Below are 458,924 nucleotides of genomic sequence, written 5' to 3' on the forward strand. Positions count from 1 at the left end.
CGGCAAACCTGACGAAGCGCCAACTCGGCGGCGTGCCGGCGCTGGTGAATGCCGCTGGTTCGCAGATCATTTCCGCCATTGTGCTGGCGCCGCTGGCTTACTGGTTCTGGCCGGCGCAGATGCCGGGCGGTTTGGCTTGGCTGGCCGTCTTGGCGCTCGGTGTCGGCTGTACCGCGCTCGCCTATTTGTTGTTCTTCCGGCTGGTCACGCACGTGGGCGCATCGCGGACGGTCACAGTAACCTTCCTGATCCCGCTCTTCGGCGTGCTGTGGGGCAGTGTGTTCCTTGGCGAAGCGCTCAAGGCCGGCATGCTCGTTGGTGGCGCCGTCGTCGTGTTGGGCACTGCACTGGCGACTGGGGTACTCAAGGCGCCGGGGCGCCGTTGAACGCCCGCATCAATCGGCGTCGTTGAGATGTCGTTCGATGCGGGTGTCCGGCACCAGCCACATCAGGGCGACGACCACATACAAGGTTTGCGCGAGCCACTCCTGAACGAAGGCGAGCGGCATCGCGATCGCGTAGATCACGACAGAGAGTGCGCCCTTGCGATCCTTGCCGATGGCGCGCGCCAGAAGTGACTCCGGCCCGTCTCCAGCGACCAGGCAGTGAGCGAGGATCCAGTACGCGGTGCCGGCCATCAGCAGCACGCCGCCGTACAGTGCAGTCGGCAGCGGCGCGAAGTGGTTCTCGCCCATCCAGCCGGTGACAAAGGGCAACAGCGAGAGCCAGAACAGCAGGTGCAGGTTCGCCCACAAGGCACCGCCGGAGACCCGCTTCACCGCGTGCAGCATGTGGTGATGGTTGTTCCAGTAGATGCCGATGTAGATGAAGCTCAGCACATAGCTGAGGAAGGCCGGCAGCAGCGGGAGCAGGGCGTCGAGCCGGTCGCCATGCGGCACCTTGAGTTCCAGCACCATGATCGTGAGGATGATGGCGAGTACGCCATCGCTGAAGGCTTCGAGTCGGTTCTTGCCCATCGTTGTGCCCGTTGCGAGGTTTGCGAACAGGCCGGCAGTGTTGCTGCCGGCTCTGCCGCTGTCCAGCGTGTCAGCGTTTGAGCTGCGCCCAGACCATGTTGGGCGAATGGCCCGCCACCCGCACCATGCGCACCCAAAGTAGCGTCATGTGCTCCAGATGCAGTGCTTGCTCCAGGCCACCGACGTCCAGCGGATCCCAGCCCAGCGCTGCGATCAGGTTGCCGACGATGCGCTTCGCGCCCGCGTCTGCCCCGCAGTACATCATCATCGGTTTGACGTTGTAGGCGGGATAGGCGTTGTTCTCGAAGTTCTCGAAGCCGTAGATCGTGAAGGCTTTGACGACATGGGCGCCCGGCACCTGTGCCTGGATCATCTCGCTGCCAGACCGCTCGCTGCCCAGGCCATGGCGCAACCCGGGGCCGACCGGGTTGGTGCAGTCGACCAGCACCTTGCCGACAAGCGCCGGCGCCACGGCCGCAAGCGCAGCTTCGTTTGCCTGGAACGGCGTGGCGAGGAACACCACCTCCGCCGCCGATACCGCGGCGACCGGCTCGGCGACCTTCAGCGCCGGGTTGCGTTCGAGCGCCTTGCGCACGTTGTCCGAAGCGGGGTCCTTGGCGGCCAGCGTGACTTCGTGGCCGAGGCGCTGCAGATGGTCGGCGAGCGGTGCGCCGACATTGCCGTATCCGATGAATGCGATTTTCATGCCGATTTCCTTCCTGTTTCTTAGCGGCCGAGCGCTTCGATGACGAGGCGCGCTGTTTCGGCGCCGGAGAAGTTCTGCTGGCCGGTGACGAGGTTGCCGTCGCGCACCGCAAAGCTGCGCCACAGGCCGGCCTGCACATAGTTCGCATCGAGGTCTCGCAACGCGTCCTCGATCCGCCAGGGCATCACATGGGTGCCGCGGGGCAGAAGACCGTACTGCCACACCGCGTTGTCCGCGAAGTCCTCTTCAACATTGGCAAAGCCGGTGACCGTCTTGCCGCGCACAAGTGGCGTGCCGTCGGGCAGTCGGGCGTATTTCAGGATCGCGGTGCCGTGGCACAGTGCCGCCGCGACTTTGCCTGCCGTGTAGAAGGCGACGAACTTCTCCCGCAGCGCGCTCGCGGATTCGAAGTTGAACATCGGCGCCTGGCCGCCGGCGACGACGATCGCATCGAACGCCGCCAAGCCGATTTCGCTGACCGGCCTGGTGTTCGCCACCAAGGCCACCAGTTCGGGTGTATGCAGGAAGCCCTGCGTGATCAGGTCGATCTTCGAATAGCCGCTGGCGTCGTTCGGGTCGCTCATGCCGTCGGCGACACAGGCGCCGCCCGCCGGGCTGAAGATCTCGACTTCATAGCCGGCCTCGGTAAAGGCGAGGTAGGGGTGGGTCAGTTCGCTCCACCAGAAGCCGACCGGCCAGCCGGTGGTGGTGGATACGGCAGGGTTCGCGATGACGATTGCGACGCGCTTGCGGGCTTCGGGGTTCAGCGGGTTGGTGTTCATCAGGCTCATGGCGGGGCTCCAGTGGTCTTGCATGGCGTGGAGTATTCGCTTGAAGCAGCCGGTGAAAAATGCGGCGTAATGAGAAATACTGTTGCCGTTTCCGGCAACAAAGGCGCTGCGATGGAACTCAACGAACTGGCTGCCTTCGTCAAAGTGGTGCAATCGGGCAGCTTCACCCGCGCAGCGGACTTGCTCGGGACACAGAAGGCGCATCTCTCGCGCGTGGTGACCGGCCTGGAACGCAAACTGGGTGTGCGTTTGATCGAACGCACCACGCGCTCCCTGTCGCTCACCGAAGTCGGGCGCGAAATCTTCGAGCGTGCGATTGGAATCCTCGCGGCGGTCGAGGACACCGAGCGTGTCGCGCAACAGATGCTCGGCGAGCCGCGTGGCGTCTTGCGGCTGACCTGCGGTGTCGAGTTCGGCATGTTGGCGGTCAGCCGTTGGGTGATTGGCTACCTGCAGCGCTTTCCCGATGTGCGGGTCGAGGCCGATTACACAGGGCGCCTTGTCGACCTGGTGCACGAGGGTTTTGACCTCGCGATTCGCGTCGGCGAACTGCCGGATTCACGGCTGGCGGCACGGCGACTGGGGGAACTGCGCTACGGCCTGTTCGCGAGCCCGGACTATCTCGCTCGTACCGCGATGCCGGAGACACCCCAGGAACTTGCCAGTCATGCGCTGCTTGCCTTCGCCGGGGGAAACCAGCGCCAAGGCTGGCGCCTCGAACGCGGCGGCGAGGTGGTTACCGTTGAAGCGGAACCACGGTTGCGGGTGGATAACAGCTTTTCGGTGGCGGATGCGGCGAAGGCGGGCTTGGGCATCGCGCAATTGCCGCTGATGGTGGCCCATGATGCGCTGGCAGCCGGTACGCTTCGCCGCGTGCTGCCGGGCTGGGCGCGCGCGCCGGTGCCCGTTAGCGCGCTATTTCCCAGCGCGCGCTACCTCACGCCCAAGGTCCGCGCCTTCATCGACCATGCTGCGGCGCAGTTCGATGCGCTGCGCACCACCGATTGATGCGATGGCAATGGCGACTCGAAGCGCGCATGCTTGACCGGACTTGCCGTTTGCAGCAATGGCTGTTCGTTCAGGTCAAGACGTTGTCACCCGATCTGCGGCAAACTTGATGGGTTTTCACCTGCATTCCCCGAGGATAAGAAGATGGCACACCCCCTGGCCGGTCAACCGGCGCCCAAAGACGTCCTGACTGACATCCCCGCGCTGCTGGCTGCCTATACGGCGATCACGCCGGATGTGAACAACCCGACGCAGCGCGTGGCCTTCGGTACCAGCGGCCATCGCGGCAATGCGTTTGCCGGCAGCTTCAACGAAGCGCATATCCTCGCGATCACGCAAGCCGTTTGCGAGTACCGCGCGCAGGCGGGCATCACTGGCCCGCTTTACCTGGGCAAGGATACGCATGCGCTGTCCGGCCCCGCGCAGATCAGCGCGCTCGAAGTGCTGGCCGCAAATGGTGTGGAAACCCGCATCCAGGCCGACGATGGCTTCACGCCGACGCCGGTGATCTCGCGCGCGATCCTCGTGTACAACCGCGACAACGCCGGCCCGCGTGCCGACGGCATCGTCATCACCCCGTCGCACAACCCGCCGGTCGATGGCGGCATCAAGTACAACCCGCCGCACGGCGGCCCGGCTGATACCGACATCACCGGTTGGGTCGAGGCGCGCGCGAATGCGCTGATGGCGGAGGGCAACAAGGGCGTGAAGCGCGTGCCTTACACCGAGGCACTGGCCGCTGCGACCACGAAGGCCGAAGACTTCGTCATGCCTTACGTGAAGGATCTGGGCGCGGTCATTGACTTCGACGCGATCCGCAAGGCAAACCTGAAGATCGGTGTGCACCCGCTCGGTGGCGCAGCCGTCGCGTACTGGAAGCCGATCGCCGACACCTACGGGCTGAACATCGAGATCGTGAACCCGGCTGTCGATCCGGCCTTCTCGTTCATGACCCTGGACCATGACGGCAAGATCCGCATGGACTGCTCCAGCCCCTACGCGATGGCGAGCCTCGTCGCGTTGAAGGACAAGTTCGACATCGCCTGGGGCAACGACGCCGACGTCGACCGCCACGGCATCGTCACGCCGTCAGTCGGCCTGATGAATCCGAACCACTACCTGGCGGTGGCGATCAACTACCTGCTGACGCACCGCCCGCAGTGGCCGGCCAGCGCAGCAGTCGGCAAGACGCTCGTCTCCAGCGCGCTGATCGACCGCGTCATGAACGGTCTTGGCCGCAAGTTCCTCGAAGTACCGGTCGGCTTCAAGTGGTTCTCGGGTGGCTTGCTCGACGGCAGCTTCTGCTTCGGTGGCGAGGAGAGCGCCGGCGCATCCTTCCTGCGCCGCGACGGTTCGGTGTGGACCACCGACAAGGACGGCATCATCCTCGGCTTGCTGGCTGCGGAAATCACCGCCGTCACCGGCAAGGACCCGGGCGTGCATTACCAGGAACTGGCCGCCAAGTACGGCGCGCCGTTCTACACCCGTATTGATGCTGCCGCGACGCCGGCCCAGAAGGCGGCCTTCAAGGGCCTCACCGGCGAGCGCGTGACTGCTGCGACGCTGGCGGGCGATGCAATCACCGCGAAGCTGACCAAGGCGCCGGGCAATGGTGCGTCGATCGGCGGCCTGAAGGTCACCACCGCCAACGGCTGGTTCGCCGCGCGCCCCTCGGGCACCGAAGACATCTACAAGGTCTATGCCGAGAGTTTCGTCAGCGCTGAGCACCTGCAGCTGATCGTGAAAGAAGCGCAGCAGATCGTCAGCGACGCGCTGGCAGCCTGACTTCGCGCAGGTCACTTAAAAACCCGGCCTCGTGCCGGGTTTTTTGTTTTTTTGCGTGATCTTGGAGTCACCCAGAGTTAAGCCGCATGACGCAGCATGCGACCGTGACGTGGCGTCGATCGTCGACATCACGCCGAACTCTCGGCTCGAACGGGGCAAATGAAGATGCGGATCAGCGAGTATGAACTGAACCATGTCGAGGGCTGGCAATGCCTGTCCGCGCTGGTGGAGTGGGAGTCCGTGAGTCGTGCGTCGCAGCGGATCGAGTTTCGAGTGCCGAGCACCGGATTGCCGATGCGTCTTCACGCTGCGCCCTTCGTGCTGGCGGCTGCGGTGCCCGCGATGGCCGCCGGTGAAACGCGCATCGCGAGCAAGTTGCCCCTAGACCCGGTTCTCGTTGAAGGCATTCCGTCGGCACTCGCGATCATCAAGCATTGGTGCCGGGACATGTCGGCTGCGTGGACCTTGCCGACGCTCGAATGTGCCGTCGAGGCACACGTTGCGCTCCCCGGGCGAGCGACCGCGAGCTTCTTTTCCGGTGGCGTGGATGCGACATTTACCGTGCTGCGTAACCACACGATCATCCCGGCCGGAACGCGCGGGCGGATTACACATGCGTTGACGGTGTTTGGGCTGGATCTGGGTTACCGCGCGGATCGCGATGACCGGCCCGCGTACCGGCAGTTTTTGGCGTCCGCCACGCCTTGGCTTGAATCTCGCGGCGTCGCGATCGTGCCGGTGGAAACCAACCTGCGTCAGCTCGATTCGCGTTCTGGATTTTGGGGGCGCGCGTTCAATGGTTTCGCATTGTCGGCTTTGGCCCAGTTGTTCCCTGATGCCCTGGAGCAAGTGCATATTGGGACGAGCGGTGAAAGTCTCAGCGAGTCAGTGCAATTTCCTTGGGGCTCGCACCCCGTGTTACATCCTTACCTGAGCTCTTCTGAAGTGCAGGGCCGTTCTCCATATGTCGAGTTTTCTCGCTTGCAGCGATTGGCGCTTATCGCGAACGACCGAGGCGCGCGGCGCCAGCTTCGCGTGTGCTTCGCGTCGCGCGACGGGGCGCTCAATTGCGGCGTATGCGAGAAGTGCGTGCGAACACGTCTGGGCCTGTTGTTGTGTGAGGCGGACACACAACTTGGCTTCACTGGACCGCCTGTAACACCTGAGGTGATAGCGCGCGTTTCAATTACCAGCGTTCTTGGTCAGGCTGAGCATGAGGAGTTGCGCGACGCCCTGCGCGCGAAGGGCATGCTTGAACTCGCCGCAGCAGAGGACGACTTGATTCGACGCTGGCTCCGCTACGAAAAGTGGCGCCAGAAGCGCGGCTTCAAAGGCTGGCTGCGGCGGAAGCGCGATGCCCTGCAACAGCGCTTTGCGGCGGATGCAGCGAAGCGCTGAGCAGGCGATCGCGCCGCGAGGGCGTTAGCGAGGCGCCAACACGGTGCGCTGGATCGTCGCCAGCCGTTGCACGCCCTCTGTGACATGGCGGCACGACAGGGTCGCGCCCGAGATGCTCTTGATTTGCTCGCCAAAGCGAAGTTCGTCGAGCGTCTTCTTGCCGACGAACTGCTTGCGCCATGCGGGTAGGCGGATCTCCTGTCCATGCGATTCGCGGTACGCCAGCACCTCTACTGCCTGAATTGCACCGTCAGCGCTGAACGCGACGGCATAGCTGATCAGCTCGTATTTGCCGATCACCTCATCAAGCAGGATCTGGCCGACCGGCTTCCCCGCGCCGTCGCGCGCGGTCCAGCCCTGCACGCGCCGCGGCTTGGTTGCAACGCCGAGCGCCTGGTCGAGCACTTGCTGCTGCGCGGGCGTGAGCTCAATTGCGATCTCGTCGAAGCGCGCTGCCTGCGGAAACAGCGCAGCACGTGCCTGCTCGGCGCTCATGTACACCACTGCATGCACCGGCAGCACGATCGCGGCCGGTGTCAGTGCGAGGGCGGCGAATAGCCAACGGTGCTGCATCAGTACGCAAAGCCAATGCCGAGGTTGAACATGTCGCGGCTGCTGTTCTCACGGAACCACTGGTAATCCGCCTTCAGCACCACCTGCGGATGCAGCTTGAAGCTTGCACCGGCGGTGACCACGGCTTCTGTTGGTTGCGCTGCGTAGCCGAACTGAGCGAGGGCGTCGTCGTACTTGCGGGCGGTATTGAATTGCTCGTAGCGGACGAACGGCAGCAGGGCATAGTCGCCCTGGGCCCAAGCCTTGTAGCCGGCCTGTGCATACCAGCCATCAAAGCGCTTGGGTACCGGATATGGGTTGCCGACCTGGGTCAGGTTGAATTGTTCAACGTTTGAGAAGCTGCCGATCGCATACAGCGCGCTGAGATCCCAGTTGCCCGGAGTCCATCGTGCGTGCGCCTCTGCCAAGGTCAGACGAGCGTCCGGGCTGGCGAAATCGGGTTGCTTTTGCGCGACGTCGCCGATGAATACACCGCCGCCAACGTTCAGCCCGGGCTGGCCGTTGTAGTTCAGCGCACCGTAAAGCGCGAGATTGCCTGCCTTGGCGAATTGCCCTTCCTGATGGACCGCGCCGAGTGGCGATTCGAGCGCTTCGGCATCGGTAGCGTCCCACTTCGTGAGGTCGAATCCCGTCGTGACGCCAGCGTCCCAGCGCAGGCCGAAGTCCGTGTTGCCGGTGAGGCCAATGCCGATCTCTCGCCAGGTGGTCGGGATGATCGCGGTCTCGACGAAATTGCGCTTGACGCCAAAGTAGTTGGGCGGCTCGTGCGATTCGTTCAGGTAGCCCAGCGGGATCAGATAAAGACCCGCCTTGACTGCCAGGCCATCATTGATCTGATGTTCGACGTAGGCTTGTTCGATCGCGACTTCGCCCTGATCGTCAGCTGAAACGACAGCGTTTTCAACTTCGAGCTCAGTAACGATCTTCGTGCGTTCGTTGAATTGGTGCCCGAGCCCGAGCACCACGCGTCCGACCGTGGCCTGCGCCTGGGCGGCGTCTTGCGGCCGGCTGAAGCTGATTTCGCCGTAGCCGAACAGGCGTGTTGCCGATTCCGCCGGCTCCGCGGCGGCAGCCACCGTGGCCCCGGCAGGTGACGTGGGTGAGGTCGATGCCACGGCGGTTTGTGCGAAAGCGGGAGCCGGGGCGATAGGCGTTGCTACCTGCGCGCTGCGGGCCGCGGGTGCGGCAGCCTTTACGGCATCAAGCTCGGCACGTAGCCGCTGCACTTCTTCGCGCAGCGCGCGCATTTCGGCGCGCAGGTCTTCCTGGGCAAACGCAGGCGCACTCGCGAATGCGGCCGCCAGCGCTGCGGCCAGCGCGGTTTTCTTCATCATCTTGGGTTCTCCGTGGGGCGGGGCTTACTTTTGTTGCCAGCCGTCGTTGAGCGTGTTCAGAAATGCGATGAGGTCGTCGATCTCCGCGTCATTGAGCGCGGGCGCGTCGCCCGGTTTGCGGTTGTACGGCGCCTCGGTTGTATTGACGTTGCCTTTCCAGGCCGCCGGCAGGTCGTCGAACTTGTCGATCGAGCCGTCGGGCAGGCGCGGGTACCACTCTTCCGGGTTGGTGTCGCGGCGCACGTAGAAACGCAGCGCCTCCTTCAACGTTTCAAATCGACCGTTGTGGAAGTACGGCCCGCCGAGCGCCACGTTGCGCAGCGTGGGCACCTTGAATGCACCGCACAGGTCGGTTCGCCCGGTCAGGTCGGCGCGGAACGGACCACAAAGCCCCAGATCGAATCGGTTCGCGTCAGCGTTTGCGCGGATCTTGGGATTGCGCGGCACGCCAAGGTTGTCGTAGCTGAAGTCGGTGAACAACGGCCCTGGCGCGTTCGCCGGGGTGCTGGCCGGGTGGCATGCGGCACAGTTGCCCTTGCGTGGATCGTTGAACAGCGCCAGCCCGCGCATTTCTGAGTCGCTCAGCTTGGTCTTGCCGGCCAGGAAGGCGTCGTACTTGCTGTCGAAACGGGCAAAGTCCGGGTCTTCTTTCTGATACTCCGCCAGCGCGTAAGCGATGCGGTCGAGCGCACGCGCCGGGTCGTCAAACACGGCCTCGCCGAACTGCGCGCGGAAAGCGGCTGCCCAGGGTGCTACGCGGGCCTTTGCTGCCAGCGCTGCGCTATCCGCCAGCGCCATCTCGTGGGGTTCGAAGAACGGTTTGCTTGCCTGTTCGGCAAGACTGCCAAACCGGCCGTCGCGCATGAAGCCACCGTTTGGCGTGCCTTCGGCGTCGAAGTTGAATGCTGGAGCGAAACGCAAATAGCGAAGCGACGGCGCTTTCCGGAAGCCCTGTACATCGAGTTGCGTGCCGCCGTCGGGCGTGCCGATATTGCCACTGCCAGACCCTGGTGCCGCGTGCCCGGCCGAAGGGTCATGGCAGGTCGCGCAGGACATCTTGCCGGAGGCCGACAATGAGGGGTCTAGGAAGATCTGACGCCCGAGTTCGCCGACCGTGCTGAGCGTTTCTGAGGGTAGCCCCGGTGCGCTGGTGCCAGACGCGGAATCTCCGTCGCCACCGCAGCCGAGCAGTGACACACACATCGCGCATGCGAGCAGGTATCGCGCGGCCAATGGGTGGGGGAGGGGCCACCTGTACATTCTTTGCATCAGTTGAAATCTGTGGTGCGAGTGAGAATGGTTCGCATTGTTACATGTGTGACCTGCTTTGGTATAGTCGCCGTCATGGTTGATGCGGCGAATGCAACAGCGCCCGGCGCAGTGGTGCGGCGGGCGCGGATGGCGATGGGAACGCTGGTTGAAATTGAGGCCAGCACCTCCAATCCGTCCTTGCTTGACGAAGCCTTCGCGGCGCTTTCAGGGATAGAGGCTGCGTTTTCGTTCTTCCGGCCGACAAGTCTGCTGGCTCGTATCAACCGGGCCCGCGTGGGCGACGAGATCGACCTATTGCCTTGGCAGGACGAGTTGTTGCGTGAGGTGGTTGCGGTGGAGCGGGCCTCCGGGGGCTGCTTCAACGCCAACCTTGGCGAACAACTCATCGAACTGGGTTTGCGTCCGCGCTTGTTTGAGACTGACGACGTGCCGCGTGGTACTGCGGGTGAAGCGTTGGAATGGTTTGATGCCGGCCACATTCGCATCCGGCGCCGCGTGTGCCTCGATCTTGGCGGCTTCGCCAAGGGTGCGGGCGTTGATGCCGCGCTGGCTCGCTTGGCGCAAGCGGGGGTACGACATGCGTGCGTGAACGCGGGCGGCGACTTAGCGGTGCTTGGCGAACGCAGTGTGGCGCTGCGGGCGGTTGGAGCTTGGCAGCGAGCCGGGGCGAGTCTGGCGCTTTGCGACGAGGCACTGGCCAGTTCTGTGCGCTACGCGATGCCGGGCCCGTTTAATGGGCAGGCGGGGCTTGCGGTGCTCGGTCGCGACGGCAGGCATCTCTCGCTCAAGGCAGGCGGCGTAGCGGTCCGAGCGCCGCGCTGCGCGATTGCGGATGCGCTGACCAAGGTGGTGTTGGTCAGCGGCGATCTGGGACATCCGCTGCTGGCAGCGAATTGTGCTGCCGCGATTGAATTGGAGTGATGAACCGAATGCAGCACAGACGAATGGGTGCGCCGGGTTTGCAGCACCACGCGTGGCGCCCGGCGATCATTGTTGTACTGGTGACGCTGTGTGCCTCGGGGCTGCCGCTGTTCGCGCCAGCCGCCAGCCTGTGCGCGGACGCTTGGCTGCTTGAATGGCGGCACGCGTCAGTGGTATGCCACGGCGTGCTGGCGGGTTGGTCGCTGGTGATGCTGGGCGCGATTTCCGCACGTCATGCGATGCCGATGTGGCGGGTCGGGCGCTTGCGCTGGGCGGGCATCACGTTGATCGCAGCGTGGGTTGCCTTGGGGCTGTCAGGCGAGTTTGCGCAGTATGGCGCCGACGGCGCGTTGCGCGACGCGCTGGTGAGTGCGCATGGCTGGATCGGCGTGGGTCTGCTGCTTCCCTTCGTTTGGCATGTCGTTCGACGGCACGGGTCGAAGCAGGCGGTCGCCAGCGTTCAGTAGGAGATCGCCCAGCCCGCCGTATCCACGCGAACATGTGGGCGCCCAACCGCCTTCAAGGCGTGCGCTGCAAAGCGCTGCGCCCACTCGTCGTGGTTCGCGAAGCGACTCTCCCCACCGTATTTCGCGACGTTCAGGATCTGATCCACGATCAGGAGCTTGCCCATCGGGTTGCTCGGCGTGCATTCGAGTTCAACGAACTCGCGGTCGAACCACTGGCGTGGTGCGCGGCCATCCAACGCGTCGAGCGCATTGTCGTCAACCTGGAATTTGTAATCGCGACCGTCGCCAAAACTCACGATCAGGGTGTTCATCGCTGAAGCCTTTCCGCATGCAATGCTGCCATTCTGCTACGGGCGGCTTGGCAGCGATGGCCTCCTTTGTCTGCGTTCGGACACTCATGCCTGACGGTCCGCTACAGCAGGGGGCTGGCAAGGTGTGCGGCGTTCTCGGCAAGCCGAGCGCGGGTGCTGCGGCGCGCCCAGCGTTCCGGATCGACGCCACGTGATCCGCTTTCATATTCAGCTTGCAGCGTGCGTAGCGCCTGGGTGAAGTGCGGGTCATAGACGACCAGCGTGACTTCGAAGTTGAGGCGGAAGCTCCGAATATCGAGATTGGTCGTGCCAAACAGCGAGAGACTGCCGTCGACCGTAACGCTCTTGGTATGCAGGAGCCCGCCATGGAACTGCAGGATGCGGACGCCGGCCGCCAGAAGCGGTTCAAAGAACCATCGACTGGCATGGCGTACCAGGATCGAATCGATCCGCGCCGGCACGATGACCGTGACCCGCACGCCACGCAGGGCAGCCGCCTCGAGGGCAAGGAAGAGCGGCTCGTCGGGCACGAAGTAGGGCGTGGTCAGCACGATTTCGTCCCGTGCGCCGTAGAGCGTGGCGAGGAAGAGTCGTTGGGCGCCTTCGCCTTCGAACCCAGGGCCTGACGGGAGTACCTGAACCTCGGCGCCATCGTCGAATCGCGTGCCGACTGCGTTGGCCAACCCCGGTGCCACGCTTGCGATTGCGTCGCCTGTTTCGATGCACCAGTCCCACAGAACGATGCCTGCGAGCATTTCAACCACCGGGCCTTCGATTCGCGCCATCGCGTCGACCCATTTGCCGACGCCCGCGTCTTGCTTGAAGCAGCCGGGATCGACAAGGTTCAGACTGCCAGTCCAGCCCATCGTGCCGTCGATCACAACGATCTTGCGGTGCAGGCGCAGATCGAATCGAACAAACGCAGCACGTAGCAAGCCAACGGACAAGGTCTCGACCACGGTGACGCCGGCGCCGCGGAGTCGGGCTGGCCAGGGGCTGCGAAAGAAGGCCGCGCTGCCGACCGCATCCAGTAGTACACGGCAGGTGACGCCTCGCGCAGCGGCATTGATCAGGGCTTCGGCAACAAGGTCGGCATCGCCGCCGGGGTGCCAGATGTAGAACTCCATCAGCACGGTATGGCGTGCAGCGTTGATATCGCCAGCGATGGCGCGGAGTATGGCGGACGAGTCGCTGCGCAGGTCCAGGCGATTGCCAATCGTCGAGGGTAGGCCTGCCGCGCCTTGGGCTGTGCGCCGGATGCTGAACCAACGGTCGCCATTGTCGTGTGGGCTCAGCATGCCCGGGGGTAGCTGGCGCACCCAGTCTTCGAGCACGGGCATCAGCGCACGGGCGTGGCTACCGCGTCGCCGGCCAAGTTGGCGCTCGCCGATCAGCAGGTACATCACGGCACCAAAGTAGGGGACACCGAGTATCAACAGCAACCAAGCCAGCGTCGTCGACGGTGGGTGTCGTTGCATCAGCGCACGCACCGCAAAGGCGGCGGTGATCGCAATGTGGGCCGCTGCGGCGAGGCTCCCGAGGTGGGCACTTAGGGTCATCGATGCGGGATGTCAGACTGCATGGCAGTGAGCAAGCATAGCCGAGCTGCTCTGCCACGACACGGTCGCGGCAAAACGGTGCCGCCCTGACACGCGCAATCGCGCACGGCGATGCTATCCTCCGGCGCCGTGTGATCCGCGATCACGTCTCATTTTCGGAGCCTGTCTGTCATGCAAATGCGCCCCCTTGTCGTGTGCGCCGCGTTGGCGCTGGCTGCGTCGCCTGTTGGTGCCGCACCGGCTTCCATGAACTTCACTGCCGCCTGGACCAACATTTTCGAGACCGATCTTGGGCAAGGCGGTACGGTCGGCCTATCCGGCCTGACCGTCACGGGCGGCGCGAACTGGGGGCTCTCTCAAACCTCATCGCTTGGTGTGCAGGTGCGCGTGGACGTCGACAACTGGCAGTTCGACAAGCCGGTTGGCTTCGGTGGTTTGACGCCGTGGCAGGCAACCAACCGCTTCTCGCTCAGCGTGCCTTACGCGATGCGCCTGGATGGCGGCTGGAACGTTGCGCTGACACCCAGCATCGAGAGCAATGGCGAGGAAGGGGCCTCGAGCTCGAAGACACTCGCCTACGGCATGACCGGGATGGTGATGAAGGGCTTTGCGCAAGACAAGGTCATTGGTTTGGGCGTTGCGGTGTTTCGTAACATCGAAGAGACACGCTTCTTCCCATTTTTCGTCGTCGACTGGAAGCTGGCGGAAAACTGGCGCCTCTCCAACCCGCTGCAAGTCAGCCCCTCGGGCCCGGCCGGCTTGATGCTGTCCTACCAGCTCTCGCCGCAGTGGGAACTGGGCGCCGGCGCGGCCTATCGCTCCTACCGTTTCAGGCTCGCGAACGACAATCCTGTCGCCAGCGAGGGGGTTGGTGAAGCGGACTACATGCCGGTCTTCGCGCAGGCTACATATCGAGGCCAGGGCGGTTGGCGTTTCGACCTCTACGGCGGTGCAATGACCGGCGGTCGCCTGAAGGTCATGGATCGAAGCGGCGACAACGACATCGCCAAAGACGATGTAAAGACGGCGCCCGCGATGGCTGCGTCGTTCTCGGCGCGTTTCTAACGCGGCAAGCAACAAGAAAAAATGGCGCCCGCAGGCGCCATTTTTGTTGCTGTGCAGAGAATCAAGCTGCTTGACGACGCCGGCGAGCGGCCAGCGCGGTGATTCCCAATCCGGCCAGCATCATCGCGTAGGCTTCCGGTTCCGGCACAGCCGGAGTGATGCCGGCGCCAAACGCACCGGCGACGTGAGCACGGGTGCCGTCGCTGAAGGCGTCAGCGTTGATAACGACGAGGTCGGCGTTTCTCACGTTGAAGGTGAACGCCGTAGGCGTATTCCAATTGACGTGGTACGTCTCAATACTGCTGAAATCGCTTCCAGCATCGGTTTTGCTATACGCGGTCACGTAAAACGTGCTCTTTCCGTACAAATCGTAATTGTCCTCGCCGGGCAAAGGGGCGCGCCCTTCCCATGGCCAATTGCTTGAAACAGTTGCGCCATCCAGATTGAAAACGCCCCCATCGGTGGCCCAGATGGCGTAGTCCGCGTGGTACACGCGGTGGCCATTTATCGTTCCGATATCGAAAAGCAAGTCGTTTGACGATGACGTGGCGGCGTGCCCGGTGGATGCGAGACAGCTGAAAATCAGCGCCGCGGCGAGGCGGGTGAAAGTGGTCATGGATTATCCAATTTGATGTGACAAGGCTGGATAATGCCGTATGGATAAGGTTGAACTTGGATTGAACCGACGTCGAGCGTGATCAATCTCTCACAATCGCGATGCGCTGGTGGGTCGCATAGGAGTGCCCTGTCCGCGCTTGCAGGCGCCGTATCAGCGGTGTTGCGGTGCCTGCAAGCTCTTGAGTGATGGGCTCTTTGTTTAGGCCATCTCTTCGTACAACGGCAGCGTCAAGAACTCGGTGAAGTCGACGCGGGTGCTCATGTCCTCGAAGATCTGCGCGGCGCGCTCATAGGTGGCGGTGTTTTCACCTTGCGCGCTGACCGTTTTGCAGACTTTGCCAAGTTCATCCGCCGTGAGGTTGCGCACCAACTCGGCTGTGACCTTGCGGCCGTCTTCGAGCACGCCCTTAGGCGAGCGGATCCATTGCCACACCTGTGAGCGTGAGATCTCGGCGGTAGCGGCATCTTCCATCAGGTTGTGGATGGGCACGCAGCCATTACCGGCAAGCCAACTGCCCAGGTAGTGGATGCCAACGTTGATGTTGTTGCGCAGGCCAGCTTCGGTGATGGGTGCTTCCGGCTGGAAGTTGAGCAGGTCACCGGCGGCGACACTGACGTCGTTGCGCTTCTTGTCGATCTGGTTGGGTTTGTCGCCCAGCACGGCCTTGAACTCCGCCATGGCTGTCTCGACCAGCCCTGGGTGCGCAACCCAGCCACCGTCGTAGCCGTCCGTCGCATCCCGCTTTTTGTCATTGATGATGCCCTGCATCGCGATGGCGTTCTTTTCCGGATCATTCTTGATCGGGATGAGCGCGGACATGCCGCCAATGGCTGGCGCGTTGCGTTGGTGGCAGGTTTTGAGCAGCAGCAGGGCGTAGGCGCGCATGAAGGGCGTCGTCATGGTGATCTTGCTGCGGTCTGCGAGGCAGAAGTTCTTGTCGACCTTGAACTTCTTGATGCAGGAGAAGATGTAGTCCCACCGCCCGGCGTTCAGGCCGGCGGAGTGCTCACGCAATTCGTAGAGGATCTCGTCCATCTCGAACGACGCGAGGATCGTTTCGATCAATACGGTGGCTTTGATGGTGCCGCGCGGGATGCCGAGCTCATTCTGAGCAAGACAGAAGATGTCATTCCACAGCCGGGCCTCCAGGTGCGACTCCATCTTCGGCAGATAGAAGTAGGGCCCTGCGCCGCGGGCAAGCTGCTCCTTCGCGTTGTGAAACAGGAACAGGCCAAAGTCGAAAATGCCGCCGGAGACGCGCTGACCGTCCACCAGCACATGCTTTTCGTCGAGATGCCAGCCGCGCGGCCGCACCACCAGCGTGGCCACTTTGTCCTTGAGCGCATAGCGCTTGCCGTTTGAGTCGAAGTCGATCTGGCGGCGGATCGCATCGTAGAGGTTGATCTGGCCCTGTATCTGGTTCTCCCAAACCGGCGAGTTCGAATCCTCGAAGTCCGTCATGTAACTGTCGGCTCCCGAGTTCAGCGCGTTGATGATCATCTTGCGCTCGACCGGGCCAGTGATCTCCACCCGGCGACACTCAAGCGCCTTCGGAATTGGAGCAATCGTCCAGTTGCCTTCGCGGATGTGCCGCGTCTCGGGCAGGAAGTCGGGGCGCACTCCTTCGTCCAGCTGTTTCGTGCGTTCGATGCGCGCGGCAAGCAGTTGTTGGCGGCGGCTATCAAACGAGCGGTGCAGTTTGGCGACAAACGCAAGCGCGTCGGGCGTGAGAATCGCCTCGAATGCCTGCGTCACAGGGGCGTTGATCTGCATGCCGGCGGGCAACTGAAGGGCCATGGTTGTCTCCTTGTCTTCTAGATCGGAATCTTCACTGCTTGCCGGCCTGCTTGCCGGCAACGTATTCAAGTAGGTCGCTGAGTGAGCGCCCTTCCGCGTTCGGTGCGATATCTAGGTGTTCGCGAGGTTGTCCTGTCCGGTTGCACCAGAACGTGTTGAACCCGAACCAGCCGGCACCGGCCGCGTCCCAGCCGTTCGAAGAAACGAACAGGATCTCTTTGGCCGGGCGTTTCAGGGCCGAAGTGCCAAGCGCGTAGGCGGTAGGCGATGTCTTGTAAGCGCCGACGGCGTCGACCGACAGGACGTGGTCGAGTAGCGGTGCGATGCCGGCGCTTTTTAGCGCGATATCGAGCATCTGCGGCGTACCGTTCGACAGGATGCCGAGTGTCAGCCCGTGTTCCCGCAGCCGCTTGAGCGTCGGCTTCACATCCGGGAAGGCTGCTAGGCATGCGTACTGATTCATCAGGCGATCGCGCTGCTGGGGTGTGAGCCCCAGGTCGAGACGCCCGACGGCAAAATCCAGCGCATCCCGAGTCACTTCCCAAAACGGCTTGTACCGTCCGGCCAGCGTTCTTAGCTGGGTGTACTCAATCTGCTTCTGGCGCCACAGCGTTGACAGCTCTGCCCCACGCCCAGCGGCGAGCTGTTCGGCCAGCGCAGCGACGGAATGAACGTCGAACAGCGTGCCGTAAGCATCGAACAGGACGGCCGAGTACCGCATCGCTTCCCCCGAAAAAGCAGCCGCCGCCTCCCGTCCCCCCGGCGAGAGGCGGCGCTGCGCAGGTCAATGCGCAAGCTGCAGACACAGTCTATTCGTGCCGAAACGTGTTTAGAATCGCCGCGTTGGTCAAATTATCTTTGCTGATTGGTCAAAAATGGATCGTTTCAAGGAGATCTCGGCCTTTGTTCTGGCTGCGCAAAAAGGAAGTCTCAGTGCCGCCGCGCAATCGGAAGCTGTTACGCCTGCCGTCATCAGCCGTCGGCTGGACTCGCTTGAGGCGCGTCTTGGTGTCAAGCTGTTGGTTCGTACCACGCGACGAATCTCACTTACCTTCGAAGGAGTTGCGTTCTTCGAGGATAGCCAACGGCTCCTTAACGACCTTGCAAACGCCGAGGCCACGGTAAGCCTTGGTGGCGTCAAGGCGAGCGGACATATTCGCCTAAGCGCCCCCGCTGGTTTTGGCCGGCGTCATGTCGCACCTTTGGTGCGCGACTTTGTTCAGGAACACGGAGACGTCTCGGTCAACCTGGACCTTACCGATCGAATCGTCGATATCGTCAACGAGGGGTATGACTGCGCGGTCCGTGTTGGCGCGCTGGCCGATTCGTCCCTGGTCTCTGTGCAGTTGGCGTGGATGCGTCGCGTAGTTGTGGCGAGCCCGCTTTACCTCCAGCGGCGGGGGCGCCCCAGTACGCCCGCGGACTTGCGGCACCACGATTGCCTTGGGCTTTCCCAGCAGCGCGGTTGGATGTTTCGGTCGGATTCGGGGGGGCGCGCCGGTGAGCTTGTAAAGATCGATGGCCGTCTGCAGTCGAATGACGGCGCGGTGCTACGCGAGTGGGCGCTTGACGGACTAGGTCTTGCATGGCGTTCAACATGGGAGGTCGGGGACGACCTGCAAAATGGCGCACTGGAATCGGTTCTCGACGATTTTGCGGCCCCGGCCGTCGGTGTTTACGCGATGTTCCCGCAGCGCCGAATGCTCCCGTTGCGCGTTCGGCTTCTCATCGACTTTGCGAAGCATCGATTCTCTTCAGCTCCCTGGAATGAGCCCTCGAGTGGCTAGGGCTGTGGCTTTAACTCAAGGCCGACCGCAGGCGAGAACTCGATCTCGACAACTGTTGGCACGGCAGATCGATGGATTTCACCCGGAAGGAAAACCCAGCGCTTCAAGGTGGTTGCTAACCCGTCCAAATCGGTCGCCTGGGTTCCCTTGGGAAGAATGATCTCATCGACCGTTCCGGCAGCGCTTACGTGCAGAATGAAAGTGATCGACCTGCTCGGCGCAGCTCCGTTTGGAAAGAGCTCGTCAAGCTCGATTGGTGTAAGCAACTCGGTTTTGCGGGTCAGGCGGTTTTGTGGGATATACCTGTCGATCGGCGGGGGGGCCGCCACCTCCGGCTTGTAGGAGGTTTCCGTTAGATCAGGGGGCGGTGTCTTGCGGCCCGCAGATTCCTGAAGGCGGACTTTGATCCTGACCGGATGGTGGGGGCGACTTGGGCTCTGAGCGCCATCCTTTTCAGCGCCTGCCACCAACCATGTGGCGACGCACAGGTGGACCAATACAGACAAAACTGTGGCATATATCGCACGGCGAGTCGGTGTCATGTGGCCTGCGGCGGGCGATCACTCAGCTGGGGTGGCAATGCTACAGCCGCCGCTGCGTGGGTGCTGGCCGTTCGTCGGATCTGATGCCCCATCTATCCAGCGTGGCTTACTGCGAAGCACACCATCGACCATCATGCATACACCTAAGGAGGACGCAGCGATGCGCAGGACTAGAGGCTTCACTCTGATTGAACTCATGATAACCGTAGCGATTGTCGCTTTACTCGCGTCGATTGCGCTACCAGCCTACACCAGCCACGTCGAGAAGGGGCGAATAGCTGGTGCGCTTGAGTTGCTATCCGAGTCTAAGGTTCGAATGGAGCAGATTTTTAACTCGAACAGAAGCTATTACACCAATTCCACTGACAAGACGTGTCTTGATTTGGCGCCTGCGTTTGCCGATACAGGTTTTTCGGTCGCGGTGACGTGCGACGATACGACATTCACGATTGCGCTGACGGGGGTCTCTACCGGTCCTATGTCTGGTTTCAAATACTCGATTACTCAGAGCGGCGAAAAGAAGTCCACCACTCCTTCTTCTGGTGGGGAGAAGGCTTGCTGGCTTCGTAGCAGGAGCAGCAAATGCTAACTCGTGAGCGCCGTCTTGTCGGAGGGTTTACTCTCATTGAGTTGCTGATCACAGTGTCGATAGCGAGCATTGTGTTGGCTCTCGGCGTTCCCGCGATGTCACAATGGCTTCGACGTGCCAGTGTGACAAACATGGCTGAATCAATTCAGAATGGTCTGCGATTGACTTTCGGCGAAGCGATTCGACGCAACGCCCCCGTCCAGTTCTTGCTCACCGACAGTTCAGTTACGTCTGCGGATGTGACGACGGCTGTCGCAAAGGCCAACGGCGCCAACTGGCTTTCACGAGTGCTCGATGCTTCTTCATTTCCGACCAGTGTCACCGTGGTAAGTGGTGGGTTTGTTGCTGCAGGCACCGCCTCTGAGCTCTCTGGCTCTTCCAAACTTACCGTCGAAGGGCCCGCCTCGGTGATCTTTAGCGGTGCGGGGCGTGTCGTAGCTACGGACGGCACGCTCTTGTCTGCGTATCAGATCTATAGGGTTTCTATGTCGGATACGGATCGCGCGCTGTGTGTCTTTGTAACTCCAGGGGGCGGCACAAAGAGTTGCGATCCTTCCTACGCGAGTGGCGATGCGCGCTCATGTCAGCCGATTCTTAAGGTGGATCAGTGCAAGAAGGCGGGTACTTGATGAATGCAAATCGACGGCAGCAGACAGGCTACGCCTTGCTTGAGGCGCTGATAGCGATTCTCGTCTTCTCGCTTGGCCTGCTCGGGATTATCGGCTTTCAAGCATCGGCGATGAAAATCGCAACCGAGAGCCAGATGCGTACGAACGCGTCGATGCTCGCCGATGAATTGATTGCCAATATGTCCGTCTCGAAGTATGCCGATTTGGCAACTGACTATGGGCCGAGCGGGTCGAAGTTTAAGGCCTGGTATGACAACCGCCTGGTTGGGGCTGCAAAGCTACCCAATCCAGCCGCAGCAGTCGTAATCAGCAATGGTTCAACGACGACTACGATGAGCGTTCTGGTGTGTATCGATTGGCAGGCACCGGGGGAAAAGGATCACGGCGGAGTGATGCCTTCGGCCTCGTGCGCACGAGAAGCTTCCCCAACGACGCCCTGGAAGTTTCAAACCCGAGCTTTCCTTTTCTAAAGGGTCACGAGTATGGCAATGCATCAGCCTTATTGCGTTGCGCGACGACATCGCGGCGTCAGCTTGATCGAGATTATGGTTGGCGTTGCGTTGGGGCTCGTCGCAGCGCTCGTTGTGACTAACGTCTTTTCCGCCAGCGAGAAGTTTCGTAGAAATGTGACGGGGAGCGGTGACGCCCTTCAGTCCGCGACTCTCGCGGCGATGCGTCTCAACCTATCGGTACAAGAGGCTGGCGCTGGGTTTGTGCGAGGCAGTCACTTATGGGGCTGTCAAGTCAAGGCGACGAATGGTGGTACTAAGATTCTGCCTCGCACTGATGCGTATACGGCGCCGTTTGACAGTTTGCCGACCACGATGAATATGCTCGCAGCTGGAATTGTCAGCGGTGGGGATTCCGGCTCCGATATCTTGATTTCGATGGCTGCGGATTCACCGGCAAGCAATCGCGATCTATTGTTTACGCCGGGCGAAAACAAGATGGTGACGTCAGCATCGCTTTCGATCTCGCCCTCAGATTTTTTCCTCGTCGTGCCTCAAATTGTCGCCGGCGATGTTGGCGATTGCCAGATTGTCCAGGTCGCATCGGGTTACGCCACTGGCACGGGGGCAAGCGATACATCGCTTGGCGCAAAGGTCGTGACTTCTTCGCCGGCGACAGTTGATCTGAATAAGGATTCTTACGGCGATATTGCGTCTGACATAAAGCTGCAGTCGCCATCGGCTTTTCATTTGGGCGCGGCACCGATTTTCTCCGCTTTTGCTGTGAACGCAAATGGAGAGCTGGTCGAACGCGATCTCTTGGCTCGCCGCGATGACCAGGTGCTCGCGGAGAGCGTGTTCCTGCTGAAGGCCCGTTATGGGGTGGATGACGGCGTCGGTGGAACCGCGAACGACAACATTGTCGATGAATGGGTTTCCCCCGCGGAAGACGGCTGGAAGATCGCAGATCTTATGAAGAAGGATTCAGCCGTTGGTCAAAAGATCAATCAGATCAAGGCTGTGCGGGTTGCGTTGGTTGTCCGTTCGAAAAGGATCGGGCCGACTGATGTGACCAGGTCAAAGATTGAGCTGTTTCCGGATCTCGCAACGGCGCGGCAGTTTTCGTATGACCTTTCGTCGGACGATAAGGGCTATGAGTATCAGGTCTATGACTGGGTTATCCCGCTTCGCAATCTAAAAGCAGTCCCGAAGAGCTGACGACTATGTCTATTAAGAAAGCTGGACGGTGTGATGCTTCGCCTCGTCGCCAGGTCGGCGTCTCGCTGGTAATTGTGCTTGTAGTGCTTGTGGCCATGATGGTTGGCGGCCTTTCGGTGCTGAGGAGTGTCGATACATCGGCATTACTTTCTGGGAACTTGGCATTCAAGCGCGACAGTATCAACCAGACAGGCACGGCGCTTAATGCCGTGCTCGCGACCATGAAAACTGCCGCATTCATCAATGGGGGTGATGACGGCACAGGCTGCCCGGCAAGCTGTAGTAAGGCTGCAACCTGGAAGACCCAGAACTATTGGCCTCGGCTTATGGAGACTGACGTCAACGGAATTCCCGTCTTGCTGAAGACTGCGGGAACGTTCGATTCCACTTTTACCGCTGCCAAGCCTACTGCTGGCACCGGGAATACCGTTCGATACGTCATCGAACGGATGTGTAACGACTACGGGATCGTCACCGAGACCAAGTGCACGCTTGCGGCCAATTTTGAACGGGGTGGTTCCCAGCCGCAGGACAAGCCAGGTGCGGCGGCCCTGCCTTTGTACCGAGTAACTGTTCGGGTTGATGGGCCTCGCAACACCCAAACCTACGCCCAGGCAATTGTTACGGTCAAGGATGATTGATCAGGAATGGAGAGCAACATGAAGAACCCGAATCGGATGTCGGACTCTGTGCGTCGCGGGATCGCACGCTTGCTCGCAGTCTGTGTGGCATGGTCGGCTGTTCCGGCTGCAGTTCATGCGGCAGCCACGCCGCTTGCGGATCAGCCTATTCAGACGACGCAGGCGGTTCCTGCAAACGTGATGCTCGACCTGTCTGTTGAGTTTCCAACGGCGGTCAGTTACGCGAATATTCAGTTCACTTTCGATCCGAATACGACGTACCTAGGCTATTTTGATTCGGCAAAATGCTACGACTACAAAACCGAAACAGTCGGCGGGGTGTCAGCGTATTTTGCTCCAGCCAGCACGGCGGCAGCCGGATCGAACTGCTCAGGTAAGTGGAGTGGTAATTGGTTGAATTGGGCAACCATGACCGGTATTGATGAGTTTCGCTGGGCGATGACCGGCGGTAACCGAGCAGTCGATTTGCCGGTTAGTTTTTCGGATTCGGTCTATAAGACAATCTTGCAGCGTTCGTTTTTGCCAGCCTCTCAAGGTTCGGCAAAAAACTTCCCCTCTCGGGTAATTTCAAATACTGACGCTGGAAAGTTTACGGCCATTTCGACCACCAACAGCCTTTGTGTTATCAATCTCGGTCAAGGCGTCAATATGCGGATCGGCGGGACGAGTTCAACGCCGGGGACGACGTCCGGATGTAGCATAGACAAGACGCCGACATCCGCTGACTTTGCGGTCAACGTGGAGGTATGTAAGACGGGGTTTTTGGAGGCAAACTGCAAGGGCTACGTGAGCGCCGACGGCACAAAGGTGGCCTACAAGCCAACCGGCCTGATGCAAGACAACTTGGGAAAGATGAATTTCGGCGCCTTTGGCTATGTGGTGCTCGATTCCGAGAGTTGGAACCTTAAGTTTGATGGCGGCGTGCTAAGAGCGAGGATGAATGATCTCTCAAAAGAGATTCTCGATACCGGCGCTTTTGCGACGGACCCCGAAGGGCTGCTTTCGTCGGATTCTGACCTTGTCGCCACCGGCGCAATTAACTATCTCAACCGTTTTGGCTACACATCGAAGTACTACAAGAGATACGACAACGTCAGTGAAATGTATGCGGAGTCGATCAAGTACTTCAAGAATCTAGGGCCGACAACGGGCTATGTGCCCGATTCGCCGACCAAGAACATGAAAGACGGTTTTCCAATGTGGAAGACCTGGAATGACCCGATCCAGTACTGGTGCCAACAGAATTTCATCGTCGGGATCGGCGACGTGAACACGCACGCCGACAAGAATCTGTCCGGTAATCCGGCGCCGTCGACCTCTGAGCCGTCCACTATGCCGAGCAACGTCGATAAGGATATGGGGAGCCTTAAGACTGCGTATGCATGGACGAATGAGGTTGGGCGTCTTGAGGGTCTGGGGACGCTTGGTGATTCTGTATTCAGCGGTAATGCGGGTTATTACATCGCCGGTCTTGCTTACTACGCCCATACGCAGGATCTGCGGTCGGATCGCGACAAGAAACAGACGATCAGCACCTACTGGGTCGATGTTTTTGAATACGGAAGCTACAAAGATAAAAACCAGTACTGGCTCGCGACGAAGTATGGCGGCTTTGCCGATGTGAATAACAACGGTGTATTTGATTCGAGCTCGGATATTTGGAACGCAAACAAAAGAAAGGCTGGGTCGGCAGGATCGACGCCCAGTTATGATATACCGGACAATTACTACGGTGCATATGATGCAGCCTCGATGGTGAGTGGGCTTAGAAGTGCATTCTCGAACATCAACAAGCTCCAAGGGGCTGGTGCAGGTGTCGGCCTCTCAAGCTCGTCGTTTTCGTCAACGACGACGGACGAAGCGGTTTTCCAGGTCAAGTACGACTCCAACTCGTGGACCGGTGATGTGAAGGCGTTTCGCATAAGCAGCGTCGACACAACGACAGGCGCCATTACCTTGGCGGCAAAGTGGAGCGCCGCCGCGAATTTGGCAACATTGGTGTCGGGAACAGGGTGGGATTCGCAGCGCAAGGTGGTCGCGGTTACGAAGAACACATCTGGCGTTCTGGTTGGGAAGCCGTTCAGGAAAGATTCGCTGAGTGCGGACGATCTCACGACGCTTGGATCGACCGCCACTGAGCAGCAGAACGTTATCAACTATCTGCGCGGGGATCGTACGAACGAGACGTCTGGCGTGTCACCGCCGGACGGTAAGGCTTATCGCCATCGTGACGCAATGCTCGGAGATATCGTCAGTTCCAAAGCAGTTTACGTTGGCCCGCCGTCGGCTCAGTACAGCGATGCATTTAATCAGGGGTATTCGGCATTCGTATCGAAGTACAAGGACCGGAAGCCGGTGGTCTTTGTGGGCGCAAATGACGGCATGCTGCATGCCTTTGATGCCGACACGTCGGGTACAGGGTCCGGGGGCACGGAGCTTTTCGCGTTGGTGCCGAATGCTGCGTTCAACGGGCCCGATAACGCGCCGGCGACGAGTGGCCTTGTGGCCCTTACGTCAAAGACCTATTCGCACCGCTATTATGTGGATGCAACGCCCGAGGTCCGCGATATTGATATGTCTCGCGCTGGCGGGGCTACGCCTTCCGACGCCACAACATCAGATTGGCGCTCGTTGATGGTGTTTGGATTAGGTAAAGGTGGGCGCTCCTTTGTTGCATTGGATGTAACCGATCCGTCGACGTGGACCAGCGAAACTGCCGTGGCCGGCAAGGTTCTGTGGGAGTTCAAGGACGCGGATATGGGCTTTAGTTATGGCCGCCCGCTGATTACGAAGATGAGGAAGTACGGCTGGGTTGTTGTCTTGACCGGTGGGTATAACAACACCCTCAACAAGGCAACGGATGGAAAGCCTGGTCAAGGCGTCATTTATATCTTGAATCCGCGCAACGGGAGCGTGTTGGAGCGTATTTACACCGGCTCCGGGTCGGCAGGCTCGCCTTCGGGTTTGGCGCAGGTAACCGGCTACACGCAGGACTATACGGATTACACGACCGAGCAGATCTATGGCGGCGATCTTGATGGAAATGTGTGGCGCTTTGATGTTTCGCAGACAAGCAGCGATGCTCTACCAAATCCTGTAAAAATCGCGACACTCAAGGATTCGGATGGCAAGGCTCAGCCCGTCACAACTGCGCCGCAGGTCGAGTACGGTGCGTCGGATTTGAAGCGATACGTCTTCATTGGTACCGGCAAGATGCTGCACAGCGACGATCTGACTAAAGACCCTTCGCGCTCCCAACGTCAGACTTTCTACGCATTGCGCGACGGAAATAAGCTCGCCCCGTATACCGATGGAAGCGGCGGTACGATTCCCACTGGCGCTTCGTTCCCCGTTGCGCGCGACAAGCTTGTCGAGGTAACGGACCTTGTTGCCGGTGCTACGCTTGATTCGAAGAAGCCGATGGGGTGGTACTACGATCTGCCTGGGGTTGAGACGGGAACGATGGCGGACGGATCGACGGTATCGATTCGTGAGCGCGTCGTAATCAATCCGCAGGCGAACGACGGTGTGATCGTCTGGGTCGGCACGCGGATGAACACGGATCCGTGTTCCCCGCTGGGTAAGAGCAGCATCTACGCCGTGAAGTACGGTTCCGGTAAATCCGTTTTGACGACGACGGTAGATGGAATTACGACTCCTCAGGCCTTCGCTACGTCGTCGGATGGCCTCGTGGGTATGCAGCAGGTTCGCTATGGCGGGGGAGTGCGGTTGCTTGGCACTTCGAGTTCTGGTGATCCGGCGTTTTACGGAAGTCAGATCGCAGGGTTTGGTGAACCCCGAATCGTAAATTGGCGAATTGTTGGTCAGTAAGCCGACAAGATGAAGAGCCCGACGAAAGTCGGGCTTTTTCTGTTAATAGACAGTCTGAGAGAGATGTGATCGGGGCCCTAACTTGAGTCGTAGTTCCGTGTTGACCACTCTGAACCTTGGCCCTCGCTGGGTGCTGCGATCACCTTTGGCGGGCGCACCGGAAGTTGCAACCGCGCTTGAGTCCCCATCGAAGTCTGCACCGATCGAGGTGATCAGTCGGCACTCGTTGCAAGAGGCGGCTATTTGCCCTGAGCGAGTCCAAGACAGCGGCGAAGTTGAATCCACTCCGCTTGACTGGGGTGAGCTTAAGTCTATTGTCGAAGGGTGCCGCAGTTGTCGGCTATGCGAGCAGCGAACTCAAGCGGTGCTCGGGGTTGGTGACCGAGATGCCGACTGGTTGTTTGTTGGAGAAGGCCCCGGTGCCGAGGAAGACCAACGCGGCGAACCGTTTGTGGGCCAAGCCGGAAAATTGCTCGATGCGATGCTTGTCGGTCTTGGGATTGCGCGGGGGCACGGCGTTTATATTGCCAACGCGGTGAAATGCCGGCCGCCCAATAATCGCACGCCCGAGCCGGATGAGATCGAGGCGTGTTTCCCCTATCTGCAGCGGCAGATCGAGTTGATTCGGCCGCGTGTCATCGTCGCGCTAGGCCGGCCGGCTGCACAGGCTTTGTTGAAACAAGAAATTCGGATCGGCGCAGCGCGCGGGCAAGTGTTCCGATTTGGTGAGATCCCGGTGGTGGTGACCTACCATCCGGCCTATCTGTTACGGAATCCAGCCGATAAGGGCAAGGCCTGGGCGGACTTGTGTTTTGCGCGAAAGACCTTGGCGTCGTCGCCGCCCAAGGTGAAAGAGACCGCCTAAGCGCTTCGAGTTGCGCCAGGTGCGGCAGCCCGTGGAACTGAGAGCCGGCTTAGTGCCGGCAATCGTCCAGCTGGCTGACGGAGTCCCGTTCGCGCTGATTGGCCTCATGCCGGAGTTTGACGAGGAAGATGGTGCCGGCGACGAAGGCGCCGAACATGACGATCACCGCATGGACCGACAGGCCCCCCCAAATTAACAGGGCGTAGAGGCCGGTCATGGCCAGGATGCTCAGGTTCTCGTTGAAGTTCTGAACGGCGATTGAGTGGCCTGCACCCATCAGGATGTGGCCGCGGTGCTGCAGCAGCGCGTTCATCGGAACGACAAAGAAACCTGCCAGCGCGCCGATGATGACCATCAGGAACATCGCGAGCCGAATGTCGTGGACGAAGATCATGACATTCACGATCAGACCCATCGCGATACCGACAGGCAGCACGCTGATTGATCGCCGCATCGAGATGATTCGGGCCGCCAATATCGAACCGAGTGCAACCCCAAGCGCGAAAACGCCCTGAATCATCGACGCCTTGGAGAGACTCAGGTGCAGGTTCTCCTCTCCCCATTTGATGACGATGAACTGCAGGGTCGCGCCGGCGCCCCAGAACAAGGTGGTTACAGCAAGCGTGATCTGGCCCAGGCGATCGCGCCACAGCAGCCGGCTGCAATGCACGAACTCATGCATCAGGTAGATCGGACCGCTACGTAGTGGTTTGTGGTCGACGCCGGTGTCCGGGATGCGCAAATTGATGATCGCGGCGACTGCGTAGAGCACGGCGATGATGGAAATAGCGAGTTCGCCACGTGTATCGATGCCGGTATCGATGCCGGGGAAGTCGAACGCAAGCATCTTTCCGACAAAGCTTGGCTCGATCAGCAGGCCACCCACCAAGGTGCCGATGACGATCGCCCCGACGGTCAGGCCTTCGATCCAACCGTTGGCGACGACCAGCAATCGCGCTGGCAAGAGTTCGGTGAGGATGCCGTACTTCGCAGGCGAGTAGGCTGCCGCGCCGAGGCCGACAACTGCGTAGGCGAGCAAGGGGTGGACACCGAAGAACATCATGCCGCAGCCGAGTACCTTGATGCCGTTACTGATCAGCATCACGCGCCATTTGGGCATCGAGTCGGCGAACGCGCCCACGAAGGCCGCCAAGACGACGTAGGACACCGTGAAGAAGAGCTTCAGCAGCGGTTCGTATGCCGCCGGTGCCTGCATATCCCGCAGGATCGCAATCGCTGCGATGAGCAAAGCACTGTCGCCAAGCGCAGAAAAGAACTGCGCGGCCATGATGATGTAGAAGCCTGGGGTCATCCTGATACTGTTCGCGTGGCCCCGGAGGGACGCGGCTTTATATCACGAACGCGTGACTCGGCCGAATCGGCGAAGGCGCTCGGGCTGCGTCGCTGGCGGCCCCGCTTGATTTGTGATGCAATCGTGCGCTGCAAAAACCCTTGTTTGACGGGCTTTTCGGTGGCGTCCCCGGCAATGCAGAACCCTGCCTGCATATCGGAGCCCTTTTCCCGTCAGGAGCATCCACCATGGCAACCATGGCCGACCGCCGGTTACAGGTATTCCTGGCCGTCGCGAAACACCGTTCATTCACGCGCGCGGCTGAAGCGCTTTACATGACTCAGCCGGCCGTCACCTTCCAGATCAAGCAGCTGGAGGAGCATTTCAACACCCGCCTGCTCGACCGCGGCTACGGCAAGGTCACGCTTACGCCCGCTGGCGAGATCGTGCTGGACTACGCCGAACGCATCCTAGGCATGAGTGCCGAGATGGAAGATCAGGTTGCGGGCCTGACGCAGGAGCCCAACGGCGTCGTGTCGGTGGGCCTTTCGCCAACCATCGCGTCGTACTGGCTGCCTTCGCTGTTGGACGGTTTCAAGCGTCAGTACCCTAAAGTGGTGCCGCGAGTCTTCGTGGGCAACTCTGAGTGGGTTGAACGCCGCGTGGCCGACAAGGAGCTGGACGTCGGCCTCGTCGAGCTGGAGTCCTCCGACGCAGGCATTGAATGCCGCGAAGTGGGGCGCGACGAGTTGTTCGCGATCGTGCCGCCGGGCCATGTACTGGCCCGCCATGTTCGCGTGCGGGCTGACGATCTGGTCGGACTGCCCTTCATCGATCGTGACCCCGGTGCGGCGATTCGCGAGGCAGCGGAGCGTTTCTTCCGCGAAGCCGGATTCCCGCCCGAAAACCTCGATGTAACCGCGGAGCTCTCCAGCCTCTCTACGATCAAGCACCTTGTGCAGCAGGGCGTTGGTTTCGCGATTGCCGCGCGCGCATCGATTGAAAAGGATGTCCAGAGCGGCCGTCTGGTTGCATTGCCGCTCGAGCCGCATCTCTATGAGACCTTGTCGGTGCTGCTGCCGAAGGACAAGTTCCGCTCGCGTGTCGTAACGATCTTCGCCGACTTCGCGACCGAGCACCTCAAGTCGCGGGGGATCAATCGCGATGCCTAGACCGATTCGGGCAACGATCGACCTGCCTGCTTTCCGTCACAACTACCTGCGAGCGAAAGCGCTCGCCCCAAGCGCCAAAGCCTGGGCCGTGGTCAAGGCGAACGCCTATGGCCATGGCTTGGTGCGGTGCGCGCAAGCGATCGCCGATGTCGCTGATGGTTACGCGATGTTGGATTTCGCCGAGGCCTTCGCCTTGCGCGAGGCTGGTTTCAAGCAACCGCTGCTGATGCTGGAAGGTGCGTTCGACAGTGCGGATACGCGCATGGCCGGCGCGCTGGGCTTGAGCCTCGCGGTACACGAAGTCGAGCAAATCCGGATGCTGGAGACCGAGCCGCTGGAGCGGCCGGTAGACGTGTTTCTCAAGCTCAATACCGGCATGAACCGGCTCGGTTTCGCGCCCGAGCAGGCGGGTGCGTTGAGTGCGCGCCTGAAGGCGGCGCGCAACGTCGCCAGCGTGACCTTGATGACGCACTTCGCGCGTGCCGACGATGAAACCGGTATCGCAGGCCAGCTCGCACGCTTTGACGCCGCCGCGGCAAGCCTTGGCCTGCCGCACAGCATCGCCAACTCGGCGGCCTTGCTGCGTTTCCCGGAGGCTGCACGCGATGGCGTGCGTCCGGGCATCATGCTCTACGGCGGCTCGCCGATGCCGGATCTGAAGTCGGCTGCGTCGCTCGACCTGCGTCCGGCGATGCATCTGGAGTCACGCCTGATTGCCGTGCAGCAGATCGAAGCTGGAGAAGCCGTCGGTTATGGCGCCCGCTTCGTCGCGGAGAAGCCGACTCGCGTGGGCATCGTTGCTTGCGGCTACGCCGATGGTTACCCGCGCCATGCATTGACCGGCACGCCTATCCTCGTGGATGGGCAGCGTACTCGCACCCTTGGTCGGGTATCGATGGACATGCTGGCCTGCGACCTGACCGACTTGCCGAATGCCGCAGTTGGCAGTGAAGTGGTGCTGTGGGGCCGCGGCTTGCCGGCCGACGAGGTTGCCAGTGCGGCGGGCACGATCAGCTACGAGTTGTTCTGCGCACTCGCCAATCGCGTGCCAGTCAGCGTCATCGGCGCGGCTTGATGGCGAAGGTCAAGACGGTTTACCAGTGCACCGAATGCGGTGCGCAGGCGCCGCGCTGGCAGGGGCAGTGCCCCGGCTGCGCGCAATGGAACACCCTGGTTGAGTCGATTGCAGCACCAGCAGGTGGGGCTGCCAGCCGTTTCACCGCCCTCGCGGGCGAAGTCAGCCAGATCAAGAAGCTGGCGGATTTCACGCCGCAGGAACACTCGCGCTTTGCGACCGGCATTGAGGAGTTTGACCGTGTGCTGGGCGGCGGTCTCGTCGCCGGCGGTGTTGTGCTGATTGGTGGCGATCCCGGCATCGGCAAGTCCACCCTGTTGCTCCAGGCGCTGGCCACTCTGTCGCTGCACTGCAAGGCGGTGTACGTGAGCGGGGAGGAGTCGGGCGAGCAGGTGGCGCTGCGCGCGCAGCGCCTGCAGCTGGATGCCGCAGCGCTGGAAATGCTGCCGGAGATCAACCTCGAGCGCATTCTCGACACCCTCAAGACGCAGAAGCCGCGGCTCGCGGTGATCGACTCGATCCAGACGCTGTACTCCGAGGTGCTGCAGTCGGCACCCGGCTCGGTGGCTCAAGTGCGTGAATGCGCCGCTCAGCTCACCCGGTTTGCCAAGCAGAGCGGGTGTGCGCTGGTGCTGGTGGGTCATGTCACCAAGGATGGTTCGCTGGCCGGCCCGCGTGTGCTGGAGCACATCGTCGATGCGGTGCTGTACTTCGAGGGCGACACGCAATCGAGCTTTCGTCTGGTGCGCGCGTTCAAGAACCGTTTCGGCGCGGTGAACGAACTGGGCGTCTTTGCCATGACCGACAAGGGCCTGCGCGGCGTCAGCAACCCCTCCGCGATCTTCCTGTCGCAGCACGAACAGGATGTTTCGGGCGCGTGTGTGCTGGTGACGCAAGAAGGCACGCGGCCCTTGCTGGTCGAAGTACAGGCGTTGGTGGACCCCGCCCATGCGCCAAGCCCACGGCGGCTCAGTGTTGGTCTTGAGCAGAACCGTCTGGCGATGCTGCTTGCGGTGCTGCATCGCCATGCCAGCATCATGTGCGCGGACCAGGATGTGTTCGTCAATGCGGTGGGCGGTGTGCGGATCGGCGAGCCTGCGGCGGACCTGGCAGTGTGCCTTGCGATCGTTTCGTCGCTGCGAAACAAGCCGCTGCGTCGCGATTTGGCGATGTTCGGCGAGGTTGGTCTGGCCGGCGAGATCCGCCCCGCACCGCGCGGGCAAGAGCGCTTGCGCGAGGCGGCCAAGCTGGGGTTTCGCGTTGCCCTCGTGCCGAAGGCCAATCTGCCGAAGCAGGCGATTCCCGGCATCGAAGTCATCGGTGTCGACCGGATCGAGGATGCGCTGAGCAAGGCGCGCGAACTCGAGGCTTGAGGGCCGTACCTGCCGCCGATTTGATCTGGCCGGTGTCCCGAACACTGGCGTCAATCTAGAATTCAATATTTCCCCCTTCGGCTTCGCGCCGGCAAAAACCGAAAACAAGGAGTTCCCATGCGCAAGACCTACGTCATCGGCAACTGGAAAATGAACGGCAACAAGGCCGCCAACAAGGCGCTGCTGGATGGCCTCAAGGCAGGCGTACCCGCTGCCAAGGCTGGTGTGGCCATCGCCGTGTGCCCGCCGTTCGCTTACCTCGAGTCGGTGATCGCCGAAACCGCCGGTTCCGTGATCGGGGTGGGTGCGCAGGATGTGTCGGAATACGACAAGGGCGCCTATACCGGCGAAGTGTCGGTGTCGATGCTCAAGGATGTTGGCGTGACCTACGCCGTGATCGGCCACTCCGAGCGCCGTGCCCTGTTCGGTGAGACCGACGAGTGGGTTGGCAAGAAGACCGCTGCAGCGCTGGCCGGCGGCCTGGTGCCGGTGGTGTGTGTCGGCGAAACTGAAGCCGAGCGCGTTGGCAACCAGACCGAAGCCGTGCTGGCGAAGCAACTCGACGCGATGCTGGCTGCAGTGCCGAACGCTGCTCCGGGCTCGATCGTGATTGCCTACGAACCGGTCTGGGCGATCGGCACCGGCAAGACCGCTACGCCGGAAATGGCGCAGGAAACGCACGCCTTCATCCGCAACTACATCAAGAAGGCTGGCGATGCCTTTGCCGCTGAAACGGCGATCCTTTACGGCGGCAGCGTCAAGGCCAGCAATGCGCTGGGCCTGTTCGCGATGCCGGACATCGATGGCGGTCTCGTCGGCGGCGCATCGCTGATCGTTGAGGAGTTCGTTGGCGTCTACAACGGCGCTGCCGAAGCCTTCGCCAAGCGCTAAGCACAGCGCACTGACAGAAAAAGGGGCGCCCGTCAGTTCGACGGGCGCCCCTTTTTATTTGCGGCGGTTTTGGCTCAGGTGCCGGCGGACAGGCGTTCTGCGTTGGCCAGCATGCGGCCCATCAGGTCGCGGAGTTGCGTCACTTCATCGGCGCTGAACCCTTCGAAGTGCGCGTTGAGTACGCGGGCGGCGTATTCCGGGAGTTTCTGGTTTACATCGGCCCCGGTTTCGGTCAAGTGCAGGTAGGCGGCGCGGCGGTCGTGGTCGCTGCGCGCGCGGCGGATCAGGCCCTTTTCTTCCAGGCGATCGAGCATGCGGGTCATCGATCCGGTGTCATAGTGGACGCGCCGGCACAGCGCTGCGGCAGTGACCCCCGGCGTTTCGGCAACCTGCACGAGCACCGCCCATTGCGCGCTGGTGATGCCCAGCGGCGCGAGTTCGCGGTCCATCACCGCCATCATGCGCGCCCGCAACGCGTTGATCATGAAGCCGAAGCTATCCTGCACCTTGTATGTCTCCGCGGTGAAAATCGGGGCATCATTCGCCATCGTTTCAGCCTTTCTGTTTCTGTGTGTGGGGATTCTGAGCCCGCTCGTAGAGCGGCATGACTTCCGGGAGGTGGCGCTCGATCTCCCGGATTCTGTCCTTACCGGCCGGATGCGTCGAGAGCCATGCAAATCCGCCTCCGCCACCGGCCTTCGCCATCTTTTGCCAGAGCGATATGCCGGCACGCGGGTCATAGCCCGCCCGGGCGGCGAGGTCGAGTCCGACCACATCGGCATCGCTCTCGTCTTCACGCGAGAACTTCAGCGTGAGCAGATTGCCGCCAATGTTGAAGGCGTCCGCGTAGCGGCCCTGGCCGACGAAGTGGCCGAGCAGGCCGACGCCCAGTTGGGTGAGCTGCGTCTTCGCAATGCGCTCACGTGCGTGTTCGCGCAACGCGTGGGCGATCTCGTGGCCCATCACGATTGCGATTTCGTCGTCGCTGAGCTTCAGGCCGTCGATCAGGCCAGTGTAGAAAGCGATCTTGCCGCCGGGCATGCAAAACGCGTTGGCTTCGCGTGAGGCGATCAGGTTCACTTCCCAGCGCCACGCGTTGGCACGCGGGTTGAAGCGCGCCGAGAACGGGATGATCCGCTCGGCGATACCGCGCAGTCGTTTCAGCGCCGGGTGGTTGGCAGGCGCGAGCGCGCGCTTGTCAGCCGCTGCGCGCAGCATTTGATGGTATTGCTGCCCTGCGGACTGCTCCAGTTGCTCGGCGGGCACCAGCGCACGCAGGCGCGAGGCTTCATCGACCTTAACGCCGTCGGCATGCGCGCAAGGCATGGCGAGCGGGAGCAGGGCGAAGCTGGCGAGGATCAGGCGGCGGAGCATTCTGCAGTAACAGTCAGGGCAGTCAGCGTGTGTCGCGGATCATACCTGCGAGCTTCGTGCTGCACTACCCTGTGGTGATATGCGCCCAGATGGCCCGGACAGCGCGCGGAGCGCGCGCTACTTGCGATGCTTGTTGTGGTGGGCGCCCGCTTTTGCGCCGCCCGATTTCGAGGCGTGGCTCGCCTTGCTGCTGTGGCGCGCCGTGCTGCCTCCACGCGGCTGTTTGCCGAGTCGAGGCGCCGGGGCGGGAGCCTGGGATGCAAAGCTGAGCTTTGGTGCGAGCACCGGGGCGCTCTCGGCCATTGCCACGGCGTCGCCGGATGGCACCAGCAAGGTGTAGCCTGGGCCTGGGCGCATGCGCGGCGCGAGGCCATTGACTTCGCGGAGCTTGGTTGGGCTGATGCCGAAGCGGGCCGCGATCTGCTCGACACGTTCGCCACGTTCGACGGTGTAAGTCTTCCAGCTCAGCAGCGGACGGTCGTGATTTTCGAGGTTGGTGACGAAGGTTCCCGCCTTGTCCTTTGGCACGATCACGTGGTGGTCGGATTCCCCCGGAATCACCGGACGATTGAAGGACGGATTCAGCTCAAGGAAGTCCTTCATCGGCATTTCTGCCAACTGCGCGGCAGTGTGCAAATCCATGCCGCCGCGGGTGCCGATCGAGACGAAGTAGGGTTCGTTGGGGATCGGCGGCAGCGTGATACCGAAGAGCTGCGGGTTGGCGATGATGTTCTTCAACGCCTGCAGCTTCGGCACGTAGTAGCGCGTTTCCTGCGGCATCGACAGGTAGGCAAATTCGGTTGGCAGGCCGGCAGCCTTGTTCTTCGCCACGGCGCGTGCGACCGCGTTCTCGCCCCAGTTATAGGATGCCAGCGCCAGATGCCAGTCGCCGTGCATCTCGTAGAGCGCCTGCAGGTAGGTGAGCGCGGCGTTGGTCGATGCGACGATGTCGCGCCGCTCATCCACCCACCAGTTCTGGTCGAGCGAGAAGTCCTTGCCGGTCGACGGGATGAACTGCCACAGGCCCGATGCGCGGGCCGGCGAGTAGGCCATCGGGTTGTACGCGCTCTCCACCATTGGCAGCAATGCCAGTTCGGTCGGCATGCCGCGCTTTTCGAGTTCTTCAACGATGAAGTAGAGGTACTTGCGGCCACGCTCAAGGGTGTTGCGCAGCGCGCCGGGGCGGGCGAGGTACCAGATCTGGCGATCGGTCACCAAATCCATCGACAGGTCGCGCATCGCGAAGCCTTGGCGCATGCGGGTCCAGAGGTCGGACGATTCGGTGGTGAGGTCCACCGTCGCCACCGAAGGCGTGCCAAGCTTCGACAGATCGATGCTGGATACTGCGGTCAGGCCGGTACCCGCTGTCGCCGCGATCGGTGCGGTGCCGCCCGTTTGTGCGGGCGGTGGAGGCGGGTCGCTGTCATCGGCGGCCGCATTCCCGGCGGGTGTAATGGCCAGTGCGACTGCGCAACAAAGCAGCGCAGCGAACCGGCGCGCGATAGACTGCATGGGAAAGGTCCGGCGACGTGCAAAGGCGTGATTGTATCGGGCTAGCGGCGATGGGGTCAAAATGCTTTTGTTTCATAGGGTTGCGTTACTGAATCGGCCTTGCGGCCGAGTGTTTGGCGGGGCGGCACGATGACGGGGCTGATGGACGGGTCGCCGGTTTTCCGTCGCGAAGGGGGCATGAAAGCGCTGCTGATCGAGGATTCGCTCACCAGCGCGACATTGATCGCGCATCAGTTGCGGGCGATCGGCATCGAGCCGCTGGTCGCGCGCGAGGGTGAGGAGGGGATCGAGCTGTTCAAGGCCCATCGTCCCGATCTCGTGCTGCTCGATGTGATCCTGCCCGGCATTGATGGTTTTGAGGTCGCCAAGCGCATTCGCCAGTTGGAACAGCACGGCGAGTGGACCCCGATCATCTTCCTTTCCGCGCGAACTGGCGACGACGATTTGCAGCGCGGCATCGAGGTGGGCGGCGACGACTATCTGTTCAAACCGATCAGTTCGATCGTGCTGGCCGCCAAGGTGCGCGCCATGCAGCGGTTGTCGCAGATGCGCTACTCGCTGGTGGTCCTCACGCGTCGCCTCGACGACGCCAACCGCGAACTGCAGCGCCTTTCGTCAATTGATGGCCTGACGGGCATTGCCAACCGCCGCCAGTACGACAGCACGCTGGTGCGCGAATGGCGCCGTGCTCAGCGCCGCAGTTCATCGATCGCATTGGTGGTGTGCGACGTCGATCACTTCAAGCGCTACAACGACCACTTCGGGCACCAGGGCGGGGATGAATGCTTGCGCCAGGTTGCCGCGTGCCTGGCAGAGCAGGCCAAGCGCCCCGCCGACCTTGTGGCACGCTACGGCGGCGAGGAATTCGCAGCGATCCTGCCAGATACCGATGCCGAGGGCGCGTTGCAGGTCGCCGAAGCCATGCGCCGCGCGGTGTATGAACTTGCGCTGCCGCACGCGCCGACCGCTGACCTGCCGAACGTGACGATCAGCCTTGGCGTTGCCGCCGCGGTGCCGCCGCGCGAGGCCCCGACCCCGGGCGCCCTGATGGCGTCGGCCGATGCGGCGCTCTACGAAGCCAAGCGCCTGGGCCGCAATCGCGCGCTCATCGCGCAATCGCTGCTGGCCTGAAGCCCTTAGCGGAACTCGTTCTTCCAGCGGCGCAGCGCGGCGAAGACCGCCCCCGCGTCTGCCAGCGTTTCACCACTCACGGCTTCGGCCATGCGCCGCACGTCTGCCTGATCGCAGCGCAGGAACGGGTTGATCCGCCGCTCGACCCCGATCGTGGTCGGGATCGTCGGGCGCGCCTGCGCCCGCAGCGCATCACATTGCCCGCTGTAGGCAACGATATCCGGGTTGCCCGGCTCCACCGCCAGCGCAAAACGCAGGTTTGACTGCGTGTACTCGTGCGCGCAGTACACCCTTGTGTCGGCGGGGAGGGCCGCAAACCGCCCGAGCGAGGCGTGCATCTGCGCCGGCGTGCCCTCGAACAGCCGCCCGCAACCTGCCGAGAACAAGGTGTCGCCGCAGAACAGCGCGCCAGGGCTGAGGTAGGCGATGTGGCCAGCGGTGTGGCCCGGTACCGCCATGACGGATAGGCTCAAGGCGCCGTTCAGCAGGCTCAGCGTTGCGCCATCCGTCAGCGCGTCGGTGAGGCCCGCGATGGCCTCGGTCGCCGGCCCGAAGACTTTGGGGTGATGGTGCGCGGAAAGCGCCGCAATGCCGCCGGTGTGATCGCCGTGGTGGTGCGTGACGAGGATCGCGTCAAGCGTGAGATGGCGCTCGGCGAGAAATCGCTCGACCGGCGCGGCGTCACCCGGATCGACCACTACACAGTGGCCATCGGCGACGATGGTCCAGATGTAGTTGTCCGAGAAGGCGGAAAGCGGAACAATCTGCATCCCGGCAATTTTCGGCGCACTGCTCACGATGTCAATTCCCGGATGTGCCGCGTGGCTTGAAACGCCACTGGGCCGCTACCTGATCGACTGGGAGTTGGCGCAGGTCGATGCCCGTGTGGCCGACGTGTTCGGCTTTCACGCGATCCAGATCGGCCTGCCCGAGCGCGACTACCTGCGCAACAACCGTATCGGGTTCAAGTTCCGCTGTGCCCGCTCGGGTGATGTGGCGCTGATCAGCGATACCCATGAGTTGCCGATTGCGTCGCAGAGCGTTGATCTCGTCGTGCTGCCCCATGTGCTGGAGTTTTCCGAGCATCCGCACCAGGTGTTGCGCGAGGTGGAGCGGGTGCTGGTGCCGGAAGGGCAGTTGCTGATTTCGGCCTTCAACCCGGTCAGCCTGTGGGGCGTGCGCCGTCTGCTTGCGGCCAGTACCGGTGAGTTCCCGTGGCAGGGGCAGTTCCTCAGCGTACGCCGCATGAAGGACTGGCTCGCGCTGCTGAGTTTCGAGAGCCAGCCCGCGGTGTTCGGCGCCTATATTCCGCCGGTGACGCCGCCGCGCTGGATTGAACAGTGGCATTTCATGGACAATGCCGGCCCCCGCTGGTGGCCGTTTGCAGGCGGCACCTATGTGATTCAGGCAACCAAACGCGTGCGCGGCATGCGCCTGGTTGCCCCTGCGTGGCGCGATCGCCGCGCCCGCGCGAAAGCCTTTGCACCGGTTGCCCAGCGTGACCCGGTGTCGATAGAAAGAAACATCCCTGAATGACCGATTCAATTGTAGATATCTATACCGACGGGGCCTGCTCCGGTAACCCGGGACCCGGCGGCTGGGGCGCGATCCTGCGCGCGGGTGGACACGAGAAGGAGTTGTTCGGTGGCGAGCCGTCGACCACCAACAACCGTATGGAGATGACCGCGGTGATTCGCGCGCTGCAGGCGCTGACGCGGCCGGTGCAGGTGCGTGTGCACACCGATTCGCAGTACGTGCAGAAAGGCATCTCGGAGTGGATCCACGGCTGGAAGCGCCGCGGCTGGAAGACCGCCGACAATAAGCCGGTGAAGAACGACGATCTGTGGCGCGAGCTCGATCAGCTGGCTGCGCTGCACCAGATCCAGTGGCTGTGGGTCAAGGGCCACGCCGGGCACCCGGAGAACGAGCGGGCGGATGAACTTGCGCGGCGTGGCGTCGAGCAGGTGAGGAGCAAATGATGCGGCAGATCATCCTCGATACGGAAACCACCGGCCTTGATTGGCGCACCGGCGATCGCGTGATCGAAATCGGTTGTGTGGAGATGGTGGCGCGCAAGCTCACCGGGCGGCATTTCCATGTCTACATCAACCCCGAGCGCCCAGTGGACCCGGGGGCGATGGCGGTGCACGGCATCACCGATGAATTTCTCGCCGACAAGCCGAAGTTCAAGGATGTGGTGGAGGACTTCGAGGCCTTCGTCGCCGACGGCGAGCTGATCATCCATAACGCGCAGTTCGACGTGGGCTTCCTGAACATGGAGCTCGACCGCCTCGGCCGGCCCAAGCTCGACGTGTTGTGCGCCGGCGTGATCGACACGCTGAAGATGGCGAAGGAGCAGAACCCGGGCAAGAAGGCGTCGCTCGACGCGCTGTGCCAGCGCTACGAGATCGACAACGGCCACCGTGAGCTGCACGGCGCGCTGCTCGACTCAGAGCTGCTGGCCGAGGTCTACCTCGCGATGACGCGCGGGCAGGACAGCCTGATCATGGACCTGGACAGCGAGCCCGCGCCGGCCGCCGGTAGCGACGATTCAGGCGCGCCGCTGGAGCGCCATCCGCTGCGCGTCGTACGCGCCTCGCCGGAGGAACTGGCGGCGCACGACGAGGTGCTTGCTGCGATCGCCAAGGCCAACAAGGGCAAGTGCCTGTGGCTGCCGCCGGAGCCGCAAGCCCAGGCCTAGCGATACGGGCCACGGGGCGCTACTGCAGCGCCCCGAGCAGCACTTCGACCGCGCGCAAGCCGCCCGCACTGGCCAGCGGCAGGAGCGTGGCGCGCACCATGTTCCAGTGGCTGGCGCGGAATATTCCTGAATCGACCTCCCCGATGTAACGCTGCACATGACGCAGCAGCTGCGTGAGGCACTGTTCGTCGTTGCGCAGGCTGGCGGCGAGGCCGTCAAGGCCTCGTAGCGCGGTACGCCGCGCTTTCTTGGCCGCCGATTGGCCGATCCACACCGTCAGCAGGGCACACACGCCAAAAACACCGAACAGCACCAGTGCCATCGGGTCGACCGTCCAGGCCTCGAAGTAATCCCAGCGGCTTGCCAGCACCAAGGACAGCACGATGCCCGGGAAGTAGAGCAGCCACTCGTTGTGGCGTGAGATCTGTTCGATCAGCAGGATGTCGATGTAGTGGTCGAACAGCCGGTCGAGGCGGGTCGGATCCGCCGCTTTCACGATGCGCCGCTTGCCAGGTTGGCCTGGCCGCTCCGCGATCGTGTTGCCCGCATCCTGCGCGGCACCGGAGATGACCGCCGGATCGACGTACTGCTCCTGCAGGGCGTCCATCGCTGCATCCACCGCCTCTTGCGGCCAGTCGGAACGATTCGCGCTGAGTTGGCGCGCCAGCACCATCAAGCGCAAAGCCACGCTCAGAGACAGGAAGATCAGTACCAGCAGCAGGAAGGTGCCGGCCGCGGCCACCGCGATGAAGAGGGCAATCGCGATCTTGCCGCGCACCGGCGGCAGCACCGGATAGTTCAAACCGATCAGCGCGAAGACGCCCATCATCAGGCAGGCCCACAGCGTTCCGATCAGCAGTTGCGGCCCAGGCGACATTGCGTGGCGGAACATCAGCCAGGCGTGATGGGCGTCCACAAGCCCGTGCGTTGGGTGTGGGCCGATGCAGGCAGAACGCAGGCGGCGCTGCAGCGTCAGGCTGGTGTCGCGCAGCAAGCGGCGCCAGCGCCAGGCCCGGCGGCTGGAGGGCGGCCGTACGCCCGAAAGGCCGAAGCGCTGCGCCACGCCATCCAGCGTGCGCCCGATGCGTTTGCGCGCCAGCCATAGCAGCCAACCCGACAGCACGAGCGCGCACCAGCGCAGCCACAGGCTGGGCCAGATGCTGATCCCGTCCAGCCAAGCAAACGGCTCTTCCGCCCAGGCTTCCGCGGTGTCGCGCAACCAGCCGTAGCAGACCACCGGCACCACCACCAGCACGATGATCGCCATGCACAGGCCGAGCAAGGTGCCGTCGCGGTTGGGTGACCAGACCGTGGCGCCGAGCAGGTAGAGCGTAACGATGAAGAGGCCCAGCGCCACGGTGATCGTGATCAGGGTGCCGCCGCTCAGATGGTCGCGCGGCGGGTGGATGTCCTGGCAACGCAACAGGTTCTCGGGTGCTTCGGTGACGTCCAGTTGCGGGCAGGATTCGCGCCGCGCGTATTCGTTGAGCGGGTGGGCGCGGGTCAGGCCGATTTCGTGCAGCCGCGGCGTCAGCGCGTTCCAGCGCCCGACCCAGCCGGCCACCGCGTCGCGATCTGCGCTGTTGCCGAGTAGCGCGACAGAGGTGGTGAGGAACAGCGCCGTCTGCTCGCCATCGCGGAAAGGGATCACGAAACGTTGCACCGGTGGGGCGAGCTTCAGATCGAAGCGCGACACGACCAGCACATTCCGCATCGCGCTGATGCTCTCGTGGTCGAGCATGCGCGAGTCGAGCCCGGTGGTGAAGAATTGCACCTGCGGGAAGCGTGCGCGCAGCGCTTGCAGCAGCATCCGCTTGTCGTAGAAGTCCGAGGCCAGGATGCCGATCGCGCGAATCCCCACCGAACCGCGCCCGCACACCGCCTTCAGGTTGGTGTCGCGCTCAGCGATCTGCTCGACCAGGCGACGCACATAGTCGCGCTGGCTTTGCAGCGTTGACCGTTCATAGGCAGCGTCTGGCGGCTTGTTGCCGCTTGTCGCCGTGCCGCCCGGCGCCGTCGCGTTGCCGTCGCCAGAACGGCTCTGCAGGCCCTTGCCGTCCAGCCCCCGCGTGAAGGCGAATCCATGCACGTTGGCGGCATCGGAGCGTCGCAGCTCGGCACGCCACTGTGATGCGACCTGACCCAGGTGGCCGCCGAAGGCGCGCCGGAAGTCGCGCGCATGATGGGTATCCCATTCGCTGACCAGCGCCACGTGATGATCGAACAGGCAGGCGTAGCGATGCGCCTCGGAGCTGCGTCGCGCGTCGATCACGTCGGTGTGGTCGCTTGGCCGCATCAGGTTGAGGCCGCGCCGCTCAAGTTCCGCCACCAGCGTGTTGGCGAGCATGTCGTCGGTGGGGCCGATTTCGAGCACATGGCGGCTCGGGTCGCCGGGCGAGGTGTCGGCGTCGATCGTGACCTGGCTGCGGAAGTGGCGCAGCGCCAGCGCGGCACTGGCGTCGGCAGGGCAGGCGGGCAGGTTCTTGTCCTCGTCGCTGCCGTTGCTGTTCTTGGCGCCGGGCGGGCGGCAGCGCATGCCGGACTCCACCCGGTCGGTGACATCGCGATCGAGCGGACCCAGCGTCACATAGCGGGCGCCGCCACCCTCTTCGTCACCGGCCACCATGCTGTCGAACGCGGTGCCCAGTAGACGATAGCGGCGTGCCGCTTCCTGCACCGTGTCGGCCAGGCGCAAGGGTGCGTCCGCAATCCAGAACACGCTGACCTGGTCGGCGCGCCCGGCATAGGTGGGGCCGAGGTCACCGCGGCCTCGCCCGCGTTGCGCCAGTTCCTTGTCCTTGCGCAGCTGGAAGCGTTCGATCGTTGCCCGCACCGGCGTTTCGAAGCCGGTCTGGTTATCCAGCGCTGCGAAGCGGCAGGGGCCGATCAGATGCTCCGAATCGCCAGGCTCGTAGCCCCAGCGGTTCAGGGCGGAGAGCACCGCCGCGCGGGCGCGGATGCGGCGCTCGGAGTCTTCGCTGGCACCGCCGGCGTTGGCGATGATGAAGAGGCGCATGTGCCGCTCGCCCTTCGCGACACTGCGGTGAAACTGGCTATCGATCTGGCCGCAGTCGTTTGCGGTGCTTGATTCCGATGCGCTTGCACTGCTTTTGAGCGGGCTTGCGAGCGGGTCTTCCCACATGCGCGCCTCGATACTGCCCGCCTGCTCGGAGGGCGGCAGCGCGGGCGGGCGGCCGCTGTCCGGCACCGGTGTCGGCGTCAGGCTGATGGCGGCGACCAGAGCTGCGATGAGCGCAGCCAGCAGGGCGGGGGTCTGGAACGGTGAGCGTTCCGCTTTGGCGTCTGACGAATCCATCGGGTTGTCCTCCCTGCGAGGACAGTCGCACCTGCCGGTGCGCTCCGGTGCTGCTGGGCGCAGCGGCACTACGCTCAGCTAGCGCGACTGGTGAATCCAGCATAGATCAGCAGCGTGCCGATGGCCCGCACGGTTTCTTGCTGCGATGTTTGGCTCAGCCGCCGACGAGACTTGATACCCGCGCCGCAATCGCCAGTGAGGCGGTCAGCCCCGGCGATTCGATGCCGAACAGTTGCACGACACCTGCGACGCCGTGCTCCGCCGGCCCATCGATACGGAAGTCGTGTGCCGGGGCGTCCGGCCCGCCGAGCTTTGGCCGGACACCGGCGTAGGCGGGCTGCAGCCGCTCGACCGCCACGTCCGGCCAGTAGCGGCGGATAGAGTCGGCAAAGGCCTGGGCGCGATTGGTGGGCACGCTGTAGTCGGGGGCACCGACCCATTCGACGTCCGGCCCGAAGCGGGCGTTGCCGGCCAGGTCCAGCGTCAGGTGCGTGCCGAGGCCGCCCGGTTCCGGCACCGGGTAGATCAGATGCTTGAATGGGTTGCGGCCCGACAGCGCGAAGTAGTGCCCCTTGGCGAAGTAGAGCGGCGGCACCGCCTCGGCGGGGAAACCCTGCAGGGCACCGGCAAGTATTTGGGCTCCGAAGCCGGCGGCGTTGACGAGCCAGCGTGCCTCGACCCGATACGGTACCGCGCCGCCGATCTGCAGCACCTGGCCCGCGGCCGCGCATTCGCCGCCGATGACGGGGGCGCCGTACATCAGCATGGCGCCGGCCTGTTCGGCGTCGTCCGCCAGTGCCTGCATCAGCGCATGGCTGTCGACGATGCCGGTATCCGGCGACCACAGCGCCGCACAGCAACGCAGTTCCGGTGCCATGTTGCGAGCGGCGTCGCCGGTAATGAGTCGCGCCTGCTCAACGCCGTTCGCGCGTGCCTGGCTGGCGATACGTTCGAGCGCGGGCAGGTCGGCGGACTCCGTGGCGACGACCAGTTTGCCGACGCGTTGATGTGGCACCTGCCGCTTCGCGCAGTAGTCGTACAGCGCGCGCGATCCGGCGACACAGAGTTCGGCCTTGAGCGACCCTGTGGGGTAGTAGAGCCCGGCGTGGATCACCTCACTCGAGCGGCTCGAAATGCCTTGGCCGAAATGCGCCTCGCGTTCGAACACGGCGACCTGCAGGCCGCGCATCGCAAGGGCGCGTGCGCAAGCAAGCCCGACGACACCGGCGCCGACCACCACCACATTGACTGTGACCGATTCAGAAGCGGAGGACGTCATCCGGCGTGGCCAGCTCTGTCGCAAGGCGTTTGAAGGTGTCGCGCAGATCGAGCCCTGTTTCGAGTTTGAGTGCTGCTGCGCGGGCCTGGATCTCAGCGAAGGGCAACGCAAACGGCTCCCCTGCGTTGGCGAGGGCGACCACATTGCCGGTTTCGCATTGGGGCAGCGCGAGCGTGCGGCCGTCGAACGCCTCGCCGATGCGGGCAAGGCTGTCGCGGAAGGTTTTCCGCTTGCCGAACAGGTTGCTTGCAAGCAGGCCGTTTGTGGCCAGTGCAGCGCGTGCTGCGGTGTAGAACGGCGCGGTATCCAGCACGCCGGCACGGGCGTTGTGGTCATAGCCGTCGACCAGGATCATGTCCCAGTAGCCGGTGTTGCGCATCACCACTTCGGCGCCGTCGGCGACGATGATGCGCAGGCGTGCGTCTTCGTCGGGCAGCTTGAAGTGCGCGCGTGCCACGGCCACCACGCGTGCATCGATCTCCGCCACCGTGATGCGGGCCTGCGGCACGTTGCGGTAGAAGAATTTGGTGAGCGATGCGGCGCCGAGGCCGATCAGCAATACCTTGCGCGGCCAGGGGGCCGGCCGCAGCAGGAGCCCGGCGGCCATGTGCCGGGTGTATTCGAGTTCCAGCGCGTAGGGGCGGCGCACCTTCATCGCGCCCTGTACCCAATCCGAGCCGAAATGCAGGTAGCGGACGCCCGCTTCTTCGGAAACGTCAATCGAATGGGCCATACGCTCAATCCTCGTCGCGCAGCGGCCGTGGGCGAATCCGCACCAGGCGTTCGGCTTCGGTATCCACGGTGATCTCAAGCCAGCCGGGGATCGGCGAGCCGAACACTTCGGCACGGCGGAAGCGTTCGATCGTCTCCCCGTTCGTGTCGCGCAGCGGGCGGTCCACGCGCATCACATGCGTATCGCCATGGATCAGCAGCACATCGCCGCTATAACCCAGCACCGCAGAGCGCAGCGCATACAGCAGCTCGGCATAGGGGCGGGGCGGGTTTCCGGCCGCGAAGGCTTCGAAATCGGGGTTGGCGTGCATGAAGATGACGACGGCCGGAAGCGATTTGCGTTGCGCTTCCGCAAATCCCGCGTCGAGCCAGTCGCGCACCGCGCTCATGCGTTGGCGGTATTCGGCGCCGGGCTCGCGCTGACTGCCGTAGTGGTTGTCGCTCCCTGGCACGTTCAGCGTCAGGAAGAGCACTGGCCCGCGCTGCCAGCGCAGGTGCTCCTGATAGGCGCCGTGGGTGAAATCGGCGTCGCTCTGGCGGATCACGCTGAAGGGCGTCGCGCCGAGCGATTCGGGTTTGGCGAAGTACAGGCTACGCAGTTTGTCGAGACGCTCGAGCGGATCGAAGGCGCCCGCGCTGCGGCGCTCACAGTCCACCCACTCGTTGTTGCCGGGCACGAACACGCTTGGGAACGGGGCTGCCGCCAGCAAGTCGCGGAAGTCTTGCAGCGTCACGTCGTCACAGGGGGTGCTGCCGTGCTTCATGTCCCCGACGTGTACCGCGAAGGCGACTTCCGAATCGCGCATCGCGGTGATCAGCTGCGGCAGTTCGGCGCGCTCGATATCGGTGTAGGGCAGGTCGCCAAAGGCGGCAAAACTGAAACGCTCGGCATGCGCAGACGGCACTGCGAGCAGCGCCGTGGCGGACGCGACGAGTAGCGTGAAGCAGCGCTTGAGCCACGGGGTCATCGTGTCAGCGCCTTCAGCGCGTAGAGATGCTCGAGTGCCTCGCGGGGCGACAGCGCATCCGGGTCCACCCCGGCAAGCTTTTCCAGAACCGGATGCGGCGGCGCTTCTTCGACGTCTGGCGGCAGCGCCGAGAATAGATCCGCCTGGGGGCCACCTGAGGCCTCGCGGTTTTCCAGTGCGCGCAGGCGCCGGCGCGCTTCGCGCACCACAGGCGCCGGAATGCCTGCCAGCGCGGCGACCTCGATACCATAGCTCTGGCTCGCGGGGCCTTCTTCCACCGCGTGCAGGAAGACGATGCGATGGCCATGCTCGACCGCACCGAGATGCACATTCGCACATTCCGGGTGCTCGACCGACAAGCGTGTCAGCTCGAAGTAGTGCGTCGAGAACAGCGCCAGCGAGCGGTTCTTTTCCAGCAGGTGGCGCGCGATCGCAAAGGCGAGCGCCATGCCGTCGAAGGTCGACGTCCCCCGACCAATTTCGTCCATCAGTACCAGCGACCGCTCCGTCGCGCTGTTCAGGATCGCAGCGGCTTCGGTCATCTCGACCATGAAGGTCGAGCGGCCCGAGGCCAGATCGTCGGATGCACCGATGCGCGTGAAGATGCCGTCGATCGGCCCCAGCTCTGCGCGCTTTGCAGGCACGAAGGCGCCGCAGTGCGCGAGCAGCACGATCAGCGCAATCTGCCGCATGTAGGTCGATTTACCACCCATGTTCGGGCCGGTCACCAGCAGCATGCGGCGCGTGGCGGAGAAGTCGCAATCATTGGCAATGAAGCTGTCGACCTGACGCTCCACAACCGGGTGACGACCCGCCTCGATGGCGAGCCCGGCTTCGCTGCGGAACACCGGCTTGCAGTAGTCGTAGCGCAGTGCCGCGCGTGCGAAGCTGGTGAGGCCATCGAGCAGCGCCACCGCGCGGGCGATGCGCTGGAAGGCAAGGATGTCCTGCGCCAGGGTGTCGAGCAACGCTTCCCACAAGCCCTTTTCGCGGGCCAGCGCGCGCTCTTGCGCGGACAGCGCCTTGTCCTCGAAGGCCTTGAGCTCCGGCGTGATGTAGCGCTCGGCGTTCTTTAGCGTCTGGCGCCGGCGGTAGTCGTCCGGCACCTTGGTGGTGTTGGCGTGGCTGACTTCGATGTAGAAGCCATGCACCTTGTTGAACTCCACCTTCAGGCTGGCGATGCCGGTGCGTTCGCGCTCGCGCGCTTCAAGCTCCATCAGGAACGCGCCGCAGTTGGATTGGATGCCACGCAGCTCGTCGAGCTCCGCATCGAAACCCTCTGCGATCACCCCGCCGTCGCGAATGTTGGTCGCCGGTTCCGGTGCGATCGCGCGGGCCAGCAAGCTTGTGGGTGCAAGGGGCGCGGCGAGGTCGCCGTGCAACTGGGCGAGCAGCGGCGCGGCGCCGGTCGGCACGCTGGCTTGCAACTCCGGCATGCGGGCGAGCGTGTCGCGCAGTGCGGAAAGGTCGCGCGGGCGCGCGCTGCGTAGCGCGATGCGTGAGGTGATGCGTTCGACGTCGGCGATACCGCGTAGCACCCGCGCAAGCCCCTCGGCGGAAAGACCCTGGTCTTCGATGAGGGCTTCCACCGCGGCGTGTCGTTGCGCACACGCCTGGCGATCGGAGAGCGGGTGATGCAAGGCATGCCGCAGCCAGCGCGAACCCATCGAGGTCTCGCACAGATCGACCAGCGAGAACAGCGTGGGCGCCGGCTCGCCGCGCAGGGTCTCGGTCAGTTCGAGGTTGCGGCGGGTCGCTGCGTCCATGCGCAGGAATTCGGCTTCGCGCTCGACGTGCAGTCCGGAGACGTGCGTGAGGCTTTGTCGCTGCGTTGCCCGCGCATAGTCGAACAGCGCCGCTGCGGCCGCGAGGGCGACTTCGAATTCATCGGCACCGAATCCGGAAAGGTCGCGCGTGCCGAAGTGTTCCGGCAGCACGCGGCGCGCGGTTTCAGCGTCGAACTGCCAGTCGGCGAGGCGGCGCACAGCGGGTACGCGTTGTTCCAGCCCTTCGAGCGTGAGGCCGTCCGGCACCAGCGCCTCGGCCGGGCGCAGCCGTTCCAACTGGGAAGCCAGTTGCGTAGGCTCGCATTCGAGGATGCGGAAGTCGCCATTGGCGAGGTTGAGCCAGGCGAGCCCGAGGCGGCCGCGGTGCTGCGTGGCCGCCAGCAGTGGCGCGTCGGTCTTGTCATCGAGCAGTGCAGCGTCGGTCAGCGTGCCGGGGGTGACGATGCGGCTTACCGCACGCTCGACCGGGCCCTTGCTGGTGGCCGGATCGCCGACCTGTTCGGCAATCACGGCTGATTCGCCCATCTTTACCAGCTTGGCGAGATAGGGTTCGAGCGCATGGAAGGGCACGCCGGCCATCGCGATCGGTTTGCCGGCCGATTTGCCCCGCGCGGTCAGCGTGATGTCGAGCAATCGGGCGGCTTTCTCCGCGTCGTCGAAGAAGAGCTCGTAGAAATCGCCCATGCGATAGAACAGCAGCGTGCCCGGATGCTGCGCCTTCAGCGCGAGGTACTGCTGCATCATCGGGGTGTGGTCTGCAATCGACTGATTTGCAGAAGAAAAGCTCGAACTCAAGGCAGGGCGTCCTGATGCGGGATACGGAAAAGAGTGCGGAGCTTAGAGCAAAACCAGGGTGATTTGCCCGCTCCGTAACGTGCCGGGCGGCATTGTCGCAGGCCCGCTGCCTTGGCGGGGCTCACGGCCAGGCTGTAAGCCTGCGAATTGGGCCCGATCGCGCGGTGCTAGAGCAAACCCGAGGCGATATTGATCGTCAGCGCGAGCACCGTCGTGTTGAAGACGTAGGCGAGCACGCAGTGCAGCAGCCCGGTTCGGCGCATCGGCCGCGAAGTGAAGCTGACGTCGGCGGTTTGCCCGGAGGTGCCGATCACGCAGGCGAAGTAGAGGAAGTCGCCGTAATCGGGTGTCTCGCACTCCGGGAAGGTCAGGCCTCCGGTGCCGCCTTGGGCGCGCGCAAGGTAGAAATCATGCGCGTAGTGGAATGCAAACATCACCTGCGTGAAGCCCCACGAGGACACGATGGTCAGCGCGGCCAGCGCGATATGGGCGTACTTGATCGTGCCATGCAGATCCTTGACCACGCCAAGCTCCGCGATGATCGACGTGAGGCTCACGACGGCGGCGATCACCACCAGGGTGAGAATCACCAGACGACCTTCGTCCTGGGTCCGGGCGCGCTGGTTCATCTTCACGTGGTCGGACGAAAAGATCAGTTTGAGCGCAAGCACGAGATAGAGGCAGGCGCCCGCGTTCCACGCAATGATCAGGCGCGTCACCGTGTGGTGCGCAAGGGAGTCGGGCAACGTCAATCCGACCAGCAGGCCCGTCAATGCCGAGAGAAACAGGCGCGGTCGGGCAAGGATCTGGCGATAGAGGGCGAATCGGCGAAGCTGCATGGCGAGCCTGGATCTCGTTGCGCCGCACGCGAGTTTCCATGTGCGCGGCAACGCTGGAAGGTTGCGTTGGATCGCCATGGTAGAGCGCCAGCGCCATTCGTGCTGCGTGGCCGTCGCGGCGCGGACCTTTGCTGGGGCGGAACGCGCCTTGCACGCGCCCCGCCCGAAGCTCAGCTTGCTTCGGTGGCGAGCTGGCCGCGGTGGAAACGCCGCTTGATCCAGGCGCCAAAGTCGTCGAGGTAGGTGTAGACGACCGGCACGACGACGAGCGTCAGCATTGTCGAAGCGATCACACCGCCAATCACGGCGTGCGCCATGGGTGCGCGCTGCTCACCGCCGTCACCAAGGCCCAATGCGACGGGGATCATGCCGAAGATCATTGCGAAGGTGGTCATCAGGATCGGGCGCAAGCGGATACGACCGGCGTCGATGATCGCCTGCCGCCTAGGCTCACCGCGCTTCTGCGCATGCTCGACAAAGTCCACCAGCAGGATCGCGTTCTTCGTCACCAGCCCCATCAGCATGATGATGCCGATCACCGAGAAGATCGACAGCGTGCTGCGCGCCGCCAGCAGCCCGAGGAACACGCCGATCAGCGACAGCGGCAGCGAAGTCATGATCGCGAGCGGATGCAGGAAGCTGCCGAACTGCGAGGCGAGGATCATGTAGATGAAGATGATCGCGAGCGCCAATGCCGACACTGCGTAGCCGAAGGATTCGGCCATTTGCTGGTTCTCGCCTTCCTCGACGATGCGGTAGCCGGGCGGCAGCGTCTTCTTGAAGTCCGCCAGCACCTTCTGCACGTCGGCGCCCACATCGCCTGCCGAGCGCCCGGAGACCCCGGCGAAGACCCAGATATCGCGCGCAAGGCTCTTGCGGTTGATACGCGTCGGCGAACTCGATGCGACCACCTTGGCGACTTGCGACAGCGCGATCATGTAGGGCAGGCCGGTCGTGGTGTCGGTGGTGCTGCTGGCCATCCACAGCAGGTCGAGGTCCGAGCCCGTGCGACGCAGCTCCGCCGGCAGGCGGATCTTCACGTCGTAGGCTTCGCCATCGGGTGCTTGCCAGGTTGTTGCGGCCTGACCTTCGATGAAGGGCCGAAGTGTGGTGCCGACGCGCTCGACAGAGATGCCGAGGTCGGCAGCCATTGCGCGGTCCACGACGATTTCGAGCATCGGCCGGGTGTCTTCTGCGGTGGTCTGGATGTCCACGGCGTTCGGGATCGCCCGGATGCGGCTTGCCAGGTCTTGCGACAGTCGCGTCAGCACTGCAAGGTCATCGCCCTGCAGATTGACCGCAATCGGGTTGTCACCACCGCCTTCACCAATGCCGAGCGACTTGAGTTCCACGCCGCCGAGTTCGCGCAGGCGGCTGCGCAGGCGGGCAACCATTTCCTCCTGCGTGGCTTTGCGCTTGGTCTTGTGCACCAGCTTGATATCGAGCTGGATCTGTTCCGGGCCCTGCGTTTGCCAGCCGGCATTCACGGTGATGTAGGTGCGCTGTACCTCCGGGAACTCGCGCAGCGCGGCGTCGACCTGTTTGGCTTTGGCGAGCGTGTAGGCGAGGCTGGATCCGGTTGGCGTCACCATGCGGCCGCCCAACTGGCCGAAGTCGCCCTTCGGCACGAACTCCGAGCCGATGTACGGCACGAGAAGAAAGCTGCCGACCAGCAGAGCGGTAGCGGCGCCCAGCACCGTCTTGCGATGCCCCAATGCCCAGTCGATCAGGCGCCCGTAGCGCTCGGAGAGCCGTGTCTGGAATGCTTCGAACGCGTTCAACCAACGGCCCAGCAGGCCCGTGCGGGTAGGGCCATGCGCATCGGGGTCGTGCCACACGGACGAGAGCATCGGGTCCAGCGTGAAGCTGACGAACATCGACAACATCACCGCGGACGCGACCGTCAGGCCGAACTGGTAGAAGTAGCGGCCGATGATGCCGCCCATGAAGCCGACTGGCAGGAACACGGCGACGATGGTCAGTGTGGTGGCGAGCACCGCGAGGCCGATCTCATGGGTGCCGTCCAGCGCGGCCTGGTAGGGCGACTTGCCCATCAGCGCGTGGCGAACGATGTTCTCGCGCACCACGATCGCATCGTCGATCAGCAGGCCGATGCAGAGCGACAGCGCGAGCAGCGTCATCATGTTCAGCGTGAAGCCGAGCGCCTGGATCATGAAGATCGAGCCGAGCAGGGCCAGCGGCAAGGTGAGGCCGGTGATGACGGTGCTGCGCCAGGAGCCAAGGAAGATGAAGACGATCAGGATCGTCAGCAGCGCGCCTTCGATCAGCGTGTGCTGCACATCGTTGAGCGAGTTGCGAATGTCGTCCGAGCCGTCGTAGATGAGGTCCAGCACCATGCCTTCAGGCAAGGACTTGTTCAGCTCATCCATCGTCTTGCGCACGCCGTTCGCCACCTCCACGGTGTTCGATTTGGAAACCTTGTAGATGTCGATCGACAGCGCGGGTTTGCCGTTGATCAGCGCGTGTGAGGTGGGTTCCGCTTCGCCATCCGACACGCTCGCCACGTCGCGCAGCCGGATCTGCGCATCGCCGCGTTGCGCGATCACGATGTCGGCAAACGCCATGGGGTCGCGCAGGCGGCCTTGCACCTGAACCTGCATCTCTTGCCGTGCGTTCTTCAGGGCGCCGGCCGGCAGCATCTGGTTCTCGCGGCGCAGCGCCTCGCTGATCTGCTCGACGCCGATATGCAGTGCCCGCATACGGAATGGATCGAGCTGGATCTGGATTTCGCGCGCAATGCGTCCGGCGAGATCGGCTCGGCCGACGCCCTTGACCGTTTGCAGACGCTTGAGCACCAGCTTGTCGGCCCGCTCCGTCAGCTCGCGCGGCGTGTGGCGATCAGACGTGAAGCTGAGCGACATGATCGGCCGATCTTCCTCGCCCCAGGTGCCGATCGTCGATTGCTTGACCTCATCCTTGAGCGAGGGGCGAACCTGGCTGAGCTTGTCCCGCACATCGGCGACCGCCTTGTCGGCGTTCACATCAAGCTCGAACTCGACAAACACCAGCGAGTAGTCCTGATATGAGCGGGATGTCACGCGCTTGACGCCCGCCAGCGTGTTCATCGCCTCTTCGATCTTGCGCGAGACCTCCGTCTCGACCACCTCGGGCGTGGCGCCGGGGTAGGGTGTGGTGATCGCGACGGACGGGAACGTGACGTCCGGCATTGCCTCGACCGTGAGGCGTTTGTACGAAAAGAGGCCTAGCACTGCGAGGCAGAGCATCAGCATTGCCGCAAAGACGGGGTTCTTGACCGAGATCCGTGTCAGCCACATGGCGTGCGCTCCTGCTCGATCAGGCCGCGGGCTTGAGCCGGACAGCGAGGTTTTCGGCGGCGCCTTTCAGCGGCATTGCGACGACCTGCTCGCCGCCGCTCAGGCCTTTGGTGATGCGCACCAGATCAACACGAAGCTGTTGGTATTCAACCGGCTGCCACTTGAGTTTGTTGTCCGCAACGATCCACACGCCGCGCCCGGTCTTGGACGCCTGAATGGCCGTGGCGGGCAACCGGATCTGCGGGTCCGCTTTACCTGTTTCGATTTCGCCGGTGACGTACAACCCCGCGCGCAGGCGCTCCCCCGGGTTGTCCACGGCGACATAGGCCAGCACGCTGCGCGTGCCAGGCTGAGTGGTCGGGTTGATCCGCGTCAGCTTGCCCTCGAATACCTCATCACCAAACCCCTCTGCGCGCAGGCGAACCTTTTGGCCCGGCATCAGGCTCGCAATGTGCTGACTCGGGATTGCAGCCTCGACTTCGAGTTTGCGCAGGTCGACCAACGAGAAGAGCTTTCGGTTTGGCTCCACCCATTGGCCCGGCTCAACTTGCCGGTAAGAAACCGTTCCGGCAAATGGGGCTACCACCTTGGCGTCTTTCAACGCCCGCTGAACGATCGCGAGCTGCGCCTTTTGCGCATCGAGCGCCGCTTGGCGTTCCGCATAGCCGCCGAGGGTGTTGTCGAACGCGTTCTTCGAAATGAAGTTCTGGTCGAGCAGGGCGCGGCCGGATACACGGTTGCGTTCGGCGACGCGCATCTGCTCCTCTGCGCTGGCTACTGCGGCTGCACGTTCCGCATGGCGGGCACGCAGGTCGGTCTCATCGAAACGCGCAAGTACCTGGCCGGCGACAACCTTGTCGCCCGGGCGCGCGCTGACCTCGGCCACGCGGCCGTCAAATGGGGCGTGCAGATGAATCTGGGTGAGCGGGTTCAGTGTGCCGGCGAGCAAGACGATTGGCTGTACCGCGACTTGCTGGGCGAGCAGAACGTCCGTCGGAGCAAGCTCCATCAGCGTCGGCTTGGCTTGGGCTTCGACGGGCTTGGCCTGGACATCTTTGCGCGCGCTGATCGCGTAAACCGCGCCGACCGAGGCCAAGGCGAGCGCAATGCCACCGAGCGCCCAACGGCGAGAAGGGCGCCGAATCATTTGAAACATGATTGTCTGACTCCAGGGCGGCCAGTTTGGCGCGAGCGGTTGGGGATGATTGATTCTAGGCGCCACCCCGAACTTCAGTTTGTCGGGTTTGTGTCACGCGCCGAAGGGGCGATACAAAGCGGCTAGAGGCGTGAACGACAAAGGGGCCCGCGAACGGGCCCCTTTGGCATTGTCTGGTGCTGCTGACCGGAATCGAACTGGTGACCTACTGATTACGAATCAGTTGCTCTACCGACTGAGCTACAGCAGCGAAGCCCTGCATTCTAATCGAGGTTTTTCAGAACCTGCAAGTCTGTGTCGAGTTCGATTTTCGAATCGGCGACATGTTTTGCCGGGAAAGCGTCACAGATCCGACATCAAAGTCGTGTTAGGGGCCCGATGTAACGCTTGGCGGGGCCGGGTGTTCGTTGTGGTGCGCCGCACCAATCTGGTGCGGAAATATCTCGTAAACACTCGCAATACCTTGTGTTTCGTCCGAATTTGCATGGCACAAGTCTTGCTGAGACTGCTCCGGCAGTGAGTTACATCGTCGCTGTCAGGGCCGCCGGAAGGGGCAAAAACACTCGTTTGTAGCTGTTGCAGTGGGGCTTGGTGGTTGATTGACACCCCAATTTCCGCGCCGCGACAATGCGACGCCCTCGAGAGAGGGTGGCATAACAATAGTTACAAAAAGTGCCTTGTGAGGGACAGGCGGTCCGTTCAGGTGTTGCGGGATAAGCTCGCTCACCACTGAGCTTCCTCGTTGGAGACCCCGACGGGATTGATTGAGAAAATACAAGGAGAGGCACCTATGGCACTTGCACTGAGACCCGGCTACCGGGCTCTGCTCCAGGCGTTCGGCACGACCGTCGCGTTCGGCATGCTCTTGCAGCCGGCGATTGCGGAAGAGCAAGTTCAGAAGATCCAGGTCACTGGCTCGGCGATCAAGCGGATTGCGTCGGAAGGCGCGCTGCCGGTTCAGTCGATTTCAGCTTCCGAGATCAAGAAGACTGGCGCCACGAACGTTGCAGAACTGCTGCAGAACCTGCCGGCGATGCAGGGGTTCACGAACGCGGCGGCGAACGTTGGCTCCGGTAACGTCGGATACTCGAGCGCGTCGCTGCATAACCTGGGCGACAGCCGCACGCTGGTACTGCTCAACGGCAAGCGCCTAGCAACCTTTGCCGGGCAAACGTTCATTGGCGGTAGCTCGGGGGTTAACCTGAACTCGATTCCGATCGCTGCCGTTGAGCGCGTCGAAGTGCTGACCGACGGCGCGTCCGCTATTTACGGTACCGACGCGGTTGCCGGCGTGGTGAACTTCATCCTGAAGTCCAACTACCAAGGTCTCGATGCTTCGATTTCGTACAACGCGCCGGAAGCCGGTGGCGCCGAAGAGAAGCGCATCAGCGTCAGTGGTGGTTTCGGCGACATCGAGCAAGATCGCTTCAACGTGCTGCTGACCTATTCGCACACCGAGAACGATCCGTTGGCTGCGGCCGACCGTAAGAAATTCGCGGTGCCGCCGAGCCAAGGTTATTACAACTTCACGGGTACCGACGGCCAGATCTATCGCCTGCGCCCGAGCTCGGGACGCGGCAATCCAGCGAATGCTACGATCACTTGGTACAACGCAAGTGCCGCTCCGGACGATCAGTACATCGTTCAGAGTTTCAATCCCTCGGTGATGGCTGGTAATCCTTGTCCAGCTAAGCATGTTCGCAGCGGCAATACCTGTCGTTATATCTACCCGTACGATCTTGAGATCTACCCGGAACAGAAGCAGGACGCTTTCACCGGCTCCGTGCAGTTCAAACTCAGCGAAAACCATACGCTGTTCGCGGACATGCTCTATTCGAAGCACACCATGACTTCGAACATTGCGCCGCCGCCGGGAGAGGTGCCGTTGACGGTCGGCGACTCGCTGTGGACCACCTATATTCAGCCGTATCTGCGGACGGTGCCGGCCGGCTACGACATCGTTGATGCGGTGGCGCCGTGGCGGATTTCCGACGCGGGGCCGCGCCGTACAAAGGGTACGACTGAGGCGATTCATTTCTCGGGTGGTTCAAAGGGTGTAATCGCAGGCTGGGATTATTCTGCGGCCTTCACTCACTCCGAGAATAAGTGGCAGGAAGAGCTGCTGTCTGGGTACCTGTACAACGATGATCTAAATGCGCTCATTTCTTCCGGCGCGCTGAATCCGTTCGGTCCGGCGGGCTCCAACACCGCAGCACTTCAGTCGGCATTGGCCAGCGGCGTATGGAAGAAGGGCACCGCTGTATTGGATGCGGTTGAACTGCGTGGTTCAAAGGAAATCGCGCAATTGCCGGCTGGCGGTTTGATGTTCGGTGCTGGCCTCGATTGGAAGCGCGAGGCCGACAAATACGAGCCGAACGGGCTTGCGCAGGGTACATTGCGTGGCGGTCAGTTCCCCGACTTCGCGACGGATGTTCCGTTTGATGTGTCGCGCGATTCTTATGGCCTCTTCGGCGAGTTGATCGCGCCGGTGGTTAAGAATCTCGAAGTGAGCGGTGCCCTGCGTTACGACAACTATTCCGACGTGGGTGGCACGACTAACTACAAGGTTGGGGCTCGCTGGCAGGCACTGAACAACCTGCTGTTCCGTACCAGCTTTAACACAGGTTTCCGCGCGCCGCGTCCTGCACAGACACAGAACATCACCCAACTGTACGGCGTAACGGCGAACCCATACGACTGCCCTTACACCGATGCGCGCGCCGTGTATTGCAAGCCGCCCGGCACGCAGTACCCGCTCTACACTGGCGGTTCTAGTGAGCTGAAGCCGGAAGAGTCGAAGCAGTTCTCCTTCGGTGTTCGCTTCGAGCCGACGAGCTGGTCCAGCGTTGGGGCTGACTACTGGAATGTGTCGATCAAGAACACGTTTGGCACCATCTCCGAGGAGGAAGTTGCCGCTGACTTCGAAGGTGCGTGGGGTACTTCCGTGCGTTCGGATCTGTACACGGATCCGCAGACCGGCAAGCCGATTCTTGCATGGTACACACCGCTGAAGAACCTCGGCGAACGTAAGGCTCAGGGCGTTGATTACGACGTCACGCTTGGTTCGCGCTACTCGTTTGGTCGCATCCTCTCCAGCTTCAAGGGCACGTGGATGCTGTCGGACAAGCAGCAGACCGAAATCGGCGGTGAGTACTATCAGATCGTTGGGATTTACAGCAACATCTTGCGGCAAGTGGCCCTGCGTCATCAGTTCCAGTGGGCGAATACCCTCTCAATGGCTGACTGGGACCATCGCCTGACCATGAACTACAAGCATGGTTACTATGAGTCGCGTGATGGTGCGGTTACCGGCGATGTGATTCTGCCGACGGGCTGTGATACTCCGGATTCGCCGTTCTGCAAGGCTACGTACAAGGTTAAGGAGTACGTAACCTTTGATTGGCAGACGACCTATCGTACGCCGGTCAAGGGCCTGGACGTTACGGGCGGCATCCTGAACATCTTTGATGCTAACCCGCCGTTCTCCCTGAATGCCGGTACGGGCCAGGCTGTGGGCTACAACCCGCAGGTTGCCGATCCGCGCGGCCGTACCTACTACCTGCAAGCCGGTTACAAGTTCAAGTAATCGCGCCAGTGGGTCAGAAGAGAGCCCGAAAGGGCTCTCTTCTTTTTGTCGAGACGGTTTGTCGGCTATCAGCCCCAAGTGGCACCCGCCGTTTTTTCGTACGCGCCCGTCGCGCAGAAGTAAGTCTTCGGTCGGCGTGGGCGCAAAACTAGAGCCTCGCGTGACGTAATCATCGACCGACACGCTGATTCTGGTTCCGGGTGTCTCTGCTGTTTGGTGCTGCCCAGTCTTTCAACCCGTCATCAGATCCATGTTCAAGCGACACTTCGGTGGGTGCTGCGAACGATTGCCCCACAAGGGCGGTAGTGAGCCGGCATACGCCATTCAGGATCCAACACGATAAATGCAAGTCGCCAAGCTTGAATTCGCTTTAGCCGTCACCTCTGCCGAGCGCGTGCGCGGCGGTTGCCGGCTGGCCGTCAGGGATTCAACCGCTAGTCGATCTTTGCTTTCTTCCGAGGTTTGTTCATGAGTTACGCCCAACCCGCTGCTGCAGGCCGCAGGACGGTTGGTCTCGTCGTCGTGGTCTTGTTTCACGCGATTCTCTTTTACGCACTCGTATCAGGCCTTGCTCGCAAGGTCGTCGAGGTCGTGAAGGCGCCGCTCGAAACGAAGATCATCGAGGAGGTCAAGCCGCCCGAGGATAAGCCGCCGCCCCCTCCACCGCCCAAGCTCGCTCCGCCACCGCCGGCCTTTATCCCGCCGCCTGAGGTGCGTGTGACGACCGCTACGGCACCGTCCGACTCGACGATTTCGACTGTGACCCAGACGAAGCCGACCGAGCCGGTTCCGGTTGCTGCGCCGGCGCCGGTGGTCAAGCAGTCGAACGTTCGCCATACCGCTTCGTTTGTGAGTTGCGAGACGCCCGTGTATCCGCGTGGCGCCGCTGATGCCGGTGAGCACGGCACGACCCGTCTGGCCTTCTTGCTGGACGTCACCGGCAAGCCGCTGGAAGGTCGCGTCGAGAATTCGAGCGGCTATCGCCGGCTCGACCAAGCTGCACTCAACGCTTTCAAGAAGTGTGTGTACAAACCGGCCATCGAAAACGGCCAAGCCGTACAGGCGTGGGTAGTCATCGATTTTGAATGGACCCTTGAGTAGCGCAGGCGCTCGGTCCCTCTTGAACAGATCATCAACGATTGGAACTAATACAAATGAGCATTCACAAGATCACTCGCCGCGCGTCCGCTGCCCTTGGTGCCGCGCTGTTTTCCCTGATGTTCTTCGCGACCGAAGCACTCGCCCAAGGCGAGAAGATCTCGGTTGAGAACCCCTATGGCCTTGGCGCTCTGTGGGCACAGGGTGACCTCGTCGCCCGCGGCACCCTGGTGATCCTCGTCATCATGTCGATGGGCACGTGGTACATCGCTGTCGTCAAGCTGATCGAGCAAGGCAAGATCTTCAAGCAGGCCAAGGAAGCCCAGGAAAAGTTCTGGGGCGCTCCGTCGGTTGAGGCGGGCATCAAGGAGCTGAACGAAGACAGCGCCTTCCGTTACATCGCCGAAGAGGGCAACAAGGCTGCTCACCATCACGGCAATTCGCTGACCGCCTCGGTTGATCTGAACTCCTGGATCGCCATGTCGCTGCAGCGCGCGAACGACACGATTCACGGCCGTCTGCAAGGTGGTCTGGCCTTCCTCGCAACCGTGGGTTCGACTGCACCGTTCGTTGGTCTGTTCGGTACTGTGTGGGGCATCCTGCACGCGCTGACCGCGATCGGTGTTGCCGGTCAGGCTTCGATCGACAAGGTTGCCGGCCCGGTCGGTGAGGCGCTGATCATGACGGCGATCGGTCTGGCTGTGGCCGTTCCGGCGGTGCTTGGTTACAACTGGCTGGTTCGCCGCAACAAGGCAGCTTCCGACTACGTCCGTCAGTTCAGCGGCGAGCTGCACATGGTGCTGCTCGGCGGCAAGAAGGGCTAAAAAATGGGCATGTCCGTCCCTTCGTCGGGCGGCGACGAAGACGAGGTCGTATCGGCGATCAACACGACTCCGCTCGTGGACGTGATGCTGGTTTTGCTGATCATCTTCCTGATCACGATTCCGGTTGTCACGCAGTCGATCCAGCTCGAACTGCCGCAAGAAAAGAACCTGCCGACGCAGACCAAGCCGGAAAACATCGTCATCTCGGTCAATAAGGATGGCGAGACGTTCTGGAACATGCAGTCGGTGCCTGACAACAACGCGCTGGTCGAGAAGCTCAAGACCGTTGCGGTGATGGACCCTCAGCCGGAAGTGCATATCCGCGGCGATGCTGGCGCGCGCTATGAGTTCGTCGGTAAGGTGGTCGTTGCCTGTCAGCGCGCGGGTATCGTCAAGGTTGGCTTCATCACCGAGCCGCCGGCTGGCGATGTCGTTCGCTGAACGGATAGGAGAACGACATGGGAATGAATGTTGGTACTGGCGGCGGTTCGGGTGATCCGGATGTGATCGTCGACGTCAACACCACGCCGCTGATCGACGTGATGTTGGTGTTGCTGATCATGTTGATCATCACGATCCCGATCCAGACGCATGCGACCAAGCTGAACATGCCGGTCAACGCACCGCCGCCCACCGCGGCGGAGCCGCCGGTGATCTACCGGATCGACGTCGATTTCGACGGCACCATCTTGCTCAATGGCGAAGTAGTCCCTGACCGCGCAGCCCTTGAGCAGAAGCTGGAGCAGATCGCAGCGATGCCGGTGCAGCCGGAAGTGCATCTTCGCCCCCACAAGCTCGTGAAATACGACAAGGTGGCGATGGTGATGGCATCGGCACAGCGTATCGGGGTCAAGAAGATCGGCCTCGTGGGTGCTGAGCAGTTCATGTAAGTACCGTGTGGCGCGGTGGGAGCAGTCCCATCGCGCCCTTACTTTTTGCGTAATACGGCAGGGACACGAATGATCAAGGGATATCTGGCTGCTGCAATGCTTGTCGGGCTTGTTGGTGCCGCGATGCCAACCGTCTCGATGGCGGAGGAGGGTGCTAAGGCGACCGCCGTGCGCTCGGAAGTCGGCAAGCCGATCCAGGCTGCACTTGACCTGATCAAGGCAAAGAAAACGAAAGAGGCGCTCGCCAAGGTGCGAGATGCCGAAGCGGTAAAGGACCGTACCCCGTACGAGATCTATCTCACCGAACGTGTCAAAGCACAGGCATACGCCAGCGCGGGTGACGCGATGGCGGCTGCGCGCGCGTTCGAGGCGGCTGCTTCGCTTCCGGGTGCTCCGGCTGCCGAGCGCACGACGCTTCTGAGCGCCGCAGCAGGGCAGTACTACAGTGGGCGCGACTATGCGAAAGCCGCCGCGATCTCTGGCCGCTACCTGAAGGACGGCGGCACCGACGCGACGATGCGCACGATTTACGTGCAGTCGCTCTATCTCTCCGGTGACTTCGCTGGCACGGCCAAGGCGCTGAGCGCCGAGTTGCAGGGCCAGAAGAAGCCAAGCGAAGAGCAGTTGCAGATGCTCGCTCAAGCCTACCTGAAGCTGAACGACCAGACGTCGTACAGCAAGACGGTTGAGCGGCTGCTCTCCAACTACCCGAAGAAGGAGTATTGGCAGTCAGTCATTTACGCCGTCAAGCAGCAGCCCGGCATGAGCGATCGCCTGGCGCTGGATCTGTCGCGCTTGCTGCGCGCGACCGGCACGCTGCGTACCTCCGCTGAGTACGAGGATGCCGTTGCGCTGGCGCTTCAGCAGGGCTACCCGATCGAAGCCAAGAAGGCCTACGACGAGGGCATGGCGGCGAAGATCATGGGGCAGGGGAGCGATGCCGATCGTCATCGCCGCCTCGGCGACATGACCAACAAGCAACTCGCCGAGGACAAGCAGGCGCTTGGCACTCAGGACGCGCAGGCCGTTGCCGCCAAGGATGGCAATGCTCAGGTGAACCTGGGCTACAACTATGTTCTTCATGGTCAGGCTGACAAGGGGCTGGAAATGATGGAGGCGGGCATCAAGAAGGGCGGCCTGAAGCGCCCCGAGGATGCCAAGCTGCGGCTCGGCTATGCCTACTATGTTGCCGGCAAGCGCGCAAAGGCGATCCAGGTCATGAAGACGGTGACTGGCACGGATGGCGCTGCGACCTTGGCCGGGCTGTGGAGTATCTACCTCTCGCAATCGAACTAAGCACTTTGCGTCTGTCGTGACGCAGCTGTTTCGGTTTGGCAACGAGGATTGCGGGCGACTGCAATCCTCGTTTGCTTTTGCGCGGCAGCCCGTGCCGCTCACGGTATAGTTCGCCCTATGGCACAAGACCCCCTCAAGATCGCAGTCGCGCAACTCAACTGTGTTGTCGGCGATATCGACGGAAACCTCGAAAAGATCCGCCAGGCCGCCCGCCGTGCGCGAAAGGCCGGTGCGCATGTACTTGTTACCCCGGAGCTGAGCCTGTGTGGCTACCCGCCGGAGGATCTGCTGCTTCGTCCCGACTTCTATCGCAGCTGCGACCGTGCAATGGCTTCGCTGGCCATGGAGAGCGATGATCTCGCGATCGTCGTCGGTCATCCCCTGCAGGAAGGAGATCGCCGCTTCAACGCCGCATCTGTGCTATCCGGAGGTCGCGTGCTCGCGACCTACCGCAAGCTGCGCCTTCCGAACTACGAAGTCTTCGATGAAGAGCGGTATTTCGATGCTGGCACCGACGCTTGTGTGTTTGAGCATCGGGGCGTGCGTATCGGCCTGAACATCTGCGCCGATGTATGGGAAGCCGGTGCTGCGGAAGCGTCGCGGGCTGCGGGCGCCGAGTTGCTGGTTGCAATCAACGCGTCGCCCTATCACATGGACAAGCTCCAGGTCCGCCATGAGGTGTTGCGTGATCGTGTGGGCGATACCGGTATCCCGGTCGTCTACTGCAACCTTGTGGGTGGCCAGGACGAGCTTGTGTTCGATGGCGCCTCGTTTGCGCTCGCACGCAACGGCGGTTTGCGCTATCAGGGGCCCTCGTTCGAAGAGAGCCTCGATTTCGTCTCGTATTGCGACAGTGACCTCGTCAGCGACCGCGTCACCGCGCCGCGCACGATCGAGGAGGACGTCTGGTCGGCACTGGTCATGGGCGTGCGGGACTACATCGGCAAGAACGGCTTTCCGGGGGTTCTGTTGGGGCTTTCGGGTGGCATCGATTCAGCGCTGACCTTGTGCGTTGCAGTTGACGCGCTGGGGGCCGACCGGGTGCGGGCGGTGATGATGCCGTCGCCCTATACCGCACAGATGAGCCTCGACGACTCCCGCCTGCTGGTGCAGCGCTTGGGTGTGCGTTACGACGAGATCGCGATTGCGCCCGCGATGGCGACCTTCGATCAGATCCTGTCGCCCATGTTTGCCGGGCTCAAGGCCGACACCACCGAAGAGAACCTTCAGGCGCGCATCCGCGGCATGTTGCTGATGGCGCTGTCGAACAAAACCGGCTCTCTGGTGCTGACGACCGGCAACAAATCTGAGATGGCGGTGGGTTACGCTACGTTGTACGGCGATATGGCCGGTGGTTTTGCGGTCATCAAGGATATCTTCAAGACTTTTGTTTATCGTCTGGCGCGCTGGCGTAACCGAGACGGCGAGTTGATCCCCGACAACATCATCACCCGCCCGCCGTCGGCCGAACTCAAGCCTGACCAGACCGACCAGGACACACTGCCCGAATACGAGGTGCTCGACGCGATCATCGAGGCCTACATGGAGCGCGACGAGAGCCCGCGTGAGATCATCGACGCTGGCTACGCTGAGACGGATGTTCGCCGTGTGGTGGGGATGCTCAAGCGAAACGAGTACAAACGGCGCCAGTCGCCAGTCGGGATACGCGTCACCCGGCGCGGTTTCGGCAAGGATTGGCGTTACCCAATCACGGCGCGGTACCAGGACGAGTTTTGAACACAATCCCGGAGGAGTAAGCAGATGAAAAAAATCGAAGCGATCATCAAACCGTTCAAGCTCGATGAAGTGCGGGAAGCGCTGTCCGAAGTTGGGATTACCGGCCTGACCGTGACTGAAGTGAAGGGTTTTGGCCGTCAGAAGGGCCATACCGAGCTGTATCGCGGCGCTGAGTACGTGGTCGACTTCCTGCCGAAGATCAAGATCGAGGTCGTGGTGGCCGACAGCACGGTCGACCAGGCGATCGAAGGCATCATCAAGGCCGCGCGCACCGGCAAGATCGGCGACGGCAAGATCTTCGTGACGCCCGTAGAACAGATTGTGCGGATTCGTACCGGCGAGACCGACGAAGCCGCTATCTAAGCTGATCGCTGGTCAGCGTCGGAAAGGCCGCCCTTGGGCGGCCTTTTTGTTGCAGCCCTTCTGCGTTGCTCTGGATGTCAGGTTGGAGGGCGCGGGGCGCGCAATAGAACCAGCAGAGCCCCATCGCCGCCGTCATGCGGCTTCGCTTGGCAGAAGGCGAGTATCTCTTCGCGCTGTGCAAGCCAGTTGCGCGAGAGCTGCTTGAGCACGCCAATGCGCCCTGGCGAGCCCAGCCCCTTGCCGTGAATCACCCGCACGCATCGCTCGCCCCGCGTCAGTCGCAGGGCAAGAAACTGGGCTAGCGACAGCCTCGCCTCGTCGCGATCCATGCCGTGAAGATCCAGCTCGGCCTGAACCACCCAACGGCCGCGGCGTAAGTCTGTGAGTACCCTGCGCGGGATGCCGGGGCGCAGGAAGGCTGCTTCGTCGCCGATATCCAGGCGATCCTCAAAGCTCATCGGCGCCACGATGCTGTCTGTCAGCACCTGTTGTTCGTCCGCCTCGCGCTGCCGAGGTTGCGGTGCGGGCGCGGGTGGCGTCAGGTGAAGCCGGCCGGATTCGCGCAGCGGCGCTGCTGGGCCCACTGCGTGGCGGAACAGCGCGGCCGGGTCGTGCGGGTTTTCGGCGCGATCGAGCCACGCGCCCATCGTGTCGGCACTGGCTTCGTGCGCTGGATGCGGGTTTGGCGCGCGCCGCCCCATCTTGTCCGGATCAACGCGGCCGTCCTTTCGCAGCACGACGACGTCGTGCATCGCGTCATGGAACGAGGCGAACTCGTCGCGCGGCGTGTTGGGCGTCGGTTCTGCCGAAGTTTCGACTTCCGCCACCTTCGGGCGTGGTACAGGGGCCGGCTTTGGGCGCGACAATTCGGCCATGTTTGCCGCGGGCAAGGGTTGGGTGCCCCGAATTGCCGCAGCGAAGTCGATCTCTTCCGTGTCGCGCGCGGCCTCGCGCAACGCGCGCGGGGATTTCGTCGGGCGCGGTGTCGCGGCTGGCAACTTGTTGCGCAGCGCCCGCAGCGCATCAAAGTGCTGCGGCGCGGGCGGTGCGTTGCGCTTGCTCATGGGCGATGCCTGTCGCGGCCGGGCTGAACGTGAGGTCGATCAGGCCTTGCCGAGGCTGTCGAGGTAGCGTTCGGCGTCCAATGCCGCCATGCAGCCGGTGCCAGCGCTGGTGACCGCCTGGCGATAGACATGATCCTGCACATCGCCGGCCGCAAATACGCCCTTCACGGACGTTTGCGTGGCGTTGCCGTTGCGGCCGCCTTCGGTGATCAGGTAGCCGGTGTCATCCATCTCCAGCTGGCCTTTGAAGATGTCGGTGTTGGGCTTGTGGCCGATCGCGATGAACACGCCCTTGAGAGCGATGTCCTTCGTTTCGCCCGTCTTCACGTTCTTCACGCGCATGCCGGTGACGCCGGTCTTGTCGCCGAGGACTTCATCCAGCGTCGCGTCGGTCTCCAGCACGATCTTGCCTGCAGCGACCTTCTCGTACAGCTTGTCGATCATGATTGCCTCGGCGCGGAACTTGTCGCGCCGGTGAACCAAGGTCACCTTGCTGGCGATGTTGGCGAGGTAAAGCGCTTCCTCAACCGCGGTGTTGCCGCCACCAACGACGGCGACTTCCTGGTTGCGATAGAAGAAACCGTCGCAGGTCGCGCAGGCGGAAACGCCGCGGCCGGCGAAGGCCTCTTCAGACGGCAGGCCCAGATACTTGGCGGTCGCGCCGGTGGCGATGATCAGCGCATCGCAGGTGTAGGTGCCGGAATCGCCGATCAGCGTGAACGGCCGTGCATCAAGCTTCGCCGTGTGGATGTGATCGAAGATCATTTCGGTGTTGAAGCGCGCAGCGTGCTTCTCGAAGCGCGCCATCAGGTCGGGGCCCATCACGCCATCGGCATCCGCCGGCCAGTTGTCGACGTCGGTCGTGGTCATCAGCTGCCCGCCTTGGGCGAGGCCGGTGATCAGCACCGGCTTGAGGTTGGCGCGCGCGGCATAAACGGCGGCGGTATAGCCAGCCGGGCCCGAGCCCAGGATGATCAGGCTGGTGTGGCGAGTGGTCGTGCTCATTGCGTTATCTCCCTGTCCGATAGCGAAAAATTATAGCCGAGCGGGTGACTCTCGGCCCTGTGGTCCGGTTGGCATATTCCTTGTGCCATAATCCGCGGGCTAAACGCTGCTGCCGTGTGCCCCGCGCGGCAGAGACGCTACACGCGCAAGCTTCGCGATCCGGAGAACGTCATGAGCACAAGCACTCCCGTTTCTGTCACCGCCCTGAAGACGTTTCCGATCTTTCAGGGTTTGTCCGACGAAAAGCTGCAGCCGATTGCCCGCTGCGCGATCATGCGCCGCGCGCCGCGCGGCTCCAGCGTGGTGAGCGCGGGCGACCGAACCGATTACGTGTACTTTGTACTCACCGGCAGCCTGAAAGTTCTCGTCAGCGACGAGGATGGCCGCGAAGTGATCCTCACCATGATCGGCCAGGGCGAGTTGTTCGGCGAGATGGGCGTCGTGGACGAAGAGCCGCGTTCGGCGACTGTTGTTGCGGTCACGCCGGCCGATCTCGTCACGATTTCCAAGACCGATTTCCGCCGCATCCTGCAAGAGAACTTCGAAGTTGCGCTGCATCTGATGCGTAACCTGGCGCGCCGTCTGCGCGTGGCTGATCGCAAGATCGAGAGCCTTGCGCTGATGGATGTCTACGGTCGCGTTGCGCGTTTGCTGCTCGACATGGCGGCCGAGGATGGCAGCGGCCGCGTGGTGAAGCGCAAGATCTCGAAGCAGGACATCGCAAAGATGATCGGCGCCTCGCGCGAGATGGTCAGCCGCGTGATGAAGGACCTGCAGGTGCAAGGGCTGATCAAGGAAACCGACGACGGCATCGTGCTCTGCGACAGCATTGACGACCTCTAAGGTCTCTCGGCGCCGTGGCTGGCGCTGCGCACAATCCTAAAACTCCCTAGCGGTTTCAGATGCTGTTTTCCGGTTCGATGCGCGCCCCGTCCCAACCCCTGCCTGAGCGTATGGCGGGCTTGGTGCGCGAGGCGCGCTGGCTCTTGTTCGGCGTGCTGGGCTTCTACCTGGCGCTGATCCTGTACGGCTATCAGAAGTCCGACCCGGGCTGGTCCCATGCCGTCAGGGTCGACAAGGTGCTGAATCCCGGCGGTCGATTCGGTGCGTGGTTCTCCGACCTGCTGCTCTCGGTGTTTGGCGTCTCCGCCTGGTGGTGGGTTGCGTTGCTCGTATGGGGCATCGTCGCAGGTTTGCGCCGTTGGCGGCAGGAGCTTGCGGGCAGCAAACGCTCGACCTTCCTTGTCGTTGCCGGCTTCATCGTCGTACTGCTGGCAAGCGCAGCCATCGAGGCTGTCCGCTTCTACGCCCACACCTGGGCGCTGCCGGGCGAGCCGGGTGGCGTGCTGGGCATCGAACTCGGCCGGATCGTCACGAACTACCTGGGTTTCACTGGCGGCACGCTGGTGCTTCTGGCGCTCTGGGCTGCAGGCACAAGCTTGTTCTTCGGGTTCTCATGGATGAATGCGCTTGAGCGCATTGGTTACTGGGTCGAAAACGGTGGCGCTGAATTGCGCGCGCGAATTCAGGCGTGGCAGGACCGCAAGGTCGGCCAGCAGGTCGCCGAGAAGCGCGAAGAGAAGGTCAAGCGCGAGCGTAAGAAGCGTGAAGAGGCCCCGCCACCGCAGATCCGCATCGAACCGGCCGTGGTTGAGGTGGTGCGCTCCGAGCGGGTGGAGAAGGAGCGCCAGCAGGTGCTCTTCGCCGACGCAGCCAGCGGGGGGTTGCCGGCGCTCTCGCTGCTCGATCCAGCATCGAATGATGTGGAGCCGCCGTCTGTCGAGGCGCTGGAATACACATCACGGCTCATTGAGCGGAAGCTGGCGGATTTCGGGGTCGAGGTAAAGATCCTGGCTGCTTACCCAGGCCCGGTGATCACCCGATACGAGATCGAGCCCGCGGTGGGCGTGAAGGGTAGCCAGATTGTCAATCTGGTGAAGGACTTGGCGCGTGCGCTGTCGGTAATGAGCATTCGCGTCGTCGAAACGATTCCCGGCAAGAGTTGCATGGGTCTGGAGTTGCCGAACCCGAAGCGGCAGACCGTTCGCTTGTCCGAGATCCTTGGTTCGGCGGCGTATCACAACATGCATTCGGCGCTGACTGTGGGCTTGGGCAAGGACATCGGCGGCAACCCGGTGGTGGCCGATCTCGGAAAGATGCCGCACTTGCTGGTGGCGGGTACGACCGGCTCCGGCAAGTCCGTCGGCGTGAATGCGATGATCCTGTCGCTGCTCTACAAGTCCGAGCCCGACAAGGTCCGCCTGATCATGGTCGACCCGAAAATGCTGGAACTCTCGATCTACGAGGGTATCCCGCATCTGCTCGCGCCAGTCGTGACCGATATGCGCCACGCCGCGCATGCGCTGAACTGGTGCGTGGGCGAGATGGAGCGACGCTACAAGCTGATGGCCGCACTGGGCGTGCGCAACCTTGCCGGGTTCAACAAGCAGATTACCGACGCGCAAAAGGCGGGCAAGCCGCTGACCAACCCGTTCTCGATCACGCCGGAAAGCCCGGAGCCGCTGTCGACGATGCCGGCCATCGTGGTGGTGATCGACGAGCTTGCCGACCTGATGATGGTGGTCGGCAAGAAGATCGAAGAATTGATCGCCCGTCTGGCACAGAAGGCCCGTGCGGCGGGGATTCACCTTATTCTGGCAACGCAGCGCCCGTCGGTGGATGTGATCACTGGCCTGATCAAGGCTAACATTCCGACGCGGATTGCGTTCCAGGTGTCGAGCAAGATCGACTCACGCACGATTCTCGACCAGATGGGCGCCGAGGCGCTGCTGGGCATGGGCGACATGCTCTACCTCGCGCCGGGTACCGGATTCCCGACCCGGGTGCACGGCGCCTACGTGGCGGATGACGAGGTGCACAAGGTTGTCGAGTACCTGAAGCAAACCGGTGAGCCCGACTACATCGAAGGCATCCTGACCGGGGCCGATGAGAGCGGCGGTGACCTGATGGGCGAGGGCGGTGGCGGTGGTGAGGCGGACGCCGAAGCCGACCCGATGTATGACCAAGCTGTGGACGTGGTGCTCAAGACGCGGCGCCCGTCGATCTCGCTGGTGCAGCGTCATCTGCGTATCGGCTATAACCGCGCGGCACGCCTCATCGAGCAAATGGAGAAGGCTGGCCTGGTGTCGCCGATGGGGCCCAGTGGCGGCCGCGAGGTGATTGCCCCCAACCAGCAGCGCGAAGAGTAGGCGGCCGGAGCCGCGCAGCGTGCTGCGCCTGCCGTTCGCGGTGAATGAGAGGATTACTGGATGCGGTATTTCAAAGTCGCCGCGCTGGTCGCGGCGTTTGCCTTTTCCGGGTCGTCGAACGCTGGCGGCCTTGATGACCTCAAGCAGTTCCTGACACAGACAAAGGCGGCGAAGTCGCGCTTCTCGCAGACGGTGGTCGGCCGCAATGGCAAGACCACCCAGAAAGCGTCTGGCACCTTCGTGTTCCAGCGGCCGGGCAAGTTTCGCTTCGTCTACGAGCAGCCCTACGCCCAGATCATCGTCGGTGACGGCCAGAAGCTCTGGACCTGGGACAAGGATCTGAATCAGGTCACGGTCAAGCCCGTGACGCAGGCGCTCGGTGCAACCCCCGCAGCCTTGCTGACGGGCGACGGTCAGCTTGAGCGCAACTTCGTGCTGAAGGACGCGGGTCAGTCGGACGGTATGGCCTGGGTGGAAGCCACGCCAAAACAACAGGATGCGGGTTTTGATCGTGTGCGCATCGGTTTCGTGGGCGGGCAGCTGCGTGGCATGGAAGTGCGCGACAACTTCGGCCAGACCACGCTGATCCAGTTTTCGAGTTTTGAGACCAACCCCTCGCTTGATGCCGCTGAATTCCGCTTCACGCCCCCCAAGGGGGCGGATGTGGTCGGTGAGTGAGCCGATGACCGGCACCGCGCTGTGCCGCTGCGACCGGAGCGCGCAGGTACGTCGCCGCGCCTCGATGACGGGTGCGACGCGCCTGTCCGCTGCGCTTAAGAATGGGGCAAGGCATGACGGCTGACCTTTTCTCGACGCCCAGCGAGAACAATGCGCCGCTCGCCGAGCGCCTTCGCCCGAAGACGCTGGACGACGTGGTCGGGCAGCGTCACCTGCTGGGGCCGGGCAAGCCGCTGCGGCTTGCAGTTGAGGCGGGGCGCCCGCATTCGATGATCCTCTGGGGGCCTCCCGGCGTTGGCAAGACCACGCTGGCCCGCCTGATGGCGACGCATTTCGACGCCGAATTCATCGCGCTGTCGGCCGTGTTCTCCGGCGTGAAGGAGATCCGTGAAGCGGTTCAGCGCGCCGAGATCCATCGGGCACAGGGCCGCCGCACGATTCTGTTCGTCGATGAAGTGCATCGCTTCAACAAGGCGCAGCAGGACGCGTTCCTGCCCTTTGTCGAATCAGGGCTCTTCACCTTCATTGGCGCGACGACCGAGAATCCGTCGTTCGAGGTGAATTCCGCGCTGCTCTCGCGGGCTGCGGTGTATGTGCTTGAGAGCATCAAGCCAGAAGACATGCAGGCGCTCTTCGTGCGCGCGCAGCGTGATGCGTTTGCGGATCTGTCGTTCGACGCCGAGGCGCTTGAGCGTCTCGTCGGCTGGGCTGATGGCGATGCGCGTCGCTTTCTGAACGTGCTGGAAACGCTGCGCACCGCGGCCGAGGCGAGCGGCCTGACTGACGTTACGGCCGAATTCGTGCAGAACACGCTCGCGCAGAACCTGCGGCGTTTCGACAAGGGCGGCGATGCGTTCTACGACCAGATCTCGGCCCTGCACAAATCGGTGCGTGGTTCGAATCCGGATGCAGCGCTCTACTGGCTGGTGCGCATGCTCGATGGTGGCGCCGACCCGCTCTACTTGGGGCGCCGCGTCGTACGCATGGCCGTTGAGGACATCGGCCTCGCTGATCCGCGCGCGCTGACGATGAGCCTTGAGGCGTGTCAGACCTTCGAACGGCTGGGTTCCCCCGAGGGTGAGCTAGCCCTGGCTCAGGCCGTGATCTACCTTGCCTGTGCAGCGAAATCCAATGCGGTTTACATGGCCTACAAGGCGGCGCGCAAGTTCGTCAGTGAAGACATTAGCCGACCAGTGCCGGTGCACCTGCGCAACGCGCCGACCAAGCTGATGAAGGAGTTGGGCTACGGCAAGGCTTATCGCTATGCTCATGATGAGCCAGAAGCCTACGCCGCGGGCGAGGACTACTTGCCCGAAGGGATGGCCGCGGTCAGTTGGTACGACCCAACTGACCGCGGGTTGGAGGCGAAGATCGCCCAGAAGCTCGCATACCTGAAGGGGTTAGACCGCAACGCACGAGAGGCGGAGGGTCAATGAGCGAGCGGGTGCGCGGCTTTAAACCGCGCATACACGTGTGAAACGTGTTCGGCTTTAGCAACCTGGCCGCCGGTTCGTGCCTGCTCGATCATGTCTTCCATCACGTGATCAATCAGCAGCACACCGGAAGACGTCTGTACCAGTCCGCAGGCAATGTGCGCAGCCACATCGTGCGGCAGGTGCTCATGTTCCGCGAGCAGATCAACGTCGTCTTCGGTCAGGTCGCAGTAATCCAGGCAGTCGCGCAGTGACAGCATGCCTGCTCCTCCGTTGGGTTGGGCGGATCGTCTTCGTGCGATCGGCGCCATGATTAAGGCTAGGTGAGGCGGCCCCTAAAGCAATGCATCTATTTCTATCGGTTGTTTGTAAGTCATTGAAAATACAAATAAAATAGTGCGCCGCATCAATTGCAGCGAGATTCTGAAATTCCTAGTCGGATCACTCGCTTGCGGCGCATCCCTGCGAAACCACCCCAGCTTCGGGGCATAATTCGCTGATAGCAAAAGAAAATCAGGATTCGGACATGCTCGATATTCAGCTACTGCGCACCCAACTCGATACCGTTGCGCAGCGCCTCGCCGCCCGTGGCGTTACCTTTGACAGCGCCAGCTTCCAGGCCATGGAGGATGAGCGCAAGCAACTGCAGACCCGCACGCAGGAACTGCAGGCCAAGCGCAACAGCTTGTCGAAGCAGATCGGCGCACTCAAAGGGAAGGGCGAGGATGCCTCCGCGGTGATGGCGGAAGTTGCCGGCCTGGGCGATGAACTCAAAGCGAACGAGGCGGCGCTCGCCGCACTTCAAGCGCGTCTCAACGATTTCCTGATGCGCATCCCGAATCTGCCGCACGACTCTGTTCCGCCAGGCAAGGACGAGACGGAGAACGTCGAGGTTCGTCGCTGGGGCACGCCGGCGCAATTCGATTTCGAGATTCGCGATCACGTTGATCTCGGGGAGCGCCTCGGCCTTGATTTCGACACGGCAGCGAAACTGTCCGGCGCACGCTTCGCGCTGCTCAAGGGCTCGATCGCCCGTCTGCACCGCGCACTTGCGCAGTTCATGCTGGATACACATACCAGCGAGCACGGTTACACCGAGTGCTACACACCCTACATCGTCAATCCCGATGCGCTCTACGGCACAGGCCAGTTGCCGAAGTTCGCCGAAGACATGTTCCGTGTTGAAAAGGGCGGTGCTGAGAACGTCGTTACGCAGTACCTGATTTCAACATCGGAAATCTCGCTCACGAACACGGTGCGTGAATCGGTGTTGCAAGCCGAAGAGCTGCCGATCAAGTTGACCGCGCATTCGCCGTGCTTCCGCTCCGAGGCGGGTTCCTACGGCCGCGATACCCGCGGCCTGATCCGCCAACACCAGTTCGACAAGGTTGAGATGGTGCAGATTGCGCATCCAGACAAATCCTATGACGCGCTCGAAGAGATGGTCGGCCATGCAGAGAAGATCCTGCAACGCCTCGGCTTGCCCTACCGCGTCGTCGCGCTTTGCGCTGGCGACATGGGTTTCTCGGCCGCCAAGACCTATGACCTCGAAGTCTGGCTGCCTGCCCAGAACACGTATCGCGAAATCTCGAGTTGTTCAAACTGCGAGGGCTTCCAGGCCCGCCGCATGCAGGCGCGGTTCAAGAACGAGCAGGGCAAGAACGAACTGGCTCACACGCTCAACGGTTCGGGCCTCGCGGTCGGACGAACCCTGGTGGCGGTGCTGGAAAACTACCAGCAAGCAGACGGCTCGGTAAGCGTGCCGGAAGCACTTCGTCCCTACATGGGCGGCGTCGAAGTTCTACGCCCCGCAAATTAATCGGCCGGAACGCTAGCCAAAACGAAAAATCGCTGTATAATCGTGGGCTCGATTTCGAGACCGCGGAGAGGTGGCAGAGTGGTCGATTGTACCTGACTCGAAATCAGGCGTACGTGCAAGCGTACCGTGGGTTCGAATCCCACCCTCTCCGCCACAGATTCAACGAAGACCCGCATAGCCAAGGCTTTGCGGGTTTTTTGTTTCTGGCGGCCCGCCAACGTAGTCCCGTGCGGCTTCAGGTATTCGGCCCGCGCGTTGGTCAATGAGGGGCGGTATCAGAAGTGCTGGCCTGCCGTTGCTTGCGTAGACGGCAGGCCAAGTGCACCGTACTGGTCGGCCTTAACGATCAGTCAGCAATTTCAGAGCCAGTGGATTTGCGGCCCCGGTCGCGGTCGAGCCGATCGCGATTGCGGTGTAAACCTTGCCTGCCTCAAGTGCCAGGCTGGGCGAGGTGAGGGCGGTGGTCGCTGTTCCGGCTACGTTCAGTTTGAAAACGTAGTTGCCGGGTGGCACCTCGAGGTAGGCGCTGGCGGCCTTGAAGGGCACGTTGCTGAGCACCTTGGCGTCATTGGCGAGCACGTCGACGTTCGGCGCGTCGGGCGACGCATGGATCACCCGGATTCTTGCCTTGTCGGCAACCGTGGTCCGGTCGTCCTCCAGCACCAACGGTTCAATGCTGGCCAGCGGGCCAACCGCGAAGATCGAGTAGGACTTCGCGCGTGCCAGCGCGGCGTCTGCGTTGATCACGGTGGTCGTCGTGTTGGCAGCATTCACCTTGAAGTTGTAGTTGCCGGCCAGCAGGCTCAGGTAGCCCGAGTCAGCGGGAAACGCGACGCTGCTGAGCACCTTGGCGTCATTCACCAAAACATCGACTGCCGGTGCGTCAGGTGAGGCGTGCATCACGCGCACCTGGGTTGTCGCATCGGGTAGTTCGAGCTTGGGCGCGGCGCTGTCGCGCGTCAGCACGAGCAGGCTCACTGGCGAGTGCCCGCTGGTATCCGGCACGGCTAGCGCAACCAGATCCATACCAGCGGCAAGGCTGACCGTGCCCGAGTCATAGGCCACCGTCTTCGTGCCGGCGAGCGTGATCCGGATACGGTAGTCGCCGGCTTGCACCTGCAGCGCATCGCTGACCGCCTTGTAGGCCGCGTTGGCCACAACCGGCGTCGCGCTGGCGAGATCCGCGCTTGGCGGTGTCACGTAGATGTCGACAGCCGGTACCGCGGGCGAGGCATGGCCGGCACGCAGTTTCAGCTTGCCGCTATCGGGCGCGGTGCCGCTCTCGCTGATCACCAAGGGCTCAACGGTGCCACCCGACAGGCTGCCAACGGCGACGACGGTGGTGTAGCTGTCGGCAGTCAGGTTCAACGTGGCCTTGATGACCTGCGGCGTCATCGCGCCTGCGGGCGTGACGATGACTTCCGGGCTGCCGGCGTCGACCTTGAGGAAGCTGGTGGCGTCCTTGTAGGCAACGCCGCTCAGGGCTTTTGCGCCAGCGAGATACACGTCGACCTTGGGGGCGTCTGCGCTGGCATGCACAACACGCAGGCGGGCTTCTGGTTTTGCTGGCGCCGGTGCGGGGTCGTCGCTGCCGCACGCGGCGAGCAGGGCGACGGAAGACCCGGCGACCAGCCAGGAACGGATCGAAATCATGGGCACTCTCCGTTGATGTTTCGGTGTGGGTGGTGGGGTGCGAACCCCGTTTGTGCACTGCGCAGTGCACGGAAGTACCGGTACGTTGCGATTTATACTCATCAGTCACAAAATATACAAGTAGAGTTTTATGTGACTCTTTAGGTGGATTTCGGACCGCGCCGCGCTAGAATTGCGCCATGACTGCCGCTGCTCCCACCCGACCCAGCTTCAAACAACGCCAGTTCGAGGCGCGTGAAGACGCGATCCTCGATGCCGCGCATGAGCTGTTGGCGACCAAGGGTTACGACCAGACCACCGTCGACGAAGTGGCTGCCGCGGTCGGTATCGCCAAGGCGAGCCTCTACAAGCACTTCCCGTCGAAGGAGGTGCTTGCGACGGCGGCGATGAAGCGCATGATCCAGCGCGCGCTCGCGTTCATCGATGGCCTGTCGCCATCGCTCTCGGCCGACGAGTCCCTGCGTGCCGTGCTGGAATGGGCCTTGCGCCTGCGCCTGGCCGGTGGGCTTCCGACGCTGCCATCAAGCAACTCAGCCTTGGTGGCCGCACTCACGCAGGACGAAGCCTATGTCGCACTGGTGACCGAGCTCACCGGGCGGCTCGGGCTATGGGTGCAGTTCGGAAAGGCCCTGGGGAAACTGCGCGCGGATCTTCCGGATGAGGTGATCCTGCTCTCGTTCTATGCGCGCACCTGTGACCCCGCCATCGACTTCCTGAAGCGAGGCGGCACGATGGATGACGAGACGATCGTCCAGGCGATGCTCAAGCTCTTCTTCGATGGAGTGCGCCGAAGCGCTTAGCGGCGCCAGTACGAACCGTTCGCACTGCCTTGCCGGCAGGGGGCCGGTTCTCGCCTCCAGCAGCGCCAAGGCTGAGCGCTGCTCAGTGCGATCACGATCCAGCCAGCGATCAGATCGTATCCAGCCCCCTCTTCAAGCTACTTGCACGCGCCTGCAGGGCGTCGAGCTGCGGCTCTGCCATCTTGCGCAGTTGGCGATAAACCATACCAAGCCGTGGGTTGTGGCCAAGCGTGGCTTCATGCCGCGCAAAGAAGTCCCAGTACAGCGCGTTGAACGGACAGGCGCGTTCCCCGATTTTCGCCTTCCTGTCGTAGTGGCAACCCTTGCAGTAGTCACTCATGCGGTCGATGTAGGCGGCGCTGCTGACATAGGGTTTGGTGGCGAGCCGGCCGCCGTCGGCGAACTGGCTCATGCCCACGGTGTTGGGCAGTTCCACCCACTCGAAGGCGTCGATGTAGATGCCGAGGTACCAGCGGTGCAGGGCGGCCGGGTCCAGCCCGGCGAGCAGCGCGAAGTTGCCGATCACCATCAGCCGCTGGATGTGGTGCGCCCAGGCATCGTCGAGCGACTGGCCGATTGCGCGTTGCAGGCAGCGCATGCGGGTGCGGCCGGTCCAGAACCATTCGGGTAGCGGCGTTTGGTGGCCCAGGGCGTTCTGCGCTTCGTAGCCGGGCATGTGGGCCCAGTAGAAGCCGCGGACGTACTCGCGCCAGCCGAGTATCTGCCGTACGAAACCCTCCACCGCCGCGAGCGGCGCATGGCCGGTGCGGTAGGCAGCTTCGGCCGCGTCGATCACCTCGCGCGGATGCAGCATCTTCACGTTCAGCGCGAAGGAGAGCTGCGAGTGAAAGAGGCGCGGGCTGTGGCTGCTCATCGCATCCTCGAATTCGCCGAAGTGGGGCAGCGCTTCCGCGATGAAGTGTTCGAGCCCGGCGAGCGCCTCGTCGCGGTTCAGCGGCCAGCGGAAACAGTCGGCCTGGGGCGCGCCGAAGCTGCCTACGCCGGCGGTCTCGATCATCTGCCACAGCGCGCGGTGGTCGTGGCTGGGGCGCGTGTCGGGCGGTGGCGCCGGCGTACCGGGCCAAGGCTTACGGTTTTCGGCGTCGAAGTTCCATTGCCCGCCCTCCGGCTCGCCGGTGGACGTGAGCAACACCCGGTGCCGTTGGCGCATCGCCCGGTAGAAATGCTCCATCAGCCATTGCTTGCGACCACGGAAGTGCTGTGCCACGGCGTCCCGCGGGGCGAGGAAATGCTCGCTGTCGACCGCGCAGGTCTCGAAGGGCTGCGCGGCTGCCCAGTCGCGCAGCTGGGTATCGAGCCGCCATTCGTCGGGGGCCTGCCATTCGAGGCCGCTCGCGCCGTAGTGCCGCATCAGGGCGGCGAGGTTGTCGGGGATCGACTGGCGGTTGCTCGGGTCGTCCAGCGCGATGTAGCGCACCCGGTGGCCGGCTTCGCGCAACTGGCGCGCGAAGTCGCGCATCGCGGCGAAGATCGCGAGGATCTTCTGCGCGTGGTGCTGCACATAGTCGGTTTCCTGCCGCACCTCCATCAGCACATGCACCACGCCAGGGTCGCGCTGTGCAAACCAGCTGTGGCGAGGGTTGAGCTGGTCGCCCAGGATCAGCCGCAGGGTCTGGGCCGGTGCGCTCATGCCCTGGCACTTTCGTTGTGGCGTGCGCGGCGACAGCGGTCCGAACAGAACTTCACCGTTTCCCAGTCGCGAGCCCATTTCCTGCGCCAGCTGAAGGGCAGGCCGCAGTGCTGGCAGGTCTTCTGCGGCAGATCGTGCTTCTTGCGCATCGGTCAGAAATCCAGTTCCTGCTGGCGTGCTGGGTTGCGGGCCGCGGGCTTGCGCGGTGCAGCTCGGCGTAGGCGCGAGCCGTGTTTCTCGACGATCGCCGCCTTCGCTTCGCGAACCTCTGCACGCGCTCGCAGCGCGTGCACACGGGCCTTGGCGGCTCGGGTGGCGGATTCCAGATCGACCACCGGGGCAGGGATGTTCTCGCCCACCCGCACGCCGCAGCGGGCCTGCACATCGGCCGGCATACGCCAGGGTTCGAACAGCCACGCATCGGGCACGCGGCGCATGGCCGGGAGCCAATGGCGCACGAAGCGGCCTTGCGGATCGTGATCGCGTGCCTGCTTGACCGGGTTGTACACCCGCGTGGTGTTGATGCCGGTGGTGCCCGCCTGCATCTGCATCTGGCTCCAGTGGATGCCCGGCTCGTAGTCGATGAACTGGCGCGCCAGCCACAGGCCCACCGGCCGCCAGTGCAGCCACAGCGGGTAGGCGGCCACCGACACCAGCATCGCGCGCATGCGGAAGTTGAGCCAGCCGGTCTCGCGCAGCATCGCCACGCAGGCATCGACCATCGGCCAGCCAGTGCGGCCGGTGGTGAGCGCGGCGAAATGGGCCTCGTTCCATTCCGCTTCGCGCAGCCCGTCGTAGCCACGGTGCAGGTTGCGGAATTCGAGTTCGGGTTCGGATTCGAGTTTCTGGATGAAGTGGCAGTGCCAGTGCAGGCGGCTCAGAAACGCCGCGAGTCCCTGGCGCTGCCGGCCGTCCTCCGGCCCCTGCAAGGCCCCGATGCGGGCGCGGGTGGCCTGCACCACCTCGCGCATGCTCAAGCAGCCGAGCGCGAGGTAGGGCGAGAGCCGCGAGCAGGCAGTGGGTGCGCCCAGGGGCGAGGAGATGCCGCCGCGGTACTGCCGGCTGCGCTCGTCGAGAAACGCCTGCAGCACTGAGAGCCCCTCGTTGCGACCGCCGTGCTGGCGCAGTGGCGGGGCGTCGTCGGCGAGGCCAAACGCGCCACCTGCGGGCCAGCGCCCGGTCGGCCAGGGCGGAAGCCGGCCTTCGATGTGTGTGGGCTCGGGCAACAAGGGCGCCTCCATGTGTGCCTGCCAGTGCGCATGCCATACGTTGCGGGTCCCCAGCCGCCTCACCACGCCGTGTTGTGGCCACTCGCGCCAGACGACGCCGCTGGCGACGCTCCAGCGCGCGATGGCCTTGTCGCGTTCGAAGGTGTGGCCGTTACCGGTCTCCTCATGCGAGACCAGGGTGTGGAACGGGGCGGCGGCGTGTAGCCGGGCGAGTACCTCGGGCACTTCGCCGATCGCCAGTTGCAGTTCGGCGCCGCGGTGGCGCAACGCGCGGGCGAGGTCGCGCAGGCTCTCCTGCAGGAACAGGTAGTGCTGCAGGGCGTAGTCGGGTTGCGCCCACAGGCTGGGCTCCAGCACATACAGGCACAGCACCGGCCCTTGCCGGGCGGCGTGGGCCAGCGGCGCATGGTCGGCGAGCCGCAAGTCACGCTTGAACCAGACGACGGTGTAGCTCATGTGGGTGTGCAGGGGCGAGTCACGTTGGAGTGCGTGTGACACCGCCATCTACCGGCAGGTTCGGTCGTCGATCAGGCTCAGGCGCTTGCTGCGCCCGTTGAGCCGCGAGTTGTGGCGGTCCGGTGCGTGCGGGTGGGCGGACCTCAGGGGTTACAGAAGGCGCAGTGCTGCGGCTCGGCGAACTGGCGATCGGTTCGCGGTCGTGTTTCGCTTTGCGTGCAGCGAAGGCATTGCCAGGTTTCGCTGCGGTAGCTGCTGGTCGGCAGCCCACATGCCGCGCACGGCAGCCCGGCCTGTTGTGCGGTGACCCAGTAGCCCGGCGTTGCACAGGCTGGGCACAGCGACTGCAGGCGGCGCAACAAGTCCTCGGCGGCCTTGCCGATCTGTTGCATCCGGCTCGGGTTCGCGAACGCGCGCAGATCGGTCTCTGCAAACACTTGCCCGTTGCTCGCCTTGGCCTTGCACGCGTCAAAGTGGCGCTTGAGGGTCGGCCAGTCGGCGATGCCTTTGTGATGCCGCGGGTCGTCTTGATGCTGCGGGCGTAGCACGAGCTGGTGGGCGGGGAAGTCTTGCTTCGTCGCGAAGGCTTCAAGTGCCGACCATTCGGCGGTGCGTAGCGTGCCGCATCGTGCCGGCCCCTGGGCGATGCCGACGACTTCCACCTCTAGCCGGTCGTCGATCAGCACCAGCATCTCTGTGTTCCAGGTGAAGAGGCCGGTGAAGGGATCAGGCCCGAAGCTACCTTCGCTGGCGAGCCCGATCTGCGAGCCGGAGAGCGACATGCCGATTCGTGCCTTCTTGCGCGCCGCCTCGAGCTGGCTACCTTCGCGTGGGGTGTCACGCGTGAAGGTGCCGAGCTGGTCGGTATCGAAACCGCTGATGCGCTCGACCTTGCAGCCGAGCGCCGGTTCCAGCACCGGCGCGATGACCGCTTCCTTGCCGTGCTGGGTGAGGAGGGCGAGGCGCTGCCCTGCGTAGTGCGACATCAGGCCCCCTCCAGCCCGAGCGGGAGCCATTGCCCATGCGTGTAGCGTTTCAGCGCGTCGTTGCCGAAGTGCCACAGATGCAGCCAGCCGTTATCGAGCAGCTGGCGCACGACGGCGTGCTTGGCGATGACCTGCTCGATGGCCGCCTGCGGCGCATCGATCAGCACGGTCAGGCGAAGCGGCTCATGCACCCAGCGCTCACCGTCGTGCAGCGATTGGCGGGAGAGCCCGATTCTCAGATCGCCACCGTTGCCCTCGAATACGCCGATCGATCCGCCGACCACGTTGTGCAGCACTTTGTTGCCGCTACCCAGGTGCTGCGGATCGCAGGTGGAGGCGTGGTACTGCCAGTTGATCCAATGCGTTACCAGCATCGGTGCGGTCATCAGCAGTTCCAGCACGCTGCCGTCGGCATCCTGCTTGGCGTCGTAGTCGTGCAGGAAGCTGCGGCCGTCCAGCACGATGCCACGGGTACGGTGCCGCGGCGCGATGACGAACGCGGCGTTGCCCGCGAGGCCCCATTCCGGCCGTGTCTGGGCGCCGTCGTTGGCGCGCCGGCGCAGTTGGGTCAGCAGTTCATCCTGCGGTGTTGTCGGATCGAGCCCGAGCCTCGGCGCACGCTCGCGGCGTACCAGGTCAGACGCTTGCGAGAAGACCACTTGCAGTTGATCCCAGCGTGCGCGGGCGTCGGCGGGCAGAAGATCGAGGTCGAAGCCCTCGATCTCGTCGGTGGTGGTGTTGTGCAGCGCGGCGACGAAGCGCGTCTCCGCGGGAATCGCAATGCCGCGCGCCAGCAAGCCGGCCCGCACCGATTTCTCGTTGAGCAGCAGCACCAGGCTGCGCGCGTTGACCTCGCCGGTCTGCCCGCAGCAGGCACCGCAATCGAGCGCGGCAGCATGCGCGTTGTTGGTCGACTGACTGCCGTGCCCGACCAGCAGCACCAGGGGCGCAAGACCGTGTTCGAGCCCCATCGCGTGCAGTACGCGGGCCGCGAGCGCTACCTTCGTGTCGACATCCAGCGCGTTGAGCTGGGGTCTGCAGACGGCGCGATAGCGGTGCGGCAGGCCGGCCAGATCATCGCGCTGCCGGGCCTGTGCCGAGGGCCGCAGCCATTGCCCGAGCTTGCCGAGGTAACCGGCACCGGCCGCTTCGACAAACGAGAAGGCTGCGCCCGGCCACCGACTGGCCGCTTGCCACTGCGCGGCGAGGCCAAGGCGCGCGCGCCGGCCACTCGCGGCGGCGGCCTCGGCGGCCTCATCGGGCTGGCCCGTCTCGCCGGGGGTGGCGTAGATCCGATCGGTGACTTCCATCGCCGGAGCGAGCAGGCCGGGGAGTTGGGGCCGGCGGGCGGCGCTGGCCAGCGGGGTGTATGCGACCGGTAGCCCGAAAAAGCCGGCGAAGCCGATCGTCTGCACGGCAGGCCAGACTGCTTCGAGGGCGCGGCGCATCGGTTCGCTGCGCACATCGATACAGAAGGCGGCCTGTACTTCGATCTTCTGCTTGGCAGGCGTCTTGCTCGTCGTGGCGGTGAGTTTGTGGGCCAGTTGGCGCTGGTAGCCGGCTTCGAGCGCGAGTTGCCAGACTTCGTCGGCCAGCAAGCCCGCTTCGCTTTCGTCGAGCAACGCCGCGGCGCGGTGCCACGACGCCTGCAGCGCAGCGAAGGCGAGCCGCGTGCTGGCGTCGTCCTTGCAGTCGAGCAGCACGGCGCCCCAAGCGAGCCGGATCGCGAGCAGATCGCGCAGGTTCGGGTCGTCACGCCCCTTCAGGCCGGCTTGCCAGCCCTGGTAGGCGCACCAGGAGGCCCAGCCGTTTACCGTCAGCAGCACCGCTTCCAGATAGTCGGCCCAGACGGATTCCGGCAGGCCGAGCTGGCGCAGCGCCCAGCGTTCGGCGTCCAGCCGCGTGGCGGGCAGCACGTCGAGCCGGCGGCCCAGGTCGGGCAGCCCCATCAGCAGGCCGATGCCGTGGTCGTGCTGCAGGGTGTCGCGCCAGAAGGCGTACAGCCCCTGATCGCGACTCGGCTGCCAGTCGGCCTGGTGGGCGTCGAAGTAGGCGGCGCAGGTCTGGCTGACCTGGTGCGTGATGGCCTGACGCCAAGAGAGCCGCGTGTGCCGTGCCGGATCGTTGTCGAGGGTGTCGATCAGGAGCGGCAGCCGGGCGGGCGTCCAGTCGCTTTGCAGCGCCTCGATGCACTGTTGCGCGCTGAGCATGCCGGCCGCTTCAGGCAGATTCGACAGCGCGTAGTCGAGATCCGCGCGGGTAATGCGGCCTTCCTCCCAGGCTTGCCGCTGCGATTCGCGCGACGGAAACACCCGGATATCGCCGAGCACCGCCATGCGGGCGGCCACGCGGCGCAGCGGCATACCGATGCGCGACCAATGCGGATTCACCGCGATCGCCCGATCCAGCGGCCAGGCGGGCGCAATCGCACGACAGGCTTGCGCGCAGGCGGATTCGATCTGCTCGTTGATGAGTAGATCGTTCTGCGCTGATCCGGTTTCAGCCCGCGCGCCCGCAAGGTTGTTCGCGAGACCGTTCGGCCGTGCCTGTTCAGTAAGTTGCAGCGTATCCATGTTGATCTCCTGCGAGGGGTGTGGGGTCAGGCCTTGGCGCCAACGGCGCCGTTGCTGCGGCTGCTGTGGCGCTCATGTGACGCGGGTGCCCAGCGCGTTGGCCAGAGCCACAGGGCGAGTCGGGAGTAGGACTCGTCGAGGTAGAGGCCGGCGTAGCTCCAGCGCCGGCTGCGCGCGAGTGCCGCCGGCCGGAGTTGAAGTGCCACCAGCCAGCCATGCAGGCAGACCATGCCGAGCAAGGCAATAACACCCGTCGCGGTATCGGGGCGATCGATTGTCCCCAGCGGGATCGCGTGGGCCAGCATCGCCAGCGCGGTAAGGCCAACCACCATCACAACGCCGGCTGCGTAGTGGCGCAGGGTCTGACGAAGGGTTTGGTCGCTTGCTTGAGGCAGCCACAGCAAGGGTGCCCAGGCAAGGGCCAGAAGGAGGCTCCACCACCACGGCCAGGCGGCATCGCGGAACAGTGCGAGTACCGCGAACACGCCCGTGGCAGCCAGTACTGGCGCGAGCAGCAGGCTCAACGGCGTGGGCGTGCGTGCATCGTGCAGCGCCTGGATCCGTGTGTGTTGCACTGCCGTCGAGGCCGACAGGAAGGTGTGCGCCTTGTACAGCGAGTGGCCGATCAGATGCAGCGCCGCGAGCGTGTAGAGACCGAGCCCGCATTCGAGCACCATGAAGCCCATCTGCGCCACGGTGGACCAGGCGAGTCGAACCTTGATGCTGATCCGGGTGAGCATGACCAGGCCGGCGAGGATCGCCGTACCGAGGCCAAAGGCCACCAGCAACCAGCGTGCGGCGGGGGCGTGCTCCAACAGCGGCGAGAAGCGGATCAGCACATAGCCGCCGAGGTTTACAACGCCGGCGTGGAGCAGGGCGGATACCGGTGTCGGCGCCTCCATCACCTGGATCAGCCAGCCATGAACCGGCAGCAGCGCGGCACGGAGCACCACGGCGAGCACCAGGCACACCGCGCTGAACTGCAGTGCAGCCGAGGCACCATCCTGCGCGAGATGTGTCCAGAGCGCCGAGAGCGAGCCGCTGCCCACGGCCCACCACGCCAGTGCCGCGGCGGCGATCAGCAGCGCATCGGCGAGGCGATCGGCGAGCCGTTTCTTGAAGGCTGCGAGTTGGGCGAACGGGCGATCGGGGTAGAAGCACAGCAGGTGCTGCAGCGCCACGCCGACCAGCGCCCACGCCGCGATCAGCACGAGCCAGTGGTCCGCGAGCAGCAGCAGATGCACCGCGGCCAGCACGCCGGCGAGCGCCGCAAGGTAGCGCTGTTGGCCCGCCTCACCCTGCAGGTAGCGCGACGAAAAGGCGCCGATCAGGGTGCCGAGCAATTGCACCAACACCGCCAGCCAGCCGCCCAACACGGGGGCCGCCAACCAGGGCGAGATGAATGTGGCCGCGCCGGCGGCCGAATTGCCGCGCAGCACGAGTCCGATCGCCGCGGCGAGCAAGGCACCCAGCGATAGCGCGAGGAAGCCTTGCCACTGTCGAGCCTGCTGAACCTTGGGCAGGAACGGCAGCAGCACGCCGATCACCATCAGGGCGACTGGCAGCAGAAGGCTGAAGGTCAAAACACTCGGGAGCAGTTCCATGGCAGCTTTTCTTGATTCGAAAACTGTCCGGATCTTGCGTTGCGGTAGTTGTTCTGTAAATTACAATGATTCGAACGAAACAATCGCAAAAACAGAACAATGAAGCTGGAACTGCTGAACTTCCACCACCTGTTTTACTTCTGGCGGGTCGCAAGGCTTGGGCATCTCACGCGCGCTGCGGCCGAGCTTCACACGTCGCAATCGGCGCTGTCGGCACAGATCCGCCAATTTGAGGATCGACTCGGCGAGCCCCTGTTTACGCGCCAAGGGCGGCGGCTGCAGCTCACCGACACCGGGCAGCTGGTGCTTTCATACGCCGAAGACATCTTCGGCCTCGGGCAGGAAATGCTGGGGCGCCTCGACGGGCGCAGCGAGGGCTTGACGCGGCTACGGGTGGGCAGCGTCGCCACCCTGTCGCGCAACTATCAGGAGAACTGGATTCGCCCGGCGCTGGCCGATCCTGGCATGGTGCTGACGCTTGAATCGGGCGTGCTGGAAGGCCTGCTGACCCGCTTGCTCCAGCATCAACTCGATGTGGTACTGGCGAACGAGACGGTGCCCTCGGATGCCGACCGGCCGCTGCATTGCCGCTTTCTTGGCAGCCAGTCGATCTCGCTCGTGGGGCCCGCCAGCATCTGGAAAGGTCGCACGTTGCGGATACCGGAAGACCTCGACGGTCTCGATATCGCGCTGCCGGGGCCAAGGCATGCGTTGCGCGCCCAGTTCGATGCGCTCTGTGCGTCGGCCGATGTGCGGCCACGCTTGCGCGCGGAGGTGGACGACATGGCCATGCTGCGCCTGATCGCGCGCGATAGCGGATGGCTCACGGTTCTGCCCGAGGTTGTGGTGCAGGACGAACTGCGGGCCGGGGCGCTGGTGACGGTCGGCCAATCGACGCAGTTGCAGGAGCGCTTCTACGCCATCACCACGCCACGTCGGCATCGCATCGAAGCGTTGGAGCGATTGCTGTCGCAATGAGCGACCGGCGCGGCAGCGCCTTGGGTACTGCCGGTTGGTTGGGGGCAGGCAAGCGGTGACAGGCCGGAAAAATGTCGCCGCAGTGGCCCGCGCGATGCGTTTGCCGCAGCCGCCAGCGCTGGCCGCAGGGCGGGGCGCTCATCGCACGCCGCCCTGCCACGAAGTCTTTGCTGCTGGCGTCGGCTAGCAGCAGCTTATTTTGCAAACCTCAGGATCACCGGCCCTTTGTGGATCGCGTGCCGCACTTGAGAATTGTCGAAGGCCGCAAAGCCGAAGTAGTAAGCGGCGTCGAGGTCTTTGAACTGAACGTCGTAGGGTGAGGCGGTGGTCAGCTTGCGCGCGACGACATAGGTCCATTTCCCGTCCGCCCATGCGCCCGCACCGGCCAGGTTGCCGCGATCGCCGGTGAACTTGCTCACCAACACGGAAGCGACCTCGTCACCTGCAACGAACTTCGAATCGTCGAACGGCACGCGGTCTTCCAGCTTGATCCAGTAGGTACCGCCTTTATTGGCCGCCTTGCCGTCCTTGTTCATGAACTCCGGCTTGCCGTTCACCAGCTTGACTTCGTTGTAGCCGCCGCCGGTGCTGGCGTCGGACTTGCGACCCGAGTCCGGCGCTTTGTCCTTGTCGTAGCGGGTGCTGTCGACATACTGGTTGTCCGGCTGGCCGAGCGATACGCCGCCGCGGACGCTGCGCATCTGCCAGATGTCGCCAATTTCGCCCGAGTTCTTGGTGTACTTGTTGCCGTATGGCTTGGTTGTGACCTCGTCGTGGCAGGCGGCGTAGCAGCCGCGTTTCTTGAAGCCGCGGATCGAGGAGTCATCGATATTCCAGAAGATCGCCCACTTGTCTTCATAGAAACGGTTGTTGTCACCACCCTTGTCGTTGGGGTCGGTCAGCCGCTTCCACGAGCCATCGCTCTGCTTCTGGTAAGGGCTGTAGCGATAGGACTGAGTTGGATCGTCGTAGCTGAACATCAGGTAGAGCGTATCGGCCGTATAGACGGCCTTGATGTTTGCGGTGGTCTTGCCGTCCGCGAAGCCCGATCCGCTATGCATATGAATCGTGACCGGCTTTGCCGCCGACCATGCCGGGTCTGCAGCCAGTTTTTCGAGAACCGGCCCTTGTTCGACCTTTTGGGCAACCAGGAATCGTTCGGCGCTGGCGTCAAGAGATATCAATAAAGATGCCGCAACCAGGGAATGCTTGAGGAGCGTTTTCATTTGGAAATGTCCGGTCGGCTGAGAAATCTGATCAATCAAGGCTATGCCCTTGCTGAACCGGAACGTTGAGCGGTATCAATTGTCACGGGCGCGACAATGTGCTTGTGTGAGCGGCTTGCCCAGCACTGCACGGTCCGCTGTGCTTTGAGTTCGGAAACGCGTGTTGCTGGGGCGTGCGCGATCAGCAACGAACCGCTGGCGGGGGGCTCGGCGCCGGTATGGCGCGCCGCGGAGAGGCTAGGTCCGGCGCAGCGCGATGTGCGTGCGGATCATGTCGCGGGCGGCGGTGCGGAACTCGTTGTCCTCGCGATCGACGATCCAGAGGCGAACCAGGCCGAACAGGAAGGCATAGGTGTCGCGCGCCATGGCGTGCGGGTCCAGACTGGCGCGCAGGCCGCCCTTTTCGGCTGCTTTCTGATATGCGACGCGGAGCCGTTCGCTCAGGTCGTGCGAGCGGCGCATCACGCATTTCAGCGCATCCCCAAGCTCGCCGGTGTACTCGCACTTGTTGATCAGCACTTCGAAGGTCTGACGCGTCGTCAGATCCGATTCAAGGCGCTCCACATAGGCCATCAGGAAGCATTCGATCGCACCGAGCGGATCGGAGCCGGAATCAACCTGCAGCGCAGCCTCGAGCACATCCATCAGCGGCATCGCGACGTCGTCACGCAGCGCAACGAAGAGTTGGGCCTTGTTCTCGAAATGCCAGTAGACCGCGCCGCGGGTGACCCCAGCGGCTGATGCGATCTGCTCCAGCGATGTGCGACTGACACCGCGTTCGGAAAACACATTGCGTGCGGCGTCGATGATGTCGCGCCGCGTCTGTTGCATGTCTTCCTTGGTCCTGCGTGCCATGTATATCCCACCAGAGCGATTGCTTGTAATTATACATCCGTGAATGTATAAATTCGGCTTTCCTAGATTGGCCCATGCGTTACGCCGCAAAAGGGCCGGCAGCGCCGCACCAGAGCCGCTAGGCTGAGTCTACCGCTCGGCCCATGTGGCGCGGCCTGAAGCACAAAACCCCTCGAGGAGCTCCGGATGTCCGTCCGTCGCATGATCCCGCCGCACATCCGCGGCACTTTTGTACCCGCAATTTCCGCGATTTCTCTGGTGCTGGCATTGGCCGCCTGCACCGCCAAGGATCAGGCCGGGGGCCCGCCATCCGGACCGATGCCGGTTGGTGCCATCGCGGTGGAAGCGACCAGTGCGCCGGTGTGGGTCGAGGCGGTTGGCCAGACCGAAGGCGCGCGCGAAGTCGAGGTGCGGGCCCGCGTTGGTGGTGTGCTGGTCAAGCGTGGCTATGAGGAAGGCAACGCGGTGCGGGCCGGACAGTCACTGTTCGAAATCGATCGCGCGCCGCTTGAGGCGGCGCTCTCGAGCGCGCGCGCCCAGGCCAGCGACGCAGCGAACAAGTTGGAGCAGGCCACACGTGAGTTGGCCCGCACGCGCGGCCTGTCCACGCAGGATGCGGTGGCGCGGAAGGAACTGGATGACGCCGTAACCGCGGAAGCCACCGCCCGGGCGCAGCAGCAAGCGGCCCAGGCGAGCCTGCGCACGGCGGAGCTCAGCCTTGGCTATGCCGCAGTGCCGGCGCCGGTGGCGGGTATCAGCGGGCGGGCGTTGAAGTCGGAAGGTAATCTGGTGGCGGTGGGCGACAGCCTGACGACGGTGGTTCAGCTCGATCCGATCAAGGTTCGCTTTGCGCTTTCCGATGCTGATCAGGCGAACTTCCCCGGCGGCCACTTCGATCCGCGCAAGGTGCAGGCGGTGCAGATCGTGTTGCCGGATGGCTCCACCTATGGAGCCAAAGGCGCGCTCGACTTCGCCGCGACACAGATCGATCCGAAGCTCGGCACCCGCTCGCTGCGTGCCGCATTCCCCAACCCCGATGCTGCGGTGCTGCCGGGCCAGTTCGTTCGCGTGAAGTTGCAGGTCGGCACCCGCGAGGGCGTGTTCCGCGTGCCGCAGTCGGCAGTGGTGCAAACCGACCAGGGTTTTATCGTGATGACGGTGGGTGAGGGCGACAAGGTGGCGCCGCGGCCAGTGCAAGTCGGCAACTGGGACGGCAAGGACTGGATCATCACCGGCGGCCTGAAAGCGGGCGACCAGGTGATCGTGGATAACCTGATCAAGCTGCGACCCGGCATGCCGGTAAAGCCGATGCCGCCGGGCGCCATGCCACCCGGCGCGCCCGGTGCTGCTGCCGGCAAGAAGCAAGCTTGAGGGGCTGATCGATGTTTGCTCAGTTCTTCATTCGAAGGCCCATCTTCGCGACGGTGATTTCGTTGATCATCGTCATCGCGGGCATCGTGGCGGCGCGCGCGCTGCCGATTTCGCAGTATCCGGCGATCACACCGCCAACCGTGCAGATCATCGCCTCCTACCCGGGCGCATCGGCCGAAACGCTCGCGCGCACCGTGGCGGCGCCGATCGAGGAGCAGCTCAACGGGGTCGAGGGGCTCGTCTACTACACGTCGAGTGCAAGTTCGAGCGGTTCGCTAACGATCACCGCGACCTTCGAGGTCGGCGCCAACCCGGATTACGCCACGATCAACACCAACAACAAGGTCAACGCGGTGCTGCCGCGTCTGCCCGACGACGTACGCCGCAACGGCGTGATCGTGCAGAAGAGCTCCACCGAGATCCTGTTGGTCGCTTCGCTGGTGTCGCCCGACAAGTCACGCGACGCGCTGTTCCTGTCGAACTATGCGTCGCTGAACATTGTTGATGAGCTCAAGCGCACGCCAGGTGTCGGCAGCGTCACGATCTTCGGCGCGCAGGACTATTCGATGCGCGTGTGGCTCAAGCCGGATCGCATGGCGCAACTGGGTGTCACCACTGCCGATATCGCCGCCGCACTTGCTGCGCAGAACGCGCAGTACTCGGCGGGCAAGATCGGCGCTGCACCCGCGGTGCCCGGTCAGCAACTGGCCTACACGGTCACTGCGCGCGGCCGTCTGCTTGAGCCCGCGCAGTTCGGCAACATCATCTTGCGCGCCGGTGGGCCTGACGGCTACCTGCGCCTGAAGGACGTCGCGCGGGTGGAACTTGCCGCGCAGAACTACGACGCCTTTACGACGCTCGACGGCAATCCGTCGATCGGTATGGCGATCTTCCTGCAGACCGGCGCCAACGCGCTGGATGTGGGCAATGCCGTGAAGGCCAGGATGTCGGAGTTCGAGAAGACGCTGCCCAAGGGCGTCGCGTACATGATTCCGTACGACACCACGGTGTTCGTGCAGGCATCGATTCACGAAGTCGTGATGACCTTGCTTGAAGCGAGCTTGCTGGTGATCGTGGTGGTCTTCGTGTTTCTGCAGAGCTGGCGCGCGACGCTGATTCCGATGCTGGCGGTGCCGGTATCGCTGATCGGTGCCTTTGCCGGCTTGTGGATCTTCAACTTCTCGATCAACACGCTGACCTTGTTCGCGATGGTGCTGGCGATCGGCATCGTCGTGGACGATGCGATCGTGGTGCTGGAGAACGTTGAGCGTTTGATGATCGAGAAGGGGCTCTCGCCCCGCGAGGCGGCGGCGGAAGCGATGCGCGAGGTGGCCAGCGCGGTCGTCGCGATTGTGCTGGTGCTGTGTTCGGTGTTCGTGCCGGTGGCCTTCCTCGGCGGCATCGCGGGCCAGCTCTACAAGCAGTTTGCGGTCACCGTTGCGGTGTCGGTCGTTATTTCGGGCCTGGTCGCGCTGACCCTCACGCCTGCGCTGTGCGCACTGCTGCTCAAGCCCATGCATGAGGAAACGCGTGGTTTCTTCGCCGGCTTCAACCACTTCTTCGCACGCTTCACGCGCAGCTACACCGACACCGTGTCGTTCACGCTGCGGCATCGTGTGGCATCGGTGGCTGGTTATCTCGCGGTGATCGTGATCGCCGGGCTGCTGCTCGCCCGTATCCCCGGCAGTTTCGTGCCGCCGGAGGATCAGGGCTATGTGTTCGGTTCGGTGATCCTGCCCGATGGCGCGTCGCTTGAACGCACCGCAAAGACCGGCGAGGCTCTGCGCCAGACGCTGCAAAAGCACCCGGCGGTTGAGCATGTGTTTGTCGTGAACGGTTTCGACCTGATCGGCGGCGGCAACAAGAGCAATACCGCGACCGTGTTCGTGCGCCTGAAGCCTTGGGACGACCGTACTGCAACGACCGACGACATCGTCAAGACCGTGTTCGGCGCCGGCATGATGCAGAAGGACGGCATGGCCATCGCCTTCAACCCACCGGCGATCCGTGGCCTCGGCGCGGCGGGGGGCTTCGAGGCCTACGTGCAGAGCCGCGGGTCCGATGACCCGAAGCGGCTGCAGGAGGTGATGGGGGCTTTCGTCGAGGCGCTCAAGCAGAACAAGCAGCTTACCGGCATCAACACCTTCTTCCGCCCGACTTCGCCGCAACTGCATGTGGAAGTGGATGAAGACAAAGCGCTCGCACTGGGCGTGCCGGTGGGGGATGTGTTTGTCGCGCTGCAGAGCACGATCGGCACCTACTACGTGAACGACTTCAACAAGTTCGGTCGTACCTACCGGGTACAGATGCAGGCCGATGCGCCTTACCGCATGAAGCCGGAAGACGTGGGCCGCGCCTGGGTGCGTGCGAGCAACGGCAACATGATTCCGCTCTCAGCCCTGACGCGCACCACGCGGATGACTGGCGCTGAGACGCTCGATCGCTTCAACGGCTACCTCGCCGCCAAGGTGCTCGGCAACGGCGCACCGGGCGTGAGTTCGGGCGAAGCGATTCGCATCGTCGAGGCCACTGCGGCCAAGGTGTTGCCAGAGGGCTACCAGCTTGCCTGGACCGGGCAGGCCTATCAGGAGAAGCGTACCGGCTCGACGTCGATCGCGGCCTTCGCCTTCGGCCTGATCATGGTCTTCCTGATTCTCGCTGCGCAGTTCGAGCGCTGGTCGTTGCCGCTCGGCGTGGTGATGGCGATTCCGTTCGCGATGCTTGGTGCGCTGGTCGCAATTCTGGTGCGCGGCTTCCCGAACGACATCTACTTCCAGATTGGTCTCGTCGTACTGGTGGGCCTCGCGGCGAAGAACGCGATTCTGATCGTCGAGTTTGCCTCGCAGCAGATGGAAGCCGGCATGAACGCCATCGATGCCGCACTCGAAGCGGCCCGGCTGCGTTTCCGGCCGATCGTGATGACCTCGCTCGCCTTCGTGCTCGGCATGGTGCCGCTTGTCTTCGCCACCGGTGCGGGCGCGGCGGCACGCCGTTCGATGGGTACTGGCGTGTTCGGCGGCATGATCGCAGCCACCTTCATCGCCACGCTGTTCGTACCGCTTTTCTTCATCTGGCTGACTGCCCGCCACAAGGTGGTCGCCCGCAATGCCGGAGACAACGCATGAGCGCCCGGATGACCCTGATTGCAGCGGCGCTGTTGAGCCTGACTGGCTGCGCCGTCGGCCCTGACTACCAACGTCCGCAGGCTGTGCTGCCGGAGCAGTTCGCAAGCGCGCCAGCGGGTGCCGCCAACGACGCAGCCACGCTGGCCGATGGCTGGTGGCAGGCGTTTGGTGACGCGGAGCTCAATGGATTGGTTGAGCGCGCGTTGAAGGATTCCGCCGATATCCGGATTGCGCTCGCGCGCATCGAGCAGACCGACGCCGTGATGCAGCAGGCGGGTGCCGCATTCTTTCCGGAGATCGACCTCAACGGAAATGCTTCGCGTATCTCGCCCAGCCGCGCCACCTGGACTGCCAACAAACTGACTCCGCGGCCGTATAACGACTTCAAGCTCAACGGCCTGATGGTGGCGTATGAGCTCGACTTCTGGGGCAAGTTTCGCCGTGCTCGTGAGGCGGCGATTGCCCAAGCCAGCGGCAGCCGGCTCTATCGCGACACGGTGCGGCTCACGCTTGCCGGCAGCGTCACCAGTGGCTACGTCAGCCTGCGCAGCCTTGATACCCAACTTGCCAGTAGCCGCGCCAGCCTGAAGACCCGCGAAGCGGCCGTCGCCATTGCGCAGCATCGCTACGAGGCCGGCAAGGTCTCGGCGCTGGACGTGCAACAGGCAGAAAGCGCACGCGCTGCGCTGGAAGCTCAGGTGTCGGTGCTGACGCAGCAGCGTGAGTTGCAGTTGCACCAGTTGGCGCTGCTCGTCGGCGCGCCAGAGCTCGAAATCGCGCCGCGCGACGACCTGCGCACCTTGCCGATGCCGCCCGTGCCACCGTCCGGCCTTCCGGCCGATCTCCTCGACCGGCGGCCAGACGTGCGTCAGGCAGAGCAGTCCTTGATCTCGTACAACGCGCAGATCGGCGTCGCCAAGGCGGCGCTCTTTCCGAGCATTTCGCTGACAGGCTTCTTCGGCGGCGAGAGCGCGGACCTCTCCAACCTGTTCAAGTCGAGCGCGAGCCTGTGGACCGCTACGGCAATCGTCAACCTGCCGGTGTTCGATGCTGGCTACCGCCTGGGTAAGCTGGATCAGGCGACCGCAGTGCAGAAAGAGGCCCTGGAGCAGTACCGCAAAACCGCCCAGACGGCCTACCGCGAAGTGCTCGACGCGCTCGTGAGCCTGCGTCAGACGGCGGTCACTGAACAGGCGCGTGAAGCCCAGATGAAGGCCGCCGCGAACGCTGAACGAATCTCCCGCGCACGTTACGAGGCCGGGTCCGCCGCGTTCCTGGAATTGCTGGATGCCCAGCGTTCGAGCAACGATGCGCAGATCGCCTTCATCCAGGCTCGCGAAGCGCGGTTGAACGCTTCGGTTGCCTTCTTCAAGGCGCTTGGCGGCGGGTGGGGGACCGGTACCGGCCCAGTGGCACAACGCTAAGTTGTTGGGCTGGCCGCCGCGAGCGGGAAGGGTCCGACCGCGGCGCGAGCGCCCGATACGGCGATCGCGGGGCGCCACGCCAGGGCTCAAGGGCGCTGGCGTTCTTTCCGTTAACCCATGCATGCGAGGGGCTGCCGCTTGCGGCCCCTGATGAGTCTGGGGTTTTCATGCAGCGACCCGCCACACCGCCCGACGAGGCGCAGCGACTTCAAGCGCTGCGCGATTTGTTGGTACTTGATACCGAGCCAGAGGAACGTTTCGATTCGATCACGGCTTTCTGCGCTACGGCCTTTCGTGTGCCGATTGCACTGGTCAGCCTGATTGACGCGGACCGCCAGTGGTTCAAGTCCAGGCAGGGCTTGGATGCGTGTGAAACCGGGCGCGACATTTCATTCTGCGGCCACGCGATCCTCCAGGATGATCCGCTCGTCGTGCCCGATGCGCTGGAAGACCCTCGGTTTGCCGACAATCCCCTGGTAACCGGGGAGCCCAAGATCCGCTTCTACGCCGGGATGCCGTTACGTTTGAGCTCAGGCTTTCGCGTCGGAACGCTGTGTCTGATCGACCGTAAGCCGCGCCGCCTCGAGCCCGAGGATCTTGTCCTCTTTCGCGATCTCGCGCGTTTGGTTGTTCGCGAGCTTGAAGCTCAGCCGGGCGAGCGCGCCTGACGCGCTGCGGTCGCAGTCCGCATTGGCCCGCGCGGGGGGCCGTAAAGCAACTCATTGTGGCGAGCAGCCCGTATCGGGCTTACTCGGTGCTGCGGTCTTTTGCGCGGGCGAGATAGCCCTTGCCAACGGCTTCGTCGATGACACCGCGAGCGTAGTCCCAGAGGCGTGACGATCCGTCTGCGATGACGTGGTTACGCGCGAGCACCTTGTCGGCCGTCACACCATTCGCCTGCCACGCGCGACCCTGGGTGTGCAGGTTGTGCAGCATCGGCATCAGGCGATCCAGCGCATTGGCGAAACGAGCGTCGATCGTTTCTGCGGCCTCGAACTCGTCCCACAGCGCGCGCAATTGGGCGCCCGTGTCTTGCGGTAGCAAGCCAAACAGCCGATCGGCAGCAGCGCGTTCTCGGGCTTCCTTGTCCGCGTGCGCTGCGGTGTCGTAGGCGAACGTATCGCCCGCATCGATCTCCACGATGTCGTGCAGCATCAGCATCATTGCCGCGCGGGTGGCATCGACCGGCGCGTTGGCGTGTTCGGCCAGTACAAGCGCCATCATCGCGACATGCCAGCTGTGCTCCGCCGAGTTCTCCCGGCGTTCTTCGTTCAGCAGCCAGCTTTGCCGTAACACACTCTTGAGCCGATCAATTTCGAGGATGAAGCGGATCTGGGCGTCCAGGCGTGTCTGGATATGAAGACCTCTATCGCGTTGGGGCATTCGGGTTCTCGTCGTCGGCGAACCAAAATTCAGCTCGTGGGGGTAAGTGGTGCCTTTGTGTCATGGTCCCAATCCGTCGGGCGAACCTTCGATTCAAACGCTCTGATTGGCGTGCGGCGTGGTCTTCAGCACAGCACGAGAATGGGCTTGGCGAGCACACTAGCTGCGTTTCGCTACTCGAATATCTGGATCCTGAATGAGCTTCTCCCAATGACCGTAGCTTGGTGGCCGCAATCACGATATCTCCTGAAAGCCGGTGTTCGTATGCGCTGCCTGACTCCTTTGAATCGCCTGATACGCGATGGTGTCAAGGTGGAACTTTACGATGCTGCGCGCGAGAGTACCTACGTGAGCGTCATCGTTCAGGCTTGGTCGGTTTTCGATACCGCGCAGAACAGCCTGACTCCGGAGGACTTTCTTGCGCAGATCGGCCGCTTGAAGCAGCGCGGAATTCGTATCGTGGTCGACAACTGCGATAACCAGTTCTTCAATCCGAACAACGATCCGGCTTGGTCACGACAGATTGAACGTCTAAGACGTCTACTGTCTATGGCGGATCACTTGGTGTGTGCGACCGATGCGCTCGCGGAGGTCACGCGGGCGCAGGGCTTCACGCAAGATATCTCAGTGGTTGGCGATGCTGTCGAATGCGCCCGTGATCTTATGCCGGGCGAGTCGTGGGCAAGGCGACACCTCAATCCGATGCGTATTCCGGCCAAGATGCGCCTGATTGAGCATGCCGCTTGGATCAGTTGCTGGCGTCTGCGCGGCCATCTGCCGCTGGTTTGGTTTGGTAATCATGGAGTCAGCTTTGCCGAAGGAGGCATGACGGATCTGTCCGCGCTCCGAGGCCGACTTGAGCGGACTCATTCGAGGCGCCCAATTTCATTAACCGTTATTAGCAACCATCCACGGAAGTTCTCGGCAGAGTTCAGCGGTTGGCGATTCCCGACCCGTTACGTTGCTTGGGACCGCACGACGTTCTTGCCAGTCTTGCGCCTGCACGATGTAGCCCTTATACCTGTGCGCGATAACCCGTTCACGCGATGCAAGAGCAGCAACCGGGTCGCGACGGCATTGAACGAAGGCTTGGCTGTCGCTGCGGATCCGATTCCGAGCTATCAACCATTTTCCGGCATGGGCTGGTTCAACGGTTTCGACGAAGGGTTTGCCGAGTACCTCGCAAATCGCGCCATGCGCGCAAACCATATAGCGGCGGGCCGAAAGCATGTTTCTCAGCATTGCAGCATCGCTGCGATTTCGGACGCGTGGCGAAAGGTCATTGAGTCCGAATTGCACGCTGGAGCAACGCGAAGCTTCACTGCGGCCAGCGCTTAGTTTGCGACCATTTCAGCAGCGAATGACACAGCCGATAGACAAAGTCGTCGGATAGTTGACCGCATGATCAAATGAAAAAGGGCGCCCGGAGGCGCCCTCAATACTACAAAGGAAACTTTGAATCAGCGCAGCGCAGCGGCCAGCGCGTCCGCTTCGAGGCCGACGATCAGGTGCATGGCGCCACCTTCGACCGGCATCGTGGCCTGCACGCCGGCGTTCTTCAGCGCAGCAGCATCCACCTTGCCTGCGTCGGCGAGCTCGACCCGCAGGCGCGTCGCAGCTAGCGCTTCGAGCGCCTTCACGTTTGCTGCGCCGCCAAGGGCTGCGCGGATTTTCTCGGCACGAGCCTTCTGCTGGGCGTTGGCACCAGCCGGCGCTGCGGCGGCGGTGGCGACGGTTGCAACCGGAGCCGCAAGATCAGCCTCGGCGCCGGTGGACTTCAGGTAGTCCTCCATGTCGCCCTTCATGTTTTCAGACAGCGGGCCAAAGATGGCCTGGATGCCGTTGCCGACAACCACGACGCCCGATGCCCCGAGCGCCTTCAGGCGGGCCTGATCGACACGCGACGGGTCGGCCACGGCGATACGCAGACGGGTGATGCAAGCGTCCAGGCTCTTGATGTTGGCGCGGCCGCCGAAAGCGATCACGAGGTCACGCGCCTTGCCGCCCTTGCCTTCGCCCATGGCTTGCGTGGCGCCTTCTTCGGCGGCGTCTTCACGACCCGGCGTCTTCAGGTTGAACTTGACGATGACGAAGCGGAACACCGAGTAGTAGATCGCGGCGTAGATCGGGCCGAGGATGAAGACGTACCACGCACCCTGCGACTTGTTGCCGATCAGGTTGAACATCAGGAAGTCGATGCCGCCCTGCGAGAAGGTGAAGCCCATGTGCATGCTGAGCGTGTTCGCCACGAACTGGCACGAAGCGGCGAGCAGCGCGTGGATGAAGTACAGCACCGGTGCAACGAACAGGAAGGCGAATTCGATCGGCTCGGTGATACCGGTCAGGAACGAGGTCAGTGCGGCCGAAACCATCATGCCGCCCACGGCCAGCTTGTTCTCCGGCTTGGCGGTATGCCAGATCGCGATTGCGGCAGCCGGCAGACCGAACATCTTGAAGAAGAAGGCACCAGCCAGCACGCCTGCGGTCGGGTCACCCGCGAAGAAGCGGTTGATGTCGCCGCTCACCATCTTGCCGGTGCTCGGGTCGAGGAAGCTGCCCATTTCGAAGAAGAACGGCACGTTCCAGATGTGGTGCAGGCCGAACGGGATCAGCAGACGCTCAACGAAACCATAGACCGTTGCGGCAGTACGCGGATCGCTGACGGCGGCCCAGTGCGAGAAGGTCTTGATGGCGCCACCGATCGGGGGCCATACGAAGGAGAGCAAGGCGCCCAAGGCAATCGCGGCAATCGCGGTGACGATTGGCACGAAGCGCTTGCCGGCGAAGAAGCCGAGGTAAGCCGGCAGTGCGATGCGGAAGTAGCGGTTGAACATATAAGCCGCCAGGCCGCCGGCGAGGATGCCGCCGAACACGCCGGTCTGGATCGAGGGCAGGCCCATGATCGTATCCGGCTTGATGCCCATCAGGCCCGCCATGACGCCCAGCGTGACGGTCATGACGAGGTAGCCGATGGTGGCGGCAATCGCTGCAACGCCGTCGTTCTCGGTAAAGCCCAATGCGACGCCGATGGCGAAGATCAACGGCAGGTTGCCGAAGATGACGTCGCCCGCATTCTTCATCAGCGACAGAATCGCGAGGAAGACGGTGTTGGTGGTGTGGAAATCGGTCGCACCGAGACCGAGCAGCAGGCCCGCCACAGGCAGGACGGCCACAGGCAGCATCAGCGCTTTGCCGATTTTCTGCAGGCCAGCGAAGGCATTTGCAAACATGGTTTTATGACTCCTCAAGGGGACTTGGTTTAATCAGCGAACTTGGCAAGCCGGGCACGCACTTCTGCGGCCGTACCCAGCGACAACACTTCCTGCGCGAGCGCCTGGCATTCGGCCATCGTCACGCGCGCCACGGTGGCCTTGACCGCTGCGATGGCGGGGACCGACGCGGAGAGTTCTTCAACACCGAGGCCGATCAGCACCGGGACGGCCATCGGATCCGATGCCATGCCGCCGCACACGCCGACCCACTTGCCGTGCTTCTTCGCGCCTTCGCAGGTCAGCGCGATCATGCGCAGCACTGAGGGGTGCAGGCCGTCGGCCTTCTTCGCGAGCTTCGGATGGCCGCGGTCCATCGCCAGCGTGTACTGGGTCAGGTCGTTGGTGCCGATCGAGAAGAAGTCGGCTTCGCGGGCGAACTGCTCAGCCATCACGGCGGCCGACGGCACTTCGATCATCACGCCGACCTTCACGTTGGTATGGCCGGTGGCCGCTTGCTCCTCGGCGAGGATGGCTTTGGCTTCGCGCAGTTCTTCGAGCGTCGCGATCATCGGGAACATGATGTGCAGCTGTGCGAGCGGTGCCGTACGCAGGATCGCGCGAAGCTGGGTGCGGAACATGTCCGGGCGCTCAAGGCTCACACGCACACCGCGCAGGCCGAGGAAGGGGTTCTCCTCCTTCGGCAGCGGCAGGTAGGGCAGGGGCTTGTCGCCGCCGACGTCGAGCGTACGCACCACCAGCGGTCGCTCGGTGCCGAGTGCTTCCGCGACCGCCATGTAGGCGGCGGCTTGTTCTTCTTCGTCCGGTGCGGTGTCGCGGTCGTCGAAGAGGAACTCCGAGCGCAACAGACCCACGCCTTCCGCGCCGTTCGCCACACCTTCCTGCGCGTCCTTCGCGTTGCGCACGTTGGCGACGACTTCGATGCGTACGCCGTCGGCGGTATGGGCCGCCTTGTGCGCAGCGGCTTGCTCGGCTTCGCGCTTGGCGGCCTGGCGGGCCATGCGATCCTGCGCATCGGCGAGCTGAGCTTCCGTCGGGTTCTTGCGCAGCGTGCCACGCGAACCGTCCAGCACGACCTGCGTGCCATCAGCCAGCGCCAGCACTGCTTCGTCGATGCCGCAGACAGCCGGGATGCCCAGCGAACGGGCAAGGATCGCGACGTGGCTCGTAGCGCCGCCCGTGGTAGTGCAGAACCCCAGTACCTTAGAGCGGTCGAGTTGTGCGGTGTCGGAGGGCGTCAGTTCCTCGGCAATCAGAATCGAGCCGGCAGGCACATCGATCTTCGCTTGCGTAACGCCAGCCAGCGTGGCCAGCACGCGGCGCCCAACGTCGCGGATATCGTTGGCGCGCTCGCGCAGCAGCGCGTTGTCGAGCTTCTCGAGTTGCGCGGCGTAGCGGGTGAAGGCCTCGCGCCAGGCAAAGCCGGCGCTCTTGCCTGCGGACACGCCTTCGATGGCCAGGTCGACCAGCTCCGGGTCTTCCAGCAATTCAATGTGCGCGTCCATGATCTGCGCCTTGGACGGATCGCTGAGGTTCGCCTTGAGCGCTTCGATGGCCGTGCGGCCTTCGTGCAGCGCGGCGTCCAGACGGGCGCGCTCGCGTTGCGGCGATTCGCCCTTTTCGGCCACGTCGATGACCTGCTGGCGGTATTGCACGATGCGGCCAACGGCAAGGCCGGGCGAGGCGGATACGCCGCCGAGTTCGTCTGCATCGGTCGGCGTCGCGCGCGTCGGCGCGGCAACTTTTGGCGCGGCGGCTGCCGGCGCGTCGCCAGCCTTCTCGCCACAACCTTCCGATATCAGTTTGGCCACCGCAGCCGCGGCGTCGCGTGCATCCGGGCCGGTGGCCCTGACGACGATCTGGTCGCCCTGCTGGGTCGATAGCCCCATGATCGCGACGACCGATTTGGCGTTCGCTTCATCGCTGCCGCGAGCGATGCGGACGTCGGACTTGAACTTCTTCGCCTCCGCAGCGAGCACCGCTGCGGGGCGCGCATGCAGGCCGGACGGATTCGGCAGGCTGACCGGGCCAGCGGTCTCTGTGCTGCCGCCGACGGCTGCAGCGCTGCTTGCCGCGCCGATCAATTCAACACTCAGTACCACATCGCGACCGGCTTCCACTGCACCGCTCTTGGCGTGCATTGCGGCGACCTTGTCGCCATTGGCGATGATGATCTGTGTCAGCAGGCTGGCGGCCTTGCGCGCCACCAGATCCGGGTTGAAGCGGATCAGGGGTTGGCCGACGGTCACGGTGTCACCCTGCTTGACCTTGGGTGTAAAGCCTTCGCCCTTGAGCATGACTGTGTCGATGCCAATGTGCACCAGCACTTCCAGACCTTCCGGCGTGGTGATCGTCAGCGCATGGTGGGCGCTATGCAGATTGGTCACGGTGCCGGCGACCGGGGACAGCAACTCCGGACTGGTCGGGTCGAGCGAGATGCCGTCGCCCACCATCTTCTGCGCGAAGACCGGGTCCGGCACCTTGTCGAGCGGGAACAGGATGCCGGAGAGCGGGGCGACGATATCGATCGCACCGGCGCCGACAGAAGGCGTTGCACCCGCGAGGTCGAGCGTCAGCACTTCGGTCTTGCCTGCTTCGGCCTTGCCGGTAGCGGGCTTCATACGCGCCACGAGATCGCCATTGGCAATCACCATCTGCGTCAGCAGGCTGCGCGCCTTGCGGCCGACGAGATCGGCGTCGAAACGGATCAGCAACTGGCCCGCGGCGACCTGATCGCCTTCGCGAACCTGCGGCGAAAAGCCTTCGCCTTTCAGCATCACGGTGTCGAGACCGATGTGCAGCAGCACCTCGATGCCTTCAACCGAGCGGATCGTCAGCGCATGGCCGGCGGCGTGCAACTGCGTGATCGTGCCGGCCACCGGCGCGAGCAATTCGTTGGAAGTGGGGTCGATCGAAATCCCGTCGCCCACCATCTTCTGGGCAAAAACGGGGTCCGGCACGCTTTCGATCGGAACAATCAAGCCCGACAACGGGGCGACTAGCTGCAACCTGGGTGCGTTTGCACGCATTGATGTCTCCTGGCGGAATTATCTGGACTGGTCCGGCGCGACTCCCCATCGCATCGAACTAGGGGTAAACCCCAACATAGGGTTTACCCTAGTGCGCAATTACGATCAAGGACTTGAGTTACATCATAGGAAGCGCTTATGGGGTTCTGCCCACAAAGCTTGTCGGCGGTTGACGAAATCGGTATGGACCGCGCGAAGTCGCGCTCGCCGCTTGCTTCTTGTGGCGATTGAGGGGGGCGATGGATTTTTGTGCTGCGCGTGCGAGATGGCTGCCGCTGTAAGCGAGCGACTTGTACTCAGCGCTTCTTGGTTGCGAGGCGGCGGGGTGCGACTGTGCGGTGGATCGCGGCGGGGGCGGCGGGCCGGCCGCGGCGAATGCGTGAGATGCGGAGGCAGAAAAAGAAAAACCCGCCGATTGGCGGGTTTTTCATCGAGGCAAACCAGGTCAGCTCAAATTACTTGAGCTTGGTTTCCTTGTAGAGCACGTGCTTCCGGGCCTTCGGGTCATATTTCATGAACTCGAGCTTACCGGGAGTGGTGCGCTTGTTTTTGTTCGTGGTGTAGAAATGGCCGGTGCCCGCAGTGGACTCCAGCTTGATCTTTTCGCGACCGCCTTTGGCCATGATGTTCTCCTAGTGAGGGCGGGATCAGACTTCGCCGCGAGCGCGAAGCTCGGCGAGGACGACCTCGATGCCCTTCTTGTCGATCGTGCGCAGACCCGCGTTGGACACACGCAGACGGACGAAGCGGTTCTCGCTCTCAACCCAGAAACGGCGCGACTGCAGGTTGGGCAGGAAGCGACGCTTGGTCTTGTTGTTTGCGTGCGAGACGTTGTTGCCCACCATGGGGCCTTTACCGGTAACTTGACAGACGCGGGACATGAAACGCTCCGATGAACCTGTTTGCTCGAAACCCACGATTCTATCCAGAAATACGGTGACGAATCAAGCTCTTTCGGTGGATAGATCGGGTGGCGCGGTGTGGAAAGATCCAAAGAGCATGTGTTGGCTCAGAGAAGGCCACGCTCGGCGAAGGAGAGGGGGCGCGCGTTGCCGGCCACGATGAAGTGATCCAGCACGCGTACGTCGACCAGCGCCAATGCCTGCTTCAGGCTGCTCGTCAATAGTTCATCGGCGCGACTCGGTTCGCTGCAGCCGGACGGGTGATTGTGCGCAAAGATCGCAGCCGCGGCGTTGCGTGCGAGCGCGAGCTTCACCACTTCGCGCGGGTACACGCTGGTCTGGTCGAGCGTGCCGCGAAACAGCTCTTCGGCATGGATCAGGCGATTCTGCGCGTCGAGCAGGATCACCATGAAGACCTCGTAGGGCAGGGCGGCAAGCTTAAGGCGCAGCCAATCGCGCACAGCGCCGGGCGAACTGAGCAGATCGCGTTCGCGCATTTCTTCACCTAGCGCGCGACGCGCCATCTCGATCACTGCCTGCAACTGCGCGAACTTCGCGCTGCCCATGCCGGGCACGGCGGCGAAGTCGTCGACCGGCGCCGCGAACAGGCGCGTCAGGCTACCAAAGCGGGCGATCAGGTCGCGAGCGAGGTCAACGGCGCTCTTTCCCTTGATGCCGACACGCAGGAAGATCGCCAGCAGTTCAGCGTCGGACAGCACCGCAGCACCATGCGCCAGCAGGCGCTCGCGTGGGCGTTCGTCTTCGGGCCAGTCGGTGATAGCCATGTCGTGTCCTTGCAGCGGGGCGGTAGAATCGGGCCTCCATCGTGCCGCGTAATCTGGAATTCATGTCATGAGCATTTTCACGGGCAAGCGCATCGTGCTGGGGGTTGCGGGCGGCATAGCGGCCTACAAGGCGGCCGATCTCGCGCGGCAACTGGGCAAGGCCGGTGCGGATGTGCACTGTGTGCTGACCGAGGGCGGCGCCCACTTCGTGACGCCGGTCACTTTTCAGGCGCTGACCGGCAACCCGGCGTGGACCGATGCATGGGATTCCCGCCAGAGCCGCAACATGGCGCATATCGATCTCACTCGCGGGGCTGATCTGCTCCTGGTGGCGCCCGCCACCGCCGATGTGATGGCGAAGTTCGCGCACGGCCTGGCGGACGACCTGCTGACCACCCTGGTGTTGGCACGCGAGTGCCCGCTTGCGGTTTGCCCCGCCATGAACCGGCAGATGTGGGAGAACCCGGCGACTCAGCGCAACCTCGCCCAACTGCGCGCGGATGGTGTGGCGGTCTTCGGCCCGGCTTCCGGCGAGCAGGCCTGCGGCGAAGTGGGCATGGGCCGAATGCTGGAGCCACTTGAGATCGTCGCCGAGGTGGCGGCCTTCTTCACGCCCAAGCGGCTGGCTGGCAAGCGTGTGCTGATCACCGCAGGGCCGACCTTCGAACCGATCGACCCGGTGCGCGGCATTACCAACATCAGCTCCGGCAAGATGGGCTTTGCGCTGGCTCGCGCGTGCGCGGATGCTGGCGCCGAAGTGACGCTGGTGGCCGGCCCGGTTGCACAGGCGACGCCGCGTGGCGTGACCCGGATCGATGTGCAGACCGCCTTGCAGATGCGCGATGCCGTGATGCGCAACGTGCTGGCCGCCAATGTTTTCATCGGCGTTGCAGCGGTGGCTGACTACAGGCCAGCGACAGCGGCCGATCACAAAATGAAAAAGGCCGGTGGCGACGGCTTGACGATCGAACTGGTGCAGAACCCGGACATCCTCGCCGAAGTGGCGTCGCTACCCAATCCGCCGTTCTGCGTGGGCTTTGCGGCCGAGAGCCAGAATCTCGACGAGTATGCGGCGACCAAACGCGCCAAGAAGCGTGTGCCACTCCTGGTCGGCAATCTGGTGCAAGACGGCATGGGCGGCGACGATAACCGTGTGGTGTTGTTCGACGATTCGGGCCGCCATGAGGTCCCGCACGGCCCCAAGGACGCCGTTGCCGAAGCCATTGTTGAGCACCTGGCCGGCATGCTGGCTTGACCCGAACCATTACGACCACGAATCTGGAGCCCGACCCATGCACCACATCGACGTGAAACTGCTCGACCCGCGCCTCAAGGAGAGCCCGCCGCACTACGCCACCCACGGCTCGGCTGGGCTTGACCTGCGTGCCTGCCTGGATGCGCCGGTCACGCTGGAGCCGGGGGCGACCTTCCTGGTCCCGACCGGCATGGCGATCCATCTGGCCGATCCGGGCCTCGCTGCGATGATCCTGCCGCGTTCGGGGCTCGGGCATAAGCACGGCATCGTGCTGGGCAACCTGGTCGGGCTGATCGATTCGGACTATCAAGGCCAGATCTTTGTGTCGGTCTGGAATCGCGGCAACAAGACCTTTGTCATCGAGCCGATGGAGCGCATCGCGCAGCTGGTGGTCGTGCCGGTGCTGCAAGTGGGCTTCAACGTGGTTGAAGAGTTTGATGTGTCGCATCGCGGCGAAGGCGGTTTCGGCAGCACTGGCCGGGCCTGACGGGGCGCGGGTGGTGCGGATTCGGCTGCGCGTTGTCTGCGCGCTGCTCGTCGCGGGCCTGTTGCCGGATGCGGCGGTTGCGGCTGACGAGTCGGTCAGCGTCGTGTTTCGTAACAAGCCGCCGTACAGCTACGTTGAAAACGGCGTTCAGAAGGGCTTTCTTCTAGCGCGTGCGCAGCAGTTGTTTGCTGCCGCCGGCTTGCGCGCACGTTTTGAAGAGATGCCGCCCGCGCGCATGTGGGCGGAGTTGCGTGCAAATGCCGCGCCGCTGTGTTCCTTCGGCTGGTACCGGCTGCCTGAGCGTGAGGCCTTCGCGCGCTTCTCGCTGCCGATTCATACCGACCGACCTCAGGTCGTCTTGACGCGGGCCGACATGGCGCCGCGCTTGCGCCGCCACACGAGCTTTGCGGCCTTGCTGCAGGCGGGGGATCAGCGCTTTGGCGTGGTCGACGCGGTGTCCTACGGCCCAGAACTGGATCGTTTGATTGCCGGCGCACGTGTGCCGGTATCCAGGGTGCTGGACGCGCCGGTGCGCGCGATCTGGATGCTTGCTGCGGGGCGTTTCGACTTCATGATCGTCGATCAGGACGATCTTGATTTCTACCTTGCGAACACGCCGGACCTGAAGAACCAGAAGCTTGAGCGGGTGGATTTCCCGGACATGCCACCCGGCATGACGCGGCATATCCTGTGCAGCCGCCAGGTGCCGGAGGCCTGGATGCAACGCCTTGACGATGCGATTCGCAAACAGGTTGAGACGCCCCGCAAGCGCTAGCGGCGCACTGGAGTGCGCGCGTCTACTTACGCCCGGCGCGTGGCGCCGAGTAAGGCGGCGTAGTCCGCTTCCGGCACGACGCTGACCTCGATGCTGGGGGTGTGCTCGCCGCCGCCGACGATCACGCCGCGCAGCGGTGTCACGTCGCCGAAATCCCGCCCCCAGCCTAGCGTGATATGGCCGATACCCGCCTGCACGCCATTCGTTGGGTCAAATTCCACCCAACCGGCGTTGGGGCACCACACTGCGATCCAAGCGTGACTCGCGTCCGCACCGACCAGGCGCGGGGAGCCGGGCGGGGGGGTGGTCAGCAGGTAGCCGCTCATGTAGCGCGCGGCAAGACCGAGGGACCGCAGCGCGGAGAGCATCAGATGCGCGAAGTCCTGACACACCCCGCGGCGCTGGCGCAGGACTTCCATGACGGGCGTCGCGACGTGGGTGGCTTCCGGATCGAACGCGAATTCCGCATGGATGCGGTCATTGAGTGCCCGCACGCCGTCAAGGAGCGGCTTGCCCGGGGCAAACGAACGGGCGGCCCATTCGGCCAGGTCGCGTTTGACGCGCACATGGCGCGACTCAAAGAGGAAGCGTGCTGCGTCGCGCTCGCCCGCATCCGGGCGGTGGCCCGCGCGGAAGACCATGCGGTCGCGCACCGACTCCCATTTCGGCGATTCGCCAGCCTCTGGCCGTTCGCTGAGCTCGACCCAGCTCCGCGCATGCACATCCAGGCCGTGATGCTGGAGCGCGATGGCCAGCGTTTCGATCGGGTTGCCAAATGCGTCGAGCCCCGTCAGCCGTTCTGACGGCGCCGGGTCTGCGTCGAGTTCATGCGAGATCACGCGTTGCCATGGCAGCTCGCGCGGCGTCAGATGCAACACATGGCGCCCGAGCGCGACCGGCCGGCCGTAGTCGTAGCGTGTGAGGTGCGAGACGAAGTAGCGAGCCACTACATCAGCACCGCTTTCTGCGACAGCGCTCACGCCGCCTCCGCACTGCGCAGCGCCTGCTCGGCGTGGCTGAAGAAGCGCAGCGAGAGCTCGTCGGACAAGCCCCAGGCCGCACGCTGTGCGCGCGCCGCAAAGGCGGCGAGCGCGTCGAGTTGCGGGCTACCCGGTGCGGCTTCGCCGAGCAGCGCGAGGTTGTGATAGCGCGTGGGGTCGAAACGCCGCAGGGTTTCCAGGAGCGGTGCGGGATCGTTCTCGAAGCGCACGCCGAAATCACGCCCGAGGCGGCTGAGGTAGCGCGCGAGCACGTCGAGCTGGAAGCCCAGCGCATGGGGGTTGTCGCGGTCGAAGACGATCAGGTCCAGCACCGGTAGCATTTCTGGTTGGCGCTGGTAGCGACTGCGGTAGGTGACGATGCTGTTGGTGGCCTCCAGCAGCCACTCGAGCCCGTCGGCATGCTGTCGGGTGTCGCCTTGCAGGTAATGACTGATCAATCCGCCGAGGCTGGCGAGGCGTTCGATACGGCGCCCCAGCAGCAGGAAACGCCAGCCGGCGTCGCGCACCATGTCGTCCATTGCAAAGCCCGCGAAGGATACGCACAGCAACATTGCGTGATCGAGCGCTTCCGCCGCGCCCGCGATGCCCGGCGCGGCGTGTTCCAGCACTTGCGGCAGGCGGTTGAGCGCGTGCCAGTTGTCCGCCGATAGCCGTTCGCGAATCTGGCTGCCGGCGCGCTGCAGGCGCCGCGCATTGGCGTGCAGGCTGCCCACCGCTTGGGTGTCGAGGATGGCATCGAGCCATGCATCGTCGGGTGGCAGATCGGGTGCAGTACCCTCGTCGTCGGGCTCGCTAAGCAGGCCTTGCGCACGCGCAACGGCGGCGAGCGACGGCAGGCCGCTCAGCGCGTCGGCGTCGCCATCCGACAGGCGGTTGATGGCCGCGCGCAGCAGGCGTACCTGCGCCTCACAACGTTCCGCGTAGCGACCAAGCCAGAACAGGTTTTCCGCGATGCGGGAGGGAATCACCGCTTCGGCGCGCAGCAGCTCGGGCGGTGTGATCGGGGCGCTTGCCAGGGGTTCGCGCGCGACCGGCGCATTGCTGAGTACCCAGATGTCCTTGCTGGCGCCACCACGCTGCATCGTGACGACGTCGTCGCCCGCTTCGGGCGCGACACGTGCGAGGCCACCAGGCATGACGCGGTAGCCATCCGGGGTTGCCAGCGCGAAGACCCGCAGGCCGACCGAGCGCGGCGCCACCCGGCCGTCGGCCTGCAAGGACGGTGCTTGAGACAGCCTTACCCATTCCTGCGCGAGGAAGGCGTGAGGCGTTGCGCGCAGGCGTTCGGCGAGCGCGGCGCGGCCGGCCGAATCAAGCCGGTGGCCGAATACCGGCTCGGGGCTCATGCCGGGGAATGCCGGTTTGATGACGAGTTCGTCCAGATGCTCCAGCACATGGGCGAGCGCGGGCGCCTCCCCGCACCACCAGGTGGCGACGGAGGGCAGGCGCATGGTTTCGCCGAGCAGGCGTTCGCAAATGCCGGGCAGAAAGCCGTGGATGCCGGTTGTTTCCAGCACGCCACTGCCAAGCCCGTTGGCGACCAGCACGTTGCCAGCACGCACCGCGGCGAGAAGGCCGGGTACGCCGAGCGCGGAATCCGCCCGCAGTTCCGCCGGGTCGCAGTAGTCGTCGTCGAGCCGGCGAAGGATTGCGTGTACCGGTTGCAGGCCCTGCAGCGTCTTCATGTAGACGCGGTCTTGCCGCACTGTCAGGTCCTGCCCCTCGACCAGCGCGAAGCCAAGGTGGCGGGCGAGCAGCGAATGCTCGAAGTAGGTTTCGTTCCAGGGGCCGGGTGTCAGCAGCACGATGCGCGGCGTTTCGCCCGCTGCGACCGGTGCGATCTGGCTGATCGCGTCGCGCAAGCTGCGCAGAAAGTCCGCCAGGTGGGCGACATGGGCGCTGCGGAAGAGATCGAGCTGGCCGCGTGCCACAAGGCGACGGTTCTGCATCGCGTAACCCACACCGGATGGGCCTTGCGTGCGGTCATGCACCACCCACCAGCGGCCATCTTCCGAGCGCGCCAGATCGGCTGCGTACAGGTGCAACCAACGCCCGCCGACCGGCGTGATGCCCTGACAGGGCCACAGATAACCGGGGTGGCCGAAGGCAAGCGCCGGCGGCAGCAGGCCTTCGCTGATCAATTCCTGCGGGCCATAGAGGTCGGCGAGGATGCGGTCGAACAGTTGAGCGCGCTGCGCGATGCCGAGCGAGATCGTCTGCCAGTCGTCGGCGCTGATCACCAGCGGAATCGGGTCAAGCGACCAGGGGCGGTCCGCGCCTTGCGGATCGGCATAAACGTTGTAGGTTACGCCGTCGAGTTCGACCATGCGTCGAAGCGCGTCGGCCTGTCGCGACAGCGCCTTGCCGCCGCCTGCGTTCAGCGCGGCGACCAGCGCCTGCCATGCCGCGCGCGGGCGACCGTCCGCCTCGAATGCTTCGTCGAAATGGCGGGGCGGGCAGCGGTAATGGGCGAAGGGTGCTGCAGGCATCAGTCAGCTAATGGGCACGGCGAGCCGGCGCTAGGCCGACGGGTGAGGGCAGGTTACCCGAACCGCAATCCGGGTGGTGGTTTCGCCGTGCCCCAGGCAAATTCAGCGCCGCCGCAGATCCAGGGTGAACGGGAACTCCCCCTGTGCCGGGGCCGGTGCCAGCCGCATTTCGCCCGGTGTATAGCCGATGCGGAAGAAGCGCGCGAGGCGCCGGCTTTCGGCTTCGTAGGCGTTGACCGGGAAGGTCTCGTAGTTGCGCCCGCCGGGGTGGGCAACATGGTACTGACAGCCGCCAAGGCTGCGCTGCATCCAGGTGTCGACCAGGTCGAAGGTCAGCGGGCCATGCACGCCAATCGTCGGGTGCAGGCATGAAGCCGGCTGCCAGGCGCGGTAGCGCACGCCCGCGACGAATTCGCCGACCTTGCCCGTGGGGTGCAGCGGGACCGGAGTGCCGTTGACGGTGAGGCAGAAACGGTCGGGCGCCATACCGGCGACTTTGACCTGCAGCCGTTCAACCGAGGAGTCGACATAGCGCACGGTGCCGCCGACGGCGCCTTCCTCACCCATTACATGCCAGGGCTCCAGTGCGGTGCGCAGCTCAAGCTCCATGCCTTTCACCGCCAGATCACCGATCTTCGGGAAGCGGAACTCCATGTGCGGTGCGAACCATTCAGGCTGGATCGGATAGCCGGCGAGTTGCATGTCTTCAACCACGTCGCGTATGTCCTGCTCGACGAAGTGCGGTAGCAGGAAGCGGTCGTGCAGTTCGGTACCCCAGCGCACCAGGCGCGGCGGGGCGTAGGGCTGTTGCCAGAAGCGCGCGATCATCGAGCGCAGCAGCAGTTGCTGCGTGAGGCTCATGCGCGAATGTGGTGGCATTTCAAAGGCTCGCAGCTCGAGCAAACCGAGCCGCCCAGTCGGGCCGTCTGGCGAGTAGAGCTTGTCGATACAGAACTCGGCGCGGTGGGTGTTGCCGGTGACGTCGATCAACAGATTGCGCAGGATGCGGTCGGCAAGCCAGGGCGGGCAGTTGCCGCCACGCGCGAGGCGTTCGATCTCGCCGAACGCGATTTCCATCTCGTAGACCGAGTCGTTGCGCGCCTCGTCGATACGCGGTGCCTGCGAGGTGGGGCCGATGAACAGCCCGGAGAACAGATACGAGAGGGCAGGGTGGTTGTGCCAGTAGCTGACCAGGCTGCGCAGCAGATCGGGCCGACGCAGGAAGGGTGAGTCCAGCGCGGTTTCGCCGCCCAGCACGAAGTGGTTGCCGCCGCCGGTGCCGGTGTGGCGGCCATCGATCATGAATTTCTCGGTGGTCAGCCGGCATTCACGCGCCGTGTCGTAGAGATGCGTCGTGCGGTCAACAAGCTCATCCCACGAAGTGGCCGGGTGGATGTTGACCTCGATGACGCCCGGGTCGGGCGTCACACGGAAGTGTGCGAGTTGCGGGTCGCGCGGGGGCTCATAGCCTTCGAGCAGCACGGGCGTGTGCAGGGCTTCGGCCGTGGCTTCGACGACCGCGACGAGTTCGAGGTAGTCCGCGAGCTCGCTGGTGGGTGGCATGAAGATGTAGAGCACGCCGTTGCGGGCTTCTGCACACATGGCCGTGCGTGTGATCCAGCCCGCGCTTTCCTTGGGTTGAGGGCGTCGTGCGTTGCTCGCCGGTGTGTCATTCGCGGCGGCGAGGCCGAGCAGGGCGTCCGCCACCGGTTGTAGCGGCACCGGGGGGCGCGTCTGCTGCCGAAGTGCTGCGTGCGGGGGAAGCGGGGCGGGCCGTTGCGCCGGGTCCGCCGCGTGAATCCAGGGATAGTCGGTTGCGCTGGCCCAGGGCTGTGAGTCGAGCGGCAGGCGATAGCCGAGCGGCGAATCGCCGGGGATCAGGTAGCAGCGTTCCGAGCGCAGGAACCATGGCCCGCTTTGCCAACGGTTGCCCCCCGTTGCGCGGGCGACGGGCAAGGCGTAGCCCGCGACCTTCTTGAGGCCCTGGGTAAACACGCGCATCAGGCGATCGCGCTCAAGCGGATCGTCCAGCCGAGAATCGAGGGGATCGACGTTGCCCGGCAGGCGGCGCTCGCGCCACATGTAGTAGAAGCTGTCCTCAAACGCGGGGAAGACAAACTCCGGATCCAGCGCAAGGCGCTCTGCGATGCCGCGAAGGAAGCGGCCGGCGAGGATGTCATCGGCGTTGCCCGGTTTGGACTCGTCCGCGATCAACGCAGGGTCGCGCCAGATCGGCTCACCGTCCTTGCGCCAGAAACAGTTGAGTGACCAGCGCGGCAATTGTTCGCCGGGGTACCACTTGCCCTGGCCGAAATGCACCAGCCCCTTTGCCGCATAGCGCTCGCGCATACGGTGGTAAAGGTTGGCTGCGAGGCGTTTCTTGTCCGGCCCCATCGCGGCGGTGTTCCATTCGGCACCATCCGGATCGTCGATCGATACGAAGGTCGGCTCGCCGCCCATCGTAAGGCGGACGTCCATCGCCTTGAGCTTGGCGTCGACATCGTGTCCCAGCGCTTCGATGGCCGCCCACTGGTCATCCGTGTAGGGCTTGGTCACCCGGGGAGCTTCCCAGATGCGCGTGACTTTCATTTCGTGCCCGAACGTCACTTCGCACTTGTCGAGTGCGCCGGTGATCGGTGCGGCAGAAGACGGCTCCGGCGTGCAGGCGAGCGGGATGTGGCCTTCGCCCGCGAAGAGCCCTGAGGTCGGGTCGAGCCCGATCCAGCCGGCGCCGGGCAGGTACACCTCGCACCATGCATGCAGGTCGGTGAAGTCCACATCGGTGCCGGAAGGGCCGTCGAGCGACTTCTGGTCTGCCGTCAGTTGGATCAGGTATCCGGATACAAAACGTGCCGCGAGCCCGAGGTGGCGCAGCAACTGAACCAGCAGCCAAGCTGAATCCCGACACGAGCCGCTCGCCTTGGTGAGTGTTTCCTCCGGCGTCTGCACGCCCGGTTCGAGCCGGATCAGATAGCTGATGTCCTGTTGCAGCCGCTGGTTCACCGCGACAAGGAAGTCGACGCTGGCGGTTGGCTCGCGCGAGATCGTCGCGAGGTATTGCTCGAAGCGCGGACCGCAGTCCCGCTTGGCCTGGTACGGCGCCAGTTCGATCTGCTGCGCGGTGTCGTATTCAAACGGGATCTTCTCGGCACGGGGCTCCAGGAAGAAGTCGAAGGGGTTGATCACCGACATTTCGGCGACCAGGTCAACCTCCACCCGCAGCTGCTTGGTTTTCTCAGGAAAGACCAAGCGTGCAAGGTAGTTGGACTGGGGGTCCTGCTGCCAGTTGATGAAGTGCTGCTCGGGCTGCACCTTCAACGAATACGACAGGATCCGCGTGCGGCTATGCGGCGCAGGGCGCAACCGGATGACCTGGGGGCCAAGATTGATCGGGCGGTCGTAGTCGTATGTTGTGACGTGGTGCAGCGCTACGTGGATCGACATCGCTCGGCTCTCGTCGCTGGCGGGGATTCGCATTCGCTGACTAGCAAGGAGCGAACCAGCGCGCATACACCCCTTGTGGCGGCACTGGAACGGGGCGCGCGCGGTTGCTGGGTGTGCCAATGCACCGTCCTAAGGCATGTCTGCACCGGCAGGTGGCGCTCGTCGTGCGGCGATCTAGACTGAAATGGTGGCATTGGGGCCGCGCGGTCGTGCGGCCAACGGATCGAACGAATCAGGGAGGCAAGATCATGGGCACGCAGGTCACCCAAGCGGCATTCGGGCGCAGCGCAGGCCGACAACTTCCGTTCTCAGAGGGGCTCGATCGTATCGAGGACGTGCCCGAGGTCTTCCGCGCGCCGCTCGTGGCCCGCTTTGGCGCAACGCCGCCACGCGCGATCATCCATACGCCACTGTTTGATACCTACGGTTTGTGCATTGACGAGAACCTGTTGGCGGTTGGCGACGGCTTCTGGTTTGCCGCGTTTGTCGCCAATGGCGAAGTCAGGTTGTACGAGGCGCGCTTTGCCGAAACGAGACTGGTGACGTTCTCGCAATTATTGCTTCACGGCGAGTTGCGGCTCGATTCGGGTGATCCCAGCAGCAGTTGCGTGATCGCGTTCAACATGGTGGTCTCTGATCTCTTCCGCGCTGTGGTTCGTATGGTGCTGGATGGATTTCCCGATCCATTTGTGCCGGCCGCCCGCGTGGATGTCGCGGCGGAGTCCGTCGACGCGCTGTCGTTCAAGCTGCGCAGTGCGCTGCAGGAATCCGCACCCAGCAGCGGGCCTTTGCTCGGGCTGGCGAGTTGGCAGGCCGCCGCGTCTGGCCGGCGGTCGCGCGACCCGGCACCGGCGGGGTTGCTGGCAGCCACCGCACGCTGTCTGTTTGCGATTCTTGACGCCCTGCCTCCGCGGGAGGGGCAGCCTCACGGGAGTCTCGATCGTTGGGGCAAGGTCGTAACCTATGTGAACCGCGGCTTCCCGGTTGCGTGGACGCTGAGCAGCGTCGAATATGGGTCAGAGCTTTGCCTGCTGATCGGCCATGGCCGCGCGGCCAGCGTACGCGTCGGGCTGCCATCCGCCGCAGTGCTGGCTGTGGAGCGCCTGCTTGAGCGTTTGCACGAACCGCCCGCTCCGACGTCGATGCGCTGACCACAGGCTCGATCGTTAAGGGCGCAGCAAGCCGATCTCGCGCGCAGTCTGTTCGCCGATCAGGCATTGCGCGAGGCTTCGCGGCTGTTCGGGCGGTGCGCTGAACCCCGGCAGCCGCCCGGCCATCAGCTCACAAAAGCGCTGCGGCAGCCGAGGCGTCGCAAGGGGTTCGGCGTAGCCGGACGGATAGATTGGCTCCAGCGTGGCAGGGTCGTATTTATCCGTCGCCCCCAGCGTGTGCAATAGCTCGTGGGCAATGACCACCGCGTTGCTCCGTTGCATCGCCTTGTCCGCAAACACATGCGCAATCGCGATCTGCCCGCGCTGTAGCCCGTGTGAGGTCGGTACCCTGCCGGCGCTCCCGTCGTGATACACGACAAACAGACGGACATTGGGGCGCAGGGTGGGGGTTGGCAGGCGCCATACCCACCAACGCATCTTCAGGCTCCAAAACACTGAATCGAGCACGCCCGGTCGTTCGGGCTGTAATGGCGGTAGTGTGTTCAGTGCTTGCTGCAGGTTGAGCCGCACCGGCTGCAGGGTTGGCACCTCGTATCGCTTCACCTCTTCGGCGATGAACTGTTCGATGTCGACGAAGCTGTCGGCCTCCAGCGCCTGAATGCGCTGCGCTGCGGCGGAACTACCGTCGCCGTTAATCGGGTACACCGCGACTTGCAGCGTGTCGCGCCAGCTTGTTGCGGCGCGCTGTGCGCGCCACGTCTCCAGCGCGACGGTAGCCAGAATGAGTAGCAGGACCGTGATTCGGATGCGTTTCCACATGCGGCCGATGATGCCACGAGGCGCAGCAAACCCCCGCCGGCGCGTGTTCTTGATCTGCAACAGTCTCACTGCCGGCGCAGTTTTGCCTGTTACCGGCCCTGTGAGATAATCCGCGCCGCACTGCAGCACGCTGGTCGGAGCCTGGTCGGGGTGATGCAACAATTCGGCAGGTATCCGCTAGAGATACTAACCGTTCAACTTCTCTCCCCGAGGCCGACTGTTTCGTGACTTCGTCACGGAACGGGTACGCCATTGAGGGATCAGGTGGCCCGCAATGAAAGTACTCGTAACCGGTGCAGCCGGCTTTATCGGCATGCACACCAGCCTGCGCTTGCTCGAGCGCGGCGATGTTGTCGTTGGTCTTGATAACCTCAACGACTACTACGACCCCCAGCTCAAGCGCGACCGCCTAGCGCGACTGACCCCGCATCCGAATTTCCGCTTCGTCCTGATGGACGTTGCCGATCGTCCGTCGATCGAGAAACTGTTCGCCGAAGAGAAGTTCGACCGCGTTGTGCACCTGGCGGCGCAAGCCGGCGTGCGCTACTCGTTGATCAACCCGCACGCCTATATCGAATCCAATATCGTTGGCTTCACCAACATTCTCGAAGGCTGCCGCCATACGAAGGTGCAGCACCTCGTCTACGCCAGCAGTTCAAGCGTTTACGGCGGCAACGAGAAGATGCCGTTCTCCGAGTCTGACAGCGTCGACCACCCGGTCAGCCTCTACGCTGCGACGAAGAAGGCCAACGAGTTGATGGCCCACACTTACAGCCATCTATACGGCCTGCCGACCACCGGTCTGCGCTTCTTTACCGTATACGGCCCCTGGGGCCGGCCGGACATGGCCTTGTTCCTCTTCACCAAAGCTATCCTTGAGGGCCGTCCGATCGACGTCTTCAACTACGGCAAGATGCAACGCGATTTCACCTACGTCGACGACATTGTCGAGGGCGTAATCCGTACGCTTGAACGTCCTGCTGAGCCCAATGCGAATTTCGATCCGCAGAATCCTGACCCAGCCACTGCTCGTGCGCCCTACCGCGTGTTCAACATTGGCAATCAAGGCCCAGTCGAATTAATGGCCTTTGTCGAGGCAATCGAGACAGCTTTGGGGCTGAAGGCCGAAAAGAACCTCCTTCCGATTCAGCCGGGTGACGTGCCGGCGACGTACGCCGATGTTTCCGCGCTAACCGCATGGACGAGCCATCGGCCTGCAACAGCGATCGAGGCGGGTGTGGCGAGATTCGTCGACTGGTACCGCGGTTACTACGCTTCGTAGGCATCAAATTCTCAGCTACTGTCTTTTGACAATAGCTGCCCTCTCTTTCTCATTTGCTCAACCTAGATCATGGCAATTCAGGCAGTTATTCTTTCGGGCGGCTCCGGTACCCGCATGTGGCCCGCGTCTCGCGAGTCATATCCCAAGCAACTCCTCGCGCTGGCTTCGTCGAACACGATGCTTCAAGAGACGGCAATGCGACTCGATGGGTTGGCCAATGCACTCGATAAGACGATTGTTGTTACCAACGACGACTATCGATTCGTAATTGCCGAGCAGTTGCGTCAAATTGGCAAACAAGGCTGCATCGTTCTTGAGCCTGTTGGCCGTAACACTGCCCCAGCCTTAACGCTTGCCGCACTGGCTTCGCGTCGTAATGGTGAGGACCCGGTGTTACTGGTCATGCCCGCGGACCACGTAATTCAAGATTTGGAAGCGTTTCAGGCTGCCATACAGGATGGCGCACGCCAAGCTGAAGCCGGGGCTTTTGTGACGTTTGGGATTGTTCCGGATCGACCCGAAACCGGATATGGGTACATTCGCACGGGGGCGAGCGTTACAGAAAATTCCGCCGCGCTTGAACTCGCGGCTTTTGTCGAGAAACCGAACGCCGAGACGGCCCAGCGCTACGTTAGCAGTGGCGACTATCTCTGGAATAGCGGTATTTTTGTTCTCAAGGCGAGTCGCTGGCTCGACGCCATCGAGCACTTCAATCCTGAAATGGCTGCGGCTTGCCGGGCGGCGATCGCAGTTGCGAAAGACGACGGTGAGTTCATTCGGGTCGATAAGGACGCCTTTCTTCGTAGTCCGTCAGACTCGATCGATTATGCCGTTATGGAGCCTTTGTCAGGGGCTGCACACCTCGGGCGGGGGGTCGTTATCCCTCTTTCGGCAGGGTGGTCGGATGTCGGCGCTTGGGACGCACTCTGGCAGGTGAGCGATAAGGACGAGTCCGGTAACGCAATCCGTGGCAACGCGATGCTTGAGAACTGCGAAGACAGTTTCGTATTTGCCGAATCGCGCTTGGTTGCGGGTATTGGCCTCAAAGATGTGGTCGTTGTTGAAACGCCTGATGCCGTAATGGTCGCCCATAAGAACAATACCCAAGACGTCAAGAAGATCGTCGCTCGGCTCAAGGCCGACGGAAAAACACTTGCCCAGAACCACCGCAAGGTCTATCGGCCGTGGGGCTGGTACGACAGCATTGACCTTGGCGACCGCTTTCAGGTTAAGCGCATCGGCGTTAACCCGGGTGCCAAGCTGAGTCTTCAAATGCACCACCATCGAGCTGAGCATTGGATCGTTGTGAGTGGCACCGCAGAAGTGACCAATGGCGACAAAGTAATGCTATTAGCGGAGAATCAGTCAACTTACATTCCGTTGGGTACTACTCATCGCCTATCAAATCCGGGAAAGGTTCCACTTGAAATCATTGAGGTTCAGTCTGGATCCTATCTCGGCGAAGACGATATTGTGCGATTTGAAGATACTTACGGGCGTTGCGAATGATTCAATTGTTTCGAGCTCTGTGGGCCTATCGAGGCTTCATTCTCGGTAGTGTAAGGCGGGAGTTTCAGCTCAAATACAGCAACTCCATCCTTGGTGCGGCTTGGAATGTCCTCAATCCGCTGGCCATGATCGCGGTCTATACCGTCATTTTCTCGGAAGTGATGCGGGCAAGATTGCCCGGGGTTGATAGCTCTTACGCCTATAGTGTCTATCTATGTGCTGGACTGCTGACTTGGGGGTTGTTTGCTGAAATTGTGGGTAGAGGGCAGACGGTATTTCTCGATAACGCCAATCTTCTTAAGAAGTTGAGCTTTCCGCGCATGTGCCTGCCTGTTGTGATTGTTTGTAGTGCAGGACTCAATTTCGCGATTGTCTTTGCCTTGTTCTCCCTTTTTTTGGTCGTTTCAGGAAACTTTCCCGGCGTAGTGTATTTGGCGGTCATTCCGCTCACGTTGATTCTCGTCGCCTTTTCGGTTGGGCTAGGCGTGACACTGGGCGTGCTCAATGTTTTTTTTCGTGACATCGCCCAGTTCTTTGGAATTTTTCTTACCTTTTGGTTCTGGTTGACGCCCATTGTGTATCCGATGTCAACGGTTCCAGATAGCGTGCGTCCATTTCTATCCTGGAATCCCATGGCAGGACTGATCGGGGCATATCAGGGCGTTTTCGTATTTGGGCAATGGCCGCAATGGCAGGCTCTATGCCCTGCCGCTATTGCTGCAATAGCGTTCTGTGTGGTTGGGCTGGCCCTATTTCGCCAGCATGCCGGTGAAATTGTGGATGAGCTTTAATGGGTACCATTTCAGTAATTAACTTAGGCAAGGCTTACAAGCAATACCCGGACCGTTGGTCGCGACTGCTTGAGTGGATCTCTCCGGGAGGGAGATCACGCCATGCTTTGAGGTGGGTGCTAAATGGCGTCTCATTTGAAGTAAGTCCGGGTGAGGCCGTTGGTATTGTAGGACTAAACGGCGCTGGCAAGAGCACTCTACTAAAGGTCATTACGGGCACTACAAAGCCCACAACAGGAAGTGTCCGTGTTGAGGGGCGCGTATCTGCCCTGCTGGAGTTGGGGATGGGCTTTCATCCAGACTTCACCGGGCGGCAAAATGCTGTCATGGCAGGGCAGATACTCGGTTTTAGCCCTGAGCAAATGGCGAAATTGCTGCCGGAAATTGAGGCGTTCGCGGAGATCGGTGAATATATTGACCAGCCGGTTCGAGTCTATTCGAGCGGTATGCAAGTTCGGCTTGCGTTTAGTGTCGCAACGGCAATTCGTCCAGATGTATTGATTGTTGATGAGGCTTTGTCGGTTGGGGATAAGTATTTTTCGCAGAAGTCATTTAATAGAATACAGACATTCCTTGACCAAGGTACAACGTTGTTATTCGTCTCTCACGATGCTACCGCCGTAAAAGCGCTGTGTGATCGTGCGGTTTTGTTGGAGCAAGGGCGGGTTTCTATCATCGCAGATCCGGAAACGGTAATTGATTACTATAATGGGCTCCTCCTTGAGGGGGCAAACAAGCTTGCTGCGAATAGGCCTGAGCCGGTTGTGGTGAGAGCTGCTGGTGAAACGGATACTGTTGAGACTTTTAAAGCGCGGCACGTCGAAGGCTTTAGAGAAATGCACCCACAAATCGATACTGGAGAGGTTGGGTTGCTTGACTTCCGTGTCGTCGATGAGGTAGGGAGGGCTGTCTGCGCGGTAACCACGGGAAGATGGATTTCTGTTGAGTACCTCGTTCAGGCTAATGCCGATCTCGATCAGCTATATTTTGGAGTTTCTCTCAGGGACTCCCTTGCGATTTCGGTATTTAATACGAACTCTTACGCATTAGGTAAGCCTCCGGTTTGTTTGAAGAAAGGCGGGGTTTGCAGGGTTACGTTTTCAATGCGTGTACCTCTGCAGGTCGGGAACTATGGTTTGTGCATGGGTGTGGCGTCAGTCGGCTTGGCGTCTGGTGGGTTTGAGCGCTACTTGCTCAACATGGTAAATGCTGAGGTTTTGGAAATCCTCGGAACGGGTGAGGCACCACGGTTTGGCGGAGTCGTAGATTTGTCTCCTAGGTTTGCTTGTTCGATCGATTAAGGCCCAGCGATGCGTTTTATAACCATAACGACAGAATGCTACGCGTTGCATGCGGCTCGGCTCGTTAAAAGCATTAGGCGGATTCATTCCGATGCCGAGATTTGTGTGTATACCGATTGTGCTGATATTGGCTCCTATTTTCAGTCTATTGGTGCTGAGTTCTTTGTTTTGCCTGAGATTGAATTGCTTGGGGTGAAGAGGGCAAAGTTTTCGGCGTACGCACACGCAGCCAAAAGTGGTGGTTTTGTATATCTTGATGCGGATGTGATTGTTCTTCAGACGCTAGATGCGTTTGACGGAGTATCAAACTTTACCGCCTGTCGAGATGACCTGAGTGAGTGTGACTTTGTTCGTGACCGGATGCGGCCTTGGGAGAATCATCCTGATTGCTCAGGGGCAAGGTATTTTAATAGTGGGGTTTTTGCGGTTCCTGCCGGATTGGGCTGGTTCTTTGAAAAGATCAGGTTGGAGTCATTGGATGACCGGGATTGGGAGGGTGCGATTGTTCCTGGCAAGCTATATGACAACCACTATCTGTGTCTTAAGATTGTTCAAAACGATGTTGATGTGGATTTTGTTTCAGAGGTCAAGTACAACTGGCAGGGATTCCGCCGCTTTGGAGAGCTCAATTGTTATGTGAGCGAGGAGGGGGTTCTCTGCAATAGAGGCGATGGTGGCTTGTTGCATCTAGTGCACTTCGCCGGCGTTCGCGATATCGATCGTTATATTTCGACGCTCCCCGCAGAAATTGCGGACATACTGGCCCGTTCTCTTGGTTCCAACCATGTTGGTGTGTTGGAGCTGATGAACTCTGCAGCATGTATTAATGTTGGGGTGGACTTGCGATCAAAACTCAATTTGATCAGCGCCATGACGACGCCGTCGGGCGTAGAAGCCCTATTTCCGGGCGCGGATGTTCCCGTCCTGGGGAATCATGGCGCCGCAGCTTCAATAGTATTTTCAACTAATGAAACCGGGTTTGTTTGGAACGGATTGAAGTGTGGTTCGGCCTATCTGTCGGCCGAAGAGTATGTGTCTTTGCGGGAGTTCATCAAGCGCCAGAATATTGAGTCGGTTCTCGAGTTCGGTGCCGGCTACACGACCGTGCTGTTTGCGAGCCTAGTCAAGACGCAACTGGCGATTGAGGGGTGGGAAGGGCCGTGGCTTGAGTTTGCGCGTTCAAGGGGTTGCAACGCCAAGTTGGTTGAGTTTGTTTCAGATAAGGGATTTTCTGAGTACGAACTTGCGGAGGCGGTGGCCTGTGCGCTGTCGGGAACTGGAAAACGCTTGGTTTTCATCGATTCCCCACCTGGAAAAGCAAATCGGGCTGTTGTCACCGAGCAGATAATTCGTTACGCGTCGGATGCTGACTTCTATGTGGTTCACGATTCTGTGCGTGATTCGGAGAACGTATTTCGCCTCGCCGCGGCTCTCGATCTGAGGGTTGTCGGGCATTTTGCTTCTTTGCGAGGGATGACTTTCTTGGCGCGTAGATCATTAGCCGATATTGCAATGGAGCCGGAAACGGTTGGTGCGCTGGACGGGGTTTCGCACATTCGATTTGAGGTTCGGGTCGAGGAGTTAGAGATAGGCGCAGACGGCTCACGTCGAATTTTCGTAACGCTTTGCAATCACGGCGATGTGACTATCCCTTCGGCGGGGCAGGATGGTTTGCGGTTTTCGTTACACCTTTATGGCTCGGATGGCAAGCTCGTAGAGTGGGATACACCGCGGTATTCGCTTCCGGTTTGTTTGGCTCCAGAAGACGCAGTGTCGTTTTGGATGGACATACGTGCGGACTATTCGAATGTGGCCTTCGCGGGCTGTGATTTCGTAAAAGAGGGCGAGTTTTGGTGGTCGCGCATAGCCGGTGTGCCTGCCCCCGTGATTGAGTTGAGAGTTTGAAGATGTCGGATAGCTGCGAGTTGGGCGACGCGGGCTTCTATCGTGCATTTGAGGATCGCTATCGGGGATCTCGTGAACTTATTACCGATCGATTGTCAGCTTACCTGCCGTTTGTGAAGCCGTTATTGGAGATTTATCCTGCGGCGCGCGCCGTCGATTTGGGTTGTGGGCGGGGAGAGTGGCTTGAGGTGCTGTCAGCTGCTGGATTCAAGCCTGTGGGCGTCGACCTAGATCCAGGCATGCTGCGTGACTGTCACCAACTGGGTTTAGATGTGGTGCAGGGGGAGGGTATCGCCTATCTCTCCGCCCTGCCAGGTGAGAGTCAAGCCGTTGTGTCGGCATTTCATGTTGTTGAACACATTAGTTTTGACTGTTTGCGGTCATTGGTTGCAGAAGCTATGCGGGTTCTTGTGCCTGGCGGTCTTCTGATTATGGAAACGCCGAATCCCGAGAACCTGATCGTTGCTACCCGGAATTTCTATCTTGACCCCACACACCAGCGCCCAATTCCACCTGATCTGCTGGCTTTTGTGCCGGAATACTATGGTTACGGCCGGGTAAAAGTCCTTCGGCTACAGGAGCCCCCGGGCATTCTTGCTAGCGAAGGCTTGACCCTCAACGACGTGTTCTCCGGAGCCAGTCCTGACTACGCAGTCGTTGCACAGAAACAGGGCGATGAGCACCTATTCAAAGCGCTTGATGCGTGTTTCGATCAAGAGTTCGGCGTGAGCCTAGAGGCTCTCTCGTCTCACTACGATTCGCGTATTGCTACGATGCTTCAACGCTCCGAATCTCTTGCGCAAACAGCAGAAGCTCGCGTCCAACAAGGGCTCACCTGGCTGGCGGAAGCCCGGCGTGACTATGCCAGTGCGGTGGAACGTAATGCAGTGCAACTCGCTGAACTGCACCGGCAATACTCCGTGCGGGTGCAGGCAGCTGAGGATGTGGCTGTCGCTCGAACGAAGGCCGAAATGCTTGCGGCGCAGATTGCGGTTGAGCAAAACCGTACAGCTCAAATCGAAGCGGAGATTCAACAGATCCGCGCCGCGGAAGTCCGAACGCGAGAGCAACTTCAGCTCGCTCGTGAGCAGGCAGCAATCGCTGGCGCGCGAGCTCAGGCCGAGGCGGAACTTCTATCTGTGCAAGTGGGCAGAGCGCAAGACCGAATCGTCGAGCTGGAAGGCCAATGCCAGCGTTGGCAGGAGCGTTTTGCCGAACGTGCGGCGGAGTCGCACGCGTCCCTGCTTGCTTCCGAGGTGCGGTTGGCGCAAAGCGAAGCGCGCGTGAGTAGTCTGACGGCGCAGACATTGAGTTTGAGTGAGGCCCTGGAGGAACAGCGAATACTTCGCGAGGCGGCAGAGTCGGGTTATCAGGTTCTGAGTCGTCGGATAGACGAAGAGAGAGTCTCAGCACATGCCAGGGAATTAGAGCTCTTGGCTGGTAGAGACGATGCAGAACAACGTTGTGCTCAACTCGCCAGGCAGGTAGCGCAACGTGATAGTAAATGTGACGAGTTGCAGCAGCAGCTTTCGGCGGCATCGGACGCCAATCATCGCCACTGGATGCTTTGTCGAGAGCAGGAAAATGCGCTGGAACTGGCCAATGAACACTGCCGCAAGCTGGAGGCAGAGCTTAAGTCGGTTCATGGCGCCAACCACCACCATTGGCAACTGAGCGAAGCGCTAGAGAGGCAGCTACTCGCCATGCACCAAAGCACGTCTTGGCGAGTGACTGCTCCGATGCGCGTGGTTGGAACGCTGCTGAGGAAGCCGCCGAAATGGCGAGAGATCGCGAGGGACCCCATTGGCCACTCAATGCGCTATGTCTTGGCACGTCCCAGACTGAAGCGTTTCGCAGAACAAGTGCTGAGCCCTTTTCCCTCGGTGGATGCCAGGATCAAAGCGCGTCGCGCTGCGCAGATTCAGGATGACCGCCGCGTCGCGGCATATCGCAATTCAAATTCGCCTCCTAGTGTTTCTTCGAGTTCACCTATTTCGGTGGACGTCATTCCGAATGGTGAGCCGGCCCTTGATCCTATGACAATTTCGATAACCGATGCGCAGCGCCGTCTAGCGCAGACGTTGAGTCCACGCGGGCGCGAGATTTTCTTTGATTTGATTGTTGCGAGAGGTCGTGCACGAAAGGCGGGGCGCTGATGCGTATAGTGATCGACATGCAGGGGGCGCAGACCGAGAGCCGTTTCCGCGGGATTGGTCGCTACTCACTGGCGTTTGCGCAAGGAATCGCTCGTAACCGTGGTCCTCATGAGGTAATACTCGTGCTGAACGGACTGTTCCCCTCGACCATAGATCCAATCTCCGACGCTTTCAGGGGTCTGCTTCCACGCGGGAACATCAGGGTCTGGAGTGCGCCAGGGCCAACTCGCGAAGCTGATCGAGCTGCCGAGACCCAACGGCAAACTGCGGAGGTGGTGCGCGAGGCATTCATCCGTTCCTTGTGTCCGGATGTAGTCCATTTGACGAGTTTGTTCGAGGGGTTTGTCGACGACGCCGTGACATCCGTTCATGGATTTGACTCGGAAACCATTGTCAGCACCTCGCTCTACGATCTAATTCCACTTCTTAATTCTGATCAGTACCTCGCGCCCAATCCGGACTACAAGCGTTATTACGAAAGGAAGATTGGATATCTGCGCCAGGCGGACTTGCTCCTTGCCATATCCGAGTATTCCGCCGAGGAGGCGCGTCGCCACCTCGGTTCGGTTGCTGGCGATATTGTCAATGTGTCAGCCGCCATCGAGCAGTGCTTTGTTCCCACCGAGGTTCCGGAGGTGGCGAGGCAGAACCTACTCGATCGTTTTGGTGTAGACCGACCGTTCTTGCTCTATACGGGGGGGTCAGATGAAAGAAAGAACCTCCCCCGTCTGCTTCAGGCATTCGCCGTTTTGCCAGAACCCGTGCGCCAAGGACACCAACTACTACTGGCGGGAAAATTCTCTGATGGATGTCTAAAACGATTCGCCAGTGACATAAAGGTGCTCGGCCTCAGCGAGTCTTCCGTACGCTTTAGTGGCTATGTATCCGATGAAGAGTTGGTTGCTCTATATAGCCTATGCAAGCTCTTCGTGTTTCCGTCTTGGCACGAGGGTTTTGGTTTGCCGGCGCTTGAGGCAATGGCCTGCGGCGCAGCGGTTATTGCTTCTAACGCTACGAGCATTCCCGAGGTTGTCAGTATTCCCGATGCTCTTTTCGATCCGATGAATGTAAATGAAATCGCCTCGAAAATGCTAATGGCATTAACCGATGAGGGGTTCAGGCAGTGTCTACGCGAACAAGCTGCAACTCTGTCCGGTCGATTCTCATGGGATATTTCCGCGAAGCGTGCAATAGCGGCATTTGAAGGCGTGATGGCCCAGCGATCAACAATGGATCGAATAGTGCCTCGAAGGGCTCGTATGGCGCTCGTCACGCCTTTGCCGCCTGATAGGACGGGGATAGCGGACTATTGTGCAGAGCTGCTTCCGGCTCTTGCCGAATACTATGAGATTGACGTAATTGTTGCCCGGCCGCACGCAATGGGTTTCTGGGGATTGGGTAAGTTCCCGATAAGGAGCGAGGAGTGGTTCCGCAGCAATTTTCATCTTTTCGACCGCGTTCTCTACCAAGTTGGGAACTCTCCATTTCATGATCACATGTTGCAGCTGATGAAGGACGTGCCCGGAGTAGTCATGCTCCACGATTTCTTTCTCAGTGGACTGATGATGTGGCGAGAATTGGCGAATGGCGACCATCATGCTTGGTCTCGTGCGCTGTACGATTCGCACGGCATGGAACCGCTGGCAAAGAGGTTCTCTGGCTGCGATCTCGAGGAAATGAAAGCGAATTACCCGGCGAACTTTGGTGTCGTCAGTGCAGCATTGGGAGTCTTGTTGACGTCGAACTATAGTCGCGATTTGGTGACTAGGTGGTATGACGGTGTTGACGTGTCACGGCTAAAGGTCGTTCCAATGCTAAAGCCGGTTGTCGGTGTGAAGCATAGGTGCGAGGCAAAGAAAGAGCTATTTGGTCAGGCTTCCAAGTTTCTAGTCTGTTCTTTCGGCTTTCTTGATCAAACAAAGTTAAATCATCGCATCATAAAGTCATGGATTGATAGTCCGCTATCTCGCTCAAATGACTGCATGCTCGTGTTTGTTGGAGAGAACCACGGTGGGGACTACGGTGAAAACCTTCGGAAGGCAATCGCGGAATCTGGCTGTGGAGATCGAATTAGAATAACAGGCTATGCGGATACTGAACTGTTTAAAACGTATCTTGCTGCTGCTGACGTCGCTGTACAACTGCGCACAGGCACTCGGGGTGAGACGTCGGCCGCTATATACGATTGTATGGCCCATGGAGTGCCTTTGATCATCAATTCTCATGGTCCAATGGCCGAGATTGATCGTGATGCAGTATGGATGTTGGAAGATTGTTTCACGGACCAGTCACTCTGTGAGGCGCTTGATGTGCTTTGGAAGGATCGCGACAGAAGAGAGCTTCTTGGAAAGCGAGGGCTGGATCTTGTTGCCTCTTCCCACACCCCAGATATCATTGCTGGGCGATACCACACTGAAATAGAGTTCATCTATGGTCGGGCACGATTTGATTTGAGCGTCCTTGTCAAGAGGCTCGGGCAGTTAGAAATGAAGCAGGCAGATGACACAGCGCTGAGTGCGTTGGCGGAAAGTCTAGCGTTGGATTTTCCTAATAAAAAGCCGCGAAACCGTATTTTGCTCGACGTAACGGCGACATCAAGTAACGATCTTAGAACAGGCATCGAACGCGTTGCTCGCGCTGTTTCGTTGGAGCTGCTGAAGAAAGCGCCCGTAAATATGCGGGTTGAGCTTGTGCGGTTGTGTCACGAAAACGGTACGTGGGTTCATAGATATGCGAACAAATTCGCATTAAGCCTTCTGTCGTGCGATCCCGATATTCTGGAAGACGAAGTGGTTGAGGCTAGTATTGGGGACATACTGATCAATCTTGATTTGTCCGACAAATTTCCGCCAGCGGAGCGCTCGGGTTTCTATGAAGACTATCGGAGGCGGGGCGTTGAATGTCATGCCGTCGTCTTTGATGTGCTGCCAGTAACGATGCCTGATGTATTTCCGCCCGGAGCTCATGTCGGGCACTCGGAGTGGATTGATTCTGTTTCGAGGCTGGATGGAGCAATCTGCATATCGCGTGCCGTGCAGAATGAGTTGCAATCCTGGCTTCGATCTAAGGGAGGAGGGCAGAGAGTCGAGGGGAACGTCAGTTGGTTCCACTTAGGCGCAGACTTAAGTGCTTCATTTCCGACCTTAGGTATGCCGGATAACGCGTATGCACTACTCGATCGCCTGCGGCGTTCGCCGACATTCCTCATGGTCGGCACCATTGAGCCGCGCAAAGGGCATCTTCAAGTATTGGCCGCATTCTCGCAACTCTGGGCCGCGGGGGTTTCCGTGAACCTCGTTATTGTCGGGAAAGAGGGTTGGCCGGCTTTGCCGGACGACATGAGAAGAACTATTCCGGGAATTGTCTCGTCCATAAGGGGGCACGAACGGTTAGGTATGAACTTGCATTGGATTGAAATGGCGAGTGACGAATTTGTGGACGCGTTGTACTCGGCGTCCGCATGTCTCATCGCGGCTTCCGAAGGCGAAGGGTTTGGTTTGCCGCTGATTGAAGCCGCGCAGCATAAGCTGCCGATTATCGCTCGTGACATTCCTGTTTTTCGTGAAGTTGCAGGCGAGCACGCTTCCTATTTTTCTGGGCACGAGGCGGCTGCATTGTCGTCCGCGATTCAAGTATGGCTGGCTCGATACGAAGCCGGAACGCATACAAAGTCAGATGAACTGCCGTGGCTTACTTGGGGGGATAGCGCCCGCCAGTTGCTGCAGTCAGTCGCGTTGATCCCAGGGTTGGGTTCCCAGAGAAGGAACTCAGATGGCGAATCTGGAGGGAAGCATGAAGCAATTACTGAACTTTGAGCGACGCCTGCAAGGCAGGAAGATCCTGGTAACCGGCAACACGGGCTTCACCGGGAGCTGGGTGTGTCACTGGCTGGCCTTGATAGGGGCAGACTGTTGCGGTTTTTCGCTTCCAGCGGATACGCAGCCCGCGATGTTTGAGGTGACTGGGCTGTCGGGTTGTGTGAATACGGTGTACGGCGACGTTCGCGATTTCGATGCCGTACTGGATGCCATGCAGGAGATTAAGCCGGAGGTTGTGTTGCATCTGGCGGCTCAACCATTGGTGCGACGCTCTTATCGGGAGCCACTTGAAACTTTTGCTGTTAACGCTCAGGGAACAGCGCATGTTCTCGAAGCCGCGCGACGGACAGGTGTCAAAGCTGTTGTGTGCGTAACAACCGACAAGGTGTACCGGAACAACGAGTGGGATTGGCCTTATCGCGAGAATGACCCATTAGGCGGTAAGGATCCGTACAGCGCCTCTAAGGCGGCAGCGGAAATGATGATTCAGAGCTATATGGCATCTTATCCTTGGGCGGACGATAAGGGGCCGGCGGTTGCGATTGCGCGGGGAGGGAACATTATCGGCGGCGGCGATTGGTCAGAAGACCGGTTGATTCCGGACTTTGTGCGCGCGGTGGTGCAGGGGGGGGCACTTACGCTCCGCTATCCGGACGCAACTAGGCCGTGGCAACACGTCTTGGCGCTGGTTCAAGGCTATCTGATGCTATTGGCAGGTTTGCTCGATACGCCTCAGCGATATGCTCGGGCCTGGAATCTAGGGCCGCAGGATCCGAAGCAGTATTCGGTGCGCGATTTGCTTGAGCTAATGGCGGGGCACTGGGAGCGACCCGAGCTTAAATATATGGATAGCCCGCTTCCAGAAGCGCGCTCTCTAGCATTGGACAGCACTATCGCACGGAACCTTATGGGTTGGGAGCCCGCCTGGAATTCGGCGGAGGTGGCGCTGCGTTGCGCCGAGTGGTATCGCGACTACTATGCGGCGCCCGAATCCGGTCGGGCGATAACGTTGCAGCAAATCAATGCCTGGCGAACCGCCCTCCTTGACAGGAAGATTGCGTGACATGCGGGTGCTGGTAAGTGGTGCAGCTGGTTTTCTTGGGCGTCGCTTGGTTCCGTTTCTCGAGAGCAATGGTTATGAGGTCTATGCGCTTTCGCGTTCTGAGAAAATTGGTCGCCATCCGCTCGTTATGGCGGATGTCAATGCGGATTCGCTGCGCGCCGCGCTTGAAGGAATCGACCTCGATGCGGTAGTCAATCTGGCGGCGGCTGGCGTAAGGCCCGGCGAGCGTGGTATCGAACTCTTGACGCGAGTCAATTCAGTCCTTCCGTGTGAGCTTCTTGCCGCAGCGAGTCGCAGGGGCGCGCGAATGTTCCTCCAAACCGGAACGTGCGCCGAGTACGCTGCGTCGCAGTTGGGCGTCTTGCTGTCGGAAGAGTCGCCAATCGCGTACGACAAGGCGTATGGCGCCACCAAGGCCGCCGCATCCATGTTGCTTCCCTTGTGGGGCCGTGAGTACGCAGTTCGTGTCGTCACGTTGCGACTATTCAATGTATTCGGTCCGGGCGAGGCTGCGCATCGCTTGCTCCCGTCTTTGATCCGGAGCCTACGTGTTGGAGAAACGGTCCCTTTGTCGATCGGAACTCAGCTGCGCGACTTTTTGCATGTTGATGACGTGTGTCGCGCGATGTTCGCGATGCTCCGCGCCATGGATGCAGATCAGCGAATTAACGGGGTGTTCAACTTGGCGTCGGGAACGCCCATGAGTGTTGCGGAATTTGCGAGGCGCGTGGCCGCAGCGGTTGGTGTTTCCGAGGCGCTCTTATTGTTTGGCTCCCTGTCATTGCGCCCTGACGATTTGCCCTGTGTCGTAGGCGATTCTTCTAAGCTTCAGGCGGCTTGTGGATGGAGCCCCCCAGCAGACATTGGTAAGGCAATCGATGACGCCGTGAAAGAAATGCTATGCGCGCATTGAAGATGCCTCCAATAACCCATGCTGGGCGAACTTACGGAATCTGAAATGACAGACAAGGATATTCCGCTGGTTTCGATCTCGATTCCAGTGCTGAATGAAGCCGAGAATCTTGATCGTTTGTACGCACGCCTTGCTGCCCTGGCTCAGCGCATGCGAGGTAAGTGCGATTTGGAGTTCATATTTTCCGACAATCACTCCAGCGACGAAACGTGGCGGAAGTTGTCGGTCTTGGCCGCCCGTGATGAACGGGTTCGCGCAGTTAGATTCGCCCGAAACGTCGGTTTTCAGCGCTCGATTCTGGCCAACTTCATGCACACTCGTGGTGATGCGGTCATGCAGATTGATGCCGACTTGCAGGACCCTCCCGAACTGCTAGAGGAGTTCTTTCGGTTGTGGCGTGCCGGGCATCACGTTGTGTATGGCGTGCGGAGGAAGCGTAAGGAAGGGGTGTTTATCAATGCGTTCCGCCGCGCTGGATATTGGTTGATCGACAAGGTTAGCGAGCATCCAATCCCGCGCGACGTGGGGGACTTTCGGCTCGTCGACCGTAAGGTCATCAATGCGTTGTGTGCGATGCGGTCGTCTCATCCTTATTTGCGAGGGATGATCGCTGGCCTCGGCTTCAATCAAACCGGAGTCGAATACGATCGTGAGGCTCGGGTTGCCGGTGAGAGCAAATTTGGCGTTGGACGGCTCGTAAGTCTTGGGTTGACGGCCGTATTCAACCATTCGGTTGTTCCGCTGCGATTGGCTACGTTCGTCGGCTTACTTACATTGGGGTTGAGTGCGTTGGGGGCTATATACTATGTCGCTTTGCGGTGGGCCTTCCCCGAACTGCCGGTTGGGTTGGCTAGCATTCACATATTGGTATTGTTTGGAATTGGTTTGAATTCGCTTTTGCTTGGAATTATTGGTGAGTACATTCTTAGGATCTATATCCTGTTGAGATCTGAGCCCGTTGCCATTGTCGAGAGTAGTTTGAATTTCGTGGCGCGTGAGCTGAAGCTCTGAAAGGGGGGGCAATGAAAGCTGTTATTCTGGCTGGGGGTCTTGGTACCCGTATTTCTGAAGAGTCAGATACCAAGCCAAAGCCGATGGTGGAGGTGGGCGGCCGGCCACTGCTTTGGCATATCATGAAGTCATATAGCCATCATGGTATCAACGATTTCGTGATCTGCCTTGGTTATAAAGGCTACGTAATCAAAGAGTTCTTCTTTAATTACTATCGCCACACCTCTGATCTCGAGATTAATTTGGGCTCGGGTGAACATCGGGTATTTAACTCACAGGCTGAGGATTGGCGCGTTACGCTTATCGATACCGGGCCGGACACGATGACGGGTGGTCGATTGAAGCGAGTTGCGCCTTATCTCGGCGAAGAAACGTTCTGTCTTACCTATGGAGATGGATTGGCTGACATCGATTTGTCAAGAGAGATCGCATTCCATAGGTCGCATGGCAAGCTTGCTACGGTCGCCGCTGTGCAGCCCCCGGGGCGCTTCGGTGTCTTGAATATAGATAGTCGCCAATCAGTCAGCAGTTTCGAGGAGAAGCCTAGCGATGAGATCGGATGGATCAATGGAGGATTCTTCGTGCTCGAACCAAAAGTGATTGATTACATTGATGGTGATGGCACATCGTGGGAACGCGCGCCATTGGCAAGTCTTGCGCGCGACGGTGAACTTGCAGCCTTCTATCACACCGGTTTTTGGCAACCGTGCGACACGCTCCGTGACAAGCGCGAGCTTGAGGCCCTTTGGGATTCGAGCAACGCGCCGTGGTGCATTTGGAAATGAGCGGTTCCGCGTCTGTTAGCGCCGCGGAAGACGTGTCTCGTCGGCGTCGACTCGTGCGCGGAGGGGGGCAGTTGCTCGGTATGGCGATTACTCTTTCTTGCCTCGTTTATGTCTTCGGTAAGATCAACGTAGTCGATCTTCGTGTCGCATTGGTGCGGTTCTACTGGCCGCATTTGCTGGTGGGAGTGCTCTCGCTGACGTTTGGATATGCGATGCGGATTGTCAGGTGGAGCAACATGCTTAGGGCTGCGGGCGCCCGAGTCTCGGCGCGACAGTGTGCGGCTCCATTTCTCGCTTCAATAGCGATGAATAACGTGTTGCCTTTTCGTGTTGGCGACGTAGTTCGCGCGTTTGTTTTTCCGCAAGCTTTGTGCGTAAGTCGCGCATCAGCAACTGGTTCCTTGGTCATGGAACGTTTGGTGGACCTTCTCGCATTGCTAATTGCGCTGGGCTTGGGGGTTGTTGGTTTCGGGCGGAATGGCTTGCCAGCCTGGTTGCGTGACGGTGCGCTCGCGCTCGCGGTAATGTCAACGCTGTCGTTGGTAATTCTTTTTTTGCTTAGCGCTCCCTTAAGTCGCTGGCTTTTTCGGTACATTGAAACTCGTGCCGTCCCTGCAATGTACTCAGTTGTCGTACGAGGTGCAGGAGAGTTGCTTAGCAGTTTTGCCGGAATGTCGAAACCGAAGGCTTTGTTGGCACTCTTCGGGCTCTCTGCTCTAGTATGGATCGGCGAGCTAGGACTTTTCTTTGCCGTCCTAACCGGATTCAACCCTGCGGCGACGATGTCAATTGCAGGTGTGGTGATGGCAGTAGCAACGCTTTCGACTTTGGTGCCATCTTCCCCGGGCTACGTAGGTCCATTTCATGTGGCAGCCTACTTCGCTATTGGTGTTTTGGGTGGCGACACTGTGCAGGCAGTAAGTTGCGCAGTGGTAATGCATCTTGCCCTTTGGTTGCCAACTACCCTGGCGGGTGGTGTGGCAATCCTTCTTTCACCAAACCTATTCAGGGCGGCGCGTCGCAGCCGGGATGAGGTTTGAACCGTATCTGGGTCCAAAAATAGCTATGAAGAAAGTCGATGTTGTGATTGTGGGGGGCGGCTTTACCGGTTTGACGGCGGCCTATTGCCTAGCCAAACAGGGGGTCAGCGTCAAAGTTCTCGAGTGCGACTCTTCGGCCGGCGGTCTTGCCGGCACGTTTGAGTTTAACGACGGCGTTCGCCTCGAGAAGTTTTATCACCACTGGTTCAATAATGATGTTTACGTTCCAGAGTTGGTGAAAGAATTGGGTATGGAAGGGGACGTAATTACGCTTCCGTCACGTACTGGTATGTACTACAACGGGCGTATGTGGAAGCTTTCAACTCCATTGGATCTATTGCGATTCACTGCGCTTTCGTTTATTGACCGAATTCGGTTGGGGCTTTTGGTCTTTCAGGTCCGGCGTGTAAAGGATTGGCGATCAATAGAGCATCTCAGTATCCGGGAGTGGCTTGAGCCACTATGCGGTAAGAGTGTCTATCGGGTGGTATGGCAGCCATTGATAGAGTCCAAGTTTTCGTGCTTCTCCGAGGCGGTGAACGCCGTGTGGTTTTGGAAGAAACTGGTTTTACGTGGGAGTACCCGAGATAGTAAGGGCGGAGAGCAATTGGCCTATTTTAAGGGCGGATTCGGTCGCCTGGCTGATGCGCTCGTCGGCAAAATACGTGAATTCGGTGGAGAGGTAGTGCTTGGGGCTAAGGTTCTGGGGGTGCGGACCGACGGAGCTGCGATTTCGGCCGTTTGCACTACAGCCGGCGACGTTGAGGGTCGCCAGTTCTTGCTGACTCCGGCATTTCCGATTATCGCGGACATACTACAGGCTGCGGCGCCAACCGACTGGTTGGAGACGCTCCGTCGTGTCAAATACCTCGGAAATATGTGCCTAGTGCTTCGACTGAAGCAGAGCCTATCTGAAACGTATTGGTTAAATGTGAACGATCCTGGCTTCCCATTTGTTGGTGTTATCGAGCACACCAATTTCGATACTCCAGAAAACTATAGCGGCTCCAGTATTGCCTTTCTCTCGCGGTACCTTCCCGTCGACGACTCGGTGTGGAAGTTCTCGGACGAGGAGTACCTTAAGTTCGCTTTAGGGCACCTGCAGCGCATGTTCCCAGAAATGAGGCGCGACTGGATAGTCGAGTATAAGGTATGGCGTTCGGAGTACGCGCAGCCGGTCACGGAGCGGAATTACTCGCACTATGTGCCGGAGGCGGAGACCCCGTTTGCGAATGTCCGCATCGCGACGATGGCGCAGATCTATCCCGAGGATCGCGGTACAAACTACGCGATTCGCGATGGGCGAGCAGCCGCAGTAGCGGTGCAATTGGCGCTAAAGTCTGGATCTTCGCCAGTCTTGGCGGGCCGGGAGAAATAGGATGCGCGTTGTGCCGGTGCCGTTTCTAGCAAGAGTCTCATTGTATGTTCTAATCGTAACGTGCAGTGTTCTGTTTGTCTTTCTGCTTGGCTCCTTTTGGTCGTTGAGTGCGGATTTTGCGCATCACTACGCATTGGTTAGTCGTCTTGCTGACTTCGGCTTTGGGGCTGTCGGAAGCGACCGTTCGTTGGGGGAAATGAATTTTTACCCCAATTACGCGCACGCACTCAGCGCAGTGTTGGGGCGCGCCTTTGATTCGCCGTTTCTAGGAATGCACGTGATTGCCTTGGCGGCGTTCTTCGCGACTTGGGGGGCAATTGCAATACTCCTAAGAGATGTTTCTTTAGGCGTCCCCCCTGCTGCAAAGATGGCGGTTCTGGCGGTATTGTTGCTTGTCTTCTGGCTGGCAAAGCTCGAATGGCATGGCCGTGAGATAGTCGGAAACTATTTCTTTTCGCAGCTGGTTGGGCAGGCGCTGGTAGTTGGTTTTCTTGTCGTATGGGCGCGATGCCGCTCGCAGAATGTCGGTCTTGTCGTTGGGTACGTCCTCGCTGCGCTAGTTAGCGTTTTGGCAGTTGGTTTTCACTTGTTGCCGGCGATGATTCTCGCAGGTACGTTGGTGTTGGTTGTCACGATTGACGTGATTTCCGACTCGCTGCGCGGCAGATTTGCGGTCATTGGCGCGACGTGTTTGATCCTCGCTCTCGCGCTCGCGATATTCCTGCATCCGGCATTTCAGAGCATGCGGCGCATCGCTGAAAATGACGGCGTATTGGAGTTGAACTACCTAACTAGTGCAGGAGCGGTAGCGGTTCTTGCTCTGTTTCTCCTTTGTTTTTGCGGATTCGTTGTGCGCCAAGCGTTAGTGGTGCGACGAGATGAGCGAGGGCCGTTCGATCTAGATGTTGTTGTTCTCTATGTTGCCTCAGCGGCTATTCTGACCTTGCTGCAGTATGTCGCCCTGAAGTTTGGCGCAGGGTCTGCATATGCCGTCAAAAAATACGCCTTCAGTCTTTACACTGGCCTACTTGTTGTTGTGTACATTCATGTGGTAAGCAGTTTGGAGCGTACGAGTGGCTTTAAGGCGTTGTCGATATGGAGTGGGGTTGATCGGATCGCGTACGCGATTTTTCCGGGCTTGGTTGTCAGTGTCGTCTGCTTGACTACGTTTCCGATTGCCGGTGGGATGTCAGCGCCTGTGTTCGTTGAATTGGACCGATCGATTCGGCATTTTCGCTCGTCTTCGAGTGCTTTGCCGGCCGGGCAGTACGATGTGGCGATGGGCGTCTCGACCTACGGATCGGTGGTTGACTACGCGTTGTCGGTCGGGGCGTTGCGTATGCCGCGAGGGCGCGATTCGCTGGATGTGTTGCGTGGCGTAAGACCAGCGGAGCCAGGGATGGTTCGGAGCCTAGTAACCTTAGGCACTGGTCTCGCTCGGCCCGCGGCGTCATGCAACGTTCAGCGGTTGCCTGGCGGTTTGGTGGCGGCGGAGGCTAGTTGTGTTTTTGCGCGCGAAACACTATGTACGACGACCAACGATTTTTCGGATTCTGGCGCCATTTCTGCCGCCTCGCTGACGGGGTTTGGGGCGGGCGAGCAATACGGTCGCTGGTCCCTCGGGGCGGGGGCGTCCTTTGTGTGTGCCATCCCCGCCGAGATGAAGGGAAAGATTAGGGATGTTCAGGTGTCCATCATTACTGGATTTTCGGCGAACGGCGAGGGGCAGCGCGGCTATCTGTCCTTGAATGGATCGCCAGAAAAGGAGGTGGTGGTCGCTGCGCGGGAGGTTGTAGTGTCTCTCGGGCCTGTGCCTGACGGGGACGTGGTGTCATTACATTTTAGGCAGCCGGGAGCCGTATCGCCAAAAAGCGTCGGCGTAAGTGAGGATGATCGAGTGCTCGGCTTCATGGTGCGAAAGGTCGAGCTAGTGTTGAAGTAGCAGATGCGGCGCAGCAGTGTCTTGGCGGGCGGTATTGCATCCAAAGCGATTGCAAGTGCGCCCGTCAATGCAGTGAGAGTTTCTCCAGTTGGTGCCCGTTGAGATGCTTTGGCACAGAAATGAGCGGCCTGGCGCGGACTTAGTGAGTTGGGTGTGGAGTTTGGCTCAAATGGCCGCGGTGGTTGCTTGGAGGCGGTTTAGTTGGCCTGGCCGGATGTGTGTTGGCTATAGAGGTGCATTGCTGCGGCTTGGGTGGTCTTGTTACTTGCACTTACTCAAACTGAGGTGTTGTTCTGCTGGCGGCGTAGGCGGGTATTGATGCGGCGTCGAGTAATGCGGTAGCGTCAGGTCGGCGCTTTCTTATGGCTTGGTCGGTTCTTTTGGTGTCATTCTTTTAGGTTTGGATTTATATGAAGACGGCGGTTGTTACGGGTATTTCTGGTCAGGATGGGGCCTACCTTTCGGAGTTGTTGCTGGAGAGGGGCTACATCGTTTATGGTACTTTTCGGCGCACGAGTTCGGTGAATTTTTGGCGAATTGAAGAGCTCGGGATTCAGGCGCATCCGAATCTGCATCTTGTGGAATACGATTTGACTGATCTGTCCTCGAGTATTCGTCTTCTGCAGATAAGCGGTGCGTCGGAGGTCTATAATCTTGCGGCGCAGAGCTTTGTTGGTGTGTCCTTTGAGCAGCCGCTTACGACCGCCGAGATTACTGGGCTTGGCGCGGCGAATTTGTTAGAAGCGATACGGATCGTTAATCCGAAGATCCGCTTCTATCAAGCGTCCACTTCGGAGATGTTCGGTAAAGTGCAGGCTATCCCTCAAGTGGAGTCGACACCATTCTATCCGCGTAGCCCCTATGGTGTCGCGAAGTTGTATGCGCACTGGATGACGGTTAACTACCGCGAGTCGTACGGAATTTTCGGTAGTTCCGGCATTCTGTTTAATCACGAATCACCATTGCGTGGACGTGAATTCGTAACGCGCAAGATCACTGACTCCGTGGCCAAGATTGCACTCGGAAAGCTTGATGTGCTAGAGCTCGGGAATATGGATGCGAAGCGGGATTGGGGTTTCGCAAAGGAGTATGTGGAAGGTATGTGGCGAATGCTTCAAGCCGATGAGCCCGACACTTACGTGCTAGCGACCAATCGCACGGAGACCGTGCGCGACTTCGTCACGATGGCCTTCAAAGCTTGCGATATTCAGTTGGAGTGGCGTGGTAGTGCGGAGGATGAGCAAGGTGTGTGCACCCGTTCGGGTAAGGTCCTCGTTCGGGTGAATCCGAAGTTCTATCGACCCGCCGAAGTCGATCTGTTGATTGGAAATCCTCAAAAGGCCAAAGACAAGCTGGGTTGGCAGCCGCAGACCACTTTGGAGCAGCTTTGTCAGATGATGGTTGACGCGGATCTGCGTCGCAACGAAGTGGGTTTCTCGTTCTGATATGGCTCGGGATCGGCGAGTTCTCGTAACCGGGCTAAGCGGGTTTACTGGGCGGCATTTGGCGCGAGAGCTCGCCACGGCTGGCTTTGAAGTGTTTGGGATTGGCGCCCATTCAGATGGCGATACTAACTACTACCAAGTCGATTTGTCGGACCGCGCGCGGCTGCGTGAGGTGCTTCGAGAAATCGCACCGGATTACGTTGTACATCTTGCCGCGATAGCCTTTGTCGCACATGGGAACGCTAACGCGTTCTACGACGTAAACGTGGTTGGAACGAGGAACCTACTTGAGGCGATCTCTGACGCCGGTGTGCCGTTGCGGGCCGTGCTTTTGGCTAGCAGTGCGAATGTCTACGGGAACGCGGTCGGAGGAATGCTTTCAGAAGATACCCCTCCAAATCCTGCGAACGACTATGCGGTGAGTAAGCTCGCGATGGAGTATATGGCGAGATTGTGGCTGCCGAGGATTCCTATCGTTATCGCTAGACCATTCAATTACACGGGCGTCGGTCAGTCAGCGGACTTTCTACTGCCGAAGATTGTCACGCATTTCAGATCAAGGGCCCAGCGCATCGAACTCGGAAATCTTGATGTCTGGCGGGACTTTTCTGATGTTCGCTCAGTGGCTCGCGCGTATCGGCGTCTCCTTGAGTGCGAACCCGTCGGTGCTGTCGTGAACGTCTGTTCGGGCTCGCTCTATTCCTTGCGTGATGTTATAGGGCTGGCGGAGACGCTCTCGGGCCACAAGATAGAGGTTGTGGTTAATCCAGCGTTTGTAAGGGCAAACGAGGTGCAGAGGCTGTGCGGTAACGCAGCTAGACTCCGGCAGATTATTGGTGATTGGTCCTCGTTGCCGCTGACAGAGACGTTGCAGTGGATGCTCGAGAGTAACCAGTGAGAGTCGTACTGGGTGTGGAGGCCGTCAGACCTCCGATGACCGGTATTGGCTATTACGCTTTGGAGCTGGCTAAGCAGATCCCCAATGTTCCGGGCGTTTCCGAGGTAAGGTACTTCGCCGGACGTAAGATGGTTGCGGACCCATTGGCCGCATTTGGGGTACCGGTCGCCCCTCCGGCGGTGCGTCAAAGACTATTGCGCGTCAGTTCCCTAGTTGACTTAGCTCGTGTCTTATCGCCGGCCTACAAGAGGTTTGTGCTGAGACGATCACGCGGCTTTGTTTTCCACAGCCCGAACTACTACCTTCCGCCTCATGACGGACCGTGTGTGGCGACGTTTCATGATCTGTCTATATTTAAATGGCCCGAGTATCACCCCGTAGAGCGGGTGCGTTACATGCAAAAAGAGCTTCCAGTAGCGCTGGCTCGGGCTCAGATGCTGATTGTGGATTCCGCTTACACGCGTGCAGAGTTGATTGACTATTTTGGGGTTGAGCCAAGCCGGGTTGTTGATATCCCATTGGCGGCGCAGAGTATTTTCGGTCCAATGGACTGTGATGCAACACGCCCAACATTGGACGCCCTAGGGTTGGTTCATGGCGGTTACGTGCTATTCGTTGGCACTGTGGAGCCACGCAAAAACATCGAGGTTCTCCTTAATGCTTATTCGATGCTCGCTCCGGCACAGCGAAGTCGTTTTCCGCTCGTTCTAGCTGGCTACCGTGGTTGGCGCAGTGAAGAACTCTTGCGCCGAATTTCTGCGGCCGAGCAGGAGGGATGGGCTCGCTACTATGACTATGTGGATGCGCGGCATATGCCGGCGTTGTTTGCGGGTGCTCGAGTTTTCGCCTTTCCCTCGCGCTATGAAGGTTTTGGCTTGCCGGTGCTTGAAGCGTTAGCGAGCGCGGTGCCAGTAGTTTGCTCAAATGCTGCATCGTTACCCGAGGTCGCAGGCGGAGCTGCAGCGCTGTGCGACGTTGACGATGTGGCGGGATTCGCAAATGCAATTGATCGGGCTTTGCAGGATGAAGAGTGGCGAGCTGATGCGATCCGCCAGGGACTGGCCCAGTCGGCCCGATTTTCTTGGGCCGAAACAGCGCGACGTACGGTCGATGTCTATCGGGCAGCAGCGAAATGAAGGCTGCTCGGAGTCCGGGGCCGATTCGCATTGCTCACGTCTATCGGACTTATTTTCCGGAAACGCAAGGAGGTTTGCAGGAGGCGATTCGTCAGATAAGTCTCGGTACCGCCCAGCATGGCGTCGTTAATACGGTGTTTGCCTTAGCCAAGGATCCGTATCCAAGGTTTTTGAAAGTTCCTGAGGGTGATTTGCTGCGGGAACGTAGCTTCTTTGAAGTGGCTTCCTGTGATTTTGGAGGCATGGCGTCGTTCAGAACTTTTCGAAAGCTTGCGGATCGCGTCGACTTGTTTCACTTCCACTATCCGTGGCCGTTTGGTGATTTGTTGGGGATATTGGGCAGAAAGTCAAAGCCCTTCGTTGTTACGTACCAATCCGATGTTGTTCGACAGCGCTCCTTGGACTATTGCTATGCTCCTTTGCGCCGTGCTTTCTTTAATAGAGCGGCCGCGGTAGTGACTACCTCTCCTGGATATCGGAACGGTAGTGCTTTCTTGGGTCAGCTGCGTTGCCCTGTGCATACGATCCCGCTGTGTATTGACAGGCGGTTCGTTCCTCCTATCGACACCGGGCGCAGCGAGGGCTGGCGAGCGCAATTAGGTGCAGGGTATTTTCTCTTTGTTGGGGTTTTGCGTTATTACAAGGGCTTAGATTTCCTGATCGCGGCCGCTTCGATGACGCGGCTTCCGGTCGTAATTGCTGGCGACGGGCCAGAGGGCGAGCGGCTGCGCGCGCTGGCGTCGGGTCTGGCTAATGTCACTTTTGTTGGGCAGGTGACTGATGAGGATAAGTATGCATTGATTGATGGATGCCGGGCGGTAGTGTTCCCATCCCACTTGAGGTCCGAGGCGTTCGGTATGACGTTACTAGAAGCGGCGATTCGTCGCCGACCGATGATATCTGCCGAGATAGGTACGGGGACATCTTTTGTCAACGCCCACAATGTCACTGGGTTTGTCGTACCCCCGGCGGACGCAACGTGCTTGGCGTCAGCCATGCAACGCCTTGCTGCCGAGCCAGAGTTGGCTGCCCGAATGGGTGCCGCTGCCTATGATCGCTATCTTGAGTTGTTTTCCGCAGACCGAGTCGGGGCGCAGTATGCGGAGTTATACAAGCACGTGCTGAGTGGGACTCTTCGGGCTTGACCAAAGGGCTGGCGCCCGAGCGTCTTTATGGCGCCGAGCGGCGCTATGGTAGTTAGGCTGCAGGTTGGTCTTAGGTTCGGGTGCTGCCGGCGCGTTTGAATTATTGCATTGCCGAGGATGCGGCGCATAGGCCCCTATTGTTTGGGTGATACACTGTAGTCGTTTTGTGCTGCATTCGGTGACGACCGAATTGGTACTTGCTGCGCCTATGCTAACTCTCGATCTCGCTCGAATGAAATTAGTTATCTTAGCTCACTGGCGACAACTGGCCGTCTTCTTGGGCGACCTCGTTGCGGTGGTGCTCGCGTGGGCTGGTTCGTATCTTTTTCGGTTCAACGGCCAGATTCCTCGTGATTTCCTTGAAACGGGGGCATTGGCATGCCTTGTCGCGCTGCCCATTCACGCGGCCGTTTTTCGGTCGCTGGGGCTATATCGAGGCATATGGATTTTTGCGAGCCTTCCGGATCTGGTCCGGATTGTTCGCGCGGTGGGGGCGGCTGCGCTCACTACGTTAGTTGCTTGCGTTTTCGTCGGGTTTCAACCACCGGTTCCGAGGACGGTCTTTCTTCTGTACCCATTGTTTTTGATCTTGTGGATGGGAGGTACGCGGTCGGCGTATCGAATATGGAAAGAGCATCGGCGATATGGAGATCTGATTGCTCGAGGACAGCCAGTCGTGATTATTGGTGCCGGGCGAGCTGGGGCAAATCTTGTTTCGGAGATGGCGCGCTCGTCGGAGTGGCGAGTGGCCGGATTGCTAGATGACGATTTAAATAAGGTCGGGCGCGAGATTGCTGGTGTTAAGGTGTTTGGCACCCTCGATGAGTTGCCAGTGTGGGCGGAGCGCCTTAAGTTGAAACACGCAATTATTGCGATGCCGTCGATGTCAAGAGAAGCGCGCCAGCGAGCGGCTTCGATATGCCTTCGGGCGGGCATACACACGATGACTTTGCCATCAATCGAGGACGTGATGCGCGGGAGCGCCACGGCTGGACGGGTACGTGATATAGATCTCCACGACCTGATTGGGCGCGCGCCTGTCGAGGTGGATAACAGTGAAGTGGCCGCCATGACGGCTGGTCGTTCGGTAATGGTAACTGGGGCGGGCGGATCAATTGGCGCTGAGTTGTGTCGGCAGTTGGCGCGGTTTGTTCCAGCGCAGATGATATTGCTCGAAATGAGTGAATTCGCGCTGTACAAAATACATGATGAGCTGTCCGAGCGGTTCCCGAAAATCGAAATAGTTCCAATCGCCGGTGATGTGCGCGACGGGATGTGGCTGGAGGCCGTTTTTCGGCAGTACTCTCCGTCTATTGTGTTTCATGCCGCGGCATACAAACATGTTCCCCTTATGGAAGACCGGAATGCCTGGCAGGCGATTCGGAATAACGTCTACGGTACGTATAAGCTTGCAGCGGTTTGCGTAGCGAATCGCGTCGATCGCTTTGTGCTGATCTCTACGGACAAGGCGGTAAATCCCACTAATGTAATGGGTGCTAGTAAGCGCATGGCGGAGATGGTTTGTCAGGTCATGCAGGCAAACGCGTCGACACGCTTTGAGATAGTGCGGTTTGGCAATGTTTTGGGGAGCGCGGGTAGCGTTATTCCGAAATTCCAAGAGCAAATCGCCCGTGGTGGCCCTGTTACCGTTACACACCCTGAGATCACCCGATATTTCATGTCGATACCGGAGGCGGCGCAGTTGGTATTGCAGTCTGCTGCAATGGGGAAGGGCAATAATATTTTTGTTATGGACATGGGCGAGCCGGTTCGGATCGCGGATTTGGCGAGGGACCTGGTGCGGTTGTCGGGTTACTCAGAGGACCAGATCGGAATCGTGTATACGGGTTTACGCCCTGGTGAGAAGCTTTACGAAGAGCTGCTGGCTGCACAGGAGGAGACTCTGCCGACGCACCACCCAAAGCTCAGGGTTGCGCGCGCGCGCGAAGTGGAGTCGGAATGGTTGGATGACGTTCTCTCGTGGTTGACGCAGCGGACTATTCCTTCAGATGATCAGATTCGACGGGACCTTCGCCGTTGGGTGCCCGAATACCAGCCAGCGGTTCGGCCGTCCTTAACGCTCGTGTCGCGAACGGCGCGCGAGCCTAAAACGGTTGCGTGAGGTCGTTGGGGCGCCCTTGAAACGGCTGTTCGATATCATTTGCGCTGGGTTTGGGCTTCTCTTTTTTCTGCCGGCGCTGTTGGTGATCGCGGTGGCCATTTTGGCTGACTCGCGAGGCCCTATTCTGTATATGTCGAGACGCGTGGGAAGACACTCATCGCTGTTTCTAATGCCTAAGTTTCGTTCTATGCGCGCAGAAACGCCTGTTGTCGCGACGCACTTGTTGGGTGATCCGGATCGTTATCTGACTCGGGTCGGGCGGTTTTTGCGCCGGACCAGCCTAGACGAACTTCCCCAGCTATTTAGTGTGCTCAAGGGCGACATGAGCCTAGTCGGCCCTCGGCCAGCGTTGTTCAATCAGCATGATTTGAATGCAATGCGTGCGGCCAAAGGGGTGGACAGGCTGCGGCCCGGTATTACGGGTTGGGCGCAGGTTAACGGCAGGGACGAGTTGCCGATTCCGGAGAAAGTCGCTTACGACATTGAGTATCTGCAGCGCCAGTCTTTCTGGTTCGATCTGAAGATCCTTTTTCTGACTGTGCATCGTGTTATCACTGCACATGGCGTGAGTCACTGATCCGACTATCGTTTTGACTCACTGGCGGGGGCGGGCGCTTTTGTCGTTGCGTCCGGCTACAATTGCCGACCCACCGCTTATTGGATCTTTTCATGTGGTTCAAGAATCTCCAGCTTTACCGCCTGCCCAAGCCTTGGGCGATTGATCTTTCCTCGCTCGAAGACAAGCTCGCTGCGAAGCCTTTTGTGCGTTGCGGGTCGCAGGATATGGCCAGCCGTGGGTGGGTGTCGCCGACCGGGTCGGATGTGATGGTGCTTGCGGTGGGTGGGCAGTGGTTGCTGGCGCTCCGCAGTGAGCAGCGTTTGCTGCCGTCGTCGGTGGTGAATCAGGTTGCGCAGGACAGGGCGGAGGAGCTGGAGGCGCAGCAGGGTTTCAAACCCGGGCGCAAGCAGATGAAGGAGCTTAAGGAGGCGGTGACGCAGGAGTTGTTGCCGCGCGCCTTCACACGACGCCGCACGACCTACGTTTGGATTGACCCGACCAATGGTTGGCTGGTCGTCGATGCATCGAGCGCGGCGAAGGCGGACGAGGTGATCGAGCAACTGCATGACACGCTTGATGACTTGCCGCTCAAACTGCTGGATACCGAGCGTTCGCCGCAGTCAGCAATGTCCGACTGGCTCGCTTCAGGCGAAGCCCCTGCGAATTTCACCGTCGACCGTGATTGCGAGCTGCGCGCGATTTCCGACGAGAAGGCTGCGGTGCGCTATGTGCGGCACCCGCTGGAAGGGGATGAGATCCCCAACCATCTTGCGGCGGGCAAGGTGCCGACACGGCTCGCGCTGACTTTCGACGACCGGATTTCGTTCGTGCTGACCGAGCGCATGGAGATCAAGCGCCTGGCGTTCCTCGACATCATTCAGGAGCAAGCGGAGAAGGCCGCAGCGGAGGGCGACCCGCAGTTCGAGGCAGACTTTGCGCTGATGTCCGCGGAGCTCGCACGCTTCATCCCCCACGTGATCGAAGCCCTGGGCGGCGAGCGGCAGATCGTTTGACCCTATGGCGCTGAAATCAACGATCTTCAAGGCTGACCTTCAGATTTCGGACATGGATCGCGGGTACTACGCCAACCATTCGCTTACGCTGGCGCGGCATCCGTCCGAGACCGACGAGCGGATGATGATCCGCCTTCTCGCGTTTGCGATGTTTGCGGACGAGGGCTTGTCGTTCTGCAAGGGTTTGTCGTCGGACGACGAGCCAGATCTTTGGCAGAGGGATCTGACTGGCGCGATCGAGAACTGGATCGAGCTTGGTTTGCCGGATGAGCGTCGCTTGCGGCAGGCGAGTGGCCGAGCCTCGCGCGTGACGCTGCTGACATACGGTGGCCGGGCGGTGGATGTGTGGTGGCAGAAGAATCGCGCCGCATGCCTGAAGTTGCCCTCGCTGACAGTGCTGCGGATTCCGGATGACGCGGCCGAGGCGCTGACTGCGATGGCTGTTCGCACGATGCAGATCCAGTGCAGTGTGCAGGATGGCGAATACTGGCTTTCGGACGGCGAGCGCAGCGCGCATATCCGCCCGCAGCGGCTGGATTGAGTCGGGCCGCGTCAGCCCGGTGGGGCGCCGGTAATCAGCCCGAGCTTCACGCGCCCATCGCGCCACGCAGTTTCGAAGCTGCGTTCGATCTCGTCGAGCTCCAACTCGTTTGATGCCATGACCTCGCGAATGCCGCAGGCGCGGTTCCGGCCCTGCGCCTTGGCGATGTAGAGCGCCATGTCGACCTGGTTGATGCCGCGCTCCCACTCGAGCGACAAGTGACCGGGGGCAAGCGGAAAGCTCGCATAGCCGATCGAGATCGTCACTGATAGGTATTGCTCGCCGTAGGGGACCGGGTCACGGCTGATCGCGTGCAGCAAACGCTCAGCGAGGCGGTCGAATTGCTCGGCCGGCATCGGCCCCACAGCGATGAGGAACTCTTCGCCGCCCCAGCGCACCACCAAATCGGTTTCGCGCATGGTGTCTTGCAGGCGTTGCGCCACGGTCGTGATGACGACGTCACCAGCCGCGTGGCCATAGGTGTCGTTGACGCGCTTGAAGTGGTCGATGTCCAGCAGCATCAGTCCGCCGATGAAGCCACCGCTGGCGGAGCGCGTGCGCATCGCCTCCTGGAAGTAGCGCCGGTTGAAAAGCCCGGTCAGTGCATCGCGTTCGCTGCGTACCTTGAGCATGCGGTTGCTCTCGGATAGCTGCTGGTTGGCGTCCCGAACCCGCCGGTAGAGCAGGGCTACCGCGAGCAGGCCCGTCGTCAGCAGGCCGGCAGCGAGCAGCCAAACGCGCTGTTGCAGCGTTCGGTTATGCAGTTGGGCACTCTTGAGCGCGTTGTCGCGGTTGAGCAGTTCAATCTCGCGCTGCTTCTTTTCTGATTGATAGCGCGCGTCCAGTTCGAGCAGCGCGTTCTTGCGGCTGCTCTCGGCGAGTGCTTTCGAGGCGCGTCGCTCCCGGTGGTATGCGTTGATGGCGTTCTTGTAGTCGCCGGCAGCTTCAAGTGCCTCGCCATACTCGGCGAGCAGGCTTGCGTACTGCGCGCGGGATTCGAGTTTGAGTGCCGTGGATAGCGCCTCTTCAACGTTTGTCCTGCCCTCGTCGAGCCGACCCAGGCGGATCTGCGCCTGGCCCGCGTTCGCGAGCGCGACGATCAACCCATGCGGATCGCTGATCTGGCGGGCGATCCTGATCGCCTCATTGGTGACTTCAAGCGCGTCTGCATAGCGGCCCAGCTTCAGATACGTATCGCCCAGATTGATCAGCATGGTTTCGATACGTTCCTGCTCGCCCGCTTTGCGCGCGTAGCCAAGCGCTGCCTTGGCGGCTTTCAGCTCCGCATCGCGATCCTGCTGGAGCGAGGCAACCCGGGCACTCGTATCCCACGACTGGGCGAGAAGTGGTGCTTCCGCGAGTTCCTGCGCATAGCGCGTTGCCTTGCGATTGGCCTCGATGGCCTTGTCAAGTTCGCCGGCATCAACGAACAGGGTTGCCATGCTGTCCAGGGCTCGGAATACCCGGACCTTGCTGTTGAGGCGTTCGGCGAGGGAGAGCGCGTTCTGGTAGGCGGCCAGCGCGTCGGCCTGGCGACCCAGTTCCAGGAGTAGCGCACCGCGCATCATTTCCAGCCGAAAGCCCTGGCGCGAGTCCCCATTCGCAGCAAGCGTCGTGCGTGCCTGCTCCGCCAGTTCAAGGGCGCGGCTCAGATCGCCCTTCATGCGCACCACGTGTGCTCGTACGATCAGGGCTGACGCCTTGGCGTCCTGGCTGGCGAGCGCATCGAGTGTTGCGGCTGTCGCGAGTGCCGCGTCGGGCTGATTGGCGTTTGTCTGGTAGGTGCCCCGCATGGTCAGCAGGGCGATGCGCGCCGCGCTGCCCGTTTCGGATTTGAGCAGGGCGTCGACGCTTAGGATGGCGCCAGAGGGATCGCTGCGCCCCTGCGCATCGACAGCGTCGATTCGCGCTGCAACGGCTGGATCCAGTTCCACGGCGCTTGCAGCAATCGCTGGCAATAGAAGCCCTGCCAGTGCCGCGAGCAGGCTGCACAGCACTTCACGCCATCGGTGGCGGATCTGGGTTCTTGGCATTTGCATCGGCCGCCAACGCGGCTTGAGCGCAGGTAAGGCTATTAGCGGCCCGCAGTGCCGGAACTTGATTGACGTGCGACAGATCGGGCGCACATCGCCGATCGGCCGCCTTGCGCCGGGTTAGTCGACCGGAACCGGCGGCGGCCCCTCGGTGATGGCCAGTTCGACCAAGCCGTTTGTCCACGCCTGCTCCAGATCGTGTTCGATACGCTCGATGCCACCGTCACCCTCGGTCAGCAGGCGTGCAACGCCATACGCGCGGCTGCGGCCATGCGCCTTGGCCAGATAAAGCGCCATGTCGATCAGGTTGATCTCGCGCTCCCACGGCAGTCGGATGCCGCCAGGCGGGAGCGGGAAGGGCGCGTATCCGATCGACGCGGTGACCGGGATCAGGTCGCCGTTGTAGGCAACGGCTTGGCCCGAAATTGCATGGATGATGCGCTGGGCGAGTTCGGCCATCTGGTCTGCGCGAATGCGTGGCACAAAGATCAGGAATTCTTCACCGCCCCAACGCACAATCATGTCGGCTTCGCGCAGCGCTTCGCGTAGACGCTCGGCCACCGCGATCAGCACCGCGTCGCCAGCCGGGTGGCCGCGTCGGTCGTTGATCCGTTTGAAGTGGTCGATGTCGATCAGGTAGGTGGCGCGTACCGTGTTGGTCGCCAGGTCGGCTGGGCTCGCATCCAGCTGTGCCATGCGCTGCTGGAAATATCGGCGGTTGTAGAGGCCGGTCAGCGGGTCTCGGCTACTCTGGATTGCGAGTTCCTCGTTGCGTTCTTCGAGCTGTCGATTGGTCGAGCGCACGCGCCGATAAAGCAGGCCAACGACGAGTGCGGCAAGCGCGCAGACGACCATCAGCAGCCACCATACCCGGCGTGCGAGCCGGTGGTTTTCGATCTGCGCATCCTTGAGCGCATTCTCCCGGTTCAGCAGCGTGATCTCGCGATCTCGCTTGTCGGCCTCGTAGCGTGCCTGCAACTCAAGCACCACTCGCTGCTTTTCCGACTGCAGCAGCTCTTCCGACAATGTTCGTTCCCGCAGTAGCGTTTCGAGCGCCGCGGCACTCTGGCCGGTCTTGCGCAATGCGTCGCCGTATTCACGCAATACAGCCACTTCATCGTTGCGCGCGCCGTGGCTCGCGTAGGTCTCGAGTGCAGTCTCGATCAGTGGCTTGCCGCTGGCGGTATCGCCGCTCAGGATGCGAGCGAGCCCGATATTGGTCTGTATCGTGGCTTCCCCGGACCAGTCCTGAAACTCGCGTGTGATCGGCATCGCCTGTTCTGCATGCCCGATTGCTGCGGCGTAATCGCCCGAGCTGAGGTAGTAGTCGGAGAGGTTGATCAGTGCCGCCGACTCTGCGGCTCTTGCGCCGACGCTGCGCGCCAGACGAAGGGATTCATTGAGCGCCATATGCTGTGCCGGGCGCGTGTCGGTGGCGCTGTGGATATTGGCTTCCGTCAGCTTGTAGTTCGCGAGGGCCGCGGTGTCGTTGCCGCGACGGGCGATATCACAAGCCTCGGCGGCCGCCTGCAAGGCGCGGTCGTACTGCCGCAGGTTCAGGTAGAGCGTGGCGAGGCTATTCAGCACCATGCCTCTGCGGCGCGCCCAACCATTGTCTTCCGCGATGCGTGCGGCCTCCTGCAAATGCGTGAGCGCCTGATCGTAGCGTGCCTGCTCGAACAGGATCGATCCGAGGACATGGCGCGCCCAGTAACGCAAGCGGGCGGGCGAATGCGCATCGAAGCTCTCGAGCGCGTTACGGGCGGAGGCGGCAGCGGCGTCCAGGGTGCCACGCACGAAGAGCGCGTTGGCGCGCACCAGCATTGCTTCGGCGGCAATCTCCCGATTGCCCGACGCGAGCGCCTCAAGCTCGCTGCTGGTCCGCTGAGCCGCGTCGGCGTCACCCGCGAGCGCCTGCGAGTAGCCGAGCACACTCAGGAAGGCGGCACGCGTCGCCAGTGGTGCTTTGCGTGCGTCCGCCTCAAGGGCGCGCAACTGTTGCAGCGCGCGATCAGGGTGGTCGCTGGCCAGGATTTCGATGTGTGTCAGCGCGTCCTGCGTGGGGGCCGCGGCTTGGGCGTATGCGGTGAGCGCGACAAGAAATAGACCCAGCCGCCATGGGCGCAGCGCGCGGCGCGCTGTGTGAAGGACCACGCTGGCTGCGCCCATGCCCGTCATTCGTTGAGTGGGGCGCCGACCACGATCGGTTCGGGTTCCAGCGCAACGCCGAACTGCGCTTGCACATCACGCTGGATTGCCTGGGCGAGCGCCCTGATATCGGCGCCTCGCGCGCCGCCCGGGTTCGTTAGCACCAGTGCTTGCGCTGGATGCACACGGGCGGGGCCAAGCGCTTTGCCTTTCCAGCCAGCCTGATCAATCAGCCAACCTGCGGCAAGCTTGAAGCGGCCATCGGTTTGCGGGTAGCTCACAAGTTTCGGATGGCCCGCTCGCAACTGAGCGTGCGTGGCGGCGTCCACAACCGGGTTCTTGAAGAAGCTCCCCACGTTGCCGACCACCGCGGGGTCGGGCAGCTTGCGTTGCCTCACCGCGATGACGGCATCGAAGATGTCGCGCGGCGCCGGTGTGTCGATGTGGCGCGCCGCCAGTTCTTCGGTGATATCGCGGTATCCCGTCATCGGCAGCCACACTTTAGGCAGCGCAAAGCAGACCGACAGGACGATCAGATCCCGGCCATCCGGGTGTTTGAACACACTGTCGCGGTAGCCGAAACGGCACGCGGCTTGGTCCAGCGTTACGCGCTCGCCGGTGCGCCGGTTGAGTGCTTCGAGGCTGTGGAAGCGATCAGTCAGCTCCAGCCCGTACGCGCCAATGTTCTGGATCGGCGCCGCGCCGACGTTGCCCGGGATCAGTGCGAGGTTTTCAAGGCCCGGCCAACCTTGCGCCAGCGTCCACTCGACCGCGTCATGCCAGCGTTCGCCGGCACCGACTCGCACGAGGTAGTGCGAGTCCGATTCGCCGACAAGCGCTCGTCCGCGCAGCAGCGGCTGCAATACCAGCCCCGCGTAGTCATCGACGAACACCATGTTGCTGCCGCCGCCGAGCACCAACACAGGCAGGTCGCGCGAGTGCGCCCAGTCCAGCGCCGCCCGGATTTCGTCTTCCGACCCAGCGGCGCAGTAATGGGCCGCGCGTGCAGGCACGCCAAGCGTGGTGAGCGGGGCAAGATCGACGTCCGTCTGGATCGCGGGTGACATTGTGGGCAGCGGCGGAAAAACGCCGATTATAGGGCTGCGCCGTATAATCTCCGGCTTTCCGCAGTGTTTTGGAGCGACAGGAATATGCCGTCCTTCGACGTCATGAACGAGGTCAACTGGGTTGAAGTGCGCAACGCGATCGACCAGGCCAACAAGGAAATTACCAACCGCTTTGATTTCAAGGGTTCGGACGCGCGTGTCGAACTCAACGACAAGGCGATGACACTGTTCGCCGACAACGATTTCCAGCTCTCGCAGGTGTGGGACATCGTGGTTGGCAAGTTCGCCAAACGCGGCGTGGATGTGCGCTGCATGGAAGAGGGCGAGATCGAGAAGATCAGCGGCAACAAGGTCAAACGCGCCGTTACCGTCAAGGCGGGCATTGACTCGGATCTTGCCAAGCGCATCGTCCGCCTGATCAAGGACAGCAAGCTCAAGGTTCAGGGCAGCATCCAGGGCGACACGGTGCGCGTGAGCGGTGCCAAGCGCGACGTGCTGCAAGAAACGATTGCCATGCTGAAGAAGTCGGTCACCGATTTCCCTCTGCAGTTTGGCAACTTCCGCGAGTGATCGGGTTCCCGCACGCAGGTTCAAGCTTCGGTCACTGCTGCCGTTAAAGCATGCGTGGGCTTTCATGCCCCGGCAGGAGGCAGGAAATGGATACAGCAGCGATTGCAGCAACGGTGTCGGATCAGGCGATGGGCACCGTCAAGGGGGCCGCGCAGATCGCGGTTTTGAAGAAGAGCATGGAAATGCAGGGGCAGTCAGCGCTGCAACTGGTGCAGGCACTGCCGCAACCGCCGGCGGCGGCGCCCGGGCAGCCCGGAGCGCTCGTCAATACCTACGCCTGAACGACACCCGGCTTGCGTATGGGGCGAGGTGTTGGCGACCAAGCTGGCCGGGGTTTGCGTGGTGATATCGATCTGATCCGGTCGCGGCTGGCTGCAGCGCGGCCGATGGTTGCGCCCGCTGCCGTCGACGCACAGTTGATGGCCGCGGCCGTGCTGGTGCCGCTGGTGCAGCGGGAATACGGCCTGCAGGTGCTTCTGACCCGTCGGACGGCACATCTACATCATCATCCGGGTCAGATCAGCTTCCCCGGCGGACGGATTGAGGCCAGCGATGCTTCGCCAAGCGAGGCCGCTTTGCGCGAAACCGCCGAAGAGACGGGCTTGCAGCCGGATGTAATCGAGCTGATCGGCGAACTCCCGGAGTTTGATACCAGCACAGGCTTCCGTATCACGCCCTTGGTTGGCGCCATCAAGCCGCCGCTCACGCTTGCACCTGATCCGTTCGAAGTGGCTGAGGTTTTCGAGGTGCCGCTCGGCTTCTTTCTCGACCGCAGTAATCACCAACGCCATGAGATCTTCTGGCGCGGCCGCATGCGGCAGTACTGGGCGATGCCCTGGGGCGATTACTACATCTGGGGCGCGACAGCGGGCATCATCCGAAACCTTGTCGAGGTGCTTGAAGGTTGATCGGGCTCTGCCATGGCAGATTGTTGCCGAGCCGCGTCAGGCAAGGCTTTGACGTCAATCGGGTCGGGTGGATGTGGTATCTTGCGGTGCACTAAGAAGTCCGCACGAATGCGGGCTCAACCGCGCTCGAATACCCCACATGACGCTGCTTTCGCTCCTTGTTGCCATCCTGCTCGAACAGCTCCGCCCCTTGCCTTGGCGTCGTTTCGTCGAGGAGCCGGTCGAGGCGCTCGCACATCTGCTTGAAGACCGTCTCAACGACGGTCAGGCGCGCCACGGCACGATTGCGTGGTGCATTGCCGTGCTGGTGCCGAGCGTTGCCACGGCGCTGATCTACGCTGCGCTGTTCTTTGTCCAGCCGATCGCAGCGATCGTGTTCAACGTGGTCGTGCTGTATTTCGGCATGGGGTATCGCCAGCACAGCCACTTCTACGGGCGAATCCACGCCTCCCTGCGTGCGCAGGACACCGAACGCGCCCGCAGCCTGCTGGCTGATTGGCGCGGCGGTCGCCACGACCGCACGCCGCCGTCCGAGGTTGCCCGGCTGGCGATCGAAAAAGGTTTGATCGTGGGCCACCGTCAGGTGTTCGCCCTGTTCCCGATGTTCCTGCTGTTCCCGGGGCCGAGTGGGGTGGTGCTGTATCGGTTGTCCGAGCGCTTCGCGTACTTGTGGGCCGAGGGACGCGAGCCGGGCTTTACTGAGTTTGGTCGCTTTGCTCGCCGCGCCTTTGAACTGATCGACTGGCTGCCCGCGCGGATTACCGCCGTGGCGTTTTCGATCATGGGGGATTTCGAAGACGCGATCTATTGCTGGCGCACGCAGGCCGCGCTCTGGCACGACAAGGTCGAAGGTGTGCTGCTGGCTGCCGGTGCCGGTGCAATTGGTGTTCGGCTTGGCAACCCGATCCACAACGCGGGGGAAGTCGTCGAACGGCCGGAGCTGGGCACCGGCGACGATGCGGATGTGGATTTCATGTACAGCGCTGTTGGCCTGATCCGGCGCACACTGGTTCTGTTCCTGGTCGTAATCCTGCTGGTCGGGATTGCCGGCTGGGCTGGGGGTTGAAGCGTTCATTTCCGGGGGGAAATCGAAATGGGGAAGCGGGAAGTTGTATTCGTCAGTGGCGTACGCACGCCAATCGGAACCTACGGCGGCACGCTGAAGGATTTCGCGCCGACTGAGCTCGCGGCGCGAGTGCTGCGCGAGGCAATTGTCCGTGCCAAGGTTGACCCGGCGCAGGTGGGGCATGTGGTGTTCGGCAACGTCGTGCACACCGAGCCGAAGGACATGTACCTGTCGCGTGTTGCCACGATCAACGGCGGCGTGCCGAAGGAAAGCGTGTCGCTCACGCTCAACCGCCTTTGCGGTTCCGGCTTCCAGGCGGTGGTCAGCGCGGCAAACGCCATCCAGCTTGGCGACTGCGACGTCGCGATCGCCGGTGGTGCTGAGGTGATGAGCCGCGGAGGCTACCTGATGCCGGCTGCCCGCTGGGGCGCTCGGATGGGCGACGCCAAGGTGCTCGACATGATGGTCGGGGCGCTGACGGACCCCTTCGAGGCAACCCACATGGGCATTACCGCGGAGAACGTTGCCGAGAAATTCGGCATCTCGCGCGAGGATCAAGACGCATTTGCCGTCGAGTCGCATCGTCGCGCCGCCGCCGCGACCGACGCGGGTCACTTCCGCGACCAGATCCTGCCGATTGAACTGGTCTCCAAGAAAGGCTCAACATTCTTCGACACGGACGAGCATTTCCGCCGTGACGTCACGCTTGAAGGCTTGGCCAAGCTGAAGGCGGTGTTCAAGAAAGACGGCTCGGTGACCGCCGGCAACGCTTCTGGCATCAACGACGGCGCCGCGGCGCTGGTGATGATGGAGGCCGAGGCGGCTGCGCGTGCCGGCCTGAAGCCGCTCGCGCGACTCGTGTCGTATGGTCACGCCGGTGTCGATCCGGCGTTGATGGGCACCGGCCCGATTCCGGCGGTTGAGCTCGCGCTCAAGCGCGCCGGCTTGTCCGCGGCTGATCTGGATGTAGTCGAGTCCAACGAGGCCTTTGCCGCGCAGGCGCTATGTGTGACGCGTGGGCTCGGGCTCGACCCGGCCAAGGTCAACGTGAACGGTGGCGCGGTAGCCTTGGGGCACCCGATCGGGGCGACCGGGGCAATCCTGACCGTCAAGGCAGTCTACGAACTGATTCGGACTGGCAAGCGATACGGTTTGATCACGATGTGTATCGGCGGTGGTCAGGGCATTGCTGGTGTGATCGAGCGGCTTTGATACTTCGCTTCATCAAAACACCCCGCTGCGGCGGGGTGTTTGCGTTTACCGCCTCGCGTTTGTTGTGGCCTCGAAGATCTGGTCCGATAGCGCTTGCTCGCGCTCGATGATGCTGTCGAGAAACTGGCCGGCACCCTCCATGTGGGCAAAGGCCTCAAAACCGCGCACGAGGAAGGTATGCAGGGCGCCAAGACCCACTGCGCGAGCCGGCGCGCCCATCAAGCGCAGCATGCCGCGGATCATGGGGTGATGCGTCAGCTCGTCGAGCGCCTCACCAACGTGCCGAATCAAGGCGATCTGCCGGTCGCGATCGGCGCGGCGCCCTACTTGCCGGTAGGCGGCCGCGTAGCGGGCATCGTCGATCGGGGTGTCCGCGGCACCGTTGCGCAAGGCATCAACCATCGCCGCATCGAGCGTTTCCGATAGGGCGTCGAGTTCAACCGCGCTGCAGATCGTTTCGAGTGCGGAGCGGGGCAGGAAGCGCGACAGCATCGGCTGCACCCGCGCAAGCGCGGCATCACGTTCCGCGAAGTCCTTCGGCCCATACAGTTCGTTCAGGAAGAACTCGGCCGCAGGGCGGTAGCGCTCACTCGCCAGCAAGTCCGCATGGGTGTGCGCAAGCCGGTCAGCCTGCCATGCGCGCAGCGCGTGCCGGTCGCGCCGCCACGCGTCGTCGTCGCGTTCGCGCGCGCGCAGCGCGCTGGCGGCGGTCATGTGCAGGATGAGGCGTTCGGAAATGTCGTGTTTGTCGCCGTCCATGGCTTGAATGATAGCAATGGCGCCCGACCGCAGTAGGGCGGCGGCCCTAATCGACTAGCGCTCGGGGGAGGTACCATGCAGGTGTTCTCGTGCCTCTTGGGGTTTTGCCCGAATGATCGCGTTGCAGCTTCGTTTTGCGCTGATGATCGAAGTCCTGATCTGGCTTGGCATTGCGGTCTATGGCATGTCGTTCTGGGGATGGGGCTACTCGAGCGTTCCGGCGCTCCTGCTCGGCGGCATGCTGGCCGTGCGCGCACTGATCATTGGCGTCACGTTCATCTGTTCGATCGTATGGGGGGCGGCACCTCCCGAGGGCCTACGACTGGGGCCGCTGGCAAGCGTGAAACTGGTGTTCAAGGAGTTTGCCGCCTTCGTGCTGATGTCCGTCGTTTTCATGCCGTTCGAGCGCAGGTGGATTCCGCGCGATCGCATCGAAGGCCGCAGGCTGGGGCGTACGCCGATTGTTCTGATCCACGGCTACCGCTGCAACCGTGGCACCTGGGTCCGGTTGCATGCGGCCTTGCGGCGGGCGGGCTGGCCGGTGGTGACCGTGAATCTGGAACCCTCCGGGGCGAGCATCAGCAGTTTTGCAAAGCAGCTCGCGCGCCGTATCGATGAGGTATTGCTGGAGTCGGGTGCCGAGCGTGTCATCCTGATCGGCCATTCGATGGGTGGCCTTGTTGCGCGGCACTACGTTGCGCGCTTTGGCGATGGCGCGGTGCGGGCGGTGATCACGCTGGGCACGCCGCATCACGGTACGGAGATCGCACGGCTTGGATTTGGTGAGTGCGCGAGGGAGATGCAGCCGGGCAGCGATTTTCTGCGTGAGTTACCCAAATCGATTCCGGTGCCCTTGGTATCGATCTACAGCGCGCATGACAACTTCATCATGCCGCAAGGTCCTTGCGGTGTGACAGGCTCGCGCAACGTCGCGATGGCCGGCGTGGGCCATATCCACATGACCTATTCGCGCCGGGTAATCAATCATGTGCTGCGGGAGCTGGCGGGGGTTTGATCCGCGCCGGTCCTAAAAAGCAAAACGGCCACCTATCGGTGGCCGTTTTAGCTTGGGGCGAGGCAATCAGAAGTGGATACCGCGCATCAACTGGCTGAACGCGACCTGATCTGCCGTCGGGCTTGAGAGCGACTTCTTCTCGCCGCTACCGGTACCACCCTGCGCGGCGGTGGAGTCAGGGAACATGCGGAAGGTGGTGTTCATGATCGCCTGCGCGGCCTTGGGCAGCAGCGCGTGGATCACCTGACCGAAGATTCCTAGTCGTGTCGCGATGCGGACCGGCTTGTGGATGATCGCCTCGACCACGAGATCCGCGGCGTCTTCGGGTGCCAGCGTCGGTACGTCCTTGTACATCTCGGTCGGCGCGATCATCGGCGTGCGTACCAGCGGCATGTTGATCGTGGTGAACTCGATGCCGCGGTCGGCGAATTCCGATGCTGCGCAGCGGGTCCACGAATCGAGTGCCGACTTCGACGCCACGTAGGCCGAGAAGCGCGGCGCATTCGTCAGCACGCCGATCGAAGAGATGTTGATCACATGGCCACGGCGTTTTTCGATCATCTTCGGCAGCACGCCCATCGTGATCCGCAGCGCACCGAAGTAGTTGGTCTGCATCGTGCGTTCGAAGTCATGGAAGCGATCGAAGCTGTTCTCGATCGCGCGGCGGATCGAACGGCCCGCGTTGTTGACGAGGATGTCGACGCCGCCGAATTGCTCGTTCAGCGCGGCGACGAGATCGGCACAGGACTGCTCGTCGGACACGTCCGCCTGGTACGTGTGCACCGTGAGCCCGGCTGCCTGGAATTCCTTGCGGGTTTCTTCCAGTTTCTCGACATCACGGCCGCAGATCGCGGTGGTCGCGCCGGCTTCTGCGAGCTTGTAGGCGGTGGCTTTGCCGATGCCCGACGAGCCGCCGGTGACCAGCACGACCTTGTTCTTCACATTGCCGCGCAGCGTGCGGTCGACGAACAGATCCGGGTCGAGGTGGCGCTCCCAGTAATCCCACAGACGCCATGCGTAATCTTCGAGGCGCGGCACTTCGATGCCGCTGCCGCGCAGTACGCGCTGCGTTTCACGCGCGTCGAAGCGGGTCGGGTAATTGACGAAGGTGAATACTTCGTCGGGCAGACCGAGATCCTTCATCACGGCGTTGATCACGCGCTTGACCGGCGTGAGCGACAGGATCGCCTTGCGGATGCCCTTCGGGATGAAATAGAACAGCGCCGCGTTGATGCGGATCGACATCTGCGGCGCATGACCCGCACGCGCGAAGATGTTGAGGATGTCGCCAACGCGGTAGGGCGTCGGGTCGACAAGGTGGAAGCACTTGCCGTCCTCACCCTTGGCGTGGGAAATGTGATCCACCGCGTCGACGATGAAGTTCACCGGCACGATGTTGATACGGCCACCTTCGAGCCCGACCGCTGGCATCCAGGGCGGCAGCAGGTTGCGCAGGCGCTGGATCAGCTTGAAGAAGTAGTACGGGCCGTCGATCTTGTCCATTTCGCCGGTGCGCGAATCGCCCACCACGATGCCCGGGCGGTAGATGCGGAACGGCACCTTGCATTCCTCGCGCACGATGCGCTCGGACTCGTGCTTGGTCGAGAAGTAGGGGTGATCGAGCCCCTCGGCCTCTTCGAACATGTCTTCGCGGAAGAGCCCCTCGAACATCCCGGCGGAGGCGATCGAGCTGAACAGGTGGAAGTGCTTGGCGCCGAGTGCCTCGGCGAATTGCACGACGCGGCGGGTGCCTTCGACGTTCACCTTCTGCTGGATCTCGGCGCTTGCCTTCAGGTCGTAGATCGCGGCGAGGTGGAAGAAATGCGTGATCTTGTTCTTGAGCTTGCGCAGGTCGGTTTTCGTGACACCGAGGCCGTCTTCGCGCAGGTCACCGAAGACCGCCACGACACGGTCGCCGCCGGCAGACCAGTATTCGCTACGCAAGGTTTCGATCAGCTCCGCTTCTTCCTTGCGTGCGAGGAAGAAAATCGTGCCTTCCGGGCGCTCGAGCAGCTTGCGGACCAGTCGGCGTCCGATGAAGCCGGTCGCGCCGGTGATGAAGTAATTCATGTTTCCCTCCGCTGTTTTCAGAATTCTTCTGCCGGCCATCCCCCGAGGGCCGGAATTTCGTGATGCTAACCGAGGCGCGTGAAGGTGCAAGCGCAAGACTTCACTGTCTGGACATGGTTGTCGGATCTGGATCAACTGATCCGCGCTTTCGGGGGGCGACACCCTGTTTATGCGGATCGGCTGCTCGGTTTTTAGACTGCCCACCCTAGGGGATTAGTGTGTGCCCTCTAGAGCGACTCCCTACACTGGAAGCCGTAACAAGAACTGGCCGCTCAACACAAGCCTTCGGACTCAAGGGGCGGCATGACAGGCAAACCGATCCAGAAGGAGTTCACCATGGTCAAGAAACTCAAGTCGCTCTCCGGTGCTGATAGCCAACTCGCGCAAACCATCAAGGATTCCGCCAGCCAGATCTGGTTGGCCGGCCTTGGCGCCTTCGCAAAAGCGCAGGAAGAGGGCAACAAGGTATTTGAAGCACTCGTGAAGGAAGGCGAAGTCATCCAGGCTCGCACCAAGAAGGAAGCCGACGCGAAGATCGCCGACGCAGCGGGCAAGATGGCCGGCGCTTGGGACAAGCTCGAGAACGTGTTCGAAGAGCGCGTCTCGCGCGCACTGTCGAGCCTCGGCGTGCCGACCAAGAAGGACATCGACAAGCTGACCAAGCGGGTTGCCGAACTGACCGCGCTGGTTCAGAAGCTCACCGAAGAAGCCGAGGCTGTTGAAGTCGCTGGCGAAGAAAAACCGGCACGTCGCCGCGCCGCCGCCAAGGCTGCCGAGTAATCCGGGTCAGTTTCGGAGCCGCAGCTGGCGCGGCTCCTGCCGGAAGTCCGGTGACGGCAGTGTCGTCGCCGGATCCGGCCGAGGCCGTGGCTGCCTGGATGGAGCCACGGCCTCGTCACGCTTGCAGCCGTGTTTGCGCAGCAAGCCTGCGCACATCGGCTGCGGCAACAAGGCGGAGGGGACAACATGAACGCCGATAACAACGCGACGACCAGCAAGATTGGCATCGCCCTGGCCGGAGGCGGGCCGCTGGGCGGCATCTACGAGGTGGGCGCGATTGCCGCGCTGGCCGAGTCGATGGAAGGCCTGGATTTCAACGCGGCGGATATCTACGTGGGGGTCAGCTCTGGCAGCTTCATCGCTGCGGCGCTGGCCAACGGCATCTCGCCTGCACGCTTGACGCACATGCTGATCGATAACGGCAAGAGCGAGGAGATCTTCGATCCGGAGCTGCTGCTCAAGCCCGCCTTCCGCGAGTACTGGAATCGCGCGAGCAGCGTACCGCCGCTGCTTTGGAAGTCGCTCAAGCAGTTTCTCGCCGACCCGTTCGATCGCGGTCTCTACGAATCCTTCGCGCGACTCGGCCGCGCATTGCCCACGGGCGTTTTCAACAACGCCGGCATCGGGCGCTTTCTCGCGCAACTGTTCCGCGCGCCCGGTCGCACGAATGACTTTCGCAAGCTGCGGAACCAGCTTTTCCTTGTCGCGACCGATCTCGATTCGGGCGAATCGGTGCCCTTCGGTGCCGAGGGTTGGGAAGACGTGCCAATCTCCCGTGCGGTGCAGGCAAGCTCGGCACTGCCAGGCCTGTTCCCGCCGGTGCGGGTGCGTGGCCGCTATTTCGTGGATGGTGCGCTGATCAAGACGCTGCATGCCTCGGTCGCCCTCAAGCATGGCGCGAAGCTTGTGTTGTGCATCAACCCGCTGGTGCCGTTCGATGCGCAGCTGGCTGAAAAGCGCGGTGGCAAGGAGCGCCATAAACTGGTCGAAGGTGGCCTTCCGGTGGTGTTGTCGCAGACCTTCCGCGCCATCATCCATTCGCGAATGCGTACCGGCATGGACCGCTACCAGCACCAGTATCCGGATGCCGATGTGCTGCTGTTCGAGCCGCATGCGGATGACGCCGCGATGTTCTTCACCAACGTCTTCAGCTATCGCGATCGCCACACACTGTGCGAACACGCGTATCAGATGACGCGGCGCGACCTTTGGCGGCGGCGCCACATGCTGCGGCCGATTCTCGCCCGGCATGGCATCCGGCTGCGCACCGAGGTATTGCGCGACCCGCATCGCAGCTTGCTCGACGACAAGCTACCTTCGCTCGAGCCGGTGCGGGGGCTGGCGCGTGTCACGGTGACGCTGCGGCACACGCTCGACGAACTGGATGCCTGGCTCAAGGCGAAGAAGGTTTGAGCACCATTCGCACATCGCAAGGCCGCGGCTTGACCGCGGCCTTTTGTTGTCACGCAAACGCAGCGCCGATGGCGCGGTGATACGCTTGGGTTCCTGACTTGGGGGAGGAGGGGTATGGAGCGCAAGCCGAAACGGCGCACTCGCGAGCGGATTCTTGAGGCCAGCCTGCGGCTCTTCAACGACTTCGGCGAGCACAACGTCAGCACCACCACGATCGCTGACGAGCTCGATATCTCGCCGGGCAACCTCTACTACCACTTCCATAGCAAGGATGAGCTGCTCGAGGAGCTCTTCGGCCAGTTCGAGCGCGAGATCACTGCAACGCTTGCCGCACCGGCGGGCGGCCGCAGCACGGTGGAGGACATCTGGCTCTTCCTGCACCTGCTTTTCGAGCTGATCTGGAAGTACCGCTTTCTCTATCGCGACCTGGCCGATCTGCTGTCGCGCAACCGACTGCTCGAAACCCACTTGCGCGCGATCCTCGCCCACAAGGGCCGTACCGCCGCAGCCTTGTGCGAGGGCCTCGTCAGCAATGGCGAGATGGAGGCCACCAAGGCCGAGATCCAGACGCTTGCCGTGAACATGGTCGTGCTTTCGACCTTCTGGCTGAGTTTTGAGTACGCGCGTGATCCGCGCGGCAAGATCGAAGGGGCAGGATTTACACGCGGCGCCTACCAGGTGATGGCTCTGGTGGCGCCGTATCTAAGGGGGCTGTCGCGCGAGCATTTCGAGGCCCTGTCGCGCGAGTACCTGAAAAACTGAGGAGGAGACCACCATGAGTACGCAAGGCTGGCGCAAGTTTCCGCATCCCGAAAAACAGTACAGCTACGCAGGCGATGCCCTGAAGAAGAACTGGGCCCGCCTGCATCAGGGCGACCGCGAGCCCTGGCCGGAATCCGCCGAGGTACAGGAAGCCTGGCGGGCCTACCACGCCGGTGATTTCGCGCAAGCTGTGGAGCTGGGTTTGAAGGCTGGCGGCGCCGGCATCTCTGCCGCCAACAAGGCTGCGATGATCTACGCCACCTATCTTGTTGATGACGATGACGAGAAGAGTGAGCTGTTCCAGCAGATCATCGATCGCGCCGAGCTTCAGCAAAAAGCCATGCCTGAGGCCGCTAACGCTTGGTACTTCCATGCTTACGCGCTGGGTCGCTACAGCCAGCTGATCTCGGTCGGCGAAGCGCTGGCCAAGGGCCTTGGCGGGAAGATCCGCGCCAGCCTCGAGAAGACGCTTGAGCTTGAGCCGGATCATGCGGAGGCGCATATCGCGCTCGGTGCCTTCCAGGCCGAAGTCATCGACAAGGTAGGTTCGCTGGTCGGCAACCTGACCTATGGCGCCAAGAAGGACAACGCCGTCGAGCATTTCGAGACCGCGCTTGAGCTGATTCCGTTCTCGGCGATTGCCCGCATGGAGATGGCCAATGGCCTCGTCATGCTCTTTGGCAAGAGCAAGATGAAGCGGGCGGAGGATCTTTACGCCGAGGCGGCTGCGTGCGAAGCGGTCGAGGCGATGGAGCGGCTCGACGTCGAGGCTGCCAAGGCCGAACTCGAAGATTGATCAGGCGGCAGCGAAGCCAGCCAGCCGCTGCGCATCCTCCCGCGCGGCGGCGAGCCTGCGTTGCAGCAGGATATGTACATCCAGCTCCCGCATGTCGTCCGGGCTCGAATCAACCGCCACCGGATCGTGCGGCGGCGCGTCGTGCGCGGCGGGCTGGGCAAGAATACGCGCCAGCTCGCGGCGGCCTTCCAGCAGCAGCGCATCACGCCGCGGCGGGTCGAAATCCGCAGTGCGCTGATCGAGCATGAAGCGCACCGAAGCCAGTTGGGCGCCGAGCAGATAGGCGGACGACACGGTGCCGTGCAGCGGCGGCAGCGCTGTCTGGTGGCTGGCCGGTTCGTCGAGCATGCGCGCGGTGGCCTGGCTGAGCGCGGCGAGCGCGTCCTGGGCCTGCTTTCGTGCGAGGCGGTAGGCCAAGGGCCCGAGCTGCGGATCGAGCGCCGCGTCGGCATAGTTCGCCGCCGTTTCGCGCACGCGCTTCATCAGCTGCGGCAGGCTGCGGCGCTCCCAGGCCGGCAGCACGAAGGCAAAACCGAGCGCGATCAGCGCGCCGATGACCGTGTCGATCACGCGTTCGGTCAGCACAAACGGTGAATTCGGCACCAGCAGCTGAAGCTGCAGCAGACCCATCACGCAAGCGGCAATCGAGGTGACGCGGTACTGCACGGTGACGAAGGCGTGCGCGATCGCGATCGACAGGAACAGCAGCGGCAGGATGCCAAGCGGGCTGTGGATGACATGCAAGAGCAGGCCCGCGATCACGCAACCGATGAGGTTGCCGATGACGCGGTCGTTGTGGCGCTGGCGTGTCTGGCTGAAGCTTGGCCGCAACACCACCGCGGTGGTGAGCAGGATCCAGTGTCCATGCGCTGCATAAGGCAGATTGCGCGCCAGTACGAAGCCAGTGAGCATGGCCATCGCCAGACGCAGTGCGTAGCGCAGGACCGGTGAATCGGTGTTGAGGTGTCGGCGCAGCACCGCGATTCGGATCTTTCGCACCGATACGAAAGCGCGCAGTTCGCGCTCGCTCGGTAGCGGCGAACCCTCGCTGCGCTGGCGCGCGGCCTCGATCAGCGTGCGTGCGCTGTGCAGCGAGTGAAACAGCTTTGCGGCGAGGCCGCGCAAGAGCGCGGCGGCGCGGGCGTGCTCCGGCACCGCGAGATCAGGCTCGGCGAGCGCGTAGGCGGCTGCCTGCGTTGCGGCGCAGGCTTGGCTGCGATCGGGCAATACCGGCACCGGCCGCGCACGCACGATCGCCCCTGCTACGGCTTCGATGTCGTCCGCCGCTTCCACGACACGCTGGCCCATTTCGCGCATGACTGCGCTGTCGCCATAGCGTGCGCGCATCAGCTCGCGGTCGGTCTGCGAAGCCAGGGCGTGTTCGTAGGCGTCGAGCAAGGCGTAGAGCACCCGTGCGAGTTCGGCACGGCGACCTGGGCGGATACGGTAGAAGCAGAAGTCCCGCGCGGCCTGCAGCTTCTCGGCGAGCGCGGCGTGTTCGCGGATCAGATCGAGGTACACCGCATCAAGGGAGCTGGCGGGGTCGTAGTAGCGCGCCTTGTGCCGCAGGTAGCGCGAGAAGGCGTCGAGCGCGTCGGCCAGCACCTGCTGGCGAGTCCGCACCGCCAGCGCGATCGACAGGCTCCAGCCCCAGACCAGATAGGCGAGCCCGCCGAGCATGAACAGACCCGCGTGACCCCACGGTGAAGTGCCGGGCGGCAGCGGGAATGCCATGGCGAACACGGTTGCCAGTACGAGGCTGAAGCCCATCGGCAGCAGGAGGCGACCCCATGCGCTGAGCAGACCGGCGACGAAGCCGACGACGGTGATTTCCAAGCCGAGCAAAATCGGCTGCGCGTGGCTCGCACTGACGAGGAGCGTGACCAGTGCCGTGCCCAGCCATGCGGGCAGGAGCTGCCGCAGCTTGTGGCCCTCAGGCGCCGGCACGTCGGCGATGCTGACCGCCATTGCACCGCTGGAGAGTACCGCCGCGAGCGCGAAGCCGCCGACCATGTAGCCACAGAGGGCAAGTAACAGCACGCCAGCGGCGCAACCGATCCCGTTGTAGATCGTATGGGTGAAGAGCAGACGGGGGAGCTGCGGCATCGTGGTCAGCACCTGCTAAAGACGGTCAGAAAATGCGCAAGCCACGCGCGCGGCGGCGTCATGGCGGATGGGTGTTCTCGGTGATCCGTTTGGCGTGGCGCGCTTGCCTGTGGGGTTGGCCTGCTGCTGCATCGGTCGCAATCAGCGCTTCTGGCCCTGAGCGCCGCGTTGGCCAGACAGGGCGGTGGCGAAGTGTTCGACCATTTCGGTGTCAAACGCGACAAGCGTGATCTGAAGCTTATCGCGGCACGCCAGCGCAGTCAGCGATTCCTCGACCGCGATCGGTGCCGCGAGTTCGGGCGGGTAGCCGTAGATGCCGCAACTGATTGCCGGAAACGCAATGGTGTTGAGCTGATGCTGGTTGGCCAGCGCCAAGCAGGCTCGGAAACAGGCGGCCAGCAGACCGGGCTCGCCGTGCGACCCGCCGCGCCACACGGGGCCAACGGTGTGCAGTACGTGGCGCGCCGGCAAGCGAAACCCTGGCGTGATGCGCGCTTCGCCAGTGGGGCATCCGCCCAGGTCCGCGCAATACTGGCGCAGCTGCGGGCCGGCCGCGCGGTGGATCGCGCCGTCCACGCCACCGCCGCCCAGCAGGCTGCTGTTGGCGGCATTGACGATGGCGTCGAACGCCAGGGTGGTGATGTCCCCCTGCCAGATGTGCAGGCGGGAATCCGGTGCGTCGGCCTGCGCCACGCTCAATCGAGCAACTGTTCCAGCCAGTCGCGCACCGCGTCCTCGTCGGGCAGGCGATAGCGCGCATGCGAATTGCCGGGGCCGACCTTGATCGAGATGCCGTCCAGCGCATTGACGGCGAGGAAGCCATCTTCGTCGGTGATGTCGTCGCCGATGAAGACCGGTTTGCGCCCGGCGAAGGGGAAGGCCTGCATGAAGCGGTTGATCGCCGCGCCCTTGCTCGCTTCGACCGGCTTGACTTCGACCATGCCGCGGGCGTGCATGACGCGCACGCCGCTGCCGGGCAGGCAGCCGGATTCAGCCGCCTTGGCTGCGGCCTCGCGCAGCTCAGGATGACGATGGAAGTGCAGCACCATCGACAAGGCCTTGCGCTCGAAACGCACGCCGAGCGTGAGGTTGGCGAATTGCTCGCAAGCGGCGTGCGCCGTGACGAGGCCCGGCGGCGGCACCAGTTGCTCGCGCGTGGCGTGGGGCGTGAAGCGCCATTCGGCACCATGCTCGCCCGCAGCGGCCAGGCGCAGCGGTTCAAAGAGACTGTCGATGACTTCGATGCTGCGGCCGCTGACCATCGCCAGCGCACCGTCAGCACGGTTGCGCAGTTCGGTCAGCAACGAGCGCAGACCATCGTCGACCAAGGGCACGGTTTCGTCGGGTTTGTCGAACGGAACCAGGGTGCCGTCGAAGTCGAGGAAAAAGGCGAGGGCTTCTGCCGCGAGGCGCGGGGGGGATTTTGTTTGCATGGGGGTAGTCCTTGCTGGGCGTGCGCGCTCTTCTGGGTATAGACGCTTGCCGCGGAAACTGGGTGTGCATTATCCCTGACTGTGCGTCCGGCCGCTTGTTCCGGCTCAAGGAAACAAAGCCGTGTGGCCGCGAAACTGGCTGCACCCCAACGAACCCCAAGAGGTGATCCATGTCGTGTTCCGACACCCTTGCGCAAGAAAACGGCGTTTTCGGCTTTGATGCGCGTGCCATTTCCAAGCGTTTCCGCCACGCCGCAATCTTTGGCGCGCTTGAGTCGCTCAACGATGGCGACGTGATGCGTTTCCAGAACGACCACGATCCGCTGCCCCTGCTGGATCAGATCCGCCACCGCTATGGCGACCAGATCAAGATTGATTATGTGGCGCGCGAGCCGGGCAACATCGTCATCGACTTCCGTGTGCAGTTGGGCGCTTACGCCGAGGCAGCTGCCCAGCAGAGCGCTGGTGGCGGCTGCGGTGGCAACGGTGCGGGAGGCTGCGGCTGCGGTAACTGAACGCGGCGGCTTTAGCGCGACGGGCGTCCCGACTCAGGTCTGGGCGCCCGTTTTCTTTCCAGCGCACGCATTCGCGAGCCAGTCACTCAGGTGGCCGACAAAGCCGCGCACTGCCGCCGAGAGATGGCGGCGCGTTGGATACACCGCGTAGATCGTCAGCGGCTGTGCGCGCCAGGCGCCGAGCACTTCGACCAGCCGGCCGCTGTCGATCAGCGGTTGCAGGATGAAGTCCGGCGCCGAGGTCAGGCCGAGCCCCTGTGCGGCCAGTTCGGCCAGCAGCGGGCCGCTATTGGCGTGCGCCGGTCCGCGCACCGGCACCTTGATGCGCTCGCCCTCGGGGCCGCGGAACACCCAGTTCAAACCCTCCGAAGCGTAGGCGTAAGTCAGGCAAGCGTGCCGTGCCAGATCGGCCGGATGGCGGGGCTCGCCATGGGCCGCGAGGTAGGCGGGGGCCGCGGCAATCATCAGGCGTGCCTGGCCGATCGGCCGCGCGACGAGTGTCTGGCTACCGACCTCGCCCACGCGGATCGCGAGATCCAGGCCTTCCTCGATCAGATCGACCTGCCGGTCTGACAAGGCCACGTCGACGCGAACCGCCGGGAAGCGCGCCACGTAGGCCGCGATGGCGGGCGCCAGGTGGCTCACACCGAAACTGATCGGGGCGGTGAGGCGCAGGGTGCCGCGTGGCTTGGGGTCGCGCGCGCCGGCGAGTTCTTCGGCCTCGGCGATGTCGGCCAGCAGTTGCACGCAACGTTCGTAGTAGGCGCGGCCGTTCTCGGTCAGCGAGAGGCGGCGGGTGGTCCGATGCAGCAGGCGGGCGTCGAGCAAGGTTTCGAGTTGCGCTACCTGGCGTGAGACGGCGGAGGTGGAGCGTTTCAGATGTTCCGCTGCAGCGGCGAAACTGCCTAGCTCCACCACCTTAGTGAAGATCGTCATTGCTTCGATGCGATCCATTTAATTGTCCCGAGTAATGCAATAAATAATTGTCGTACGGCTACTTTATCCCTTTTTGTCTTGATTGCAGACTGCGCTCCATCGCACTTCGCGAACCCCACACAGGAGAGCAATCATGGAAAACGCACAAACCGCCCGGATCGGCACCTTCGTCTTGCGCATCAGCCTTGGCTTGATGTTCGTTGCCCACGCACTTTTGAAGTTGCTTGTCTTCACCTTGCCGGGTACGGCCGCATTCTTTGCATCGCTCGGTTTGCCCGGCATGCTGGCCTACCCGGTGTTTGCGGCCGAGTTGCTGGGGGGTATCGCGCTACTGCTCGGCTGGCGCACCCGCCTGGTTGCCGCGCTGCTCACGCCGGTGCTGCTTGGCGCAAGCTGGGCGCATCTCGGGAACGGATGGGTCTTTTCTGCGCCTAACGGCGGCTGGGAATATCCGGTGTTCCTGACCGTGGCAACCATCGTGCAGGGCTTGCTCGGCGCTGGCGCGTTCGCGGTGGATGGTCGCAAGCCCGTCGCGGTGCCTGCCTTTGCCTGATTCACAACCCCGGGCAGCGATGGGTTGCCCGGTGCTACAGCTCAACCCTCAACCCAACGGAGAAACCAAAATGAAACTGTTCTTCTCGCCCGGCGCCTGCTCGCTTTCGCCACATATCGCGCTGCTCGAAGCCGGCCTGCCGGTTGAACTCGTGAAGGTGGATCTGAAGACCAAGCAGATGGCCGACGGCGGCGACTTCACCGCAATCAATCCGAAGGGCTATGTGCCGACCGTGCAACTCGACAGCGGCGAAGTCCTCACCGAAGGCCCGGCGATCGTGCAGTACATCGCCGACCAGAAGTCGGAAAGCGGCCTTGCGCCGGCCAATGGCACGATGGCGCGCTATCGCCTGCAGGAGTGGCTGACCTTCATCAACTCCGAACTGCACAAGACTTTTGGCGCGCTGTTCAACCCGACGGCACCGGCCGAGACCAAGGATGCCGCCAAGGCCTTGCTCGCCAAGCGCTTCGAATATGTGGTGAGCTAGCTTCAGGGCAAGGATTACCTCACCGGCAGCCAGTTCACCGTGGCCGACGGCTACCTCTTCACCGTCATCAACTGGAGCCAGTGGGTCGGTATCGACCTCGCCCAGTGGCCGGTGCTGGCCGCTTTCCACGCCCGCGTTGCGGCGCGCCCGGCAGTTCAGGCGGCGCTGCGTGCCGAAGGTCTGCTGAAGTAACCCTTGCCATCGTGACGCGGGTCGTGCCGACCCGCGTCACCTCATTCGGGAATCGATCATGAACACCGCTGTCGCCCAGTCCGTCCTGTTTCTCTCGCATGGTTCTCCGCTGCACGCAATGCTCGACAGCGACGCGGCCAGGGCCTGGGCGAAGCTCGGTGCATCCTTGCCGCGGCCGCGCGCGATCATCGCGGTGTCGGCGCACTGGAACACCGGTATCCCGATGCTGACCGGCGCCGAGGCGCCTGCAACGATCCACGACTTCGGCGGTTTCCCGGATGCGCTGTATCGCTTGCGCTACCCGGCCCCGGGCGCGCCGGCTTTGGCCGAGCAGGCGCGTGGGCTGCTGCGCGACGCTGGCCTTACTGCCGGCATTGATGGCGCGCGTGGTCTGGATCACGGTGCCTGGGTGCCGCTGCTGCACATGTTTCCGAAGGCCGATGTGCCGGTGATTCAGTTGTCGGTGCAGCCGGAGTTGTGCGCCCGCCACCACTATGCGGTGGGCAAGGCGCTGGCGCCGCTGGTAGCGGACGATGTGCTGATCGTTGCCTCCGGCCACACCACGCACAATCTGCGCGACGCCTTCCGGCGGCCGGATCTGCTGGGCCAGTCGGTTGAGCCGATGCCTTACGTAAAAGCGTTTGACGATTGGGTCGCGGCTGCGATCGAAGCGCGGCGCATCGACGATCTGCTCGACTGGACGCAGCGTGCGCCGGATGCGCTACGTGCCCACCCGAGCCCGGAGCACTTCCTGCCCCTGTTCGTCGCGCTCGGTGCAGCGGGCGAGGGTGCTGGCGTGGAGCGTTTTCTCTCGGTGTTTGATGGCCCCGCGCTGGCGATGGACAGCTGGCGCTGGACGCCCGCTGCGGCCTGAACGGCGTTGCCTTCAGCCGTCGCTGCGGCTGTGCGTCACCCAGACGAGCTTGTCGGTCGGCAAGCCGAGTACTTGGGCATCGCGGATCAGTTGGTCGCGGACTTCCGGCGCGAGCTGTTTGTCGCGCGCCAGGATCCACAGGTAGTCGCGGCTCGGGCCGACCACCATCGCCCAACGGTAACCCGGATCAAGCCGTACGACGTGGTAGCCACCGTAGAAGGGGCCGAAGAATGAAACCTTCAGCGAGGCCCGGTTGGTGTCGCCGATGAACAGTGCGCGGCCGACCACTTCGCGCCAGTCGTTTTTCTGCGCATCGAAACCCCGGTTGATGACCTCGATGCTGCCGTCGGCCTGCTGGCGGTAGCGTGCGCTGACGTCGCTCAGGCCGCGTTCGAAGCTGTGGTCCAGTCTTGCGATCTCGTACCACTTGCCGGTGTAGCGGGCAGCATCAAAGGGCGTGACCGACGTGATGCCTTCGGGCGGCGCGGTGGCGCAGCCAGCGAGTACCAGGGCGGCAAGGGGCAGGAAGATGCTACGGAGCGCAATGCGACGCAGGCTGAACATGGTGGACTCGCAGTTTGGGCGTCGGTGAAGGATGCGCCGATTCGATCAGCTTCGCCGGAGAACGTTCCGCGCTCTGCGTGGCGCTCCGCCTGCCGCGCAGGCCGATCGGAGCCCCCCCGCGGCAAGCCTGCCTTGCTGTGAATGCCATATTTGACTATATTGAGTGCCATATGGCGAAAGGTGGTGCAGCATGAGTTCAGCCGCGTTGCAGCGAGAAGATCTGTCGATACAAGGCCTGCTTGGCGGGCATCGTGTGTTGCAGAGCGTGCCGCGCACGCCGCTCGAATGGGTGAGCCTGATTCGCCACGGGATACCTGCGCAGGCGGTGGAGTCGCTTGCCCGCATGATCCAGCTAACCCAGGCGGAGCTCGCTGGCTCGCTGGGCATTCCCGAGCGCACGCTGGCGCGGCGCAAGCGTGAAGGCCTGCTCAACAGCGAAGAGTCGGCCAAGGTGGTGCGGCTGGCGCGGGTGGTGGAGCGCGCGGAAGAGGTGTTTGAAGACCTCGATGTTGCACTCGATTGGCTCAAGTCGCCCAACGCCGCGCTGTGCGGCGCTACGCCGATGTCGCTGCTGGATACCGATATCGGCGCCGAGAGCGTGCTGGATACGCTGGGGCGGATCGAACACGGCGTGTTTGCCTGATCGATGACCCTCACGGTCTGGCGGCTCGTCACCGCCCGATTTGCCGACAGCGCGTTCAGCGGTGAAGGCGCCCGCCTGTACGGCGGGCGCTGGAATCGCAAACATGTGCCGATGGTCTACACCGCGGCCACGCAGTCGCTCGCGATGCTCGAACTGCTGGTGCAGGACGACCCGCTGCGTGCGCGCTACGTGATGATCCCGGCGTTCATTCCCGCTGACCTGTCGATCGAACACCTGGCGGCCAACAGCTTGCCCGAAGGCTGGCGCGAGATGAGCGAGCGCGAGCACTTGCAGCAGATCGGCACCGAGTGGGCCCGTAGCTGTCGCAGCCCGGTGCTCGCAGTGCCGAGTGCAGTGATCCCTTCCGAGACCAACTACCTGCTCAATCCGCAGCATCCGGCGTTCAACCAGATCCAGGTTGGGGCGCCGCTCGAATTCATCACCGATCTGCGACTCATCCGGCGGCAGCGCGGCACCCGCTGACAACCGATCGGGCCCAAGTGGGCCTTCAGGGGCCTTTAGCTTTGCCCACGCGCTGCCGTTAGTACCTCCGTACCCCTGTAACCCGGACAACGGACGATGGCGGTGGACCGCGACGACCACTCGAAGGATCACTTCATCACCCCGCAGCAACTGTGCATCGGGCTGCACATCCACCTCGACCTGTCGTGGATGGATCACCCGTTCACGTTCTCGAGCTTCAAGATCAAGAGCCTCGACCAGATCGCGACCCTGCAGTCGCTCGGGCTCGAGCGCATCCGTTACTCGCCCTCAAAGAGCGAATCGGAACCGCTTGCGCAGCCAACCGGCGAGATTTCGCCCCCGCCGCCGCCCGCGCTGTCGAAGGAGGACGACCCGGCCTACAAGGCCAAGCGTGAGCGCATACAACGGCTGACTGAGCAGCGCACGCGGGTGAACGCTTGCGAGCGTGAGTTCCAGAGTGCGACCAAGGCGATCAAGGCGATCACGCAGAACCTGTTCGCGCGCCCGAAGGAATCGTACGAGGCCGCACGCGGCCTGGCCGAAACGATGGTCGACTCGATGCTGACCGATGCCGATGTCGCGATCACGCTGATGAACGACAAGGCCGGCAACGAGGATGTGTACTTCCATTCGCTCAACGTGGCGGTACTTGCCATGATGCTGGCGAAGGAACTCAAGGCGCCGGCCGAAGCGATCAAGTCGCTGGGCGTTGGTGCCCTGTTCCACGATATTGGCAAGGTCGAGATCCCGGACAAGGTGGTGCGCAAGACCGATCCACTGACGCACGCCGAGCAACAGCTGATGCAGCAGCATGTGATCTACGGGCTGGAGATCGGCAAGAAGCTCGAACTCAGCGGTGAGGTCATGGCGATCGTTGCCCAGCACCATGAGCACGCAGACGGAAGCGGCTATCCGCGCGGGGTGCAGGGGAATCAGATCTCGCTGCTGGCGCGCATCGTCACGATCGTCAACGCCTACGACAACCTCTGCAACCCGCCGAATCCCGCCAAGGCGATGACGCCGCATGAGGCGCTCTCGGTGATGTACGCGCAGCAGCGTGCGCACTTCGATGCCAATGCCTTGTCGGTGTTCATCCGTTGCATGGGCGTGTATCCGCCGGGTTCGATCGTTGTACTGTCGAACGAGACAATTGGCATCGTCGTGTCGGTGAATAGCACCCGGCCGCTCAAGCCCACCTTGCTGGTGTATGACCCCGCCGTGCCGAAGGAAGAGGCAATCCTTGTCGACCTGGAGCAGGAGGCCGACGTCACCGTGGCGCGCACGCTCAAGCCGCAGCAGTTGCCGCGCCCGATCTTCGAATACCTCTCGCCGCGCCGTCGCGTCACCTACTACTTCGACGCCGAACCTGGCGGGGCGCCCAGCGCATGAACGACACAAGCCAGCTCCCGGCGGACTCGTTGATCCTGCAATGCCTGGCCCAGGGCGGCAGCACTGCGATGCTGCTGGTGTCGGCCGCTTCGCGCTGCGTCGTGTTCGCCAATAGCGCCGCCGGGCGTTTGTTGGGCGTCGACGCCGAAGCCCTGCGCGGCCGCTCGATCAGCGACTTTGAAGCAAGCCTTGAGGACATGTTCTTCTGGGAGGAGGTGGCCTCTGGTCAGGCGCGCGACGCAGACCGCGTGCCGGGCGCCTACCGCCATGCCAACGGCAGCACGGTCCACGTCGAGAAACAGATCCGTGTGCTCGGCGACCCGACCGCACCCCTGATCGCGCTGAACCTCACCGATGTCACGGCCGATGTGGCACGGGCGGACGAGACGGCCGAGCTGGCATCGTTGCTGGCCGCGACGCTGGAATCGATTGCCGATGGTGTGTTGGTGACCGATCTCTCCGGCACCTTGCGCAATTTCAACCGCCGTTTCGCGCACATGTTCGGTATCGCCGGGCGCGAGCTGGACGGCCCCGCCGTGATGGCTGCGGTGCGGGACTTGTTGGCCGACCCGGTGCCCTGGCGTGCGCTGCTCGCGGCGGTTGCGGACGATCCGCAGGCCGACAGCGTGATCACCCTGGTGCTCGCCGACGGGCGCTACATCGAATGTGCGGCGCGCCCGCAATGGTTGCGCAAGCGTCCGGTCGGGCGCCTCTTCACGTTTTCGGATGTAACCGATAGCAAGCGCTACGAAGCCGCGCTGGTCGCGGCACGTGAAGCGGCTGATCGCGCCAACCAGGCCAAGTCGGCTTTCATCGCGTCGATGAACCATGAGCTGAAGACGCCGCTTAACGCGATCCTCGGCTTCGCCGATCTACTGCGGGCCGACTTGCCACCGGCCGAGGCCGAGTTCGCAGAGCACATCTACACCGCCGGTCAGCATCTGCTGGAGCTGATTGGCGACGTGCTGGATCTGGCGCAGGTGGAGGCGGGGCGCGTCGATCTGCATCCGGAGAATCTGGCGATGGAGGCCTTGCTCGACGAGTGCTTCACGATGACCGCGCCGGTCGCGTCGCGCTACGGCGTGACGCTGTCGCACGCCGTAGCGGCCGACGCCATCGCTTGCGCCGACCGACGTCGCACGCGCCAGATCGTGATCAACCTGATTTCGAACGGCTGCAAATACAACCGGCCGGGCGGGGCGCTGAAGGTCAGTGCCGAGCTTGACGGGCAGCAGCTCAAACTCAATTTCGCCGACACCGGCATTGGCATCGAAGCCGGCGATCTGGTTCGCATCTTTGAACCCTTCACTCGCGTGGGGGCGAGTCGCAGCGAGGTGGAGGGTACCGGCCTTGGCCTTGCGCACTCGCGCAAGCTCGCAAACTTGATGGGCGGCGACATCAGCGTCAGTAGCGTTCCCGGCGAGGGCAGCGTCTTTTCCCTGACCCTGCCGATCACCATGGAGCGCTACGAAACCCTCGACGATTAGGCATCGGCACCCTAAACGGAGCGCGTTGGCGCCGGCCCGGCTAAAATGCAGGCTTCGCGGCTGCGGTAGACGCCGCTTTGGAGTTGTCACCACTCGATGGAATTCTTCCTGCTGATTGGCCTGATCGTCATCAACGGCCTGTTCGCGATGTCCGAAATCGCGCTGGTCACCGCCCGCAAGGCGCGCCTTGCCAAGCTGGCTTCCGACGGCGACGCGAATGCAGAAGCGGCGGTGAGATTGGGCGAGGAGCCGACGCGCTTCCTCTCCACGATCCAGATCGGTATCACCTCGATCGGTATCCTCAACGGTATCGTCGGTGAGTCGGTGTTTGCCGCGCCACTCGCCAAGTGGCTGGAAACCTTCGGCTTGCAGGACCGCATCGCGGAAATCGGCTCGACCGCGCTGGTTGTGCTGGTCGTGACCTACATCTCCATCGTGGTGGGCGAGCTGGTGCCCAAGCGCATCGGCCAGAGCAACCCGGAACTTATCGCCCGAATCGTCGCCCGCCCGATGGAAGGCTTGGCGCTGATCACGCGCCCCTTTGTCCGCTTGCTGACATTTTCGACCGACGCCCTGCTGCGGCTGTTCGGCATCGACCGTAACGGCGGGCCGGCGCTGACCGAAGAAGAGATCCACCTGATGCTCGAGGAAGGCTCCGAGTCGGGTGTCATTGAATCGCGCGAGCACGAAATGGTGCGCAACGTGTTCCGGCTCGACGAGCGCGAGATCGGCTCGCTGATGGTGCCGCGCGCCGACATCGTGTACATCGACCTGGAGCAACCGCTGGAACAGAACCTGCACCATGTGGCGGGTTCCGAATACACGCGGTTCCCGGTCTGCCGTGGTGGCCTCGATCATCTGGTTGGCGTGGTACATGCAAAGCAGATCCTCGGGCAGACGCTGCGCGGCGAGAAGCCCGATTTCGAGAAACATCTGCAGCCCTGCGTCTTCGTGCCGGAGACGCTCACCGGTATGGAGCTGCTGGAGCACTTCAAGGCCTCGGCCACGCAGATGGTCTTCCTGATCGACGAATACGGCGAAGTGCAGGGCATCGTCACGCTGCAGGATTTGCTTGAAGCAGTGACCGGTGAATTCAAGCCGCGCGATGTGGATGACGCCTGGGCGGTGCAGCGTGATGACGGCAGCTGGCTGCTCGACGGCCTGATCCCGGTGCCTGAACTGAAGGATCGCCTCGAACTCAAGGAAGTGCCGGAGGAAGACAAGGGGCGCTACCACACCCTGTCTGGCATGGTGATGCTGCTGCTGGGTCGCTTGCCGCACACTGCGGATGCGATCGAATGGGGTGGCTGGCGCTTCGAGGTTGTCGATATGGATGGCAAACGCATCGACAAGATCCTCGCCAGCCGGCTCGGACTCGGCGAAGAAGCCGACGGCTGAGTGGTGCAGCGCGATGACTGAAGCTGCGGGCAGGCGCCCGCGCGTCGCCATCATCGGCGGCGGCCCGGCTGGCCTGATGGCGGCGGAGGTGCTGTCACAAGCCGATGTGGCGGTCGATCTCTTCGAAGCCATGCCCTCGGTCGGGCGCAAATTCCTGATGGCCGGCAAGGGCGGCATGAACATCACGCATTCCGAGCCGCGGGAGCCCTTCCTCGGCCGCTACGGGGCGCGCCGTGACGTGATGACACCGATCATCGACGCGTTCGCGCCCGAGGCATTGCGTGCGTGGATCCACGAGCTCGGTGTCGATACTTTCGTCGGCAGCTCCGGCCGCGTTTTTCCGACCGACATGAAAGCCGCGCCGCTGCTGCGCGCCTGGCTTCACCGCCTGCGCGAGCAGGGCGCGCGTATCCATGTGCGGCACCGCTGGACCGGCTGGGGGGCCGACGGTGCCCTGCGTCTTTCGACACCCGAGGGCGAGACCAGCCTGCGAGCGGACGCCGTGGTGCTTGCGCTTGGCGGCGGCAGTTGGGCCCGGCTCGGTTCCGATGGCGCCTGGGTGTCGTGGCTGCGGGCGCGGGGCGTGGATGTAGCGTCGCTGGTGCCAGCCAATTGCGGTTTCGAGGCGGGCTGGAGCGAGCATTTTCGTGAGCGTTTTGCCGGGGAACCGGTGAAGGCGGTGGTGGCGCATTTTCGCGATGTGTCAGGGCGCGAATGGCAGCGCCAGGGTGAGTTCGTCGTCAGTGCCGCCGGGCTTGAAGGCAGCTTGATCTACGCACTCTCGGCGCCCTTGCGGGACGCGATCGCCCAGCTTGGCAGTGCCACGTTGCACCTCGATCTTGCACCGGGCAAGACACTGGAGCGGGTGAGGGCAGAGGTGGCCCATCCGCGCGGTTCGCGCTCGATGGCAAGCCACCTGCAAAGCCGCGTCGGCATCGCTGGCGTGAAGGCGGGCTTGCTGCGTGAATGCACGTCGCGTGATACCTACGACGACGCTGATGCGCTTGCCGCGGCGATCAAGGCGCTACCGGTTCGGTTGCTGGCACCGCGCCCGATTGACGAAGCGATCAGCAGTGCCGGCGGCGTGCGTTTCGAGGCGATGAACCGCGGGCTGATGCTTGAGTCGCTGCCTGGTGTGTTCTGCGCGGGAGAAATGCTCGACTGGGAGGCGCCGACCGGCGGTTATCTGCTGACCGGTTGTTTTGCAACCGGGCGGGCAGCGGCGCGTGGTGTGCTGGCTTGGCTCGGGCTGCAAGCGGTCGCTGATACAGCGAGTTGAGTTTGAGTCGATCGCGTGCCAAGGCAAGAACCTTCAGCGCCGCCGGCCGCGGTCTCTTCAGTAAAGGTTGCCATGAAAGCCCTTCCTAACACGGTGTGCCCGCTCTGCGGCAGTGCCAATTCGTGTGCACCCGCGCAGGCCGGGCGGCTCGACGTCGAATGCTGGTGCACCAAGACCATCATCAGCCCCGACGCCCTGGCGCGGGTTCCCGCCGAGCTTCGCAACAAGGCCTGCCTGTGTCCGCGTTGCGCCAGCGTCCTGAGTGCCGAGGACTAAGCTGGGCTGATCGGCGGACGAGGCCTGGACGCGCGCGCATGGGCGCTGCGCCGGCTGATCCGGATGACTGAAATACCGCTGCCAACGGCCGCCGCATCGCGCGCGTCTCGCGGCCGCTCGCCGGTACCGGTTTGCACTCATTTCGCCACACAACCCGGCAGGTTGTGATGACTGGGTTATCCTATCCCCCAGGATAGGAGTGCCGCCTATGAGTACCCACGCTTCACACCCCGACATCATCAAGCGTCTTCGCCGCGCCGAGGGCCATCTGAGAAGCATCGTCACGATGCTTGAGCAGGGGCGTGGCTGCCTCGAGATTGCCCAGCAGTTGCAGGCCGTCGAAAGCGCGGTGGCGAGCGCGAAGAAGACCCTGGTGCACGACCACATCGACCATTGCCTTGAACATGCGGTCCGCGATAGCCAGCAGAGCGCGGACGAGACGATCCGCGAGTTCAAGGCCATCACGAAGTACCTCTGAGACGTCCCCATGACTGATTTTTCGACCCTGCTGCAACAGGGCGCGGCCAACGCTTGGCTGTTCATCCCCAGCGCGATCCTCCTGGGGGCCTTGCACGGTCTGGAACCGGGCCATTCGAAGACGATGATGGCGGCGTTCATCATCGCTGTGCGTGGCACGCTCACGCAGGCGGTGTTGCTGGGCCTTGCTGCCACGCTGTCGCACACCGCCGTGGTTTGGGCAATTGCCCTGGGCGGCCTGTATTTCGGCCAGCAGTGGAGCGCCGAGACGAGCGAGCCGTATCTGCAGGTGGCTTCGGCGGCGCTGATCATTGCCGTGGCGGTGTGGATGCTGTGGCGAACATGGCGTCACCGCCCCGGTTCGGATCACGGCCATGAGCACGATCATCATCACGACGCCGAGAAGCGCATCGATACCGGGCACGGTGTCGTGCGCCTCGAGGTGTTCGAGGAGGGCGTGCCGCCCGTCTTCCGGATGTATGCCGAACGCGGCCGCAGTTGGGCGGCTGACGAGGTGGTCGTCGAGACCGAGCGTGCCGACGGAAGCCGCCAGCGCTTTGCGTTCGTTCAGCGTGAGGGCTTCGTCGAGTCCGATCAGGCGATTCCGGCACCGCATGAGTTCGTCGCGCGCCTGAGTCTGGGTCATGCTGGGCGCCAGCATGTCTTCGACGTCGAGTTCGTCGAGCATGACCATCATCACCATGCCGTGGCCGATTACGAGGGGCTCGATCTGGCCGCGCCCGGTTACCAGGACCCGCACGAACTCGCCCACGCCAACGACATCCGCCGACGCTTTGCAAACCGTGAAGTGACGACCGCCCAGATCATCGTGTTTGGCCTGACCGGCGGGCTGATTCCCTGTCCGGCCTCGATTACGGTGCTGCTGCTATGTCTGCAGCTCAAGGAAATCGCGCTGGGAGCCACGCTGGTGCTGTGTTTCAGCGTCGGGCTTGCGCTCACCATGGTGACCTCAGGCGTGCTGGCGGCGCTGAGCGTCAAGCATGTCGCGACACGCTGGAGCGGCTTCGGCGAGTTCGCGCGCAAGGCGCCGTACATTTCAGGCGCGCTGATCCTGCTGGTTGGCCTCTACCTGGGGGTGCATGGTGTGACGGGTCTGATGCACTAGGCGTTGTGCTGCCGCCAACACGTTGAGCGACCGACCGGCGGGCCAGGCGAAATTCTGACCGGTCTTTGATTTGATGGACTTCTGCCCGCGGTGTTTCCGGTCAGAGTATGGCTTTCGCGCGCAGCGTCACACGGGCCTGGTGTCTGGCTGCTTGGCTCTGTAGGTTCCATGCGCCGAGCAGCGAACTCGCCCGATGCATGACCCCTACAACGCCCGACGACACCCGCGACACCTGCGCCGAGAGGCGCTGAAGACCTTCCCGGATACGTAGCAATGTCCCTCGCACATATCACCACCTTGCTCAACAAACACAAGCTCGTCGAGGGGTTGGTGCATAGTCAGCCGATGGCGCGGCAAGCGCTCGTTGAGGCGATCGTCCACCGCAAGCATCTCAATGAAGTGCTGCAACTCCTTGAGAGCACTCCCGCCGCCGACATTGGTGTGGTGCTCGACTCGGTGCGATTCGATGATGCGGCATTCCTGTGGCAACAGTTGCCCGATGAGCGCCGCGGCGAAGTGCTGTGGGAGATTTCGGAAGAACTGAAAGACCGCCTCAGCCTCGTTCGCGCAGTCGAGGTTGCCGAGAGTCAGATCAACGCTTTCGAGCTGATCGACGGCCGCCTGCGCCAGCGGGCGATTACATGCCGCGCGGATCTGGAAGGTATTCGCCCGATCTGGATTGATCTTTTTCATGCCAGCGATGCCGAGCGTGCTTATGTAGGCGCCCACTTCGGCTTGGTACTGCCTGATTCCGGCGACACCACCGACCTGGAAGTCAGTTCGCGCTTCCATGTTGAAGAGGCGGGTGAAATCCACCTGCACTCGAACTTCCTGCTTGATCGCGAAGGCAATTCGCGCAGCGTGCCGGTGGCTTTTGTGCTGCACGGCGACATCCTGTTCTCCGTGCGCAACGAAGAGCTACCGGTGTTCCGCCTGCAGCGGCGCAGGGCGCGGATGCAGCAAGGTTATGTGTCGGACTGCAAGGATGTGCTGCTCGATCTGTACGGTGCCGACGTCGAGTACTCGGCCGATGCGCTGGAAGGCGTTTACAACACGCTCGGCAAGGTGGGCCGCCAGGTGTTGAGCGAGACGATCAGCGATGAGGAAGCCGCCGGCATCCTGGCCGATATTGCCGAGGAGGAAGACCTCAACGGGCGCATCCGCAGCAACATTCTCGATACCCAGCGCGCGCTCTCGTTCATGATGCGTTGCAAGATGCTGTCACCTGCGGAAATCGAAGACGCGAAACAGATCCTGCGCGACATTGAATCACTCAACAGTCACACCGCATTCCTGTTCGACAAGATCAACTTCCTGATGGACGCCACGATCGGTTTCATCAACATCAACCAGAACCGTCGTGTATCCCAGCTGACTGTATTCGGCGTGGTCTTCATGCCGATCAACATCCTGGCCGGTATCGGCGGGATGTCGGAATTCTCGATGATGACGGCGGGCATCCCCTGGCCGATCTCGTTTGGTGCCTTCGTCGTCGGCATGGGCCTGATCGGCTGGGGCACCTACGTTGCGCTGCGGTATACAGAGGTCCGCAGGGCACGACAAGCGTTGAAGTCGAAGGCCGCGGCAATCTCCTAGGCACCCGGGGCCGCGAGTCCGCTCCGGGGGGCTTGAGTCGGTCAAGCGCCGCGACGCCTGAACGCAATCTCTCGTCACTTTACGGACTGCCACCGCTCCGCCAAGCGCACAGACTGCGCGCACCTTGCGCCACTACTGCGCCACTGACGGAGCGTTCATGACCCAAGCCCACCCCACCGGCGCCCGCGCGCTGGTCGATGCCCTGCTGACTCACGGTGCTGACACCGCCTATTGCGTGCCAGGCGAAAGCTACCTCGCGGTGCTTGACGCGCTGTACGACGTGCGCGACCGCCTGAAACTCGTCGTGTGTCGGCAGGAGGGGGGCGCCGCTTACATGGCGGACGCCTACGGCAAGCTCACCGGCAAACCCGGTATCTGCTTCGTGACCCGCGGGCCAGGTGCGACCAACGCGGCAGTGGGGGTGCATACCGCGTTTCAGGATTCGGCACCGATGATCCTGTTCATCGGTCAGGTTGGGCGAGGCATGCTGGAACGCGAGGCCTTCCAAGAGATCGACTACCGCCGCATGTACGGCCAGATGGCGAAGTGGGTGGCGCAGATCGACGACGCTTCGCGCATCCCCGAATTCGTCTCGCGCGCCTTCCATATCGCCACCTCGGGCCGCCCCGGCCCGGTCGTGCTGGCGCTGCCGGAAGACATGCAGCACGAGCCCTGCACGGTAGCGCAGCCGCAGCCCTTCCGCCGCGTGATGCCGTCGCCCGCGCAGGCCGACATGGCCGAGTTGCGCAGCCGGCTTGCGGCCGCCCAGCGGCCGCTGATGATCCTCGGCGGGCGCGGTTGGAATGATGCGGCCTGCGCCGATATACGCCGCTTTGCCGAGGCTTGGCAGCTGCCGGTGGCCTGCGCCTTCCGCTACCAGGATTTGTTCGACAACACGCATCCGCTTTACGCCGGCGATGTTGGGCTGGGCATCAATCCCAAGCTCGCCGCACGCGTGCGCGAGGCGGATCTGGTGCTCGCGGTGGGCCCGCGCCTGGGCGAATCCACCACCAGCGGCTACGCCTTGTTCGACATCCCGCGCCCGAAGCAGACCTTGGTGCACGTGCATGCGGGCATCGACGAGTTGGGCCGGGTGTATGCGGCCGATCTGCCGATCAACGCCGGCTACCCCGAATTCGCCGCGGCGGCGAGCGAACTGGTACCGCCTGCAAGCCTGAACTGGGTCGGCAGTGCCGAGACGGCGCGCGGCGACTACCTCGCCTGGACCGAGCCACCCGCCACGCCGGGCGAACTGCAGATAGGCGAGGTGATGCGCTGGCTTCGCGAGCGTCTGCCGGCCGATGCGATCCTCACCAACGGCGCCGGCAACTACGCGATCTGGCTGCATCGCTTCTATCGCTATCGCCGGTTCGGCACGCAGCTGGCACCGACCAATGGCTCGATGGGTTATGGCGTGCCATCTGCGGTGGCGGCCAAGATCGTGCAGCCGGCGCGCATCGTCGTGTCCTTCTCCGGCGATGGCTGCTTCATGATGAACGGGCAGGAGTTCGCCACCGCAGTGAAGTACGGCGCGGCGGTGGTGTTCGTCGTGGTGAACAACAGCATGTACGGCACGATCCGGATGCATCAGGAGCGAGAGTTTCCGGATCGCATCTCCGGCACCGAATTGGCCAACCCCGACTTTGCTGCGCTGGCGCGCGCCTATGGCGCCCTTGGCGCAGTCGTGACGCGCACTGATGAGTTCGCGCCGGCGTTCGAGCGGGCGCTGTCCGCTGGCGGCCCGGCGCTGATCGAGCTACGCACCAACCCTGAGGTGATCACCCCCTCGGCAACCATCACGCAGATCAAGGGGCAGTCGAAGCGGCGCTAGGGTGCCGGGGTTGGGACGCAGGCGCTAACGGTGTCGCCGGCGGCTCGATCGTCGGGAACCCTCGACCTTGTTTTCAGCTCTCACCGCCAGATACCTCCAAGGCCCACAACCATGCCGACCAGATTGAAGATTGATTTTGTTTCCGACGTTTCCTGCCCCTGGTGCGCGATCGGACTCTATTCGCTGAAGAAGGCGCTGTCGGAACTGGGCGGCGAGGTTGCAGCGTCGCTGCATTTCCAGCCCTTTGAGCTCAACCCCGACATGGCGCCCGAGGGTGAGGAGATCCGCGCGCATCTGCGCAGGAAGTACGGATCAACCGAGGAACAGCTCGCGCGTATCCAAGAGACAATTCGCGAACGCGGCGCGCAGTTGGGTTTTGATTTTGCGGTCGGAAAGCGTGCTGGCATCTACAACACCTTCGACGCACACCGCCTGCTGCATTGGGCTGAACAGGAAGATCGTCAGCTGGCGCTGAAGGAGGCGCTGTTCCGGCGCTATTTCACTGAAGGACAGAACCCGTCCTCCCACGAGGTCCTGCTGGCGGCTGTGCGCGAGGTGGGGCTGGACGAGGCACGGGCCAGTGCGATTCTGGCCTCGGACGAGTTCGCGGCCGATGTACGCACCGCGGAGGCGCGCTACCTCAATGCCGGAATCAACTCGGTGCCTGCCGTGATCATCAACGACAGGCATCTGATCCAGGGTGGACAACCGCCCGAAGTGTTCGCCCAAGCGCTGCGGCAGATCGTCGGGCAGGCTTGAACTGGCAGGGGCGGTCGCAGTGGCGACGGCCCGCTGCGACCCGAGTCCGCCTAGCTGCGTAGCCGCGTCGCGACGCAGCCGGCCAGACTGACCAGTGCCAGAACCACGCCGCCGGCGATGACGCCCGCCAAGGCGTTGAGCACCGTTGGAGTGAGTGCGGCGAGCAGGCCGCCGATCAACGGTGTCGATGCGACGGCGTTTGCGGCGGCTTCGAGCCAGTGATGGGCTTGTGGCAAACCGTGCAGCAGGATGCCGCCGCCGACGAGGAACATGGCAGCCGTGCCAATCACCGCCAAGGCCTTCATCAGGTAGGGCGCTGCGTTCACGAGAACGCGGCCGATGCCGCGCTGCAAGGCTGCCCAGCCGTTGGAGGCGGTTTTGCGCAGCAGGTAGAAGCCGGCGTCATCGAGCTTCACGATGCCGGCCACCAGGCCATACACGCCGGCGGTCATGATCAGCGCGATCCCCGACACGACCGCCACCTGCGAGCCGAATGCGGCGTCCTGCACCGTGCCGAGCGCGATCACGATGATCTCCGCTGACAGGATGAAATCAGTGCGCACGGCGCCCGCGATCTTGTCTTTCTCGAAGGCAACGATGTCGACCTCGGTGTCGCTCAGCGCGGCGGCTTCCGCCGCGTGTGCCGCCGCGTCGTCGCCGGATCCGTGCATGAACTTGTGCGCGAGCTTTTCGAAGCCCTCGAAGCACAGGTAGGCACCGCCGATCATCAGCAGCGGCGTGATCGCAATCGGAAGCAGGGCTGACAAGGCGAGCGCGGCCGGCACGAGGATCAGTTTGTTGCGCAGCGAACCCTTGGCAACCGCCCAGACGACCGGCAATTCGCGCTCAGCCCGCACGCCGGAGACCTGTTCGGCGTTCAGCGCCAGATCATCGCCCAGCACGCCGGCCGTCTTGCGCGCGGCAACCTTGGTCATCAGGGCTACGTCGTCGAGTACCGACGCGATGTCGTCAAGAAGGGTGAGGAGGCTGGCGCCGGCCATCGGTTGATCCTGCTGTTGGTGTGGGCAGCAATGAAACCAGAAAACGCCGCGTGCTGCAGTGCTTTGCGCACCGGGTCTTGTCTGAGCGGACCCGGTGCGGGCGACGCAGGCGCCGACCCGCCGCAGAAATGTGACGTTTCATATTGCTGTCACATTCGTGTCGCATCCTGCACGGCGTTGAGTCCGGAAACCCGCAAAACGGTCCCCGGATACTGATGTAACCCCTCTGGAGAACTCCATGCGTTCGATGAACAAGACTGTCCTTGCCGCTGCCAGCTTTGCCCTGTTCGCCTCCGCTGCCCATGCCGAAGCGATCGTGAAGATCGACGGTTCGAGCACCGTGTATCCGATCACCGAAGCCGTCGCGGAAGACTTCCAGAAGTCCACGAAGGGTGCAGTCAAGGTCACCGTCGGCATTTCCGGCACCGGCGGCGGCTTCAAGAAGTTCTGCCGCGGCGAGACCGACATCTCCGACGCGTCGCGCCCGATCCTGAAGAAGGAAATGGAAGATTGCGCGAAGGCCGGCATCAAGTATTTCGAGCTGCCGATCGCGTTTGATGCACTGACCGTGGTGGTCAACCCGAAGAGCAAGATTACCCAGCTGACGGTTGCCCAACTCAAGGCGATGTGGGAACCGGCTGCCCAGGGCAAGGTCACGAAGTGGAACCAGATCGACGCGTCGTTCGGCGATGCAAACCTGAAGCTGTTCGGGCCGGGTTCGGATTCGGGCACCTTCGACTACTTCACCGAGGCGGTGAACGGCAAGTCCAAGGCCTCGCGTGGCGACTACACCGCGTCGGAAGACGACAACGTGCTGGTGCAGGGTGTTTCGCGTGACGCTGGTGCGATCGGCTACTTCGGCTACGCCTACTACTTCGAAAACAAGAACAAGCTCAAGGCGGTCGCGATCGTCAATCCGAAGGGCAAGGCGGTGCTGCCGTCCGAGCAGACCGTGATCGATGGTTCGTACAGCCCGCTGTCGCGCCCGATCTTCATCTACGTGAATGAGAAGTCGCTCGAGAAGGCGGAAGTGCGCCAGTTTGTCGAGTTCTACATGAAGAACGCCGCCGCGCTGACCTCGGAAGTGAAGTACGTGCCGCTGCCGGCCAAGGCTTACACTGCGAACCTCGAGCACATCGCGAAGAAGAAGCTGGGCACCGTGTTTGGTGGCGAGGCTGATGTGGGTGCGACGATCGAAGAACTGATGTCGCGCGAAGCCAAGCTCTGATCCTGCCCGGATCAATCTGCCCGGGCAGTTCCTCTGCCCGGGCTGTTTTCATTTCGCGGAGGCCGCTGGTGAGCGCATCCCACACCTTGTCGCAGGGCATTGAATCAATGGAAGTGACCACAGTCAGTGACCGACTTTCCCGGAAAGTGGTCCGTAACATCAAGGAACGCGCGATCGAGGCGGTCATGTTTGCCGCCGCATCGATTTCCGTGCTGACGACGCTGGGCATCATCTGGGTGCTGGTGTCGGAGTCCTACCACTTCTTCGAACATGTGCCGATCTGGACCTTCCTGACCGACACCATGTGGACCCCGCTGTTCTCCGAGCCCCGCTACGGCATTCTGCCGCTGCTGATGGGCACGCTGACCACCTCGCTGGTGGCGCTCAGCGTTGCGATTCCGCTCGGCACGATCATCGCGATCTACCTTTCCGAATTTGCCTCGCCGCGTGTGCGCGAGGTGGTCAAGCCCTTCCTCGAATTGCTCGGCGGCGTGCCGACGATCGTCTATGGCTACTTTGCGCTGACGGTCGTGTCGCCGGTGCTGCAGTACTTCTTCCCGTCGCTGCCGGGCTTTTCGATGCTCGCGGCTGGTCTGGTGATGGGCGTGGCGATCGTGCCCTACATCAGCTCGCTCTCCGAAGACGCGATGCGCGCGGTGCCGATGAGCCTGCGCGAAGGCGCCTATGCAATGGGCAGCACCCGCTTCCAGACCGCCGTGCGCGTGGTGCTGCCGGCAGCGATCTCCGGCGTGCTGTCGGCCTACATCCTGGGTATTTCGCGCGCGGTCGGCGAGACGATGATCGTCGCGGTTGCAGCGGGTATGCAGCCGAACTTCACGATGAACCCGGCCGAGCCCGCGCAGACGATCTCGGCCTACATCGTGCAGGTTGCAATGGGTGATCTGCCGCACGGCTCCGTTGGCTATCAGTCGATCTTCGCTGCCGGCCTGAGCCTGATGCTGATGACCTTGTTCTTCAACATTCTCGGCCACGTCATCCGCCGCCGCTACCGCGAAGCCTATTGATCCGGATCCGACCATGAATCAAAAAGAACTCGCCGCGATCCGCGGCACCATTCGATCAAACCGCCGCCTGGACATCATCTTTGCGGTGGCTGGATTTGTCGCACTGCTGATCGGTGTGATGGCCTTCGTCACGCTGTTTGCGCAGATGGCCTACAACGGCTGGGAGCGCCTGAATCCGGACTTCTTCATGAACTTCCCGTCGCGCCGCGCCGCCAACGCGGGCATCCTTTCCGCCTGGGTGGGTTCGCTGCTGGTGATGCTGGTGACGGCGGTGTCGGCCGTGCCGCTGGGTGTGGCCGCCGGGGTGTACCTTGAAGAGTACGCGCCGAAGAACCTGATCACCGACATCATCGAGATCAACGTTTCGAACCTCGCCGGTGTGCCGTCGATCGTGTATGGCCTGCTGGCGCTGGGCGTGTTCGTGTATGCCTTCGGCTTCGGCCAGTCGATCCTCTCGGCGGGCCTGACGCTGGGTCTGTTGATCCTGCCGGTCGTGATCGTGGCGACGCGTGAAGCGCTGCGCTCGATCCCGATCCATATCCGCGAAGGCGCCTACGGCGTGGGTGCCACGCGCTGGCAGGTGGTGCGTGATCACCTGGTGCCGTACTCGACGCCGGGCATCATGACGGGCGTCATCATCGGCATGTCCCGCGCGATCGGCGAAACCGCGCCGATCATCACGATTGGTGCGCTGACCTTCATCGCCTTCCTGCCGCCGATGCCGATCTCAACGACTGCGCCTTTCGTCAGCTTTGACTGGCTGTGGTCCGGCTTCACGGTGATGCCGATCCAGATGTTCAACTGGACTTCGCGTCCGGAAGAGGCGTTCCAGCAGAACGCTGCGGCCGCCGGCCTGATCCTCGTATTCATGACGCTGATGATGAATGGCGTTGCGATCTGGCTGCGCTACCGCCTGCGCAAGTCGATCTCCTGGTAAGCCGCAAACCGATATCGCGAACGAACAAAGATACTTTCATGACGACGACCAACCAGACGCTGCCGACCAAGGCTGAAACCCGCGACTTCAACTTCTACTACGGTGCGTTCCACGCGCTGAAGTCGATCAACCTGCCGGTGGTGGAAAAGCGCGTCACCGCGCTGATCGGGCCTTCCGGCTGTGGCAAATCGACGCTGCTGCGGTCTTTCAACCGCATGCATGATCTCTACCCGGGTAACCGCTATCAGGGGTCGATCGTGCTGCACCCGGACAACACCAACATCCTCGACCCGAAGGTCGACCCGATCGAAGTGCGGATGCGCATCGGCATGGTGTTCCAGAAGCCGAACCCGTTCCCGAAGTCGATCTACGAGAACGTCGCCTACGGCCTGAAGGTGCGCGGCGAGAGCAGCCGCAGCGTGCTCGACGACAAGGTCGAGAACGCGCTTCGCGGCGCCTCGTTGTGGAACGAGGTCAAGGATCGCCTGCATGCGCCGGCGACCGCACTGTCCGGCGGCCAGCAGCAGCGCCTCTGCATTGCGCGCTGTCTTGCGACCGACCCAGAACTGCTGTTGTTTGATGAGCCGACCTCGGCGCTCGATCCGATCGCTACCGCGAACATCGAAGAACTGGTGACCGAGCTGCGCGAGCGCGTGACGATCCTGATCGTCACGCACAACATGCAGCAGGCCGCCCGTGTGTCGGACTACACCGCCTACATGTACCTCGGTGAGTTGATCGAGTACGGCGTGACCGACGATGTCTTCATGCGCCCGAAGAAGAAGGCCACCGAGGACTACATCACCGGGCGTTTCGGCTGAGCAGAGTGGCTCGCCGCATCGAAAAGCGCGACCGTTTGGTCGCGCTTTTTTTATGGGGCTGCTGCTACCAGCCGTTCTCCAGCGCGATATGCGCGGGCGCACGCAGGCGGCTGAGTCGGTAGCCCATCCGCATTAGTTGTCGGTGCGTGTCTTCGACCATCGCCGGGCCGCCGCAGACCATGAAACGTGAGCGCTCTGGCGTAAGCGCCAGGCCCGCGGCCGATTCGAGCGCACCCGATGCGAGCAGCGCCGGAATGCGTTCGCGCAGGCCCGTGAAACCGGCCTCTTGGGTGACGACGGGCACGTAGGTGAAGCGGGCGCGGCGATCCTCAAACAGCGGGTGATCGGCCGCGGGCTCCAACGCATCACGGTAGGCCAGTTCGGACGATTCGCGCACGCAGTGCACCGCGACGATGTGATCGAAGCGTTGCCATGTCGTGGGGTCGCGAAGGATCGAGACGAAGGGGGCGAGGCCTGTGCCGGTTGAGAGCAACCACAGGTCGCTGCCGTCCGCGAAGCGGTCGATCGTCAGAAAACCCTGCGGGGTCGCGTCGAGCAACAAGCTGCCGCCCGGTGTGAGCGGCCAGAGTTCGTTCGAGAACGGGCCGTTCGCGATGTGGACGACGAGGAACTCAAGCTCGTCGTCCCACGCCGCTGAGCACATCGATAGCGCGCGCCACACAAAGCCGCCATCGGCGCGCTGGATGCCGACGCGTGCAAATTGCCCCGGCGTGAAGCGGTAGCCGCGTGGGCGCGTGATGCGCAAGCTGCGTTGGCGGGCACTCCAATCGCGTAGATGGGTAATCGTCTCGCGGGTGAAACGGCTGTTGTCAGAAGCCATGGCTTGAACCTCCCGAATAGTTGATTAAATTACTCGGAAAAGGTTCCAGCCGCGCTTCAGCCTCCAGCCGGGCTCTCGAACCATTGAGCTACCGTTGCCGGGGCCGGCACGCCGCCAGCGTGTACGACCTTGCCGTCGATCACCACGGCGGGCGTCCGCATGACCCCGTAAGCCATGATCTTCTGCATGTCTTCGACCTTCTCCAGCGCGATTTCCACACCGCGCTGCTGTGCGACTGATTCGACGATCTGCACCGTGTTGCGGCAGTTGGCGCAGCCGCTACCAAGCACCTTGACCTGTTTCATGAGTTCCCTCCGGATTCAGAGTACGAGGTTGAAAACGTAGCCGACCAGCAGGATGCCGGCAGCGACAACGCCTACGAAGGTGGCAATCAGCCGAGGCTTGAGTACCTTGCGCAGGATGATCATCTCGGGGGCGGATAGCGCAATCACGCTCATCATGAAAGCCAGCACGGTGCCCAGCGCCGCGCCCTTGCCGATCAGGGCTTCCACGATCGGGATGATGCCGGCCGCGTTGGTGTACATCGGCACGCCCAGCGCGACTGCGACCGGTACCGACCACCACGCGTCGCGGCCCATGATGCCGGCCATGAAGTCTTCCGGCACGTAGCCGTGGATGCCCGCGCCGAGCGCAATGCCGGCGACTACATAGGGCCAGACCTTGCCGACGATTTCCCGAACGTGGTTTCGCCCCGCGTCGAGGCGCTCGGCCCAGGCGGGGTTTGCGTCCGGTGTATTGATGGCGCCGCCTTCAATGATCGGGCGCACCCAATCCTCAAGATGGGCCTCCATGCGCAGGCGCCCGATCACCAGGCCCGCGCCAATGGCGACGGCGAGCCCCAGCACGAGGTAGAGCGCGGCCACCTTCCAGCCGAACATCCCGAACAGCAGCACCAGCGCGACTTCGTTGACCATCGGCGCCGAGACGAGGAACGAGAAGGTGACGCCGAGCGGGATGCCGGCCGACAGGAAGCCGATGAAGAGCGGCACTGCGGAGCAGGAGCAAAACGGTGTGACGATGCCGAGTGTCGCGGCCAGCACGTTGCCGACCCCTTCGCGGCGCCCGGACAACAGGGCGCGCGTGCGTTCCGGAGCGAAGAAGGTTTGCACCACGCCCATCACGAACACGATGCCTGTTAGCAGCAGCAAGACCTTGGGCGTGTCGTACAGGAAGAAGTGCAATGCCTCGCCGAGCGCGTTGCTCCGGCTCTGGCCGATCAGCGAAAGGGCGGCATCCGCGAAGTCCGTGAGCCGCCCGTAGGCCAGCCACCAGAGTGGTGCGAGCACGGCGAGCGCGACGAGCCAGCGCAGCAGCCGACGATCGTGGCGCAGAGGAGAGGGGGCAGACACCGACATGTGCGACTCCGGAAACCGCGCGGAATGGTCCGCTTACCCGGAAGACGCATCAACGCGGAAAAGGATGCAGCCTGGCGACCTCAGTCGCGCGGCACGAAGCAGCAGACCCGCCCGGCCTCGTCGAAACGCACCTGGCAGGCGGTGGCGAGCCGCGCTCGCAGGCGCTTGCGGGCACGCTGCACGCGCGACTTGGCGGCGGCGAGCGAAATGCCCAGCTCGTCTGCATACGCCTGTTGCGACACGCCGGCCAGATCGCAACGCTCGATGGCGTCTCGGTCGTCTGCGCTGAGCTCCGCCAGTACGCGCGGCAGGCAGCGTGCGAGGCTATCCACCGGCGCAGGTGCGTCGTCCGGCGCCGGCAGATCCTCAGGCAGCGGAAGCGCGGCGTGAGCGCGGCGGAAGTGGTCCGTCAGCCGGTTGCGCGTGACTTCGAACAGCCATGCGCGCCCGTTGCGCAGCGTTTCGATCTCTCCGCGATGTCGCATCGCTCGCAGGAACACGTCCTGCAGCAGGTCGTCGGCGAGCGCCGGGTCGCCGCTGTGGTGCAGCAACCAGCCGCGCAGTTCGCGCTCGTGTGCATGCCAGAGTTCGGTGAGCGTTTGCATGGGGTGTCGGTTCGAACGCGGCGCGCGGCCGCGTTCGATGAGTATGCGCCAGACTCAGATGAACAAGGTCGTACCGGACTCTGCTGCTTCACCGAGGAAGGCCGCGACGCCGCCCAGCTCGACGCCGTCGATCAGCTCTTCCTGGCGGATGCCCATGACGTCCATCGACATATTGCAGGCGATCAGCTGGGCCCCGCCGTCGACCAAGCCTTTGAGCAGTGCGGTAGGCGTTTCCACGCCCTTCCGGCGCATCACGGTGCGGATCAGCTTCGCGCCCATGCCGGCGAAGTTCATCTTCGAGATCGAGTTCAGGCGGTCGGTGCCGGCCGGCATCATCGCGCCGAACATCCTGTCCATGAAGCCCTTCTGCGTCGCCGGCGGGTCGGCGCGACGCAGCACGTTGAGCCCCCAGAAGGTGAAGAACACCGAGACCGGCTTGCCCATCGCCAGCGCGCCGTTGGCGATGATGAGGCTGGCCATGACCTTGTCGAGATCGCCGCTGAAGACGACCAGCGTGGTCTTGTCGCGCGCCGGTAGCAGTTGGGCGGCGCTGGTGGCGGGCAGGGCGGGGGTTGATTTGCCCTTGCGGATCAGCACCGTCACGAGGCCCTTTTCCGTCTCAACCGAGAGTACGTCGTTGCCAGTTTTCTTCGCCCAGGCGCGGATGTCGCGGCCAAAGGCAGGGTCGGAGGCCGTGACCTCGAGCAGCTCGCCCTCGTTCACCGCGTCGACCGCGCGGTAGGTCTTCATGATCGGGCCGGGGCACTGCATGCCGACCGCGTTGAGCGTGTGGCGGTTGCCGGCGTTGGCGACGATTGCGCAGCGGCCACCGCGCTCGGCTTCAATCTCGTCCGGGTCGCGGCGCTTGATGTCTTCGTAGTCGAAGATGTCCGGGTTCGATTGCTTGTCGATCGCCCAGGCGTAGGTCTTGTAGCCGCCGGAGAGGTTGCGCACGTCGGCGAAGCCTGCCTGCTTGAGGATGCGGTAGGCGAGGTAGCCGCGCAGGCCGATCTGGCAGAACACGATGGTCGGTTTGGCTGGATCGAGATCCGCCAGATGCTCGCGCAGGGTGTTCACGTCGATGTGGCGCGCGGCGCGGATCGTGCCGAGCTCGAACTCCTCGGCGGTGCGCACGTCGATCAGCTGCACGGTGGTCGGGTCTATGCCCTGCAGCGTGCGCCAGTCGAGCAGCTCATGCGAGCCGTTGAGTACGTTGGCAGCGACGTAGCCGGCGATGTTCACCGGATCCTTGGCCGAGCCGAAGGGCGGCGCGTAGGCGAGTTCCAGCTCGGTCAGGTCTTCCACCGTCATGCCGGCATGGATGGCGGTGGCGATCACGTCGATGCGCTTGTCGGCGCCATCCGCGCCCACCGCTTGCGCGCCGAGGATCTTGCCGTCCGGTGCATAGAGTAGCTTCAGGCTGATCTGCTTGGCGCCGGGGTAGTAGCTGGCGTGAGAACCGCCGTGGGTGATGCTGGTGCGGTAGTCGGCGCCGGCGGCGATCAGCTGCTTCTCGTTGAGGCCAGTGGAGGCGGCTGCGAGGTCGAACGCCTTGAGGATCGCCGTGCCCAGCGTGCCGCGGTAGGCGCGTTGGTTGCCATGCACCATGTTGTCCGCCGCCATGCGGCCCTGGCGGTTGGCCGGGCCGGCGAGCGGGATCAGCGCTGTACGCCCGTTGAGCGTCTGCGTCACTTCGATCGCATCGCCCACGGCGTAGATGGCCTCGTCCGAGGTCTGCAGGTATTCGTTGACCTTGATGCCGCCGGTAGCGCCGATCGCGAGCCCCGCAGCGCGTGCCAGCGTGGTCTCCGGCCGCACGCCGATCGCCAGCACCACCACATCAGCCTGCAGGCGCTTGCCGCTTTGCAGGTAGACGACGGTGTGGTCCGCCTTGTCCTCGAAGCGTTCGATCTTGTCGGCGAGGTAGAGCTCGACATTCTTGTCGCGCATGTGGGCATGCACGATCGCGGCCATTTCGTAATCGAGCGGCGCGAGGATCTGGTCCGCGCCCTCGACGAGCGTGGTGAAGAGTCCGCGTTCATGGAAGTTCTCCGCGACCTCGATGCCGATGAAGCCGCCGCCGATCACCACCGCGCGGCGCGGCTGCTCGGTCTTGATGTGTTCCATGATGCGATCGAGATCCGGGATGTTTCGCAGGCCGAACACCCGCTTCGACTCGATGCCCGGCAGCTTCGGCCGCACCGGCTCGGCGCCGGGCGAGAGCAACAGGCGGTCGTAGGGCTCGTCGTACTCCTCGCCGGTGGCGAGATTGCGCAGGCGCACGGTCTTCGCCGCACGGTCGATCGCGATTGCCTCGGTGCGACTGCGGACGTCGACGCGATAGCGCGCCTCGAACGCCTCTTCACTGGTGACCAGCAGCTGTTCGCGCTCGGCAATCGCGCCGGAGAGGTGATACGGCAGGCCACAGTTGGCGAAGCTGATGTAGGGGCCACGCTCGACCATGACGATCTGGGCGGATTCATCGTTGCGGCGAATGCGGGCGGCGGCGGTGGCGCCACCGGCGACGCCTCCGATAATGACGAACTTCATGGGGGGATCTCCAAAAATCAACAAGTGCTATATAGCCAAAAAGCGATTAAAAGAATTCTAGATCGAACGCTGTGAGCCGCACACCACGCGGGCCATAGAATTTCCAGAAAGCTTTATAGCTATTGGGCTATGTCAACATCGGCAGCTGTCGTGACCGCAAAAATCGTCAAGTCAGTCGATTCCAGCGTGTGCCCATGTCCGAAGCCAAGCCCGTCGCCATCCCCGTCAAACCGGTCAAAGCCACCGATGAAGTCGCCTTGTACGAGGTGCGCCGCAAGGTCTATCCGCGTGCAGTGAGCGGCATCTTCGCGCGCTGGCGCTGGGCGATGGTGTGGTTCACGCAGCTCTTGTTCTATGGCCTGGCGTGGGTGCAATGGAACGATCGTCAGGCGCTGCTGTTTCACCTGACGGAACGGAAGTTCTATCTGTTTGGCTGGGTCTTCTGGCCGCAGGACGTGTTCTATCTGACCGTGCTGCTGATCATCTGCGCCTACTCGCTGTTCTTGTTCACCGCAGTGGCGGGGCGCCTATGGTGTGGCTATGCCTGCCCGCAGACGGTCTACACCGAGATCTTCCTTTGGATCGAGCGGAAGATCGAAGGTGACCGCGCCAAACGGATGAAGCTGGACAACGCGGCGCCCAGCTTCGCGAAGTTCGCCACCAAGGCAGCCAAGTACGGGGCCTGGGGCGCATTGGCCTTGTGGACCGGCATTACCTTCGTTGGCTACTTCTCGCCGATCCGCGAGCTACTCCCGACCATCGCCCGCTTTGAGCTGGGCGGCTGGGAGCTTTTCTGGATCTGCTTCTACGGCGGCTTCACCTACCTGATGGCCGGTGTGATGCGCGAGCAGGTGTGCAAGTACATGTGCCCCTATGCGCGTTTCCAGGGCGTGATGTTCGACCCGGACACCCTGGTCATCACCTACGACCCGGAGCGTGGCGAACCACGCGGGGCGAGGCGAAAAAACAGCGGCAAGCAAACCGAACAGAAACTGGGCGATTGCGTCGACTGCGGTATCTGCGTGCAGGTGTGTCCCACCGGCATCGATATCCGTGACGGTCTGCAGTACGAATGCATTGGCTGCGCTGCCTGTATCGATGCCTGCGATCAGGTGATGGACAAGGTCGGCTCGCCGCATGGGCTGATCCGCTACACCACAGAGAATGCGATGAAGCAGCACTGGGGCATGCGTGATGTGCTGCGCCATGTGATCCGGCCGCGGGTGCTGGTGTACCTGTCGGTGCTGCTCGCCATCATCGTTGCAGGCGGCTGGTCGCTTGCCCACCGCGACACCCTGCGTGTGGACGTGATCCGCGACCGCACGACGCTGTCACGCGAGGTCGAAGGCGGCCTGATCGAGAACATCTACACCTTGCAGATGATGAACATGGCCGAGACCGCGCGGCATATCCACGTGGGCGTCTCCGGGCTGGATGGCGTGACGCTGGTCGAAGCGCCGGACTTCGAGCTGCCGCCTGCCGGGAACAAGGGCTTCACGATTCATGTACGGGTGCCGGCGGATTCGGCTCCCAAGGGTTCGCACAAGATCGTTTTCGACATCCGCAGCGATGGGGCCGAGGCCGCGCGATTGAGCGAAAAGGCCAGCTTCATGATGCCCTGAGGCTGCATCTTCTGACGGGGGACTCACCATGGCACTCGAAATCCTGTTTGGCAGCGACATCGGCTTGCTCAGCCTCTTCACCATCGTCTTCGTACTGGGCATGGGCGGCTATATCTGGCACTTCGCCCGCAAGCACATGAAGGACGAGGAAGAGCACCTGCACTCTCATTGACCAAATAAAAACGGAGGCCTCGGCCTCCGTTTCTTTCTGAGCGTGCGTGAAGGTCAGCCGCCCATGCGCGACTGGAAGACCAGCCCCGCGTGCTCGCGCAGCGCGTGGAACTTGACCTCGGGGTAGCGTTCGCCGGCCACCTGCAGCTCGGCGCTGTGGCTGGCGAGGAAGGTCGGCGCATCGACCACGTCGTAGGCGATGCGGTGCGCGTTGGCGTCGATGAAGCGCTTGAGGATGTTCGGGTCTTCGCAGGTGACCCAGCGCGCGAGGCGGTAGTTGGTGCTGCCAAGACGCGCCTCGACGCCGTACTCGGTCTTCAGGCGGTGCTGCACCACTTCAAACTGCAGCGTGCCGACCGCGCCGAGCAGGATCATCGTGCCCGCTTGCGGGCGGAAGACCTGGATCGCGCCTTCTTCGCCGAGCTGTGCAAGGCCTGTGCGCAGTTGTTTGGTGCGCAGCGGGTCTTTCACTTCGACGGTCTGGAAGAGCTCCGGTGCGAAGAAAGGCAGGCCGGTGAATTGCAGCACTTCGCCTTCGGTCAGCGTGTCGCCCAGTTGCAGCAGGCCGTGGTTCGGGATGCCGATGATGTCGCCGGGGAAGGCCTCGTCCACGATCTCGCGGCTTTGCGACAGGAAGCTCACCACGTTGTTGGTGCGCAGTTCCTTGCCGTTGCGCGAGATCTTCAGCTTCATGCCGCGGTCGAAACGGCCGGAGCAGATGCGCACGAAGGCGACGCGGTCGCGGTGTGCCGGGTCCATGTTGGCCTGGATCTTGAACACCACGCCGGAGAATTTCGGCTCGTCGACATGCACGTAGCGCTGGATCGCAGTACGGTCGCCCGGGGGTGGTGCCATGTCGACCAGCGCGTCGAGCACTTCCTGCACGCCGAAGTTGTTGATCGCCGAGCCGAAGAACACCGGCGTCTGCTTGCCGGCGAGGAAGGCTTCGCGGTCGAAGGCGGGCGCGGCCATTTCGACCAGTTCGATGTCGTGCTGGGCATGCTCCCAGCGGGTGTCGAAGCGGGCAGCGATTTCCGGGTTGTCGCGGCCGTCGATGGATTCTTCCTCGCCCGACACACGCTCTTCGCCAGCGCGGAACACCCGCATGCGGTTCTTCGGCATGTCGAACACGCCGGCGAATCCCTTGCCCATGCCGACCGGCCAGGTGAAGGGCACGGCCGGCATGCCCAGCGTGCGCTCGATCTCGTCGATCAGCGACAGCGGTTCCTGCACTTCGCGGTCGAACTTGTTGATGAAAGTGATGATCGGCGTGTTGCGCGCGCGGCAGACCTCGAGCAGGCGCAGCGTCTGCGACTCCACGCCGTTGGCGCCGTCGATCACCATCAGCGCCGCATCCACGGCGGTCAGCACGCGGTAGGTGTCTTCCGAGAAGTCCTGGTGGCCCGGGGTGTCGAGCAGGTTGATGACGCAGTCGCGGTACTCCATCTGCATCACCGACGAGGCGACCGAGATGCCGCGCTGCTTTTCGATCTCCATCCAGTCCGAGGTGGCGTGGCGGCTGGCTTTGCGTGCCTTGACGGAGCCGGCGATGTGGATCGCGCCCGCGAACAGCAGCAGCTTTTCCGTCAGCGTGGTCTTACCCGCGTCAGGGTGGGAGATGATGGCAAAGGTGCGGCGTCGGGCGACTTCGCGCTCGATCGGGGAAACGTCGGACATTTTTGAACCCGCAGGCGGGCGCGTGGCGCCCGTGAGATGACGTAAAGCGTTGAATTATCGCACGTAAGCCGACCGCGGCGCTCGGCTTCAGGCAGCGTGTTGCGTGCCGCCCGCGACGATGCCCGCGTGCAACAGTGTGGAAACCTCGGCCACCGGCATAGGGCGGGCGAAGTAGAAGCCCTGCGCGGAGTGGCAGCCTTCCATCGTCAGGAAGTCCAGTTGCGAGGGTGTCTCGACCCCTTCGGCGATCACGTCGAGCTTCAGGCTGCGTCCGAGCTGCACGATTGCACGGACGATTGCCGCATCGTCCGGATCGTCCGCCACGTCATTGACGAAGCTGCGGTCGATCTTCAGCCGGTCAACCGGGAAACGCTTCAGGTAGGAGAGGCTCGAATAGCCGGTGCCGAAGTCGTCGATCGAGAGCTTCACGCCGAGCGCCTTCAGATCGTTCATCGTGCGCAAAACCTCCTCGGCGTTGTGCATCAAGAGCGATTCGGTCAATTCAAGTTCGAGCATGCCTGGCGGGATGCCATGACGGTCCAGCGCGGCTCGCACCTTGCCAACAATGTCGGTGCGGCGGAATTGCAGCGCCGAGATATTCACCGCTACGGTGAGTGTGTCGATACCTTCGTCGCGCCAGCGCCGCGCCTGCGCGCAGGCTTCGCCGAGCACCCACTCGCCGATCGGCACGATCAGGCCGCTTTCTTCCGCCACCGGGATGAAACGTGCCGGCGAGACGTTACCCAGGACCGGGTTGCTCCAGCGGAGCAGGGCTTCCACACCCAGCAAGCGCGTTGTCGTCAGCTCGACCTGTGGTTGGTAGTGCAGTGAGAGTTCGCCGAACTCGAGCGCCTGGCGCAGCGCGTTTTCCATGCGCAGGCGATCGATGGCCGAAAGGTTCATGGCTTCTGTGAAGAAGCGGAATGCGTTACGGCCCGAATCCTTGGCGTGGTACATCGCCGAGTCGGCGTTCTTCAGCAGGGAGTCGACGTCGACGCCGTCTTCCGGGTAAAGCGCGATGCCGATGCTGGCGCCGGTGGACAAGGTTTGCGCCTGCACGTCGAGCGGCAGTGAAAGCTTGTCGACGATCTTGCGCGCAACGATGCCGACATCCTGCTCGTTCTCCACGCACTCAAGGACGATGAGGAACTCGTCGCCGCCGAGCCGCGCCACGGTGTCGGTGTCGCGCACGCAAGTGCGCAAACGCGCCGCGACCGCGCGCAGCACCTGGTCGCCGAAGGCGTGACCAAGCGAATCGTTGATGTTCTTGAAGCGATCCAGGTCGAGGAACATCAGCGCCGCCCGCTTGCCGGCACGCAGTGCACGCGCCATCGCTTGTTGCAGTCGGTCGCGCAGCAGCGTGCGGTTGGGTAGGTCGGTCAGCGGGTCGTGGTGTGCAAGCCATTCAAAGCGGGCCTTGCTGGCGCGCTGTTCGGTGACATCCTCGATCGCGCAGATCAATTGTTCCGGCGCGCCGCTCGTGTTGCGCATCATCGACACGGTGGCGCTGACCCACAGCTCGTGGCCGTACTTGTGCTGCAGCCGTGCCTCGAGGCTGAAAGACTGTTGTGCGCCGCTCAGGCACGCTTCCACTTCGGTGCGATAGGCGTCTCGCGCGCCGTTCTCGGTCAGTGCGGCGAAGCTGGTGGCCAACAAGTCGACCGCGCCGTAGCCGGTGATGGCGCAGAAACGCGGATTGACCTGGAGGATCCGGCCATCGAGCGCGAGTATCGCGATGCCGACTGGCGCATTTTCAACGGTCAGGCGGAACCGCGCCTCGCTGTCACGTAAGGCTGCTTCGGCCCGCTTGATGTCGGTCAGGTCGACATCGATGCAGTACATCTCCGGCTCGCCATAGCGGTTGTGCGTCATGACGTGGCTTGAGAACACCGATACCAGCGAGCCGTCCTTGCGCTGCAGATCGAGCTCGCCGGCCGGAATTGGTTCTCCGGTGCGCAACCAGTGCGTGTGCAGTCGCACCACCTCGTCACGCATCGGTTCGGGGATGATCAGCTCTTCCAGCAAGCGCCCACGCACTTCGCTCGCGCTGTAGCCGTACAGGCGTTCGCTCGCGCTGTTCCAGAACACCACGCGTCGTTGCGGGTCGTAGCCCTGGACGGAGATGTTCGGCACCTGTTCCATGACCGCGCGGAAGCGATGCTCGCTGTCGGTCAGGGCATGGTTCAGCGCGCGATCGCTGGTGACGTCGATCATCACGCCGGAAAGGCCGATCGCGTTGCCATCCTCGTCGAAGCGCACAACGACCAGGTCGCGGACGAACACCGCATGGCCGCCGGCGTGCACCATGCGGTATTCGATCTCGTAACGGTCGCTCTCGGCCGCGTGTGCCGCATCGAATGCCAGCGCGAAGCCGCGATCGTCCTGATGCAGATGGGCCTGCCAGAATCCAGGCGTGTACCACTCATCCTTCGCGTAACCCAGCAGGGTTTCCGCGTAGGGCGAGACGAAGCGGAACCGCCTTCCCGGCAGGTCCGCTTCCCACATCACCAGGTCCAGCCCCGCTGCGAGCGCAGCGAAGCGATCGTCATTCATGCTTGGGCGCTCCAGCCTCTGTTCGGCGGCCGGGCAAGCTTCCCGGCCCCGCGTCGTATCCGTGTGCCTTGCAGGCTATCGTTGACTTTGGCTACCAAAAGCCAAGCTGATTCGAGCGTTATCGGCGCGCCGCGGAAAACCTTGAGGGCCGGGTGTCACCTTTCAGGTGCCGCGCAAACCGCGCGCCCAGCGCCGGTAGATCGCGTCGGCCACACGCTGGCTCTGTGGCAGCAGGCTAGGTGTCCGTGAGCGGATGTCGGCGACGGACTGGACGCCTGGCGATTGACTTGCCGCGATTTCGGCACGGCCCTCGGTGCTGGTGGTCCAGTCTGTGATCTTGTCGGCGGTGATTTCGCAATGAAATTGCATCGCCAGATGCAGCGAGCCGACGCTGAAAGCCTGATGGCGGCAGTGTTCGCTGCTCGCAAGCAGTTGCGCGCCGGCTGGCAGATCGAAGCTGTCGCCGTGCCACTGGAAGATCGGGAAGCGCTCGGCGCCAAACCAGGTGTTCGCGTTGGTCGCGGGATGCGTCGCGATATCGACCCAGCCGATTTCGGCGTGCGGGGCGCGCCGGATCGTTGCTCCGCACGCGCTGGCGAGCAGCTGCCCGCCGAGGCAGTGGCCGAGAACCGGCACGTCAGCGACCATCGCGGCGCGGATCAGGTGCTCGGTCGCGCGCAGGTGGGGGAGCGGATCGTTCACGCTCATCGGGCCGCCGAGCACGCAGAGGCCGGCAAAGCCCGCTACCTGTTCCGGAACTGCATCGCCAGCCCAGATCCGGATGATCTGCAGCGTGTGGTTGTGGCGATCGGCCCAATCCGCGAAGTGGCCGGGGCCATCGTTGGGCACGTTCTGAATGACTGCGATGGGCAAGCGGGCCATGGGTATTTGAAACCTTGCGAGGACGATTGTGCGCGGCTAGACGGGCTACCGGCCTGGATTTTCAAATGGTACTATCGCAACACTAAAACGACGACGTCAAGAGTGCCAATTTGGTGCGTCGGCATCATTGTGGTGCCGAGTCGTCGGTTTGACTTCGCGCCCTGGAGGTTTGATGAGCGATCACGCCTTTCCGTACCTTTCCGCCAGCACCTTCTTGCTGGCGCCTACCCGACAACAGGCCCCGGATCGGCCGTTCTGCGTGGCCGGTGTCGCGTGGGATGGTTCGGTGACGAATCGGCCAGGTGCGCGTTTTGGCCCCTCAGCGATCCGGCGCGCGAGCCAGATGCTGTGCGATGCGGAGCATCCGGTGTTCAACCGCACGCCGCACGGGCAGGTCTGTGACGCGGGCGATCTGATGCTGCCCAACACCAGTCTTGAGACCATGCGCGCGGCGCTGCAGCCGCAAGCGGAGGCCTTGATTGTCGCGCATCGCATGGCGTGGATCGGAGGTGACCATTCGATCACGCTGCCGCTGCTGCGAGCCTACCGAAAGGTCCTTGGGCGCCCGCTGGCACTGGTGCATTTCGATGCGCACTGCGACACCTGGACCGACCACTTTGGCGAGCCCTCCGGTCACGGCACCTGGACCTACGAGGCCTTGCAGGAAGGGCTCGTGATTCCGGAGGCGACGGTGCAGATCGGTATCCGCTCTTCCGGCCAGCGTGAGGCGCGCGAGTATGTGAATACCGTTGGCGGCAGGGTCTTCACGGCGCGTGAGTTACGTGGCGCCGAGAGTCCGTCGCAATTGGCCTTCGTGATCGACGAGATCCGACGGCGCGTGGCGGCGGCCGGCAATCCGCCGCTTTACCTGTCGCTCGACATTGATTGCCTTGATCCGGCGTTTGCGCCGGGCACCGGCACCCCGGAGCCTGGTGGCATGACCTCGGCGCAGGTGCTGACGATTCTGGAGGAGACCGCCGACCTGCCTTGGGTGGGCATGGACTGCGTGGAAGTCGCGCCGCCCTACGATGTTTCCGAGCTCACCACCAACGCGGCATCCACCTTCCTATGGACCTGGCTCGCGGGACAAGCCCGATGAATACGCTGAACCAAAAATTGTCTGACGATCCGCGCGAACGCTCGCTGACCTCCAATTCCTACTACCTGGCGAGCGCGCCCTCGGTGGGGGCGTGGCCGGCGCTGGCCGGGTCGGCCGACTGCGATGTATGCGTGGTTGGCGGTGGCTTTGCCGGTTTGTCTGCGGCGATCGAACTGGCGCGGCGCGGTTTCAGCGTCACCGTGCTTGAAGCGGAGCAGGTGGGCTGGGGGGCATCCGGGCGTAACGGAGGCCAGGCGATCGTCGGTCACGCATCGGACGCACCGATCGAGAACCAGCTTGGCGACGATGCGGCGCGGCAGGCCTGGGCGGTGACGGTGGAAGGCTTGAACCTGATCCGCGAGCGGATTGCGGAGTTCAACATCGATTGCGACTTCGTGCCCGGCTACAAGTACCTCGCTGTGAATGAACGCAAGGCGCGGGCTCTGCACGAGTGGTTCGAGCATGTGACGCACTTCTACAAGCACCCTTACTGGCGCTGGGTCGGGCGCAACGAAATAGGCGAGCACATCGCCAGTCCGCGCTTTCATTCGGGCCTGCATGACACGCTGTCGGGCCATCTGCATCCGCTCAAATACTGCCGGGGCCTGGCCCGCGCTGCCGCGAGCCTGGGCGTGCAGATCCATGAGAACAGCCGGGCGGTTGCGATCGAACGGGGCGAGCGCCCACTGCTCAAGACGGCTGCCGGCCAGGTGCGCGCGCGTTTCGTGGTGCTGGCGGGTAATTCATACCTTGGCGGTTTGGTGCCGGAACTGCAGCCGCGAATCATGCCGGTGGGCACCTATGTAGTGGCGTCTGAGCCGCTCAAACCTGAACTGGCGGATTCGCTGATCCGCGAGCGGGCTGCGGTGTGCGATTCCAATTTCGTGCTCGACTACTTCCGCGTGTCGCCCGATCACCGAGTGATCTTCGGTGGGCGCGTCAGCTATAGCGGCATGACGCCGCCGAACCTGGCTGTCGGCATGAAGCAGCGCATGCTCAAAACCTTCCCGCAACTGGGCGAGGTGGTGAAGGTGGATTACGCCTGGGGTGGCTTTGTCGATATCTCGATGAACCGCGCACCCGATTTCGGCCGGCTCACGCCTAACATCTACTACCTGCAGGGCTTTTCGGGTCACGGCCTGTCGCTCACCGGCATGGCGGGGCGCCTGGTGGCGGAAGCCATTGCGGGGCAGGCCGGGCGTTTCGACATTTACGCGCGTCTGCGCCATTTGCCGTTTCCCGGGGGGGCGCTGCTGCGCACGCCGGCCCTGGTGCTGGGGATGGCCTGGTATCGCCTGCGCGACCTTCTCTGACAGGGAGCGATGATGACAGTCAGCCTGATCGCGTTCCGCGAGAGTAGCGCCGAACCGGAGGCGTTTGCGCCCGCCCCGGATCGCGTGTTGAACGGTAATCCGCAGCAAGCCGCAATCAACCATTACGCCAGCGCGGGCGACCGGCTACTCGCAGGTGAGTGGCGCTGCGACCCCGGTAGTTGGCGCGTGTGCTACGACCCGGATGAGTACGAGTTCTGCCAGATACTCGAAGGCCATGTTCGCCTGACCGACGAAACCGGGCTGGCGCGGGAATTCCGTGCTGGCGACGCCTTCGTGATCGAGGCGGGGTTCCGTGGGGTGTGGGAGACTTTGAGCTACTGCCGCAAGCACTACGTCATCTGCCGCCTGCCGGTCGGTTGAACGCGCTCAGGAGGTGGCGTGGGCGCCGGAGGTGAGTTGCTCCTGCGCTTCCATGAACTTGCGGCGGAACTGCATCGGATCTGCGATGTGGGGGATCGGCGCCTGGGCTTCACCGGCACCTGAGATCAGCAGCGAGCCGAAGTTGAGCAAACGCCCGGCGACGCTTTGGTCGACCTGAATGCTCTCGACCCGCGCGAGGTTGATTTCAACCGTGCGGCGTCGAATGAAGCCGAACTTCGCGATCACGCGCTTGTTGGTGATGGCGAGTTCCGTTGAGCGGCTGCGAACCCACGCGACGCCCCAGAAGATCAGGCCAATGCCAAATGCAGGAAGGAGCAGCAGCCCGAGCAGGATCGTGCCGGTTTGCGACCACAGGCTGATGCGGCCGATGTGAACGATGTGTTCGCCCTGCGTGAGGGCATCGTTGATGTAGCGGGTCATGGGTTTTGTGTTGCAGACGGGGGTAGGCCCGGCGCCTGGAGCGCGGGGCTGGTCAAGCCGACGTGCCGCCAGGGGCGGCGGTCGTTACCTGCAGCAAGGTGCAGCGGGTGCACCTTGCCGCGGGAATTTCAGCCGCCGCGCATCTTGCGGCGGGTTTCGTAGCGCTCTTGCGCTTCGACACTGAAGGTGGCGGTCGGGCGCGCGATCAGGCGTGCCACGCCGATCGGCTCGCCGGTTTCTTCGCACCAGCCATACTCACCGTTGTCGATGCGCTGAATCGCTTCGTCGATCTTGTGCAGCAACTTGCGTTCGCGATCGCGTACGCGCAGTTCCAGCGTGTGATCTTCTTCGACCGAAGCGCGGTCCGACGGATCGGGCGTGGCTTCGTTGTCGCGCAGATGCAGCGTGGTGTCCTTGGCCGATGCAAGCAGTGCATCACGTTCCTGGATGAGGCGCGCGCGGAAGAAGGCCAGTTGCCGCGGCGACATGTAGTCGGCCTCCGGTGCGGCGAGCATCTCTTCCTGGGTCGGTAGCGTGCGCGGGGCGTCGAGGGTTTCGTTCATGGTTTTCCTCCTGTTGGCGCATTGTCCCGGAAACAGGCCCTCGTGTTTCGGGCAGGAATCCGGCTGATTCGGTGGCGCTTGGCTATTGCGTCAATGTTTGTCTCGCCGCGTCTTTGCACCATACACCACAAGCGCGTCCCGGCGTGCGCTGTGTGTTGCATGATTACCTTATCCGTCCCCCTGTGTGATGTATCTGTGGCGCGTCAAATGCCGGCGATGCCTTATGTCACTTAACGTCGGCCGGCCGAGGCAGCTTTGACGACGTTGCCGAGCAGGCGGCCGTAGTACGCGATTTTGTCTGTCGGCACATAGGCATAGCCGACCACCAGGCCACGTTCCTTCTCGGCACCAAGGTAGTAGGTTGATAGCGCGCGCACCTGCAGGCCCTGTTCGGCTGCCTCCTGGGCCAGGCGTTCATCGTCGGTACCGGGCGGCAGCTGGATTACCAGGTGCAGGCCCGATTCCTCTTTTGAGAGCGTGGCTGCGTTGCCGAGGATGGGCTTGAGCGTGCGCTGCAGCAATTCACGGCGTTGGCCGTAGAGCTGACGGATGCGGCGCACATGGGTTGCGAAATGGCCTTGTTCCAGAAAGTCGGCCAAGGCGGCTTGCTGCATCATCTGGCCGGGTCGTTGCAGGTCATAGAGCGCGCTGCGAAATGGTGCCACCAGTGCAGGCGGCACCACCATGTAGCCCACCTTGATGCCGGGGTAGAGGATCTTCGAGAAGGTGCCCATGTACACGACGCGGTCGTGCGTATCGAGCCCTTGCAGCGACGACAGTGGCCGTCCGGTATAGCGGAACTCGCTGTCGTAATCGTCTTCAAGAATCCATGCCCCGGTGCGCGCTGCGATATCGAGCAGCAGGCGGCGGCGTGCGAGGCTCATCACCACGCTCTTGGGGTACTGGTGCGACGGTGTCAGGTAGATCAGGCGCGGCGGTTTGTGCTGGTCCTCGGCAGTGGGGTTCATGCCTTCGTCGTCAACCCGCACCGGATGCAAATCGAGGTCGCGTGATTCGAACACGCGTTGCGCACCCCAGTAGCAAGGGTCTTCAACCCATGCGGTGTCGCCGGCGTCCGCCAGCAGCTGTGCGCACAGGTCCAGGGAATGCTGCGTGCCGCCGGTGATCAGCACCTGATCCACCGTAACGCGCACCGAGCGCGATACCCGCAGGTAGTCGGCGATGGCGCGGCGCAATGGCAGGTAGCCGCCGTTCTGGCCGTAGTCCAGCAGCTCCGGTCGCGCCTCTCGCCAGTACTTGTTTTGCAGGCGTTGCCAGAGCTTGATCGGGAAGACCGAGAAATCGTCGTCTCCGGGCACGAAGGGCTGGATCTCGTAGCGATGGCCGGCCGCATGGTCTGCAACACGGCGCCCACGAACCGACAGCGTGGCACCCACGGCAGCAGTGGTGCCTTCTTGTGGTGCATGCTGCGGTGCAATGGCACCATTGTGATGCGAATTTCTTGATTGTCGCTCTGGTGCCAATTCTTCGGTCGCTGGTTCGGGCAATGTGTCCGCCACGAAGGTGCCGCTGCCGGTACGGGAGCTGACATAACCTTCGGCGAGCAATTGCTCGAACGCCGTCACGACGGTGTTCCTTGAAAGTCCTAAATCCCTTGCAAGATCTCGTGTTGAAGGCAGTTTGCTGCCAACAGGAAGGCGGCGGGAGAGGATTGCGCTGCGAATCGCCTCGTACAAACGACGATGACGCGGCACGTTTCCTGCGCGGGCGCTCTGGTCCATTTCGGCCAGAATCAGATCGGCAATCGGCAGAGAGCTCACGGTGGCACCATCGAAAACGACAAAGTGGTGCTTTCAATAATACCAAAACGCGTTACATTGTCACTACCAATTGGATGGTTCAGCGACCACACTACACAGGTGGTGTGCGACGGGCGAGCGAGGGGGGAGACCATGCTTGTAGGCGTAACCAAGGAAATCAAGAACCACGAGTACCGCGTCGGCCTGACGCCGGCGGGGGCCGCGGAGTTGGTGCGAAATGGCCATCAGGTGCTGGTGCAGACTCAGGCGGGGGCTGGGGTCGGGTTCAGCGATGCGCAGTACGAAGCCGTCGGGGCGCGTATCGCGCCAGATGCTGCCAGCGTGTTTGCGCAGGCGGAGATGGTGGTCAAGGTCAAGGAGCCGCAGCCGGACGAGTGTCGCGCGCTGCGGCCCGGTCAGGTGCTCTTCACGTATTTGCACCTCGCGCCGGATCCGGAGCAAACACGCCTGCTTGTGGAATCGGACGCGGTTGCGATCGCCTACGAAACGGTGACCGATGACCGCGGTGGCTTGCCCTTGCTGGCGCCGATGAGCGAAGTTGCGGGCCGCATGGCGATTCAGGCCGGCGCCAAGGCGCTGGAGAAGTCGCAAGGTGGTTCTGGCGTGTTGCTGCCCGGCGTGCCCGGCGTGCCCGCCGCCAAGGTGCTGGTCGTGGGCGGCGGTGTGGTCGGTGTGAATGCGGCGCGTGTCGCGATGGGAATCGGCGCGCAAGTCACGATTCTCGATGTGTCGCTCAACCGGCTCAAGGAACTCGACGCCCTTTACGGCCCGCGGCTGCAGACGCTCTACTCAAACCGCGCGAACCTCGAAGACGCGCTGCGCGAAGCGGATCTGGTGATCGGTGCGGTGTTGATTCCCGGCGCGGCAGCGCCAAAGCTGATCACGCGCGAGATGCTCGCGCTGATGAAGCCCGGTTCGGTGATTGTCGACGTCGCGGTGGATCAGGGTGGTTGTGCCGAAACCACGCATGCGACAACCCATCAGGAGCCGACCTACATCGTCGACGGCGTGGTGCATTACTGCGTCGCCAACATGCCCGGCGGCGTTGCACGGACCTCAACGCTCGCGCTGACCAACGCCACCTTGCCCTTTGTCCTCCAGCTCGCGAACAAGGGCTATCGCCGCGCCTTGCAGGATAACCATCACTTGCGCAACGGCCTGAATATCCATCGCGGCAAGGTGACCTGCGAGGCCGTGGCGCGTGAGCTGGGTTACACCTACCACGCCGAATTCTGACTACTACCTCTGCCGATGAAGAAGCCAATCGTCCTCGTTCCCGCCTGCAGCAAGATGCTCGGCGCGCATCCATTCAATGCAGTCGGCAAGAAGTACCTCGATGCAGTGGCCGTGGTCGCCGATTGCCAGCCGCTGCTGATTCCGGTGCTGGGCGATACGCCTGATCTCGATGCGCTGCTGAATATCGCAGATGGCGTGATGCTGACCGGCTCTGTCTCCAACGTGCATCCGGCGCATTTCGATCAGGCGGTGCGAAATCCGGCGCTGCCGCTCGACCCGGCGCGCGATGCGGTGACGCTGCCGCTGACCCGCCGTGCGATCGCGCGTGGCGTGCCGCTGTTCGCAATCTGCCGCGGCTTTCAGGAAATGAACGTTGCGTTTGGTGGCTCGCTTCATCAGGCGGTGCATGAGACGCCCGGCTACATGGACCACCGCGAGGACAAGACGGCTTCGCTCGATGTGCAGTACGGCGAAGCCCATCCGGTCACCTTGTCGGGCCGGCTCGCGGAGATCGTCGGCGCCACGCGCGTCGGCGTGAATTCGGTGCACGGCCAGGGTATCGATCGGCTTGCGGATGGCCTGGTGGCCGAGGCGCTGGCGGACGACGGTCTGGTCGAGGCCTTCCGGGTGGCAGCGGCCGAGGCGTTCGCCCTCGGTGTGCAATGGCACCCGGAATGGAAGGCCCCCGAGAACCCTGTGTCGACCCGGATCTTTGCTGCGTTTGGCGACGCCTGTCGCAAACGGATGCTGGCGCGGAGTGCGTGATGAACCGTGAATCCCGATTCGTCGTCTGGTTGGCCTACCTGCCCTAGGGGCGAACGCCAGCCAGCGGGCTGGCGGCGAGCCCGAACCCCAGCGAGGGGCCGATCGCCGCATGCGACGAAACCAAAGAGACCGACTATGACTTTGCGTGAAAACTTTTCCCATCAGGACATGGAGCGCTGGCTCGACGAGAAGCGCGTGACCGAACTTGAATGTCTGGTGCCCGACCTGACCGGTGTGGCGCGCGGCAAGATCCTGCCCCGCGAGAAGTTCACCCAGGACCGCGGCATGCGCCTGCCCGAAGCCGTTGTGGCGGGCACTGTGACCGGCGAGTACCCGGACAAGGATGAAGGCTACAACGGTGTGATTTCGGGCAACGATCGCGACATGGTCTTGCTGCCCGACCCCGCTACGGTTCGCCTGGTGCCTTGGGCTGCAGACCCGACTGCGCAGGTCATCCACGACTGCTACTTCTCGAATGGCACCCTCGTGGATTTCGCGCCGCGCAGCGTATTGCGCCATGTGCGCGACCTCTATACCGAGATGGGCTGGAAGCCGGTGATCGCGCCGGAGCTGGAGTTCTACCTGATCGCCCGCGCGCCGGACCCGGATATTCCGCTGCGTCCGCCGGTCGGCCGCAGTGGCCGCTCCGAGACCAGCCGTCAGGCCTACTCGATCGATGCGGTGAACGAGTTCGACCCGCTGTTCGAGGACATCTACGACTACTGCGACGCGATGGAGCTGGACGTCGATACGCTGATCCACGAAATCGGTGCCGGCCAGATGGAGATCAACTTTCTCCACAACGAGCCGCTCGGTCTTGCCGACAAGGTGTTCTTCTTCAAACGCACGCTGCGTGAAACCGCGCTGCGCCACGACATGTACGCCACCTTCATGGCCAAGCCGATGGCGGGTGAGCCGGGGTCGGCGATGCATGTGCACCAGAGCGTGGTGGATGCAAAGACCGGCGAGAACATCTTCAGCAACCCGGATGGCACTGCGTCGAAGGCCTTCTATCACTACATCGGCGGGCTGCAGAAGTACCTGCCGGCTTGCATGGCGCTGATGGCGCCGTACGTCAATTCCTATCGTCGCCTGGTGCGGCACACCGCTGCGCCGATCAACGTGCAGTGGGGTGCAGACAACCGCACCGTCGGCCTTCGCGTACCGCATTCCGACCCGAAGAACCGTCGCGTGGAGAACCGCGTGATCGGCGCTGATGCGAATCCCTACCTCGCCTTTGCTGCCACGCTGGCCTGCGGCTACCTCGGCATCAAGGAACAGATCGAACCGACACCGGAAGCCAGCGGCAGCGCGTATGACTCCGACTACCAACTGCCGCGCAGCCTGGCTGAAGCGCTTGACCTGTTGCGTGGCTGCGAGCCGCTGCGCAAGGTGATCGGCGACCGTTTCGTAACCGTGTATTCGGCAGTGAAGGATCACGAATACGAAGAGTTCATGCGCGTGATCAGCCCTTGGGAACGCGAACACCTGTTGCTGCATGTGTGATTGACGCTGCAAAGGCGCGCCCGCGTGGCGCGCAAAGGGCGCCGTTTTGTCTGCGAGAGCATTCGAAGGAACACGAAACCATGAACATGAATGAAAACACCAGGGTGGATACCAAGGCGATCCAGGCGATCGACGGTGCGCACTACCTGCATCCCTTCACTGACAACCAGGCGCTTGGCCAAAAAGGGGCGCGCGTGATGGTGAAGGGGGAGGGGATCTATGTGTGGGATTCTGAGGGGCACAAGATCCTTGATGGCATGTCCGGGCTCTGGTGTGTGAACGTCGGCTACGGGCGCAAGGAACTCGCCGACGCGGCCTACAAGCAGCTGCTTGAGATGCCGTACTACAACAGCTTCTTCCAGACCACCAACGTACCCGCCGCGCAGCTTGCCAAGCTGCTGACCGAGGTGACGCCACCGCAGTTCAACCACGTCTTCTTCTCCGGCTCCGGCTCGGAGGGTAACGACACGGTGGTACGTATGGTGCGCCGCTACTGGGATCTCCTGGAGCAACCGCAGCGCAAGGTAATCATCAGTCGTCATAACGCTTATCACGGTTCGACGATGTGTGGCGCATCGCTTGGTGGCATGAGCGGCATGCACGCACAAGGGGATCTGCCGATCCCCAATATCGTGCATATCGAGCAGCCCTATTGGTACGAGAACGGTCGCGACATGGACCCGGACGCTTTCGGCTTGAAGGCAGCGGGCTGGCTCGAAGAGAAGATCCTTGAAATTGGTGCCGACAAGGTGGCCGCTTTTATCGGCGAACCGGTGCAGGGCGCCGGTGGCGTGATCATTCCGCCCAAGACCTATTGGCCCGAGATTCAGCGCATCTGCGACAAGTACGGAATTTTGCTGGTTTCGGACGAGGTCATCTGCGGCTTTGGCCGGCTGGGTGAATGGTGGGGCTGCGAGAAGTTCGGCTACAAGCCGGATCTGATGACCTTCGCCAAGGGCGTGACCTCGGGCTATGTGCCACTTGGGGGCGTCATGGTTGGCGATCGCATCGCAAAGGTGCTGCTGGAAAAAGGTGGCGAGTTCAACCACGGCTACACCTATTCCGGGCACCCGGTTGCCTGCGCCGTGGCGCTGGAAAACATCGAGATCATTCGCCGCGAACACCTGGTCGAGAAAGTGCGCGATGAGACTGGTCCCTACCTCAAGGAAAAATTCGAGGCCCTGGCCGACCACCCGCTGGTGGGCATCGCAGAAACCTGCGGCCTGGTTGCCGGTCTGGTGCTTGTGAAGAACAAAACGACGCAGGAAGCCTTCGATCCTGCACTGGAAGTGGGCATGGTCTGCCGCGGCCACATGTTTGGCAACGGCATGATCATGCGGGCGGTCGGCGATCGGATGATCATTGCGCCGCCGCTGGTGATTACCAAGGCGCAGATCGATGAAATGGTCGGTCTGATCCGCAGCTGTCTCGACAAAACCTACGCAGACCTCAAGCAACGCAACTGGATCTGAGTGCGGCTGCATTTTGTGCAGGTGCACGGGTCCGATTTTTGCTAAGTTCGTGACATGCGTCAGAGCGGGGCGTTGCCGTGAAACAGCAGCCCCCTCAGCTCGCAAAGATGAAGCGTCATTCAGTCACTCGTTTTCCAGCCACCAGGAGGCTTCCAATGAAAGTGTTCTCGAACCGCGTCCTCAAGCGATGTGCGGTGGGCGTGTGTGCTGCGCTGGCTTTTGCGGCGCATGCGGAAGAAGAAAAGGTCCTGAACGTCTACAACTGGTCGGATTACATCGCGGAAGACACGCTCAAGAACTTCGAGAAGGAAACCGGCATCAAGGTCCGTTACGACAATTTCGACAACAACGAAATCGTTCACGCCAAGCTGGTGGCTGGCAAGACGGGCTATGACGTGGTGGTGCCGTCGTCCTACTGGGCGAAGATCCAGGCTGATGGCGGCCTGCTGATGAAGCTCGACAAGAGCAAGCTGCCCAACCTGAAGAACCTTGATCCCGACTTCCAGGCTGCACTCGCGAAGCTCGATCCAGGCAACCAGTACATGGTGAACTGGCTGTGGGGCTACACCACGGTTGGCATCAACGTTGACAAGGTGAAGGCGGCACTGGGCAACATGCCGATGCCGGAAAATGCCTGGGATCTGGTTTTCAAACCGGAATACATCTCCAAGCTCAAGAGCTGCGGCGTCTCCTTCCTCGACTCGGCGACCGAAGTGGTGCCGGCCGCACTGCACTACCTGGGCAAGCCGGCCTACAGCAAGAATGTTTCCGACTACGGCCAGGTGCCGGCGCTGCTCAAGAGCGTGCGCCCGTACGTGACGCTGTTCAGCTCGTCGGGTTACATCAATGACATGGCGAATGGCTCGATCTGTTTGTCGCTCGGTTGGTCTGGCGACATCAACATCGCGCGCCAACGTGCCATCGACGGCAAGACCGGTCAAAACATCCAGGCCCTGATTCCGAAGACCGGCGGCATTGTGTTCATGGACACGATGGTTATCCCGGCCGATGCGCCGCACCCGGACAACGCGCACAAGTTCATCAACTACATCATGCGCCCCGAAGTGCATGGCAGCCTGACGAACAAAGTCTTCTACGCGAATCCGAACAAGGAATCGAAGAAGTTCGTGAAGCCCGAAGTCGCCAGCAATCCGACCGTTTTCCTCTCCGATGCGGACATGAAGAAGATGGCGATGCCGGACGCGATCAACAACGACATTCGCCGCCAGATGACGCGGATTTACACGTCGTTCAAGACTGGTCTGTAAGCGGACCCGAACGAGACGGAACGGAGGGAGGGGAATGGTGGTTTCGCAAGCACCGGCGTTTCTTCAGATCAAGGACGTCGTAAAGGACTTTGGCGGCGTGAAGGCGGTTAATCACGTCAGCATCGACATCGCCAAGGGAGAAATTTTCGCGCTGCTCGGATCGAGCGGCTGCGGCAAGACGACGCTCTTGCGGATGCTTGCGGGATTCGAAACCCCGACCTCCGGGCGCATCATCCTTAATGGTCACGATCTGGCGGGTTTGCCGCCTTATCTGCGGCCGATCAACATGATGTTCCAGTCTTACGCGCTGTTCCCGCATCTTTCGGTGGAGGAGAACGTCGCCTTCGGCCTCAAGCGCGATGGCATGCCGAAAGACGACATCGCTGCACGCGTCGAGAAGATGCTCAAGCTGGTGCAGCTCTCGAAGTACGCAAAACGCAAACCGCACCAGCTCTCCGGCGGTCAGCAGCAGCGCGTGGCGTTGGCGCGCAGCCTCGCGAAGCGACCCGATCTGTTGCTGCTCGACGAACCACTCGGCGCGCTGGACAAGAAGCTGCGCGAGGAAACCCAGATCGAGCTGGTGAACATCATCGAGCAGGTGGGTGTCACGGTCGTGATGGTGACGCACGATCAGGAAGAGGCGATGACCATGGCCTCGCGCATCGCGATCATGAGCGAAGGCAACATCCTGCAGATCGGAGCACCGAGCGAGGTGTACGAAACGCCAGCGAACCGTTTCGTCGCGGACTTCATCGGCAACGTGAATCTGATGGATGGCACGCTGATCGACGACAACCCCGACCACGTGATCATCGAGTGCGCCGACTGCAAGCACTACGTTGGCCACGGCATCACCGGTAACGAGGGGATGCCTGTTTCGGTGGCGGTTCGTCCGGAGAAGATCCACGTCACCCGGGAACGCCCGGAAGGCGAATACAACCATGTGCGCGGCACGATCAAGGACATGGTGTATTTCGGCAGCCACACCGTTTATCACATCCAGCTTGGCAGCGGCCTGGTGCTCAAGGTCAGCGAGAGCAACATCGCGCGTCATCGCGATGATCCGCTGACGTGGGGCGACGAGGTATGGGCGAGCTGGACGCCGCTGTCGCAGGTTGTGCTCACGCAGTGAAGGGCGCGCGATGAGACCTCAAACCTTCCTCGCGCGCTTGCGCAAGTCGAAGCTGCTGAGCGGACGCACAGCGGTTATCGGCGTGCCATACGCCTGGCTGCTGGTGTTCTTCCTGCTGCCCTTCCTGATCGTCATGAAGATCAGCGTCTCTGAAATGGAGACGGTGCACTTCAAGGACTTGCTGACCTACAAGGACGGGCTGCTTCAACTCACGCTGAAGCTCAGCAACTACGAGTTCATTGCTGAAGATCCGCTGTACTTCAAGACCTACCTCGCGAGTTTGAAGTACGCCGCGATCACCACGCTGCTCTCGCTGCTGATCGGCTATCCGTTCTCCTACTTCATGGCGCGTGCCAAGCCTTCGCTGCAGCCTGCGCTGCTGATGATGGTGATGCTGCCGTTCTGGACTTCCTTCCTGTTGCGCGTCTATGCGTGGAAGGGCTTGCTGGGTGAAAACGGCTGGGTCGCCAACCTGCTCGAATTGCTGCGCATCGACCACCTGCTTGTAGCGGCAGGCTTGATACCGGCGCTGGGCAAGTTCATGAACACGCCGTTCTCGCTGGTGCTGGGCATGGTTTACACCTATCTGCCCTTCATGATCCTGCCGCTCTACGCCAATCTCGCGAAGATGGATCTGCGCCTGCTGGAAGCTGCGGCGGACCTCGGCGCCACGCCCTGGACCACGTTCTGGAAGATCACCGTGCCCTTGTCCAAGGCCGGCATCATCGCTGGCTCCATGCTGGTCTTCATCCCCTGCGTGGGCGAGTTCGTGATTCCGGAACTGCTCGGCGGGCCAGAGACGCTGATGATCGGCCGCGTGCTGTGGGACGAGTTCTTCTCGAACAACGACTGGCCGATGGCCTCTGGTGTTGCCGTGGTGATGATCCTGCTGATCATCGTGCCGCTGGCGATCTTCAACAAGTACCAGGCTGAAGCACAGGAGGCCCGCTGATGAATGGCAAGAAGCCGCCGATCTTCGGCGAAACCTTCAACCGGCGCTTCGGCAAGGCCTGGCTGGCGGGGGGCTATGCCTTCCTTTACCTGCCGATCGTCGCGCTGGTGATCTACTCGTTCAACAACTCGCCGTTGCCGACCACATGGGGGGGCTTCACCTTCAAGTGGTACGGCAAGCTGATGAACGATACCGAGATGCTCACCGGCTTCTGGCTGTCGCTGAAGGTAGCGTTCTTCACCGCCTGCGCCTCGGTGGTGATTGGCATGTTCGCAGCCTTCACGCTGGTCAAGTACAAGCGCTTCTTCGGCCGCACGATGTTCACCGGCATGGTCAACGCGCCGCTGGTGATGCCGGAAGTGATCATCGGCCTCTCGCTGCTGCTCATGCTCGTATCGGTGCAGCACTGGCTGGGCTTTCCGGAGCGTGGCGCGATGACGATCTGGATGGGCCACCTGCTGCTTGGCCTTGCCTATGCCACGGTGGTCATCCAGGCGCGCCTGCAGGATCTGAACCCGCAGATCGAAGAGGCCGCCATGGATCTGGGTGCCAAGCCGCACCAGGTGTTCTTCCTCGTGACGATGCCGATGATCGCGCAGGCCCTGGCTTCTGCCTGGCTGCTGACTTTCACGCTGTCTCTGGATGATGTCGTGCTGTCGGCCTTCTTGTCCGGCCCCGGCTCCACGACGATGCCGCTGGTGATCTTCTCGCGCGCACGCCTTGGCCTGAACCCCAGTGTCAATGCCGTCGCCACCGTGATCATCGCAGTCGTATCGATTGCAGTGATCACCGCCAGTTACCTGATTGCCCGTGCGGAGCGCCGTCGCGCCCGCGAAATGGCCGCCGCTCAGCGTGCGTCCTGATCCATTTACCAGACCAAACAGATTTCACCCAAGAGGAGAGCCCGATGAAAGCCTTGAAGGTCACCACCCTGGCACTGGCATTGGCCGCGGCGTTTCCTGCGGCCGCGCAGGCGCAGTCGAACAAGGAACTGCTCAACGAACTGCGCGCGCTCAAGCAGCGGGTGACCGAGCTTGAGCAAAAGCTCAAGTCGGAAGAAAGCAAGAAGGCCGCTGCACCGGCGACGGCCGCGGTCGCCGTGCCGCCTGCAGAACCCGTACAGCCGGGCATGACGCCTGATCAGCAAGCCGAGTTCAACCGCATTGCGGTCAAGGCTGAGGCGCTGGAGGACGCGCGTGATGCCTCTGGCTTGCGGGGCTTGAAGATCAGCGGCTATATCGATCCGACCTTCATCTACAACCAGCGCCAGGATCGCGCCGGCTTCCAGTTCCTCAACCAGGTCGGGGACGATGGCTACAACTACGACAACGGCTACTTCGGCATGGGCCAGCTCGACATTCAGAAAGAAATGGATGGCGGCACGAAATGGCGCCTGACCTTGCAGCCAAACCGTGGCGTGGGTGAAGTGTTCAGCCCGGGCAACATCATCGCCGAGGCCTCGGTCTCGGTGCCTTTGACCGATCTCCAGACGCGCTTCATCGCTGGTCAGATCCCTGATTGGTCTGGCTACGAATACCTGCCGGGCACGCAGAACAAGCTGATCACCCACAACCTGCTGTTCGACTTCACGCTGCCGACCGCTTACACCGGTGCCGGTATGGAAATCACCAGCGGCAAGTGGATCGTCAAAGGCCTGCTCGCGAACATGAACGCGAGCAAGAAGAACAGTGGCAACAAGGCTCCGGTGCTTGCCTACCGCGTTGACTACGCGAAGGGTGAGTTCAATGGCTTTGGCTTCGCCGGGGTGCATGGCAAGGCCGCGAACCTTCGTGCGGATGAAACCGACGACACCGGCAGCCTTGTGTACCCGGATCAGTCGGGCAAGGACACCGCGCTCAACTTGTTTGAACTCGACGGGTACTTCATCCGCGGTGACTGGACGGTGCAAGGCCAGGTCTCGTTTGGCCAGCAGAAGAAGGCGGCGGTCTACGCGAATCCCGATACAGGCGAACTGCAGGACGCACGCTGGTGGGGGCTCTCTGGCCTTGCTGCGTACAAGTTCACGCCGCAGCTCGAAGGCATCATGCGCGCCGACTACATCAACAACAGCAAAAACGGTGGCGGCTTGCTCGGATACAACTTCTCCGATGGTCGCAACGGTATCGGTCCCGGCTTTGTCTATGACGACGCAGCCGGCACCTGGGGTGAGGATCCGGACAGCAAGGGGTCCAACCGTTATGCACTCACCTTCGGTCTCGGCTACGCGTTCAACCTGAATACCGTGTTCAAGATGGAATACCGCTACGACGGTTCCAACAAGCATGTGTTCGAGAACGTGAAGGACGGTTCGTACAAGAAGGACAACCAGTTGTTCGGGGTCGCAACGGTGGTTTCGTTCTGATCCCCTGCTGGCCAGCTTCGCTGGGGGGCGGAGCGGCCAGTACTTTCGCGCCGGGCGGGCGTCCGGCGCGGTTCAAAGCGCTGACGGAAAAATCTCATGGAACTGCAACGCAAGGACCTGCTGCGCCAGCAGGCCTATATTGATGGTCGTTGGTGTGACGCCGACAGTGGAAAGACTGCCGAGGTCATCAATCCTGCGACGGGGGAGAAGCTCGGCACCGTGCCGATGGCGGGTGTCGCGGAAACGCGCCGCGCGATCGAAGCAGGGCGAGTTGCGCAGAAGGCCTGGGCAGCCAAGACTGCCAAGGAACGCGCCGCAGTGCTGCGCCGCTGGTTCGACCTGATGATGAAGCATCAGGACGACCTCGCGCGCATTCTGACTGCAGAGCAGGGCAAGCCCTTTGCCGAAGCGAAGGGGGAGATCGCCTACGGCGCATCCTTCATCGAATGGTTTGCCGAAGAGGGTAAGCGCATCTACGGCGACACCATCCCGCAGCACCAGGCGGACAAGCGGCTGATCGTCATCAAACAGCCGATCGGCGTGTGCGCCGCGATCACGCCGTGGAACTTCCCCAACGCGATGATCACGCGCAAGGCCGGCCCGGCGCTGGCAGCAGGTTGTGCGATGGTGCTCAAGCCCGCGACGCAAACGCCTTTCTCCGCGCTCGCGCTCGCCGTGCTGGCGGAAGAAGCGGGCCTGCCGGCGGGTCTCTTCAGCGTCATCACCGGCTCGTCGACCGAGATCGGTGGCGAGATGACCGGCAATCCGACGGTCGCGAAGCTGAGCTTCACCGGCTCTACCGAGGTGGGCCGGATCCTGATGCGCCAGTCCGCCGACACGATCAAGAAGCTCTCGCTGGAACTCGGTGGCAACGCGCCCTTCATCGTGTTCGACGATGCCGATCTCGATCAGGCCGTCGAGGGTGCGTTGATATCTAAGTTCCGCAACACCGGCCAGACCTGCGTGTGCGCCAACCGCTTGTTCGTGCAGGAGGGCGTTTATGAGGCCTTCGCTGCCAAGCTCGCCGCCAAGGTCGGCGCGATGAAGGTTGGCAACGGGATGGAAGAGGGCGTGCAGCAAGGCCCGCTGATCGACAGCAAGGCGCTCGCCAAGGTCGAGGAACACGTCAGCGACGTGCTCGCCGCGGGCGGTGCGGTGGCGACGGGCGGCAAGCGCCATGCGCTGGGCCGCACTTTCTACGAGCCCACCGTGCTGACTGGTGTCACCCGCGACATGAAGATCTTCCGTGAGGAGACCTTCGGCCCGGTCGCCCCGCTGATCAAGTTCAAGGACGAGGCAGACGTCATCGCCATGTCCAACGACACCGAGTTCGGTCTCGCCAGCTACTTCTACAGCCGTGACATCGGCCGCATCTTCCGCGTCGCCGAGGCGCTGGAGTACGGCATGGTGGGCGTCAACACCGGCCTGATCTCGAACGAGCTCGCGCCCTTCGGTGGCGTGAAGCAGTCCGGGCTGGGGCGCGAAGGTTCGAAGTACGGTATCGAGGACTATCTCGAGATCAAGTACATCTGTCTCGGCGGCATCGACCGCTGAACGCTCACGCATGAACCTACTGCGCGGCCCGATCCTGAAGCTGTGATGCTCGCCGTACATCTCGTACGGCTGTGCTTCTCGCTTCAGCCTCGAACCGCTCGCGACGGTTCCTGCACGAGCGTGCCGTGTCAGGAATCCGGAAAGCACAGGAATTGAAGTCATGACGACACAACAGAACTCCTGGACCGAAATGGCGGCCCGCCTGAAATTCGACGGCCGCGCCCTGATCAACGGTGAGCGCGTCGCTGCCGTGAGCGGGCAGACCTTTGAATGCAATTCGCCGGTCGATGGGCGTTATCTCGCCGCCGTTGCGCGGGGTGATGCGGCGGATATTGATGCCGCGGTGGTGGCGGCGCGCGCGGCGTTCGAGGACCGTCGCTGGGCCGGACTGTCGCCGCGTTCGCGCAAGCAGATCATGGTTCGCTTTGCGGACCTGATCCTCGCGCACAAGGACGAACTCGCGCTGACCGAAACGCTCGACATGGGCAAGCCGATCCGCAACGCCCGCGCGACCGACGTCAACGCCTGCGCAAACACGATCCGTTGGTACGGCGAGGCGATCGACAAGATCTACGACGAGATCGCGCCGACCAGCGATAGCGCGCTGGCCCTGATCACGCGCGAGCCCGTCGGTGTGGTGGGCGCCATCGTGCCGTGGAACTACCCGATGCTGATGGCCTCGTGGAAGATCGCGCCGGCGCTGGCGGTGGGCAACAGCGTGGTGCTGAAGCCTTCCGAAAAGTCGCCGCTCACCGCACTGCGCCTCGCGGAGCTCGCACTGGAGGCGGGGATCCCGCCCGGCGTGTTCAACGTCGTGCCAGGCTTCGGTCACGAGGCCGGCAATGCGTTGTCGCTGCACATGGATGTCGACTGCATCGCCTTCACCGGCTCCACCCGCGTCGGCAAGCTCATCATGGTCAATGCCGGCCAGAGCAACCTCAAGCGCGCCTGGACAGAACTGGGCGGCAAGTCGCCGAACATCGTGTGCGCTGACTGCCCGGATCTGGACCGCGCGGTGGCGTCTTCGATCGGCTCGATCTTCTACAACCAGGGCGAGAGCTGCAACGCGCCGTCGCGCCTCTTCGTCGAGCGTTCGATCAAGGATGCCTTCATCGAACGCGCGCTGGCGCTGATTCCCAAATACGCGCCGGCCGACCCGCTGGCTGACGACACCGTGATGGGCGCCCTGGTCGACCGCACCCAGCTCGATACCGTGCTGCGCTACATCGACTCTGGCCGCAAGGAAGGTGCCAAGGTGCTTGCTGGCGGTGAGCAGGCGCGTGCCGAAACCGGTGGCTACTACGTTGCACCGACGCTGTTTGATGGCGTGCGCAACGACATGACGATCGCGCGTGAGGAGATCTTCGGCCCGGTGCTCTCGGTGCTTGCCTTCGACACGGTCGAAGAGGCGATCCAGCAGGCGAACCAGACCATCTATGGGCTGCAGGCTGGCGTGTGGACCCGCGACATCAACAAGGCGCATCGCATTGCCCGCGCGCTGCGTGCCGGCACCGTGCATGTGAACCAGTACGACGAAGACGACATCACCGTGCCCTTCGGCGGCTACAAGCAGTCCGGCAACGGGCGCGACAAATCGCTGCACGCGATGGACAAGTACACCGAACTCAAGACGACCTGGATTGGTCTCGAATGAACAGCAGGAACCTGAACATGGCCAGCAACAAGGAACTCCACGAACGCCGTCTCGCCGCCACGCCGCGCGGTATCGCCGTCGGCAATTCGTTCTTCATCGATCGCGCCGAGAACGCCGAGCTGTGGGATGTTGAAGGGCGCCGCTACATCGATTTTGGTGGCGGCATCGCGGTGCTCAATACAGGGCATCGTCACCCGAAGGTAATGGCCGCCGTCGCCGAACAGCTTGAGCGCTTCACGCACAGCTGCTACCAGGTCGTTCCCTACGAGAGCTACGTTACCCTCGCGGAGAAGATCAACCAGCTGACGCCAGGCACGCATGCGAAGAAGACGGCGTTCTTCTCGACCGGTGCTGAGGCGGTCGAGAACGTCGTGAAAATCGCGCGCGCGGCGACCAAGCGCTCCGGCATCATCGCCTTCTCGGGCGCCTTCCACGGCCGCTCGATGATGGCTGCGGCGCTCACCGGCAAGGTGGTGCCCTACAAGGTCGGCTTCGGGCCATTCCCCGGTGAGATCTTCCACGCCCCATTCCCGGTGCCGCTGCATGGCGTGAGCGTTCAGGATTCGCTCGACTACATCCAGCACCTGTTTAAGTCCGATATCGAACCCGCGCGCGTCGCGGCGATCATCCTCGAACCGGTACAGGGCGAGGGCGGTTTCTACCAGGCGCCGGTCGACTTCATGGTGGCGCTGCGCAAGCTGTGCGATGAGCACGGCATCCTGCTGGTTGCCGACGAAGTGCAGACCGGCTTCGGCCGCACCGGCAAGTGGTTTGCGATGGAGCACTACCCGGTGCTGCCGGACATCATGACCATGGCCAAGAGCATGGCCGGCGGCACCACGCTGTCGGCTGTCTGCGGCCGCGCCGAGATCATGGATGCGCCGCTGCCCGGCGGTCTCGGTGGTACCTATGCCGGTAGCCCGATGGCGATTGCTGCCTCGCATGCCGTGATTGATGTGATCAAGGAGGAGGGGCTGATCGAGCGCTCCAACGCCTTGGGCGAGAAGCTGCGTGGCTTTCTCAACGCCCAGCGCGCGAAGGTGCCGCAGATTGTGGATGTGCGCGGGCCAGGCTCGATGGTTGCGGTTGAATTCAACGACCCGGCCACCGGCAAGCCAGACGCGGACTTCACCAAGCGGGTACAGGCCAAGGCACTGGAGAAGGGCCTGATCCTGCTGACCTGTGGCGTCTACGGCAACGTGCTGCGTTTGTTGTATCCGCTCACCACGCCCGACGCGATTTTTGACGAGGCGCTAGGGATTCTGGCCGACGCGCTGGCGGCGGCGTGATCGGCGCGGCGGGCCGTGCCCGGCTAAGGGCGGCTGCCGCGATCGCTCTGCTATGCGGTGCGCCGGCGAGCCAGGCGCAGACTGCCCGGCCTGCGATGGCCGTGGGCGTGAGCTTGCCGCTCTCTGGCGCGTCGGCCGAGATTGGCGTCAGCTTTCTCGATGGATTGCGCACCTGCTTGGCGTCTGATCCGGTTGGGCGAGGCGTGACATTGAAAGTCACGGACGACGCCGAGGCTGAATTGGCGGCGGAAGATCTACGGGCGTGGGAGCTACCGGGCAAGGACAGCGTGATTGCGCTGACCGGCTTCTTTGGTCGACACGATGCCGCGGAAGCTGCCAAACGCGCGGCCGCAGCGCGCCTGCCCCTAGTGGCGCCAATGTCGGGTGCGCAGACGATCATGCAGGATGCCAGTGGCTGGGTCTTCCCGGTCCGAAGCCCGGACAGAACGATTGCGACGAGCCTGGTTTCGCAGGCCGCGCGCCTCGGGGTGAAGCGACTAGGCGCGTTTGCAACGCGCGATGCGGCGGGTGCCGAATTGTTGGCTGTCGTGCGCGCCGCAGCGGCCGCGAACGGGGTTCAACTGGTTGCAGTGGCCGAGGCGGAGACCGGCTCGATGGAGCTCGATCCACAGGCCAGAGCGCTGCTCTCCGCTCGCCCCGACGCTGTGCTTTCGCTGGCCGGCTATACCTCGACCGCAGACGTGTTCATGCGCTTGCGCAGGGCTGGTTTCGTTGGGCAACTGCTCGCCCATGGGGACGTTGGCTCGCGCCCGCTGACGCGCTTGATGGGCCCCAGCGCACGCGGTGTCGGGATCGGCCTTGCCGTGCCGTCGCCCGCCAATGCCTCGCTACCCTTGGCCCGCGACCTTGAGGCGGCAGCACGCAAAGCCGGAAAGGCGCCGGATGAGTTCACGCTGGAGGGTTGCATGGCCGCACGCGTGATCTCGGACGGGCTGCGCCGTGCCGGCAGCCAACCGACGCGCGATTCCCTGCGCCGCGCCCTTGAAACGAACCGAAGCGTCGACGCCGGCGGCATCACCGTCATGCTTGCGCGCGAAGATCGTGAGCGGAACGTTGGCGAACTCGTGGTACTCGGCGCCGATGGCCGCATCCTGCGCTGAGCGTTACACGTAATCACAATGAAGAACCCCGAACGGAGAGATCGCCATGACCGCATCGAATGGCGTTGAGCAGCATCAGATTGACGCTTTGCGCCGCCGTTTGGGCGACGCTGGCGTGCGCTACGTGTTCGCGCAGTTCACCGACATCCAGGGTGTAGCCAAGGGTAAGACGGTACCGTTGAGCCACCTGGAAGATATCTTCACTGCGGGCGCTGGCTTTTCGGGCCCGTCGATCTGGGGCACGGGGCTGCCGCGCCATGGGCTGCGGTCCGAGTACTACGGTCGTGGCGATATCTCGACCGCGCAGGTACTGCCGTGGTTGCCGGGGCATGCGCGCGTGGTCTGTGATGGCTACGTGGGTGGCGAGCCGTTCGCGCTGTGCCCGCGCCAGATTCTGCGCCGCCAGGTGGCGCGGCTTGCGGAACGTGGCTGGACGCTGAACGCCGGCCTGGAGCCCGAGTTCTTTCTGCTGCAGCGCAACTCGGATGGCAGCGTCAGCCCCGCTGACGGACACGACCGCCTCGAAAAGCCTTCGTACGACTACAAGTCCCTCACGCGTCAGCAAGCGTTTCTGGGTGCGCTGACCGATGCATTGCAGGCGTGTGGCCTGGACGTGTTCCAGATCGACCACGAGGATGCCAGCGGCCAGTACGAGGTGAACTACCACTACAGCGATGCGCTGTCAGCAGCGGATCGCTTCATGCTGTTCAAGATGGCGGCACATTCGATTGCCGAATCGCTGGGCATGGTGTTCTCGATGATGCCCAAGCCCTTCGCGAACATGCCCGGCAGTGGCTTGCATTTTCACCTGTCGATCGCGGACGCAGGCGGGCGCGCGGTATTCACCGATCGCAGCGATGCGCAGGGGCTTGGGTTGTCGCAAACCGCTTACCACTTCCTCGCCGGCCTGCTGCATCACGCACCGGCGCTGGCTGCGCTTTGCGCGCCCACAGTAAATTCCTACAAGCGCTTGGTGGTCGGCGAGTCATTGTCTGGCACGACCTGGGCGCCGGCGCATATCGGCTATGGCGACAACAACCGCACCACGCTGGTTCGGGTCGCACATTCGCGGTTGGAGTGGCGTTTGCCCGATGCCTCGGCAAACCCCTATCTTGCGCTTGCGGGCGTGATCGCCGCCGGGCTTGATGGTGTCGAGCGCAGCCTGTCTCCGGGTGCGCCGGTTGCCGATGATCTGTATGAGCTGATGCTGGCGGAGCTGCGCGTGCGTGGCATTGCCCAACTGCCGCAGAACCTGGGTGAGGCGGTGGCGGCGCTGGAGTCTGACACCTCGCTCGGCGAAGCGTTGGGTTCGGCGTTTACCGCAGAGTTCTGCCGCTTCAAGCGAATGGAGTGGATCGAGTATTCACGTGCGGTGCATGCCTGGGAAACCGAACGCTACGCTGACCGCTTCTGAGGACTTTTCCACTTCACGGCAGGGAGCGCATGGGGCATGCTAGCCCGATGCGCCCATCGAACGTTTCCCGCCTCGTCGTATTTGCCGCCTGCGCGGTGACCTGCAGTGCCTGGGCGGATACCCTGCGTGTCGGCCCAGCCGAGCGTATCCACACCATCGCCGAGGCAGCCCGCGTTGCGCGTGACGGCGATGTCGTCGAGATTGCCTCGGGCGATTACAAGGCGGATGTCGCGGTCTGGACCCAGCAGGACCTGACGATTCGTGGTCTTGGCGCGATGCCGAAGTTGATCGCGATGGGGGCCGCGGCCGAGAACAAGGCGATCTTCGTCGTGCGTGGCGACCGCATCCGGATCGAGAACCTCGAGTTCCGCGGCGCCAAGGTGCGCGATCGCAACGGTGCAGGGATTCGCCACGAAGCAGGCAAACTGACCGTGGTCGGTTGCCGCTTTCTTGAAAACGAGAACGGCATCCTCACTGCCAACGACGAGCGCCTGTCGCTGGAGATCGAGCGCAGCGAGTTTGGCTACAACGGCTCGGGCGAAGGTCAGAGCCACAACCTGTACGTTGGTACCATTGCCAGCCTGCAAGTCACCGGCAGCTACTTCCATCACGCCAAGGTCGGTCATCTGCTCAAGTCGCGCGCGCGCGAGAACCGCATTCTCTACAACCGTCTGACCGACGAAATCGGTGGCCGCGCGAGTTATGAGCTGGAGTTCCCATCCGGCGGTACGGCGCTGGTGGTGGGCAACCAGATCGAGCAATCCAGCACCACCGAGAACAGCAAGATCATCAGTTTCGGTGCCGAGGGGCTCAAGTGGCCCAAGAACGCGCTCTACCTGTCGCACAACACGATCGTGAACGATCGGCCACAAGGCGCCAGAATGCTCGATGTGCGCGCCGGTGTGGCGGTCGTGGCGGTGAACAACCTTCTGGTGGGGCAGGGCGCCTCGCTGGATCTTCCGGCGGGCGCCGGGCAGGGCAACGTCGTGGGCGATTGGCCGGACTTCGTGCGCCCGCAGCGTGACGACTACCACCTGCGCAGCGATTCGAAGCTGTTTGGCGCTACCGCCAAGGCGGGTCTGGCGTCTGGCGGCGTCGACCTCACGCCGGTTGCCGAGTACGTCCACCCACTACAGACTCGGCCCGTCGCGCCGCAGCGCTGGTCGCCCGGCGCCTTTCAGTCTCCCGGCGGCTAGGTCACGCGGCGCGAGGCTGGCGCCGCTCGAAGCGCATCTCGCGCAGGGTTTCGACGCGGCCGTCTTCGTGCTGGGTCTCAAGCCGTACGTTGAATCCCCATAGCCGCGCGACGTGTCGCAGCACTTCGTCCATCCCGTCACCAATTGGTCGGCGATGGTAGGCGTGGTGGCGCAGTGTCAGCGACCGATCGCCACGCAGATCGACGTTCCAGACCTGGATGCTGGGTTCGCGGCTGCCGATGTTGTACTGATCCGATAACTTCTCGCGGATCGCGCGATAGCCGGCTTCGTCGTGGATCGCCGTGACATGCAGCTTCTGGTTGCGATCGTCGTCCAGTACGGCGAACAGCTTGAAATCGCGAATCAATTTCGGTGACAGGAACTGCGCGATGAAGCTCTCGTCCTTGAAGCTGCGCATCGCGAAGTCGAATACCTCATGCCAGTTGCCGCCGGCGATGTCCGGGAACCAGCGGTAGTCTTCCTCTGTGGGGTGCTCGCAGATCCGGCGGATGTCGCTCCACATCGCGAATCCCAAGGCGTAAGGGTTGATGCCCGAATACCATTTCGAGTTGTACGGCGGCTGCATCACCACGTTGGTATGCGAGTGCAGGAACTCCATCATGAACGAGTCGGTCAGCAGCCCTTCGTCGTAAAGCGTGTTGAGCAGGGTGTAGTGCCAGAAGGTCGCCCACCCCTCGTTCATGACTTGTGTTTGCCGTTGCGGGAAGAAGTATTGCGCGATCTTGCGCACGATCCGGACCACTTCGCGTTGCCAGGGTTCGAGCAGCGGAGCGTGCTTTTCGAAGAAATACAGCACGTTCTCTTCCGGCTCCGGCGGAAAGCGCACGGCTTGCACTTCGCTGGGCTTCACGTCGTGTGCGGGCAAGGTGCGCCACAGATCGTTGACCTGGCTCTGCAGGTACTCCTCGCGTTCATGCTGACGCAGTTGCTCTTTTTCCAGTGAGAGCTTCGGCGGCCGCTTGTAGCGGTCTACGCCCACGTTCATCAGGGCGTGACAAGAGTCCAGCAGCAGCTCGACCTCTTCCTCCCCGTAGCGCTCCTCGCACTGCGTGATGTAGCTGCGTGCGAACACCAGGTAGTCGATGATCGCGTCGGCATTCGTCCAGGTGCGGAACAGGTAGTTGCCCTTGAAGAAGGAGTTGTGGCCGTAGGCGGCGTGAGCGATCACCAACGCCTGCATCGTCATGGTGTTTTCTTCCATGAGGTAGGCGATGCAGGGGTTCGAATTGATCACGATCTCGTAGGCGAGCCCCATCTGCCCGCGCCGGTAGCCTTTCTCGGTGGACAGGAAATGCTTGCCGAAACTCCAGTGGTGATAGTTCACCGGCATGCCGACCGAGGCGTAGGCGTCCATCATCTGTTCGGATGTGATCACCTCGATCTGGTTGGGATAGGTGTCCAGACCGTGCATTTCGGCAACGCGAGCGATCTCGCGGTGGTACGCGTCGATCAGCTCGAAACTCCATTCCGCCGGGGCGGGTAGCGGTTTGTTGCGGCGTTTTTTCATACGCTGCTCTTCTTGAAGAGTTCGCGAAAGACAGGGTATATGTTGGCCAGTGCCTCGATGCGCTGCATCGCAAAGTTGCCGTGGCCGCCTTGCAGCTTTTCGTACTCCCGCCAAAGGTTCTGCGGCTCGCCCGGTGTGATCTCGATGTAAGCGAAGTGCTGCACGAAGGGAAGGATGTTGTCCGCAAGCAACTCGCGGCAGCGCGGCGAGTCGTTTTCCCAGTTGTCGCCGTCCGATGCCTGGGCGCCGTAGATATTCCACAGGTTGGTGGCGTAGCGTTCCTGGATGATGTCCTTCATCAACTCCAATGCGCTCGACACCACGGTGCCGCCAGACTCGCGCGAGTGGAAGAAATCCTCTTCGTCGACTTCCTTTGCCACCGTGTGGTGGCGAATGAACACCACTTCGATCTTTTCGTAATTCCGCGTCAGGAACAGGTAAAGGAGCATGAAGAAGCGCTTGGCCGTCGCTTTCTTCTCCTCGTCCATCGAGCCGGAAACATCCATGACGCAGAACATCACCGCGCGCGTGGAAGGCTTGGGCACGCGGATGCGGTTGTTGTAGCGAAGGTCGACCTTGTCGATGAAGGGAATGCCCTCGATCTTCGCTCGCAGCGTGGCGATTTCTTCCAGTAAAGCCTCGACCTCCGGGTCGGTGTCTGGACGCGTCTTGCGAAGGGTGTCGAGTTTGTCGAGCGCTTCGCGGAGTTGCGTGGAGTAGGGCGAACCGAGCGCCAACCTGCGCCCCAGCGCACCGCGCAAGGAACGCACGATGTTGATATTGGCCGGCGTACCGCTGGACGTGAAACCCGCCCGCTGGAGCTTGTATTCAGGAATCGCCGCCAGCTGCGTCTTCACCAGATTCGGCAGCGCGAGATCGTCGAAGAAGACATCGAGGAACTCTTCGCGTGAGAGCTGGAAGACGAAGTCGTCCTCGCCTTCTCCTTCGTTGCTCGCCTTGCCTTTGCCGGAGCCGCCGGCTCCACCGATGGGGCGATCCACCTCGTCACCAGCGGCGAACTGGTCGTTGCCCGAGAAGACCGTCTCCCATTCGCCCCCACGCCCCAAGCCGAACTGCGGCTCGGAGATGTCCTTGGTCGGAATCGACACGCTTTCGCCGTTGTCGACGTCGCGGATCGAGCGGCCATCGATCGCGTCGGCTACCGCCTTGCGTATCTGCTGCTTGAAGCGCCGAAAGAAGCGCTGGCGATTGACCGCGCTTTTGTTCTTGCTGTCGAACCGCCTGTCGATGATACGGACCATCGTGGGCATCCCCGCGCCGGCTGATGGCCGGCGCAACCGTTCAGAAAGACGTGGCGATCAGGAAGACTTGCGAACGCGCAAGTACCAGTCGCACAGCAGCCGTACCTGGTTCTCGGTGTAACCCTTGGTGATCATGCGATTGACGAAGTCCTGGTGCTTCTTCTGTTCCTCCTGGCTGCCCTTGGGCGTGAAGGAAATCACCGGCAGCAAATCCTCGGTGTTCGAGAACATCTTCTTCTCGATCACGGCACGCAGCTTCTCGTACGACGTCCAGCTCGGGTTCTTGCCATTGTTCTTGGCGCGCGCCCGCAGCACGAAGTTCACCACCTCGTTGCGGAAGTCCTTCGGATTGCTGATGCCAGCCGGCTTCTCGATCTTCTCCAACTCATCGTTGAGCGCAGACCGATCGAAGATCTCCCCTGTGTTCGGATCGCGGTACTCCTGATCCTGGATCCAGAAGTCCGCATAGATCACATAGCGATCAAAGATGTTCTGCCCATACTCCGAGTAACTCTCGAGGTAGGCGGTCTGGATTTCCTTGCCGATGAACTCGGCGTAGCGGGGCGCGAGGAACTCCTTGATGAAGGCGTTGTAGCGCTGCTCGACCTCAGGCGGGAACTGCTCCTGCTCGATTTGTTGTTCCAGCACGTACATCAGGTGCACCGGATTGGCCGCAACTTCGCGGTGGTCGAAGTTGAACACCCGCGACAGCACTTTGAACGCGAAGCGGGTCGAGAGCCCGGCCATCCCCTCATCCACGCCAGCATAGTCGCGGTACTCCTGATACGACTTGGCTTTCGGGTCGGTGTCCTTCAGGTTTTCGCCGTCATACACACGCATCTTCGAATAGATGCTGGAGTTCTCCGGCTCTTTCAGGCGCGACAGCGCAACGAACTGGGCGAGCATCTTCAGCGTGTCCGGTGCGCAGGGCGCGGCCGACAGCGAGCTGTTCTGCAACAGCTTCTCGTAGATCCGGATCTCTTCCGACACCCGCAGGCAGTAGGGCACCTTCACCGTGTAGATGCGGTCGAGGAAGGCTTCGTTGTTGCGGTTGTTGCGGAACTGGATCCATTCGGATTCGTTCGAGTGCGCGAGGATGATGCCGTCGAAGGGAATCGCGCCGAATCCTTCCGTTCCCTTGTAGTTGCCTTCTTGCGTGGCGGTCAGCAGCGGGTGCAGCACCTTGATCGGCGCCTTGAACATTTCGACGAATTCAAGCAGGCCACGGTTCGCGAGGCACAGGCCGCCCGAATACGAGTAGGCATCCGGGTCGCTCTGCGAATAGCGGTCGAGCATGCGGATGTCGACCTTGCCAACCAGCGAAGAAATGTCCTGGTTGTTCTCGTCGCCCGGCTCCGTCTTGGCCACCGCAGTCTGGTGCAGCGCGGACGGGCGCAGCTTCACGACGCGGAACTTCGTGATGTCGCCGTTGAATTCATGCAGGCGCTTGACCGCCCATGGCGACATGATCGTGTTGAGGTAGCGGGCAGGGATGCCGTAGTCGTCCTGCAGGATCCGCCCATCCTCCTTGAGATCGAAGAGCCCCAACGGCGATTCGTGCACCGGCGAACCCTTGATGGCATAGAAGGGCATCTTCTCGATCAGGGTCTTCAGCCGTTCGGCCAGCGATGACTTTCCACCACCCACCGGCCCGAGCAGGTAGAGAATCTGCTTCTTCTCTTCGAGGCCCTGCGCCGCGTGCCGGAAGTAGGAGACGATGTTCTCGATCGCCTCTTCCATGCCGTAGAACTCGCGGAAGGCCGGGTAGATCTTGATGACCTTGTTGGAGAAGATCCGCGACATCCGCGGGTCGAGCCGCGTATCGAGCATCTCTGGCTCGCCAATCGCCATCAGCATGCGTTCGGCCGCGGTGGCGTAAGCGAGTGGATCGGACCGGCAAAGTTCGAGGTACTCCTGGATCGAGAGTTCCTCTTCCTTCGTGGCGTCGAATCGGGCCTGGTAGCTTGCGAAGATGCTCATGACCGAACCTCCTCCTCATGCCGTCCGATGGGATCGGACTGGCGCCGCACATGAGTTGCAATAACGGTTTTGCTGCCGGAAAAGTTGAGGTGATCGCAAAACGCCCCTGTGCGAGGACAGGCGTTCATTGAGTCTGGTTCCCTTAACAATAATCTGCCAGCCGGTTTTTGCGACGGTGTGTGGCGATGTTGCCAGTGCGTTGTCCGGACGCGTTTCGGTGGCGGTCCTGCGGGGCCCGCAGTTCTCCATTGAAAACAATGGCTTGGCCATGCGCGTTGGCCCTGTAGGGATGGTGCGGGTCGAGCCGGCGTGCTGTGGTAGCATTAAAGGTTTCGAGAACCACCGAAAATTACTGGCGGGCTCTCTGTCCTCCTGTGTCTCGCCGTACCGGCGACGCCACGGATAGGTGGCGGGGCGCCCTTCTGTCGTCATCCAAGGAATCAACTGAATGCAGACCAACGAAGTGACGCTTGGCGCACTCGAGCGCCGCATCGACATGTCCGTGACTGTCGCCGACGTCGAACGCGAAGTCGAAGCGCGCCTGAAGAAGCTCTCCCGCACTGTCAAGATGCCCGGTTTCCGTCCGGGCAAGGTGCCGTTCAAGATCGTCTCGCAGACGTATGGTCCGCAGGCGCGCTCCGAGGCGATCGGCGCCGCGGTTGAAAAGGCGTTCGGCGAGAAGGTGCGCGAGCAGAACCTGCGCGTTGCAGGCTATCCGCGCATCGAAGCGAAGCCGGGCAATGCGGCCGAAGTGCTTGAGTTCTCGGCGACCTTCGAGGTGTATCCGGAAATCGCACTGGCCGACATCAGCGGCAAGTCGATCGAGCGCCCGGTCCTGACCGTCGGCGAGGCTGAAGTCGATCGCACGATCGAGATCCTGCGCAAACAGCGCACGACCTTCGAGGCAGCCGATCGCGCCGCCGAAGAGGGTGATCGCGTGACCGTCGACTTCGTCGGCAAGAAGGACGGCGAGCCGTTCCAGGGCGGCACCGCCGAAGATTTCCCGTTCGTGATCGGCGCCGGGAACATGCTCGCCGATTTCGAGTCGCAGGTTAAGGGGCTCAAGGCTGGCGACAGCAAGACCTTCGATCTGACCTTCCCGGCCGAATATCAGGCGCAGGATCTTGCCGGCAAGACCGTGCAGTTCGACGTTACCGTGAAGAAGGTTGAAGCGCCGAAATTGCCGGAAGTTGACGGCGAATTCGCCAAGACCCTCGGTGTGGCCGACGGCGACGTCGCAAAGATGCGTGAAGAAGTGAAGGCCAACCTCGAGCGCGAAGTTCGTCGTCGTATCCAGGCGCGCGTCAAGGAGCAGGCGATGAACCTGCTGCTCGAAGCAAACCCGGTCGATGTGCCGAAGGCTCTGGTCGAGACCGAGAGCGCGCAACTGGCTGACAACGCGCGTCAGGATTTTGCTCAGCGCGGCATGGATGTGTCGAAAATGCCGATTGAACCGGCCTGGTTTGCCGATCAAGCGGTGCGTCGCGTGAAGCTGGGCCTTGTGCTCGCTGAAGTCGTGAAGAAGAATGAACTCCACGCTAAGCCGGAACAGATCCGCGCGATGGTCGACGACTACGCGTCGAGCTTCGAGGATCCGGCCGAAGTCGTGAAGTGGTACTACTCGCAACCGCAGCGCCTGGCGCAAGCGGAAGCTATCGTGATTGAAGACAACGTGGTCGAGTGGGTGCTCAAGACGGCGCAAGCGACGGACACTCCGGTTGCTTTCGACGAACTGATGGGCAACAACACCGGCCGCTAAGCGGAAGGGCTATATGAACCGTAACCGAACCAGCGCTTCGTGGCAGTCGGACTGGGAACCCCAGGGTCTTGGTCTGGTGCCGATGGTCGTCGAGCAGAGCGGTCGTGGCGAGCGTGCCTACGACATCTACTCGCGCCTGCTGAAGGAGCGCATCGTCTTCCTCGTCGGCCCGGTCAATGACGCGACCGCCAATCTGGTGGTCGCCCAGTTGCTGTTCCTTGAGGCAGACAATCCGGACAAGGATATCTACTTCTACATCAACTCCCCCGGGGGGTCGGTTACGGCCGGCATGGCGATTTTCGACACCATGCAGTTCATCAAGCCCGACGTCAGTACGCTGTGCGTCGGGCAGGCGGCAAGCATGGGCGCGTTCCTGCTGGCTGCCGGCGCGAAGGGCAAGCGGATCTCGCTGCCCAACTCGCGCATCATGATTCATCAGCCGCTGGGTGGTTTCCAGGGGCAGGCGTCCGATATCGAAATCCACGCGCGCGAGATTCTCTCGCTGCGTGCCAAGCTCAATGACATTCTGGCTCGTAACACCGGGCAGACGGTCGAGCAGATCGAGCGTGACACCGATCGCGACAATTTCATGTCGGCCGAGGACGCCGTGACCTACGGCTTGGTCGACAAGGTGTTGTCGAGCCGGGTTCAGGTCGGCGAGTAAAGAAGACGTAATTTAGCGAGACGCGAGCATGGCTGAAAAAAAGACCGGCGGTGAAAAGCTGCTGTATTGCTCGTTCTGCGGCAAGAGCCAGCACGAGGTCCGCAAGCTGATTGCGGGCCCGTCGGTGTTCATCTGCGACGAGTGCATCGAGCTGTGCAACGACATCATTCGTGATGAAGTCGGCGGTGATGCCACGGCCAAGGCCGATCGTGCAGACTTGCCGACCCCGAAAGAGATCGGTGCGATTCTCGACCAGTATGTGATCGGGCAGGATCCAGCAAAGCGGATTCTTTCTGTTGCCGTTTACAACCACTACAAGCGCCTGCGCCACCAGTCGCGCAGCGATGATGTCGAAATCTCGAAGAGCAATATCCTGCTGATCGGCCCGACCGGCTCCGGCAAGACTCTGCTCGCCCAAACCCTGGCACGTCTGCTGAACGTGCCGTTCGTAATGGCCGACGCGACCACGCTGACCGAGGCGGGTTACGTTGGCGAAGACGTCGAGAACATCATCCAGAAGCTGCTGCAGAAGTGCGACTACGACGTCGAGAAGGCGCAGCAGGGCATCGTCTACATCGACGAAATCGACAAGATTTCGCGTAAGGCGGACAACCCGTCGATCACGCGCGATGTGTCGGGCGAGGGCGTGCAGCAGGCGCTGTTGAAGCTAATTGAAGGTACGGTTGCTGCCGTGCCGCCGCAGGGCGGGCGCAAGCATCCGAACCAGGATTTCGTACAGGTCGATACGACGAACATCCTGTTCATCTGTGGCGGTGCGTTCGACGGGTTGGAAAAAGTCATCCGCAATCGCTCCGAAACGGTGGGTATTGGCTTTGGCGCTTCCGTGAAGAGCCGGGACTCCCGCAACGTCGGTGAAGCATTGCGTGCAGTCGAGCCGGAGGATCTGATCAAGTACGGTCTTATCCCCGAATTCATCGGTCGTCTGCCAGTCGTCGCGACCTTGCAGGAACTCGATGAAGCCGCCCTGATCCAGATTCTGGTCGAGCCGAAGAACGCACTCGTCAAGCAATATCAGAAGCTGTTCTCGATGGAAGGCGTCGAACTGGAAGTGCGGCCGACCGCGCTGCAAGCGATTGCACGCAAGGCGCTCAAGCGCAAGACGGGCGCGCGTGGGCTTCGCTCGATCATCGAAGCGACGTTGCTCGACATCATGTACGAGCTGCCCGGTATGGAAAACGTGTCCAAGGTCGTCGTCGACGACAGCACGATCGAAGGTACCGGACAGCCGATTCTCATCTACGCTGACCAGCCGAAGGTTTCCGGCTCCAACTGATCCGGCCCTCAACAGGTCGGCTTGAAACGCGCACCGGGGATCCCCATATCCCCGGTACTCGCCAAGAAGGAAACGGACATGTCAAGCTTGCCTGACCTCCCCCAGGAACAGATCGAACTCCCGCTGCTGCCGCTGCGGGATGTGGTCGTGTTCCCCCACATGGTTATTCCGTTGTTCGTCGGGCGCCCGAAGTCGATCAAGGCGCTTGAAAATGCAATGGAGGCCGGCAAGAGCATTTTGCTTGTTGCCCAGAAGTCTGCCGCGAAGGATGAGCCGAGCGCCGAGGATCTCTACGAGATCGGCTGTATCGCCAACATCCTTCAGATGCTCAAGCTGCCCGATGGCACGGTCAAAGTGCTGGTTGAAGGGACGCAGCGAGCCCAGCTGAATGCGGTCGAAGACCAGCGCACGGTATTTGTTGCACAGGTTGTGCCGCTCAAGGGCGACGAAGTTCAGAACCATGAAGTCGAGGCCATGCGCCGCGCGATCCTCGCGCAATTCGACCAGTACGTGAAGCTGAACAAGAAGATTCCGCCGGAGATCCTGACTTCGCTGTCAGGTATCGACGAACCGGGCCGCCTTGCTGACACCATCGCCGCGCACTTGCCGCTCAAGCTTGAGCAGAAGCAGAGCATTCTCGAGCTCGTCAGTGTCATCGAACGGATGGAGCGTCTGCTTTCTCAGCTTGAGACCGAGCTGGACATCCTGCAGGTCGAAAAGCGCATCCGTGGTCGCGTCAAGCGCCAGATGGAGAAGAGTCAGCGCGAGTACTACCTAAACGAGCAGGTTAAGGCGATTCAGAAGGAGCTCGGCGAGGGCGAAGAGGGCGCGGACCTCGAGGATCTTGAGAAAAAGATCAAGGCGTCTGGGATGAGCAAGGAGGCGACCGCAAAGGCGCAGTCCGAGCTCAAGAAGCTCAAGATGATGTCGCCGATGTCGGCGGAAGCAACGGTCGTTCGTAACTTCATCGAGACGCTCGTCGGCCTGCCGTGGAAAAAGAAGTCACGCATCAGCAAGGATCTCGCCGAGGCGCAGAAGATCCTCGACAAGGATCATCATGGCCTCGAGAAGGTCAAGGAGCGGATTCTTGAGTACCTTGCTGTCCAGCAGCGTGTCGACAAACTGAAGGCGCCGATTCTGTGCCTTGTCGGCCCTCCGGGTGTCGGCAAGACTTCGCTCGGTCAATCGATCGCGAAAGCGACAAACCGCAAGTTCGTTCGCATGAGTCTGGGTGGTGTGCGCGATGAGGCCGAAATTCGTGGCCATCGCCGGACCTACATTGGCTCCATGCCGGGCAAAATTCTGCAGAACATGACCAAGGTTGCGGTTCGTAACCCGTTGTTCCTGCTGGATGAAGTGGACAAGATGGGTGCCGATTTCCGTGGCGACCCAAGCTCGGCCCTGCTTGAGGTGCTTGATCCGGAGCAGAACAGCACCTTCGTCGATCACTACGTCGAGGTGGAGTACGACCTCTCGGACGTCATGTTCGTTGCGACGGCAAACAGCCTGAACATCCCGGCGCCGTTGCTGGATCGCATGGAAATCATCCGGCTGTCTGGCTACACCGAAGATGAGAAGGTGAGCATTGCGCAGCGCTATCTGCTTCCGAAGCAGATGAAGAACAACGGGCTCAAGCGCGAAGAGTTGTCGGTAACCGAGGATGCAATCCGCGACATCGTTCGCTTCTACACCCGAGAGGCCGGCGTGCGGAGCCTTGAGCGCGAGATCTCGAAGATCTGCCGCAAGGTCGTCAAGTCGATCGTGCTTCGTGCCCGTAGCAGCAAGATCGTGGTGAACGCCAAGAACCTCGACAAGTACCTCGGTGTGCGCCGCTACATGTTTGGCGTTGCCGAGAAAGACAATCAGGTCGGCCAGGTCACCGGTCTTGCCTGGACCGAAGTGGGTGGCGAGCTGCTGACGATTGAGTCGGTCGTCCTGCCGGGCAAGGGCAAGGTCCTGACGACCGGCAAGCTGGGTGAAGTGATGCAGGAGTCGATTCAGGCTGCGCTGTCTGTGGTGCGAAAGCGCGCCAAACAGCTTGGCATCGCTGACGACTTCTATCAGAAGAGCGATATTCACATTCACCTGCCCGAGGGCGCGACGCCGAAAGATGGCCCGTCGGCGGGCATTGCGATTGCCACCGCCTTGGTGTCGGTGCTGACCGGCATCCCGGTCCGGGCTGACGTCGCGATGACGGGCGAGATCACCCTGCGTGGTGAGGTGTTGGCAATCGGCGGCCTGAAGGAGAAGCTGTTCGCGGCGGTTCGTGGTGGTATCCGGACCGCGCTGATTCCTGAGGAAAACGTCAAGGATCTTCAGGATCTGCCTCCTGAGATTCGCGACCGCCTGGAAATCGTGCCGGTGAAGTGGATCGATAAGGTGCTGGAGCTTGCGCTGGAGCGCAAACCGGAGCCGATCGACGAGGTTGTCACGGAGGATGCCGCGACGCCGCCACAGGCTGAGGGTGAGCTGTCGGCGGCGCTCTTGAAACACTGATCCGGCCGCTGGCACTAGAAGAGGACCGGACACTTTTTGAAGTGTCCGGTCCTTTGTTTTTCTGGCGCCTGACCCTGCTCAGCCTTGCCGCAAAGCGGCTTGACACCGTGCTTTCGGCTCGTTTATAAAGCCCTGACAGGCTTGTGGATGCGTGGGGTGCCGAAACCCGCGCCAGCATTGGCTTGCAGGATCCCATTTCCCACTACCGAAGAATTGAGGGGGCTTTTGTGAACAAATCCGAGTTGATCGAGGTCATCGCAAAGCAGGCCGAAATTTCCAAGGCAGCAGCAGGGCGCGCGCTGGACGCGACGATCGCTGCAGTCAAGCAGTCGCTCAAAAAGGGCAACGACGTGACGTTGGTTGGTTTTGGTACGTTCTCCGTCGGCAAGCGCGCAGCGCGTACCGGGCGTAATCCGAGAACTGGCGCGACCATCAAGATCAAGGCGGCTAAGGTTCCGAAGTTCCGCCCTGGCAAAGCGCTCAAGGATGCGGTAAACTAATTCGCTTTACTGATTGCCGCAGATTTACGGCGGCGCTCAGCAGAGCGGGTGCTTAGCTCAGTTGGTAGAGCGTCGCCCTTACAAGGCGAATGTCGGCGGTTCGAGCCCGTCAGCACCCACCAGCCCTTGGCTGGACAACTAGGCGCGGAGTGGTAGTTCAGTCGGTTAGAATACCGGCCTGTCACGCCGGGGGTCGCGGGTTCGAGTCCCGTCCACTCCGCCAAATCGAGGCGAACGTGAGTTCGCCTTTTTTGTATCCATAACTTTTCTTGGTCCCCCGATCGCAGCATGTTCGACGCAGTCCGCAACAATAAGCGCATTGTCCAGGTGCTCCTGGCGCTCATCGCGATTACTTTCGCGTTTTTCGGCATCGAGTCCTATCTGCAGAATATCGGGCGCGATGATTTTGTGGCCAAGGTTGGCCGTAGCAAGGTCACCCAGCAGGAGCTCGATCAGGCGCTGCGCGAAGAGCAGGACCGTCTGCGTAGCCAGATGGGTGAGGCTTTCGATCCGGCGATGCTGCAGCGCCCTGAGCTGAAGCGCTCGGTGGTTGAGGGGCTCGTCAATCAGCGCCTGCTCCACTTGCAGCTGGATGCAAATGCGATGCGCGCTGCACCCGACGCTTTGCGTCAGGCGATCGCAGGCATTCCCGCGTTCCAAGAGAACGGCAAGTTTTCGCCGAAGCGTTACGAGCAGATGCTCGCCGCGCGCGGTTACTCGGTCGATCGATTCGAGTCTGGCCTTGCGCAGGATCTGGCCCAGCAGCAACTGATTGGCGGCCTTGCCCGGTCGGCGATTGTACCGGCGGCGACGATCGATCGTTGGCTTGAGCTTCAGGATGAAAGCCGCGAAGTCTCGATGTGGTCTCTCTCGGCAGCCACTTACGTTCCGCAGGTCAAACTCGCGGATGGCGCTGCCAAGAAGGAATACGAGGCCAATCGCTCGCGTTTCGAGACGCCGGAGCAGATCAAGGTCGAGTACGTGCTCCTCTCGCAAGACGAGTTGGCCGCGCAGGCCACCGTGAGCGATGACGAAATCCGCAAGCAGTACGATGCCAACAAGGATCGTTACTCGGCGCCGGAAGAGCGCCGCGCGCGCCACATTCTGATCGAAGCGGCGAAGGATGCCGGCGCATCCAAGCGTGCTGCGGCCAAGGAAAAGGCGGAGGCGCTCCTCAAGCAATTGCAGCAGAAGCCGGATAGCTTCGCCGCGCTTGCAAAAGCCAACTCGCAGGATCCGGGTTCGGCCGCGAATGGTGGCGATCTCGGGTTCTTCGGCCGAGGCGCGATGGTCAAGCCGTTTGAAGATGCTGCGTACTCACTCAAGCCGGGGCAGTTGAGCGGCGTTGTTGAAACCGACTACGGCTATCACATCATCCGTCTGGAAGAAGTGCGTGGTGGCGGTACCAAGTCCTTCGATCAGGCCAAGGCCGAGATTGCGCAGGAACTGAAGCGTGCGGCTGCAGCGAAACGCTACGCGGAAATCGCCGACAGTTTTGGCAATACCGTGTACGAACAGCCGGACAGCCTCAAGCCGGCGGCCGACAAGTACAAGCTCGCGCTGCACCAGAGTGACTGGATCATCAAGGGTAGCAAGGGACCTGCGCCGTTCGACAATGAGAAAGTCATGGCTGCGTTGTTCGCAGCGGATGCCTTGAAGAATCGACGCAATACGGAAGCCATTGACTTGGGTAACAACACGCTCGTGTCGCTCCGCGTGGTTGAGCACAAGCCGGCGGCAGTGCGTCCGTTCGAAGAGGTGCGTGCAGCCATTGAACAGAAGCTGACCACAGAGGAAGCAATCAAGCTGGCAGCCAAAGATGGCGAAGCGCAGATCGCAAAGCTCAGCAAGGGCGAGGCGGTTGACGCCAAGTGGGGGCCGAGTGGTGCGGTTTCGCGTGGTAAGCCGGGCCCGCTTCCGCTTGAGGCGCTGAAGGCGGTCTTCCGGACGCCGGTCGACAAATTGCCGGCCTATGTGGGCGTGGCGGTACCGAACCAAGGCTTCGCCGTGTTCCGTATCAGCCAGGTGACGAAGCCGCAACTCGCGGCGAATGACCCGCGCCGCACTGCGCTTGCCGGTCAGTACGGCCGCCTGCTTGCAGAAGAGGATCTGCGTGCCTACGTTCAGGCGCTCAAGGATCGCTATTCGGTGAAGTTCAGCGCCAAGGCCTTCGAGGCGAAGGACTGATAGCGTTTCTGCCGTTGAATAGAGAAACGGGCCCAATCGGGCCCGTTTCTTTTTGCCTGTGAGGTGCCGTCAGCGCGACGGCACCTGTTTGGCGACTATTCTGCTGCGGCCAATGCGGTGGTATTGAAACCGCCATCGACATACATGATCTCGCCTGTGATGCCGGAGGCCAGGTCCGAGCACAGGAAGGCGGCGGCGTTGCCGACTTCTTCAATCGTGACATTGCGACGCAGCGGCGCATTCCGTTCGTTGAATGCCAACAGTTTGCCGAAATTGCCGATGCCCGATGCAGCAAGGGTCTTGATCGGCCCGGCGGAAATGGCGTTTACGCGGGTACCCTCTGGGCCGACGCAGGTTGCCATGTAGCGCACCGACGCCTCAAGGCTTGCCTTGGCGAGGCCCATAACGTTGTAGTTCGGCAGGGAGCGAACCGCGCCCAGATAGGACATCGTCAGCAAGCAGCCGTTGCGCCCTTTCATGAGTGGGCGTGCGGCCTTGGCGAGCGCAGGGAAGCTGTATGCGGAGACTTCCTGGGCGGTTCGGAATGCGTCGCGCGAGAAGCCGTCGAGGAAGTCGCCCTCAAGCGCGTCGCTGGGCGCGAACGCGATCGAATGCACAAGGCTATCCAGGCCGTCCCAGCGCTTGGCAATCGCGTCGAACAGGTCCCTGATCTGCGCGTCGTCGGCGACGTCGCAGGGGAAGATCATGTCCGAATCGAACTCTGCCGCGAACTTGCTGATCCGCTCATGGAAACGGTCGTTCTGGTAGGTGAAGGCAAGGTGTGCGCCCTCACGATGCATGGCCTTGGCAATACCGTAAGCAATCGAGCGATTGCTGAGCAGGCCGCAGATGAGGATGCGTTTGCCGGCGAGAAAACCCATATACAGTCTCCTTGTTGCGGACCCGGGATTATATCGGAGGTCCGCGCTGAACCCTTAACCCTGTCACGGCCGCAATGAAGGGCCATTGATACAAGTATATGAATTGCTGGAAGGTATGACGGAGGCCCTCACGAATCAGGCGATCACAGCGAGGCGGATCCAACTGGAATCCGTGCTGCTTGCGGCGGCCCCGCTCTGGCGCGAGATGCCGTTTCGCATCGAACGGCCGCAGTGGGTGGATGCGTTCCCGGAACTTGATGCCGAGCTTCAGTGTATGCCCATGGACGCGCTGGCGCAGCTACTTGGCAACAACAGTGCTTTGGTTCAATGGCTCTCGGATCGTGTGGCGATTCCCGGCTATCGCTCGGGTCTGATTCATGTGGCAGCGCTTGCCCGAGTTGGCGGCAATGTTGAGGCTCGTTCCGCATGGGGTGTGCCCGGGCGAAAGCTGGCGCAGATCGAGGCGTTCGCGAGTGCGGTTGGTAAGCCGCCGGCGGCCGTACTCGAATGGTGTGCGGGCAAGGGGCACCTCGGGCGTCTTGTCGCGATGACCCGTGGTGTGGACGTAACGTCGCTTGAGATCGATCCGGCGCTGTGTCACGCGGGAGAACGATTGGCCGAGCGCGCCAGGGCTGCAGGGCAGACCTTTGTGGTGGGTGACGCGCTAAGGCCAGAAGCCGCGGCGATGGTGGCTGGGCGTTACGTGATGGCGCTGCATGCCTGTGGCGACCTGCATCGCGACCTGGTCAGTGCGGCGGCGGGGGGCGGCGCAGCGGGGGTGGCGATAGCTCCGTGTTGCTACTACCGCTTACGAGAGACCGAATACCGCCCGTTTTCTTCCGACTCCCGGTTGCGGGTGTCTCGCGATGAACTCCACCTCGCGGTGACCGAGACCGTTACAGCGCCGGACCGCAACGTCCGAGAGCGGGATCGCGCTGCGCAATGGAAGCTCGCCTTTGTGGCATGGCGCGAGGCCTCGGGCGGCGGCTATCGAACGTTCAAACCGGTGCCGTCGGCCTGGATGCTTCAGCCTTTTTCCGAATTCATGGCGCGCATCTGCGATCGGGAGGGGCTAGCGAGTCCGCCGTCGTCGGCATTGTCTGGACTGCTCAAAGAAGGCCAGCGTCGATTCGACGTGATGATGCGGCGATCGGCCGTCCGCCTCGCGTTTCGACGGGTGATGGAGTTGTGGCTGGTCTGCGACCTTGCGACGCCCCTGATCGACGCCGGGTTCCGTGTGTCGATTGACGCTTTCTGTGACCGCATGCTGACGCCGCGCAATTTGCTGCTGAACGCCACGGCGCCGGGCTGACCACACCTATCTCGGAGCGCCTTCGGGCTTAATTTGTTGGTTGAGTGCCTGTGCTGCGGCCGGCTCTATAGTGACGCGCGTCCGATATGCAAGCCAACGTGAGCGCCAGAAGTAGGCAGCCAGACCCGCTAGGGCAGCGGCAGCCAGCAACCAGAAGGTGACGTTCTCCCAGAAGGCGAGGGGGTCGCTGCTGATGCTGAAATGATGTTCGATCGGCTGGCGGATCGTAATCCCGCCGGTGAGGAGGGCCCGCAAGGCTTTTGAGGCGGGCCAGCTGGCCGGGAGCAGGCTGGTCATGACGGCGCCGATCGTACAGACCAAGTCGGCCGCGTTGGCGCGGCTTTGCCGTCCGGGGCGGATATTGCTCTCGGTGCGCAGGAAAAGCGCCGCAACGAGGCTGGCGATAGTGCCGAGCGGTAGCGCGATGAGGCCGAGCCCGAATGCGGTGGCTGCCGCAAGGAACGCAGCGCCTTCAAGCGCTGCGATGTGGGACCAGGTTGGCAAGAGCTGCCAACCGAGCAGTGCGGTCGGGATCGCCAAGACCAGAGTCAGCAAGAAAAAACGGCGGCTGCGGGCAAGCAAACGCTCGCCATCGCTCAGGGGCAAAGGGCTGGGCACGGTGCTGATCAATGGAAGCCGTTGCGAATCAGGCCAACGACAATGCCTTCCAACTGAAACTCGTCAGGGTGGGGTTCGATTGGCGCGAAGTCCGGGTTCTCGGCCAGCAGGCGGATACTGCTGCCGCGACGCTCGAGCCGTTTCACGGTGACGTCGTCGCCGAGCCGTGCAACCACGATCTGGCCATTGCGGGCCTCAGGCGTGCGATGAACCGCGATCAGATCGCCATCAAGAATGCCTGCATCGCGCATCGATAGCCCCTTGACCCGCAGCAGATAGTCGGCCGCAGGTGCAAACATCGCGGGATCCACATCAAGGCGCTGCTCGAGGTTTTCGCTGGCAAGAATCGGGCTGCCCGCGGCGACACGGCCCACCACCGGCAGGCCCGTTTCTTCAAGCAGGCGGATACCCCGTGCTCGCCCTTCTTCCATCGCGATCGCGCCTTTTCTGACCAGCGCTTTCAGGTGTTCTTCCGCAGCATTGGGCGAGCGGAAGCCGAAAGCCTCACAGATCTCGATCCGTGTCGGAGGGCGGCCCTCTGTTCTAACGGTGCGCCGAATCAGGTCGAGGATTTCGGCCTGGCGAGGGGTAAGGTCGGATGCGTGCGTCATGACTGTATTTTTGTACAGAAACAGCTGTTGCGCAAGCGAGCTCAGGGGATCAGGACGGCTGCGCCCTGCAGCTTGCCGTTGCGTAGCTGTGCGAGGGCGTGGTTTGCGCGTGCAAGCGGAAAGCGTGTGACCTCGGTATGTACCGGATGCTGGCGCATGAGTTCAAGGAATGCGGTGCCATCCTGACGGGTGAGGTTGGCGACGGAGCGGATCTGACGTTCGCCCCAAAGCGCTGCGTAGGGAAAGCCCGGAATGTCGCTCATGTGGATGCCGGCACAGACCACCACACCGCCTTTGCGAAGCGCTGCGAGTGCCTTGGGCACCAGCGTGCCGACCGGAGCGAAGATCAGCGCCGCGTCGAGTTGCTCGGGCGCGGCAACGTCCGAATTGCCCGCCCACACCGCACCGAGCGAACGCGCGAATTGTTGGCTTTCGTGATCGTCCGGCCGGGTGAATGCATACACCTCACGGCCTTGCTGGCGTGCCACCTGGGCGACGATGTGGGCCGCCGCACCGAATCCGTAGAGCCCGATTCGTGTGCCGCTGCCGGCCATGCTGAGCGCGCGGTAGCCGATCAGGCCTGCACATAGCTGCGGCGCCAAGGAGGCGGCGTCGTCGCCATCCGGCAGCGCGAAACAGTATCGCGCGTCGGCGACGCAGTGTTCCGCATAACCGCCGTCGATCTGGCATCCGGTGAAGCGCGCCTGATCGCACAGGTTCTCGCGGCCGCTCACGCAATACGCGCATCGGCCACATGTCCAGCCAAGCCAGGGCACGCCAACGCGCTGGCCGCGACTGAAGCCGCCAACGCCTGCCCCGACAGCCTCCACTCGCGCGACGATCTCGTGTCCCGGTACGATGGGCGTGTGCGCTTGCGGCAGTTCGCCGTCGACCAAGTGGAGATCTGTGCGACAAACGCCACAGGCTTCGACGCGAAGGAGCAGTTGGCCGTATGCTGGCTGCGGCACAGCGCGTTCGATTTCGACGAGCGCTTGATTCGGGTGTTGCAGTTGCATTGCGCGGGACGTGCGAACCATGAGACCTCCTGATGTCGGATGCTTGTGGTGCAGCGTGGCTTGATCTAATCCTAGTGGACTTGCGGGCGCATGGCGCAGGAGGTGCGGCATGGAGTGCGGCGTCGGGGCAGATCGACTTCCGGTAGAATCCGGCCCACACCCGGGAGGCACAGCATTGGCTCCGGGCTGCGTCGCGCCGCACTTTGTGCTGCCCGATGCGGACATGGAGACTTTCGACCTGCGTGATGCGACGCAGCGTGGCGTGGTCGTGCTGTGCTTCTACCCTCGTGATGGAACACCTGCCTGTACGCGGCAGGCGATTGAATTCAGCGACCACGAAGACGACTTCATCCGTGAAGGGGCGGCCGTCATCGGGATCAGCCCGGACGATTGCCTGACGCACGCCGCGTTTCGCGATGAGCATGGGATTTCGATCCGCCTGCTGTCCGATCCCGACCTGGAAGTGTGCCGACTCTATGGGGTGCTGCACCGACGTGAGGGCTGTGAGCGCGATACCGTGCGCCGCACAACCATCCTGATCGATCGCGCCGGTGTTGTGCGTCACCTCATTGATGACGTTCAGCTACGTGGGCACGCAGCCGAAGTACTCAAGCTCGTTAAAGAAATAGCAAGGAACAACTAATGGAAATCGTAAAGAACGCCGTCGTGACCCTGAACTACACCGTTCATGACCCGGACGGCAACATGATCGACGACGGCAAGAACCCGCTGGTCTATCTGCATGGTGGCTACGACGCCATCTTCCCGCACCTGGAAGAGGCGCTGCACGGCAAGTCGGTTGGCGAGAAGATCGTCGTCAAGCTTCAGCCGGAAGATGCGTTTGGCGATTACGACGAAAGCCTGGTCATGATCGAGCCGGCCGACCTGTTCCCGGACAACATCGAGATCGGCATGGCGTTCGAGCGCGTCGGTGAAGACGGTGAAGAGGACATGCTTTTCCGCGTGACCGATATCGCCGAGGGCAAGGTCGTGGTGGATGGCAATCACCCGCTCGCTGGCACCGCGTTGGTGTTCGACGTGACGGTGGCGGAAGTGCGTATGGCGACGGCGGAAGAGATTTCGCATGGTCATGTGCACGGCGCAGGTGGTCATCAGCACTGATTGCTGAAGCGCCCGGCTTGCCGGGCGCTCTGCATGCAAGAAAACGGCATTCGGGCCTTGGCCTGGATGCCGTTTTCTTTTGTGCCGCCAGCAGGAAAGTTTCGGGCGCCTGGCAACAAGCGCTCAAGTCGGCAGCCCGGTAACGTCCGCCGCGTCATTGCAGTGTGGCGGGCCGCGTCGTTGGCACCGTGGTGGTGCCAAGTTGCTTGCCTGGAGGGGTCAGGCTTGGGATGTGGCGCGCGGCATTGCTTGCGACCGAGACGGCGTTTGTCGATTGACATGCGGTGAATGTTGCGCGGAATGCGACTGGAAGTTCGATGTATTGCGTGAGTCGTGAAGAGCAGGGTGTGTCCAGGTCGTCGGATGGCTGCTTTGGCATGAATGCTGCTAAACCCGAAACTTTTACTGGATTCGTGTCTGATGTTTGAACCGATGTTGGATGCTGTAGCGCGGGATCGCGCGATTCGGATGAGTCTTGATGCCGGGTCGGCGCCGCGATGGATCGCGTCGTCATGATCACGACGAAGCTGAGCTTTCTGGCGGCGTTGCTGATGGGCGCGGCGCTCGTCCTGACCGGTTGTGATGAGGTGTGGAACAGCCCATATCCTGCGGCTGAGCGAGAAAAGCGCTTCCTGCACGAAGAGTTCAACTCGCGTCCGAAACACTTTGATCCGGTGCAGTCCTACGTCGAAGACGAAGCGTGGTTCACCTACTCGATCTACGAGACGCTCTACGAATTTCATTACCTCAAGCGCCCTTTCGAGTTGCAACCGGGGCTTGCTGCCGCGATGCCGAAGGTCAGTTACCTCGACAAACAGGGCCAACCGTTGCCAACGGACGCCCCTGCGGCCGACATCGCACAAAGCGTCTACGAGATACCGTTGAAGTCGGGGGTGCGCTTCCAGCCCCATCCGGCCTTGGCGCGTGATGGCGCCGGCAAGCTGCGGTATGAGGGGCTCGACGATGCGAAGCTGGGCGGGCGTTCGCAAATCACCGATTTCGAGTTCACCGGCACGCGCGAGCTGGTGTCGGAGGACTTCGCCTACGGTATCAAGCGGATTGCGCGCCCGAAGCTGGAATCCCCCTCGCTCGAGCTATTCAAGCAGATCCTTGGTTTTGATGAGCTGATTGCGCAGCTGGAAGCCGACGTGAAGGCCGGCAAGGCGGACCCGGATGGCTGGATCGATCTGCGCAAGTACCCTTTGGCCGGCGTTGAGACGCCTGATCCGCACACGCTTCGGATTCGCCTGAAGGGCAAGTATCCGCAGTTCATCTACTGGCTTGCGATGCCGTTCTCGGCGCCGATGCCTTGGGAGGCGGAGAAGTTCTACGCTCAGCCGGGCATGGCCAAGCGCGAACTCACGCTCGACATGTGGCCGATCGGAACCGGCCCGTTCATGCTCACGCGAAACCGCCCGTTGCGCGAGATCCTGATGGAGCGGAATCCGAACTTCCGCGAGCAGACATACCCGTGCGAAGGCGCGCCCGGCGACAAGGAGCGCGGCTTGCTCGACGATTGCGGCAAGCGTCTGCCGATGATCGACGGCGTGAAGTTCGTCTACGAGAAAGAGGCGACGCCGTTCTGGAACAAGTTCCTGCAGGGCTATTACGACTTCTATGCCTCGACCCGCTTCAAGACGATGGCGAGTTTCGATACCGCGCTGCAGATGCAGGGCGGTGGGCTCTCGCTATCCGATGCGATGAAGAAGCAGGGCATCACGCTGAAGACCGAGATCGAGCCGGCCACCGAGTACTTCTTCGTGAACATGCTCGACCCGCTGATCGGCGATGGCGGGCCGACGCCGCGGGCGCGTGAGCGCGCCCGCAAGGTACGTCAGGCGATGGCGATTGCGTTCGACATGGAGGAGTACCTGTCGATCATGAAGAACGGCCTCGGCATTCCCATGCAGGGACCGATTCCGCCGGGGATTGCCGGCTACAAGACAGGCGAGGCGGGCATCAACCCCTATGCCTTCACATGGAAGAACGGTCGCCCCAAGTTGCGCTCGATCGACGAGGCCAAGCGCTTGCTGGCCGAGGCGGGCTATCCGAACGGACGCGACGAAAAAACGGGTGAACCGTTGGTCATCAACCTCGACGTCTACGACGTATTCAAGCGCGAGCAGTTAGAGATCGTCATCAAGCAGATGAAGCGCATCGACATCCAGCTGGTGCCGCGACTGACCGAGTGGAACCGCTGGCAGGAAATGCACCGCAAGGGCGCGGCTCAGCTCTCGTTCTGGGGCTGGAACGCGGACTACCCCGATCCGGAAAACTTCCTCTTCCTCTTCTACAGCAAGAACAGCAAGGCGAAATACCAGGGTGAGAACGTCACGAACTACAACAATCCGGAGTTCGACAAGCTGTTTGAGCAATTCCGTGGCATGGACGTGACTGCAGACCGGCAGCCAATCATCGACAAGATGGCCGACCTGGTGAGGCGCGATGCACCGGTGCTGGCCGGCTGGCACAACGAGGCCTTCGAGCTCTCACACAGTTGGCTGCGTAACTCGATGCCGGTGCGCATGCTGCACACCAATCGCAAGTACCTCTCGCTCGACGTTGCGAAACGCAATGCGCTGTCGGCACAGTGGAATCGCCCACAGCTGTGGCCGTTGGCGCTGCTGTTCGCGGCAATCGCTGCGCTCGCTGTGCTCGGCGTGCGCCACTACCGCCGCCATGAAGCCCAAACGGCCCGCTCGGAGGCTGCCCAATGATTGCTTACCTCATCCGGCGTCTGCTATGGGCCTTGCCCACTTTGCTGGGCGTCAATCTGCTCGTCTTTGCTTTGTTCTTCATCGTCAGTAGCCCTGACGACATGGCGCGTGCACAACTGGGCGCCAAACGCGTGACGCAGGAGGCAATCGAACGCTGGAAGGCGGATCACGGCTACAACAAGCCGCTGTTCTACAACCACGACGCGGAGGGCTCGGCGCGGTTTACCGACACCATCTTCGTGCAGAAATCCGCCCGCATGTTCCTGCTCGATTTCGGCAAGAGTGACCTCGGGCGCGACATCAACCATGAGCTGTCTGCACGCATGTGGCCGTCGCTCGCGCTGGCACTTCCGGTCTTCTTGATTGGCCTCTTTGTTGCAGTCGTCGCGGCAATGGTATTGGCGTTCTTCCGTGCGACCTGGCTCGACTACTCTGGCGTGATTGCCTGCGTTCTGCTGATGTCGATCTCCAGCCTGTTCTACATCATCGCCGGCCAATTCATTGTCGCCAGGGCATGGAGCCTTGTGCCGATTTCCGGTTACCAGAGCGGCATGGATGCGATGCGTTTTCTGGCGCTGCCCGTGCTGGTCGGCGTGGTGGCGGGCTTGGGCTCGAACGTGCGTTGGTACCGCGCGATCTTCCTTGAAGAAATCGGCAAGGATTACGTGCGTACCGCGCGGGCCAAGGGCTTGTCCGAGGGCGCAGTGCTGTTCCGCCACGTGTTGAAGAACGCAATGATCCCGATCCTTACAGGCACCGTTGTGGTGATTCCGTCGCTGTTCCTCGGCAGCCTGATCAGTGAGGACTTCTTCGGCATCCCGGGGCTGGGCAGCTTCACGATCGAGGCGATCATGATGCAGGACTTCGCCATCGTCCGCGCCATGGTGTTCATCGGCGCCTTGCTCTACATCCTGGGCCTGATCCTGACCGACCTTTCCTACACCCTGGTTGACCCGAGGGTGCGACTGCAATGAGCGATTTCCAGATTGTTGTCCTGTGGTCGGACGTGCTGTTCGCGGTTCTGCTTGCTGCGCTCGCGGCGGGCATCACCTATGCGTTTCGCCATGAGCACCTGCGCCGCGCATGGCACACCGTGTTCGCGAACCGCAGCGCGATGGCCGCGTTGGTGATCCTGCTGGCTTACCTGCTGGTAACCGTGCTCGATTCCTTCCATTACCGCCCCGCGCTTGACCAGCCGGCCGGTGCGCCGCAGACCAAGGTGCAGTACTCGGTCGAGGTGCTGTCGGTGTTGGACGTCGCGCTTTCAACGCTGCGCGATACCCGCGAGAAGACCTACTCCGCGCCATTCGCGACGCACTTCTTCGAAAAGCAGATGCTCGAAGCGCCGGACGGCAAGCAATACCGCGACTACCCACGGCTCAAGTTCGGCGGCGCGCACCTCAAGGATCCTGCGGAGCGCGCCGGCGACATTGCTGTGCGTGCCGCATGCGGCGCCGCGATCGGCGGCCTTCTGTGGCTGCTGGCTATGCTCCCGATCGTGCGGGGCGTTGCGCGTAGGCATGGTTGGACGCTGGCGCGGGCCGCACGCGAAGTGCTGCGCGGCGGCACTCAGATCGCGTGGGATGGCTTTGCCTGGGCGCTGCTGTTCGTGCTGGTTCTCGCGGGCGTGCTCGGCACTTTATCGGGCCACTACCATGTATTCGGCACCGACGCGACCGGCAACGACGTGCTCTACCAGACACTCAAGGCGATGCGCGTCGCGCTGATGATCGGCACCCTGGCCACGCTTGTGGTGCTGCCGCTTGGCATCGGCCTCGGGCTCGCAGCGGGTTACTACCGTGGTTGGGTGGACGACACGATCCAGTACATCTACACGGTGATCAGTTCGATCCCCTATGTGCTGTTGATTGCCGCCGCATCGCTGATGATGACGATGCTGATCGAACGCAATGGGGCGCTGTTTACGACCGCTGCATCGCGCGCCGACGCCAAGCTGGTGGCCCTGTGCGCCATCATCGGCGCGATTTCCTGGACCACGCTGTGCCGGCTGATCCGCGCCGAGACCCTGAAGCTGCGCGAGCTCGACTATGTGCAGGCCGCGCGCTGCTTCGGTGTGTCGAGCCTGCGCATCATGCTGCGCCACATCCTGCCGAATGCCTTCCACATCGTGCTGATCACCGTGGTGCTGGATTTTTCCGGCCTGGTGCTCGCAGAAGCGGTGCTGTCGTTCGTCGGTGTGGGCGTCGATCCGACATCGATCAGCTTCGGCATGATGATCAACAAGGCGCGTGGCGAGCTCGCGCGCGATCCGCTGATCTGGTGGTCGATCAGCGCAGCCTTTGTCTTCATGGTGAGTCTGGTGCTCGCCGCCAACCTGTTTGCCGATGCTGTGCGCGAGGCGTTTGACCCGCGTGCTTTGCCGTCGCGCCGCCGCCTTCGCCTGGGAGCCGCAAAATGAGTCAGGCCCCCGTTGAAACCGTACTCGCGCTGCGCGAGCTTTCGATGCACATCGACAGCGAGCGGGGCGTCGTGCGCGCGCTCGATCGCGTGTCGTTCGAAATCCGCGCCGGTGAGACCTTCGCGCTGCTCGGCGAATCCGGCTGCGGCAAGTCGATGACCGCACTCTCGCTGATGCGGCTGTTGCCGCCCGCGGGGCGTGTTGCCGGTGGTGAGGTGCGCATGGGCGGGCGCGATCTCTGCAGCCTGACCGAGGCGCAGATGCGCCGGGTGCGTGGCGGCGATCTCGCGATGATCTTCCAGGAGCCGGGCACCAGCCTCAATGCGGTGCTGACGGTCGGCCAGCAATTGGGCGAGGTGCTCGCGATCCACCGCGGCCTGAAAGGCGCCGCGGCGCGCGCCGAGGCTGTGGCGTTGATGAAGCAGGTCGGTATCCCCGATCCGGAACGCAGACTGACTGAATATCCGTTCCAGTTCTCGGGCGGCATGAAGCAGCGCGTGATGATCGCGATGGCGCTTGCCGGCAAGCCGAAGCTCCTGATCGCTGATGAACCGACGACCGCGCTCGATGTGACAATCCAGGCGCAGGTGCTCGATCTGATGGCGACGCTGCAACGCGAGCAGCGCATGGCGATGATGCTGATCACGCACGACCTGGGTGTGGTCGCCAAGATGGCGCATCGCATCGGCGTGATGTACGCCGGCCACTTGATCGAGGAAGCGCCGCGTGAGCGTTTCTTTGCCAAGCCGGCGCACCCCTATTCGGTGAAGCTATTTGAGGCGCTGCCGGAGGGGCATCGCCAAGCCGGCAAACTTGCGACGATTCCGGGCTCGGTGCCGCCGCTCACCACCGATTTCATTGGCTGCCGTTTCGCTGAACGCTGCCCCCACGCGTGGGACCGTTGCCGGGGCGAAGCGCCTGCGTGGCACGACTTGGGCGAGGGGCAGCGGGTGCGTTGCCACCTTTACGATGCGGTCGAGGCAGGGCGCTTGGCCGCGCGCTCGGGCGCGGCAGAGCAAGTCGCAAAGCCGGTTACGCGCAGTGGTGATACGTTGCTGGAAGTCGAGCAATTGCAGGTGCACTTCCCGATCAAGCGTGGGGTCTTCCAGCGCACCGTGGGCCACGTCAAAGCTGTGGACGGCGTGAGCCTGACGCTGCGCGCCGGTCGAACATTGGCGCTGGTTGGCGAATCGGGTTGCGGCAAGACCACCGCCGGCAAGGCGATTCTTCGCTTGATCGAACCCACCGGCGGTCGTGCCCGGCTAGGCGGGGCCGATCTCGGCGGGCTCGATGGCAAGGCGCTGCGTGCGCTGCGCTCGAAGATGCAGATGGTGTTCCAGGACCCGTTCGGCTCGCTGAACCCGCGTTTGCGTGTGGCCGAGATCATCGACGAGGGGATGGATGCGCTGGGCATCGGTGGCGATGCCGACGCACGCCGGCAACGCATCCTCGAAATCATGCGGCTGGTTGGTCTGCGGCCCGAGATGGCGGATCGTTACCCGCACGAGTTTTCCGGCGGCCAGCGTCAGCGTATCGCCGTGGCACGGGCGCTGGCGGTGTCGCCTCAGCTGATCGTGTGCGACGAGCCGACTTCGGCGCTGGATGTGTCGGTGCAGGCGCAGATCCTGAATCTGCTGCAGGAACTGCAGGCGGAGCTGGGCCTCGCTTACCTGTTCATCACCCACAACATCGGCGTCGTCGAATACCTCGCGCATGAAGTGGCGGTGATGTATCTGGGCCGCATTGTCGAGCAGGGTAGCGCCGAAGAGGTGCTCAAATCGCCGCGCCACCCCTACACGCAGGCGCTGCTGGCGGCGGTGCCGCGGGCGGAATTGAGTGAAGCGCAAGCGAGCGCACTGCCGCCGCTGAAGGGTGATTTGCCATCGCCGTCGAACCCGCCACAGGGCTGTCATTTCCACCCGCGCTGCCCGAAAGCCGGCGACGCATGCCGGCACGACTATCCGCCCTCCGTCGCAATGTCCTCGACGCATACGGTGGCTTGCCACTTCGCGCGTTGAGCGCGATCGGTCCAGCAACAAGGCACCGTCGGGTGCCTTGTTGCTTTAACGGCGCGTATCGAAGAATCTGCTGCAGTCGGCGAATTTGACAAATCGCTTCTCGCGCTGGCTGCGTGCATAGAAAAGCAACGGGGATTCAGTTGCTTGGCGGCTGGGTACGTCTGATGCTTGTTTCAGGACAAACGCCTTTGGTTGTCAAAGGAGGGTGTCATGAGACGTCTGAACCAAGCAATTGCGGCGCTCGCCGCTGCGGGTTTCGGCCTCGCCGCAGCGCCGGCTCAGTCCGCCGCGATCTCGGAATGGGGCTTCACGATCGACTCGGGCTTCATCGCCTACACGGATACCTACGGCGGCACGGCGGGCATCACTGGCAGCGCGGCCAACGCACGCCTGAGCGCAGAGAACGGCATCATTGGTCTGCAGGGCGGCGGCGGGTTTGATTTTTCAACCGTTGGCGATGTGTATTCGAAGCTCGCCTGGGGTATTCCTGCCAGCGCGGGCGGGCAGTCCTCGCTGTCGGTCGGTGCGGCGACGAATGGCCGTGAAACCGGGTCGCTGATGACCAACGGCGGTGAAGTGGCGACCGTCAAGGTGGTGCACAACAACTTCCCGGTCTATGCGCCATCGCTGCGCAGCGCGACCTTGTTCGACATGGTCAATCTGGATCCGCTGGTGCCGGATCTGCCGGGTTTCGATGCGCCGGCTTTGCTTTTTGCGATCCACTTCCTCGAAACGGATAACGACGGTTCCTGCGAAGTGGCGAGCCCGATCCCGTGTAATGACATCTTTGTGATTGACGTGGCGGGCGCCGGTTTCAACCCGGTCGACAAGACCTTCAATCAGACCTTTGCGTACGGTGCTGATCTCTACAACGCCAAGGTCAGGGTGGATGGTGTTGATGTGCTGACGAATGCCGCATGTGGCGCCGTGGGTGTGGCAAATGGCTGCCTTGGCTTCACGACCGTGGAAGGCCTGAGCAACGAGTTCCAGGTGTACTTCGAGATCACCGATAAGCCGTACGAAACGCCAGAGCCGGCCGCGCTCGGCTTGCTCGGCGCGGCGCTGGCCTTGCTTGCATGGCGGCAACACCGCAACGGCAGATGACCGACGGGTTTCGATCGAACAACGGCGGGGCAACCCGCCGTTTCTTCATTCCGGCAAGACCTTCCCCGGGTTGAGCAGATTCAAGGGGTCGAGTGCTTGCTTGATCGCTCGCATCACTGATACGGCCGTTTCTCCGTGCTCAAGCGCGAGGAACTGCGCTTTGCCGAAGCCGATGCCGTGCTCACCGGTGCAGGTGCCTTCATGGGCCAAGGCGCGCCGCACCAGGCGATCGTGAAACGCCTCGGCACGCGCGTTGTCATCGGGGCTGGCCGGATCGGTGAGCACCAGCACATGAAAGTTGCCGTCGCCGACATGGCCGAGGATCGGGGCGATCAATCCGTTAGCCTCGATATCGTCTCGCGTCGCGGCGATGCAGTCCGCCAGTTGTGAGATCGGCACGCACACATCAGTCGTCAGTGAGCGCCAGCCAGGTTTGAGGTTGATGCATGCAAAGTAGGCGTCGTGACGCGCCTGCCATAGCCGGCTGCGGTCTTCTGGCCGGTTCGCCCACGAAAAATCGGTGCCGCCAAACTCCTTCGATAAGGCTTGCACCGTACTTGCCTGTTCGTCGACGCCGGCAGCGCTGCCGTGGAATTCGAAGAACAGCGTTGGGGCCTCTTGCAGCGCGGTCTTGCTGTAGGCGTTGATCGCCTGAACCGACAGCGTGTCCAGCAGCTCGATGCGCGCGATCGGTACGCCGAGCTGGATCGTCTGGATCACGCAGCGCACCGCGTAATGCACGCTCGGAAAACAGCACACGGCGGCGGCGATGGCTTCGGGCACCGGGTAGAGCTTCAACGTGAGCTCGGTGATGATGCCCAGCGTACCTTCGGAGCCGACCATGAGGCGCGCAAGGTCGTAACCGGCCGCGCTCTTGCGCGCGCGCCCTCCGGTGCGAAGGACGCGGCCATCGGCCAGCACGGCGGTGGCGCCGAGCAGGTTCTCGCGCATCGTGCCGTAGCGCACCGCATTCGTGCCGGATGCGCGGGTCGCGGCCATGCCGCCCAGCGTCGCATCGGCCCCCGGATCGATCGGGAAGAACAGTCCGCTATCGCGGATCTCGGCGTTCAGCTGCTTGCGGGTGACGCCTGGTTGCACGGTGACATCGAAGTCCTCTGCGTGCAGGGCGACGATACGGTTCATCTGTGTGAGATCGATGCACACCCCGCCTCGCACCGCGAGCACATGACCTTCCAGCGAGGAGCCGGCGCCAAACGGAATCATCGGCACGCCGGCCGCATGGCAGGCGCGTGCGATCGCCGCGACTTCGTCAGTCGTATGCGGGAACACTACAGCGTCGGGCAGGGCAGGCGGGAAGTGCGACTCATCGCGGCCGTGATGCTCGCGCACCGCCTGCGTGATGCTGACGCGACCCGGCAACATGTGCTCGAGCGTTTCGATCAACGCTGCGGGAAGACGGTTCATCGTCATGGTGTCCGCAGGCGCCCTTGGGGCTCAGCCTAGCGTTTCGAAATCGCTGTCGGTGAGTTCGCGCCAGAGGCCGTCGACGCGCCCTTCAAGCGGGCGGAAGCGCGACTTGTAGTTCATCTTTCGACTGTCACGAATCCAGTAGCCCAGGTAGAGGTAGGGCAGGCCGGCACGTCGGCAGGCGTCGATCTGCCACAGGATCGCGAACGTGCCGAGGCTCGCCGATTCGAGGTCCGGGTCGTAAAAGGTGTAGACGCTCGACAGCCCGTCGGTGAGGCAGTCAACGATGCTGACCATACGCAGCACACCGGCCTCGCGAAACTCGATCAGTCGCGTGTCGATGTGGCTTTGCAGCAGAAAGTGCGAGTACTGCTCGCGGCTATCCTGGTCCATGCCGCCACCGGCGTGGCGGCTTGCCTGGTAGCGCTGGTAGAGGTCGTAGTGCTCCTCGTTGAACACGAGTGCGTGCTCGGCAGCGACCAAGCCGGCATTCCGTTGGGCGGCCCGGCGCTGGCTACGTGCTGGCAGGAAGCGATCAACCGGGACTCGCACCGGTACGCAGGCGCGGCAGGTATCGCAATGCGGCCGGTAGGTGAAGACGCCGCTGCGGCGAAAGCCATTGCGCAGCAAGTCGCTGTAGAGCGGCGTGTCGATCATGTGGCCCGGCGTAGCAACCTGCGAACGTGCGATGCGGTCTGGCAGGTAGGAGCAGGCGTAGGGCGCCGTGGCGTAGAACTGCAGAAACGCGTAGGGCAGGTCTTTCAGCAAAGTCATGTTTGCATGTCCCCCCAGTCAATGTCCTGCATTTGCGTGCGCAGCCAGCGGGCAGGCTGCGCGTCGGCCGCGTGCGCGTCCAGCAATGCGACGAACTCGCCACGCGGAACCTCTCTGCCGCCAAGCGAGGCCAGATGCGCGGTGTTCATCTGGCAATCTATCACCTTGAAATCGCGGCGTTCAAGGTCGCGCACCAGATGGGCGAGGGCTGCCTTGGAGGCATCGGTTCGGCGGGCGAACATGGATTCACCGAAGAACACCTTGCCAATGGCCATGCCGTAAAGCCCACCGACCAGCTCGTCGCCCTGCCAGCTTTCGACGCTGTGCGCCCAGCCGAGTTCATGCATTTCGCAGTAGGCGGCGCGCATCTCGTCGGTGATCCAGGTGCCGCCGCCCGGTTCACGCGGGGCGGCGCAGGCGGCAATGACCTGTGCAAATGCGGTGTCGCAGCGGATTTCGAAGACACCGCGGCGCAAGGTCTTGCGCAGCGAGCGGGAGTACTTGAATTCACGCGGGAGCAGCACCATGCGCGGATCGGGGCTCCACCAGAGGATCGGGTCGCCCGGCGAGAACCACGGAAAAATGCCGCGGCGGTATGCCGCGAGCAGCCAGTCCGGTGCGAGTTGCCCGCCAGCCGCGAGCAGGCCGTTCGGCTCGCGTAGTGCGCGGTGAAGCGGCGGAAAGGCAGGGCGACGCGGGTCAAGCCAGTCGATCATTGGGCGGGCGCATGGCAGCAGTATCGGCGCGAGTATAGGCCGGGCGCGACGCGGGCGACGCTGGCGTGCCCGCGCGTCGCCTATTCGCATGCGGCTGCCGCGCTCGCGAACGCTGGTGCTGCGCCGCAACGGCATGATCGGTCACTTTGACACGTCACGGCAGCTGCAACTGTTGGCTGCGTTGAACCGGGAGCATGCAATGCGGAAGAGTCTTGCCTGTGTGGGTCTGTTGTTGGGTACGAGTGCGGCACTGCCGGCCTATGCGGCAGAGGCGCAGGCCATGCAGGGTGCGATCAGCATCCCCGGCGCGGAGCAGATTCCGCAGCGCTGTGACGAGGTGCTGGCCTCGCTGCGCGCGCAAGTGAAAGCGCTTGAGGCGATCCCGCCCGGCAAGCTTTCCGCCGCGAGCGTGTTGAATGGCTGGAATCGACTGGCGCTCGATGAATATGCGCTGGTTGGGCCCTTGTCGCTTGCCGCGGAGACGCATCCCGAGGCGGCGGTGCGTACCGCCTCCGAGGCCTGCACGCTGAAGCTGGCTGCGTTCGACAACGAATACCTGCAGAGCGAAGCCCTGTTTCGCGTGATCAAGGCTGCGCAGGGTCAGGACGCAATCGAGCGCAATGCCCTCAGCCGCATCCTCGAGGACTTCGAAGACCGCGGCATCGGGCTCGACCCCGCGCGCCGCGAGCGGCTGCGCACGATCTTCGAACGGATCGAATTGCTCGCACAGGAGTTCAATCGCAACGTGCGCGACGTAACGACTCGCGTCAGCTTCACTGCCGCCGAGCTGGACGGTGTGCCTGCGGCCTACCTGGAATCCGCCAAGAAGAACGAGCAGGGCGAGTATCAGATCGGGCTGGATTATCCGGATCGCGATGCGATCCTGCAGAACGCGAAGAACGAGGACACCCGGAAGCGTTTCTACATCGAGTTCTTCCGGCGCGGTGGCGAGCGCAACCTTGCGATCCTCAACGAAGTGGATGGTCTGCGTACCGAGATCGCGGGCCTCTTCGGCCTGCCCAGTTACGCCGCGTGGCAGTTGCGTACCCGCATGGCAGGTACGCCGGAAACGGTTGATCGTTTCCTCGCCGAGATGCAGGCCGCTGTTGCGCCGGTGGAGCGTTCAGACATCGCGGTGCTGCGTGATGCAAAGCGCAAGCTGACCGGCCAGCCGGATGCCGAACTGAAGCGTTGGGACGTCGATTTCTACGACAACCTCGTCAAGCGCGAGCGCTTCAGCGTCGATCCGCAGCGGGTTCGCGCGCAGTTCCCGACCGAGCCGACGGTGGCCTGGCTGCTCGATGTCAGCAGCCGGCTGTACGGCCTGCGTTTCAAGGCCAACAGCACCTTGCCGGTGTGGCACAAGGATGTGCGCCCCTACGATGTAATCGATGCGAAGAGCGGGCGTTACCTGTCGAGCTTCTACCTCGATCTGTTCCCGCGTGAAGGCAAGTACAAGCACGCTGCCGCGTTCCCGGTGCGTCAGGTCAGCACGGCCGCAGGGTCGACGCCGATTTCTGTGATGGTGAGCAACTTCTCGCGCGAGGGATTCAGCCAGGACGAAGTGGAAACCCTGTTCCACGAGTTCGGCCACATCCTGCACGGCGTGTTGTCGCAAACCCGCTACGCGATGGATGCCGGCACCTCAGTTCGGCGCGACTTCGTCGAAGCGCCGTCGATGATGTTCCAGGAATGGCCGTGGCGGCCGGAAGTCACACGCCGCTTCAGCGCGGTGTGCCCGACTTGCAAGCCGCTGGATGCCAAGTTGATCGCCCGACTCGAAGCCGCGAGCCGCTTTGGCAAGGGCATCTGGTTTGCACGGCAGAATTTCTATTCACGCTACGACATGGCGCTGGCCAGCGCCAAGCCGGGTGAAGCCCAATCCGTGTGGCGTGCGATGGAGGCAGAGACCCCGCTCGGCACCGTCGAGGGCACGCTGCAGCCGGCCAACTTCGGCCACCTGCTCGGTGGTTATGCGGCGGGCTACTACGGCTACATGTGGGCGATGGCGTTGGGCCTGGACATGCTGACGGCTTTCGGCAAGGACGCAATGGACGTCAAGGTTGGCGCCCGTTATCGCAGCACCATCCTGGAACGCGGTGGTGAGGTCCCGCCGACCGAGCTGGTCACGCAGTTCCTCGGCCGCAAGCCCGACAACCGGGCCTTCTTCAATCGCATCAACGGCAAGCCCTGAGGACGTTGCGCATGAGCGTGCATCACGATATCCGCTACACGATTACGCCGGTTGATCCGGCTGCGCACCTCTTCAAGGTGACACTGGAAGCGGACGCCCCGGAATCCGGCATGCAGTTCGTACTGCCGGCCTGGATTCCCGGGAGCTACATGGTGCGCGAGTTCGCACGCAACATCGTGTGGTTGAAAGCCGAGGTCGATGGCGAACCGGCAGCAATCGAGAAGTGCGACAAACACACCTGGGTGCTCGGCCGAGTGCCGGGCGGCGCGAAGTCGGTGCGGCTACGTTACGCCGTCTACGCATGGGATCTGTCGGTGCGTTGCGCGCATCTGGATCAGAGCCATGGGTTCTTCAATGGCACGCAGGTCTTCCTGCGCGTCCTGGGTCGTGAAGCGCTACCGCACCGCGTGCGGATCGACCCGCCGGCGGGTGTGCGCGATTGGACCGTAGCCACGACGCTGCCTGAAGCCAGCGGGCGCGGTGCGGCGAAGCGTCGCGGTTTTGGCTGGTACGTGGCCGCCGACTACGACGCGCTGATCGACCACCCGGTCGAGATGGGGCGTCTGACCTGGGCGAGTTTCGATGTGCGCGGCGTAGCCCACGACTTCGCGATCAACGGCCGGCATGACTGCGATCTCGAACGGCTGATGGCAGATCTCGCCAAGGCCTGTGAGGCCCAGTGCGCGTTGTTCGGCGACGCACCGCCGCCGTTCGGCCGCTACCTCTTCATGCTGACCGTGGTCGGCGACGGCTACGGTGGTCTTGAGCATCGGGATTCGACGGCCTTGCTGGCGTCGCGGAGCGATCTGCCCTTCGTCGGCATGAAGGCGACGACCGAGGCGTATCGGGGCTTCCTCGGCCTGTGCAGTCACGAGTACTTCCACGCCTGGAACGTCAAGCGCATCAAGCCGGCCACCTTCGCACCCTACGACCTCCAGCAGGAGAACTACACGCGGTTGCTCTGGTTGTTCGAGGGCTTCACCTCGTACTACGACGACCTCGCGCTGGTGCGGGCGGGGCTGATCACGCGTGACGAGTATCTCGGCATGCTGGCGAAGACGATCTCTGCGGTTCAGCGCGGCGCCGGGCGCACGCTGCAATCGGTGGCGGACTCGTCTTTCGACGCCTGGATCAAGTACTACCGCCAGGACGAGAACGCGCCGAATGCGATCGTCAGCTACTACGCCAAGGGCTCGCTGGTGGCGCTGGCGCTTGATCTGGCTTTGCGTGCGAAGAGTGGCGGCGAGAAGTCGCTCGATGATGTGATGCGCCTGCTGTGGGCACGGTTCGGCGACGGCTCTGGCGTGCCTGAGGCTGCGCTGCCTGCGCTGATTCGGGACGCGACCGGCGTCGATGTATCTCGACTGCTGCGTCAGGCGACAGAGGGCTGCGAGGATCTTCCCTTGAGCAAGCTGCTGCGGGCGCTCGGTGTAAGCCTGACTTGGGAGGCGGACGGCGAGTTGCCGTCGATCGGCGCGAAAGTGGCGAGCGAGGGCGAGTCGATCAAGCTCGCGCAGGTCTTCACGGATGGCCCCGCGCATGCAGCCGGGCTGTCGGCTGGGGATTTGCTGGTGGCGCTCGATGGGCTGCGGGTCAAGGCCGGTGGGCTTGATGCGCGCCTTGCCCGCATGCAAGCCGGCACCACCGTGTCAGTGCACGCCTTCCGCCGCGATGAACTGTTTGAAACTCGCCTGCAGTTGGCGCCGCCGCCTACGGTGAAGGCCAAGTTGGCAGAAGACAAGCGCGCCGGCAAACCGGTGGCTGCGCTGCGCGAGGCGTGGATCGGACGTCGTTGAACGCCGTCAGGCGATCGGCTCGGGGTTGGTTGTGAAGCCGAAGCGGGCGGCCACGTCGGCCGCCTGAATCGGATTGACGGATACGGTTCGTTCGCCGAGCGCGAGCTCGCCATGTTGAAGGTCGGCACCGAGCCGGAGTTGATCGGCGAGTGCGACAAGATCCTGGCTGGCGATGAGCCCGACACCAATGTCGGTGTCGACGAGCAGTGCGCCATGTTCGTCGACAAACGCTGCGCACGCGCTTGCAGTGTGGCCGGTATGGCTGATCAGTCGCTGCGGTGTCGCGGCATTCCAGCCAAACACCCACGGCGTGTAATCAAGGGTGACGTATACGCGCTGCGGGCCGTTCTGGAAGAACCAGCGCCCCTCATCATCGTGTTGATAGTTGCGGCCGATGAATTCCGACAGGCCGCGATGGCGCACGACCTCGCCCTGCAAACGCCAGCGGCCGCCGCGATCCAGCGATAACCAGCCGTAGCAGGCCGGCACATCCGGCCAGCGAACGAGGGATCGGAGGACCGCCTCATCCATCAGTTCAGGCGCTTACCAGATCTTCCACCACGGCCGTGCATCGGGATTCACGTCCTTGTTGTAGCGGCTTTGCGGATAGTTGAGTGCCAGCACGCGGCGGGTGTCCGCCGCCAAGTCCTTCATGCCCAGCTTGTCGTAGCTGAAGATCATGATCGCCAGCGCCTCTTCGACTGAGGGCGAATTCGGGAAATTCTTGATCGTCGTCTGCGCTCGGTTGGCAGCAGCGAGGAATGCGTTGCGGTTTTGGTAGTAACGCGCGACGCTGATCTCGTGTTTTGCCAGCGCGTTGACCAGATAGGCCATGCGAACCTTTGCGTCCTCCGCATAGCGGCTATCCGGGAAGCGCGTCGCAAGCTCCTTGAACGCCTGGAACGAATCGAGCGCAGCTTTCGGGTCTCGCTCGGTCAGATCCTGCTGGCCAATCAGGCCGACGAAGCCCTGGTCCTCATTGAAGGTGATCAGGCCTTTCAGGTAGTAGGCGTAATCGACGTTCGGGTGATTCGGATGCAGCTTGATGAAGCGGTCGATGGCCGCCGAGGCTTGTGCCGGATCCTGGGCACGGTAGTAGGCGTACGCGATTTCGAGCTGTGCCTGCTGGGCATAGCGGCCGTAGGGGTACTTGGCTTCCAGTTGCTCGAAGAGCTTCACCGCGCGGTCGTAGGAACCCGATTCCAGGTTGTCCTTCGCGTCGGCGTAAATCTCTTCGGCGGGGCGCTGGTCGATCTTGCCGCCCTTGTCCGATTCAAACCAGGAGCTCACTGTGGAGCAACCGGCGATCGAAACCGAAAGCAGCAGGCTTGCGGCTACACTACGCGCTCGCAAAAACGGCATCAAAGCACCCGTGAGTGAACAAAGCGACGATTATAACGGATGCGACGAGCTCGACCCCGACGCGTCATCGGTTCGACAGCTGTGCGTGCCGGATGCCGAGGCGGGTAGCCGGCTCGACCAGGCGCTCGCGCGTCTCGTCCCCGAACATTCCCGCAATCGGCTCCAGACCTGGATCCGCGACGGGCGCCTGACTGTTGACGGGCTCCTTGTCGACGACCCGAAACGCAAGCTTCGCGGTTCGGAACGGCTCGAATTGACCGAGCCGCCGCCCCTCGATGTGGTGGCCGCGAGCCCTGAAAATATTGCGTTATCAATTGTGTTCGAGGATGCCGATATCCTCGTCATCAACAAGTCCGCCGGGCTGGTTGTGCATCCTGGCAGCGGAAACTGGAGCGGCACGCTGCTCAATGCGCTGCTGCATCACGTGCCTGAGGCGAGCCAATTGCCGCGCGCCGGCATCGTGCATCGTCTGGACAAGGATACGAGCGGCCTGATGGTCGTCGCGCGTACCCTGCTCGCGCAGACTGATCTGGTTCGGCAACTGCAGGCGCGGACGGTGAAGCGGCAGTACGTTGCCCTGGCGCGTGGTGTGGTGCCCCGTAACACGCTGGTCGATGCACCGATTGGCCGCCACCCAACGCAACGCACGCGCATGGCCGTCGTGCCGGGTGCGCGGGAAGCACGTACCCAGGTCACGGTGCGCGAGCGCTTTGCGCGATGCACGCTGGTGGAATGCAGCCTGGAGACTGGGCGTACGCATCAGATTCGCGTGCATATGGCTCACCTCGGGCATCCGCTGGTCGGCGACACGCTCTATGGTGGCGGACGTGGCGCGCCCGAGTTTCATCGGCAAGCATTGCATGCCTGGAAGCTCGGATTGATCCATCCTCGCACGGGTGAAGCGATGAGCTGGGAAGCGCCGCTGCCCGATGATTTCGCCGCTCTGATGGAAACACTGCGTGCGGAGTCCAGCCATGAATGACTGGATCATCCCGGACTGGCCTGCGCCGCCCTCGGTACGTGCGATCTTCACGACCCGCAAGGGAGGCGTCAGCCTCGCGCCCTACGCTGATCTCAACTTGGGGACGCATGTCGGGGATGACCCAGTCGCCGTCAGCACCAACCGGGCACGGGTGAGAGCCTTGCTGCCCGCAGAACCCTGTTGGCTGGAGCAGGTGCATGGCGTGACCGTGGTGGATGCGGCCTTGCCGGCCGTGCGCAGGGCCGATGCGGCTTTTGTTGCAGCGCCGGATGTGCCATGTGTGGTGATGGTCGCCGACTGCTTGCCGGTAATCTTCTGTAACCGGGCTGGAACAGTGGTGGCCGCGGCCCATGCGGGCTGGCGTGGGCTGCTGGACGGCGTGCTGGAGGCGACACTGGCGAAGATGGGTGTGCCTGTATCCGACGTCATCGCCTGGCTTGGGCCGGCGATCGGGCCCGACTCATTCGAGGTGGGGCCTGAGGTTCGCGATGCGTTTGTGTCAAGGGCAGGGGACGACGCAGGGTGCTTCAGATCAGGGACAGGAGATCGCTGGTTTGCGGATATCTTCGGGCTTGCCCGTGCGCGACTCCGCCGGGCCGGCTTGGGGGCTGACGCGGTGTTTGGCGGGGGCGTGTGCACCGTGAGTGATCCGGCACGATTCTTTTCCTACCGGCGTGATGGGGCGTGCGGCCGGATGGGGGCGTTCATCTGGATTGCGGGGGATCGTTCGGCGGGGTGAGTGCTTCTGCCTGAGCCTCCCGTTCCGCCTGTCTGCGGCGGCGGGCGCCAGTGCCCGCGAGCCAGAGAAACAGGGCCAGCGGGAGCGTGAAACCAAGAAAGGTCATCACACCGCCGATAACGGATTGAGCGCCGATGGCGGCCATCAGCGCGACGTAAATCCAGGCGATTGCGGCGATATACATGATCGTGTTGGGCGTTCGTGTGGTGCATCCCGACGCAGTGTAGTGCTTGACCGGAAGTTTTGTGCGGTGCAAAAATCAGTCGAAACCCGCGCCAAATCTGGCTGCTTGGGCTGTGACAAGGCCCTGGCGTGCGGTGAGCGGCGAGCATTTTGACGTGGAGAACACAATGTCGGTTTCCAGTGAGCAGCCAGCTTTCGATGCCTCTGTCTGGCTCAAGGCCGGGCAGGGCATGATGCAGGGCTTGTTCGATTTTGCCTCGCGCCAGCAAGAAATGCTGAAACAGGCCGGGATCAATATCGCGCCGCTTGAAGCGGCAACAGCCGATTCTCAGCCCCTCGCGAAGCTTCAGCAGGAGATTGCCGAGCAGCATGCGCGTTTGTGGGCCGGCCTGGTTCAGCGCAAGCCTGACGAGCCTTATACGCCGGTGGTGCCACACGATGCCGACCGTCGTTTTGCGGCCCCCGCATGGGCTGGCAGCCCCATGTTCGACTACATGCGTCAGGCCTATCTGCTAAATGCCGAATTCCTGACGCGGGCGGCCGACGTATTGCCGGTGGCAGACAAGCAGGCGAAGAGTCGTTTGCAGTTTCTCGTCCGTCAGTACGTCGATGCGATGAGCCCGGCGAACTTTGCGGCGACCAATCCTGAGTTTGTCGAAAAGGCGATCGCCAGCAAGGGTGAGAGCATCACGCGCGGCATCCTGAACATGATCGCGGACCTCGAAAAGGGCCGCATCGCGATGACCGACGAGAGTGCTTTCGAGGTTGGACGCAACCTTGCGGTCACGCCCGGCGCGGTGATCTTTGAAAACGAAGTTATGCAGTTGATCCAGTACGCGCCGCAGACCGCTGAGGTCTGTGAGCGGCCGCTGCTGATCGTGCCGCCATGCATCAACAAGTACTACATCCTCGATCTGCAGCCGGAGAACTCCTTCGTGCAGTACGCGGTGTCCCAGGGCATCACCACCTTCCTGGTGTCATGGCGCAATCCGCAGCAGGCTCAGGGGCGCCTCGGCTGGGACGACTACATCGAAGACGGCGTGCTGCGAGCCCTCGAAGTTGTGCAGGCCGTCGGCAAGTGCGAGAAACCGAACATCCTCGGTTTCTGCGTCGGCGGCACGCTGACCAGTAGCGCACTGGCGGTGGCCGCTGCGCGTGGCGAATTGCCGGTCGAGAGTCTGACGCTGCTGACAACGCTGCTGGATTTCGAGGAGTCCGGAGATCTTGCTTGCTTTGTGGACGAGGCGAGCGTGGCCACGCGCGAGAGCACGATCGGCCAGGGCGGTCTGTTGGCCGGGCGCGAGCTTTCCAGTGTGTTTTCCGCGTTGCGGCCGAATGACCTGATCTGGAATTACGTCGTCGACAAGTACCTGAAGGGCAATGCGCCGCCCGCCTTCGATCTGCTTTACTGGAATTCCGATAGCACCAACTTGCCTGGTCCGTTCGCGGCCTGGTACCTGCGCAACATGTATCTCGAGAACAATCTGCGCGTACCGGGACGCCTGTCGATGTGCGGCGTGCCGGTGGACCTGGGACGCGTTACCTGCCCTGCCTATATTTTCGCGACGCGCGAGGATCACATCGTGCCGTGGCGCTCGTCTTACCTCGGGCGCCGCTTGCTGGGCGGGGATACCACCTTCGTACTGGGTGCGAGCGGGCATATCGCCGGGGTTATCAACCCGGCGGCCAAGAACCGCCGCAGCTATTGGGTTGGCGCCAACACGACCGCCATCGCTGAAGATTGGCTCGCGGCGGCATCCGAGCAGCGCGGCAGTTGGTGGCCGCACTGGATCGAGTGGCTCAAGTCTCGCAGCGGTGCACTGGTTGCGGCGCCCAAGCGAGCCGGGGATCGGAAGTACAAGGAAATCGAGCCGGCGCCTGGCCGGTACGTTAAAGAGCCCGCCTGAAAAGGGCCTTGGTAGCACGGGCCGGATGCGCATAGCGGGGCGCATCGGTCCGGCAGGGATCTGCCCGCATCAGGCTGTCACGGATCACCGTGCCCGGCCGCACCATCCGGTACCGAGGCGATCGCGTCACCTCGGTTTTGATGTGGGTGCGGTGCGGGGCGCGCGACGACGTGTCACCCCAATAACGAGAGGAGAGGAAGCACATGGTACGAGTTGCACTGATCACTGGCGGCATGGGCGGGTTGGGCGAAGCGATCTGCATCAAGATGGCGGCGTTGGGCTATCACGTTGTCACCACCTATTCGCCGAACAACACCAAGGCGCACGACTGGCTGCAAACCATGAATAACATGGGTTATGGCTTCAAGGCCTATCCCTGCGACGTGACGGATTTCGATTCTGCGAAGGCCTGCATTGCCGCGGTCACCAAGGACATCGGCCCGGTCGATGTGCTGGTGAACAACGCCGGCATTACCCGCGACATGACCTTCAAGAAGATGACCAAGGCGGACTGGGACGCCGTGATCCACACCAACCTCGACAGCGTCTTCAACATGACCAAGCAGGTCATGGACGGCATGGTCGAGCGCAAGTGGGGTCGTGTCATCAACGTGTCTTCGGTGAACGGGCAGAAAGGCGCTTTCGGCCAGACCAACTATTCGGCGGCCAAGGCCGGCATGCATGGGTTCACCAAAGCCCTCGCGCTTGAAGTGGCGAAGAACGGCGTTACGGTCAATACGATCAGCCCGGGCTATATCGGCACGAAGATGGTGACCGCGATCCCGCAAGAGATTCTGGATTCGAAGATCCTGCCGCAGATTCCGGTCAGCCGGCTCGGCAAGCCCGAGGAAATCGCCGGCCTGGTTGCGTATCTGGCCTCCGACGAAGCGGCGTTCCTGACCGGTGCGAATATTTCGATCAACGGCGGCCAGCATATGTTCTGACCGCGCTGCAGCGGTGCAGCCTCCTGCACGGCGTCGGGCCTCGGCGCTGTGCGGGTGACAATCGTTTTTATAACCGAGGCAAAGGAAGCAATCATGTCGAGGAAAGTCGCCCTGGTGACCGGGGGTATGGGCGGGCTGGGCACCGCCATCTGCAAGTCGCTCCACAAAGCCGGCTACAAGGTTGTCGCGAACTGCTTGCCGGGCTTGCCGGGCAAGGATGAATGGCTCGCCAGCATGCGCGCCGAGGGCTTCGATGTGGAGCCCGCGGACGCAGACGTGACCGACTACGAGCAGTGCGCGGCGATGGTCCGCAAGATCGAGTCGGAAATCGGCCCGGTCGATGTACTGGTCAATAACGCGGGGATTACCCGCGATGCGATGTTCCGGAAGATGGACAAGGGGCAGTGGGATGCCGTGATGTCCACCAACCTCGACAGCATTTTCAATGTCACCCACCAAGTGCTGGCGGGCATGGCAGAGCGCGGCTGGGGACGCGTGATCAACATTTCGTCGGTCAATGGCGTCAAGGGTCAGTTCGGCCAGGCCAACTACTCAGCGGCCAAGGCGGGCATTCTTGGTTTCACCAAGGCGATCGCGCAGGAAGTCGCGAAGAAGGGCGTTACTGTGAACGCGGTGGCGCCGGGCTATGTGGGCACCGACATGGTCATGGCGATCAAGCAGGAAGTGCGTGACCAGATCGTTGCGACGATCCCCGCAGGGCGCCTCGGCAAACCGGAAGAGATCGGCGACCTGTGCGCATTCCTTGCGTCGGATAGCGCAGGCTATATCACCGGTTCGACCATCAACATCAACGGTGGCCTGCACATGGGCTGATGCGCTGCACAGCGCTGCAATGGGGCTCCGCGAAAGGCGGAGCCCTTTTTATTTGTGCAGTGCTATACACTACGCCGCACAACAAAAACACCCATTCGAATTCGAGGGAGGAGACCGTCAATGGCACAGCTCAGACTGATCAAGAAGTACCCGAATCGACGGCTGTACGACACGCGCACCAGTTCCTACATCACGCTATCCGACGTGAAGGAACTGGTCGTCAATCAGGAAGAATTCCAGGTCGTCGACGCGAAGACCGGCGAAGACCTGACGCGCGCCATCCTGTTGCAGATCATCCTGGAAGAGGAGTCCGGCGGTGCGCCGATGTTCACCGTTGATCTGCTGTCGCAAATGATCCGTTTCTACGGCAATGCGATGCAGGGGATGATGGGCAAGTACCTTGAGAACAACATCCACGCTTTCACCGACCTGCAGTCCAAGCTTCAGGAGCACGCGAAGTCGATCTACGGCGAAAACAACCCGATGAGCCGTGATCTGTGGGCGCAGTTCCTGAACTTCCAGGGGCCGGCGCTGCACAGCATGATGGGTGCCTACATCGACCAGAGCAAAAAGATGTTCTCGCAGATGCAGGAGCAGGTAGAAAGCCAGACCCGTAATCTGTTCTCCGGCTTTCAGTTCCCCAACATGACGCCGCCAGGTGCTGCCACAGACGACAAGGACAAGACGCCGCCGAAACGGTAAACTGCCCGCCTTTCGCGAGTCGCCAGACGGCCTCTCGGTGTGTGAACGCAAGTTCTCGCACGGGAGGCCGTAGTCATTCCGGCGGCGCCCAGCGCGCAGATTTCAGCAAGGCTAGATCATGAACAGCACAACCCGTACCCCGACCGTCGGCTTCGTCTCACTCGGCTGTCCGAAAGCGACCTCCGATTCCGAGAACATCCTCACTCGCCTGCGGGCCGAGGGCTACGACATCTCCGGCACCTACGACGGTGCGGATCTGGTGATCGTCAATACGTGCGGCTTCATCGATGCAGCGGTCGAAGAATCGCTCGACGCGATCGGCGAGGCGCTCAACGAAAACGGTCGCGTGATCGTGACGGGTTGCCTGGGCGCCAAGAAGGACGCTGCGGGGCAGGGCATCGTCGAGCAGGTTCATCCGAAAGTGCTTGCCGTCACCGGACCGCACGCGACCGAAGAAGTGATGGGCGTGGTGCATCAGCATCTGCCCAAGCCGCACGACCCGTTCATCGATCTCGTGCCTCCGCAGGGCATCCGCCTGACGCCGCCGCACTACGCCTACCTGAAGATTTCGGAAGGCTGCAACCACCGCTGTAGTTTCTGCATCATCCCGTCGATGCGCGGTGACCTCGTTTCGCGCCCGATCGGCGACGTGATGAAGGAGGCGGAAGCCCTGGTGGATGCCGGCGTGAAGGAAATCCTGGTGGTGTCGCAGGACACCAGCGCCTATGGCGTCGACGTGAAGTACCGCACCGGGTTCTGGGGTGGTCGCCCGGTCAAGACCAAGATGTACGACCTCTGCAAGGCGCTTGGCGAGTTGGGCGTCTGGATTCGCCTGCACTACGTGTATCCGTACCCGCATGTCGACGACATCATCCCGCTGATGGCCGAAGGCAAGATCCTGCCGTACCTCGACATTCCGTTCCAGCACGCCAGCACCCGCGTGCTCAAAGCGATGAAGCGTCCAGCGGCCGCTGAGAATACGCTCGAGCGCATCCGTCGTTGGCGCGAGATCTGCCCGGACCTGACGATCCGCAGCACCTTCATCGCCGGCTTTCCGGGCGAAACCGAAGATGATTTCAACGAGCTGCTTGACTGGTTGTCGGAGGCGCAGCTGGACCGCGTTGGCTGTTTCTCGTACTCCCCGGTCGAGGGGGCGACGGCAAACGAGCTGGCGGGCCAGTTGCCGGACGAAGTGCGCGAAGAGCGCCGTGATCGCCTGATGGCTCACCAGGAAGACATCTCGACGCAGCGTCTTGAGCGCATGCTCGATCGCGAGATCACCGTTCTGGTCGATGAGGTCGACGAAGACGGCGCGGTGGCGCGCTCGATGGGCGACGCCCCGGAAATTGACGGCCTTGTGATCATCCCGGACGGCACCGAACTTGAAGTGGGCGAGTTTGCCCGAGTGAAGGTGTCCGACGTCGATGTGCATGACCTGTATGCACAGCTGATCGAAAACTGAAGACTGATCACGACGCCCCGAAAGGGGCGTCGTGCTATGGACATGACGAAACTGCTCACCGAACTCGCTGCCATCGTCGGCGACACCCACCTCATTACCGATCCTGTAGACCAGGCGCCCTACCTTCGCGATTGGCGAGGCCGTTACGAGGGCCGGTCGCAAGCGATCGTGCGCCCAGCCAATACCGAAGAGGTCGCGGCGGTAGTGCGGCTTTGCGTTGCGCACGGTGTACCGCTCGTGCCGCAGGGCGGCAATACCAGCCTGTGCGGTGCGGCCACGCCAGACGAGAGTGGCAGTGCAGTCGTCATCTCATTACAGCGCCTCAACCGGATCCGTTACGTCGATGTCGATAACGATACGTTGACCGTCGAGGCTGGATGCACGCTCGCCGAGGTGCAGGCCGCAGCCGCTGCTGCCGCTCGCCTGTTTCCACTGTCGCTGGCCTCCGAGGGCACTTGCCGTATCGGCGGCAACCTTTCCACCAATGCGGGTGGCGTCCATGTGCTGCGCTACGGCAATGCGCGTGATCTGGTGCTGGGGCTTGAAGTGGTGCTGCCGGACGGCCAGATCTGGCATGGCTTGCGCGCTTTGCGCAAGGACAACACCGGCTATGACCTCAAGCAGCTCTTCCTGGGTGCCGAGGGCACGTTGGGGATCATCACCGCGGCCGTGCTCAAGCTGTCGCCGCGTCCGCGCAGCGTATGCACGGCCTGGCTTGCCGTGCCAAATCCGGAGGCTGCGGTTGCCCTGCTGCGGCAGTTCCGGTCCGAATGTGGTGAGCGCCTCAGCGCTTTCGAGTTGATGAGTCAACCGACCCTGGCACTGGTGCTGCGCCACATTCCTGGCGCACAGTGTCCGTTGTCCGAGGTGCCGCCATGGTCGGTGCTGGTCGAGCTAGGGGATACGCGGGCGGATGCTGGGCTCGACGAGATTGCTGAAGCGATTCTCGCGCCCGCGATTGAGTCCGGCCTTGTGCTCGATGCTGCAATCGCGCGCAGCGAAGCTCAGCGGGTCGCGCTGTGGGCGTTGCGCGAAAACGCCTCTGAGGCGCAGCGCCATGAGGGTGTCAGCGTCAAACATGACGTGTCGGTTCCGGTTAGCCGTATTCCTGAATTTCTGCATCGCGCAGACGCGGCCCTGCTTGCTGCCTTCCCCGGCTTGCGCATCGTTGCATTCGGCCACGTTGGCGACGGAAACCTGCACTACAACTGCTCAAAGCCCGATGCTGACGCAAACGCGGCCCTGATCGGTGAACGTGGCGACGTCAATCGCATCGTGCACGATCTGGTCCACGAACTGGGCGGCTCCATCTCCGCCGAACATGGCTTGGGACAACTCAAGCGCGACGAGATCCGCCGCTACAAGTCCGAACTGGAAATGGACCTGATGCAACGGATCAAGTCCGCCTTTGACCCGAAATGCTTGATGAACCCAGGCAAGGTTTTGTGAGTGTCGAGCGGACGTGGGCAGGCAGGGGGCGATAATTTGCGGGGGATCTGCACAGATTCTCAAAAACAGGGTTGACGTACCCCGATCTGTAGTCTAAGATCTCATCTCTTTCGCGGCGGGGGTATAGCTCAGCTGGGAGAGCGCTTGCATGGCATGCAAGAGGTCAGCGGTTCGATCCCGCTTACCTCCACCAAACAAGCTGCGAAAGAAAAAGTTGTACCGGGTCCCCATCGTCTAGAGGCCTAGGACACCGCCCTTTCACGGCGATAACCGGGGTTCGAATCCCCGTGGGGACGCCAAGTTTTGGCGAAGGCAGCGAAAGCTGCCTTTGATTTCGGAGCAGGCTGAACACTGCACCGGAAGAGCAGTTCAAGCGCGGAGTGGTAGTTCAGTCGGTTAGAATACCGGCCTGTCACGCCGGGGGTCGCGGGTTCGAGTCCCGTCCACTCCGCCACCCAATACAAGGGGCTGTTCAGACGACAGCCTTTTTTGTTGGAAGTAGTTTGTAGTACCTCTTTCGTGCTGGGGGTATAGCTCAGCTGGGAGAGCGCTTGCATGGCATGCAAGAGGTCAGCGGTTCGATCCCGCTTACCTCCACCAAGCAGCGAAAGAGAAGTTGTTCCGGGTCCCCATCGTCTAGAGGCCTAGGACACCGCCCTTTCACGGCGATAACCGGGGTTCGAATCCCCGTGGGGACGCCACCTTTTCGAAGGTGTGCAACACAGTGTGCGCACTGGCAGTTCAAGCGCGGAGTGGTAGTTCAGTCGGTTAGAATACCGGCCTGTCACGCCGGGGGTCGCGGGTTCGAGTCCCGTCCACTCCGCCACCTACTGAGAAGGGCTGACCAAACGGTCAGCCCTTTTCTTTTTGTTTTCTCCGCTGAATCACTGCTCCTTCGCGCCGCCCCGGCCCTCGATGATCTGCCGCACCAAGGCGATATGCTCGCGCAGGATATAGAGTTCGTTGGCGTACGAAAGCGGCACCTTCTTGCGAAGCGCGCGCTGCTCGATAAGGTCCAGTTGCGACTTCCAGCGGCCGACGTCACTTGCTTTGCCGTGGCGCGCTTCCTCCTCGAGAAATTTGAGCTCGCCGTACCAACGATAGATGCGTGAGCGCACATGCCAACGCAGCAGCGCGGGGGCCAGCTTCATGGTTGGCACCAGCAAGGCCATCAGCGGAATCAGTGTCCATAGCAAACGGTCCACCATCACCGCTGCCCAGAACGGCAGCACGCGCTGCAGCAGAGGCGGGCCGGAACGGTAGAAACGCGTGGCTTCCGGGCTCTGCGGCAGTTCATGGTCGCGTGCGGCGGGAAACTCGTTGCCTTTTTCGAACCAGCCTGGCGTGCGGTGGATTTCGCTTGCCGCCTGCATCAGCAGTGCGACCAGGGCCGGGTGCAGATCGTGACGCACGACGAGGTTCGCGGTGGGCGCGACGAGGTGCAGGTCCTCTGGTGGTTGATCGGCGACCAGATCGATCGTGCCGCGCGGCAGTGTGAGATCGGTCAGTTGCGGCATCAGGCGGGTATAGGCTGCCGATTGGTCGAAGCCGAGCAGACGTACTCCCTTGAGGCGCAGCAGCGTTTGTACAGTCGGTGCTTGTGCGCCGTTGACGGTTACGAGTGCGTCGATCTCATGTTGCTGAAGCGCCTTGATTGCAGCGTCGCCGCCGATCGGAAGCAAGCTCGGATCGTCGGTCGCGATGCCGTTGCGGTTGGCGATTTCAAGCGCGAGCAGTTGCGCACCGCCGCCTGATACGCCGATGGCGACGCGGCGGCCCCGCAGATCCGCGATGCGCTTGACGTCGATATCGTCGCGAACGAAGACCCAGACGGGCTCGTAGTACATCGCGCCGAGTGTGACGAGATCCTCCGACTCAGGCTCGTGCAGCACGCCGCCCTGCAGAAAGCCGACATCGGCGGTGCCGTCGACGCCTTTGAGGCGACGCAGGTTTTCAATTGTGCCGCTGGATGGCTTGAGGATCAGCTTGACCCCCTGACGCGCGAGGATCTCGCGATAACGCTCTGCGTAGAGCGCATAGGCACCACCCGCGGCGCCGGTGGTCATGGTCAGCGTTCGCGGTGGGAGTGGTGCGAGGTAATGGAGCAGGACGAGGATTGCGGCGAGGCAGGCGAGCGTGCCGCCAATCAACCACAGCGCGAGTTGGCGGTGCGGATGGGTGTCGTCGTGTTTTTCCATGTGCGTGAGCCTAAGCGCCGCGCTTGCAACATGTCCAGTCTGTGCGGGGCGGCTCCGGTAGAATGCGCGACCCCCAAGCAACGCCCTTTGTTTTCAGGAATTCATGATTCGCCTGCTCTTGGCCCCGATGGAGGGGATGGTCGACGATGTGATGCGCGATGTTTTGACGCGTCCGGGCGGCTACGACCACTGCGTGACCGAGTTCGTGCGGATCTCCGGATCGCTGCTGCCGGCGCGCTGCTATACGCGAATCAGCCCCGAACTTGAAAACGGCGGGCGTACCTACGCCGGAACCCCGGTGCGGGTTCAATTGCTCGGTTCCGACCCCGCTTGCATGGCTGACAACGCAGCGCGCCTCGCCAGCCTGGCTCCGCCCGGGATTGATCTGAACTTTGGTTGCCCTGCGCCGACGGTAAATCGCCATCGCGGCGGGGCCGCGCTGCTGGATGAGCCGGAGCTGCTCTTCCAGATTGCCACGGCGGTCCGAGTGGCGGTACCGAGGAGCATTCCCTTCACCGCAAAGATGCGCCTCGGCATTCAGGATGCCTCGCGCGCCGAGGAGTGTGCCCGCGCGCTCGCCGACGGGGGGGTCGATGAACTGGTGATCCACGCCCGCACGAAAGAAGATCGCTACAAGCCGCCAGCGTACTGGAGTGAGATTGCACGGATCGCCGAGCGGGTTGCGGTGCCGATCGTTGCCAATGGTGAAGTCTGGACCGTAGAGGATTGGGCGCGCTGTCGGGCAGAGAGCGGCTGCGTGGATGTGATGCTGGGCCGCGGCGCGGTGGCGGACCCGTTCCTTGCGCGGCGTATTCGCGGTGAGGCGCCGCCCAGCCTTGATGCGTGCTGGGCGGAGCTGCTTGCGTTGCTGGCGTTGTATTGGCGGCGCGTGCTGATCAAGCTGGATGCCCGTCATGCACCGGGACGCATCAAGCAATGGTTGCATCTGCTGGAACGCAATTACCCCCAAGCCAAGCGTTTGCTGGCGGAAGTGCGCCCGCTGCGCGACGCTGATCTGGTGGCGGACGTGATGCGCAATCACGGCGTGCCGATTGCGGTGGGAGTGGCAAGCTGATGTATGCAAATTCTCGCGACATCCGGTCCGCGCAGGACGATGTCCATTCCGGCCTGGCGCGTTTGCTCGACCGGCACCTGGCTGCGCCGTTCACCCGCCCCGTATCACCCGCGACACAAGAGGCCTACGCGGCGGTGATGGCGGGTTGGGATCGCCAGCGGCCGTTGCTGCTGGATGCCGGTTGCGGTGTGGGTTGGAGCACGCTGGCGCTGGCGCGGGCGTATCCCGAACATTTCGTGATGGGCGTCGATCAATCTTCCGATCGCATCGAGCGCGGAAAGCCGGGTGAAGTACCGCCCAATGCGGTGTTTGTTCGTGCCGATCTGGTCGATTTCTGGCGCTTGTTGCTGGCCGACGGCATCCGGCTCGATCGGCATTTTCTTCTATACCCGAATCCGTGGCCGAAGATCGGCCACCTGGCCCGTCGCTGGCACGGCCACGCCGTTTTTCCGGACATGCTGGCGCTTGGTGGCACGCTTGAACTACGCACCAACTGGCGCATTTATGCGGACGAGTTTGCGTGGGCGGTGGCGCGGGTCAGTGGCCGGAACGCGCCGGTTTCCATGTTCGAGACTGAAACGCCGCTGACGCCCTTCGAGCGCAAGTATCGTGATTCGGGGCAAACCCTCTGGCGCTACGTCGTCGACCTGAACTCGCAATCAGCAGGAGCCTGAATGGACCTTTGTCAGAGCTGTGGCGCCTGCTGCGCCGCGTTCCGCGTCAGCTTCCATGTGTCCGAACGTGACGATGAGCCGGGCGGCACGGTGCCCGAGGCTTTGGCCGATGAAGAAACCGCGACGACCTGCCGCATGCGTGGCACCGACCGATCGCCGCCTCGTTGCGTGGCCCTGGTTGGCAAGGTCGGCGAGGCGGTGCGTTGCGGCATCTATGAGCTGCGCCCTGGGCCATGTCGCGAGTTTGCGCCGCACGGTGTCTTCGGCATGCTGAATGCTGCCTGCAACCAGGCGCGCGCACGCCACGGGCTGGCGCCCCTGCCGGACCCGGTGTTCCGGTCCTGAATGATCAGTCGAGCTTGAAGAGGGTGGGCTGCGCCACACCCACCGAGCGGAAGATCGTCCGGGCTGCCTGGAGGCCGGAGCGAACCGCGCCCTCGAGCGTGGCGGGATAGTCGGACGCCACGTAGTCACCGGCCAGGTAGAGCTGCTTGACCGGCGTCATCGTGATCGGCCGGAAGACGCCGGGCTCGCACGCAAAGGTGGCGCGCTTCTCGGTGATGACCTGAGCCCACTTGGGCGCTGGCAGACGGGCGGAATCGGTGGCGAAGAGGCGCTCGATATCCTGATGGGCGCGAAGTGCGATTTCCTCGCGGCTCAACTCAGTTCCTGCGGCGCTCACGACGCCCGCGAGCAGGCCATCCGGGCCACCAAGTTGCCCGCGGTCGAACACCCACTGCAGTAGCCCGTCATCGAGGCCAATCATCGGCCGTGCCAGCCGGATCGCCGGATCGTAAGCAAGGTAGGCCGTCGTGATGGCTTCGTGGCGCATGGCGTCGAGCTGATTGCGCAGGCGCTCCATCTCGCTGAATTCTGTGGTGAGTCCGGACACCTGCCACGGGGCTGTCGCGAGCACGACATGGCTGTAGCGCCCGTCAAAGGGGTCGCCTTCCAGGCTGAAGCCGTGTTCGGTTCGCGCGATGCCGCGGATCTTCGTCATCGTGTGCACGTTCTGCCCTTTGCGGGACAGGTAGAGCACAGCCGGCACAGGGAGCAGCTCGGTCAGGTCGATGCGCGGAATCAATACCTCCGACGCGCTTGCAGAAGCCGCAACGCTGTCGCGCAACACATTGGCGAATACCTGAGCGGAGGCGCGTTCGGCGGGTGTGTTCAGCGCCGCGACGCAGAGCGGCTCCCACACCAGTCGGCGGAGTGTGGGTGTTTGCGCCGTGCGATCGAGAAGCGTGCTGACGGTGACGTCTTCGGTGAGCACGAAGCGGATGCGCTTGAGGTGTGACAGCAATCGCGCTGCTGCGCGACGATCCGTCCAGCTCAGGCCCTTTGCTCTCAGCAGGCCGACCGCGAGATGGAGCGGGGCTGGCAAATCCGCGGCCTGCAGATCAAGAACGCCCGGAATGTGAATGAAGAACGGGCTCGAATACAGGCGCTTCGGGCTTACGCCAAGCAGTCGCAGCATCCGGAGCGTTTCGGTGTAGGCGCCGATCAGGATGTGCTGGCCGTTGTCGATGCGCCAACCATCCTTTTCCACCACGCGGGCTCGCCCGCCCAGCGTTGCGCTGCCTTCGAAAACCGATACGCGGATGTCGGCGCGCGCGAGCTCAACCGCGCAGGACAGGCCGGCCCAGCCGCCGCCGATGATTGCAACGTGCGGCGTCATGCGGGCGTCGTAGGGGCAGGGATGTCGGCGACGTGAAAGCGGTACTGCCCCTTGCGGCGATCCTCGAAGTACAGGCGCAGCGTCATCGCGACAGAGCGGAAGGCGAGTTCGTCCCAAGGGATTTCATGCTCGGCGAAGAGGCGGGTCTCGAGCGACTCCTCGCCGGGCCGGAAGTCCAGATCCAGCAAGCGTGCGCGGTACAGGATGTGGACCTGGCTGATGTGCGCGACGTTGATCAGCGAATACATGTCGCCGACATCGATTCGCGCGCAGGCTTCTTCGGCAGTTTCTCTGGCCGCCGCTTGCGCAGTGGTTTCGTCGTTTTCCATGAAGCCAGCCGGCAGCGTCCACTTGCCATAGCGGGGCTCGATGGCGCGGCGGCACAGCAGGATGCGGTCTTCCCACTCGGGAATGGCGCCGACGACCATCTTCGGGTTGCTGTAATGGATCGTGCCGCAGGCATCGCAGACGTGGCGGGGCAGCGTGTCGCCGGGAGGGATCCGGTGCGCGACCGGGGCGCCGCATTGGGAGCAGAAGTTCATGGCCTGGTTTTCAGGAGGGGCGCGAGCAGCGGCGATTGTAAACCAGGGCTGGTGCGGGGCGGCGCAGCGTTTGCGAGAGCAGCCCTAAAGTTCTGCGAGTGCCGGTCGTTAATCGAGCGAATGCAGCAAAAAGACGCTTACATGACTGGTAACGCTTCCCTGAACGGTCTCTCAAAGCTTGAGCGTCTGCGTGCGACTGGCAATCTGCCGTCGCCTAAAGGTGTTGCGCTCGCGATCATGCGGGCCACGCAAGGCGACGATATTTCGATCGCCGAGCTGGGGCGCATCATCAAGACCGACCCCGCTTTCGTCGGGCGCCTGATCAAGGCCGCGAACGGCCATCTTGGCTACGGCCGCCATCCGATCGCCTCGGTGCAGGATGCGCTGATGGTGCTCGGCTTGCCTGCGGTGCGGGCGCTGGCGTTAGGCTTCTCTCTGCTGTCGAGCCATCGCAGTGGGGCATGCCAGAGCTTTGACTACGAGGGTTTCTGGGCTTCTTCCCTCATGCGCGCCACGGCGATGCAGGCGATCACGCTGCGTACGCGTGCGGCACCTGCGGACGAGGCCTATTGCGTCGGTTTGCTGTCGCGTATCGGCGAGCTGGCGATGGCTACCTTGTATCCAGAGCAGTACGGCGACCTGCTGCGCCTGAGTGCAGCCGGTTCCGATGAGCTGGTGGCGCGCGAGCAGGCCGCGTTCGCGCTCGATCACCGTGAGCTGTCCGGTCTGATGCTTGCGGACTGGGGCATGCCGCGTACCTTCGCGCAGGTGGTGGCAGTGCATGGGCAGCCGGAACATGCCTGGCCGGCGGATGGTTCGCGTGAGGCGACGCTGTGTCGGTCGCTGGCCTTGGCTGCTGAGCTTGGGCGCCTCTGCGAGACCGAGCGGAGCGAACATGCCCGGCGGGTGCCGTCTATCGTCGCGCTGGCTTCAAGTCTGCAGATTGATGGCGCCGAATTGAATGAAACCTGCGACGCCGCGATTCGCGATTGCTCGGAGTGGTCGTCGCTGCTGCAACTTGCCCCCGTCCAGATTGACGCTTTTTCGAGCCTCGTCGAGCGCAGTGCAGTGGCCGCGCCGGAGCCTGTGACGCAGGCGGCTCCCGCTGTGGCGGCCCCAACGGATGTTGCCGTGCCGCCACCGGCAAAACGCCATATGCGGGTACTGGTGGTTGAGTCTGACGCTGCGGTGAGGGCCTCGATTCGTACGCTGCTCCACGACGCCGGCCATGAAGTCCATGAGGTCGACACGATCGCGCAGGCGGCCGAGGCGGCGATCCTGACGCAGCCACATTTGATGATCGTCGAGTGGTCCTTGTCCGACGGCAGCGGCCTGAAGCTTGTAGAGCGACTGCGGCAGACGCGCGTCGGGCGCAGCATCTACGTGCTGGTGCTGACCAGCCACGAGAACGAACAGCGTTTGGTCGAAGCCTTCGAATGTGGCGTGGATGACTTCATCACCAAGCCGATCAACGGCCGCGTGCTGCTGGCGCGTATGCGCGCCGGGTTGCGTGTGGTGAAGCTGCATGAAGAGATCGAGCGCGATCGCGAGGAGATCCGCCATTTTGCGTCGGAATTGGCAGTCTCGAATCGCCGCTTGCAGGATGTCGCGCTGACCGATGTGCTGACGGCACTGCCGAACCGGCGCTACTTCATCGATCGCGTCGAGCAGGAGTGGTCGGCCGCTTCGCGCAGCCAGCGCCCGATGGTTTGCATGGCGATCGAAGTGGATGGCTTGGCCCAGATCCGCTCGACCTACGGTCAGATGATTGGCGACGCGGTGGTCAAGCATGTTGGCAGTGTCCTGAAGCAGGCCCTTCGCACCCACGATGTGCTGGCGCGAACAGACGACGGCGTGTTTTCGGTTTTGTGTCCCGACACCGATGTGCAGGGTGCGGGCCTTGTTGCCGAGCGTCTGCGTCAGCAAGTGGAGGCAACGCCGTTCCGGGTTGATCGGCTCCAGCTTCGAATTGCTGTCCAGATCGGGTTGGCGCAGCGGAATTCGTCGATGAGTGCGCCTGAAACCCTCATCAGCGAGGCCTCAAGTGAACTTTCTGCCTCAAAGGGCGCTGTTGCCGGCACAGGCCGGGCGGCCGGTTTTGCTCTTTTTGCGGAGCGAGAGGGTGTTGTAACGCATTGATTGTTTGAGGTTTGTTCCCGATTTTCGCGCCGTGTAGGTGAAATTCCTACATGGCGCTGGTCGTTTTCGCCTACGCGATTATCCGAAATCGCCCGACTCAAGTTTCCTGAGTGCCGTTGGTACTGTTGCTTCCACACGATAAGTCGCCAAAAAGGCGACGGACTGAGGAGGTCACCATGCGCACGGCAAACTTGGCGGAAGAGATCCGCGAACTGAATCTGTCCTACCTGATGCTGGCCCAGCGACTGCTGCTGGAAGACCGGCAGGCGGGCATGTTCCGCCTGGGTGTGGGTGAAGACGCGGCCGATGTGATCGAGTCGCTCTCTCCGGCGCAGATTCTGCGTATGTCGAGCTCGGGCATGATGCTGTGCCAGGTCCGCTTCGATGAGCGCCTGCTGCTCGAACTGCTCGCCAACCACGAGCGCGAGCCCGCAGTTGCAAGCATTCACGCCGCAATCCTGGCGGCCAGCCGCCCGGTCGAAAACCTCGCCTGAGGATCGCGCCATGGCAACCCGAAGCGTGGTGCAGGATGCGATCGATACCCAGAGTGCGATCGAGATGATTCGCATGGGGGCCCGCATGCAGATGCTGGAGGCGGAGACCTCCTTGTCGCGCGAGCGGTTGCTGCGCCTCTACAAGGAAGTGCGCGGCGAATCGCCGCCGAAGGGCATGCTGCCATTCTCGACCGACTGGTTCATGACCTGGCAACAGAACATCCATGCCTCGCTGTTCATGGGCTTCCATCGGTTTCTGCAAGAGCATGGCGGGCAACGCGGGCTTGAGTCGGTGCTCTCGGCCTATCGCTTGTACATCGCCCACTGCGAAGAGCACGATCTAGAGCGCGTCTTGAGCCTGACGCGCGCCTGGACGCTGATCCGTTTTTTTGACGCGCACATGTTGCAACTCGCCGGCTGCACTCGCTGTGGTGGCCGCTACGTTGCGCACGCCTACGACCCGACGCACGACTACGTCTGTGGGCTGTGCAACGTACCCTCGCGTGCGGGCAAGACCCGCCGCGCCGCCGCCCAAAGCGACGCCAGTCTGACCGGCTGACCTCCTCCTTGCTCAGCAAGGAGCTGCGCCGTCGGCACGCAAGTGCCGACGGCCTTTTTTTGCGCCGTGGGGCCCGCGAAATCGGCTGTTGCAGCGCAGCGCGGGTGCTCAAGTTTCTCTTGGCGCCGCCGTTACAGGCTCAGTCGGGTGCTGAAACACGGATGTTTCTGTAGGAAGGGCAGAAGGCAATGTTCCTGATCATTGGCTACGTGATCATCCTCGCCGCGTCAGTCGGCACATATGCGATCCACGGCAGCCTTGCGGCGCTTTGGGTGCCAGCCGAATACGCGGCAATCTTTGGCTTGATGATTGGCGGCATGGTCGCCGGCAACAGCCTCAAGACCATCAAATCAATCGCCGCGGCTGTGCCCGGTGTTTTCAAGGGCTCGCCTTACAACAAGGCGATGTACGTGGATTTGCTGGCGATGCTCTACGAGATCCTCGCCAAGGTGCGCAAGGAAGGGCTGATGTCGATCGAGAACGACATCGAAAACCCCGAGAGCAGCGCGATCTTTGGCAAGTACCCCACCGTTACCGTTGATCACCACGCGATGGAATTCCTGACCGACTATCTGCGCATGATGGTCGGTGGCAACCTCAATGCCTTCGAGATCGAAAACCTGATGGACATGGAGATCGAGACCCACCATCAGGAGGCACACACACCGGTGCACGCGGTGACCAAAATGGCCGACGGTGTTCCGGCCTTCGGTATCGTCGTCGCGGTGATGGGCGTGGTGAACGTGATGGGCTCGGTCGGTCAGCCGCCAGCGGTGCTGGGCAAGATGATCGGCGGCGCGCTTGTCGGCACCTTCCTCGGCATCCTGCTCTCCTACGGTTTCGTTGGTCCGCTGGCTGGCCAGATGGAACAGAAGATGGAAGAGGGCGGAAAGATCTTCCAGTGCATCAAGGTGGTACTGCTTGCAAGCATGAACGGCTATGCGCCGCAGGTCGCCATCGAATTTGGCCGCAAGGTGTTGTTCTCGACGGACCGCCCCGGCTTCAAGGAACTCGAAGACGAGATCAAGAGCCGCAAGAAGTAAGCACGGGCATTGACCAGCCGGACCAAGTGACAACTCGCCTATCTGACTAAATGGCCGAAGCTACCCAACAACCAATTGTCATCAAGCGCATCAAGAAGGGCGGCGGTGGTGCGCATGGCGGTGCATGGAAGATCGCGTACGCGGACTTCGTCACTGCGATGATGGCGTTCTTCCTGCTGATGTGGCTGCTGGGTTCAACCACCGAGGGCGACCTGAAAGGCATCTCGGATTACTTTCAGGCACCGGTCAAGATGTCCGCACAGGGCGGGCGGGGGACGGGCGATGCGACATCGGTGATCCCCGGCGGCGGCAACGACCTCACCAAATCGGTCGGCCAGGTCGCCAACGCCGACTACGACCAGCCGAAGAAGCGTCTGCGCCAACCTAAGCTCATGCCGGCCGATAACGAGGCAATCGAGCGCGCGCGTTTCGAGGAAGTGAAACAGAAGCTCGAAGCGATGATCGAGGCGTCACCAGTGCTGCGCCCGTTCGCCAAACAGTTGTTGCTCGACATCACGTCGGAAGGTCTGCGGATCCAGATCGTCGACGAGAAGAATCGGCCAATGTTCGATAGCGGTGGGGCGACGCTCAAGCCCTACACCCGCGAGATCCTGCACGCGGTTGCACAGACGCTTAACGAGGTCGGCAACCGCATCAGCGTATCCGGCCATACCGATGCCACCCAGTACGCCGGGGGCGACCGCGGCTTTGGCAACTGGGAACTCTCCGCCGATCGCGCCAATGCCTGCCGGCGCGAACTGGTTTTTGGCGGGCTGACTGATGACCGGGTGGCGCGCGTGGTGGGCCTCGCCGCGACGATTCCACTCAAAGCCGAAGATCCGTACGACCCGATCAACCGCCGGATCAGCATCGTGGTGCTGAACAAGCGCGCTGAGGAGCAACTCGCAACGGCAGGTCGCACGCTGGAGGTCAGCGGCGCGGCACCGACTGCCAGTGATGTCGGGCGCGAAATGGACGGCAACGCAGTAAGGCCGGCGCAGTAAGCGGAGACAGAGGCCAACATGAAGTTCAGCAAACGATCTGCAATGACCGTTGGTGTGTGCCTGAGCGCTGTGGCGATCGTGCTCGCATGGTTCTTTGCTTGGCCGGGCTATGCCGCTGGTGTCGTGGTTGCCCTTACGTGGGCGATTTGTACTGCGCTGACTCGCGCAGGCGTTGAGCGCGATGCCGCGAGGCAAGTAGAACCGGTGGCAGACCCTTTGCCTTCCAGCCTGGGCGACGCTGGCCGCGGCGCTGCCGCGCAACTTGAGGCCATACGTGGCGAAGTCGAGCGCATCCGCAGCCTGCTGCATGACGCAATCCAGAAGTTGGGCGACAGCTTCAATGGCATGCATGCGCATACCCGCGCGCAACAGGAAATAGCCCTTCAAATCACCGCTCAGGGCGTTGATGGGGCTGCGAATCAGGATGGCTTTGACCGTTTTGTCAGCAACACCTCAACGGTGATGCAACGCATCGTTGATAGTGTGATCGAGAACAGCCGGATCGCGATGGAGTTGGTCGAACTCACCGAGACGATTTCGAAGCGCGCGACCGATGTAGAGCAGATCCTTGGCGAGATCGGCGCGATCGCAAAGCAGACGAACCTGCTCGCGCTCAACGCTGCGATTGAGGCCGCGCGAGCCGGGGAGGCGGGCCGTGGCTTCGCCGTGGTAGCCGACGAAGTGCGCGACCTGTCTGCCCGCACCAGTTCGTTCTCGCAACAGATTGGCGGCCTGATGCAATCGATGCGGGATGGTGTGCGCAGCACGGAAGCGGCGATCTCGCAGATGGCGTCGCAGGACATGACCTTTGCGCTGAACTCGAAGAGCGAGGTTGAAGAGGTGCTGGCGGCGGTTGAGCGCCTCAACGCGCAGCGCCGCCAGGGCGTAGAGCAGCTCAGCCAGCATTCGAGCGCGATGGACGAAGAAGTGAACCGCGCGGTCATGGCCATGCAGTTTCAGGACATGGTGTCGCAGTTGGTCGGCCATGTGCTGCAGCGCGTGGATGCGCTGGAAGCCCTCGCGACGTCGATCGGCGAATTGGCGGCTGCGCAAACGCTGCCGGGGGCGCGTGAGCGCGCTGGGCAGGCCATTACGGCGCGCGTCGATGCGCTGCCCGCGATCAAGGATGTGCATACGGTGAATCAGGCTCGGATCGCGGTTGGCGATATCGAGCTGTTCTGAACAACAGGCAAGGAAAGCTGAACATCATGGCAAAGACGGTTCTCACGGTAGATGACTCGGCTTCGATCCGGCAGATGGTCTCTTTCACGCTCAAGAGCGCTGGCTACGACGTGCTGGAGGCTGTTGACGGCATGGATGGGCTGGAGAAGGCGAAGGGCCGCCCGGTATCGCTGGTGCTGACTGACCAGAACATGCCGCGCATGGATGGCCTCAGCCTGATCAAGCAATTGCGCGCGCTGCCGCAATACCGCAGCGTGCCGATCCTGATGCTGACCACCGAGTCGTCCGACACCATGAAGCAGCAAGGGCGTGCCGCGGGGGCCACGGGGTGGCTGGTCAAGCCTTTTGATCCGCAGAAGCTCATCGAGGTCGTCAAGAAGGTCATCGGCTGAATCTGTCGCGGCAACACGTACCGGGCCAGGGGAGAGCGGCATGTCATTCGACATGAGCCAGTTCCATGCGGTGTTCTTCGAGGAATCCCGCGAGCACCTCGAGAACATGGAGTCCTTGCTGCTGGCCGTCGACGTTGCGGCGCCCGAGAGCGGCGATTTGCCCGCCATCTTCCGGGCGGCGCACTCGATCAAGGGCTCGGCGGCGACCTTCGGATTCACCGATGTTGCCGAGCTGACGCATGTGATGGAGACGCTGCTCGATCTCGTGCGCAACGGGGCCATCACGCTGACCGAAGAAATGGTCGACGCTTGCCTCGCAGCGGGCGACGTACTGCGTAATTTGCTTGACGCCCACCAGGGCCATGGCGAGGCCGACCATGCCGCGGCGGAGGCAATGCGTGCGCGCCTTGCCGTGCTCGCCGAAGAGGCGCAGCGTGCGGTCGGCGCGATACCGGCAGCACCGGGTACCCACAAACGGGCGCGCACCTACCAGCTGGGCTTTGCGATGCTGCCGGGCGATCCGCAGGCGGACGAATCGGTTGCCAATCTGATCGCCGAGCTCAAGGAGCTGGGGGAAGTCATCGATGCTCGCCCGCCTGCCGAAGGCGCGCGCACCTGGTCGGTGAAACTGGCGAGCGATGTTGATCCTGAAACCTTGCGAACGGTCTTGGAGTTCGTTGTCGACAGCGCGTCCGTGTCGATCGACGTCGTCGATGCCGCACCGGTGGCGCCGAAGGCCGACGAGGCCTTTGGTCTCTTCGATGATGCGCCGGGCGCCCCGGCCGACGAAGAGACGGCGTACGGTTTTTTCGAACCCCTGAGCGAACCGGCCCAGACAAGCTCAAGCGACGATCCGGGATACGGCTTCTTCGAACCGCTGCCCGATGCAGCGTCCGCTGCGACGAGCGATGCCGCCGATGGCTCCTACGGTTTCTTCGAGCCGTTGCCGCAGCCCGCGATGGCGGCAGAGCATCTGGCGCCAGCGGTTGCCGCCAAGACGGAAGTTGCCCCGCGCGGCACCACAACGCCCGCCGTTCAGCCCGCGAAGGATGCTGCCGCGCGGCCCGTCAGCAAGTCGGACGCCAGCTCGATCCGCGTGAACATCGAGCGCGTCGATCAGATGATCAACCTCGTCGGCGAGCTGGTGATCACCCAGGCCATGATCAGCCAGGCCGCCGGTGCGCTGGACCCGGTGCTGTACGAGCGCCTGCATAACGGCATTGCGCTGCTCGAACGCAACACCCGCGATCTGCAGGAATCGGTGATGTCGATCCGCATGCTGCCGATCTCGACAGTGTTCAATCGTTTCCCGCGCGTGGTGCGTGATCTCTCCGGCAAGCTCGGAAAGCGCGTCGAACTGGTCACCGGGGGTGAGAACACCGAGCTGGACAAGGGGCTGGTGGAGTTGATTGCTGACCCGCTGACGCACCTGATCCGCAACAGCCTCGATCACGGCATCGAGTCGCCGGAGCGGCGGCGCGAGGCGGGCAAGAGCGAAACCGGCCGCATCAACCTGCGGGCTTACCACCAGAGCGGAAATATCGTCATCGAGGTGGCGGACGACGGCGCGGGTCTCAACCGCAACCGCATTCTCGCCAAGGCACGCGAGCGCGGCCTGCCGGTGTCGGACAGCATGACCGATCAGGAAGTGTTCCAGCTGATTTTCGAGCCGGGCTTCTCCACCGCCGAGCAGGTCACGGACGTCTCCGGCCGCGGCGTTGGCATGGATGTGGTGAAGCGCAACATCGGGTCGCTGGGTGGCCGCATCGAGCTCGACTCGATGCTGGGTGTCGGCACCCGCGTAACGGTGCGTCTGCCGCTGACACTGGCGATTCTGGATGGCATGTCGGTCGGCCTCGCCGGCGAGACCTACATCATTCCGCTCGACTACGTTGTCGAGTCGCTGCAGCCAACGGCGGCGATGCTCAAGGCGGTGTCAGGCGTGGAGCGCTTGCTCGATGTGCGCGGTGAATACCTGCCCATCGTCGACCTGCACGAAGCCTTCGATACGCCGGGCGAGCGCAGTGCGTACGAGGCCGGAATCATGGTGATCCTTGAGTCGGACGGCAACAAGGTTGCCGCGTTCGTCGACGCACTGATCGGCCAGCACCAGGTCGTGATCAAGAGTCTGGAAGCCAATTACCGACGGGTGCCCGGCATTTCCGGCGCCACCATCATGGGTGACGGCCACGTCGCGCTGATCGTCGACCCACCCCAGCTTGTGAGCATGGCGCGCCGCGCCGGCCAGGGCGCAGCATGAATACCAGTGGAGGCAAGCATGGTTGACGCCAACATGCAGATGACGGTCGCGCAGGAAGGGCGTGTGGTGGCAGGCGAATTCCTGACCTTCACGCTGGGCGGCGAGGAATACGCGATCGATATCCTGAAGGTTCAGGAAATCCGCGGCTACGACGCGGTGACGCGCATCGCTGGCGCGCCGGAATTCATCAAGGGTGTCATCAATCTGCGCGGCATCATCGTGCCGATCGTGGATTTGCGGATCAAGTTCAAAGCGGGTACCGCCGAATTTACGCCCTTCACCGTGGTGATCATCCTCAATGTTGGGGCGCGGGTAGTCGGCGTGGTGGTTGATGGCGTGTCGGACGTGCTGACCCTGGCACCCGAACAGATACGCCCTGCGCCGGAGTTCAGTTCCGCGATCCGCACCGAGTACATCGTCGGCCTCGCTTCGGTGGCAGAGCGCATGCTGATCCTGCTCGACATCGAACGCCTGATGAGCGCCAGCGAAATGGCGCTTGTTGACGAAGCCATTCTCTGACGCACCGACACACGATCCGACCGGAGCGCTGACATGCAAGCCCTGCTCAAACCCTCTCTCGCGTTGATGAACCGGCTGAATGTGCCGCGCAAGTTCGCGCTGATCGGCGTGATCGTGCTGTGCGCGCTCGGATTCCTCGTCTGGCAGGTGGATCATCGCATCGAGGCGGATCTGCACTTCGCGCGCACCGAGTCGCTCACGGCGCACTACTTCCTGCCGGCTCGCCAGATGATGGAGGGCGTGCAGGTGCACCGCGGTCAGGCGCGCCAGCTGATCGGTGGCAATGAAAGCGCCCGGCCCAAGCTCAAGGACGCCGCCGACAAGGTTGAAGCGGCGATCAAGGCAGCGGATGCGGTGATAGCACACGAAGGCCCGCAGTACGGGCTCGACGATGCCTGGGGCAAGCTCAAGGCGCATTGGGCGGATGTGCGCGCCAAGGCGATCACGGTCTCTGCGGCGGACAGCGTGAAGCTGCATACCGAGCTGATCGGTGAGATCAAGGCGTTCATGACACTGATCGCCGACAACACGAACGCCACGCTGGATCCGGAGGCCTCGACCTACTACCTGATGACAATCTTTACCGACCGCGCGCCGGACATCGTGGAAGCGCTCGGTCGGGCGAGAGCGCGCTCCGTCTCGGCTGTGCTGGCCAAGCAGGTGACGGTGAGCGACCGTGTCGAACTGGAAACGATGCTGGCGCTATCCGATCAGAGTCTCTCGGTGATGCAGGCCTCAATCGAGAAGGCGGCGAAGTTCGATGACACGGGTACGGTCTCACGCGATGTGGAGCCAAGCGTCAAGGCCTTCAAAACCAAGGCCGACGTATTCCGGCAGGAGGTGCGGCGTCTGCTCTCGGCCGATAAGGTCGATGAGAGCCCGGACGCGCTTTGGGCCTTGTCGACCGAGGCCCTGCAGGCCGGTTACGCAGTGATGGACGCGGCGGCCAAGGCGTTTGACGACGCGATCGATATTCGCGTCGCCCGCCTTGAGCGCGAGCGCAACACCACCTTCGTGCTGGCCGCTTTGGCGGTGCTGCTGGCGCTGTACCTGTTCCTTGGCTTCCGGTCCGGCATGTTGCGTGCGATCGACATGATCCAGAACGGCGCGCGGCGTATTGCACAGGCTGATCTATCGAACAACGTCGACGTTTCGTCGCGTGACGAGTTTGGCGAGATCGCCGCAACGCTCAACACCATGCGAGCGCAGTTGCGCCAGAAGATCGAGAGCGATCAGGCGCTTGCGGCCGAGAACTTGCGTATCCGCAACGCGCTGGACAAGACCTCCACCAACGTGATGCTCGCAGACAACGACGGCAAGATTCTCTACTGCAACGAGTCCGTCGTGACGATGCTGGGCGGCGTCGAGAACGAGCTGCGCAAGGTGTTGCCGCAGTTCCGGGCGCAGGAGATCGTTGGCCGCAACTTCGACGAGTTTCACCGCAACCCCTCGCACCAGCGCAACGTGCTCGGTGCGCTGCGCGGCAAGCATGTCGCCAACATCAAGGTCGGCCCGCTCAGCTTCCGGCTGACTGCCAACCCGATCATGGACAGCACCGGTCGCCGGCTTGGCACGGTGATCGAATGGCTCGACCGTACGGCCGAGGTCAGGGCCGAGGAGGAACTCGCTGCGCTGTTGCGTGCCGCAGTCGCCGGCGACTTCGCACAGCGCCTGACGGTGGCAGACAAGGAGGGTTTCTTCCGGCAACTCGCGGAGGCGATGAACCAGCTGCTCGGCGTCGTTTCCGGCGGTCTTGAAGATGTGGCGGGTGTGCTCAACGCGATCTCGCAAGGCGACCTTACGGTGCGCATCCAGAACGACTACCAGGGCATGTTCGGCCGCCTCAAGGAGGATACGAATCAGACGGTCGATCGCCTGAACGCGGTACTGAGCCAGATCCGCGAGGCGAGTGACGCCGTGAATACCGCCGCGCAGGAAATCGCCGCCGGCAATTCGGATCTCTCCGGTCGCACCGAGGAACAGGCTTCCAGCCTTGAAGAGACCGCCTCCAGCATGGAAGAACTGAACGCCACGGTGCGTCAGAACGCGGAGAGCGCAGCGCAGGCGAACCGCCTCGCGTCGCAGTCGAACGCGGTGGCGCAGGAAGGCGGCGCCAAGGTGCGCCAGATCGTCACGACGATGGATGCGATCCAGTCCAGCGCAACCAAGATCGCCGACATCATCGGCGTGATCGATTCGATCGCGTTCCAGACCAATATCCTTGCGCTCAACGCCGCGGTAGAAGCCGCGCGGGCGGGTGAGCAGGGGCGCGGTTTCGCGGTGGTCGCCTCGGAAGTGCGCAACCTTGCGCAGCGCAGCGCGCAAGCCGCGAAGGAGATCAAGGGCCTGATCGCCGACAGTGTGGACAAGGTTGGCGAAGGCGCGCGCGAGGTACGCGATGCCGGCGCCACGATCAACGAGATGGTGAGCAACTTTGCCGAACTCGCCCGGTTGGTGACGGACATCTCGCAAGCAAGCCGGGAACAATCCACAGGTATCGATCAGGTTGCCGCTGCAGTGGGCCAGATGGATGAAGTGACGCAGCAGAACGCGGCGCTGGTGGAGCAGGCGGCGGCCGCAGCCGAGAGCCTGGAGGAACAGGCGAGGATGCTGGCGAGTTCAGTGGCCGCCTTCCGGCTTGACGCTGGCGCCGGCTATCAGGCGCCAATCACCATTGCGCAGGCTCCGGCTCATGCTGCACCGGTGCGCACCCCGGCAATCGCTCGTACGCCGGTGGCGCCAAAGGGCGCCCCGAAGCCGCGCAAGCAACCGGCAAGCGCTGAGTCCGACTGGCAGGAATTCTGAGCCGCGTAAGCGGCCAACGAGATACGGCAAAAAGGGGAGACAGCCTTCATGCGCATCAACACGCCGGTGACCGACCGCGAGGTCGAGCTCAGTGTCGACACGATGATCGTGTCGAAGACCGATACGAAGGGCCGCATCACCTACATCAACCGCGACTTCATCGACATCAGCGGCTTCACCGAGGCAGAGTTGATGGGGCAGCCGCACAACATCGTGCGTCATCCGGATATGCCGCCGGAAGCCTTCGACGATTTGTGGAAGTGCCTCAAGGCCGGGCGTCCCTGGATCGGCATGGTGAAGAACCGCTGCAAGAACGGCGATTACTACTGGGTGGAAGCCCACGCGACGCCGCTGCGCGAGGGCGATCAGATCACCGGCTACATGTCGGTTCGCCGCAAGGCGAGCCGCGAGCAGATTCAGGCAGCTGAGACCTTCTACGCACAGCTGCGCGCACAGCGGGCCAGCGCCGTCGTGCGCAACGGCGAGGTGGTCGGCAACGGTATTCCCGCGCTGTTGGCGAAGTGGGCCGACGTGCCGCTCGTCAGCAAAGTCTGGCTGGGCTGTGCGCTCTCGGCGCTGCTGGCGCTTGCCGCCGTATGGCGCGCGGGCGGCGGACACTGGGCGCCGGATGTTCTGCTGCCCCTTGGGGCAATGCTCGTGGTGCTCGCGGGGCTCGGCAGGAGTGTGGCGCACAACCTGCAGCGCCGACTGGCTGCGGCGGTCACCACGGTTGAGCGTGTGGCGCAGGGCAACCTGAAAGATCGGCTGGCCGTGGCGCGCAACGATGAGATCGGGCGGCTTGTGCAGGGTGTCGAATCGATGCTGATCCGCCACGGCTTCGACATCGCGGAGATCAACCGCGTGGTCGAAGAAAGCCTGCGCATCAAGACCGGCCTCGACAACGTTGCCACCAACGTGATGATCGCCGACCGCGACAATCGGATCATCTACCTCAACAAGTCGCTGGAGCGCACCTTCAGCGACGCTACGGAGGACATGCGGAAGGCCTTTGGCAGCTTCGATGTCTCGAAGCTCATCGGCACGTCGATCGACCAGTTCCACAAGAACCCGGCGCACCAGCAGCAGTTGCTTGCAAGGCTGCAGGGCACGCACAAGGCCGTGGTTTCGATCGGCAGCCGGACTTTCACGCTGACAGTGAACCCGGTGGTCGACCCCCGTGGCGTGCGTCTGGGCACCGCGGTGGAATGGCTGGACCGCACTGCGGAGCTCGCGATCGAAGCCGAGGTGGCGACCCTGGTCGAGGGCACCGCAAATGGCGACTTCAGCCACCGGCTGGCGCTTGAGGGCAAGACAGGCTTCGCCCTGCAGCTCTCCGAAAACCTCAACCGCATGGTCGAAACGACCTCGGCCGGCCTGGGCGCAATTGCATCGATTCTGCAGTCGATCGCGCAGGGCGACCTGACACGCAGCGTCGAAGGCGACTATCGCGGCGTGTTCGGCCAGCTGCGCGACGATGCCAACACCACCGTTGCGCGTTTGCGTGACCTGATGGGCACGATCCAGCAGGCTACGGAAGCGGTGAACACGGCGGCGAAGGAGATTGCTGCTGGCAATGCGGATCTGTCGTCACGCACTGAAGAACAGGCATCGAGCCTGGAGGAAACCGCGGCGAGCATGGAGCAACTGAACTCCACCGTTCGCAACAATGCCCAGACAGCGGCCGATGCGAGTGCGCTGGCGCGTCAGTCCGACGGCGTCACGCAGCGTGGCGGCGAGATGGTGCGCCAGGTCGTCGGCACGATGGACGCAATCCAGAAGAGTGCCTCGAAGATTGCAGAGATCATCAGCGTGATCGACTCGATTGCGTTCCAGACCAACATCCTCGCCCTCAACGCCGCTGTGGAAGCGGCGCGGGCCGGCGAGCAGGGCAGGGGCTTCGCGGTGGTGGCGTCCGAGGTGCGCAACCTTGCCCACCGCAGTGCGCAGGCAGCCAAGGAGATCAAGGGCCTGATCGAAGAGAGCGAGGTCAAGGTGCGCGGCGGCGTGCAGCAGGTGCGCGAGGCGGGCGAGACGATCGAAGAGATGGTCGCCAACTTCCGCCAGCTGACGCAGTTGGTGAACGAGATCGCGAACTCGAGCCGCGAACAGGCAGAAGGGATTGATCAGGTCGCGTCGGCGGTGACGCAGATGGACGAAGTGACGCAGCAGAACGCGGCCCTGGTCGAGCAAGCGGCCGCAGCGGCGGAAAGCCTGGAGGACCAGGCGCATACCCTTACCGCGGCCGTGGCGACCTTCCGCCTTTCCACCGCGACACACCACCCCGCTGCACGCGGCCGGCGCGGGTTCTAGGCAGCAGATGGCGGGAAGGCAGCAGACATGAGTGACAAGCCTGATTCGAAGATTCCTCCGCGTGCGCCGCTGGTGCCGCCACGGGCAACGGCCGCGCCGGCGCGGCCGTCCCTCGGCACCACGACGCGCAAACCCCTGGCCCCGCTGTCACCTGCGCGGCCAGCGCCGGCGCCGCTGCGTGCCACAACGGCCCCCGCGCTACCTGCGGGTGCGGCTGCACGCCAGAAGATCGTGGATTCGCTTGGCAAGATCGATGTGTCGGGGCGCGAATTCGCCTTCACGCCGGCGGATTTCGAACGGGTCCGGGCGCTCATCTACAAGCACGCCGGCATCGCACTGTCGCCGATCAAGCAGGACATGGTCTACAGCCGCCTTGCTCGCCGCTTGCGTGCGCGCGGCGAACACCGATTCTCCGATTATCTGGATAACCTGGAGCGCAGCAACGATCCGAAAGAATGGGAAGAATTCGTCAATGCGCTGACGACCAACCTCACCTCGTTCTTCCGCGAAGCGCACCACTTCGACACGCTGGCGAACCTGCTGCGCAGTTTCGACCCCAAGCGTACGGTCAAGATCTGGTGCTGTGCGGCATCGACCGGCGAAGAGCCATACTCGCTCGCGATCACCGCCTGCGAGGCCTACAACACGCTTTCGCCTCCGGTACAGATCGTCGCGACCGATCTGGACACCAACGTGCTCCGGCATGGCGAACTGGGCATGTACGGCATGGACCGTGTCGATCGCCTGCAGCGTGACCGGCTGCAGAAGTTCTTCCTCAAAGGTACCGGCGAGCAGGCGGGCAAGGTGCGTGTGCGGCCCGAGTTGCAGCGCCTGCTCAGCTTCCGCCGCCTCAACCTGCTTGAGCCCTCGTGGCCGGTGCAGGGGCCGTTTGATGCGATCTTCTGCCGCAATGTGATGATCTACTTCGACAAGCCGACGCAATACACGATCCTAAAGCGCTTCGTGCCTTTGCTGCGGCCCGAGGGGCTGATGTTCGCGGGCCACTCCGAGAACTTCATGCACGCGGCCGATCTGTTCCGCTCGCTCGGGAGAACGGTGTATGCCCGCACCGACCAGCGGGGCTGACTACGACCCTCTCGATCCACACCTGGCGGACAACGCCTACTACGATCGCAACTTCGCATGCGATGCGGTAAAGGTGTTGCCCGGCGAGTACTACGCCACGACGCGCGACATGGCGATCGTGACGGTGCTGGGCTCCTGCGTTGCGGCCTGCATACGGGACCGTGACAAGCGCATCGGCGGGCTCAACCACTTCATGCTGCCCGATAGCGGTGAGCGGGGTGTGCTATCCGAGTCCGCCCGCTACGGCGCATTCGCGATGGAAGTGTTGATCAACCGGCTGCTAGGCATGGGCGCGCGGCGATCCAGCCTCGAAGCGAAGGTTTTCGGCGGTGGCCGCGTGATGGCGGCGCTGACCGGATCAAGTGTGGGCGACCGCAATTCGGCTTTTGTGCTCGACTATTTGAAACTTGAGCGGATACCGGTGATCGCGCAAGACCTGCTCGATGTGTATGCGCGCAAGGTGTATTTCTTTCCGGTGAGCGGGCGCGTGATGGTGAAGAAGCTGGTCGATCTGCGGAACGAAACCGTGATCGACCGCGAACGCGATTACCGCGAACGGCTCACCCATGCACCGCGACATAGCGGTGATGTGGAACTGTTCGATTAAGGCGAGAAGCAGACATGGCAATCCGCGTACTCATCGTGGACGACTCGGCAGTGATGCGTTCGGTGCTTTCCGAATTGATCAACCAGGCACCGGATATCGAAGTCGTCGGCACGGCCACTGACCCGATCGTTGCGCGCGAGATGATCAAGCAGCGCAACCCCGATGTGGTGACGCTGGACATCGAAATGCCGCGCATGGATGGTTTGGAGTTTCTCGACAAGCTGATGCGGCTGCGGCCGACCCCCGTAGTGATGATCTCGACGCTGACCGAGCGGGGCTCGGACGTGACCTTCCGCGCGCTGGAGCTCGGCGCCGTCGACTTCATCACCAAGCCGAAGCTCAATTCGGCGCAGGGTATCCGCCCTTACGCGGACGAGATCTGCGACAAGATTCGCGCTGCGCATCAGGCGCGCCTGCGCTCACCGGCGAAGTACTCGCAGCCGGCGGCAGCGGCTTCAACGGCTGCCACCGCCGCGAGCGCCACGGGGGGCGCAACGCCCACGGCGCTGGATGGCAATACCTTGCGTGACCGCCTGGTACTGATCGGGGCGTCGACCGGCGGTACCGAAGCGATCAAGGAGGTGCTGACCCGTTTCCCCGAGCAGATGCCCGGCATCCTGATCGTCCAGCACATGCCGGAGATGTTCACCGGCTCGTTCGCCAAGCGGCTGGACGGCCTCTGCAAGGTGCGCGTCAAGGAAGCCGAGGACGGCGAGAAGATCCTGCCCGGCCATGCTTACCTTGCCCCCGGGCATTCGCATCTGCTCGTCAAACGCAGTGGCGGGCTGTATTGCTGCGAGCTATCGAAGGCCGAGCCGGTGAATCGTCATCGCCCCTCGGTGGACGTGCTGTTTCACTCGGCCGCCAAGCATGTCGGCGCGAACGGGGTCGGTGTGATACTGACCGGCATGGGCAAGGACGGTGCACAGGGCATGCTTGCAATGAAGAAAGCTGGCTGCTGGAACATCGGCCAGGATCAGGAAAGCTGCGTGGTGTACGGCATGCCGCGTGAGGCCGCGCAGATCGGTGCGGTGGACGAGGTATCGCCACTCAACGAAGTAGCCCAGCGGGTGGTGGCGCGGCTCAGGCAGTCGGTGCGCCGCGCCAGTTGATTTCGAGGTTTGAGCCAGGGAGCAGAAGATGGAAACCAATGTCACGACCCGCGACGGCGTCGCGTTGCTAAAACTCAGCGGGCGCTTCGATTTCAATGCACACCGCGAGTTTCGCGAAGCACTGGAGCGCATGGTGGCGCTCCCGGCGACCACCTCCTTTACGGTCGACCTCGCCGATGTCAGCTATCTGGACAGCTCCGCGCTGGGCATGCTGCTGCTGCTACGCGACAAGGCGAAGCAGGCCAACAAGCTCGTCACACTTGCCGGTGTCAAAGGCAGCGTGCGCCAGGTGCTGGATATCGCGAACTTCTCGAAGATGTTCACGATTACCTGAACGCCTTGGGGGCGGTCAGCCCCCCGTGGCGTCTTCCCAGTGCTCGATCAGCAACTGCAACGACGCCACGCCGCGGTATTCGTTGGCCGAGAGCCGGAACGCTGCATGCAGGCGATCCGGCGCCGGGTCGGCATGGCGGAAGCGGATCGCTTCGTAGCGTTCGTTGCCGCGCCGCAGCGTGAGCTTCACATGCTGATCCTTCAGCAGCCGTTGCGATTCCACTTCGAAGGCATCTGAGAAGAGCGGCGCCGGGAAGCCCTGGCCCCAGATCTCGCGTTCGATCAACCGCGCGGCTTCGAGCGACATCTCGTGGGGGGAGAGTTCCCCATCCGTTTCAAGGCGCGGGTTGAGCGCCTCGTCATCGGCCAGCGCCTGCACTACGGCATCGAAGCCCGCCGCAAAGCGGGGGAAGTCCGTTTCACGGATCAACACGCCCGCGGCCATGGCGTGGCCGCCAAACGTCAAGATCAGATCCGGCTGGCGTTTGCTGAGCAAGTCCAGCGCATCGCGCAGGTGCACGCCGGCGACGGAACGCCCCGAACCCTTGATCAGGCCATCGTCGCTGCGCGCAAAGGCAATCACCGGGCGATGCAGCCGCTCCTTGACGCGGCCGGCGACGATGCCGACCACGCCCTGATGCCAGTCGGCATCGAACAGCGCTACGCCGTGCGCCGCGGAGTCGCCCAGCGCGTCCAGCATCAGCTCGGCGCTTGCCTGCATGTCTTCTTCGATGCTGCGTCGTTCCTGGTTCATTCGGTCCAGCTCGCGCGCGAGGTTCGTGGCACGGAGCGGGTCATCGGTGATAAGGCATTCGATGCCGAGCGACATGTCGGCGAGCCGGCCAGCCGCGTTGAGCCGGGGGCCGAGGCCAAATCCCAGATCGAAGGTGCTGGCCCGCATTGCGTCGCGCGAGGCCGCAGCGAACAGCGCCCGGATGCCCGGCTGCATCTTGCCGGCACGCATGCGGGACAAGCCTTGGTGCACCAGAATCCGGTTGTTCTGATCCAGCTTCACCACGTCGGCGACGGTGCCGAGCGCGACCAGATCCAGCAGATCGGCGAGTTTTGGTTCTTCGCGCGTGGCAAACCAGTTACGGCGCCGCAGTTCGGCGCGCAGCGCAAGCATCGTGTAGAACATGACGCCGACACCTGCGATGTGCTTGCTCGCAAAGCTGCAGCCCGGCTGGTTCGGGTTCACGATCACATCGGCGTCGGGCAACGTGTCGCCCGGCAGGTGGTGATCGGTGATCAGCGTTGTGATGCCCGCAGCGCGGGCGGCAGCGACGCCTTCCACACTGGCGATGCCGTTGTCCACCGTGATCAGCAGGGCGGGCTTGCGTTCGGCGGCAAGCGCCACGATCGCCGGTGTCAGGCCATAGCCGAACTTGAAGCGGTTCGGCACCAGGTAATCGACGGTGCCGCCGAAGGCACGCAGTGCGCGGATGCCAACGGCGCAGGCCGTGGCGCCGTCGCAGTCGTAGTCGGCAACGATCAGCATCGGCGCTTGCGCCGCGAGGGTATCGGCCAGCAGTTCCGCGGCTTCTTTAACACCGCGCAAGCCATCGGGCGGCAGCAGTGCGGTCAGGGCGTAGTCGAGTTCGTCCTTGCGCGCTACGCCGCGTGCGGCGTAAAGGCGGGCGAGCAGGGGCGGCAGCCCGGCGTCGGCGAGGCGGCGAGCCGGGGCTTCCGGGCAGGGGCGGCGGGAAATTTGCATCAGCGTCCTGCAACGGCCGGCATGGGCGTGGTGAGCAGCTGTTCCGGGGGAATTGGTTTGCGCCAGAAAGCCCAGCGCCGAGGGGTGACGTCAAGCGCGATGCCGCCACGTTCGCCGGGCGCGACAATCTCGGCACGCGTGACTTCACTGCGTTGCATGCGCGCTGCGAGCGGGGCGAATACGTTGGCTTCCAGCGCCTTGAGTGCATCGAGCCAGCGGCTGGTGTCGCGAAAGCGGGCGGGCGCATCCAGGGCGTCGATCAGCAACAAGGCTTCACGGCATGCAGGTGCGTCGGCGAAGGTCGCAAGCGCCTGCGGCGTGCTGCCGGCCAGGCGTGCGAGGCCGGCTGCCACGGGGTTGTCGCAGTAGATTGCATCGGCGCTGTGCTGGGGCGTTGCGGTCATGCGGCTTTCGCCCCAGAACCACAGGCTGTTCGCAGCGCGACGGCCGGCTGCCTCACGAGCGCGGTTTACCGGGTGGTCGTGCAGTGCGATCTGTACCGTATTGATGATTCGCCCCCAGCGCAGACCGCCACGGCCCTCCGGCAGAAACAGTGCGACCGGGCGACCGGCAACGTCGATGAGATCACTGAAGATTGCATCGCTGGGTGCGTTCAGCCGCAGGTAGCTGCGTTCGGGGCTGGCCAGCACGAATTCGCCGACTTCCTGCAGCGCGTCGCGCAGGGGCTCCGCCAGTGACTGGGCTTCGTTCGCGTCCAGGGCGAGCCCCTCAGGCGCGGTCAGCACCATCTGGTCGCGCGCAAAATGCAGGCCGACCAGATCTGCACATAGCCAAATGTCTCCGGGCTGCGGCAAGGGCAGATGCTGCTCACCGGCGCGCCGCAGGGTGGCCGTGGCGCAGTCTGCAACACCAAAACGGCTGGCGAAGGCCGATGTACTGCTGGCGGGTGCAATTTGAGCGAGCGTGGCGCGACCGAGCAGCCAGGCGAGGCCGGGCAGGGCGGTGCTGCGCAGGGCCGACGCGGCGTCTGCGGCATCGTTATGGAGCCCGGGTAGGACGATGGAGACTTGCATAATCTCAGGCAGATCAATGACTTCCCGCGCGACGGGCGGCGGAGTGTAACATGCACCGACGCGAGGCCTCCGCCCAGAAGGGCTGAGGCCTCGTGCGTAAAGATAACCCCTTCGAACTCCCTGCCGACGCGTGTGCGAACCGATATTTGCGCCGCGCCGGCCGACCGGTGCCGATGAACTACGAGCTCCTGATCGGACTCCGCTACGTGCGCGCCCGACGCCGCGCGGCGGGCCGCAACCGTTTCATTTCCTTCATCTCGATGGTGTCGATGCTCGGCATTGCGCTCGGCGTTGCGGCGCTGATCGTGGTGCTGTCGGTGATGAACGGATTCCAGCGGGAACTGCGCACCCGCATCCTTGGCGTAGCCGCCCACGCACAGATCGTTGCCTACGAGGGCGACCTGACCGACTGGCAGGGCGCGGCGAAGATTGCGGCGGCGTATCCGGGCGTCAAGGCGGTTGCGCCCTTCGTGCAGCAGCAGGGCATGTTGTCGATGGGCGAATCGGTCCGTGGCACCCTGATCCGTGGCGTCATGCCGGAAGCCGAGGACCGCGTCGCAAATTTCGCCAAGAACATGAAGGCGGGCAAGCTAACCGATCTGAAGCCGGGCGAGTTCGGCATCATCCTCGGGTCGGAACTCGCCAAGGCGATGGGCGTAATGCCCGGCGAGAAGGTCACGCTGATTGCGCCAACCGGCCTTGTCACGCCCGCGGCGATCCTGCCCCGCCTGAAGCAATTCACCGTCGTCGGCGTGTTCGAAATCGGCATGTTCGAATACGACGTCGGGCTCGCGCTGATTCACATGAAAGACGCGCAGGCGCTATATCGCATGGGCGATTCAGTGTCCGGCGTGCGGCTCGCGCTGGACGATCTCTACGCCGCGCCGAAAGTGGCGCGTGGCTTGTTGAGCAAGCTCGACCCGAGCATCGGCGTATCGGACTGGACGCGCAGCCACGCCAACTTCTTCCGCGCGGTGCAGATCGAAAAGAACGTGATGTTCATCATCCTGTCGCTGATCGTTGCAGTGGCGGCATTCAACATCGTGTCGACCCTGGTGATGGCGGTGCAGGACAAGCAGGCGGACATCGCGATCCTGCGTACGCTGGGGGCTTCGCCCAAATCGATCATGACGATCTTCGTGATCCAGGGGGCGATCATGGGCCTGATCGGGCTCGGCATCGGCGTGACCGGCGGCGTGCTGCTGGCGCTCAACGTCGATGTGATCGTGCCAGCCATCGAGCGGACCTTCGGCATGCAGTTCCTCGCCAAGGACGTGTACTTCATTTCGGAACTGCCCTCGCAACTGCTGTGGAGCGACGTCATCACGATCACCGTGCTGTCCTTCGCAGTGACGCTGCTCGCGACGCTGTACCCGAGCTGGCGTGCTGCACGCATCAATCCGGCGGAGGCGCTGCGCTATGAGTGAGAACGAAGTCTTGTCCTGCGTCGGCCTGGGCCGGCGCTATGGCGATGGGCCGGGTGCGGTCGTCGTGCTGGATGGCGTGGCGATGTCGGTGGCGCGTGGCGAAAGCGTCGCGATCGTCGGCGCGTCGGGCTCCGGCAAGAGTACCTTGCTGCACCTGCTGGGCGGTCTGGATAAGCCAACGGCCGGGACGGTGCGCCTGCTTGGTCGCGATTTCTCGACGCTGTCCGAGGCCGAGCGTGGCCACCTGCGCAACGCATCACTCGGCTTCGTCTACCAGTTCCACCACCTGCTGCCGGAATTCTCGGCGCAGGAAAACGTTGCAATGCCGCTGTTGATCCGCCGCATGCCGCGCGAGCAGGCAATGGCCAAAGCGGCCGAGATGCTGACCTCGGTTGGGCTGGGGCACCGCCTAGAGCACGCGCCGGGCGAGCTCTCGGGTGGCGAACGCCAGCGCGCGGCGATTGCACGGGCGCTGGTCACCGAGCCCGCCTGTCTGCTGGCCGATGAACCGACCGGCAACCTCGACCGCCATACCGCGGAGACGGTTTTCGACGTGATGCTGGCGCTGCGCCAGCGTATCGGCACCTCGGTGGTGATCGTCACGCACGATCCTGCGCTTGCGGCGCGGGCGGACCGCAGGCTGACCCTGACTGACGGCGTGCTCGCCGAGGCCTGACACCGTGTTACGCCGCCGGCGCTCAGGCGCGCGGCGGCTCAAGTACGAGCATTTCTTCCAGTTCGCGGCGTCCGGCGGGCGAGCACATCGCAATCAGTGTGTCGTCCGGCATCACCACGGCGTCGTCCTGCGGATTGAAGATCCAGTCCTGCGTGCCCTTGATCGCAAGCAGCACGAAGTGCGCGCTGCGTGTGCGCAGCGACGATAGCGGGCGCGGTTCGAAGTCTGCGGGTACTCGGACTTCCTCGACACGCAGCCGGTGTTCGGAACGCAGCATTTCGTCCAGGAAGGACACCACGTGCGGGCGGATCATCGCGGCGACGATGCGCACGCCGCCGGTGAAGTCGGGCGACACTACCTCGTCGGCGCCGGCCTTGCGCAGTTTGCCGATGTTGCGCGGCTCGTGGCTGCGCGCAACGATACGGATGCGTGGGTTGATCTGCCGCGCGGTCATCGTGATCATGAGGTTGAGGCTGTCGTCGCCGGTCACGGCAAAGATGCCGCGTGCGCGCTCAAGCCCGGCGGCAACCAGCAACTCGTCATCGGATGCGTCGCCGTGCAGATAGAGCAGGGCTTCGTCGCGTTCCTTGCGCTCTTCGAGCATCGGCAGATCGTGGTCGATGGCGGCAAATGCGCGGCCGGTCATTTCCAGTTCCGCCGCAACGTTCTGCCCGACCCGCCCGAAGCCGCAGACGATGTAGTGGCCGTGCATCTTCCGGATCAGGTTTTGCATGCGTTTCCTCCGCAGCGTGGCGTTCAGGTCGACTTCCAGCAGGAAGACGGTCAGCGTTGAAAACAGGAACCAGACGGTGGCGAGCCCCGCGGTGCCGATCAGCATCGTGAAGATGCGGCCGCCGGGGCTGTGGTCGAGCTCGATCACTTCGGCGTAGCCGATCGTCGCGACGGTAATGAAGGTCATGTAGATCGCGTCCAGCCAGCTGTGCCGGTCGCCGCCGATGATGTGGTAACCGATGCTGCCGATCACCATGACCGCGCCTAATGCCCCGATCCCCCATGCCGCCTTGGCGGAGAGCCGAAGCGAGGTGCGCGACATGGCGCGGTGCACCGCCAGCGTGTAGTGATGCTGGGTGCGCTTGCGGCGTCGTATGAGGGCTCGAACCGGGTTGGGCAGTCGCATGATCTGTTCTTCCTCCGGGTGCCATGATTCGAGCATGTGCTTGCAGGCAATGACCCCGACGCAGATCAAAAGCGTGACGGCTGACGCAACGTGTTCAACGCGGCGCGTATCCCGGGTGTTGCTGCGGTGGCAATCGCCCGAATTCGGGTCCATGCTGTTGGATTAAGGCAAAACCGGTCTGCCTACGACGCGGGGGTTGCGGACAGGCGTTGTCGCCGGGACCGGTAGGCGGGGAGACAACATGAGTTCATTTGCCGGAGCGGCGATGCGTGGGGCGGGCGTGTTTTCTGCACCGCCCGCGTTGGGGCCGGATCTTCAGGTGCGGCGCTTGCGCCGTTGGCGGGTTTTTGGCGCCGTGTTCATTGCCTGCAGCGTGCTGGGCTTGATCTACGATTTTTCGCGTCCGGCGGAGTATCGCGCCGAGGCACGTGTCCAGATCACGCCTGCCGCCAGCCTGCCCCCAGTATCCTCATCGCAGCAGCCGAGCAATGCGGCCCCGCCGCCGGCGCCTGGCCTGGCGGACGAGGTGCAGCGCCTGACTGGCCGCCCGCTGATCGAGCGCGTGCGTGACCAGTTGCATCGGGCGGGCGTCGAGATGGACGGCCTGGAGTCTGCCGATGCAATCCAGCGCATTTTGTCGGCCGAGGCCGTTGCCGACAGCCGTATCGTCGAGCTGTCTGCGGTGGGCCGTCACCCGGACGCGCTCGCACGCCTTGTGAATGGATTGATCGGTGTGTACCGCGACGAGATCGCCGAGCAGTTCCAGAAGACTGCGGCGCAGACACTTACGCAGTCGCGCGAGGAACTCGATCGCCTGAGCGCACGCATCGCGGAGAAGCGTGCCGCAGTGGAAGCCTTCCAGGCCCAGCACAACATCGTTTCGGCGAACCATCAGGAAAACGCGCTGCTCAGTGGCGTGAAGGACATGAGCACTTCGCTCAACGTGGCCAACGACCGCGTGGTGGCGGCCGAAGCGCGCCTGCGTTCGCTGCGTGAGTCAGCCGCCGCCGGCAAGTCGATCGAGCGTGCCCGCGACAATCCGACGCTCGCTTCGATCGAGCAACGCGCATCGCAAACGCGTGAGGCCTTGCGCGACATGGAGCGCAACTACACCGCCGATTACATGGCCATCGACCCGAATGCACGGGCGCTGCGGGCGCGCCTGGCCGAACTTGAAGCGCAGCTCAAGGCCCAACGTAGCGCCAGCCGCGACGCCTCGATCGCCGAAGCACAGGAGGAGCTCGCCACCGCCCAGGAGGCGGCCAACCGGCTCCGTCAGCAAATGGCCGGGGCACGGGGCGTGGTGCAGTCCTTCGCGATTCGCGTGAGCGAGTACAAGGCGATGCAGGACGAACTGGATCAGCTTGAGGCGCTACATCGTAGTTCGCTCGAACGCCTGGTCAAGCTTGAGGCGAGTGAGCGGGCGCGCATGCCGTCGCTGTCCGTAATCGAATGGGCGAGTACGCCACACGATACCTGGCGCCCCCGCTATGCGCGCGACGCAGCGATTGTCTTGGCGGCCGCGCTGCTGGCGGCGCTGTTCGCAGTGTGGCTTGTCGACTACCTGCAATCGCGTGGACCACAGCCAGCGGTTGTTGTTAGTCCAGTCTGGCTGGGTGGTGGCGCGAGCGCACTGCAGATCGGCCCGAACGCGCAGCCACCGCAGTTGCATGCGGCTCGGCCGGATCTTTTACCGGCACCGCTTGCGCTGCCTCGGGAACTGTCGGACCCGGAGTCCAGTGCCCTGCTGGCCGCTGCATCGGGCGCGTCACGGGTTGCTCTTCGCTGCCTGTTCGCTGGTGTCGACCCCTCGGAATTGCTCATTTTGCGGGCGGGCGATGTGGATCTCGAGCAGGCGGCCCTACGCGTTGGCGGAGCGTCGCCCAGGCGGATCGGTTTGACCGCCGATGCATTGGCCGATTTGCGTAGCGAGGCTCCGGACCAGCCATTGCTGCGTAATGCCGCCGGCGCACCGCTCGACCGGGCTGCGCTGGATAGCCTGTTGCTCTGCCTGGCCCATGATGCCGGGGTGCTGGCGCCGGCGGAGGTTACGGCGGACGCTTTGCGCCACAGCTACCTCAGTCATCTGGCGCGACAGGGCGTGCGGTTCAGCGATCTGGCGCTTCGCGTTGGTGCTGTGCCTGCTGAGCGCCTGGCGGCCTACAGTGCGATGGCGCCGACTGGCCAACGCTTGGCGGCCGAACAGGTTGATTGGTCCTACCCGCCGGTCCACTGATTTGCTGCGTCACGCTGATGTGAAACGTCGCACGCGCATCTGAGGCCGATGCGGCGAGAATCCGCCGCATGATGCAAACGGCATGGCGCTGAGCAATTGGCGCTGATCCTTCCCCTTGCGGCTGGCCTGCTCGCGGGCACGTTGCTGCTGCAGAGCCAGCAGACGCTGCCGCCAACATACATCGCGTACTGGCTTGTCGGCCTTGGCGCGATGTTGCCGCTGTTCAGCCTGTCCGGCCGGCTTGACCGCCGTTTGGCCTGGGTGCTGGTCTGCGTCGCTGCCCTGACGTTCGGCTACGGTACGGGCGCGCTGCGCGCCACCGTCCGCCTGCAAGACCGCCTTGCGGCCTCACTTGAGGGGCAGGATATTGCGGTGCGGGGCCGAATCGTCGAGATGCCGCGCCGGGTGGATCACGGCATCGGATTTGTGTTTGAAACCCTCGATCCGCCCGTTGGGGTGCCGTCGCGTCTGCAACTGAGTTGGTACCGCAATGCGCACGAGGTGCTGCCCGACCTGCGGGCCGGCGAAGCGTGGGCGCTGACCGTCCGCCTCAAGCGTCCGCACGGCAGCCTGAACCCGCACGGCAGTGATCGCGAGGCGCAAATGCTGTCGCAGCGCCTGGGTGCGAGTGGCTACGTGCGCGAGTCCCGCGATGCTGAGCGACTGCCGGATACGACACGCTCCCCGATGATCATCGTGGAGCAATGGCGGCAGGCGATCCGCGATCGCTTCGAGCGTGCCTTGCCGGACTCGCCCTGGCGTGCGGTACTGGTGGCGCTGGCGATCGGTGACCAGGATGGTGTGAGCAGCGAGCAATGGACCTTGTTTTCGCGCAGCGGCATCACCCACCTGATCAGCATTTCCGGTCTGCATGTCACGATCTGGGCGCTGGTTGCAGGGGCGGCGCTCGCCGCGCTGTGGCGGCGCGTGTCGTGGCTGGCCCTGCGGCTACCCGCCCAATCCGCCGGGGCCCTGTTCGGCTTGTTGGCGGCCACCGCTTATGTGGCGCTCGCCGGGGCCGCCGTGCCAGCGCAGCGATCGCTGGTGATGCTTGCTGTTATTGCGTTCGCGAACTTTGGTGGCCGTGCGGTGCGGCCGGTCCTTGCGCTCGCCGCGGCGCTGGTTGCTGTGCTGCTGTGGGACCCCTGGTGTGTGCTGAGCAAGGGAACGTGGTTGTCCTTCATCGCGGTCGCGCTGCTTTTGTGGGCGGCGAGCCCGCATGAGCAGTCGAGTCCGGCGTGGCGCCGCTGGCTTGCTGCGCAGTGGGCGATCGGGCTTGGCATGTTGCCGGCCTTGCTGGCGCTCACGGGGCAGATGTCGTGGGTGGCGCCGGTCGCCAACCTGATGGCCGTACCCTTGGTGACCTTCGTGCTGCTGCCGTTGGAGTTCTTGTTTGTGGTGCTCGACTGGGCGCCGCTGCTCCACCTTGCGGCGTGGTTGTTCGGGCAGCTTGCCGAGGTGCTGGCGTGGCTTTCGGGGCCTCAATGGGCTGTCTGGCAGCAGGCGGCGGCACCGTTGCCGCTGATCCTCGCAGCGTCGGTGGCCGCCGTGTGGCTGCTAGCGCCACGTGGGGCACCCGGGCGTGGCGCGGCAGCGGTGATCCTGCTGTCTTTGCTGTGTTGGCACCCGGTACGGCCACCGACGGGCAGTTTCGAGATGACGATGCTGGATGTGGGCCAAGGCCTGGCGGTCCACGTGCGCACCGCGGCGCACGACCTCGTGTTTGATACCGGGCCGCGTTTCGGCACGAGCAGCGATGCGGGCCAGCGGATTGTTGTGCCTTACCTGCGTGGTGAGGGTGTCAATCGTCTCTCGGGCGTGGTGGTGAGCCATGACGACAGTGATCACGCCGGCGGCGCTGCAGCGGTGCTTGGCTCGATGCCGGCGGATTGGCTGATGGGATCGCTTCCGACCTCACATCTCTTGCGTGGCGCCGGTTTCAGGCCCTGTGCCCGCGGCGATGAATGGGCGTGGGACGGAGTTGTTTTCGAAGTGCTGCACCCCGCACCGGGGCGGGCCTTGGGCGGTAACCGCAACAGCTGCGTGATTCGTGTGCGCAGTGGTGTGCACACGGCCTTGCTCGCAGCTGATATTGAACTTGCCTCGGAACGTGAGTTGATCGAAGCCGGGCTGCTTGGCCCCGTCGATGTGGTCATCGCACCGCATCACGGCAGCCGCAGTTCGTCGGGCGAGGATTTCGTGCACACCCTGTCGCCACGTTGGGTGTTGTACGCCGTCGGCTACCGCAGTCGCTTCGGTCATCCGCATGCGGAAGTCGCTGAGCGTTACGGTGAAGCCGGCGCCGAGGATCTTCGATCGGATCGCGACGGCGCGATACAGATGCGATTCGCGCCTGACGGTGTCAGCGTGACGAGGTGGCGCGATGTGGCGCGCCGATACTGGCACGCGGAGTCGTCAGTCTCCCGGTGATAGACTCAAACACAGGTCGCGACGCAGCAGGAGGTTACCGAATGCTCACAGGCATCAAGGCTTGGTTTGGCGGGGGCTCATCCACTGCAATGCGTGAGGCCACCGTGCGGTGTGCGAATCCGCAGGGTTTGCACCGGATCGCGTACACCGAGTGGGGTGATCGGCATAACCCCGACGTCCTTGTCTGCGTTCATGGCCTGACACGCAACGGCCGCGACTTCGACGACCTCGCCGAAGCGCTGTCGTCGGACTATCGCGTGATCTGCCCCGATGTCGTGGGGCGAGGCCGCAGCGAGTGGCTGCCGGCAAAGTCGGCCTACGGCCTGCCGCAGTATGTGTCGGACATGATGGTGCTGCTCGCTCGCAGCCGTGTGGAGTCGGTCCATTGGGTGGGTACTTCGATGGGCGGATTGATCGGTATGCTGATCGCCTCCCAACCCGACTCACCGATCACGCGCCTCGTGCTGAACGACGTTGGCCCGGTCATCACGGCCGCATCATTGCGTCGCATAGGCGATTACGTTGGCCGTGCGCCAGTCTTCCCGGACTTCGCAGCGGCAGAGAGCTACATTCGCGCCGTCAGCGCGCCGTTCGGCCCGCTAACCGATGAACAGTGGCGTCGCATGACGGAAACCTCGGTGCGCGCGCGCGCGGGCGGCGGCTTTGAGATGCGCTACGACCCGGGCATCGGCGATGTGTTCCGAAGCGCGCCCGTGCTCAACGACGTTGACCTGTGGCCGATCTATGACGCGATTCGATGCCCGACGCTTGCGTTGCGTGGCGAAAGCTCCGACCTGCTGACACCCGAAACGCACCGCGAAATGGGTCGGCGGGGGCCGCAGGCAAAGCTCATGGAAGTACCTGGGGTCGGCCACGCGCCAATGCTGATGGACAGCGCGCAGATCGCGCTGGTGCGGGACTTCCTGCTCAGCGCTTGAGCGGGCAGGGGGCACCGCGAGCAGAGACGCGAGGAGGTCTTACTTCTCGGCATCCTTTTCGAGCTTCAGCGAAGCCGAGTTGATGCAGTAGCGCAGCCCGGTAGGCTGGGGGCCGTCCTCGAACACATGACCCAAGTGTGCGCCGCAGTTGCGGCACAGCACTTCGGTGCGCACCATGCCATAGCTACGGTCGGTCGATGTCTCGATATTCTCGGCTGCGGCGGCGGTCGAGAAGCTCGGCCAGCCGCAGCCGGCATCGAACTTGTCTTCCGAACGGAACAGCTCGCCGCCACAGCACACACAACGGTAATCGCCCGCGTCCCAGACGTTCCAGTACGCGCCGGTGAAGGCGCGCTCGGTGCCTTTTTCACGGGTGACGTGGTACTGCTGCGGGTCCAGCACCTCGCGCCATTCGGCGTCCGGGCGTTCGACTTTACGGCTCATGTGCGCTGTCCTCCTGCGGGCAATCGTGCATGAAACGATCGACCGCAAAGCTGGGCGTCAGTTCAGTGCAGGTGGCGCGGCACCGCTTCGGCGCTGTCTTCCGGCAACTCGGCGTGAACCGCCTCGCCATCGGGCGACGGGTACATCGGTGCACCGCAGTCGTCGCAGTACTCCAGCGGGAAGGTGGTGTCGAGTTGCATGACGTCGGTCAGGCCGCAGGTACGCAAGGCCGTCTCGATCTGTTGAGGGATCTCGCTGTTCTCGTCTTCCGCACCGAGCAGCGGCCACACGACGCCGTGGATCACGTCGTCCGAACCCTTGCGTGTGAAGCCGACGCGGTACTCCTCCAACTGGCGATCCTGGAACGGGGCGATCACCGCGCGCAGCGTATCCGGCGGCGTCTCGAGCGTCGTCGTGAGGAAGGCAACCGATGCGCGCAGCGAGTAGGGGCGCGAGTCGCGGTCCGCCTGCCGGCTTGCCGCAAAGTAGGCGTCCGGTAGCACGACTTCGAGCGCGCAGCCCGGCATCAGTGTGGTAACCACCGCGCCGCCCTGCGTGCGCCACTGCGCCAGCGCCTGCTCGCGATTGCCGTCGCGCTCCTGCCAGCGGAACAGCGCGGCACCACGCGGTACGACGGCAGCGGCCAGGATGTAGCGCACGTCGGAGAGAAACTTTGCCGTTTCGGGCAAGGACTCGGTAGCGATATGCAGGTTCTGCCCAACTGCAGCGGCCTCGCCCAGTGCGGCCGCGAAACGGCGCGTTTCGCAGTAGCCCTGCGGCAACTGGTCGGGGGAGAAGAGGAAATCGGCCATGCCGAGCTTTACGCCGTCAGCCAGCACATGCGCCTGCAGGTGCACCCGCAGGTTTGCGAGCTGTGCTGGCGGGATCGTTGCGGCGGCGATCGCGAAGCGCGACCAGGCCATGACCGGCGCGGCGATCAGCAGTACATCGTGATCGCCTGCAATGCCGGACTCGGCGCGCGACTCGATGAGGTCTGCCAGTTCGTCGTAGGCATTGGCCTGCGTGGCGTAGAGATGGTCCAGCGCGCTGTTGAGCGTGTCTTCATCGCCTTCGTCGAGCAGTTTTTCGACTTGTTCGGCGAGGCGGGTTTCCCAAAAGCTGTCTTCAGCGCGACTGCCCGACTCGGCAAGTCCAACGGCGAGCCAGGTCAGGTTCTCGGCGTCGCGGGAGAGGCCGCTACGGCGGCCGAAGCGGGAGCGTTTCATGACAGGTGTTCCTGCGCGGAATGGCTGCGGATTATACCGTGCCGGGCAGGCTTACCTGCGATGCCGCGCTTTGCGGGCCTGCCTCGCTGAAAGGTACGACACCCAGCAACGGTGCCGGCAGGCGCGCGGCGAGCGCTTCCAGGTTCTCATCGAAGCGATTCATGCGCGGCGCCAGCGTGTTCGCGATCCAGCCTGCGAGACGCAGCCCGCGCGCAGTAATGGCCTCGGCGGTCAGCAGTGCGTGGTTGATGCAGCCCAGCCGCATGCCCACCACCAGGATCACCGGCAAACGCATCGCGAGTGCGAGGTCGGCGGTGTCGAGGCGATCGTCCAGCGGCACGCGGAAGCCGCCGACGCCCTCAACCAGCACGCAGTCAGCCCGCTTCGCGAGGCGTTCGAATCCCGCTACCAGCGGCGGTACGTCGAGCGCGACGTTCTCCGACGCGGCTGCAATGTGCGGCGCCACCGGTTCGCGCAGGCACAACGGGTTGACCTCGTCGAGCACAAAGCCGGGGGACGAAGCGTTTTGCAGGCGCCGCGCGTCTTCGTTCGACCAGATGCCGTCGATCTCCTCGGCGCCAGCTGCGATCGGCTTGTAGCCGACGGCGCTGAGCCCGGCTGCACGTGCCGAGTGCAGTAGGGCGCAGGTGACGAAGGTTTTTCCAATCTCGGTATCCGTGCCGGTGATGAAGTAGTAGTGCATGAGAGTAGATCCGGATTCGTGGCTGATCTCTTCGCGACTGGGATTCGGTCGGTGCTCGCGGGCGCCAGAGCCGTCCCGATGTGTCGCGCGCTTTGTCGTGCCTGTTGGGCAGCGTCGGTCTTGCCGAGTCCTTCAGAAATTCTTAGCGGATGGCTTCGAACATCAGAACATCGTAACGCGCGGGCAGACCGGCGGCTTCGCGGTGAACCTCGTACGCGTCGCAGAGGCGTTGCCACGCTTGCCGGCCGAGCATGCCGCGACGGCGGCTGTCGCCCAGCGTGTGCGCGCCGACTCCACGGATGTCGCGGAGCAGGCTCGCCAAATCGGGCGCGAAACCGGTTTGCGTGCATTGCTTGAAGCGTATCGACCGGAAGCCGGCGTGTCGGAGCGCGGCGAGCACCGCATCGGGTGGCTCGAAGCTGCGCACATGTTCGGCGCCGTCGATCGCTGCAAATACATCGCGCAACTCGCGCAGCGTATCGGGCCCGAGTGTCGCGACCTGAAGCACGCCGCCGGAGGCCAGCACGCGCGCGGCCTCGGCAGCCGCTGCGCCGCTGGCGCACCATTGCCAGGCGAGGCTGGACCAGTAGCGCCCAACACATCCGTCGCGCAACGGCAGGCATTCCAGATCTCCGGCGATGCCGTGCTCGCCACGCCGGAGCGCTTGGCGCGCCATCGTGTCGGCAAGATCAAGCCCGATCACCGGTGCATCGTCGGTGCGCAGGGCTGCACTTGCGTAACCGGTGCCGCAACCGGCGTCGAGCGTTGGCAAACGGGCCGGGGCAGACTGTTCAATCCATTCGAGAAGGTCCGCGACGATCGCGCGTTGGACTTCGGCGTGGTGGTCGTAGTGGGCGGCGGCGGCTGCGAAGGCCTCACGAATGCGCCGCCTCAGATCAGCTGGCGGCACCGGTAGGGAGTCAGGCATCCGGCAAGGCCCCGAGAAAACGCTGCAATGCTTCAGCCATACCGCGCGCGTGCGTCACATGCGGTGCGTGGCCGCACTGTGGAAATCGCTGCAGTTGAGCATGCGGCAGCTGCGCCGAAAGCCAGTTGGCCGCAGCCATCGGCATCAGGGCGTCGTTCGCGCCGTGCAGAAGCAACGCGGGTACTCCGATATGGCGGACCTGCGTCCGCAGGTCTGCCCCGATCAGCGCCGACAGTGCGGGCGACAGCTTGGCCGGATCGGTTTCAAGGGCGTGTTCGAGCGCCGCCTGTCCAGCGCTCCGCTGGCTGTCGCCAAGCGTTTGCAGTGCGAGGAAACGCTTCATCGTACGATCCAGCTGTGCCGCGATGCCGGTCTGGAATGCAGTTACGGTGCTGGCATCCAGACCGTGCGGCCACGCTGCCGAGGCGACGAAACGCGGGCTGGCGCCAATCAACACCAGAGCCCTCGGCCGCGCGCCGGCTGCTACGGCGGCCATCGCCAGCATGGCGCCAAGCGACCAGCCGAGCAGCACTTCGTTGGCGCTCACTTGTCCGGCCAGTTCCGCAACCCAGGCGTTGAAGTCGCCGGAAGCAGGCGCGGTGAGAGCCGGCGTCACAAGCTGGCAGCCATCACCCAGGGCGGCACGCAGCGGGTCGAATGCGGCCGGGCCGAAGCCCCAGCCGTGCCAGGCTTGCACACTGATCGTCATACGGCGAGATGGCGGTTGATCGCCGCGGCCAGCGCATCTACTTGCGCGGTGGTGTGGGCGGCCGACAAGGATATCCGTAGTCGCGCGGTGCCCGCCGGTACCGTGGGCGGGCGAATCGCCGGCACCCAGAGGCCTTCCTCAAGCAAACGTGCGGCGAGCGTTAGCACCGCCTCGTTGCCACCCACCAACACAGGCTGGATTGGAGTGGTGGATGCCATGAGGCGTTCCGGGTGGCGGAGCTGGCTCCGCAGTCGCGCGATGAGCTGCGCCACCTGGGCTCGTCGCTCGTCGCCTGCCTCGATCAGATCCACCGCAGCGCAGATCGTCTCGGCCAATAGCGGTGGGGCACCTGTCGTAAAGATGTAGGTGCGCGCTTTCTGCATCAGCCACGCCACAACCGGTGTGTTGCCCGCAACGAAAGCGCCATAAACGCCGGCCGCTTTGCCAAGCGTGCCGATATACAGCACGCGCGGCGAGCGGATGCCGTAATGCTGCAGGGCGCCGCGGCCCTGGGGGCCGAGCACACCAAAGCCATGCGCGTCATCGACCACCAGCCAGGCATCAAAGCGCTCGGCGAGTTCGAAGAGCGCCGGCAAGGGGGCGATATCGCCATCCATGCTGAATACGCTGTCGGTCAGGATCAGCTTCCGCGGCGCGGTGCTTTCGGCAAGCATCTGTTCGAGCGCGGCGACGTCGCCGTGTGGATAGCGCCGAAGCTCGGCGCGACTGAGCAGGGCGCCGTCAACCAGCGAGGCGTGATTGAGGCGGTCAGCGAACACCGCGTCGCCACGGCCGACCAAGGCGGCGGCGATGCCGCTATTGACCATGTAGCCGGTGGAGAACAGCAGCGCTGCGTCGCAGCCAACGAAATTGGCCAGTCTTCTTTCTGCAGCGTCGTGTGCGGAAAAGTGCCCGCTCACCAGATGCGATGCGCCGGCGCCCATGCCCCAGCGTTGCGCGCCGGCAATCGCGGCGTCAACAAGGGCCGGGTGGTCAGCAAGGCCCAGGTAGTCATTGGCGCAGAAGTCGACGGCTCGGCGTCCGTCGACGACGACCTCCGCGCCATGTCGTTCGCTGATCGTTCGACGTCGCCGGCGCAGCCCGGCCGCATCGAGTGCTGCGAATTCTGCGTCAAGTGTTTCCCAGATCGCCATGGATCAGGCCACCAGCGCGGCGTCGATCGCTTCGCCTGTGCGTTGCACCAGAAAAGCCGCGTCGGCGTCATCGAAAATGTAGGGCGGCATCCAGTAGACCGTTCGGCCGATCGGACGAAGCAGCAGTTCGCGTGACAGGCCGGCCGCAAAGATCTTGCGCGATAGCTGCGGATCGTCGCTGTCGACGTCGAACGCCCAGATCATGCCGGTGCGGCGGAAGTTGCGGATTCGGGCATGCTGTTGAAGTGGTGCTGCCGCACGGGTGAGTGCGGCGGCGCGCTCGAGGTTTGTCGCGAGCACCTTGTCGCTCTCGAAGATATCGAGCGTTGCGAGCGCAGCGGTGCAGGCCAGCGGGTTCCCGGTGTAGGAGTGCGAGTGCAGGAAGCCCCGCACGGTGGCGTCATCGTAGAAGGCACGATACGTCTCGTCGGTGCTCAGCACGATCGAGAGCGGCAAGTAGCCGCCTGAAATGCCTTTCGACAAGCACAGGAAGTCCGACTGGATGCCGGCCTGCTCGCAAGCGAAGAAGGTGCCGGTGCGACCGCAGCCCACTGCGATTTCGTCGGCGATCAGATGAACCCGGTGGCGATCACAGGCGGCGCGGGCGCGACGCAGGTATTCAGCGTCGTACATGGCCATCCCGGTGGCGCACTGCACCAGGGGTTCGACAATCAACGCCGCGGTGCTATCCGCGTGTTCGGCGAGCCAGGCATCCAGCGCATCGGCTGCGCTGTGCGCAGCTTGTGCGCGGGTCGAAGCGTCGGCGCTGGCGGGGCTTGGCACGGTTGCCGATTGCCGTACGAGCGGCGCGTAGGCGTCGCGGAACAGATCAATGTCCGTCACCGACAGCGCGCCGGCGGTTTCGCCGTGGTAGCTGCCGGCAAGACTCAGGAAGCGGTTCTTGCCCGGCATCCCGCTGTTGCGCCAGTAGTGCGCGCTCATCTTCAGCGCAATCTCGGTCGCTGAGGCGCCATCGGAGGCATAGAACGCGTGCCCCAGCGCGTTGCCGGTCAGCGCTCGCAGGCGTTCCGAGAGCTCTACGACCGGCCGGTGGGTGAAGCCGGCCAACATGGCATGTTCGAGCGTCCCCAATTGGCGTTGCAGCGCGGTGTTGATCCGCGGGTTGCAATGGCCAAAGAGGTTCACCCACCAGGAGCTGACTGCATCGAAGTACCGACGCCCCTCGGTATCAAAAAGCCACAGCCCCTCGCCGCGTTCGAGCGGAATCAGCGGGAAGCGCTCGTGGTGCTTCATCTGCGTGCACGGGTGCCAGACGGCGTCGAGTGAACGTTGCAGGAGATCGTTGCTATGCATCGGCGGGAGGGCAGCGAACTGCCACGGAACAGCGGGGAAGGATCTGCATGTTTCCCCACGCCTCGCGGTGTGTCAAATTGCCATGGACCGGGGCGGGCGCGACTCGCGGGGGCGCTATCATGCTGTTCCGGCAAGTTTCCTCAATGCTTCGATGCTGATCCTTCTGTCTCCCGCCAAGTCCCTCGATTTTGAAACTGCTCCGCATACCGCACGTTCAACCCAACCGGATTTCCTCGACCGCGCGGAGCCGCTGATCGAGCTGCTGCGCGAGCGATCACCAGCGCAGATTGCGACGCTGATGAGTCTGTCGGACAAGCTCGCGGCGCTGAATGCGGCACGCTACATGGAGTGGGCACCCGCGCATCAGCCGCCGATCGCCAAGCAGGCGGTGCTGGCGTTCGATGGCGATGTGTACGACGGCCTCGACGCCAAGTCCTTGCCTGCCGAACGGCTTGAGGGCTACCTGCAGTCACATGTGGGCATTCTCTCTGGCCTCTATGGCCTGCTGCGTCCACTGGATCTGATTCGGCCCTATCGCCTGGAAATGGGCACGCGGCTCACAAACCCGCGCGGCCGGGATCTCTACGCATACTGGGATGGCGTGATCGCCACCGCGATTGAGCGTCGCCTGGATGCGCTGGTCGATGCAGGCGAAGCGCGCGTGGTCGTCAACCTTGCATCCACCGAATACTCGAAGGCTGCGCAGCTTGGCAGCTTGCGCGCCCGCGTCGTGTCGCCAGTGTTCCAGGAGCTGCGCAACGGGCAATACAAGATCGTCAGCTTCAGTGCAAAGCGGGCGCGTGGTGCGATGACCCGTTTTGCGATCGATCACAACATTACCGATGTCGAGGCGCTCAAAGCCTTCGATCTCGATGGCTATGCGTTCGATGCCACGGCGTCGGACGCCGACACCTGGTACTTCCGCCGCCATGCGGCATAAGGATCAACCGATGACTGTGTGTATCAGCAGCAACTTCGACAGCGGATCCATCGACGTCGTGGATGCGTCGGATCCGGGCAATGTGCGTTTGCGTATCCGTGATGACCATGGTTCGAACGAGTTCCGGCAGTGGTTTCACTTTCGCATCTCTGGCGCCGCCGGCCAGGCCCTGACGCTGCGTTTCGAGAACGCCGGCCAATGCTCCTACCCCGACGGGTGGCGCGGCTATCGGGCGGTCGCGTCCTACAACCGGACCGACTGGTTCCGTCTTGATGACTGTGACTACGACGGTGACGTGCTCACGGTGTCGCTTACGCCAAAACACGATGCGATCTGGCTCGCGTACTTCGAGCCTTACTCGCAGGAGCGCCATCTGTCGGTGCTTGGCCGTGCCACGATGGCGGACGGCACGCGTGTCGCTCGCCTTGGCGCCAGCCTGCAGGGGCGCGATATCGACGTCATCGAACTCGGCGGCGGGCCCCGCCAGGTCTGGGTGGTGGCACGTCAACACCCGGGCGAGAGCATGGCCGAGTGGTTCGCCGAAGGGATGCTGGATCGCCTGCTCGATGAAGCGGACCCGGTCGCGCGTGAGATCCGGCGGCGTGCAACGGTGCACCTCGTACCCAATATCAATCCGGACGGCGCTTGGCTCGGCAACTTGCGATCGAACGCAGCGGGCGTCAATCTCAATCGGGAGTGGCATGCGCCGACAGTTTCGCGCAGCCCGGAGATACTCGCGGTGCAGGGCGGCATGGCGCAAAGCGGGGTCGATCTCTTTCTGGATATTCACGGCGACGAGACCTTGCCTTACGTCTTCATCGACGGTTCGCACATGGTGCCTGGCTACGGTGGCACGAACACCGCCTTGCAAGCGCAGTTCCTCAGCGATCTCGCGGCGGCGTCACCGGACTTCCAGCAGCGACACGGCTATACCGACGACCGCTTTCAGGACGAACTGCTGACGCTGGGGTCGAAGTGGGTGGCGCATCGATTCGGTTGCGTCTCGCTGACGCTCGAGATGCCGTTCAAGGACAACGACAACGCGCCTGACGCACGCGTTGGCTGGAACGGCGCGCGAAGCAAGCGACTGGGCAGCGCGATGCTGTTGCCGGTATTGGCACACCTTCGCCGGCTTGATCCGATGTAAGTGTTGGGCGGGCGGCGATGCGCCGCCCGATTGATGCGCAATCATCAAAATCCTTGGATTTTGAGAGAGCGGGGCGGAAAATGAAAAACGCCCGCATCGCTGCGGGCGTTTCTTGAAACTTTGGCTCCTCGACCTGGGCTCGAACCAGGGACCTACGGATTAACAGTCCGGCGCTCTACCGACTGAGCTATCGAGGAACAGAAGCCGCCATAATAGACATGGCCGAGAAGCTTGTCAACATGATTTTTCGCCTTTTCGCTTCGAAGGGTGATTTGGGTTGCTGTAATATTCCAATGTGATTAACCGTTACGGGCCGAAAGGCCCGGCAGGAGTCAAGCTTGGACCGGTTCTCGGTGTTTTGTCGCACGGAAGCGGGCGACCGCATGATGGCGGAGCCAAAAGGCTCCGGGGATCGTTTGACGCGAAGCGTGCTCGAAGCGGTCGATGGCTTTTCGACTGTTGGCGAACTGGTGACACGACTGAAGGACGGCAAGTCCGTTCAGCGTGCCCTGACTGAACTTGAGCGAGCCGGTCTCATCGAGACGCTTGATGCCCGCATGGCGCGGGTGGCGGAGCAAGAAGCCCGCTGGTTGCGTGGCGATGAAACGCCGGCGCGCGTCGAGCCCCGTGAAATCGCGCAATCTTCACCCGCCGCCGCCGACCCGGCGCCAACCGCAGCGGACAAGCGCAAGCAGACGGCAGACGCCCGCCGCCTGGAGCGCGCGCTGGGGTCTGGCTCGCAGGCCTCGATTTTTGACAAGATTCGCGTTTTCTTCGGCACCTTGGGTCATCGAGCGGTCAGTGGCGGCGGCAAGGGGGGCGACAAGATTCGCCGCGGGCTGATGATTGTTTTGGCGCTCCTGATTGTTGGAGGCCTTGGGGCGGCCGTTGCCGCGCTGGCCTGGCAAGCCTCCACCCTGCGTCAGCGCGTTGAGCAGGATGCGGCGAACTGGTTGGGTGAGCCGGTAAAGGTTGGACGCGTTGGCGTCGCCTTCCATCCGTGGCCCGTCTTTGAGTTGGGCGATATCCAGATTGGCGAGGGAGGGACGTCGCACATCGATCGTGCCTTTGGCGGCCCGGATTGGTTCCGCTGGGTGACATCACAACCGCAGCGACTGCGTGTCGCGCTGAATGGCGGTAGTTTGCAACCGTCGCTGCTGGCGCGCCTTTCGGGGCTCGAGTCGCCCGGGCGTGTTTGGCGTTTGAAGGAGGTTCAGGTCGACGCGTTGTCGGTGCCGGTCGGCAAGGCCGTGATTGCCGACCTGTCCGGCGCATTTCTGTTCTCCGGCGATGGGAAATGGGAGTCAGCGCGTCTGAAGCCGAAAGAAGTCGCCGTGACCTATGAACTGCAGGTGCAGGACGGCAACATCCTTGCCAGCGTTATTGCACCCGAGTTCAAGTATGGCGAAACGAAGCTCGATAACGTTTTGATTTCGGGGCGCATGGGTTTGAACGGCATGGACGATGCCCAGTTCTCGGCGAACTGGCTGGGCGGGGCGATCAAGGGTGTCGTAAGTCTGGACTTCCTGAGTCGTGTCGCCGTCAAGGGGCAGTTCAAGGTTGATGCGCTGAGCTTTGATCAGTTGGCCGCCCTCATGGATACGCAGTCGCTCGTCAGCGGGCGTGTGTCCGGGCCGATGACGCTCAGCGGCGAAGCGGATAGCCTGGCCGATCTCGCGAGTGCGTCGAAATGGACGGGGAATTACGCGATCGCCGACGGTTCGATCAATCGGATTGATCTCGTTGAGGCCATGCGACGTTCCGGTAACGCACCGATTTCCGGTGGCGTAACGCGTTTCAACGTTATGGAAGGGACCGTTGTTCGTGAGCCGGGCAAGGGCGTTCGATTGGAAATCCGTCGCCTCGATGCCGGCGCGTTGAGCGCGTCGGGCCGTGTTCAGGTCGATACCGAAGGTGTGGTACGCGGGGCGCTCCGCAGTGAGGTCAAGACGCCGGTCGAACGCATCGTCCGTCTGTTCTCGGTTGAGGGTACCTTGAAGACGATGCAATTGCGGCCACAGGGCGAGTGACGTAACGATCTGACGAGCAAACAAAAACGCCGGTCATTGACCGGCGTTTTTCTTGGCGGGCAGTCTGATCAGCCGCGCCGCATGGCATCGAAGAAATCGTTGTTGGTCTTCGTTGCCTTGATCTTGTCGAGCAGGAACTCCATTGCCTCGATTTCGTCCATGCCGTACAGGAGCTTGCGCAGGATCCATACCTTCTGCAGGATGGCCGGCTCAATCAGCAGTTCCTCGCGACGAGTGCCCGAGCGATTGACGTTGATTGCCGGATAGACGCGCTTCTCGGCCATGCGACGATCCAGGTGGATCTCCATGTTGCCGGTGCCCTTGAATTCCTCGTAGATCACATCATCCATGCGCGAACCGGTGTCGATCAGGGCGCTGGCGATGATGGTGAGCGAGCCACCCTCTTCGATATTCCGTGCGGCACCGAAGAAGCGCTTGGGCTTTTGCAGGGCATTGGCGTCGACACCGCCGGTGAGCACCTTGCCCGAGGCAGGGACGACCGTGTTGTAGGCACGCGCGAGGCGGGTAAGCGAGTCCAGCAGAATCACGACATCGCGCTTGTGCTCGACGAGGCGCTTTGCCTTCTCGATCACCATTTCGGCGACCTGAACGTGGCGCGTTGCAGGTTCGTCAAAGGTCGAAGCGACCACTTCGCCCTTCACCGAGCGCTGCATTTCGGTCACTTCTTCCGGGCGTTCGTCGATCAGCAGCACGATCACTACGACGTCAGGATGGTTGGTCGTGATCGCGTGTGCAATGTGCTGCAGCATCACGGTTTTGCCGGACTTCGGTGGGGCAACCAGCAGGCCGCGCTGTCCCTTGCCGATCGGCGCGATCATGTCGATGACCCGGCTCGTGACGTTCTCTTCCGCCCGGATCTCACGCTCAAGTTTGAGGCACTGGTTCGGATGCAGCGGCGTCAGGTTTTCAAACAGGATCTTGTGCTTCGACGCCTCTGGCGATTCAAAGTTGACCTTGTCGACCTTGACCAGCGCGAAGTAGCGCTCGCCATCCTTCGGTGTCCGGATCTCGCCTTCGATCGTGTCGCCGGTATGGAGATTGAAGCGGCGGATCTGCGAGGGGGAGACATAAATGTCGTCGGTGCCGGCCAGGTAAGACGTGTCGGGTGATCTCAAGAACCCGAAGCCGTCCGGCAATACTTCCAGCACGCCGTCGCCAAATATCGGCTCACCTTTCTTTGCCCGGTTGCGTAACAGGGCGAAGACCAATTCTTGTTTGCGGAGGCGGTTGGCGCCGTCGATCTCGTTGGCGTGCGCCATTTCGAGCAACTGGCTGACGTGGAGTGACTTGAGCTCCGAGAGGTGCATGGAAATACCTGACCGGCGAGACTGAGCGCCGTTTGAAGTCGTGAATACGACGGGATGGGAAGGGAGTGTTGATTGAAAACGGCGCGCCGGGCGGCGCGCCGAAGCAGTTATGACGGCAATCTAGCCGTATTACAGGTTGCTGTCAATGAATGCGGTCAATTGCGATTTGGAGAGCGCGCCAACCTTGGTCGCCTCAACGCTGCCGCCCTTGAACAGCATGAGCGTCGGTATCCCACGGATGCCGTACTTGGCCGGCGTCTCAGCGTTTTCGTCGATGTTGAGCTTGGTTACGACGAGCTTGCCAGCGTAGTCCTTGGCGATTTCGTCAAGAATCGGAGCGATGCTCTTGCAGGGGCCGCACCACTCTGCCCAGTAATCGACCAGAACAGGCGTCTGCGCTTGCAGAACGTCCTGCTCGAAAGATGCGTCGGTGACGTGAAGGATGTGTTCGCTCATGATTCCTCGCTGTTTGGAACGGCCTCGATTGCCGATGTCCGCCGTGGGGGATTGCCACGCGGTCAGATCTCGGGGCAGGAGCCGGGTTTGAGTCCGGGCAAGCGGTGAATGCTACTAAAAAAAGATGAGTTGTGGCGCGCGCTTTGCCGGATCGTGAAACGGGTGGTGTTGGAGCGCAAGGAAGCTCCGGTATCATTGAGCCTCGCGGTGAAACACGCCCCAACCGCCGATGGAGAGACAAGAAATGACTTATGTGGTGACTGAAGCCTGTATCAAGTGCAAATACACCGACTGCGTGGATGTTTGCCCGGTCGACTGCTTTCGCGAAGGCCCGAATTTCCTGGCGATCGACCCGGACGAGTGCATTGATTGCACCCTCTGTGTGGCCGAATGCCCGGTTGAGGCGATCTATGCTGAAGACGACGTGCCGGCAGATCAGCAGTCGTTCATCGCGCTGAATGCAGAGTTGGCCAAGTTGTGGAAGCCAATCGTCGAGCGCAAGGATCCCCTGCCTGATGCGGACGAGTGGGCGAAGGTCAAAGGCAAGCTTGGCGATCTGCAGCGCTGAGCTGACTACGACGCGCAATGATGCACGGGCGACCTTCGGGTCGCCCTTTGTGTTTCTGGTAGGGCTGATGGGTATTCACATTCGGCCTGACCATACGGTAGAGTATGGTTTGCTCTGGTTGCCATTCAACCGCCATGTCGCAAACCGTTTCGAAGCGGTCTCATAACGAGGAGTGAGTGATGCTGGTAAGCGAAATTTTGGCGATCAAGGGCAAGGTGCTTTACACCGTGGCGCCGGGGACTGTACTGGCGGAGGCAGTATCGGTCATGAGCGAACAGGATGTCGGTTCGCTCGTTGTGTTTGATCATGGTCGCATGGTCGGCATGCTGACCTTCCGCGAAGTGCTCAAAGCGCTGACTTCCGCTGGTGCGGGCTGGGGGGCTCTGACCGTGTCGGATGTGATGCTGCGCGAGCCGCGCTCGGCTGGGCCGGATATGGAGATGGACGAGCTACGCCGCGTGATGGTCGATGACCACCAGCGTTACCTGCCAGTGATGGACGGCACAACACTGATGGGCGTTGTCTCATTTCACGATGTAGCCAAGGCGGTCCTCGAGGAGCAGAGCTTCGAGAACAAGATGCTCAAGAACTACATCCGCAATTGGCCCGCCGAGGCGGACGACGAGTGAGCTTTCAGGCGATACCGGGCGACGCTTTTTGGGCAGATGATCGAACAGTCGGCACTCAAAGCGCGTTCAGGAAAACATAAGACAACACCGGGGGTATGGAGATGGAGAAGGTCTGGCTCAAGAGCTATCCCGCTGGCGTGCCGGCAGACATCGACCTGACGCAGTACGGGGCGATTGGTGACCTGTTTGCCGAGGGCGTGCGCAAGTTCGGCCCGCGGGCGGCCTATGTCAATATGGACAAAGCGATCAGTTACGACGAGCTCGATCGCTTGAGTGCTGCGTTCGCCGGCTTCCTGCAGCAGGATTTGAAGCTCCCGAAGGGGGCGCGTATCGCGCTGATGATGCCGAATCTTCTGCAGTATCCGGTGTGTCTGTGGGGCGCTTTGCGCGCCGGCTATGTGGTCGTGAACTGCAACCCGCTATATACGCCGCGTGAGCTTGAACACCAGCTCAAGGATTCGGGCGCGGACGTAATCGTGATCCTCGAGAACTTCGCCTCGACGCTGCAGGAGGTGCTTGGCCACACTCCGGTCAAGCATGTTGTCGTCACCCGCATCGGCGACATGCTGGGTGGCCTCAAAGGGGCGCTCGTCAGCTTTGTGGTCAAACGCGTCAAGAAGATGGTTCCGGCCTGGAACATTCCTGGGCATATCCCCTTCAAGCAGGCGATGGCGCGCGGACAGGGCCGCAAGCTGGAGGCTGTGAAGGTCACGCAGGACGACATTGCATTCCTTCAATACACCGGCGGTACCACGGGTGTTTCAAAGGGTGCCGTCCTCACGCACCGCAACATCATTGCCAATCTCCAGCAGGCGCATGCGTGGATCAAGCCCTTCCTGAAGGAAGGCGAAGAGGTAATCGTTACCGCGTTGCCGCTTTATCACATCTTCTCGCTCACCGCGAATTGCCTCACTTTCTTCAAGGTCGGCGCGACGAACGTCCTGATTACGAATCCGCGCGACATTCCCGGTTTCGTGAAAGAGTTGCAAAAGCACCCCTTCACCGCGATCACCGGCGTTAACACGCTCTTCAACGCGTTGTTGAACCACCCCGATTTCGTCAAGCTCGACTTCTCGCAGCTGCGCTGCGCCTTGGGGGGCGGCATGGCTGTGCAGCGCGCTGTCGCCGACAAATGGCGTGCGCTGACGGGGCGTCCGTTGGTAGAGGCCTATGGTCTGACCGAGACGTCGCCGGCGGTGACGATCAATCCGCTCGATCTGCCTGCCTTCAACGGCGCAATCGGCCTGCCAGTGCCGTCGACCGAGATTTCGATTCGCGATGAAGATGGTCGCGAGTTGGGTGTTGGCGAGTCCGGTGAGCTCTGTGTGCGTGGGCCGCAGGTGATGGCGGGCTACTACAACCGCCCGGACGAAACGGCCAAAGTCATGACGCCTGATGGCTTCCTGAAAACCGGTGACGTGGCGGTGGTCGATGAGAAGGGGTTCGTCCGAATCGTCGACCGCAAGAAGGACATGATTCTTGTATCCGGCTTCAACGTCTATCCGAACGAGGTGGAAGATGTCGTTGCGTCGCACCCGGGGGTAATGGAGGTGGCGGCGATTGGTGTACAGGACGAAAAGTCCGGTGAGGCCGTCAAGGTGTTCGTCGTCAAGAAGGATCCGAACCTTACCGCCGAGGCCGTGATCGCCCATTGCCGCGAGAAGCTGACTGGCTACAAGGTGCCAAAGTTGGTTGAGTTCCGGACTGAGTTGCCGAAGACCAACGTTGGCAAGATCTTGCGGCGCGCCCTTCGCGACGAAGCCAAGAAGGCCGCGTGAGGCAGATTTAACACAGTGAAAACATACCGCTTTGTCAGAGCTTGTCTGGCAATGTCGATGTCATTGAAACTGCATGGGAAATCACGCCATTTCGACATCTTCGTGCGCCTCGTGATCTCGCGGATTGCGCGTAGTGGTTTGATTTTTTGTAGGAATTTGTCTGACTTTGATGCCGATCGCAGCACGATTTTTCGTAAAGAGGCCCTTGAGCTTTCAGGGATTGTGTGCTGCAATTGAATCGTCGTTCCGTTTCCGTTGGCTTAACCGATCCATGCTCGCTTCTACGTACTTCTTCGACGTCCTGTCGGCTTCCGCTGTAGCGGTAGTAGTACGCGTAGTAAGCGTAGGTGCTTGCGCGCCGTAGCAGGGGTCCTAGGGTCAACAGGATTTCAACCCCGCCGGCGTGCAGCTGGCGGGGTTTTTTCTTTGCGGAACCGCAAATCCCAGTCAGCAGGCAGCCGGGTCATCTCACAGGAGAGACCTCATGGAAATGACTGGCGCACAATTGCTGGTCCGTCTGCTCGAAGCTCAGGGCGTCGATACGATCGCCGGTATTCCCGGCGGGGCGGCGCTGCCGCTCTACGATGCGCTGGCTTCCGCCGGCACCATCCGTCATGTGCTGGCAAGGCATGAGCAGGGTGCGGGCTTTATCGCACAGGGCATGGCCCGCGCAACTGGTAAGCCAGGCGTCTGCCTTGCTTCCAGTGGTCCGGGGGCGACCAATCTTGTTACGGCAATCGCCGATGCCAAGCTCGATTCAATCCCTTTGGTCTGCATCACCGGGCAAGTGCCGCTCTCGATGATCGGTACCGATGCGTTTCAGGAAGTCGATACCTATGGCTTGTCGATTCCGGTAACGAAGCACAACTACCTCGTTCGGCGCGCCGAGGACTTGCCCCAGGTGATCAGCGACGCGTTCCGGATTGCACAGTCGGGGCGCCCGGGCCCAGTGTGGGTGGATGTGCCGAAGGATGTGCAGACGCAGCGCGTTGATGCGCCGGCACTCACGGCTTGCGCGCTCGACCGACCGCCGGAGGTGAGTGAAGAGGCCGTGCTGCGTGCCGCGGAGATGATCAACCGCGCCGAGCGTCCGGTGCTGTATCTCGGCGGCGGCGTGATCGCCTCGGGCGCGTCGCACTTGGCTACAACACTGGCTGAACAGGCGGGTTTGCCAACCACGATGACGCTGATGGCGCTGGGCGCAATGCCGGTTGATCATCCATTGTCGGTCGGCATGCTCGGCATGCACGGCGCGCGCTACACCAACTATGTACTGCAGGAAGCGGATTTGCTGATCTGTGTCGGCGCCCGCTTCGACGACCGAGCGATCGGCAAGGCGGCGCAGTTCTGCCCCGACGCCAAAATCATTCACATTGATATCGACGCCTCCGAGATCGACAAGATCAAGACGGCGCATATCGGCATCCAGGGCGACGTCGCGGCGGTGCTGGAGCGCCTCTTGCCCCATGTCCAGGTCCAGTTGCGCAAGAAATGGCTGTCGCGGGTGAATAGCCTGCGCTCAGCGCATCCGCTGCAAATGCCGGGGCTCGACGACCCGCGCAGTCATTACGGCCTTGTCAGTGCCGTGGCCGCCTGCCTCGATGATGAGGCCATCATCACGACGGACGTCGGGCAGCATCAGATGTGGGTGGCGCAGGCTTACCCGTTCAGAAGGCCACGGCAGTGGCTGACATCCGGCGGCCTTGGCACGATGGGCTTTGGCTTGCCGGCCGCGATCGGCGCGGCGCTCGCCGAGCCGGGGCGGAAAGTTGTCTGCTTCTCCGGCGACGGAAGCCTGCAAATGAACATTCAGGAAATGGCGACCGCCGCGGACGAGGGCGTCGATGTGAAGATCATCCTGATGAACAACCAGTCACTTGGCTTGGTGCATCAGCAGCAAGACATGTTCTACGGCCAGCGGATCTTTGCCGCGGACTACAAGCGGCCGACCGACTTCATCCGCATTGCGCAGGGCTTCGGGCTGGAAGCCGTGGATCTGGATCGCAGTGCGCATCCGCGCGCGACTCTGGCCGAGGCGCTGGCGTCTAAGGGGCCGATGCTGATTCACTGCTCGATCGATGTGAATCAGAAGGTTTTCCCGATGGTCCCTCCGGGGGCCGCCAATATCGAAATGATCGGTGGGTGAGCCATGAGTGAAATGAACAATGCGGCGGTGGCCGCTGCGCAGAAGAAGGCCGTGCTTGAGTTGGCGGTGCGCAATCATCCCGGGGTGATGACGCATGTTTGCGGGCTGTTCGCGCGTCGGGCCTTCAACGTAGAGGGCATTCTGTGCATGCCAGTCGGCGATGGGGCAGAGAGCCGGATCTGGCTGTTGGTCCACGACGACGCGCGTTTGGCGCAGATGACGCTACAAGTCGAAAAGCTTGAAGACGTGCTGGATGTGCGGCGGCATGGCGCCGACCACGCCGTGTTCGAGCGTCTCGAAGCCTTCTTTCAGTGAAATCGGCCCGACGCCGCCACCGTTGCGAGGGGGGGGTGCGCCGCCCAGCGAGGCTGCGCCAGGGGAGGTGCTAAACTCGCGCCTCCCCAGCGAGTCTATAAATACCCATCGATATGTCCGGCAGCACACTAGGCACTCTCTTCACGGTTACCTCCTTTGGCGAATCGCACGGGCCTGCAATCGGCTGTGTGGTCGATGGCTGCCCGCCCGGACTTGAGCTGAGCGAGGCGGATATTCAGGCTGAGCTGGATCGGCGCAAGCCGGGCACCTCGCGCCACGTTACCCAGCGCAAGGAGCCGGATTCGGTAGAGATTCTCTCCGGCGTGTTCGAAGGCAAGACCACGGGCCATCCCATCGCGTTGTTGATCCGTAACACGGATCAGCGAAGCCAGGACTATTCGAAGATTTCGCAGACGTTTCGCCCTGGCCATGCCGACTACACCTACTGGCACAAGTACGGCATCCGCGACTACCGTGGCGGTGGGCGCTCATCTGCCCGCGAAACTGCGGTTCGCGTGGCCGCCGGCGCCATTGCGAAGAAGTGGCTGCGCGAGCGTTACGGCATCGTGATTCGCGGATTCATGAGCCAGCTTGGTGAGATTCGCATCCCCTTCAAGGGCTGGGAACATGTGTCGGAGAACGCCTTTTTCGCCGCAAACGACGAGATCGTCCCGCGCCTCGAGGCCTATATGGATGAAATCCGCGCTGACCGCGACTCCATAGGTGCCCGTATTGATGTGATCGCCAGTGGTGTGCCGGTTGGTTGGGGGGAGCCGGTTTATGACCGCCTCGACGCCGACATCGCTTACGCGATGATGAGCATCAATGCGGTAAAGGGTGTTGAAATCGGCGACGGATTTGACGTGGTTGCGCAGCGGGGCACGGTGCATGGTGACGAGCTGACGCCGGACGGATTTCTGTCCAACCACGCTGGCGGGGTTTTGGGAGGCGTATCAAGCGGACAGGATGTTCGCGTTTCGATCGCGATCAAACCGACCTCGTCGCTTCCTCAGAACCGTCGATCGATCGATCTCGCAGGCGCGCCGACCGAAATGATGACCACCGGACGCCACGATCCGTGCGTTGGCATTCGGGCCACCCCGGTTGCCGAGGCAATGTTGGCGCTCGTGCTGGTTGATCACGCGCTGCGCCACCGCGCACAGAACGCCGATGTGCAGGTCGCGACGCCGCGTATCGCCGGCCTGGCGCCTGCGGGGCATCAGGATGTTCCTGGCCCGAAGGGCTGATCGCGCGGTTCCGTACCGGAGGCTCTGAGATGGCGATTTCCTTGGCTCGCGCTGTCCCGGTCTGGCTGTTGTGCGGCATCGCTGTGGCCTGTGCGACCGTGCAGACCACAGCCCCCGGCACGGTGGGCGTGGATCGTAAACAGACCGTGTCGCCACTGGTTAATCGCGATGCGCTGAACAAACAGGCGGCGTCGCAATATCGCCAGGTCGTCAACACGGCCGAGCAGAAGAAGGCGCTCAACGTTGATCATGTGCAAACGGAGCGCGTACGCCGGATTGCGGCCCGGCTCACGCCGACTGTGGCGGCGTTCCGACCCGATGCTGTTGGCTGGCATTGGGAGGTCAACGTCCTGACCTCGAAAGAGGTCAACGCTTGGTGTATGCCGGGCGGCAAGATCGCCGTGTACTCCGGGCTGATCGATCAACTCAAGATTACCGACGACGAGTTGGCCGCCGTGATGGGGCACGAAATTGCGCATGCCTTGCGAGAACATGCCTGGGAGCGCGCGTCGCAGGCCATGAATGCCCAGATTGGACTCACGGTGATCGGTATCGCGCTGGGCGCGAGCGGTTCCACGATGGACATGGCCGGCATGGCCTATCAGGCAATGTTCGCGCTGCCGAATTCCCGCGAACAGGAAACCGAGGCGGACAGAATCGGCGTCGAGCTGGCGGCGCGCGCTGGCTACGACCCTCGAGCGGCAATTTCGCTGTGGGACAAAATGGGGCGTCTTGCCGGCAACTCGCAACCGCAGTGGCTGTCTACCCACCCATCACAGGCGTCGCGCCAAAAGGACCTGGCCGTGTACTCGGCCAAGGTGATGCCCCTCTATGAGCAGGCAACCGAACGGCGCTGACTGGCGCCCAACGATTTCGGTATCTGCTGGCTGCGCCGACGGACCGTCGTACGCGTGCCTACCTGGCGGTGAGATGCAGCGAGGCAGTGCAATGATGTTTTGTTGCGCCGCCGCATGGCGGGCTGGTCAGCATGAACCTGCTGTGAAATAATTAAAGATTGCGTTTTTGTTGCGGTTTTTGGCTCATGGCACTGCACACGCTTTACGAAAAACTCTGGAACAGTCATGTCGTCCACGTCGAGGACGACGGTACGGCATTGATCTATATCGATCGCCATCTCGTGCATGAGGTGACCAGCCCGCAGGCCTTTGAGGGGCTCAAGCTGGCTGGTCGTAAAGCGTGGCGGGTTGGCTCGATCGTCGCGACCGCGGATCACAACACCCCGACGAACGACTGGGCGAGCGGGATCAAGGATCCGATCTCACGCCTTCAGGTTGAAACGCTGGACGCGAATATTCGCGCGGTTGGCGCCAAAGCCTACTTCCCGTTCAAGGATGCCCGCCAAGGCATCGTGCACGTGATCGGGCCGGAGAACGGCGCCACGCTGCCGGGGATGACGGTCGTTTGCGGCGATTCGCACACATCGACCCACGGTGCTTTCGCTTGCCTGGCACATGGTATCGGCACGTCGGAAGTCGAGCATGTGATGGCGACGCAGTGCCTGCTGCAGAAGAAATCGAAAACCCTGCTGATCAAGGTTGATGGGCCGCTGGGTAAAGGCGTCTCAGCCAAAGACATCGTGCTTCACGTCATCGGCCGAATTGGCACTGCAGGTGGTACCGGCTACGCCATGGAATTCGGCGGTTCGACCATCCGTGCGCTGTCGATGGAAGGGCGGATGACGCTGTGCAACATGGCGATCGAGGCGGGTGCACGCGCCGGTCTGGTCGGCGTTGATGACGTCACGATTGAATACTTGCGTGGCCGTGATTTCGCCCCGAAGGGGGATCACTGGGATCAGGCCGTGGCGTACTGGCGCACACTGGTGTCAGACCACGGCGCTCAGTTCGACTGCGTCGTCGAGATCGATGCGCGGCAGATTCAGCCGCAAGTCACCTGGGGCACGTCTCCCGAGATGGTGACGACGATCGACGGCCTGGTGCCCGATCCGGAGAAGGAAACCGATCCGGTGCGCCGCGAGGGTTACGGCCGCGCGCTGCAATACATGGGCTTGACGCCACGTATGCCGATCACCTCCATCGCGATCGACAAGGTTTTCATCGGGTCCTGCACGAACTCGCGTATCGAAGATCTGCGTGAGGCCGCAGCGGTTGCACGCGGCAGACGCATCGCAGATAACGTCAAGCTTGCGCTGGTCGTGCCGGGCTCGGGTTTGGTGAAGCGCCAGGCTGAAGCGGAAGGGCTCGACAAGATCTTCAAGGCGGCCGGCTTTGAATGGCGTGAGCCGGGTTGTTCGATGTGTCTCGCGATGAACGCGGACCGGCTGGAGCCGGGTGAGCGGTGCGCATCCACGTCCAATCGCAACTTCGAAGGTCGTCAAGGGCCGGGTGGGCGTACTCACTTGGTGAGCCCGGCCATGGCAGCGGCGGCGGCAATTGCTGGTCGCTTCGTCGACGTCCGCGAAATTCTCTGATTCGGCAAGGAGAATGGATATGAAAATTCTGCGTATTTTCGTTCTCGCGTTGCTCGCAACGTCGCTCTCCGCCTGCAATACCGTGCATGGCTTTGGCAAGGATATCGAGAAGGCCGGCGAAGCCATTCAGAAGGGTTCGAGCAAGTAATGGAAAAGTTTTCCGTCCTTGATGGTCTCGTGGCGCCGATGGATCGCGCCAATGTCGATACTGACGCGATCATCCCCAAGCAGTTTCTGAAATCGATCAAACGTTCAGGCTTTGGCCCGAACCTGTTCGACGAATGGCGCTATATGGACCACGGCGAGCCCGGCATGGACAACGCCAAGCGCCCGCTAAATCCGAATTTCGTGCTGAATCAGCAGCGCTTTCAGGGTGCCCGCATCCTGCTGACGCGCGACAATTTCGGTTGCGGCTCATCGCGTGAGCATGCGCCTTGGGCGATCGAAGACTACGGTTTTCGCGCGCTGATCGGCACGAGTTTCGCCGACATCTTTTTCAATAACTGCTTCAAGAACGGCCTGCTGCCGATCAAGCTGCCGGCAGCGGAAGTCGACGCCCTGTTCGATCAGGTCAACGCGACTCCGGGTTACAAGCTTCGGATCGATCTTGATGCGCAAACGGTCACTCGGCCTGATGGCAAGGTGATTCCGTTCGACGTGGATCCGTTCCGCAAATATTGTCTGCTGAACGGTTTTGACGATATCGGCCTGACCTTGCGTCACGCCGACAAGATCCGTGAGTTCGAGGCGCGCCGTCAGGCGGAACAGCCCTGGCTCTTCACCTGAGAGATTCAATGAAAGTCTGTGTTCTGGCCGGTGACGGCATCGGCCCGGAAATCGTTGCCGAAGCGGTGCGTGTGCTTGAAGCGCTGCGCAGCGATGGTCTCAAGATCGAAATGGAGCCCGCGCTGCTGGGCGGTTGCGCGGTGGATGCGGCCGGCGTGCCGTATCCGGAGGCGACCCAGAAGCTCGCGCGTGAGGCTGACGCGGTGCTACTGGGCGCCGTTGGCGGGCCCCAGTGGGATGCGTTGCCCCGCCCGCAACGCCCGGAACGTGGCTTGCTGGGCATCCGCAAGGATCTTCAACTTTTTGCCAATCTCCGCCCGGCGATCCTCTATCCGGAGCTCGCAAACGCTTCGACGCTGAAGCCGGAAGTGGTGTCCGGTCTCGATATCCTGATCGTGCGCGAGCTCACCGGCGACATCTACTTTGGTGAGCCACGTGGGATCGAGGTGCGCGACGGTCAGCGCGTTGGCTGGAACACGATGATCTATTCCGAGGCTGAGATTCGCCGTATCGGGAAGGTCGCCTTCGAGGCGGCGCGCAAGCGCAACAAGCGCGTGTGCTCCGTCGACAAGATGAACGTGCTCGAGACGACGCAACTGTGGCGCGATGTGATGATCGAGTTGTCGGCTGATTACCCCGACGTTGAGCTCTCACACATGTTGGTCGACAACGCCGCGATGCAGTTGGTGAAGGCGCCCAAGCAGTTCGACGTCATGGTCACCGGCAACATGTTCGGCGACATCCTGTCCGACGAAGCCTCGATGTTGACGGGTTCGATCGGCATGTTGCCGTCCGCCTCTCTGGATGCGAACAACAAGGGCTTGTACGAGCCCAGCCACGGCTCGGCACCTGACATCGCCGGCAAGGGCGTGGCCAATCCGCTCGCCACCATCCTGTCGGCAGCGATGATGTTGCGCTACAGCTTCAACAATGAAGCGGCCGCGCATCGTGTGGAGAGCGCCGTCAAGAAGGTGCTCGCACAGGGCTATCGCACCGGCGATATCTGGGAAGAGGGCACGCGCCGCGTTGGCACCCGTGAGATGGGTGACGCCGTGCTGGCTGCACTCTGAGCGAAAACCGATGAACTGTCCGCGCGCCATCGTGCTCCACAAGCCCTTGCCGAAATCGGCAGGGCTGCGCGCGACCATCATCACCATCATTACGACCACCGGGATTAAAACCATCCCGGCCTGATCCATTGTCTCCTCCGCGCACATGCTCCCTGCCCGCGGTCGAGGCAAGGGAAGCGGGCAGGGGGCATTAAGAGGAAATTCAAATGCGAGTCGGATTTGTCGGTTGGCGCGGCATGGTCGGTTCCGTGCTGATGCAGCGTATGCGTGAGGAAAAGGACTTCGAGCGGATCGAGCCGGTGTTCTTTACCACCTCCAATGTCGGCGGCAAGGGGCCGGACGTTGGGCGCGATCTGCCGCCACTCAAGGACGCCTCCAGCGTCGACGAGCTCAAGGCGATGGACGTCATCATTACCTGCCAGGGTGGTGACTACACGACCGATGTCTATCCGAAGCTGCGCGCTGCGGGCTGGAACGGCTACTGGATCGACGCCGCGTCGACGATGCGAATGGATGACGATGCCGTCATCATCCTTGATCCGGTCAATCGCAACGTTATCGATGCTGCCCTGGCAAAGGGCGTGAAGAACTACATCGGCGGCAACTGCACCAACTCCATCCTGCTGATGGGCGTTGGCGGCTTGTTCCGTGATGGCTTGGTGGAATGGGTCTCTTCAATGACCTATCAGGCTGCGAGTGGTGGCGGCGCAAATCACATGCGCGAGCTGCTCAAGGGCATGGGCGTCGTGCATGGTGCAGTGGCTGATGAGCTCGCGACGCCGTCGTCCGCAATCCTGGAAATCGATCGCAAGGTTGCCAAGGCAATTCGCGAAGACGTGCCGACGGAATTCTTTGGAGCGCCTCTCGCTGGCGGACTGATTCCGTGGATCGACAAGCAGCTCGATAATGGCCAGTCGAAGGAGGAATGGAAGGGGCAAGCTGAGGTCAACAAGATCCTCGGTACCGCGAGCACGATTCCGGTCGACGGCCTGTGTGTCCGTATCGGCGCGATGCGTTGCCATAGTCTGGCGCTGACACTCAAACTCAAGAAGGATCTGCCCCTCGCCGAGATCGAATCGATCATCAAATCGGGCAACCAGTGGGTGAAGTGGGTGCCGAATGACCGTGAGGTTTCCGTAAAGGAGCTCACGCCAGCGTCGATTACCGGTGGCCTGGAGGTCGGTGTCGGTCGCGTTCGCAAGCTCAACATGGGGCCGGAATACCTCTCCGCCTTCGTAATCGGCGACCAGCTCCTGTGGGGTGCGGCCGAGCCGCTGCGCCGCATGCTGCGTATCCTGCTCGGACGCTAAGTCCTTGTCATGACGGGCGTTGCGTTCGCAACGCCCGTATCTTAAGGCTCGCCGCCCGGTGAGTTTGCCAACGGCATCAAATACTCAGAGTTAGGTTTAGCTTGCGAGGCTAAATCTATGATGTTATTTTGATAAAACCATAATAAACGCGCCTATTTCGGCATGCCCATGAAGACGACTCTCCGTGCCTCCATCATCGCGGCCGCAATCGCGGCGTTGCCATTTGGCGCTTCAGCCGCAGGTCTCGGCCGGCTGAACGTTTTCAGCGGTCTTGGTCAACCGCTTCGCGCGGAAGTCGAGGTGACCGGCACGGCCGAGGAGTTGGACTCCTTGAGTGCCAAGCTGGCGTCGCCTGAAGCTTTCCGACGGGCGAACATCGAATACGCGCCTCAGCTCAGCGCGCTGCGGCTTTCAATTGAGAAAAAGGGTGCTGGCGCGGTCGTCAAGGTTGCCAGCGATCGTCCCTTCAGCGAGCCGTTTGTCGATCTGCTGCTTGAACTCAATTGGACTGGCGGCCGGTTGATGCGCGAGTACACCTTCCTGCTCGATCCGGTGGATGAAGGCACAAAGGCCGCCGCTCCTCAGGTTTCTGCGCCGATCGCAAAACCGCTGGAGCCAGCCACCCCGGTTTCGAAACGGAAGGAGAAGGCTGAGAAGGTTGAGCGTGCGGAGCGTCCGACGAAATCGGCCGAGACCGCCCCTGCGAAACCGAAGACCGATATTCCTGGTTCGGAATACACCGTACGCAGTGGCGACTCACTGACTTCTATTGCGGCCCGAACCAAGGCAAGCGACGTCAGCCTTGAACAGATGCTTGCGGCGCTGTATTCGGCTAACGAGTCGGCATTTCCTGGTGGTGACATCAATCGCCTGAAGACGGGTCAAATTCTGAAGGTGCCTGAATCCTCGGCGGCGAAGGAATTGTCCGCTTCCGAAGCACGTCGAATCCTGTCGGCGCCATCAGCCAATTTCGGTGCTTACCGGCAGAAGGCCGCGGCAGCCGTCGCGGACAGCAAGGCCAAGGAGAGCGCGGCGCAACAATCGTCGTCGGGCAAGATTACGCCGAAGGTCGAGGACGCAGCCAAGGCGCAAGAAGCCAAGGATCAACTGAAGATCTCCAAGAGCCAGGTGTCGAAGGACGCAGGCAAGGCCGATCCGAAGTCTGCTGGCCGTATCCAGGCGCTGGAAGAGGACTTGGTCGCGCGGGAGCGTGCGCTTAAGGAAGCGACGGAACGCGTTGCCGCACTTGAAAAGAACGTCAAGGATCTTCAGAAGCTGGTCGATTTGAAGAACCAGAATCTGGCGGATCTTCAAAAACAAGCCGCTGCTGCCAAGGCTGAGCCGGCCAAGCCCGCGGCCGATAAGGCGCCTGCACCTGAAGCCGCAAAGCCTGAGCCCGTGCCAACCAAGCCCGCGGTCGAGCAGTCGGTCGCTGTTGAGTCTGTTCAGTCGGCACCGGCGGAGGCGCCCGTCGTTGCTGCTAGTGCGCCGGCCGAAGTCGCGCCTAAGCCCGCTCCGAAGCCAGTGCCGAAGAAAGTCGCACCGCCGCCACCCCCGCCGGTCGTTGAGGAGCCAGGTTTCTTCGCGTCGTTGCTGGAGAACCCGGCAGCCTTGGGTGGTCTGGCGGCTGTGCTGGGTCTGGGTGGCTTCCTCGCTTATCGCTCACGGAAGCCCAAGCGCAATGCTGGCCCCGATACCACTGCTTTGAATGCTACTCAAACGGGTACCGAGTCCGTTATTGGACCGGCGGGTGGTCAAACAGTCGATACGGGTAGCAGTGTTCTCCCGACTGATTTCAGTCAGTCCGGTCTGACGTCGATCGACGCTGATGAGGGCGTTGATCCGGTCGCGGAAGCCGACGTCTACATGGCCTATGGTCGTGACGCGCAAGCGGAAGAAATTCTGCTTGATGCACTGAAGTCCGATCCCAGCCGTACGGCTATCCACGTCAAGTTGCTGGAGATCTACTCGCAGCGCAAGAGCCTCAAGCAGTTCGAAAACATTGCGACCGATCTGTATACGCAGACCGGCGGGGTTGGCACCGACTGGGTTCGTGCGGCGGATCTCGGTACCAAGCTGGATCCGGATAATCCGCTCTATCGTTCGCTGACCAAGGTGGCAGCTACCGCGGCAGAGCCAGCGATGCTCGACGAGCTGTCCTTCGTCGAGGCTGGCAACGCAACCGTCGAAACGCCGCAGGAGTTCGAGTTTGAACCGGCTGCTGACGTTGCAGAGGAAGAGCCGGCCGCACTGGAGTTTACGCCGGCGGATCAGTCGCCCGCCGCGCCGGCCTTTGCTGCGGCGTCCCCGTCGCAAATGCAGACGACTTGGACGATGCCCGGGGAGATCGGGCAGATTACTCGCACGCTGGAAGGCGAGTCCCCTGCTGCTGCTGAGGCGGCGGCGGGTTCGTCGGATGATCTTGGTCTGGACTTCAATCTCGACATCGACATGGTGCCGGGTGAGGAGGTTGGTTCTGCCCCCGAGGCTGAGTCGCTGCCGGATCTGAGCGCGGCGGATTTCTCGGCGGCCGAAGCGAAGCTGTCCACAACAAATCTTGGCGCCTCGCCCGAACAGCCGATGACTTTGGATCTGGACGGATTTGATTCCGGCGCACCTTCGCACGACGACATCGCAGTGGCTTCCGCTGTGGCGCCGCAACATGAAGCGGTGGTTGATCTGGAAAAAACGAACTTCGAAGGTGGTCTGCTCGACTTTGATTTTGACGTCGATCGCTCGCCGCAAACGCTGGCTTCGGAAGCCCCCGCGCTTGATTTGTCTGGGATTGACCTTGATTTGCCCCCTCAGGCAGCGCCTGAGCCCATTCGTCAGTCGGATGTGGATACCCATCCGGAACTTCCGATGACAGAGGACGATCTCGAAGTTGGCGATGAAGTGAATACCAAGCTGGAGCTTGCTCGGGCCTACGAAGAGATGCGCGATTTTGAAGGCGCAAAGGAACTGCTTGAGGAAGTGATGCAGGAAGGTACGAGCGCCCAGAAGGATGCTGCCGAGGCGATGCTTGCCCGCCTGTCCTGAAAGTCGGTAGGCGCAGTTTGCGAAAGCTGGGGGCAGGTGCAGGGCTGATTGCCTTCGTTGTGGGAGTGATAACGGTGCAGCGCTTGTCTGGCGCTGCGCTTCTCGCAACAGTGTTCGTCGCCATTTGCGTGGCTGCTTGGTTGTCCGGAAAACGGTTGTGGTCGCTCATGCGACGCAGCCGTTTTCTTTTTCTGGCGCTTGCGGCTCTATACAGCTTCTTCACGCCGGGGGATCGCATGTGGGTGGTAGCGTTCGTGCCTGCGCCGACCTACGAAGGCGCCTTGTTAGCACTTGAACATTCGACAAGGCTGGCAGGTGTTCTGGCGTTCGTTTGCATGTTGGTCACAAGCTATCCGCGTGACGTGCTTGTCGGGGGGATGCTCGCATGTCTGGCGCCGCTGCGTCGCTTGCGCCTTCCGGTAGATCGGGCTGCTATGCGTATGTCGATCGTCCTTGAAATGGTGTCGGCACCTGAGGGCTTGCCGAACTGGCGAGAATGCTTCTCGTCGGAGATCGATGCCGAAAGCGCGAACGAAGCGGTTGTGCAGGTCCATCTTCCGGAGTGGGTGCGGGCTGATGCCATGGCTTTGGTCTTGCTGACCGTAGCGGCCGAAATCATTGTGAGGATGTTCCGTTGAGGGTTGCGCTTGGTCTGGAGTACGAAGGTGGCGCGTTCTGCGGTTGGCAAACCCAATCCAACGGGGCGTCGATTCAGGACGCAGTGGAGCGTGCCGTGTCGGTTATTGCGGATGCGCCGGTGAGGGTCCACTGCGCAGGGCGGACTGATGCAGGAGTGCACGCCGCCGTGCAGGTTGTGCACTTTGATGTCGATGTGTCTCGACCCCTGACTGCGTGGGTGCGTGGCGTGAACGCGCATTTGCCTGATTCGATTTCTGTTCGCTGGTCGCGCGAGGTTGATACGCGCTTTCATGCACGGTTTTCGGCCTTGGCACGTCACTACCGGTACTTACTTCTGAGTCGTGACATCAGACCAGCAATCGGCTGCGGTCGTTGGGGCTGGACGCATTGGGAGCTCGATTTGGCGGCCATGCAGGAAGCCGCTGCGCGCCTGGTTGGTCAGCATGACTTCACGAGTTTCCGTGCAGCGGAATGCCAAGCCGCCAGCCCGGTGCGAACGCTGACACGGGCGGCGGTGCTGGAAACGGGCCCGTTGATCGCTTTCGAGTTTTCTGCGAACGCATTTCTGCATCACATGGTCAGAAACATGGTTGGCGCCTTGGTCCAGATCGGGCGGGGCGCTAGACCACCAAGCTGGATCGATGAGTTGCTGGCAGCCAAAAACCGTTCCCTTGCGGCGCCCACGTTCTCACCCGAGGGGCTCTATCTTGCCGGCGTAGATTACCCGCCAGAATTTGGGCTTCCCAATCAGGGGCGAGTGAGGAATGAAACATTTGGGGGAGGTTTTCTGTGAGCCGAACGCGTGTGAAGATTTGCGGGCTGACGCGCGAGGAAGACGTCGATGCGGCTGTTGGCGCCGGCGCTGATGCGATCGGCCTGGTTTTCTATCCGCCTAGCCCCCGGTTTGTATCGATAGAACGCGCTAAGCAATTGAGCCGCCGGGTCCCCCCCTTCGTTTCAATCGTAGGCTTGTTCGTCAATCCGGAGCCTGCTGATGTTCGAGCCGCACTCGACGCCGTGCCGATCCATCTGCTTCAGTTCCACGGCGATGAGGACGACGGCTTCTGTAGGCAGTTCGGGCGCCCATACCTGAAGGCAGTTCGGATGAGGCCCGGGGTCGATCTGATACACTACGAAGCTTCGTTTGGGTCTGCCCAAGCGCTTCTGGTTGACGCCTTTGTGGAGGGCTTCGGCGGGGGCGGGCAGACGTTCGATTGGTCCCTGATTCCCTCTGGTTTGACGCGCCCCCTGGTCCTTTCGGGGGGGCTCTCGCCAGCCAATGTCGAAGAGGCGATTCGTCGGGTCAGGCCTGCTGCGGTCGATGTGAGCAGCGGTGTCGAGGCCGCGAAGGGCATCAAGGATGCCCGGCGGATTGCTGAATTCATTGCAGGAGTGCGCAATGCAGATGGCTGAAGTGCCGTACAACTTCCCCGACACGCGTGGCCATTTTGGTCCCTACGGCGGGATTTTTGTCTCTGAGACTCTGATTCCGGCGCTTGCCGAGCTGAATGAAGCCTACCGCGTTGCGCAAAGCGATCCGGCGTTTTTGGCTGAGTTCGATCATGAGCTGAAGCACTACGTTGGTCGTCCGAGCCCGATCTATCACGCTCGTCGCCTGTCCGACCACTGCGGCGGCGCGCAGATCCTGTTCAAGCGTGAAGATCTGAACCATACCGGTGCACACAAGGTAAACAACTGCATTGGACAGGCCTTGCTCGCCCGGCGTATGGGCAAGCCGCGCGTCATTGCAGAGACCGGCGCAGGTCAGCACGGTGTTGCTACGGCTACCGTCGCAGCGCGCTATGGGATGGAGTGCTTCGTCTACATGGGCTCGGAAGACGTTAAGCGCCAGGCTGCCAACGTCTACCGGATGAAGCTGCTGGGTGCCACCGTGATTCCGGTGGAGTCGGGCTCAAAGACGCTTAAGGATGCGATGAACGAGGCAATGCGTGACTGGGTCACGAACGTTGCCGACACGTTCTACATTATTGGTACCGTAGCGGGCCCACACCCCTACCCGATGATGGTCCGCGACTTCCAGTCGATTATCGGCCGCGAGGCTATCGACCAGATGCAGGAAGACTTCGGACGCCAGCCGGACGCAGTCATCGCTTGCGTGGGCGGTGGTTCGAACGCGATGGGCATTTTCCATCCTTACATTCCGCATCCGTCGGTGAAGCTGATCGGTGTAGAGGCCGCCGGTGACGGCATCGAAACCGGCCGTCACGCTGCGTCGCTATCGGCGGGTACGCCGGGTGTTTTGCACGGCAACCGCACCTACCTGCTGCAGGACCCGAACGGTCAGATCATCGAAACGCATTCGATTTCGGCGGGACTGGATTATCCAGGCGTTGGCCCGGAGCACGCGTGGCTCAAGGATACGACCCGCGCCGAATATGTCGGTGTTACCGATGCCGAAGCTCTGCACGCCTTCCATACGCTCTGCCGCATGGAAGGCATCATCCCGGCGTTGGAATCCTCCCATGCAATCGCCCATGCAATGCGGCTTGCACCGACGCTGCCGAAGGACAAGCTCCTGCTGGTGAACCTCTCGGGTCGCGGTGACAAGGATATGCATACCGTCGCCGAGAAGTCCGGCATCAAGTTCTGATGCGCTTGCCCCCACATTGAAGCCTTCGATACCTACAGCATGTCCAGAATAAAGACCGTCTTTGACCGCCTCGGTGCAGAGCAGCGCACCGCGCTGATCCCCTACATTGCCGCGGGGGATCCCTCGCCCGCGGAGACGCTTCCCTTGATGCATGCCCTGGTTGCCGGCGGCGCCGACGTGATTGAGCTCGGGGTGCCGTTTTCCGATCCGATGGCTGATGGGCCCACGATTCAGCGTGCCGCGGAGCGCGCACTCAAACACGGCGTTTCGCTGCGTGATGTGCTCGCGACGGTAAAGGCCTTCCGCACGACTGACACAGCCACGCCCGTGGTGCTGATGGGCTATGCCAATCCGATCGAAGCGATGGGTGTCGAGCGATTCGTAGCGGCAGCGGCTGAGGCCGGGGTCGATGGCGTGCTGGTCGTCGACTATCCTCCCGAGGAGGCGACGGACTTTGCAAACACGCTTAAGGCCGCAGGCCTGGATCCGATCTTCCTGCTTGCCCCGACGTCGACCGACGCGCGCATGGCCGGCGTTGCGAACATCGGCAGCGGATACGCTTACTACGTCTCTCTCAAGGGCGTTACCGGCGCTGGCCATCTGGATATTGGGGATGTCGTATCGCGTATTCCCAATCTGAAGGCGCGCTTGGGAATGCCGGTAGGCGTTGGTTTTGGCATCCGCGATGCGGCTTCTGCCCGCGCGATCGGTGCGGTGGCCGATGCAGTCGTGATTGGTAGTCGTGTGATTGAAGAAATCGAACGCGCACCCGCGGGTGAAGCCCCCCAACGTGTGCGAGCGTTCCTGTCGGAAATTCGCTTGGCACTCGATGAACCTGTCGTGGAGTCCGCCCGATGAGCTGGTTGAACAAGCTGCTTCCTCCCAAGATCAAGCGCGACGCACCGTCACGCAAGTCGATTCCTGAAGGCCTGTGGAGCAAGTGCGAGGTCTGCGAGGCGGTCCTGTACCGCTCCGATCTCGAAGGCAATCAGCATGTCTGCCCGAAGTGCGGGCACCACAAGCGTTTGCGCGCACGCGCACGTCTGGATCTTCTGCTCGATCCGGACGCACGGTTTGAGATTGGCGCAGAGGTTGTGCCGGTCGATCCGCTCAAGTTCAAGGACAGCAAGCGTTATCCCGATCGCTTGTCGGCAGCGAACGATGAGACGGGCGAGGGCGATGCCCTTGTCGTCATGCAAGGGGCGATCAAGAGCGTGCCTTGCGTTGTCGCCGTCTTCGAGTTCGATTTCATGGGCGGCTCGATGGGCTCTGTGGTGGGCGAGCGCTTTGTGCGTGGCGTGACCGCTGCGCTCGAGCAGGGCGTGCCTTTCATCTGTTTCACCGCCTCGGGCGGTGCGCGGATGCAGGAGGGGCTTTTCTCGCTGATGCAGATGGCTAAGACGACCGCGTCGCTCACCCGACTGTCTGAACGCCAGCTGCCGTTCATCACCGTGCTCACCGACCCGACGATGGGCGGCGTTTCGGCCAGCTTTGCCTTTGTTGGTGACGTCGTGATCGGCGAGCCGGGAGCCCTGATCGGCTTTGCCGGGCCGCGCGTGATCGAGCAAACGGTGCGTGAGAAGTTGCCGGAAGGCTTCCAGCGTTCCGAGTTCCTGCTTGAGAAGGGCGCGATCGACATGATCGTGGATCGCCGTGCCTTGCGCGACGAATTGGCTGATCTTCTGTCGTTGCTGACGCGTCAAAGCGCACCGAACTAAGAGCCGCATTCCTTCGCGATGGTATCGAAGTCCCTGTCGGACTGGCTCGACTATGCCGAGCGCCAGCACGTCAATGCAATCGAGCTCGGTCTGGATCGCGTCAGGGCGGTCGCCGCTGCCCTCGGCGTGCGGCAAACCTGTCCGGTCATCCTGGTAGGTGGCACGAACGGAAAGGGCTCAACCTGCGCGATGCTGGAGGCTATCCTCCGCGCTGCCGGCTACCGCGTCGGTTTGTATACGTCCCCACATCTGGTTCGATACACCGAGCGCATCCGGATCAACGGCGCCGAGGTTTCAGAGGAGGCGCTGTGCGAGGCCTTTGCCGAAATCGACAGCGCGCGCGGTGAGACGCCGCTTACCTACTTCGAGATCGGGACCCTTGCTGCATGGCAGGTTTTCAGCAAGTCCTCGCTCGATGTAATCATTCTTGAAGTCGGCATGGGCGGCCGCCTGGATGCGGTCAACGTGTTCGAGCCGGACTGTTCGATCGTGACCGGCGTGGCGATTGATCACTCCGACTTCCTCGGCACGACGCGCGAACAGATCGGTTACGAGAAGGCTGGCATTTTTCGCCCAGCTCGGCCGGCCATTTGCTCCGATCCGAATCCGCCGCAGTCCCTCGTCGAACACGCGCGCTTGATCGGAGCCGATCTGCGGCTGATCGGCCGTGATTTCTCGTACAAGGGTGATCGGCAGCAATGGAGTTTTGTCGGGCGGTCGATGAATCGCAACTCGCTGGCCTACCCCGCCCTGAGGGGGGCCAACCAGCTGCTCAATGCGTCGGCGGTGCTGGCAGCGCTCGAGACGCTTGCGGACCGTTTGCCGGTTTCAATGCAGGCTGTTCGCGAAGGCCTGCTGCATGTCGCGCTGACAGGGCGATTCCAGGTTCTGCCGGGGCGACCGACCGTGATTCTTGATGTCGCCCACAATCCACAGTCGATCGGCGTGTTGGCGGAGAACATCTCCAATCTCGGCTATGCGCCTGAGACCTATGCGGTTGTGGGGATGTTGTCGGACAAGGATGTGGTCGGTTCAATCTCCTTGATCGCCCGTCGCGTCGATCACTGGCTGGCTTGCTCGCTGCCGGGGCCGAGGGGTTTATCGGGCGACGCGCTCGCGGCCAAGCTTCGTGAGGCGGGCGTGGCGGGCGATATCGAGGTCTGCGACGGGCCGACGGCCGGGCTCAATCGCGCCAAGGAGCGCGCTCAGCCGGATGATAGAATCGCAGTCTTTGGATCATTCCTTACTGTCTCCGACGTGCTCCAATCGTCGGGGCGTCATTGAGACCCGCGCGCTGCTGCAATGGCCGAGAACGACACCCAACTCGAACTGAAGAAGCGCGCGCGCCGACGCCTGGTCGGCGCAGGCGCATTGGCGCTTGTCGCGGCGATTGTCCTGCCCCTTGTGATGGAGCATGAGCCAAAGCAGGCCGGGCAGGACATCCAGATCCGCATTCCGAGCCAGGAGGGCGCGAATTTCGCGTCGCGCGTGATCCAGGGAACCGCTCCAGCGCCGAGCAAGCCCGCAGTGCCGGTTGAGGACGACAAGATCCCGTCTGGTGGGAACGTGCCGTCGCCGAGCGAAGGTGCGACCGCTTCCGCCCCGGTGCCGAAGGCACCTGAACCGGCGCCCGCGCAAAGCGCGCCCAAGCCAACGGCGCCCGAAGAGCCCCATGTTGCGAAGACGGAAAAGCCAGCAGCGACCAAGTCTGCAGAGCTAGCCGCGAAGCGATCCGAGGCGGAGCGTGCTGCGGCGATCCTGAGTGGCGACAAGAGTGCGGCTGTTGAAACGGGCGGGGCCTACGTCGTGCAGCTCGGCGCATTCAAGGACGCGAGCAACGTCTCGTCGGTCCGGAGCAAGGTCAAGGCACAAGGCTACAATTCCTACACCGAGGTGCTGGGGGACAAGACGCGAGTGCGTGCAGGCCCGTTCGCGACGCGTGATGCGGCCGACGCTGCGGCAGCGAAGTTGCGAAAGGCGGGGCTGGCCGGCGTTGTAACACCGCGTTCGTGACTCGATGAGCGGTTTTGACTACGCGGTCATCGCGGTTACGCTGATTTCGCTGGCGCTTGGCGCGTGGCGCGGGTTGGTCAGCGAGGTCCTGGCGCTTCTGGCGTGGGTGGTTGCGTTCTTCGTCGCCAAACATTTTTCGCCGCTCGTCGTGCCGCTGTTCAGTGGCCTTACGAGCGAGCCGTTATTGCAGCAGGCAGGGGCGTTCGCACTGTTGTTCATTGCGAGCCTGCTCGTGCTTGGTTTGCTGCGCTTGTTGTTGCGCGAGTTGCTTCATGCGGTTGGGCTTGGTCTGGCGGACCGAGCCTTTGGCGCACTGTTCGGGTTGGCGCGCGGGTTGTTGCTGGTGCTCGCACTGGTAATGGTCGGCGGGCTGACAAATCTTCCGCGTCAGGCTTGGTGGCGTGACGCGGTATTGGCGCCCCCGCTTGAGGCGGTGGTGCTAGCGGTGGCGCCGTGGATGCCGGAGCCGCTCGCTAAACGGATTCAATTCAGATAGGTGATCGACGATGTGCGGGATTCTGGGTGTAGTAGCGACTACGCCGGTCAACCAGCTGTTGTATGACGGGCTCCAGGTGTTGCAGCACCGTGGGCAGGACGCGGCCGGCATTGCGACGGCGCAGGCCGGCAAGTTTCACATGCACAAGGGCTCGGGGCTGGTGCGCGATGTGTTCCGCACGCGCAACATGCGTAACCTAACCGGCAACTGGGGAATCGGGCATTGCCGCTATCCTACTGCCGGTTCGGCCTACAACCCGGCCGAGGCGCAGCCGTTCTACGTGAATTCGCCGTTTGGTCTGATGCTTGCGCATAACGGCAACCTGACCAACGCGGACGAACTCAAGCGCGAGATGTTCCTTGCCGATCTTCGGCATATCAACACCAGCTCGGATTCCGAGGTGCTGTTGAACGTTCTTGCACACGAGCTGCAGGAGCATGCCAAGGGCCCCCGTCTGGAGTCGGAGCAGATCTTCAAGGCGGTGGCGGGGGTGATGCGTCGCGTCAAGGGCGCCTACGCAGCCGTCGTGATGATTGCTGGCTATGGTCTGCTGGCGTTCCGAGATCCGCACGGCATTCGCCCACTGGTGATCGGCAGCAACGAAGCGCTTGGTGGCACCGAGTACATGGTTGCCTCGGAGAGCGTCGCCGTGGATGTGCTCGGTTTCAAGCTGCTGCGCGATATCGCACCGGGTGAAGCCGTGCTGATCAATACGCAGGGGCTGCTCGAGAGTCGCCAGTGCGCGTCGGGCCTGCCGCATGCGCCGTGCATGTTCGAGTATGTGTATCTCGCACGCCCGGATTCGCTGATCGACGGTATTTCCGTCTACGACAGCCGCGTAAAAATGGGTGAGTACCTCGCGGCGCGCATTCTCAAGAAATACCCGGATCTGAAGATCGACGTTGTTGTGCCGATTCCGGATTCGAGCCGGCCTGCGGCGATGGAGCTTTCGAATCGACTCGGCGTGCCGTACCGGGAAGGCTTCGTCAAGAATCGCTATATCGGCCGCACGTTCATCATGCCGGGGCAGGCGGTGCGCCGTAAGTCGGTGCGTCAGAAGCTAAATGCAATCCACCAGGAGTTCGCGGGCAAGAACGTGTTGCTGGTTGATGACTCCATCGTGCGCGGTACGACGAGCCGCGAAATCATCAATATGGCGCGCGAAGCGGGCGCCACCCAGGTGTTCATGGCTTCGGCGGCGCCGCCGGTGCGTTTTGCCAACGTGTACGGCATCGACATGCCAAGCCGTAACGAGCTGATCGGCGCGTTTCGTTCGGAGGATGAGATTGCACACGAGATTGGCGCAGACGCCCTGATCTATCAGGATCTCGAAGATCTGAAGAAGGCAGTCAAGGAGCTCAACCCCGCGATTGAAGTGTTCGAGACCTCGTGTTTCGACGGCGTCTACGTCACGGGCGACATCACTGCGGCTTATCTGAACGAGATTGAAGATGCGCGCAACACGGATGCGCCAGCCTCGAATGGTCGTGATGATGAGGGCGATGAAGAAGGCGACGGCGGCCAGATGGATCTGAACCTCGTGTCTCACGAGGAGCGCTGACCGGCACTCGTTTGCGCCCACAGCCTTGAGTGGGGCTCCAAGAAAACAAACGCCGCGGGGTCGCCCCCGCGGCGTTTGTTTTTGCTGCGACGCTCAGCGTTCCTGAGGTGGCAATGCCCTGAGCAGGCTCGTACGCGTGATCGGTTTAGTCAGCACAGCGTCGAAGGGTGCGTCTTGGGTAATCTGGGCGATATGCTCGGCGCTCTCGCCGGTGTAAGCAACGATCCAGGTCGCAGGGTAAGCGGCGTTTGAGCGTAAGCGTCGACAGACTTCATCGCCTCGAAGATCGGGCAGATGGAGGTCAAGCAGGATGCAGTCGAAGTGATCCAGGCGGGCGACGTGGAGCGCTGAACTGCCATCCGCGACTTCTGTCGTGGCCCAGCCAAGCTGGCCCAGAATCAGCGCAGGGAGCCGACGATTCGGCTCGCTGTCGTCAACGATGAGCGCCTTGTTCATCAGCAGGAGCGGAATGCAAGCCCGTGCTCAGGCGTCCATTCCAGCCACTCGGCCTTGTCGTGCCAATCGTGCAGCACCCAACGTTTGCACGCTTTGCCGTCCACCACGTGGGTGTGGCAGGCAGGGCGATGGGTGTGGCCGTGAATGAGGTCGATCTGGCCCGCTGCGCGAATCGCCGCATCAACCGCACCGAGGTTCACATCCATGATCTCGATGTCCTTGTCCTGCTTGGCGTGCTCACTCTTCATGCGGATTTCCGCAGCGAGCGCGAGTCTTTCCTCAAGGGTTTTCGCCAAGACGGCGGTCCGCCATTGCGGGTTGCGCACCATCGCACGGAACTGCTGATACGCGACGTCGTCGGTGCACAGCGCGTCGCCGTGCATCAGGAAGTAGCGGGTGTCGCCCAACGACAGCGCGTAGGGCTCCTCGATCAGGGTCGCACCTGCGGCCTCGGCGAACCCGCGATCGAGCATGAAATCGCGGTTGCCTTGCATGATGTAGATCTTCGTTCCGCTACCTGCCAGCGCGGCGAGTGCCTGAGCAATGCCACGCGCGCCGGGATCGACCAGAGCGTCGTCACCTGGCCAGGCGTCGAACAGATCCCCGAGGATATACAGCGCATCGATCCCGCGCGCCGGGCCGCCGATATAGCGCAGGAAGGCGGCCGCAACCTCGGGGTGCTTCGGACTCAGGTGGAGGTCCGAGATGAAGTGAATCATGCTGGCAACCGCTCGCTGTCAGACGACTTCAGCGCGTTCGATGACGACGTCTTCGTTCGGCACGTCCTGGAAGAAGCCGCGACGGCCAGTCTTGACGGCGCGGATCTTGTCCACGACGTCCATGCCTTCGACGACTTTACCGAACACGCAGTAGCCCCAGCCTTGCAGATCCGGCGAGCGGTAGTTCAGGAATTCGTTGTCGGCAACGTTGATGAAGAATTGGGCGGAGGCCGAATGCGGCGCCTGGGTGCGCGCCATGGCGATGGTGCCGCGCTCGTTCTTGAGGCCGTTATTGGCTTCGTTCTCGATCGTGTCGCGCGTCGGCTTCTGCTGCATGTCCGGGGTCATTCCGCCGCCTTGCACCATGAAGCCATCGATGACGCGGTGGAAGATCGTGCCGTTGTAGTGGCCGGACTCGACGTACTCGATGAAATTCTTGACGGTCTTCGGCGCCTTCTCGGCGTCGAGTTCGAGCGCGATAACGCCGAGCGAGGTATGCAGTTTGATCATGTTGGATTTCCTGTTGGGCCGACCTGTGGGCCGGGTTACTGCTTGGCTGCCGCGGGAGTAACCCGGCGAGCCGACTTGATTACAACGGGCTTGAGCGGCACGTCACGTTGGCCGGCGACAATACCGGTCTCAACCGCTTCCATCTTGCGGACGGTTTCCATGCCTTCGACGACCTTGCCGAACACAGCGTAGCCCCAACCGTCGAAGGACGGATAGTCGAGCGAAGCGTTGTGTTTGAGGTTGATGTAGAACTGCGATGTCGCCGAATTCGGGTCTTGCGTGCGGGCCATGGCCAGTGTCGCGGTCTCGTTCTTCAGGCCGTTCTTTGCTTCGTTCTCGATCGGTGCCCGCGTGGACTTTTCGCGCATGTCGGCGGTTACGCCGCCGCCTTGCACGACAAACCCGCGGATGATGCGGTGGAAGATCGTGTTGTCGTAATGGCCTGAATCCACGTAGCTCAGAAAGTTCGCCACCGATTTCGGTGCTTTGGCCGGATAGAGCTCGACGACGAAAGTGCCGACGCTGGTCTCGATCCGCACCTTCGGATCGCCATTTTCCGCGGCAGCTGTTTGAGTGGCGAAACCGAGCGAAAGCCCGGCGAGCAGGGCGCACGCCAACGCGCGTCGGACGATGTTCACGCCTGTCCCTCGTACACGATTTTCCATTTCCCGCCTTCTTTGACCCAGTACTGGCGTTTGCTTGCCTGTTGCTTGAGGTTGTTGCTGCGATAGTCCTGATCGAAAGTCACGACGACCATGTCTTCCTTGCCCGGGCTGCGGAACATGCTGATGTTCTTGAGCCGCACCTGCACCCAGGTCTTGTCCTTGGCAATGGCGCGTTTGCGCGCCGACCATTGCGTGCGGATTGCATCATCACTCGCGAACTTGTCGGCGTAATGCTGCAGGTAGCGTTCGGTATCGCCGCTTTCCCAATCACGCCGCCACGTCTCGATCTGCTTTTGCAGCGCCGAGCGTTCTTGCTGCCAGTCGTCAAGGCTGAGCCATTCCACGTCGTTGCTGATGATCACCGGGGTCAGACCCAGTTGCAGGCGCGACGCAACCGCTTGAAGATCCGCGTTGGCGAGCACGACGCAGCCGTCCGAGGCCTTCGGCGGGCGCGACAAGGTGTCGCTGGGCACACCGTGCAGCCAGATGCCGTGGCCCGCGCGACCTTGCAGGCGGTCGTACTCGTTCGGGTAGTTGATCGGGAAGGCACCTGATCCGTAGAAGTCGGTGAGCCGCTTCTTGGGCACTTCGGATACGACGTGATAGACGCCTAGCGGGGTCCGCTTGTCGCCTTCGCGCGCCTTCTGCGCGCCTTCCTTGCCGTGGGTGATGTAGTAGTCGGCCACGAAGCGCGGGCGCCCCCCCTCGTTGGCGTAGAGGTAGAGGCGTGACTTCTGCGTGTCGACCACGATCGCGTACTTCTGGTCGGGCCGCATCTGCAGCAGGTAGCGCGGCACGTAGTTGTTCTGCGGGCGGTTCCGATAGGCCTTGAGTCGAGCGATCGCCTCTTCACGCAGTTCGCTCACCTTTTCGGGTGGTGCCGAGGGTGCATTGCCGAAGCCTGCGATCGGGCGGCTGCGCGCGAGCAGCAGATCGCCCCGGATCAGGTGTGCAAGCCGGAAGTTCGGATACACCCGCAGCAGTGACTCCGTTCGCTCCAGCGCGCTGTCGAGCTTGCGATGTTCGATGTCGTCGAAGACCTTCGACAGCGAAGCTTCGGGGCCGCTGTCGGAGATCGGGCCCCTCATCGGCTGGGCAGCGGACAAGCCTGCACAGCAGGCGCCAACGACCAGCGCAAATCGCGCCGCGTGGCGGAATACCTTACGCATCAGCCGCCGACCCGTTCCTGCTGGATTTGCCAGCGGCCATCGCGGTGCACGAGCACCAGCGTCTTCGTGGCGGCGGACTTCAGGTTCGCCGAGTCGTACGACTGGCGGAAGCGAACTGTAGCTTCGTCGTCGGACAGGCGGATCACGAGGTTGTCGGCGCTGACGCTGATCGGACCGGGCTTGGTCAGGCGCGACTCGCGTTCGCTCTCCCAAGCCTTGCGTGGCACGCCGCCCGGCGTCTTGAAGTCGCGCGCATAGTGGCTCAGATAGCCTTTGACGTCCTTGCGCGACCAGGCGCTCGCCCAGTTGTTCACCATCTTGCGGATGTCGGCTTCTGCCTTGTCGTTTGCGGCCGGTTTCTTGGCTGCAGCAGGCTCGGTCTTCGCGGCTGCAACCGGGGCAGGGGTGGCCGCAGGTTTGGGTGCTTCCACCTTTGCGACTGGAGCTGGCTTGGCTGGGGCTTCGACAGGTTTAGGCGCAGGCTCCGGGGCCTTCGCAACTGGAGGCGTCGGTTTCGCCTGGGCGGTGGCGACAGGCGCCGTGGCAACAGGTGCAGGGCTGGCCGCAGCGACCTGAACTGGTTTGCTGGTGGTCGGCGCAGTGCGTGCGTTGCGCGTGGTGCCGCCCATCAGGTCGCGAATCATGGCGAGCTTGGTCTGCGCCTGGGTGTTGGCCGAGTCAAGTTGCAGGGCCTTGTCGTAGGCCTGGCTCGCCAGCTTTGCGTACACGTCGCCAAGGTTCTCGTGCGCGGTGGCATACGCCGGATGTGTGCGGATCGCGAGTTCCAGCGCAGCCTTCGCCTTTTCATACTGACGCTGCGACGCGTAGATCACCGCGAGGTTGTTGTACGGCTCGGGCAGCTCGGGGTAGTCCTCGGAGAGCTTCTGATACACAACTGCCGCGTCGTTGAGGCGGTTCATCTCGGTCAGGATGACGCCTTTCGTGAAACGCGCCTGGGCATCCTTGGGGCGTACAGCAAGGATCTGGTCGACTTTTTCCAGTGCAGCCGGCAATTGGCCCTGCTTCATGTGCGCTTGGACCTCCGTGAGCGTCGGCTCCGCGGCGGCGGGCAAGGCGCACGCCAGCAGCATGGCGGCTGCCAAGGCGTTCAAGGTCGTGCGAAAAGGGCGAAAAGTCATTGTGCTAACATCCTGCGAGCAAGGCGCGACGCGCCTGTTCTAGCCCATCATTCTATCAACAAGCCCCGCAACGCGGGGGCCGCGGCGACCGCCGGATCCGGCGGTGCATGCACGGACACCATTCATGCTCACGATCTACAACTCGCTCACCCGCCAGAAGCAGCAATTTACCCCGATCGAACCCGGCAAGGTCCGCATGTATGTATGCGGCATGACGGTGTACGACCTGTGTCACCTGGGGCATGCGCGCTGCTTCCTTGGCTTTGACGTGGTGCAGCGCTGGTTGCGGGCGTCGGGTTATGAACTGACCTATGTGCGCAACATCACCGATATCGACGACAAGATCATCCGCCGTGCGCAGGAAAACGGTGAGCCGATTGCCGCACTGACCGAGCGCATGGTCGCCGAGATGAACGCCGACTTCGGCGCATTGGGCATCGAACGGCCGGATATCGAGCCGCGCGCAACCGACTATGTGCCGCAGATGCTCGAGATCATTGGCGAACTGGAGACCAAGGGCCTCGCGTATCAGGCCGACGACGGCGATGTGAACTTCGCCGTGCGCAAGTTTCCAGGCTACGGCAAGCTTTCTGGCAAGTCGCTCGACGACCTGCGGGCTGGCGAGCGTGTTGCCGTCGACTCGTCCAAGCGCGATCCGCTCGATTTCGTTTTATGGAAGGCAGCGAAAGAGACCGAGCCGGCCGATACCAAATGGGCCTCGCGTTGGGGCAAGGGCCGTCCGGGCTGGCATATCGAATGCTCGGCGATGAGCAGCGCGATCCTTGGCAAGACGCTGGATATCCATGGAGGCGGCCCGGATCTGCCGTTCCCGCATCACGAGAACGAGATTGCGCAGAGTGAGGGAGCGCACAACTGCACGCTGGCCAACGTCTGGATGCATGCCGGTGCGCTGCGCGTGGACAACGAGAAGATGTCGAAATCGCTCGGCAACTTCTTCACCATCCGTGAAGCGCTGAAGCAGTACGACGGCGAAGTGATCCGCTTCCTCGTGGTCCGCTCGCACTACCGCAGCCAGATCAACTATTCGCCGGATCTGCTGGCGGACGCCAAGCACGCTTTGACGCGGCTCTACACCGCCCTGCGCGATGTGCCCGCCGCGGATGTCACGATTGACTGGAATGATGCGCACGCGGCGCGCTTCAAGGCGGCAATGGATGACGACTTCAATACATCGGAAGCGGTGGCAGTGCTGTTCGAACTGGCGGGCGAGGCGCAGCGCGGGCGCGACCCCAAGGTTGCGGGTTTGCTCAAGGCCTTGGCCGGCGTGTTGGGGCTTCTGCAGCGTGATCCAGTCGCCTTCCTGCAGGGCGCGACCTCGGCGGATGGCCTGAGCGCCGAGGCCATTGAGCAACTGATCGCCGATCGTGCTGCCGCGAAGAAGGCGAAGAACTTCGCAGAATCTGACCGGATTCGCGACGAACTCAAGGCCGCCGGCGTGGTGTTGGAGGATTCCGCGCAGGGCACTACTTGGCGTCGCGCCTAGTTCGGCTGCGGGAATGAAAAAGGGCGGCTCCGGGCCGCCCTTTTTTGTTGCCTGAAGGCTTCGTTAGCGCCGCTGGATCACCACGCTACCAATCGAGTAGCCAGCACCGAACGAGCAGATTACGCCCAGATCACCCTGCGCCAGATCCTCGTGATGCAGGTGGAACGCAATGATCGAACCGGCCGAAGCCGTGTTTGCATACTGGTCGAGAATCACCGGCGCCTCGTCGAACGTGGCGTCGCGCTCAAGCAGGCGGCGCGCGATCAGCTGGTTCATCGACAGGTTGGCCTGGTGCAGCCAGAAACGGCGTATGCCGGCCGGTGCGCGGCCGAGTGCCGACAGATGGGTGCTGATGTGTTCTGCTGCCATCGGGCAGACTTCCTTGAATACCTTGCGCCCCTCCTGGCGGAACAGCTTGTCGCGTGCGTCGGGATCCGTATCCTCGCAGCGGTTCAAGAAGCCGGCGTTGTTGCGGATATTGTTCGAGAAGCTGGTCGCCAGCTTGGTGCCGAGGATGGCCCAGCCGCCTTCGCCCATGTCGGCGCGCTCGACGAGAATTGCAGTTGCCACGTCGCCGAAGATGAAGTGGCAGTCACGATCACGCCATTCCAGGTGCGCAGAGCAAATCTCCGGATTCACGACCAGCACCGAGCGCGCGCTACCACTCCGCACCGCATTAGCGGCTTGTTCGATGCCGAAGGTGGCGGAGGAGCAGGCGACGTTCATGTCGAACGCAAAACCCTTGATGCCCAGCGCGTGCTGGATCTCGACCGCCATCGCCGGGTAAGGGCGCTGCATATTGGACGCTGCACAAATCACCGCGTCGACATCGGCCGCATCGCGCCCGGCGCGGGCCAGTGCGTCGCGAGCGGCCGCGACGCCGATCTCGGCTTCCAGCGACAGCGCGTCATCTGGCCGCGGCGCAAAGCGTGGGTACATGCGCGTGGGGTCGAGCACGCCGGACTTGTCGAGCACGAAGCGCTGCTTGATGCCCGATGCCTTCTCGATGAACTCCGCGCTTGATTCGGTAAGCGCGGTTAATTCGCCGGCAGCGATCTCGGCAGCGTGCGCGGCGTTGTACTTGGCAACGTAGGTGTTGAAGGCGGCAACGAGCTCTTCGTTGCTGATCGATTGCGACGGCGTGAACAGCCCGGTCGCGCGGATGACGACGTCGGTCATGAAGCTACCTTTACCGAAAAGTTGCGGGAAGGTAGCACATTCGCAGGCGTATGGTCCTGTCGCCGGACAAGGCAAGGCGCTTGCCCGGCGACATCGCGACTTGGGTTAGCTCAGCCGGGTGACCGCGGCCACATCGCGCGCCACGGCGAACGCCATGGTTGAGGCGATGGGTGCGCTCGGCGCCGTGTTGCCCACCAGCGGGTTGAGCTGGCGGAAGCTGCAGCGCATGCCGTCCGGTTTAAGCGATACCACCGCGTAGCCTTGTGCGTCGCTGACCATGTGGCGGATCCACGGGTTGCTGTTGAGGCTGGCGAGTTGCCCCGCGAGCCCGAGAAGCGATGTGGAGAATGCCGGCGTCGCTTTCAGCGCTGAAAGCACGGCCGAGGTGGTGGCGTCGAGCGCGGCCTCGCTGACGCCTTTTGCGCCGAGCGCGCGGCGTACCGGCAGGCGCACTTGCTCGGCCAATTCATCGAGTGTTGGCGCGGTGCGCTGCAGGGTGAAATCGAACAGGTTGAAGCGCAGATCGAGGGTGCCGATTCCGTCGACCGGCACCGAGATTGGCGCGAAGACGAGGTTCGACAGCAGCGAACCGGAGGTGGCATCGGCGAAGTACTTGAACCACGAATCCGAACTGATACCGGCGGTGACGAAGTCCACCATCACCGGCGTGCCGGTACCGGTGGCGTCGTAGTCGTCATTGACGGTACCCGCATGGAAGGAGTGCAGGTCGCCGGTCAGCGCGACTACATTCCGGATGCCGTTGTCCTTCAGGTGCGCCATCAGGTGCTTGCGCTCGGCGTTGTAACCATCCCATTGGTCGCAGTTGAGCAGAAAGCGTGTGAAGTACGGCGCAAGCGAGGCGGCGACGCTGCCAACGAAGCCTGAGGCGGCACCCTTGGCGATGATGTCCGGCTTGATGTAGCCGAATGCGATGACTTGCGCACCAGCGCCTGCCTGCGCCGTGGCACCGCTCACTGCCGCGGCGGCGCGGTAAGCCGCGGCTGCCAGTGTCGCTTGTGAGGCACTGAGGCCCTTGGTGACCGCGGCGGCAACCGGATCGGCGGAACTGGCGACGGCGGTGGCGATTGCCATCGCTGCCGCGCCGGCCGTAGCCTGGTCGGCGCCGGCCGTAACGGCGGCCACCAGTGCGGCGGCGGCAGCAACATTGCCACTTGTGCTTGCAGCCGCGCCGGCGATGCTGCCGGCCACCGTGCTGACCGACTGCAGCGCAAGCAGTGTGGCGACGGCTGCGGTGCCGTCCAGCCCCATTCGCAGTAGCGACACCTCGTTACACCACAACTTCCAGGTGGCTGTGGAACTGCTCATCGTGTTCTTCCACCAATCGCGTTGCGTGGTGCCGAAGATGGACACCGGCGCCAACGTATCGCCGCCACTTGGTACTGCCCGCATCTTTGCCGCTTCAATGCTCTCCCGCACATCGGCCGGCACGAAATAGCGCGATCCCACCGAGCCGAGCGCGGCGCCCGTCGCCGGGTTGGGCGCGGCCTCCGGGACGATGTGATCGGCACGGTAGAGCCGCTCGTCGGTCACGACGAAGTGGGCAAGCTTGCCGAAGGGCAGATCGCGATAGATGCGTACGTTCTTGAAGCTCGTGGTCGTACCGTCGTAGCTGACGTCCGCCGGCATGAATTCGAACCAGGCCTGGTTTGCGCCTCGCCGGCGCGTGCTCTGATGGGCGTTGTCGCCCACGCCCGTCGTTGCGTCATAGCTGCCGTTGTCGTAAGTCTCGGCGTCCTGCCAGCAGTCGTCGGAGAACTCGTGATCGTCCCAGGTCGCAATGAAGGGCAGGCGCTCATGCAGGGCTTGCAGGCGTGGATCGGTACGGTACTTTTTGTAGAGGTAGCGGTAGTCGGCAAGCGTGGTGGCGTACTTGGCGCCGCTGTTGCCGGACTTGAAGCTGCCGTCGGGCAGCACGAGCGCGTCGTGGCGAGCCTCGACGGCGCCGGTCTGGAATGCCTCGCCGACGGTTTCGTAGATGTAGTCGCCGAGGTGCACGACGAAATCGATGTCTTCTTGCGCAAGGCTCTCGAAGCCCGCCCAGTGATTCACGCTCCAGTCCTGGCAGGAAATGAACGCGAACTTCAGTTCTGCGACATCAGCATCTTTTGCGGGTGCGGTTTTAAAGCGACCGACGCGCGAGCGCACGTCGCCGGCCGCGAACTGGTAGAAATACACGGTGTTCGCTTGCAACCCGGTGAGCTTGTTGCGGACGGAGTGGTCGTAGCGAGCGAAAACCGGGATCGTGTTATCGACTACCAACTGACCGGCCAGCGCATCGGATGTGCCGAGCTTGGCAGTGTTGTCCACGGCCGTGACGAGCACGCGGATCGAAAAATCGCCGGCCTCCGGCGCGCTGGCGACCGCATCCACGTTTGTCGGGGTGACGCGGGTCCAAAGCATGACGCCGTCGGGACGTGGGTCACCTGAGGCGATGCTCTGCGGGAATTGCCAGTTCTTGCCGGTGGCCTTTGCCAGCGGCGATGCCGGCGCAGTGCTGCTATCGCTGCCGCAGGCGGCGAGCCCGCCCGCAGCGATTGAAACCGTCCAGAAGCCGGTATTGCGCAGGAATGCGCGTCGATTCATCGTCATTCGTTCCCCATCCCAGTTCGCTAGGCGGCGGCACTTTTGCGCGCCGGAAAATACGCAAGCGTATGGTGGGGAGGTTACTTGCCGATGACTTGTGAGAAGGCGACAGCGCCTTTGTGCGCGGAAACCAGGCGAGGAACAGAGCGGCCCGACTTGCGCGGGCCGCTCCCGGGGCTTATCGGATGACGCGACCCTGACGGTCGATCACCGCCATTTCGGCAAACTCCACGCCGGTACGCCGGGTGCCGGCGAAACTGACGTTGATGCCGCCGAGGTCAAAGCGGTCGATGCTTGCCATTGCGGCAGGCAGCTTCGCGCGGGCACCGCCGGCACGGCGCAGGCCCTCGAACAGCGTGCGGGCAGCGACGTAAGACTCCATCATTGCCTGCGTGGGCTCGACGTCATTCGGGCCGTACTTCTTGTAGATGGTGCGGAACTCGCGCACCAAGGGCACGGATTCGTTCAGTGTGTTGGGCGCAGCTTCCAGCACCGCGACACCATGCGATGCCTTCTTGCCGATGATGCGGGCCAGATGGCTGCCTTCCACGTAGGACAACGTGGCGAGCTGAGCGGTGCCGCCCTGGGCCCGATAGCGCTGGATGAACGCCGCAGCGCCTGCCGTTTGAGACGCCAGCACGATCGCTTGCGGACCGCTTGCGAGCATCTTTGAAACCGCCTGATCGACCTGGGCCGAGCCCGCGAGGTAGCTGACGCCGTTGAGCTTGATGCCGAGAATGCCGGCCTCGCTCGACGCGGCAGTCCATGCCTCGCGGCCGAAGCCGTTGTCTTCGTACACCACGCCGACGTTCTTCATGCCGCTGGTGGATAGATGCTTGAGTACCCGTGCCACCTCGAAGCTGAAGCTCGGCCGCGTGAGGAACAGTTGCTTGGACCCGCTCGCGAGACTGGAGGCGCCGACGCGGGGGCCGACCAGGGCGAGGCCGGTATCGTCGAGCAAACGGCTGTCCAGCAGTTGCTGAACGCTGTCTTCACCCATCAGGCCGAGCAGGGCGGCCGGGGCGTTCTTGTCGATCAGCGGGCGCAGCTGTTTGCTGACATCGCCCGGTTCCTGGCTGGCGGTCACGAGCTTCACCTTTTGCCCGGCGATGCCGCCGCGCGCGTTGAGGTCAGCCACGGCAACCTGGGCGCCGACCTGCATGTGCCAGCCAATCCCGCCGTAGGGCCCGGTGAGCGGGGCCATCTGCAGTACCGTGATATCTGCCGAAGCGATAGGAGCTGCGGCGCAAACGACGAGGGCGGCCAATGTCTTGAGCAGGCGCGAATGACGAAGTGTGTTCATGTCGATGATCCTTGGTGGCGACAACTCAGCGCTGCACATTGCCGGCGGCAACGGCCTGGACAAGGCGCGCCTGCGCGTCGCGCGTGCTCATGTTGGCGTCATTGAAATAGGCTGAAACAGCGGCTTGCATGGCGGCCTGAACGGCTTCCGGTGCGGCCATGCGGTGTGCCACGGATGGCACGAGGCCGCCGCTCTGCGCGGTTGCGCGGAAGGCTTCCGCAGAGCGCTTGGCGCAGTCGTCAAAGCGGTCCATACGCGCGTTGGTGCGGGCCGGAATCGAACCCTTTGCGAGGTTGAAGTTCTCCTGGAACTCCGCACCCATCAGCGCGTTCGCCAGATCGGCCTGCGCCTTGCGCGCTTCGTCGTGGCGCTGGCGGAAGAAGGCGAAGCTGTCGATGTTGTAGGTGTAGGCCTTGTCGGTGCCGGGCGCCGGCAGGCAGAGGTAATCGCGGCCCGGTTGCTTGCCGGCACGCGCGAATTCACCCTTCGCCCAGTCGCCCATGAACTGCACGGCTGCCTTGCCGCTGATCACCATCGCCGTGGCCGCACTCCACTCACGATTTGGCGCGCCTGCGTCGATCAGCTTGCGCAACGACTTGAAGGTATCGAGCGCCTTGGTCATCGTAGCGCCCTGCAGGGTTGCGCTGTCGAGCGAAACGAAGGCCTTCTTGTAGAAGTCGGCACCGCCGACGCCGAGCGCGACAGATTCGAACAGTGTGAAGTCTTGCCAGGGCTGACCGCCGTGAGCGATCGGCGTGAAGCCGGCCTTGCGGATGCTGTCGGCCGAGGCGATCAGCGCGTCCCAGCTGGTGGGGGGCTCGACGCCGGCCTTCTTCAGTACTTCCGGGTTGATCCACATCCAGTTGACGCGGTGCACGTTCACCGGCGCGGCGACGTAGCGACCTTCGTACTTCATTGCGTTGGCAACGACGGCTGGCAGCGTGGCGTCCCAGTTGCCGGCGCTCGCGACGTCACCGATATCGGCGAGCAGGCCGTCTTCCGCCCACTCCCGGATTTCCGGCCCCTTGATTTGCGCGGCCATCGGGGGGTAACCGGATACCACGCGGGTCTTCAGCAGCAGCATGGCGTTATCGCCACCGCCCCCGGCGACCGAGAAATCGCGCCAGCGGTGGCCGCTGGCTTCGAGTTTCTTGGTCAGTTCGGCCAGGGCGCGTGCTTCGCCGCCCGAAGTCCACCAATGCAGGACTTCGATGTCCGCTGCGTGGCTGGCGACTGCGCCCAGCGCCAACCCGAGCGCGAGCATGGTCTTCGTCGTCTGGATGGGTTTCATGATTGTGCGTGTGTCCTTCAGTGTCCGGCGGAGGCGGCGCGCGACAGCGCATCGCACAGAGGTTTCCGCAAACGGAAGCCCATGCGTCGGGTACAGGATTGATGGAATTTCAGTGGTGGCCCAGCGTCGTGCCGAGGGGCCGACTAGGGTCGGTGCCGCACCGCGGGCGGTGGGTGGTGCAAGGGGCGAATGCGGGCCGCGCGTGGCCGTTCAAGATACTTTTCGGCGTTCACCGAAATCTCCTTTGTTGTCTCTGTGCTGCCGGTCGCTTGTTGTGTGCGCCGTGCTTGTTTTGGTGCTACGGGAAAACCCCGAGCGGGTTAACCCTAAATCTTTGTTTGTGGCTTGGCAATCGTGCCGCGCAGCAATCAATGTCAATTTTGATCAAGCAAAAATAAAAAGAGCTCCAACTGGAGCTCTTTTGTCAGGGGCTGCCTGGGCCGCCAGGTGGCGGATGCCGCCGCGACACGCGGCTTGGTCTCGGCGCCTTCAGTCGCTGAAGAACTCGCGAACCTTGTCCATCCAGCCCTTGGCTCGCGGCGTCTGCTTGGCGGCGTCTTTTTGCGCCAGCTCCTCGAACTCGCGCAGCAGTTCCTTCTGGCGCTCGTTGAGGTTGACGGGTGTCTCGACGACGACGTGACACAGCAGGTCGCCCGGATGGCCAGAGCGCACGTTGCGGATGCCCTTGCCGCGCAGGCGGAAGACCTTGCCGCTCTGCGTCTCGGCCGGAATCTTCAGGTTGGCTGCGCCGTCCAGCGTCGGGATCGCAATCTCGCCGCCCAGTGCCGCAGTGGCAAAACCGATCGGCATCTCGCAATGCAGGTCGTCATGGTCGCGCTGGAAGACCTGGTGCTCGCGGACGTGGATTTCCACGTACAGATCTCCTGGAGGCCCGCCGTTGACGCCCGGCTCGCCGTACCCGGCGTGACGCAGGCGCATGCCGTCGTCGATGCCGGCGGGGATCTTCACTTCCAGCGTCTTCTGCTTCTTGACCCGGCCGGCGCCGTGGCAGCTGCCACAGGGGTCGGATATGTGCCGGCCGGAGCCATGGCACTTCGGGCAGGTCTGCTGGATCGAGAAGAAGCCTTGCTGCATGCGCACCTGACCGGCGCCACCGCAGGTGGGGCAGGTCTTGGGCTGCGTGCCCGGCTTGGCGCCGGAGCCGTGGCAGATCTCGCACTCTTCCATGAGCGGGATGCGAATCGTCTTCTCGGCGCCGCGCGCAGCTTCTTCCAGCGTGATCTCGAGGTTGTAGCGCAGGTCGGCACCACGATAGACGTTGGAACGCCCACCGCCGCCACCCCCTCGGCCACCGCCGAAGATCTCGTCGAAGATGCCGCCGAAGGCATCCGAGAAGCCTTCGAAGCCCGCGCCGCCACCAAAACCGCCGGGCCCGCCGGCCGCCGACGGATCCACGCCAGCATGACCGTAGCGGTCGTAGGCGGCGCGTTTGTTGCCGTCGGAGAGCACTTCGTAGGCCTCTTTGGCCTCCTTGAATTTCTCTTCGGCGCTCTTGTCGTCGGGGTTGCGGTCCGGGTGGAACTTCATCGCGAGCTTGCGATAGGACTTCTTGATGTCCTCGTCGCTGGCGTCGCGATTGACCCCCAGTACGTCGTAGTAATCCCTTTTGGCCATCTGCTCTTTTCCTCTAACGCAAAGGCGCAAAGGACGCGATGCGATCCTTTGCGCCCTTCACGCCTTCGCGTTGTTTCGGCTTACTTCTTGTCCTTGACCTCGGTGAACTCGGCATCGACGACGTTATCGTCAGCCGGCTTGGCGCTCGCTCCGGCGCCCGCGCTGGCGCCAGCATCGGCCCCCTCGGTTTGGGAGTACATCTTCTCGCCGAGCGTCTGGCTGGCGAGCGCCAGGGCCTGGGCCTTGGCTTCGATGTCTTCCTTGTCGGTGCCCTTGATCGCTTCCTCGGCTTCCTTGATCGCGGTTTCGATCTTGGCCTTTTCGTCGGCCGAGACCTTGTCACCGTGCTCCTGGATTGCTTTCTTGGCGGTGTGGATCAGCGCGTCGCACTGGTTGCGTGCGTCGATCAGCTCACGTGCCTTGCGGTCGTCTTCAGCGTGCGCGGCAGCGTCGTTCACCATCTTCTGGACTTCTTCATCCGACAGGCCGGAGTTGGCCTTGATGGTGATCTTGGCTTCCTTGTTGGTGGCCTTGTCCTTGGCCGACACATGCAGGATGCCGTTGGCGTCGATGTCGAAGGTCACTTCGATCTGCGGCATGCCGCGCGGCGCCGGCGGAATGTCCGACAGGTTGAACTGGCCGAGGCTCTTGTTGGCCGAGGCCATTTCGCGCTCGCCCTGCAGCACGTGGATCGTCACCGCAGTCTGGTTGTCGTCCGCGGTCGAGAATACCTGCTGCGCCTTGGTCGGGATCGTCGTGTTGCGCTTGATCAGCGGGGTCATCACGCCGCCCAGGGTTTCGATACCCAGAGTGAGCGGGCAGACGTCCAGCAGCAGCACGTCCTTCACTTCGCCTTGCAGCACGCCACCCTGAATCGCAGCGCCCACGGCCACGGCTTCGTCCGGGTTCACATCCTTGCGCGGCTCCTTGCCGAAGAACTCGCGTACCTTCTCCTGCACCTTGGGCATGCGGGTCTGACCGCCGACGAGGATCACGTCGTCGATGTCGGTGACCTTCAGGCCAGCATCCTTCAGCGCCTTGCGGCACGGTTCGATGGTGGCTTCGACGAGTTCTTCGACCAGCGATTCGAACTTGGCGCGCGTGATCTTCATCGCGAGGTGGCACGGCGCACCGTTGGCCATCGTGATGTACGGCTCGTTGATTTCGGTTTGCTGGCCGGACGACAGCTCGATCTTGGCGCGTTCAGCCGCGGCCTTGATGCGTTGCAGCGCAATCGCATCCTTCGACAGGTCGATGCCGTTCTGCTTCTTGAACTCTTCGACGATGTAGTCGATCACGCGCTGGTCGAAGTCCTCGCCGCCGAGGAAGGTATCGCCGTTCGTGGCGAGCACTTCAAATTGCTTGTCGCCGTCGACGTCTGCGATCTCGATGATTGAAATGTCGAAGGTGCCGCCGCCCAGGTCGAACACGGCAATCTTCTTGTCCTTGCCGGAAACCTTGTCCATGCCGAAGGCGAGCGCAGCCGCGGTCGGCTCGTTGATGATGCGCTTGACTTCAAGGCCGGCGATGCGGCCCGCGTCCTTGGTGGCCTGGCGCTGGCTGTCGTTGAAGTAGGCCGGCACGGTGATGACCGCTTCCGTCACTTCTTCGCCAAGGTAGTCCTCGGCGGTCTTCTTCATCTTGCGCAGGACTTCGGCAGAGATCTGGGGCGGGGCCATCTTCTTGCCGCGCACTTCCACCCAGGCGTCACCGTTATCGGCCTTGGTGATGGAGTAGGGCATCAGCGAGATGTCCTTCTGGACTTCCCGCTCCTCGAAGCGGCGACCGATCAGGCGCTTGACCGCGTAGAGGGTGTTCTTGGCGTTGGTGACAGCCTGACGCTTGGCGGGTGCGCCGCAAAGGATCTCGCCGTCTTCCATGTAGGCGACGATTGACGGCGTCGTGCGCGCGCCTTCGGAGTTCTCGATGACCTTCGGCGTGCCGCCTTCCATGATGGCGACGCAGCTGTTGGTGGTGCCGAGGTCGATACCGATGATCTTGCCCATGTCTGTATTGTCCTTTCCGAATTCTGTGGTGATGCAAACCTGTTACCGAAGTGGGGTCTTGTCACGGGCTTTCAAGGGCCCGGATGGCTCACGCTGCAAGACCGCACTTGCGGCGATATCAGTCCTTCGCCTTTGATACGGCGACCATCGCCGGGCGTACAACGCGACCGTCGATCAGATAACCCTTCTGGAAAACCTGGACGACGGCATTTGCGGGCTGGTCCGACTCGACCATGCTCATCGCCTGATGCTGGTGCGGGTCGAACTTCGCGCCAACCGGATCGAGTTCGGTCAGGTTGCCGCGTTCAAAAGCGCGCACCAGGTTGCGCAGCGTCAGTTCCACACCCTCGCGGATCGATTCGAGCGTCGGGCTGGCCACCGCGAGCGTTTGCTCAAGGCTGTCCTTGACCGGCAGAAGCTCGGTAGCGAACTTTTCGATCGCGAACTTGGAGGCTTTCTGGATGTCTTCTGCAGCACGACGGCGGACGTTTTCGGTTTCGGCCTTCGCACGCAGCCATGCGTCGTAGTGCTCGGCGCTCTTCAACTCAGCCTGGCGCAGCTGCTCTTCGAGGCTGGGCAGGGTGTCGACCGACGCCGTTTCCGGGTTCTCGGCGCTAGCGGCTTCCGGCGAAGCTTCGGCGGCGGAGGTCAGTTCGACCTCGGGCTGCGGACTGGACTGGTTTTCCTGCATGACAATGAACTCCCTGATGGCAACTTTGCTTCCATCTGGGGCGGGTTCCGGGAATTTCAAGCCCTGTTTGTGGCAAAAGCGCGCGAGCGCTAACATGCCGACTGTTCACGGGGGAATACATGGCTGCGCAGCCGGAGAGAATCGGGAAGTACCGCATCATTCGCGAGATCGGGCGAGGGGCTACGGCCATCGTCTATCTTGCGGAGAACCCGTTCTATCCGGAGCCGATTGCCCTCAAGCACATCAGCTTCAACGACAAGGCGAAGGATCAGGCCAAGTGGAACCGCCGCCTGCTCAAGCTCTTGCGGGCTGAAGAAGCAGTCTCCAAGCGCCTCAACCACCCCAACATCATCCGCATCTTCGAGACCGTCATCGAGGCGGATCAGGCCTATGTGGTGATGGAGTATTTCGAGGGTTATTCGCTCGAGCGCTACTGCACCTTCGAGAATCTGCTGCCGATCCACCGTGTTGTCAGCATCATCTTCAAATGCTGCATGGCGCTGGATTACGCCTACAAGAACGGCATCATCCACCGCGATATCAAGCCGGCGAACATCCTGATCGATGATCAGGACAACGTGAAGATCACTGACTTCGGGCTTGCGCTGAACATCAAGAAGCAGAGCGACGAGGATTCGACCTTCATCATGGGCGTCGGCTCGCCGGCCTACATGTCGCCCGAGCAGGTGAAGTCCTACCCGCTGAACCAGAAGACTGACCTCTACTCGCTCGGCGTGGTGCTGTTCCACATGCTGACCGGGCGCCTGCCGTTCCGTGCGAAGAACCCTGCGCAGCTGGTGTATCGCATCATCAATGCCGATCCGCCCTCAGTGGTGCTGCTCAATCCGGCTGTGCCGGAGACGATGGATCCGGTGATCCGCAAGGCGCTCGAGAAGGATCTGTACTCCCGCTACAAGAACGGCGCGGAATTTGCGAAAGACCTCTCGGCCGTCCGCTACAAGATCTACGACGAGAACGAGCACCTCGAAGATAACTCGCACTTCGGCCAGCTGCGGCGACTACCGTTCTTCACCGAATTCGACGATGTTGAGGTCTGGGAAGCGTTCCGGATCGGCAAATGGCGCCAATGTGGCGAGCTGACGACGCTGATCAAGGAAGGCAGCAGCGATGCGCGTTTCTGCATCCTGATCGAGGGGCGTGTTGAAGTGTCCCTTGATGGCCGCAAGGTTGCAGAGTACGGCCCGGGTGAGGTTTTCGGCGAGAGCGCGTTCCTCGACGAGCAGGAGCGCAAGCAGTTTGCGACCGTCGTAACGCTGACTCCGGTGAGCTATCTGGAGATCAACCCTGCGGCGCTGGTTCTTGCGTCGGAGGAGTGTACTGACCACTTCCGCTCTCGACTGTCGACCGTGGCGATGCGGCGCCTGTCTGCCGCACTGCGCGTCTGCGCGAAGTCTGGCGAACCCGCCACCCGCGGCAACGACGGCGCGCCAAGCGGCGGCTTGGAGCTTCAGCTCGTCAACAGCTGAGGCGCAAGGCCGCCTGTCGGCGGTCAGACTGCGACGTCGATCTGCTGCATGGCGCCGACCTCGCCACTCTCCTTCAGGTAGATCCCGCTTGCACGCACGGCGCCCAAATCGGCGTTCTGGCCATCCTTCAGGGTGAAAGGCGTGTCGACGTGCCCCAGGTAGAGCGCGCCGACGCCCGCGCTGGCGATCGAAGTCAATGTGCCGGCCCCGTCACTTGTTGGACGCCACAGCTTGAGGTTTGCGAACGCCGGGTCAGACTCGTCGATCCAGCCATTGCCGTCGGAATCAAGCTTGGCCAGATCCGCGTAGCCGTCGCCGCTTTGCGGCCCGAACAACTCGGTGCCGTTGTCGATGCGGCCGTTGCCGTTCTTGTCCAAGGCCAAATACGCGGCGCCGCGGAGTACGGGGAGTACGGGGAGTTTGTCGGTAGACCCCTGACCGCTCAAATCAAAGCGGATCGTGTCTCCGGTGGTCGAGACGGCGTTTCCATCCAGACTGAGCACCAGCGGATCTTTCAACAATGCATCGCCGGCCCTGACCGAGACACTGGTTTCTTGCCGCTCGTAGCGCTCCATCGAGAGATTTAGCGAGAAGTTGATCTTCTGGCCGTCTGCGGTGGTCGCGGAACCGCTTGCCGAGAAGCTCGTGCGTTCGTACTCCTCGCGTACTTCACGGGAGTCGAACTCCAACCCCCAACCGGCCCGCTGCGGTGCCTCGCTTGCGCCTGACTGCGTGCTGCCGGTCTGCGTCGTCGGGTTCGCTGGAGCTGTGTCCGAAGTGCTGCTGGTGTCGCTGCCTTGCAGTTGCCCCGGCGTCACGAAGCGGACCTCGCGACCAGTCAGGGCTTCGACAATGTCCTTGAGCAGTTGCAGGCGCGCGGGCAGGCCACCGCCACGTTGTGCTTCATCGGTACCGCTACTCGCTTCTGTGTCGGCAACCTGGCCTTGCGGTGCCGCAGAACGCTGCGGCACACGCTCATTGCGCTGACTGAAGGCGAGTTGCGCTCGCGCGGCCTCGGAGAACTCGACGCGGCTGTGCTGGTTGAATTCCAGGCCGAAGCCTGGTGCCGTGCGTCCGCCGGCATTCGAGTCGGCCCAGACCCGCATCCGTGTATTGGTTTCCTGCGCGCGCCATGCCTCGTGGGATGAGGCAAGCGCCACATCCGATGATGTGATCTTCATTTGTCGCTCCTTCCGTCGGGTCCGGCTGTCCGGCCAGGCTGTATCGCCTGGAGGTTGTAGCGGCAAGTCCTTGTTTTTCCTTGAAGGCCAGACGGGGGGACGACGCCCGGCGTGGTACGGGCAGATACATGTTGACACGCTAAAGTTTTTTGAAACTAGGCCGAAAATGCTCTTATCGCCGCCGTAGTAGATGCAACCCAATGGAGGAATGTCGTGGCCCGAAGCAGCGTTTATGGGATCAGCCGGGTGGACAACGAGGTCAGCCGCACCCATGGCTGGCTGGTGACCATCCAGCGGCGAGGGGTGATCTACCGCAAGCACTTCAGCGATGGCGTGCACGGCGGCAAGACCAAGTCCTTCAATGCCGCAAAGGCGTATCGCGACGAGGTGATCGCCAAGCACCCGCCGTTCTCGATGCGTGAATACTCAAACATCGTCAAGAAAAACAACCGATCTGGCGTGGTCGGCGTCTGCCGATACTGCGCCTCGGAAACGCGTGATATGCCGGAAGAGAAGCAACGTTGGTTCTGGGTGGCCTCTTGGCCATTGCCGGACGGACGTCGCAAACGGGTGAAGTTCTCGGTGAAGAAATACGGTGAGGACGGTGCTTTCAAGATGGCGCTGAAAGCACGCAAAGACGCCCTGAAGAAGCTGGAAGGGGAGTTCGATCCGGGCGCCGTGCGGCGCAAACCCGCTCGTCGCCGTGCTGCAGCGAGCGAAGGGGCCCGCCGCGGCGCCTGATTCAGTCGCAGTTATTGCAAAACAAGAACGCCCGCGGATGCGGGCGTTCTCTTTTTTTGGGGGACGATCAGCGGCGAGGTTCGGAAACCGCCATGCTGACCAAGGTGCACAGCACGCTGTAGAGCAGTGCGCCCCAGAATGCCGACCAGAATGTGGGCACTACGATGCCGCCGATCAACCCCGCGACGGCCCAGAAAGCCAGCGCGTTGATGATCAGCGCAAAGATCCCGAGTGTAAGCACGCTGATCGGAAGCGTGATCAGCAGCAACAAGGGTTTGATCGAAGCGTTCACCAGGCCGAGCAGCAGCGCGAAGAGCAGGGCGGCTGTCCAACTGCTCACGGTAATGCTGGTGACCACTTCGGGCACGAGCATCAGCGCAACGGTGTTCAGAGCCCAGATGGCAAGTCGATTCAGCATCAGTTTTGCGCTCCAAGTTTGGCCGCGCGTTGCGCGGCTAACGCCGGTTGCGTCGGGTCGGTAGTGGGTGCGGCCAGCCAGTCGCCGGCCTGACGCTCTACGAGGGCGACCAGCGCTCGGATCCAGTCGTCGCGTTCGTTAAGGCAGGGCACATAGCCAAATTGCTCGCCGCCCGCCGCGATGAACGCGTGCTTGCATTCCATCGCGATCTCTTCGAGTGTTTCCAGGCAGTCGGAAACAAAGCCGGGGCAGATTACATCCACCTTCTTGACGCCGGCTTTTGCCAGCGCTTGAAGCGTTGGCTCTGTGTAAGGCTGCAGCCACTCGGCGCGGCCAAAGCGTGACTGGAAGGTCAGCACGTAGTCCTCTGGCTTGAGTGCGAGGGCTTCTGCAAGGCGCCGAGCCGTCTTGTGGCATTCGCAGTGATATGGGTCGCCGCGATCAAGCGTGTAGCGCGGCACGCCATGAAAACTCATGACCAACCGTTCAGCCCGGCCATTGCGCTGCCAGTGCTCTCGCACGCTGGCAGCCAGCGCGGCGACATACGCGTCGTCGTCCGCGAAGGCGCGCACGAGCCGTAGCTCAGGCAAGTTGCGACAGCCCTGCATCCAGCTCGCGAGGGCGTCCGCGACCGATCCGGTAGTGCTGCCGGCGTATTGCGGGTAGAGCGGCACGACGAGGATGCGGGTGCAGCCGGCGGCGCGCATGGCATCGAGCTGCGAAGGCATCGACGGGTTGCCGTAGCGCATCGCATGCAACACTTCGATCGGCTGCTGCCGATTCTGGCCAAGGTAGCCACGCAGCAACTTTGCCTGGCGCTGCGTGTGCACCGCCAGCGGTGAGCCATCGCGGTCCCACACGCTTGCATACTTCAGCGCTGACTTTTTTGGCCGCGTATTCAGAATGATGCCGTTGAGGATCGGCCACCAAACCAGACGCGGGATTTCAACGACACGCGGATCCGACAGGAATTCCTTGAGATAGCGACGTAGGGCGCTCGGCGTCGGTGCATCCGGGGTGCCGAGGTTGACCAGCAGTACGCCGACCTTCGGGGCCGTGCCATGCCGGAAGGGCGGTTCGGGTTTGAAGCGGGGCATCAATGGGCTCAGTTCTGCGGGGTGAGGGCGCTCGAGAGCAGGCGCGCGGTGATGTCGACGATCGGGATCACGCGCTCATAGGCCATCCGGGTCGGGCCGATTACGCCGAGTGAGCCGACCACCTGCCCATCGACCTTGTAGGGGGCGGTGACGACGGTGCAATCGTCGAGCGATGCAATGCCGGATTCGCCGCCAATGAAAATCTGAACACCCTGCGCATCGCGCGACACCTCCAGCAGCTGCAGCAGCCCGGTCTTGTGTTCGAACAGCCGGAACAGGTCGCGCAGACGCGCCATGTTGGACGACAGGTCCTCGACTTCCAGCAGGTTGCGCTCGCCGCTCAGCACATAGGAGGACGCGTTCGTCTCGGAGATTGCATCCTGCCCCGCGGTGATCGCGGCGGACATCAGCTCTGACATGTCCTCCCGCAACTGGACCAGCTCGGCTCGCACACGCTCGCGAATCTCGTCGAATTCGAGGCCGGCGAAGTTCTGGTTGAGGAAGTTGGTGGCGCGCACCAGTTCATCGCCGGTGTAAGGCCGCTGCGTCATCAGGATGCGGTTCTGCACATCCCCGTTCTGCGTCACGATGATCAGCAGGATGCGGCGTTCCGACAGGCCGACAAACTCCAATTGCCGGATGCGCGTGGCTTCCTTGCGGGCCGTCACCACCACGCCAGCAAAGCGGGTGAGTTCGGATAGCAGGTGTGACGCGGTGCTGATCACTCGCTGCGGTTGGTCGGGCTGTAAATGGTGTTCCAGCTCAAGCAGTTGCGCTTGCTGCAGCGGTTGCACCGTGAGCAGGCTGTCCACAAACAGGCGATAGCCCTTGGCGGTTGGCACCCGGCCGGCGGAGGTATGCGGCGACGTAACGAGGCCGAACTCTTCGAGGTCGGCCATGACGTTGCGGATCGTGGCGGGCGATAGCTCAAGCCCCGACGAGCGCGACAGCGCGCGCGAGCCGACCGGCTGGCCGTCTGCAATGTACCGCTCGACCAGCGTCTTCAACAGGATCTGCGCACGCTGGTCGAGTGGCTGATTGGCGGGGCGTGATTCCATGTCGGCCATTCTAGGGAAAAAAAGCACGATCGCAACGCGTCGGCGCTATCGATCCGGAGGCGCGCCGTGCTTGCGGCAGCCGCAGCGCGCCTTGTGGTTAAATGGGTGCCATGCAGAACGGTTTCAAGACGATCGCGCTCATTGGAAAGTACCAGAGTCCGGAAGTGTCGGACGCGGTGCTTCGCCTTGCGCTGTTCCTGCGCGAGCGCGCCTGCGAAGTGCTGATCGAACAGGGTACCGCGAGCGCTACCGGCATTGGCGGTGAATTCCGCGTTGCGGCGTTTGACGAGATTGGTGCCAAGGCAGATCTTGCCATCGTGCTGGGCGGCGACGGAACGCTGCTGACAGCTGCGCGGCGACTCGCGAGCCATGCTGTGCCGCTGGTCGGTGTTAACCAGGGGCGCCTTGGCTTTCTCACCGATATTCCGCGCGAAGACATGTTCGAGCACGTCGGCGCGATCCTCGCCGGCCGTGCGCGGCACGACACCCGGATGCTGCTTGAGGCAGAAGTCGTGCGCGCGGGCGATCGCGTGTTCCACACCATGGCGCTGAACGATGCGGTGGTCAGCAAGGGCGAGATCGGCCGCATGATCGAGTTCGAACTGCATCTCGACGGCGAGTTTGTTTATCACCAGCGATCGGATGGCATCATCGTGTGCACCCCCACTGGGTCCACGGCATATGCCATGTCTGCCAACGGCCCCATTCTTCACCCGGGCGTGACGGGGATCGCGCTGGTTCCTTTGTGCCCGCATGCGCTAACTCACCGGCCGATTACCGTGTCGGACGATTGCCGAATCGAAATCGTGGTGCAGCCGCCGCATGACGCGCGCGTGCATTTCGATGGGCAGGCGCGCTTCGATGCCCGCGCCGGCGATCGGATACGCATCTGGCGTTCGGATCACGTCGTGACCCTGTTGCACCCGCCCGGCTACAGCTACTACTCCATCCTGCGCCAAAAGCTCCACTGGAGCGCTGCGCCACGACTTCCCTGAAGGACTTACCGTGTTACGTCGTCTGACGATCCGAGACTTTGTCCTGGTCGATCAACTCGACCTCGAATTCGCGCCCGGCTTCGGTGTGCTCACAGGCGAAACCGGGGCGGGCAAATCAATTCTGCTGGATGCGCTGTCGCTGCTGCTTGGCGATCGCGCCGATAGCGCCATGGTTCGGGCGGGCTGTGAGCGCGCCGAAATCTCAGGCATGTTCGATTGCGCACCGGTGGGCCCGGTTGCTGCCTGGCTAAACGAGAACGACCTTGAGGCCGATACCGAGGTTCTGGTCCGTCGCGTAGTCGATGGAGGGGGCCGTTCGCGTTGCTATGTGAACGGATCGCCCGTTACGGCGGCGCAGCTCAAATCGCTTGGCGAACTGCTGGCCGATATTCACGGTCAGCACGCGCACCATGCCTTGCTGCGAGGCGACGCGCAGCGAGAGCTGCTCGATACGCATGCCGGCGCAACGGCCTTGGCCAAAGAGGTTTCTGCGGCCTGGCGGGCCTGGCAAGCGGCGGTTCGTGCGCTCGAAACTGCTGAAGCCGAAGGCGAGGCTACCGCGCGCGAACGCGAGATGCTCGAATGGCAATTGAGTGAAGCGCGCACGCTTGCATTCTCGCAAGCCGAATGGCAGCAAACCAATGCGGACCATCAACGCTTGTCGCACGCCGCGGGCTTGATCGAGGGTGCGGGCGCTGCGCTGGACGCCTTGGACGAGGGTGAGCTGGCGATCGCGACCGAGGTCGAACGGCTCGCCGCCCGCATGGCGGAGTTGGCCCGGTTTGACGGCCATCTCACGCCGATCGCCGAATTGCTTGATGGCGCGGGTATCGCACTTGGTGAGGCGGTGGCCGAGCTTCGACGCTATCGCGATCGAATGGAGCTCGATCCGGAAGCGCTGGCCGAATGCGAGCGGCGCATCGCGGCGGTTACGCAGTTTGCGCGCAAGTATCGCGTGGCGCCGGAGGGGATCCCTGCTCTTGAGGCGGAATGGGGCGAACGCCTTGCCCTGATCGAACGGGCGAGCGACCTCGATGCGCTCGCGTTGGCAGAGTCGGACGCGCGTGCTGCATACCGCACGCTTGCTGCCGAACTCAGTGAGCGCCGGCGCGTCGCGGCCGCGTCGCTTGGCTCAAGCGTCACCGAAGCGATGCAAGACCTTGCGATGGCCGGAGGCCGGTTCGAGATTCGGCTTGCTGAAGCGCCGTCCGGCGGTGCGCACGGTCAGGAAGTGGTTGAGTTCCTGGTTGCGGCAAATCCGCATCAGGAACCCCGCCCGCTTGCGAAAGTGGCTTCGGGTGGTGAGCTTTCCCGGATCGGGCTGGCGATCCAGGTGATCGCCAGTGAGGCGCAAGCGGTGCCGACGCTCGTTTTCGACGAAGTGGATGTCGGTATCGGGGGGCGTGTCGCCGAGGTGGTCGGGCGGCGCCTCAGCGAGCTTGGCAGGCGTTGCCAGGTGCTGTGTGTGACCCACCTGCCACAGGTTGCCGCGCGGGCGGATTGGCAGTGGCAGATTTCCAAGGAGTCGCGCGACGGGGCGACATACTCCCGCGTTCAAGTGCTGGATGCCGCCGCCCGTATCGATGAAATCGCCCGAATGCTGGGCGGTGAGCGGATTACCGAAACGACGCGAACCCATGCGGCTGAGATGCTGGGCTTCGAGGCAACGACGGGGTGATCGCGTCGCCGAGCACAGCCTGAATAAAAACGACGCCCGAGGGCGCCGTTATTCTTTACTCGTTGGCGTTCAGCGGGAACGCGGGCGGCATGTTCCGCTTGTGCGGACAATCGTCCTTGAGGCAGTCGACATACAGGTGAAGCGCATGCTCACGCACCTTGAAACCGCGGTCGCTGGCGATGCGGTTCTGCTTCTCTTCGATGTCGGCATCGTAGAACTCTTCGACGCGTCCGCACTGCATGCAGACAAGATGGTCGTGATGCTGGCCGTGGTTCAGTTCAAATACCGCTTTCGCGGATTCAAAGTGATGGCGCTCGAGCAGACCCGCCTGTTCGAACTGCGTCAGAACGCGATACACAGTCGCAAGCCCGATATCCATGTTTTCGGCCATCAGCATGCGATAGACGTCCTCCGCGGTGAGGTGACGCTGGTCGGTACGCTGAAAGAGTTCCAGGATCTTGAGCCGGGGCAGAGTGGCTTTGAGACCCATGCTCTTGAGACTTTGGGAATTGGTCATGGAGGCCTGGCACGGGGGTCGGTTCAGACCCTTATGATATAGTCTGACGCTCCATTTGAAAACGCGACTCGCTCCGTCGAATCCATGCCGCGCTTGAGTTTTCGCTCTGCCGTACTGCTCTCCCTGTTTTGCCTGATCCCCTTGACGAGCGGTTGCGAATGGCTGCGCCCGTATCGGGTCGACGTCCGGCAAGGCATGTCCATCACCGGCGAAATGGTCGGTCGTCTGAAGACCGGCATGACGCCTGAGCAAGTGCGTTTCATTCTTGGCACCCCGTTGCTGAATGATCCGTTCCATGCGGATCGCTGGGACTATCCGTATGAGTTCCGCTCCGGTCGCAGCTCGTCGGTCGATCGCAAGGTGTTCTCGGTTTACTTCGTTGACGGAAAGCTTGCCCGCTGGGATGGCGACATCCAGCCGGCGCCGCCCAACGATGACGGACAGAATCGCCTGATCGAAATCGAGCCGCGCAAGAAGTAAGCCTGCCGTACCCACCAATCGCAGCAACGAATCGTCTTTCGAGGATTGAGCATGACCGTCAACGTCGCGATCGCCGGTGCGTCCGGACGCATGGGCCGGATGCTGATCGAGGCCACTTTGCGGGATCCGGCGTGTGCGCTGGCCGCGGCCCTCGATCTGCCGGATAGCCCCTTCCTTGGGCGCGACGCCGGTGAATTGGTCGGTATTGGCCAGTCGGTGGCGATTAGCTCGGATGTTGCCGCTGCGTTCGACGTGGCTGATTGCCTGATCGATTTCACCCGCCCGGAAGGCACCTTGCGCCACCTTGAGGCGGCGCGTGTTGCGGGCAAGGCAATGGTCATTGGTACCACTGGCTTCGATGCAGCCGGCAAGGAGGCCATCGCCCGCGCGGCCGAGACGATTCCTGTGGTGTTCGCGCCGAACATGGCCGTTGGCGTCAACGCCGTCTTCCGGCTGCTGGACGTCGCTGCACGGATCCTGGCGAGCGGCTACGACATCGAGATCATCGAGGCTCATCACCGGCACAAGATCGATGCGCCTTCCGGTACGGCGCTGCGCATGGGCGAGGTGGTGGCCAACGCGGTCGGGCGCGACCTTGAGGCCTGTGCCGTGTATGGCCGTGAAGGTGTTACCGGCGAGCGCCCGGCGCAGCAGATTGGTTTTGCCACGGTGCGCGGTGGTGACATCGTTGGCGACCACACGGTGCTGTTCGCCGGACTCGGTGAGCGGGTAGAGATTACACACAAGGCCTCCAGCCGCATGCCCTATGCGCTTGGCGCCTTGCGTGCCGCCGCATTCCTGAAGGGCCGCGAGGCTGGGCTCTACGACATGCAGGACGTGCTTGGGCTGAAGTAGGGCGCTCGCTACCGATGGCTTAGCAAAAGCCATTGGCGATCGTGTCGACGCTTCAGGTACGCTGTGCGGGTGATGTGCTAACTCTGGCCCAAGCTCTTCCTACGGTACGACCGAATGCAAGCCACACAACCTGGCGACGATCGTAACTCCAGTTCCACCGAGCTCCCGGCTGGCGAATTGCTGGCCGACCAACTGAAACGCGCTTTCGGCGTTGACTCTCCTGCCGGTTTGCTCGCGGCCATCGCAAGGCAGCCTTGGCGGCCGGATCAGCTTGCGGTAGCGCTGGCGGATCTGCTGTCGATGGTTGGTGGTGCTTACCGCCGCTACGAACAAAGGCTCACCGCGCAGCCGGTCTCCGAGGTGGGGGCGGGCTCGACGTTGTCGAACGAGAACGCCCGATTACGCAAGCAATGCGACGCACAGCAGGCGGTCTTGAATGCCCTGCGGGATGCGCTGCGCGGCTTGGGTGATCGACGCGGCGAAGAGGCGGTTGAGCGCCTGGCGGCCGACGAGCTGTCGCAGTCCTTGTCGGCGCTCGTCAGCGAACGTCGCGAATCCTCCTTGCTGGTCGGTGTCAGCGAAGAGCGGTTGAAGCTCGCGCTGGACAGTTCCGAAGACGGCATATGGGATTGGGATGTCGCCTCCGGGGCGGTGCATTTCAGTGCGCGGTGGGTCGCGATGCTTGGTCTGTCGCTCGACGACGTGTCTCCGACCGTCGAAGGATGGCAGTCGTTGGTCCATCCCGACGATCTTCCGCTGATGCGGGCGCGTTTGGACGACAACGTGACAGGCGCCGCCACGGACTACGATTGCGAGTTCCGCATGCGGACGCAGCGCGGCGACTGGAAATGGATTCTCGCCCGTGGCAAGGTGGTCAAGCGCGATGCGCAGGGCAAGGCCTTGCGTCTGGTCGGTACCCATCGCGACATCACCGAGCGCAAACGTTTCGAGCTCGAACTGCTGAATGCCAAAGAAGCGGCAGAGGCAGCCAACCGCGCAAAGAGCGATTTTCTGGCCAACATGAGCCATGAGATCCGCACGCCGATGAACGGCATCATCGGCATGACGGAACTGGCGCTCGATACCGACCTCGATTCCGAGCAGCGCGGCTACCTTGAAACGGTGAAGTCCTCTGGCGAGGCCCTGCTCACGATCATCAACGACATCCTCGACTTCTCCAAGATCGAGGCTGGGCGGATGGATCTGGAGCTGATCGACTACGCGCTGTTCAACACGGTGGCGGATTCGATCAAGGCGCTTGCGCTACGCGCTCACCAGAAGGGCCTGGAGCTGATCGCCAGCATCGACGACGACGTGCCGGTGCGGCTCAAGGGTGATCCGGGGCGTGTGCGGCAGGTGTTGCTGAACCTGATCGGCAACGCTGTCAAATTTACCGAGCACGGCGAAGTCGAGGTCGGCGTTCGTGTGCTTGAGCGCGACGGCGCTTTTGCACGGATCGAGTTTTCTGTCCGGGATACGGGTATCGGTATTCCTGCCGAGAAACATGGCGCCATCTTTGACGTTTTCTCGCAGGCTGATACGTCGACCACCCGTCGCTTCGGCGGGACCGGCCTCGGTCTGGCAATCTGCCGACGCCTCGTCGAGTTGATGGACGGGCGAATCTGGGTCGAAAGTACCCCCGAGAAGGGGAGCTGCTTCCGATTCACGCTACGCGCCGAGGTGCTCGAAGACCCGGCGCCTCTTACCTGCCGGCCCGAGTTTGCAGGCCGTCGCGCGCTGCTGGCGCTTGAAAATCGGACCCTGGCGCAGCGGATACATGGCTGGCTGGGTGCGGCAGGCCTGCCGGTGGTTTGGGTCGATTCCGTCGAGTCGGCTGAGGCCGCATTGAAAGCGGCCGCCGAGGCGGGGGGCTATTACGACCTGCTGCTGGTCGATGCAGGCCTGGGTGAGCCCGGCGGGTTTTCGCTCCCGTCGCGATTCTTCGACCTTGGTGCGTCGTGTGAGCGCATTGTCATGCTCCTCAATACGCCCAATCAGCGTGAGGATGCCGACCGTTGCCGGCGGTTGGGTACGCGGGCTCACCTCGTCAAACCGTTCTCGCGCCGCGATCTTGTTGATGCCGCGCTGCTCGCGTTCGGGGTGGATGCCGGTAGTGGCTTCTCGCTGGCAGAGTTTGATCTTGTTGCGGCGCGGGCTGCAACCGAGGCGATTGCCGAGCCGCTGGATGTCTTGCTGGTCGAGGATAACCCGGTCAATCAGGCGGTTGCGCAGAAAGTGCTGGAGCGGGCAGGGCACAGGGTGGTGCTGGCGAACAACGGCGCCGAGGCGGTCGAGTACTTCGATCGCGATGGGCGCTTTGACGTCATCCTGATGGATGTGCAAATGCCCGTCATGGGTGGAATTGAAGCGACCCGCGCGATCCGGGCACGTGAGGCGCGCAGGAGTTGGGCGGGCACCGGGCTGCTTGAGTCGATTCCGATCATCGCGATGACGGCGCACGCCATGCCTGCCGACAAGAACCGGTGCCTGGAGGCCGGCATGGATGACTATGTCGTCAAGCCACTCAAGCCGGCCGAACTGTTTGCTGCGCTCAAGCGAGTGGTGCGTCAGGAAACGGTGAGCGACGAGTACTATGACGGGTCGCGCACCGAGATCGAGGGGGATCCTTTCGTGACGAGCGGCGATGTGGCCGATCTGAACCAGACACGCGATACGCTCGACGGCGATGAATCCGCCGTGCAGATGCTGATTGGTGTGTTTCTGCAGGACTATGGCCGTTCCAGGTCGGAACTACTGCGTGCAGCAGAACGATCCGACTGGGAGGCCTTGTCGCGTGGTGCCCATTCGCTCAAGGCCTCGGCGGGCATCTTCGGTGCGTCCGCGGCAGCTGACTGTGCCTTGAAGCTGGAGATTGCTGCGCGTAATGCGAAGGGGCCGGAGGCGCTCGCCCGCTTGGCGGATTTGATCCCGGAGCTGGACCGCTTGGCCAATTATCTACGGCGCGAACAGGCCAAGTGATCTGATCTGGATTAGGGACAGCACGCTCGATTTGCCGTAAGCGGCGGTAATTGCTACAATTTCTCGATCTTGAAAGCGGGATGCGCCATGTGGCGAATCCCGTTTTTCATGTCCGGCGCCGGTTCCGGCGTCCGCTCAGAATTCCGGAATTTAGCGATAGTTTCAGGGAGTCCGCTGTGACAGCATTTCCCCCAGCCTTGCTCGCGCTCGCCGACGGTACGGTGTTTCACGGCAAGGGGATCGGCGCCGCCGGCAAGTCCGTCGGTGAAGTGGTTTTCAATACCGCCATTACGGGGTACCAGGAAATCCTGACCGACCCTTCCTACACCCGCCAGATCGTGACGCTGACACATCCGCACATCGGCAATACGGGTGCCAACAGTGAAGACTGCGAAGCCGGTCGCACCTACGCCGCCGGGCTGGTCGTGCGCGATCTGCCACTGCGTGTCTCGAGCTTCCGTGCCGAGCGTTCGCTCGACGTCTACCTCAAGGAGGAAGGCGTCGTCGCGATCGCAGGGATCGACACCCGTAAGCTCACGCGGATTCTTCGCGAAAAGGGCGCACAGTCGGGCTGCATCGTTACTGCCGCCGTGGGCGAGACGATTGACGTGGAAGCTGCTATCGCCGAGGCGCGGGCGTTTGCTGGCCTCGCTGGGATGGATCTGGCCCAGGTCGTGACTACCGACAAGGCTTATCAATGGACCAGCGGCGAGTGGCGGCTGGGCGAAGGCTTTCGCGAGCAGGCTGCGGCCCGGTTCCATGTCGTGGCATACGACTTTGGCGTCAAGCGCAACATCCTGCACATGCTCGCTGAGCGCGGCTGCAAGCTGACCGTGGTGCCTGCCAAGACCTCTGCAGCAGAGGTGCTGGCCCTCAATCCGGATGGTGTATTCCTCTCCAACGGCCCTGGTGATCCGGAGCCTTGCGACTACGCCATCGCTGCGATCCGTGAGTTCCTCGACCGCAAGATTCCCACCTTCGGTATCTGCCTTGGTCATCAGCTGATGGCGCTGGCTGCCGGCGCGAAGACCATGAAGATGAAGTTTGGCCACCACGGCGCGAACCATCCGGTCAAGGATCTTGATTCAGGCCGTGTGCTGATCACCAGTCAGAACCATGGTTTTGCCGCCGATCCGGCCACGCTGCCGGCCAACGTCAAGGTGACCCATGTGTCCTTGTTTGACGGCAGCCTGCAGGGCATGGCCTGGACAGATCGTCCCGCGCTGTGCTTCCAGGGGCACCCGGAAGCGAGCCCCGGCCCGCACGACGTGGCCTACCTGTTCGACCGTTTCGTTGGCTTCCTCGAGCAAGCCAAGAAGTAATTATCCCGGCGCGCAGCCCTGAGCTGCGCGCCTCGCCCCGGTGGTGAAGAGACATGCCCAAGCGTACAGACATCCAGAGCATCCTGATCATCGGCGCTGGTCCGATCGTGATCGGCCAGGCCTGCGAATTCGATTATTCCGGCGCGCAAGCCTGCAAGGCGCTGCGTGACGAGGGTTACCGCGTCATCCTGGTTAACTCTAACCCGGCGACGATCATGACCGACCCGGAGATGGCCGATGTGACGTACATCGAGCCGATCACCTGGCAGGTGCTCGAACGCATCATCGAAAAGGAGCGCCCGGATGCGGTGCTGCCGACGATGGGCGGCCAGACGGCGCTGAACTGCGCGCTGGATCTGTGGCACAACGGTGTGCTCGACAAGTACAAGGTCGAAATGATCGGTGCGAAACCCGATGCCATCGACAAAGCCGAGGATCGCCAGAAGTTCAAGGAGGCGATGACCAAGATCGGCCTCGAATCCGCCCGTTCCGGCGTCGCGCACTCGATGGAAGAGGCGATGGCCGTACAGGCCAAGGTCGGCTTCCCCGCGATCATCCGCCCGTCCTTCACGATGGGCGGCACCGGTGGCGGCATCGCCTACAACATCGAAGAGTTCGTCGAGATCTGCACCCGTGGCCTCGATCTTTCGCCGACCCGCGAGCTGTTGATCGAAGAATCGCTGCTCGGCTGGAAGGAATACGAGATGGAGGTCGTGCGCGACAAGCACGACAACTGCATCATCGTCTGCTCGATCGAAAACCTCGACCCGATGGGCGTTCACACGGGCGACTCGATCACGATCGCCCCGGCACAAACGCTAACCGATCGTGAGTACCAGATCATGCGTAATGCGTCGATCGCCGTGCTGCGCGAGATTGGCGTGGATACCGGCGGTTCGAACGTGCAGTTCTCGGTCAACCCGAAGGATGGCCGCCTGATCGTCATCGAGATGAATCCGCGCGTGTCGCGTTCGTCGGCGCTGGCCTCGAAGGCGACCGGTTTCCCGATCGCGAAGATCGCCGCGAAGCTGGCCGTCGGCTTCACGCTGGACGAACTGAAGAACGACATCACCGGCGGCGCCACCCCGGCATCGTTCGAGCCGTCGATCGACTACATCGTTACCAAGATTCCGCGCTTCGCATTCGAGAAGTTCCCGGCTGCGAATGATCGCCTGACGACTCAGATGAAGTCGGTCGGCGAAGTCATGGCGATGGGGCGCACCTTCCAGGAGTCGTTCCAGAAGGCCTTGCGTGGTCTTGAGACCGGAGCCTACGGCCTGGATGAGGTCGAATGCGATCGCGAGGAACTCGAGAGCGAGCTCGCGAACCCGGGCGCGCAGCGCATCTGGTATGTGGGTCAGGCGTTCCGCGAAGGCATGACCCTGGATCAGGTGCATGCACTGACCAAGATCGACCCGTGGTTCCTGGCGCAGATCGAAGACATCGTGCTGACGGAGAAGTCGCTGGTCGGCCGTTCGCTCAAGGCGCTGCAGGCGCCTGAGTTGCGCGACCTGAAGCGCAAGGGCTTCTCGGATCGTCGCCTGTCGAAGCTGCTCGCCACGGACGAGACCAGCGTTCGCCTGCAACGTCACACGCTGGGCGTGCGCCCGGTGTTCAAGCGCGTCGATACCTGCGCAGCTGAATTCGCCACCGATACCGCGTACATGTACTCGGCGTACGAGGACGAGTGCGAGGCCCAGCCGAGCAATCGCAAGAAGATCATGGTGCTGGGCGGTGGGCCGAACCGGATCGGACAGGGTATCGAGTTCGACTACTGCTGCGTCCATGCCGCCCTCGCGCTGCGCGAAGACGGCTACGAGACCATCATGGTCAACTGCAACCCGGAAACCGTTTCCACCGACTACGACACCTCTGATCGGCTGTACTTCGAACCGCTGACGCTGGAAGACATCCTCGAGATCGTTGCGGTCGAGAAGCCCGTCGGCGTGATCGTGCAGTTTGGCGGCCAGACCCCGCTCAAGCGGGCGCGCGAACTCGAAGCCAATGGCGTGCCGATCATCGGCACCACGCCGGACATGATCGACGCGGCGGAAGATCGCGAGCGCTTCCAGAAGCTGCTCAACGACCTCGGCCTGAAGCAGCCGCCCAACCGCACCGCCCGCGCACCGGAGGAGGCTGTCCGCCTGGCCGCCGAGATTGGCTACCCGCTGGTGGTCCGTCCGTCCTATGTGCTTGGTGGCCGTGCGATGGAAATCGTGCACGAGCAGAAGGACCTCGAGCGCTACATGCGCGAGGCTGTGAAGGTATCGAACGACTCGCCGGTGCTGCTCGATCGCTTCCTGAACGATGCGACCGAGGTCGACGTGGATGCGCTGTCCGACGGCAAGCAAGTCATCATCGGCGGCATCATGGAGCACATTGAACAGGCGGGCGTCCACTCGGGCGACTCGGCTTGCTCTCTGCCGCCCTACACGTTGTCCAAGGCGCTGCAAGATGAGCTGCGTCGTCAGACCGAGCTGATGGCCCGCGGCCTCAACGTCTGTGGTCTGATGAACGTGCAGTTCGCGATCCAGGGCAAGGGCGACGCCGCCGTGGTGTACGTGCTCGAGGTCAATCCACGTGCATCCCGTACCGTGCCGTTCGTCTCCAAGGCCTGTTCGCTGCCGCTGGCGAAGATTGCTGCTCGCTGCATGGCTGGACGTTCGCTTGCGGACCAAGGTGTCACGGGCGAGGTTATTCCGCCTTACTTCTCGGTCAAGGAAGCCGTCTTCCCGTTCGCCAAGTTCCCTGGCGTCGATACGATCCTAGGGCCGGAAATGAAGTCGACCGGCGAGGTGATGGGTGTCGGCCGTACGTTTGCCGAAGCCTTCGTCAAGAGTCAGCTGGCGGCTGGCGTTCGCTTGCCCACCGGCGGTACCGCGTTCATCAGCGTCAAGCTGACGGATCGGCCGAAGGCGATTGAGGTGGCTCGCGAGCTGGTGGAACTCGGCTTCAAGCTGGTGGCGACGCGTGGCACATCGGCGGCAATCGAAGCGGCGGGTATTCCCGTTACGCCGGTGAACAAGGTCACCGAAGGGCGTCCGCACATCGTCGACATGATCAAGAACAACGAGATCAGTCTGATCATCAACACGGTCGAAGAAAAGCGCCAGGCTATCGCCGATTCGCGTTCGATCCGTACCAGCGCGCTTGCTGCCAAGGTCACGATCCAGACGACCATCGAAGGTGCGCGTGCTGCGTGCCTCGGCATTCGCCACCTGTCCGAACTGACGCCGTACGCGCTGCAGGCTCTGCACGCCGAACTGGCTTGAATGGCAACGTAAATGAACAAGGTTCCACTGACCATTAACGGCGCGGAAATGCTCCGCGCCGAACTGCAGCGTCTGAAAACGGTGGATCGCCCGGCCGTGATCGAGGCAATCGCCGAGGCGCGTTCACATGGCGATCTGTCGGAAAACGCCGAATACGATGCAGCCAAGGAACGCCAAGGCTTCATCGAAGGCCGCATCAAAGAGGTCGAAGGCAAGCTTTCATCGGCCCAGATCATTGATCCGAAGTTGCTGGATGCCGACGGCCGTTGTGTTTTTGGTGCAACGGTGGATCTGGAGGACCTTGAGTCCGGCGATTCGGTGACTTACCAGATCGTCGGCGAGGACGAGGCCGACCTTAAGTGCGGCAAGATCTCGGTTTCTTCGCCTATCGCGCGTGCGCTGATCGGCAAGTACGCGGGCGATGTGGCTGAGGTCCAGGCGCCCGGTGGTGTGCGCGAATACGAGATCCTCGACGTCAAATACATCTGATTCATGAACCAGATCGGGCGGCCGCTGTACTTCCTGGCACTGACGCTGTGGGTCGGTGCCCTTTGGACCATCGGCGGCATCGTTGCGCCGACGCTCTTTTCTGCGCTGCAGGATCGCAGCATTGCCGGGGCAATTGCCGGGCGACTGTTTTCGATTGCGGCATGGCTCGGCGTCGGTAGCGCCTGCTTCTTGATCATCTTTCAGATCATTGATGCCGGGGGGCAGGCCTTCAAACGTGCATCGCTCTGGGTGGTGGTGCTGATGCTGCTACTGACCTTGGCCAGTCTTTTCGGTATCCAGCCTCTGCTGGCCCAGCTCAAGGCAGAGGCGATGCCGCGCGAAGTGATGGAGAGCTTGGTTCGCGATCGCTTCGCCGCATGGCACGGCGTATCGAGCATCCTTTACCTGATCCAGTGTGCGCTTGGCGGCGCCTTGGTGGTGCTTGAAACCGCAAGCGGGCGTCGCTGAGGCGGTAGGCCTCAGCGATACTTCGCTTTAGCGTCCGCCGCCGGGTTTGCGGCCGCCACTTCGCGGCGCTAAACCACCGCGCGGACCCGCAATGTTGCGCGCGATGGTGCCGCTCTTCAGGCGGGTCGCAGGCCGAGCAAGCGTGCGAGCATCACCGCGTGCGGCGGATCGTGGCGTGACGCGTGGGCTAATTGCCGGTGCTTTGACTGCTGTCTTTGCCTTTTCTGCGAGCTCGGGCGACGGCCGATAGACGACCAGGAGCTTGCCGATCATCTGCACGGCAGCGCACCCAAGCTCGTTGCAGATGGTGTCCATGTATTGCTGACGCGCCTCGCGGTCGTCGCCGTAGACGCGGATCTTGATCAGCTCGTGCGCGGTCAGCGAACGGTCGATCTCCTTGAGTACCGTAGGCGCAAGCCCTTTTTCGGCAATACTTACGACCGGGTCGAGCCCGTGCGCCTTGGCGCGAAGATCGCGACGCTGTGCTGCGGTGAGTGTGTTCATATGGAATTTCTTGTGCAAACCTGCATTTTAGTGCGATGAAGCGAACCAAGACCAGCAAACAATGGATGCAGGAGCATGTCAACGACCCTTGGGTGCAGCGCGCCAAGGCCGAGGGCTTTCGCTCGCGTGCGGCGTTCAAGCTGACCGAGATCGATCAGAAGGATCGCCTGCTGTCGCGCGGACAAGTCGTGGTCGAACTCGGCGCGGCGCCGGGTAGCTGGACTCAGGTGGTTGCGCGCAAGGTGCTGCCGGGTGGTGCGGTGATCGCACTCGATTTGCTGGATTTCGAGCCCATCAGCGGTGTTGACTTCATTCAGGGGGATTTTACGGACGAGGCGATACTCGACGAACTGGTTCGTCGTCTGAACGGTCGACACGTGGACCTTGTGCTTTCCGACATGGCCCCCAATATCTCGGGTATTGCGACGATTGACCAAGGGCGTTCGATCTACCTCTGCGAGCTCGCGCTTGATTTTGCCGAACGGCACCTTGTTACGGGTGGCAACATGTTGGTGAAGGTCTTTCAGGGGTCTGGGTTCGATGAGTACCGCAAGGCGATGGGGCGCGTTTTTTCGCAGGTGCAGGTTCGCAAGCCGGCGGCCTCACGCGACCGAAGCTCGGAAGTGTACTTGCTTGGTCAGACGAAACGTCTCTGATTGCACGGCCGGGCAGGGGCTGCGTTGGCGTCAGCCGTTGAACGGTCATAGAATGATCCGGTCTACTGTGGGGAGTGGCCCCGTTCGGGCCTGAGAAGGAAGCGACTTGAACAATCTTTTCAAGAATCTTGCGATCTGGTTGGTGATTGGCATCGTGCTGATGACCGTGTTCAACCAGTTCAATAGCCGGCAGACCGCGCAAAGCCAGATGGAATACTCCCAGTTCATGGAGGAAGCCAAGCAGGGGCGGATCGCCAAGGTCACCATTGAAGGCCGCACACTGCGTGCAACGACCCAGGACAACAAGCAGATCACGGTTTTTACGCCGGGTACGCAGGACCTCTGGATGGTTAGCGATCTGATGCGCTACGGCGTCAAGATCACGGCCAAGCCCGAAGAGGAGCAATCGCTCCTGATGAGCATCTTCGTCTCGTGGTTCCCGATGCTGCTGTTGATTGGCGTTTGGATCTTCTTCATGCGTCAGATGCAGGGCGGTGGCCGAGGCGGAGCCTTCTCCTTCGGCAAGAGTCGCGCTCGGATGCTGGACGAGTCGACTAATTCGATCACCTTTGCGGACGTCGCGGGATGCGACGAGGCAAAAGAGGAGGTCGCCGAGTTGGTCGACTTCCTGCGCGATCCGTCGAAGTTCCAGAAGCTTGGTGGCCGGATTCCCAAAGGCGTGCTGATGGTCGGTTCGCCGGGTACAGGTAAGACGCTGCTTGCCAAGGCCATTGCCGGTGAGGCGAAGGTGCCGTTCTTCTCCATTTCCGGTTCTGACTTCGTTGAAATGTTTGTTGGTGTTGGTGCCGCACGCGTTCGCGACATGTTCGAGAATGCCAAGAAGCAGGCGCCTTGCATCGTCTTCATCGATGAGATTGATGCGGTGGGTCGCCAGCGTGGCGCGGGCCTTGGCGGCGGAAACGATGAACGCGAGCAGACGCTGAACCAGTTGCTGGTCGAGATGGACGGTTTTGAGGGCCAAACTGGCGTCATCGTGATTGCCGCAACGAACCGTCCGGATGTACTGGATCCAGCGTTGCTGCGTCCAGGCCGCTTCGACCGGCAAGTCGTCGTTCCGCTGCCGGACATTCGCGGTCGCGAGCAGATCATCAAGGTGCACATGCGCAAGGTGCCTGTGTCGCCTGACGTCGATGCGAACATTCTTGCGCGTGGCACGCCGGGCATGTCGGGTGCGGATCTGGCCAACCTTGTCAACGAGGCTGCACTGTTCGCCGCTCGCTCGAACAAGCGCCTGGTCGACATGGATGACTTTGAGCGCGCCAAGGACAAGATTTTCATGGGCGCCGAACGGAAATCCATGGTGATCTTGCCGGAGGAAAAGAAGAAGACCGCTTACCACGAGTCAGGCCACGCGATTATTGGTTCGGTGCTGCCGGGTTGCGACCCGGTTCACAAAGTCACGGTGATTCCACGCGGACGGGCACTTGGTGTGACGTGGTCGCTGCCGGAGATGGACCGTTTCAGTCTCTATCAAGACCAGATGCTGGCGCAGATCTGCATGCTGTTTGGCGGTCGCGTAGCAGAAGAAATCTTTGTCGGTAACGTCTCGACTGGTGCATCAAACGACTTTGAGCGTGCGACCAGCATCGCTCGCGATATGGTGACGCGCTACGGGATGTCCGAGGCGCTCGGACCAATGGTTTATGCCGAGAACGAGGGTGAAGTCTTCCTTGGGCGGTCGATCACGACACACAAGAATCTCTCGGAAGCGACACTTCAGAAAGTTGATACCGAGATTCGCCGGATCGTCGATGAACAGTACGCTTTGGCGAGAAAGATCCTCGAAGACAACCGCGATAAGGTTGAGGCAATGACGGCGGCGTTGCTGGAGTGGGAGACTATTGATTCCGACCAGATCGCTGACATCATGGCGGGCCGCCCGCCGCGTCCGCCCCACGCCAGTGGGCAGCCGAAACCCCCGGTGTCCGATGGCCCTGCCGATTCGACACCTAGCGCAACGGCTCCTGCCTAAGAAGAATTCCACAGTGAAAAGGGCCGGCTAAGCCGGCCCTTCGTTTTTGCATGAACGAAATACGTCTCGGATCCTATCGCTTATCCCTCGCGCGTCCGCTGGTGATGGCGATTATCAATGCCACGCCAGACTCCTTCAGCGGCGACGGGCTGGCGGGTCGGCTGGATGCGCTCGTCGACAAGGCAAAGCGCGCGATTGATGCCGGGGCTCACATTCTGGATGTTGGTGGCGAATCGTCCCGTCCTGGGTCTTTGGGAGTGTCGGTCGACGAGGAGTTGGCCCGGGTTGTGCCTGTTGTCGAGGCCCTCACAACCCTCGGCTGTCCAGTCTCGGTCGATACGGTTAAACCGTCGGTCATGCAGGCTGTAATCAGAGCTGGCGCGTCCATGATCAATGACATCAACGGGTTGCGCGAGCCGGGGGCGATCGACGCGATTGCCGAAAGCAACTGCGCCGTGTGCGTCATGCACATGCAGGGCCAACCGAGAAGTATGCAGACATCACCGGTCTACGCCGATGTCGTCGGCGAGGTGTATGCGTTCTTGAGCGATCGGTTCGATGCGCTTCGACAATCAGGTATTGACCAGAATCGTATTGTCGTTGACCCGGGCTTTGGCTTTGGCAAGACACTCGAACACAATCTGGCGCTATTCCGCGCGCTCGAATCGTTTCGAGCCATAAGGCCTGTCCTTGTTGGTGTCTCGCGCAAGACGATGCTCGGGCAACTCACTGGCTTTCCGGTCGATCAACGTGTCACGGCGAGCGCGGTAGCTGCTGTGGCGGCGGCCGCTCGCGGCGCTGCGATCTTGCGGGTCCACGACGTTGCTGAGACGGTGGCTGCGCTAAATCTTTGGCGTGAACTTGGGCTTGAGGCCAACGGCTAGCCTATTCATTGACCTGCGAAACAATACGGAGACTGCAATGGCGCGCAAGTATTTCGGCACGGATGGAGTGCGGGGACGTGTAGGCAATGCTCCGATCACGCCTGACTTTGTGATGCGACTGGGGTACGCGGCGGGTCGAACACTGTGTGCCGAACAGCAGGGGACACGCGGGCATGAGCGGCCAACGGTGCTGATTGGCAAGGATACTCGCGTCTCCGGCTATATGCTTGAGGCCGCTTTGGAGGCCGGCTTCGCTGCGGCTGGTGTTGACGTGGTGTTGGCTGGACCGATTCCTACCCCTGGGGTCGCGTATTTGACGCGGGCGCTTCGTCTTGATGCAGGGGTCGTGATTTCCGCCTCACATAACCCTTATTACGACAACGGTATTAAGTTCTTCTCGGCGCGCGGCGCCAAACTTCCGGACGCGACAGAAACCGCCATTGAGGAGCGGCTCGATCAGCCAATTGGTTGTGCGGATTCCGCATCCATGGGGCGTGCGCGCCGTATCGATGATGCAGCCGGCAGGTATATCGAATTCTGCAAGAGCACGTTTCCGAATGACCTTGATCTGCGTGGTCTGAAGATTGCTGTGGATTGTGCTCATGGCGCCGCGTATCACATTGCGCCACGTGTATTTCATGAACTCGGTGCAGAGGTCGTTGCGATCGGCAAGGAGCCTAATGGCTTCAACATCAACGATCAGGTAGGTGCCACCGTCCCTGAGGCGATCCGCGCTTTTACCTTGGCGCAAGGCGCTGATATCGGTATCTCGCTCGATGGCGATGGCGATCGCCTCATGATGGTGGACCGCGCCGGTCGAATCTATGACGGCGATATGTTGATCTATGTAATCGCTCGCATGCAGAAGGCTCAGGGCCGACTGCCTGGCGTCGTTGGTACGTTGATGAGCAACCTTGGATTTCAGCGCGCGATCGAGGCGCTAGGCGTTGAATTCGTGCGCGCCAAGGTTGGTGACCGCTATGTGCTTGAGTTGCTCGAGCAGCGCGGATGGAAGTTAGGTGGCGAGAATTCGGGCCATATCATCTGCCTGGACCGCCACTCCACCGGCGACGGTATTGTTGCCGCCTTGCAGGTCCTTGCAGCGTTGCGCGATGCGGGCGAGACCCTTGCCGACGCCTGTGGTGCGCTCAAGTTCTTTCCTCAGCGGCTTGTGAACGTCCGAACCGCCGGCGGCTTTGACTGGAAATCCGATCGGAGCATTCAGGATGCGGTAACCGCGGCAGAGCTGGAGCTCGGTGACCGCGGCCGCGTCTTGCTTCGCGCGTCCGGAACCGAACCGCTGCTTCGCGTAATGGTTGAGGGCGAAGACCCCACGCAGGTTGAAGCGGTCGCCCAACGGCTTGCCGAGACGGTTCGCCAAGCGTTGGAGTAGGGCGTGGCTTGTGCCTGGCGCGAGGCTGGACTACACTGCCGGGTTTTGTAGTAATTAAACTGGGGTATCGCGTGAGCGGAATATTCTTCGGCCTTGTCCTGACGGTTCACGTTCTCGTGGGCGTTGCAGTGATCGGCTTGGTGTTGGTGCAGCACGGCAAAGGCGCGGACATGGGTGCGTCATTTGGCGGTGGCGCATCTGGCAGTCTTTTTGGTGCGTCGGGTTCGGCGAATTTTCTGAGCCGAACGACCGCGGTCTTGGCTACGGTCTTCTTCGTCACGAGTTTGGCGCTGACCTACTTGGCAAGCCATCGCGCTGGCCCCGCAAAGAGTGTCATGGAGGGCGCGCCAGCAGTGCAATCGCAGCCGGCAACGGCCGAGAAACCTGCGAGTGCCCCGGGCGCGGCCCAAGAGATTCCGAAGTAAAGAAATTCTTGGCAAGGCTGAATTGTTTATATATAATTCTTTTCTGTTGTAAGCGTGCCGACGTGGTGAAATTGGTAGACACGCCATCTTGAGGGGGTGGTGGCGCAAGCCGTGTGAGTTCGAGTCTCACCGTCGGCACCAATAATTCGAAACGCCCGCGTAAGCGGGCGTTTCTCCATCTGATGCAATTCCCGACTCTACGATCATGCTCGAGAACTATTTCCCGGTATTGATTTTCATCCTTGTCGGTATTGCGGTAGGCGGCGTGATGCTGCTCGCTGGGCGCATTCTTGGGCGCCACAATCCCGAGCCAGAAAAGCTCTCTCCCTATGAGTGTGGCTTTGAGGCGTTCGAGGATGCGCGCATCAAATTTGATGTGCGTTATTACCTGATTGCAATTCTTTTCATCCTCTTTGATATCGAGGTTGCCTTTCTGATTCCTTGGGCATCAATTCTCAAGGAAATTGCGGGCAACGAGTCGATTCGTCTATTTGGCTTCTTCGAGATGCTTGTGTTTCTGGGTGTCTTGATTGTTGGCTATATCTACGTGCGCAAGCGCGGCGCGCTGGACTGGGAATAACCGTACGTTTCGCGTTAGGGCGAGGCGTTGGGGGACGCAATGAGTGTTGAAGGTGTATTCCGCGAGGGTTTTGTTACCACGACCTTGGATAGCGTTCTGAATTGGACGCGAACGGGCTCGCTGTGGCCAATGACCTTCGGTCTTGCGTGTTGTGCCGTCGAAATGATCCACGCGGGGTGCTCTCGTTACGACCTTGATCGTTTTGGGGTTGTATTCCGACCGAGCCCTCGTCAGTCTGATGTCATGATCGTTGCTGGAACGCTCTGCAACAAGATGGCGCCAGCTCTTCGCAAAGTCTATGACCAGATGGCCGAGCCGCGTTGGGTGATTTCGATGGGGTCGTGTGCCAACGGTGGCGGCTACTACCACTATTCCTATTCGGTTGTCCGGGGGTGTGATCGTATTGTGCCGGTGGACGTTTACGTTCCTGGCTGTCCTCCGACCGCTGAGGCGCTTCTGTACGGGATCATCCAGTTGCAGAACAAGATCAAGAGAACCAACACGATCGCTCGATAAGGCAAAGAGCCCTCATGAGTGCAAAGCTCGAAAAACTGCAAGAGGCGCTACATGCTGTCCTCGGTCCGCGGATCCAGACTATCGTCTGCGATCGCGGAGAGGTGACCATTGAGGTTTCCGCGAAGGACTACCTTGCTGTGGCGTTTGCGTTGAGAGATGACCCGAGTCTTGGGTTTGAACAGCTGATCGATTTGTGCGGCGTTGATTACTCAACGCACTCGACGCGTTCGTCGTCTGTGGCACGGTTTGCCGGCGTCTCTCATTTGCTGTCGGTGCGGAATAACTGGCGTTTGCGTCTGCGGGTGTTTGCGGAATCTGCCGAATTCCCAGTGGTAGCGTCAGTAGTTGGCGTTTGGCCAAGTGCGAACTGGTTTGAGCGTGAAGCGTTCGATCTGTTTGGCCTGATGTTTGAGGGGCATCCTGATCTGCGTCGAATCCTGACTGACTACGGTTTCGTCGGACATCCATTCCGCAAGGATTTCCCGATTTCTGGCTTTGTCGAAATGCGCTACGACGCGGAACAGGGGCGAGTGGTCTATCAACCCGTCACTATTGAACCGCGTGAAGTGACGCCACGAATCGTTCGCGAAGAAACCTACGGGCAGGTTGGGCATGGCTGAGATTCGTAATTACACAATCAATTTCGGGCCGCAGCACCCCGCCGCTCACGGCGTTTTGCGTCTGGTTCTCGAGCTGGATGGCGAGGTTGTAGAGCGCGCCGATCCGCATATCGGGTTGCTTCACCGCGGCACCGAGAAGCTCGCTGAGACGCGCACCTGGATCCAGTCTGTTCCATACATGGATCGGCTGGACTATGTCTCGATGATGTGCAATGAGCATGCCTATTGCATGTCCATTGAACGATTGCTCGGCTTGGAAGTGCCGCTTCGCGCTCAATACATCCGAGTGATGTTCGATGAGATTACGCGCATCCTGAATCACCTCCTGAACATCGGCACGCACGCACTGGATATTGGTGCGATGACGATGGTTCTCTATACATTCCGCGAACGCGAAGATCTGATGGACGCCTACGAGGCGGTATCGGGTGCTCGTATGCACGCGGCGTACTACAGGCCCGGCGGCGTTTATCGTGATTTGCCGGACCAGATGCCCAAATACGAGGTGTCGAAGTACCGCAATGCGGCAACGGTCGCGCAGTTGAACGAAGCCAGACAAGGATCTTTACTCGACTTTCTGGATGACTTCACGCGTCGTTTCCCTGGTTATGTCGACGAGTATGAGACGCTGCTGACGGATAATCGCATCTGGAAGCAACGTACCGTCGGGATCGGCGTGGTGTCGCCGGAAGAGGCGCTGGCTCATGGGTTCACCGGGGCAATGCTGCGTGGGTCGGGCGTCGAATGGGATTTGCGCAAAAAGCAGCCTTACGAGGTTTACGACCGCGTTGATTTCGACATTCCGGTCGGTGTGAATGGCGACTGCTACGATCGCTACCTCGTTCGCATGGAAGAGATGCGGCAGTCCAACCGAATTATTCGGCAATGCATTGACTGGTTGCGCAAGAATCCGGGTCCGGTGATTTGCGATAACCATAAAGTTGCACCTCCCTCTCGTTCGGCCATGAAGGAGAACATGGAGGAGTTGATTCACCACTTCAAACTGTTCACCGAAGGGATGCATGTTCCAGAAGGCGAAGCGTATGCCGCTGTTGAACATCCGAAGGGGGAGTTTGGGGTGTATGCGATTTCCGACGGTGCAAACAAGCCTTACCGTGTGAAGCTTCGCGCGCCGGGATTCGCGCATTTGGCCGCGATGGATGCTATTGCCCGTGGCCACATGATTGCGGACGTTGTCGCGATTATTGGCACGATGGATATCGTGTTCGGCGAGATCGACCGTTAACTGCAGTCCGACGTTCAGAAGAGAGATGAACGAGTCATGTTGAACTCGGAATCATTAGGCAAGATCGACCAAGAAGTCGCCAAGTATCCCGCGGACCAGAAACAGTCGGCGGTAATGGCTGCGTTGCGCATCGCCCAGCAGGAAAAGGGCTGGCTCGCCGCTGAAACGATCGAGTACGTGGCCGCCTATCTTGGCATGCCAGCGATGGCCGCGTACGAAGTTGCCAGTTTCTACAACATGTATGACCTTCAGCCGGTCGGCAAGCACAAACTGACGGTCTGCACCAATTTGCCGTGTGCGCTTTCTGGTGGCGCCGATGCGGGTGAGTATCTCAAGCACAAGCTTGGGATCGAATTCAATCAGACGACGCCGGATGGCCAGTTCACCCTGAAAGAGGGTGAATGCATGGGGGCTTGTGGCGACGCGCCCGTTTTGCTTGTGAATAACCATCGGATGTGCTGCCGTATGACCGAGACGCAGATGGATCAACTCATCAGCGAGCTACGCAAATGAGTGAAAAGGCGTTTCTCCTCGCCGGTCTCGATGGCGACAACACTTGGAGCCTTTCGCACTATGTTAAGCGCGGGGGATATGCAGCTTTGAAAAAGATCATCAGCGAAGGCATCACTCCAGAAGTGGTCATCGCTGAGGTCAAGAAGTCCGCGCTTCGGGGGCGTGGCGGTGCCGGTTTCCCGACGGGGCTGAAGTGGAGTTTCATGCCGCGCCAGTTTCCTGGTGCGAAGTATGTTTGCTGCAATTCGGACGAAGGCGAACCTGGTACGTTCAAAGACCGCGATCTTCTACGCTATAACCCGCATATGGTCATCGAGGGCATGATCATTGCCGGGTTCGCGATGGGCTGCGAACGCGGATATAACTACATCCACGGTGAGATATTCGAGATCTACGAGCGTTTCGAGGCGGCTCTTGCTGAAGCTCGTGAGGCCGGATTCCTGGGCAAGAATATTCTTGGATCGTCGTTTTCTTTTGACTTGTTTGCTCATCATGGATACGGCGCGTACATCTGCGGAGAAGAGACCGCATTGCTTGAGTCAATCGAAGGCAAGAAAGGACAGCCGCGATTCAAGCCGCCGTTCCCTGCAAGCTTCGGGCTCTACGGCAAGCCGACGACGATTAACAACACCGAGACCTTTGCGTCGATTCCGTACATCATTAATAACGGCGGCGAGGCGTTCTTGGCATTGGGGAAACCAAACAACGGTGGCACCAAGTTGTTTTCGGTTTCCGGGCATGTAAATCGTCCTGGCAACTATGAAGTTCCGCTCGGTACCCCATTCCCGGAATTGTTGGAGATGGCGGGGGGTATGCGCGGCGGTCGTAGGCTTAAGGCTGTGATTCCCGGTGGCTCGTCAGCACCGGTGCTGCCGGCATCCATCATGATGGACTCGACGATGGATTACGACTGTATTGCGAAAGCGGGCTCCATGCTTGGATCCGGCGCGGTTATCGTGATGGACGAAAGCACCTGCATGGTCAAGGCGCTGGAGCGCTTGTCGTACTTCTATCACGAAGAGTCGTGTGGCCAATGCACGCCGTGCCGGGAAGGAACCGGATGGCTTTACCGCGTCATTCATCGAATTGAACACGGTCAAGGTCGGCAAGAAGATATCGATTTGCTCGACAGCGTTTCCGACAACATCATGGGTCGGACTATTTGCGCGCTAGGTGATGCGGCTGCTATGCCGGTCAAGAGTTTCATCAAGCATTTCCGTAGCGAGTTCCAGTATCACGTTGACAACAAGCGCTGTCTGGTGCCTGTTGAGCTTCAGCGTGAAGGCAGCAAGATCTACGTAGGCTGAACATGCTAGAGATCGAAATCGACGGCAAAAAGGTTGAAGTGGCTGACGGCAGCACCGTAATGGATGCTGCCAATAAAGTTGGTACTTACATCCCGCATTTTTGTTATCACAAGAAACTGTCGATTGCGGCGAATTGCCGCATGTGTCTGGTTGACGTTGAAAAGGCGCCAAAGCCTCTTCCCGCCTGCGCGACGCCAGTAACGAACGGAATGAAAGTCACGACCCATTCTGATAAGGCCGTCAAGGCTCAGAAGGGCGTGATGGAGTTTCTGTTGATCAATCACCCGCTGGATTGTCCGATTTGCGATCAAGGCGGCGAATGTCAGCTGCAGGATCTCGCTGTCGGGTATGGCGGTAACACTTCCCGATATCAAGAAGAGAAGCGTGTCGTCGTAAACAAGAATCTAGGGCCGCTGATTTCGACTGACATGACACGCTGCATTCACTGCACGCGTTGTGTGCGTTTCGGTCAAGAGATTGCCGGGATCATGGAGCTTGGTGTTGCCAATCGTGGTGAACGCTCTGAGATCATGGCGTTTGTCGATCGCACCGTTGACTCAGAATTGTCCGGCAACTCGATCGACCTTTGCCCCGTGGGCGCATTGACCTCCAAGCCGTTCCGCTTTTCCGCGAGAACGTGGGAGATGTCGCGTCGTCGTTCGGTGAGTCCGCACGATTCGCTAGGCGCGAATCTCGTTGTGCAAGTGAAGCACGACCGTGTGATGCGGGTTCTCCCGCTCGAAAACGAAGCCATCAACGAATGCTGGCTGTCAGACAAAGACCGCTTCTCGTACGAGGCCCTGAACGCTGAAGACCGCTTGACGAAGCCCATGGTTAAGCAGGGCGGGAAGTGGATCGAGATTTCATGGCAAGACGCGCTTAACTACGCCACCAAAGCCATCCAAGGCGTTGTCGCCGACCATGGCGCTGCGGCATTTGGCGCGTTTGTTTCGCCTCACTCGACGCTTGAGGAAATGTTCCTGACCCAACGACTTGTTCGTGCGATGGGTTCGGAGAAGGTGGATTTCCGCCTTCGGCAGTCGGATTTCTCGGCGGATGGCGTTCGGAGCGGAACGCCGTGGCTCGGCATGCCCATAAGGGATGTTTCGCAACTGGACCGCGTGCTGGTGCTTGGTAGCACGCTTCGCAAGGATCATCCGCTGCTTACCCAACGTTTGCGGCAGGCGGCAAAGCGCGGTGCCGAGGTATCGGTTATTGCATCGGCGATCGATGACCCACTGTTCAAACTCGCGCATGCTGCGATCGTCGCTCCGGACGCGATGGTCGGCGCATTGGCAAATGTTGCCGCCGCTATCGCACGTAAGAAGGGCACGACGCTTGGCGAGTCGGTCATGGCCAAGGTTGATTCGAGCTTGCCGTTTGATGCGGTTGCCATCGCAGAAAGCTTGTGCGGTGGAGAGCGGGCGGCACTCTTCCTCGGCAATGCGGTCGTCCAGCATCCTGCGTTCGGCGCCATCTGGGCGATCGGTGTTGAAATCGAAAGACAATGTGGTGCCAAGTTGGGATTCCTCAGCGAGGCAACGAATACCGTCGGCGGTTATCACGCTGGCTCGTTGAGCACCAAGCACAACGTTGGAACGATGCTTGCTGATCCGCTCAAGGCTGTAGTCTTGGTCGGGGTCGAGCCGGCGCTCGATTTTGCGAACGGCGCGCTCGCCACTACCGCGCTTAGCGGTGCTGAGACGGTGATTGCCCTTACGGCATTTCGATCCGCAGTTGAGGATGTGGCAGATCTCATGTTGCCGCTTGCGCCATTCTCGGAGACCTCGGGCACCTTTGTGAACTGCGAGGGCGCGGTCCAGAGCTTCAACGCCGCGGTCAAACCTCTTGGTGAGACTCGACCGGGCTGGAAGGTTCTGCGTGTTTTGGGTGGAGCGCTAGGTCTTGACGGTTTTGAGTACGAGAGCTCTGAGGCTGTTCGCGATTACGCTTTGCGTATGGCGCCACCTTTGACAAATGAATTGGTTGGAACTCCGGATGTAAACGTTTCGTCAGCGTCTGGGTTGCAACGTGTGTCGGATGTTCCGATCTATTCCGCTGACGTGCTTGTTCGGCGCGCACCTTCATTGCAGCGCACACGTGATGCTGCACCGCCTGTCGCCCGGATGTCTGCAGCGACGTTGGCTAAGCTTGGTGTCACTGACGGTAGTTCGGTAAAAGTGTCGTCTAGGTCTGGCGCGATCGTTATTTCCGCGAAAAGGGATGATGCTGTCGCAGATGACTGTGTGCGTGTCGCAGCGGCTCGCCCTGAAACTGTTGCCTTGGGCGCAATGTTTGGCGAACTCACCGTGGAGCGTGCCTGATGGAAGCGCTGCTGCAACCCGTTGCCGCACTTTTTGGGCCGCTTTGGCCGGTCGTTTGGACTTTGGTCAAGATCGTGGCGATCGTTCTGCCATTGATCCTCAGTGTCGCCTATTTGACGTTTGCTGAGCGGAAGGTGATTGGCTACATGCAGGTTCGGATCGGGCCGAACCGGGTGGGGCCAAAAGGTTGGCTACAGCCAATTGCCGACGCGTTGAAGCTGATGTTTAAGGAAATCATCGTTCCGAGCAGCGCGAGTAAGGCGCTGTTTGTGATCGGTCCGATGATGGTTATGGCGCCGGCCCTTGCTGCGTGGGCTGTGGTGCCTTTTGCGCCGAATCTGGTTTTGGCCAACATCGACGCGGGAATGCTCTACCTGATGTCCATCACGTCGGTTGGGGTGTACGGGGTGATCATCGCCGGCTGGGCGTCCAATTCGAAATACGCGTTCCTCGGAGGGATACGCGCAACCGCTCAGATGGTTTCCTATGAACTCGCAATGGGATTCTCCTTGGTCGGGGTTCTCATGGTGGCTGGTTCGCTCAACCTGTCCGAGATCGTGATCGGTCAGAGCAAAGGTGTTTTTGCCAGTCATGGCTTGGGCTTCCTCAGCTGGAACTGGTTGCCGTTGCTTCCTCTCTTCGTGGTCTATCTGATTTCGGGTATCGCGGAGACGAATCGCGCACCATTCGACGTCGTCGAGGGTGAGTCGGAAATTGTCGCTGGCCATATGGTCGAGTATTCGGGCATGGCATTCGCGCTGTTCTTCCTGGCTGAATACGCGAACATGATTTTGGTGTCGGCTTTGACGTCGGTCTTCTTCCTGGGTGGGTGGTTGTCGCCGGTCGGGTTCATCCCGGATGGTTTCCCGTGGCTGGTGTTGAAGATCGGTTTTGTCCTTTTCCTGTTCCTCTGGTTTCGGGCCACGTTTCCACGGTTCCGCTATGACCAGATCATGCGTCTTGGCTGGAAGGTTTTCATTCCGCTTACGCTCGCATGGATCCTTGTTGTCGGGATCTGGATGATGTCGCCTTGGTCGATCTGGAGGTAACTGGCGATGGGCGCCGTTAAGGAATTGTTTGTCAGCCTGCTCTTGAAAGAGCTGGTGAAGGGCCTCTCCGTCACTGGACGCCACTTCTTTCTTCGGAAAATCACGATCCAGTATCCGGAAGAGCGTACGCCTCAAAGCGCGCGCTTCCGTGGCCTACACGCCTTACGGCGCTATCCGAACGGCGAAGAGCGGTGCATCGCATGTAAGCTTTGCGAGGCCGTTTGTCCGGCTATGGCGATCACGATCGAGTCGGACCAACGAGACGACGGTACGCGTCGGACGACACGTTACGATATCGATTTGACCAAATGTATCTTCTGCGGATTTTGCGAAGAAGCGTGCCCGGTCGATGCGATTGTGGAGACTCGTGTGTTCGACTATCACGGCGAGAAGCGCGGCGATCTCTACTACACGAAGCAGATGCTGCTTGCTGTCGGCGATCGTTACGAGTCGCAGATTGCCAAGGATCGCGCAGAGGAGGCCAAGTACCGTTGACTCTTGTCGAGTTCTCGGGAAGCTGACTTATGGAATTTTCGACTTTTCTCTTCTACATGTTTGCAGCGGTAATGGTCGTGGCCGGGCTACGCGTCATTACCTCGCGCAATCCAGTACATGCGGCACTCTATCTAGTCCTCGCGTTTTTCAACGCCGCAGGGATCTGGATGGTCCTGCGCGCGGAATTCCTTGCCATCGCTTTGGTGCTTGTTTATGTCGGCGCCGTAATGGTGCTCTTCTTGTTCGTTGTGATGATGCTCGACATCAACCTCGAACGCATACGGCAGGGTTTCTGGAGTTATCTGCCGTTGGGTTTGGTGATTGCGGCTGTGTTGGTGGTTGAGATGGCGGTGGTCGTCGGCGGAAAGTGGTTTGGTGTCGATGCGATGCCGATGCCCGCTGAGGCTGCCGGTCCGTACAGCAACACCAAGTCTCTTGCATGGTTGATGTTCACTGATTTTGTGTATCCGTTCGAGCTCGCGTCATTCATTCTGCTCGTCGCAATGATTGCAGCGATTTCTTTGACGCTGCGCAGCCGGCCGGGTAACAAGGCAATTGATCCAGCCAAGCAGATCGCCGTGAAGCGCGACGACCGCATCCGCATCGTATCGATGCCGGCTGACACAAACGATTAATACGGCAAGATAGATTCGGCCCAGGGGAAACAATGCTCTCGCTGTCCCATGTCCTTACGCTAAGCGCGGTGCTGTTTGCGATCAGCGTTGTCGGGATTTTTCTTAATCGGAAGAATCTGATCATTTTGCTGATGTCGATCGAGTTGATGCTGCTCGCTGTGAATATGAACTTCATCGCGTTCTCGTCGTTCCTTGGCGACCGTTCGGGACAGCTCTTCGTATTCTTCATCTTGACGGTTGCTGCTGCCGAGGCGGCGATCGGTTTGGCTATTCTGGTGGCGATGTTCCGTAACATGCGCACGATTCATGTCGACGACCTCGACAGTCTGAAGGGTTGAGGCCTACAACAATGACGGACATGCAAAAGCTCTACTTACTCGTGCCGTTAGCGCCGCTTGTGGGTGCAGTTTTGGCGGGACTATTCGGTCGAGCCATTGGTCGAACGGCTTCGCACGTGGTGACGATTCTCGGCGTAGCGGTTGCCTTTGTTGCCTCTGTTTTGATTTTCCAGGACGTTCAGGCTGGCAATGTCTTTGACGGCGCTCTTTACACGTGGGCAACGGCAGGTGATCTTCGGTTCGAAGTGGGTTTCCTGATCGACAAGCTCACGGTCATGATGATGCTGGTCGTGACCTTCGTGTCGCTAATGGTGCACGTCTACACCATTGGCTACATGCACGATGATCCTGGTTATCAACGCTTCTTTAGCTACATTTCGCTGTTCACGTTCTCGATGCTCATGCTTGTCATGAGCAATAACTTCGTTCAGCTATTCTTCGGTTGGGAGGCGGTCGGTCTCGTCTCGTATCTGTTGATCGGCTTTTGGTACACGAAGCCGACCGCCGTTTATGCCAATTTGAAGGCGTTCCTGGTCAATCGCGTCGGCGACTTCGGTTTCTTGCTTGGTATCGGTTTGATCGCCGCCTATACGGGCTCGCTGAATTACGCAGAGGTGTTTGCAAAGATTCCGGCGTTGGCTCCGCAGACCGTCGAGCTTTTGCCCGGCAGCTCCTGGCTGTTGATGTCGGTAATTTGTATCTGTCTGTTCATCGGCGCGATGGGTAAATCCGCACAGGTGCCGCTGCACGTTTGGTTGCCCGACTCGATGGAGGGCCCGACCCCCATTTCGGCACTAATTCACGCGGCGACGATGGTGACTGCGGGCATTTTCATGGTTACGCGCATGTCGCCACTCTTCGAAGTGTCGGAGAGTGCCCGCGCCTTCGTACTGGTTATCGGTGCAACCACGGCCCTGTTCATGGGGTTCCTCGGCATCATCCAGAACGATATCAAGCGTGTCGTTGCCTACTCGACCTTGTCGCAGTTGGGATACATGACGGTTGCTCTCGGCGTGTCGGCGTATTCCGCTGCAGTGTTTCACCTGATGACGCACGCGTTCTTTAAGGCACTGCTCTTCCTTGCTGCAGGCTCCGTGATCATTGGCATGCATCACGATCAAGACATCCGCAACATGGGCGGTCTTTGGAAGCGGATGCCGATCACTTGGGTTACTTCGCTTGTGGGTTCGTTGGCGCTGATTGGTTTCCCGTTCTTTGCGGGGTTCTTCTCGAAAGACGCCATTATTGAGGCGGTGGCACTCAGCCATATTCCTGGCGCGGGTTACGCATATTTCTGCGTGATTGCTGGCGTCTTCGTGACGGCGTTCTACTCGTTCCGAATGTATTTCCTCGTTTTCCATGGCAAGGAGCGCTTCGGCGGCTCTCACGATTCGCATGGATCCGACGATGCGCATCATGACGATGATCACGGCCACCATGGTCCGCTTGAGCCTCACGAGTCGCCTTGGGTCGTTTGGGTGCCGCTCGTTCTGCTTGCAATTCCGTCGGTGGTGATCGGTTTTGTGGCCATTGAACCGATGCTCTTCAAGGGCTGGTTCGGTTCTGCGGTTGTGGTTAACGAGGCGAATGACGTGCTCGGTCACTTGGCTGAAGAGTTCCACGGCGCCTCGGCGATGGCTCAACACGGTTTCATGTCTTTGCCCTTCGTGCTAGCGATGTCAGGCGTTGCGATGGCGGCACTGTTCTATCTCTTCAAGCCGGAGATTCCTGCATGGTTCGCAAAGACCTTCGCGCCCGTCTATCGCCTGCTTGAGAACAAGTATTACTTTGATCGCTTTAACGAAGTGGTTTTCGCCGGCGGTGCTCGTCTCCTCGGACGCGGGCTCTGGAAGGGCGGAGATCAGATGCTTATCGATGGCGTCATGGTCAATGGAACTGCGAGCGCCGTTGGTGCTGTAGCTCGGCTGACCAGGCTGTTGCAGACGGGACACATTTACCAGTACGCGTTTGTAATCATCATCGGCGTCGTCGTGCTTCTGACTTTCTGGGGTAGCCGCGGCTGAGACCAGCGCGTGGGCTTGACAGAGCGATTTGAAAACACGCCTCGAGGCGTGAACAACGGATAACAAGAGATGACGGGTGTACCTTATCTAAGCCTTGCGATCTGGGTGCCTATCGTTGGTGGCCTGTTGGCGCTAACGGCGGGATCAGACCGGAATGCGCCGGTCGCAAGACTTATTGCGCTAGTGACTGCGCTCGCAGGTTTCTTTGTAACCCTCCCGCTTTACGCCGGCTTTGACACAACGACTGCCTCGATGCAGTTTGTCGAACGCGCTCCGTGGGTGACGCGTTTCTCGATTGAGTACTACCTCGGCGTGGATGGCATTTCGATGCCGTTCGTACTGCTGAACAGCTTTATTACGATTATCGTAGTGATCGCTGGGTGGGAGGTGATCGATAGAAAGGTGGCTCAGTACAACGCCGGCTTTCTTATCATGTCCGGGTTGCTGAACGGGATCTTCTCGTCGTTGGACGGCATCCTGTTTTACGTGTTCTTTGAAGCGAGCCTGATCCCACTCTATCTGATCATCGGTATCTGGGGTGGTCCGAACCGCGTATATGCAGCGATCAAGTTCTTCCTCTATACGCTTCTTGGCTCGTTGCTGATGCTGGTCGCCATTCTCTGGTTGTTCATGGAGGCGGGCGGTAGTTTCGATATTCTTGCGTGGCACAACCTGAAGATCGGCATGACGGCGCAGTCGTTGATCTTCTTTGCATTCCTCGCATCGTTTGCTGTGAAGGTGCCAATGTGGCCGGTGCATACCTGGTTGCCAGACGCCCACGTTGAGGCTCCTACTGGCGGCTCGGTCGTGCTTGCGGCCATCGCCTTGAAGCTTGGTGCGTATGGCTTCCTGCGGTTTTCACTGCCTATCGTTCCGGACGCGGCGCACCAATACGCCCCGTTGATCCTGACGCTCTCGCTGATTGCTGTCGTCTACATTGGCTTTGTTGCGCTCGTGCAGGCGGACATGAAGAAGCTGGTTGCCTACTCTTCGATTTCGCACATGGGGTTCGTGACACTTGGGTTTTTCATGTTCAACGCTGTCGCGATCGAGGGCGCACTGGTTCAGATGATCTCGCACGGATTTGTATCCGGTGCAATGTTCCTCTGTATCGGCGTTCTCTACGACCGTGTTCATAGCCGCCAGATCGCAGATTACGGTGGCGTTGTGAATACGATGCCGAAATTCGCGGCGTTCTTCCTGCTCTTCGCAATGGCCAATGCGGGGCTTCCTGCGACGTCGGGCTTTGTTGGCGAATTCATGGTGGTACTCGGCGCGGTGAAATTCAATTTCTGGGTGGCGTTCATTGCGGCGACGACGCTGATACTCGGCGCTGCGTACACGCTCTGGATGTACAAGCGCGTGGTCTTCGGCGAGGTCGCAAACGAGCACGTCAAGGCCCTGACCGATATCAATCGGCGCGAGTTCTTCTTCCTGGCCGTGCTGGCGGCCTGTGTATTGGTCATGGGTGTCTATCCGCAGCCAGTTACCGAAGTTATGCACGCCAGCGTGAATGGTCTGCTTCAGCACATCGCTGTGAGCAAGCTCTAACGGATAACCAGAAAGCATCCAGGATCAGATGATGGATTTCGTGATGCCGGATTTCCGGCTTGCAGCGCCGGAACTCTTTGTCGCCGGAATGTCTTTGGTCATTCTGATGGTGACCTCCTTTGCGACGACGCGCGCTCGCTCGGCTGCGTTCTGGCTGTGTGAGCTTGCGCTGTTGGGCGCATTGCTTTTGACCCTCTTCTCGGGTGATGTACAGCGCTCGCTGACCTTTAGCGGTATGTACATGTCGGATCTCTTCGGGAGTTTCCTGAAGATTCTCGTGTGCTTGTCGGTCGCCATCGTGTTGCAGTACGGCCGTGCGTACATGGCCGACCGCAAGATCGACAGCCCCGAGTACTACCTGATGGTGCTGTTTGCAACCCTGGGCATGATGGTGCTGATCTCCGCAAGCCATTTCGTCAGCATGTACATGGGCCTGGAGCTCATGTCGCTGTCGCTTTACGGCTTGGTCGCGATCGACCGCGACAATCCGCGCTCAACGGAAGCGGGCATGAAGTACTTTGTGCTCGGCGCCTTGGCGAGTGGCCTGCTGCTGTATGGCATGTCAATGCTGTATGGCGCGACCGGTACGCTTGAGATCCATGAAATCGCTCAGCGTATCTACGAGCGTTCGGCGAACGATCTCGTGGTTGTGTTCGGTTTGGTGTTCGTACTGGTCGGCATTGCGTTCAAGCTCGGCGTGGTGCCGTTCCATATGTGGGTTCCCGACGTGTATCACGGCGCACCGACTGCTGTGACGCTTCTGGTGTCGTCAGCGCCGAAGCTTGCGGCATTTGCAATGGCATTTCGCGTTCTGGTTCTGGGTCTGTTTGATCTCGCCGAGCACTGGCAGAGCATGTTGATGCTGCTCGCCATGGCATCGATCATTCTGGGCAACCTTGCGGCCGTTGCGCAAACGAACATCAAGCGGATGCTGGCGTTCTCGGGCATTTCGCACATGGGTTTCATGCTGCTGGGATTGTTGTCCGGTGTCGTGAAGGGCGAAGGCGGCACTTACGCAGTTAACGCCTACAGCTCTGCCATGTTCTACGCGGTCGCGTATGTCATGATGACGCTGGCCTCGTTCGGCATGGTGATCTTGCTGTCGCGAGCGGGATTCGAGGCGGAGAACGTCGACGATTTCAAGGGTCTGAACCAGCGTAGTCCTTGGTTCGCGGGCATGATGTTGATCGTGATGTTCTCGATGGCCGGTATCCCGTTCTTCGTCGGGTTCTTCGCGAAGCTGTCGGTCCTTCAAGCCGTTATCGCGGCAGGCAACATTTCCAACCAACCGCACTATTACTGGCTGGCGGTTGTTGCCGTGATGATGTCGTTGGTTGGTGCGTTCTACTACCTTCGCGTGGTGAAGGTTATGTACTTCGACGACGCGACGGATCAGTCGCCGATCGTTGCGACGCTTGGGATGCGCACCCTGTTGTCGGCCAACGCGCTGTCGATCGCGATCGTTGGCCTGCTGCCGAACTGGCTGATGCAGATTTGCGCATTTACGCTGCTGCATTAATCGGGTTGTGTCGGAGATGACGGGCACCGTCGGCGCCTTGGTGCTCGTTGCCGCGAGCCTGCTGCTGGCGAACCTTCCCTTCGTCTCCGACCGCGTGTTCTGCCTCTTCCCAACCCGCTCGAAGCCCTTTGCGATCTGTCTCGCAGAGGTCGCAGCGGGCTATTTGGTGGTTGGCGGACTCGCGTTGGCCCTGGAGAGCCATTCTCACGGTACCGCCTATTCACAAGGGTGGGAGTTCTACGTCGTCACGGTGGCGCTGTTTGCCGTCTTCGCATTTCCCGGTTTTGTCTATCGCTATCTCTGGCGTAAACATTGAACCAGCCGTCTTAGCATGCCGACCCCCGATCCGTTTGTTGAATATACGATCTCCTCGGAGCAGGTCTTCGATGGACGCTTGCTCAAGGTATGGCGAGACAAGGTTGGACGGCAGACGGATTCGGGTGAATGGAATAGGGAATACATTCGTCATCCTGGCGCTACGGTGATCATCGCAGTGGCCGAGTCGGGAAAGCTGTTGATGGAGCGCCAGTTCCGCTATCCGCTTGGACGAATCTGCTGGGAGATGCCTGCAGGGAAGATTGACCCGAATGAGTCAATCGAGGTTTGCGCCCGGCGCGAACTTCGCGAAGAGACAGGTTTCGAAGCGCGGGATTGGAAGCATCTTGGGACAGTTCATCCCTGCGTTGGCTACTCCGACGAACGGATCGAGATCTTTCTTGCCAAAGGGCTGACGCAGCAGGGGACCGCCCTGGATCATGGCGAGTACGTCGAAGTGTTTGAAATCAGCCTGGAAGAGGCGGAAGCGGCTGTGCTCGACGGACGTATCACCGATGGAAAGACCATTGCCTGTCTGTTCTGGGCGGCAAAGGTATTGCGCTAGAGACCAATAGGAGCGAGGTTCGCCGCAGCCGGAGGTCGAGACTCGCTTCTGATTTCTGCTTGAATAAAAAAAGGCCACCTGAAATCAGGTGGCCTTTCTGTTTGGGTGCCGGAGTTAGCCGCAGGTTCCAACCGCACCGCAGGCCGTGCAGAAATCGCAGCCGTCCTTGCGAATGACGGACATGTTGCCGCACTCGGAGCACAGGGAGCCGTGCATCAGTTCGGGATCGCGTTCGTTGCGCGGCGCCTCGAGGATGCCCATCTCGCGCGTCGGATAGCCGTTTTCGTCGAGCACGCCAAGCATTGCGTAGCGGTGAATCACGAGGCGTGCAACGTAGGCGACGGTCGACGGCCAGTTCTGCTGACGACGTGTACCGGGCACGAAGGCCATGAAATCGCCCAGCGGTTCCGGGTAGTTCAGCAGTTTGCGCAGCTTCATGCCGATCCAGGCCGGATCCATGACGCGCATGTCGAGCGACAGGATCTGCGTCAAGCCATCGAGGGCGCGCGGGTAGTTGCCAGAAAGCCACATCGAGTAAGGACGAGTCACGCCATCGGGCAGCATGATTTCCTTCAGGCCGAGCACAAACTCTTCGCCGGTCGCCGGGTTCGAGATGTCGACCGTCCAGGAAAGTGTGCCGTCGGTGCCCGTCTTCGGCTCTTGCAGGCTGAAGACAGCGTCCAGAACGGGCGTCGGTGCCTCGACTTCAAAGGCTCCGAGCTTCTCGCAACGGTAGCGGACGATTTGTGCGAAGGCCGCGACGACGCCCGGCACAATCTTCTTCTCGCCATGGGGCGGGAAGGGGAGTTCGAAGGAGCGCTCGCCGACAGAGCGGGCAAGGGTGTCGAGTTTGAGCTTCAGCCAGGCGCGATCGTTCGCACGCATGTCCATCGACAAGGTCTTGGCGACCGCGCCCAGGCCTCGCGGCTGATCCGCGCCATTGACCCAGACTTCAAACGGGAACGCGCCGCGCGGAACCGCATCACCATTGGGTTCCATGTGGCCCACGAAGATACCGAATTCGCCCTGCGGCGTCTCAAGCATGTAGGTCCAGGAACTGTTGCCGTCCGGCATTGAGGGGCGCCCCGGCCAGCGAAGGCTGGCAAGCACTGGAGCAGGCAGGGACTTGATCGACAGACGACGGTTCGGGTCAACGATCACCACGTCCTGCGGCTGCTTCTTCTCGGTGTTGCTTGGCTCGACCGACAGCACCGAACCCAGCACGCTGTTGGGACGATAGGTGGCAAGCCCCTTCAGGCCGGCCTTCCAGGCATCCATGTACAAGTCTTCAAAGTCGGTGTACGGGTAGTCGGCCGGGACGTTGACCGTCTTCGAGATCGACGTATCGACGTAGGGTGCGACGGCCGCCACCATGTCTTTGTGGGCTTGTGCCGAGATTTCGAGCGCCGTCACGAAATAGTCAGGGAGCTTCTCGACGTTGCCGCCCAGATGGCGGTACGCGCGCCACGCGTAATCTTCAACCGCATATTCCTTGAACGTGCCGTCCGCCATCCGCTTTTTGCGGGTGTAGGTGTACGAGAACGGCGGCTCGATACCGTTGGAGGCATTGTCTGCAAAGGCCAACGAGATGGTGCCGGTCGGGGCGATCGACAGCAGGTGCGAGTTGCGGATGCCGTGCTTGCGGATCTTTTCCTTTACCTCGTTCGGCAGGCGCGACGCAAAGTTGCCGCCCGACAGATACATGTCGGCGTTGAACAGCGGGAACGCGCCGCGTTCCTTCGCGAGGTTGACCGAGGCCATGTAAGCGCGATCGCGCATGAACTCAGAGATCTTGGTGGCCATCGCGCGCGCCGCCTCGGTGTCGTAGCGCAGCTTCAGCATGATCAGCGCGTCGCCGAGGCCGGTGAAACCCAGGCCAACGCGGCGCTTGTTCATGGCTTCCTGATGCTGGTTCTCGAGCGGCCAGTTGGTGACGTCCAGCACGTTGTCGAGCATGCGGATCGACGTTTCCACCACCTCGCCAAAGGCTTCATAGTCGAACGACGCCTTCTTGCCGAAGGCATCGCGCACGAACTTGACCAGGTTGATCGAACCCAGGCAGCAGCAGCCATAGGGCGGCAGCGGTTGTTCGGCGCACGGGTTCGTCGCTTCGATCGTCTCGCAGTAGTACAGGTTGTTGTCGCGGTTCATGCGATCAAGGAACAGGATGCCCGGTTCCGCGTGATCGTAGGTTGAACGCATGATCTGATCCCACAGCTCGCGTGCGCGGATCTTGCGGTACACCCAGGAACCGTCCTCGCGCTGGTAGCCGCCGGCATCCTTCAGCTCCTGGCAGGGCTCCGATTTGTGTGCGAGTTCCACTTCGCCGTCGGTTTCCACGGCCTTCATGAACACGTCGGTCACGCCAACCGAGATGTTGAAGTTGGAGAGATCGCCTTCGTCCTTGGCGTGGATGAAGGCTTCAATGTCCGGGTGGTCGCAGCGCAGCACGCCCATCTGTGCACCGCGGCGGGCGCCCGCCGATTCAACGGTTTCGCAGGAGCGATCGAAGACGCGCATGTAGCTGACCGGGCCGCTGGCGCGGCTTTGCGTGCCGCGAACGAGCGCACCGGCCGGGCGAATCGACGAGAAGTCGTAGCCCACACCACCGCCGCGGCGCATCGTCTCGGCGGCTTCGGCGAGGGCGGTGTAGATGCCGGGACGGCCGTCGACGACCTCGGTCACCGAGTCACCCACCGGCTGCACAAAGCAGTTGATCAGCGTGGCCGCCAGGCTGGTGCCGGCGGCGGAGTTGATACGGCCTGCCGGCACAAAGCCGGCCTCAAGGGCAGACTCGAACTTGGCTTCCCAGTGGGCGCGGCGATCTTCGGCCTCGTTCGCCGCCAAGGCACGCGCGACGCGCCGACGTACGTCCTCGACCGATTGCTCAGACCCTTTGGCGTACTTCTCAAGCAGCACTTCGCCCGAGATTTCCTGGGGTAGCAATGTATCGAGGGATACGGTGGCTTCGCGTTGACTCATGACGAACTCCGGAGGTGGAAATGGCGGGGGTGCCAAAAAACGGGAAGGCGTGATTAAACCACAATATATTGTAGGTCGGAACTGTAGTGGATCAAGCGATGGTATGCGGCGGGTTCGCGCCGATGGCGGGGCAGGCCGCAAACGGCGCCACGTTGCGTGGCGCCGGTCAGGCAGGGTCAGGCGGCCAAGACCGCCAGCATCATCTCCATCTGGGCCTCGACGCTGGGGAGCGTGGCCTCGACGTCCTCGCGACTGACGCCCGCAAGTGCTTCGCTGCGGTGATGAAGCGGGTACTCGTATTCGCTTGCGCCACCGGCTTGCGCCGCGACGGCGCTGATCAGGTTGAGCATGGCGGCCGACGGTGCGTTGTCGCCGGCAGATTCGGGCTGCAGTTGAGATCCGATCAGGACGCCGAAGGTCACCGGCAACTGCCATTTTGCGGTAAGCGCAGCGCCGACCTCGGCAAAGTCACAGCCGATGATGCGACGTTCGACATCCGGGAGGGTGTCGCCTTCGCTCGGCGGGGTGTCCAGCACCAGCGCCATTAGGTCGGGCACAGCAACGTACATGACCAGGTGGCCCGCGTCGGCCAGCAGGCCGGAGACAAAGAGCCGCTCCGGGCTGAGGCCGCGCACCGATCGTGCCACTTCGCGCGCCAGCATGCCGCGGCGCACGCTGTCGCGCCAGAAGCGCGCCATGTCCATGCGTTGCGGGCGAATGCCGGCAAACATCGCGGTGACCGACGTGGCCAGCACGAGGTCATGCACCTGTTCGAGGCCGATCAAGCTGACCGCCCGGGTGATCGATTCGATCTTGCGGGCATAGCCATAGAACGCACTGTTCGCCAGCCGAAGCAGGGCGGCAGTGAGCGACGGATCGGTCGCGATGACATCGGCGACTTCGGCTATCGAGACATCCGGGTCGTCCAGCGCAGCGCGAACCTTCAGATATACATCAGGCAGGGTTGCGAGCCGATCGACATACGCTACCAGTTCCTGCGCAAGATGCATGGCTGCTCCTCTCAGTCTTGTTTTGGTGTGGGCCGCCGGATCAGGCGATCGAGCGGAAAACGGTCGTTGCCTTGCAACTCGGGCTGCAGGGTCAAATGTTCAATGCCGAACTCATTTCCTACGCGTTGGCGTACGGCGACAAGGACGCTCGGCCACACGGCGGAATCGTCGAGCACCAAGTGGGCAGATAGCGCGACGCGACCTGGTCCGTAGTGCCATACATGCAGGTCGTGCACCGAGCGTACGCCATTCACCGCCGCGATGCATTGCCCGATGGCAGTCAACGACAGGCCCGACGGCACGCCGTCGAGCAGCACATGAAGCGTTTCGCGCAGGATGCTGAGGGTCGACGCCAAAATCAATACGCAGATGAGTACCGACAGGATTGGATCGGCAGCCAACCAGCCGGTGAAATAGACGATCAACAAGCCTGCAATAGCGGCGACGGAGCCGAGCAGATCACCCATCACATGGAGTAACGCTGCGCGCACGTTCAGTGACCGTTCTCCGCGCATCAGCAGCCATGCCGCGAGCAGGTTGACCGCAAGCCCGACCACCGCGACGGCTACTGCGGGCAGCGCCTGGATTGGTTGCGGGTGACGCAGGCGCTCAACAGCCTCCCAGCAGATGCCGGCGACAATCACCAGCATCAGCACCGCATTGCCAAGCGCTGCCAGGGCTTCGATACGCCCGAGGCCATACGAGTGCCGCACACTCGGCGGGCGCAACGCGATGCGCGCGGCCAATGCCGCGAGCCCGAGCGAGAGGCTGTCGGAGAGCATGTGTCCCGCGTCGCCGAGCAAAGCGAGCGAGCCGGTGAAAAGTCCGCCAGCGGTTTCGACTGCGGCGAACCCCAGCGTGAGGATCAGGGCGAAGGTGAGGGTGCGCGCGCTACTGTTGGCGCCATGATGGTGGTGCCCGCCGCCGTGACCGTGCGCGTGATGGTCGTGTTCATCATGGTCGTGGTCATGATCATGACCACCGCAGTGGCCGTGGTGTTCATGCGCCGCTGCGCCGTGGTTGGAATGGTCGTCGTGGAGCGGCGAAGAGGCGGTGGGCATAAGCGCGAGCGTTAGGGGCCCGCAGAAATGCGGGCCTGCGCTGCGAATTCTAGCGCGCCGCCGCAAACCGGCGACGCGCGGCGTGACGTTTGCCGATGGGTCAGCTGTCGGTGGCGGCGCCGGTGTAGGGTTTCAGACCAATCAACTCGCATCCGCTGAGTCGTTCAATGCGTTGGGTGGCCTCGAAACGCGCAACGCCATTCCGGTGTGGCAAGGCGACGATCAAGCCCGGCTCGATCTGGTCGTGCGGGGCCAGCAGTGCAGGCGTGTCGCCGGCCACCGGGACGCGCGGCAGGAAGATGATCGGAATCGAGTCGCGTTCGCGCCCGCGCGAGTCGCGAGTCGGCGGTTTGAACCGCGCGGCGATGCCGGGCCCGCACAGCAGTTGCACGCCGATTTCCGTTTCATGGCTGTTGCGATGAAACGTTCGGCGCACGACGGCCAGGTGAACTTCCCCGTCTTCACGTGGCGAGAGGGCAATCAACTCGCCGACTTCCGCGCCAATCGGATCCTCGGCTTCCTGATGCAGCTTGAGCCCAGCTTCGCTGCGGTCCATGATTGCCCACTCGGTTGAAGGGAACGACGGCATTGCTTCGGATGCGCTTGCCTGGCGTTTGCCCGCAATCCGCTTCATCAATTGCCGAACCTGGTCGAAGCCAAAGACCAGTGCCGCGCTCGGGTGGGCGCGGCGACGCACATGCCTGCGCTGCGGTGGCGTTCCCCAATGGTTTCTGAGGCGGCGCAGCAGTTCCATGTATTCGGGGTCGCGCGCGTTGAGTGGCAGACCAAGCCGGGTCGGAGAGGTGCCGGCTGCGAGCCCTTCGCAGTGCGCATCGAGCTTGGCCAGCAAAGGATGGGCGTCGAGCAGCAGGTCGGCTTCGCCACGAACGAGTTCGTCGCGTCGCACCGGTCGCCGGATGTCGCCGTGGGCTGGCCAGGCGGGGAACCAGCCTTCAGCATCGCCCGTCCAGTCCTCGCGCATGCGAATGCGTGCGAGGTGACCGTAACGCTCAATGTAGAAGCGCACATGTTCAAGGTTGCGGCGAGACAGATGGTGCGGATCTGCCATCACCAGCAATAGCGTGCGGGCGAAGAAGCGCGCAATCGTGTCGCCGGTGTCGTTATCCAGCGGGGCGTTCTCAAAACCGCGGGTGGCCGCAGCCATGTAAAGCTCGGCGAGGACGCGCCAGTGCCCGCCGTTGAGTTCGCCGTAACCGCGACAGGCCAGCAAAACGCGCCGGTGCGCCAGTTGGCAGGCACGCAGCGCTGCGCGGCGGCAGAATTTGGGCACCTGGAAGCGGCGATCGGGCCGAGCACGGGCTTCGTTGATTGCGATTTCGGCAAAGGTCATTGCCAGCCGTTCCAGCGCCCGGTCGGCGATGGCAGCCGTTTCGCGAACATCGCGCGAGTTGCCGGCGCGCCCGTCGGGCACCGTTTCGAGCCGAGTCAGCAGCGGCGCAACGTGATCGAGCACGCGCTCCAGTGTGTCGAAACGGTCCGACGGCGCGATGATGCTTGAGATTACCGATCGCAGGCGCGATACGATCGTCTCGCAGCAGACCAGCGGCCGATCCAGCGGCAGCGCCTCGATCCACGCGTCCACATCCAGCCCGACGCCGGGCGCAGTGGCTGGACGCACGATGCGAAGGCGGGGCAGGGTGATGGGGGTGGTCAGGCGCTGACGCAGACGTCCAAAACTTGGCGCGGTCACAGTAGTTGCTCCTTGCGAGGCGGATCGAGCGGATACGCGAAAGGCATAAAAGATGCGCATTGTATCTTGGAACATCCAGTGGGGGCGCGGTGCGGACGGGTGTGTCGACCTGAGCCGCACGATCGGCGTTCTGCGTGAACTCGATGCGGACGTGATCTGTCTGCAGGAGGTGGCGGTCGGGATGTCCGGCTTGCCGGGCAACGTGACCGAGGACGGCGTGCAGAGGCTTTGGAAGGGCCTGCCTGAGTACGCCGCATTCTTTGGCCCCGCCGTTGACGTCGGGGCGTCGGACGGCGGGCGCGCGCAGTTCGGCAACCTGATCCTGAGTCGATTGCCGGTCGGGCAGGTTTGGCGACATCTGCTGCCTTGGCCCGCCGACCCCACGGTACCATCGATGCAGCGTGGCTGTGTCGAAATCGTGGTCGACCATTCGAGCGGCCCGGTACGGGTGCTCACGACGCATCTTGAGTATTACTCCGCCGGCGCGCGCCTGGTTCAGGCAGAGCGGCTCGCAAGCCTGCAGCAGGAGGCCTGCGACGCTGAGGCGACGCCGCCCAAAGGCAAGGAGAGTAACGCCGCATTTGCGCCCAGGCCTCGCCCGTCACGCGCGGTACTTTGCGGCGATTTCAATTGCCGCCCGGGCGAACCGGCCTATCGAGCTGTTCAGAATGACGTGTCGAGCAGCCCCTGGCGAGACGCGTGGTCTGCACTAAACGAGCAGACTCCGCACGCTGACACGGTGGGCCTTCATGGCGCCGAATGGCCGGCAGTGCCGTTTTGCTGCGACTATTTCTTCGTCAGCAGCAACCTCCTGCCGGCCTTGGGTGGTATCAAGGTTTGCGCTGATACCGCCGCTTCCGATCATCAGCCGTTGGTGCTGGACCTGTTCTGATTGTCAGGTTCCACCAGCGCCCGGTATGCGTGCCAGGTGCCGTGCCCGATCATGGGCATCAGGAAGATCAGGCCAATGTGGAAGGTCAGGAATCCGATCAGGGTCAGCGCGACGATCAGGAAGGCCCACACCAGCATGGCCGCTGGGTTGGCTGCAACAACGGCCACGCTGGTGAACATCGACGTGATCGCATCCGCACGGCGGTCCAGCATCATCGGGATCGCGACGACGCTGATTGCGAATACCAGTGCAGCAAATATCAGCCCCACGCCGATATAGACCGCGACGAACTCGATGTTCTCAAGCTTGATCACCTGATTCAGGAAGCCGGAGAGGTTGGGCATCTCGTTGGTGTAGAAGAGCGCAAACATCACCAGGGACGCACGGGCCCAGACGAGAAAGACCACGGTGAGCACCAGCGCAAACACGCCGATGTTCGACGCGTTGCGCCGCCAGATGGTGAGCGACGAGGCGAAGCGGCAGCCTTCGCCCTTCTCGCGACGCCGGCTCAGTTCATAGAGGCCCATCGCGAAGAACGGCCCTAACAGCAGAAAACCCGAGGTGAGTGCGGAGGTGTATTGGTACGCGTGCTCAAAAACCGCGCTGACCGATAAGCCCATTGCGGCAAAGCAGAAGCCGTAAAAAAGGCTCGCGATCGGGCACGCTTGCATGTCCTGTGCGCCGCGACCAAGCCATACCAGCGCGGCGGCTACATGCACCCGGCGCAGTTTGGGGATCAGCGTCTGGGTCTCTTCGTAGCGGATCTCGTTGTTGTCGTCCGGGGTCTTCTGCTGCTCGGGCATGTCTCCTCCATGGATCTGTTCTCGTTATGGGGAAATGCAAGGTTGGGGTGCAGCGGGTACGAGCTTGGATGAAACAGAGGTTGCGACGGATGGAAGTGTGGATGTTCTCGCGCGGTTGGCCGGCAGTTGCGGACGGCCGTGGCGCCGCGGCCGCCGAAGGCGGCATTGATAAATGGAGCTTGTTGCGGGTGGCTGCGCAGTTCAAGCGGGAACGTCCGGATCCATCAGACGTTCGATCAGCAGAATGCGGTCCTTGACGAAGAGCTTGCGCTTCTTGAGTCGCCGGACGAGCAGGTCGTCAGTTGGTGGCAGCGCGGCAAGCCGGGCAATCGCCTCATCGAGGTCGCGATGCTCGGCAAGCAGCACGTTCAGCCGGGCGCGCAGGCTGGTGACGCTCTCGAAAGTGTCGTTCATGGCACCGCTGGCAACACACTGGTTTCCCCCCGGTCGCGTGCGCGCTTCTGTGCGAGCGGCATCCCCCTGCAACCGGCCTCCATCGACTGTTACGGCACTTCAGGAACAATCTCGGGTGCCGTTAGTCAACCTAAGTGCATCCTAGTGGGCGCCGGTGGAAATGACAACCGGCAGCAGTACGGCGTTGAAATGCGGGGGGCCTTCCCCCAAGTAGTGCCAAGGGTTCGGTTATCGGGCCCTTGAGGGATTCTGATCCCGCGCTTCGCGGAAGGAGGCGGTCATGCACGTTATGTTCAACAACCCGTTTCTGTATGTGGTGGCTTACCCCGCCCAAAACGGCATCGAGGTCATCAACAAGCGCAAGGGCCGTGGTGTGTTCATGACCGACGCGGCGGCCGAACGCTTCAAGCGTGAATTGGCCGAGGCAATCGAAGACGACGATGAGGACGGCGAGCTGATCGCTGAATTCATCGAGCACTTCGATGCCCTGATGACGCATCCCGCGATTCGCCACTGAGTGGCGCAGCGGGCTTGGTAGAATTCGCGGCTTGGCAAGTCGCGCATTTCTCCCATGAGCAAGGCATTCACTAAAGAAACCGATCAGGACGACGACGAGGAGCTGCCCGCTTCACTGTCGCTCCCTGCAGGCACGCGCAACTACATGACGCGGCGGGGCTTCCTTGCGCTCAAGGACGAGCTCGACACCCTGTTGAAGGTGACGCGGCCCGAGGTCGTGCAGATCGTGTCCTGGGCGGCCAGTAACGGCGATCGCTCTGAGAACGGCGACTACATCTATGGCAAGAAGCGGCTGCGCGAGATTGATCGTCGCATCCGCTTTTTGATCAAGCGGCTTGAGAGTGCCACCGTGGTCGATCCGGCTGAGCAGGGGGGGATGGATCAGGTGTTCTTCGGTGCCACGGTTACCGTGTGTGATGTCGAGGATGGCGAGTCGCAGACCTTCCAGATCGTCGGCGTTGACGAGGCGGACGCCAGCAGCGGCCGCGTATCGTGGATTGCGCCGATTGCTCGCGCGTTGCTCAAGGCGCGGGAGGGCGACAGCGTGCGCTTTGCGAGCCCGGCCGGTTGGCGCGAAATCGAGGTTCTGGAAATCCGCTACGACTGAGGGTTGCGCCGCTTGCGCACAACCGCTGCGCGGCGTGGCAGCGTGAAGTACACCGTGGTGCCTTCGCCGGGCATGGAATCCGCGTGCATCTTGCCGCCATGGCGTTCGATGATTCGCCGGGCGGAGGCCAAACCGATGCCGGTGCCTGCATAGCCTTGGCCGCCATGCAGTTGCTGGAAAGGCTGGAACAGACGTCCGGCATACACCATGTCGAAACCGACCCCGTTGTCCGACACCGCGAAGCGCTGCCCGCCTTCCTCCTCGGTGCAGCTGACGCGAATCAGCGCTTCCTCGCGATCGCGGGTGAACTTCCAGGCGTTATCGAGCAGATTACCCAGCACATTCCGCAGCAGCGGTTCGTCAGCGTCGGCGAGCATGCCGGGTTGAATCTCGAAGCGCGCTGCGCGTGCCGGGCTGCCGCTTTTCAGATCGGCGGCAATGTCCGCCGCCAAGGCGCTTAGATCGACGGTGCGGATGTCGAGGGGTTGGCGCGCCACGTTGGCGAGCTTGAGCAACTCGTCGATCAGTTCGCCCATTCGCACGCTGGCACGGGCCACGCGCTGAAGGTAATCGCGGCCGGTGGCATCCAGTTGCGGCGCGTAGTCTTCGAGCAGCGCATGCGAGAAGCCGTTGATCGCGCGTAGCGGTGCCCGCAGGTCGTGCGACACCGAGTAGCTGAAGGCGAGCAGTTCGCGGTTGGAGCTTTCCAGCTCCGCGGTGCGTTCCTTGACGCGTGCCTCCAGAGACTGAGCCAGCCGATGAAGCGTGCGGCGAGCGCGTTCGCGCCGGCGCACATCCTCAAAAACCACCCAAGCCAGCACCGCGAGCAAGCCGCACAAAAGAGTGCAGCCCCAGACGATACGTTCGGTGTTGGCATAGAAGCTACGCAACGCGGTCTGGCGCGGCCGGCTCACCTGCACGATCAGCGGGTAGTTATCGAGGCCACGCGCGGCAATGATGCGCGGCTGGCTGTCGATCCACGAGATGCGTTCGACGACGCGGGTGGCGTGCGTGGCGGGGCGAACCATCGCCGGATTGCGTGAGAAGTCGACGCCGATTTGCGCGTCGTTGGCCGGATAGCGGACCAGCAGTGTGCCGTCGCTGGTCAGCACGCTGATGGCGTCGTCGCGCGTCAGACGAATGTCCTGGTAGAAGAACTCGAAATACGAGGTGCTGAGCGCGGCGGTCAGGAAACCGGCCAGGCTGCCGTCGCCGCGATTGATACGGCGTGTCAGCGGAATCAACCAGCGTCCGGAGTCCGGTGCGCGAATCGGGGCGCCAATCTGCATTGCGGCGTTGGCGTTGGCCGCCAGCCGTTGCGTAACCGCTGCGGGCAAAGGCGAGTGCCTGGTCAGCGGATACTGATAGGTCGCCGACAGCAGGGCGCCGTCGCGTGAATAGGCCGAGACGATCGCCGCCTGCGGAACGCGCAGCAGCCATTCGCTGGTGAGCTCATACAGCGCCCGCTCGCCGAAGCGTTCCGGCCCCCCGTTTTCGCCCACCTGTTTGCCCAGCGCATCGAGCACCGTATCCATCTGGCCGAAGCTTCGTGCGACGTGCTCTTCGAGGGCGCGTGCAAGGCTGCTGAGTTCGGCCTCGGCGCGATGGGTTTCCTGGTCGCGATCGCGGGCGATCAGCACTGCGGCGCCGCTCACGATGACGGCGGCGAGCAGGATGTAAGTCCCCACGATGGACAGGGCGACCCGCCGCAAGCTGCGTGGGCGGCGGGGCAGAGCGAGCTGCGTGTCGGCCAGGTCGTCGTCGTGGGCCTGTGCAGTGCTATCGGACACGCTTGAAATCCGGATGGGTCGGACGCATATCGTGCATGTTAATCGAGACCTAGGAGAAATCCATGAGTGAGGCACAGACCGCAGCGGCACCCAAGGGCGAGACCCTTAACTTCCAGGCAGAAGTGAAACAGCTGCTGCACCTGATGATTCATTCGCTGTATTCCAACCGCGAGATCTTCCTGCGCGAGCTGATTTCCAATGCGTCGGACGCCTGCGACAAGCTGCGCTTCGAGGCCTTGGATCACCCGCACCTGCTTGAGGGTGCCGGCGAGCTGGCGATTGGTGTGGGCTTCGACAAGGCGGCGCGGACGCTGACGATTTCCGACAACGGCATCGGCATGAGCCGTGAAGAGGTGATCGCTCACCTTGGCACGATCGCCAAATCGGGCACCAAGGAGTTTTTCTCCCGTCTGACCGGCGACCAGCAGAAAGACGCTCACCTGATCGGCCAGTTCGGTGTCGGCTTCTACTCGGCCTTCATCGTGGCGGACAAAGTGACGGTGCTGACCCGCCGCGCCGGCCTGCCGGCCAATGAGGCGGTGAAGTGGGAATGCTCGATGACTGGCGATACCGCCGGCGCCTACACGATCGAGCCGATCGAGCGTGAGGTGCGTGGCACCGAAATCATCCTGCACCTGCGCGCGGATCAGGACGATCTGCTGTCCGGTTGGCGCCTGCGCTCGATCATCCGCAAGTACTCCGACCACATCGCGCAACCGATCCGCATGCGCAAGGAAGAGTGGGACCAGGAGAAGGGCGAGCAGGTCCTGCGTGATGAGGAAGAGACGGTCAACCAGGCCTCGGCGCTGTGGGCCCGTTCGAAGTCCGATATCACCGACGAGCAGTACAAGGAATTCTTCAAGCACGTCGCGCACGACCATGAAGAACCGCTGGCCTGGTCGCATGCCAAGGTGGAAGGCCGCCACGAGTACACCCAGTTGCTCTACGTACCGAGCCATGCGCCGTTCGACATGTGGGATCGCAATGTAAAGCACGGCCTCAAGCTCTACGTGCGCCGCGTTTTCATCATGGACGACGCCGAGAAGCTGCTGCCGTTCTACCTGCGCTTCGTGCGCGGGGTGGTCGATTCGAACGACCTGCCGCTGAACGTGTCGCGCGAGATCCTTCAGGAAAGCAAGGATATCGACACCATCCGCGCCGGTTGCGCGAAGAAGGTGCTCTCGTTGCTCGAGGATCTGGCCGAGAACGACAAGGACAAGTACGCCAAGTTCTGGGGCGAGTTCGGCAAGGTGCTGAAGGAAGGCGTGGGCGAGGACTTCGCCAACAAGGAGCGCATCGCCAAACTGCTGCGTTTTGCGACGACCCATGCCGACACGCCGGAGCAGACGGTTTCACTGACCGACTATGTCGCGCGCATGAAGGAAGGCCAGGACAAGATCTACTACGTCACGGCCGATACCTTCACCGCCGCGAAGAACAGCCCGCACCTTGAGATCTTCCGCAAGAAGGGCGTCGAGGTGCTGCTGCTGGCCGAGCGCGTGGATGAATGGCTGGTGAGCCACCTGCACGAGTTCGAAGGCAAGCAAGTGGTGTCGGTCGCGCGCGGCGATCTTGACCTCGGCACGCTGGAAGATGAGGAAGAGAAGAAGGCCGCCGAGGCCGAGGCCGGCGACTTCAAGGATGTGCTCGAAAAGATCAAGACGGCGCTGGGCGATCGGGTCAAGGAAGTGCGGATCACGCACCGACTCACCGATAGCCCTGCCTGCGTGGTAGCGGACGAGAACGACATGGGCACCAACCTTGCGCGCCTGCTCAAGGCGGCTGGTCAGGATGTGCCGAGTTCCAAGCCGATTCTCGAAGTGAACCCGAAGCATCAGGTGCTGCTGAAGCTCAAGGCCGGCACCGATCGTTTCGACGATTGGGCGAGCGTATTGCTGGATCAGGCGCTGTTGGCTGAAGGCGGCACGCTTGAGGATCCGGCTGGCTTCGTCAAGCGTATCAACCAGTTGATGCTGGGCTGAACGTCAGTAAGGCTCAAATGAAAACGCCCCGGCACAGCAGTATGCCGGGGCGTTTTGTTTGCAGGCTGCGCCTTAAAGCGAGTAGCCAAGCACCCGCGCGATGCCCGGTTCCTTGCTCGGCCGCATGATCGAATCGCGCAACAGGCGCGACATCGGCAGCTTCAGCGTGTCGGTGTTGAACCAGCGCTCGTAGATGCCGTTGATCTCGCCGCTTGCGTAGATTTGCTTGAGTGCCTTGTCGACTTCGGCCTGCAGGCGTTCGTCACCTTTGCGCATCATGATCGCGTACGGCTCCACCGACAGGTAGTCCCCCACCAACGTATAGCGCGAAGCGTCCGGGCGGGTACTGAGAAGGCCGCTGAGCAGCACATCGTCCTGCGGGAAGGCGGCAACTGTGCCGGATTCGAGTGCCTTGATCGCGTCAACGTTATTCGGGAACTGCATCAGCTTCATCGTGCTGATTTCCGAGTCGCGCAACTGTGTGAACAGCTTCTCCGACGTGGTGCCCTTCGACAGCGCCACCGGCTTGCCGGCCAGCGAGGTGTGGCTTGCCACGCCCGAATTCGTGCGGGTCAGCAGCTTCATGCCGGCCACGAAAATCGTGTAGCTGAACTCGACCTTTTCCTGGCGGGCTTTGGTGTTGGTGGTTGAGCCGCATTCCAGGTCGATCGATCCATCGAGCAGCTTCGGGATGCGCTCTGCGCCACTGACGGTGACGTACTGCACCTTCAGGTCGGGCAGTTTGAGGTCTTTCTTGATCTGGTCGACCGCCTTGAGGCAGAGGTCGATCGAGTATCCGACCGGCTGTTTCTGCTCGTTGAGGAACGAGAAGGGTCTTGCCGCTTCGCGGTTACCGATGGTGATCGTGCGTGTCTGGCGGATCTTTTCGAGGGTGTCGATATTGCTCGACTGGGCATACAACGCGGTGGAAACGGCGCATAGCGCCACGCCCAATGCCGCGCCCGGAATCAGCTTTTGCATGGGTAGAAGCCTTGGCGAAAGCGGACTTGTGGTCCACAAAAGGAAATCGCGCGATAGCCTATCCATCGCGCGAAAATGACCTCGGCATTGTACGTAAAGCTGCCCTTGCAGCCTTCCGTAGTTCTACGTAGAGCGCCCGGCTGAATGTTGGCCGGCTGGAACGCCGCCGCGCGCTAGGAGCGCGGCCGCTCGGAATCCGCCGGCGTGGCTGGTGGGGCGTGCCATTGCGACTTTGGCGACAGGACCGGCTGTGCAGGCTGTTCGAAGAAGTGCGGCGACATGATCTGCACGCCGTATTCATTGAAACAGTCCTGGATCGAGGCATGCAGGGCCGAGAGCACCGGCACGCGTTGTTGCGCCTCGTGAATCTGGCAGAACAACTCGTATTCGACGTAGAAGTCGTTCAAGGCGCGCTGATAGACCGTTGGGTCCGGGGTTTTGCGGATCGCTGGCACGCGCCGTGCGGCTTCGATCAGCAGCGCATGGACTTGCCGCCACGGGGCGTCGTAGCCGATGGTTACTTTGGTCGACAGCATCGTGCCTTGCGAGTCAGCGCGGCGGGAGTAGTTGTAGATCGCACTGCCGAGCAGAACTGCGTTCGGGATCGTGATTTCCTCATTACGGATATTCACGATCTTGACCGACAGCGTGCTCAACTCGCGCACGACCCCCTCGATCTCTCCGATCTTTACGTAGTCGCCGATCCGCAGTGCGCGTGCATAGGTGAGCACCAGCCCCCCCATCAGCTGGCTCATGACGCCAGCCGAACCCAGCGTGAACAGGAAGCCCAGCAGCACACTGACGCCTTTGAAGACATCGGTGCTGGAACCTGGGATATACGGATAGGCGAGTGCAAAGGCGAACGCCCAGACGCCGCCGACCACGATGCGCCGGGTGGCCGATGCGGTTTCCGGATGCACGCCGGGGAGGCTGAGGTTGCCCGACTGCGCCGCGTCGAAGATGCTGCGAACCATGCCTGCGACCGCCTGGGCAATCACGATGATGATCGCCACCGCGACCAGACCGGGCAGGGCGCCCAGCAAGGCATCGCCAAAATGCCCGGTGTAGCGGAACAGGTAGTCGATCAGATGGTCGCCGAGCGGTTCTGTGATCGGGAACTGCTTGAGTACGAAGGTCAGCCAGACATCGATCAGCACCAGAGCCAGCGCGATGAGGATCACCTGCGCTACGCGCAACACAATACCGTAGGTGTAGCGGGCCCAACCGACGCCAGCGGTCGCCGCGAGTTTGCGTTCGATGCGTTGTTGCACGCTTTCGGTGACACGCCGCCCGGCGCGCAGCAGGGCCCAGAGCAGGCCGATGGCGATTGCGGTGGCGAGGAGCGTGAGCAGCACGCCACGCACGATGCCCTTCACGTCTGCTTGCTCGTGATACGCGTCGAGAACCCGCTGCGCCTCTTCGGCCGCCTTCGCGGCGGTAGCCTCCAGGGTGAGTCCGGCGTCGGCTTCGAGGTCCGCGGGGACCAGCGCGAACAGGATCTGGTCGCCGGCTCGGATTGCGATGCCGGACTTGCCGTCAAGGCTGTAGCTGACGGTGTTGGTCTTGAGCGGTTTTACTGCTTCGCTGGCGAGTTCGATCCGGCGCGCGGCGCGCTCGGCGCGAGCGCGCGGCGTGGCGCCACCGAACTCGGCCCGGAAGGTGGCGATATGCCGATTGGCCACGACAAGATTGGCTTCTTCCGGCTGCGGCGGCTTCTCGGCGGCCAATGCCAGGATCGGCATTAGCAGCAGGATCAGTAGCGCGACAAGGCTGTGCGGCAGGCGAACGAGTGAACGCATGAATCACGGCTCCACCGGATGGTGCGCCGATGATAGCGCCTTGTTGTGCGCAGGGTTTAACCGAATCGAAGCTTCATCGAAAGGATGAAGGCCGCCAGTAGCAGCGTGATCGCGTTGGCGATGACGACCGGCCAGGCGCCGATCAGCAGACCGTAGACCAGCCATGCCACGATGCCGCAGATGAAGACGCTGTACATGCCCAGCGACACGCCATGTGCGGAGCGGGTCTTCCAGGTCAACCAGGCCTGCGGCACAAACGCGACGGTGGTGAGCGTCGCGGCGAGATACCCGAGCAGGTCGACGAATATAGGGTTCATTGTGCGAATCAAGTTTTGCGTGAGAGCTGGCGCATCGCGCGCTCAAGGCCCTCGATGGTCAATGGGAACATGCGCTCGGCCATGATCTGCCGGATCAGCGTGATCGACTGGCGATAGGGCCAGGTTTGCTCGGGTTGTGGGTTGATCCAGCAGGCGCTCGGATAAGCGTCGAGCAGGCGCCGCAGCCATTCTGCGCCAGGCTCTTCGTTGAAATGTTCGACGGAGCCTCCGGGCACCATGATCTCGTAAGGGCTCATCGTCGCGTCGCCAACGAAGATCAGTTTGTAGTCCGGCCCGTAGGTGTGCAGAACATCCTGCAATGGGCGCTTGGTCGCGAAGCGGCGCTGGTTGTCTCGCCATACCGATTCGTAGACGCAGTTGTGGAAGTAGAAGTACTCAAGGTGCTTGAACTCGCCGCGTACCGCCGAGAAGAGTTCTTCGCAGACCTTGATGTGGTCGTCCATGGAGCCGCCGACGTCGAAGAACATCAGCACCTTGACCGCGTTGTGGCGCTCGGGCCGCATTTTCAGATCAAGCCAGCCGGCGTTGCGCGCCGTGGCGGCGATCGTGCCGTCGAGATCCAGTTCGTCTTGTGCGCCCTCGCGCGCAAAGCGGCGCAGGCGGCGTAGCGCCACCTTGATGTTGCGCGTGCCGAGTTCAACCGAATCGTCGAGGTTCCGGTACTGCCGCTGATCCCACACCTTGACTGCCGTGCGGTTGCCAGCGGATTCCGGGCCAACGCGAATCCCTTCAGGGTGATAGCCGTGCGCCCCGAAGGGCGAGCTGCCGCCGGTGCCTATCCACTTGTTGCCACCGGCGTGGTGCTCTTTCTGCTCCTGCAGGCGCTGCTTGAATTCCTCCATCAGCTTGTCCCAGCCAAGCTTCTCGAGGCGCGCCTTCTCCTCAGGGCTGAGCATGCGTTGCACCGCTCGCCGCAGCCAGTCTTCGGGGATGTCGGCTTCGAGGCCCGGGAGTTCCGTAATGCCTTTAAAGAAGCTGCCGAAGGCGCGGTCGAACTTGTCGTAGTGACTCTCGTCCTTGACCAGCGTCGCGCGGGCGAGGATGTAGAAGTCATCGATGCTCGGCCCGATCACGCCCGCCTGCAGTGCTTCGAGCAGCGTCAGGAACTCCTTCGTGGAGACCGGGATCTGGCTCGCCTTCAAGTGAAGGAAGAAATCGGTCAGCATGGCAGATGCGTGCTGTGCCGTTCAGCGGTTGTGCTTGGCCATCGCGACGAGACGCTCGAACAGCGCGATGTCCTGCTCGTTCTTCAGCAGTGCGCCGGCCAACGGTGGTACCACCGGCTTGTTGCCCGCAGCACGTAGGCTCTCGGCCGGGATCTCCTCGGCGGCCAGGAGGCGCAGCCAGTCCAGCAACTCGGACGTGGTCGGTTTCTTCTTAAGCCCCGGTACCTCGCGCAACTCGAAGAATACTTCGAGGGCGGCGCGCAGCAGCTTTTCGTGGATATCGGGGAAGTGCACACCGATGATCTTTTCCATCGTTTCCTTGTCCGGAAACTTGATGTAGTGGAAGAAGCAGCGGCGCAAGAACGCGTCCGGCAGTTCCTTTTCGTTATTGGAGGTGATGAACAGGATGGGCCGGTGGCGCGCGCGTATCGTCTGCTGGGTCTCGTAAACATGGAATTCCATGCGGTCGAGTTCGCGCAGCAGATCGTTCGGGAATTCGATGTCGGCCTTGTCGATCTCGTCGATCAGCACCACCGACGGCGCGTCATGCGTAAAGGCTTTCCACAGCACGCCCTGGACGATGTAGTTGCCAATGTCCTTGACGCGGTCGTCGCCGAGTTGCGAGTCGCGCAGGCGTGATACCGCGTCGTACTCGTACAAACCCTGCTGGGCCTTGGTGGTGGATTTGATGTGCCATTGATACAGCGGCAGGCCCAGCGCGCTGGCGACTTCTTCAGCGAGCATCGTCTTGCCGGTGCCCGGCTCACCTTTGATCAGCAGCGGGCGCTGAAGCTGAATCGCGGCGTTGACTGCCAGCATCAGGTCTGCGGTGGCGACGTACTGATCGGATCCCTGGAATCGAAGGCTCATGATTTGGCTAAGGCGTAAGACAGAGTCGGCATCATGCGGCGCAACGTCTGCCTGCGCAACAAACATGCGCATTGACCCTGCTCAAGGCAGGGTCTCCAAAAGGTGCTTTGACGCCCGAAAACACCGCGACATAGAATCGGTTCGCTTCAACGCCTCCCAATCCACACCATCAGAGGGGACTCATGAAAAGAATGAAGGGGCTGTTGGTCATTGCGTTGCTGTTCGCCAGCGGCGCAGCCCTCGCGGTACAGGGCAATCCCGAAGCCGGTCGCAAGAAGGTTGCGATGTGCCTTGGTTGCCACGGTATTCCGGACTACAAAACCACTTTTCCGAGCGTCTATCACGTCCCCAAGCTGGGTGGGCAGCATCCGGAATACATCCTACGTGCACTGCAGGAGTACAAGAACGGCGAGCGTAGCCATCCGACGATGACTGGGCAGGTCGCGCCCTTGTCGGAGCAGGACATGGCCGACATTGCAGCCCATTTCGGAGCACAGAAATGAGGAGGGCCGACATGAAGATTCTGCCGCTGGCGCTTCTTGCGCTGCTGACCATGCCGCTCGCCCAAGCGGGTGACGCAGTGAAGGGCAAGGAGAAGTCCACCGTCTGTGCGGCTTGCCACGGCGCTGACGGCAACTCCGCCTCGCCGGATTTTCCGAAGCTGGCTGGGCAGCATGAGGACTACATCGTGCGCGCGCTGACCGACTACAAGGCCGGCAAACGCAAGAACCCGATCATGATGGGCATGGCGGCGCCGCTCTCGAAAGAGGATGTCGCCGATCTGGCAGCCTATTTCTCGGCCCAGAAGGGGCTTGTGATCGTGAAGCGCTGACCGCGTCTTCGGACGCGTAAAGACGAATCTTAGGAGGCGCGTGGGTCGCCCTCTACTCCGAGGCGACGCGCGCCCCCTAGCACCTCGTATTGCCAATCTCCTTTAATCAGTCGCGGCCGCGGCGAAGCTGTGAGGTGCTGCGAAGGGTCAAGATTACCTGGCCTCGAATCCAAGAGCAGGCGGTGTCACGGACGCCCAACGATATCCCGCCCAGATTCCGTGCCACATGCTTCAGCACTGCACTCACAAGGGACGGCCACAATGCGTATCGACAACCTTGCACCAGGTCAGGTTGAGCCCGATTGGTCTGGCGTGGACCGAAACGCCGTACTTCAGGAGCTGGCCGCCGTGTTGCCGCCGACTTGTCTGCTGAGTGAACTGGAAGACTTGCGACCCTGGGAGTGCGACGGCTTGGCCGCGATGCGACAGGTGCCGATGCTGGTTGCCCTGCCGGAGACGGAGGCGCAGGTTGTTGAGATCCTCAAGATTTGCCAGCGTATGGGGGTGCCGGTGGTGGCGCGGGGGGCTGGCACGAGCCTGTCGGGTGGCGCAATGCCGCATGCGTTCGGCGTGCTGCTGGCGATGGCGAAGTCTCGCAAGATTGTTCGCGTTGATCCCGTTGCGCGGATTGCCGTCGTCCAGCCCGGCGTGCGTAACAAGGCCATATCGGAGGCGGCAGCGCGGTACGGGCTCTACTACGCGCCGGACCCAAGCTCGCAGATCGCATGCACGATTGGCGGCAACGTCGCAGAAAACGCAGGTGGCGTGCATTGCCTGAAGTACGGCCTGACCGTGCATAACGTGCTACGAGTCAGGGGCGTAACGATGGCGGGCGACGTGGTCGAGTTTGGCAGCCACGCGCTCGACTCACCGGGCTATGACCTGCTTGCACTGCTGACGGGTTCCGAGGGGATGCTTGCCGTGACGACCGAAGTGTCGGTGCGCTTATTGCCAACACCGCAGCTCGCACGATGCGTGTTGGCGGCGTTCTCGGACGTCGTGGTTGCAGGGGAGGCTGTCGCCGAGATCATCGCCGCGGGCATCATCCCCGCCGGCCTTGAGATGATGGACCAGGCGGCCACGGCGGCGGTTGAGGATTTTGTCCATGCTGGCTATCCGCTCGACGCGGCTGCGATCCTGCTTGTGGAGTGTGATGGCACTCCCGAGGAAGTGGCGGAGGAGGTGGCTCGGGTCAGCGAGGTGTTGCAGCGGGCCGGCGCTGGCGAGATCCGGATCTCGCGGGATGAGGCCGAGCGTCTGCGGTTCTGGGCGGGGCGCAAGGCCGCCTTTCCCGCTGCGGGCCGCATCTCGCCCGACTACTACTGCATGGACGGCACGATTCCGCGCAAGCGGCTTGGCGAAATGCTCAACGCGATTGCCGAGATGGAGCGCCGCTATGCGCTACGTTGCATCAACGTGTTCCATGCTGGCGACGGCAACCTGCATCCGTTGATCCTGTTTGATGCAGCTGCACCGGGCGAACAGGCGCGTGCTGAAGCATTCGGCGCGGAGATCCTCGAACGATCGGTCGCCTTGGGCGGTTCGATCACGGGCGAGCATGGCGTGGGCGTCGAGAAGATCGACCAGATGTGTGTTCAGTTCGGCGAGAACGAGTTGCGCATGTTCCATCGCGTGAAGGCGGCCTTTGATCCGGCTGGTTTGTTGAACCCAGGTAAGGCGATCCCAACCCTTAACCGCTGCGCAGAGGGCGGCCGCCAGCATGTGCAAGGCGGCAACTTGCCGTACCCCGAATTGGAGCGCTTCTGATGGCCGCCCCATTGGACCCGGTTCTCGCGGACTGGCAGGCGCGCGTGCGCCGCGCGGCGGCCAGCGGGCAAGCCTTGGTACTGCAGGGAGGCGGAAGCAAGCGCTTTCTCGGCCGCTCGCCGATGGGTGAGCTCCTCGATACGCGCGTGTGGAGTGGCATTCGGAGCTACGAACCAACGGAATTGGTGGTCACCGTGCGGTCCGGAACACCGCTCGCCGAGCTGGAAGCGGTCCTCGCGGAGCGGGGGCAGATGCTCGCCTTCGAACCGCCCCATTTTGGCCCGGCGACGGTCGGTGGGATGGTAGCCGCAGGCTTGTCCGGCCCGCGCCGCGCCAGCGCCGGTGCGGTGCGTGATCATCTGCTCGGCGTCACCTTGATGGACGGTCGTGGCGACATTCTGCGATTTGGTGGCCAGGTGATGAAGAACGTGGCCGGCTACGATGTATCGCGACTGATGGCTGGCGCCATGGGCACTTTGGGGCTGCTGCTGGACGTGTCGCTGAAGGTGATGCCTCTGCCAGCCGCTGAGCGCACCGTGCGGCTGTCGATGACCCAGGCGGACGCCTTGCGCAGCCTGAACCGGTGGGGCGGGCAACCGCTCCCGTTGTCCGCAAGCTGCTGGGTGGACGGTTTGCTGCATGTGCGCTTGTCGGGCGCTGCATCGGCCGTTGGGGCCGCCATCAAGAAGATCGGCGGTGAGGTTTTAGAGCCGGCCGCGCAGCAGGCGTTCTGGCGCGCACTGCGCGAACAGATGCATCCTTTCTTCGCGGGTAGCCGCCCGCTGTGGCGACTGTCTGTTCCGAGTTGCGAGGAAACGATTGGCGCCGCCGACGTGGGCCTGATCGAATGGGGTGGCGCCTTGCGGTGGCTGCGTACGCCAGTGGAGGAGGGGGCGGCACTGGCCGAACACGTGGCCCGCCAGCACGGCAGCGCAATGTGCTTTCGGGCTGGCGAAGGTGCGTCCTGCGATGTGCCTTTCGGTCGCTTGAGCCCCGCCTTGCTTGGATTGCATCGTCGGCTGAAGGCGGCCTTTGATCCGGCTGGCGTTTTCAACCGTGCACGCATGTACCCCGACTGGTGAGGCCGTCATGCAGACCAAGCTGGCTGATTTCATCCGTGACACCGCAGACGGCGCAGAGGCGGATGCCATTCTGCGCAAGTGCGTGCATTGCGGCTTTTGCACTGCGACCTGCCCGACGTTTCAACTTTTGGGCGACGAACTCGACAGCCCACGCGGCCGCATCTACCTGATCAAACAGATGCTGGAGGGGGAGGCGGTGTCGGCCCGAACGCAGCTGCACCTCGATCGATGCCTGACATGCCGCTCCTGCGAAACGACGTGTCCGTCTGGCGTGGAGTACGGCCGCTTGGTGGATATTGGGCGCAAATGGGCCGAGAACCTCGCGCCTCCCAGGTCGGCGCCGCAGCAGGTAAAGCGCTGGTTGCTGGCGAACACGATTTCGCAACCGGCTGTTTTCGGCGCCGCCTATCGCGTGGCCCGGGCGCTGCGCCCGCTGATGCCGTCCGCGTTCGCGGCAAAACTCGCGCCATCGCGGCCGCGCGGCGTCTGGCCAAGCCCACGGCATGCCCGGAAGTGGTTGGTGCTGGGGGGCTGTGCGCAGCCCGCGCTGACTCCGGACGTCAATGCCGCCGCCGCGCGAGTGTTGGATCGCATTGGTATTTCGCTGATCGAAGTCAGGCGTGATGGTTGTTGCGGTGCCCTGCGTAGTCATCTGAATGACCATGAAGGCGGGCGAGAGGATGCATCGCGTCTGCTTCAGCAATGGCAGCCGGCCCTTGAGCGTGGCGAGGTAGAGGGCGTGGTGATCACGGCCTCGGGCTGCGGTAGTTTCGTTCGCGAATATCGACATCTGTTCCGCGACGACGCACCAATGCTTGCGCAAGCTGGAAAGGTCGTTGCGCAGACGCTCGACATTGCCGAACTGATCGCGCGGGAGACCCATGCGTCGGACGAATGCCTGGTCAAGCGGGCGTTGGGCGGTCGAGGTGCAATTGCCTTTCATTCACCCTGCACGTTGCAGCACGGCCTGCAGATCCGGGGCGTGGTGGAGGGATTGCTGCAGCGCGCCGGCTACGAACTGACACCAGTTGCGGATGCACATCTCTGTTGCGGCTCGGCCGGTTCGTATTCGCTGCTCCAACCTGAAATTGCCGCCAGTCTTCGCGATAACAAGCTCGCAGCGCTCGCAGCGGGTAAGCCGGTGGGTATTGCCAGCGCAAATGTTGGTTGTATCGCGCACTTGGGGAGCGCGGCTGACGTGCCAGTACGACACTGGATCGAGTGGCTGGACGAAGCCTTGAGCACCTGACCGCGCAATTTGCTCAACTTGCGTTGCTTGGGGCCGTTAACCCCCGAATGACCACAGTTGGACTCACTGTCTCCGCGGAAGACGAGCCCGAAGCGTTGCTTGCGCGTGGCTTGCAGTTGCCGCCGCAGCCGGCCGCCTTGCAGGCGCTGCAAATGCTGGCTCTGACCGAAAATCCCGAGATGAGGGATGTGTCGGAGGTCATAGCCAGCGACGCAGCGCTCACTGCCGGGCTTTATCGCATGGCCCGTTCGCCGCTGTTCGCACGCCCTTCGCCGCCGCAAACGGTGGAGCAGGTCGTTCTATTGCTCGGTTTGCCGCGCACCTTGGCCCTGGCCCAGGCGCTGTGCGTGCAGCGCGCGATGGCCGGCGATGCGCGGGTCCTCGCGCGCTTTTGGGCGCGATCGACCGCAATTGCCCAATTGGCGATGCTGATCGCTGCCCACCTTCCCGGTGCAAGACGCGTCAGTGGCGAACAGGCCTACTTGGCGGGCATGTTCCATGACTGCGGCGTTCCGATCCTGATGCAACGGTTTCCGGCCTATTGCCGAACCACGGGCATTGAGGGGTATGTGAACAAGTGGGCCGACATCCGGACCGAGGACCGAGCCTTCTCGTGTGACCACGCCGTGATCGGCTTCCTGCTTGCGCGCCACTGGCGCCTTCCTGATTTTGTGGCTCAGGCGGTACGCTTTCACCATGAAGGGGGATGTATCCCTTCGCGGCCGACGAGTATGCTGGTGGGTATTCTCCAGTTATCCATGCACCTCTATGCGCGCGAAATGGATCTGACGGAGCCTAGTGGTGAGTACGACGAAGGCTTGCTGCTTGAGCGGCTCGAGATCAGCGCCAATGAGATGAACGAGCTGTGCGAGCAGGTGATCGAGCATTTCCATGTTCTGGAACGCTGAGCCAATCAGTGTGGCGGCGATGGTGTTCCCGAATCAGGCTATCGGTGGCCTACAAACACCGCTAGAATTGTCATAAGTGTTAATAGCGATAAAAACGTGGCCCTGACTATCGATACTGTCGTTGCGATGCACCAAGGGGACCGGAAGGAGCAGCAGGACCGCGTGGGCCTGTTCCCGCATCCTTCGCGCCCCGGCATGCTGCTTGCGGTGCTCGCGGACGGAATGGGCGGGCACACGGGCGGCGCGATGGCTGCCGAGCAGGTCGTCATCAAGGCCAAGCAGAACTTCGAAGCCTATTCGCCCGCCTCTGAATCGCCGGAAGAACTGCTGCGGGCGATCATCGAAGAGGCGCACGTTGTCATCAAGCTCACGCGCTTCACCAGCGAACAGGACCCGCATAGCACTGCGTGCGTGCTGCTGATGCAGCCCGGCAAGGTGCATTGGGCCCATTGCGGTGACTCCCGCATCTATCACTTCCGCGATGGTGGGGTCGCGCTTCGCAGCAACGACCATTCACTGGTGGCGGAGCTGGTTCGTACCGGCCAGATATCGGAGGCGGATGCTGAGACGTATCCGCATCGCAATCTGCTGCTTTCTTGCCTGGGCGCCGACCGCGAGCCGAAAATTGAAGTGTGCAGCGTCGAGGGGCTCAAGGCGGGAGACGGATTCCTGCTCTGCTCTGACGGTCTCTGGGGGCATTGCAGCGACCAGGAGCTTGCGCGATCGGTTTGCCATGAGCCAGCGCGTCAGGCCGCGCGTGGGTTGATTGACACAGCCCGGGCACGTGGGCGGGGCACCGGCGACAACATTTCGATGGCGATCATCCGTCTCGTTGAGGCGGCCTGATCGAATCGGCCGCTTTCGCGTGTCGGAAAAGAAAACGCCCCTTTCGGGGCGTTTTCTTTTTGCGGAAGAGCGAATCAGCCGCGACGACGGCGACGCGCTCCGGCAAGTCCAGCCAGACCCAGGGCCGCCAGCGCGAGCGAGCCCGGTTCCGGTACCGCGGTGCTGTCGATCCAGCTGCGGTAGGAGTCAAGCAGGATGCCGCCCATGCCGTCGCCGAAACCGCCCTTCGGCGAATACCCCATCGCGAAGCCGAAGGTGTTGTTGGCGACGAGTTGGTACTCGCCGTCCACCAGCACGAAGGACGGGCCGCCCGAATCTCCGCCACCGATGTTGGCTTCAATGTCGTTGCCGAGGCTGGCGCCACACACCGCGACGCCGAGCACCGACGGATCACAGAAGGTGTCCACCGTGGTGCCGTCGCGCAGCGTGCCGTCAAAGTCGGCGTACCAGACTTCTTTCGAGCTACCGGCGCTGAAGCCAGCTTCGTCATTCGTTTCTGCGAAGTCGAACACGTTCTTGCCGCTGCGCTTCACGCGGAACGCCGGGCTGACATAGTAGCCGTCCCATCCGTCACCGCTGGTGCCGTAGCCGACCATCGTGAACTGGGTGCCTTCGCTGACCGGGCCGCGGTAGATCTTGTAGGTCTTCGCTTCGTCAGGCGCAGGGGAGGACAAGCGGATGATCGCGATATCGTCGTTCACGCAGAAGCCAGGCACGCCCGACGGGCAATTGCCAAAGCCAGCGTAATCCGGGTGCATATCGACCTTGTTGGCCGTGATCACAGCGCGACCGGCGCTGCCGGGCGCACTCGTCGCATTGAACACGACGCGAACATCGTTTCCGGGCTGATTGATGTTGATCAGCGACCCATTGCCGTTGGAGTCAACGCAGTGGCCGGCCGATACCGCATGCCAGCGGTCGATCATGGCACCCGAACAGATGAAGCTGTCACCGTTGCTATAGCGGATGTTGATGCTGACGACACCGGAGAACGGCGAGGTCGGCTCGTTGGGGTCGACGCGCGCGGCGGGGCTGTCGGGCGGCGCGCCCGATGCGATCAGCGGGGTGATGCTCGGCGTGATGGACATCGGAACGGCGGAGGCCATTGAGGCGGCAGCGCCGAAACCAATTGCTGCAATCGCACGGAACAGCTTGCTTGAAGTCATTCTTAGGTGCTCCTGTTGTCGGGTTGATGGCGCCTTATGGGCGCAACTGCCACGACAGCAGGAAGCGTGCCCGAACGTGACAAATTCACGCATCGCTTTGTTTGCAAAGAATTTGTCACAACTGGGAAATATGCCCGGCCCGTTACTGTAAAAATTGCCGACAGACTCAGCTGTTCTGTAGCCACTGCCGACGCCAGAAAATCAGGCCCATGATGCTGGCGATGCCCAGCATCAAACTGAGCGCGAACCAGAAGCCGTTGGGCAGTGACAACCACGGCATGGTCTGGAAGTTCATGCCGAAGATGCCGCTGATCAGCGTTGCCGGCATGAAAAGCATCGATACCACCGTCAACGCGCGTACTTCGGTATTCAGCCGCTGACTGTCGAGTGAGATGTGCAGATCGAGCAGGTCGCCAGTTGCGTCGCGCAGGCTGTCCAGTGATTCGACGACCTGGACGATATGGTCATAGACGTCGCGCAGATAGATGTCGGTGCTGCGTTTGACGAAGCGCTCGTCGACGCGCTGCAGGCTGGTGATGACCTCGCGCAGCGGCCAAACCGTGCGTCGAAGTTCGCGGGTGTCGTGTTTGAGGCGGTTGATGGCCGTGATCAAGTGCGCCGCCCGCGGCTGATCGATGGTGTCTTCCAGTTGGTCGATCTGGCCCCCGAGCGATTCCAGCACGTTGAAGTAGCGGTCAACCACCGCATCGAGCAAGGAATAGGCAAGGTAGTCGGGTCCGCGCTCACGTGCTGGGCCGCTACCTTGCCGTAACCGCTCCCGAATTGGATCGAAGAGGCCGCCTGGCCTCTCCTGAAAAGTCAGCACGAAGCGCTCGCCCAGCACGATGCTGACCTGATCTGACACCAACTCACCACTATCCTCGGCTGTGCGCCAGGCGCGTGCCACAAAGAACAGATAGCTCCCGTAGTCGTCGAGCTTCGGGCGCTGATGGGTGTTCAGGATGTCTTCCAGCGTCAGAGGGTGTAGGGCAAAACGCCGGCCGATCTCGCTCATCACCTCGGGCTGTTGAAGGCCGTACACGTTGAGCCAGACCACGTCGTGGGCCGGCTCAAAGCTGCGAGATTCAGCGACCGATGCGAATCGACATTCCTTGAATCCGGTCCGGTCGTACTCGAACAAGGTGATCGCGGGCGAGGGCGTCTTGATGTCGCCCAAGTGAATCAGTGCGCCTGGCGGCTGGCCAATCTTCCTCCGGTAATCCGGGCGCGCCTTCTTTCGGGGGCGGGTGACTGGTTTTGACTTGATCGGCATGTACTGCTCCGGTTTGATCCAACTCATTGGTAATCGGACTCGCGCGCGGTTCCGCTTCTCAGATTACGGCAGCAGTCAGTATGATGCCGGCTCGTCGTTGCCGCAGCACTCCCCCCAACGTTCGGCGCGCCCTCGATGGCTGCGCTCGTCCGTTTGCGGGCAGAGGCTTCCGGCAACTCCGGCGCATATGCGCCATTGCCCTGCATGGGCAGCATCTGACCAGGAGGCTTCATGGCACTGACGATCGGCGTTTTGGCCGAGCGAGTCACCGGCGAACGGCGCGTTGCGCTGGTCCCCGAGGTGGCTAAACGTTTCAGGGCGCTCGGAGTCGAGCTTGTTGTTCAACGCGGCGCCGCCGACGCTGCCAGCATCGCAGAGGGCGATTTCGCCGATGTGCGCTGGGCAGACGGTGTCGACGAGGTGCTCGCGGCGGACATGGTGCTCGCGATCCAGCCGCCCTCCGACGAACTGATCGGCAAGCTCAAACCGGGTGCCGTGTTGGTTGCAGGCCTGCAACCCTACCAGCGCGCGGATCGTGCCCGGCTGTTTGCCGAGCGCAGGATCACGACCTTCGCGATGGAACTGCTGCCGCGTATCTCGCGTGCGCAGAGCATGGACATCCTCTCATCGCAGGCGGCATGTTCCGGCTACCAGTGCGTACTGATCGCCGCCAGCCACTGCACCAAGTTCTTCCCGATGCTGACCTACGCGGCCGGCACGATCCGGCCGGCAAAGGTGCTCGTCATCGGCGCGGGTGTCGCGGGTCTGCAGGCAATTGCGACGGCGCGCCGCATGGGTGCGATGGTCGAAGCCTACGACGTGCGTCCGGAAACCAAGGAGCAGATCGAATCCCTCGGCGCCAAGTTCGTCGATACCGGCGTTTCTGCTGCGGGTACCGGCGGCTATGCCCGCGAACTGACCGACGACGAGAAGCGTCAGCAGGCGGAGCGCCTTGGCAAGGCTGTTGCGCAATGCGACGCCCTGATCACCACGGCGGCGATCCCCGGCAAGAAGGCGCCGCAGATCATCTCCGCGGATATGGTCGCGAAGATGAAGACCGGTGCTGTCGTGGTCGACATGGCGGCTGAATCGGGCGGCAACGTTGCAGGTACCGTGGCTGGTGAGGCGGTTCGGGTTGGCCCCGCGCTGATCGTCGGCCCGACCAACCTGCCCAGCCGCATGGCCGCTCACTCGTCGGAGATGTTCTCCAAGAACCTCTACAACTTCGTTTCGCCGATGATCAAGGATGGATCGCTGGCGATCGACTGGACCGACGAGGTGATCGCAGGTACCTGTCTCACGCACGACGGCGCGGTGCGCCACGAAGGCGTGAAAAAGATTCTCGGACTTTGACGGAGCGCCGCAATGGAAGGCTTCCTGGCAATTTACATCTTCATGCTGGCCGCATTTACCGGCTACGAGGTCATCGCGCGCGTGCCGGTGATCCTGCATACCCCGCTGATGTCGGGGTCCAACTTTGTGCACGGCGTGGTGCTGGTGGGTGCGATGGTGGCACTCGGCAACGCTGACCCGAACGATCCGCTGCAACTGGCAATCGGTTTTGTTGCCGTGGTGCTCGGCGCGGCGAATGCGGCCGGCGGCTACGTGGTAACCGAACGGATGCTCGCCATGTTCAAGCGCGATGACCGCAAGGAGGCGGCCAAATGACCGGGGCAACTTGGCTGATCAATATTTCGTACTTCGTCGTTGCGGTTCTGTTCATTCTGGGCCTCAAGGCGATGGCCTCGCCGGTTTCGGCGCGCAAGGGCATCGTCTGGGCGGGTGCCGGCATGGTGCTGGCGACTGTCGTGACGTTCCTGACCCCGGACATGCGGAACATGCTGCTGATCGTCGTCGCATTGGCGCTCGGCGGTTCGCTGGCATGGTGGTCCGGTAAGGTCGTCAAGATGACCGACATGCCGCAGATGGTCGCCATCTACAACGGCATGGGTGGTGGCGCTGCTGCAGCCATTGCCGCGCTGGAATTCGCGCGGGGTCATGTCACCGGCCCGGTCGTCACGACGCTCGCAACCTTGGGTGCGCTGATCGGTGCTGTGTCGTTCTCAGGTTCCTGCGTTGCTTGGGCGAAGTTGCAGGGCGTGATGCAGAAGGCGTTCCGTTTGCCGGCTCAGAACGCGGTGAACGTGGTGTTGGGCTTGGTGACGATCGGCTTTGGCGTAGCGATCGTGTTGGGCGGTCATCCGTCGCCCTTGCACATCATCCTGTTCTTCGCACTGGCCTTGCTGTTGGGCGCCGTGTTGACGCTGCCGATCGGTGGTGCCGACATGCCGGTCGTGATCTCGCTGTTCAATGCTTTCACGGGCCTCGCGGTGGGCTTTGAGGGCTATGTGCTGGGCAATCCGGCATTGATCATCGCCGGTATCGTCGTGGGCGCAGCCGGTACGCTGCTGACCCAGTTGATGGCCAAGGCGATGAACCGTCCGCTCACCAACATCCTGTTCCAGCCGATCACTGGCGAAGCGCAGGCTGGCGGCACGATCGCGGGTTCGATGAAGGAAGTCTCTGGCCTCGATGCGGCTGCGATGATGCGCTATGCGCAGAAGGTGATTGTTGTGCCGGGCTACGGCATGGCGGTGGCTGGCGCGCAGCACAAGGTCTGGGAAATGGCCCAGTTGCTCGAGAAGGAAGGCGTCGAGGTGAAGTTTGCGATTCACCCGGTTGCCGGTCGCATGCCGGGGCACATGAATGTGCTGCTGGCCGAAGCGGGTGTGCCGTACGACAAGATCTTCGACCTTGAAGAGATCAACGCCGAATTCCCGCTCGCCGACGTTGCCCTGGTGATTGGTGCAAACGACGTGGTGAACCCGGTGGCGCGTACGGACAAGTCGAGCCCGATCTACGGCATGCCGATTCTGGATGCCGACAAGGCGCAGAACGTCATCGTGATCAAGCGCGGCAAGGGTGCGGGCTACTCGGGTATCGAGAACGCCCTGTTCTACGAGGATAACTGCCGCATGCTGTACGGCAGCGCACAGCAGGCCGTGGCGGACGTGATCGCCCACGTGAAGGAAATGGCTGGCTGATTGTCGCTGAGTCAATGAAAAAGGCGCCGCAAGGCGCCTTTTCTTTTGCGATGCGCTGTTAGTTCAGCGCCCGTTACCGCCGAGCAGCACAGGGATCGGACGACCTGCCTTGCGTGGCGCGCTGGGCTGGCTGATGGCCTTTCCGGCCACGACCGGGGCCGACTCGCTCTCGGCATACGGGCGGTTGAAATCAAAGCCGTCGGCGGCAAGGTTCGGCTTGCGTTCGAGCGTGTCGGGCGCTGCGTGGCGGGGCCGCTCGCGATCAGGCGAGGCATGGGCGCGACGGTCTGCGTTCTGGTTGCGCAGGATGCGGCGCGCCGAATCCGCGGTGGCGTCACTGCCGAAGCCGGGCACGACCTCTTGCGTGATCTTCAGCTTGATCAGCTTTTCAATTGCGGTCAGGCGCAGGTGCTCATCGGGTGAAACCAGCGAGATCGCATTGCCTTGCTTGCCGGCACGGCCGGTTCGACCAATCCGGTGGATGTAGTCTTCAGCGGTGGGCGGCAGCTCGTAGTTGATGACGCAGGGCAGGTCATCGATATCGAGTCCCCGCGCAGCGACGTCGGTGGCCACCAGCACGCGGATCGCGCCGCTCTTGAAGCCTTCGAGCGCTTCGGTTCGCTGTTGCTGGTTCTTGTCGCCGTGGATCGCATCGGCCGCGATGCCGTCTTTCTGCAACTGGCGGGCCAGGCGCGCGCAGGCGAGCTTCGTGCTGCAGAACACCAGCACTTGAGGCGCGGCCACATCCTCAAGCAGCAGCCAGGTCAGCAGATCGCGCTTTACCGCGCCCGGAACCGGGTGCACGCGGTGCGTGATCGTCTCGCTGACCATGTTCCGGCGAGCGACTTCGATCAGTTGCGGGCTCTTGAGCATCGAGTCGGCGAGCTTCTTGATCTCGTCCGAGAAGGTGGCCGAGAACAGCAGGCTCTGACGTTGCGACGGAAGCAGCGCCAGGATGCGGCGGATGTCCGGGATGAAGCCCATGTCCAGCATGCGGTCGGCTTCGTCGAGCACGACGAACTCGACCTGGCCGAGCGAAATGCTGCGTTGCTCGACGTGGTCGAGAAGCCGGCCCGGCGTCGCTACCACGACCTCCACGCCGCGGCGAAGCTCATCGAGCTGCGGTTTGATGTCCACGCCACCGTAGATACAGGCGGCCCGGAGCGGGAGGTATTTCGCGTAGGTTTGCACTGATTCGTGCACCTGCATCGCCAGTTCGCGGGTTGGCGCAAGAATCAGCGCCCGTACCGGGTGGCGGGCCGGCGATGCGCTGGTATTGGCCCAGCGCGAGAGCTTGTGCAGCAAGGGCAGCGTGAAGCCCGCTGTCTTGCCGGTGCCGGTCTGAGCGCCGCCCATGACGTCGCGACCCTCCAGCACAACGGGGATCGCCTGACGCTGGATTGGCGTTGGCTCGCTGTAGCCCGCTTCTTCAACGGCGCGCAGCAATTCGGGAATCAGACCGAGTTCGGAAAACGACATAGGTACCCATCAAGCGCGGCAGCAGGACGCCCTGCGAATTCGCCGCGCGGATTCAAGAAGGGCGGGATTATAGGCCTTAGGTCGGCGCATTGCCCGATGTTTTTCGGCTTGTCAAGCCAGAAGGCAGCTACGCGTTGGCTGCAAGCCACAGCCGGCGCTCATTCGGCGAGGCTTACGGCGAGCAGTCCGCGCAATGCATTGCTGACGTAAATCGCCTCGGCGCGCAGCAGATCGCGGCGGTAGAGGCGTGCCTCTGCGGCCTGGCCGGCTTCCAGCAGGGTCTGCCGCATGACGCCAGGCAAGAGCCCGCAGGCAACGGGGGGCGTCAGCAATTGCCCGCCGATCTTCAGGAAGACGTTGCTGCGGGCGCCTTCGCACAGTTCGCCGGCTTCATTGAAGAACAGCGCGTCAAAGTGCCCGTCGGCAATGGCTTGTTGCAGGGCGCTGTCGTAGAGCGTGCGGCGGGTCGTCTTGTGGCGGAGGAGGTAATCCTCCGCGCGCAGTCGCTCGGGGGCTAGCCTCGCCGTCGGATGTGCTGGCAGGGGATCAAGCCGGGCATGGGCAATCGCCAGCGCACCGTCCGCGGAAAGTGCGAGCCGCACACGGTGCGGGCCCTCGTCGGACAGGTCGGCAGCCGTGCGTGCCAGCAGCACACGCGCGCTGCCGGCGTCGAACGAAAAGCCGAGTGCCGACGCGGAGCGCCCGAGGCGGGCGAGATGCTGTTCGAGAAGCGGGAAGGGGTGTTTGCCGCCGTCACAGCGCAAGGTCTCGAACAAGGCAAACTCGGGTTTGAGTTGAGTCGCGAAATGGGCTTTGACGTGGCATTCCGCCCATTCCGCGGCGGCGTCTGAATCGGCGACGATACCGCTGCCAATGCCCATGTGCGCGTCACCGTGCTGGTTGAGCTCCATGGTGCGGATCGGAACGTTGAGGCTGAAGCTGCGATCCGGCGCCAGCCAGCCCAGCGCCCCGCAATACAGGCCGCGCGGTGCGGCTTCCAGTTCGCGGATGATTTCCATCGCGCGGATCTTGGGCGCACCGGTTACCGAGCCACACGGGTAGAGGGCGCCGAATACCTCTCCGAGGCCGGCGCTCACGGGGGCTGCGACGACGGTCGAGGTCATCTGGTGGAGCGTCGCGTAGTCTTCGATCTCGAACAGGCGCTCAACCCGGACGCCGCCCTTGGGCGCTAGCCTGCCAAGGTCGTTGCGAAGCAGGTCGACGATCATCAGGTTCTCGGCGCGATCCTTGACGGACTCGGCAAGGGCTTGCGCTTGCCCGCGCGGCGCCGTGCCTTTCATCGGCCGCGTGACGAGGCGCTTGCCCTCCCGCGCGACGAACAATTCCGGTGAGCGCGACAGGATGGCGCCTTCGGCGTGACGCAGGTAGCCGCCATGCCGCACCGGTTGGGCGGTGCGCAGGCGGTCGTAGAGCGCCAGCGGATGGCCGTAGCTTCGCGCGCGGACGGGAAATGTGAAATTCACCTGGTAGCAGTCACCCAGGCCGATCAACTGCCGGATTCGCTCAAGCGCAGCGCGGTAAGCACGCTCGTCCAGACCGAACTGCAGCTCGCCCAGGCCGGCCTGGGCCTCGTCATCGTTCAGAAGCGCCAAAGCGTGTGCAACGAGTGCGTCGGTCTTGGGTCGATCAAGGACATCGCAACGTAGCCAACGCCACGCCTGCAGCAGTGGGCGCCCGGTTTGCGGAAGGCGCGCTGCAAGGCTTGGCTCCAGCGCGTAGCCCAGTTCGTAGTCGGCTGCGAGCGTGATCCATTCGCCAGCCTCGTTTGCCGCTTCGATTGCAACGAGCGCGCTGGCCACCGTGGGGCCATCCCACGCCAGCACCATGCCTGCCGGCTGCGAGAACACGCGCGTCAGCCCATCGGCGTCGAGGTTGTTCTCGAACAGTGCGATTGGCTCGTTGCCGGCCAGACGGCTTGCGAGTTCGGAAAGAATGGGTGAGATCGGGGTCGGCACCGGTTTGCTGCGTGGCGTGAGCCCCGGCTTTGCCGAGGTGTGCTGGCGACTCTACCGAGGGGGCTGTGACACAACAATCAGGGCGACCGGATTGGTGCCGCGCGCAAGCGCGACTGTTGTGAAATTGCCAATCCAATAGCGGTAAACCACAAAATCCGCCATTGGCTTGTGCATGCCCCGCAGCCTCGCGCGAAGGTTGCGCATCGGCCGCGCCGGCGCCGGGCGCTGCAGCTCAGCATCTCACTCGCGAGGCCGTTAACCCCTTGCAGGCGCGTTGCCGATGCGACGCGAGGGAGGGCAGTCACTTGGCGGCTTACGACCTGTTTGTGGTGGGCGGCGGCATCAACGGCGCGGGCATCGCGCGCGATGCCGCGGGGCGCGGCTTGTCGGTGATGTTGTGCGAGCAGGATGATCTCGCCTCACACACCTCAAGCGCCAGCACAAAGCTGATTCATGGTGGGCTTCGATATCTCGAATACCGTGAGTTCGGCCTGGTGCGAAAGGCGCTGCAGGAACGCGAGGTGCTGTTGCGAGCGGCGCCCCACATCATCGGCCCGATGCGGTTCGTGATGCCCCACGACGAGGGGCAACGGCCCGCCTGGATGATTCGCGCCGGCTTGTTTCTGTACGACCATCTCGCGGTTCGCGAGCGTTTGCCGGGCTCGTGCGGTGTCGATCTGCGAAGGCACCCGGCCGGGCATGCCTTGCAGCCGGCGTTCGTGCGTGGTTTTGAATACTCGGATGCCTGGGTTCAGGACGCGCGCCTGGTCGTGCTCAATGCCATGGACGCCCACGAGCGCGGCGCGAGAATCGCCACCCGCGCGTCACTTGTGGCAGCACGGCGGGATGACGAGGCCTGGTCGCTGACGCTGCAGAACCAGCATGGTGGTCGCGAGGCGGTGTCCGCGAGAATGCTCGTCAATGCTGCCGGGCCGTGGGTCAGCAGCCTGTTGCATGGCGTCCTGCGCGTCGGTAGCGCCAAGGCAGTGCGCCTCGTGAAGGGCAGCCACATCGTCGTGCGTCGCCGCTTTGAGCACCCGTATGCGTACATTTTCCAGAATCCTGATCGTCGGATCATCTTTGCGATTCCGTTTGAGCGCGACTACTGCTTGATCGGCACGACAGATCTCGACTACCGCGGCGATCCGGCCAAGGTGGCAATCGAGCCCGATGAGGTCAGCTACCTGTGCCGCATGGCCAATCGTTACTTCCTGGAACCGATCCGGCCGGATGAGGTGGCATGGCAGTTCTCAGGCGTCCGCCCTTTGCTCGACGATGATGCAGGCGAGGCGGCCAGCGTGACGCGCGACTACGCGCTGGAGCTCGACACCGCGCGCGCGCCCTTGCTGTCGGTGTTCGGCGGCAAACTCACGACCTACCGAAAACTAGCCGAAGAGGTGATGGAAGCCGTGGCCTCACAGTTGGGCAACAGCGCGCCGCCCTGGACGGCCGACGCGCCTTTGCCCGGCGGCGACCTGCCTGGTGCAGATATCGATGCCTTCGTGCAGCGTCAGCTGCTGCGCTGGCCAAGGCTCCCACCGGCCCTGATCGAACGTTATGCGCGCACTTACGGTAGCCGCATGGAAGCGCTGCTGGAGGGCGTCACGGACACGGCGGATCTTGGTGACGAGATCATTCCTGGCTTGTTCGGGAGCGAAGCACGTTACCTCATGCGGGAGGAGTTCGCCCTCACGGCGGAGGACATCCTGTGGCGGCGCACCAAGCTCGGCCTCGGCGCGGCGGACGAGGAAGTCGGTGCGTTGCAGCGCTGGATCGAGCGACACCGTGCGGGGCTGGGCGACTAGCCACCTGGCCGCGTACGATCACGGATCCTGAGGGGAGGCGAACGCATGGCGTATCTGATGGCGCTGGATCAGGGGACGACCAGTTCCCGGACGATCATCTTTGACGAGGGCGGCGCGATCATCGCGATGGCGCAGCAGGAGTTCCCTCAGCGCTATCCGCAGCCCGGCTGGGTCGAGCACGATCCAGAGGCAATCTGGCAAAGCCAGCTCGATACCGCGCGGCAGGCCTTGGCGAAGGCCGGCATCGGCGCGCGCGACGTAGCCGCCATGGGCATCACGAACCAGCGTGAGACGACCTTGGTATGGGAACGTCAGAGCGGTCGCGCGATTCATCCCGCGATCGTGTGGCAGGACCGCCGTACCGCCGCCCACTGTGCGGCGCTCCGGGATGCCGGGCTGGCCGACATGTTCCGTGAGCGGACCGGGCTCCTGCTGGATCCTTATTTTTCCGGTACCAAGCTCGCGTGGATACTCGATGCGGTGCCCGGCGCGCGGGAGCGTGCAGCGCGCGGCGAACTGGCTTTCGGCACCGTCGATACCTGGCTGATCTGGCGGCTCACCGGCGGGCGAGTGCATGCGACGGATGTCAGCAACGCTTCGCGCACGCTGATGTACAACATCCGCGACCATTGCTGGGACGATGAGTTGCTGGCGCACCTGAACGTGCCGCGCGAGCTGCTGCCGGAGGTTCGGCCTTCTGCGGCCGATTTTGGCGAAACACTCCCCGATCGGTTGGGGGCGCCAGTGCGCATCGGCGGTGTGGCCGGTGATCAGCAAGCCGCCCTGTTTGGCCAAGGATGTGTTGCCCCGGGCATGGTCAAGAACACCTACGGCACCGGTTGCTTCATGTTGATGCACACCGGCGAAGTGGCGACGCCTTCGCGCAATGGGCTGCTGACGACCGCCGCGGCGCAAACCGACGCGACGCCGGTGTTCGCCATCGAAGGCAGCGTGTTCGTCGGTGGTGCAGTCGTCCAGTGGCTGCGCGACGGGCTCGGCATCATCCGCAGTGCGGCCGAGGTAGAGGCGCTTGCGCGTTCGGTGCCGGATTCCGATGGCGTCTGCTTCGTGCCGGCCTTCGCCGGGCTCGGCTCGCCGTACTGGGACCCGCTCGCGCGCGGCAGCCTGTTCGGCCTCACACGCGGAACGACTCGCGCGCACATTGCCCGGGCGGCGCTCGAATCGATCGCCTTCCAGTCGGCAGAGTTGCTGGCCGCCATGGAAGCCGATGCGGGACTTCAGATCGAGTCGATGCGGGTGGATGGCGGCGCTTGCGCCAACGATTTGCTGATGCAGATTCAGGCAGATCTTCTCGGTGTACCGGTACTGCGGCCCCGGGTGACCGAAAGCACTGCGCTGGGCGCCGCGCGACTCGCAGCCCGCTACGTGGGCATTGGGTCCGACCCCTCGTCGCCAGACGGTGAGATCGAGCGCGCTTTCGCACCCGCCATATCGCGCGACGAGGCGGCCCGGCGTCTCGCGCGCTGGCGCGACGCAGTCGGCCGCAGCCGGGCCTGGGCCACGGAAGAATGAGCGCGCACGGACGAGGCGCGGTGTTCGCTTGGCGAAAGACGGCCGACGATCGCGTCTTCATCGACTGGCATGGTCGTACCGTCACGGTGCTGGCTGGCACCGATGCGAGCCGATTCCTAGCACGCATCGCGAGCGCTGACCACGCCTCCGCACAAGGCTTGATGGCGCGCGCTACCGGCAACTTCCGCCGCGGAAACGAAGGCGGGCGATGACATGAGCCTCGAGTGGGCGGTTCTGCTGCTGGCGGCTCTGCTTGCCGGCGGGCTCAACGCAGTGGCCGGGGGCGGGAGCTTCCTCACGCTGCCAGCGCTGGTTTTCGCGGGCGTGCCGCCGGTCGCGGCGAATGCGTCCGGCACGCTTGCGCTGCTGCCGGGCTATGTTGCGAGCACGCTGGGCTTCCGCCGCGAATTGGGGAGTCTCGACCGCCGGCGGCTCGGCTTGACCCTGCTGTTAAGCCTTGTAGGCGGTGCGGCGGGTGCCGGGTTGCTGTTGATCACGCCGAATGCCGCATTCCAACGCATCGTGCCCTGGCTCCTGCTGTTGGCGACGCTGCTGTTCGCGCTGGCGCCCTGGTTGTTGGCGCGGCTCGCGCGGCGCGGCAAGGGCGAGGCGGGTGCGGGCGCGGCGGCGGCAGGCGTCGCCATCGTGTCGGTGTACGGTGGCTATTTCAACGGCGGCCTTGGGATTCTGTTGCTCGCGATGTATGGCTTGCTCGGGGAGCGCAGTCTGAATCGCGCCAACGCGCTGAAGAACCTGGTGTCGGCGGTGCTGACCACGATTGCTGCCGTGCTTTATGCACTGGGCGGTGTCGTTGTGTGGCAGAAGGCGCTGCCGATGATGGTCGCAGCGGTGATCGGTGGCTACCTCGGCGCGCGTCTGGGGCGTCGGCTTCCGCCGCCGATACTGCGGTCGGCGATCGTGCTGACGGGCATCGTAATGGCGGCGCTATTTTTCGCCCGAGGCTGACATGGGGCGAGCAGCCTGCTAGATTGACAGCCTGTTCCCCGAGGAGGCTGCCCCATGAAATCAATGTATTCCCTTGCCTGCGTTGCAGCCTTGCTGCTGTCGGCGCCCGCATTTGCCTGCCCCGGTGGTGACATGGCCGACCACAAGGCCAGCGCAGACGCCAAGAAATCCGCTTCGACGAAGTCGCCGAGCAAAACGGCAGACAAGAAAACCGACGCAAAGAAGAGCTGAGTATTCGCGCTCAGATGCAAAAAGGGCCGCTGTCTGCGGCCCTTTTTCTTTGTGTTTAGTAAGTGTGTTCAGGTGCCGGGAAGCTGCCGTCCTGCACCGCCGTCACATAGCGTGCGACGGCATCGTCGATCGTGCTCGCACCGTCCATGAAGTTACGCACGAAACGCGCCTTCCGGCCGGGGAAGATGCCCAGCATGTCATGCAGCACCAGGACCTGGCCATCGGTGTCCTTGCCGGCGCCGATGCCGATCGTCGCCATTGTGGTGAGGGCGGCCGTCAATTCGGCGGCGACCGTCGCCGGCACCATTTCCAGCACCACGAGCGCCGCGCCGGCCGCTTCCAGCGCCAGCGCGTCGCTGATCAACTGGCGTGCGCCTTCTTCGGTACGACCTTGTACCCGATAGCCGCCGAGCTGGTTGACTGCTTGCGGCGTGAGCCCGATGTGCGCGCATACCGGAATGCCGCGTTCGACCAGGAAGCGCACGGTTTCCGCCATGTAGGCGCCGCCTTCCAGCTTGACCATATGTGCGCCGGCGGCCATCAACGGCGCCGCATTGCGCAGCGCTTGCTGCGGACTTTCCTGGTAGCTGCCGAAGGGCATGTCTGCCACGATCATCGGCCGCTTGCTGCCGCGCGCGACGCACTGCGTGTGATAGACCATGTGTTCGAGCGTGACCGGCAGTGTGCTGCTCTGGCCTTGCAATACGTTGCCGAGCGAGTCGCCGACCAGCAAGACGTCGACGCCGTTGCGCTCGAGCAAAGCGGCAAAGCTGGCGTCGTAGCAGGTCAGCATCGCGATCTTGCGACCTTCTGCCCGCATTTTCGCGAGCTCATGGAGGGTCACTGGGCGGTCGTTCTGGAGATAGGTCATCGTGGGACTTCCTGGCTGCGGGCGCGTTGCGGATCCATGCGGATTGCCGGGTCCGGAGGGCTGCCCGCCGATCGGGCCGGCAACCTGCGTCCTTGCGTTAGGGCGGTGGATGGATTACTGGGCGTAGCCGAAGAATTCGCGGTAGCTGCGCATGGCGGTCAGGCGTTCGACCAGCAGTTCGAAGTCGTCGTCGTGATCGACCGGGTTGAGCACCTCGGCATTCACGATGAACAGCGGTGCGGCGTCGTACTGATGGAAGAAGCTCGCGTAGCGTTCGGAAACGTTGGCGAGGTAACTCTCGGTGATGTTGCGCTCGGCGCCGACGCCGCGCTTGCGTACGCGATCCATCAGGATTTCGGGCTGCGCCTGCAGGTAGATCACCAGGTCGGGCCGCGGAATCTGCGGCTGCAGTGTGGCGTAGAGCCGCTGGTAGAGCCGCTCTTCGTCGGCGCCCAAGGTGAGGCCGGCGAACAGCGGATCCTTTTCGATCAGGAAATCCGACACCACACGCCGATCCGCCGGGTGATTGGCGAATTGCGTCAGCAGATCGTGTCGCTGGTACAGGAACGAGACCTGTGTCGCCAGCGCCCAACGATCCATGTTGTCGTAGAAGCGTTCAAGGAACGGATTCAGCTCGGGTTGTTCGAGCATCAGATCGGCATCGAGCCGGCGTGCGAGCCGCTGTGCGAAGCTGGTCTTGCCAGCACCGATCGGACCTTCCACGACGATATGGCGCGCCTTGTCGAGCATGCTGTCCTGCGTCCTGAACTGTTGATTTAGACCTCGCCAAGCATACACAAGCCGGCCGTTCGCTGCTTTGACATGCTGGCGCCATGCGGCGTGCTTACTCGATCCGCTCGATTCTTTGATCCCGCACCGATGGCAGCAAGGCCGAGACGCGGCCGTGGCCGGGCAGGCGCAGGTCGGGGTCGATCTCGGCCAGCGGCACCAGCACGAAAGCGCGTTGGTGCATGCGTGGGTGCGGCAGGATCAGTTCCGGGGTGTCGAGCGTAATGTCGCCGTAGAGCAGCAGATCGAGGTCAAGCGTGCGCGGCGCATTGCGGAAACTGCGTTCGCGGCCGTTGCTGGTCTCGATCGTTTGCAGGGCGCGCAGCAAGGACAGCGGTTCCAGGCCCGTGTCGAGCGCCGCGACGGCGTTCCAGTAGTCGGGCTGGCCCGGGGCATCGACCGGAGCGGAGCTGTAGTGCGACGAGCGCGCCACCAGCCGGCTTTGCGGCAGGCGCGCAAGCGATTCGAAGGCGCGATCGAGTGCCGCGCGCGGGTCGCCAAGGTTGGCGCCCAGCGCGACCCAGGCGCGCACCAGCGGAATCATTCCTTGCCTGACGCGGCGTTGTCGGCGGCACCGCCCGGTTTGCGGCGACGGCGGCGACGCTTCTTGGCAATGCCGTCTCGGTCGGGCACCAGCATGGTCTCGCGCGAATCCGGATTGGCGTCGGCAAAATCATTCCACCATTCCGCGAGTTCCATCGGCACTTCGCCGCTCAGCGCGCGCAGCCGCAGGAAGTCGTAACCAGCGCGATAGCGCGGCTGTTCGAGCAGGCGATGTGGCGCCTTGCCTGCGCGCCGCTCGAAGCGCGGCTGCAGGGCCCAGATTTCCTTGATGTCGGCCGAAATCTTGCGCGTGATCGCAAGCTTCTCGGCTTGCTGATCCAGCACCTCCGACATCGCGTCGAAGAGCGCGGCCTGCGAGGGCTCGCCGCGTGCCTTGCGTGCTTCCCAACTGGCCAGTGCTTCGTGCCACAGCAGCGTGGCGAACAGGAAACCGGGCGATACCGGTTTGCCGGCACGCACGCGATCGTCGGTGTTCTCCAGCGCAAGCCAGACGAAACGCTCGCCCATCGGCTGCTGAAGGATCACGTCCAGCAAGGGCAGCAGGCCGGTATGCAGGCCTTCCTCGCGCAACTGCTTGAGGCACGCGACGGCGTGTCCGCTGGTCAGCAGCTTGAGCATTTCGTCGAACAGCCGGGCCGGCGGTACGTTTTCGAGCAGCTCGGCCAGTTCCAGGATCGGCTTGCGCGCGGCAGGGTCGATGACCAAGCCCAGCTTGGCCGCCATGCGCACTGCGCGAAGCATGCGCACCGGGTCTTCGCGGTAGCGGGTGACCGGGTCGCCGATCATGCGCAGCGTCTTCTGCTTGAGGTCGCCGACGCCGTGGTGATAGTCGATCACCGTTTCGCTGCTCGGGTCGTAGTACAGCGCGTTGATCGTGAAATCGCGTCGCGTCGCGTCTTCGGCCTGCGAGCCCCACACGTTGTCGGCGAGGATGCGGCCGTGTTCGTCGGTGTTGGTGTCTTCGCTCTGCGACGCGCGGAAGGTGGAGACTTCGATCGTTTCCGGCCCGCTCATCACATGCACGATGCGGAAGCGGCGGCCGATGATGCGCGAGCGGCGGAACAGCTCGCGCACCTGATCGGGCGTGGCATCGGTGGCGACGTCGTAATCTTTCGGCGTGATGCCGGCGATCAGGTCGCGTACTGCGCCGCCCACAACGAAGGCCTTGAAACCCGCTTCCTGCAGCGTGCCGCATACACGCCGGGACGCCGGCGAAATGCGATCGCGCGTAATGCCGTGCTGGGCAACCGGAATGATGGCCGGTTCGATGGAGCGAAGCGCGGTGGCGGTCACCGGGTCGCGGCGGAAAACACGGCGCAGAAGCTTGCGGATCATTGGGTGGCTATTCGTCTTTTTCTTTGAAAAATCCACTAATTGTAACAGCTGGGGCGGATTAACCACGCAGGCTCAGGATCTTCCAGCCATGGCGCTCGGCGTGTGCGCGCAAGGTTGGGTCCGGATCAACCGCGACCGGGTCGCTGACGCGCTCCAGCAGGGGCAGGTCGTTGCGCGAATCGCTGTAGAACCAGGTGCGCTCGAAACTGCCCCAGTGCAGGCCCATCGATTCGAGCCAGTGTTCCACGCGCTCGATCTTGCCCGCCTGGAAGGCGGGTGTGCCGCGCGGCGCGCCGGTGAATTCGCCAGCTTCCTGGGCCGGCGTGGTGGCAACCATGTGCGGCACGCCCAGCTTGCGCACGATCGGGCCGGTGACGAAGGCATTGGTGGCCGTGACCACCGCGCACATGTCGCCCGCGGCGATGTGCTGGTCGACCAGCGCCTGGGCTGCGGGCAGCCACATGCCGTCGACCCGCTCGCGCATGAACTGCTCGTGCAAGACTTCGAGTTCAGCGCGAGGGCGCTTGGCAAGGGGCCCGAGCGCGAACGCGAGGTATTCGAAGATGTTCATCGTGCCGGCTTTGTACTGCTCGTAAAACTCGGCATTGCGCGCTTCGTACTCGGTGCGGTCGACCAGACCGTGATCGACGATGAACTGACCCCACTCATAGTCGCTGTCGCCAGCGAGCAGTGTGTTGTCGAGATCGAACAGCGCGAGATTCATGAATCCTCCGGCGGGTACTGCTCGCCCTGCATCAGGTCGCGCAGCAGGGGCAGGGTGGGGTTGCGGTGGCGGGCCAGCGACACGTCGTCAAGCTGATCGATGGCCGCGAGCAGTGAGGGCAGATCGCGGCGCCCGTGCCGCAGCAGCCAGCCGATCAGGTCCGGCTCGAGCATCAGGCCTCGGCTCAGCCCGTAGAGCGCCAGCATCTCTTGTTTCTGGCCGTCATCGAGCGCCTTGAGCTCGAAGATCAGGCACTGGCCGATGCGCGTTCGAACGTCTTCGCGCAGCCGCAGGCCCGAGGGCGGCACCTTGCCGGCGATCAGCAAGGCGCATTGGCGGGCCGGGGCGCGGATGAAGGCGCGGAACAGCGCGGCAGCGCCTGCGGCGTCCAGATCCTGCGCGTTGTCGACGCACAGCAGCCCGCGTTCGGGCAGTGGGTAGTCGGCATCTTCGACAACCGGGCCGGCGAGGGCCGCTTCGCGCCCGGCCGCGCGCGTTTCAGCCAGCGCGGCCGTCAGCAGATGGCTGCAGCCGCTGCCCGATTCACCCCATAGATAGACGGCCGCCGGCTGCCCGAAGCTCGCGAGCAGGCGGACAGTGTCGAGCGCTTCGCCGTTCGCGCCGACGACGAAGTTGTCGAAGCGTGGCGTGCGCTCCGGGCGCAGGTCTAGGGTGAGTTGTCTCACGGCGGGGGCTGAGTGCGGCGAGGCCGCGACGGTTTCTAATGGGCTGGCGACAGAAAACCCATAACTGTAGACGGGCGAATCGGCTGACTCAACCTGAACGTTTCGGTAAGTACCGGCCGCCTCGGCAAAGCGTGCGGCATTTCGCAGGCAAGCCCGTGAATGATTAGGATGGCGGCCATGGAACTCCTCAGTCACCACTGGTCGGCTACATTCATCAGCGCGAACGTCTTCGTGCTGCTGCACCTCGTCGCCGCGTGTCTGCTCGGCTCGTTGATCGGTTACGAGCGATCCTTCCATGGGCGCGCTGCCGGCATGCGCACTTATGCGCTGGTGTGCCTGGCATCGACCGCGCTGACCGCCGTGCTGGGGTTTCCCGAGGTTTGGTACGGCGGCAAGTTCCCTTTGGGCGGAGGTGGTGACCCGACGCGGGTGATCCAGGGCATCGTCACCGGCATCGGATTTCTCGGCGCCGGCATGATCGTGCGTGAAGGGCTGACGATCAAGGGCTTGTCCACCGCCGCGTCGATCTGGGTGACTTCCGCCGTGGGTGTCTTGCTCGGTTTGGGTTTTCACCTCGCGGCGATTGTCTCGGCGATCCTGACGGTTTCGCTGCTGAGCGGTATGCACTGGCTGGAGCGGCGACTGCCGCGTCAGACCCTGACGCACCTGAATGTGCGTTTTCCTCGAGCGCGCACGCCCGATGAGCAGGCGCTGCGCAATCTGGCTGAGCGGCACGGGTTTTCGCTGCTGGAAACCTCGTATCGGCTTGGTGACGGTGGCAACTACTTCGAATACCAGGTCGCTTTGAAGTCATACGGCAAGGGCCGCAGTGCGGACCTGGCGCACGATCTGGCCGCGAATGCCGATGTGCTGGAATTCCGGCTATCCCCACAGCGAGACTGAGCCATGTTGTCCAACCTGGAACCCGAACTCTCCGCGATCGCCGCCCATTTGCGTCGGGCGCAGCGCGTGCTGTTCATCACCGGCGCTGGTATCTCGGCGGATTCCGGCTTGCCCACGTACCGCGGCATCAATGGGCTCTACGACGGTCAGGCGACAGAAGAGGGGCTTGATATCGAAGACATGCTCTCCGGTGAAATGCTCCGCCAACGTCCGGATCTGACTTGGAAGTACCTCGCCCAGATCGAGGTCGCGTGCCACGGCGCCGCCCCGAATGACGCACACCGTGCGCTGAGCATGATCGAGGCGAACGGTACGTATTCGCTGGTGCTGACGCAGAACATTGATGGCCTGCACCATGCTGCGGGCAGCCAGAACCTGATCGAGATTCATGGAAACCTGCGCCGCTTGCGCTGCCTTCAGTGCGGCGGTCGCGAAACGGTCGATACCTTGATCGGGCGGCCACTGCCGCCTGTATGTCACCACTGTGGCGCGCTGATGCGGCCCGAGGTGGTGCTCTTCGGCGAACGGCTCGACGAGCGCAACCTCGAGCGCCTTTACTCTGAGATCGCCGAGGGCTTCGATCTGGTTTTCAGCATTGGCACCACCAGCACGTTTCCGTACATCGTGGAGCCGGTTGCCTGGGCGATCCGGGCAGGGGTGCCGACGGTCGAAATCAACCCACAGGAAACCCAGATCAGCCCGTATGTGCGCTATCGATTGCCACTGCGGGCCGCAGAAGCAATGAGGGCGCTGCTTGCGCGCAGCGCCCTTGGCTTTGACGAGGTCGGCTGAGGCTTACGCGCGCAGGTGCAGTTCGTCTGCCGCGTAGGTCAGGGACAGCGGTTCGATCACAACCTGCTTCGGGCCCGCTTCGACGCGGCCAGCCACCCATGCCTCAATGCCTGCCGCGCGCGCGATTTCCGCGGTGCGCTCGGCGTCCTCTGCCGCGACATAGAGCGCAAAACCCGCACCCATGTTCAGGCTGCCGTAGGCTTCGCGGTCGTCGATGCCGGCCTTCTCCTGGATGAAGGCGAGTACCGGCGGTACCGGCGGCAGCGTATGGATGCGGTAAGTGAAGCTGCCGGGGTGACGCATGATCTTGCGCCAGCCATGGCCGGTGATGTTGGCGCAGTAGTGCGGAATGATGCCGGCAGCGAACAGCGCTTCGGTCACCGGCACATACAGCGCGGTCGGGTCCAGAAGCGCCTCGCCGTATAGGCGGCCATCCGACAGTTTGCTTGCGTAGCCGTCGGGCAGGCGCTCGACCAGCTTGCGAGCCAGGCTCACGCCATTGGCGTGGATGCCGCTGGAGGCGAGGAACACGATCGCGTCGCCGTCGGCGAGCTTGTCGCCCAGCGTCAGGTGTTCGCGTGAGCGCACGATACCAACCGACGAAGCGGCCAGGTCGATGCGGCCGGCCTCCACCACGCCCGCGAGGGCCGGCGTTTCGCCGCCACCCCAGCTCACCTTGCAGACATCGCAGGCGCGCTGCCAGCCGTTGACCAGGTCGCGCATGCGTTGCTCGTCAGCAAACCAGTCACTACCGCCCGCCGACCAGTAGGCGTGGATCGACATCGGCGTGGCGCCGACTGTAATCAAATCGTTGACGGCCATCGCTATCGTGTCCTGCGCGATGGAGTCGTAGTGCGTACGGCCGGTGATCGGGCGCACGGCATCGGCGACCAATGCCTTGGTGCCGAGGCATTCGGTGATCGATGCGATCAGCACGCCGCCCACGTCCATCACGTACGCCGATTCGCCACGCGAAGCGGGGATTTCGCTCACGCCGTGCGCGGTGAGGTTACCCTTTGTGGCACTGGCGGCCTGTTGGGCGAGAATCTTGAGCGGGTCGATCTTGCTGTAGTCGACACCGGCGGCGGTGTAGTCGAGGGGGGTCTGGCTCATGGCGGGTCCTGCGCAAATAAGGCCGCGATTCTATCGCGACCGGCACCACCGCAGCCAGCAACACGCCGGATGGCGATACGCTATGCAAATGCACTAGGGCTTTGAGGCAGATCGGAGCAGCTTTTAAACGCTTGTTTCAGACTTTTTGTAAATGCACGAACAATTAGTTTGACGGTCGAACAAAAGAGGTCTAAATTTCAATCAACGGCACCGGCGCAGGGTTGCACCGGCATTAAAGGACGCTTGGACCATGTATCTCGGCATTGACCTCGGCACCTCGGAAGTGAAAGTTCTGCTGCTGGCGGACGATCACCGCATCGTCGCAACAGCGGGCGAGAAGATCGGGCTTTCACGCCCGCAACCCCATTGGTCGGAGCAAGATCCGGCGGAGTGGTGGTCGGCCACCGGCCGCGCGATGGCGGCGCTGCGCAAACTCGTGCCGAACGAATATGCCCAGGTAAAGGCGATCGGCCTGTCGGGCCAGATGCATGGCGCGACCCTGTTGGGTGCCGAAGACCAGGTGCTGCGCCCGGCCATCCTGTGGAACGACACCCGTTCCGCCGCTGAATGCGCTGAGCTGATGAGCCGCTTGCCGGCGCTGCCGCAGATCGCCGGCAACATCGCGATGCCGGGCTTCACCGCGCCCAAGTTGCTGTGGGTTGCGAAACATGAGCCCGACGTATTCAAGAAAGTGGCCAGCGTGCTGCTGCCGAAGGACTACCTGCGGCTGCTGATGACCGGCGAGAAGGTGTCGGAAATGTCCGACGCGGCCGGCACGCTGTGGCTGGATGTGGCCAAGCGGGATTGGTCCGATGGACTGCTCGCTGCGACCGGTCTGACTCGCGCGCAGATGCCGCGCCTCGTGGAAGGCAGCGAGGCCTCAGGCAAGCTGATGCCCGCGGTGGCCGAAGCCTGGGGCCTTTCGCGCGATGTGATCGTCGCCGGCGGCGGCGGTGACAATGCGGCCAGTGCGGTGGGCATCGGCGCGGTCGCTCCGGGCGACGGCTTCCTGTCGCTCGGCACCAGCGGTGTGCTGTTTGTCGTCACCGACAAGTTCCGCCCGAATCCGGCGTCGGCAGTGCATGCTTTCTGCCACGCGGTGCCGGGGCGCTGGCACCAGATGAGCGTGATGCTGTCGGCGGCGAGCTGCCTGAGCTGGGTCACGCATCTGGTGGGTGCGGCCAACGAGGGCGAATTGCTCGCGCAGGCCAATGCGCTGACCGATGCGCAGCGCGACGCTGCACCGATCTTCCTGCCGTATCTGTCGGGCGAACGTACGCCGCACAACGACGCCCAGGCGCAGGGCGTGTTCTTCGGCCTCAATCACGACACGACGGCCGCCCACCTGGCCTACTCGGTGATCGAAGGCGTGGCCTTCGGCACCATGGATGGCCTTGCCGCGCTGCAAGCAGCCGGCACCCAGGTTGGCCGGCTTGCGCTGGTCGGCGGCGGTTCGCGCAGCGCCGAATGGGCTCAGTTGCTTGCAAGCCTGCTCGATACCGAAATTGTCACCCTCGACGGCAGCGAAACCGGTGGTGCGCTCGGCGCGGCACGTCTGGGCTGGCTTGCCGCGGGCGGTGTTGAGGCGGAAGTCTGCCGCGCGCCGGCGATCCGCGCACGCTATACCTCGAACATGGAACAGCGCGCGCGCTTGCTGCCGCGCTATCAACGATTCACTCAGCTCTATCCGCGTATTCGCGACCTCTTCGCACGCTGACGCGGCCCCCTACACCAAAGCAAAAGGAGACTCAAAATGGCTGCCTACTTCCAGAACATCGACAAGATCAAATACGAAGGCCCGGATTCGCAGAACCCGCTGGCGTTCAAGTACTACGACAAGGACCGCTTGGTGCTTGGCAAGCGCATGGAAGACCACCTGCGTTTTGCCGCCTGCTACTGGCACACCTTCTGCTGGAACGGGCTTGACCCGTTCGGCGGTGACACCTTCCAGCGCCCCTGGCACCAGATCCCGAACGCCATGGAAGCGGCGATGGTGAAGGCCGACGTCGCCTTCGACTTCTTCTCGAAGGTGGGCGTACCGTTCTACTGCTTCCACGACCGTGATGTGGCCCCGGAAGGCGCGACCCCGCGCGAAAGCGTTTCGAACCTGCATCGCATCGTCGACATCCTCGGCCAGAAGCAGGAAGAGACCGGCATGAAGCTGCTGTGGGGCACGGCGAACCTGTTCAGCCACCGTCGTTTCATGTCCGGCGCCTCGACCAACCCGGATCCGGAAATCTTCGCGATGGCCGCGCTGCAGGTGAAGGAGGCGATGGACGCCACGGTGAAACTGGGCGGCGCCAACTATGTCATGTGGGGCGGCCGTGAAGGCTACGAGACCCTGCTGAACACCGATCTGAAGAGCGAACTGGCGCAGATGGGTCGCTTCCTCAGCATGGCGGTCGACTACAAGCACAAGATCGGCCTCAAAGGCCCGATCCTGATCGAGCCGAAGCCGCGTGAACCGTCGAAGCACCAGTACGATTTCGACACCGCGACGGTGTACGGTTTCCTTAAGCAGTACGGTCTGGAAAACGACGTCAAGGTCAACATCGAAGCCAACCACGCCACGCTGTCGGGCCATAGTTTCGAGCACGAAATCAGCACGGCGATCGCGCTGGGCATCTTCGGTTCGATCGACATGAACCGTGGCGACATGCAATGCGGTTGGGATACAGACCAGTTCCCGAACAACATCCCGGAAACTGCACTGGCGATGTATTACATCCTGCAGGGCGGCGGCTTCACGACCGGCGGCCTGAACTTCGACGCCAAGGTGCGCCGTCAGTCGATCGATGCCGAAGACCTGTTCTACGGCCACATCGGTGGCATGGACGTGTCGGCCCGCGCGCTGCTGATCGCCGAGAAGATGATCGCCGATGGCAAGTTCGCGCAGATCACCCAGGATCGTTACGCCGGCTGGCGCGACGAGTTCGGCCAGCAAGTGCTGGCGGGCAAGCTGGGCCTGGATGCCGTGGCGCAGCGCGTGATCGACCGCAATGTCGACGTCGCGCCGAAGTCTGGCCGTCAGGAACTGATCGAAAACCTGCTCAACAGCTACATCTGAGCCACGCGCGGCTAGCGGCCGCGTGAAGGGGCGGGCCGGGGTTCCTCGGCCCGCCGCCAACGATGTTGGCTGCATTCCTTTCCCGAATCGATGGACGGAAAAGCTGATCCCGGCTGGGCGGCGTTTCCGGCGGGTGGGGCTGCGCTACGCTTCTGTCGCCGAACCTGAAAAGACGCTCCCGATGATTACATCCCAATCTCTCGCCGACGCCCTTCGCATCCTCGCGATGGACGGCGTGCAGGCCGCCAACTCGGGCCACCCCGGCATGCCGATGGGCATGGCAGACGTGGCTGTTGCGCTGTGGCACCGCCATCTGCGCCATAACCCCGCTGACCCGAAGTGGGCCAACCGCGATCGCTTCGTGCTCTCGAACGGCCATGGCTCGATGCTGCTCTACGCGCTGCTGCACCTGAGCGGATACGACCTGCCGTTGGATGAGCTCAAGCGTTTCCGGCAGTTGCACAGCAAGACGCCCGGTCACCCCGAGTACGGCTACACGCCGGGCGTTGAAACGACCACCGGCCCGCTGGGGCAGGGGATTGCCAACGCTGTTGGCTTTGCGATGGCCGAACGCCTGCTCGCGGCGGAGTTCAACCGCGAGGGCTTTCCGGTCGTCGATCACCGCACGTACGTGTTCCTCGGCGACGGTTGCATGATGGAAGGTGTGTCGCACGAAGCCTGTGCGCTGGCTGGCACCTGGAAGCTCGGCAAGCTGATCGCGCTCTACGACGACAACGGCATCTCGATCGACGGCCACGTCGAACCGTGGTTCTCGGATGACACGCCCAAGCGTTTCGAAGCCTACGGCTGGAACGTGATCCGCGATGTGGACGGGCACAGCATTGACGCAGTGGATCTCGCGTTGCGCCAGGCGCGCGCGCAGGACGAACGGCCGACACTGATTTGCTGCAAGACCGTGATTGGCAAGGGCTCGCCGAACAAGGCCGGCACGCATGATGTGCATGGCTCGCCGCTCGGTGCCGACGAAATCGCGGCAACGCGCGCCGCTTTGGGGATCACCGCCGGCCCCTTCGAGGTGTCGGATTCAGTGCGCGCGATCTGGAATGCGCGGGAGCAGGGTGGCGCAGCACAGGCGGCGTGGGCCGATCTGTTCGCGCGCTATCAGGCGGCCTATCCGGCCGAGGCCGCGGAATTCCTGCGCCGTACCAGTGGCGCATTGCCGGCGGACTTCGCCGCCCGTGCCGACGCAGCGCTGAAAGAGATCGACGGCAAGGCCGAGACCATCGCCAGCCGCAAAGCATCGCAGAACGCGATCCAGGCACTCGCGCCGCTGCTGCCGGAATTCCTCGGTGGTTCCGCGGATCTGGCGCCGTCCAATCTGACGATGTGGAAGGGCTGCGTGCCGGTGCGCGAGGCGGGTGGCAACTACTTGAACTACGGCGTGCGCGAGTTCGGCATGGGCGCGATCATGAACGGCATCGCGCTGCACGGCGGCTTCCGCCCATTTGCCGGCACCTTCCTGATGTTCAGTGAATACGCCCGTAACGCGATCCGCATGGCGGCGCTGATGAAAACCAATCCGATCTGGGTGTTCACCCACGACTCGATCGGCCTGGGCGAGGATGGCCCGACGCACCAGCCGGTGGAGCAAACCGCCACGCTGCGCATGGTGCCCAACCTCGACGTCTGGCGCCCCTGCGATGCGGTGGAAACCTTCGTTGCGTGGCGCACGGCGGTCGAGCATCGTGAATCGCCGACCTGCCTGATCCTGTCGCGCCAGAACCTGCCGCATCAGCCGCGCAGCGAACCGCAGATCGGCGCGATCGCGCGGGGTGGCTATGTGCTGAGCGATTGCGACGGTGCGCCGCAGGCCGTGCTGATCGCGACCGGCTCGGAAGTGGCGCTGGCGGTGGAGGCCCAGCAGCGATTGCAGGAACAAGGCGTCGCCGTGCGTGTCGTATCCATGCCATCGACGTTTGCGTTCGACCGGCAAAGTGCAGACTATCTTGCCTCCGTTCTGCCGCGCGGCGTGCCGCGGGTGGCGGTGGAGGCCGGTGTCACTGACGGCTGGCGCAAGTATGTCGGCCTTGAGGGGGCGGTGATCGGTATCGACACCTTCGGCGAATCGGCGCCGGCGCCCGTTTTGTACGAACACTTCGGCATTACCTCGGCCCGCGTGGTCGAGGCGGTGCTCTCACTCGTCAAGGAAGCAGCATGAGTCGTCTGAAAGCGATTAGTGCCCTCGGCCAGCAGGTCTGGCTCGATTCGATCTCGCGCAAGCTGATCGAAAGCGGCGAACTGGCCCGATTGATTGCCGAGGATGGCATCTCGGGCGTGACCTCCAATCCGGCGATCTTCCAGCAGGCACTCGCGAAGGACCCGGCGTATGCGGCGGCCAAGGCGGCTCTGCCTGTAACGCTGACGGATGCCGAAGCGCGTTTCGAGGCGCTCGCGTTGCCGGACATCCAGGCGGCCTGCGATGCCTTCCTGCCGCTGTTCGACGCGAGCCACGGCAACAAGGGCTTCGTCAGTTTCGAGGTCTCGCCGCGCTTGTCGCGCGATGCGGAAGGCACCTTCGCGGCCGCGCAGCGTCTGTGGAATGCGATCGCTCGGCCAAACGTGATGATCAAGATCCCGGCCACGCCTGAAGGCTTGGTCGCGATTCGCAAGTCGATCGCTGCCGGCATCAACATCAACGTCACGCTGATGTTCTCGCCGGCTCATGTCGAAGCGGTGGCGCAGGCGCATGCGTCGGGTCTGGCTGATCGCGTAGCCGCCGGCCTGCCGGTGGCGCAGATCCGTTCGGTGGCCAGCGTCTTCATCTCGCGCGTCGACAGCAAGATCGACCCGCAGGTAAGCGATGCGCTGAAGGGCAAGGTGGCGATTGCATCCGCCCGTGCCGCCTACGCTGATTGGCAGGCGCACTGGAGCGCGACGGGCGACCGCTTCGCCGCGTTGGCGGCGGCCGGCGCGCATCCGCAGTGGTTGCTGTGGGCGAGCACCGGCACCAAGAATCCGGCGTATTCCGATGTGCTGTACGTCGAGACGCTGATCGGGCCCGATACGGTGAACACCGTGCCCGAGGCGACGCTCAACGCGTTCCGTGATCACGGCAATGCGGCCGCAACGCTGGCGCAGGATCCGGCTGCGGCGCGTGCGACGCTGAAGGCGCTGGCGGAAGCGGGCGTCGACATCAACGCCGTGGGTGAGCAGTTGCAGAACGAGGGGCTGGTGCTGTTCGAGCAGGCCTTCGAAACCTTGCTCGGATCCGTCGGCGCCTGATTCCTGATTGACGCGAACGTAAGAACGGCAGCCTTCGCGCTGCCGTTCTTCTTTTGTGCTGACGGTGACCAGAAAAGCAAAAAGCCCAGCGAGGCTGGGCTTTGCGTTTCGTGCAGTTGGTGGTGGGCAGTACTGGGATCGAACCAGTGACCCCTGCCGTGTGAAGGCAGTGCTCTACCGCTGAGCTAACTGCCCAACGTGCAGCGAAGATCGCGACTATACCGTGCTCGAATTTGCAGGTCAATACTCTGCGTGATGCGCAGCTCCGCTCCGGTAGAATGACGGTCTTTTCCGATTCCGGCCATTCATTGCCATGACTCGACGCATCCGTACCCGATTCGCTCCCAGCCCGACCGGCTTCCTTCACATTGGCGGTGCGCGCACTGCGCTGTTCTCGTGGGCCTATGCCCGCCATCACGGCGGCGACTTCATCCTGCGGATCGAGGACACCGATGTTGCGCGTTCGACCCCCGAGGCGGTGCAGGCGATTCTGGACGGCATGAACTGGTTGGGCCTGGAATGGGACGAAGGTCCGTTCTACCAGATGCAGCGCATGGAGCGTTACAAGCAGGTGATCGGCCAGATGCTGGAAGCGGGCACTGCTTACTACTGCTACACCACGCCCGAAGAGCTGGATGCGATTCGCGAGGCGCAGCGCGCTCGTGGCGACAAGCCGCGCTACGACGGCCGCTGGCGTCCGGAGCCGGGTAAGGTGCTGCCGACACCGCCCGAAGGCGTGAAGCCGGTGGTGCGCTTCAAGAACCCGACGTCCGGTAAGGTGGCATGGACCGACGTCGTGAAGGGCGAAATCGAATTCGACAACGCCGAACTGGATGACCTGATCATCGCGCGCCCGGACGGCACGCCCACCTACAACTTCTGCGTGGTGGTGGACGACTGGGACATGGGCATCACCCACGTGATTCGCGGCGACGACCATGTGAACAACACGCCGCGCCAGATCAACATCCTGCGCGCGCTCGGCGCCGAGGTGCCGCAGTACGGCCACCTGTCGATGATCCTCGGTGACGACGGTCAGAAGCTTTCCAAGCGCCACGGCGCGGTCAGCGTGATGCAGTATGACGACGACGGCTACCTGCGCGATGCGGTGATCAACTACCTCGCGCGCCTGGGCTGGAGCCACGGTGATGACGAGATCTTCTCGCGCGAGCAGTTTGTCGAATGGTTCGATCTCGATCGCATCACGCCGTCGGCCGCGCAGTTCAACTTCGATAAGCTTGACTGGCTCAACGCGCACTACATCAAGCAGGCCGATATCGCGACCTTGGTCACCGACGCCGCGCGCCGGTTGACGCAACGTGGTGTATCGCTGGCCGCTGGCCCGGCGCTGGAGGCGGTCATCGCGCTTTACCGCGAGCGGGTGAATACCCTGGTGCAGTTGGCTGACTCAGCGGAGCCTTACTACATCGATGTGACGCCGTCGGAGGAACTCTCCGCGCAGCACTTTACTGACGCTGCGAAGGCGGCACTGGCGTCGCTGCGTGCCCGTCTTGCGGACGTCGCTTGGGACAAGGCCGCGCTGAGTGCAGCGATCAAGGAGACCTGCACCGAGCATGGTCTGAAGATGCCGCAAGTGGCGATCCCGCTGCGCGTTGCGTTGTTGGGCGTGGCGCAGACGCCGGCGATCGATGCGGTGCTGGAAGTGATCGGCCGCGAGCGCGTGCTGGCGCGCCTGGCGCGCATCGCCTGAGGCGTTGCAGTGCTTCACTGAAGAGGGCCGCTTGTGCGGCCCTTTTTTCTTGCTGCCGCCAGAACGTGAAAGGGCCGCGGGGTTAGCCGCGGCCCTTTTTGTTGCTGACCGGTTGAACCGGTTTGGATCGTTTCCGTTTCCGTCTATTTCTGTCAGGCAACGCATGGTTGCCTGTGTGTGCATTGACGGCCGCATCCGGCCGGACTTTAGCGCCAGATAAGGTGACGAAATGTTTCCGAGATTATTCGTTTGGCTTATCCACAAAAGCTGTGCATGACTCTGTGGGTAAGCTGTGGGTAGTGCGGCCTATCGACCGCCCCGTCTGAGCCGGGTTACGCTGATGCACTTTAGGGCAGTCGTCAGGTCTCGTCGATGATGCCGTCGAGGTAGAACCATTTGCCCTCGATGCGCAGAAAGCGGCTTGTTTCATGGAGCCGGTGTGCGCGACCGCCCACCTTGTAGCGCGCCACAAATTCGACGCTTGCCTGATCGCCGTCTTCCGCGTGGGCTCGTACATCGAGGCCGATCCATTTCGGTGCCGGGGACTCGTCCAGATCAAGCGCTGCGGGCCGCTTATCCGGGTGCCAGGTTGCGAGCAGGTAGTCGGCAAGTCCGAGCACGAAGGCGCTATAGCGCGACCGCATCAGATCGACCGCGGTAGGGGCAGGCGGCCCAGCGTGCCAGCGCCCACAGCAGGCGGTGTAGCGGCCGCCACCGCAGGGGCAATCGACGGTTGTTTTCATCCGTGCTTGATTGAAGCGAGATAGCCGGTGACTTCCTCGCGGTCGTGGTACAGGTGCTTGAAGCGCAGCGTCCAGTCGCGGCCGGAAACCGACATCCGCTTGTAGATCAAGTTGCGCGCGTGCTCGATCGCGTCGTGGCGCTTCTTCATCGGCAGTTTGAGGTTGAACATCGAGCGCCGGCAGCGGCCCGAGGCCACCCATTCGGCGACCAGCTGCGCAACGCGCGAGGGCTGCTCGACCATGTCGCAGACCATCCATTCGACCGGTTTCGATGGCTTCCATACGAAGCCGTCAGCACGCACATGTTCGACGAGGCCGGTTGCCCTAACGCTTTCGCTCATCGGGCCGTTATCTACAGCAGTGACCAACAGGCCACGGCTAACGAACTGCCAGGTCCAGCCACCGGGTGCGGCGCCGAGGTCGACCGCGCGCAGCCCTGCACGCAGCGATGAGTTGCGTTCGTCCTCGCTGAGCAGCCCGAAGAACGCCTCGGCGAGCTTGAGCGTCGAGCGGCTGGGCGCTTCGCGCGGCATACGCAGGCGTGCGATACCCATCGGCCATGGCGATGCGTTGGCGGGGTCGGATGTGCAGATGAACACATGCGAAGAATCGATGAAGAACAAATGCAGGTTAGGTGCATCGTTCCGGTCCACCAGGCGGCGGCCTTCGTGCAGCGCGCGCTCAAGGTGCGGCATGAAGCGCTTGAGGAAGGACGACAGCGTTTTTGCCTCGTTGGTGTCCGCCGTCTCGGCCCACACGCGGCCGAAGCGGCCATGTACGCGGTTGATCGCAGCCAGGATCGGCGTCAGCCGGTCCTTCTCGGGCAGGTCTTCGAGCGATTCGCGCACCCACACCAACTGGCGCGCGAAGATCAGATGGTCGTACGAGACGACGCGCTGCGCCTCTTCGAGCGGTGCGTCGAATTCATGCAGCACGAAGCCGCTATCCGGCGTGGCCAGCGAGTGGCCTGCGACGCCGGATTTTGCGCAGCGGGCCGCGAACTCGGCGGCAAGATCTTTTTCGAAGCCCGGGCGGCAGTAGGCGATGGCGCGGCTGGTAAAGTCCATGGTGGATCCATTGCGGAAGCAAGCCTGTGATGTTACCCGATGGGCCGGGCAGAACTTGAGGAGAGCTTGATTTGAAGGAGTTTCTTGCGGCGTCGGATCTCGAGCTTGGGATGTTCGTGGCTGAGCTCGATCGTCCATGGCTGGAGACACCTTTCCTGATGCAAGGCTTCCTGATCGAGTCAGAGCAGCAGCTTGCTCAGCTGCGCGGCCTTTGCCGCATCGTGCTGATCGACCGCGAACGCTCCGAGTCGCGACACATGCGCGCGCCGGCGGCCGCGCCGCGCGACCCCGCGCCAACGTCGGTTGCTTCGGAGCGGCCACTGACGATGGTGCGGCAGTCGGCGCCGACTGATTTCTTCCAGCTTCTGAAGTTGCTCAAGGCATACGACAGCGAGGCACCTGCTGCCGCGCGCGGCGAGGCGCCTGTCTTCGCGTGGTCGCCATCGCGAACCGCGGTGGGTGGCTTTGGTGGTGGGGCTGACGAATCCGAGCCCGCCGAGCGTGGTGGCGTCTGGGGCTGGCTGCGTGCGCGGGCGCGCCGGCTGCGTCGGCGTGAGGCGCCGGCGGACCAGGTTTCGGACGAATCGGATGAGCCGACCACCGATCACCCCTATCCAATCGACGTTCCGCTCGAACAGGAGTTGCTTGCGGCCGCGCCGATCCACGCCGAGGCGATGCTGGCGGTGAAGGACATCCTGCGAGATGTTGAACGCCAGGCGCCGCCCGATCTGGGGCGCGCGCGCGAGGTGGTGCAGGACATGATGCACAGCGTGACGCGCCATCCCGATGCGCTGCTGTGGCTCACGCGGCTCAAGCGGACCGATCGCTACACCTACGATCACGCGCTCGACTGCAGCACCTACATGATGGTGTTTGCGCGCCACCTCGGCCTGCCGCAGGACCGCATCGCGCTGCTGGGCATGGCCGGCATGCTGCTGGATATTGGCAAGCTGACGCTTTCCGCGCGCTTGCTGGCTAAGACAACGGCGCTGACGCCACTTGAATACGACCTGTTCAAGACGCACGTCGAATCCGCAATGATGATTCTCAGGGCCGACGCCTCGATCGATCCGGCGCTGGTCGAAGTTGTTGCACTTCACCATGAACGCATCGATGGCAGCGGCTACCCGCGCGGCTTGTCTGGCGAGGCAATTGGTGTGTTCGGTGAAATGGCGGGCATTGTCGATAGCTTCTGCGCAATGACTCGCCATCGCTCATGGCGGCCGGCGGTGTCGTCGCAACAAGGGTTGGAGGCCCTGATCGGCCTGCGGGACGAGCGTTTCAGCGCGGGTCTCATCGATCAGTTTGTTCAGTGCATCGGCATCTACCCGGCCGGTACGCTGGTTGAGCTCAATTCCGGCGAGGTCGCGGTGGTCGTGGCGCAGAACCGGATCAGGCGCCTCAAGCCACGCGTCATGGTGCTGCTCGCGAGCGACCGTACGCCCAACGCCAATCCGCACACGCTGGATCTGCTCTACGACCCCGCGGTGCCCGGGCGGGAGGAAACCTACCGGATCGTGCGTTCGCTGCCTGAGCGCGCCTTTGGCATCGACCCAGCGCAGTTCTACCTCGCATGAATCGACTCTACGACATTCTGCCGTTCGTGCCGGTGCCGACCGAGGTTGCGGACGACCTGGCGGCTCATGGATTGAGCGGGCTGGAGCAGTCTGCGCTGCGCGCACTCTGGCATAGCACCGATATGGCGGCGCTGCGGGATCGTTTGCGTGCAGCACTCGAGCCGCTTGAGGCCGACGCAGCGATGCGGGCCGGCGATGCGCTGGCCGCGAAGTTTTTCAACGCCTGCCTTGACGTAGTCGGCTGGGAACTCGACCCGGCGTGGCCAGAACGTATGCGCGCGCAATGGCTGGCGCTCCAGCTTGCCGCGGTGCCAGTCGGCCTTTCCGCGCGGGTGGCGTCGGTTGTGGTGACGACCTTGCAAGCGGACCTTGCCGCGCAGCGAGCGAGTTTGTCGGCGCTCGACGCGATGCTGATCCAGATTGTGTCGCGGATCGGCTTCTTTCTCGTTGGTTTGCTCGACGGCGCCGCCAGCGTGGCAGAAGCCCAAGCCCGGCTGCTGGCGGAGTATGTTGAGCCGGATTCGGGCTTGCCGAATCGTGCTGCGCTGGAGCAGATCTTCTTGCCCGCCGAGGCGGATGAGCCATCGAGTGCGATGCTTGCCGTTGCGCTGATGTGGGGCGGGAGTGCGATCGTCCTCAATAGCGCGGATCGCGACCGCGCTCGCATCGAAGTCGGCCGCGCGTTGGCTAAACGGGCCCGCGCGGGGGATTCGCTGTGTCGTGTTGGTGACGATGAATGGGTGTTGTGGGCGCCTGGCATTGGTGCCGGGGTACGCCCGCAACTTGCGGCCGCCGCGTTGCTGGAGGCTGGTGAGCAGGCGATGCGCAATGTCGGCCTTGCCGCGCACGCGACACTGGCCGTCGGTGGTGCGCTGACGCCCGAGGATGGTGGGACTGCCGACAAAGTGTTCAACGCTGCCCGGCGCGCGCGCGCCGCCGCGCTGCGCGAGGGTCGAACGATTCGCATCGCGGGCCCAGAGCTGGAGCTTGAACGCGCCGAGCGTGTGCAGATCGAACGCGAGTTCATCGAGGCGCTGCGCAACAATGCGTTTGATCTGCACCTGCAGCCGGTGATCCAGCTTTCCGACGGTGAGTGCGCCGCGGCCGAGGCTTTGCTTCGCTGGCAGCGGGCCGATGGCAGCGCGGTGTCGCCACTCTTGCTGGTGGCGATGGCAGAGCAATTTGGTCTGATGCAGCAGCTCACGCGTCTCGTTGTCCAGCGCGCCACGGCGATGCTGAGCGAACTGAGTGTGCAGGGTGTGCCGATCGGGCTCGCCGTCAATCTGGCAGGCAGCGACCTGCGCGATCCGGAGCTGCCCGAGTTCATTGCCCAGGCGATTGCGACCTGGCGCATCGCGCCTCAGCGACTGACGTTGGAGCTGACCGAGGGCTCGATGATCGCTGACGATGCGCAAACGATGAGCGTGATCGCGCGCTTGCGCGACGCGGGCCACGGTGTTGCGCTGGACGATTTCGGCACCGGTTACTCGTCCCTTGCGTGGCTACGCCGGCTGCCGGCAACGCGCCTGAAAATCGACAAGATGTTCGTGCAGAAGATGCCGGAAACTGCGCAGGATAGAGCCATCGTGCGCTCAGTCGTACAGCTTGCCCAGGGCTTGGGTTTGAGCGTGATCGCTGAGGGGGTTGAGCGCGAAGAGCACTTGCAGATGCTGCGTGCGATGGGCTGCGATGCTGCCCAGGGATTTCATATTGCTAAGCCAATGCCAGTGGACGCCTTTGTTGCCTGGTGGCGGCACTGGAATAGCGAGCATCAGGCAGCCTGGCCACCCGTCTCGGGCTGAAGGCTGCGGGGTGAAAAAGGCCCGCGTCAATGCGCGGCGGATTTTCGCGCGGGCGCCTTGGTGGCGGCCTTGCTTGCTTCCCCCTCGGCGGGTTTCTTCGCGTCAGCCTCGGTGCTGCCTTCGGGGGCTGAAGCCTCGGTGGATGCCGGCTTGCTGGGTGCTTCGGATTCCGCTTCGGTGTCGGATTCCGCTTCGGTCTTCTTGCGCGATTTCGGAAGGGGCGGGGGGAGAGACGGTTTGATGATTTCGAGCTTCTGCTCGGTCATGTAGTCGTTCATTTCCTTCCAGCCGTTGAAGATCGCAGCCTTCGGCGCTTTCGGATTGATCTGATAGCAATCTTCAAGGGCTCGGCCTGCGTGCCGGCAGGCGGCACCGATTGCCTTGCCTTCGGCCTCTACCGCCTTGCCGTCCTCAAGCCCCAACTGTTCGCAGCCGCTCAAGGCGCCCAGCGCAATCGCGGTAATCAAGGTCAGGATCGGGCGGCGGCGTTGCATGACAGGGCTCCGGAGCAAGGTCTTCCAGCAATGATTACGTCCCCCGCGGGCAGAACTTGACCGAATTCTCGTGTCAAGGACATTTATGACGTTTGTCGCGCCTATAATCGCGGCTCTCCATGCCGTCTTCATTGAGTCGCACAACCATGAATACACGTAGCCTGATCACGCCGATCGCCTTGTCGCTGGCCCTTTTTGCCGCCCCGGCCTTCGCCGCGCCTAAGTCCGCCAAACCAGCCGCGCCGGCCGCAGCCTCGGCGGACATCGAAATCTCCAGCCAACTGCCCAAGGACAAGCAGGAGGCGCTGCAGGCGCTGATCGCGCGTTTCAACGAGAGCAACAAGGGCGCGCGCATCGTTCTGACTGATCGCGCATGGGATGCGGGCGCGCCCGCTGCAGCCCAGATTCTCGACGGCGCCAGCGAGGATGCATTCCTCACCGGCAAGCAGCGTTACAAGCCGCTCTTCGCGGTGGTGAAGGATGCAGGCGTCAAGCTCGACGTGGCGGAGCGCGCATCGCCGGTGGTCGCGCCGGTGGCAATCGATGCCAAGGGCCGTTTGCTGGGGCTGCCGATCGGTCTCGCGACTCCGGTCTTCTTCATCAATCAGGACGTGTTCCGCAAGAATGGGCTTGATCCGGCGGCCGTGCCGCATACCTGGGCGGAAGTGCAGGACACTGCCGGCAAACTGATCGACGCCGGCGTCGCATGCCCGCTGACCGTGGCTCGCCCGGCAACGGTATTGCTCGAGAACACCGCGGCCTGGCACAACGAGGCCTTCGTGAACGCGAAGGGTGAAGTCGCGGTCAACGGCCTCAGCTATGTCCGCCACCTTGCCCGCATGGCGTCGTGGCAGAAATCGCGCTACCTGCAGCTGTTTGGTCACGGTGACGAAGCGGTCGATCGCTTTGCGAGCGGTAGCTGCGCGATGCTGATTGCGCCGCAGTCCGCGATGCCGGTGGCCAGCAAGGGTGGCTTTTCGATCGGCGTGAGTGCGCTGCCGTACTACCAGGACGTTCCCGGTGCGCACCAGAACACCATCGCCGACGGCCCCGCGCTGTGGGTTTCGGCCGGTCGCAGTGCCGCCGAATACAAGACGATTGCACGCTTCGTCGCATTCTGGCTTGAGCCGACGCAACAGGTTGATTGGATGCGTGCCACCGGCTACTTGCCGCTTAACCGCGCAGGCTATTTTGCGGCGAGCAGCCGTACGCTGGGTGCAGAACTCGGCCACATCAAGATTGCCGTTGACCAGTTGATTGCAACGCCGGCGACGGCGAACTCGCGCGCCACGGTGCTGGGCAGCAGCCCGCGCGTCTTGCAGGTTCTGAATGACGAGCTCGATTCCGTGTGGAACCAGGGCAAGGCGGCCAAGTTGGCGCTGGATGAAGCGGTTGCCCGCATCCGCGCGCTGGGCATTCGCTGAGCACTGCCATGAACCAGTGGCCGCTACCGCGGGTGCTCGCGCATCGCTGTGGCGGCACACTGGCGCCCGAGAACACGCTGATCGGGCTTGAGTTCGCGGTCGCGCACCGCTGCTTTGGCGTCGAGTTCGATGTCATGCTTTCCGGCAGCGGTACACCGATACTGATCCACGATGAAACCCTCGATCGCACCACGACCGGCTTCGGTCGCGTTTGCGATACACCGGATGCCGCATTGTTGGGCCTCGAC

At 62.4% G+C, this 458,924-nt stretch carries 396 protein-coding genes, 13 tRNA genes and 2 pseudogenes (2 of these 411 cut by a window edge); 266 read left to right on the forward strand and 145 right to left on the reverse strand.

The features are described 5' to 3' along the window. Nucleotides 1-386, forward strand: partial view of a DMT family transporter gene (locus HH302_RS03345; protein ID WP_172198184.1) — the 3' portion only. It extends 490 nt beyond the left edge of the window; 386 of the gene's 876 nt are visible here — the last part of the coding sequence; its start codon lies off the left edge, out of view; the stop codon is at nt 384-386. Nucleotides 387-395: 9 nt separating this feature from the next. Here the strand turns inward: HH302_RS03345 and HH302_RS03350 are convergent, their stop codons facing one another. The 3 genes from HH302_RS03350 to HH302_RS03360 all read right to left on the reverse strand — a co-directional run bounded on the left by HH302_RS03350 (nt 396) and on the right by HH302_RS03360 (nt 2,474). Next, nucleotides 396-977, reverse strand: coding sequence for a TMEM175 family protein (locus HH302_RS03350; protein ID WP_172198187.1), 582 nt, complete (start codon nt 975-977; stop codon nt 396-398). 70 nt (nt 978-1,047) lie between these two features. Beyond that, nucleotides 1,048-1,683, reverse strand: coding sequence for an NADPH-dependent F420 reductase (locus HH302_RS03355; protein ID WP_172198190.1), 636 nt, complete (start codon nt 1,681-1,683; stop codon nt 1,048-1,050). Nucleotides 1,684-1,703: 20 nt separating this feature from the next. After that, entirely contained in the window at nt 1,704-2,474 is a 771-nt protein-coding gene (locus HH302_RS03360; protein ID WP_172198193.1) for a type 1 glutamine amidotransferase domain-containing protein, read from the reverse strand. Nucleotides 2,475-2,543: 69 nt separating this feature from the next. Between HH302_RS03360 and HH302_RS03365 the strand changes: the two genes are divergently transcribed. From HH302_RS03365 to HH302_RS03375, 3 genes are all read left to right on the forward strand, one after another. Then, complete coding sequence (locus HH302_RS03365) at nt 2,544-3,482, forward strand: LysR family transcriptional regulator (protein ID WP_216661749.1); 939 nt, start codon at nt 2,544-2,546, stop codon at nt 3,480-3,482. A 144-nt stretch (nt 3,483-3,626) separates the two neighbouring features. Next, a complete protein-coding gene (gene pgm / locus HH302_RS03370) occupies nt 3,627-5,267 on the forward strand; it encodes a phosphoglucomutase (alpha-D-glucose-1,6-bisphosphate-dependent) (RefSeq protein WP_172198196.1) in 1,641 nt (546 codons plus the stop codon). Between the two features lie 342 nt (nt 5,268-5,609). Further along, on the forward strand, nt 5,610-6,665 hold the full coding sequence (locus HH302_RS03375; protein WP_172198199.1) for a hypothetical protein: 1,056 nt from the start codon (nt 5,610-5,612) through the stop codon (nt 6,663-6,665). A gap of 24 nt (nt 6,666-6,689) precedes the next feature. On the opposite strand, the gene HH302_RS03380 is transcribed toward HH302_RS03375, so the two are convergent. From HH302_RS03380 to HH302_RS03390, 3 genes are read right to left on the reverse strand one after another with little or no spacing between them, the layout of a single operon-like run. Next, nucleotides 6,690-7,238: an FMN-binding protein gene (locus HH302_RS03380; protein ID WP_172198202.1), complete on the reverse strand. Its 549-nt coding sequence runs from the start codon at nt 7,236-7,238 to the stop codon at nt 6,690-6,692. Beyond that, complete coding sequence (locus tag HH302_RS03385) at nt 7,238-8,572, reverse strand: outer membrane beta-barrel protein (RefSeq protein ID WP_216661750.1); 1,335 nt, start codon at nt 8,570-8,572, stop codon at nt 7,238-7,240. Before HH302_RS03385 ends, HH302_RS03380 begins: the two co-directional genes overlap by 1 nt. A gap of 24 nt (nt 8,573-8,596) precedes the next feature. Continuing rightward, on the reverse strand, nt 8,597-9,775 hold the full coding sequence (locus tag HH302_RS03390) for a cytochrome-c peroxidase (RefSeq protein WP_172198205.1): 1,179 nt from the start codon (nt 9,773-9,775) through the stop codon (nt 8,597-8,599). A 195-nt stretch (nt 9,776-9,970) separates the two neighbouring features. Between HH302_RS03390 and HH302_RS03395 the strand changes: the two genes are divergently transcribed. Beyond that, complete coding sequence (locus tag HH302_RS03395; RefSeq protein ID WP_172198208.1) at nt 9,971-10,765, forward strand: FAD:protein FMN transferase; 795 nt, start codon at nt 9,971-9,973, stop codon at nt 10,763-10,765. An 8-nt stretch (nt 10,766-10,773) separates the two neighbouring features. After that, nucleotides 10,774-11,232 (forward strand): hypothetical protein, encoded by a 459-nt coding sequence (locus HH302_RS03400; RefSeq protein ID WP_172198211.1) that lies wholly within the window; start codon nt 10,774-10,776, stop codon nt 11,230-11,232. On the opposite strand, the gene HH302_RS03405 is transcribed toward HH302_RS03400, so the two are convergent. After that, a complete protein-coding gene (locus HH302_RS03405) occupies nt 11,226-11,543 on the reverse strand; it encodes a hypothetical protein (RefSeq protein WP_172198214.1) in 318 nt (105 codons plus the stop codon). The genes HH302_RS03400 and HH302_RS03405 overlap by 7 nt on opposite strands. Nucleotides 11,544-11,644: 101 nt before the next feature. Next, nucleotides 11,645-13,102, reverse strand: a complete 1,458-nt coding sequence (cls, locus tag HH302_RS03410; RefSeq protein WP_172198216.1) for a cardiolipin synthase — start codon at nt 13,100-13,102, stop codon at nt 11,645-11,647. A gap of 171 nt (nt 13,103-13,273) precedes the next feature. Here cls and HH302_RS03415 point away from each other — a divergent pair, with 171 nt between their 5' ends. Continuing rightward, nucleotides 13,274-14,167, forward strand: a complete 894-nt coding sequence (locus HH302_RS03415; RefSeq protein ID WP_172198218.1) for a hypothetical protein — start codon at nt 13,274-13,276, stop codon at nt 14,165-14,167. 61 nt (nt 14,168-14,228) lie between these two features. Here the strand turns inward: HH302_RS03415 and HH302_RS03420 are convergent, their stop codons facing one another. The 3 genes from HH302_RS03420 to HH302_RS03430 form a co-directional block, all read right to left on the reverse strand. Next, a complete protein-coding gene (locus HH302_RS03420; protein WP_172198220.1) occupies nt 14,229-14,783 on the reverse strand; it encodes a PEP-CTERM sorting domain-containing protein in 555 nt (184 codons plus the stop codon). A gap of 201 nt (nt 14,784-14,984) precedes the next feature. After that, nucleotides 14,985-16,583 (reverse strand): malate synthase A, encoded by a 1,599-nt coding sequence (aceB, locus tag HH302_RS03425; protein ID WP_172198222.1) that lies wholly within the window; start codon nt 16,581-16,583, stop codon nt 14,985-14,987. 31 nt (nt 16,584-16,614) lie between these two features. Continuing rightward, the gene (locus tag HH302_RS03430) at nt 16,615-17,304 is read right to left on the reverse strand and encodes a haloacid dehalogenase type II (RefSeq protein WP_172198224.1); all 690 of its coding nucleotides are present in this window, start codon (nt 17,302-17,304) and stop codon (nt 16,615-16,617) included. A 154-nt stretch (nt 17,305-17,458) separates the two neighbouring features. Here HH302_RS03430 and HH302_RS03435 point away from each other — a divergent pair, with 154 nt between their 5' ends. Beyond that, the gene (locus HH302_RS03435; protein WP_172198226.1) at nt 17,459-18,370 is read left to right on the forward strand and encodes a LysR family transcriptional regulator; all 912 of its coding nucleotides are present in this window, start codon (nt 17,459-17,461) and stop codon (nt 18,368-18,370) included. Here the strand turns inward: HH302_RS03435 and HH302_RS03440 are convergent. Beyond that, entirely contained in the window at nt 18,367-18,912 is a 546-nt protein-coding gene (locus tag HH302_RS03440) for a hypothetical protein (protein WP_172198228.1), read from the reverse strand. The two genes, HH302_RS03435 and HH302_RS03440, sit on opposite strands and share 4 nt — an antisense overlap. Nucleotides 18,913-19,072: 160 nt before the next feature. Here HH302_RS03440 and HH302_RS22690 point away from each other — a divergent pair, with 160 nt between their 5' ends. The 7 genes from HH302_RS22690 to HH302_RS03475 all read left to right on the forward strand — a co-directional run bounded on the left by HH302_RS22690 (nt 19,073) and on the right by HH302_RS03475 (nt 27,134). Continuing rightward, nucleotides 19,073-19,501, forward strand: coding sequence for a prepilin-type N-terminal cleavage/methylation domain-containing protein (locus HH302_RS22690; RefSeq protein WP_216661807.1), 429 nt, complete (start codon nt 19,073-19,075; stop codon nt 19,499-19,501). Next, the gene (locus HH302_RS03450; protein WP_172198232.1) at nt 19,495-20,130 is read left to right on the forward strand and encodes a Tfp pilus assembly protein FimT/FimU; all 636 of its coding nucleotides are present in this window, start codon (nt 19,495-19,497) and stop codon (nt 20,128-20,130) included. The genes HH302_RS22690 and HH302_RS03450 overlap by 7 nt, the downstream gene beginning before the upstream one ends. After that, nucleotides 20,130-20,600, forward strand: coding sequence for a type IV pilus modification protein PilV (pilV, locus tag HH302_RS03455; protein WP_172198234.1), 471 nt, complete (start codon nt 20,130-20,132; stop codon nt 20,598-20,600). Before HH302_RS03450 ends, pilV begins: the two co-directional genes overlap by 1 nt. An 18-nt stretch (nt 20,601-20,618) precedes the next feature. Next, complete coding sequence (locus HH302_RS03460) at nt 20,619-21,797, forward strand: PilW family protein (RefSeq protein WP_172198236.1); 1,179 nt, start codon at nt 20,619-20,621, stop codon at nt 21,795-21,797. A 5-nt stretch (nt 21,798-21,802) separates the two neighbouring features. Continuing rightward, nucleotides 21,803-22,438: a hypothetical protein gene (locus tag HH302_RS03465; RefSeq protein WP_172198238.1), complete on the forward strand. Its 636-nt coding sequence runs from the start codon at nt 21,803-21,805 to the stop codon at nt 22,436-22,438. Nucleotides 22,439-22,456: 18 nt separating this feature from the next. After that, nucleotides 22,457-26,269 carry a pilus assembly protein gene (locus HH302_RS03470; protein ID WP_172198240.1) on the forward strand — a complete coding sequence of 1,271 codons (3,813 nt, stop codon included), beginning with the start codon at nt 22,457-22,459 and terminating at the stop codon, nt 26,267-26,269. Nucleotides 26,270-26,366: 97 nt separating this feature from the next. After that, complete coding sequence (locus tag HH302_RS03475; protein ID WP_371814557.1) at nt 26,367-27,134, forward strand: uracil-DNA glycosylase family protein; 768 nt, start codon at nt 26,367-26,369, stop codon at nt 27,132-27,134. A 49-nt stretch (nt 27,135-27,183) separates the two neighbouring features. Here HH302_RS03475 and lplT read toward each other — a convergent pair whose 3' ends face one another. Further along, nucleotides 27,184-28,446, reverse strand: a complete 1,263-nt coding sequence (gene lplT / locus HH302_RS03480; RefSeq protein WP_172198244.1) for a lysophospholipid transporter LplT — start codon at nt 28,444-28,446, stop codon at nt 27,184-27,186. A gap of 227 nt (nt 28,447-28,673) precedes the next feature. Between lplT and HH302_RS03485 the strand changes: the two genes are divergently transcribed. The 4 genes from HH302_RS03485 to tpiA all read left to right on the forward strand — a co-directional run bounded on the left by HH302_RS03485 (nt 28,674) and on the right by tpiA (nt 32,936). Further along, nucleotides 28,674-29,597 (forward strand): LysR family transcriptional regulator, encoded by a 924-nt coding sequence (locus tag HH302_RS03485; RefSeq protein WP_371814558.1) that lies wholly within the window; start codon nt 28,674-28,676, stop codon nt 29,595-29,597. After that, nucleotides 29,590-30,672 (forward strand): alanine racemase, encoded by a 1,083-nt coding sequence (gene alr / locus HH302_RS03490; RefSeq protein ID WP_172198246.1) that lies wholly within the window; start codon nt 29,590-29,592, stop codon nt 30,670-30,672. Before HH302_RS03485 ends, alr begins: the two co-directional genes overlap by 8 nt. Further along, nucleotides 30,672-32,045: a DNA repair protein RadA gene (radA, locus tag HH302_RS03495; protein ID WP_172198248.1), complete on the forward strand. Its 1,374-nt coding sequence runs from the start codon at nt 30,672-30,674 to the stop codon at nt 32,043-32,045. The genes alr and radA overlap by 1 nt, the downstream gene beginning before the upstream one ends. Before the next feature lie 117 nt (nt 32,046-32,162). After that, nucleotides 32,163-32,936: a triose-phosphate isomerase gene (gene tpiA, locus HH302_RS03500; protein ID WP_172198251.1), complete on the forward strand. Its 774-nt coding sequence runs from the start codon at nt 32,163-32,165 to the stop codon at nt 32,934-32,936. 74 nt (nt 32,937-33,010) lie between these two features. Here the strand turns inward: tpiA and HH302_RS03505 are convergent, their stop codons facing one another. From HH302_RS03505 to HH302_RS03515, 3 genes are all read right to left on the reverse strand, one after another. Then, complete coding sequence (locus HH302_RS03505; RefSeq protein WP_172198253.1) at nt 33,011-33,484, reverse strand: MarR family winged helix-turn-helix transcriptional regulator; 474 nt, start codon at nt 33,482-33,484, stop codon at nt 33,011-33,013. A 4-nt stretch (nt 33,485-33,488) separates the two neighbouring features. After that, nucleotides 33,489-34,310, reverse strand: a complete 822-nt coding sequence (locus HH302_RS03510; RefSeq protein WP_172198255.1) for a M48 family metallopeptidase — start codon at nt 34,308-34,310, stop codon at nt 33,489-33,491. A 117-nt stretch (nt 34,311-34,427) separates the two neighbouring features. Continuing rightward, on the reverse strand, nt 34,428-35,822 hold the full coding sequence (locus HH302_RS03515; RefSeq protein WP_172198257.1) for a transglycosylase SLT domain-containing protein: 1,395 nt from the start codon (nt 35,820-35,822) through the stop codon (nt 34,428-34,430). A 177-nt stretch (nt 35,823-35,999) separates the two neighbouring features. Here HH302_RS03515 and HH302_RS03520 point away from each other — a divergent pair, with 177 nt between their 5' ends. Next, nucleotides 36,000-36,953 (forward strand): diguanylate cyclase, encoded by a 954-nt coding sequence (locus HH302_RS03520; protein WP_172198259.1) that lies wholly within the window; start codon nt 36,000-36,002, stop codon nt 36,951-36,953. A gap of 5 nt (nt 36,954-36,958) precedes the next feature. On the opposite strand, the gene gloB is transcribed toward HH302_RS03520, so the two are convergent. Further along, nucleotides 36,959-37,723: a hydroxyacylglutathione hydrolase gene (gene gloB / locus HH302_RS03525; protein ID WP_172198261.1), complete on the reverse strand. Its 765-nt coding sequence runs from the start codon at nt 37,721-37,723 to the stop codon at nt 36,959-36,961. Nucleotides 37,724-37,751: 28 nt separating this feature from the next. Here gloB and HH302_RS03530 point away from each other — a divergent pair, with 28 nt between their 5' ends. Genes HH302_RS03530 through dnaQ form a run of 3 tightly spaced genes read left to right on the forward strand, consistent with a single transcriptional unit; the run spans nt 37,752 to nt 39,654 of the window. Continuing rightward, nucleotides 37,752-38,489, forward strand: a complete 738-nt coding sequence (locus tag HH302_RS03530) for a methyltransferase domain-containing protein (protein ID WP_172198264.1) — start codon at nt 37,752-37,754, stop codon at nt 38,487-38,489. Further along, on the forward strand, nt 38,486-38,932 hold the full coding sequence (gene rnhA / locus HH302_RS03535) for a ribonuclease HI (protein WP_172198266.1): 447 nt from the start codon (nt 38,486-38,488) through the stop codon (nt 38,930-38,932). The genes HH302_RS03530 and rnhA overlap by 4 nt, the downstream gene beginning before the upstream one ends. After that, a complete protein-coding gene (gene dnaQ / locus HH302_RS03540; protein ID WP_172198269.1) occupies nt 38,932-39,654 on the forward strand; it encodes a DNA polymerase III subunit epsilon in 723 nt (240 codons plus the stop codon). Before rnhA ends, dnaQ begins: the two co-directional genes overlap by 1 nt. A gap of 19 nt (nt 39,655-39,673) precedes the next feature. On the opposite strand, the gene HH302_RS03545 is transcribed toward dnaQ, so the two are convergent. From HH302_RS03545 to HH302_RS03585, 9 genes are all read right to left on the reverse strand, one after another. Beyond that, nucleotides 39,674-42,970 (reverse strand): hypothetical protein, encoded by a 3,297-nt coding sequence (locus HH302_RS03545; RefSeq protein WP_172198272.1) that lies wholly within the window; start codon nt 42,968-42,970, stop codon nt 39,674-39,676. A gap of 154 nt (nt 42,971-43,124) precedes the next feature. Beyond that, on the reverse strand, nt 43,125-44,249 hold the full coding sequence (locus tag HH302_RS03550; protein WP_172198274.1) for an NAD(P)/FAD-dependent oxidoreductase: 1,125 nt from the start codon (nt 44,247-44,249) through the stop codon (nt 43,125-43,127). Continuing rightward, nucleotides 44,230-44,982 (reverse strand): fused MFS/spermidine synthase, encoded by a 753-nt coding sequence (locus HH302_RS03555; protein ID WP_172198276.1) that lies wholly within the window; start codon nt 44,980-44,982, stop codon nt 44,230-44,232. The genes HH302_RS03550 and HH302_RS03555 overlap by 20 nt, the downstream gene beginning before the upstream one ends. Before the next feature lie 4 nt (nt 44,983-44,986). Then, nucleotides 44,987-45,949: a metallophosphoesterase gene (locus tag HH302_RS03560; protein ID WP_172198278.1), complete on the reverse strand. Its 963-nt coding sequence runs from the start codon at nt 45,947-45,949 to the stop codon at nt 44,987-44,989. Further along, a complete protein-coding gene (mutS, locus tag HH302_RS03565) occupies nt 45,946-48,480 on the reverse strand; it encodes a DNA mismatch repair protein MutS (protein WP_172200692.1) in 2,535 nt (844 codons plus the stop codon). The genes HH302_RS03560 and mutS overlap by 4 nt, the downstream gene beginning before the upstream one ends. 218 nt (nt 48,481-48,698) lie before the next feature. Beyond that, nucleotides 48,699-49,370, reverse strand: a complete 672-nt coding sequence (locus tag HH302_RS03570) for a DUF1345 domain-containing protein (RefSeq protein WP_172198280.1) — start codon at nt 49,368-49,370, stop codon at nt 48,699-48,701. Nucleotides 49,371-49,540: 170 nt separating this feature from the next. Beyond that, entirely contained in the window at nt 49,541-52,666 is a 3,126-nt protein-coding gene (locus HH302_RS03575; RefSeq protein ID WP_172198282.1) for an efflux RND transporter permease subunit, read from the reverse strand. Between the two features lie 19 nt (nt 52,667-52,685). After that, complete coding sequence (locus tag HH302_RS03580) at nt 52,686-53,822, reverse strand: efflux RND transporter periplasmic adaptor subunit (RefSeq protein WP_172198284.1); 1,137 nt, start codon at nt 53,820-53,822, stop codon at nt 52,686-52,688. A gap of 174 nt (nt 53,823-53,996) precedes the next feature. Next, nucleotides 53,997-54,072, reverse strand: a tRNA-Thr gene (locus HH302_RS03585). Nucleotides 54,073-54,612: 540 nt separating this feature from the next. Here HH302_RS03585 and HH302_RS03590 point away from each other — a divergent pair. From HH302_RS03590 to HH302_RS03625, 8 genes are all read left to right on the forward strand, one after another. Then, nucleotides 54,613-57,408, forward strand: coding sequence for a TonB-dependent receptor domain-containing protein (locus HH302_RS03590; protein ID WP_172198287.1), 2,796 nt, complete (start codon nt 54,613-54,615; stop codon nt 57,406-57,408). A gap of 468 nt (nt 57,409-57,876) precedes the next feature. Then, nucleotides 57,877-58,509 (forward strand): energy transducer TonB, encoded by a 633-nt coding sequence (locus HH302_RS03595; RefSeq protein WP_172198290.1) that lies wholly within the window; start codon nt 57,877-57,879, stop codon nt 58,507-58,509. Between the two features lie 53 nt (nt 58,510-58,562). After that, nucleotides 58,563-59,330 carry a MotA/TolQ/ExbB proton channel family protein gene (locus HH302_RS03600; RefSeq protein WP_172198293.1) on the forward strand — a complete coding sequence of 256 codons (768 nt, stop codon included), beginning with the start codon at nt 58,563-58,565 and terminating at the stop codon, nt 59,328-59,330. Between the two features lie 9 nt (nt 59,331-59,339). Beyond that, on the forward strand, nt 59,340-59,771 hold the full coding sequence (locus HH302_RS03605; protein ID WP_246479809.1) for a biopolymer transporter ExbD: 432 nt from the start codon (nt 59,340-59,342) through the stop codon (nt 59,769-59,771). Nucleotides 59,772-59,788: 17 nt separating this feature from the next. After that, nucleotides 59,789-60,220: a biopolymer transporter ExbD gene (locus HH302_RS03610; RefSeq protein ID WP_172198299.1), complete on the forward strand. Its 432-nt coding sequence runs from the start codon at nt 59,789-59,791 to the stop codon at nt 60,218-60,220. Nucleotides 60,221-60,289: 69 nt separating this feature from the next. Beyond that, the gene (locus HH302_RS03615; protein WP_172198302.1) at nt 60,290-61,516 is read left to right on the forward strand and encodes a hypothetical protein; all 1,227 of its coding nucleotides are present in this window, start codon (nt 60,290-60,292) and stop codon (nt 61,514-61,516) included. Nucleotides 61,517-61,633: 117 nt separating this feature from the next. Then, on the forward strand, nt 61,634-63,253 hold the full coding sequence (locus HH302_RS03620) for an NAD+ synthase (RefSeq protein ID WP_172198305.1): 1,620 nt from the start codon (nt 61,634-61,636) through the stop codon (nt 63,251-63,253). A 24-nt stretch (nt 63,254-63,277) separates the two neighbouring features. Continuing rightward, nucleotides 63,278-63,616, forward strand: a complete 339-nt coding sequence (locus HH302_RS03625; RefSeq protein WP_172198308.1) for a P-II family nitrogen regulator — start codon at nt 63,278-63,280, stop codon at nt 63,614-63,616. A gap of 77 nt (nt 63,617-63,693) precedes the next feature. On the opposite strand, the gene HH302_RS03630 is transcribed toward HH302_RS03625, so the two are convergent. Both HH302_RS03630 and trxB read right to left on the reverse strand, forming a co-directional pair. Further along, nucleotides 63,694-64,680, reverse strand: a complete 987-nt coding sequence (locus HH302_RS03630) for a Smr/MutS family protein (protein ID WP_172198311.1) — start codon at nt 64,678-64,680, stop codon at nt 63,694-63,696. Between the two features lie 39 nt (nt 64,681-64,719). Further along, nucleotides 64,720-65,685, reverse strand: a complete 966-nt coding sequence (gene trxB / locus HH302_RS03635; RefSeq protein WP_172198314.1) for a thioredoxin-disulfide reductase — start codon at nt 65,683-65,685, stop codon at nt 64,720-64,722. A 171-nt stretch (nt 65,686-65,856) separates the two neighbouring features. Between trxB and HH302_RS03640 the strand changes: the two genes are divergently transcribed. From HH302_RS03640 to HH302_RS03655, 4 genes are all read left to right on the forward strand, one after another. Beyond that, nucleotides 65,857-66,528 (forward strand): Crp/Fnr family transcriptional regulator, encoded by a 672-nt coding sequence (locus tag HH302_RS03640; RefSeq protein WP_172198317.1) that lies wholly within the window; start codon nt 65,857-65,859, stop codon nt 66,526-66,528. A gap of 59 nt (nt 66,529-66,587) precedes the next feature. Continuing rightward, complete coding sequence (locus HH302_RS03645; protein WP_172198320.1) at nt 66,588-68,894, forward strand: DNA translocase FtsK; 2,307 nt, start codon at nt 66,588-66,590, stop codon at nt 68,892-68,894. A gap of 60 nt (nt 68,895-68,954) precedes the next feature. After that, nucleotides 68,955-69,572 carry an outer membrane lipoprotein chaperone LolA gene (lolA, locus tag HH302_RS03650; protein ID WP_172198323.1) on the forward strand — a complete coding sequence of 206 codons (618 nt, stop codon included), beginning with the start codon at nt 68,955-68,957 and terminating at the stop codon, nt 69,570-69,572. Nucleotides 69,573-69,685: 113 nt separating this feature from the next. Beyond that, the gene (locus HH302_RS03655) at nt 69,686-71,008 is read left to right on the forward strand and encodes a replication-associated recombination protein A (RefSeq protein WP_172198326.1); all 1,323 of its coding nucleotides are present in this window, start codon (nt 69,686-69,688) and stop codon (nt 71,006-71,008) included. Here HH302_RS03655 and HH302_RS03660 read toward each other — a convergent pair. Then, nucleotides 71,002-71,265, reverse strand: coding sequence for a hypothetical protein (locus tag HH302_RS03660; protein WP_172198329.1), 264 nt, complete (start codon nt 71,263-71,265; stop codon nt 71,002-71,004). The genes HH302_RS03655 and HH302_RS03660 overlap by 7 nt on opposite strands. Nucleotides 71,266-71,531: 266 nt before the next feature. Between HH302_RS03660 and serS the strand changes: the two genes are divergently transcribed. Then, entirely contained in the window at nt 71,532-72,824 is a 1,293-nt protein-coding gene (gene serS, locus HH302_RS03665) for a serine--tRNA ligase (protein WP_172198331.1), read from the forward strand. Nucleotides 72,825-72,888: 64 nt separating this feature from the next. Then, a tRNA-Ser gene (locus HH302_RS03670) sits at nt 72,889-72,978 on the forward strand. A gap of 185 nt (nt 72,979-73,163) precedes the next feature. Here the strand turns inward: HH302_RS03670 and HH302_RS03675 are convergent. After that, the gene (locus HH302_RS03675) at nt 73,164-74,477 is read right to left on the reverse strand and encodes a DUF4397 domain-containing protein (RefSeq protein WP_172198333.1); all 1,314 of its coding nucleotides are present in this window, start codon (nt 74,475-74,477) and stop codon (nt 73,164-73,166) included. Nucleotides 74,478-74,656: 179 nt separating this feature from the next. Here HH302_RS03675 and HH302_RS22590 point away from each other — a divergent pair, with 179 nt between their 5' ends. Further along, nucleotides 74,657-75,277: a TetR/AcrR family transcriptional regulator gene (locus HH302_RS22590; RefSeq protein ID WP_172198335.1), complete on the forward strand. Its 621-nt coding sequence runs from the start codon at nt 74,657-74,659 to the stop codon at nt 75,275-75,277. Between the two features lie 109 nt (nt 75,278-75,386). On the opposite strand, the gene HH302_RS03685 is transcribed toward HH302_RS22590, so the two are convergent. The 6 genes from HH302_RS03685 to HH302_RS03710 form a co-directional block, all read right to left on the reverse strand. Then, the gene (locus tag HH302_RS03685; protein ID WP_172198337.1) at nt 75,387-76,928 is read right to left on the reverse strand and encodes a cryptochrome/photolyase family protein; all 1,542 of its coding nucleotides are present in this window, start codon (nt 76,926-76,928) and stop codon (nt 75,387-75,389) included. Next, the gene (locus HH302_RS03690; protein ID WP_172198339.1) at nt 76,925-77,077 is read right to left on the reverse strand and encodes a DUF2256 domain-containing protein; all 153 of its coding nucleotides are present in this window, start codon (nt 77,075-77,077) and stop codon (nt 76,925-76,927) included. Before HH302_RS03690 ends, HH302_RS03685 begins: the two co-directional genes overlap by 4 nt. 3 nt (nt 77,078-77,080) lie before the next feature. Further along, entirely contained in the window at nt 77,081-78,613 is a 1,533-nt protein-coding gene (locus HH302_RS03695) for a cryptochrome/deoxyribodipyrimidine photo-lyase family protein (protein WP_172198341.1), read from the reverse strand. A 143-nt stretch (nt 78,614-78,756) separates the two neighbouring features. Further along, nucleotides 78,757-79,599, reverse strand: a complete 843-nt coding sequence (locus HH302_RS03700; protein ID WP_172198343.1) for a DUF6671 family protein — start codon at nt 79,597-79,599, stop codon at nt 78,757-78,759. Continuing rightward, nucleotides 79,599-82,172, reverse strand: a complete 2,574-nt coding sequence (locus HH302_RS03705) for a YbcC family protein (protein ID WP_172198345.1) — start codon at nt 82,170-82,172, stop codon at nt 79,599-79,601. The genes HH302_RS03700 and HH302_RS03705 overlap by 1 nt, the downstream gene beginning before the upstream one ends. A gap of 26 nt (nt 82,173-82,198) precedes the next feature. Next, entirely contained in the window at nt 82,199-83,776 is a 1,578-nt protein-coding gene (locus HH302_RS03710; RefSeq protein WP_172198348.1) for an NADH-quinone oxidoreductase subunit L, read from the reverse strand. 99 nt (nt 83,777-83,875) lie between these two features. Between HH302_RS03710 and HH302_RS03715 the strand changes: the two genes are divergently transcribed. Next, complete coding sequence (locus tag HH302_RS03715) at nt 83,876-84,754, forward strand: LysR family transcriptional regulator (RefSeq protein WP_172198351.1); 879 nt, start codon at nt 83,876-83,878, stop codon at nt 84,752-84,754. A gap of 194 nt (nt 84,755-84,948) precedes the next feature. On the opposite strand, the gene HH302_RS03720 is transcribed toward HH302_RS03715, so the two are convergent. Both HH302_RS03720 and HH302_RS03725 read right to left on the reverse strand, forming a co-directional pair. Then, nucleotides 84,949-85,980 carry an ethylbenzene dehydrogenase-related protein gene (locus tag HH302_RS03720; protein WP_172198353.1) on the reverse strand — a complete coding sequence of 344 codons (1,032 nt, stop codon included), beginning with the start codon at nt 85,978-85,980 and terminating at the stop codon, nt 84,949-84,951. Between the two features lie 237 nt (nt 85,981-86,217). After that, a complete protein-coding gene (locus HH302_RS03725; RefSeq protein ID WP_172198355.1) occupies nt 86,218-86,835 on the reverse strand; it encodes a TetR family transcriptional regulator in 618 nt (205 codons plus the stop codon). Between the two features lie 186 nt (nt 86,836-87,021). On the opposite strand from HH302_RS03725, the gene HH302_RS03730 reads away from it, so the two are divergent. The 4 genes from HH302_RS03730 to HH302_RS03745 all read left to right on the forward strand — a co-directional run bounded on the left by HH302_RS03730 (nt 87,022) and on the right by HH302_RS03745 (nt 93,423). Beyond that, complete coding sequence (locus HH302_RS03730) at nt 87,022-88,206, forward strand: efflux RND transporter periplasmic adaptor subunit (RefSeq protein WP_172198357.1); 1,185 nt, start codon at nt 87,022-87,024, stop codon at nt 88,204-88,206. Nucleotides 88,207-88,217: 11 nt separating this feature from the next. Beyond that, nucleotides 88,218-91,331 (forward strand): efflux RND transporter permease subunit, encoded by a 3,114-nt coding sequence (locus HH302_RS03735; RefSeq protein ID WP_172198359.1) that lies wholly within the window; start codon nt 88,218-88,220, stop codon nt 91,329-91,331. Then, nucleotides 91,328-92,755 carry an efflux transporter outer membrane subunit gene (locus tag HH302_RS03740; protein ID WP_172198361.1) on the forward strand — a complete coding sequence of 476 codons (1,428 nt, stop codon included), beginning with the start codon at nt 91,328-91,330 and terminating at the stop codon, nt 92,753-92,755. Before HH302_RS03735 ends, HH302_RS03740 begins: the two co-directional genes overlap by 4 nt. A 167-nt stretch (nt 92,756-92,922) precedes the next feature. Continuing rightward, nucleotides 92,923-93,423, forward strand: a complete 501-nt coding sequence (locus tag HH302_RS03745; protein ID WP_172198363.1) for a GAF domain-containing protein — start codon at nt 92,923-92,925, stop codon at nt 93,421-93,423. A 79-nt stretch (nt 93,424-93,502) separates the two neighbouring features. Here the strand turns inward: HH302_RS03745 and HH302_RS03750 are convergent, their stop codons facing one another. After that, the gene (locus tag HH302_RS03750; RefSeq protein ID WP_172198365.1) at nt 93,503-94,138 is read right to left on the reverse strand and encodes an HD family hydrolase; all 636 of its coding nucleotides are present in this window, start codon (nt 94,136-94,138) and stop codon (nt 93,503-93,505) included. Between the two features lie 210 nt (nt 94,139-94,348). On the opposite strand from HH302_RS03750, the gene HH302_RS03755 reads away from it, so the two are divergent. Continuing rightward, complete coding sequence (locus HH302_RS03755) at nt 94,349-95,476, forward strand: hypothetical protein (RefSeq protein ID WP_172198368.1); 1,128 nt, start codon at nt 94,349-94,351, stop codon at nt 95,474-95,476. Between the two features lie 122 nt (nt 95,477-95,598). Here HH302_RS03755 and ptsG read toward each other — a convergent pair whose 3' ends face one another. From ptsG to radC, 5 genes are all read right to left on the reverse strand, one after another. Then, the gene (ptsG, locus tag HH302_RS03760) at nt 95,599-97,368 is read right to left on the reverse strand and encodes a PTS glucose transporter subunit IIBC (RefSeq protein WP_172198371.1); all 1,770 of its coding nucleotides are present in this window, start codon (nt 97,366-97,368) and stop codon (nt 95,599-95,601) included. Between the two features lie 29 nt (nt 97,369-97,397). Beyond that, nucleotides 97,398-100,397 (reverse strand): phosphoenolpyruvate--protein phosphotransferase, encoded by a 3,000-nt coding sequence (ptsP, locus tag HH302_RS03765; protein ID WP_253945984.1) that lies wholly within the window; start codon nt 100,395-100,397, stop codon nt 97,398-97,400. Between the two features lie 455 nt (nt 100,398-100,852). Further along, nucleotides 100,853-101,020 carry a 50S ribosomal protein L33 gene (rpmG, locus tag HH302_RS03770; protein WP_172198374.1) on the reverse strand — a complete coding sequence of 56 codons (168 nt, stop codon included), beginning with the start codon at nt 101,018-101,020 and terminating at the stop codon, nt 100,853-100,855. Between the two features lie 24 nt (nt 101,021-101,044). Continuing rightward, nucleotides 101,045-101,278: a 50S ribosomal protein L28 gene (gene rpmB / locus HH302_RS03775; RefSeq protein ID WP_172198377.1), complete on the reverse strand. Its 234-nt coding sequence runs from the start codon at nt 101,276-101,278 to the stop codon at nt 101,045-101,047. 128 nt (nt 101,279-101,406) lie between these two features. Beyond that, nucleotides 101,407-102,084 carry a DNA repair protein RadC gene (gene radC / locus HH302_RS03780; protein ID WP_172198380.1) on the reverse strand — a complete coding sequence of 226 codons (678 nt, stop codon included), beginning with the start codon at nt 102,082-102,084 and terminating at the stop codon, nt 101,407-101,409. A 67-nt stretch (nt 102,085-102,151) separates the two neighbouring features. On the opposite strand from radC, the gene coaBC reads away from it, so the two are divergent. From coaBC to HH302_RS03795, 3 genes are read left to right on the forward strand one after another with little or no spacing between them, the layout of a single operon-like run. After that, nucleotides 102,152-103,339 carry a bifunctional phosphopantothenoylcysteine decarboxylase/phosphopantothenate--cysteine ligase CoaBC gene (gene coaBC / locus HH302_RS03785; protein WP_172198384.1) on the forward strand — a complete coding sequence of 396 codons (1,188 nt, stop codon included), beginning with the start codon at nt 102,152-102,154 and terminating at the stop codon, nt 103,337-103,339. 37 nt (nt 103,340-103,376) lie between these two features. Further along, nucleotides 103,377-103,826, forward strand: coding sequence for a dUTP diphosphatase (dut, locus tag HH302_RS03790; RefSeq protein WP_172198387.1), 450 nt, complete (start codon nt 103,377-103,379; stop codon nt 103,824-103,826). Beyond that, nucleotides 103,777-104,601: an ABC transporter substrate-binding protein gene (locus tag HH302_RS03795; protein WP_172198390.1), complete on the forward strand. Its 825-nt coding sequence runs from the start codon at nt 103,777-103,779 to the stop codon at nt 104,599-104,601. Before dut ends, HH302_RS03795 begins: the two co-directional genes overlap by 50 nt. Before the next feature lie 26 nt (nt 104,602-104,627). Here the strand turns inward: HH302_RS03795 and HH302_RS03800 are convergent, their stop codons facing one another. The 3 genes from HH302_RS03800 to HH302_RS03810 all read right to left on the reverse strand — a co-directional run bounded on the left by HH302_RS03800 (nt 104,628) and on the right by HH302_RS03810 (nt 111,535). Beyond that, on the reverse strand, nt 104,628-105,581 hold the full coding sequence (locus HH302_RS03800) for a transglutaminase domain-containing protein (RefSeq protein WP_371814559.1): 954 nt from the start codon (nt 105,579-105,581) through the stop codon (nt 104,628-104,630). Then, nucleotides 105,578-108,091, reverse strand: a complete 2,514-nt coding sequence (locus tag HH302_RS03805; RefSeq protein WP_172198394.1) for a circularly permuted type 2 ATP-grasp protein — start codon at nt 108,089-108,091, stop codon at nt 105,578-105,580. The genes HH302_RS03800 and HH302_RS03805 overlap by 4 nt, the downstream gene beginning before the upstream one ends. A 102-nt stretch (nt 108,092-108,193) precedes the next feature. Then, entirely contained in the window at nt 108,194-111,535 is a 3,342-nt protein-coding gene (locus HH302_RS03810; RefSeq protein WP_172198396.1) for a DUF2126 domain-containing protein, read from the reverse strand. Nucleotides 111,536-111,783: 248 nt separating this feature from the next. Here HH302_RS03810 and HH302_RS03815 point away from each other — a divergent pair, with 248 nt between their 5' ends. Next, complete coding sequence (locus HH302_RS03815; RefSeq protein WP_172198398.1) at nt 111,784-112,686, forward strand: hypothetical protein; 903 nt, start codon at nt 111,784-111,786, stop codon at nt 112,684-112,686. Nucleotides 112,687-112,701: 15 nt separating this feature from the next. Here the strand turns inward: HH302_RS03815 and HH302_RS03820 are convergent, their stop codons facing one another. Next, nucleotides 112,702-113,526 carry a hypothetical protein gene (locus HH302_RS03820; RefSeq protein ID WP_253945985.1) on the reverse strand — a complete coding sequence of 275 codons (825 nt, stop codon included), beginning with the start codon at nt 113,524-113,526 and terminating at the stop codon, nt 112,702-112,704. A gap of 214 nt (nt 113,527-113,740) precedes the next feature. Here HH302_RS03820 and HH302_RS03825 point away from each other — a divergent pair, with 214 nt between their 5' ends. The 22 genes from HH302_RS03825 to HH302_RS03930 all read left to right on the forward strand — a co-directional run bounded on the left by HH302_RS03825 (nt 113,741) and on the right by HH302_RS03930 (nt 143,219). Next, nucleotides 113,741-114,748, forward strand: coding sequence for an NAD-dependent epimerase (locus HH302_RS03825; protein WP_172198400.1), 1,008 nt, complete (start codon nt 113,741-113,743; stop codon nt 114,746-114,748). A 69-nt stretch (nt 114,749-114,817) separates the two neighbouring features. Then, nucleotides 114,818-116,257, forward strand: coding sequence for a mannose-1-phosphate guanylyltransferase/mannose-6-phosphate isomerase (locus HH302_RS03830; RefSeq protein WP_172198402.1), 1,440 nt, complete (start codon nt 114,818-114,820; stop codon nt 116,255-116,257). Continuing rightward, entirely contained in the window at nt 116,254-117,048 is a 795-nt protein-coding gene (locus HH302_RS03835; RefSeq protein WP_172198405.1) for an ABC transporter permease, read from the forward strand. Before HH302_RS03830 ends, HH302_RS03835 begins: the two co-directional genes overlap by 4 nt. Continuing rightward, nucleotides 117,048-118,349, forward strand: coding sequence for an ABC transporter ATP-binding protein (locus tag HH302_RS03840; protein ID WP_172198407.1), 1,302 nt, complete (start codon nt 117,048-117,050; stop codon nt 118,347-118,349). Before HH302_RS03835 ends, HH302_RS03840 begins: the two co-directional genes overlap by 1 nt. A 105-nt stretch (nt 118,350-118,454) precedes the next feature. Further along, the gene (locus HH302_RS03845) at nt 118,455-120,254 is read left to right on the forward strand and encodes a hypothetical protein (RefSeq protein WP_172198409.1); all 1,800 of its coding nucleotides are present in this window, start codon (nt 118,455-118,457) and stop codon (nt 120,252-120,254) included. Nucleotides 120,255-120,256: 2 nt separating this feature from the next. Then, nucleotides 120,257-122,410: a methyltransferase domain-containing protein gene (locus tag HH302_RS03850; protein ID WP_253946042.1), complete on the forward strand. Its 2,154-nt coding sequence runs from the start codon at nt 120,257-120,259 to the stop codon at nt 122,408-122,410. After that, entirely contained in the window at nt 122,410-126,225 is a 3,816-nt protein-coding gene (locus HH302_RS03855) for a glycosyltransferase (protein WP_172198415.1), read from the forward strand. Before HH302_RS03850 ends, HH302_RS03855 begins: the two co-directional genes overlap by 1 nt. Next, nucleotides 126,203-127,291, forward strand: a complete 1,089-nt coding sequence (gene rfbG / locus HH302_RS03860) for a CDP-glucose 4,6-dehydratase (protein ID WP_172198418.1) — start codon at nt 126,203-126,205, stop codon at nt 127,289-127,291. The genes HH302_RS03855 and rfbG overlap by 23 nt, the downstream gene beginning before the upstream one ends. 1 nt (nt 127,292) lies before the next feature. Continuing rightward, the gene (locus HH302_RS03865) at nt 127,293-128,204 is read left to right on the forward strand and encodes an NAD(P)-dependent oxidoreductase (protein WP_172198421.1); all 912 of its coding nucleotides are present in this window, start codon (nt 127,293-127,295) and stop codon (nt 128,202-128,204) included. A gap of 45 nt (nt 128,205-128,249) precedes the next feature. Then, complete coding sequence (locus tag HH302_RS03870; protein ID WP_172198424.1) at nt 128,250-129,215, forward strand: glycosyltransferase family 2 protein; 966 nt, start codon at nt 128,250-128,252, stop codon at nt 129,213-129,215. Between the two features lie 11 nt (nt 129,216-129,226). Beyond that, on the forward strand, nt 129,227-130,000 hold the full coding sequence (gene rfbF / locus HH302_RS03875) for a glucose-1-phosphate cytidylyltransferase (protein ID WP_172198427.1): 774 nt from the start codon (nt 129,227-129,229) through the stop codon (nt 129,998-130,000). An 80-nt stretch (nt 130,001-130,080) separates the two neighbouring features. Beyond that, nucleotides 130,081-131,040 carry a lysylphosphatidylglycerol synthase transmembrane domain-containing protein gene (locus HH302_RS03880; protein WP_216661752.1) on the forward strand — a complete coding sequence of 320 codons (960 nt, stop codon included), beginning with the start codon at nt 130,081-130,083 and terminating at the stop codon, nt 131,038-131,040. Nucleotides 131,041-131,065: 25 nt separating this feature from the next. Then, nucleotides 131,066-132,418 (forward strand): NAD(P)/FAD-dependent oxidoreductase, encoded by a 1,353-nt coding sequence (locus HH302_RS03885; protein WP_172198433.1) that lies wholly within the window; start codon nt 131,066-131,068, stop codon nt 132,416-132,418. Between the two features lies 1 nt (nt 132,419). Further along, on the forward strand, nt 132,420-134,360 hold the full coding sequence (locus HH302_RS03890) for a hypothetical protein (protein WP_172198436.1): 1,941 nt from the start codon (nt 132,420-132,422) through the stop codon (nt 134,358-134,360). Nucleotides 134,361-134,770: 410 nt separating this feature from the next. Then, on the forward strand, nt 134,771-135,805 hold the full coding sequence (gmd, locus tag HH302_RS03895) for a GDP-mannose 4,6-dehydratase (protein WP_172198440.1): 1,035 nt from the start codon (nt 134,771-134,773) through the stop codon (nt 135,803-135,805). Between the two features lies 1 nt (nt 135,806). Continuing rightward, the gene (locus tag HH302_RS03900; RefSeq protein ID WP_172198443.1) at nt 135,807-136,703 is read left to right on the forward strand and encodes an NAD-dependent epimerase/dehydratase family protein; all 897 of its coding nucleotides are present in this window, start codon (nt 135,807-135,809) and stop codon (nt 136,701-136,703) included. A gap of 128 nt (nt 136,704-136,831) precedes the next feature. Continuing rightward, nucleotides 136,832-137,839: a glycosyltransferase family 4 protein gene (locus HH302_RS03905; protein ID WP_371814609.1), complete on the forward strand. Its 1,008-nt coding sequence runs from the start codon at nt 136,832-136,834 to the stop codon at nt 137,837-137,839. Beyond that, nucleotides 137,836-138,984 carry a glycosyltransferase gene (locus HH302_RS03910; RefSeq protein WP_216661753.1) on the forward strand — a complete coding sequence of 383 codons (1,149 nt, stop codon included), beginning with the start codon at nt 137,836-137,838 and terminating at the stop codon, nt 138,982-138,984. The genes HH302_RS03905 and HH302_RS03910 overlap by 4 nt, the downstream gene beginning before the upstream one ends. Nucleotides 138,985-139,216: 232 nt before the next feature. After that, nucleotides 139,217-141,106, forward strand: a complete 1,890-nt coding sequence (locus HH302_RS03915; RefSeq protein WP_172198449.1) for a nucleoside-diphosphate sugar epimerase/dehydratase — start codon at nt 139,217-139,219, stop codon at nt 141,104-141,106. A gap of 16 nt (nt 141,107-141,122) precedes the next feature. Beyond that, the gene (locus HH302_RS03920) at nt 141,123-141,683 is read left to right on the forward strand and encodes a sugar transferase (RefSeq protein ID WP_172198452.1); all 561 of its coding nucleotides are present in this window, start codon (nt 141,123-141,125) and stop codon (nt 141,681-141,683) included. A 92-nt stretch (nt 141,684-141,775) separates the two neighbouring features. Beyond that, on the forward strand, nt 141,776-142,678 hold the full coding sequence (locus HH302_RS03925; protein WP_172198455.1) for a recombination-associated protein RdgC: 903 nt from the start codon (nt 141,776-141,778) through the stop codon (nt 142,676-142,678). 4 nt (nt 142,679-142,682) lie between these two features. Further along, on the forward strand, nt 142,683-143,219 hold the full coding sequence (locus HH302_RS03930) for a YaeQ family protein (protein ID WP_172198459.1): 537 nt from the start codon (nt 142,683-142,685) through the stop codon (nt 143,217-143,219). Nucleotides 143,220-143,230: 11 nt separating this feature from the next. Here HH302_RS03930 and HH302_RS03935 read toward each other — a convergent pair whose 3' ends face one another. The 3 genes from HH302_RS03935 to murB form a co-directional block, all read right to left on the reverse strand. Then, the gene (locus HH302_RS03935) at nt 143,231-145,252 is read right to left on the reverse strand and encodes a GGDEF domain-containing protein (protein ID WP_172198463.1); all 2,022 of its coding nucleotides are present in this window, start codon (nt 145,250-145,252) and stop codon (nt 143,231-143,233) included. Nucleotides 145,253-145,372: 120 nt separating this feature from the next. Then, nucleotides 145,373-147,421 carry a diguanylate cyclase gene (locus HH302_RS03940; RefSeq protein WP_172198467.1) on the reverse strand — a complete coding sequence of 683 codons (2,049 nt, stop codon included), beginning with the start codon at nt 147,419-147,421 and terminating at the stop codon, nt 145,373-145,375. Between the two features lie 5 nt (nt 147,422-147,426). After that, the gene (gene murB, locus HH302_RS03945) at nt 147,427-148,467 is read right to left on the reverse strand and encodes a UDP-N-acetylmuramate dehydrogenase (protein ID WP_172198470.1); all 1,041 of its coding nucleotides are present in this window, start codon (nt 148,465-148,467) and stop codon (nt 147,427-147,429) included. 84 nt (nt 148,468-148,551) lie between these two features. Here murB and HH302_RS03950 point away from each other — a divergent pair, with 84 nt between their 5' ends. The 5 genes from HH302_RS03950 to HH302_RS03970 all read left to right on the forward strand — a co-directional run bounded on the left by HH302_RS03950 (nt 148,552) and on the right by HH302_RS03970 (nt 152,223). Continuing rightward, nucleotides 148,552-149,037 carry a YajQ family cyclic di-GMP-binding protein gene (locus tag HH302_RS03950; protein ID WP_172198473.1) on the forward strand — a complete coding sequence of 162 codons (486 nt, stop codon included), beginning with the start codon at nt 148,552-148,554 and terminating at the stop codon, nt 149,035-149,037. An 86-nt stretch (nt 149,038-149,123) separates the two neighbouring features. Further along, nucleotides 149,124-149,318 (forward strand): putative motility protein, encoded by a 195-nt coding sequence (locus HH302_RS03955; protein ID WP_172198476.1) that lies wholly within the window; start codon nt 149,124-149,126, stop codon nt 149,316-149,318. 105 nt (nt 149,319-149,423) lie between these two features. Beyond that, nucleotides 149,424-149,945, forward strand: a complete 522-nt coding sequence (locus tag HH302_RS03960; protein ID WP_216661754.1) for a CoA pyrophosphatase — start codon at nt 149,424-149,426, stop codon at nt 149,943-149,945. Between the two features lie 139 nt (nt 149,946-150,084). Beyond that, nucleotides 150,085-151,011 carry a CobD/CbiB family protein gene (locus HH302_RS03965; protein WP_172198482.1) on the forward strand — a complete coding sequence of 309 codons (927 nt, stop codon included), beginning with the start codon at nt 150,085-150,087 and terminating at the stop codon, nt 151,009-151,011. Nucleotides 151,012-151,038: 27 nt separating this feature from the next. Next, nucleotides 151,039-152,223 (forward strand): acetyl-CoA C-acyltransferase family protein, encoded by a 1,185-nt coding sequence (locus tag HH302_RS03970; RefSeq protein ID WP_172198485.1) that lies wholly within the window; start codon nt 151,039-151,041, stop codon nt 152,221-152,223. A 45-nt stretch (nt 152,224-152,268) separates the two neighbouring features. On the opposite strand, the gene HH302_RS03975 is transcribed toward HH302_RS03970, so the two are convergent. Further along, complete coding sequence (locus tag HH302_RS03975; RefSeq protein WP_172198488.1) at nt 152,269-152,982, reverse strand: hypothetical protein; 714 nt, start codon at nt 152,980-152,982, stop codon at nt 152,269-152,271. 112 nt (nt 152,983-153,094) lie between these two features. On the opposite strand from HH302_RS03975, the gene HH302_RS03980 reads away from it, so the two are divergent. Continuing rightward, nucleotides 153,095-153,997, forward strand: a complete 903-nt coding sequence (locus tag HH302_RS03980) for a triacylglycerol lipase (RefSeq protein ID WP_172198491.1) — start codon at nt 153,095-153,097, stop codon at nt 153,995-153,997. Between the two features lie 66 nt (nt 153,998-154,063). On the opposite strand, the gene HH302_RS03985 is transcribed toward HH302_RS03980, so the two are convergent. Beyond that, nucleotides 154,064-156,067, reverse strand: coding sequence for an SDR family oxidoreductase (locus tag HH302_RS03985; protein WP_172198496.1), 2,004 nt, complete (start codon nt 156,065-156,067; stop codon nt 154,064-154,066). Nucleotides 156,068-156,403: 336 nt separating this feature from the next. On the opposite strand from HH302_RS03985, the gene HH302_RS03990 reads away from it, so the two are divergent. From HH302_RS03990 to HH302_RS04005, 4 genes are all read left to right on the forward strand, one after another. After that, nucleotides 156,404-156,847 carry a phasin family protein gene (locus tag HH302_RS03990; protein WP_172198499.1) on the forward strand — a complete coding sequence of 148 codons (444 nt, stop codon included), beginning with the start codon at nt 156,404-156,406 and terminating at the stop codon, nt 156,845-156,847. Nucleotides 156,848-157,033: 186 nt separating this feature from the next. Further along, nucleotides 157,034-158,260 carry a patatin-like phospholipase family protein gene (locus tag HH302_RS03995; protein WP_172198502.1) on the forward strand — a complete coding sequence of 409 codons (1,227 nt, stop codon included), beginning with the start codon at nt 157,034-157,036 and terminating at the stop codon, nt 158,258-158,260. Between the two features lie 114 nt (nt 158,261-158,374). Next, entirely contained in the window at nt 158,375-159,022 is a 648-nt protein-coding gene (locus HH302_RS04000) for a TetR/AcrR family transcriptional regulator (protein WP_172198506.1), read from the forward strand. A gap of 13 nt (nt 159,023-159,035) precedes the next feature. Next, nucleotides 159,036-159,818, forward strand: coding sequence for a hypothetical protein (locus tag HH302_RS04005; protein ID WP_172198509.1), 783 nt, complete (start codon nt 159,036-159,038; stop codon nt 159,816-159,818). Here the strand turns inward: HH302_RS04005 and HH302_RS04010 are convergent, their stop codons facing one another. The 3 genes from HH302_RS04010 to otsB all read right to left on the reverse strand — a co-directional run bounded on the left by HH302_RS04010 (nt 159,819) and on the right by otsB (nt 163,357). After that, nucleotides 159,819-161,924, reverse strand: coding sequence for an FUSC family membrane protein (locus HH302_RS04010; protein WP_172198512.1), 2,106 nt, complete (start codon nt 161,922-161,924; stop codon nt 159,819-159,821). Between the two features lie 141 nt (nt 161,925-162,065). Beyond that, the gene (locus tag HH302_RS04015; protein ID WP_172198515.1) at nt 162,066-162,617 is read right to left on the reverse strand and encodes an O-acetyl-ADP-ribose deacetylase; all 552 of its coding nucleotides are present in this window, start codon (nt 162,615-162,617) and stop codon (nt 162,066-162,068) included. A gap of 2 nt (nt 162,618-162,619) precedes the next feature. Beyond that, nucleotides 162,620-163,357, reverse strand: coding sequence for a trehalose-phosphatase (otsB, locus tag HH302_RS04020; protein WP_172198529.1), 738 nt, complete (start codon nt 163,355-163,357; stop codon nt 162,620-162,622). A 170-nt stretch (nt 163,358-163,527) separates the two neighbouring features. On the opposite strand from otsB, the gene HH302_RS04025 reads away from it, so the two are divergent. Then, complete coding sequence (locus HH302_RS04025) at nt 163,528-163,872, forward strand: DUF2249 domain-containing protein (protein ID WP_172198532.1); 345 nt, start codon at nt 163,528-163,530, stop codon at nt 163,870-163,872. A gap of 33 nt (nt 163,873-163,905) precedes the next feature. Here HH302_RS04025 and HH302_RS04030 read toward each other — a convergent pair whose 3' ends face one another. Next, on the reverse strand, nt 163,906-164,826 hold the full coding sequence (locus HH302_RS04030; protein WP_172198534.1) for a LysR family transcriptional regulator: 921 nt from the start codon (nt 164,824-164,826) through the stop codon (nt 163,906-163,908). A gap of 115 nt (nt 164,827-164,941) precedes the next feature. On the opposite strand from HH302_RS04030, the gene HH302_RS04035 reads away from it, so the two are divergent. The 3 genes and pseudogenes from HH302_RS04035 to HH302_RS04045 all read left to right on the forward strand — a co-directional run bounded on the left by HH302_RS04035 (nt 164,942) and on the right by HH302_RS04045 (nt 166,914). Then, nucleotides 164,942-165,361 carry a DoxX family protein gene (locus tag HH302_RS04035; RefSeq protein WP_172198536.1) on the forward strand — a complete coding sequence of 140 codons (420 nt, stop codon included), beginning with the start codon at nt 164,942-164,944 and terminating at the stop codon, nt 165,359-165,361. A gap of 70 nt (nt 165,362-165,431) precedes the next feature. Then, nucleotides 165,432-166,040: pseudogene (gene gstA / locus HH302_RS04040) on the forward strand (glutathione transferase GstA). Nucleotides 166,041-166,098: 58 nt separating this feature from the next. Further along, the gene (locus HH302_RS04045) at nt 166,099-166,914 is read left to right on the forward strand and encodes a class III extradiol ring-cleavage dioxygenase (RefSeq protein WP_172198538.1); all 816 of its coding nucleotides are present in this window, start codon (nt 166,099-166,101) and stop codon (nt 166,912-166,914) included. Between the two features lie 12 nt (nt 166,915-166,926). Here HH302_RS04045 and HH302_RS04050 read toward each other — a convergent pair whose 3' ends face one another. Next, entirely contained in the window at nt 166,927-167,478 is a 552-nt protein-coding gene (locus HH302_RS04050) for a lipocalin family protein (protein WP_172198540.1), read from the reverse strand. 190 nt (nt 167,479-167,668) lie between these two features. Here HH302_RS04050 and HH302_RS04055 point away from each other — a divergent pair, with 190 nt between their 5' ends. The 12 genes from HH302_RS04055 to HH302_RS04110 all read left to right on the forward strand — a co-directional run bounded on the left by HH302_RS04055 (nt 167,669) and on the right by HH302_RS04110 (nt 180,222). Further along, entirely contained in the window at nt 167,669-168,121 is a 453-nt protein-coding gene (locus tag HH302_RS04055; RefSeq protein ID WP_172198543.1) for an antitoxin Xre-like helix-turn-helix domain-containing protein, read from the forward strand. Between the two features lie 3 nt (nt 168,122-168,124). After that, on the forward strand, nt 168,125-168,604 hold the full coding sequence (locus HH302_RS04060; protein ID WP_172198545.1) for an RES family NAD+ phosphorylase: 480 nt from the start codon (nt 168,125-168,127) through the stop codon (nt 168,602-168,604). 96 nt (nt 168,605-168,700) lie between these two features. Further along, nucleotides 168,701-169,993, forward strand: a complete 1,293-nt coding sequence (locus HH302_RS04065; protein ID WP_172198548.1) for an HD-GYP domain-containing protein — start codon at nt 168,701-168,703, stop codon at nt 169,991-169,993. Then, on the forward strand, nt 169,990-171,480 hold the full coding sequence (locus tag HH302_RS04070; protein ID WP_172198551.1) for a PAS domain-containing sensor histidine kinase: 1,491 nt from the start codon (nt 169,990-169,992) through the stop codon (nt 171,478-171,480). The genes HH302_RS04065 and HH302_RS04070 overlap by 4 nt, the downstream gene beginning before the upstream one ends. Nucleotides 171,481-171,576: 96 nt before the next feature. Then, nucleotides 171,577-172,878, forward strand: coding sequence for a hemolysin family protein (locus HH302_RS04075; RefSeq protein ID WP_172198554.1), 1,302 nt, complete (start codon nt 171,577-171,579; stop codon nt 172,876-172,878). Between the two features lie 13 nt (nt 172,879-172,891). Then, a complete protein-coding gene (locus HH302_RS04080; protein WP_172198558.1) occupies nt 172,892-174,157 on the forward strand; it encodes a TIGR03862 family flavoprotein in 1,266 nt (421 codons plus the stop codon). Nucleotides 174,158-174,229: 72 nt separating this feature from the next. Then, nucleotides 174,230-174,433, forward strand: a complete 204-nt coding sequence (locus tag HH302_RS04085; protein ID WP_172198560.1) for a cysteine-rich CWC family protein — start codon at nt 174,230-174,232, stop codon at nt 174,431-174,433. Nucleotides 174,434-174,641: 208 nt separating this feature from the next. Then, nucleotides 174,642-174,911: a metal-sensing transcriptional repressor gene (locus HH302_RS04090; RefSeq protein WP_172198573.1), complete on the forward strand. Its 270-nt coding sequence runs from the start codon at nt 174,642-174,644 to the stop codon at nt 174,909-174,911. Between the two features lie 9 nt (nt 174,912-174,920). After that, nucleotides 174,921-176,036 (forward strand): nickel/cobalt efflux transporter, encoded by a 1,116-nt coding sequence (locus HH302_RS04095; protein ID WP_172198576.1) that lies wholly within the window; start codon nt 174,921-174,923, stop codon nt 176,034-176,036. A gap of 273 nt (nt 176,037-176,309) precedes the next feature. Then, nucleotides 176,310-177,632 carry a magnesium and cobalt transport protein CorA gene (locus HH302_RS04100; RefSeq protein WP_172198579.1) on the forward strand — a complete coding sequence of 441 codons (1,323 nt, stop codon included), beginning with the start codon at nt 176,310-176,312 and terminating at the stop codon, nt 177,630-177,632. A gap of 157 nt (nt 177,633-177,789) precedes the next feature. Further along, a complete protein-coding gene (locus HH302_RS04105; protein WP_172198582.1) occupies nt 177,790-179,463 on the forward strand; it encodes a thiamine pyrophosphate-binding protein in 1,674 nt (557 codons plus the stop codon). A 30-nt stretch (nt 179,464-179,493) separates the two neighbouring features. Next, entirely contained in the window at nt 179,494-180,222 is a 729-nt protein-coding gene (locus HH302_RS04110; protein ID WP_371814562.1) for a DsbA family oxidoreductase, read from the forward strand. Between the two features lie 50 nt (nt 180,223-180,272). On the opposite strand, the gene HH302_RS04115 is transcribed toward HH302_RS04110, so the two are convergent. Further along, complete coding sequence (locus HH302_RS04115; RefSeq protein ID WP_172198585.1) at nt 180,273-181,223, reverse strand: DUF808 domain-containing protein; 951 nt, start codon at nt 181,221-181,223, stop codon at nt 180,273-180,275. 247 nt (nt 181,224-181,470) lie between these two features. Here HH302_RS04115 and HH302_RS04120 point away from each other — a divergent pair, with 247 nt between their 5' ends. The 4 genes from HH302_RS04120 to pstB all read left to right on the forward strand — a co-directional run bounded on the left by HH302_RS04120 (nt 181,471) and on the right by pstB (nt 185,234). Next, nucleotides 181,471-182,451 (forward strand): PstS family phosphate ABC transporter substrate-binding protein, encoded by a 981-nt coding sequence (locus HH302_RS04120; protein WP_172200710.1) that lies wholly within the window; start codon nt 181,471-181,473, stop codon nt 182,449-182,451. 107 nt (nt 182,452-182,558) lie between these two features. Further along, on the forward strand, nt 182,559-183,476 hold the full coding sequence (gene pstC, locus HH302_RS04125) for a phosphate ABC transporter permease subunit PstC (protein ID WP_172200713.1): 918 nt from the start codon (nt 182,559-182,561) through the stop codon (nt 183,474-183,476). 13 nt (nt 183,477-183,489) lie between these two features. Further along, nucleotides 183,490-184,413 carry a phosphate ABC transporter permease PstA gene (gene pstA / locus HH302_RS04130; protein WP_172198588.1) on the forward strand — a complete coding sequence of 308 codons (924 nt, stop codon included), beginning with the start codon at nt 183,490-183,492 and terminating at the stop codon, nt 184,411-184,413. Between the two features lie 38 nt (nt 184,414-184,451). Next, the gene (pstB, locus tag HH302_RS04135; RefSeq protein ID WP_172198591.1) at nt 184,452-185,234 is read left to right on the forward strand and encodes a phosphate ABC transporter ATP-binding protein PstB; all 783 of its coding nucleotides are present in this window, start codon (nt 184,452-184,454) and stop codon (nt 185,232-185,234) included. A gap of 64 nt (nt 185,235-185,298) precedes the next feature. On the opposite strand, the gene HH302_RS04140 is transcribed toward pstB, so the two are convergent. From HH302_RS04140 to HH302_RS04160, 5 genes are all read right to left on the reverse strand, one after another. Continuing rightward, complete coding sequence (locus HH302_RS04140) at nt 185,299-186,075, reverse strand: ferredoxin--NADP reductase (RefSeq protein WP_172198595.1); 777 nt, start codon at nt 186,073-186,075, stop codon at nt 185,299-185,301. 56 nt (nt 186,076-186,131) lie between these two features. Further along, entirely contained in the window at nt 186,132-186,380 is a 249-nt protein-coding gene (locus HH302_RS04145; RefSeq protein WP_172198598.1) for a thioredoxin family protein, read from the reverse strand. 15 nt (nt 186,381-186,395) lie between these two features. Continuing rightward, nucleotides 186,396-187,451: a permease gene (locus tag HH302_RS04150; RefSeq protein WP_172198600.1), complete on the reverse strand. Its 1,056-nt coding sequence runs from the start codon at nt 187,449-187,451 to the stop codon at nt 186,396-186,398. A gap of 80 nt (nt 187,452-187,531) precedes the next feature. Beyond that, on the reverse strand, nt 187,532-188,056 hold the full coding sequence (locus HH302_RS04155; protein ID WP_172198602.1) for a sigma-70 family RNA polymerase sigma factor: 525 nt from the start codon (nt 188,054-188,056) through the stop codon (nt 187,532-187,534). A 54-nt stretch (nt 188,057-188,110) separates the two neighbouring features. Next, entirely contained in the window at nt 188,111-190,606 is a 2,496-nt protein-coding gene (locus tag HH302_RS04160; RefSeq protein WP_172198605.1) for an FAD-dependent oxidoreductase, read from the reverse strand. A 194-nt stretch (nt 190,607-190,800) separates the two neighbouring features. On the opposite strand from HH302_RS04160, the gene ccoG reads away from it, so the two are divergent. Then, nucleotides 190,801-192,228 (forward strand): cytochrome c oxidase accessory protein CcoG, encoded by a 1,428-nt coding sequence (ccoG, locus tag HH302_RS04165; protein ID WP_172198607.1) that lies wholly within the window; start codon nt 190,801-190,803, stop codon nt 192,226-192,228. A gap of 28 nt (nt 192,229-192,256) precedes the next feature. Beyond that, entirely contained in the window at nt 192,257-192,400 is a 144-nt protein-coding gene (locus tag HH302_RS04170; RefSeq protein ID WP_172198609.1) for a DUF3149 domain-containing protein, read from the forward strand. 53 nt (nt 192,401-192,453) lie between these two features. On the opposite strand, the gene HH302_RS04175 is transcribed toward HH302_RS04170, so the two are convergent. The 3 genes from HH302_RS04175 to HH302_RS04185 all read right to left on the reverse strand — a co-directional run bounded on the left by HH302_RS04175 (nt 192,454) and on the right by HH302_RS04185 (nt 197,511). Further along, the gene (locus HH302_RS04175) at nt 192,454-194,076 is read right to left on the reverse strand and encodes a peptide chain release factor 3 (protein WP_172198612.1); all 1,623 of its coding nucleotides are present in this window, start codon (nt 194,074-194,076) and stop codon (nt 192,454-192,456) included. Nucleotides 194,077-194,163: 87 nt separating this feature from the next. Next, nucleotides 194,164-196,629: a bifunctional diguanylate cyclase/phosphodiesterase gene (locus tag HH302_RS04180; protein WP_172198615.1), complete on the reverse strand. Its 2,466-nt coding sequence runs from the start codon at nt 196,627-196,629 to the stop codon at nt 194,164-194,166. Nucleotides 196,630-196,791: 162 nt separating this feature from the next. Then, nucleotides 196,792-197,511, reverse strand: a complete 720-nt coding sequence (locus HH302_RS04185; RefSeq protein WP_172198618.1) for a type 1 glutamine amidotransferase — start codon at nt 197,509-197,511, stop codon at nt 196,792-196,794. A 172-nt stretch (nt 197,512-197,683) separates the two neighbouring features. Here HH302_RS04185 and speB point away from each other — a divergent pair, with 172 nt between their 5' ends. Genes speB through HH302_RS04200 form a run of 3 tightly spaced genes read left to right on the forward strand, consistent with a single transcriptional unit; the run spans nt 197,684 to nt 200,304 of the window. After that, the gene (gene speB / locus HH302_RS04190) at nt 197,684-198,610 is read left to right on the forward strand and encodes an agmatinase (protein ID WP_172198623.1); all 927 of its coding nucleotides are present in this window, start codon (nt 197,684-197,686) and stop codon (nt 198,608-198,610) included. Beyond that, entirely contained in the window at nt 198,607-199,923 is a 1,317-nt protein-coding gene (locus tag HH302_RS04195) for an FAD-binding oxidoreductase (RefSeq protein ID WP_172198626.1), read from the forward strand. The genes speB and HH302_RS04195 overlap by 4 nt, the downstream gene beginning before the upstream one ends. A 12-nt stretch (nt 199,924-199,935) precedes the next feature. Further along, nucleotides 199,936-200,304 carry a cupin domain-containing protein gene (locus tag HH302_RS04200; protein ID WP_216661755.1) on the forward strand — a complete coding sequence of 123 codons (369 nt, stop codon included), beginning with the start codon at nt 199,936-199,938 and terminating at the stop codon, nt 200,302-200,304. Between the two features lie 6 nt (nt 200,305-200,310). Here HH302_RS04200 and HH302_RS04205 read toward each other — a convergent pair whose 3' ends face one another. The 3 genes from HH302_RS04205 to HH302_RS04215 form a co-directional block, all read right to left on the reverse strand. Then, entirely contained in the window at nt 200,311-200,745 is a 435-nt protein-coding gene (locus HH302_RS04205; RefSeq protein WP_172198632.1) for a PH domain-containing protein, read from the reverse strand. Nucleotides 200,746-200,873: 128 nt separating this feature from the next. Then, the gene (gene dksA / locus HH302_RS04210; RefSeq protein ID WP_172198635.1) at nt 200,874-201,308 is read right to left on the reverse strand and encodes an RNA polymerase-binding protein DksA; all 435 of its coding nucleotides are present in this window, start codon (nt 201,306-201,308) and stop codon (nt 200,874-200,876) included. A 230-nt stretch (nt 201,309-201,538) separates the two neighbouring features. Next, entirely contained in the window at nt 201,539-203,050 is a 1,512-nt protein-coding gene (locus tag HH302_RS04215; protein WP_172200716.1) for a PLP-dependent aminotransferase family protein, read from the reverse strand. A gap of 171 nt (nt 203,051-203,221) precedes the next feature. Here HH302_RS04215 and ald point away from each other — a divergent pair, with 171 nt between their 5' ends. The 15 genes from ald to HH302_RS04290 all read left to right on the forward strand — a co-directional run bounded on the left by ald (nt 203,222) and on the right by HH302_RS04290 (nt 222,010). Beyond that, complete coding sequence (ald, locus tag HH302_RS04220) at nt 203,222-204,325, forward strand: alanine dehydrogenase (protein WP_172198639.1); 1,104 nt, start codon at nt 203,222-203,224, stop codon at nt 204,323-204,325. Between the two features lie 15 nt (nt 204,326-204,340). After that, complete coding sequence (locus tag HH302_RS04225; protein WP_172198642.1) at nt 204,341-205,090, forward strand: gamma-glutamyl-gamma-aminobutyrate hydrolase family protein; 750 nt, start codon at nt 204,341-204,343, stop codon at nt 205,088-205,090. 135 nt (nt 205,091-205,225) lie between these two features. Then, nucleotides 205,226-206,596, forward strand: a complete 1,371-nt coding sequence (locus HH302_RS04230; RefSeq protein WP_172198645.1) for a glutamine synthetase family protein — start codon at nt 205,226-205,228, stop codon at nt 206,594-206,596. Between the two features lie 80 nt (nt 206,597-206,676). Then, entirely contained in the window at nt 206,677-208,068 is a 1,392-nt protein-coding gene (locus tag HH302_RS04235) for an aspartate aminotransferase family protein (RefSeq protein WP_172198647.1), read from the forward strand. Between the two features lie 155 nt (nt 208,069-208,223). Then, nucleotides 208,224-209,336 (forward strand): polyamine ABC transporter substrate-binding protein, encoded by a 1,113-nt coding sequence (locus HH302_RS04240; RefSeq protein ID WP_172198649.1) that lies wholly within the window; start codon nt 208,224-208,226, stop codon nt 209,334-209,336. 34 nt (nt 209,337-209,370) lie between these two features. After that, entirely contained in the window at nt 209,371-210,468 is a 1,098-nt protein-coding gene (locus HH302_RS04245) for an ABC transporter ATP-binding protein (protein WP_172198651.1), read from the forward strand. 10 nt (nt 210,469-210,478) lie between these two features. After that, nucleotides 210,479-211,420, forward strand: coding sequence for an ABC transporter permease subunit (locus tag HH302_RS04250; protein ID WP_172198653.1), 942 nt, complete (start codon nt 210,479-210,481; stop codon nt 211,418-211,420). Next, a complete protein-coding gene (locus HH302_RS04255; protein ID WP_172198655.1) occupies nt 211,420-212,283 on the forward strand; it encodes an ABC transporter permease in 864 nt (287 codons plus the stop codon). Before HH302_RS04250 ends, HH302_RS04255 begins: the two co-directional genes overlap by 1 nt. 44 nt (nt 212,284-212,327) lie before the next feature. Then, complete coding sequence (locus HH302_RS04260; RefSeq protein ID WP_172198657.1) at nt 212,328-213,782, forward strand: DUF3138 family protein; 1,455 nt, start codon at nt 212,328-212,330, stop codon at nt 213,780-213,782. Nucleotides 213,783-213,878: 96 nt separating this feature from the next. Beyond that, nucleotides 213,879-215,336 carry an NADP-dependent succinate-semialdehyde dehydrogenase gene (gene gabD, locus HH302_RS04265; protein ID WP_172198660.1) on the forward strand — a complete coding sequence of 486 codons (1,458 nt, stop codon included), beginning with the start codon at nt 213,879-213,881 and terminating at the stop codon, nt 215,334-215,336. Between the two features lie 160 nt (nt 215,337-215,496). Next, nucleotides 215,497-216,990, forward strand: a complete 1,494-nt coding sequence (locus HH302_RS04270; protein WP_172198662.1) for an aldehyde dehydrogenase — start codon at nt 215,497-215,499, stop codon at nt 216,988-216,990. After that, nucleotides 216,987-218,279, forward strand: coding sequence for a 4-aminobutyrate--2-oxoglutarate transaminase (gene gabT, locus HH302_RS04275; protein ID WP_206253125.1), 1,293 nt, complete (start codon nt 216,987-216,989; stop codon nt 218,277-218,279). Before HH302_RS04270 ends, gabT begins: the two co-directional genes overlap by 4 nt. Before the next feature lie 107 nt (nt 218,280-218,386). Then, nucleotides 218,387-219,400 carry an ABC transporter substrate-binding protein gene (locus tag HH302_RS04280; protein ID WP_172198665.1) on the forward strand — a complete coding sequence of 338 codons (1,014 nt, stop codon included), beginning with the start codon at nt 218,387-218,389 and terminating at the stop codon, nt 219,398-219,400. Nucleotides 219,401-219,446: 46 nt separating this feature from the next. Then, on the forward strand, nt 219,447-220,814 hold the full coding sequence (gene glnT / locus HH302_RS04285) for a type III glutamate--ammonia ligase (RefSeq protein WP_172198668.1): 1,368 nt from the start codon (nt 219,447-219,449) through the stop codon (nt 220,812-220,814). 47 nt (nt 220,815-220,861) lie between these two features. Further along, nucleotides 220,862-222,010, forward strand: coding sequence for a hypothetical protein (locus tag HH302_RS04290; protein ID WP_172198671.1), 1,149 nt, complete (start codon nt 220,862-220,864; stop codon nt 222,008-222,010). Nucleotide 222,011: 1 nt separating this feature from the next. Here HH302_RS04290 and HH302_RS04295 read toward each other — a convergent pair whose 3' ends face one another. From HH302_RS04295 to HH302_RS04305, 3 genes are read right to left on the reverse strand one after another with little or no spacing between them, the layout of a single operon-like run. Next, the gene (locus HH302_RS04295; protein ID WP_172198674.1) at nt 222,012-223,538 is read right to left on the reverse strand and encodes a SpoVR family protein; all 1,527 of its coding nucleotides are present in this window, start codon (nt 223,536-223,538) and stop codon (nt 222,012-222,014) included. After that, nucleotides 223,535-224,800, reverse strand: coding sequence for a YeaH/YhbH family protein (locus HH302_RS04300; RefSeq protein ID WP_172198678.1), 1,266 nt, complete (start codon nt 224,798-224,800; stop codon nt 223,535-223,537). Before HH302_RS04300 ends, HH302_RS04295 begins: the two co-directional genes overlap by 4 nt. A gap of 57 nt (nt 224,801-224,857) precedes the next feature. Beyond that, the gene (locus HH302_RS04305) at nt 224,858-226,780 is read right to left on the reverse strand and encodes a PrkA family serine protein kinase (protein ID WP_172198681.1); all 1,923 of its coding nucleotides are present in this window, start codon (nt 226,778-226,780) and stop codon (nt 224,858-224,860) included. Nucleotides 226,781-227,228: 448 nt separating this feature from the next. Between HH302_RS04305 and tig the strand changes: the two genes are divergently transcribed. From tig to HH302_RS04345, 8 genes are all read left to right on the forward strand, one after another. Continuing rightward, nucleotides 227,229-228,539, forward strand: a complete 1,311-nt coding sequence (tig, locus tag HH302_RS04310; RefSeq protein ID WP_172198685.1) for a trigger factor — start codon at nt 227,229-227,231, stop codon at nt 228,537-228,539. A 13-nt stretch (nt 228,540-228,552) separates the two neighbouring features. Further along, complete coding sequence (clpP, locus tag HH302_RS04315; RefSeq protein ID WP_172198688.1) at nt 228,553-229,203, forward strand: ATP-dependent Clp endopeptidase proteolytic subunit ClpP; 651 nt, start codon at nt 228,553-228,555, stop codon at nt 229,201-229,203. Between the two features lie 28 nt (nt 229,204-229,231). Continuing rightward, on the forward strand, nt 229,232-230,497 hold the full coding sequence (clpX, locus tag HH302_RS04320; RefSeq protein WP_172198691.1) for an ATP-dependent Clp protease ATP-binding subunit ClpX: 1,266 nt from the start codon (nt 229,232-229,234) through the stop codon (nt 230,495-230,497). Between the two features lie 78 nt (nt 230,498-230,575). Beyond that, a complete protein-coding gene (gene lon / locus HH302_RS04325) occupies nt 230,576-232,993 on the forward strand; it encodes an endopeptidase La (RefSeq protein WP_172198694.1) in 2,418 nt (805 codons plus the stop codon). A gap of 212 nt (nt 232,994-233,205) precedes the next feature. After that, nucleotides 233,206-233,493, forward strand: coding sequence for an HU family DNA-binding protein (locus HH302_RS04330; RefSeq protein ID WP_281391263.1), 288 nt, complete (start codon nt 233,206-233,208; stop codon nt 233,491-233,493). A gap of 46 nt (nt 233,494-233,539) precedes the next feature. Then, nucleotides 233,540-233,615 (forward strand) — tRNA-Val (locus HH302_RS04335). 24 nt (nt 233,616-233,639) lie between these two features. Next, nucleotides 233,640-233,716 (forward strand) — tRNA-Asp (locus HH302_RS04340). A 65-nt stretch (nt 233,717-233,781) separates the two neighbouring features. Further along, nucleotides 233,782-235,680: a SurA N-terminal domain-containing protein gene (locus HH302_RS04345; protein ID WP_172198697.1), complete on the forward strand. Its 1,899-nt coding sequence runs from the start codon at nt 233,782-233,784 to the stop codon at nt 235,678-235,680. A gap of 95 nt (nt 235,681-235,775) precedes the next feature. On the opposite strand, the gene fabI is transcribed toward HH302_RS04345, so the two are convergent. After that, on the reverse strand, nt 235,776-236,561 hold the full coding sequence (gene fabI, locus HH302_RS04350; RefSeq protein WP_172198701.1) for an enoyl-ACP reductase FabI: 786 nt from the start codon (nt 236,559-236,561) through the stop codon (nt 235,776-235,778). A gap of 115 nt (nt 236,562-236,676) precedes the next feature. Here fabI and HH302_RS04355 point away from each other — a divergent pair, with 115 nt between their 5' ends. Next, the gene (locus HH302_RS04355) at nt 236,677-237,873 is read left to right on the forward strand and encodes a methyltransferase (RefSeq protein ID WP_172198704.1); all 1,197 of its coding nucleotides are present in this window, start codon (nt 236,677-236,679) and stop codon (nt 237,871-237,873) included. Nucleotides 237,874-237,879: 6 nt separating this feature from the next. Here HH302_RS04355 and HH302_RS04360 read toward each other — a convergent pair whose 3' ends face one another. The 3 genes from HH302_RS04360 to HH302_RS04370 are packed head-to-tail and all read right to left on the reverse strand — an operon-like array spanning nt 237,880 to nt 240,139. Beyond that, the gene (locus tag HH302_RS04360) at nt 237,880-238,503 is read right to left on the reverse strand and encodes a hypothetical protein (RefSeq protein ID WP_172198707.1); all 624 of its coding nucleotides are present in this window, start codon (nt 238,501-238,503) and stop codon (nt 237,880-237,882) included. After that, nucleotides 238,500-239,102: a transcriptional repressor LexA gene (gene lexA, locus HH302_RS04365; RefSeq protein ID WP_172198710.1), complete on the reverse strand. Its 603-nt coding sequence runs from the start codon at nt 239,100-239,102 to the stop codon at nt 238,500-238,502. Before lexA ends, HH302_RS04360 begins: the two co-directional genes overlap by 4 nt. Nucleotides 239,103-239,143: 41 nt before the next feature. Beyond that, entirely contained in the window at nt 239,144-240,139 is a 996-nt protein-coding gene (locus HH302_RS04370) for a zinc-dependent alcohol dehydrogenase family protein (protein WP_253945987.1), read from the reverse strand. A 202-nt stretch (nt 240,140-240,341) separates the two neighbouring features. Here HH302_RS04370 and HH302_RS04375 point away from each other — a divergent pair, with 202 nt between their 5' ends. The 7 genes from HH302_RS04375 to HH302_RS04405 all read left to right on the forward strand — a co-directional run bounded on the left by HH302_RS04375 (nt 240,342) and on the right by HH302_RS04405 (nt 249,498). Continuing rightward, the gene (locus HH302_RS04375; RefSeq protein WP_246479624.1) at nt 240,342-240,761 is read left to right on the forward strand and encodes a peroxiredoxin; all 420 of its coding nucleotides are present in this window, start codon (nt 240,342-240,344) and stop codon (nt 240,759-240,761) included. Beyond that, nucleotides 240,761-241,240, forward strand: coding sequence for a peptidylprolyl isomerase (locus HH302_RS04380; protein WP_172198717.1), 480 nt, complete (start codon nt 240,761-240,763; stop codon nt 241,238-241,240). The genes HH302_RS04375 and HH302_RS04380 overlap by 1 nt, the downstream gene beginning before the upstream one ends. A gap of 512 nt (nt 241,241-241,752) precedes the next feature. After that, nucleotides 241,753-243,957 carry an ABC transporter substrate-binding protein gene (locus HH302_RS04385; RefSeq protein ID WP_172198720.1) on the forward strand — a complete coding sequence of 735 codons (2,205 nt, stop codon included), beginning with the start codon at nt 241,753-241,755 and terminating at the stop codon, nt 243,955-243,957. Further along, nucleotides 243,954-244,931 carry an ABC transporter permease gene (locus HH302_RS04390; RefSeq protein ID WP_172198723.1) on the forward strand — a complete coding sequence of 326 codons (978 nt, stop codon included), beginning with the start codon at nt 243,954-243,956 and terminating at the stop codon, nt 244,929-244,931. The genes HH302_RS04385 and HH302_RS04390 overlap by 4 nt, the downstream gene beginning before the upstream one ends. Then, nucleotides 244,928-246,376 carry an ABC transporter permease gene (locus HH302_RS04395; RefSeq protein WP_172198726.1) on the forward strand — a complete coding sequence of 483 codons (1,449 nt, stop codon included), beginning with the start codon at nt 244,928-244,930 and terminating at the stop codon, nt 246,374-246,376. Before HH302_RS04390 ends, HH302_RS04395 begins: the two co-directional genes overlap by 4 nt. After that, on the forward strand, nt 246,373-248,394 hold the full coding sequence (locus HH302_RS04400) for a dipeptide ABC transporter ATP-binding protein (RefSeq protein ID WP_172198729.1): 2,022 nt from the start codon (nt 246,373-246,375) through the stop codon (nt 248,392-248,394). The genes HH302_RS04395 and HH302_RS04400 overlap by 4 nt, the downstream gene beginning before the upstream one ends. Before the next feature lie 210 nt (nt 248,395-248,604). Further along, nucleotides 248,605-249,498 carry a THxN family PEP-CTERM protein gene (locus HH302_RS04405; protein ID WP_172198732.1) on the forward strand — a complete coding sequence of 298 codons (894 nt, stop codon included), beginning with the start codon at nt 248,605-248,607 and terminating at the stop codon, nt 249,496-249,498. A gap of 45 nt (nt 249,499-249,543) precedes the next feature. Here HH302_RS04405 and HH302_RS04410 read toward each other — a convergent pair whose 3' ends face one another. The 3 genes from HH302_RS04410 to aat are packed head-to-tail and all read right to left on the reverse strand — an operon-like array spanning nt 249,544 to nt 252,416. Further along, nucleotides 249,544-250,923, reverse strand: a complete 1,380-nt coding sequence (locus HH302_RS04410; RefSeq protein WP_253945988.1) for an FAD-binding oxidoreductase — start codon at nt 250,921-250,923, stop codon at nt 249,544-249,546. A 30-nt stretch (nt 250,924-250,953) separates the two neighbouring features. Next, on the reverse strand, nt 250,954-251,700 hold the full coding sequence (locus tag HH302_RS04415; protein ID WP_172198738.1) for an arginyltransferase: 747 nt from the start codon (nt 251,698-251,700) through the stop codon (nt 250,954-250,956). Next, complete coding sequence (gene aat / locus HH302_RS04420) at nt 251,697-252,416, reverse strand: leucyl/phenylalanyl-tRNA--protein transferase (RefSeq protein ID WP_172198741.1); 720 nt, start codon at nt 252,414-252,416, stop codon at nt 251,697-251,699. Before aat ends, HH302_RS04415 begins: the two co-directional genes overlap by 4 nt. A gap of 199 nt (nt 252,417-252,615) precedes the next feature. On the opposite strand from aat, the gene HH302_RS04425 reads away from it, so the two are divergent. The 3 genes and pseudogenes from HH302_RS04425 to HH302_RS22695 all read left to right on the forward strand — a co-directional run bounded on the left by HH302_RS04425 (nt 252,616) and on the right by HH302_RS22695 (nt 256,406). Further along, nucleotides 252,616-254,610 (forward strand): M3 family metallopeptidase, encoded by a 1,995-nt coding sequence (locus tag HH302_RS04425; protein ID WP_172198744.1) that lies wholly within the window; start codon nt 252,616-252,618, stop codon nt 254,608-254,610. Between the two features lie 11 nt (nt 254,611-254,621). Further along, nucleotides 254,622-255,800 (forward strand): annotated as a pseudogene (locus HH302_RS04430) (M61 family metallopeptidase); the annotation flags it as partial. Between the two features lie 114 nt (nt 255,801-255,914). Beyond that, nucleotides 255,915-256,406, forward strand: coding sequence for a PDZ domain-containing protein (locus tag HH302_RS22695; protein ID WP_371814611.1), 492 nt, complete (start codon nt 255,915-255,917; stop codon nt 256,404-256,406). Between the two features lie 6 nt (nt 256,407-256,412). On the opposite strand, the gene HH302_RS04435 is transcribed toward HH302_RS22695, so the two are convergent. Together HH302_RS04435 and HH302_RS04440 are read right to left on the reverse strand one after the other, a co-directional pair. After that, nucleotides 256,413-256,937, reverse strand: coding sequence for a DUF2946 family protein (locus tag HH302_RS04435; RefSeq protein ID WP_172198748.1), 525 nt, complete (start codon nt 256,935-256,937; stop codon nt 256,413-256,415). A gap of 12 nt (nt 256,938-256,949) precedes the next feature. After that, complete coding sequence (locus HH302_RS04440; RefSeq protein ID WP_371814564.1) at nt 256,950-257,696, reverse strand: outer membrane protein assembly factor BamD; 747 nt, start codon at nt 257,694-257,696, stop codon at nt 256,950-256,952. An 82-nt stretch (nt 257,697-257,778) separates the two neighbouring features. Between HH302_RS04440 and rluD the strand changes: the two genes are divergently transcribed. Next, on the forward strand, nt 257,779-258,750 hold the full coding sequence (gene rluD / locus HH302_RS04445; protein ID WP_172200727.1) for a 23S rRNA pseudouridine(1911/1915/1917) synthase RluD: 972 nt from the start codon (nt 257,779-257,781) through the stop codon (nt 258,748-258,750). Then, a complete protein-coding gene (pgeF, locus tag HH302_RS04450) occupies nt 258,743-259,489 on the forward strand; it encodes a peptidoglycan editing factor PgeF (protein ID WP_172198752.1) in 747 nt (248 codons plus the stop codon). The genes rluD and pgeF overlap by 8 nt, the downstream gene beginning before the upstream one ends. Here pgeF and HH302_RS04455 read toward each other — a convergent pair. Next, entirely contained in the window at nt 259,455-259,673 is a 219-nt protein-coding gene (locus HH302_RS04455; protein ID WP_172198754.1) for a hypothetical protein, read from the reverse strand. The two genes, pgeF and HH302_RS04455, sit on opposite strands and share 35 nt — an antisense overlap. A gap of 166 nt (nt 259,674-259,839) precedes the next feature. Between HH302_RS04455 and HH302_RS04460 the strand changes: the two genes are divergently transcribed. The 12 genes from HH302_RS04460 to HH302_RS04515 all read left to right on the forward strand — a co-directional run bounded on the left by HH302_RS04460 (nt 259,840) and on the right by HH302_RS04515 (nt 267,796). Next, on the forward strand, nt 259,840-261,579 hold the full coding sequence (locus HH302_RS04460; RefSeq protein ID WP_172198756.1) for an alpha/beta hydrolase: 1,740 nt from the start codon (nt 259,840-259,842) through the stop codon (nt 261,577-261,579). A 203-nt stretch (nt 261,580-261,782) separates the two neighbouring features. Beyond that, nucleotides 261,783-262,523 carry an acetoacetyl-CoA reductase gene (phbB, locus tag HH302_RS04465; RefSeq protein ID WP_172198758.1) on the forward strand — a complete coding sequence of 247 codons (741 nt, stop codon included), beginning with the start codon at nt 261,783-261,785 and terminating at the stop codon, nt 262,521-262,523. 93 nt (nt 262,524-262,616) lie between these two features. Further along, complete coding sequence (locus tag HH302_RS04470; protein ID WP_172198761.1) at nt 262,617-263,357, forward strand: beta-ketoacyl-ACP reductase; 741 nt, start codon at nt 262,617-262,619, stop codon at nt 263,355-263,357. A 120-nt stretch (nt 263,358-263,477) separates the two neighbouring features. Beyond that, the gene (gene phaR, locus HH302_RS04475; RefSeq protein WP_172198764.1) at nt 263,478-264,059 is read left to right on the forward strand and encodes a polyhydroxyalkanoate synthesis repressor PhaR; all 582 of its coding nucleotides are present in this window, start codon (nt 263,478-263,480) and stop codon (nt 264,057-264,059) included. Between the two features lie 118 nt (nt 264,060-264,177). Beyond that, nucleotides 264,178-265,521, forward strand: coding sequence for a 30S ribosomal protein S12 methylthiotransferase RimO (rimO, locus tag HH302_RS04480; RefSeq protein WP_172198767.1), 1,344 nt, complete (start codon nt 264,178-264,180; stop codon nt 265,519-265,521). 42 nt (nt 265,522-265,563) lie between these two features. Continuing rightward, on the forward strand, nt 265,564-266,970 hold the full coding sequence (locus HH302_RS04485; protein WP_172198770.1) for an FAD-binding oxidoreductase: 1,407 nt from the start codon (nt 265,564-265,566) through the stop codon (nt 266,968-266,970). 117 nt (nt 266,971-267,087) lie between these two features. Further along, nucleotides 267,088-267,163, forward strand: a tRNA-Ala gene (locus HH302_RS04490). 30 nt (nt 267,164-267,193) lie between these two features. Next, a tRNA-Glu gene (locus tag HH302_RS04495) sits at nt 267,194-267,269 on the forward strand. Nucleotides 267,270-267,347: 78 nt separating this feature from the next. Further along, a tRNA-Asp gene (locus tag HH302_RS04500) sits at nt 267,348-267,424 on the forward strand. Nucleotides 267,425-267,494: 70 nt separating this feature from the next. Beyond that, nucleotides 267,495-267,570, forward strand: a tRNA-Ala gene (locus HH302_RS04505). Nucleotides 267,571-267,595: 25 nt separating this feature from the next. Next, nucleotides 267,596-267,671: transfer RNA gene (locus HH302_RS04510), tRNA-Glu, on the forward strand. 48 nt (nt 267,672-267,719) lie between these two features. Next, a tRNA-Asp gene (locus HH302_RS04515) sits at nt 267,720-267,796 on the forward strand. Between the two features lie 58 nt (nt 267,797-267,854). Here HH302_RS04515 and HH302_RS04520 read toward each other — a convergent pair. After that, a complete protein-coding gene (locus HH302_RS04520) occupies nt 267,855-269,168 on the reverse strand; it encodes a TAXI family TRAP transporter solute-binding subunit (RefSeq protein WP_172198773.1) in 1,314 nt (437 codons plus the stop codon). Nucleotides 269,169-269,274: 106 nt separating this feature from the next. On the opposite strand from HH302_RS04520, the gene HH302_RS04525 reads away from it, so the two are divergent. From HH302_RS04525 to HH302_RS04535, 3 genes are read left to right on the forward strand one after another with little or no spacing between them, the layout of a single operon-like run. After that, nucleotides 269,275-270,243: a tRNA dihydrouridine synthase gene (locus HH302_RS04525; RefSeq protein ID WP_371814612.1), complete on the forward strand. Its 969-nt coding sequence runs from the start codon at nt 269,275-269,277 to the stop codon at nt 270,241-270,243. Next, nucleotides 270,240-270,917: a tRNA (guanosine(46)-N(7))-methyltransferase TrmB gene (locus tag HH302_RS04530; protein WP_172200730.1), complete on the forward strand. Its 678-nt coding sequence runs from the start codon at nt 270,240-270,242 to the stop codon at nt 270,915-270,917. Before HH302_RS04525 ends, HH302_RS04530 begins: the two co-directional genes overlap by 4 nt. Next, entirely contained in the window at nt 270,918-271,262 is a 345-nt protein-coding gene (locus HH302_RS04535) for a YkgJ family cysteine cluster protein (protein WP_172198779.1), read from the forward strand. Between the two features lie 4 nt (nt 271,263-271,266). On the opposite strand, the gene hpnE is transcribed toward HH302_RS04535, so the two are convergent. Beyond that, the gene (hpnE, locus tag HH302_RS04540) at nt 271,267-272,595 is read right to left on the reverse strand and encodes a hydroxysqualene dehydroxylase HpnE (RefSeq protein ID WP_172198782.1); all 1,329 of its coding nucleotides are present in this window, start codon (nt 272,593-272,595) and stop codon (nt 271,267-271,269) included. Beyond that, nucleotides 272,592-273,137: an NUDIX hydrolase gene (locus tag HH302_RS04545; protein WP_172198785.1), complete on the reverse strand. Its 546-nt coding sequence runs from the start codon at nt 273,135-273,137 to the stop codon at nt 272,592-272,594. The genes hpnE and HH302_RS04545 overlap by 4 nt, the downstream gene beginning before the upstream one ends. A gap of 141 nt (nt 273,138-273,278) precedes the next feature. On the opposite strand from HH302_RS04545, the gene HH302_RS04550 reads away from it, so the two are divergent. From HH302_RS04550 to HH302_RS04620, 15 genes are all read left to right on the forward strand, one after another. Continuing rightward, nucleotides 273,279-275,276, forward strand: a complete 1,998-nt coding sequence (locus HH302_RS04550) for an HDOD domain-containing protein (RefSeq protein WP_172198788.1) — start codon at nt 273,279-273,281, stop codon at nt 275,274-275,276. 176 nt (nt 275,277-275,452) lie between these two features. Then, nucleotides 275,453-275,770 carry a flagellar transcriptional regulator FlhD gene (gene flhD / locus HH302_RS04555; RefSeq protein WP_172198791.1) on the forward strand — a complete coding sequence of 106 codons (318 nt, stop codon included), beginning with the start codon at nt 275,453-275,455 and terminating at the stop codon, nt 275,768-275,770. 10 nt (nt 275,771-275,780) lie between these two features. After that, the gene (gene flhC / locus HH302_RS04560; protein ID WP_172198794.1) at nt 275,781-276,329 is read left to right on the forward strand and encodes a flagellar transcriptional regulator FlhC; all 549 of its coding nucleotides are present in this window, start codon (nt 275,781-275,783) and stop codon (nt 276,327-276,329) included. A gap of 188 nt (nt 276,330-276,517) precedes the next feature. Next, complete coding sequence (gene motA / locus HH302_RS04565; RefSeq protein ID WP_172198797.1) at nt 276,518-277,372, forward strand: flagellar motor stator protein MotA; 855 nt, start codon at nt 276,518-276,520, stop codon at nt 277,370-277,372. 50 nt (nt 277,373-277,422) lie between these two features. After that, the gene (gene motB, locus HH302_RS04570; RefSeq protein ID WP_172198800.1) at nt 277,423-278,376 is read left to right on the forward strand and encodes a flagellar motor protein MotB; all 954 of its coding nucleotides are present in this window, start codon (nt 277,423-277,425) and stop codon (nt 278,374-278,376) included. An 18-nt stretch (nt 278,377-278,394) separates the two neighbouring features. Further along, complete coding sequence (locus HH302_RS04575; protein WP_172198803.1) at nt 278,395-279,558, forward strand: methyl-accepting chemotaxis protein; 1,164 nt, start codon at nt 278,395-278,397, stop codon at nt 279,556-279,558. A gap of 26 nt (nt 279,559-279,584) precedes the next feature. Further along, entirely contained in the window at nt 279,585-279,950 is a 366-nt protein-coding gene (locus HH302_RS04580; RefSeq protein WP_172198805.1) for a response regulator, read from the forward strand. A 40-nt stretch (nt 279,951-279,990) separates the two neighbouring features. Next, entirely contained in the window at nt 279,991-282,210 is a 2,220-nt protein-coding gene (locus tag HH302_RS04585) for a chemotaxis protein CheW (RefSeq protein ID WP_172198807.1), read from the forward strand. Between the two features lie 18 nt (nt 282,211-282,228). Then, the gene (locus HH302_RS04590; protein ID WP_172198809.1) at nt 282,229-282,729 is read left to right on the forward strand and encodes a chemotaxis protein CheW; all 501 of its coding nucleotides are present in this window, start codon (nt 282,229-282,231) and stop codon (nt 282,727-282,729) included. A 33-nt stretch (nt 282,730-282,762) separates the two neighbouring features. Continuing rightward, on the forward strand, nt 282,763-285,534 hold the full coding sequence (locus tag HH302_RS22655) for a methyl-accepting chemotaxis protein (RefSeq protein ID WP_172198811.1): 2,772 nt from the start codon (nt 282,763-282,765) through the stop codon (nt 285,532-285,534). A gap of 48 nt (nt 285,535-285,582) precedes the next feature. Further along, nucleotides 285,583-287,844 carry a methyl-accepting chemotaxis protein gene (locus HH302_RS04600; protein WP_172198813.1) on the forward strand — a complete coding sequence of 754 codons (2,262 nt, stop codon included), beginning with the start codon at nt 285,583-285,585 and terminating at the stop codon, nt 287,842-287,844. A 27-nt stretch (nt 287,845-287,871) separates the two neighbouring features. After that, nucleotides 287,872-288,930 (forward strand): CheR family methyltransferase, encoded by a 1,059-nt coding sequence (locus HH302_RS04605; protein WP_172198815.1) that lies wholly within the window; start codon nt 287,872-287,874, stop codon nt 288,928-288,930. Beyond that, complete coding sequence (gene cheD / locus HH302_RS04610; RefSeq protein ID WP_172198817.1) at nt 288,905-289,537, forward strand: chemoreceptor glutamine deamidase CheD; 633 nt, start codon at nt 288,905-288,907, stop codon at nt 289,535-289,537. The genes HH302_RS04605 and cheD overlap by 26 nt, the downstream gene beginning before the upstream one ends. A 14-nt stretch (nt 289,538-289,551) precedes the next feature. After that, nucleotides 289,552-290,649: a chemotaxis response regulator protein-glutamate methylesterase gene (locus HH302_RS04615; RefSeq protein ID WP_172198819.1), complete on the forward strand. Its 1,098-nt coding sequence runs from the start codon at nt 289,552-289,554 to the stop codon at nt 290,647-290,649. Between the two features lie 28 nt (nt 290,650-290,677). Then, a complete protein-coding gene (locus HH302_RS04620; RefSeq protein WP_172198822.1) occupies nt 290,678-290,983 on the forward strand; it encodes an STAS domain-containing protein in 306 nt (101 codons plus the stop codon). 15 nt (nt 290,984-290,998) lie between these two features. Here the strand turns inward: HH302_RS04620 and recJ are convergent, their stop codons facing one another. Both recJ and HH302_RS04630 read right to left on the reverse strand, forming a co-directional pair. Beyond that, a complete protein-coding gene (gene recJ / locus HH302_RS04625) occupies nt 290,999-292,699 on the reverse strand; it encodes a single-stranded-DNA-specific exonuclease RecJ (protein ID WP_371814613.1) in 1,701 nt (566 codons plus the stop codon). Further along, on the reverse strand, nt 292,696-293,730 hold the full coding sequence (locus HH302_RS04630) for a hypothetical protein (protein ID WP_172198836.1): 1,035 nt from the start codon (nt 293,728-293,730) through the stop codon (nt 292,696-292,698). The genes recJ and HH302_RS04630 overlap by 4 nt, the downstream gene beginning before the upstream one ends. A gap of 173 nt (nt 293,731-293,903) precedes the next feature. Here HH302_RS04630 and HH302_RS04635 point away from each other — a divergent pair, with 173 nt between their 5' ends. Continuing rightward, nucleotides 293,904-295,157: a lipoprotein-releasing ABC transporter permease subunit gene (locus HH302_RS04635; protein WP_172198839.1), complete on the forward strand. Its 1,254-nt coding sequence runs from the start codon at nt 293,904-293,906 to the stop codon at nt 295,155-295,157. Beyond that, entirely contained in the window at nt 295,150-295,833 is a 684-nt protein-coding gene (gene lolD, locus HH302_RS04640) for a lipoprotein-releasing ABC transporter ATP-binding protein LolD (RefSeq protein ID WP_172198842.1), read from the forward strand. Before HH302_RS04635 ends, lolD begins: the two co-directional genes overlap by 8 nt. Before the next feature lie 22 nt (nt 295,834-295,855). On the opposite strand, the gene HH302_RS04645 is transcribed toward lolD, so the two are convergent. Then, the gene (locus tag HH302_RS04645; protein ID WP_246479620.1) at nt 295,856-296,971 is read right to left on the reverse strand and encodes a TrkA family potassium uptake protein; all 1,116 of its coding nucleotides are present in this window, start codon (nt 296,969-296,971) and stop codon (nt 295,856-295,858) included. A 241-nt stretch (nt 296,972-297,212) separates the two neighbouring features. Here HH302_RS04645 and HH302_RS04650 point away from each other — a divergent pair, with 241 nt between their 5' ends. The 3 genes from HH302_RS04650 to HH302_RS04660 all read left to right on the forward strand — a co-directional run bounded on the left by HH302_RS04650 (nt 297,213) and on the right by HH302_RS04660 (nt 302,575). Beyond that, entirely contained in the window at nt 297,213-299,207 is a 1,995-nt protein-coding gene (locus HH302_RS04650; RefSeq protein ID WP_172198845.1) for a hypothetical protein, read from the forward strand. Between the two features lie 96 nt (nt 299,208-299,303). Next, on the forward strand, nt 299,304-301,637 hold the full coding sequence (locus tag HH302_RS04655) for a DNA internalization-related competence protein ComEC/Rec2 (RefSeq protein WP_172198847.1): 2,334 nt from the start codon (nt 299,304-299,306) through the stop codon (nt 301,635-301,637). Between the two features lie 41 nt (nt 301,638-301,678). After that, nucleotides 301,679-302,575: an alpha/beta fold hydrolase gene (locus tag HH302_RS04660; RefSeq protein ID WP_371814567.1), complete on the forward strand. Its 897-nt coding sequence runs from the start codon at nt 301,679-301,681 to the stop codon at nt 302,573-302,575. A 39-nt stretch (nt 302,576-302,614) separates the two neighbouring features. On the opposite strand, the gene msrB is transcribed toward HH302_RS04660, so the two are convergent. The 7 genes from msrB to bioA all read right to left on the reverse strand — a co-directional run bounded on the left by msrB (nt 302,615) and on the right by bioA (nt 309,053). Further along, nucleotides 302,615-303,019: a peptide-methionine (R)-S-oxide reductase MsrB gene (gene msrB / locus HH302_RS04665; RefSeq protein ID WP_172198849.1), complete on the reverse strand. Its 405-nt coding sequence runs from the start codon at nt 303,017-303,019 to the stop codon at nt 302,615-302,617. Nucleotides 303,020-303,081: 62 nt separating this feature from the next. Then, nucleotides 303,082-304,245 (reverse strand): DUF2863 family protein, encoded by a 1,164-nt coding sequence (locus HH302_RS04670; protein ID WP_172198851.1) that lies wholly within the window; start codon nt 304,243-304,245, stop codon nt 303,082-303,084. 31 nt (nt 304,246-304,276) lie between these two features. Further along, nucleotides 304,277-304,948, reverse strand: coding sequence for a dethiobiotin synthase (bioD, locus tag HH302_RS04675; protein WP_172198853.1), 672 nt, complete (start codon nt 304,946-304,948; stop codon nt 304,277-304,279). Nucleotides 304,949-305,090: 142 nt separating this feature from the next. Further along, on the reverse strand, nt 305,091-305,876 hold the full coding sequence (locus tag HH302_RS04680; RefSeq protein WP_172198855.1) for a methyltransferase domain-containing protein: 786 nt from the start codon (nt 305,874-305,876) through the stop codon (nt 305,091-305,093). Further along, nucleotides 305,869-306,585, reverse strand: coding sequence for an alpha/beta fold hydrolase (locus HH302_RS04685; protein WP_172198857.1), 717 nt, complete (start codon nt 306,583-306,585; stop codon nt 305,869-305,871). The genes HH302_RS04680 and HH302_RS04685 overlap by 8 nt, the downstream gene beginning before the upstream one ends. After that, nucleotides 306,582-307,739, reverse strand: coding sequence for an 8-amino-7-oxononanoate synthase (gene bioF / locus HH302_RS04690; RefSeq protein WP_172198859.1), 1,158 nt, complete (start codon nt 307,737-307,739; stop codon nt 306,582-306,584). The genes HH302_RS04685 and bioF overlap by 4 nt, the downstream gene beginning before the upstream one ends. A gap of 3 nt (nt 307,740-307,742) precedes the next feature. After that, the gene (bioA, locus tag HH302_RS04695) at nt 307,743-309,053 is read right to left on the reverse strand and encodes an adenosylmethionine--8-amino-7-oxononanoate transaminase (RefSeq protein WP_172198861.1); all 1,311 of its coding nucleotides are present in this window, start codon (nt 309,051-309,053) and stop codon (nt 307,743-307,745) included. Nucleotides 309,054-309,204: 151 nt separating this feature from the next. Between bioA and yaaA the strand changes: the two genes are divergently transcribed. Further along, complete coding sequence (gene yaaA / locus HH302_RS04700) at nt 309,205-309,993, forward strand: peroxide stress protein YaaA (RefSeq protein ID WP_172198863.1); 789 nt, start codon at nt 309,205-309,207, stop codon at nt 309,991-309,993. A gap of 10 nt (nt 309,994-310,003) precedes the next feature. Beyond that, complete coding sequence (locus HH302_RS04705) at nt 310,004-311,140, forward strand: carboxypeptidase family protein (protein ID WP_172198864.1); 1,137 nt, start codon at nt 310,004-310,006, stop codon at nt 311,138-311,140. Nucleotides 311,141-311,261: 121 nt separating this feature from the next. Here HH302_RS04705 and HH302_RS04710 read toward each other — a convergent pair. Further along, nucleotides 311,262-311,337, reverse strand: a tRNA-Asn gene (locus HH302_RS04710). Between the two features lie 141 nt (nt 311,338-311,478). On the opposite strand from HH302_RS04710, the gene HH302_RS04715 reads away from it, so the two are divergent. Next, complete coding sequence (locus HH302_RS04715) at nt 311,479-313,170, forward strand: hypothetical protein (protein ID WP_172198866.1); 1,692 nt, start codon at nt 311,479-311,481, stop codon at nt 313,168-313,170. A gap of 68 nt (nt 313,171-313,238) precedes the next feature. Here the strand turns inward: HH302_RS04715 and rho are convergent, their stop codons facing one another. After that, nucleotides 313,239-314,498 carry a transcription termination factor Rho gene (gene rho / locus HH302_RS04720; protein ID WP_172198868.1) on the reverse strand — a complete coding sequence of 420 codons (1,260 nt, stop codon included), beginning with the start codon at nt 314,496-314,498 and terminating at the stop codon, nt 313,239-313,241. A 129-nt stretch (nt 314,499-314,627) separates the two neighbouring features. Further along, entirely contained in the window at nt 314,628-314,954 is a 327-nt protein-coding gene (gene trxA, locus HH302_RS04725; protein ID WP_172198870.1) for a thioredoxin TrxA, read from the reverse strand. Between the two features lie 244 nt (nt 314,955-315,198). On the opposite strand from trxA, the gene fdxA reads away from it, so the two are divergent. From fdxA to purF, 23 genes are all read left to right on the forward strand, one after another. Then, the gene (gene fdxA / locus HH302_RS04730; protein ID WP_172198872.1) at nt 315,199-315,522 is read left to right on the forward strand and encodes a ferredoxin FdxA; all 324 of its coding nucleotides are present in this window, start codon (nt 315,199-315,201) and stop codon (nt 315,520-315,522) included. 179 nt (nt 315,523-315,701) lie between these two features. Beyond that, on the forward strand, nt 315,702-316,151 hold the full coding sequence (locus tag HH302_RS04735) for a CBS domain-containing protein (RefSeq protein WP_172198874.1): 450 nt from the start codon (nt 315,702-315,704) through the stop codon (nt 316,149-316,151). A 101-nt stretch (nt 316,152-316,252) separates the two neighbouring features. Then, nucleotides 316,253-317,929: a long-chain-fatty-acid--CoA ligase gene (locus HH302_RS04740; protein ID WP_172198876.1), complete on the forward strand. Its 1,677-nt coding sequence runs from the start codon at nt 316,253-316,255 to the stop codon at nt 317,927-317,929. 484 nt (nt 317,930-318,413) lie between these two features. After that, entirely contained in the window at nt 318,414-320,075 is a 1,662-nt protein-coding gene (ilvB, locus tag HH302_RS04745) for an acetolactate synthase large subunit (protein WP_172198880.1), read from the forward strand. Between the two features lie 3 nt (nt 320,076-320,078). Continuing rightward, nucleotides 320,079-320,390 (forward strand): acetolactate synthase small subunit, encoded by a 312-nt coding sequence (ilvN, locus tag HH302_RS04750; protein ID WP_206252987.1) that lies wholly within the window; start codon nt 320,079-320,081, stop codon nt 320,388-320,390. Between the two features lie 113 nt (nt 320,391-320,503). Continuing rightward, on the forward strand, nt 320,504-321,637 hold the full coding sequence (aroC, locus tag HH302_RS04755) for a chorismate synthase (RefSeq protein WP_172198883.1): 1,134 nt from the start codon (nt 320,504-320,506) through the stop codon (nt 321,635-321,637). 29 nt (nt 321,638-321,666) lie between these two features. After that, nucleotides 321,667-322,494 (forward strand): M48 family metallopeptidase, encoded by an 828-nt coding sequence (locus tag HH302_RS04760; protein WP_172198886.1) that lies wholly within the window; start codon nt 321,667-321,669, stop codon nt 322,492-322,494. A gap of 185 nt (nt 322,495-322,679) precedes the next feature. After that, nucleotides 322,680-324,089, forward strand: coding sequence for a 3-isopropylmalate dehydratase large subunit (gene leuC, locus HH302_RS04765; protein ID WP_172198889.1), 1,410 nt, complete (start codon nt 322,680-322,682; stop codon nt 324,087-324,089). Between the two features lie 19 nt (nt 324,090-324,108). Next, complete coding sequence (locus HH302_RS04770) at nt 324,109-324,237, forward strand: entericidin A/B family lipoprotein (RefSeq protein ID WP_172198892.1); 129 nt, start codon at nt 324,109-324,111, stop codon at nt 324,235-324,237. Next, nucleotides 324,237-324,875 (forward strand): 3-isopropylmalate dehydratase small subunit, encoded by a 639-nt coding sequence (gene leuD / locus HH302_RS04775; RefSeq protein ID WP_172198895.1) that lies wholly within the window; start codon nt 324,237-324,239, stop codon nt 324,873-324,875. The genes HH302_RS04770 and leuD overlap by 1 nt, the downstream gene beginning before the upstream one ends. Nucleotides 324,876-324,883: 8 nt before the next feature. Beyond that, complete coding sequence (gene leuB, locus HH302_RS04780; RefSeq protein ID WP_172198898.1) at nt 324,884-325,945, forward strand: 3-isopropylmalate dehydrogenase; 1,062 nt, start codon at nt 324,884-324,886, stop codon at nt 325,943-325,945. A gap of 206 nt (nt 325,946-326,151) precedes the next feature. Then, entirely contained in the window at nt 326,152-327,255 is a 1,104-nt protein-coding gene (asd, locus tag HH302_RS04785) for an aspartate-semialdehyde dehydrogenase (protein WP_172198901.1), read from the forward strand. A gap of 162 nt (nt 327,256-327,417) precedes the next feature. Next, the gene (locus tag HH302_RS04790; protein ID WP_172198904.1) at nt 327,418-330,294 is read left to right on the forward strand and encodes a FimV/HubP family polar landmark protein; all 2,877 of its coding nucleotides are present in this window, start codon (nt 327,418-327,420) and stop codon (nt 330,292-330,294) included. 74 nt (nt 330,295-330,368) lie between these two features. Beyond that, nucleotides 330,369-330,932 (forward strand): hypothetical protein, encoded by a 564-nt coding sequence (locus HH302_RS04795; RefSeq protein WP_172198908.1) that lies wholly within the window; start codon nt 330,369-330,371, stop codon nt 330,930-330,932. Then, the gene (gene truA, locus HH302_RS04800; protein ID WP_172198911.1) at nt 330,929-331,726 is read left to right on the forward strand and encodes a tRNA pseudouridine(38-40) synthase TruA; all 798 of its coding nucleotides are present in this window, start codon (nt 330,929-330,931) and stop codon (nt 331,724-331,726) included. The genes HH302_RS04795 and truA overlap by 4 nt, the downstream gene beginning before the upstream one ends. Beyond that, on the forward strand, nt 331,723-332,346 hold the full coding sequence (locus tag HH302_RS04805) for a phosphoribosylanthranilate isomerase (protein WP_172198914.1): 624 nt from the start codon (nt 331,723-331,725) through the stop codon (nt 332,344-332,346). Before truA ends, HH302_RS04805 begins: the two co-directional genes overlap by 4 nt. Next, on the forward strand, nt 332,333-333,544 hold the full coding sequence (gene trpB, locus HH302_RS04810) for a tryptophan synthase subunit beta (protein ID WP_172198917.1): 1,212 nt from the start codon (nt 332,333-332,335) through the stop codon (nt 333,542-333,544). Before HH302_RS04805 ends, trpB begins: the two co-directional genes overlap by 14 nt. 39 nt (nt 333,545-333,583) lie before the next feature. Further along, a complete protein-coding gene (trpA, locus tag HH302_RS04815) occupies nt 333,584-334,402 on the forward strand; it encodes a tryptophan synthase subunit alpha (RefSeq protein ID WP_172198920.1) in 819 nt (272 codons plus the stop codon). Beyond that, the gene (gene accD, locus HH302_RS04820) at nt 334,399-335,262 is read left to right on the forward strand and encodes an acetyl-CoA carboxylase, carboxyltransferase subunit beta (RefSeq protein ID WP_172198923.1); all 864 of its coding nucleotides are present in this window, start codon (nt 334,399-334,401) and stop codon (nt 335,260-335,262) included. The genes trpA and accD overlap by 4 nt, the downstream gene beginning before the upstream one ends. Nucleotides 335,263-335,280: 18 nt before the next feature. Beyond that, nucleotides 335,281-336,546: a bifunctional tetrahydrofolate synthase/dihydrofolate synthase gene (gene folC / locus HH302_RS04825; RefSeq protein ID WP_172198926.1), complete on the forward strand. Its 1,266-nt coding sequence runs from the start codon at nt 335,281-335,283 to the stop codon at nt 336,544-336,546. A gap of 18 nt (nt 336,547-336,564) precedes the next feature. Then, complete coding sequence (locus tag HH302_RS04830; protein WP_172198928.1) at nt 336,565-337,275, forward strand: SPOR domain-containing protein; 711 nt, start codon at nt 336,565-336,567, stop codon at nt 337,273-337,275. Nucleotides 337,276-337,279: 4 nt separating this feature from the next. After that, nucleotides 337,280-337,771: a CvpA family protein gene (locus tag HH302_RS04835; RefSeq protein ID WP_172198930.1), complete on the forward strand. Its 492-nt coding sequence runs from the start codon at nt 337,280-337,282 to the stop codon at nt 337,769-337,771. A gap of 10 nt (nt 337,772-337,781) precedes the next feature. Beyond that, nucleotides 337,782-339,332 carry an amidophosphoribosyltransferase gene (gene purF, locus HH302_RS04840; protein ID WP_172198932.1) on the forward strand — a complete coding sequence of 517 codons (1,551 nt, stop codon included), beginning with the start codon at nt 337,782-337,784 and terminating at the stop codon, nt 339,330-339,332. A gap of 93 nt (nt 339,333-339,425) precedes the next feature. Here the strand turns inward: purF and HH302_RS04845 are convergent, their stop codons facing one another. From HH302_RS04845 to HH302_RS04870, 6 genes are read right to left on the reverse strand one after another with little or no spacing between them, the layout of a single operon-like run. Next, nucleotides 339,426-339,788 carry a response regulator gene (locus HH302_RS04845; protein WP_172198934.1) on the reverse strand — a complete coding sequence of 121 codons (363 nt, stop codon included), beginning with the start codon at nt 339,786-339,788 and terminating at the stop codon, nt 339,426-339,428. Continuing rightward, complete coding sequence (locus HH302_RS04850) at nt 339,788-340,507, reverse strand: UDP-2,3-diacylglucosamine diphosphatase (RefSeq protein WP_172198936.1); 720 nt, start codon at nt 340,505-340,507, stop codon at nt 339,788-339,790. Before HH302_RS04850 ends, HH302_RS04845 begins: the two co-directional genes overlap by 1 nt. Nucleotides 340,508-340,525: 18 nt before the next feature. Continuing rightward, nucleotides 340,526-341,017 (reverse strand): peptidylprolyl isomerase, encoded by a 492-nt coding sequence (locus HH302_RS04855; RefSeq protein WP_172198938.1) that lies wholly within the window; start codon nt 341,015-341,017, stop codon nt 340,526-340,528. A gap of 35 nt (nt 341,018-341,052) precedes the next feature. Continuing rightward, nucleotides 341,053-341,649, reverse strand: coding sequence for a peptidylprolyl isomerase (locus HH302_RS04860; RefSeq protein WP_371814614.1), 597 nt, complete (start codon nt 341,647-341,649; stop codon nt 341,053-341,055). A 2-nt stretch (nt 341,650-341,651) separates the two neighbouring features. Beyond that, the gene (locus HH302_RS04865; RefSeq protein ID WP_172198942.1) at nt 341,652-342,851 is read right to left on the reverse strand and encodes a L,D-transpeptidase family protein; all 1,200 of its coding nucleotides are present in this window, start codon (nt 342,849-342,851) and stop codon (nt 341,652-341,654) included. After that, nucleotides 342,851-343,990, reverse strand: a complete 1,140-nt coding sequence (locus HH302_RS04870; RefSeq protein WP_172198944.1) for a tetratricopeptide repeat protein — start codon at nt 343,988-343,990, stop codon at nt 342,851-342,853. Before HH302_RS04870 ends, HH302_RS04865 begins: the two co-directional genes overlap by 1 nt. 124 nt (nt 343,991-344,114) lie before the next feature. On the opposite strand from HH302_RS04870, the gene cysS reads away from it, so the two are divergent. Then, nucleotides 344,115-345,494 (forward strand): cysteine--tRNA ligase, encoded by a 1,380-nt coding sequence (cysS, locus tag HH302_RS04875; RefSeq protein WP_172198946.1) that lies wholly within the window; start codon nt 344,115-344,117, stop codon nt 345,492-345,494. Nucleotides 345,495-345,557: 63 nt separating this feature from the next. Here the strand turns inward: cysS and HH302_RS04880 are convergent, their stop codons facing one another. The 7 genes from HH302_RS04880 to grpE form a co-directional block, all read right to left on the reverse strand. Then, nucleotides 345,558-346,673 (reverse strand): beta-ketoacyl-ACP synthase III, encoded by a 1,116-nt coding sequence (locus tag HH302_RS04880; protein WP_172198948.1) that lies wholly within the window; start codon nt 346,671-346,673, stop codon nt 345,558-345,560. 105 nt (nt 346,674-346,778) lie between these two features. Beyond that, nucleotides 346,779-349,277 carry an alkaline phosphatase gene (locus HH302_RS04885; RefSeq protein ID WP_172198950.1) on the reverse strand — a complete coding sequence of 833 codons (2,499 nt, stop codon included), beginning with the start codon at nt 349,275-349,277 and terminating at the stop codon, nt 346,779-346,781. A gap of 178 nt (nt 349,278-349,455) precedes the next feature. Continuing rightward, on the reverse strand, nt 349,456-350,580 hold the full coding sequence (locus HH302_RS04890; protein WP_172198952.1) for an ABC transporter substrate-binding protein: 1,125 nt from the start codon (nt 350,578-350,580) through the stop codon (nt 349,456-349,458). Nucleotides 350,581-350,605: 25 nt separating this feature from the next. Next, nucleotides 350,606-351,871 carry an ABC transporter substrate-binding protein gene (locus tag HH302_RS04895; RefSeq protein WP_172198954.1) on the reverse strand — a complete coding sequence of 422 codons (1,266 nt, stop codon included), beginning with the start codon at nt 351,869-351,871 and terminating at the stop codon, nt 350,606-350,608. Between the two features lie 489 nt (nt 351,872-352,360). Continuing rightward, the gene (gene dnaJ / locus HH302_RS04900) at nt 352,361-353,506 is read right to left on the reverse strand and encodes a molecular chaperone DnaJ (protein WP_172198956.1); all 1,146 of its coding nucleotides are present in this window, start codon (nt 353,504-353,506) and stop codon (nt 352,361-352,363) included. Between the two features lie 80 nt (nt 353,507-353,586). Continuing rightward, nucleotides 353,587-355,512 (reverse strand): molecular chaperone DnaK, encoded by a 1,926-nt coding sequence (gene dnaK / locus HH302_RS04905; RefSeq protein WP_172198958.1) that lies wholly within the window; start codon nt 355,510-355,512, stop codon nt 353,587-353,589. A gap of 118 nt (nt 355,513-355,630) precedes the next feature. Then, nucleotides 355,631-356,203 (reverse strand): nucleotide exchange factor GrpE, encoded by a 573-nt coding sequence (grpE, locus tag HH302_RS04910; protein WP_172198960.1) that lies wholly within the window; start codon nt 356,201-356,203, stop codon nt 355,631-355,633. Between the two features lie 119 nt (nt 356,204-356,322). Here grpE and HH302_RS04915 point away from each other — a divergent pair, with 119 nt between their 5' ends. Continuing rightward, complete coding sequence (locus HH302_RS04915) at nt 356,323-357,690, forward strand: protein kinase (RefSeq protein WP_172198962.1); 1,368 nt, start codon at nt 356,323-356,325, stop codon at nt 357,688-357,690. Between the two features lie 23 nt (nt 357,691-357,713). Here HH302_RS04915 and HH302_RS04920 read toward each other — a convergent pair whose 3' ends face one another. After that, a complete protein-coding gene (locus HH302_RS04920; RefSeq protein WP_172198964.1) occupies nt 357,714-358,871 on the reverse strand; it encodes a hypothetical protein in 1,158 nt (385 codons plus the stop codon). A gap of 213 nt (nt 358,872-359,084) precedes the next feature. Between HH302_RS04920 and HH302_RS22700 the strand changes: the two genes are divergently transcribed. Next, the gene (locus HH302_RS22700; protein WP_172198966.1) at nt 359,085-359,612 is read left to right on the forward strand and encodes an AP2 domain-containing protein; all 528 of its coding nucleotides are present in this window, start codon (nt 359,085-359,087) and stop codon (nt 359,610-359,612) included. 67 nt (nt 359,613-359,679) lie between these two features. On the opposite strand, the gene HH302_RS04930 is transcribed toward HH302_RS22700, so the two are convergent. From HH302_RS04930 to hrcA, 3 genes are read right to left on the reverse strand one after another with little or no spacing between them, the layout of a single operon-like run. Then, the gene (locus HH302_RS04930) at nt 359,680-360,030 is read right to left on the reverse strand and encodes a phage holin family protein (RefSeq protein ID WP_172198968.1); all 351 of its coding nucleotides are present in this window, start codon (nt 360,028-360,030) and stop codon (nt 359,680-359,682) included. Then, complete coding sequence (gene hemH, locus HH302_RS04935) at nt 360,030-361,127, reverse strand: ferrochelatase (RefSeq protein ID WP_172198970.1); 1,098 nt, start codon at nt 361,125-361,127, stop codon at nt 360,030-360,032. The genes HH302_RS04930 and hemH overlap by 1 nt, the downstream gene beginning before the upstream one ends. Before the next feature lie 8 nt (nt 361,128-361,135). Then, nucleotides 361,136-362,185 (reverse strand): heat-inducible transcriptional repressor HrcA, encoded by a 1,050-nt coding sequence (gene hrcA / locus HH302_RS04940; RefSeq protein WP_172198972.1) that lies wholly within the window; start codon nt 362,183-362,185, stop codon nt 361,136-361,138. A 110-nt stretch (nt 362,186-362,295) separates the two neighbouring features. Between hrcA and HH302_RS04945 the strand changes: the two genes are divergently transcribed. After that, nucleotides 362,296-363,180 carry an NAD kinase gene (locus HH302_RS04945; RefSeq protein ID WP_172198974.1) on the forward strand — a complete coding sequence of 295 codons (885 nt, stop codon included), beginning with the start codon at nt 362,296-362,298 and terminating at the stop codon, nt 363,178-363,180. Nucleotides 363,181-363,190: 10 nt separating this feature from the next. Then, the gene (gene recN / locus HH302_RS04950; protein ID WP_172198977.1) at nt 363,191-364,858 is read left to right on the forward strand and encodes a DNA repair protein RecN; all 1,668 of its coding nucleotides are present in this window, start codon (nt 363,191-363,193) and stop codon (nt 364,856-364,858) included. A 55-nt stretch (nt 364,859-364,913) separates the two neighbouring features. On the opposite strand, the gene fur is transcribed toward recN, so the two are convergent. After that, nucleotides 364,914-365,375, reverse strand: a complete 462-nt coding sequence (gene fur / locus HH302_RS04955; RefSeq protein WP_172198980.1) for a ferric iron uptake transcriptional regulator — start codon at nt 365,373-365,375, stop codon at nt 364,914-364,916. A 93-nt stretch (nt 365,376-365,468) separates the two neighbouring features. On the opposite strand from fur, the gene HH302_RS04960 reads away from it, so the two are divergent. From HH302_RS04960 to HH302_RS04990, 7 genes are all read left to right on the forward strand, one after another. Then, a complete protein-coding gene (locus HH302_RS04960; protein WP_246479619.1) occupies nt 365,469-365,855 on the forward strand; it encodes an outer membrane protein assembly factor BamE in 387 nt (128 codons plus the stop codon). 51 nt (nt 365,856-365,906) lie between these two features. Further along, complete coding sequence (dapB, locus tag HH302_RS04965) at nt 365,907-366,710, forward strand: 4-hydroxy-tetrahydrodipicolinate reductase (protein WP_172198986.1); 804 nt, start codon at nt 365,907-365,909, stop codon at nt 366,708-366,710. Nucleotides 366,711-366,824: 114 nt separating this feature from the next. Then, complete coding sequence (locus tag HH302_RS04970) at nt 366,825-369,689, forward strand: response regulator (RefSeq protein WP_172198989.1); 2,865 nt, start codon at nt 366,825-366,827, stop codon at nt 369,687-369,689. 176 nt (nt 369,690-369,865) lie between these two features. Next, nucleotides 369,866-371,011: a glutamine-hydrolyzing carbamoyl-phosphate synthase small subunit gene (gene carA / locus HH302_RS04975; protein ID WP_172198992.1), complete on the forward strand. Its 1,146-nt coding sequence runs from the start codon at nt 369,866-369,868 to the stop codon at nt 371,009-371,011. 53 nt (nt 371,012-371,064) lie between these two features. After that, nucleotides 371,065-374,283 (forward strand): carbamoyl-phosphate synthase large subunit, encoded by a 3,219-nt coding sequence (carB, locus tag HH302_RS04980; protein ID WP_172198995.1) that lies wholly within the window; start codon nt 371,065-371,067, stop codon nt 374,281-374,283. Between the two features lie 12 nt (nt 374,284-374,295). After that, nucleotides 374,296-374,772, forward strand: a complete 477-nt coding sequence (gene greA / locus HH302_RS04985; protein WP_172198998.1) for a transcription elongation factor GreA — start codon at nt 374,296-374,298, stop codon at nt 374,770-374,772. A 3-nt stretch (nt 374,773-374,775) separates the two neighbouring features. Next, on the forward strand, nt 374,776-375,240 hold the full coding sequence (locus HH302_RS04990) for a DUF4149 domain-containing protein (RefSeq protein WP_172199001.1): 465 nt from the start codon (nt 374,776-374,778) through the stop codon (nt 375,238-375,240). A 27-nt stretch (nt 375,241-375,267) separates the two neighbouring features. On the opposite strand, the gene HH302_RS04995 is transcribed toward HH302_RS04990, so the two are convergent. Then, on the reverse strand, nt 375,268-375,744 hold the full coding sequence (locus HH302_RS04995) for a YhbY family RNA-binding protein (protein ID WP_172199004.1): 477 nt from the start codon (nt 375,742-375,744) through the stop codon (nt 375,268-375,270). A gap of 35 nt (nt 375,745-375,779) precedes the next feature. Between HH302_RS04995 and HH302_RS05000 the strand changes: the two genes are divergently transcribed. From HH302_RS05000 to HH302_RS05105, 22 genes are all read left to right on the forward strand, one after another. Beyond that, on the forward strand, nt 375,780-376,400 hold the full coding sequence (locus tag HH302_RS05000) for an RlmE family RNA methyltransferase (protein WP_172199007.1): 621 nt from the start codon (nt 375,780-375,782) through the stop codon (nt 376,398-376,400). A gap of 106 nt (nt 376,401-376,506) precedes the next feature. Next, the gene (gene ftsH / locus HH302_RS05005) at nt 376,507-378,393 is read left to right on the forward strand and encodes an ATP-dependent zinc metalloprotease FtsH (RefSeq protein ID WP_172199010.1); all 1,887 of its coding nucleotides are present in this window, start codon (nt 376,507-376,509) and stop codon (nt 378,391-378,393) included. A 50-nt stretch (nt 378,394-378,443) separates the two neighbouring features. Further along, nucleotides 378,444-379,277, forward strand: coding sequence for a dihydropteroate synthase (gene folP, locus HH302_RS05010; protein WP_172199013.1), 834 nt, complete (start codon nt 378,444-378,446; stop codon nt 379,275-379,277). A 37-nt stretch (nt 379,278-379,314) separates the two neighbouring features. After that, nucleotides 379,315-380,670 carry a phosphoglucosamine mutase gene (gene glmM / locus HH302_RS05015; protein ID WP_172199018.1) on the forward strand — a complete coding sequence of 452 codons (1,356 nt, stop codon included), beginning with the start codon at nt 379,315-379,317 and terminating at the stop codon, nt 380,668-380,670. A 71-nt stretch (nt 380,671-380,741) separates the two neighbouring features. Next, nucleotides 380,742-381,095: a preprotein translocase subunit SecG gene (gene secG / locus HH302_RS05020; RefSeq protein WP_172200742.1), complete on the forward strand. Its 354-nt coding sequence runs from the start codon at nt 380,742-380,744 to the stop codon at nt 381,093-381,095. 56 nt (nt 381,096-381,151) lie between these two features. Then, a tRNA-Leu gene (locus tag HH302_RS05025) sits at nt 381,152-381,236 on the forward strand. A gap of 64 nt (nt 381,237-381,300) precedes the next feature. After that, entirely contained in the window at nt 381,301-381,675 is a 375-nt protein-coding gene (gene ndhC / locus HH302_RS05030) for an NADH-quinone oxidoreductase subunit A (protein WP_172199020.1), read from the forward strand. 39 nt (nt 381,676-381,714) lie between these two features. Then, on the forward strand, nt 381,715-382,191 hold the full coding sequence (locus HH302_RS05035; protein ID WP_172199023.1) for an NADH-quinone oxidoreductase subunit B family protein: 477 nt from the start codon (nt 381,715-381,717) through the stop codon (nt 382,189-382,191). 14 nt (nt 382,192-382,205) lie between these two features. Next, nucleotides 382,206-382,811 carry an NADH-quinone oxidoreductase subunit C gene (locus tag HH302_RS05040; RefSeq protein WP_172199026.1) on the forward strand — a complete coding sequence of 202 codons (606 nt, stop codon included), beginning with the start codon at nt 382,206-382,208 and terminating at the stop codon, nt 382,809-382,811. Continuing rightward, a complete protein-coding gene (locus tag HH302_RS05045; protein WP_172199029.1) occupies nt 382,804-384,057 on the forward strand; it encodes an NADH-quinone oxidoreductase subunit D in 1,254 nt (417 codons plus the stop codon). Before HH302_RS05040 ends, HH302_RS05045 begins: the two co-directional genes overlap by 8 nt. 36 nt (nt 384,058-384,093) lie before the next feature. Further along, nucleotides 384,094-384,570 (forward strand): NADH-quinone oxidoreductase subunit NuoE, encoded by a 477-nt coding sequence (gene nuoE / locus HH302_RS05050; protein ID WP_172199032.1) that lies wholly within the window; start codon nt 384,094-384,096, stop codon nt 384,568-384,570. Next, a complete protein-coding gene (gene nuoF, locus HH302_RS05055) occupies nt 384,567-385,877 on the forward strand; it encodes an NADH-quinone oxidoreductase subunit NuoF (protein ID WP_172199035.1) in 1,311 nt (436 codons plus the stop codon). Before nuoE ends, nuoF begins: the two co-directional genes overlap by 4 nt. 2 nt (nt 385,878-385,879) lie before the next feature. Beyond that, nucleotides 385,880-388,201, forward strand: a complete 2,322-nt coding sequence (gene nuoG / locus HH302_RS05060; RefSeq protein ID WP_172199038.1) for an NADH-quinone oxidoreductase subunit NuoG — start codon at nt 385,880-385,882, stop codon at nt 388,199-388,201. Beyond that, complete coding sequence (gene nuoH / locus HH302_RS05065) at nt 388,201-389,250, forward strand: NADH-quinone oxidoreductase subunit NuoH (protein ID WP_172199041.1); 1,050 nt, start codon at nt 388,201-388,203, stop codon at nt 389,248-389,250. Before nuoG ends, nuoH begins: the two co-directional genes overlap by 1 nt. Nucleotides 389,251-389,256: 6 nt before the next feature. Further along, on the forward strand, nt 389,257-389,745 hold the full coding sequence (gene nuoI / locus HH302_RS05070) for an NADH-quinone oxidoreductase subunit NuoI (protein WP_172199044.1): 489 nt from the start codon (nt 389,257-389,259) through the stop codon (nt 389,743-389,745). 29 nt (nt 389,746-389,774) lie between these two features. Then, nucleotides 389,775-390,380: an NADH-quinone oxidoreductase subunit J gene (locus HH302_RS05075; protein WP_172199047.1), complete on the forward strand. Its 606-nt coding sequence runs from the start codon at nt 389,775-389,777 to the stop codon at nt 390,378-390,380. A 32-nt stretch (nt 390,381-390,412) separates the two neighbouring features. Further along, a complete protein-coding gene (nuoK, locus tag HH302_RS05080) occupies nt 390,413-390,718 on the forward strand; it encodes an NADH-quinone oxidoreductase subunit NuoK (protein WP_172199050.1) in 306 nt (101 codons plus the stop codon). Nucleotides 390,719-390,729: 11 nt separating this feature from the next. Then, nucleotides 390,730-392,742 (forward strand): NADH-quinone oxidoreductase subunit L, encoded by a 2,013-nt coding sequence (gene nuoL / locus HH302_RS05085; protein WP_172199053.1) that lies wholly within the window; start codon nt 390,730-390,732, stop codon nt 392,740-392,742. 69 nt (nt 392,743-392,811) lie between these two features. Continuing rightward, nucleotides 392,812-394,293: an NADH-quinone oxidoreductase subunit M gene (locus tag HH302_RS05090; protein WP_172199056.1), complete on the forward strand. Its 1,482-nt coding sequence runs from the start codon at nt 392,812-392,814 to the stop codon at nt 394,291-394,293. A gap of 31 nt (nt 394,294-394,324) precedes the next feature. Further along, nucleotides 394,325-395,812: an NADH-quinone oxidoreductase subunit NuoN gene (gene nuoN / locus HH302_RS05095; RefSeq protein ID WP_172199059.1), complete on the forward strand. Its 1,488-nt coding sequence runs from the start codon at nt 394,325-394,327 to the stop codon at nt 395,810-395,812. Nucleotides 395,813-395,828: 16 nt separating this feature from the next. Further along, complete coding sequence (locus HH302_RS05100; protein ID WP_172199062.1) at nt 395,829-396,128, forward strand: DUF2818 family protein; 300 nt, start codon at nt 395,829-395,831, stop codon at nt 396,126-396,128. A gap of 15 nt (nt 396,129-396,143) precedes the next feature. Continuing rightward, on the forward strand, nt 396,144-396,692 hold the full coding sequence (locus HH302_RS05105) for an NUDIX domain-containing protein (protein ID WP_172199065.1): 549 nt from the start codon (nt 396,144-396,146) through the stop codon (nt 396,690-396,692). A gap of 114 nt (nt 396,693-396,806) precedes the next feature. On the opposite strand, the gene HH302_RS05110 is transcribed toward HH302_RS05105, so the two are convergent. The 4 genes from HH302_RS05110 to HH302_RS05125 all read right to left on the reverse strand — a co-directional run bounded on the left by HH302_RS05110 (nt 396,807) and on the right by HH302_RS05125 (nt 403,456). Further along, nucleotides 396,807-399,674, reverse strand: coding sequence for an adenosylcobalamin-dependent ribonucleoside-diphosphate reductase (locus HH302_RS05110; protein WP_172199068.1), 2,868 nt, complete (start codon nt 399,672-399,674; stop codon nt 396,807-396,809). Nucleotides 399,675-399,850: 176 nt separating this feature from the next. After that, the gene (locus HH302_RS05115; protein WP_172199071.1) at nt 399,851-400,684 is read right to left on the reverse strand and encodes an HDOD domain-containing protein; all 834 of its coding nucleotides are present in this window, start codon (nt 400,682-400,684) and stop codon (nt 399,851-399,853) included. 11 nt (nt 400,685-400,695) lie between these two features. Next, on the reverse strand, nt 400,696-401,745 hold the full coding sequence (locus HH302_RS05120; RefSeq protein ID WP_172200745.1) for a cation diffusion facilitator family transporter: 1,050 nt from the start codon (nt 401,743-401,745) through the stop codon (nt 400,696-400,698). Nucleotides 401,746-401,845: 100 nt separating this feature from the next. After that, the gene (locus HH302_RS05125; RefSeq protein WP_172199074.1) at nt 401,846-403,456 is read right to left on the reverse strand and encodes a hypothetical protein; all 1,611 of its coding nucleotides are present in this window, start codon (nt 403,454-403,456) and stop codon (nt 401,846-401,848) included. 52 nt (nt 403,457-403,508) lie between these two features. Between HH302_RS05125 and HH302_RS05130 the strand changes: the two genes are divergently transcribed. Further along, nucleotides 403,509-404,348, forward strand: coding sequence for an endonuclease/exonuclease/phosphatase family protein (locus HH302_RS05130; protein WP_172199077.1), 840 nt, complete (start codon nt 403,509-403,511; stop codon nt 404,346-404,348). On the opposite strand, the gene HH302_RS05135 is transcribed toward HH302_RS05130, so the two are convergent. Continuing rightward, nucleotides 404,321-405,151 carry a DUF2189 domain-containing protein gene (locus tag HH302_RS05135; RefSeq protein ID WP_172199080.1) on the reverse strand — a complete coding sequence of 277 codons (831 nt, stop codon included), beginning with the start codon at nt 405,149-405,151 and terminating at the stop codon, nt 404,321-404,323. The two genes, HH302_RS05130 and HH302_RS05135, sit on opposite strands and share 28 nt — an antisense overlap. A gap of 201 nt (nt 405,152-405,352) precedes the next feature. After that, nucleotides 405,353-405,565 carry a YdcH family protein gene (locus HH302_RS05140; protein WP_172199083.1) on the reverse strand — a complete coding sequence of 71 codons (213 nt, stop codon included), beginning with the start codon at nt 405,563-405,565 and terminating at the stop codon, nt 405,353-405,355. A gap of 280 nt (nt 405,566-405,845) precedes the next feature. Between HH302_RS05140 and HH302_RS05145 the strand changes: the two genes are divergently transcribed. After that, nucleotides 405,846-406,082, forward strand: coding sequence for a DUF3567 family protein (locus HH302_RS05145; protein WP_172199086.1), 237 nt, complete (start codon nt 405,846-405,848; stop codon nt 406,080-406,082). A 54-nt stretch (nt 406,083-406,136) separates the two neighbouring features. Continuing rightward, nucleotides 406,137-406,688 carry a transcription elongation factor GreB gene (gene greB, locus HH302_RS05150; protein ID WP_172199089.1) on the forward strand — a complete coding sequence of 184 codons (552 nt, stop codon included), beginning with the start codon at nt 406,137-406,139 and terminating at the stop codon, nt 406,686-406,688. Here the strand turns inward: greB and HH302_RS22705 are convergent. Beyond that, nucleotides 406,679-408,478, reverse strand: a complete 1,800-nt coding sequence (locus HH302_RS22705) for an ATP-binding protein (protein WP_172199092.1) — start codon at nt 408,476-408,478, stop codon at nt 406,679-406,681. The genes greB and HH302_RS22705 overlap by 10 nt on opposite strands. Nucleotides 408,479-408,540: 62 nt before the next feature. Between HH302_RS22705 and htpG the strand changes: the two genes are divergently transcribed. Next, nucleotides 408,541-410,460 carry a molecular chaperone HtpG gene (htpG, locus tag HH302_RS05160; RefSeq protein WP_172199096.1) on the forward strand — a complete coding sequence of 640 codons (1,920 nt, stop codon included), beginning with the start codon at nt 408,541-408,543 and terminating at the stop codon, nt 410,458-410,460. A gap of 72 nt (nt 410,461-410,532) precedes the next feature. Here htpG and HH302_RS05165 read toward each other — a convergent pair whose 3' ends face one another. The 5 genes from HH302_RS05165 to HH302_RS05185 all read right to left on the reverse strand — a co-directional run bounded on the left by HH302_RS05165 (nt 410,533) and on the right by HH302_RS05185 (nt 415,617). Beyond that, nucleotides 410,533-411,441, reverse strand: coding sequence for an amino acid ABC transporter substrate-binding protein (locus HH302_RS05165; RefSeq protein ID WP_172199099.1), 909 nt, complete (start codon nt 411,439-411,441; stop codon nt 410,533-410,535). A gap of 173 nt (nt 411,442-411,614) precedes the next feature. Next, nucleotides 411,615-413,240: a mechanosensitive ion channel family protein gene (locus HH302_RS05170; protein WP_172199102.1), complete on the reverse strand. Its 1,626-nt coding sequence runs from the start codon at nt 413,238-413,240 to the stop codon at nt 411,615-411,617. Between the two features lie 56 nt (nt 413,241-413,296). Then, nucleotides 413,297-413,557, reverse strand: coding sequence for a SemiSWEET transporter (locus HH302_RS05175; RefSeq protein WP_172199105.1), 261 nt, complete (start codon nt 413,555-413,557; stop codon nt 413,297-413,299). An 8-nt stretch (nt 413,558-413,565) separates the two neighbouring features. Next, on the reverse strand, nt 413,566-414,744 hold the full coding sequence (locus HH302_RS05180; protein ID WP_172199108.1) for a VWA domain-containing protein: 1,179 nt from the start codon (nt 414,742-414,744) through the stop codon (nt 413,566-413,568). 21 nt (nt 414,745-414,765) lie between these two features. Beyond that, a complete protein-coding gene (locus HH302_RS05185; protein ID WP_371814615.1) occupies nt 414,766-415,617 on the reverse strand; it encodes an AAA family ATPase in 852 nt (283 codons plus the stop codon). 179 nt (nt 415,618-415,796) lie between these two features. On the opposite strand from HH302_RS05185, the gene HH302_RS05190 reads away from it, so the two are divergent. From HH302_RS05190 to HH302_RS05220, 7 genes are all read left to right on the forward strand, one after another. After that, nucleotides 415,797-416,117: a cytochrome c gene (locus tag HH302_RS05190; RefSeq protein WP_172199114.1), complete on the forward strand. Its 321-nt coding sequence runs from the start codon at nt 415,797-415,799 to the stop codon at nt 416,115-416,117. 11 nt (nt 416,118-416,128) lie between these two features. Beyond that, entirely contained in the window at nt 416,129-416,446 is a 318-nt protein-coding gene (locus HH302_RS05195; RefSeq protein ID WP_206252771.1) for a cytochrome c, read from the forward strand. A 261-nt stretch (nt 416,447-416,707) separates the two neighbouring features. Beyond that, entirely contained in the window at nt 416,708-418,213 is a 1,506-nt protein-coding gene (locus tag HH302_RS05200; protein ID WP_172199120.1) for an FAD-linked oxidase C-terminal domain-containing protein, read from the forward strand. After that, nucleotides 418,213-419,295, forward strand: coding sequence for a glycolate oxidase subunit GlcE (glcE, locus tag HH302_RS05205; protein WP_172199123.1), 1,083 nt, complete (start codon nt 418,213-418,215; stop codon nt 419,293-419,295). Before HH302_RS05200 ends, glcE begins: the two co-directional genes overlap by 1 nt. 7 nt (nt 419,296-419,302) lie before the next feature. After that, entirely contained in the window at nt 419,303-420,544 is a 1,242-nt protein-coding gene (gene glcF, locus HH302_RS05210; RefSeq protein WP_172199126.1) for a glycolate oxidase subunit GlcF, read from the forward strand. Nucleotides 420,545-420,591: 47 nt separating this feature from the next. Then, nucleotides 420,592-421,452, forward strand: coding sequence for an HDOD domain-containing protein (locus HH302_RS05215; RefSeq protein WP_172199129.1), 861 nt, complete (start codon nt 420,592-420,594; stop codon nt 421,450-421,452). Between the two features lie 96 nt (nt 421,453-421,548). After that, a complete protein-coding gene (locus tag HH302_RS05220; RefSeq protein ID WP_172199132.1) occupies nt 421,549-422,298 on the forward strand; it encodes a PP2C family serine/threonine-protein phosphatase in 750 nt (249 codons plus the stop codon). Between the two features lie 74 nt (nt 422,299-422,372). Here HH302_RS05220 and HH302_RS05225 read toward each other — a convergent pair whose 3' ends face one another. Further along, nucleotides 422,373-423,464, reverse strand: a complete 1,092-nt coding sequence (locus HH302_RS05225) for a trypsin-like serine protease (RefSeq protein ID WP_172199135.1) — start codon at nt 423,462-423,464, stop codon at nt 422,373-422,375. Nucleotides 423,465-423,630: 166 nt separating this feature from the next. Further along, nucleotides 423,631-424,737 (reverse strand): magnesium/cobalt transporter CorA, encoded by a 1,107-nt coding sequence (gene corA, locus HH302_RS05230; RefSeq protein ID WP_172199138.1) that lies wholly within the window; start codon nt 424,735-424,737, stop codon nt 423,631-423,633. A gap of 231 nt (nt 424,738-424,968) precedes the next feature. Here corA and HH302_RS05235 point away from each other — a divergent pair, with 231 nt between their 5' ends. From HH302_RS05235 to HH302_RS05245, 3 genes are read left to right on the forward strand one after another with little or no spacing between them, the layout of a single operon-like run. Beyond that, the gene (locus HH302_RS05235) at nt 424,969-426,090 is read left to right on the forward strand and encodes an NAD(P) transhydrogenase subunit alpha (RefSeq protein ID WP_172199141.1); all 1,122 of its coding nucleotides are present in this window, start codon (nt 424,969-424,971) and stop codon (nt 426,088-426,090) included. A gap of 12 nt (nt 426,091-426,102) precedes the next feature. Continuing rightward, complete coding sequence (locus HH302_RS05240) at nt 426,103-426,405, forward strand: NAD(P) transhydrogenase subunit alpha (RefSeq protein WP_172199144.1); 303 nt, start codon at nt 426,103-426,105, stop codon at nt 426,403-426,405. Continuing rightward, nucleotides 426,402-427,781, forward strand: a complete 1,380-nt coding sequence (locus HH302_RS05245; protein WP_172199147.1) for an NAD(P)(+) transhydrogenase (Re/Si-specific) subunit beta — start codon at nt 426,402-426,404, stop codon at nt 427,779-427,781. Before HH302_RS05240 ends, HH302_RS05245 begins: the two co-directional genes overlap by 4 nt. Before the next feature lie 63 nt (nt 427,782-427,844). Here HH302_RS05245 and HH302_RS05250 read toward each other — a convergent pair whose 3' ends face one another. Further along, nucleotides 427,845-429,260 (reverse strand): DEAD/DEAH box helicase, encoded by a 1,416-nt coding sequence (locus tag HH302_RS05250; protein ID WP_172199150.1) that lies wholly within the window; start codon nt 429,258-429,260, stop codon nt 427,845-427,847. A 158-nt stretch (nt 429,261-429,418) separates the two neighbouring features. Further along, on the reverse strand, nt 429,419-431,236 hold the full coding sequence (locus HH302_RS05255) for a bifunctional chorismate-binding protein/class IV aminotransferase (protein ID WP_172199153.1): 1,818 nt from the start codon (nt 431,234-431,236) through the stop codon (nt 429,419-429,421). A 305-nt stretch (nt 431,237-431,541) separates the two neighbouring features. On the opposite strand from HH302_RS05255, the gene glpD reads away from it, so the two are divergent. The 5 genes from glpD to HH302_RS05280 are packed head-to-tail and all read left to right on the forward strand — an operon-like array spanning nt 431,542 to nt 435,771. Next, the gene (gene glpD, locus HH302_RS05260; RefSeq protein WP_172199156.1) at nt 431,542-433,041 is read left to right on the forward strand and encodes a glycerol-3-phosphate dehydrogenase; all 1,500 of its coding nucleotides are present in this window, start codon (nt 431,542-431,544) and stop codon (nt 433,039-433,041) included. 45 nt (nt 433,042-433,086) lie between these two features. Continuing rightward, nucleotides 433,087-434,574, forward strand: a complete 1,488-nt coding sequence (glpK, locus tag HH302_RS05265; RefSeq protein ID WP_172199159.1) for a glycerol kinase GlpK — start codon at nt 433,087-433,089, stop codon at nt 434,572-434,574. Between the two features lie 20 nt (nt 434,575-434,594). Continuing rightward, nucleotides 434,595-434,786: a hypothetical protein gene (locus HH302_RS05270; protein ID WP_216661756.1), complete on the forward strand. Its 192-nt coding sequence runs from the start codon at nt 434,595-434,597 to the stop codon at nt 434,784-434,786. A 1-nt stretch (nt 434,787) separates the two neighbouring features. Further along, nucleotides 434,788-435,540 carry a sulfite exporter TauE/SafE family protein gene (locus HH302_RS05275; protein ID WP_172199165.1) on the forward strand — a complete coding sequence of 251 codons (753 nt, stop codon included), beginning with the start codon at nt 434,788-434,790 and terminating at the stop codon, nt 435,538-435,540. A gap of 54 nt (nt 435,541-435,594) precedes the next feature. Beyond that, the gene (locus HH302_RS05280; protein ID WP_172199168.1) at nt 435,595-435,771 is read left to right on the forward strand and encodes a hypothetical protein; all 177 of its coding nucleotides are present in this window, start codon (nt 435,595-435,597) and stop codon (nt 435,769-435,771) included. 55 nt (nt 435,772-435,826) lie between these two features. On the opposite strand, the gene panB is transcribed toward HH302_RS05280, so the two are convergent. The 6 genes from panB to HH302_RS05310 form a co-directional block, all read right to left on the reverse strand. Next, nucleotides 435,827-436,642 carry a 3-methyl-2-oxobutanoate hydroxymethyltransferase gene (gene panB, locus HH302_RS05285; RefSeq protein WP_172199171.1) on the reverse strand — a complete coding sequence of 272 codons (816 nt, stop codon included), beginning with the start codon at nt 436,640-436,642 and terminating at the stop codon, nt 435,827-435,829. A gap of 114 nt (nt 436,643-436,756) precedes the next feature. Then, nucleotides 436,757-437,392, reverse strand: a complete 636-nt coding sequence (locus HH302_RS05290) for a deoxynucleoside kinase (RefSeq protein ID WP_172199173.1) — start codon at nt 437,390-437,392, stop codon at nt 436,757-436,759. Nucleotides 437,393-437,486: 94 nt separating this feature from the next. Continuing rightward, nucleotides 437,487-437,975 (reverse strand): 2-amino-4-hydroxy-6-hydroxymethyldihydropteridine diphosphokinase, encoded by a 489-nt coding sequence (gene folK / locus HH302_RS05295; RefSeq protein WP_172199175.1) that lies wholly within the window; start codon nt 437,973-437,975, stop codon nt 437,487-437,489. Further along, nucleotides 437,972-439,330, reverse strand: coding sequence for a polynucleotide adenylyltransferase PcnB (pcnB, locus tag HH302_RS05300; RefSeq protein ID WP_172199177.1), 1,359 nt, complete (start codon nt 439,328-439,330; stop codon nt 437,972-437,974). Before pcnB ends, folK begins: the two co-directional genes overlap by 4 nt. Nucleotides 439,331-439,388: 58 nt before the next feature. Then, on the reverse strand, nt 439,389-440,054 hold the full coding sequence (locus HH302_RS05305; protein WP_172199179.1) for an HAD family phosphatase: 666 nt from the start codon (nt 440,052-440,054) through the stop codon (nt 439,389-439,391). Beyond that, nucleotides 440,051-440,740: a DnaA regulatory inactivator Hda gene (locus HH302_RS05310; protein ID WP_172199181.1), complete on the reverse strand. Its 690-nt coding sequence runs from the start codon at nt 440,738-440,740 to the stop codon at nt 440,051-440,053. Before HH302_RS05310 ends, HH302_RS05305 begins: the two co-directional genes overlap by 4 nt. 177 nt (nt 440,741-440,917) lie before the next feature. On the opposite strand from HH302_RS05310, the gene HH302_RS05315 reads away from it, so the two are divergent. Next, a complete protein-coding gene (locus tag HH302_RS05315; protein WP_172199183.1) occupies nt 440,918-441,643 on the forward strand; it encodes an MgtC/SapB family protein in 726 nt (241 codons plus the stop codon). A 3-nt stretch (nt 441,644-441,646) separates the two neighbouring features. Beyond that, complete coding sequence (locus HH302_RS05320) at nt 441,647-442,435, forward strand: NAD-dependent deacylase (RefSeq protein ID WP_172199185.1); 789 nt, start codon at nt 441,647-441,649, stop codon at nt 442,433-442,435. Between the two features lie 3 nt (nt 442,436-442,438). Here the strand turns inward: HH302_RS05320 and HH302_RS05325 are convergent, their stop codons facing one another. Continuing rightward, nucleotides 442,439-443,548, reverse strand: a complete 1,110-nt coding sequence (locus tag HH302_RS05325; protein ID WP_172199187.1) for an AIR synthase-related protein — start codon at nt 443,546-443,548, stop codon at nt 442,439-442,441. Between the two features lie 250 nt (nt 443,549-443,798). Here HH302_RS05325 and xylB point away from each other — a divergent pair, with 250 nt between their 5' ends. The 4 genes from xylB to tal all read left to right on the forward strand — a co-directional run bounded on the left by xylB (nt 443,799) and on the right by tal (nt 449,858). After that, on the forward strand, nt 443,799-445,265 hold the full coding sequence (gene xylB, locus HH302_RS05330) for a xylulokinase (RefSeq protein WP_172199190.1): 1,467 nt from the start codon (nt 443,799-443,801) through the stop codon (nt 445,263-445,265). A 36-nt stretch (nt 445,266-445,301) separates the two neighbouring features. Then, nucleotides 445,302-446,615: a xylose isomerase gene (xylA, locus tag HH302_RS05335; protein ID WP_172199193.1), complete on the forward strand. Its 1,314-nt coding sequence runs from the start codon at nt 445,302-445,304 to the stop codon at nt 446,613-446,615. A gap of 181 nt (nt 446,616-446,796) precedes the next feature. Beyond that, complete coding sequence (tkt, locus tag HH302_RS05340; RefSeq protein WP_172199196.1) at nt 446,797-448,794, forward strand: transketolase; 1,998 nt, start codon at nt 446,797-446,799, stop codon at nt 448,792-448,794. After that, on the forward strand, nt 448,791-449,858 hold the full coding sequence (gene tal / locus HH302_RS05345; protein WP_172199199.1) for a transaldolase: 1,068 nt from the start codon (nt 448,791-448,793) through the stop codon (nt 449,856-449,858). Before tkt ends, tal begins: the two co-directional genes overlap by 4 nt. Nucleotides 449,859-449,978: 120 nt before the next feature. On the opposite strand, the gene HH302_RS05350 is transcribed toward tal, so the two are convergent. After that, nucleotides 449,979-450,053 (reverse strand) — tRNA-Val (locus tag HH302_RS05350). A 118-nt stretch (nt 450,054-450,171) separates the two neighbouring features. On the opposite strand from HH302_RS05350, the gene gltX reads away from it, so the two are divergent. Beyond that, nucleotides 450,172-451,569: a glutamate--tRNA ligase gene (gltX, locus tag HH302_RS05355; RefSeq protein WP_172199202.1), complete on the forward strand. Its 1,398-nt coding sequence runs from the start codon at nt 450,172-450,174 to the stop codon at nt 451,567-451,569. A gap of 359 nt (nt 451,570-451,928) precedes the next feature. Here gltX and HH302_RS05360 read toward each other — a convergent pair whose 3' ends face one another. Next, on the reverse strand, nt 451,929-452,312 hold the full coding sequence (locus tag HH302_RS05360; RefSeq protein ID WP_172199205.1) for a YchJ family protein: 384 nt from the start codon (nt 452,310-452,312) through the stop codon (nt 451,929-451,931). After that, on the reverse strand, nt 452,309-453,379 hold the full coding sequence (gene rlmM, locus HH302_RS05365; RefSeq protein WP_172199208.1) for a 23S rRNA (cytidine(2498)-2'-O)-methyltransferase RlmM: 1,071 nt from the start codon (nt 453,377-453,379) through the stop codon (nt 452,309-452,311). The genes HH302_RS05360 and rlmM overlap by 4 nt, the downstream gene beginning before the upstream one ends. Nucleotides 453,380-453,450: 71 nt before the next feature. Here rlmM and HH302_RS05370 point away from each other — a divergent pair, with 71 nt between their 5' ends. Both HH302_RS05370 and HH302_RS05375 read left to right on the forward strand, forming a co-directional pair. Next, the gene (locus HH302_RS05370) at nt 453,451-454,956 is read left to right on the forward strand and encodes an HD-GYP domain-containing protein (RefSeq protein WP_172199211.1); all 1,506 of its coding nucleotides are present in this window, start codon (nt 453,451-453,453) and stop codon (nt 454,954-454,956) included. Further along, nucleotides 454,953-456,758, forward strand: coding sequence for a bifunctional diguanylate cyclase/phosphodiesterase (locus HH302_RS05375; RefSeq protein WP_172199214.1), 1,806 nt, complete (start codon nt 454,953-454,955; stop codon nt 456,756-456,758). The genes HH302_RS05370 and HH302_RS05375 overlap by 4 nt, the downstream gene beginning before the upstream one ends. Nucleotides 456,759-456,784: 26 nt before the next feature. Here the strand turns inward: HH302_RS05375 and HH302_RS05380 are convergent, their stop codons facing one another. Then, nucleotides 456,785-457,252 carry a hypothetical protein gene (locus tag HH302_RS05380; protein WP_172199217.1) on the reverse strand — a complete coding sequence of 156 codons (468 nt, stop codon included), beginning with the start codon at nt 457,250-457,252 and terminating at the stop codon, nt 456,785-456,787. Nucleotides 457,253-457,398: 146 nt separating this feature from the next. Between HH302_RS05380 and HH302_RS05385 the strand changes: the two genes are divergently transcribed. Together HH302_RS05385 and ugpQ are read left to right on the forward strand one after the other, a co-directional pair. Then, nucleotides 457,399-458,676, forward strand: a complete 1,278-nt coding sequence (locus HH302_RS05385) for an extracellular solute-binding protein (protein ID WP_172199220.1) — start codon at nt 457,399-457,401, stop codon at nt 458,674-458,676. A gap of 8 nt (nt 458,677-458,684) precedes the next feature. Further along, nucleotides 458,685-458,924 carry the beginning of a glycerophosphodiester phosphodiesterase gene (ugpQ, locus tag HH302_RS05390; protein ID WP_172199223.1) on the forward strand. 498 nt of this gene lie beyond the right edge of the window, so the window shows 240 of its 738 coding nt (coding positions 1-240); its start codon is at nt 458,685-458,687; its stop codon lies off the right edge, out of view.

Origin of the sequence: Niveibacterium sp. COAC-50, from assembly GCF_013184235.1 — a bacterium.
In the GTDB taxonomy this organism is placed as follows: Bacteria; Pseudomonadota; Gammaproteobacteria; order Burkholderiales; family Rhodocyclaceae; genus Niveibacterium; species Niveibacterium microcysteis.

Coding starts and splice junctions, on each gene's coding strand:
- folC (WP_172198926.1), top strand. CDS start 335,281: ATGGTATCGAAGTCCCTGTCGGACTGGCTCGACTATGCCGAGCGCCAG.
- otsB (WP_172198529.1), bottom strand. CDS start 163,357: ATGCAAACAAAATCCCCCCCGCGCCTCGCGGCAGAAGCCCTCGCCTTT.
- speB (WP_172198623.1), top strand. CDS start 197,684: ATGAGCGATCACGCCTTTCCGTACCTTTCCGCCAGCACCTTCTTGCTG.
- rimO (WP_172198767.1), top strand. CDS start 264,178: ATGAACAGCACAACCCGTACCCCGACCGTCGGCTTCGTCTCACTCGGC.
- HH302_RS04970 (WP_172198989.1), top strand. CDS start 366,825: ATGCAAGCCACACAACCTGGCGACGATCGTAACTCCAGTTCCACCGAG.
- HH302_RS04155 (WP_172198602.1), bottom strand. CDS start 188,056: ATGCAAACGCTCACCGAACTCTGGCATGCACACGAGCGCGAACTGCGC.
- HH302_RS04605 (WP_172198815.1), top strand. CDS start 287,872: ATGAGTGACAAGCCTGATTCGAAGATTCCTCCGCGTGCGCCGCTGGTG.
- nuoE (WP_172199032.1), top strand. CDS start 384,094: ATGTTGAACTCGGAATCATTAGGCAAGATCGACCAAGAAGTCGCCAAG.
- HH302_RS04870 (WP_172198944.1), bottom strand. CDS start 343,990: ATGACTTTTCGCCCTTTTCGCACGACCTTGAACGCCTTGGCAGCCGCC.
- HH302_RS03375 (WP_172198199.1), top strand. CDS start 5,610: ATGGCCGCCGGTGAAACGCGCATCGCGAGCAAGTTGCCCCTAGACCCG.
- HH302_RS03385 (WP_216661750.1), bottom strand. CDS start 8,572: ATGATGAAGAAAACCGCGCTGGCCGCAGCGCTGGCGGCCGCATTCGCG.
- ccoG (WP_172198607.1), top strand. CDS start 190,801: ATGTCCGAAGCCAAGCCCGTCGCCATCCCCGTCAAACCGGTCAAAGCC.
- HH302_RS04080 (WP_172198558.1), top strand. CDS start 172,892: ATGACTGAAGCTGCGGGCAGGCGCCCGCGCGTCGCCATCATCGGCGGC.
- ptsP (WP_253945984.1), bottom strand. CDS start 100,397: ATGCGTGCAAACGCACCCAGGTTGCAGCTAGTCGCCCCGTTGTCGGGC.
- HH302_RS04650 (WP_172198845.1), top strand. CDS start 297,213: ATGAGTTCATTTGCCGGAGCGGCGATGCGTGGGGCGGGCGTGTTTTCT.
- HH302_RS03710 (WP_172198348.1), bottom strand. CDS start 83,776: ATGGAACTGCTCCCGAGTGTTTTGACCTTCAGCCTTCTGCTGCCAGTC.
- greA (WP_172198998.1), top strand. CDS start 374,296: ATGAACAAGGTTCCACTGACCATTAACGGCGCGGAAATGCTCCGCGCC.
- HH302_RS05120 (WP_172200745.1), bottom strand. CDS start 401,745: ATGCCCACCGCCTCTTCGCCGCTCCACGACGACCATTCCAACCACGGC.
- HH302_RS04215 (WP_172200716.1), bottom strand. CDS start 203,050: ATGGACCAGAGCGCCCGCGCAGGAAACGTGCCGCGTCATCGTCGTTTG.
- HH302_RS04740 (WP_172198876.1), top strand. CDS start 316,253: ATGGAGAAGGTCTGGCTCAAGAGCTATCCCGCTGGCGTGCCGGCAGAC.
- HH302_RS04395 (WP_172198726.1), top strand. CDS start 244,928: ATGAGCGATTTCCAGATTGTTGTCCTGTGGTCGGACGTGCTGTTCGCG.
- HH302_RS05305 (WP_172199179.1), bottom strand. CDS start 440,054: ATGAATCTCGCGCTGTTCGATCTCGACAACACACTGCTCGCTGGCGAC.
- HH302_RS04425 (WP_172198744.1), top strand. CDS start 252,616: ATGCGGAAGAGTCTTGCCTGTGTGGGTCTGTTGTTGGGTACGAGTGCG.
- HH302_RS03795 (WP_172198390.1), top strand. CDS start 103,777: ATGTGTCGCATCGCGGCGAAGGCGGTTTCGGCAGCACTGGCCGGGCCT.
- HH302_RS03435 (WP_172198226.1), top strand. CDS start 17,459: ATGGATCGTTTCAAGGAGATCTCGGCCTTTGTTCTGGCTGCGCAAAAA.
- HH302_RS03440 (WP_172198228.1), bottom strand. CDS start 18,912: ATGACACCGACTCGCCGTGCGATATATGCCACAGTTTTGTCTGTATTG.
- HH302_RS03605 (WP_246479809.1), top strand. CDS start 59,340: ATGTCCGTCCCTTCGTCGGGCGGCGACGAAGACGAGGTCGTATCGGCG.
- HH302_RS04405 (WP_172198732.1), top strand. CDS start 248,605: ATGAGACGTCTGAACCAAGCAATTGCGGCGCTCGCCGCTGCGGGTTTC.
- HH302_RS05215 (WP_172199129.1), top strand. CDS start 420,592: ATGACCACAGTTGGACTCACTGTCTCCGCGGAAGACGAGCCCGAAGCG.
- HH302_RS04930 (WP_172198968.1), bottom strand. CDS start 360,030: ATGCTGAATCGACTTGCCATCTGGGCTCTGAACACCGTTGCGCTGATG.
- tal (WP_172199199.1), top strand. CDS start 448,791: ATGAGTCGTCTGAAAGCGATTAGTGCCCTCGGCCAGCAGGTCTGGCTC.
- HH302_RS03685 (WP_172198337.1), bottom strand. CDS start 76,928: ATGAGCGCACCGGCCCAGACCCTGCGGCTGATCCTGGGCGACCAGCTC.
- lolD (WP_172198842.1), top strand. CDS start 295,150: ATGAGTGAGAACGAAGTCTTGTCCTGCGTCGGCCTGGGCCGGCGCTAT.
- HH302_RS04195 (WP_172198626.1), top strand. CDS start 198,607: ATGAATACGCTGAACCAAAAATTGTCTGACGATCCGCGCGAACGCTCG.
- HH302_RS04615 (WP_172198819.1), top strand. CDS start 289,552: ATGGCAATCCGCGTACTCATCGTGGACGACTCGGCAGTGATGCGTTCG.
- HH302_RS05130 (WP_172199077.1), top strand. CDS start 403,509: ATGCGCATTGTATCTTGGAACATCCAGTGGGGGCGCGGTGCGGACGGG.
- HH302_RS04685 (WP_172198857.1), bottom strand. CDS start 306,585: ATGACGATCAGTGTGCAAGCCTGGCACGGCTGGGGCTTCGGCCCGGCC.
- HH302_RS04050 (WP_172198540.1), bottom strand. CDS start 167,478: ATGTTCAGCCTGCGTCGCATTGCGCTCCGTAGCATCTTCCTGCCCCTT.
- ilvB (WP_172198880.1), top strand. CDS start 318,414: ATGGAAATGACTGGCGCACAATTGCTGGTCCGTCTGCTCGAAGCTCAG.
- HH302_RS04660 (WP_371814567.1), top strand. CDS start 301,679: ATGCTCACAGGCATCAAGGCTTGGTTTGGCGGGGGCTCATCCACTGCA.
- HH302_RS03715 (WP_172198351.1), top strand. CDS start 83,876: ATGAAGCTGGAACTGCTGAACTTCCACCACCTGTTTTACTTCTGGCGG.
- HH302_RS03390 (WP_172198205.1), bottom strand. CDS start 9,775: ATGTGTGTGTCACTGCTCGGCTGCGGTGGCGACGGAGATTCCGCGTCT.
- HH302_RS04575 (WP_172198803.1), top strand. CDS start 278,395: ATGAAGTTCAGCAAACGATCTGCAATGACCGTTGGTGTGTGCCTGAGC.
- accD (WP_172198923.1), top strand. CDS start 334,399: ATGAGCTGGTTGAACAAGCTGCTTCCTCCCAAGATCAAGCGCGACGCA.
- HH302_RS03470 (WP_172198240.1), top strand. CDS start 22,457: ATGAAGAACCCGAATCGGATGTCGGACTCTGTGCGTCGCGGGATCGCA.
- HH302_RS04770 (WP_172198892.1), top strand. CDS start 324,109: ATGAAAATTCTGCGTATTTTCGTTCTCGCGTTGCTCGCAACGTCGCTC.
- trxA (WP_172198870.1), bottom strand. CDS start 314,954: ATGAGCGAACACATCCTTCACGTCACCGACGCATCTTTCGAGCAGGAC.
- HH302_RS04580 (WP_172198805.1), top strand. CDS start 279,585: ATGGCAAAGACGGTTCTCACGGTAGATGACTCGGCTTCGATCCGGCAG.
- HH302_RS03925 (WP_172198455.1), top strand. CDS start 141,776: ATGTGGTTCAAGAATCTCCAGCTTTACCGCCTGCCCAAGCCTTGGGCG.
- HH302_RS22590 (WP_172198335.1), top strand. CDS start 74,657: ATGACTGCCGCTGCTCCCACCCGACCCAGCTTCAAACAACGCCAGTTC.
- tig (WP_172198685.1), top strand. CDS start 227,229: ATGCAGACCAACGAAGTGACGCTTGGCGCACTCGAGCGCCGCATCGAC.
- HH302_RS04120 (WP_172200710.1), top strand. CDS start 181,471: ATGAACAAGACTGTCCTTGCCGCTGCCAGCTTTGCCCTGTTCGCCTCC.
- coaBC (WP_172198384.1), top strand. CDS start 102,152: ATGAGCATTTTCACGGGCAAGCGCATCGTGCTGGGGGTTGCGGGCGGC.
- pcnB (WP_172199177.1), bottom strand. CDS start 439,330: ATGATCCGCAAGCTTCTGCGCCGTGTTTTCCGCCGCGACCCGGTGACC.
- HH302_RS04000 (WP_172198506.1), top strand. CDS start 158,375: ATGGAGCGCAAGCCGAAACGGCGCACTCGCGAGCGGATTCTTGAGGCC.
- HH302_RS03805 (WP_172198394.1), bottom strand. CDS start 108,091: ATGCCTGCAGCACCCTTCGCCCATTACCGCTGCCCGCCCCGCCATTTC.
- rlmM (WP_172199208.1), bottom strand. CDS start 453,379: ATGGACTTTACCAGCCGCGCCATCGCCTACTGCCGCCCGGGCTTCGAA.
- radC (WP_172198380.1), bottom strand. CDS start 102,084: ATGGCTATCACCGACTGGCCCGAAGACGAACGCCCACGCGAGCGCCTG.
- rpmB (WP_172198377.1), bottom strand. CDS start 101,278: ATGTCCCGCGTCTGTCAAGTTACCGGTAAAGGCCCCATGGTGGGCAAC.
- ald (WP_172198639.1), top strand. CDS start 203,222: ATGCTTGTAGGCGTAACCAAGGAAATCAAGAACCACGAGTACCGCGTC.
- HH302_RS04790 (WP_172198904.1), top strand. CDS start 327,418: ATGCCCATGAAGACGACTCTCCGTGCCTCCATCATCGCGGCCGCAATC.
- HH302_RS04545 (WP_172198785.1), bottom strand. CDS start 273,137: ATGAACTTCTGCTCCCAATGCGGCGCCCCGGTCGCGCACCGGATCCCT.
- bioD (WP_172198853.1), bottom strand. CDS start 304,948: ATGCACTACTACTTCATCACCGGCACGGATACCGAGATTGGAAAAACC.
- HH302_RS03625 (WP_172198308.1), top strand. CDS start 63,278: ATGAAAAAAATCGAAGCGATCATCAAACCGTTCAAGCTCGATGAAGTG.
- HH302_RS05250 (WP_172199150.1), bottom strand. CDS start 429,260: ATGTCGTTTTCCGAACTCGGTCTGATTCCCGAATTGCTGCGCGCCGTT.
- htpG (WP_172199096.1), top strand. CDS start 408,541: ATGAGTGAGGCACAGACCGCAGCGGCACCCAAGGGCGAGACCCTTAAC.
- dnaQ (WP_172198269.1), top strand. CDS start 38,932: ATGCGGCAGATCATCCTCGATACGGAAACCACCGGCCTTGATTGGCGC.
- flhD (WP_172198791.1), top strand. CDS start 275,453: ATGCGCACGGCAAACTTGGCGGAAGAGATCCGCGAACTGAATCTGTCC.
- HH302_RS03810 (WP_172198396.1), bottom strand. CDS start 111,535: ATGTCGATCCACGTAGCGCTGCACCACGTCACAACATACGACTACGAC.
- HH302_RS04735 (WP_172198874.1), top strand. CDS start 315,702: ATGCTGGTAAGCGAAATTTTGGCGATCAAGGGCAAGGTGCTTTACACC.
- HH302_RS04250 (WP_172198653.1), top strand. CDS start 210,479: ATGAGACCTCAAACCTTCCTCGCGCGCTTGCGCAAGTCGAAGCTGCTG.
- HH302_RS04670 (WP_172198851.1), bottom strand. CDS start 304,245: ATGAAACGCTCCCGCTTCGGCCGCCGTAGCGGCCTCTCCCGCGACGCC.
- HH302_RS04760 (WP_172198886.1), top strand. CDS start 321,667: ATGGCGATTTCCTTGGCTCGCGCTGTCCCGGTCTGGCTGTTGTGCGGC.
- HH302_RS04185 (WP_172198618.1), bottom strand. CDS start 197,511: ATGGCCCGCTTGCCCATCGCAGTCATTCAGAACGTGCCCAACGATGGC.
- ndhC (WP_172199020.1), top strand. CDS start 381,301: ATGCTCGAGAACTATTTCCCGGTATTGATTTTCATCCTTGTCGGTATT.
- HH302_RS03615 (WP_172198302.1), top strand. CDS start 60,290: ATGATCAAGGGATATCTGGCTGCTGCAATGCTTGTCGGGCTTGTTGGT.
- HH302_RS05385 (WP_172199220.1), top strand. CDS start 457,399: ATGAATACACGTAGCCTGATCACGCCGATCGCCTTGTCGCTGGCCCTT.
- HH302_RS03930 (WP_172198459.1), top strand. CDS start 142,683: ATGGCGCTGAAATCAACGATCTTCAAGGCTGACCTTCAGATTTCGGAC.
- HH302_RS04170 (WP_172198609.1), top strand. CDS start 192,257: ATGGCACTCGAAATCCTGTTTGGCAGCGACATCGGCTTGCTCAGCCTC.
- HH302_RS03985 (WP_172198496.1), bottom strand. CDS start 156,067: ATGAATTACTTCATCACCGGCGCGACCGGCTTCATCGGACGCCGACTG.
- HH302_RS04230 (WP_172198645.1), top strand. CDS start 205,226: ATGACTTTGCGTGAAAACTTTTCCCATCAGGACATGGAGCGCTGGCTC.
- HH302_RS04090 (WP_172198573.1), top strand. CDS start 174,642: ATGAGTACCCACGCTTCACACCCCGACATCATCAAGCGTCTTCGCCGC.
- HH302_RS03815 (WP_172198398.1), top strand. CDS start 111,784: ATGGGCACGCAGGTCACCCAAGCGGCATTCGGGCGCAGCGCAGGCCGA.
- glmM (WP_172199018.1), top strand. CDS start 379,315: ATGGCGCGCAAGTATTTCGGCACGGATGGAGTGCGGGGACGTGTAGGC.
- HH302_RS04435 (WP_172198748.1), bottom strand. CDS start 256,937: ATGGATGAGGCGGTCCTCCGATCCCTCGTTCGCTGGCCGGATGTGCCG.
- radA (WP_172198248.1), top strand. CDS start 30,672: ATGGCGAAGGTCAAGACGGTTTACCAGTGCACCGAATGCGGTGCGCAG.
- HH302_RS04105 (WP_172198582.1), top strand. CDS start 177,790: ATGACCCAAGCCCACCCCACCGGCGCCCGCGCGCTGGTCGATGCCCTG.
- HH302_RS05145 (WP_172199086.1), top strand. CDS start 405,846: ATGCACGTTATGTTCAACAACCCGTTTCTGTATGTGGTGGCTTACCCC.
- HH302_RS03990 (WP_172198499.1), top strand. CDS start 156,404: ATGGTCAAGAAACTCAAGTCGCTCTCCGGTGCTGATAGCCAACTCGCG.
- trxB (WP_172198314.1), bottom strand. CDS start 65,685: ATGAGCACGACCACTCGCCACACCAGCCTGATCATCCTGGGCTCGGGC.
- HH302_RS04055 (WP_172198543.1), top strand. CDS start 167,669: ATGAGTTCAGCCGCGTTGCAGCGAGAAGATCTGTCGATACAAGGCCTG.
- HH302_RS04160 (WP_172198605.1), bottom strand. CDS start 190,606: ATGAAGTTCGTCATTATCGGAGGCGTCGCCGGTGGCGCCACCGCCGCC.
- HH302_RS03835 (WP_172198405.1), top strand. CDS start 116,254: ATGATTCAATTGTTTCGAGCTCTGTGGGCCTATCGAGGCTTCATTCTC.
- pgm (WP_172198196.1), top strand. CDS start 3,627: ATGGCACACCCCCTGGCCGGTCAACCGGCGCCCAAAGACGTCCTGACT.
- HH302_RS05235 (WP_172199141.1), top strand. CDS start 424,969: ATGGCACTGACGATCGGCGTTTTGGCCGAGCGAGTCACCGGCGAACGG.
- HH302_RS03840 (WP_172198407.1), top strand. CDS start 117,048: ATGGGTACCATTTCAGTAATTAACTTAGGCAAGGCTTACAAGCAATAC.
- HH302_RS04370 (WP_253945987.1), bottom strand. CDS start 240,139: ATGGTTCGCACGTCCCGCGCAATGCAACTGCAACACCCGAATCAAGCG.
- leuB (WP_172198898.1), top strand. CDS start 324,884: ATGAAAGTCTGTGTTCTGGCCGGTGACGGCATCGGCCCGGAAATCGTT.
- HH302_RS03590 (WP_172198287.1), top strand. CDS start 54,613: ATGGCACTTGCACTGAGACCCGGCTACCGGGCTCTGCTCCAGGCGTTC.
- HH302_RS05135 (WP_172199080.1), bottom strand. CDS start 405,151: ATGCCCGAGCAGCAGAAGACCCCGGACGACAACAACGAGATCCGCTAC.
- lexA (WP_172198710.1), bottom strand. CDS start 239,102: ATGACGCACGCATCCGACCTTACCCCTCGCCAGGCCGAAATCCTCGAC.
- HH302_RS03555 (WP_172198276.1), bottom strand. CDS start 44,982: ATGGCCCATTCGATTGACGTTTCCGAAGAAGCGGGCGTCCGCTACCTG.
- HH302_RS03885 (WP_172198433.1), top strand. CDS start 131,066: ATGAAGAAAGTCGATGTTGTGATTGTGGGGGGCGGCTTTACCGGTTTG.
- HH302_RS05090 (WP_172199056.1), top strand. CDS start 392,812: ATGACGGGTGTACCTTATCTAAGCCTTGCGATCTGGGTGCCTATCGTT.
- HH302_RS03915 (WP_172198449.1), top strand. CDS start 139,217: ATGAAATTAGTTATCTTAGCTCACTGGCGACAACTGGCCGTCTTCTTG.
- leuC (WP_172198889.1), top strand. CDS start 322,680: ATGGCACTGCACACGCTTTACGAAAAACTCTGGAACAGTCATGTCGTC.
- HH302_RS03655 (WP_172198326.1), top strand. CDS start 69,686: ATGACGGCTGACCTTTTCTCGACGCCCAGCGAGAACAATGCGCCGCTC.
- dnaJ (WP_172198956.1), bottom strand. CDS start 353,506: ATGGCCAAAAGGGATTACTACGACGTACTGGGGGTCAATCGCGACGCC.
- nuoH (WP_172199041.1), top strand. CDS start 388,201: ATGGAAGCGCTGCTGCAACCCGTTGCCGCACTTTTTGGGCCGCTTTGG.
- HH302_RS04620 (WP_172198822.1), top strand. CDS start 290,678: ATGGAAACCAATGTCACGACCCGCGACGGCGTCGCGTTGCTAAAACTC.
- nuoG (WP_172199038.1), top strand. CDS start 385,880: ATGCTAGAGATCGAAATCGACGGCAAAAAGGTTGAAGTGGCTGACGGC.
- lon (WP_172198694.1), top strand. CDS start 230,576: ATGTCAAGCTTGCCTGACCTCCCCCAGGAACAGATCGAACTCCCGCTG.
- HH302_RS04060 (WP_172198545.1), top strand. CDS start 168,125: ATGACCCTCACGGTCTGGCGGCTCGTCACCGCCCGATTTGCCGACAGC.
- HH302_RS04145 (WP_172198598.1), bottom strand. CDS start 186,380: ATGAAACAGGTCAAGGTGCTTGGTAGCGGCTGCGCCAACTGCCGCAAC.
- HH302_RS04010 (WP_172198512.1), bottom strand. CDS start 161,924: ATGCCGCAGCTCCCCCGTCTGCTCTTCACCCATACGATCTACAACGGG.
- HH302_RS03510 (WP_172198255.1), bottom strand. CDS start 34,310: ATGCTCCGCCGCCTGATCCTCGCCAGCTTCGCCCTGCTCCCGCTCGCC.
- nuoF (WP_172199035.1), top strand. CDS start 384,567: ATGAGTGAAAAGGCGTTTCTCCTCGCCGGTCTCGATGGCGACAACACT.
- HH302_RS03940 (WP_172198467.1), bottom strand. CDS start 147,421: ATGGGCGCAGCCAGCGTGGTCCTTCACACAGCGCGCCGCGCGCTGCGC.
- rho (WP_172198868.1), bottom strand. CDS start 314,498: ATGCACCTCTCGGAGCTCAAGTCACTCCACGTCAGCCAGTTGCTCGAA.
- grpE (WP_172198960.1), bottom strand. CDS start 356,203: ATGCAGGAAAACCAGTCCAGTCCGCAGCCCGAGGTCGAACTGACCTCC.
- HH302_RS04895 (WP_172198954.1), bottom strand. CDS start 351,871: ATGAAACCCATCCAGACGACGAAGACCATGCTCGCGCTCGGGTTGGCG.
- HH302_RS04885 (WP_172198950.1), bottom strand. CDS start 349,277: ATGAATCGACGCGCATTCCTGCGCAATACCGGCTTCTGGACGGTTTCA.
- HH302_RS04030 (WP_172198534.1), bottom strand. CDS start 164,826: ATGGATCGCATCGAAGCAATGACGATCTTCACTAAGGTGGTGGAGCTA.
- HH302_RS04385 (WP_172198720.1), top strand. CDS start 241,753: ATGATCACGACGAAGCTGAGCTTTCTGGCGGCGTTGCTGATGGGCGCG.
- corA (WP_172199138.1), bottom strand. CDS start 424,737: ATGCCGATCAAGTCAAAACCAGTCACCCGCCCCCGAAAGAAGGCGCGC.
- HH302_RS03520 (WP_172198259.1), top strand. CDS start 36,000: ATGAAAGCGCTGCTGATCGAGGATTCGCTCACCAGCGCGACATTGATC.
- HH302_RS04635 (WP_172198839.1), top strand. CDS start 293,904: ATGAACTACGAGCTCCTGATCGGACTCCGCTACGTGCGCGCCCGACGC.
- HH302_RS04680 (WP_172198855.1), bottom strand. CDS start 305,876: ATGCCTGACTCCCTACCGGTGCCGCCAGCTGATCTGAGGCGGCGCATT.
- HH302_RS03355 (WP_172198190.1), bottom strand. CDS start 1,683: ATGAAAATCGCATTCATCGGATACGGCAATGTCGGCGCACCGCTCGCC.
- HH302_RS04705 (WP_172198864.1), top strand. CDS start 310,004: ATGACTGTGTGTATCAGCAGCAACTTCGACAGCGGATCCATCGACGTC.
- HH302_RS22690 (WP_216661807.1), top strand. CDS start 19,073: ATGCGCAGGACTAGAGGCTTCACTCTGATTGAACTCATGATAACCGTA.
- HH302_RS05165 (WP_172199099.1), bottom strand. CDS start 411,441: ATGCAAAAGCTGATTCCGGGCGCGGCATTGGGCGTGGCGCTATGCGCC.
- nuoI (WP_172199044.1), top strand. CDS start 389,257: ATGGGCGCCGTTAAGGAATTGTTTGTCAGCCTGCTCTTGAAAGAGCTG.
- HH302_RS03900 (WP_172198443.1), top strand. CDS start 135,807: ATGGCTCGGGATCGGCGAGTTCTCGTAACCGGGCTAAGCGGGTTTACT.
- HH302_RS05180 (WP_172199108.1), bottom strand. CDS start 414,744: ATGCTGACCGATTTCTTCCTTCACTTGAAGGCGAGCCAGATCCCGGTC.
- tkt (WP_172199196.1), top strand. CDS start 446,797: ATGATTACATCCCAATCTCTCGCCGACGCCCTTCGCATCCTCGCGATG.
- HH302_RS04535 (WP_172198779.1), top strand. CDS start 270,918: ATGGACCTTTGTCAGAGCTGTGGCGCCTGCTGCGCCGCGTTCCGCGTC.
- HH302_RS04645 (WP_246479620.1), bottom strand. CDS start 296,971: ATGCGACTGCCCAACCCGGTTCGAGCCCTCATACGACGCCGCAAGCGC.
- HH302_RS03395 (WP_172198208.1), top strand. CDS start 9,971: ATGGCGATGGGAACGCTGGTTGAAATTGAGGCCAGCACCTCCAATCCG.
- HH302_RS05115 (WP_172199071.1), bottom strand. CDS start 400,684: ATGCATCTTGCGCAGGAACTGGTAGCGTATGTCGATCGGCTCGCAACC.
- HH302_RS04295 (WP_172198674.1), bottom strand. CDS start 223,538: ATGAAAAAACGCCGCAACAAACCGCTACCCGCCCCGGCGGAATGGAGT.
- HH302_RS04300 (WP_172198678.1), bottom strand. CDS start 224,800: ATGGTCCGTATCATCGACAGGCGGTTCGACAGCAAGAACAAAAGCGCG.
- HH302_RS03360 (WP_172198193.1), bottom strand. CDS start 2,474: ATGAGCCTGATGAACACCAACCCGCTGAACCCCGAAGCCCGCAAGCGC.
- HH302_RS04855 (WP_172198938.1), bottom strand. CDS start 341,017: ATGATCAAACTGCATACCTCGCTCGGCGTTATCGCGCTCGAACTCGAC.
- dksA (WP_172198635.1), bottom strand. CDS start 201,308: ATGAACGAAACCCTCGACGCCCCGCGCACGCTACCGACCCAGGAAGAG.
- HH302_RS04485 (WP_172198770.1), top strand. CDS start 265,564: ATGACGAAACTGCTCACCGAACTCGCTGCCATCGTCGGCGACACCCAC.
- HH302_RS05275 (WP_172199165.1), top strand. CDS start 434,788: ATGAGCCTCGAGTGGGCGGTTCTGCTGCTGGCGGCTCTGCTTGCCGGC.
- HH302_RS03420 (WP_172198220.1), bottom strand. CDS start 14,783: ATGACCACTTTCACCCGCCTCGCCGCGGCGCTGATTTTCAGCTGTCTC.
- lplT (WP_172198244.1), bottom strand. CDS start 28,446: ATGACCCCAGGCTTCTACATCATCATGGCCGCGCAGTTCTTTTCTGCG.
- ilvN (WP_206252987.1), top strand. CDS start 320,079: ATGAGTGAAATGAACAATGCGGCGGTGGCCGCTGCGCAGAAGAAGGCC.
- panB (WP_172199171.1), bottom strand. CDS start 436,642: ATGACCTATCTCCAGAACGACCGCCCAGTGACCCTCCATGAGCTCGCG.
- fabI (WP_172198701.1), bottom strand. CDS start 236,561: ATGGGTTTTCTCGCCGGCAAACGCATCCTCATCTGCGGCCTGCTCAGC.
- HH302_RS03430 (WP_172198224.1), bottom strand. CDS start 17,304: ATGCGGTACTCGGCCGTCCTGTTCGATGCTTACGGCACGCTGTTCGAC.
- leuD (WP_172198895.1), top strand. CDS start 324,237: ATGGAAAAGTTTTCCGTCCTTGATGGTCTCGTGGCGCCGATGGATCGC.
- ptsG (WP_172198371.1), bottom strand. CDS start 97,368: ATGTTTGCAAATGCCTTCGCTGGCCTGCAGAAAATCGGCAAAGCGCTG.
- HH302_RS03545 (WP_172198272.1), bottom strand. CDS start 42,970: ATGGATTCGTCAGACGCCAAAGCGGAACGCTCACCGTTCCAGACCCCC.
- HH302_RS03865 (WP_172198421.1), top strand. CDS start 127,293: ATGCGGGTGCTGGTAAGTGGTGCAGCTGGTTTTCTTGGGCGTCGCTTG.
- gmd (WP_172198440.1), top strand. CDS start 134,771: ATGAAGACGGCGGTTGTTACGGGTATTTCTGGTCAGGATGGGGCCTAC.
- HH302_RS03700 (WP_172198343.1), bottom strand. CDS start 79,599: ATGTCGCACTACGCAGGGCAGCGCCTCGCCCTCCTCACCCAGCACGGC.
- HH302_RS03995 (WP_172198502.1), top strand. CDS start 157,034: ATGAACGCCGATAACAACGCGACGACCAGCAAGATTGGCATCGCCCTG.
- HH302_RS05175 (WP_172199105.1), bottom strand. CDS start 413,557: ATGAACCCTATATTCGTCGACCTGCTCGGGTATCTCGCCGCGACGCTC.
- HH302_RS04180 (WP_172198615.1), bottom strand. CDS start 196,629: ATGAATGACGATCGCTTCGCTGCGCTCGCAGCGGGGCTGGACCTGGTG.
- glcF (WP_172199126.1), top strand. CDS start 419,303: ATGCAGACCAAGCTGGCTGATTTCATCCGTGACACCGCAGACGGCGCA.
- HH302_RS04410 (WP_253945988.1), bottom strand. CDS start 250,923: ATGAACCGTCTTCCCGCAGCGTTGATCGAAACGCTCGAGCACATGTTG.
- HH302_RS04270 (WP_172198662.1), top strand. CDS start 215,497: ATGACGACACAACAGAACTCCTGGACCGAAATGGCGGCCCGCCTGAAA.
- cls (WP_172198216.1), bottom strand. CDS start 13,102: ATGACCCTAAGTGCCCACCTCGGGAGCCTCGCCGCAGCGGCCCACATT.
- HH302_RS04890 (WP_172198952.1), bottom strand. CDS start 350,580: ATGAACACACTTCGTCATTCGCGCCTGCTCAAGACATTGGCCGCCCTC.
- aroC (WP_172198883.1), top strand. CDS start 320,504: ATGTCCGGCAGCACACTAGGCACTCTCTTCACGGTTACCTCCTTTGGC.
- pstA (WP_172198588.1), top strand. CDS start 183,490: ATGAATCAAAAAGAACTCGCCGCGATCCGCGGCACCATTCGATCAAAC.
- gabT (WP_206253125.1), top strand. CDS start 216,987: ATGAACAGCAGGAACCTGAACATGGCCAGCAACAAGGAACTCCACGAA.
- HH302_RS03705 (WP_172198345.1), bottom strand. CDS start 82,172: ATGGATACGCTGCAACTTACTGAACAGGCACGGCCGAACGGTCTCGCG.
- HH302_RS04920 (WP_172198964.1), bottom strand. CDS start 358,871: ATGAAGATCACATCATCGGATGTGGCGCTTGCCTCATCCCACGAGGCA.
- phbB (WP_172198758.1), top strand. CDS start 261,783: ATGGTACGAGTTGCACTGATCACTGGCGGCATGGGCGGGTTGGGCGAA.
- HH302_RS03855 (WP_172198415.1), top strand. CDS start 122,410: ATGCGTATAGTGATCGACATGCAGGGGGCGCAGACCGAGAGCCGTTTC.
- HH302_RS03850 (WP_253946042.1), top strand. CDS start 120,257: ATGTCGGATAGCTGCGAGTTGGGCGACGCGGGCTTCTATCGTGCATTT.
- HH302_RS03955 (WP_172198476.1), top strand. CDS start 149,124: ATGGATACAGCAGCGATTGCAGCAACGGTGTCGGATCAGGCGATGGGC.
- HH302_RS05045 (WP_172199029.1), top strand. CDS start 382,804: ATGGCTGAGATTCGTAATTACACAATCAATTTCGGGCCGCAGCACCCC.
- fdxA (WP_172198872.1), top strand. CDS start 315,199: ATGACTTATGTGGTGACTGAAGCCTGTATCAAGTGCAAATACACCGAC.
- phaR (WP_172198764.1), top strand. CDS start 263,478: ATGGCACAGCTCAGACTGATCAAGAAGTACCCGAATCGACGGCTGTAC.
- HH302_RS03935 (WP_172198463.1), bottom strand. CDS start 145,252: ATGCCAAGAACCCAGATCCGCCACCGATGGCGTGAAGTGCTGTGCAGC.
- HH302_RS03950 (WP_172198473.1), top strand. CDS start 148,552: ATGCCGTCCTTCGACGTCATGAACGAGGTCAACTGGGTTGAAGTGCGC.
- HH302_RS03465 (WP_172198238.1), top strand. CDS start 21,803: ATGTCTATTAAGAAAGCTGGACGGTGTGATGCTTCGCCTCGTCGCCAG.
- HH302_RS05325 (WP_172199187.1), bottom strand. CDS start 443,548: ATGAGCCAGACCCCCCTCGACTACACCGCCGCCGGTGTCGACTACAGC.
- tpiA (WP_172198251.1), top strand. CDS start 32,163: ATGCGCAAGACCTACGTCATCGGCAACTGGAAAATGAACGGCAACAAG.
- glnT (WP_172198668.1), top strand. CDS start 219,447: ATGACCGCATCGAATGGCGTTGAGCAGCATCAGATTGACGCTTTGCGC.
- HH302_RS04630 (WP_172198836.1), bottom strand. CDS start 293,730: ATGCAAGTCTCCATCGTCCTACCCGGGCTCCATAACGATGCCGCAGAC.
- HH302_RS05035 (WP_172199023.1), top strand. CDS start 381,715: ATGAGTGTTGAAGGTGTATTCCGCGAGGGTTTTGTTACCACGACCTTG.
- HH302_RS03960 (WP_216661754.1), top strand. CDS start 149,424: ATGGTTGCGCCCGCTGCCGTCGACGCACAGTTGATGGCCGCGGCCGTG.
- HH302_RS03965 (WP_172198482.1), top strand. CDS start 150,085: ATGACGCTGCTTTCGCTCCTTGTTGCCATCCTGCTCGAACAGCTCCGC.
- greB (WP_172199089.1), top strand. CDS start 406,137: ATGAGCAAGGCATTCACTAAAGAAACCGATCAGGACGACGACGAGGAG.
- HH302_RS05240 (WP_172199144.1), top strand. CDS start 426,103: ATGGAAGGCTTCCTGGCAATTTACATCTTCATGCTGGCCGCATTTACC.
- bioF (WP_172198859.1), bottom strand. CDS start 307,739: ATGGCGATCTGGGAAACACTTGACGCAGAATTCGCAGCACTCGATGCG.
- rnhA (WP_172198266.1), top strand. CDS start 38,486: ATGACCGATTCAATTGTAGATATCTATACCGACGGGGCCTGCTCCGGT.
- hemH (WP_172198970.1), bottom strand. CDS start 361,127: ATGCCCCGCTTCAAACCCGAACCGCCCTTCCGGCATGGCACGGCCCCG.
- HH302_RS05195 (WP_206252771.1), top strand. CDS start 416,129: ATGAAGATTCTGCCGCTGGCGCTTCTTGCGCTGCTGACCATGCCGCTC.
- HH302_RS03630 (WP_172198311.1), bottom strand. CDS start 64,680: ATGAGCAAGCGCAACGCACCGCCCGCGCCGCAGCACTTTGATGCGCTG.
- HH302_RS04025 (WP_172198532.1), top strand. CDS start 163,528: ATGTCGTGTTCCGACACCCTTGCGCAAGAAAACGGCGTTTTCGGCTTT.
- HH302_RS04355 (WP_172198704.1), top strand. CDS start 236,677: ATGACGGAGGCCCTCACGAATCAGGCGATCACAGCGAGGCGGATCCAA.
- HH302_RS04470 (WP_172198761.1), top strand. CDS start 262,617: ATGTCGAGGAAAGTCGCCCTGGTGACCGGGGGTATGGGCGGGCTGGGC.
- aat (WP_172198741.1), bottom strand. CDS start 252,416: ATGATCGACTGGCTTGACCCGCGTCGCCCTGCCTTTCCGCCGCTTCAC.
- HH302_RS05320 (WP_172199185.1), top strand. CDS start 441,647: ATGTTGTCCAACCTGGAACCCGAACTCTCCGCGATCGCCGCCCATTTG.
- HH302_RS05360 (WP_172199205.1), bottom strand. CDS start 452,312: ATGAAAACAACCGTCGATTGCCCCTGCGGTGGCGGCCGCTACACCGCC.
- HH302_RS03975 (WP_172198488.1), bottom strand. CDS start 152,982: ATGGACGGCGACAAACACGACATTTCCGAACGCCTCATCCTGCACATG.
- carB (WP_172198995.1), top strand. CDS start 371,065: ATGCCCAAGCGTACAGACATCCAGAGCATCCTGATCATCGGCGCTGGT.
- HH302_RS04175 (WP_172198612.1), bottom strand. CDS start 194,076: ATGTCCGACGTTTCCCCGATCGAGCGCGAAGTCGCCCGACGCCGCACC.
- HH302_RS04100 (WP_172198579.1), top strand. CDS start 176,310: ATGTCCCTCGCACATATCACCACCTTGCTCAACAAACACAAGCTCGTC.
- HH302_RS03570 (WP_172198280.1), bottom strand. CDS start 49,370: ATGCAGCTTCGCCGATTCGCCCTCTATCGCCAGATCCTTGCCCGACCG.
- HH302_RS03505 (WP_172198253.1), bottom strand. CDS start 33,484: ATGGCGAATGATGCCCCGATTTTCACCGCGGAGACATACAAGGTGCAG.
- dut (WP_172198387.1), top strand. CDS start 103,377: ATGCACCACATCGACGTGAAACTGCTCGACCCGCGCCTCAAGGAGAGC.
- HH302_RS05105 (WP_172199065.1), top strand. CDS start 396,144: ATGCCGACCCCCGATCCGTTTGTTGAATATACGATCTCCTCGGAGCAG.
- xylA (WP_172199193.1), top strand. CDS start 445,302: ATGGCTGCCTACTTCCAGAACATCGACAAGATCAAATACGAAGGCCCG.
- serS (WP_172198331.1), top strand. CDS start 71,532: ATGCTCGATATTCAGCTACTGCGCACCCAACTCGATACCGTTGCGCAG.
- HH302_RS05290 (WP_172199173.1), bottom strand. CDS start 437,392: ATGCTCGACAAGGCGCGCCATATCGTCGTGGAAGGTCCGATCGGTGCT.
- HH302_RS03645 (WP_172198320.1), top strand. CDS start 66,588: ATGCTGTTTTCCGGTTCGATGCGCGCCCCGTCCCAACCCCTGCCTGAG.
- HH302_RS03580 (WP_172198284.1), bottom strand. CDS start 53,822: ATGTTTCAAATGATTCGGCGCCCTTCTCGCCGTTGGGCGCTCGGTGGC.
- HH302_RS04305 (WP_172198681.1), bottom strand. CDS start 226,780: ATGAGCATCTTCGCAAGCTACCAGGCCCGATTCGACGCCACGAAGGAA.
- HH302_RS03450 (WP_172198232.1), top strand. CDS start 19,495: ATGCTAACTCGTGAGCGCCGTCTTGTCGGAGGGTTTACTCTCATTGAG.
- HH302_RS03610 (WP_172198299.1), top strand. CDS start 59,789: ATGGGAATGAATGTTGGTACTGGCGGCGGTTCGGGTGATCCGGATGTG.
- HH302_RS04400 (WP_172198729.1), top strand. CDS start 246,373: ATGAGTCAGGCCCCCGTTGAAACCGTACTCGCGCTGCGCGAGCTTTCG.
- hrcA (WP_172198972.1), bottom strand. CDS start 362,185: ATGGAATCACGCCCCGCCAATCAGCCACTCGACCAGCGTGCGCAGATC.
- HH302_RS04460 (WP_172198756.1), top strand. CDS start 259,840: ATGTCGGTTTCCAGTGAGCAGCCAGCTTTCGATGCCTCTGTCTGGCTC.
- HH302_RS03980 (WP_172198491.1), top strand. CDS start 153,095: ATGATCGCGTTGCAGCTTCGTTTTGCGCTGATGATCGAAGTCCTGATC.
- HH302_RS03660 (WP_172198329.1), bottom strand. CDS start 71,265: ATGCTGTCACTGCGCGACTGCCTGGATTACTGCGACCTGACCGAAGAC.
- HH302_RS05110 (WP_172199068.1), bottom strand. CDS start 399,674: ATGAGTCAACGCGAAGCCACCGTATCCCTCGATACATTGCTACCCCAG.
- HH302_RS03910 (WP_216661753.1), top strand. CDS start 137,836: ATGAAGGCTGCTCGGAGTCCGGGGCCGATTCGCATTGCTCACGTCTAT.
- HH302_RS05170 (WP_172199102.1), bottom strand. CDS start 413,240: ATGCGTTCACTCGTTCGCCTGCCGCACAGCCTTGTCGCGCTACTGATC.
- pstC (WP_172200713.1), top strand. CDS start 182,559: ATGGAAGTGACCACAGTCAGTGACCGACTTTCCCGGAAAGTGGTCCGT.
- HH302_RS03675 (WP_172198333.1), bottom strand. CDS start 74,477: ATGATTTCGATCCGTTCCTGGCTGGTCGCCGGGTCTTCCGTCGCCCTG.
- HH302_RS04045 (WP_172198538.1), top strand. CDS start 166,099: ATGAACACCGCTGTCGCCCAGTCCGTCCTGTTTCTCTCGCATGGTTCT.
- HH302_RS04415 (WP_172198738.1), bottom strand. CDS start 251,700: ATGACTTTGCTGAAAGACCTGCCCTACGCGTTTCTGCAGTTCTACGCC.
- HH302_RS03730 (WP_172198357.1), top strand. CDS start 87,022: ATGTCCGTCCGTCGCATGATCCCGCCGCACATCCGCGGCACTTTTGTA.
- HH302_RS04070 (WP_172198551.1), top strand. CDS start 169,990: ATGAACGACACAAGCCAGCTCCCGGCGGACTCGTTGATCCTGCAATGC.
- HH302_RS03365 (WP_216661749.1), top strand. CDS start 2,544: ATGAGAAATACTGTTGCCGTTTCCGGCAACAAAGGCGCTGCGATGGAA.
- HH302_RS03400 (WP_172198211.1), top strand. CDS start 10,774: ATGCAGCACAGACGAATGGGTGCGCCGGGTTTGCAGCACCACGCGTGG.
- HH302_RS03460 (WP_172198236.1), top strand. CDS start 20,619: ATGCATCAGCCTTATTGCGTTGCGCGACGACATCGCGGCGTCAGCTTG.
- bioA (WP_172198861.1), bottom strand. CDS start 309,053: ATGCATAGCAACGATCTCCTGCAACGTTCACTCGACGCCGTCTGGCAC.
- HH302_RS03415 (WP_172198218.1), top strand. CDS start 13,274: ATGCAAATGCGCCCCCTTGTCGTGTGCGCCGCGTTGGCGCTGGCTGCG.
- HH302_RS04085 (WP_172198560.1), top strand. CDS start 174,230: ATGAAAGCCCTTCCTAACACGGTGTGCCCGCTCTGCGGCAGTGCCAAT.
- HH302_RS05000 (WP_172199007.1), top strand. CDS start 375,780: ATGAAGCGAACCAAGACCAGCAAACAATGGATGCAGGAGCATGTCAAC.
- HH302_RS03905 (WP_371814609.1), top strand. CDS start 136,832: ATGGTTGCGGACCCATTGGCCGCATTTGGGGTACCGGTCGCCCCTCCG.
- glpK (WP_172199159.1), top strand. CDS start 433,087: ATGGCGTATCTGATGGCGCTGGATCAGGGGACGACCAGTTCCCGGACG.
- HH302_RS05315 (WP_172199183.1), top strand. CDS start 440,918: ATGGAACTCCTCAGTCACCACTGGTCGGCTACATTCATCAGCGCGAAC.
- HH302_RS03640 (WP_172198317.1), top strand. CDS start 65,857: ATGAGCACAAGCACTCCCGTTTCTGTCACCGCCCTGAAGACGTTTCCG.
- HH302_RS03970 (WP_172198485.1), top strand. CDS start 151,039: ATGGGGAAGCGGGAAGTTGTATTCGTCAGTGGCGTACGCACGCCAATC.
- fur (WP_172198980.1), bottom strand. CDS start 365,375: ATGACCAATTCCCAAAGTCTCAAGAGCATGGGTCTCAAAGCCACTCTG.
- HH302_RS04915 (WP_172198962.1), top strand. CDS start 356,323: ATGGCTGCGCAGCCGGAGAGAATCGGGAAGTACCGCATCATTCGCGAG.
- HH302_RS04375 (WP_246479624.1), top strand. CDS start 240,342: ATGGAGACTTTCGACCTGCGTGATGCGACGCAGCGTGGCGTGGTCGTG.
- HH302_RS05140 (WP_172199083.1), bottom strand. CDS start 405,565: ATGAACGACACTTTCGAGAGCGTCACCAGCCTGCGCGCCCGGCTGAAC.
- HH302_RS04225 (WP_172198642.1), top strand. CDS start 204,341: ATGAAGAAGCCAATCGTCCTCGTTCCCGCCTGCAGCAAGATGCTCGGC.
- cheD (WP_172198817.1), top strand. CDS start 288,905: ATGCCCGCACCGACCAGCGGGGCTGACTACGACCCTCTCGATCCACAC.
- HH302_RS03735 (WP_172198359.1), top strand. CDS start 88,218: ATGTTTGCTCAGTTCTTCATTCGAAGGCCCATCTTCGCGACGGTGATT.
- HH302_RS03725 (WP_172198355.1), bottom strand. CDS start 86,835: ATGGCACGCAGGACCAAGGAAGACATGCAACAGACGCGGCGCGACATC.
- HH302_RS04005 (WP_172198509.1), top strand. CDS start 159,036: ATGAGTACGCAAGGCTGGCGCAAGTTTCCGCATCCCGAAAAACAGTAC.
- HH302_RS03595 (WP_172198290.1), top strand. CDS start 57,877: ATGAGTTACGCCCAACCCGCTGCTGCAGGCCGCAGGACGGTTGGTCTC.
- HH302_RS03830 (WP_172198402.1), top strand. CDS start 114,818: ATGGCAATTCAGGCAGTTATTCTTTCGGGCGGCTCCGGTACCCGCATG.
- HH302_RS05040 (WP_172199026.1), top strand. CDS start 382,206: ATGAGTGCAAAGCTCGAAAAACTGCAAGAGGCGCTACATGCTGTCCTC.
- HH302_RS03690 (WP_172198339.1), bottom strand. CDS start 77,077: ATGCGCAAGAAGCACGATCTGCCGCAGAAGACCTGCCAGCACTGCGGC.
- HH302_RS04095 (WP_172198576.1), top strand. CDS start 174,921: ATGACTGATTTTTCGACCCTGCTGCAACAGGGCGCGGCCAACGCTTGG.
- lolA (WP_172198323.1), top strand. CDS start 68,955: ATGCGGTATTTCAAAGTCGCCGCGCTGGTCGCGGCGTTTGCCTTTTCC.
- HH302_RS03880 (WP_216661752.1), top strand. CDS start 130,081: ATGGCGATTACTCTTTCTTGCCTCGTTTATGTCTTCGGTAAGATCAAC.
- HH302_RS05245 (WP_172199147.1), top strand. CDS start 426,402: ATGACCGGGGCAACTTGGCTGATCAATATTTCGTACTTCGTCGTTGCG.
- HH302_RS05200 (WP_172199120.1), top strand. CDS start 416,708: ATGCGTATCGACAACCTTGCACCAGGTCAGGTTGAGCCCGATTGGTCT.
- nuoN (WP_172199059.1), top strand. CDS start 394,325: ATGGATTTCGTGATGCCGGATTTCCGGCTTGCAGCGCCGGAACTCTTT.
- HH302_RS04845 (WP_172198934.1), bottom strand. CDS start 339,788: ATGAACAAGGCGCTCATCGTTGACGACAGCGAGCCGAATCGTCGGCTC.
- xylB (WP_172199190.1), top strand. CDS start 443,799: ATGTATCTCGGCATTGACCTCGGCACCTCGGAAGTGAAAGTTCTGCTG.
- dnaK (WP_172198958.1), bottom strand. CDS start 355,512: ATGGGCAAGATCATCGGTATCGACCTCGGCACCACCAACAGCTGCGTC.
- nuoL (WP_172199053.1), top strand. CDS start 390,730: ATGACGGACATGCAAAAGCTCTACTTACTCGTGCCGTTAGCGCCGCTT.
- HH302_RS03350 (WP_172198187.1), bottom strand. CDS start 977: ATGGGCAAGAACCGACTCGAAGCCTTCAGCGATGGCGTACTCGCCATC.
- HH302_RS04140 (WP_172198595.1), bottom strand. CDS start 186,075: ATGGCTTCTGACAACAGCCGTTTCACCCGCGAGACGATTACCCATCTA.
- HH302_RS04235 (WP_172198647.1), top strand. CDS start 206,677: ATGAACATGAATGAAAACACCAGGGTGGATACCAAGGCGATCCAGGCG.
- clpP (WP_172198688.1), top strand. CDS start 228,553: ATGAACCGTAACCGAACCAGCGCTTCGTGGCAGTCGGACTGGGAACCC.
- trpA (WP_172198920.1), top strand. CDS start 333,584: ATGTCCAGAATAAAGACCGTCTTTGACCGCCTCGGTGCAGAGCAGCGC.
- HH302_RS03560 (WP_172198278.1), bottom strand. CDS start 45,949: ATGACCCCGTGGCTCAAGCGCTGCTTCACGCTACTCGTCGCGTCCGCC.
- gltX (WP_172199202.1), top strand. CDS start 450,172: ATGACTCGACGCATCCGTACCCGATTCGCTCCCAGCCCGACCGGCTTC.
- HH302_RS03620 (WP_172198305.1), top strand. CDS start 61,634: ATGGCACAAGACCCCCTCAAGATCGCAGTCGCGCAACTCAACTGTGTT.
- HH302_RS03825 (WP_172198400.1), top strand. CDS start 113,741: ATGAAAGTACTCGTAACCGGTGCAGCCGGCTTTATCGGCATGCACACC.
- HH302_RS04945 (WP_172198974.1), top strand. CDS start 362,296: ATGCAGAACGGTTTCAAGACGATCGCGCTCATTGGAAAGTACCAGAGT.
- HH302_RS04240 (WP_172198649.1), top strand. CDS start 208,224: ATGAAAGTGTTCTCGAACCGCGTCCTCAAGCGATGTGCGGTGGGCGTG.
- HH302_RS04995 (WP_172199004.1), bottom strand. CDS start 375,744: ATGAACACACTCACCGCAGCACAGCGTCGCGATCTTCGCGCCAAGGCG.
- HH302_RS04550 (WP_172198788.1), top strand. CDS start 273,279: ATGACTGGTAACGCTTCCCTGAACGGTCTCTCAAAGCTTGAGCGTCTG.
- dapB (WP_172198986.1), top strand. CDS start 365,907: ATGACCGTCAACGTCGCGATCGCCGGTGCGTCCGGACGCATGGGCCGG.
- gloB (WP_172198261.1), bottom strand. CDS start 37,723: ATGCAGATTGTTCCGCTTTCCGCCTTCTCGGACAACTACATCTGGACC.
- HH302_RS03530 (WP_172198264.1), top strand. CDS start 37,752: ATGTCAATTCCCGGATGTGCCGCGTGGCTTGAAACGCCACTGGGCCGC.
- HH302_RS04075 (WP_172198554.1), top strand. CDS start 171,577: ATGGAATTCTTCCTGCTGATTGGCCTGATCGTCATCAACGGCCTGTTC.
- HH302_RS04990 (WP_172199001.1), top strand. CDS start 374,776: ATGAACCAGATCGGGCGGCCGCTGTACTTCCTGGCACTGACGCTGTGG.
- HH302_RS22655 (WP_172198811.1), top strand. CDS start 282,763: ATGCAAGCCCTGCTCAAACCCTCTCTCGCGTTGATGAACCGGCTGAAT.
- HH302_RS03890 (WP_172198436.1), top strand. CDS start 132,420: ATGCGCGTTGTGCCGGTGCCGTTTCTAGCAAGAGTCTCATTGTATGTT.
- HH302_RS04850 (WP_172198936.1), bottom strand. CDS start 340,507: ATGATTCACTTCATCTCGGACCTCCACCTGAGTCCGAAGCACCCCGAG.
- nuoK (WP_172199050.1), top strand. CDS start 390,413: ATGCTCTCGCTGTCCCATGTCCTTACGCTAAGCGCGGTGCTGTTTGCG.
- folK (WP_172199175.1), bottom strand. CDS start 437,975: ATGATTCCGCTGGTGCGCGCCTGGGTCGCGCTGGGCGCCAACCTTGGC.
- purF (WP_172198932.1), top strand. CDS start 337,782: ATGTGCGGGATTCTGGGTGTAGTAGCGACTACGCCGGTCAACCAGCTG.
- mutS (WP_172200692.1), bottom strand. CDS start 48,480: ATGATGCAGCAGTACCTCGCGCTGAAGGCGCAGCATCCGGGCACGCTG.
- HH302_RS05100 (WP_172199062.1), top strand. CDS start 395,829: ATGACGGGCACCGTCGGCGCCTTGGTGCTCGTTGCCGCGAGCCTGCTG.
- HH302_RS04600 (WP_172198813.1), top strand. CDS start 285,583: ATGCGCATCAACACGCCGGTGACCGACCGCGAGGTCGAGCTCAGTGTC.
- HH302_RS03755 (WP_172198368.1), top strand. CDS start 94,349: ATGACCGTAGCTTGGTGGCCGCAATCACGATATCTCCTGAAAGCCGGT.
- HH302_RS03750 (WP_172198365.1), bottom strand. CDS start 94,138: ATGCCCCAACGCGATAGAGGTCTTCATATCCAGACACGCCTGGACGCC.
- rpmG (WP_172198374.1), bottom strand. CDS start 101,020: ATGGCCAAAGGCGGTCGCGAAAAGATCAAGCTGGAGTCCACTGCGGGC.
- pgeF (WP_172198752.1), top strand. CDS start 258,743: ATGAATGACTGGATCATCCCGGACTGGCCTGCGCCGCCCTCGGTACGT.
- HH302_RS05075 (WP_172199047.1), top strand. CDS start 389,775: ATGGAATTTTCGACTTTTCTCTTCTACATGTTTGCAGCGGTAATGGTC.
- HH302_RS04245 (WP_172198651.1), top strand. CDS start 209,371: ATGGTGGTTTCGCAAGCACCGGCGTTTCTTCAGATCAAGGACGTCGTA.
- HH302_RS03575 (WP_172198282.1), bottom strand. CDS start 52,666: ATGTGGCTGACACGGATCTCGGTCAAGAACCCCGTCTTTGCGGCAATG.
- HH302_RS05375 (WP_172199214.1), top strand. CDS start 454,953: ATGAATCGACTCTACGACATTCTGCCGTTCGTGCCGGTGCCGACCGAG.
- folP (WP_172199013.1), top strand. CDS start 378,444: ATGAACGAAATACGTCTCGGATCCTATCGCTTATCCCTCGCGCGTCCG.
- HH302_RS04115 (WP_172198585.1), bottom strand. CDS start 181,223: ATGGCCGGCGCCAGCCTCCTCACCCTTCTTGACGACATCGCGTCGGTA.
- rfbG (WP_172198418.1), top strand. CDS start 126,203: ATGAAGCAATTACTGAACTTTGAGCGACGCCTGCAAGGCAGGAAGATC.
- HH302_RS04150 (WP_172198600.1), bottom strand. CDS start 187,451: ATGTCGGTGTCTGCCCCCTCTCCTCTGCGCCACGATCGTCGGCTGCTG.
- HH302_RS04200 (WP_216661755.1), top strand. CDS start 199,936: ATGACAGTCAGCCTGATCGCGTTCCGCGAGAGTAGCGCCGAACCGGAG.
- HH302_RS04260 (WP_172198657.1), top strand. CDS start 212,328: ATGAAAGCCTTGAAGGTCACCACCCTGGCACTGGCATTGGCCGCGGCG.
- HH302_RS05225 (WP_172199135.1), bottom strand. CDS start 423,464: ATGACTTCAAGCAAGCTGTTCCGTGCGATTGCAGCAATTGGTTTCGGC.
- HH302_RS03740 (WP_172198361.1), top strand. CDS start 91,328: ATGAGCGCCCGGATGACCCTGATTGCAGCGGCGCTGTTGAGCCTGACT.
- gabD (WP_172198660.1), top strand. CDS start 213,879: ATGGAACTGCAACGCAAGGACCTGCTGCGCCAGCAGGCCTATATTGAT.
- glcE (WP_172199123.1), top strand. CDS start 418,213: ATGGCCGCCCCATTGGACCCGGTTCTCGCGGACTGGCAGGCGCGCGTG.
- HH302_RS04830 (WP_172198928.1), top strand. CDS start 336,565: ATGGCCGAGAACGACACCCAACTCGAACTGAAGAAGCGCGCGCGCCGA.
- HH302_RS04205 (WP_172198632.1), bottom strand. CDS start 200,745: ATGACCCGCTACATCAACGATGCCCTCACGCAGGGCGAACACATCGTT.
- motB (WP_172198800.1), top strand. CDS start 277,423: ATGGCCGAAGCTACCCAACAACCAATTGTCATCAAGCGCATCAAGAAG.
- HH302_RS05380 (WP_172199217.1), bottom strand. CDS start 457,252: ATGCAACGCCGCCGCCCGATCCTGACCTTGATTACCGCGATTGCGCTG.
- HH302_RS04065 (WP_172198548.1), top strand. CDS start 168,701: ATGGCGGTGGACCGCGACGACCACTCGAAGGATCACTTCATCACCCCG.
- HH302_RS03695 (WP_172198341.1), bottom strand. CDS start 78,613: ATGAGCTACACCGTCGTCTGGTTCAAGCGTGACTTGCGGCTCGCCGAC.
- HH302_RS03600 (WP_172198293.1), top strand. CDS start 58,563: ATGAGCATTCACAAGATCACTCGCCGCGCGTCCGCTGCCCTTGGTGCC.
- HH302_RS03380 (WP_172198202.1), bottom strand. CDS start 7,238: ATGCAGCACCGTTGGCTATTCGCCGCCCTCGCACTGACACCGGCCGCG.
- HH302_RS04035 (WP_172198536.1), top strand. CDS start 164,942: ATGGAAAACGCACAAACCGCCCGGATCGGCACCTTCGTCTTGCGCATC.
- yaaA (WP_172198863.1), top strand. CDS start 309,205: ATGCTGATCCTTCTGTCTCCCGCCAAGTCCCTCGATTTTGAAACTGCT.
- HH302_RS04590 (WP_172198809.1), top strand. CDS start 282,229: ATGGTTGACGCCAACATGCAGATGACGGTCGCGCAGGAAGGGCGTGTG.
- murB (WP_172198470.1), bottom strand. CDS start 148,467: ATGTCACCCGCGATCCAGACGGACGTCGATCTTGCCCCGCTCACCACG.
- pstB (WP_172198591.1), top strand. CDS start 184,452: ATGACGACGACCAACCAGACGCTGCCGACCAAGGCTGAAACCCGCGAC.
- aceB (WP_172198222.1), bottom strand. CDS start 16,583: ATGGCCCTTCAGTTGCCCGCCGGCATGCAGATCAACGCCCCTGTGACG.
- flhC (WP_172198794.1), top strand. CDS start 275,781: ATGGCAACCCGAAGCGTGGTGCAGGATGCGATCGATACCCAGAGTGCG.
- HH302_RS03720 (WP_172198353.1), bottom strand. CDS start 85,980: ATGAAAACGCTCCTCAAGCATTCCCTGGTTGCGGCATCTTTATTGATA.
- hpnE (WP_172198782.1), bottom strand. CDS start 272,595: ATGACGCCGCACGTTGCAATCATCGGCGGCGGCTGGGCCGGCCTGTCC.
- HH302_RS03405 (WP_172198214.1), bottom strand. CDS start 11,543: ATGAACACCCTGATCGTGAGTTTTGGCGACGGTCGCGATTACAAATTC.
- HH302_RS04865 (WP_172198942.1), bottom strand. CDS start 342,851: ATGCGTAAGGTATTCCGCCACGCGGCGCGATTTGCGCTGGTCGTTGGC.
- HH302_RS04520 (WP_172198773.1), bottom strand. CDS start 269,168: ATGGAAAAACACGACGACACCCATCCGCACCGCCAACTCGCGCTGTGG.
- HH302_RS05190 (WP_172199114.1), top strand. CDS start 415,797: ATGAAAAGAATGAAGGGGCTGTTGGTCATTGCGTTGCTGTTCGCCAGC.
- HH302_RS03745 (WP_172198363.1), top strand. CDS start 92,923: ATGCAGCGACCCGCCACACCGCCCGACGAGGCGCAGCGACTTCAAGCG.
- HH302_RS03515 (WP_172198257.1), bottom strand. CDS start 35,822: ATGCAGTCTATCGCGCGCCGGTTCGCTGCGCTGCTTTGTTGCGCAGTC.
- HH302_RS03550 (WP_172198274.1), bottom strand. CDS start 44,249: ATGACGTCCTCCGCTTCTGAATCGGTCACAGTCAATGTGGTGGTGGTC.
- HH302_RS04290 (WP_172198671.1), top strand. CDS start 220,862: ATGCGCCCATCGAACGTTTCCCGCCTCGTCGTATTTGCCGCCTGCGCG.
- alr (WP_172198246.1), top strand. CDS start 29,590: ATGCCTAGACCGATTCGGGCAACGATCGACCTGCCTGCTTTCCGTCAC.
- rfbF (WP_172198427.1), top strand. CDS start 129,227: ATGAAAGCTGTTATTCTGGCTGGGGGTCTTGGTACCCGTATTTCTGAA.
- HH302_RS04835 (WP_172198930.1), top strand. CDS start 337,280: ATGAGCGGTTTTGACTACGCGGTCATCGCGGTTACGCTGATTTCGCTG.
- pilV (WP_172198234.1), top strand. CDS start 20,130: ATGAATGCAAATCGACGGCAGCAGACAGGCTACGCCTTGCTTGAGGCG.
- HH302_RS04380 (WP_172198717.1), top strand. CDS start 240,761: ATGGAAATCGTAAAGAACGCCGTCGTGACCCTGAACTACACCGTTCAT.
- HH302_RS04585 (WP_172198807.1), top strand. CDS start 279,991: ATGTCATTCGACATGAGCCAGTTCCATGCGGTGTTCTTCGAGGAATCC.
- trpB (WP_172198917.1), top strand. CDS start 332,333: ATGCAGATGGCTGAAGTGCCGTACAACTTCCCCGACACGCGTGGCCAT.
- HH302_RS03870 (WP_172198424.1), top strand. CDS start 128,250: ATGACAGACAAGGATATTCCGCTGGTTTCGATCTCGATTCCAGTGCTG.
- HH302_RS03485 (WP_371814558.1), top strand. CDS start 28,674: ATGGCAACCATGGCCGACCGCCGGTTACAGGTATTCCTGGCCGTCGCG.
- asd (WP_172198901.1), top strand. CDS start 326,152: ATGCGAGTCGGATTTGTCGGTTGGCGCGGCATGGTCGGTTCCGTGCTG.
- HH302_RS05280 (WP_172199168.1), top strand. CDS start 435,595: ATGAAATCAATGTATTCCCTTGCCTGCGTTGCAGCCTTGCTGCTGTCG.
- cysS (WP_172198946.1), top strand. CDS start 344,115: ATGCTCACGATCTACAACTCGCTCACCCGCCAGAAGCAGCAATTTACC.
- HH302_RS04390 (WP_172198723.1), top strand. CDS start 243,954: ATGATTGCTTACCTCATCCGGCGTCTGCTATGGGCCTTGCCCACTTTG.
- clpX (WP_172198691.1), top strand. CDS start 229,232: ATGGCTGAAAAAAAGACCGGCGGTGAAAAGCTGCTGTATTGCTCGTTC.
- HH302_RS04345 (WP_172198697.1), top strand. CDS start 233,782: ATGTTCGACGCAGTCCGCAACAATAAGCGCATTGTCCAGGTGCTCCTG.
- HH302_RS04455 (WP_172198754.1), bottom strand. CDS start 259,673: ATGTATATCGCCGCAATCGCCTGGATTTACGTCGCGCTGATGGCCGCC.
- HH302_RS04880 (WP_172198948.1), bottom strand. CDS start 346,673: ATGACCGACGTCGTCATCCGCGCGACCGGGCTGTTCACGCCGTCGCAA.
- HH302_RS04255 (WP_172198655.1), top strand. CDS start 211,420: ATGAATGGCAAGAAGCCGCCGATCTTCGGCGAAACCTTCAACCGGCGC.
- msrB (WP_172198849.1), bottom strand. CDS start 303,019: ATGAGCCGTAAAGTCGAACGCCCGGACGCCGAATGGCGCGAGGTGCTG.
- motA (WP_172198797.1), top strand. CDS start 276,518: ATGTTCCTGATCATTGGCTACGTGATCATCCTCGCCGCGTCAGTCGGC.